We start from the raw sequence: 449,651 nt of genomic DNA, 5'->3' as shown, positions 1-449,651 counted from the left end.
AGCGTTGCCGTGGCATGCGCGAGCTGCAGGATCGTGAACGAGTTGTAGCCCTGGCCGATCCCGAGGCTGATCGTCTCGCCGTCGAACCACTTCTGCTGCGCCGCTTTCTTGAACGCCTTCTTCTTCCAGTCGGTCGACGGCAGGATCCCGCGCGCCTCGCCCTGGATGTCGATCCCGGTGATCTGGCCGAAGCCGAACGGCTTCATGAAGTTCGCGATCGCGTTCACGCCGAGGTCGCGCGCGAGCATGTAGAAGTAGGTGTCGTTCGACACCATGATCGCCTTGTTCATGTCGACCCAGCCCTGGCCCGAGCGCACGTCGTTGCGGAACGTATGGCCGCCGAACGTGAAGTAGCCGGGATCCTGGAAGCCCCAGCCCGGCGTGCGCTTGCCGAGCGTCAGGCCCGCGAGCGCCATGAACGGCTTGTACGTCGAGCCGGGCGGGTAGGTGCCGTGCAGCGGGCGGTTCAACAGTGGCTTGTCGGGCGAGTTGTTCAGCTCGTCCCAGGTCTGCTGGTCGATGCCGTCGACGAACGAGTTCGGGTCGAAGCTCGGCGACGACACGAACGCGAGCACGTCGCCCGTCTTCGGCTCGATCGCGACGAGCGCGCCGCGCTTGCCGGCGAACGCTTGCTCGGCGACCTGCTGCAGCCCGATGTCGAGCGACAGCACGAGATTGTTGCCGGGCGTCGCCTGCGTGCGCGACAGCGTGCGCACCGGCCGGCCGCCGGCGGTCACCTCGACTTCCTCGAAACCCGTCAGCCCGTGCAGCTCGGTTTCGTAGCTCTGCTCGACGCCGATCTTGCCGATGTAGTCGGTGCCCTTGTAGTTGTTCGCGTCGCGTCGCGGATCGTAGTGCTCCTGGTCGCTGTCGTTGTCGTCGCTGATCGCGTCGATGCGATCCTGGTCGCGCTTGGAGATCCGGCCGATATAGCCGATCACGTGCGCGGCCGTCATGCCGAGCGGGTACTGGCGGAACAGCCGCGCGCGCACGTCGACGCCGGGGAAGCGGAAGCGCTGCGCGGTGAAGCGCGCGACTTCCGCGTCGGTGAGCCGCGTGCGGATCGGCAGGCTCTCGAAGTTCTTCGAGTCTTCCTGCAGCTTCTTGAAGCGGCGGCGGTCACGGGCGTCGATCGGGATGATCTCGGACAGCTTGTCGATCGTGTTGTCGAGCGTGTCGTCGAGCTTCGATGGCGTGATCTCGAGCGTGTACGCCGAGTAGTTCTTCGCGAGGATCACGCCGTTGCGATCGGTGATGATCCCGCGGTTCGGCACGATCGGCGCGACCGAGATGCGGTTTTCCTCGGCCTGCAGCGCGTATTTGCCGTGCTGCATCAGCTGCAGGTAGAAGAAGCGGCTCGCGAGTAGCCCGAAGCAGACGAACACGAACACGCCCGCCGCCGCGACGCGCAGGCGGAACCTCGAGAGCTGCTGTTGGGTGTCGTTGAATTCGGTCATTTAAGGGCAATCTGGCCCGCGCGCGGGCGCGGGCGAGGTGCCGCCCCGGAGCGCGGCGCGCGGCGGGCGTGGGGGCGGCGGGTATTCAAGGTCGGTCCGGCTCAGATCGGGCGCGTATCGTCCGGGTCGACCGGGCGGCGTTGCGGCATCAGCAGCAGGTGGCTCGCGATCGGCCACAGCGCGGCTTCGACGAAACCGTCGACCAGATAGCGCCAGCCGGGGAACGCGGCGCCCATCAGCAGGCGGATCACGAACGGCACGAGCTGCGCGGCGACCAGCAGCGGCGTGACGTACAGCACCTGCACGCCGATCGGCATCCACAGCACGCGGCGGTGGATCGTGATCGCGCCGTACGACAGCAGCGTATAGGCGAGCGCGTGCTCGCCGAGCAGCCCCGCGTCGTGCACGTCCATCAGGATGCCGAGCGCGAACGCGACGCCCATCCCGACCTTGCGCGGCTGGTGGATGTTCCAGAACAGCAGCACGAGCGCGACGAAGTCGGGCACGCCGGGCAGGCGGCCCCACGGCATCAGGTTCAGCAGGAACGCGGCGGCCAGGCTGAAGACGATGAAGTACGGATTGACCGGCTGCAGGATGTATTGCGGGCGGTTCATCGCTGGGCTCCTGATTGCCCGGCGGCGGGCTTCGCGGGCGCGGCGGCCGGCTGGACCGGCGCGGCAGGCGCAGCGGGCGCCGGCTTCGCGCCGGGCTGGGCCGCGGCGGCCGGCTTCGCGTTCGCGTCGGCCTTGTCGGTTTTCTCCGCTTTCTCGCCCTTCGCGGCGGCTTTCGCGCCCTTCTTGCCCTTCGCGTTCTTCTCGGTCGCGGGATCGGGCTCGGCCGGGCGCGGCGGGATGTCGTTGCGGTAATGCAGCACGAGCATCTGGCGCGCGCCGCGCACGGCCGCGACCGGTGCGCAGGTCACGCGGGCGAACGCGGTATCGGCCAGCTTGTCGACGCGCACGACCTTCGCGACCGGCAGGCCGGGCGGATAGACGCCGTCGAGACCGCTCGTGACGAGCTCGTCGCCGGCGACGAGATCCGCGCTCGTCGGCACGAAGCGCAGGTCGAGCGAGTCGCCCTTCGGCGTGCCGTAGATCACGCTGCGCAGGCCGGTGCGCAGCACCTGCACGGGAATCGCGAGATCGCGGTCGGTGACCAGCGTGACTTCGGATTGCAGCGGGAACACGCGCGTGACCTGACCGATCACGCCGTCCTCGCTGACGACGGGCGAGCCGTCCTGGATGCCTTGCTGCGAGCCTTGGCCGACCACGATCTTCTGCGTGAACGGATCGCTCGTGTCGTACTGGATCTCGACCGGCGTCGATTGCGTCGCGATGTGCTGGCGCAGCTCGAGCACAGCGCGCAGATGGACGTTCTCCTGCGCAAGCACCGCGGCCTGGTTGGCCTGCGTGGACAGCTGCAGGTTGCGTTTGCGGAGGTCGTCGTTCTCGTGGCGCAGCGACGCGCCGGTGACGGCGATGTCGGCCGCGCCCATGAACAGGTCGCGCGGCACGAGCGCCGCGCGTTGCAGCGGATAGAGCACGGTGCCGAGCACGCCGCGCACGATTTCGAGCGTGCTGAAGCGCGCGTCCGACACGAGGAGCGCGATGGCGAGGGCGACGAAGAAGATGAGCCGCGCGAGCGCGGGCGGACCTTGCTTGAAGAGGGGCGGCGGACTGTATTCCATGGTCGGCGCCGGGCGCGTGTGATCGGTTAAATAATGCTCAGACGCGCAAACGGCGCGGCGGTTCGTTCTGAACGAGCGATCCGGCCACGCCGCGGGTGCGTCATATCAAACGGGACTGCTTAGGCGATCACTCGTACGAGAAGATGCTGCCCAGCTTGTCCATGCGCTCGAGCGCCATGCCCGAACCGCGTACGACGCAGGTGAGCGGATCTTCGGCGACGAGCACCGGCAGGCCGGTTTCTTCCGCGAGCAGGCGATCGAGGTCGCGCAGCAGCGCGCCGCCGCCCGTCAGCATCATCCCGCGTTCGGCGATGTCGGCGCCGAGTTCCGGCGGCGTCTGTTCGAGCGCGATCTTCACCGACGACACGATCTGGTTCAGCGGATCGGTCAGCGCTTCGAGGATTTCGTTGCTGGAGATCGTGAAGCTGCGCGGGATGCCTTCCGACAGGTTGCGGCCCTTCACTTCCATTTCCTTGACTTCGGAGCCCGGGAACGCGGAGCCGATTTCCTTCTTGATCGCCTCGGCGGTCTGCTCGCCGATCAGCATCCCGTAGTTGCGACGGATGTAGTTGACGATCGCCTCGTCGAACTTGTCGCCGCCGACGCGCACCGAGCCTTTGTAGACGATCCCGCCGAGCGAGATCACGCCGACTTCGGTCGTGCCGCCGCCGATGTCGACGACCATCGAGCCGGTGGCTTCGGACACCGGCAGGCCCGCGCCGATCGCGGCCGCCATCGGCTCCTCGATCAGGTAGACCTGCGATGCGCCGGCGCCGTGCGCGGCTTCCTTGATCGCGCGGCGCTCGACCTGGGTCGAGCCGCACGGCACGCAGATGATGATGCGCGGCGACGGCGAGAACATGCGCGATTCGTGGGCCGTCTTGATGAACTGCTTGATCATCTGCTCGGTGACGGTGAAGTCGGCGATCACGCCGTCCTTCATCGGGCGGATCGCCTCGATGTTGCCCGGCACCTTGCCGAGCATCTGCTTGGCTTCCTTGCCGACCGCCTGGATCGTCTTCTTGCCGTTGGGGCCGCCTTCCTGGCGAATCGACACGACGGACGGCTCATCGAGGACGATGCCCTTGCCGCGCATGTAGATCAGGGTGTTTGCGGTGCCGAGGTCGATCGCGAGATCGTTGGAGAAGTAGCTGCGCAAAAAACCGAACATTCAGAATCCTGTTTCGCTCTGGGCCGGCCCTGCATAGCGAGCGCTGAGGGCGGCAGCGGAAAAAATAACAGCCTCGGGAAGCGTGGCGGAAGCGGCCGCCGCGGCGCACGAAGCTGCGAGTGATGTCTACCGGGGATCGCACGAAGCACGCACGGCTTGCCGAAACAAGGCGAAACGGTGCGGGAAAAGGCTGCCGGGTTTGGGTCGAACGCGTAATGATACCTTATAATTTCACGGTATTTGAATCGAAACGGGCGGTATTTTTGCCGCTTCGGCCCCGATTTTTGAGGGTGGGATCGCACCCTCCAACCCCCCGCCGCAGTGCTGCCGTCGACGCACTGCGCAGTCTTGTTTTTCCGGTGATCGCATGGCCCTGACCCTGACCGATGTGAAACGCATCGCGCACCTGGCGCGACTCGAAATGGCCGACGCCGACGCCGAGCACATGCTCGGCCAGCTCAATGAATTCTTCGGCCTCGTCGAGCAGATGCAGGCGGTCGACACCGCCGGCATCGCGCCGCTCGCCCACCCGATCGAACAGATCCAGGAAGTCGCGCAGCGCCTGCGCGACGACGCCGTGACGGAAGTCGTCGATCGCGACGACAACCAGCGTCCGGCGCCGGCCGTCCAGGACGGCCTCTATCTCGTGCCGAAGGTGATCGAGTAAGCATTCGATGACAAGCGCGCCGGCCGTCCAGCGCCGCGCGCGACCCAGAATTCCCAGGAAAACCACTCAATGCACGCAAAAAGCCTGACCGAACTGCGCGCCGCGCTCGCCGCCAAGGAATGCTCGGCCGTCGAGCTCGCGCAGCACTATCTGAAACGGATCGACGCCGCGCGCGACCTGAACGCGTTCGTCCACGTCGACGCCGACCTCACCCTCGCGCAGGCGAAAGCCGCCGACGCCGAACTCGCGCGCGGCGCGGGCGGCGCGCTGACCGGCCTGCCGATCGCGCACAAGGATGTCTTCGTCACGCGCGGCTGGCGCTCGACCGCCGGCTCGAAGATGCTCGCGAACTACGAAAGCCCGTTCGACGCGACCGTCGTCGCCCGCCTGCAGGCGGCCGGCATGGTCACGCTCGGCAAGACCAACATGGACGAATTCGCGATGGGCTCGTCGAACGAGAATTCGGCGTTCGGCGCGGTGAAGAACCCGTGGGACACCAACGCCGTGCCGGGCGGCAGCTCGGGCGGCAGCTCGGCCGCCGTCGCCGCGCGCCTCGCGCCGGCCGCGACCGGCACCGACACCGGCGGCTCGATCCGCCAGCCCGCGTCGTTCGCGGGCGTGACGGGCATCAAGCCGACCTACGGCCGCGTGTCGCGCTACGGGATGATCGCGTTCGCGTCGTCGCTCGACCAGGGCGGCCCGATGGCGCAAAGCGCGTCCGACTGCGCGCTGCTGCTGAACGCGATGGCCGGCTTCGACGAGCGCGACTCGACGAGCCTCGAGCGCGACGACGAAGACTTCACCCGCCACCTCGGCCAGCCGTGGGCGCCCGGCAACGACGCGGGCAAGCCGCTCGCGGGCCTGCGCATCGGTTTGCCGAACGAGTATTTCGGCGCCGGCCTCGCCGACGACGTGCGCGCGACGATCGACGCGGCGCTCAAGCAATATGAAGCGCTCGGCGCGACGCTCGTGCCGGTGTCGCTGCCGAAGACGGAGCTGTCGATCCCCGTGTACTACGTGATCGCGCCGGCGGAAGCGTCGTCGAACCTGTCGCGTTTCGACGGCGTGCGCTTCGGCCACCGCGCCGCGCAGTACGGCGACCTGCTCGACATGTACAAGAAGTCGCGCGCCGAGGGCTTCGGGCCCGAAGTGAAGCGCCGGATCCTGGTCGGCACGTACGTGCTGTCGCACGGTTACTACGACGCGTACTACCTGCAGGCGCAGAAGATCCGCCGCATCATCGCGAACGATTTCCAGGAAGCGTTCAAGTCCTGCGACGTGATCATGGGCCCGGCGTCGCCGACGGTCGCATGGGATCTCGGCGCGAAGGGCGACGATCCGGTGCAGATGTATCTCGCGGATATCTACACGCTGTCGGTGAGCCTCGCGGGCCTGCCCGGCATGAGCGTGCCGTGCGGCTTCGGCGCGGGCGCGAACGCGAAGCGCCCGGTCGGCCTGCAGATCATCGGCAACTATTTCAACGAAGCCCGGATGCTGCAGGTCGCCGACGCGTTCCAGCGCGCGACCGATTGGCACAAGCAAGTTCCGGCGGGGGTGTAAGCATGACTCAATGGGAAGTCGTTATCGGTCTCGAGACGCACGCGCAACTGTCGACCGTCTCGAAGATTTTCTCGGGCGCCTCGACGCAGTTCGGCGCCGAGCCGAACACGCAGGCATGCCCGGTCGACCTGGCGCTGCCGGGCGTGCTGCCGGTGCTGAACCGCGGCGCGGTCGAGCGCGCGATCCGCTTCGGCCTCGCGATCGGCTCGACCATCGCGCCGCGCAGCATCTTCGCGCGCAAGAATTATTTCTATCCTGATCTGCCGAAGGGCTATCAGATCAGCCAGTACGAGATTCCGGTCGTGCAGGGCGGCCAGATCACGATCCAGGTGCCGGCCAACGAAAAGGCCGGCAAGGCCGCGTACGAGAAGACCGTCAACCTGACCCGCGCGCACCTCGAGGAAGACGCGGGCAAGTCGCTGCATGAAGACTTCGCCGGGATGACCGGGATCGACCTGAACCGCGCGGGCACGCCGCTGCTCGAGATCGTCACCGAGCCGGAAATGCGCAGCGCGGCCGAGGCCGTGGCCTATGCGAAGGCCCTCCATGCGCTCGTCGTGTGGCTCGGCATCTGCGACGGCAACATGCAGGAAGGCTCGTTCCGCTGCGACGCGAACGTGTCGGTGCGCCCGGTCGGCCAGGAGAAGTTCGGTACGCGCGCGGAAATCAAGAACCTGAACTCGTTCCGGTTCCTCGAGGAAGCGATCAACTACGAAGTGCGCCGCCAGATCGAGCTGATCGAGGACGGCGGCGAAGTCGTGCAGGAAACGCGCCTGTACGATCCGGACAAGCGCGAGACGCGTTCGATGCGCAGCAAGGAAGACGCGCACGACTACCGCTACTTCCCCGATCCCGACCTGATGCCGCTCGTGATCGGCCAGGACTGGATCGAGCGCGTGCAGTCGGGCATGCCCGAACTGCCGGCCGCGATGCAGCAGCGCTTCGTCGACGAGTACGGCGTGTCTGCGTACGACGCAGGCGTGCTGACGTCGAGCAAGGCGATGGCCGCGTACTTCGAGTCGGTGGTCGCGAAGGCCGGCGCGGCGAACGCGAAGATCGTCGCGAACTGGCTGATGGGCGACGTGTCGTCGCAACTGAACCGCGACGGCATCGAGATCGACGCGATTCCGGTGTCGGCCGCGCAGCTCGCGCTGTTGCTGCAGCGCATCGCCGACGGCACGATCTCGAACAAGATCGCGAAGGAAATCTTCGCGACGATCTGGGACGAGAAGGCGACCGACGAAGGCGCGGCCGACCGCATCATCGACGCGAAGGGCCTGAAGCAGATCTCCGACACCGGCGCGCTGGAAGCGATCATCGACGAAGTGCTCGCGGCGAACGCGAAGTCGGTCGAGGAATTCCGCGCGGGCAAGGAAAAGGCGTTCAACGCGCTGATCGGCCAGGCGATGAAGGCGACCAAGGGCAAGGCCAATCCGCAGCAGGTCAACGAACTGCTGAAGAAGAAGCTCGGCTGAGCATGCGTGCGCGCCTGAACCGCGCTTGACGACGGGCCGCTCCGAACCAGTTCGGGGCGGCCCGTCGCGTTTGGTGGATGCGTTATCGTATGCATCGCACCGTCCAACGGAGGAACGAATGGCGAAACAACCGTCGCTCGACGATTTCCGCGTGCCGTACAGCACGCGCGACAAGGAAGCCGCCGCATTCAAGCTCGACGCGTTCGACCCGGCCGCGAAGCCGTTTTCGTCCGGTTCGAAGGAGGCCGACCGCGAGCGCCTGTCGGCCGTATCGACCGAACTCGACATCCAGCAGGAGCGCCTGCACACGCAGCAGAAGAAGCGCGTGCTGCTCGTGCTGCAGGGGATGGATACCAGCGGCAAGGACGGCACCGTGCGTGCGGTGTTTCGCGAGGTCGATCCGCTCGGCCTGCGCATCGTGCCGTTCAAGGCGCCGACGCCGATCGAGGCCGCGCACGACTTCCTGTGGCGCGTGCATGCGCAGGTGCCGGCGGCGGGCGAACTCGCGATCTTCAACCGCAGCCACTACGAGGACGTGCTGGTGCCCCGCGTGCTCGGTGCGATCGACGACAAGGAATGCGAGCGCCGCTACCGGCAGATCCGCGATTTCGAGACGATGCTGTACGAGAACGGCACGACCATCGTCAAGTGCTTCCTGCACATTTCGAAGGACGAGCAGCGCGCGCGGCTGCAGGCGCGCATCGACGACCCGACCAAGCACTGGAAATTCGACATCTCCGATCTCGACGCGCGCAAGCACTGGGACGCGTACCAGTCCGCGTACCGCGACGCGCTCGCCGCGACGTCGGCCGAGCATGCGCCGTGGTACGTGATCCCGGCGAATTCGAAGACGCACCGCAACGTGATGATCGCCGAGCTGCTGCTGCGCACGATGACCGACATGAAGCTGGAATTCCCGCCGGCGAAGCCCGAGCTCGAAGGCGTGAAGATCCGCTAAGCTGCCCCCCTGTAAAAACATCGAACTGAACGGAACCCGACATGATGCGAGTGATTACCGCCAACCTGAACGGCATCCGCTCCGCCGCGAAGAAGGGCTTCTTCGACTGGCTCGGCGAACAGAACGCCGATTGCGTGTGCGTGCAGGAAATCAAGGTGTCGGCCGACGACCTGCCGGCCGAATTCGTCGAGCCGCACGGCTTCAAGAGCTATTTCCACCACGCGGAGAAGAAGGGCTACAGCGGTGCGGGCGTGTACAGCCGCCGCGAGCCCGACGACGTGATCATCGGCTTCGGCAGCAGCGAATTCGATCCCGAAGGGCGCTACGTCGAGGCGCGCTACGGCAAGCTGTCGGTCGTGTCGGTGTACGTGCCGTCCGGCTCGAGCGGCGAAGAGCGCCAGCAGGCGAAGTACCGCTTCATGGCCGAATTCATGCCGCACCTCGCCGCGCTGAAGAAGAAGCGCGAGGTGATCCTGTGCGGCGACGTGAACATCGTCCACAAGGAAATCGACATCAAGAACTGGAAGAGCAACCAGAAGAATTCCGGCTGCCTGCCGGAAGAGCGCGAGTGGCTCACGAAGCTGTTCGACGACGTCGGCTACGTCGACGTGTTCCGCACGCTCGATCAGCGCCCGGAGCAGTACACGTGGTGGAGCAACCGCGGCCAGGCATACGCGAAGAACGTCGGGTGGCGGATCGATTACCAGATCGCGACGCCGGGTGTGGCCGGTACCGCGAAAAGCACGTCGATCTTCAAGGACATCAAGTTCAGCGATCACGCGCCGCTGACGATCGACTACGACTACCAGAAGTGATGGCCGGCGCTACGCGGTGCGCGTAGCCGCCAAATGCAAAACGGGCCGCATGTCGAACATGCGGCCCGTTTCGGTTGGGGCGGCGCTTACTGCTTGAGCGACGCCATATCCACCACGAACCGGTACTTCACGTCGCTCTTCAGCATCCGTTCGTAAGCGGCGTTGATCTGCTGCATCGGAATCGTTTCGATATCGGACGTGATCCCGTGCTCCGCGCAGAAATCGAGCATTTCCTGCGTTTCCGCGATTCCGCCGATCAGCGAGCCCGCGAGGCGGCGGCGCTTGAAGATCAGGTTGAACACCTGCGGCGACGGATGATCGTGCTCCGGCGCGCCGACGAGCGTCATCGTGCCGTCGCGCTTCAGCAGGTGCAGGAACGGGTTCAGGTCGTGCTGCGCGGCGACCGTGTTCAGGATGAAGTCGAAGCTGTTCAGGTGCGCGTTCATCTGCGCTTCGTCCTTCGAGATCACCACTTCATGCGCGCCGAGCCGCTTGCCGTCCTCGATCTTCGACGGCGACGTCGTGAACAGCACGACGTGCGCGCCCATCGCGCGCGCCAGCTTCACGCCCATGTGGCCGAGGCCGCCGAGCCCGACGATGCCGACCTTCTTGCCGGGGCCGACGTTCCATTGCCGCAGCGGCGAGTAGGTCGTGATTCCCGCGCACAACAGCGGCGCGGCGCCGGCCGGATCCAGCGTGTCCGGTACGCGCAGCACGAACGCCTCGTCGACGACGAGCTGCGTCGAATAGCCGCCGTACGTGATGTCGCCCGTCACGCGATCCTGGCCGTTGTAGGTGCCGACGAAGCCGTTTTCGCAATACTGCTCGAGGCCTTCTTCGCAGCTCGCGCAGGTGCGGCACGAATCGACGAGGCAGCCGACGCCGACCAGCTCGCCGACCTTGAAGCGCGACACCTGCGGGCCGGTCGCGATCACGCGGCCGACGATTTCATGGCCCGGCACGACCGGGTAGATCGTGTTGCGCCATTCGTTGCGCGCCTGATGAAGGTCCGAGTGGCAGACGCCGCAGTAGAGAACGTCGATCTGGACGTCGAGGTCGCGCAGCGCGCGACGCTGGAATTCGAACGGGGCGAGCGGCGACTGCGCATCGGTCGCCGCGTAGGCATAGGTTGTGCTCATGCAATGGGCTCCTTGTCCGGAAAACGTCCGGTGAAACAGACTGCCGCCGCACCCTGTGGCGATGCGGCGAGACAGGACCTCATCGTAAGGAGCGCGGCGCCGCGGCGAAATACATGAAGGTCTTGAAGGTTTGCCTATTCCTCTCGAATTGCGCGCGAACGCCCGTCAAAACGCGTCCAAGGTGCTAAATTGCGAGCCAGATTCTCTTGCAGGACAGGACCACGCAGATGAGCTTCCAGCCCCTTTTTGCCGACTCGGGCGACCACGTGCAGCGCCGCATGATCGAGCTGCACACGCGCCTCGCGCCGAACGAGGGCGACACGCTCGCGGCGCTCGACGGCGTGCGCTTCTTTCGCGTGAGCCGTCCCGCGCCGCGCATGCCCGTGCTGTACGAGCCGAGCATCATCGTCGTGTGCCAGGGCCGCAAGCTTGGCTATCTCGGCGACCGCTCGTTCGTGTACGACGCGCAGCAGTATCTGGTGCTGTCGGTGCCGCTGCCGTTCGAGTGCGAGACGTTCGCGAGCCAGGACGAGCCGTTTCTCGCGATCTCGATCCGCGTCGATCTCGCGGTGATCGCCGAGCTTGCGATCCTGCTCGACGAGACGCTCGGCGCGGCCGTCAGCGAGCCGCTCGGCGTCTATTCGACGCCGCTCGATGCGCCGCTGGCCGACGCGGTCGTGCGCCTCCTCGAAGCGCTCGCGTCGCCGCACGATACGCGCGTGCTGGGGCCGGCGATCATGCGCGAGATCGCGTATCGCGTGCTGACCGGCGAACAGGGCGACGCGATGCGTGCGGCGCTCGTGCAGCAGCATCATTTCGGCCGCATCGCGAAGGCGTTGCGGCGCATCCATGCGGAGCTGAGGGCCGATCTCGACGTCGAGACGCTCGCCCGCGAGGCCGGGATGAGCCTCGCGGTGTTCCACGCGCAGTTCAAGCACGTGACGGCCACGTCGCCGATGCAGTACGTGAAGACCGCGCGGCTGCACCAGGCGAGGCTGATGATGGTGCGCGACGGCATGGGCGCCGGCGCGGCGGCCGCGCGGGTCGGCTATGCGAGTGCGTCGCAGTTCAGCCGCGAGTTCAAGCGGCTGTTCGGCCGCAGCCCCGGAGACGAAGTGCGCTGGATGCGTGACAGCGGCGTACGCCCGGCAATGGCTGACGCGGACGCGTAGTGGCCGGCGTCGCGCGGCGGCTCAGCGCCGCACGATCTTGCGCCGCTGCGCGCTGATGCCTGCGTAGTCGGGCAGCGATTCCACGCGTTTGCCCGTCGCTTTCGCATAGAGCGGCATCAGGTCCGGCAGCCGGTTCAGCAGATCCTGGCGGCGCGCGGTGCTGTACGGGTGCGTGTAGATGAAGCCCGACGCCTTGTTCGCGCGCGTCGCGACCGCGAGCTTGTCCCATAGCGTGATCGCCGCGCGCGGATCGAAGCCCGCGCGTGCGGCGATGTCGCCGCCGATCACGTCTGCCTCGGTCTCGTCGGTCGGATCGTAGTGGAGCGACTGCAGGCGCTCGCCGAGGTTCAGCGCCTGCGGCAGCGGATCGCCGACGCCGAACAGCGGCGGCAGCGCGGCCGCGCGCAGCGACGTCTGCGAGGCCACGCTGAAGTTGCTGCGCGCGTGTTCGCGCAGCGCGTGCGCGATGCCGTGCGCGAGCAGCACGCCGAACTCGTCGTCGTTCAGGCGCACGCGGTCGAGCATGCCGCCGTACACGAGCACCTTGCCGCCCGGCAGGCAGGTCAGGCGGATGTCGCGCGAGCGGATCGCGTTCACGTCCCACGCCCAGCTTTTCACGCGGTCGTTCCACTTCACCGAATACGGCGCGAGCTTCGCAACGATCGCGCGCAGGCGCTTCACGCGCGGCTGGTTCGCGGGCAGCAGCCGGTTGCTGTCGGCGGCCGTCTGTACGATCTGCGCGTATTCGTTCGCGGTGAGCTGTTCGAGCAGCGGCGACGGGATCAGCGTGCGGAACGCGATCGCGTTGCCGTAGCGGACTTGCGGCGGCGTCGGCGTATAGGCCTTCGCCGGCGCCGCGGCGCCGGTCGGCTGCGCGCCTTCGGCGGACGGCGGGACGGGCGCGGCGGAGGTTGCAGCGGCGGGCGGCGCGGCTTGCGCGGCGGCCGGCGCGGAGCCTGCCGCGGTCGCGCCGGTGTCGGTCGCGTGCGCGACCGGGGCGGCCAGCGCCGCGGCGCCGACGCTCAACGCCACCGCCGCGTGTGCGAGCCGATGCGGGCGGTTAGCGCGCACGGCTCGCCTCGCCGTTGCGCGCGGTACCGTTCCACGGCGCGATCCTGAACAGCAGCAGCATGCCGGGAATCGCGAGCGCGGTACACACGATGAAATAGTCGTACCAGCCGATCTTCGCGACGACGAAGCCGCTCGCGGCCGACGCGAGCGTGCGCGGCACCGACGCGAGGCTCGTGAACAGCGCGAACTGCGTGGCCGTATAGCGCGGGTCGGTCGTGCTCGCGATATACGCGACGAACGCGGCCATCGTCAGGCCGGTCGTGAAGGTTTCGAAGCCATAGACGATCGCGAGCGCGACCGTCATCGGGCTGAATTGCGGCGTGACGGCGATGCCGAACACCGACAGCACGGACGCGATCGCGTGGCTCGTCGACACGGTGAAGTCGTAGAGCATCGCGAGCACCGGCGAGCCCGGGCCGAGCTGCGCGAGCCACGCGAAGCCGAGCGTCGACACCATCTGCAGCGCGCCGAAGATCCACAGCCCGCGGCCGATGCCGATCTTCACGAGCCAGACGCCGCCAATGATGCCGCCGGCGACGCTCGCGACCAGTGCGGTGGTTTTCGCGACGATGCCGATCTCGGTGCGCGTGAAGCCGATGTCGAGGAAGAACGACGTCGACAGCGTGGTGGCCATCGTGTCGCCGATCTTGAACAGGAAGATGAACGCGATGACGAGCAGCGCGCCGGCCCAGCCGTCGCGCTGGATGAATTCGCGGAACGGCAGCACGATCGCGTCGCGCAGGTTGCGCGGCGGCGCGCCGACCACTTCGGGCTCGCGCACGACGAGCGTCATCAGGATGCCCGGCAGCATGAACGCGCCGGTGATCGCGAACACGGCATCCCACGGCAGATGATCCGACAGGATCAGCGCCAGCGAGCCGGGGATCAGCGCGGCGAGCTTGTACGCGTTCACGTGCACCGCGTTGCCGAGGCCCTGCTCGGTGTCGCGCAGCAGCTCGCGGCGGTACGCGTCGATCACGATGTCGGCGCTCGCGCCGAAGAATGCGACGAGCGTCGTGAGCGCGGCGACCGTCCAGATCGAGTCGCGCGGCGACACGAAGCCGAGCGCGGCGATCGCACCCGCGACCAGCAGTTGCGTGAGCAGCAGCCAGCCGCGCCGGCGGCCTGGCCGCCAGCCGGGCAGGCGCGGGATGTAGCGGTCCATCAGCGGCGCCCACAGGAACTTCCACGTATACGGGAACTGGATCAGCGCGAACAGGCCGATTTCCTTCAGGTTCACGCCCTCGGAGCGCAGCCATGCCTGCACGAGGTAGACGAGCGTGAACAGGGGCAGCCCCGACGTGAAGCCCAGGAACACGCAGATCAGCATGTGCGTGTTCAGATAGGCTCGCCAGCCGGGGTGATCCTCGTGAGCGGTGAGTGCGGGCGCCTCGTGTGGCGTTTTCGACATGGGCTGGAACTGGGTAGCGTTGACTGATGGCGGCGGCAGCGCAGGTGGCGCGGACGGCGCAGGAGGGGCGGCCGCGCGCGTGGGCGGGCCGGATCTTCCGTCAACGGCTCCCCGGCTCAGCTGCGCTTGACGCGATAGACAGCAAGACTACCACGCCAGTTCGCTCCCCATCGAATCGGCTGGCCTTCGTGCAGCACGACGCGGTCGAGGATCGTCACGCCCACTTCGGGCGCCAGCGCCTCGAAATCCTCGATCGTCAGCACCCGCACGTTCGGCGTGTTGTGCCATTGGTAAGGCAGCGACTTCGATACCGGCATCCGGCCGTTCAGCACCGACAGCCGGTGCGGCCAGTAGCCGAAGTTCGGGAACGACACGATGCACTCGCGGCCGACGCGCGCCGTTTCGCGCAGGATCGCGGCCGTCTGGTGGATCGTTTGCAGCGTTTGCGACAGGATCGCGATGTCGAAGCTGTGGTCCTCGAACAAGCGCAGGCCGTCCTCCAGGTTCTGCTGGATCACGTTGATGCCGTTCTTCGCGCTCGCGAGCACGCCCGCGTCGTTCAGTTCGATCCCGTAGCCGGTGACGTCGAGCTCCTCCATCAGCAGCGCGAGCAGCGAGCCGTCGCCGCAGCCGAGATCGAGCACGGTCGAACGCGGCTCGACCCAGCGCGCGATCGTGCGGAAGTCCGCGCGCGCGGACAGGGAATTCAGCGCTTGCTGGTTCATGCTCCCACCTCGTTGGCGATTCGTTCGTAATACGCGCGGATCAGGTTGTGATAGCGCGCGTCGTCGAGCAGGAACGCATCGTGACCGTGCGGCGCATCGATTTCCGCGTAGCTGACCGTGCGCTTGTTGTCGAGCAGCGCCTTCACGATCTCGCGCGAGCGTGCGGGCGCGAAGCGCCAGTCGGTCGAGAAGCTCGCGATCAGGTACTTCGCCTGCGTGTGCGCGAGCGCGGCCGTCAGGTTGCCGTCGAACGCCTTCGCCGGATCGAAGTAGTCGAGCGCGCGCGTGATCAGCAGGTAGGTGTTCGCGTCGAAGTAGTCGGCGAACTTGTCGCCCTGGTAGCGCAGGTACGACTCGACCTCGAACTCGACGTCGAAGCTGAAGTTGTACGCGTCGAGCGCGCCGTCGGCACGGCGCAGCGCGCGACCGAATTTCTCGGCCATGTCGTCGTCGGACAGGTACGTGATGTGGCCGATCATCCGCGCGACGCGCAGGCCGCGCTTCGGCTTCACGCCGTGCGCGTAGTAGTCGCCGCCGTGGAAATCGGGATCGGACAGGATCGCCGAGCGCGCGACCTCGTTGAACGCGATGTTCTGCGCGGACAGCTTCGGTGTCGACGCGATGTCGATGCAGTGCGCGACGCGCTCCGGATACATCAGGCTCCACGCGAGCGCCTGCATGCCGCCGAGGCTGCCGCCCATCACCGCGGCGAAGCGCTCGATGCCGAACGCGTCGGCGACGCGCGCCTGCGCATGCACCCAGTCCTCGACGGTCACCACCGGGAACTTTGCGCCGTACGGCTTGCCGGTCGACGGATCGATGCTCATCGGGCCGGTCGAGCCGAAACACGAGCCGAGGTTGTTCACGCCGATCACGAAGAAGCGGTTGGTGTCGAGCGGCTTGTCCGGGCCGACCATGTTGTCCCACCAGCCGGTGCTGCGCGGATCGTCCGCGTAGACGCCGGCGACGTGGTGCGACGCGTTGAGCGCGTGGCACACGAGCACCGCGTTCGAGCGCGCGGCGTTGAGTTCGCCGTACGTCTCGACGACGAGCTGATAGTTGCCGATCACGCTGCCGCTTTGCAAGCGCAGCGGTTCGGCGAAGTGCATGGTCTGTGGAGCGACGATGCCGATCGATTCCATTCGTTCCGCCTTATGCCATATGACTGGGCGGCTAAACGGTGTCGGCGGGGCGCGGAGGCGAAGGTGCGCGGCTGACGACCTCTTTAGCCGCATTTGTAGTGAACCGCCGGGCCGCACATCCACGCCCCGGCCGGTTCGCGCGCCCGCAATCGAGTCAGCAAATCGGCGCGCTTCCGACCTGCCGCCCGTGGGGGCGACAGATCGAAGGAGTATAGCGGAATTCCGCGGGAGCGCGAATTTCGCGCCCCCGGCCGCGAGCGGCGTTACCAGCGGTATTTGGCCGAGAACTGTCCCGTTACCACCGTGTAGTCGGACAGATTTCCTTCCACGCCGAGGCTTGCCGATACCGAGAATTGCCGACTCAACTGGCCGGTCGCGCCGAGCCGGACCGCCGCGCGGTCGCGCGGCACGCTGAGCGAGAACGCATTGCGGTCGAGCGTCAGCGAGCGCGAACCCGGGCCGTGCCACCAGTTCGCCTCGATGAACGGCCGGAGTTCGCGGCCATGCGGCATCGCGGTCACGCCATGCACGCGTACGCCCAGGCGGGTGAGCACGTCGGTCGAGCCCTGGTCGTCGAGGCGGCCGCCAGCGGTGCCGTGCGCGTCCGCGCGATAGTCGGACACGACGAGCTGCGCTTCGGGCTCGACGAAGAACCGCGTGTCGCCCCGCTCGTAGAACCCGAGTGAATAGCCGGTCTCGATCGAACCGGTCACGGTGCGCGACCGGTACGAATCGGCCGCGAGGCTGCCGCCGACCGTGTTCGCATAGGCGCCGTACATGAACCACGCGTCGACGTAGGGGCCGGTCAGGATGTCGCGGTTGCCGTACCACGTGCCGTACAGACCGACGTTGTAGCCGGAGACGCTGCCGCGTGCGGTGGCGTCCATCGTCCGGCCCTCGAGCGCATTCCACAGCGGGCGTGTCGACCAGTTCGTCTGGCTGCCGTACATCCCCATCGCACCGATGCGCACGCTGCCGCCGCGACCGTCATCGAAGCGGAGCAGGTCGGCGCCCGCGTGAATCAGGCGGCCATTGCCCGACACGCTGCGGTTGCCGCCGGACATCGACGTTATCTGGCCCTCGGCGCGCAGCCACACGGCGCCGTCCAGCGGGCCGGTTGCTTCGGCGCGTAGCGAACGATCGTCACGCTGATGCAGCGAATGAATCGCCATCGTCGCTGCGGCGTCTGCGTTTGCCAGATACGCGTCGGGTTCCGGTGCGGCGGTGCGCGGCGGAGGGGGGACGACTTCCGGCACGATCGGCGGATCGGGCTGGACCGGCGGCAGTGGCTTTGCCGCGGAGACGAGATACCAGTCTTCCGCCTGCCCGCCATCGCCGCCACGTTTGAGCATGTAATCGTAGCCGCCTGCCGACAACGTACCGAAGCCGTTCCGGTAGCCGTCCGATGCCGCATCGAGCGTGAATGCCGATGCATCGGTCGTGCCGCCGTTGCGAGTTTCGACGAGCGGGATGCCGACGGTCGTCGCCGCGCCGTCGCCGCCCGCGCGTTTCACGACGATGCCGGTGTCGCCCGATGCGTGGCCGCCGTCGATCACGAGGCGGTCGGTGGGCGATGCGTCGTCCTGCAGCGTCGTATGGAGGACGAGCTTGCCGTTGCGGGCCGCATAGTCGCCCGTCACCACGAGCGTGCGCGGTGTCGGCGCGCCACGGGCCGCCGGCGCGTCGAATGCGATCGTCGAATCGTTCAGCGCGACGGAGCCGACCGACGAATCCGCGGTGACGGTCCAGAGACTGTTCGTGTTCAGCGACAGCGTGCGAACCGCGTCGGTCGCGCCCGTCCACGCGGACGCGTTCGTGAGCGCGACGTCCGTCACCCCGTGCGTCGGACTGCCGTCGTCGGTCGGGTGGTTGACGATGTCGCCTGCGGCATGGGAGCGCTCGTCGAGCATCAGGCGTACCTGCGCACCCGACTCGGCATGGACGGACAGCAGCTTGCCGTTGCCGCCGATCGCGCGCGTGCCGTTTTTCAGCGTGACCGTCGCATCGGATGCGTCGATCGCGCCATGGCGCTCGCTGACGAGCGTGCCGTCGTCGATCGTCAGCGTGCCGCCATGGACGGCCGCCCCATACGCGTCGGCGCCGGTCGTGCGGGCGTCGCTGCGCAGCAGATCGACCGTGCCGCCGACACTCGCGTACAACGCGGTGGCTTCGGCGCCGTGCGTTTCGACGCTCGTATCGGTGAGCGAGGCGACGGAGCCTGCGCCGGCCGACAGCACGCCGCGCGCGCGTTCGCCGCTCGTCACGATGCCGCCGCGTGTCATCGCGACCTCGCCGCCGAGCCGGGCGACGGCGCCGATCGCGCCCTTGCCGTCGGTCGTCACCTGCGTATCGGTGGCGTCGATGACGGGCGTGTCGGCGTACTCCTTCGACGCGTAAAGCCCGTGCGAACTGATGCCGTGCGTAACGACGCGCGTGCGTTCGAGCCTGACGCTGCCCTCGCGGGTATCCACGCCGAGCGCCGCGTATCCGCTTGTTTCGAGATGCGAGTCGCTGAAGGTGACGGTAGATGCGCCCGGCATGTACAGCACCGACGCATACTCGCCATCCGTGCGGATATCGGTGCGCTTCAGCGTGGCCAGAATGCCGCCGTAGCTGAGGGACAGGCCGGTGCCGAACAGGCCGCTGGTGCGGATCAGCGTGTCGGTCACGTCGAGAGTGCCGCCCGGAACCAGGATCGTCGCGATGCCCGACGCCTCCTTGCCGCGTGTCACGATCACGCTGTCGGAGAGCGATAGCCGCCCGTTGGCGCCGTCGATGTATGCGCCGTGCGCGTAGTCGCCGTCGGTATCGATGGAGATGCGCTCGGCGGCTGCGCCGCCGCCGTGACGAAGATCGATGCCTGCGCTCGAGTCGCCGCGCGTACGGATTTCCGTATCGCGCAGCGCGACGCGCGACCCGGTACCCCACGCGGACGCGCCGGCCGTGACGTTGCCGGTCGTGAACACGCGGGTCTTGCCGAGGGTCGTCAGCGTGCCGCCGTTGACGGCGGAAAGTACGGCCGTGCCGGATGCGGTTGTCGAATAGTCGCCGGGGGCGACCTCGAGCGCGATGCCGTCCGCTAGTTGTGGTCCGCCGCCGACGACTTGTGCCATTGACGCCCACGGCATCGCCGCGCTGGCGAGCAGTGCGGAATGCAGGACACGCCGGCCGATGCGTGCATGAGAAAAAGAAAAATGACTGCAGTTCACCTGATCACCTTGACTTCTCCTGAATAAGGTAATGTGATCTCGCGAAGGATATTTTTAAATTGGACGAGTTCGAATTTTGGCGGTTGCTTCGCGTCCGGCACGGAACACGCCGAAATGCGGGGATTTTTCGACGCGCGTGATTCGATCGGCCGTGATTGCCTTCGGGGTATTCGACGCGAGCGGATGGTGTACTGAACGGCCGCACGCGATCCGGCGTGCATGTTCCAGCCAATTGGAGGGGGAGGGCAAAACGAATGGTGCGCGGTGCGGTTCGCGCGAGTGCCGAACTTGTCCGGGCGCGAATGGACGGCCGCCGAGCGACTGTGTGCGTACGGCAGCCATCGGCAAGCCGGGGCGCGCATCCTGCCGCGCGCCCGGCAACGAACCGGCGCGCGGGACGCGCGCCGGTTCGCCGTTTCTTACTGGTACATGATCGAGTACATCACCGACGTATTCACCGTCCCCTGGCCAGCAGCGCCACCCGTTGCGACGTATTGCGCGTAGTACGGGAGCTCCGCGGTGCCGTTCGACAGCGCGACCGCCTTCGAGTTTTCATCGGCCTTGCCGACCCCGATATTGCTCGTATCACCGTTGAGCAGGCCGATCTCGACGTTCTTCGCGGTGCCCGATGCGTTGAGCAACTGGCCGGTCGTCGAGTTGACCGTGGTGCCCGGCTCGAAGTGCGTGTAGACGTTGCCCGTCGACGGCGAGCAGTTCTTCAGGCCGATCTTGAACGGCGTGCGGCCGGCCGTCGCTCCGCCCGTGGCAAGCGACGACGTGGACACCTTCGGCAGCGCGACGGTGAAGTCCTTGCCGCCGGTGCCGTTGCCGTCGATCGTGCAGGTCTGCGTGCCGATCTTGCCGTTGATGGTGATCGTGCCGTCCGCGGCGTGCGACACGGCCGGCAGTGCTGCCGCGGCAGCGACGGTGAGAGCGGCGATGCTGGAGAATGCGAGTTTCATGTCAATTCCTCTAGTACTAGGAGATGTAAAAACGGACTCCGCCGTCGAGCCGTCCGCATGCCGTAACCGGCCGTACGGGTGACACCCGACTTCGTCCGTCAATGACCTTCCGATGCAATCCAATAGGACTGCAAAACAGAAGTTTGTTGCGGTCATCGATCGAGCGATGACCGACTTAGCAGACCTGCCGTTTGCGATTGCCTGGCGACCGGCGCGCTATCGAATCACTGAGCTATCGAGCGCAGAACGCTCACTGGTAGCTCATCGTAAACGTCGCGACACCCTTGACCTTTCCGCCGGATACCGGCCCGGTCGCGATGTACTGCGCGGACAGCGGAATGCTGGTCGTTGTCGCGGACGGCCCGACCAGCCATTGGTTGGTATTGCCAATGGCGATGGAATCCGGACCGTAACCGACGGGCTGCCCGTTTCTCAGGATGCGAAGCTTCACGCCTTTCGCCGACGAATCGGGCGTGAGGGTCAATTGATTGCCGGTATTGCCCTGGTCGGTCAAATCGGTCAGTGTCACGTAAACGTTCGAGCCGGATTTGCAATTCAGCCCGATATTGAATCCCGCATCGCCTGCGGTCATGCCGACGGTATTCAGTTGGCTTGCCGCGACGGGCGGTAGTTTCACGTCGACCGACGGTGTGGTGACCGTGCAGGTGTTAGGCATGACGATAAGTTTGCCGACGGGCTCTTTCCAGGTTAGGTTCCATTGGGCCGCGCCGTATTTACCATCAGGTCGACTTAGTATATAGATACTAAGTGGCGCGGTGGCATTCTTCGGGAGCGATGAGTTATATATATTGTCGTCGACCTTTATCAATTCGATTTTGAGTGGCACTGTGCCCTCAATCGGTTTGGTCGTCGGGTTGGGCGGCGCGAAAGGCAGGCGGTTTCCGCCGGGGCTGATGATCGCTCCAGTCTCAGCATTGCTGATACGCAACCCTAATCCTTTGTAGTTGTTTCCTACAGCAACGGATGCGACTCCGGGGATACTAGATTCCTTTATGGAGACCATCGCCATGGCCTCATATCCTCCGGGCGGGTTCGGGTTGGCATTGCATTTATAGCTCATCGGCCGATCCACTGTTGCTGTCGCAAGAACGGCACCATTCGGGGTGTCGTAGGAGACAAGTACATTGCCGAAACTGTAATGGCGAACGTAATCTCCGGTGTTGTTTCCACCGGGGTAGGTGCAATAACCACTAGCTTGTGCAAGGCTGGGGTTTGATTTCAATAGGGTTGTGGTGTAAAGCATGAAAATAAGCAGATATTTAAATTTCATGTTTTCATGTTCCATTTATCGAAATCTGGATTGAATTCGATTCATTGAAAGGCGGCGCTCAGACGCGAGTCATCGATCGAGCTGGCCGGAGTGATGCCGGCTTGATTGGAATCGGTGAAATGCTGACGCGCATCTTTTTCGGCAGCGTCTTGCGGGCGCGCATTCGCCGGCATGGTGCGTGCGCATATCGCATCGACACGCGCGTACACTTCGGCCTTGTCGTGCTTGGTCGGCAAGCGGTAGTTAAGCGAGCAGACCTCGGTTGCACGATTGCCCCATTTCGCGGTCAGCACGCCGGTTTCGCTCAGGCCGCGGGCGAACAACATGCCGCCCTGCCCGGACACACCGACGGTCTTGCCCTGCGCATCGGCAACGGTGCTGCCGAACGGCACCGGCGTGCCGTCCGGCTGACGCATCGTCATCAGCACGGGGCGGCCGGTCACCGTCTCGAACTTCAGCTTGACCACCGAATTCGCCCGCGGCGCGACCTGCTGGCTGGTCGACAGCATTTCGACGTCGGTCGGGATGCCCTTCGGGTCGAGTTCGATCGTGTTCATCTGGTAGGGCGTCAGGTACGGGAGCACCGCATAGCCGCGCCGGTCGATCCGGATGTCCGTGCCGTTCGTGATGCGTGCGCCGATGGCGTCCTTTGCCTCGATGATCGCGGCGGTTTCGCCGAGATCATTCGCGAGCGTGAGGCCGCCCGCATGGCCGACGACCGCGCCCGACACGCCGACGGACACGCTCGAGTAGCCGCTGCCGCCGCTCGCGCTGCCGGAGAGCGTCGCATACGGGCTGCGGTACTGGGCATTGCCGCCGCCGGACGTCGCACTCCTGCCAGTGTTGACGTTCACCCCATACGAGAAGGCATTGGACTTCCCGACAGAACCGGTGAGCGACATTTGCCCGGTCGCACCGCCGTGGCTGTCGTGCGCGACGCTCGCGGACAGTGTCGGCGCGTACGACCGCCGGCCGAGTGGAATGGTCACGTTTGCGTACATCTGGTTGTTCAGGCGGCCCGTGTAGCCGTCGCGCTGCCGCGAAACGGACAGGTTGTAGCTCAGGTTGAGGCCGCCGATCCGCAGGCTGTTGTTGTAGCCGACCTGGAACTGCGTCGTCGTGCCCTTGCGATTCCAGTAACTGGACGTCGAGCCCACCGCGAACAGGCTGCCGCGCCCTTCACCGAGCGTCTGGTTCAACGTCAGCTGAACCTGGTTGCGTTGCCGGTACGCGTCGTTCGGATCCGCGCCGGCAGCCGCCCGCTCGCGGGCGTACATCGCGTCGCGCAGCTCCCAGTAGCCGCGGGACGAGTAGCGATACGCGGCGACCGCGATGTTCGTGCCGGTCGCCTCCACGGACTTGCTGTAGCTCACGCGCACGCTCTGCCCGCTCGTCGCCGACACGCCCGGGATGCGGGCGCTGGCGTGCGTGACGTCGACGGCGAGCGCGCCGAGCGGCGTGTTGAACGCCGCGCCGACCAGCCCGGCCAGATAGTTTTCCGCGACGATCGCGCCGACGTAACCCGTCATCAGGTTGCTGATGCCGCGCTGATACGTAGCCTGGGCAAAGTTCGGATGACGATCGAACTGCGGCTCGCGCAACTGTCCGAGCGCGACGCCGAAGCGGGAGACGCCAGGGCGCAGCGACTGCGCGACAGCCGCATACGGCACGGTGAAGCTGTGCTTTTTGCCGTCGGCCTCGGTGACGGTGACGAGCAGGTTGCCGCCGTAACCCGTTGCGTACAGATCGTTGATTTCGAACGGCCCCGGCGCGACGTTCGTTTCGTACAGCACGGCGCCGTTCTGCGCAACCGTGACGTGCGCGTTGCTGGTTGCGACGCCGCGAATCATCGGCGCATAGCCGCGCATCGAATCGGGCAGCATGCGATCGTCGGTCTCGAGCGTGACGCCGCGCATGCCCACGCTGTTGAACAGCGTGCCGTCGGTGTACGTCTCACCGATCTTCAACTGGCTGCGCCAGGCGGGCAGGTCGCGTTGAACGTACGTGTTCAGCGCTTGATAGCGGTTCTCGCCCTGCGATTGCGACGCATAGGAGCCGTTGTGCCGGAAATGCCAGTTCCCGACGTTCACACCCGCATTCAGCCCCACGTACGCCTGCGTGCTTGCGTAACCTGACGACGCGTTGCGGTACGCGTTCGCGTTGTACTTGAGCGTCGCGCTCGGTACGCCGTCGTCCCACAGTTCCGGGCTCACGTAGCCGCGCGGATTGCGCAGCAGCGCCGCTTGCGGGACGCTCACGTTCAGGCGCAGTTCCGACATGTCGAATTCGACCGTCGCGTCGGCGACCAGCTTGTCGACGTCCGTGCATGCTCCTGCCAACACGCGGGCCAGTTCGGCGCGTCCGGTGTCGGTCAGCGCCTGATCGTCGAGGCCCAGCCGGGTCACGAGCGCGCGATCGAAGCATGGCGTCGCGGTGTCCGCGCCCTGGGCCGCGCTGAAGCGTACCGTCGAACGGCCGTTCCACGTGCCGTTGACGTAGAGATCGACCAGATAGTCGCCCGCCGGAACCGGATTGCCTTTCGAGAAACGATCGAGGTCGAGTCGCTGACCGCGCGGCTTCATCATCAGCGTGTCGTTGAACTGAACCTGCGCGACGTCGAAACCGTCCGCCGGTGCGGCGAGCGTGTCGGCTGCCCAGTTGCCGAGCGCCGCCATGACGAGCAGATATCCCGGCTTGAGCGGGAAGCGCGCCGGTGCCTCGAGTGTTCGGCGTTGATAAGTTGTTCGCATGAATCAGATGTATTAATGCCGCATCTTCATGATGCGAACGACGGATTGCCTGCGCCGATGCGATTGCCGCGTCGGCGGGCCAGCGAGAGTTGAATCAGGGAGGGGTGAGTGGCGTCAGTGCGCTTTTCTTGGCGCGTAGCTGCCTTCGACGCCGCCGCCGTAGTCGTTGAGGAACGTGTAGTCGACCTCGATCGGTCCGCCCGGCAGCGACGGCACGTTGCCGACGTCGAACTGTTCGGTGGCGCCGGGCTTGACCATGCCGCCCTTGTCGTTGCTCCACGTTGCGCCGCCGGACTTGACGGTCAGCTTGGTGAACGTCACGTGGAAAGGCGTCGGGTTCTTCGCCTGCAATGCATAACCACCGTCGACCTTCGGGGCGAAGTTCCAGGTCACCTTCTCCGCGGACTCGTCAGCCACGCCTCGCAGCGCGGCAGGACGGAAGAACAGCTTGATGCGCGAACGGAATGCGAGCTGCAGCAGGTTGGGGGCGTCCGGATCGTCGGTGGCCTGCGGCGGAACGTCGAGGACGTTGAGCCAGTAGAGCGTTTCCTTGTCCTGCGCGAGCGGCTCCTTCGTATAGATCAGCCTCAGGCTCTGGCCTTTGTTCGGATCGAGGCGGAACAAAGGCGGCGTCAGCGTGAACGGCACCTTCGAATCGTCAGGCAGCGCGTTTGCGTTGCCGTCGTCCACCCAGGCCTGCACGAGCGACGGCCGGTCGCCATTGTTGGTCAACTTGACCGTGACTTCGCGCTCCTTTTCCGGATAGATCACGCGCGTCCCGCTGATGACCACGCTCGCGTCCGCCGCGCCCATGCCGGACAGCGACGCGACCAGCGCCGCGGCGCCCACGCTCGAGCGCCAGTTGATAGACATCCCCATCGCCGATTTCTCCTTGTAGATAGACAGATCACATACCGTCGGCCGGAGGCGGCCCGTGCGCCGCCATGACTTCGCGGGCCCGGGCCGCCGATCGCGACACCGGATTACTGGTACGAGACCGAATACATGACCGACGTGCCGACCGTGCCGGCCGTGGCAGAACCGCCGGTTGCGACGTACTGCGCGTAGTAATCGAGCGTTGCCGCGCCGCCCGAGATCGGAACGACCTGCGAGTTCTGCTGAGCCTGGGCCGCGCCGAGCTTGATGTTCGAGCCGTCCTTGTTCAGCAGGCCGACCTCGACGTTCTTCGCGTCACCCGTTGCGTTGAACAGTTGACCCGTCTGCGCGTTGACGGTCGTGCCCGGCTCGAAGTACACCGATGCGTTGCCCGAGTTCGGCGAGCAGTTCGACAGGGCGATGCGGAACGGTTTGCGGCCGGCCGTCGAGCCAGGCGCGCTCAGCGCCGACGTCGACACGTTGGGCAGCGTGACGGTGAAGTCCTTGCCGCCGCCGTCGCCCGAAATGTTGCAGGTCTGGGCGGTGATCTCGCCGGTGATCGTGATCGTGCCGTCGGCTGCCTGGGCCGACGAAGCAACGGCCAGGAGACCTGCTGTCGCCATCAGAATGGGAAGTGCTTTTTTGGACATGAAAGTACCTGTTAGTAAGGAGTCCTGCGTCGAATGACGACGCACTGACGTTTCCTGAACGCTGTCTGTCGACGTCGTCGAAACGAACTGAAGCGGCGGCAGGAAACAGGCGATATTGTCGATTTCTAAGGGATTTAAAGGAATGGGACGATTACTAATGCGATTGGGTTTTTACTAGTTCAAGTACTAATTTCTTTTAAAAAACGTCAGGCATACGAACTCGGTGCTCATCGTCGCTGAGCGCGGATGCAGTCGGAGCGGAGGGGGATGCTGTGGCGCTGAGAGGGGCGTTGCGAACGCCCGAGCGAGTGGCGGCGGATGCTGACGAAATGTGACCGTGAGCGGGTACCACAGGTGCATGTTAATGAAAAGGCGTCCTGATCATGAGTGGGGCCCGTTCATGTGTGTGGCTGCATCGGTTCGTTCGTCTGCCGTGTCGATCGTCACAAGGGCAGACGATGCCCGGGCAAAGTGCGCGTGGATGGGCGTGGCCTGCACCGGGCCACTCGAACCGGAAATGGCGCGTGATTCGGTGGTGGGCGGCCGTTACGCGGATGAGCCGGATCGTGCGTCGATTTACGCGTGCGCGCCGCGCATCACTGCAGGATCAGCCGCAAATGCGCATCGGCCTGCTCGCCCGGCGGCTTCTGGAACCCGCCTTTCGCGAAGCGGTGCCACCGGCCGATCACATAGCTGACGAGCAGGCTCGCGCGGGCGCCGGGATCGTAGTCGGCAGGCAGCACGAACGGCGTCGCGCCGCCCTGCGGCGCATTCGCCTCGGTGCGCGCGACCCGCAGGCACTGCTTGACGGTTGCCTCGATCCGGTCGAGCAATTGGTTCACGCGCTCGGTCAGCCGCTCGTCCTCGCCGACCAGCGCCTCGCCGGTCAGCACGCGCGTCATGCCCGGGTTCTTCGCGGCGAAATTGAGCATCGTCAGCGCGATCGTGCGGGCCTGCAGCACGCCGTTCGGCTCCTTCGCGACGATCTGGTTGACGAGCCCGAACAGCGCCTGCTCGATGAACTCGATCAGCCCTTCGTACATCTTCGCCTTGCTGGTGAAGTGCCGGTACAGCGCGGCTTCCGACACGTCGAGCCGGGCCGCGAGCGCGGCCGTCGTGATTTTCTCGGGTTTCGGGGCCTCGAGCATCGTCGCGAGGGTCTGCAGGATCATCACGCGGCGCTCGCCCGGCTTCGGGCGCGGGCGAGCAGGTGTGGTCTGGCCTTCGGTTACGGCTTGGTCCTGCGGGTAAGTCGGCTGCATTTTTGTCGCCCCGATCGTGTGCCCAGTCGCAGCGATTTTAACGAACGAATGCGCTGGTCGACATAAAGTGGGCGTCCGGTGCCTGGCAGGTGGCCGGGCAGGTGGCCGGTGATCCACACCGTGCCGATGCCGAGGCGCTTGTAGCGCTTCAGGTGGCCGAGCGTATCCTCGACGAGGATCGCGTCGGACGCACGGGCATGCACGGCGCGCAGCGTACGGCGCAGCATCGTGTGATCGGGCTTCGCGCGCCACGTGCGGCGGTCGCGCATGTGCTCGATCGCGATCACGCGTTCGAACAGCCGCTCGATGCGTAATTCGCGCAGAACCGCGCGCGCATAGTTCTCGGGCGCATTGGTCAGCACGAACTTGCGGCCCGGCAGCGCGGCGATGATGTGCGCGAGGCCGCGCTCGGCGCGCACCATCGCGGGAAGATCGGCGAACGTGTGGACCACGCGCAGGAAGTCGTGCGGATCGATCGGGTGATGGCGCGTGAGGCCGAGGAGTGCGGCGCCGTAGCGCTGCGTGTAGCCGGTGCGCAGGCGGTCGGCTTCGGCGCGCTCGACCTGCAGCGTGTCGATGATGTATTGCGTCATCGCGCGGTTGATCTCCGGAAAGATCGCGTGCGATGCGTGGTGCAGCGTGTTGTCGAGATCGAACAGCCAGACGGGCGAGCCGGCGCGCGGCCGGCTGCGGGAGATGCGCCGGCGTCGCAGCGACGCCGGCAGGTCGGGGCTGGAGGGTTTGCGGCGCGCGCTCAATGCGAGCGGATCATCGTGCCGAACGGCTGCTCGGTCAGGATTTCCAGCAGCACCGAATGCTCGATCCGGCCGTCGACGATGTGCACCGACTTCACGCCGCTCTTCGCGGCGTCGAGCGCCGACGAGATCTTCGGCAGCATGCCGCCGGAGATCGTGCCGTCCTCGAACAGCGCGTCGATCTCGCGGGCGGACAGGTCGGTCAGCAGGTTGCCGTCCTTGTCCATCACGCCGGGGATGTTGGTCATCATCAGCAGCTTCTCGGCGTTCAGTACCGTGGCGAGCTTGCCCGCGACCAGATCCGCGTTGATGTTGTACGACAGGCCGTCCTCGCCGAAGCCGATCGGCGAGATTACCGGGATGAACGCGTCGTCCTGCAGCGCCTTCACGACCGCCGGGTTGATCGCCTCGACTTCGCCGACCTGGCCGATGTCGATGTACTGGCCCGGGTTGTCGCGGTCCGGCATCAGCAGCTTGCGCGCGTGGATCAGGCCGCCGTCCTTGCCCGTCAGGCCCACCGCGTGGCCGCCGAAGTGGTTGATCAGCATCACGATGTCCTGCTGCACTTCGCCGCCCAGCACCCATTCGACGACTTCCATCGTCTCTTCGTCGGTGACGCGCATGCCCTGGATGAAGGTGCCGGCCTTGCCGATCTTCTTCAGCGCGTGATCGATCTGCGGACCGCCGCCGTGGACGATCACCGGGTTGATGCCGACCAGTTTCAGCAGGATCACGTCGCGCGCGAAGCCCTGCTTGAGCCGCTCTTCCGTCATCGCGTTGCCGCCGTATTTGATGACCACGGTCTTGCCGTGGTAACGGCGGATGTACGGCAGCGCCTCCGCGAGGATTTCTGCTTTCAGCGTGGGGGCGATCTGCGAGAGGTCGATGGGCTCGGACATGGCGGCGGCTCTGGCTGGGAACGGTTGAAACAGGCCGAATTGTACAGGAGTGGCGCAGCGCAGCATCGGGTTTTTGGGCCGGGCGGAACACGGTCGGCGCGACGCGGCATCGCACGCGGCGGCCCGCCGGCTATGGCGTGGCGCGATTCGGGCGGCACCGTGCGGGTGCCGCCGACGGGCGGGCGCGCGCGTGTTTGCGCCGCACCTCGGCCGTGTGGCCGGCGTGCAAAATCCCTGCGCCGCGCTATGCTTGTCGCGTGGGGCGATGTCCCGCCCGTTTCCGCGATTGCGCCATGACCGATTCCGCCGCCGACGCCCGTTCGGCTCCGCGCCGCGCGCGTTGCCCGCACTGCGGGCGCGGCTTCGACTGCGGTGCCGGCACGCAGCCGTTCGACTGCTGGTGCGCGTCGATGCCGGTGCCGCCCGGCGGTACGCCGCCCGCGGCCGGCGCGCGGTGCCGATGCCCCGAGTGCCTGGCCGACGAGATCGCGCAGCGCATGGGCGGCGCGGCCGGTTGACGGTGTTGCGCCATGCACGCGCGTGGGTTGTTCGTGCGCACGGATCCGGCCCCGCTGGAGGCGCCGGGCGCTAAACGGGTAAACTGCCCGGATGCAACGAATCACCACCACCGGCCGCGTCAACCTCAGTCACCTGTTCTGGCTCCGCAATCTCGCGATCATCGGCCAGCTCGTGACGATCGGCGTCGTGCAGACCTATTTCGGCGTGCACCTGCCGTTGCCGGCGATGCTGATGGTCATCGCGCTCGAGATCGTTTTCAACGCGCTGACCTGGGTACGCGTGCTGCGTGCGCGGCCCGAGACCAATTTCGAGCTGCTCGGCCAGCTGTGGGTCGACCTCGGCGCGCTGTCCGCGCTGCTGTTCCTGTCGGGCGGGACGACCAACCCGTTCGTGTCGCTGTACCTGCCGTCGCTCGCGATCGCGGCGGCGGTGCTGCCGTGGCACCTGATGATCTGGCTCGCGGCGTTTGCGGTCGCCTGCTACGCGGCGCTCGGCTTCGACTCGGTGCCGCTCAACATGGACAACCCGGCGAACCTGTTCGATTACTACCGTACCGGCATGTGGGCGAACTTCATGGTCAGCGTCGGGCTGATCGCGTGGTTCGTCGCGCGCATGTCGAACGCGCTGCGCCAGCGCGACGCGGCGCTCGGCGAGGCGCAGCAGCATCTGCTGCGCGACGAGCGGGCCGTCGCGCTCGGCGTGCAGGCCGCCACCGTCGCGCATGAAATGGGCACGCCGCTGTCGACGATCGCGATGCTCGCCGAGGAGTTGCGCGACGCGGCGCGCGCCGATCCGGGGCTCGCACGCTACGAGGCCGACCTGAAGGTGCTCGAGGAACAGATGTCGCTGTGTACGTCGGCGCTCGCGCGCCTGCGCAGCCGCGCGAGCGCGCCGGCGAGCCGCCAGCCGGTGGACGACTGGCTCGACACGTTCGTCGAGCACTGGCGCCTGCGGCATCCGCACGTACAGTTCGAGCTGCTCGGCGCGCGCCCGGCCGGCGTCGCGCTCGACGATACGGTCGCGGCCGGCCAGATCCTGACGATCCTGCTCGACAACGCCGCGCGCGCGAGCCCGCAGCGCGTGACGCTCGCCGCGAAGGTCGCGCATGGCGGCACGGCCGACGAAATCGAATTCGAGGTATGCGACGACGGGCCCGGTATTCCGGCCGCGCTGCGCGAATCGCTCGGCGCGATGCCGGTCGACAGCACGCAGGGCGGGCACGGCGTCGGCCTGTATCTGGCGTTCAGCGCGGCCGCGCGGCTGGGTGGCGAGATCGAACTGTCCGACGTCGCGCCGCGCACGGCGGGCGGCAACGGCCGGGCCGGCGGTGCGGCGAATGGCCACGCAGCGGCCGCATCGGGACAACGCGCGGGTTCGCGCACGGGTGCACATGCCGCCGAACGGCCAGCCGGCACGCGGGCCGTGCTGCGCCTGCCGGTCGTGCGGGTCGCGCTGCCGGCGGCCTCAACCAACACGTAGACGGAGAAACCACATGAGCGAGAACAATTTCCTGGTGATCGACGACAACGAGGTGTTCGCGGGCACGCTCGCGCGCGGCCTCGAGCGCCGCGGTTACGCGGTCCAGCAGGCGCACGACAAGGAAGCGGCGCTGCGGCTCGCCGCGGGCGGCAAGTTCCAGTTCATCACCGTCGACCTGCATCTCGGCGAGGATTCGGGGCTGAGCCTCATCGCGCCGTTGTGCGACCTGCAGCCCGATGCGCGGATTCTGGTGCTGACCGGCTACGCGAGCATCGCGACCGCCGTGCAGGCCGTGAAGGAGGGCGCGGACAACTACCTCGCGAAGCCGGCGAACGTCGAGTCGATCCTGGCCGCGCTGCAGACCAACGCGACCGAAGTGCAGGCCGACGAGGCGCTCGAGAATCCGGTCGTGCTGTCGGTGGACCGGCTTGAATGGGAGCACATCCAGCGCGTGCTGGCCGAGAACAACAACAACATTTCGGCGACCGCGCGTGCGTTGAACATGCACCGCCGCACGCTGCAGCGCAAGCTCGCGAAGAAGCCGGTTCGGCAGTAAGCGGCGCAGCAACGAAAACGGGCGGCCCCCGGCGAAAGGGGCCGCCCGTTTTTCATCCGGCGCCGCGCGCGGTTACAGCACGTAGCGCGACAGGTCTTCGTCCTGCGCCACTTCGCCGAGCGCGCGGTCGACATACTTCGCGTCGATCGTCACGCGCTCGCCGGCGTGGTTGCCGGCCGAGAACGACACTTCCTCGAGCAGCTTCTCGATCACCGTGTACAGCCGGCGCGCGCCGATGTTCTCGGTTTTCTCGTTGACCGCGAACGCGATCTCGGCGAGGCGCCGGATGCCGTCGTCGGCGAATTCGAGCTGCACGTCCTCGGTCGCGAGCAGCGCCTGGTACTGCTTGACGAGGCTCGCGTCGGTCGCATCGAGGATCGCCTCGAAATCTTCGACCGACAGCGAATCGAGCTCGACGCGGATCGGGAAGCGGCCTTGCAGCTCGGGAATCAGGTCGCTCGGCTTCGCGAGGTGGAACGCGCCGCTCGCGATGAACAGGATGTGATCGGTCTTCACCATCCCGTACTTCGTGTTGACCGTCGTGCCTTCGACGAGCGGCAGCAGGTCGCGCTGCACGCCCTGGCGCGACACTTCGCCGCCGCTGCCTTCGTTGTTGCGCGACGTGATCTTGTCGATCTCGTCGAGGAACACGATGCCGTTCTGCTCGACGTTCTGCACGGCCTTCGTCTTCACTTCCTCTTCGTTGAGCATCTTCGCCGCTTCCTCGTCGGTCAGCAGCTTCAGCGCTTCCTTGATCTTCACCTTGCGGCGCTGCTTCTTGCCGCTGCCGAGGTTCGAGAACATCGAGCGGATCTGCTCGGTCATCTCTTCCATCCCGGGCGGCGCCATGATGTCCATGCCGACCGACGGCTGCTCGAGGTCGAGCTCGACTTCCTTGTCGTCGAGCTGGCCTTCGCGCAGGCGCTTGCGGAAGGTCTGACGGGTCGCGTTGTTGTCGTCGTTCGCGTGCTCGGCATTGCCGCCGAAGCCCACCGCGCGCGGTTGCGGCAGCAGGATGTCGAGGATGCGGTCTTCGGCCTGGTCGGTCGCCTTGCTGCGGACCTTGCGCATTTCGGATTCGCGCGTCTGCTTGACCGATATCTCGATCAGGTCGCGCACGATGCTGTCGACGTCGCGGCCGACGTAGCCGACTTCGGTGAACTTGGTCGCTTCGATCTTGATGAACGGCGCGTCGGCGAGCTTCGCGAGGCGGCGCGCGATTTCGGTCTTGCCGACGCCCGTCGGCCCGATCATCAGGATGTTCTTCGGCGTGATTTCCTGGCGCAGCGGCTCGGCGACCTGCTGGCGGCGCCAGCGGTTGCGCAGCGCGACGGCGACGGCCTTCTTCGCCTTCGCCTGGCCGATGATGTGCTTGTCGAGTTCCGAGACGATCTCGGCAGGGGTCATGGTGCTCATGGGGCGGTCCTTACTCGATCGTTTCGATGATGCGGTTGTGGTTCGTGTAGATGCACATGTCGCCGGCGATCCCGAGCGACTTCTCGACGATCTCGCGCGGGGACAGATCGGTGTTCTCGACGAGCGCGCGGGCTGCGGCCTGCGCATACGCCCCGCCCGAGCCGATCGCGCAGATCCCGCCTTCCGGGTCGAGCACGTCGCCGTTGCCGGTGATCACGAGCGTGGTGGTCGCATCGGCCGTGATCAGCATCGCCTCGAGGCGGCGCAGCATCCGGTCGGTGCGCCAGTCCTTCGCGAGCTCGACGGCCGCGCGGGTCAGGTTGCCCTGGTGCTTCTCGAGCTTCGCCTCGAAGCGGTCGAGCAGCGAGAACGCATCGGCGGTGCCGCCCGCGAATCCGACCAGTACCTGGTTGTTGTAGATCCGCCGCACTTTCCGCGCGCCACCCTTCATGACGATGTTGCCGAGGGTTACCTGGCCGTCGCCGCCGAGCGCGACCTGGTCGCCGCGCCGGACTGAAACGATGGTCGTGCCGTGAAATTGCTCCATCTGCGTTCCTTGAGAAAAACGGGGAAGAGTCGGGCGGCGCGATGCGCCGCCGCGTGAATCCGCAGTGCGCCGGGGAGCGGCCCGGCGCGCGTCCGTTTCATTTTAGGGCGGGCGCCGGGATATCAAGAGGGGATGGCAAATCGGCCGGCGGCCGGGAACCGGCGCCGGAAAAACAAAAAGCGCGCGGCAGGCCGCGCGCTTTCGGGAAGCAGCGTGTTTGAGCGGAACGCCGCCCGATCAGTCGCCGAACAGCTTCTGGCGCAGCTCGCGGCGCTCCTGCGCCTCGAGCGACAGCGTGGCGGTCGGACGTGCGAGCAGGCGCGGAATGCCGATCGGCTCGCCGGTTTCCTCGCACCAGCCGTAATCGCCGGAATCGATGCGGGCGAGCGACTGCTGAACCTTCTTGAGGAGCTTGCGTTCGCGATCCCGCGTACGCAGCTCGAGCGCGTGCTCTTCCTCGATCGTCGCGCGGTCGGCGGGATCGGGGACGATCACCGTCTCGCGCAGGTTCTCGGTCGTCTGGCCTGCATTCTTGAGGATGTCCGCCTGCAACTGTTCGAGCCGATTTTTGAAGAAGGCGAGCTGATCCTCATTCATGTAATCCTTGTCGCTCATCTTCAGGATTTCGGCTTCGGTCAAGAGTTTCTTCGTCATCTGCTTGCTTCTTCAATGTGCGGCAAATCGAGAGATATTGCCTGCACTTTGGGATTACCCGCAACCGCGTTTGCATTCATTTGCGATTTGCCGCCGCGGGGCCGAAAGCCTCTGGAAACCGGTTCTCAAATACCAGGATAGGCCTGGCGCGGAGTTGTGCGCGCTGCGAACCGGTGTGCTGCGCGGCACATCGCATCGGCCGCGGCCGGGAGGCGGATTGGCGATCCGGCGCGGTTGCGATGCCCGGAAAACTGGTTCAGCAAGAACCGGGCCTGTTTGTTGCCGTACTCCAGCGGGCACGTATTGTAACTGAATCGCAAGCGGGCGCCGTATCGGGTCGATCCCCGTCGGCTGCGCCAATATCTAGAAAATATAACGCGCAAATCGCGAAAAAGCGATGACGGCGAAACCCTGCCCGAAAAAGGCGCCCCGGGGCGGCCGCGGCCGCCTGGGCTGGCGGCCGCGCAGCGGAGCGCGGCGGGCGCCCGCGCGGGTCAGGCGAGGCAGGCGTCGAGGCCGTCGGTGATCAGGTCCTGCGGCAGGTCGACGCCGATGAACACCATCTTGTTGGTCTTCTTCTCGACCGGCAGCCACTTCGCCGCGAGGTCGCTGCCCATCATCTGGTGCACGCCCTGAAACACGACCTTGCGGTCCACACCCTTCATGTACAGCACGCCCTTGTAGCGCAGCATCCGCTCGCCGTAGATCTGGAGGATGCCGCCGAGGAAGTCTTCCAGCTTGTTCGGGTCGAACGGGCGGTCGTTGCGGTACACGAACGACTTGATCTTGTCGTCGTGGTGCGCGTGGTGGTGGTGATGGTGGCCGTGATCGTGCGCGCATTGGCCGTGATCGTGATCGCAATTCGCGTGATCGTGACCATGGTCATGATCGTGGTGATCGTGCGCGTGATCGTCCTCGGCGAGGAAATCGGGATCGATCTCGAGCTTCGCGTTCAGGTTGAAGCCGCGCAGGTCGAAGATTTCCTTGATGTCCGCTTCGCCGAAATTCACGACCTTGATCGCGGCCTTCGGGTTCATGTGCATCAGTCGGTGCTTGAGGCCCGCGACGGTCTGGTCGTCGACGAGGTCGGACTTCGTGATGAACAGGCGGTCGGCGAAACCGACCTGGCGCTGCACCACCTCATGCTCGTCGAGCTGCGCGTTCGCGTGCTTTGCGTCGACCAGCGTGATGACCGCGTCGAGCAGGAAATCGTCGGCGATTTCGCTGTCGATGAAGAACGTCTGGGCGACGGGGCCCGGGTTCGCGAGGCCGGTCGTCTCGATCACGATGCGGTCGAAATCGAGCTTGCCTTCGCGCTTCTTCGCGGCCAGGTCGCCGAGCGCGCGGGCGAGGTCGCCGCGGATCGTGCAGCAGATGCAGCCGTTGCTCATCTGGATGATCTGCTCGTTCGAATCCTGCACGAGGATTTCGTTGTCGATGTTCTCTTCGCCGAACTCGTTCTCGATCACGGCGATCTTCATGCCGTGCTGTTCGTTCAGGATGCGCTTGAGCAGCGTCGTCTTGCCGCTGCCGAGGAAGCCGGTGAGGATGGTGACGGGAGTGGCCATGTCGGTCGCCTGTGGTTCGTGAATCGGGGTCAAAACCAGGATGTGCGTCGCGCCCTCGCGCTGCGAGCCGGGGCGCACAACCATCCATTGAAACATACCTGTCAAGTCCCCGCCCGTCGTCCGGACGACAGACGAAAGCGCGGGCCCGACAGGCGGGGCCGGCGGACCGGAGTGTCCGCCAAGATCGGGGCGATCAGACGATTTGCAACAGCAGGCCCTTCAGATATTCGCCTTCCGGGAACGCGGCGAGCAGCGGATGATCGACGCCCGCGCCGAGCCGCTTCAGGATGCGCGCGTCGACCTTCGCGTCGGCGGCCGCGCCCGCGACGATCTTCTGGAACAGGTCCATGTCGATCGCGCCCGAGCACGAGTACGTGAACAGCAGGCCGCCCGGGCGCAGCAGCCTGAAGCCGCTCAGGTTGATGTCCTTGTACGCGCGCGCCGCGCGATCGACGCTGTCGCGGGTCGGCGCGAACTTCGGCGGATCGAGCACGATCAGGTCGAAACGCTCGCCTTCGTCGACGAGGCGGCGCAGCGTCTTGAACGCGTCCGCGTCGAGCCAGGTCGCGCGTTCGGCGTCGAAGCCGTTGGCGACGACGTTCTGCTGCGCGAGCGCGAGCGCATCGCCCGACGAATCGATGGACACGACGCGTTTCGCCCCGCCCTTGAGCGCCGCGAGCGAGAAGCCGCCCGTGTAGCAGAAGCAGTTGAGCACGTCGCGGTCGGCCGCGTACTGCGCGACGAGCGCGCGGTTGTCGCGCTGATCGACGTAGAAGCCCGTCTTGTGGCCGTTCGGCACGTCGACGTGATAGCGCACGCCGTTTTCGTTCGCGATCAGCGTCGCGGGCGGCGCGTCGCCGGCCAGCACGCCGGTCGTCTGTTCGAGCCCTTCCTTGTCGCGGATCGACACGTCCGAGCGCTCGTACACGTTCGGACAGCCGGTCGCACCGGTGAGCGCCGCGACGATCGCGTCCTTCCATGCTTCGACGCCCGCGGCCATGAACTGGCAGACGAGCTGGCCGCGCGGCGCCGCGCCGGCTTCGGCGGTGTCCGCGACGTAGTAGTCGACGATCAGCCCCGGCAGCCCGTCGGCTTCGCCGAACACGAGCCGTACCGCGCCCGTGCCCGACACCATCGTCGTGCGGTGCGCGACCGCGCGCTGCACGCGGCGCTTGAAGAACGCGTGATCGATTGGCTCGTGCTCGTCGAAGCTCCACACCCGCACGCGGATCTGCGACTGCGGGCTGTACGCGCCGCGCGCAAGGAAGCGGCCGTCATGCGCGCGCACCAGTACGGTCGCGCCGGGCGCGGGCTTGCCGTCGACGCGGTCGATCGCATTGGCGTAGATCCACGGATGGCGGCGCAGCAGCGATTTTTCCTTGGACGGCTTGAGGGTGACGGTTTGCATGATGAGATGGAAATGGGCCGCGCGCGACGCCGGCCGGTGCCGGCCGCCGCGCGCGGCGGGTAAACACAGGACGCGCGTCAGTCGCGCTTCTTCGCGCGCGGATGCGCGCTGTCGTAAATCTTCGCGAGATGCTGGAAGTCGAGCGACGTATAGATCTGCGTCGCGGCGACGCTCGCGTGGCCGAGCAGTTCCTGCACCGCACGCAGGTCGCCGCTCGACTGCAGCACGTGTGTCGCGAACGAGTGGCGCAACACGTGCGGGTGGACGTTGGCGGGGATGCCGGCGGCGAGCGCCGCGCGCTTCACGCGCTCGCGCACGACGCCCGGCGACATCCGGTTGCCGCGCACCGACACGAACAGCGGATGCGGATCGTGCTTCACGAATTCGCCGCGCACCGCGAGCCACGCGTTCAGCGCGTCGATCGCCTTGCGGCCGACCGGCACCTTGCGCTCCTTGTTGCCCTTGCCGCGCACGGTGACCTCGGCTTCGGCGAGATCGAGCCAGCCGGCCGAGCGATAGCCGTCGGCCTGCGTGTACCGGACGTCGAGCCCCACCAGCTCGGCGAGGCGCAGCCCCGACGAATAGAACAGCTCGAGGATCGCGTGGTCGCGAATGCCTTCGGTCGTGTCGGGCAGCGGCGTATCCATGAGCGTGACCGCATCGTCGACCGACAGCGCTTTGGGCAGCGATTTCTCGCGTTTGGGCGCGCGTACCCCGGCGACGGGGTTCGCGGGCATCTCGATGCGCTGCGCGAACCAGCGATAGAACGCACGCCATGCGGAAAGCCGGTGCGAGATCGAGCGCGCGGACAGCCCGGCCGCGTGCCCGCGCACGACCGCGCCGCGCATGTCGGCGGCGGTCAATGCTTCGAGCGGCCGGCCGGCCGCGAGCTTCTTCAGTTCGTCGAGTTCGTGCGTGTACGCGCGCAGCGTGTGTTCCGACAGCTGCCTGACGTGCTTCAGGTTCGACAGGTAGGCGGCGATCGGATCGTCGGTCATCGCGTGCGGCGGATCAGTGCGGCAGCAGGCGCGTGAGCGCGGCGCTCGCGAGCGTCGCGATCTGGGCGAGGAAATCGGTGGCCATCCCGTCGTGGAAGCGGCGCGGATCGGGCGAGCCGAGCACGAGCAGGCCGAACGCGGGCGCGTCGTTGCCGGCGAGCGGCGCGCGCAGCGCGAGCAGCGCGACCGACGCGGCCGCACCGTCGCCGGCCGGCGCGGCTTCGGCGCCTTCCGCCGCGCTCGCGGCCGGGGCGGCGAGCGCGGGTGCGAGCCACTGCGCGGCCTCGAAGCCCGTATTCGCGCCGCAGTACGGCGTCGACAGGCCATTCGCGAACAGGCGCACTTCCTCGCCGACCTGGCGCGCGAAATCGGCTTGCGCGTAGGTGTCGGCGACGTCCCACACGCGCAGCGCCGTCTGCGGCACGTCGAACACGTCGGCGATGCCGTCGGCGATCGTGCGCGGCAGCGCGTACGGATCGCGCTCCGCGATCACGCGCGCGGTCCAGCGGCTGAACTTCGCGGACAGGCTGTCGTTCTCGTGGCCGTAGCGCACGAGTTCGGCGAGCCGGCGCTCGAGATGCTTGTTCTTGTCGCGCAGCATCTCCATCTGCCGCTCCTGCAGCGAGATCGCGGCCTTGCCGTGCGGGTTCGCGAGACGGATCGTCGCGAGCAGCTCGGCGTGCTGCGCGAAGAATTCGGGATTGGCGAGCAGGTAGTCGGCGACTTCGCGATCGTTCATGTGGCTGGCGCGTTCAGTTATCAAGGACGTTGCAGGGTCAGGCGTTCAGGTCGATCTCGCCTTCGAACACGGTCGTGGCGGGGCCGGCCATCATCAGCGCGGCGGCTTCGTCGCGCGCGCCGTCCCAGCCGATCGTCAGCGTGCCGCCGTGGGTGTGCACGGTCACGGGCGAATCGAGCAGGCCGCGCCGGATGCCGGCCGCGACCGCCGCGCACGCGCCGGTGCCGCACGCGAGCGTCTCGCCCGCGCCGCGTTCGTATACGCGGAGCTTCACCTCGCGGCGCGACACGATCTGCATGAAGCCGGCGTTCACGCGCTGCGGGAAGCGCGCATGGCGCTCGATCAGCGGGCCTTCTTCCAGCACCGGATACGCTTCGACATCGTCGACGATTTGCACCGCGTGCGGGTTGCCCATCGATACCGTCGAGATCCAGCGCGTGGCGCCGCCGACGTCGAGCGGCCACAGCGTGTCGTGGCCCTGCGTGCGGCCGTCGAGCCCCGACGCGTCGAACGGCACCTGCGCCGGCGCGAACATGGGCGCGCCCATGTCGACGACGACTTCGCCGTTGTCCTGCAGCGTCAGCGTGATCAGGCCCTTCATGACCTGCACGCGCACGCTGCGCTTGTCGGTCAGGCCGCGGTCGCTGACGAACTTCACGAAACAGCGCGCGCCGTTGCCGCAGTGTTCGACCTCGCCGCCGTCGCAATTGAAGATCCGGTACTTGAAATCCGCGCCGTCGACGGTCGGCTTCTCGACCAGCAGCAACTGGTCGGCGCCGATGCCGAAGTGGCGGTTGGCGAGCGCGCGCACCTGCGCGTCGGAGAGCGGCGGCAGCGCGCGCGAATAGCCGTCGAGCACGACGAAGTCGTTGCCCGCGCCGTGCATCTTGGTGAACGAGAGTTTCACTGGGTCCGGAATTCCATGGCGAACGAGGCGGTCGGCACGACGGACGCGGCGTGCCGTCATGCCGGGCGTCGTCGTTCGTCGTGCGGATCTCAGCCGTAAATGATACATGCAGCCGACAGGGGCGTCCTGCGCGGGTGGGCTGCGCGTCTGTCATGGAGATGGAAGGGGGGCGCTATCTGCCGATCGGCCGACTGGTCGTGCGAATGATGAGCGGTCGGATTGACGGGGGCGTGGCGGGCGCGCCGAAGGTGGCGAGGGCGCGGGCACGCGCATGACGGCGCACCCGCGAACGTCTCGCGGCAGGGTCAGTACAGGCTCGGCTCGCCGGGCGGGCGCGTCTTGAAGCGCTTGTGCACCCAGTAGTACTGCTCGGGCATCAGCGGAATCTGTTCTTCGAGGAATGCGTTCATCCGCCGCGCGTCGAGATCGTCGTCGCCGGTCGGGTAGTGATCCCACGGCTTGAATACCTTCAGACGGTAGCCCTTGTAGTTCGGCAGCACCTCGCCGATGAACGGCACGACCTGCGCGCGGCCCGTCTTCGCGAGCCGGCCGACGGCCGTCAGCGTGCACGCCGGCACGCCGAAGAACGGGACGAACGTCGAGTTGCGCAGCCCGTAGTCCATGTCGGCGCCGAGCATCACCGGCTTGCGGTCGCGCAGCCAGCGCAGCACGACGCGCGCGCTGTCCGCGCGGCCGACCATCTCGGCGTCGAAGCGTCCGCGCGCCTTCTTTGCTTCTTCCTCGAGCACCGCGTTCGAGAACGGCTGGTAAAGCGATCCGCAGCGGCGGTGCAGCGAACGGTTCAGCCAGATCGAGCCGGCCTCGATGCCGACGAAGTGCAGGCCGAGGAACAGCGTCGGCGGCAGGTCGGGATCGTCGAGATCGACCGCGCTGTCGACCTGGATCAATTTCGCGAGCTTCTTCTCCGAGCCGAACCACTGGACGCTGCGCTCGACGTAGCTGCGGATCGCATGACGGAAATGCTGGCCGGCCACTTCCTCGCGCCGCGCGTCGCTCCAGTCGGGGAAGCAGAGTTTCAGATTCGTATGTACGATGCGCTTTCGCCGGCTGGGGATCTGATACAGCAGCCAGCCGAGGCCATCGCCGAACCGTGCGGTCAGACCGTATGGCAGCAGGGCGAGCAGCTTCAGCAAGCCGATGGCGAGGTGCGTGCCGAGGCGGCCTAGCATGCGGAATCTCCGTAGGGCCGGCTGGCCGGCATGTTGCGAACAGGGTGGTAAGACAGCGGAAGATGCAGCACGGGCGGCGCTCTGTGACAATTCATGAAAGCCGCTATAATACGGGCTTCGCCGAGTTAACTGACAACTTGCGGGGCGAAGCCGGCTGGCGCGACACACGCCGCCCGGTCCTGGTAATCCGCTAAAGCGTCGCCGCTTCAGGCCCAACGAAGCTGGCTACGTGAAACCAACCGTAACCACACAGGAGCCTGAAAAAGTGGCAAACGATTATCTCTTCACGTCCGAATCCGTCTCCGAAGGCCATCCGGACAAGGTCGCGGACCAAATCTCGGACGCGATTCTCGACGCCATCCTCGAGCAGGACAAATACTCCCGCGTTGCGGCCGAAACGCTGTGCAACACGGGTCTCGTCGTGCTGGCCGGTGAAATCACCACGACCGCCAACATCGATTACATCCAGATCGCGCGCGATACGATCAAGCGCATCGGCTACGACAACACCGACTACGGCATCGACTACAAGGGTTGCGCGGTGCTCGTCGCGTACGACAAGCAGTCGCCGGACATCGCGCAGGGCGTCGATCGTGCACACGACGACAACCTCGATCAAGGCGCGGGCGACCAGGGCCTGATGTTCGGCTATGCGTGCGACGAAACGCCGGAACTGATGCCGCTGCCGATCTACCTGTCGCACCGCCTCGTCGAGCGCCAGGCCAGCCTGCGCCGCGACGGTCGCCTGCAATGGCTGCGTCCGGACGCGAAGTCGCAGGTCACCGTCCGCTACGTCGACGGCAAGCCCGATTCGATCGACACCGTCGTGCTGTCGACGCAGCATGCTCCGGACATCGAGCTGCCCGCGCTGCGCGAAGCGGTGATCGAGGAAATCATCAAGCCGACGCTGCCGGCCGACCTGATCAAGGGCGACATCAAGTTCCTCGTGAACCCGACCGGCCGGTTCGTGATCGGCGGCCCGCAGGGCGATTGCGGCCTGACCGGCCGCAAGATCATCGTCGACACGTACGGCGGTGCCGCACCGCACGGCGGCGGCGCGTTCTCGGGCAAGGATCCGTCGAAGGTCGACCGTTCGGCTGCGTATGCCGGCCGTTACGTCGCGAAGAACATCGTCGCGGCCGGCCTCGCGTCGCGCGCGCTGATCCAGGTGTCGTACGCGATCGGCGTGGCCGAGCCGACCTCGGTGATGGTCAACACGTTCGGCACGGGCCGCGTGTCGGATGCGGTGATCACGAAGCTCGTGCGCGAGCATTTCGACCTGCGTCCGAAGGGCATCATCAAGATGCTCGACCTGCTGCGCCCGATCTACGAGAAGACGGCAGCTTACGGCCACTTCGGCCGCGAAGAGCCGGAATTCTCGTGGGAAGCGACCGACAAGGCGCTCGTGCTGGCCGAAGCGGCCGGCGTGGAGCCGACGGCACGCGTCGCATAAGCGTCGTCCGCCTGAAATGAAAAACCCCGGCCAGGCCGGGGTTTTTTTTATGGGTCGAGCGCCGAGGCAACGGTGGCGATCGGGCGGACAACGCCCGCCGGGCACACGCTCAACGCGCGCCGAACCCGAACCAGCCGTTGCTGGCCGCGAGGCGGCGCGGGCGGTTGATGCGGCGCTGCGGGCCGAGCTTGCGGCGCAGCGCGAGCGCGCGCAGCGACGACGGTTTTTGCAGCAGCGAGCGCAGGCCGGCGCGGCGAGCGAATGCCTGCGCGCTCATCATCGAGAAAAACGCGTGGAACCACGCACGGATGCCGTCCAGCCGGCTGTGCGCGTGCGTACGTTCGGCCAGCGCCTGCGTCCGTGCGCGGTGATGGCGCAGCGAGCGGGCGGGAGCGGACGGCACGACGCGCTTCGCAGCGCGGTTGAAACGGGAAGTCAGACGGAATGGCATGTGAACGATGCTTCGCTTGTATGGTGGCGCCCTGCAGAGCGCACTGGTATGAACGGCCTCGGATGACGCAACGGATCTTATCGAAACCCGTTGCGCGCCGCGCCCGCCAGAATTGACAGGCCGCGTCAGGCTACAGGGGATTCGTGACGGGCAAAAGTCGCGATAAACCCTTGTGCCGCAAGGCGTGTGCCGCCTACCGCCTGTCGCTGAGGCAGGCGCCGCGCCGCACAGTTCCCTTGCGCTGGATCAAATCCGCGATTGGCATGCCCCTGCGCACGACAATGGCGCTGTTCGCGGTATCCGGCGCCGATTTACAATCGTCACATTCACACAATAAACGTCTGGCATCCCATGTCGTCTCCATTGCAGTCGGAATCGATCCGCGCGCAAGTCGCGGAATTGCGCGAGCGCGGCTTCGTCGTCGCGCGCGGCCTCGTCGGCGAAGCGCAGTGCGCGGCGCTCAGGCAGATCGCGGAGCGCCAGTTGCGGGAGGCCGCCGAGCCGATCGAGTTCGAGGCCGACCTGCGCTATCCGGGCGCGCCCGAGTCGAAGCATGCGCCGGGCGGGCATACGGTGCGACGGCTGCTCGATGCGTACTCGCGCGATCCGGCGTTCGCCGAGCGCGCGATCGCGCCTGAAATCGGCGCATGGATGCGTGAGTATTTCGGTGAAGAGCCGGTGCTGTCGCGCGCGCATCACAACTGCATGATGACGAAGCACCCGGCGTACGGCAGCCTGACCGGCTGGCATCGCGATTTCCGCTACTGGGCGTTCGAGCGTCCGGACATGGTGTCGGTGTGGCTCGCGCTCGGGCCCGAAACCAACGAGAACGGCGCGTTGTGGCTCGTGCCGGGTTCGCATACGGCCGAATTCGGGCCGGAAGCCTTCGACGACGCGAAGTTCTTCCGCAGCGATCTGCCGGAAAATCGCAGGATGATCGACGCGGCCACGTGCCCGTCGCTGCAGACGGGCGACGTCGTGTTCTTCCACAGCAACACGCTGCATTCGGCCGGGCAGAACCGTTCCGACCAGGTGAAGTTCTCGCTCGTGTACACGTATCACGGCGCGAGCAACCGGCCGTTGCCCGGCACGCGCTCGGCGTCGAAGCCGGAAGTGCAGTTCTAGGCGCCGGGCAGCCGGCGAAGCGGCCGCGATCACGTAATGCGGCGCATCGCGGGCGAATGAAGCAACGGGCGGCCTGGCCGCCCGTTTCGTTTGGTGCGGCCCGCGCGCGTGGCGCGGGCTGGATGTGCGTCGCGATGCGTCTCGATCAGCGCTTGCCGCCCGGCATCGCGAGGCCGATCAGGCCGACGAACGACGCGACGGCGCCGCCGACGATCAGCAGGATCGTCTTCGTCGCCGGCGAGCCGGTGAAGAAGCGCGACACGTTGTCGTTGATCGAATGGAACGACTGGCCGCCGAAATACAGCAGCACGACGCCGCCGACGAGCAGTGCAACCGAGATGACCCGGGACATACCAACCTCGCTGAAACGGTGATTCGAGACGCCGCAGTGTAGGCGAGCGCCGCGGTCGCGTCCATCGCCGTGCCGCCGTGCATGATCCGGCCGCTTTCGCTACCATAGTCGTCGTATGACTTCTTCGCCGCCGTCGCGCCATGGGCGCGGCGGGCGCGCGTCCCTTCCCCCGATGTCCTGACGGAACAGACTCATGGCCTACGAAGCAGCTTCCGAACGTTATGCCGGCATGCAATACCGCACCTGCGGCCGATCCGGGCTCCAACTGCCCGCCCTGTCGCTCGGCCTGTGGCACAACTTCGGCGATTCGACGCCGATCTCGACGCAGCGCGAGATCCTGCGCACCGCGTTCGACCTCGGCATCAACCACTTCGACCTCGCGAACAACTACGGGCCGCCGTACGGCAGCGCCGAAACCAACTTTGGCCGACTGCTGAAGGAGGATTTCCGGCCGTATCGCGACGAGCTGCTGATCTCGACGAAGGCCGGCTGGGACATGTGGCCGGGGCCGTACGGCAGCGGCGGCGGATCGCGCAAATACGTGCTCGCGAGCCTCGACCAGAGCTTGCAGCGGATGGGGCTCGACTATGTCGACATCTTCTACTCGCACCGTTTCGACGCACATACGCCGCTCGAGGAAACGGCGGGCGCGCTCGCGTCGGCGGTGCAGCAGGGCAAGGCGCTCTACATCGGCATTTCGTCGTACTCGGCCGCGAAGACGCGCGAGATGGCCGCGCTGCTCGCGCAATACAAGGTGCCGCTGCTGATTCACCAGCCGTCGTACAACATGCTGAATCGCTGGATCGAAGAGGATCTGCTCGACACGCTCGACGACGTCGGCGCGGGCAGCATCGCGTTCACGCCGCTCGCGCAGGGCCTGCTCACGTCGAAGTACCTGAACGGCGTGCCGGCCGACGCACGCGTGAACAAGCCGGGCGGCGGCTCGCTGAAGCAGGATCACCTGAGCGCGGACAACCTCGAGCATGTGCGCAAGCTCAACGCGATCGCCGAACGGCGCGGGCAGAGCCTTGCGCAAATGGCGCTGGCGTGGGTGCTGCGCAACGGCCGCGTGACGTCCGCGCTGATCGGCGCAAGCCGGGCGGAGCAGGTGCGCGAGAACGTCGGTGCGTTGAGCAACCTCGAATTCTCCGCTGAGGAACTCGCGGAGATCGATCGTTACGCGACGGAAGGCGGCATCAATCTGTGGGAAAAGCCGTCCACCGATCAGGCGATCTGACCGGAAGGCGATACGGGATGCGAAACATCGCGTGCCGTATCGCCCACGCGCAGGCCGTTCGTCGCCTCGCTGCGGTGCAGCGAGGCACGTCACGCGCGGGTGATGGCGCTAGATCAGCGCAGGCAGGCCTTCAACGAGCAGCACCGCGACGCCGACGCCCAGAATGACGCCGAGTACGCGCAGCAGGTTGTGACGGAACTGAGTGGCGCACGGCACCGCGCCGAGAAATAGCGCTCCGGCCAGCGCCATCGGAATCAACAGGATGAAGTCGCCGATCGTGAAATAGGTCGTCATGCGTGTCTCCAGTGTCGGCCGAAGTGGGCGCGTCAGCGCTTGCCCGGGCTTCATCCTTGCCGGATGTCGGCCGAAGTCGGCGCACGTTCGCTCACCCCGGTCCCATGCCGGGCGTTTCTAGTTGGTCCGGCCCGTCGTGCGCAGGCCGGTCAATTCGAGTATAGGCAACCGGCGGCGTTTTTCGCTATCCGAACCATTAAAAATCAGCGGAAAGCCCCGGGAATCGCGCGTTTTTCATGCAAACAAGACGAACGCCTTGCGCGTATCTTTCCCGTTCCTTTCGGTTTTCGCGGAATCGTCGTATGTGTCCGATGCGGGCCGCCGCACCCGCGCGCGGCGGCCCGCCCGCTTACGCGCCGTCGGGTTGCGGGCGGCCGGCCGGCGCGCGGAACACGAGCGCGAGCCCCGCGATGATCGCGCCCATGCCGGCGAGCGCGAGCGGCTCGGGCCGGTTGCCGAGCCACGCGGCATCCATCAGCGTGGTGACGACGGGCACGAGATAGAACAGGCTCGTCACGTTGACGAGATCGCCGCGCTGCATCAACCGGTAGAACAGCAGCTGCGCGATCACCGAAATCACGATGCCGAGCCACAGCAGCGGCACGACGAACGCCCAGCTCATATCGAACGATACCGGCCGGAACGGCACGATCGCGACGCACAGCGCGAGGCCGATCGCATTCTGCAGCGGCAGCACGTCGGCGGGCGCCGCGCGTACGCGCTTTTGCAGCAGCGAGCCGACGGTCAGCGCGACGAGCGCCGTGAGCGCGCACGCGATGCCGGCAGCCGACAGGCCGCCCGTCCCGCCGCTCACGCCGCGGCCCACGACGAGCGCGAGGCCGGCGAGCGACAGCGCGAGTCCCGCGATGCGCACGGGCTGCCAGCGACGCTCGACGATCGCGAGCGTGAGGATCGGCTGCACGCCGAGGATCGTCGCGAGCACGCCGGGCGCGATGCCGCGCTCGAGCGCGAGCAGGTAGAAGATCGAATAGCCGCCCATCATCAGCAAGCCGGTCAGCGCGGCCATGCGCCGCTCGCCGCGCGGCGGCAGCCAGCGTTTGCGCATGAAGGCCAGCGCGAGCAGCACGAGCGATGCGAGCGCGAAACGGGCAGTGAGAAAGGCGAACGCGGACGCGTGACGCAGACCGAGTTCGGCGAAGATCGCGCCGCTGCTCCACAGCAGCACGAAGAGCGACGTCGCGCCATGCGCGGCGAGCGCGCGTTTGAACGAAACCATGTGAATCCACCTGTCGAACGGATCGAAACGTTCCATTCGCGCGCACGGCTACACGCCGCGCGTCATGACGCACGTACCCGCAGCCAACGGAGCGAATGGAAGACGAAAACGGATGCCGGCGAGTCAGCCGGCGCGTGCCGCCGAAGGGGGCGGCGCGGCGCAGACGAGCGGCGGTGCGACAGGGGGAGGAAGGACCGACGGATGCACGCACGCCTGCGGCCGCGAGTCGAACTGCGGCCGGGATTTTGCGAGGGCGGACGTGAGCGGATGCATCGTGTCGGAATGCGGTTGAACGCGAATGAAAGCCAAAGGTACAGCAAGGCAGCGGTCGAGCGCAACTGCTGTCGGCGGCTGCGCATCGCGGGCGATGGTGTCGTGTCGATGCAGGCCGACGCCGGGGCGCCGGCCGCTGCGCACGCAAGCATTCGACGAACGGAAGAAAGCGATCGCCATGCGACGCGCGCGATGCGATGTCGGCGTGGTCGACGGGCGTGCCCCGATGATCCCGCACGGGCGATGCGAAGCGGTACGTCTATTGCGTCGATCACATGCGCGCGGCGGCGCCGGGCGGTTTCGGTGGGCAGTCACATTCGACAGGGTATGATGGGGGTAACCGGGCGGGCAAGTGCGTGTCCGGCGCAGTGGTTGATTGGAGACATTCGACGAATTCGCGGCACTTCGCCTGCTTCTTCTTCTTTTCGCGCTTCGATAAACCGTGAACAATGGGATCACGCGCAACGCTCCGCCGAGAGCGGCGCGGATCGCGCATTTGCCGGCTCGCCAGCGGGCCGGGTTTCAAGATTCAAGAGTGGGGAACCATCATGCATATCGGGTCGATTGTCTGCACTACCCATATCGCGGTGCCGAAGGGCGCGCGCGGCATCGTCCAGCGCATCCTGGGCGACATGGCCATGGTGACCTGGTACGCGGGCGTGCCGGGTGAGTCGAAAGAACTCAACACCGAGCCGTTCTTTCTCGAGGACCTGATCGACACCGGCGAATCCGTTCTGCCGGCCGGCGCGGCGCTTCACTAGGGCTGTTCACGCGAATAGCGGGCTTGCGAACGCGCCTTTCCGCCCGTCCCCCAAGGAGACTTCCTTCGGGCGCAGGCAAGAAGAGAGGAGGCGCAATAGTCGTAGCTATTGCAGCGACGAACGACGCCGCCATGCGGGCGCAAAGGCGCGTTCCCCTGTTTGGAAAATTCGTTCGTGGGGCCAGCGCAAGCTCGTCATTTGCGTGAACAGGCCCTGACACATCGCACCGGACGCTCGTCTTTCGGTCCGGCTGGCGGCACAATGCGGGGCATGACAGACGCCACTTCCGCTCCCGCTTCTCCCGCCAGCCCGCCGTTCGCCGGCCTCACGCCCGAATGCGTGCTCGACGCGCTCGACAGCGTGCTGATGCCGGCCGGCCTGCGCACCGACGGGCGCCTGCTCGCCCTCAACAGCTACGAAAACCGCGTCTACCAGGTCGGCATCGAAGACGGCCCGCCGGTCGTCGCGAAGTTCTATCGCCCGGCGCGCTGGTCCGACGACGCGATCCTCGAAGAGCATGCGTTCGTCGCCGAACTCGCCGCGCGCGAGATTCCGGCGGTGCCCGCGCGAGCCTTCGACGGCCGCACGCTGCACGCGTTCGACGGCTTCCGTTTCTCGATCTTCGAGCGGCGCGGCGGCCGCGCACCCGATCTCGACCGCAGCGACACGCTCGAATGGCTCGGCCGCTTCATCGGCCGCATCCATGCGGTCGGCGCGACCGAGCCGTATGTCGCGCGCCCGGTGCTCGACATCGGCACGTTCGGCTACGAGCCGCGCGACTACCTGCTCGCGCACGATTTCATTCCGGATGACGTAAGACCGGCGTACGAGACCGCGGTCGCGCTGGCGCTCGAAGGCGTCGAGGCCGCGTTCGCGCGCGCCGGAGAGATTCGCCTGCTGCGCACGCACGGCGACTGTCATCCGAGCAACGTGCTGTGGACCGATGCCGGCCCGCATTTCGTCGACTTCGACGACAGCCGGATGGCGCCGGCCGTGCAGGATCTGTGGCTGCTGCTGCCGGGCGATCGCGAAGGCGCGTCGCGCGCGCTGGCCGACCTGCTCGCCGGCTACGAGGATTTCTGCGAATTCGAGCCGCGTGAGCTGCATCTGGTCGAAGCGCTGCGCACGCTGCGGCTGATCCACTATGCGGCGTGGCTCGCGCGGCGCTGGGACGATCCGGCGTTTCCGGCCGCCTTCCCGTGGTTCAACACGCATCGTTACTGGGAAGCGCGCGTGCTCGAATTGCGCGAGCAGATCGGCGCGATGCAGGAAGGGCCGCTCTGGCCCGTGTGACGTGCGACGGCTGCATGCGCGGCATCCATGCCGCGCGGCAGGTTGGCCGGGGCCGCGGCGCGACGCGCACGGCCCGTTCCCTCAGAACTTCAGCATCAGCTTGATCAGCGCGGCGAAGCGCTTGCCGTACGGCGGCGCGAGCAGGTTGCGCGCGTTCAGCCGCGCCTGCGTGAGCACCGGCTTCATCTTCGAGAACGTCACGAAGCCGTCGTAGCCGTGATACGCGCCCATGCCGCTCGCGCCGACGCCACCGAACGGCAAGCTGCCGCACGCGATGTGCATCAGCGTTTCGTTGACCGTGACGCCGCCCGAGACCGTTTCGCGCATCACGCGGTCGATCGTGCCGCCATCCTCGTCGAACAGGTACAGCGCGAGCGGACGCGGGCGCGCGTTGACGTACGCGATCGCTTCGTCGAGCCGCTCGTACGGCACGAGCGGCAGCAGCGGCCCGAAGATTTCCTCCTGCATCAGTTGCGACGCGGCCGGCACCTGTGTGACCGCGCACGGCACGAAGCGGCGCGACGCGGGATCGGACTGCGCGTCGGATAGCGGATGCAGCTGCGCGCCGGCGGCCTGCGCCTCGCTCGCCAGTTGCTGCAGGCGCGCGTAGTGGCGCGGCGACACGATCGTCGTGTAGTCGCCGTTGGTCGACAGGTCCGGATACAGCTTCGCGAAGCGGGTCCGCGCGCGTTCGATGAACGCGCCTTCCATGCCGCGCGGCAGCAGCACGTAGTCGGGCGCGATGCAGGTCTGGCCGGCGTTCAGCGTCTTGCCGGCGACGATCGCGTCGACGGCCGCGTCGAAGCGCGCATTCGGGCCGATGATCGCCGGCGATTTGCCGCCAAGCTCGAGCGTGACGGGCGTCAGGTTGTCGGCGGCCGCGCGCATCACGTGGCGGCCGACTTGCGTCGAGCCGGTGAACAGCAGATGGTCGAACGGCAGCGCGCTGAACGCGGCGCCGACTTCCGCGTCGCCGTTCACGACCGCGACGTGGTCGCGCGTGAAGGTCTTGCCGATGAGCTGCTCGAACAGCGCCGACGTGCGCGGCGTCAGTTCGGACATCTTGATGATCGCGCGGTTGCCGGCGGCGAGCGCGCAGATCAGCGGGCCCGCGGCGAGCAGCACCGGGTAGTTCCACGGCACGACGATGCCGACCACGCCGAGCGGTTGCGGCATCACCTTCGCGCGCGCCGGGCGCAGCCACTTGTTCATCGGCTTGCGGGCCGGCTTCATCCAGCGCTTGCCGTGCTTCAGCGCGTCGTCGATCTCTTCCTTCGCCATCCAGATTTCCGACAGCAGCACTTCCTGCTTCGCGCGATGGCCGAAGTCGGCGCTGATCGCGTCGGCGAGTGCATCCGCGTGATCGATCAGCATCGTGCGCAGCGCGCGCAGGTGCTGCGCGCGCGTGTCCCATGCCGGGTACGGTGCGCGCAGGTACGCCGCGCGCTGGTCGTGCAGCAGCGACGTCAGCGCATCGACCGACGGTAGTGCTTGCGGGGCCAGTTCGGGCAGGTCGTTCTTCATGTCGTCTCCTCCAGTTGGGCCTGGCCGATCGGCCGGCCGTCACGCCGCGCGCGCACGCTCGGCGAGCACGGCGACGCGGATCGGGTGATGCGTGTCGCACGGCGCGGGGCCGGATGCGACGGGTACGCGAAAACCGGTTTCAGCACGTGGCAAGCGTCGTATCCGCGCGACGGTGTCCGCGTCGGAACGTCGTGCCGCCCGGCATGCGCATACGAGCCGATACGGTGACGCGCGGGCACGCGATGCCGTCTTGCGATCGTCTGCCGGTGCACCGCGGCAGCGCAGCGCGACAGATCCGCGACGGCGCGGCGCCGCGCATCGTGCGGCGGCGGCGACACACCGTCCAAACGGTCGGCGACGACACGTGCCGTTCGATTTCGACCGACTGCGCGCATGACGCCGTGCATCGTCGCGCGGGCCGTCGTTTGAAATGAAATGCGAACCGCGCGCGCGACCGCCGGATCACCCGGCCGGCACGCGGCGTGCAGGCGCTGGCGCTGCATCGTCGTTCCTCCCGTTTCGCGACGAATCGGCTTCTCGTGGCCGGTGCATCGCGCGACGCGACTCGATACATCTTAAATTTAGTTCACGCGGGCGTTTAGAGGAATCGCTCTTGAATCGGCGCGCCGCGCACGGGACGGCCATTCCTACAATGCCCGAACACAAGAGGAGACGCGGTCGCGCGGCGGTGCCGGGCGCCTTCCATGACACGACGGAGACGTGACATGCAATACGACTACATCATCGTCGGCGGCGGCTCGGGCGGCTCAAGCCTCGCCGGCCGTCTCGCCGATGCCTGCCCCGATGCGACGATCGCGCTGATCGAGGCCGGCTCGCATACGGAGCGCAACCTGCTCGTCAACATGCCGGTCGGCATCGCGGCGCTGGTGCCGTTCAAGCTCGGCACCAACTACGGCTACGAGACGGTGCCGCAGCCCGGCCTTGGCGGGCGGCGCGGTTACCAGCCGCGCGGACGGGGGATGGGCGGCTCGAGCGCGATCAACGCAATGATCTACACGCGCGGCCATCCGGGTGACTACGACGAGTGGGCGCAGCTCGGCGCGACGGGCTGGGGCTGGCAGGACGTGCTGCCGTATTTCCGCCGCGCGGAAGGCAACGAACGCGGCGCGGACGCATGGCACGGCGCGGACGGCCCGCTGTCGGTGTCGGATCTTCGCTTTCGCAATCCGTTCTCCGAACGATTCATCCAGGCCGCGCACGCGGCCGGCTATCCGCTGAACGACGACTTCAACGGCGCGACGCAGGAAGGCGTCGGCTTCTATCAGGTCACGCATCGCGACGGCGCGCGCTGCAGCGTGGCGCGCGCGTACATCTACGGCCGCAACCGGTCGAACCTGCACGTGGTCCCCGATGCGACGGTGCTGCGCGTCGGCTTCGACGGCAAACGCGCGGTCGGCGTCGTCGTGTCGCGCAACGGGCGCGTCGAGACGCTCGGCGCGCGCGCGGAAGTGGTGCTGTCGGCCGGCGCGTTCAATTCGCCGCAATTGCTGATGTGTTCGGGGATCGGCCCGGCCGAGCAATTGCGCCGGCACGGGATCGCGGTCGTGCACGATGCGCCGGACGTCGGCGCGAACCTGATCGACCACATCGACTTCATCATCAATACGCGCGTGAATTCGTCGGAACTGGTCGGCGTGTGCCTGCGCGGCATCGCGAAGATGACGCCGGCGCTCGTGCGCTATTTCTCGCGCCGCACGGGGATGATGACGAGCAACGTCGCGGAGGCCGGCGGCTTCATCAAGAGCGATCCGTCGCTCGCGCGTCCCGACCTGCAACTGCATTTCTGCACGGCGCTCGTCGACGATCACAACCGCAAGATGCACTGGGGCTTCGGCTATTCGCTGCACGTGTGCGCGCTGCGGCCGTTCAGCCGCGGCACGGTCGCGCTCGCGAGCGGCGATGCGCGCGACGCGCCGCTGATCGACCCGCGCTTCTTCAGCGATTCACGCGACCTCGACCTGCTGGTGCGCGGCACGCAGGCGATGCGCCGCATCCTGTCGCAGGCGCCGCTCGCGTCGCAGGGCGGGCGCGAGCTGTACACGCGACCGGACCAGAGCGAAGCGGAGCTGCGCGCGACGATCGTCGCGCATGCGGACACGATCTATCACCCGGTCGGCACCTGCCGGATGGGCTCGGATGTGCGGGCGGTCGTCGATCCGCAACTGCGCGTGCGCGGCGTCGACGGGCTGCGGGTGGTGGATGCGTCGGTGATGCCGACGCTGGTCGGCGGGAACACGAATGCGCCGTCGGTGATGATCGGCGAACGCGCGGCGGACTTCATCGTCGCCGCGCGCAAGGGCGGTGTGCCGCGCGGCGAGGCGGCCGCGGCGGTGCACGGCCGCTAGACGCGGCGCGCGCACGGCAGCGGCCATGCTCAGGCAAACGTATCGACGAGGCCGGCGCGGCTCACGCGCGCGGCGACCGGTGCGGATTGCGCGGCGTCGACGGGTGCATCGACGGCTGACGGTCCGCCGTTCCCGCGTCGCGACGACTGGCCGCCGGCGAAGGCCTGCTGCGGGTTTTGCTGCTGTTGCTGCGAAGCGAGGCCGCCGTCGCTGACGGTCGCGCTGCCGAGCCCGAGCCCGCCCGCTTCCATCGCTTCGCGCAGCTTCGGCAGCGCGGCTTCGACCGCGTCGCGCACCTGCGCGTGCTGCGACACGAACAGCGCGTGCGCATGGTTGTCCGCGACGCGCAGCACGACCTGCAGCGGCCCGAGATCGGGCGGGTTGAGCGTCAGCTCGGCGCTCTGCTGGTGCGCATTCGACAGGAACACCACTTTCTGGCTCAGTGCGTCCGTCCAGTCGGCCGTGCCGACGTGCGGCGCGAGCACGTGCGCGTTGGCGGCGGCGATCGCCCCGGCGGCTGGCGACAGTTGCAGGTTCGCCTGCGCGGCGGCGGTGGCCGCGGCGCCGGCGGCGAGCGTCGCGCTGGCGGCCGGGTCCGTCGCGTTGCCGGCCGCCGCGAGCGCGTGCTGGGCGCCGGACTGCGCGTTCGCGTCGGCCTGCAGCGTCTGCGCGGTGATCTGTGTCGGCGTCTGCTGGGTGGCGAGCGCGCCTTTCGCGTCGGCGAGCGTGCGGTCGAACGTCGGCACTTTCGGCGTCAGCGGCGCGGCGGCGTTCGACGTGGTCGTGGTCGTGGCCGGCGCCGTCGGCGTGGCGGCGGCGGTCGCGCTGGTCGCGGGCATCGCAATCGCGTTCGCACCACCCGTCAGCTTGGCGAGCGCCGCTTGCAGCGCGTCGCGGCTCGATGCCGGGTCGGTCGGTTGGGCGGCCGCCTCCTGGGCTGCATGATTGGCGAGTGTCGCCGTGGCGTTCAGCTGGCCGGACACTGCTGTCTTTTGAGTCGCGGCCGCGGCAGCAACGGCCGCAGCGGTCGCCGCGTCGGCCGGCGTCGCGATGTCCGGGCGCGCCTGCAATTGCGCCTGAACGGCCGCGGCGGCCGCGAGTGCGGCGGCGTCGGGATTGGCGGTGGCGGTGTTCGCGGTGGTGTCGTCGGTCGCCGTGTCGTCGTCCGTGCCGGACGGCTTCGCACCGGCGGCCGGCTTCGACGCAGCCTGTTGGGTCGGCACGTCGGGCGTACCGGCGTCGGCCGTGTCGCCTCGCGTGGCGACGCTTTGCTTCAGCGTTTGTGCGAACGGCACGGCGCTCGTGGCGGCCGACGCATCGTTGGCGGCGGACGAACCCGAGCCGCGGGCGGCCTTGAGTGCGGCGCCGGCGGTGTCGAGCAGCGCGCCGAGCAGGGGCAGGGGAGGCATGACGGTTCTCTCGTTCGAATGCGGTGGTCGGTTACGACGAACGGGCCGCGTCGGCCCGCATGCGCAGGATCTTCGCGGCGTGTTCGTCGGCGTCGCGCTGTTCGCGCCGGGCGTCGCGCTTCGCTTCCTGCGCGACGCCGCGCGCCTGCAGGATTTCATACGAGCCGACGGTACGTTTCTTCTGCTGCCAGTTCGGGCGCGCCTCGTCGATGCGGACTTCGGCCGCGGCGAGCACGGTGCGCTGCTGCGCGATCGCGGCATCGAGCGTGTCGATGAACGCCTGGAAATTGCGCCAGTTCCCCGCCGGCATCCCGCTTTGCGCGGATTGCGCGAAGCGCGCGTGATATTCGTCGCGGTAGCGCAGCAGCGCGTCGAGCTGTTCGGCTGCCGCGGTGCGGTCGCGCTGCGCGGTGCCGAGCTGCTTCGCGGCCGAGTCGAGGTCGTCCTGCGCGCGGTCGAGCAGCAACTGAAGGGGAAAGCCGTGGGCCATCGGGATCAGCCTCCGTAAGCGTCGAACAGCGCATCGAGCGCAGTGAGGCTCGATGCGAACGGCGCGCATTCGCGAAAGCCCTGCTGCAGGAACGCCTCGATGCGCGGGTAGAGCGCGATCGCGCGGTCGAGCTGCGCGTCGCGGCCGGGTGCGTAGGCGCCCACTGCGATCAGGTCGCGATTGCGCTGGTAGCGCGACAGCATCTGCTTGAACTGCCGCACGTGGTCGAGGTGCGTTTCGTCGATCAGCGCCGTCATCGCGCGGCTGATCGACGCCTCGATGTCGATCGCGGGATAGTGGCCGGCCTCGGCGAGCGCCCGCGACAGCACGATGTGGCCGTCGAGGATCGCGCGCGCCGAATCGGCGATCGGGTCCTGCTGGTCGTCGCCTTCGGTCAGCACCGTGTAGAACGCGGTGATCGAGCCGCCGCCTTCGGGCCCGTTGCCGGTGCGCTCGACGAGCGCCGGCAGCTTCGCGAACACCGACGGCGGATAACCCTTCGTCGCGGGCGGCTCGCCGATCGCCAGCGCGATCTCGCGCTGCGCCATCGCGTAGCGCGTCAGCGAATCCATCAGCAGCAGCACGTGCTTGCCCTGGTCGCGGAAATACTCGGCGAGCGACGTCGCGTACGCGGCGCCCTGCATCCGCAACAGCGGCGACACGTCGGCCGGCGCCGCGACGACGACCGAGCGCGCGAGTCCGTCCTCGCCGAGGATCTGTTCGATGAATTCCTTCACTTCGCGGCCGCGTTCGCCGATCAGCCCGATCACGATCACTTCCGCGCTCGTGTAGCGCGCCATCGTGCCGAGCAGCACCGACTTGCCGACGCCGGAGCCCGCGAACAGGCCCATCCGCTGACCGCGGCCGACGGTGAGCAGCGCGTTGATCGCGCGCACGCCGACGTCCAGCACGTGGTGGATCGGTTCGCGATCGAGCGGGTTGATCGACGGCGCCGACAGCGGCGCATCGACTTTAGACGCGAGCGGGCCGAGGCCGTCGAGCGGGCGGCCCGACGCGTCGACGACGCGCCCGAGCATCTCCCAGCCGACCGGCAGCCGCTTCGCGCCCGCGAGCGGGTCGGCGACGGGCGCGCTTTCGCGCGGCCACACGCGTGCGCCGGGCAGCACGCCGGCGACGTCGGTGGTCGGCATCAGGAACAGGCGATCGCCGGCGAAGCCGACGACTTCGGCTTCCGCGTGCGGCAGCGTGCTGCCGGGCGGCAGTTCGATCGTGCATTCGGCGCCGACCGACAGGCGCAGCCCGATCGCCTCGAGCACGAGGCCGGCCGCGCGCGTGAGGCGCCCGCACGGCCGCAGCGGCAGCGCGTGGCGGCTGCGCGCGGCAAGCCCGTTCAGATGCGTGCGCCAGTGCGCGAGATGCGGATTGTGCGGCGCGCGCGGGGCGGCGGCGACGCCGGCGGCCGCGGGGTCCGGCGTGGCATCGTGCGCGGCCGCCGGCCCGAACGACGCGAGTGCGAGCTCGCGTTCGAGCGGCGTCATGCCGTCGTGCGCGAGCGCGTCGGGTGAGCGCGTCACCACGTGCTCACCTTGCCGATCGCGGCGGCGACGCGCTGCCAGCGCGTGGGCAGCGTCGCGTCGACCTCGCCGGTCGCGGCGTGCGCGCGGCAGCCGCCGCGCTCGATCGACGCGTCGGTGCGCACGTTCCAGCCGAGCGTGTCGAGATCGTCCTGGAGATACGCTTCGACGACGGGCAGGTCGGCCGGATTGACCGCGAGATGCGGCGCGCCGGACAGCGCGGGTTCGGCCGCGAGCACGTCGCGCACGGCGGCGACCAGCGCGGCCGGGTCGTGCTTCACGTGCTGGCGCACGACCTGCTGCGCGATGTCGAGGGCGAGCTGCGCGAGGTCGGACGCGAGATCGTGTTCGACGGTCGCTACGGCTTCGCGGAACGACGCGGCGAGCGCCGCGAGCTGCGCGGCCTGTTCGCGTGCGTCGGCCTGGCCGGCCTCGAATCCCTGTTCGCGGCCCTGCTCGAAACCGGCCTGGTAGCCGCGCGCCTGGCCTTCGACGTGGCCGGCCGCATGGCCTTCGGCGTGCGCGGCGTCGCGCACGCGCTGCAGTTCCTCGGCGAGCGCCGCGGCGGCGGCGGCCGCGTCGTCGGGCGGCGGCGGGGGCGGCGGCGGGTCGAACGACGCCATCTCCCACCGCTGGTACGCGGTGAGGGTGCCCACGCGATCGCTCGCCGAATCAGACATACGCGTCTTCCGCCTTGCCGCCGATCGCGATCGCGCCGCTCTCGGCCAGGTTGCGCACGATCTGCAGGATGCGGCGCTGCTGCGTCTCGACGTCGGACACGCGTACCGGGCCGCGCGCGTCGAGATCCTCGGCGAGCAGCTCGGCCGCGCGCTGCGACATGTTCGCGAGGAACTTCTGGCGCAGCGCGGGTGGTGCACCTTTCAGCGCGATGATCAGCGTTTCCGACTCGACTTCCTTGAGGATCATCTGGATCGCGCGATCCTCGAGGTCGAGCAGGTTCTCGAACACGAACATCTGGTCGATGATCTTCTGCGCGAGATCGGCGTCGTACTGGCGCACGCTTTCGAGCACGCCTTCCTCGTGCACGCTCGTCATGAAGTTCAGGATCTCGGCCGCGGTGCGGATGCCGCCCATCGGGCTGCGCTTCAGGTTGTCGCTGCCGGACAGCAGGCCCGTCAGCACGTCGTCGAGCTCGCGCAGCGCGGCCGGCTGGATGCCGTCGAGCGTCGCGATCCGCAGCAGCACGTCGTTACGCAGCCGTTCGGTGAAGCACGACGCGATTTCGGAGGCCTGGTCGCGGTCGAGGTGCACGAGGATCGTCGCGATGATCTGCGGATGCTCGTTCTTGATCAGTTCGGCCACCGCGGCCGAATCCATCCATTTGAGGCCCTCGATGCCGCTCGTGTCGCTGCCCTGCAGGATGCGGTCGATCAGCACGCCGGCCTTGTCCTCGCCGAGCGCCTTCGTCAGCACCGAGCGGATGTACTCGTTGGAATCGAGCGACAGCGCGGTGTGCTGCTCGGCTTCCTTCACGAACTCCTGCAGCACGTCCTCGACCTGCTCGCGCGTGACGTTCTTCAGCGCGGCCATCGCCACGCCGATCTTCTGGACCTCGCGCGGCGCGAGGAACTTGAATACCTGCGCGGCCTCTTCCTCGCCGATCGACATCAGCAGCAGCGCGCTCTTGGTCAAGCCTTCAGCGTTCATCGGACACCCAGTTCTTCACGACGGTGGCGACGATCTTCGGATCCTGGCGGGCGATCGTGCGCGCGTAGTCGAGGTTGCGTTCGTAGCGGTTCTTCTCGTTTTCGAAGCCCAGCAGCAGCGGATCGGGTTCGTCGGCCGCCTTCTCCAGCGCGGGCAGGCCGTCGAGCGCGACCGTGTCTTCCGGCGCCGCGAGCGCCGGCGCGGCCGGCTCGGGCGGCGGGAACGCGCGCCGCATCGCCGGGCGCACGAACATGAAGTAGAGCGCCGCCGCGGCCGCCGCGATGCCGAGCCACTTCGCGGCTTCCTTCGCCATCGCGATCACGTCGGGCTGGCGCCACCACGGCAGGTCGGCATACGGGTCGCTCGCGGTCGAGAACGCGCTGTTCACGACGTTCACCGAGTCGCCGCGCTTCGCGTCGTAGCCCATCGCATCCTTCACGAGCTGTTCGACCTGCGCGAGCTTCGCGGGCGGCAGCGGCTGCATCGTGACGTGGCCCTTCGCGTCGGCGACCGGCTGGTAGTTGACGACGACCGCGACCGACAGCCGCTTCACGCTGCCCATCGGCTGTTCGGTATGGCGGATCGTCTTGTCGAGCTCGTAGTTGGTCGTCTGGTCCTTGCGATCGCTGACCGGCGTGGTCTGCGGCGCGTTCTGGCCGTTGCCGGCGACGATCGGCGCGGAAGCCGGCTGCGGCGGCGTGTTCGACAGCGCGCCCGGCACGCCCGACGCGCCGCCCTGCGCGAGCTCGGTCGAGCTGCTGGTCTGCTGGCTGCGGATCGCGGATTGCTGCGGATTGCCGTTCGGGCCGTAGCTTTCGGACGTCTGCTCGATCTTCGAGAAATCGAGATCCGCGCTGACCTGCGAGCGCGCGTTGCCGGCGCCGAAGATCGGCGCGAGGATCGCGTCGATGCGCTTCTGCGTGTTGTGCTCGACCTGCTGCACGTACTTGAGCTGGCTTGCGTCGAGGCCGGACGCGGACGCGGTCTGGGTCAGCAGGTTGCCGTCCTGGTCGACGATCGTCACGTTCTTGGCCGGCATGTCGGGCACGCCGGACGACACCATCCGCGTGATCGCCTGCACCTGGCCCTCGTCGAGCACGCGGCCCGGGTAGAGGTCGACGAACACCGACGCGCTTGGCGCTTCCTTGTCGCGCACGAACACCGACGGCTTCGGGATCGCGAGATGCACGCGCGCGCCGCGCACGGCGTTGATCGATTCGATGGTGCGCTGCAGCTCGCCTTCGAGCGCGCGCTGGTAGTTGATCTGCTCGGCGAACTGGCTGATGCCGAATTTCTGGTTGTCCATCAGCTCGAAGCCGACCGAGCCGCCCTTCGGCAGCCCCATCGCGGCGAGCTTCAGGCGCGTCTCGTGCACCTGGTTCGACGGCACGAGGATCGCGCCGCCGGCATCGGCGAACTTGTAGGGGACGTTTGCCTGCTGGAGCGCGGCGATGATCGCGCCGCCGTCGCGGTCCGACAGGTTGCTGTACAGCACGCGGTAGTCGGGGGCCCGGCTCCACAGCACGAGCGCGGTGATCGCGGCGATCGCGAACGCGACGGCGATCACGAACGGCAGCTTCGGGTTGCCCTTCATCCGCGAGATGCCGGGAATGCGTTCGGCGAAGCCGCCAAGGCCGAAGTCCGCGCCTGCGCCGCCCGCGCCCGGCAACGCGGCGGCCGCGGCGGCGCCTGGCGCCGGGCTGAGGCCCGCGCGGGCGTCTGGGTTGATCAGCGAGTTGGCCTGCGAATCCATGCGTCGAGTTTCTCCGGAGCGGGACGACTGAGCTCGCTCGGACGAGCGGGCGGACAATGACACGATGCGATTATCGTGACCCGCGGCGCACTCCGATCGTCCGAAAAGAGCGGGGTTTCCCCCGTACTTTCGCGGCTTTGACGCGCGCCGCGCTGCTATCCTTTTTCGCGATCCGGCATGGTGCGCGTGGTGCGGCGCCGGCGGGTCGCCCGGTGCGTCCGGGTCTCTTCTCTATGTCTGGGGACAGCATGACTGCGAACGTCAGCGGAATCGGTTCGGTGTTGCAACAGATGCAGTCGATGGCCGCGCAGGCGTCCGGCGGCGTCGCGAGCCCGACGGCGGCGCTGGCCGGCTCGGGCGCGGCGACGGCCGGCACGTTCGCGAGCGCGATGAAGGCGTCGCTCGACAAGATCAGCGGCGACCAGCAGCACGCGCTCGGCGAGGCGAAGGCGTTCGAGGTCGGCGCGCCGAACATCTCGCTGAACGACGTGATGGTCGACATGCAGAAAGCCAATATCGGCTTCCAGTTCGGGCTCCAGGTCCGCAACAAGCTAGTGAGCGCTTACAACGACATCATGCAGATGTCCGTGTGAGGGGCCGTCACGCGACGGGCATCCGGGGCGGGCATTCGGGGACGGCTAACCGGCGACGGGCATCCAGGGACAGTTCCGGGCTTGCGCAACGGGGCCGGCGAGCCGGCATCGGACGCCCGGCGGCAGCCCCGCGCACCTAAAGCTTTTCAAATCCCTTCCGATAACTCCGGTGAAAGCCGCACCGTGCGATACACGGCGGCGGTTCCCGACTAGCCAACGCAAATAACGAGGAGAAGCGCATGTTTTCCCCAGGACACGCTGGAGCCAGTGCGTACGCGCGTGTCGGCGTCGAGACCGGGGTGATGGGCGCCTCCCCGCACCGGCTGATCGCGATGCTGTACCAGGGCGCGCGGCAGGCGATCGCGCTGGCGCGCATGCATTTGCAGCAGGACAACGTCGGCGGGCGCGGCGAAGCGATCGGCAAGGCGATCAGGATCGTCGAGAGCGGCCTGCAGGCGTCGCTGAACCGCGACGCGGGCGGCGAGATCGCCGAACGGCTCAATGCGCTGTACGCGTATATCGGCCGGCGCCTGCTGGAAGCGAACGCGCAGGCGAGCGACGCGATGCTGGTCGAGGTCGACGGCCTGCTCGCGACGCTCGAGGAAGCATGGACGGGCATCGCCCCGGAAGTCGCGCGGATGGCCGCGCAACAGGTAGCGGAAGCATCACGATGAATCACAAGGCCGAATACTTCGCGCGTTACGAGGCGCTCGCCGCCGTGTCGGGCCGGATGCTGTGCGCCGCGCGCGGCGCCGACTGGAACGCGTTGCCGGAGTTGCAGGCCGAATTCATGCAGCTCGTCGACGGGTTGAAGGAGGCCGATCCCGGCGTCGTGCTCGACGAATCGGATCTCGGCCGCAAGCTCGACCTGATCCGCCGCATCCTCGCCGACGACGCCGCGATCCGCGATCTCGCGAGCCCGGACGTCGCGCGGCTGTCCGCGCTGTTCGAGGCGCGGCGCTCGACCCAGGTATTGACCGATCTCTATCGCGCGCGCGGGTAGGGCCGCGTGCCGGGCGACCGGCGCAAGGCGCCCGGGCCGGCGCCGCACGCGGCGCGCGCTGTTCCCGTGGGCGGCACCGGCGTGCCGTGCCCGGATTCGCAACCAGCTGGCTGAGGTGAGCAGGCTCCGATCATGACCGGTATCGACTCCGTTGCGGCCGCGCTGCTGGCGAGCCGCCTCGACAGCCTGCTGACCGACACCGTATCGGCGCCCGCCGGCGGCGGCGCGACCGCGCAGGTCGGCACGCCGGGCGCCGGCGCGTCGTCCCCGCTGCCGGCCGGCAGCCCGCCCGCCGCGCCGCCGGCTTCCACGCAGACCGCGCTGTCCGATGTCGGACGCGTGCTCGACGCGATCTCGCGCTCGGGCGGCGATGCAACGCCGGCGATCGTCGGCCGGCTCCCGCTGCTTGCCGATCCCGCCGTGCTGCTCACCGATACGCCGGTGCCGGCGCGTGCGCCCGCTGCGCCCGCTGCGCCCGGTCCCGCAGCGTCTTCCACGCCGGCTGCCGATCCTGCGTCGTCCGCCACGGCAGTGCGCGGCGAGGCCGCGCCGCCGCCGGTCGCGACGTTGCGTGCGGCGTTGGCGCAGGCCGTGAGCGAAAGCGGCCTCTTCTACGAATCCCATCTCGCGCAATGGCTGGCCGGCCAGCGTCCGCTCGCGGCGCTGATGCGCGAGCCGCAGGCACGCCTCGCGACCGCGCTCGCGCCGGCCGACCCGGCAGCCGTCCCGCACGAATCGACCGACGTGCTCGACGAACTGCTCGCGCAGCGCCCGCCGCCGCCGGCCGCCGCGCGGGCCAGTGCGCCATCGCCGGTCCCGGGCGGCGCACCGGCACGCGACCCCGCGCAGGCCGCACCGGCATCGACCCGGGCGGGCGCGTCGTTGCCGCCCGATACCGCCGATCCGCTGGCTGCGCACGCCGATACGCGCTGGCCGCTCGTGCGCGCCGAGCCGGCCGCCGCATCGTCCGATCCGCAGGCGCAGCCGCTCGCGACCGTGCATCCGGCCGCCGTGCCGCTCGTTCGGCAGCAACTCGATGCGCTCGCGACCGACCAGTTTCGCTGGACCGGCGAGGCGTGGCCCGGCGCGCGGCTCGACTGGACGATCGAACCCGACGAGCCGGGCCACCGCGCGCCGCGCGGCGGCGACGACGCCGGCGACGGCATCGCGTGGCGCACGCGCCTCACGTTGACGCTGCCGTCGCTCGGCACGGTCGATGCCGAACTGGTGCTGAACGGCGCGCAGCTCGTCGCCCGGCTGCGCGCGAACCAGACGGGCGCCGACCGTCTCACACGCCACGAAGCGGCGCTGCGGCAGCGGCTCGAAGGCTCGGGGCTCAAGGTGGGCGGGTTGTCGATCCGCGCGGTCGACGACGGGCCGGACGGCTTCGACCTGTTCGCCGCCCAGGCAGCCGCCGCCGCGTATGCGCGCGGCGCGGCCGGCGGCCCCGGCCTGCGGGTGCCGGGCGACGATGACGAGGCGCTGCGATGAGCATGACGTCCCGCAAGCGCGCGGCCGCGCTCGTCTACGACCCGAAAGGCGGCGACGCGGCGCCGCGCGTGGTCGCCAAGGGCTATGGCGTGCTCGCCGAGATGATCGTCGCGCGCGCGCACGATGCGGGGCTGTACGTGCACACGGCGCCGGAGATGGTGTCGCTGCTGATGCAGGTCGATCTCGACGACCGGATTCCGCCGCAGCTCTATCAGGCAGTCGCCGACCTGCTCGCGTGGCTGTACGCGCTCGATCGCACCGAGCCCGCGCCGAACGACGCCGCGCCGCGTTTCCCGTTGCCGCCGTTGCGCTGAACGGCCTGCCGTCGGGCGGCTTCTGACGGATGGTGTCCGTGGTCAGCGGGATCATTCCGCCGGCATTTTGCGTCTATCAATCGGCATCGTGTCGCAACGCATGCCTTTCTTGCGCGTTCGCGCGCGCACTGAACCTGCTGCTCCGTACGCGCACGGATTGAGCCGCCTTCCGATTTATGTAATGATATCCATTCTCATTTTCATGTTGCCCGGGCGGCGCGCATTCCCTGCGCGCCGCCCGTCGTTTTGAACGAATGGATACCTTCGCGTGAACGCGCCCGAAACGATCGACCCGCCCAAGACGGGCATGCCGCGCGCCGGCGTCACCGTGCTGCACCCGGCGGGCCGCCCGCTGAACGACGACGAGCTGGCCGCACGCCGTCAGCGCTCGCGCCGCGCGACCTTCATCAAGTGGCTGCGCAAGGTGCACGGCTGGGTCGGGCTGTGGGGCGCGGTGCTCGGGCTGCTGTTCGGCGTGACGGGCGTGGTGCTGAACCACCGCGCGCCGCCGCTGAAGATCTCGACCGGCGAGCCGCAGGTGGAGGAGATGCAGATCGCGCTGCCGGATCCGGTGCCGAAGACGCCCGCCGCGATGACGAAGTGGCTCCAGCAGGAGCTGCATTTCGACGGCAAGCCGGGCCGCATGCGCAAGGAGCCCGCGCAGGCCGTCGCGTGGGGCGACAAGCGCGTGATGCAGCCCGAGCACTGGCAATTCGGCGTGTTCGGGCCGCACCAGAACCTGCAGGGCGAATACTGGGTCGGCAACGGCTACGTGTCGGTGAAGCGCACGGGCAACACGTTCCTGACGACGCTGAACAACCTGCATCGCGGCGTCGGGATGAATCTCGGCTGGGTGCTGCTGATGGATACGATCGCGGGCTCGCTGATCCTGCTGTCGCTGACGGGCGTGCTGCTGTGGACCGAGCTGAACAAGCGCCGCACGGTCGGCGTCGTGCTGGTGGTGGGTTCGGTCGCCGCCGCGCTGGCTGCCGGCCTGACCTGACCTGACCTGACCGACGGTCGCGCCGGCCGGGCCAGCGCCCGGCGCACGCGCGGCCGCCCGCCACCGCGGGTCAGAGCCCGCAGGCCGCGCCGCTGTTCGCCGCGATTTCGCGCGCGGCCTTCGCGCCTTCGACCTGCAGGATCGTCGGCAGCGACACGTTGTTCTTCGCGGCGGTGATCTCCGCGAGAATCGAAATCGCGATTTCCGGCGGCGTCCGGCTGCCGATGTAAATGCCCGCCGGCCCGTGCAGACGGGCCAGTTCTCCTTCGCTCAGATCGAATTCGCGCAGCCGCTCGCGCCGCGCCGCGTTGTTGCGTCGCGAGCCGAGCGCGCCCACGTAGAACGCGGGCGTCTTCAGCGCCTCCATCAGCGCGAGATCGTCGAGCTTCGGGTCGTGCGTGAGCGCGATCACGGCCGAACGCGCATCGAGCTTCATGTCGAGCACCGTATCGTCGGGCATCGTATGCACGACGCGCGTGAGCGGCACGTCCCACGCATCCGTGTATTCGTCGCGCGGATCGCATACCGTCACCTGATAGTCGAGCCCGACCGCGATCTGGCACAGATAGCGCGACAACTGGCCGGCGCCGATCACGAGCATCCGGTAGCGCGGCCCGTGGATCGTCACGAGTCGTTCGCCGTCGAACGCGAGCCCGTCGGTCGCCTGCGCGGGCGACAGCGACGCGCGGCCGGTCGCGAGCGTCATCGTGCGCGTGACGAGGCGGCCGGCCTCGACTTCGGCGCACAGCGCGGCGATCCCGCTGTCGCGCGTGAGCGGTTCGAGCACGAGCTGGATCGTGCCGCCGCACGGCAGCCCGAAGCGGTGCGCTTCCTCGGCCGTCACGCCGTACTTGAGGGCTTCCGGCCGCGCATCGGCCGCGATGCCGCTCGCATGCACGCGGGCGATCAGGTCGTCCTCGATGCATCCGCCGGACACGGACCCGACCACCAGGCCGTCCTCGCGCACCGCGAGCATCGCGCCTTCGGGGCGCGGCGACGAGCCCCACGTCTTCACGACCGTCACGAGCAGCACGCGGCGCCCTTCTTCGAGCCAGCGCGCGCTGGATTTCAGTACATCGAGATCGACGCTTTCCATCGTGTTTTCCTGTTGCCGGACGGCGAGCCGCGCGCCGCCGTCGTTCGATGGCGGGATTATGAACCGGCCGGCGCGCGCGTGCAGGCGGCGCGCTGGCCGGCGCCGGCAAATCCGGAGGATCGGGCAAGAGATCGCGACGATCGGACAGTGATCGCGCGCGGGCGGACGGTTCGGGGAAAGGACGCGTGCGGGGCCGCTACGGGCCCCGCGTGCGATTTGTCATGGCGCACCGCGGAAGGCGCGCCATGAACGGCGCTCAGTGCGCGTCGGGATGGCCGTGCGCGAGCTTCGAGTGGTGCCGCGAGTACAGGAAGTAGATCACGAGGCCGATCACGAGCCAGATGCCGAACGCGGCCCACGTGACGGGCTGCAGGTTCAGCATCAGGAACAGGCACGACGCGACCGCGAGGATCGGCACCACGGGCACGCCCGGGCAGCGGAACGCGCGCGGCAGCTCGGGGTGCGTGCGGCGCAGCACGAGCACGGCGATCGACACCATCGAGAACGCCGCGAGCGTGCCGATGTTGATCAGCTCGGCGAGCACGTTGAGCGGCACGAGCGCGGCGATCAGCCCGAAGAACAGGCCGACCAGCCAGGTCGTCAGGAACGGCGTCGCAAAACGCGGATGCACGCGCGACAGCGCAGCCGGCAGCAGCCCGTCGCGCGACATCGCGAAGATCACGCGCGTCTGGCCGTAGCTCATCACGAGGATCACGGTCAGCATGCCGAGCACCGCGCCGAGATCGATGAAGCCCGCGACCCACTTCTCGCCGGCGACCTGCAGCGCGTACGAGATCGGGTGCGAGATGTTCGCGTACTGGGCCGACGGCACGATGCCGGTCGCGACCGCGGCGACCGTCACGTACAGCACCGCGCATACCGCGAGCGACGCGATGATGCCGATCGGCAGATCGCGCTTCGGGTTCTTCACTTCCTCGGCCGCCGACGACACCGCATCGAAGCCGATGAACGCGAAGAACATCACGGCGGCCGCGCCGAACACGCCGTTCCAGCCGTGCGGCATGAACGGCTTCCAGTTCGCGGGCGTCACGTGGAACAGGCCGACCGCGATCACGAGCAGCACGACCGACACCTTGATGAACACCATGATGTTGTTGATGCGGGTCGATTCGCGGACGCCGATCGACAGCAGCGTCGTGATCACGATCATCACGAGGAACGCGGGCAGGTTGAACCACGTGGCGACGCCGGGCACCGCGCCGGGCGCGGCCGTCAGCACGGTCGGCAGCGACAGCCCGAAGCCCTGCAGCAGCGATTGCAGGTAGCCCGACCAGCCGACCGACACGGCCGACGACGCGAGGCCGTACTCGAGCATCAGGTCCCAGCCGATGATCCACGCGACGAGCTCGCCGAGCGTCGCGTACGAATACGTGTAGATCGAGCCGGCGACGGGGATCGACGACGCGAATTCCGCATACGACAAGGCGGCCAAGCCGCACGCGATCGCGGCGATCACGAACGACAGCATCAGGGCGGGGCCGGCCTGGACGGCGCCGGTGCCGGTCAGCACGAAAATGCCGGTGCCGATGATCGCGCCGATGCCGAGGAACGTGAGGTCGATCGCGCCGAGCGCTTTCTTGAGCCCGGCGGCTTGCGCGCCGGCGATCATGCGATCGACGTTTTTCTTGCGGAAGAGAGACATTGCGGATGAATCGCCAGCACGCGCAGGCACGGCGCGCCGACTGAGTGAAAACCGATAATTTTAGCTGATTTGGCGTGCAAGCCCCGTTGCGGTGCAGCGGCGCGCCGCGGAATCGTCCAAAAAAACAAGCGTTTGCGCGCGACACGGGCGCGCTCGGGCGCCGCGCGGCGCTCGCCGCGTCGCCGGATCGGACGAATTCGGGGCCGGCCGGGCAATCAGGCGCCGGCCGTGGGCGCCATGTCGACGAGCCGGTTGCTCATCACGTAGAACGTGAGTTCCGCGTTGTTCGACAGCCGCATCTTCTCGAGCAGCCGCGACCGGTACACGCTGACCGTCTTCACCGACAGCGACAGCGTGTTCGCGATATCGGTGAGCCGCTTGCCCGACGCGAGCATGCAGAGCGTCTGGTATTCGCGATCGGACAGCTTCTCGTGCGGCAGCGGCTCGTTCTCGAACGACACGTATTCGGCGAGCGCCTCGGCCATCGCGGGGCTCACGTACTTGCGGCCGGCCGCGACCTGCTGGATCGCGCCGATCATCTGCGCGGCGTTGACCGTCTTCGACAGGTAGCCGGACGCGCCGGCCTTCAGCGCACGCACCGCGTACTGATCCTCGCGGTACATCGAGAACATCAGCACCGGCGTGCGCGTCAGCTTGCGCTTGAGGCGCTTGAGCACCTCGATGCCGTTCGTGTCGGGCAGCGAGATGTCGAGCAGGATCACGTCGAATTCCTGCTTGTCGACGGCGGCCATCGCGTCGCCGCCGTTTTCGGCCTCGGTCACGTCGCGCGCGACGCCGCGGTCGATCAGCAACTGGCGGATCCCTTGCCGGACGATCGCGTGATCGTCCACGAGCAGGATGTTCAGGCTCATCGCGACCTCACGAAAGCGACGTGCGGCGTGCCGCGGCAGGCACCGCGAGCAGCGAATCCCACGCGAAGCGTGCGGTGACGCGCGTGCCGCGGCCGGTGGCCGGCGCGGCCGCCTCGAAGCTGCCGCCGAACGCCTCGCAGCGGGCGCGCATGCCGGCCAGGCCGTAGCCGCTGCGGCGGTGCCGGGCGAAACCGGTCCCATCGTCGGCGACACTGAGCGACAGGTGCGTGCCGTCGGTGGCGATCCGGACGTCGACCGACGTCGCGCGGGCGTGTTTCGCGACGTTCGACAGCGCTTCCTGCGCGACGCGGAACACCGCGAGCGCGCTCGCGCCGGCGAGCTGCGTCAGGCGGGCGTCGGCCGCGCATACGAAGCTCGTGCGCAGGCCCGTGCGTGCCGCATGGGTATCGATCCACGACGCCAGCGCGCCGACCATGCCGGCGTCCAGCGCCGGCGTGTCGCGCTCGTCGATGAGCCGGCGATTCGCGTCGGTCGCGGCGTCGAGCGCCTGCTGCGCCAGCGCCAGCGCGCGCAGGCAGCCTTCCGGCGCATCGGCCGGCAGCCACGTTTGAACGTTTGCGAGCGCGAAGCGGGCGGCGGTCAATTCGGCGCCGAGCCCGTCGTGCAGCTCGCCGGCCAGATGGCGGCGGGCCGCTTCGTCGGCGGCGAGAAGCTGGGCGGAAAGTGCCGCGATCCGTGCGGCGGACGCGTCGCGTTTCGACGCGGCGTCGGCCACCGGCGGAGTAGCAGCGCAGCCAGGCATGCGCTGCCGCGACGGGAACGGGGCGTGGGCGCCCGAGGGCGCGTTAAGCGACGTATCCATGACTCTCCCTGCTGTCAGAAAGCGGTTCAGACACCGGCTGGCTGCGTGGGCTGGCTGCCGTTTCGATGACGGTCGCCGCCGGAGAATCGCTCCATGCCGAGGTAACAAAAGTTACGTCTTGTAACACTTGCATCCGACCCTTTCAAGCTCATCCAAACGGCAACCACGCGCGCCGAATAATATCTCAAAAATTCTGAAAAGGTCATGTCGGGCGGACATTTAAGGGTAAATGTGAATAATCGGAATGAAGGTGTTGTAGGAAAAACACTGACACCCGAGCGCCCGAGGATGACGTATCAAAATGTAACTATTTGAGATGGAATGGTCCCAGTTTGTTACGAATTCGCCAAGTCCGGACGAAAAAAAACCGGAGCTTTTGCTCCGGTTGTTGATGACGCGCAACGAGGGCCCGTTATTGGCGGGAACAAGCCCCCAAGGGATCGATCAGTCCACGAACGCGCGCTCGATCACGTAATGACCCGGTGCGCTGTTCTTGCCTTCGACGAGGCCGGCCTGCTTCAGCAGCTCGGTCGTGTCCTTCAGCATCGCGGTGCTGCCGCACAGCATCACGCGGTCGTTTTCCGGCGAGAACGCCGGCACGCCGAGATCCGTGAACAGCTTGCCCGTCGCGATCAGGTCGGTGATCCGGCCCTCGTTGTCGAACGCTTCGCGCGTGACCGTCGGGTAGTAGACGAGCTTTTCCTTGATGATGTCGCCCAGGTACTCGTGGCCCGGCAGGTCGTGCTTGATGTAGTCCATGTACGCGAGCTCGCCCTTCAGGCGGCACGTGTGGGTCAGGATCACCTTGTCGAAGCGGTCGTAGATGTCCGGATCGCGGATGATCGACATGAACGGCGCGAGGCCCGTGCCCGTCGACAGCATCCACAGCGTCTTGCCCGGCAGCAGGTTGTCGGCGACCAGCGTGCCCGTCGGCTTCTTGCCGATCAGCACCGTGTCGCCCACCTTCAGGTGTTGCAGGCGCGACGTCAGCGGGCCGTCCTGCACCTTGATGCTGAAGAATTCGAGATGCTCTTCGTAGTTCGGGCTGACGATCGAGTAGGCGCGCGCGAGCGGCTTGCCGTCGACTTCGAGGCCGACCATCGTGAATTCGCCGTTGTTGAAGCGCAGGCTCGCCTCACGGGTGCAGGTGAAGCTGAAAAGCGTGTCGGTCCAGTGATGGACGGATTGGACGGTGGCGGTGTCGTATTTGCTCATGGCTTTGAAAACGGACGCGCGTGGCGAACGCGTGTAACGGGCCCAAAAAATGGGCAAAAACCGAGTGCGACGGCCCGATCGCGGATCGGCCGGCTGGCGCGTCGGACACGCGCCTTCTCGATGACAGACGTTTGAGGAACTCGTTATTTTACCCTGTCGACGCGGATCGCGGGCTTGACCCCCGCGGCTGCGCGGATTTGGCGCAACATATCCTTTCAACATGCTTTCGGTGGTCGGCCGCGTGATTCGCGGCCCATGCGGCGCGCTCCGGCGGCCCGTGACCGGGCCGCGGCCGGCGGCGCGCGTTACCGCGGATCGAGGCGCAGGCGCGCGATGTACGGCAGGTGGTCCGACAGCCACGCGGCTTCGCCGGACGGCGCGCGCCATTCGAGCGGCGTCAGGCCGCGCACGAACATCTTGTCGAGCGCGAGCGCCGGCGAGAACGCGGGGAACGTGCGGCCCGATTCGCCGAGCAGCGTCGCGACCTCGGACAGCCCGATCTCGCCGAACAGCGCGACCGAATCGTTGCGCCAGTCGTTGAAGTCGCCGGCGAGCATCAACGGGTCGTCGCCCGCGTTGCGCTCGATCCAGTGCGCGATCCAGTGCATCTGGCGCAGCCGCGCGGCGCGCGTGAGCGCGAGGTGCGCGCACAGCAGCGTCACCGGGCGCGCGCCGGCGAGCGTCGCGCGCGCGACCAGCAGCCCGCGCCGCTCGAAGCGGTGCGCGGAGATGTCCCAGCGGCCGCCGAGGTCGAGCGGATGCGGCGACAGGATCGCGTTGCCGTGCCGCCACGACGGCTTGAACACGTTCGGCCCGAGCGCGATCTGCCAGTCGAGCGCCTGCGCGATCTCGGTGGCCTGGCAATGCCACACGTCGTCGACCGTGTCGTCCATTGGCGCGCCGAAGCCCGGTGCGAGCATCGGGCGCGGCATGCGGCGCGCCATCGCTTCCTGCAGGAAATACACGTCGGCGTGGGTCGACTGCATCCAGTCGCGCATCGCGTTCCACGCGGTGAAGCCGAGCGGCGAGCGCCCTTTGTGCAGGTTCCAGCTGACGGCGGTGATTTCGTCGGGCGCGGCGTGCGGCTCGGCGAACGGCAAGGAGAGGGCGTCGGCGGACATGACGTTCAATCCTTCGCGACGTGCGCGCGCACGCGGTACACGAGATGCGGATGCTGCTCGACGAGCGTCCAGTCGGTCCACGCGTCGCCGCCGACCGCGAGGCCGGGGTGGCTCGCGACGATTTGCCGCGGTGACGCCGGCACGCACGGATCGCCGCGCGTCGCGTTTTCGTCGTCGAGCGTTTCCTGCACGTCGAGCCCGAGCGACACGGTATTCGCGCCGGCGTCGACGGCGAGCGGCGCGACCGTCACCGAGCGCGCGCGCTCGGTCGGCACGACGCGCGCGGCAGTGCCGCAGCCGACCGGCACGGACGACGGATAGCGATGGGTATCGGTGCGGGACTGGCCCACGGTGGTGTTTTGCTGGAACGTGTCGATCGTCTGACCGTCGCGCACCACCTGGATTTCCCATGCGACGACGGCCGGCGCGGGGCTCTGCGCATGGGCGGCGAGCACGACGCTCGCAAGCAGGACGGCCAGGCCGTGTTTCAGCATGAAACGTCTCCGGAAACGCGGGATAGCGGGGAACGGACGCCCATCTTACGCCCGATCGATTTCGGTCGCGATGTGACGGGACGTGCCGCGACAGGTTCGCAGCACGATGCGGTCCTGCTCGACAGGTAGGGCCGCGTCATGCGTTTTCAAGCGAAAAAACGCGTGAACTCGGCGACGCTCGCGCGCTCGGTGACGAGGCGGTTCTCGATCGCGTCGGGATCCGCATGGCCGAGCGACATCCCGCAGACGAGCAGCTCGTTGGCGGGGATGTCGAGATGTTCGGCGACGATCCGGTGAAACGGCACGAATGCGGCCTGCGGGCACGTATCGAGGCCGCGGGCGCGCGCGGCCGTCATCACGCCTTGCAGGAACATCCCGCAGTCGAGCCATGCGCCGTGCGTCATGACCCGGTCCAGCGTGAAGAACAGCGCGACCGGCGCATCGAAGAAACGGAAATTGCGCGCGTGCTGCGCGTGCATGCGCGCCTTCTCGTCGCGGCGGATGTTCAACAGGCCGTACAGGTCCCAGCCGACCTTGCGGCGCCGGTCGATATACGGCGACACCCATTCGCGCGGGTAGTAGTCGTATTCGGCGACGTATTTCTCGTCGCGCGCCGGATCGTCGTAGGCCGCGGTGAGCGCGGCGGCGAGCGCGTCGCGCGTGGCGCCCGTCGCGACGTACACGCGCCACGGCTGGATGTTGGTGCCGGACGGCGCGCGGCTCGCGGCTTCGAGGATCGCCTCGATCGTGTCGCGCGGCACCGGCGTCGGCAGGAACGCGCGGACCGCGCGACGCGACTTGAGCGCGGCGTCGACGGCATCGACGGAACGGATCGCGTCGGAATCGACGCGCGGCGAAGCGGGGGGAACGGGCATCGGCATACCTTCGGGCGGCGAGGCGTCAGGCGAAGTGCGGGGCGGCGCGCGAGCGGCGCGCGGGCGCGATCGGCGAGCCCGCCGCGAGCGTCGTGAACGTTCGATCATACGCCGCGGCGCCCGGCCGTGCAGCGTGCGCGCGCTGTTAGCAGCAGACTCCCCCGGCTGCTTGCTTGCACGGCGATGCGGGATCGTTACACTGAAATCGTAAGGGTCTGATGAGTGTATGACGGCAAGTGCAGCGAGGTGGGTATGACGACGGCGATGGTGAAACAGGAACTGGCGGTGGCGTCCTTCAGCACGGTGTACGACCTCGAGCAGGTCGAGACGGCGCTGAGCGACCTGAACGAGAGCGCGAGCGACGCACTGCGCTCGACCTACGAGCGGATGCTCAAGACGGGGAATCTGCGCTTCTGCGTGAAGCCGAACCGGATGCCGTCGTTCGACGCGCTCGGCGAAGCGTTGCCGAATTTCGGCGAGCCGCTCGACGACGTGCGCAAGCAGATCGCACTGTGTCTCGAAACGGAGGATCGGCTCGAACTGATGCCGATCCTGCTGCTCGGGCCGCCCGGGATCGGCAAGACGCATTTCGCGAAGGCGCTCGCGCAGTTGCTCGGCACCGCGTACCACTACGTGCCGATGAGTTCGCTGACGGCCGGCTGGATCCTGTCGGGCGCGTCGTCGCAATGGAAGAACGCGAAGCCCGGCAAGGTGTTCGACGCGCTCGTGAACGGCAGCTACGCGAACCCGGTGATCGCGGTCGACGAGATCGACAAGGCCGGCAGCGATGCGCAATACGATCCGCTCGGCGCGCTGTATGCGTTGCTCGAGCACGACACCGCGCGCGCGTTCGTCGACGAATTCGCGGAAGTGCCGATCAACGCGGGCAACGTGATCTGGATCGCGACCGCGAACGACGCGCAGGCGATTCCGGAGCCGCTGCTCAACCGGATGAACGTGTACGAGATCGCGGCGCCCGACGCGGCCGGCGCGCGCCGCATCGCGCAGACGATCTACGACGAGATCCGCACGTCGCACGCGTGGGGGCGGCGTTTCCCCGAGACGCTCGGCGACGATGCGCTCGACGTGCTGGCCGCGACGCCGCCGCGCACGATGCGCCGCGCGCTGCTGCACGCGTTCGGCGCCGCGCGGCTCGACGGCCGCGACGCGATCGGGCCGGCCGACATCCGCGCCGACGAAGGCGCGGCGAAGCGCCGGCCGATCGGCTTCTGACGCCGCCTCGCGCGGTCCGGCTGCGGCGCGCGCGCGGGGTGTTCGTTGCGCGCCCGGCCGCATCGTTGTTCGCACCGTCGCGACACGATGCGCACGCGTTCGGCAAGCGGGCGAACCGGGACGTACAATTCTTCTCTCTCCCTTCGACGCGCGGGCAGCGCGAAAAGCCATGGAGCAGACGGATTGTGTCGTGATCGGCGCGGGTGTCGTCGGTCTGGCGATTGCGCGCGAGCTGGCCGCGCGCGGGCGTGAAACGATCGTGCTCGAGGCGGCCGACGCGATCGGCACGGGCACGAGTTCGCGCAACAGCGAGGTGATTCACGCGGGGCTCTACTATCCGCGCGGGTCGCTGAAGGCGACGTCGTGCGTGCACGGGCGCGACCTGCTGTACGAATTCTGCGACACGCATCACGTGCCGCACCGGCGCACCGGCAAGCTGCTGGTCGCGACGAGCGCCGCGCAAGTGAAGCAGTTGAAGGCGATCGGCGCGCGCGCGGCCGAAAACGGCGTGCTCGACTTGCTGCCGCTCACGCGCGCCGAGGCGCAGACGCTCGAGCCCGCACTCGAATGCGTGGAGGCGCTGTTCTCGCCGTCGACCGGCATCGTCGACAGCCACCAGCTGATGCTCGCGCTACTCGGCGATGCCGAACGCGACGGCGCCGTGTGCGCGCTGCAATCTCCGGTCGAGTCGATCGACGTGCTGCGCGGCGGGCGCTTCATCGTGCGCACCGGCGGCGCCGCGCCGACCGAGATCGACGCGTCGTGCGTGATCAACAGCGCGGGGCTCGGCGCGCAGGCGCTCGCGCACCGCACGCGCGGCCTCGATCCGCGCTGGGTGCCGCCGCTCTATCTCGCGCGCGGCAATTATTTCAGTCTGTCGGGCCGTGCGCCGTTCTCGCACCTGATCTACCCGATGCCCGATCGTGCGGGGCTCGGCGTGCACCTGACGTTCGATCTCGGCGGGCAGGCACGCTTCGGCCCGGACGTCGAGTGGTGCGATGCACTGCGCTACGAAGTCGATCCGGCGCGCGCGGGCGCGTTCTATGCGTCGATCCGCGCATTCTGGCCGGGCCTCCCCGACGACGCGCTGCAGCCGGCGTACGCGGGCATCCGGCCGAAGGTCGCGGGGCCCGGCGAGCCGCCGGCCGACTTCATCGTGCAGGGCGCCGCGCAGCACGGCGTGCGCGGGCTCGTGAACCTGTTCGGCATCGAGTCACCGGGGCTCACCGCGTCGCTCGCGCTCGCGCAGCGGGTGGGCGACATGGTGTCGCGCGCGTGACGCACGGCCCGCCGCCGTGCGGGCCGGCCGGATGGAACCCGTGTGAAATCCCTTATCTCCGGCATTTCGGCGCGCACATTTATTCGCTTGAGCGTTATTCTGTTGGACGCCGTCGCCAGAACGGCTTTCAAACCGATAACGTTGGAGCGAGTCCCCCATGAAAACATCCCGTCGGAGTTTCCTGATTACGAGCATTGGCGCGGTCTCCGCGCTGGCGCTGTCGCGCGAAGCGCTGGCCGATGCGCCGATGCTGTCGGAAACCGATCCGACCGCGGTGGCGCTCGGCTACAAGGCCGATGCCACGAAGGTCGACAAGACGAAGTACCCGAAATACGCAGCGGGCCAGGATTGCGCGGCCTGCATGCTGTACCAGGGCAAGAAGGGCTCGGCTTCGGGCCCGTGCGGCGCGTTCCCCGGCAAGCAGGTGTCGGCGAAGGGCTGGTGCAGCGCTTTCTCGAAGATGGGTTGAGGCCCGTGCGGCATCGTGCGATGCCGCAATGCGGCGAAAACCGCAACACGCTCGCTGTCGTTCGATGGCGGGCGTTTTTTTATGCTTGAAAACGGTTCCGTCGCTTTCTACACTCGCTGCACACCAGCGCGCCGCGGTACCCCGCGCGCCGAACCGCCCGATACGGCGAATCCACGAGGACGAGGCACGCATGGCGACGATTGCGAATTCAACGAAAACGGCCCGGCCCGAGCGCGCGCTGAACCGGCGCGCCGTCGTGGCCGCCGTGATCGGCAATGCGCTCGAGTGGTACGACTTCACGGTGTTCGGCTTCATGACGGTCGTGATCGCCGAGCTGTTCTTTCCCACCTCCAGCGAATACTCGTCGCTGCTGCTGACCACCGCGACGTTCGGCGTCGCGTTCTTCATGCGCCCGATCGGCGGGATCGTGTTCGGGCTGTACGCGGACCGTGCGGGCCGCAAGGCCGCGCTGTCGCTCGTGATCCTGCTGATGACGGCCGGCATCTTCCTGCTCGCGATCGCGCCGCCCTATGCGGCGATCGGCATCGGCGGCCCGCTGCTGATCGTGCTCGGCCGCCTGCTGCAGGGCTTCTCCGCGGGCGGCGAATTCGGCAGCGCGACGGCGCTGCTGATCGAAGCGGCGCCATTCTCGAAACGCGGTTTCTATGGCAGCTGGCAGATGGCGAGCCAGGCGGGCGCACTGCTGATCGGCGCGCTCGTCGGCGCGGCCGTCACGCGCGGGCTGTCGCACGACGCGCTGCGCAGCTGGGGCTGGCGCGTGCCGTTCGTCCTCGGGCTCGTGATCGGCCCGATCGGCTTCTACATCCGCCGTCATCTCGCGGATTCCGAAGCATTCCTGCATGCGCAGCAGAGCGCGCGCCGCGCGACGCTCGGCGAAGTGTTCACGCGCCATCCGCGCGAGGTGCTGTGCGGGCTCGGCTCGGTGATCGCGCTCACCGTGACGATCTACGTGCTGATCAGCTATCTGCCGACCTTTGCGGTGAAGCAGCTGAAGCTGCCCTATGCGGAATCGTTCTACGCGGTGATCGTCGGCAACCTGCTGCTGATGGTGCTGTCGCCGGTCGCGGGCGCGTGGTCGGATCGCATCGGCCGCAAGGGGCTGTCGCTGTGGTCGCTCGCGCTGACGCTCGCGCTGATGTATCCGCTGTTCGCGTGGCTCGACGCGGCGCCGAGCATCGGGCGGCTGATTGCGGTGCAGGCCGTGCTGTCGGTGACGCTCGCGGGCTACTACGGGCCGTTCGGCGCGATGATCGCCGAGCTGTTCCCGGCCAACGTGCGCTCGACCGGGCTGTCGATCGCGTACAACGTCGCGGTGATGCTGTTCGGCGGCTTCGGCCAGTTCATCGTCACGTGGCTGATCAAGGTGACCGGCACGCCGCTCGCGCCGACCTACTACGTGATGGCGGGAATCGCGCTGTCGATCGTCGCGGTCGCGTTCGTGCCCGCGCGCAACGCCGACCTCGACGCGCCGGCGTGACGGCATGACGATTTGAAGACGATCATCGAATCGTTTCGCAAAACGCAATGATGTGCTGCGCAACGCGGGGAAACGGTGCGGCGCCCCGTTCGTGTTCGCACCCGAATTGTTTAGTCGTCGAACGAAACATGCGCGAAATGCACGAAATTGTCGCTCGCGCGCGTTGTCGCATTTTTTACCCCCACTAAAAATCGGCAAAAACCCGGCGGGCATCTAGAAGAGTTTTTTCTCCAGCTTGTTGCCGCATCGTTAGCTCAAGTAATATCCGCGTACGCCGGACCCTGGCGGGACCGGTTCCGATCTGGAGACCTGGAGGAAACATGGAATACAACCGTCTGTTGCACACCCTGCGTGTTACCGCCATGGCAGGCGTGGCAGCGGCATCGCTCGGCGTCGCGGGCTCTGCATTCGCACAGATCCCGAACAAAACGCTCGTCTACTGCTCAGAAGGCAGCCCGGCGGGTTTCGATTCCGCGCAATTTACGACCGGCGTCGATTTCACCGCCGCCACGTTCACCGTCTACAACCGCCTCGTCGAATTCGAGCGCGGCGGCACGAAGGTCGAGCCCGGCCTCGCCGAGAAGTGGGACGTGTCGTCCGACGGCAAGGTGTACACGTTCCACCTGCGCCACGGCGTGAAGTTCCACACGACCGACTTCTTCAAGCCGACGCGTGAATTCAACGCGGACGACGTGCTGTTCTCGTTCCAGCGCATGCTCGACCCGAACAATGCGTTCCGCAAGGCGTACCCGGTGTCGTTCCCGTACTTCACCGACATGGGCCTCGACAAGCTGATCACGAAGATCGAGAAGGTCGATCCGTACACCGTGAAGTTCACGCTGGCCGAGCCGAACGCGCCGTTCATCCAGAACATGGCGATGGAATTCGCGTCGATCCTGTCGGCCGAATACGGCGACCAGCTGATGAAGGCCGGCAAGGCCGCCGACATCAACCAGAAGCCGGTCGGCACGGGCCCGTTCATCTTCCGCAGCTACACGAAGGATGCGACGATCCGCTTCGACGGCAATCCTGATTACTGGAAGAAGGGCGAAGTGAAGCTGTCGAAGCTGATCTTCTCGATCACGCCGGATCCGGGCGTGCGCGTGCAGAAGATCAAGCGCAACGAATGCCAGGTGATGAGCTATCCGCGCCCGGCCGACATCGCGACGCTGAAGGCCGATTCGAACGTCGACATGCCGTCGCAGGCCGGCTTCAACCTCGGCTACCTCGCGTACAACGTCGAGCACAAGCCGGTCGACAAGCTCGAAGTGCGTCAGGCGCTCGACATGGCGATCAACAAGAAGGCGATCCTGGAATCCGTCTACCAGGGCGCCGGCCAGGCCGCGAACGCGCCGATGCCGCCGACCCAATGGTCGTACGACAAGAACCTGAAGCTGCCGGCCTACGACACCGCGAAGGCGAAGGCGCTGCTCGCGAAGGCAGGCTTCCCGAACGGTTTCGAGATCACGCTGTGGGCGATGCCCGTGCAGCGCGCGTACAACCCGAACGCGCGCCTGATGGCCGAGATGATCCAGGCCGACTGGGCGAAGATCGGCGTGAAGGCGAAGATCGTCACGTATGAATGGGGCGAGTACATCAAGCGCGCGCACTCGGGCGAGCAGGACACGATGCTGATCGGCTGGACGGGCGACAACGGCGACCCCGACAACTGGCTCGGCACGCTGCTCGGCTGCGAGGCGATCAAGGGCAACAACTTCTCGCACTGGTGCTACAAGCCGTTCGACGAGCTGGTCCAGAAGGGCCGCACGACGACGGGCCAGGACGCGCGCACGAAGCTCTACACGCAGGCGCAGCAGATCTTCGCGCAACAGCTGCCGTTCTCGCCGATCGCGAACTCGACCGTCTACCAGCCGGTGCGCAAGAACGTGGTCGACATGCGGATCGAACCGCTCGGCTATGCGCGTTTCGACGGTGTCAGCGTGAAGTAACCGGGCTGGCGTAAGCTGTCGTCATTGAGAAAACCGGCTTGAAATCATCCGGCGGCGAGGGGCCAAAAGCCCTTCGTCGCCGGTCGCACATTTCCCACAAGAAAATACGAGACGCATCATGTTCAGATTCGTGTTGCGCCGCGTGGGGATGGTGATCCCGACTTTCATCGGCATCACCATCCTGGCGTTTGCGCTGATTCACCTGATACCGGGCGACCCCATCGAAGTGATGATGGGCGAGCGCGGCGTCGATCCCGCGATGCACGCGGAGGCGATGAAACGCCTCGGGCTCGACCAGCCGCTGCCCCTGCAGTACATCCACTACATCGGCCGGGCGCTGCATGGCGACCTCGGCATGTCGATCATCACCAACACGAGCGTCGCGGGCGAGTTCTTCGCGCGCTTCCCGGCGACCGTCGAACTGTCGCTGTGCGCGCTCGTGTTCGCGCTCGTGGTCGGGCTGCCGGCCGGCGTGATCGCCGCGCTGCGGCGCGGCTCGGTCGTCGATCACGGCGTGATGGGCACCGCGCTCACCGGCTATTCGATGCCGATCTTCTGGTGGGGGCTGATCCTCATCATGGTGTTCTCGTCGTATCTGGGCTGGACGCCCGTGTCGGGGCGCATCGCGGTCGAATACGATTTCCCGCACCCGACCGGCTTCATGCTGATCGACGCGCTGCTCGCGCCGGATGAAGGCTCGTTCAAGTCGGCGGTGAGCCACCTGATCCTGCCCGCGATCGTGCTCGGCACGATCCCGCTCGCGGTGATCGCGCGGATGACGCGCTCGTCGATGCTCGAGGTGCTGCGCGAGGACTACATCCGCACCGCCCGCGCGAAAGGGCTGTCGCCCGTGCGCGTGGTCGTCGTGCATGCGCTGCGCAATGCGCTGATCCCGGTCGTCACCGTGATCGGCCTGCAGATCGGCACGCTGCTTGCTGGCGCCGTGCTGACCGAGACGCTCTTTTCGTGGCCCGGCGTCGGCAAGTGGCTGATCGATGCGATCGGCCGCCGCGACTATCCGGTCGTCCAGGGCGGCATCCTGTTGATCGCGACGCTCGTGATCGTCGTGAACCTGGTCGTCGACCTGCTGTACGGCGTGCTGAATCCGCGCATCCGCCACACGAGGTAATTCCATGAGCAATCTGCAAAATACCCTGCCGACCGAATCCGCGCCGGCCGGCGGCCGTGCGCTTGCGCTACGCGAGTTCTGGGCCAACTTCTCGCGCAACCGCGGCGCCGTCGGCGCGGGCATCGTCGTGATCGTGCTGATCGCAGTCGCGCTGCTCGCGCCGCTGATCGCGCCGCACAGCCCGGTCGAGCAATACCGCGACTACGTGAAGATTCCGCCCGCGTGGCTCGCCGGCGGCAACTGGCAATTCGTCCTCGGCACCGACGAAGCGGGCCGCGACATCCTTTCGCGGCTGATGTTCGGCGCGCGGATGTCGTTCTGGATCGGCTTCGTGTCGGTCGTGCTCGCGCTGATCCCCGGCATCGTGCTCGGGCTCGTCGCCGCGTTCTTCCAGAAGTGGGCGGACACGCCGGTGATGCGCATCATGGACGTGCTGCTCGCGCTGCCGTCGCTGCTGCTCGCGGTCGCGGTCGTCGCGATCATCGGCCCGGGCCTCACCAACACGATGTTCGCGATCGCGATCGTCGCGCTGCCGGCCTACGTGCGTCTCACGCGCGCATCGGCGCTCGGCGAGCTGCAGAAGGAATACGTGACCGCGTCGCGCGTGGCCGGCGCCGGCACGCTGCGCCTGATGTTCTCGCAGGTGTTGCCGAACTGCACGGCGCCGCTGATCGTGCAGGCGACGCTCGGCTTCTCGTCGGCGATCCTCGACGCGGCCGCGCTCGGCTTCCTCGGCCTCGGCGTGCAACCGCCGACCGCCGAGTGGGGCGCGATGCTCGCTTCCGCGCGCGACTACATCGACAACGCATGGTGGATCGTGACGATGCCCGGCCTGTCGATCCTGATTTCGGTGCTCGCGATCAACCTGCTCGGCGACGGGCTGCGCGACGCGCTCGATCCCAAACTGAAGCGGATGGCATGACATGAGCGAGAACCTACTGACCATCCGCAATCTCGCGGTGAACTTCAACGGCCTGCCCGCGGTCGACCGGATCAACCTGTCGGTCGCGCCGGGCGAGGTGGTGGGCGTCGTCGGCGAATCGGGCTCGGGCAAGAGCGTGACGATGATGGCGCTGATGGGCCTGATCGACGCGCCCGGCAAGGTGACGGCCGACGAGGTCACGTTCAACGGCGTCGACCTGCTGAAGGCGTCGCCGAAGGCGCGCCGCAAGATCGTCGGCAAGGACATCGCGATGGTGTTCCAGGACGCGCTGACGAGCCTGAACCCGAGCTACACCGTCGGTTACCAGATCAAGGAAGTGCTGAAGCTGCACGAAGGGCTGCGCGGCGACGCGCTGCACCGGCGCGCGCTCGAACTGCTCGACCAGGTCGGCATTCCCGATGCGAAGAACCGCATCGCGTCGTTCCCGCACCAGATGTCGGGCGGGATGAACCAGCGCGTGATGATCGCGATGGCCGTCGCGTGCAACCCGAAGCTGCTGATCGCCGACGAGCCGACCACCGCGCTCGACGTGACGATCCAGGCGCAGATCATGGATCTGCTCGTGAAGCTGCAGAAGGAACGCGGGATGGCGCTCGTGCTGATCTCGCACGATCTGGCCGTGGTGTCGGAGGTCGCGCATCGCGTCGCGGTGATGTACGCGGGCGAGATCATCGAGACCAACCACGTGCCCGACATCTTCCGCGCGCCGCATCATCCGTACACCGAAGCGCTGCTCGCGGCGATTCCCGAGCACAATCAGGGGGCGCGTCGCCTTGCCGCATTGCCGGGCATGGTGCCGGGCCGCGATGATCGCCCGTCCGGGTGCCTGTTCGCGCCGCGCTGCAAGTACGTCGTCGACGACTGCCGCAAGGCGCGGCCGGCGCTCGACGCGCTGGTGTCGGGCAACGATGCGATGCGCGCGCGCTGCATCAAGCCGCTCAATGTTTCCAACCTCGACCTGACGGCTTTGCATGGGACCGGAGTAAGCGCTAAAGCGCAAACTCCGGTCGACAGGAGTTCACGATGAATGCAAATCAAGAAGTCCGTGCCACGTCGCACGACGAGGAAGCGGTACTGGTGGCCGACGGCCTCGCGAAACACTATTCGGTGAAACGCGGGATGTTCGGGCAGGGCACGGTGAAGGCGCTGAACGGCGTGTCGTTCTCGCTGAAGCGCGGCAAGACGCTCGCCGTCGTCGGCGAGTCGGGCTGCGGGAAGTCGACGCTCGCGCGCCAGCTGACGATGATCGAGACGCCCACCGCGGGCAGCCTCGTGATCGACGGCAAGAACGTCGCCGGCGCGAACCGCGAGACGGTCGCCGACCTGCGCCGCCGCGTGCAGATGGTGTTCCAGAACCCGTTCGCGTCGCTGAACCCGCGCAAGACCGTCGAGCAGACGCTCGCCGAGCCGCTCGAGATCAACGCGAACCTGACGGCCGCCGAGCGCGCCGCGCGCATCGCGCAGATCATGCGCACGGTTGGCCTGCGCCCCGAGCATGCGAAGCGCTATCCGCACATGTTCTCGGGCGGCCAGCGCCAGCGGGTCGCGATCGCGCGCGCGATGATCCTCGATCCGCGCATCGTCGTCGCCGACGAGCCGGTGTCCGCGCTCGACGTGTCGATCCAGGCGCAGATCCTGAACCTGTTCATGGATCTGCAGGAGCAGTTCAAGACGAGCTACGTGTTCATCTCGCACAACCTGTCGGTGGTCGAGCACGTCGCGGACGACGTGATGGTGATGTACTTCGGCAGCGTCGCCGAACTCGGCGACAAGGCGACGATCTACGCCCGGCCGCGCCATCCGTACACGCGGGCGCTGATGTCGGCGACGCCGGCGATCTTCGAGGAAGATCGCCGCGTGCAGATCAAGCTGCAGGGCGAGTTGCCGTCGCCGCTCAATCCGCCGTCGGGCTGCGCGTTCCATCAGCGCTGCCCGTACGCGATCGAGCGGTGCCGCGTCGAGGAGCCGCCATTGCGCGAAGTCGACGGCCGGCGCGTGGCCTGCCACCGCGCCGAGGAGGTCGGGGAGGAGAATGCCTGAAGCGTTGGCGGCGCGCGCGTCCGGAGTGCGCCGTGCGGGAGCCGGCGGCGCGCGCGCGATGCGCGCGTACCGCTGCGCGCGGCGCTGGAGCGTACGTACCGTCACGGGCGCGGCGCTGGCCGGCGCGTGCGTGGCGGCCAGCGTCGTGGTCCCCGTCGAACCGGCGCGCGCCGAAGGGCGCGCGCCGGCGACCTCGCCGATTCATCCGTCGCAGGCGCGGCCGTCCGGCATGAGCCTGCCGGGCTTCCATGCGCCGGCCGTGTCCGATGGCACGGTGTCGCGCGGCACCGTGCGCGTGCAGCCGGCGCGCATGCCGTTCTACGTCGCGACCCGGGGCAAGGTCACGCTCTACGTGCTCGGCACGCTGCACACGGGCGACCCGTCCGATTACCCGAGCGCGCAGCCGTTCCGGCCGCAGATCCTCGCGGCGCTCGCCGCGTCGCCGACGCTCGCGCTCGAGCTGTCGCCCGACGATCTGCTCGAATCGCAGGACGACGTGTCGAAGTACGGCGTGTGCCGCTACCCGTGCCTGCAGCGCCTGCTGCCCGAGCCGCTGTGGCAGCGGCTCGCGGCGCGCCTGCGCGGCAATCCGGCCGCGCTCGCCGAGATCCGCAAGATGCGGCCGTGGCTCGCGGCGCTCGTCGTCGAGACCTACGATTCGCTGTCGGCCGGCCTGCAGACCGAATACGGCACCGAGGCGCAACTGCAGAACGTGTTCCTGAAGCGCAAGGGCGGCCGCGTGATCGGGCTCGAGACGCTCGCCGAACAGATGCGCGCATTCACCGGGCTGACGCTCGCCGAGCAGCGCGAGATGCTCGCGCAGGACATGGTGCAGACGCCCGCGCAGAACGCCGACGACATCAAGGCGCTGCACCGGCTGTGGCGAATTGGCGACGCCGATGCGATCGCCGCGTGGGCCGTCGCGAAGAGCGAGCGGCTCGCGCGTTCGAAGGCGTTGTCGGCGTCGCTCGACAACAAGATCGTGTACGAGCGCAACCGGCGCTTCGTTGCACGGATGACGGCAATCGCCGCGCCGAACCGGCCGCTGTTCGTCGCGATCGGCGCGCTGCATCTGGGCGGCTCGCGCGGCGTGCTCGAATTGTTGCGCCAGCAAGGATACCGGGTCGACGCGAACTGATCGCGCCCGGCTGCCCGCACCGATCTTCCCCTGTTTGATCGACGTCGCGTGCCCCGCGCGAAGCGCTTGCGCGCGGGCGTCGTTCGATAAGGAAAACCCTCGAATCGTCGGAAAATAGCGTTTAAAACGATTGACATCCCGATCGGCCGATATCTATTCTTCATCCCACAAGTTGAAAAAATGAAAAGAATAGATAAGTTCTACGGGGTAGCAGAAATAAAGCGCGGGGTGAGCGTCGCCGGCACGTGAAGCACGTGCCGGCCGCGGAGAGTCTGCATGCACGGCGGGGCCAATCATCGTCGAACAACACATGCATGCAGGTCGACTTGCACATAAGCGACGTTCCGTCGTCTGACCGGGGAAGGCAGTGATCGGGCGGCGGCGGACGTTTTTTAATCCGGAATATTTTTCCGGTCACCGTCGAAAGACGGTTTCGGGGGGTGAATCGACAGACGGCGAAGCCGCGGCGATTGCGCCAACGGAAAAGCGCCACGAGGGCGCTTTTTTCTTTTGGTGCGACGAAAACGTGCGGCGCGCGCACGCAAGGTGCCGACTGCTTCGTCACGCGCCCTCGTCGGCCTGCACCGTCCCGGGCGCAACCACGTCGACGCCGGCGGCCTCGAGCGCCGCGCGGATCCGCTTCGCGAACGCCAGCGCATGCGGCCCGTCCCCATGCAGGCAGACGGTCTGCGCATTGAGCGGCACCCATTCGCCGCTCAGCGCGCGCACCTGCCGGTTGCGCACCATGTCGAGCGTGCGCGCGAGCACCGCGTCTTCATCGTCGATCAACGCGCCGGGCTGGCTGCGCGGCACCAGCGAGCCGTCCGCGCGGTAGCCGCGATCGGCGAACACTTCCTCCACCGCCGCGAGTCCCGCATGCCGCGCGGCCGCGACGAATACGCTGTTCGCAAGCCCGAACACCGCGAGCGACGGATCGAAGTCGTGGATCGCGGACACCACCGCGTCGGCGATCATCGGGTCGCGCGCGGCCTGGTTATACAGCGCGCCGTGCGGTTTCACGTGCGCGATGCGCCCGCCCTCGGCCTGCGCGATCGCCGACAGCGCGCCGAGCTGGTACAGCACGCCCGCATAGATGTCGCCCGCCGGCAGCTGCATTTCCTTGCGGCCGAAATTCTCCGGATCGTGAAAGCTCGGGTGCGCGCCGATCGACACGCCTTTCTGCACGGCCCAGCGCACGCAGTCGCGCATCGCATTCGCGCCGCCTGCATGCCAGCCGCATGCGATATTTGCCGACGTGACGAGGTCGAGCAACGCCTCGTCCGATCCGCATCCTTCGCCGAGATCGGCATTCAGATCGATTTCCATGATGTTCCTCGTCCACTGGTTGCGTGGCGCGTCTTTCGCTGCTGCTTCCGCCATTGTCACGCCGCGCGCGATTGGGCGCGGCGGCGCGCTTCCTCGCGCATCTCGATCGCGACGTCGATCTGCCGGAGGTACGCCCGTTCCGCGACGAGCGCGGCGCGCGCGGCGTCGGGCGTCGTGCGCACGAAGCGGATCGGCAGGTTGAGCCGCGCCTGCGCGAGCTTCCACAGGTCGGCGCGGATCACCGTGCCGATCTTCGGGTAGCCGCCGGTGGTCTGCGCGTCGTGCATCAGCACGATCGGCTGGCCGTTCGGCGGCACCTGGATCGTGCCGGGCAGCACCGCGTGCGACAGCAGCTCGACCGGCCGCTCGCGCACGAGCTCGGCGCCGGCGAGGCGATAGCCCATCCGGTTGCTGTTCGCGGTGACGAGCCATTCCTCGTCCCAGAACGCTTGCTGCGAATCGGCCGCGAACGACGCGTAGTCGGGGCCCGGCAGCACGCGCACGGGCATCGCCCACGGCGCATGCGCGGGGCGGTGACGGCGCGGCGGCTCGTCGACGCGCACGAACGCGCACCACGCCGGCGCCTTCACGCCGAATTCGGGCGCGTCGGCCGCGAGGCAGCCGGCGCCGGCCGGCGGCGCGCCGACCGGCAGCCGGTCGCCGTCGCGCAGCGTGCGGCCGCCGAGGCCGCCGAAGCGCGACGCGAGATCGGTGCTGCGCGAGCCGAGCATCGGCAGCACGTCGATGCCGCCCGCGATGCACAGGTAGCCGCGCATGCCGCGCTTCGCGGCCGGCAGCACGAGCGTCTGGCCGGCGTCGACCGGCAGGCTCCACCACGAATACACGGGCTTGCCGTCGAGCGTCGCGCCGAACTCGGTGCCGGTGATCGCGATGCGCGTGGCGCGCGTGAAGCGGAACGTGGCGGGGCCGATCGTGATTTCGACGGCCGCCGCGTCGGGGCGGTTGCCGACCAGCCGGTTGCCGACTTCGAGCGCGAGGCCGTCGAGCGCGCCGCCTTGCGCGACGCCGAGATGGCGCGTGCCGCGGCGCCCGAGATCCTGCACGGTCGACAGCGGGCCGGCCCGCACGACCTCGACGGTGCCCGGTGCGTTGCTCTGGGTCATCGTGCGTCGACTCCCGCAATGGTGAAGCGTACGCGGTCGCCGGGCAGCAGCAGCGTCGGCTGCGGCCGCGCCGGATCGAACAGCTGCTGCGCCGTGCGGCCGATCAGTTGCCAGCCGCCGGGCGACGTGGCCGGGTAGATGCCCGTCTGCGCGCCGCCGATGCCGACCGAGCCGGCCGGCACCTCGAGGCGCGGCGCCGCGCGGCGCGGCGTATGCAGCGACGCGTCGAGGCCGCCCAGATACGCGAAGCCCGGCTGGAATCCGACGAAGAACACGACGTAGGCGCCGGCCGCGTGGCGCGCGACGACCTCGTCGGCCGACAGGCCCGTGTGCGCGGCGACGGCGGCCAGGTCGGGGCCGGCGGCCCCGCCGTACTCGACCGGGATCTCGACCTCGCGGCCGTCCGCGTGCTCGACGTCGGCCGTCTCCCACGCATCGCGCAACGCGGGCGTGAGCGAATCGGCCGTCGCGGCGAGCGGGTCGAACACGATGGTCAGGTTGTTCATGCCGGGGACGACGTCGATCACGTCGGGCCACGCGCGCGCGGCCTCCGCCACGGCCCAGACGCGGCGCTGGCAATCGAGCGTGGCGGGCGGCGGCACCTCGCAGACGAGGGCGGCATCGCCGAGCGGATAAATGCGGGGTGGCGTCATCGGACTGGCACGGTTCGGACGGCAATGTTAGCGCACATTGTCAATAAAATATCGACAACTTCTCAATAAGCGTTTTCGCCTAGCTCGTAGGCCGGGGCTTCTGGCGTACACTCGGGCACATCCTGTCATCCGGCTTGCGCCGCCTTTCCATGAAGCGTCCTGCGACCAAGATCGTGTCATCCGAACACCTCGTTTCCGATTCGAGCGCGGAGCTGTCGGAGCTCGAATACGGGCTCATCATGGCCGGCAACGCGTTCAATCGCTGGATGGTGCGCTGCATGTCGGCGGCGGGCGCGAAGGACATGACGGCGGTCGAGGTCTCGCTGCTGCATCACGTCAGCCATCGCGAACGCAAGAAGAAGCTCGCCGACATCTGCTTCGTGCTCAATATCGAGGATACGCACGTCGCGACCTATGCGCTGAAAAAACTGATCGCCCGCGGCTATGTGAAAAGCGAGAAGAGCGGCAAGGAAGTGTTCTTCTTCGCGACCGACGCGGGCCGCGAGCTGTGCCTGAAGTACCGCGAGGTGCGCGAGCATTGCCTGATCGAGACGCTGAAGGACAGTGGCCTCACCAACGAGCAGATCGGCGACGCGGCGCAGTTGCTGCGCCACGCATCGGGTCTCTACGACACGGCCGCGCGCGCGGCGGCGTCGCTGTAAACGCGCGCGGAAACGGACGGTCGCCGCGACGCGCTCACGGCAAACCGCGACGAATCGCGGCGCCGCGCGCGCCATCATCCGGCGGCCGGATAAAGCGCACCGTCCGTGACGATCCAGCGCAGCGCGAGATCGTGCGCTTCGGCCGGCAGCGCGTCGACGCGGCACGCTTCGTACGCGATGCCGACCGTCACGGGCAGCGTGTCGCCCGGCCATGCGGCGAGCGTGCGATCGTAGTAGCCGCCGCCGTAGCCGAGCCGGTAGCGCTGCGGATCGAATCCCACGCACGGAATCAGCAAAAGATCGGGTACGACGACGATTCCCGACGCCGGCTCGGGAATCCGGTGATGGCCTTCACGCATCGGCGTGTGCGTGTCCCACGCGTGGAACGCGAGCGGCGTGTGACGCTCGCCGATCACCGGCAACGCGGCGCACCGGCCGGGCCCCGCCGCGCACCATGCGAGCACCGCCTCGCGCGCATCGAATTCGCCCGGCAGCGGCCAGTAGAACCCGACCGTGCGCGGCGCCAGACGGTCGAGCAGCGTGCGTAGCCGCGCGTCGAGCGCGGCGTTCGCGGCGGGTTGCGACGCGGCGTCGCGACGGGCGCCGGACAGCGTTTTGCGCAGTGCAACCTTCGGGTTCGGCACAGGGTTGCGTGCTATGCTTTCGGTCACTTCGTGCTCCATTCAAAACGATGTCGAACAGCCTTTTCCGAGTATATCGCGCGGTCGCGCTCGCGCTTTCGGCCGCCGCGCTCGTCGCGGGCACGGCCGCCTGCGCCGCACCGAACGACGACACGCTCGCCGGGGACGACCAGATCTTCGTGCAGCTTCGCGAAGCCGCACGCCGCAACGACGCCGCGAAGGCCGCGCAGCTCGCGTCGATGATCCCGAACTATCCGGTGCCGTCCTACGTCGAGTATTTCCAGATCAAGCCGCAGCTGTTCGATTCGACGGGCCGCGCGCGCGTCGATGCGCCGGACGCGCCCGTGCAGTCGTTCCTGCAGCGCTACGATGGCCAGGCGATCGCCGATCGCCTGCGCAACGACTACCTGCTCGTGCTCGGCGCGCGCCACGACTGGCGCAATTTCGACGACCAGTACAAGCGCTTCGTGCTCGACGACGACACGCAGGTCAAGTGCTATGCGCTCGAATCGCGCGCGGCGCGCAACGAGAACGTCGCCGACGCGGCGCGCGCGCTGCTCGTCGAGCCGAAGAACTACGGCGATGCGTGCGTCGACCTGATCACCGCGCTCACCGTCAACCAGCAGTTCACGAGCGACGACGTGTGGCAGCAGGCGCGCCTCGCGTACGAGCAGAACTACACGACGCTCGGCGGCAAGATCGTCGACGCGCTCGGCCCGCGCCCCGTTGGCTTCGACCAGGCGACGAGCGCGCCGCCGCTGTACCTCGCGCGCGGGGTCGGCGCCGACGCCGCGTCGCATCAGATCGCGCTGATCGCGCTCAGCCGCATGGCGCGCAACGATCCGGACGCCGCCGCCGGGATGCTGACGACGGTCGCGCCTTCGCTGACCAAGCAGGAGCAGGCGATCGCGTGGGGCGCGATCGGCTACCAGGGCGCGATCAAGCGCTCGCCGATGGCATCGGTCTGGTATGCGAAATCGGCGAACGCGCCGCTGTCGAACCCGGGCTACGAATGGCGCACGCGCGCCGCGCTGCTCGCCGGCAACTGGCCGATGGTGCGCTGGTCGATCGAGCAGATGCCGCCGTCGCTGCGCAACGATCCGGCGTGGATCTACTGGCATGCGCGCGCGCTCAAGCAGAGCGGCGACACGCTGCAGGCGAACCAGGAATTCGAGCAGGTCGCCGGCCAGTTCAACTTCTACGGTCAGCTGGCCGGCGAAGAACTCGGCCAGCGCACGACGATTCCGCCGCGCACGAAGGTGAGCGACGCAGAGGTCGACGCGATGGGCAAGATTCCGGGCTTCGCGCTCGCGCAACGCTTCTACGCGCTGAACCTGCGTCTCGAAGGCAATCGCGAATGGAACTGGCCGCTGCGCGGGATGACCGATCGCCAGTTGCTCGCGGCCGCCGAATACGGCAAGCGCGTCGAGCTGCTCGACCGCACGGTCAACACGGCCGACCGCACGAAAGCCGAGCACGACTTCACGCTGCGCTATCCGTCGCCGTACCGCACGACCGTCGAGCGCTATGCGCAATCGACGGGCCTCGACGTCGAGTGGGCGTACGGGCTGATCCGCCAGGAATCGCGCTTCATCATCAGCGCGCGTTCGTCGGTGGGCGCGGGCGGCCTGATGCAGCTGATGCCGGCGACGGCCCAGATGGTCGCGAAGAAGCTCGGCATGGGCGCGATCTCGCGCGCGCAGATGCACGACATCGACACCAACATCCAGCTCGGCACCTGGTATCTCGCGGACATCTACAACAACTTCGACAGCTCGCCGGTGCTCGCCACCGCCGGCTACAACGCGGGCCCGGGCCGGCCGCGCCAGTGGCGCCAGGTGTTGACGCAGCCGGTCGAAGGCGCGATCTTCGCGGAGACGATTCCGTTCAACGAGACGCGCGACTACGTGAAGAACGTGCTGTCGAACACCGTCTACTACGCGGCGCTCTTCGAGGGCAAACCGCAGTCGTTGAAGAAACGTCTAGGCATGATCTCGCCCTGATACACGAACTGCCGCGCGAGACGCGGCAGTGTTTAAGGGGCTGTTCACGCTAATAACGGGCTTGCGTTCCCCTGACTGGAAAAAATCATGAATGGGGCTGGCCGCCGGAAGGACCGATCGCTGCGTCATGCTCCTTGCGAATACGTCGAGTATTCGCTGCGTCGCAATCCTTGCGCTCGGCCCTTCTGGCGGCCAGCGCAAGCCCGTTATTAGCGTGAACAGCCCCTTAGAGGTTCCGAACATGGATCGCCAGACCGTCGCGCTGCTGGGCGGCACCGGCTTCATCGGCAGCCGGCTCGTCAATGCGCTGATCGACGCCGGCAAGCAGGTGCGGATCGGCACGCGGCGGCGCGACCACGCGCGCCACCTGCAGATGCTGCCGGTCGACATCGTCGAACTCGACGCGCTCGATACGCGCACGCTCGCGCGCTTCGTCGCCGGCGCGCACGCGGCGATCAACCTGATCGGCGTGCTGCACGGCGGCCGCGGCACGCCGTACGGGCCCGGCTTCGAGCGCGCGCACGTCGCGCTGCCGGCCGCGCTCGCGACCGCCTGCACCGAGGTCGGCGTGCGGCGCGTGCTGCACATGAGCGCGCTCGGCGCCGATTCGCACGGCGCGAGCATGTACCAGCGCTCGAAGGGCGACGGCGAAGCCGCGCTGCATGCGATCGCGGCCACCGATTCGCTCGCGCTGACGATCTTCCGTCCGTCGGTCGTGTTCGGCCCCGGCGACGCGTTCCTCAATACGTTCGCGAAGCTGCAGCGCACGGTGCCCGTGCTGCCGCTCGCGATGCCCGACGCGCGCTTCCAGCCGGTGTTCGTCGGCGACGTCGTGCGCGCGTTCGTCAACACGCTCGATCTCGTCGGCGCGCACGGCAAGACCTACGAACTCGGCGGCCCGACCGTCTACACGCTCGAGCAACTGGTGCGCTACTGCGGCACGCTGGTCGGCCGGCAGGCACGCATCGTGCGGCTGCCCGACGCGCTTGCGCGGCTGCAGGCGAGCGTGTTCGAATGCTTGCCGGGCGAGCCGGTGCTCACGCGCGACAATCTCGCGACGATGTCGGTGCCGAACGTGCTGTCGGGGCCGCTCGCGCCGGAACTCGGGCTCTCGCCCGCGAGTCTCGAAAGCATTGCGCCCGCGTATCTCGGCGAAGCGGCGACGCGCTCGCGGTTCGACTGGTTCCGCTCGCGTCGCTAATACCCGCGGGGCGCCGCCGGCCCCCGTTCTTTTCCTGTTTCGCGTTTTCCGGAACCCTGTCATGAAACTCGTCATTGGAGACAAGAACTACTCGTCGTGGTCGATGCGGCCGTGGCTGCTGCTCGCGCATTTCGGCATCCCGTTCGACGAGATCGTGGTCGAGCTGCGCCGCGACGACACGGCCGCGCGCATCCGCGAATACTCGCCGACCGGCAAGGTGCCGTGTCTGGTCGACGATCACGGCGCGGCGATCTGGGATTCGCTCGCGATCGCCGAGACGCTCGCCGAGCGCTATCCGCAATTCCCGATGTGGCCGGCCGATCCGCTCGCGCGTGCGCATGCGCGCTGCGTGTCCGCCGAGATGCATTCGGGCTTCATGGCGCTGCGCACGCAGATGGGCATGAGCATCCGCGCATCGATGCCGGGGCGCGGCGCGACGCCCGAGGCGCTTGCCGACGTCGCGCGCATCGACGCGCTGTGGAGCGAATGCATCGAGGCCTCGGGCGGGCCGTTCCTGTTCGGCGAATTCGGGATCGCCGATGCGATGTATGCGCCCGTCGTGATGCGCTTCAACACGTATGCGCCGGCGCTGTCGCCGGAGGCGGCCGGCTATGCGGCGCGGGTGACGGCGCTGCCGGCCGTGCAGCGGTGGATCGATGCCGCGCGCCGCGAAACCAACGTGATCGCCGAATACGAGCCGCAGTGATGAACATCTACGCAGTAGGCGGAGCGATCCGCGACGAATTGCTCGGCGTGCCGGTGCAGGACCGCGACTACGTGGTGGTGGGCGCGACGCCGGAGCAGATGATCGCGCAGGGCTTCCGGCCGGTGGGCAAGGATTTCCCGGTGTTCCTGCATCCGCAGACGCAGGAGGAATACGCGCTCGCGCGCACCGAACGCAAGACGGCGGCCGGCTATCACGGCTTCCAGTTCCATTACGCGCCGGACGTGACGCTCGACGAGGATCTCGCGCGGCGCGACCTGACGATCAACGCGATGGCGCGCGAGGTGAGCCCGGAAGGCGCGCTGGTCGGCCCGGTGATCGATCCGTTCGACGGGCAGGCCGACCTGCGCGCGCGCGTGTTCCGGCACGTGAGCGACGCGTTCGTCGAGGATCCGGTGCGGATCCTGCGCATCGCGCGCTTCGCCGCACGGTTCGCGGATTTCACGGTCGCGGAGGACACGCTCGCGCTGATGCGGCGGATGGTCGACGCGGGCGAGGTCGACGCGCTCGTGCCCGAGCGCGTGTGGCAGGAAATCGCGCGCGGACTGATGGAGGCGAAGCCGTCGCGGATGTTCGCGGTGCTGCGCGATTGCGGCGCGCTCGCGCGCATCCTGCCCGAGGTCGATGCGCTGTGGGGCGTGCCGCAGCGCGCCGATTACCACCCGGAAGTCGATACCGGCGTGCACGTGATGATGGTCGTCGACTACGCGGCGAAGCAGGGCTATTCGCTGGCGGTGCGCTTCGCGGCGCTCACGCACGATCTCGGCAAGGGGACCACGCCCGCGGACGTGCTGCCGCGCCACGTCGGCCACGAAAGCCGCAGCGTCGAACTGCTCAAGCCGTTGTGCGAGCGGCTGCGCGTGCCGAACGAATGCCGCGATCTCGCGCTGGTGGTCGCGCGCGAGCACGGCAACCTGCATCGCGTGATGGAGATGGGCGCGGCCGCGCTGGTGCGGCTCTTCGAGCGCAGCGACGCGCTGCGCAAGCCGGCGCGCTTCGCCGAGTTGCTGCAGGCGTGCGAGTCGGATGCGCGCGGCCGACTCGGGCTCGATGCGCAGCCGTATCCGCAGGCCGAGCGGCTGCGCGTCGCGCTCGCGGCCGCGCGCAGCGTCGATGCCGGCGCAATCGCGCGCGGCATCGGCAACGACACGGAGAAGATCAAGGAAGCCGTGCATCGCGCGCGGATCCAGGCCGTCGCGCAGGCGCTCGCGATCGGCGAGTAGGCGGCGAGTAGGCGGCACGGAACCGGGCGCGCGGCATGTGCGCCCGTCGGCCGTTACGGTTTCTTCTTGCGTGCCGGAGTCGCGGTTGCCGGGCGTTTGCCGGCGGCGGCGCGCGGTTTCGCCGAATCCTTCTTTTCGGCTGCGTCACCCTTGGACGGCCGCGTCGCGACGGCGTCGCGACCATCCCGTTCGGGCCGCGGCGCGCGGCGGCTCACGCGCGGCCCGGCGGGCTTCGACGGCCTGATTTCCGTCGTCGCGGGCGCGAACTCCGCCGAACTGTCGTCGAACAGCGGCAGCGTGCTGACGGTGATCAGCTCGGCCGGCCCGTCGCCGACATTGACCACGCGATGCCGCTTGCGCGCGTCGAAGTGCAGCGAGTCGCCCGGCGCCAGCGGGTAATTCTTCTTGCCGACCGTGTAGCAGACGCGGCCGGCCAGCACGTACACGAACTCGTCGCCGCCGTGCGCGACCCATTCCGACCGGTAGCCTCCCATCATCTGCACCTTCAGCGCGTTGATCTGGCTGCCGTCGAACGTGGTGGACAGCCGCTCGTACCACTGCGACGCGGCGTCGAGCGCATACGGCTTGCGGCTGCCCTCGTGCGAATCGGGCTGCGGCTGGCGCGGCTGCTCGATCAGCGTGCCGAGCGGCACGCCCAGCGCCTTCGCGACGTTGACGAGCGACGACAGCGAGATGCCCGTCAGATGACGCTCGACCTGCGACAGGAATCCGACCGACAGTTTCGCTTCGGTCGCCACTTCCAGCAGCGTCTTCTTCGCTTCCCGGCGCAGGCGGCGAATGCGCTGGCCGATACGCATGAGGTCTGAATCCATGAATCTCTTTCGTGGCAACGAGTCGGGGCGCGGGCGCAACGGCGGTGCGGTCGCCGGGGCGGAGGCCGGCGCATTGTACCGCGCAGCATCGCCGGACGAATTGGCGCTGTGCCGGAATCCGCAGGCCGCGTGCCGATTTTAGTCCTACGAAAATTTTGGCTTGACCTCGATTTCGGCCTGCTCTAGATTCTGTCGCGCATCAAACAAAGTTAAGTGAGACGAAAATTTCCCGAGGGCGGCCGCTGAAACCGCGGCGCGGCCCGGCCGCGCGTCGCGCCATGTGCGACCTGCGCCGCGGCGACGTGTGGTATCGGCCGGCGCGATGCCGCGACACGCCGCTAGCCGCCGACAACAATGAATAACGGGCATCCGATGATCGATCGACTGAAATACAGCTTCTCCGGCCTTCCCCCGTACGACGCGTCCGTCGCCGAGACCCAGGCCGGCCTGTCGCGCCTGCTCGATGCCGCGCGACTCGACGCGGTGGTGATCACGTCGCAGGACGAGTACGTGACCGAGTACCTGCCGCGCGGCAACAACCCGCGCTACGCGGTGTCCGGCTTCGACGGTTCGGCCGGCTGCGGGATCTTCCTGAGCGCGGCGACCGCGCAGGCGCTCGGCGTGCCGCCGTTCGTGCTGTTCGTCGACGGCCGCTATCACTTCCAGGCCGACGAGCAGTGCGATCCGGCGCGTGTGCGCGTCGAGAAGCTCGGCATCGACGTGACGATCTGGCAGGCGATGGCCGACTGGCTGGTCGCGCACGCGAGCCGGCTCGCGCGGGTCGGCTACGACGCGCGGCGGATCAGCGTCGCGCAGCGCAACCGGCTGTTCGAGCGGACGCAGGCCGCGACGCTCGACTGGGCGAGCCTCGCCGATCGCGAGATCGACCGCGCGCTCGCGCTGCCGGGCTGGAACGTCGAGCGGCCGATCTTCGAGATTCCGGCAACGATGACCGGCCTGAGCGTCGCGCAGAACCTCGACGCGCTGAACCGCCGGCTCGCCGCGCATACCGGCGCGGCCGACGGCAAGACCGCGTTCTTCACCTGCGCGTCGGACGATCTCGCGTATCTGCTGAACAGCCGCGGCTATCACATCCCGAATGCGTCGTCGCACCTCGGCTTCCTGTTCGCGATCGGCGCTCAGGTGGTGTTGTTCTTGCCGGAAGGCTGCGATCGCTGCGAGGTCGCGCTCGATTCGTATCCGGCGCTGCACGTGATCCGGCGCGACGTCGCGGCGCTCGAGCGCTTCCTCGCGCAGTTCGCAATTGACCACGTGTGCTACGGCTTCGAATCGGTGAACTGCGCGCTCGTCGACGCGGTGAGCCGCGTGTGGCCGCACGCGCGGCATGCCGATTTCAACCCGGTCGAGGCGATGCGGGCGAGCAAGACGCCGGCGGTGCTCGACCAGTTCCGCCACGCGTTCGCGCGCAGCTCCGCGGCGATCGCCGAGACGATGCGCTGGGCGAAGACCGGTGAACCGGGCGTGCGCCACACCGAGTACGACCTCGCGCGCACGATCAACGACGCATACGGCGCCCGTTCGGCGGTCGCGCTGTCGTTTCCGTCGATCGCGGCGAACGGCGCGAACAGCGCATTCGCGCATTACACGGCGGCGAGCGCCGACGTCGAGCTGACCGAAGGCGAACTCGTGCTGCTCGACAGCGGCGCGTACTACGAAGCGGGCTTCGCGACGGACTGCACGCGCGTCGTGCTGCGCCGCACGCACCCGGACACGGTCGCGCAGCCGTGGCAGCGCGAGATCTACACGGTCGCGCTGAAGGCCTGCATCAAGGGGCTCGTCACGCGCTTTCCGGCGACCGCGACGGGCGGCGACGTCGATGCGCTGGTGCGGCAGGTGTGCCGCGATCATGGCCACGATTTCGGCCACGGCACCGGGCACGGCGTCGGGATTCACGTGCACGAGGGCGGCGTGCGGTTCGCGCCGGGCGCGCGGTACGGGCTGGTGCCGAATGCGGTGATTTCGGTCGAGCCGGGCATCTACCTGCCGGGCAAGGGCGGCGTGCGGATCGAGAACATCGTGATCGTGCGGCCGGACGACGCGCAGCCCGACACCGTGACGTTCGAGAACATCGTGACGGTCGGCTACGACTGGGACCTGATCGATCTGGATCTGCTGGACGACGCCGAGCGCGCGTACCTGCGCGACTACGAGCGGCTGTGCGTGGAGCGCGGCACGCAGGTCACCGCGTGTCCGCTGCTGTAACGAAGGGAAGGAAAGGGGCGCGGCCGCCGGGCGGCCGCGCGGCGCGACGTCAGCGCGCGAGCGCCGACACGCGTCCGTCGGGGCCGTACACGCCGGCCGGCGCGGGCGCCGAGCGCAGCACCGCGAGCGCGCGCTCGTTGTAGTCCATCCGGATCCGGATCAGCATCCCGTTGTTCGCATTGGCCTGGCGCGCGCGTTCGGCGGCGTGTTGCAGCAGTTGCCAGCGGCTCGCGAGGCGCGCATCGCGCTCGGCCGCCTGATCCATGCCTTTCTTGCCGGCCGGAAAGCCGAGTGCGGAAAGCTGCGTGTCGCGCGTGCGTTCGAGCTGCGCGAGCCGGTCGATCAGTTCGCTTTTCTTCTCGACGATGCCGGGCAGCATCTCGAGCGGCTCGGCCGTCGTCAGCGCCTTTTCCTCGTAGACGAGCAGGGACGCGAACGCCTCGATCGTCGCGTGTTCGTCGTTGACCGTGGCCAGCAGCTCTTCTCTCATCGCGTCATGCTCGTCGCGCCGGTGCGTGCGGTGTCGCGCGCGCCGGCAAACCGGGTGACCCGGCCACGAGGCCGGGGCTTAGCCCTGCGGGCGCTGCTGCTGCAGCAGTTCGCGGGCGGTGTTCAATACGCCGTCGGCAATCTTGTTCGCGTCGATCGTCAGCGTGCCGTCCTTCAGCGCGTCCTTGATCGACTGGACGAGACCCGTGTCGATATCGGCGTCGCCCGACGCGGATACCGACCGCAACTGGCCGGACAGACCCGACAGGTTCACGTTCGTGTCGCCGCCGGTCGATCCTGCGTCGGCGGCCTGCGCGGACGACTGGGCCGTGCCGGACGGCGCACGGGCCGCGCCGTTGCCGGTCGGCGCGAGGGGGCTCGGTTTCGGAGTGGAATCGATCTTCACGATGGGTTTCCTGTACGGTTTGACCCAGATAACGGCCGGGTCGGCCCGAACTTTAGCATCGCGAGCCCGAAATGCTCCGAATAAACAATTCTTTACATTTTTGCGGCAGATCCGTCCCTACAGCGGAATTTCGACGGTGCCGGCGTCCTTGACGATCGCCGTGACGATCTGCCCGGCCGCCATCCGCACCCGTACCGACTGGCCGGGCGCCGCATTCGCGAGCACGCTGCCCTCGGCCGAAATCGTGAAGCCGGGGCCGGCCGCGACGACCCGCACGGTCTGGCCGGCCGACACCGACGCCGCGCTCTTCAGCATGTCCTGCCGCAGCGGCAGCCCGGCCGAGATGCGCGCGAGCGCGGTCGCGCCGACGGCCTGCGCCGGATCGGTGATCACCGCGAGCGGCAGCACCGTCAGGTCGCCGTCGCGGGCGACCAGGTCGGCGGCGGAGAGCGGCTCGCCGGGCGCGATCTGGCGCGCGGCGACGTAATAGGTGGCCTGCACGGCGACCTTCGCCTGCAGGTAGACGGTCCACGGCCGCTCGCCCGCGCAGCGCACGCCGACCGTCGTGCGGCCCCACAGGCGTGCGCCGGTCGGCAAGAACGGTTCGAGCGTCGTGCAGGCGGCGAGCCCGCGCGGAAAGGCGGTCGTGACCGTCGCGGTGCTCTTGCCGGGCAGCCCGGCGATCTGCTGCTGCAGGAACGCGAGCGCCGCGCGCCGGATCGTTTCGGGGTCTTGCTGGCCGGGCGGCGTCGCGGGCTGGGGCGAGGCGGCAGCCGGGGCCGGCGTCGGGTTGGCGGAAGCGGCCGCCGTGCGTGCCGCCGCGGCGACCGACGCGGCACGGGCCGCCGCGAGGCGGGCCGAGGCTGCCGATTGCGGCGCCGGCCGCGCGAAAGCCGATGCAGGCTCGGCCGTGCCGGCGACGACCGTCGCGACGGCGGCGGGGTCCGCCGCGCGCGGCGGCGCGCCGTACCCGGCGTTCGCGCGAGCGGCTGCGTAGACGGGCAGCGGCGCGGAAGCCGGCGGCGGGACGCTCGTCACGACCATCGCGCCGGTCGATTGCGCTGTGTAGCCGCCGGCGACCGCGGCGCTCGTCGCGCCGGTCGCACGCGGCGCACCCGAAGTCGACGCGATCCCCGCATTCCCGCCGAACTGCCCGCCGCTCGCCGCATTGGCGTGCGCGAGCGCGGTTTCGGCCGTCTCGCCGCGCCCGGGAATCACGATCATCCCGTCGTCGGCGCGCACGGCGGGCGCGGCGATCCACAGCGCCGCGGCGAGCGCGAACGCACGCCGGACGTGCGTGAGCCGCCCGTTCCTGTCGCGAAGTGCGCCGCCCGTCATCGCCATGCCCCCGATCCGTTGTTCCGCTTCGCATTCTAGGGAGCCGGGGCGTCGCGCAAACGATGAATAGAGGGGGCCTTTGCCGCGTTATTCGCCCGATTGCCGGTTGCGTCCCGCGCCTACCATCGCTGTCATGGAAAAAAGCCTCTCGGGTCGCCATCCGGTGCGAGGGGCGTGCAGCGCTTCATACGGAGAGACGCACACATGCTGGACAAACTCGATGCGGAATTCGCGTTCGGCCGACAGGCGCTCGACGTGCGCGCCTATCGGCAGGAACTGCTGTCGTCGAACATCGCGAACGCCGACACGCCCGGCTACCAGGCCCGCGACGTCGATTTCGCGTCGACGCTCGCGCGCTCGCTGAAGCAGACGAGCGGCGCCCTCGCGCCCAGCAACGCCGCGCAATTGCCGATGGCGCAGCCGGCCGGCGTGACGAGCGGCATGTCGATGGTGTCGACGGCGGCGGGCCACATGGCCGGCACCGCGAAGCTGATCCCGACCGGCGGCCCGTCGGACGACTACGGCCGCGCGCAATACCGGATGCCGCTGCAGCCGTCGCTCGACGGCAACACGGTCGATCTCGACGTCGAGCGCGTGCAGTTCGCGAACAACGCGCTGCACTACGAAACCGGGATGACCGTGATGACCCAGCAGATCAAGGCGATGATCGCCGCGATCACGACGAACTCGTAACGAACTCGTAAGCGCCGCTTCCGAATCCGGAACCCAGCACAAGGAGCCTCCATGCCTTCGTTGATGAACATCTTCGGCGTCGCCGGTTCGGCGCTGTCCGCGCAATCGCAGCGCCTGAACGTGACCGCGTCGAACCTCGCGAACGCCGACAGCGCGACCGGCCCCGACGGCAAGCCGTACAAGGCCAAGCAGGTCGTGTTCGCGACCGATCCGCTCGGCGGCGCGCGCAGTGCGTCCGGCCAGGGCGTGGGCGGCGTGCGCGTGACCAAGGTGATGGACGACCCGTCGCCGATGAAATCGACCTACGACCCGGCGAACCCGGCCGCCGACGCGAACGGCTACGTGCAGATGCCGAACGTCGACCCGGTGCAGGAGATGGTGAACATGATCTCGGCGTCGCGCTCGTACCAGGCCAACGTCGAGACGCTGAACACCGCGAAGACGCTGATGCTCAAGACACTGACGATCGGCTCGTAAGCCGCGCGCCGCCCGACTTACCGAACCGACAGTTCCGACAGAAGGCCAACAGGATGACTTCCTCCAACACGACGATCGGCGGCAACGGCACCAACGTGTCGACGCTGCCGACCGACACGATGAACACCAACAACGTGTCGTCGACCAACGGCACGTCGGCGAGCGACCTGCAGGCGACGTTCCTGAAGCTGCTCGTCACGCAGTTGCAGAACCAGGATCCGACCAGCCCGGTGGACAGCTCGCAGATGACGTCGCAGCTCGCGCAGATCAACACGGTGAGCGGCATCGCGCAGCTGAACACGTCGCTCACGTCGCTGTCGACGCAGCTCGCGGCCGGCCAGCAGACGCAGGCCGCGCTGCTGATCGGCACGAACGTGCTCGCGCCGGGCAATGCGGTCGCGGTGAAGAGCGGCGCGGCGTCGCCGTTCGGCGTGTCGCTCGCGAGCTCGGTGTCGAACCTGACGATCACCGTGAAGAACTCGGCGGGCGCCGTCGTGAACACGATCAACGCGGGCGCGCAGTCGGCCGGCACGGTGCCGTTCAACTGGACGCCGACCGACGCGGCCGGCAACGCGCTGCCGGACGGCAAGTACACGGTCAGCGCGTCGTACACCGACAGCAACGGCACGCCGCACGCGGCCACGACGCTCGCGGCCGCGACGGTGCAGAGCGTGGTCAAGCAGGCGGACGGAACCGCGGGGCTCGTGCTGTCGAACGGCACGACGGTGGGGCTCACCCAGGTTGCGTCGATCTTCCCGAACACGAAGTCGTCGTCGTCCGGCGACACCACCACCAACTGATCGAGCTTTCTCGTCACGGAGAACGAAATGGGTTATCAACAGGGTCTGAGCGGCCTCGCCGGCGCATCGAACGCGCTGGACGTGATCGGCAACAACATCGCGAACGCGAACACGGTCGGCTTCAAGTCGAGCACCGCGCAGTTCGCCGACATGTACGCGAACTCGGTCGCGACGTCGGTCAACACGCAGATCGGCATCGGCACGTCGCTGAACTCGGTGCAGCAGAACTTCGGGCAGGGCACGATCAATACGACGAACTCGTCGCTCGACGTCGCGATCAACGGCAACGGCTTCTTCCAGATGTCGAATAACGGCGTGACGACGTACTCGCGCGACGGCACGTTCCAGCGCGACAAGAACGGCTTCATCGTCGACGCGCAGGGCCGTAACCTGATGGGCTACGCGGCCAACGCGGGCGGCGTGATCAACACCGCGCAGACCGTGCCGCTGCAGGCGCCGACCAACAACATCGCGCCGACCGCGACGACCAAGATCATCGGCCAGTTCAACCTGAACTCGCAGGACACGGTGCCGACCAAGACGCCGTTCAGCGCGACCGACAACACGACGTACAACTACTCGACCGCGATCCAGGTGTACGACTCGCTCGGCGGCTCGCAGGCGGTCAACATGTATTTCGTGAAGTCGGCGGCCGGCACGTGGGAAGCGTACGCGGGCGTCCAGGGCGGCGCGACGACCGATCTCGGCACGATCACGTTCGATACGTCGGGCGCGATCAAGAGCACGACGACGGGCACGCCGGCCGCGCCGACCGCGTCGCTCGGCCAGTTCCAGTTCACCGTGCCGAACACCGACGGCTCGGCGACGCCGCAGGCGCTGACGCTCGACCTGACCGGCACGACGCAGTACGGCGGCAAGGACGGCGTGAACAATCTCGCGCAGGACGGCTACGCGAGCGGCAGGCTCACCACTTACTCGATCGGCGCCGACGGCAAGCTGACCGGCAACTACTCGAACGGCCAGACCGCCGTGCTCGGCCAGATCGCGCTCGCGAACTTCAACAACCCGAACGGGCTGGTGAACCTCGGCGGCAACCAGTACGCCGAATCGTCGGCGTCGGGCGTGCCGCAGGTGTCGGCGCCGGGCAGCACGAACCACGGCACGCTGCAGGGCAGCGCACTGGAGAACTCGAACGTCGACCTGACCTCGCAGCTCGTCAACCTGATCACCGCGCAGCGCAACTACCAGGCGAACGCGCAGACGATCAAGACGCAGCAGACCGTCGACCAGACGCTCATCAACCTGTAAGCGCGGACAACCGGCAGCCATGGACCGACTGATCTATACGGCGATGACGGGCGCGTCGCAGTCGCTCGACCAGCAGGCGATCGTCGCGAACAACCTCGCGAACGCGTCGACGACGGGTTTTCGCGCGCAGCTCGCGACGTATCGCGCGGTGCCGATGAATTTCGGCGACGGCAGCAACATCGACCCGACGACGACGCGCACCTACGTGCTCGCGTCGACGCCCGGCGCCGATTACGCGCCGGGTCCGATCACGCGCACCGGCAATCCGCTCGACGTCGCGGTGCAGGGCGCGGGCTGGCTGTCGGTGCAGACGGCCGACGGCGGCGAGGCGTACACGCGCGCCGGCAACCTGCACGTCGACGAGAACGGCCAGCTCGTCAACGCGAGCAACCTGCCGGTGGTCGGCAACGGCGGCCCGATCTCGGTCCCGCCGAACGCGGAAGTGACGATCGGCAAGGACGGCACGGTGTCCGCGCTGATGCCGGGCGACCCGCCGACCGCGGTCGCGATCGTCGACCAGATGAAGCTCGTCAATCCCGATCCGGCCACGCTCACGCGCGGCAACGACGGGCTGTTCCGCACCGCCGACGGCAATCCGGCCGACGCCGACCCGAACGTGGTCGTCACGCCGAATTCGATCGAAGGCAGCAACGTGAACCCGGTGACCGCGATGGTCGCGATGATCGACAACGCACGGGCGTTCCAGCTGCAGTCGAAGCTGATCCAGACGGCCGACCAGAACGAGCAGACGGCGAACCAGCTGCTCAACTTCAGCTGAGCGATAGGGTCTGTTTACCTATGGAACGCACATGCGAATGCCCGAAATCGCTCGTAGGGCAAGAAGTGAGGAGCGCCGTTTGGCCGCGCCAAACAAGCGACGAGCGACGCCGCCATACGGGCGATTTCGGGCATTCCCGTGACATGATTTTTAATTTGGGGTTGCCACGAGAACGGCCGCTCGCCGCGTTGCGCTCCTTGCGAATACGTCCAGTATTCGCGGCGTCGCGCGCCTCGCGAGCGGCCGTTCTCGTGGCAACGCATGCGCGTTCCATAGGTAAACAGACCCTATGCCACCCCACGCAGGAGACCTGACAAATGAATCGTTCGCTCTACATCGCCGCGACCGGCATGAATGCGCAGCAGGCGCAGATGGACGTGATTTCGAACAACCTGGCGAACACCAGCACGAACGGCTTCAAGGCGTCGCGCGCGGTGTTCGAGGATCTGCTGTACCAGACCATCCGCCAGCCCGGCGCGAACTCGACGCAGCAGACCGAGCTGCCGTCGGGCCTGCAGCTCGGCACCGGCGTGCAGCAGGTCGCGACCGAGCGCCTGTACACGCAGGGCGGCCTCACGCAGACCGGCAACTCGAAGGACGTCGCGATCAACGGCGCGGGCTTCTTCCAGGTGCTGATGCCGGACGGCACCAACGCGTACACGCGCGACGGCTCGTTCCAGACCAACGCGCAGGGCCAGCTCGTCACGTCGAGCGGCTACCAGGTGCTGCCGGCGATCACCGTGCCGCAGAACGCGCAGTCGCTGACGATCGGCAAGGACGGCGTCGTGTCGGTCACGCAGCCGGGCTCGAGCAACGCGGTGCAGATCGGCTCGCTGCAGATCGCGACCTTCATCAACCCGACCGGCCTCGAGGCGAAGGGCGAGAACCTGTTCGCGGAAACGACGTCGTCGGGCGCGCCGAACGTGTCGCAGCCGGGGCTGAACGGCGCGGGCGTGCTCAACCAGGGCTACGTCGAGGCGTCGAACGTGAACGTCGTGCAGGAACTCGTCAACATGATCCAGACGCAGCGTGCCTACGAGATCAACAGCAAGGCCGTGACGACGTCCGACCAGATGCTGCAGACCGTCACGCAGATGAAGAGCTAACCGGAACGTCCCGTCGCAGCCATGAAGCAGGTTCGCCTCCCCTCGTCAGCCACCGTCCGCGCCGCGTGCGCGGTCGCGGTGGCGGCGCTCGCCGGTTGCGCGCAGATTCCGCGCGATCCGATCATCCAGCAGCCGATGACGGCGCAGCCGCCGATGCCGATGTCGATGCAGGCGCCCGGCTCGATCTACAACCCCGGCTACGCGGGGCGGCCGCTGTTCGAGGATCAGCGCCCGCGCAACATCGGCGACATCCTGACGATCATGATCGCGGAGAACATCAACGCGACCAAGTCGTCCGGCGCGAACACCAACCGGCAGGGCAACACCGACTTCAACGTGCCGACGGCCGCGTTCCTCGGCGGGCTGTTCGCGAAGGCGAACCTGTCGGCGACCGGCGCGAACAAGTTCGCGGCCACCGGCGGCGCGAGCGCGGCGAACACGTTCAACGGCACGATCACGGTGACCGTCACCAGCGTGCTGCCGAACGGCAACCTCGTGGTCAGCGGCGAGAAGCAGATGCTGATCAACCAGGGCAACGAATACGTGCGCTTCTCGGGGGTCGTCAACCCGAACACGATCTCGGGCGCGAACTCCGTCTATTCGACGCAGGTCGCCGACGCGAAGATCGAATACTCGTCGAAGGGCTACATCAACGAAGCCGAGACGATGGGCTGGCTGCAGCGCTTCTTCCTCAACATCGCGCCGTGGTGATGACGATGCAGCTGCCTCTTTCCCGCCGCCTGTCGTTCCGTGCACTCGCCGTCGCGCGGTTTGCTGCCTTCGTGCTGGCCGCGTGCGTGCTCGGCGCCGCGCCCGCGCACGCGGAGCGCCTGAAGGACCTCGCGCAGATCCAGGGCGTGCGCGACAACCCGCTGATCGGCTATGGCCTCGTCGTCGGCCTCGACGGCACGGGCGACCAGACGATGCAGACGCCGTTCACGACGCAGACGCTCGCGAACATGCTCGCGAACCTCGGCATCTCGATCAACAACGGTTCGGCCAACGGCGGCCCGTCGTCGCTGAACAACATGCAGCTGAAGAACGTCGCGGCCGTGATGGTGACGGCCACGCTGCCGCCGTTCGCACGGCCCGGCGAGGCGCTGGACGTGACCGTGTCGTCGCTCGGCAACGCGAAGAGCCTGCGCGGCGGCACGCTGCTGCTCACGCCGCTGAAGGGCGCGGACGGGCAGGTGTACGCGCTCGCGCAGGGCAACATGGCGGTCGGCGGCGCGGGCGCCAGCGCGAACGGCAGCCGCGTGCAAGTGAACCAGCTCGCGGCCGGCCGGATCGTCGGCGGCGCGATCGTCGAGCGCGCGGTGCCGAACGCGGTCGCGCAGATGAACGGCGTGCTGCAGCTGCAACTGAACGACATGGATTACGGCACCGCGCAGCGGATCGTGTCCGCGGTCAACGCGAGCTTCGGCCCGGGCACCGCGACGGCACTCGACGGCCGCACGATCCAGCTCGCCGCGCCGGCGGATTCCGCGCAGCAGGTCGCGTTCATGGCGCGCCTGCAGAACCTCGACGTGAGCCCGGACAAGGCCGCCGCGAAGGTGATCCTGAACGCGCGCACCGGCTCGATCGTGATGAACCAGATGGTCACGCTGCAAAGCTGCGCGGTTGCGCACGGCAACCTGTCGGTGGTCGTCAACACGCAGCCGGTGGTGTCGCAGCCGGGGCCGTTCTCGAACGGGCAGACGGTGGTCGCGCAGCAGTCGCAGATCCAGTTGAAGCAGGACAACGGCGCGCTGAAGATGGTGACGGCCGGCGCGAATCTCGCCGACGTCGTGAAGGCGCTGAACACACTCGGCGCGACGCCCGCGGACCTGATGTCGATCCTGCAGGCGATGAAGGCGGCCGGCGCGCTGCGCGCCGACCTGGAGGTGATCTAAATGGCAGCCACGCTCCCCAACGCAAACGACCTCACGCAGCGCTTCGCGCTCGACGTGCAGGGTTTCGACGCGCTGCGCGCGCAGGCGAAGCAGTCGCCGCAGGCCGGCGCGAAGGCGGTCGCCGGCCAGTTCGACGCGATGTTCACGCAGATGATGCTCAAGAGCATGCGCGACGCGTCGCCCGACGGCGGCCTGTTCGATTCGCACACGTCGAAGATGTACACGTCGATGCTCGACCAGCAGCTCGCGCAGCAGATGTCGACGCGCGGCATCGGCGTCGCCGACGCGCTGATGAAGCAGTTGCTGCGCAATGCGGGCGCCGGCGCGGGCGGCGACACGGCGGCCGACGTCGGTGCGGGCAGCCTGGGCGGCATGGGTGCCGGCGGCCTCGGCACGGCCGGCAACGAAGGCAGCCTCGCCGCGATGAACGCGATGGCGAAGGCCTATGCGAACGCGGCGAACAACGGCGGGCTCGCCGGCGCGCGCGGCTACTCGGCCGGCAGCGCGCTGACGCCGCCGCTCAAGGGCGCGAGCGGCGTGCAGGACGCGGACGCGTTCGTCGACCGGCTCGCGGCCCCCGCGCAGGCGGCCAGCGCGACGACCGGCATCCCGGCGCGTTTCATCGTCGGCCAGGCCGCGCTCGAATCGGGCTGGGGCAAGCGCGAGATCCGCGCGACGGACGGCTCGACCAGCTACAACGTGTTCGGCATCAAGGCGAACAAGGGCTGGACCGGCCGCACCGTGTCGGCGCTGACCACCGAATACGTGAACGGCGCGCCGCGCCGTGTGGTCGCGAAGTTCCGTGCGTACGACTCGTACGAGCACGCGATGACCGATTACGCGAACCTGCTGAAGAACAACCCGCGCTATGCGGGCGTGCTGAGCGCGAGCCGCAGCGTCGAAGGCTTCGCGCACGGGATGCAGAAGGCCGGCTATGCCACCGACCCGAATTACGCGAAGAAGCTGATCTCGATCATGCAGCAGATCGGCTGACGGGCCCGCCCGCTCCCGGTTCGCCCCCCTTTCGGACCGCGCCCGGCACCTTGCCGCGCGCGGTTTCAACGTTTGCGAGAAATAAATCGCCGTTTCGATCTAAACTTTCGGTCAGCACTGCCGCTAAGTGTGAGAGACCTGCGACCGGGCCCCCGTTCTGGCCCGGTTTTATTGCGCACCGGTTGCCCCGGGCGCCCATGACAAGAAAGACCGGCTAGCCATGAATATCGAAACGTCGACGGACCCCAGCCTGGATGCAGGCCACTCCGGGCCCGACTATGCCCGCCGCAATCCGCTGGAAATCGGCGTGCAGCTGCGCAACCTGGTGAACCGCGGCGATTTCCTGACCGTCCAGTATCCGGGCGGCCAGCTCGTCACGCGTCTGCTGGAGGTCGATGTCGGCGCGCGGACGTTCACGTTCGACTGGGGCGCGCTGTCCGAGCAGAACGCCGGCATCCTCGGCGCGTCGCACTGCACGTTCGCGGCCGCGCCGGAGGGCGTGCGCGTCGAATTCACCACGGGCACGCCGCGCGAGACGCGCTACGAGGGGCTGCCCGCGTTCGTCGCCGATTTCCCCGACGTGCTGGTGTGCATCCAGCGCCGCGAATATTTCCGCGTCGACGCGCCGATCGTCGATCCGTTCCTGTGCCGCGGCAAGCTGCCGGACGGCGAAAGCTTCCTGTTCGAGGTGCACAACCTGTCGCTCGGCGGCGTGGGGCTGCGCACGGCCGACGAGCGCGTCGAGGCGCTCGAGGTCGGCACGCTGTTGCCGGACGTCGAGCTCGAGCTGACCGGCCACGGCAAGCTGTCGCTCGACCTGCAACTGGTGTCGCAGCGCTCGACGCAGATGCCGAACGGGTCGCGCCGCTACCAGCTCGGTTTTCGCTACATGTCGCTCCCGGGCAGCGCGGAGAACACGCTGCAGCGGTTGATCACGCAACTCGAAATGAAGCGCCGCTCGCTCGCGCGGGCCTGACGCGCATCCGGCGGGAGGCCCCCACGGGCCGCCCGCGCAGCGCTGCCGGCGCCCTCGGTCGGCCGCGTTCAGCGGCGACGCACGCCCGTGCGCCGCGCGTGCATTTTTTCCTCAATTTTTTCGATCCGCGGCCGTTATACCGGGAGTCACGCAACCCGGCGGCCGCAGCGCGGCCGGCTCATCAGGATCGCGCATGTCCAACACACTCATGAACCTCGGCGTCAGCGGCCTGAATGCCGCGCTCTGGGGCCTCACGACGACCGGCCAGAACATCAGCAACGCCGCGACGCCCGGCTATTCGGTCGAACGCCCCGTCTATGCCGAGGCGAGCGGGCAGTACACCAGCAGCGGCTACATGCCGCAGGGCGTGAACACCGTCACCGTCCAGCGCCAGTACAGCCAGTACCTGAGCGACCAGCTGAACGGCGCGCAGACGCAGGGCGGCGCGCTGTCGACGTGGTACTCGCTCGTCGCGCAGCTGAACAACTACGTCGGCAGCCCGACGGCCGGCATCTCGACCGCGATCACGAGCTATTTCACCGGGCTGCAGAACGTCGCGAACAATGCGTCCGATCCGTCGGTGCGGCAGACCGCGATCAGCAACGCGCAGATTCTCGGCGACCAGCTGAAGGCGGCGGGCCAGCAATACGACGCGTTGCGCCAGAGCGTGAACACGCAGCTCACCAGCACCGTGTCGCAGATCAACACGTACACCGCGCAGATCGCGCAGCTGAACCAGCAGATCTCGGCGGCGAGCAGCCAGGGGCAGCCGCCGAACCAGCTGATGGACCAGCGCGACCTCGCGGTGTCGAACCTGTCGAGCCTCGCCGGCGTGCAGGTCGTGCGCAATGACAGCGGCTACAGCGTATTCCTCGCGGGCGGCCAGCCGCTCGTCGTCGCCGACAAGAGCTACCAGCTTGCGACCGTCACGTCGTCGTCCGATCCGAGCGAGCTCACCGTCGTGTCGCAGGGCATCGCCGGCGCGAATCCGCAGGGGCCGAACCAGGCGCTGCCGGATGCGTCGCTGTCGGGCGGCGCGCTCGGCGGCCTGCTCGCGTTCCGCCGTCAGACGCTCGACCCGGCGCAGGCGCAGCTCGGCGCGCTCGCGACCAGCTTCGCCGCGCAGGTCAACGCGCAGAACGCGCTCGGCGTCGATCTGGCGGGCAAGCCGGGCGGCAACCTGTTCACGGTGGCGAACCCGACCGTCTATTCGAATCAGGGCAACACCGGCAACGCGTCGCTGTCCGTGTCGTTCGCCAATGCGTCGCAGCCGACGACGAGCGACTACACGCTGTCGTACGACGGCACGAACTACACGCTGACCGACCGCGCGAGCGGGTCGGTGGTCGACCAGAAGGCGGGTCCGATGCCGGTCTCGCTCGGCGGGCTGAACTTCTCGTTCTCGTCCGGCGCGATGAATGCCGGCGACCAGTTCACAGTGCTGCCGACGCGCGGCGCGCTGACCGGCTTCGGCCTCGCGACCACGAGCGGCTCGGCGATCGCGGCCGCGTCGCCGGTGGTCGCTGCGGCATCGAAAACCAACATCGGCACGGCAAAGATCACGCAGGGCGCGGTGAGCGCCGGCTACCAGGTGCCGACGACGCCGACCAAGCTGACCTACGACGCGGCGTCGCAGTCGCTGTCGGGCTTCCCGGCCGGGACCACGGTGACGATCGCGGGCACCCCGCCGACCTCGGTGACGATCACGAGCCCGACCGACAGCGTGCCGTACAACGCGACGGCCGGCGCGAAGCTGACGATCAACAGCACCACGCAGCCGGCTCCGGCGGGCGTGATGAACGGCGTGACCGTCACGCTGTCCGGCGCGCCGTCGGATGGCGACACGTTCACGATCGGACCGTACGCGGGCGGCACGAGCGACGGCTCCAACGCACAAGCGTTGTCGCAGCTCGTCACCGCGAAGGCGCTCGGCGGCGGCACGACGACGCTGACCGGTGCGTATGCCAACTACGTGAACGCGATCGGCAACACGGCGAGCCAGCTGAAGTCGTCGAGCGCCGCGCAGACTTCGCTCGTCGGCCAGATCACGACCGCGCAGCAGTCGGTGTCGGGCGTGAACCAGAACGAGGAAGCGGCGAACCTGATGCAGTACCAGCAGCTTTACCAGGCGAACGCGAAAGTGATCCAGACGGCGGCGACGCTGTTCCAGACCGTGCTCGGCCTGTTCAACTGACCGGATTCGAGGGATAGAAGCGATGCGAATTTCCAGCGCCCAGTTCTTCCAGCTGAACGTTTCACAGATGAACGATCAGCAGGCGCAGCTCGCGCAGCTGTATCAGCAGATTTCGAGCGGCACGAGCCTGCAGACGCCGGCCGACAACCCGGTCGGCGCGGCGCAGGCCGTGCAGCTGTCGATGACGTCGGCGACGCTGTCGCAGTACGCGACCAACCAGACCACCGCGCTCGCGTCGCTGCAGGCCGAGGACCAGGCGCTGCAGAGCGTGAGCAGCGTGCTGACCGGCGTGCAGACGCTGGTCGTGCGTGCCGGCGACGGCTCGCTGGCCGACAGCGACCGCTCGGCGCTCGCGACGCAGCTGCAAGGCTATCGCGACCAGCTGGTGACGCTCGCGAACTCGAACGACGGTGCCGGCAATTACCTGTTCGCCGGCCTGAACAATTCGACGGCGCCGTTCACGGCCAGCCCGAACGGCAGCATCAGCTACGTCGGCGACTCGGGCACGCGCCAGGTGCAGATCGCCGATTCGAGCAGCGTGTCGCAGGGCGACGCCGGTTCGGCGGTGTTCATGTCCGTGCCGTCGCTCGGCAGCGCGCAGGTTCCGTCGGCCGGCGCCGGCAACGTCGGCACCGGCGCGATCAGCGCGGTGACGGTGACGGATCCGTCCGCCGCGACCAACGATCACCATTTCACGATCACGTTCGGCGGCACGCCCGCCGCGCCGACCTACACGGTGACCGACAGCTCGGCCAAGCCGCCGACCACGACGCCCGCGCAGGCCTACACGTCGGGTGCGTCGATCGCGCTCGGCAGCGGGATGACGGTGGCCGTATCGGGCACGCCGAGCACCGGCGATACGTTCGCCGTGACGCCCGGCCCGCAGGCGAGCGGCGGCGCCGACATCTTCTCGACGCTCGACTCGATGATCGCGGCGCTGAAGACGCCGGTGACCGGCAACCCTGTCGCGGCCGTGTCGCTGAAGAACGCGCTGATGACCGGGTCGATCAAGGTCGGCAACACGATGCGCAACGTGACGACGATCCAGGCATCCGTCGGCGGCCGCGAGCAGGAAGTGAAGGCGATGCAGGCCGTCACGCAGACCGCGTCGCTGCAGACGACCAGCAACCTGACGGACCTGACCAGTACCAACATGGTCACGACGATCAGCCAGTACCTGCAGGTGCAGAACGCGCTGACCGGCGCGCAGAAGGCGTACGTGCAACTGCAGAACCTGTCGCTGTTCCAGTACATCAATCCGTGATGCACGACGCGCCGGCCGCGATGTGAGCGCATGCTTACTTCGCGGCCGGCGCGTGCCGCCGCCAGCCGCGCATCATGCGCGGACGGGCGCTTCGCCGGGCCGCGCGGTCGCGCACCGGTTCTCTCGCGCGGCCTGCCGCGTTCTCGTTTGGCCGATCCTGCTTGCCGGTTCGCTTGCCAGCCCCATTTCCGCTCCGTAAACTCGCGCCAGATTCCAGACCGGCGCATCCTTCGCAGCCGGCGACCGACGACCGACAGGAGCGCTTTTCCCATGTCCGATTCCTACTTCCCGCGCTGGCGGGTCCAACCGACCGGCGCGGCCTCGCGCGTGGTCGGCCCCGACGAGCGCCTCGCGTGGCCGCAAATGGTCGCGATGGGCGTGCAGCACGTCGTCGCGATGTTCGGTTCGACCGTGCTCGCGCCGCTGCTGATGGGCTTCGACCCGAACCTGTGCATCTTCATGTCGGGCATCGGCACGCTGCTGTTCTTCGTGCTGGTCGGCGGGCGCGTGCCGAGCTATCTCGGCTCGAGCTTCGCGTTCATCGGCCTCGTGATCGCGGTGACGGGCTACGGCGGCAGCGGCCCGAACCCGAACATTCCGGTCGCGCTCGGCGGGATCGTCGCGTGCGGCGTCGTGTACGTCGCGCTCGGTGCGCTGGTGCAGGCGATCGGCACGCGCTGGATCGAGACGCTGATGCCGCCCGTCGTGACCGGCGCGGTGGTCGCGGTGATCGGGCTGAATCTTGCGCCGATCGCGGTCAAGGGCGTGTCGGGCTCGACCTTCGAATCGGTGATGGCGCTCGTCACGGTGCTGTGCGTCGGTGGCGTCGCGGTGTTCGCGCGCGGGATGATGCAGCGCCTGCTGATTCTCGTCGGGCTCGTGATCGCATACGTAATCTATGCGATCGCGACCAACGGGATGGGCCTCGGCAAGCCGATCGATTTCGCGATCGTCTCGCATGCCGCGTGGTTCGGTGTGCCGAGCTTCCGCGCGCCGGTGTTCGATCCGCACGCGATGCTGATGCTCGCGCCGATCGCGGTGATCCTGGTCGCGGAGAACCTCGGCCACATCAAGGCCGTCAGCGCGATGACGGGGACCAACCTCGACCGCTACGTCGGCCGCGCGTTCATCGGCGACGGGCTCGCGACGATCGTGTCGGGCAGCGTCGGCGGCACGGGCGTGACCACCTACGCGGAGAACATCGGCGTGATGGCCGTCACGCGGATCTACTCGACGCTGGTATTCGCGATCGCCGCGCTGATCGCGATCGGGCTCGGTTTCTCGCCGAAGTTCGGCGCGGTGATCCAGACGATCCCGGGCCCCGTGCTCGGCGGCGTGTCGATCGTCGTGTTCGGGCTGATCGCGGTGACGGGCGCGCGGATCTGGGTCGTCAACAAGGTCGACTTCTCCGACAACCGCAATCTGATCGTCGCGGCTGTCACGCTCGTGCTCGGCGCCGGCGACTTCTCGCTGAAGATCGGCGGCTTCGGGCTCGGCGGGATCGGCACCGCGACGTTCGGCGCGATCATCCTGTACGCGATCCTGCGCAAGGAGAAGGAGCCGGGGCCGGTGGTGTGATGCGGGAGCGGGCGGTGCGATGCCGCCTGCGGGCGCACGTGTGAACGGTAAACCCGTGGGGAGTGCGGGCGTTCGCCGGGACACTCATAGCCCGGTATCTCGGAATAGATGCCCCTGATTCGCTGCAAACGGACGCAAGCGGTTCTTGAGGGCGCCATTGGGTTGGAATCGATTTGGCCTCGCGACGTTTCGTATGCTGTCAGGTCGGCTGAAAATACTTCAGCGGTTCTCGTGAGCCCCGTGTGCAACTTCACAATTAGTAACCGTGCCGGAGGCACGGTCGTCGGGTCTTCCCTCAATAAAGGATCCGATGTCGGCTCATATGGCGTTCGGTTGCACTGTACGCGACCGCCGTCCGTTCAATATTCCTGACAGTTTTCCTCGTGCGCCTCAGCGAGGCTTTGTGGTACACGTCTGAGCTTATCGCTGCACTCGGGCACGAGCAGGTTCCGCCCCATGCGCAGGCATACTCACGAAGGCCACACGGGGTGCTGCACTCGGCTTCGTGACTATTCGTCTGGCGATTCAGTCCGGTGTTCGACTCAAACCGTCGCAAGTCAGCAAGCTTGCCATTCGCAACTGGGCTTTACAGCAAGCCCGGGAGTTGGGTGTCAAGCTGGACGGCAACCGGACCGAACAGCGCGCGTCGGCGACCCAAGTCGGGAAGCAGGTTCTGAGGACGGCACCACCGAGTGATCCGAATATCGTCGCCTACGAGATGGACGTCGATGCGCTGGTCCGGGACGGGAAGTTGGAGGCCAGCGTGATCAAGGCCGTTAAAGTTCCGGGAGTGGACTCAGCAAAGAAGTGGCTCAATTCGTCAACCGAGTTCAATTTGAGCGTCGTGACTGTAATCTTCCAGATGACCACGCTCACGTTTGCTGTCCTAGATTGGAAGGATCGAGATCAGTTCAATCAGACCGAAACCACTCTGAAGGGCATTGGTGCTGTTGTTGCGATCGTGGGCACCCTCGTTGAATACTCGTCGGAGACCGTAGTGAAAACGCCGGCTCATCCGTTGTCAGCGTATCTCATGAAAGCGTGGGGCGTCTCCAAGGGAGGCGCTGAGGCGGGGGTAAAGTTTGGCCGTGGACTCGGCGCGGCCGCAGGCATCTTCTTGGCCGGGTATGACATTTTCAAGAATATGCCTGAAGCGTGGAACAATGGCGAAAAGAATCTCTCCAGCCTTTCTTTGGCAAGTGGAATTCTTGGGGCATATGTAGCAGCCGCAGCGCTCTTCAGCCTGCCCCTTTTCTGGCCTGTTTTGATCCTCTCGATTTTGGTTGGTATCACGATCGCGATTTTCAAGGCGTCAGCACTTAAGGACTGGGTATCACGCTGCAAATTCAGCAGGGGTGAACACTACGATTCGCTTGAGGCAGAACTCAAGGCGTTCACCTCGGCCGCAGGAGGTTGATATATGGATGAGCGCGTCATGAAGAAGTGCACTGGGAAGCGGATACCAGAGTGGGATTTGGCGCATCGCTTGCCGATTAATCGTTCTGTTGGTCCGGATGTGCAGGATTTCGGCTCGACGTTCAGCGTCAATTCAACCTACATGGACGTGATTGAGCCGTCCTTTCTCGAAAAGCAGTGGTTCGTCACCGGTGTCGCGTTCGCTTTCCTGTGCATGGGGATCGGGCCATATGTCTACGTCCTTACTCATTCAAATGGGGCGTCAGGCGACTTCGTAATGAACTGTCTAGCGATAGCGGCGATGGTCCTTTTCGGTTCAGTAGTCTGGAAGCTCGGGCGCGGGCTTTTCTTTGGTCTACGTTATCGCCCGATCCGCTTTCATCGCGACACCCGCAAGCTGTTTGCGATTCGCGCTCGCCGCTTCTTCGCTAAGTCCGGCGAGGGTGATGTCGTTTGGGAAGCACCGTGGACGGAAGATTCGATCTTTTGTCTGCACCGCGAAGACACGTCCTTCGGCACGATCTTCCACATCCGGCACTATACGGTTGACGACCACGGCAATGTCACTCGCGTATTCTCGATCGGCCGCGAATGGACTGGCAAGCGGCAAGTGGAAATGGCACTCGCGCAGTGGAACTACTGGTGCGCATACATGAATGACGGCCCGAACGGCTTGCCCAAACCGATGCTGTTTCACACGCAGCATGAGACGCCGCGCGAGTCGTTCCTGTTTTCGTTGTATAGCTTTGGGATGCGCGCGCCGGTCTTCATTCGTCTGTTGATGATGCCGCTGATTCTGGTTTTCACCGTCATGCGAATCCTTGCGAATGCAACGTGCCGCGATCCCGTCTGGCCCACCACGATCGAGCAAATCTCCGCGATCGCTCCCGACGATCTTTACGCGGAACCCCGCTCCGGAACGCCTGTCGGATGGGGCGATACTGTGCTGGCTCAACAGCGCGGCGAGTACCCGAATGATCCGAAAGCACGGGTCGAAGACTGGACGGGAGAACCCGATGGCGGGACGTATGCAGCAGCTTGGCTCGAGAATCCTGATGCCAACATGATGCACGCAGCGGCCCGTAGCTAACGGTGATTGATGACGAGGGTTTTCGGCATGACAGAAAGGCGAATCGTAGCAACGCTAGCCACCGCGCCTGCATTGTTCGTCGGATGCACACCAAGTGCGTCTGCAAAGTTCGATGCTGCGGAAAAGCGGTTCGGGCCGCACTGTCCGATGCCCGGGACATCGAGTTTTTCGACCTATACGAAAGTACTCCCGATTTGCATGGAATAAGTCAAACGCCGAACGACAAGCGCACGTTCATTTGTGGATACGCCGCCTACAAAAAACAGGATGGCAAACCAAGTCGAGTGCGCTTTATCTATGCCCATTCGGATGATCCGTCTCTCGCCGACTATGGCCCGCTCAACGTGGAGAAGCCTGAATTGAATTACGGGATTCGCGATGAAAGCAGTGGAGGCAGGTACGCGACCGCGTTCGAATTCTCCGGATGGAATCGAGTTTGCGCCAATCGGCTCGCCGAAATCGAACAGCTCTACGATCGCCACGTCGTCGGCCTCGCGATTCTCGACGCCGAGGCGGCCGGATCAGTCCCATAGGACTGTGGTGACGACGGTGACAAATCGCGACTTGCCCGCGCGTCTGCCGATCGGCAATTCGGCGGGCGATTTGCTGCTCGAAAGCAAAGCGCTGGATTGTCCGATCCAGTTGATCACTCGACCGACATTGACGGCCGAGCTAGCGCGCGGCAACGGCGCACTGTGGCGCGTGCTGTCTACGTTATCGCCGCATCCGCTGGACCTGACGCGGGACGGGTTATCGGGGCTGAAAGCGTTCCTGCGGCTCCACGCGGTGCGCACGACGCCGCTCGCGCAGCGCTGTATTGACGCGATTACCGACCTGGACTACAAGCCGGCAATGAAATGGATGTCGCTGGATAATCAGTTTCCGTCGTTCGTGCGCGGCATCGAAATCATGTTGTCGCTTGACGAGACCGCGCTGCGCGAAGTTGGTCAAATCGTGTTCACGAAACTGCTCGAACGGTTTTTCGCGCAGTACGGGCCGACGAACAGTTATGTTCAACTGGTGGTCCGTTCGGCGCAGACCGGCCGGGAACTGACGCGAGGCGCGGCCATGCCCGGTACGCAGCCGCTGATCTGAGCGCATCGGCCGGGATTCTCGTCACGGAGGTGATGCGACGATCCGGAGCACCCGGACCAAGCGCTCGGCCGTTTGTCGTCTGATCTGGGCCGGCGGCGCAACGCCGCCGATCACCTCCCGCCGATCGCTTGCGTTACGCGCCGGTATTCGACTGCCCCTGCAACCACGCACAGAATTGCGCGACGAGCGGATCGTCGGCCGGCGCGCCCGGCGCGATCCACCAGTAGCTGCGCGTCGCGATGCGCGGCCCGTCGAGCGGCATCACCAGGCGCCCGCTCGCGAGCTCGTCGTCGATCAGCGGCAACGGCCCGAGCGCGACGCCCAGCCCGTCGACGGCCGCCTGCAGCGCCAGGTAGAAATGGTCGAACGACTGTCGTTTGCGCCCCTTCATCGCGACGCCCGCCGCCGCGAACCAGTCGCGCCAGCCTTCCGGCCGCGTATCCGAATGCAGCAGCACGTGCCGCGCGAGATCGTCCGCGCGCGTGATCGGCGCGCGCTTGAGCAACGCCGGGCTGCAGACCGGAATCACGCTTTCGTCGAGGAAGTGGCCGCTCGTGCAGTTCGGCCAGGGGCCGGGGCCGCGGCGGATCGCGACGTCGAAGCCGTTCAGCGTGTCGAGCGGCGCGTTCGACGTCGACAGCTTCAGCTCGACGTTCGGCACGTCGCGCTGAAACCGCGACAGGCGCGGCAGCAGCCATTTCATCGCGAAGGTCGGCAACGCGTTGATGCGCAGCACGCGCGCCGCGCCGGTATTGCGCAACTGCTCGGTGGCGAGCGCGATGCTGTCGAACGCCGCGCGCACGGTGTCCAGGTAGCGGCGGCCTTCGTCGGTGAGCTTCACGCGCTTGCCGTAGCGGTGGAACACCGGCTTGCCGAGCCACGCCTCGAACCCGGCGATCTGCCGGCTGATGGCACCGTGAGTCACATGCAGCTCGTCGCCGGCGGCGCTGAAGCTTTCATGTCGTGCCGCGGCTTCAAAGGCCCGAAGCGCGGAAAAGGGCGGGAGATCGCGTGGCATGCTTGTGATTTTAGATCACAAGGGCGCGCCGATAAAATCGTTTTACCGGCATCCTGAACGGCGGTAACCTCGATTCACCGTTTGATGAGGATCCCCATGCAATCCGGTTTTCCGCCTGCCTCGCCGCCGCCTGCCGCGTCCCCTCGCAGCGTCGGCCTCGCCGAGCTGTTCGCCGGCTTCCTGTCGCTCGGCCTGATGTCGTTCGGCGGCGCGTTGCCGTTCGCGCGGCGCACGATCGTCGACGAGCGCAAGTGGCTCACCGCCGACGAATTCACCGATCTGCTAGGCCTGTGCCAGTTCCTGCCGGGTGGCAACGTGATCAACCTGTCGGTCGCCGTCGGCATGCGCTTTCGCGGCGTCGCCGGCGCGTTCGCCGGGATTCTCGGGCTGATCGCGGGCCCGACGCTCGTCGTCGTCGCGCTTGGCGTGCTGTACGCGAAGACGCAGAACGATCCGCGCGTGCAGCACCTGTTCGCGGGGCTCGCCGCCGCGGCGGCCGGGCTGCTCGTCGCAATGGCCGTGAAGGTCGCGAAGCCGCTGCTTCGGGCGCCGCGCAAGGCGGCGGCGATTGCGGCGCTCGCATTCGTCGCGATCGCGGTGCTGCGGCTTCCGCTCTTGCCCACGATGCTGGTGCTGACGCCCGTCAGCATCTGGCTCGCGTCGCGCCGCCGCGAGGCCGGCGCGTTGCGGCCGGCGCCGGCTGCCGCGCGCGGCACGCACGATTCGCACGACTCACCCCACGCGCAACAGGAGCGCCGGCCATGAGCGACACGCTGATCGCCATCGCGACGATCTTCAGCCAGTTGTCGCTGCTCGCGTTCGGCGGCGGCAACACGATCCTGCCGGAGATGCAGCGGCAGGTCGTGGACGTGCACCACTGGATGAGCGCGCACGAGTTCACCGCGCTGTTCGCGCTGGCCCAGGCGGCGCCGGGGCCGAACATGATGATCGTGTCGCTGGTCGGCTGGCACGTGGCCGGCTGGGCCGGGCTGCTCGTCGCGTCGGTCGCGAAGTTCGGGCCGTCGTCGATCGTCACGGTGCTCGCGCTGCATGCGTGGGAGCGCTTTCGCGACCGGCCGTGGCGTCGCTACGTGCAGCAGGGGATGATGCCGGTGACGGCCGGGCTCGTCGCGGCCAGCGCGGTGCTGATTTCCGAGGCGTCGAACCGCACCGCGATCCAGTGGGGCATCACGGCCGCGTGCGCGGTGCTGGCATGGCGCACGCGCATCCATCCGCTGTGGCTGCTCGCGGGCGGCGCGCTGATCGGGCTCACGGGCATCGGGCAGTGAGCGGCGGCCGGTAGCCGGCGCAGTAGCCGGTATACTCGGCCGGTCTTTCGGCCCGGCCACTCGCAACGGCGTGCGAGCGGCCATGTTGCCCGCAGGCAACGGCGCTTGCGGAGCCGGCCACTACATTTATGGTGCGGCAGGCGAGCGGGGCGCCGTGGCCGCGCGCAAGTCGCGGTGTCCGGCGCTCGCCGCAACCGCGGAATTTCGCACCGCCCGCCGCGCGCGGCCGGGCGGCGCGCACCACGGAGGATCGATGGATCTCGACGGCGCCAGCCGCAATCTCACTGTCGCCGCATTGCTGACACTGTCCGGCGGCTACCTCGACGCGTACACGTACGTCGGCCACGGCCACGTGTTCGCGAACACGATGACCGGCAACGTCGCGCTGCTCGGCATCAACCTGTCGGCCGGCGAATGGGCCGCCGCGCTGCATCACGTGCCGCCGCTCGGCGGCTTCGTGCTCGCGGTGTTCGTCGCGCACCTGCTCGGCCTGGCCGCGCAGCGCGGCTGGATGCGGCATACGGCGTTCGTGAGCCTGATCGTCGAAATCGCGTTTCTCGGCGTGGCCGCGAGCGGCCTCGTCGGCGCGTCGAGCGCATGGCTGATTCCGGGCATCTCGTTCGTCGCGACGCTGCAGACGCTGTCGTTCACCCATCTCGAGGAACTGTCGTACACGTCGGTGATGACGACCGGCAACCTGCGGCGCGCCGCGCAGAAGCTGTTCGTCGGGCTGATTCCGCGCTACGACGCGGGCGCGCTGCACGATTCGGCGCTGCTCGCGACGATCAGCTTCTGTTTCCTGGGCGGCGCGGTGGTCGGCGGCCTCGTGACGCGGCTCGTGCCGGACATCGCGCTGTGGGGCGCCGTGCTGCTGCTCGTCGGCGCATTCGCGGAAATCGTGCGACGTGCGTGGCGTCGCGCCGGGAACCGCGGTGCGGATGGCGAGGGCGGCAACGGCGACGCGGGCGGCAGCAGCGACGGCGCGACGCAAGCGGCCTGACGGCAGGCGGGCAAGCTTCAACCCGCAACCCGCCGCAACGAGCGCACCGGCAATTGCGCCGCGATCCGCGTGACCACGCCGCACCATTGCCAAACCTCGCCGCGCCGCGTGCCCGCCGGTACCGCCGCGCACCGTGCCACCGCCGCGCGACACGGCCCCGGCGCGGGAACCGTTGTTCCCGGACGACAATCGCGCAATTGCCGGGTATTTCAATTTCTTTCAGCGTTCGCACTCGTCTTATGATTCAGCCCACATCGCGCGCGCCATGAGCGTGTGCGATCGCCACCCGGCTGCGCACGCGGCCGGTCATGAATGGAGACACCTAAAAAAGGAACGCTCATGAAGCAGACCACCCGACTCGCAGTCATCGCAGGGGGCGCGGCGCTGGCCTTCGCCAGCCAGTACGCAGCAGCACAAAGCTCGGTCACGCTGTGGGGCGTCGCCGATGCCAGCATCCGTTACCTGACCAACGCCAACGCGAAGAACGACGGTCTGCTGTCGATGACCAACGGCGCGATCACGAACAGCCGCTTCGGCATCTACGGCACGGAAGACCTCGGCGGCGGCCTGAAAGCGGTGTTCAACCTCGAGAGCGGCGTGAACCTGCAGAACGGCGCATTCGCCGACAGCGGCCGCCTGTTCAACCGCGCGGCGTACGTCGGCCTGCAGAGCCCGTACGGCACCGTGACCCTCGGCCGCCAGAAGACGCCGCTGTTCGACCTGCTGGCGGATACCTACGATCCTCTGACCGTCGGCAACTACCTCGAAAACGCATGGCTGCCGGTCGCACTCGGCGGCGGCCTGTATGCGGACAACCAGATCAAGTACACGGGCAAGTTCGAGGGCCTGACGGCGAAGGCGATGTACTCGACCGGCACCAACTACGAATCGACCGGCGCCGGCGGCTTCTCGGGCCAGATTCCGGGTTCGCTCGGCAAGGGCAACGCGTGGGGCGTGTCGCTGTCGTACGTGATGGGCCCGCTCAGCATCGCGGCCGGCGCGCAGCAGAACAGCGACAACTCGGCGCGCAAGCAGACGATCTATCACGCGAACGTCGTGTACGCGTTCAGCAAGGCGAAGATCTACGCGGGCTACCTGCGCTCGAAGGACGACACGGGCTTCGTCGACAGCCTGCTCGCGCAGCAGACGATTCCGGTCGCGAAGGGCACGGGCCGCATCGACGACGGTCCGTTCGCGGGCGTCAGCTGGCAGGTCAGCGCGCCGCTGACGCTGACGGGCGCGTTCTACTACGACCACATGCGCAATGCGATGACGACGAACGGCACGCTCGCGAGCGGCAATCGCTACGCGATCGTCGGCATCGCCGAGTACGCGCTGAGCAAGCGCACCGAAATCTACGGCACCGTCGACTTCAACAAGACGAACGGCGCGGCGAACGTCGAGCTGCCTGGCCGCAGCAACCAGACGGGCATCGCGATCGGCCTGCGCAATATCTTCTGACGAACGTCGGAACATGCATGTGCCGGCATCGTCCGGCGCACATCGAAGAGGCTCCGCGGAGCCTCTTTTTTTTTCGTCACGCGCGCTTCATACGCGCACCCGACTATTCGGCAGACGCTCCATTGCGGAAGTCCCGCGCCGTAAGCGATCCGTCGGCAATCCACAACATACTTTTACAGTCCGCGCGCGGGCTTTCCGCTACGCTGCGTGCATCGCGCGTTGCACGCCGCCCGGCATGCGCGCGCGTCGTTTCGCTGGCGCGCCGCGAGCGCGGCCAGCCGGTGCGTAACTTGTGTATCCGGCGATGACAAACGCGGTCCGCCGGTTTTCTTTCGTGGGACGATGCGCTGACGATTTTCTTGAAAGGGGATGACGATGGGTATCCTGAACGTCGTGGGCGAGATCGCCGGCGCAGTCGCCGCCGTCGAAGGCGTGGAAAAGGTGGATCCGGATGCGGGCCTGCTGACCAAGGCGGCCGCGGCCGTCGCCGGTTTCAAGGGCGCGGAGGCGATCGAAGGCCTGCTCGAGAAAAAGGACGAGCAGCCGCAGCAGGCGGACGATACGCAGGCGACGGACGGCAGCGACACGTCGCAGGCATGAGCATGGCGGCCGGTCCGGCCGCGGGCGCGCCCTTCGCGCGCCCGGGCCGACCGGTGCCGCGCAATCGGCAGGTCGGGCATGCGGTCGATCGGTGACGCATGGCACAACCGCCAGCCGGTTTGACCGGCGAGAGGCCTCGTCTCTCGCCGTTTTTTGTTGGGCGCGCGGCACGCACCATGCGCCGCACGAATCCCCGAATCTTGCTATCGTCACCCCATCCGAACTGCGATGAGGGAATGCGATGGATTTCGACTATGACCTGTTCGTCATTGGCGCCGGCTCGGGCGGCGTGAGGCTCGCGCGCATGTCCGCGTCATACGGCGCACGCGTCGGCATAGCGGAAGAAGAGCAGATCGGCGGCACCTGCGTGCTGCGCGGCTGCATCCCGAAGAAACTGCTGGTCTACGCATCGCACTACCCGCACGAAGTCGACGACGCGAAGGGCTTCGGCTGGACCTTCGGCGCCGGCACGCTCGACTGGCCCGCGCTGATCGCCGCGAAGGATCGCGAGATCAACCGGCTGAGCGACATCTACATCAGCCTGCTGCGGCAATCGGGCGTCGACATGCACGCCGGCCGCGCGACGCTCGTCGATGCGCATACCGTCGCGATCGGCGAGCGCACGATCCGCGCGCGCCACATCGCAATCGCGACCGGCTCGCGGCCGTCGCTGCCGCCGCGGCCCGGCATCGAACATGCAATCACGTCGCGCGAGGCGCTGTCGCTCGCGACGCTGCCCAAGCGCATCGCGGTGGTCGGCGGCGGCTATATCGCGGTCGAATTCGCGGGCATCTTCAACGGCTTCGGCAGCCACGTCGACCTGTTCTATCGCGGCGAAAAGATCCTGCGCGGCTTCGACGACGACGTGCGTCAGTTCCTGACCGACGAGATGACGAAGCAGGGCGTCACGATTCATCCGCGCGCGGTGATCGAATCGATCGAGCGCACGAGCGACGGCACGCTGTTCGTGCATGTCGGCGACACGCGGCACGGGCCGTACGATCAGGTGCTGTATGCGACCGGCCGCGTGCCGAACGTCGACGGGATCGGGCTCGAGCAGGCGGGCATCCTGCTCGATGCGCGCGGCGCGATTGCCGTCGATGCGTATTCGGCGACGTCGGTGCCGTCGATCCACGCGATCGGCGACGTCACGTCGCGGCCGCAGCTCACGCCGGTCGCGACGCGCGACGCAGGCTTGCTCGCGCGCACGCTGTTCGGCGGGTCGCGCGTGGCGGTCGATCATGCGTACGTGCCGTCGGCCGTGTTCAGTCAGCCGGAGGTCGCGACGGTCGGCCTGACCGAGGCCGATGCGCGTCGCACGCTTGGCGACGTCGACATCTACCGCACGTCGTTCAAGGCACTGCGCCACACGCTGTCGGGCCGCGACGAGCGCACGCTGATGAAGCTCGTCGTCGCGCGCGACAGCCAGCGCGTAATTGGCGCGCACATGGTCGGCCGCGATGCGGGCGAGATCATCCAGGGCATCGCGATCGCGATTCGCGCGGGTGCGACGAAGGCGCAGTTCGACGACACGATCGGCATTCATCCGACGGCGGCCGAGGAGTTCGTGACGATGCGGCAGAAGGTGGCCGATTAGCGGAAACGGACACCGCACGCGCGTTTGCACCGATGCCCGCGCGTGCGGCTCGCCTGCCAGGGTGCGTATCGGCCGATCGGTCGTCCGTTCACGGCAATGCCGAAGGCCCGTGCGCGCCGGAGTCAAGCGCGTGTCTCATATCAGTCGGAAATGCGTCGATTCTTCTCGAGAATCCCCGGCTCGACAAGCGGACTTGGTATGATCGCGAAAAATCACATACGGGGCCGATCATGCGCGATCAACAGCGCAGCAATCAGAATGACGGGGTAACCGGCGCACGCGAACCTGTCGCGTATCGCATTGCCCATCCGCTTCGTGCCGCCACCCATCCGTTGCGGGCACTTCTCCTCCCTATACCGCTATCGCCGGCCCGGCGATGAATGCGTGCGCGCGCATCGCTTCGATGCGCGCGTGTCCGCTCGCGCCGCAGCCGTTTCAACCGCCGGATCGTTCGCGAGCCGGCGCGCCCGTCCGGGCATTCTTTCCACGCAAGGAGACCAGTAGTGAACATTCAGACACGACGCACCGTCCTCGTGGCGGCAGCGGTCGTCGCGGCGCTGTCCGGCTGCGCGACCGAATCGTCGCGCACGCTCGACGTGCCGGCCGTCAGCAGCGCGCAGAAGCCGTACGCGGGCAAGCCCGTCGCGATCGCCGTCGGCAAGTTCGACAACCGTTCGAGCTACATGCGCGGCATCTTCTCCGACGGCATCGACCGCCTCGGCGGACAGGCGAAGACGATCCTCGTCACGCGCCTGCAGCAGAGCCGCCGCTTCAACGTGCTCGATCGCGAGAACCTCGACGAGATCAAGCAGGAAGCGGGCTTCATGAAGAAAGCGCAGGCCGTGAAGGGCGCGAGCTACGTGGTGACGGGCGACGTGACCGAGTTCGGGCGCAAGGACGTCGGCGATCATCAACTGTTCGGCATTCTCGGCCGCGGCAAGACGCAGGTCGCGTACGCGAAGGTCAACCTGAACATCGTCGACACGACCACGTCGGAAGTCGTCGCATCGAGCCAGGGCGCGGGCGAGTTCAGCCTGTCGAACCGCGAGGTGATCGGCTTCGGTGGCACGGCCGGCTACGATTCGACGCTCAACGGCAAGGTGCTGGACCTCGCGATCCAGGAAGCCGTGAACCATCTGGCGGAGCAGGTCGACGCCGGCGCATTGAAGGTCGCGCAGTAAGCGGCGCGCGATACGCCGCAGCGGGCGCCGGGGCCGGCGCCGCGCTCGACCGATTCACCACGACATCAAAAGAGAACAGACCATGAAACGGGGTAACTGGCTGCCGGCGACGGCCGCCGCCTTGCTGCTCGCCGGCTGCGCGAGCTCCACGCCGCCGCTCTATCAGTGGACCGGCTATCAGCCGCAGGTGTACGAATACTTCAAGGGGCAGAAGTCGCCCCAGGAGCAGATCGACGCGCTCGAAAAAGCGCTGCAGGACATTCGTGGCAAGGGGCATACGCCGCCGCCGGGCTTCCATGCGCATCTCGGCATGCTGTACGCGAGCATCGGCAGCGAGCAGCAGGCCGAACAGGAACTGCAGGCCGAGAAACAGCTGTTTCCGGAATCCGCGACCTACATGGATTTCCTGCTGAAGAAGAAAACCGGTGCGCCGAAGGCCGCTGACCCGAAGGCATCGGGTCAGAAGGCGGCCGATCAGACGGTTGCCGGCCAGAAGAACGCCGATCCGACCACCGCCAAACAGTGAGCGACGCACCAGCCATGTTCAAGACCTTCTCATTCAAGCTGCTGTCCGTGCTGTCGCTCGTCGCGTTGCTGAGCGCGTGCGCGCAGCCGGTGAAACGGCCCGATTACGCGGCGTTCAAGAAGAGCCAGCCGCGCTCGATCCTCGTGCTGCCGCCCGTCAATGCAACCTCCGACGTCGGCGCGACCTACGGGATGCTGTCGCAGATGACGCTGCCGCTCGCCGAGTCGGGCTATTACGTCGTGCCGGTCGCCGTGATGGACGAGACCTTCAAGCAGAACGGCCTGACCAACGCGGCCGAGATCCAGGAGACGTCGCCCGCGAAGCTGCGCGAGATCTTCGGCGCGGACGCCGCGCTGTATTCGAAGGTGTCGCAGTACGGCACCGTCTACCGGATTCTCGCGAGCGCGACGGTCGTATCGGCATCGGCGAAGCTCGTCGATCTGCGCACCGGCGACGTGCTGTGGCAGGGCCGTGCGAGCGCGAGCAGCGACGAAGGCGGCAACAACGGCGGCGGCGGCTTGATCGGCATGCTCGTGGTGGCCGCGGTCAAGCAGATCGCGAATACGTTGATGGACCAGAGTCACGACGTCGCCGCGTTCACCAGCAGCCGCTTGCTGTCGGCCGGGCCGCCTGCCGGCTTGCTGTACGGTCCGCATTCGCCGAAGTACGGCACGGACTGACCGGCGCATACGGCGCGCGGGCATCGGCAGGTGTCCGTTGCGCCGCCGTGTAGCGATCCGATCGAACGGCTGCGCGCGAGCGCGGCCGTTTTTCCTTGTGCATCGGCATCGCGGGCACGCGGACGTGCTCAATGCACGCCGAACGCGTCCAGCAGCCGATACCAGCTCATCGCGAGCACCAGCGCCGGCGTGCGCAGCGCGTGGCCGCCCGGGAAGTCGCGATGCCGGATCTTGCCGAACAGGTCGAAGCGGCTCGCCTGTCCGTCGATTGCTTCGGCGATCAGCTTGCCCGCAAGCGCGGTCGTATTCACGCCGTGCCCTGAAAAGCCCTGCGCGAAGTACGTCGTCGGCGCGATGCGGCCGAAATGCGGCGCGCGGTTCATCGTGATGTCGACGAACCCGCCCCACGCATAGTCGATCTTCACGTCCGCGAGTTGCGGGAACGTCTTCAGCATGTCGGCGCGCATCGCCGCGGCGAGATCGCGCGGCTCGCGCGTCGAATAGCTGACCTTGCCGCCCCACACGAGCCGCGTGTCGGGCGCCGGCCGGAAATAGTCGAGCACGAAGCGGCTGTCGCAGATCGCCGCGCGCGCGGGCATCAGCGCGGCGGCGCGCGCTTCGCCGAGCGGCTCGGTCGCGATCACGTAGGTGCCGACCGGCATGATCTTCTTCGACAATGCGGGCGCGAGCGTGCCGACGTAGGTGTTGCACGCGAGCACGACGAAGCGCGCGCGCACGTTGCCGCCGCTCGTCTCGACGACGTGGCCGCCGGACACGTCGCGCACGCGCGTCACGCAGCTGTCCTCGTGGATGCGCACGCCCGCGTCGATGGCCGCCCGCGCGAGACCGAGCGTGTAGTTGAGCGGATGGAGGTGGCCGCTGTCCGGGTCATACAGGCCGCCGCAATAGCGGGCCGACTGCACGTAGTCGCCGAGTTCGTCGGCTTCGACGAAGTGGAAGCGGTCGTAGCCGAAGCGCTTCGCGGCTTCGTCGCGCCACCGTTTCAGCGCATCGGCGTCGCGCTCGGTATTGGCCGCGGTCAGGTAGCCGGGCATCAGCGCGCAGTCGATGTCGTGGCGCGCGATGCGCGACTTCACGAGCGACAGCGTTTCCAGCCCCATGTCCCAGATCCGCTTCACGTCGCCTTCCGGCATGAATTGCGCGAACGTGTCGATGTCGCACGCGAAGCCGCCGATCAGCTGGCCGCCGTTGCGGCCGCTCGCCGCCCATCCGACCCGCGACGCTTCGAGCACGGTCACCGAATGGCCGCGCTCGGCGAGGTTGAGCGCGGCGGACAGGCCCGTGAGGCCCGCGCCGATCACGCACACGTCGGCGTCGGTCGTGCCGGCGAGCGGCGCGTGGCGGGTCGAGTCGTTGGCGGTCGCCGCGTAGTACGACGCGACGTGCGGCTGGTTGGCGAATGTCTGCATGATGAGGAAGGCGGAGTGAGAGGACTCAGAACAACTCGCGCACGCGGTGGTACAGCATCCCGAGCTCGAGCGCCGGTTGCCGCCATGCGTCGCCGCCGGGAAAGCGCCGGTGACGCAAGCGTGCGAACAGGTCGAACGCGCGCGTGTCGCCCGCGATCGCGCCGGCGACCGCGCGTCCGGCGATCCCGGTGAGCGCGACGCCGTGCCCGCTGAAGCCCTGGACGTAGAAGAAGTTCGGATCGATCGCGCCGAAATCCGGCGCGCGGTTGCGCGTGACGTCGACGAAACCGCCCCACGCGTGCTCGACGCGCACGTCGCCGAGCTGCGGGAACACGCCGACCATGCGCTGCCGGATCGCTTCGGCGAGCGCGGCGGGCGACGCGCCGGCCGAATTCGCGCGGCCGCCGAACAGCATCCGGTCGTCGGCCGACAGCCGGAAGTAGTCGAGGAAGAAGTTGTTGTCGCACACGGCTTCGCGCCGCGCGATCAGCGCGTCAGCGCGCGCGCGGCCGAGCGGCTCGGTCGCGATGATGTACGACGCGATCGGCGCGATGCGAGCGGCGGTCGCGGCCGGCAGGATGCCGCCGGGGCCCGCGTTGCAGCACGACACGACGAAGCGGCAGCGCACTTCGCCGGATGGCGTGCGTACGACGGGCCGCGCGCCGCGCACGACGTCGAGCGCGGGTGTGTGCGCATACAGCGCGACGCCCTCGCGGCGCGCGGCATCGGCGAGGCCGAGGCAATACCTGAGCGGATGCAGGTGACCCGACAGCGGATCGTGCACGCCGGCCAGATAGCGCGTCGATGCAATGCGCGTGCGGATCTCGCCGGTATCGAGCCACGCAAGCGACGGATGGCCCCAGCGCGACGTCGCGGCGTTCATCCACGCGCGCAGGTCGTCGATGCGGCGCGGCTTCGTCGCGACCGTCAGGTAGCCGCGCGTGAAGTCGCAGTCGATCCCGTAGCGTGCGATGCGTTCGGCGATCAGCGCGACGCCGTCGAGCGACAGCGACCAGGCGGCGCGCGCGCCGTCGACGCCGAGCTGTTTCTCGATCACCTCGTCTTTCGCGAAGCCGGTGATCGCCTGGCCGCCGTTGCGGCCCGACGCGCCCCAGCCCGGCCGGTTCGAATCGATCACGGCGACCGACAACCCGCGCGCGCGGCAGTCGAGCGCCGTCGACAGGCCCGCGAAGCCGGCGCCGATCACGCAGACATCGACGTCGATCGCATCCTCGAGGATCGGATCGTCGGCCACGGGCCGTGCGGCCGTGGCTTCGTAGTACGAGTCGCGCGCGAGCGCATCGGCGCGGCGGGTGAAAGACTGCGTCATGAAACCGACTCCCTCGACAAGGCTGCAACCAATACGCAGCCGAAAAACGGCGCGGGACGCCATGCGTGCGGCACGGCGTCCCGCGCGTGCTGCATCAGAACGAATAGATGAACTGCGTCGCGAGCAGGTCGTTGGACTTGCCGTACGACCCGTCGTTGCGCAGGAACACCTTGTTGTTCGCCCAGTCGTGCCGGTATTCGACCTTCACGGTGATCTGCTGGGTCGGATAGAACAGCAGGTCGAGCGCGACGTCCTGACGCACCGCACCCTTGCACTCGAAGCCCAGGCCGCCGCCGGCCTTCGACTGCGCGAGGCAGTCCGCGTCGACGCCGAAGCCGTTGCTCGGATCCATCCCGTTCCCGTTCAGCGCGATGCCGCCGCCGCCGCCGCCGTTCTTCGAGTTGGCGAGCAGGTCATAGCGCAGCGTCACGCCCATGCGGCCGACCACCGGCGCATTGAACTTGCGGTGCGCGAGCAGCGACAGCCCGTACCACTGCGCGAGCCCGCCGTTGAACGCCGCATGCTGCTGCCGGCCGTAGTCGACTTCGGCGTTGTACTGAATATCGGCGAGCGTGTAGGTCGCATCGAGTTCGCCGAAGAAGAACGTGCCGTAGGCGCTCGGCGCCGCGCCGCCCGGACCGTAGCTGACGGCGCCAGTGGTTGAGTCGATCGCACTCGCCAGCGTCTGCCGCCCGATGTTGAACGAGCCGCCGAGATCGAGCGCGCTCGACCACGTGTAGTCCGCGCGCGCGGTGAAGGTCGGCACCTTGTTGCTGGTGGTGATCGGGTCGCCGAGCGCGTTGGTGCCCGTCTGCGTGACCGAACCGTAGGTGCGGTACTGCTCGTTGCCGAGGAAGAACTTCCACGCCCAGGCACCCTTCGTGTAGTTCGCGCCGACACCGACGTAGCTGCCCGGATCCGAGAAATCGTACAGCAGGTTGTGCGTGAGCGTGAGCATCTGGTTCGACTGCTGCACTTCGTAGCCGCCGAAGCTCGGGATCAGGCCGGCGACGAGCGTCGTCTCGGCGGTGATCGGCACGTTGATGACCGCCGTGTTCAACAGGTTGTCGGTGATCGAGCCGCGCGAGTTCTGCAGCAGCGTGATGCCGTTGCCGCGGTTCGGCATCAGCGTGATTTCGGCCGACGGCGCCATCGGGCCGACGCCGAACGTCTTCTTGATGTCGAGGTAGAGATCGCCGAACGTGCTGTTGAAGTAGTTGTACGCGTTCTCGTGGTTCGCGAACAGGAACGACGACGTGCCGGCCGCGCGGTTGTAGATGTAGGTCGGATCGATGTAGCCGGTGACCGACAGGCCGGCGAGCGGGCCCGTGGTGGCCGCGTCGGTCAGCGAGTCGACCTTCAGCTGCTGGTTCGCGATCTGCTGCTTCATTTCGCTGACCTCGTCGTTGGTCAGCGTGGCCCGCGCCTTGCCGTAATCCGGCGAGCCCGGGTCGGCGGCGACCGCGACGGCGTTGCCGCCGCCGGCCATGCCGCCGCTCGCGCCGGCCGGCACGGGCGCCGCGCCGCCCGGCTTCGCGGCGAGTTGCGCCTGCATCGCCTTCATCTGTTTCTGCAGCGCCGCGACCTGCGCCTGCAGCGCCTTGATCTCGGCGGATGTCGAACCGGCCAGCGCGATGCCCGGCAACGCGCCGGCCACCAGCAGGCAGATCAGTTTCTTCTTCATTGCGGATTCTCCTAGTCGTGCGCCTGTCAAATCGGGATCGAATCGCGCGCCCCCCTGGGGCAGCGCGTCATGCTTGTCTGCACTGCTTGTTATCGTTGAAGGTGGGGAGCGTTCAGGCCATCGCGAACGCGGCCTTCAAGTCGGCCATCCGGCGCCGCTCGCGCGCGATCATCATCCGGTTCACGACGATCACGCCGATCGTCACGGCCGTGATGAACAGCGTCGCCAGCGCATTCATTTCCGGGTTCAGTCCCAGCCGCACGCGCGAGAACACCACCAGCGGCAGCGTCGTCGAGCCCGGCCCGGACAGAAACGCCGACAGCACCAGATCGTCGATCGACAACGTGAACGACAGCAGCCACCCCGACAGCAGCGCCTGCGAGATCAGCGGCAGCGTCACCACGAAGAACACCTTCAGCGGCGTCGCGCCGAGATCGAGCGCGGCCTCCTCGAGCGACTTGTTCATCTCCTTCACGCGCGACTGCACGATGATCGCCACGTACGACACGCACAACATCACGTGGCCGATCCAGATCGTCGCCATCCCGCGCCCCTTCGGCCAGCCGAACATCTGCTCCAGCGCGACGAACAGCAGCAGCAGCGAGATCCCCTGGATCACCTCCGGAATCACCAGCGGCGCGTTGATCATCCCCGTGTACAGCGTGAAGCCCTTGAAGCGGCCGAAGCGCGCGAGCACGAAGCCCGCCCACGTGCCGATCACGACCGACGCGGTGGCCGTCAACAGGCCGATCTTCAGCGACAGCCACGCGGCGGTCAGCAGCTCGTCGTCGTCCAGCAGCGCCGCGTACCACTTCAGCGAGAAGCCCGACCACACCGTCACCAGCTTCGATTCGTTGAACGAGTACACGACGAGGCTGATGATCGGGATGTACAAAAACAGGAAGCCGAAGGCGAGAACGCCCGTCGACAGCGGTTTGCTCGGCTTGATCATTTCGCGTCCTCCAGTTCCTTGACCTGGTAGTACTGGAACAGCGCCATCGGCACCAGCAACAGCAGCACCATCGCGACCGTCACCGCGGACGCCATCGGCCAGTCCATGTTGTTGAAGAATTCATCCCACATCACGCGGCCGATCATCAGCGTGTCGGCGCCGCCGAGCAGCTCGGGGATCACGTACTCGCCCACTGCCGGGATGAACACCAGCAGGCTGCCGGCGATGATCCCGTTCTTCGACAGCGGCAGCGTGATGCGCGTGAACGCGACCCACGGTTTCGCGCCGAGGTCGTACGCGGCTTCGAGCAGCGTCAGGTCCATCTTCACGAGGTGCGCATAGAGCGGCATCACCATGAACGGCAGGTACGAATAGACCATCCCGATATAGACGCCCGCATCGCTGTGATAGAGCCGCAGCGGCGTGTGGATGATGCCGAGCGCGATCAGCGTGTGGTTCAGCAGGCCGTCGTCCTTCAGGATGCCGATCCATGCGTACACGCGGATCAGGAACGACGTCCAGAACGGCAGCATCACGGCCATCATCAGCACGTTGCGGCGGTTCGGCTCCGAGCGCGCGATGTAGTACGCCATCGGATAGCCGATCAGCAGGCACAGCACGGTCGACACGGCAGCCATCTTCAGCGAGCTGAGGTAGGTCGCGATGTACAGGTCGTCCTGCAGCAGGAACGCGTAGTGCGACAGCTGCAGCGCGAAGTGCACGACGCCGTCCTTGAACTCGACGAGCGACGTGTACGGCGGGATGCCCATCACCTGGTCGGCAAAGCTGATCTTCAGCACCAGCACGAACGGCAGCGCGAAGAACACGGCCAGCCACAGGAACGGCACGCCGATCGCGACCGTGCGGCCCGACGGCAGCAAGCGCGACAGCGCGGCGAAGCGGCCGCGGCGTCGGGAAGCCGGCGTGGCGGCGGCCGTGCCGGTCGACACCGGCGCGGAAGGCGTGGAAGCGGAGGTTCTCATCGCGGCGTCCTCACTGCGTCAGCACGACGCCGCTGGCCGGCGACCACGACACGAACACGTCGTCGTTCCACGCCGGTGCGCCGTCGTTCATCAGGTGCGAGCTCGACAGGTTCGACACCACCGTCTTGCCGCTCGGCAGACGCACGTGATACAGCGAATAGCTGCCCATGTACGCGATGTCGGTGACGACGCCGCGCGCCCAGTTGTGCCGCGCGCCCGGCTTCTCGCGCGACACGTGCACGCGCTCCGGACGCACCGAGATGCCGACCGGCATCCCGAGCGGGCCGGTCACGCCGTGGCTCACGTACATGCGGTTTTCGAGGTCGTCGCTTTCGACGAAGATGTGATCGGGCTCGTCCTCGACCACGCGCCCCTCGAACAGGTTGGTCGAGCCGATGAATTCGGCAGAGAAGCGGCTGTTCGGGTATTCGTACACTTCGCCGGGCGAACCGATCTGCACGATCTTGCCTTCGCTCATCACCGCGAGGCGGCTCGCCATCGTCATCGCCTCTTCCTGGTCGTGCGTGACCATCACGCAGGTCACGTCGACCTTCTCGATGATGTTCACGAGTTCGAGCTGGGTTTTCTGGCGGATCTTCTTGTCGAGCGCGGACATCGGCTCGTCCAGCAGCAGCAGCTTCGGGCGCTTCACCAGCGAGCGGGCCAGCGCGACGCGCTGCTGCTGGCCGCCCGACAGCTGATGCGGCTTGCGCTTCGCGTACTTGCTCATCTGCACGAGCGCGAGCGCATCGGCCACGCGTTCCCTGATTTCGTTCTTCGGCGTGCCTTCCTGCTTCAGGCCGAACGCGACGTTCGATTCGACCGTCATGTGCGGGAACAGCGCGTACGACTGGAACATCATGTTGACCGGGCGGCGGTACGGCGGCAGCGACGCGAGGTCCTCGCCGTCGACGAAGATCTTGCCGGAGGTCGCCGTTTCCAGCCCGGCGAGCATGCGCAGCAGCGTGGACTTGCCGCAGCCCGAGCTGCCGAGCAGCGCGAACAGCTCGTTCTTCGCGATCGTCAGGTTCACGTTGTCGACGGCCGTGCTGTCGCCGAATTTCTTCACGACGTTTTCGATGCGCACGAACGCATCGTTTTGCGTACGGGGTGCGGCGGCCGGTTGGGTCTGGCATGCAGCAGCGGAAGAGGGTATCGATTGCATGGGAGTCACCATTCGTTCTTCACGGATTGCAGGCGCGAGCGTCCCCACGCGAGGCGCGCAACGCGACTCGCGAGCAACGGCTCGTGCCGGATGGAACAGCGCGCGTGGCGCGCGGGCGGACGGATGTCCGCGAATTTCAGGCGGGCAGGCGTACCGCGATGCCTGCGCCGCCGTGCGGCATCGCGATCAGTGGCCCGTCTTCAACTGGGCCCACAGACGGTTCTCGAGGCGCAGGATCTCGGCCGGCATCGGCTTCATCAGCACCATCTTCTTCAGCACGTCTTCGGGCGGATAGACGGTCGGGTCCTGCGCGACGGCCGGCGTGACGAACTGATGCGCGGCCTTGTTCGCGGTCGGGTAGAACACCGTGTTGGTGATCGCCGCGTTGACCTTCGGGTCGGAAATGTAGTTGATCCACTTCAGCGCGGCCTCGGGGTGCGGCGCATCCTTCGGGATCACCATCACGTCGAACCACAGCAGCCCGCCTTCCTTCGGGTTCGAGAACTTGATGTCGTACGAACGCTTCGCTTCGGCCGAGCGGCGGTGCGCGATGCCGACGTCGCCCGACCAGCCGAGCACGACGCACACGTCGTTGTTCGCGAGGTCGTTGATGTAGCCGGACGAGTTGAACTGGGTGATGTACGGGCGGACTTTCTTCAGGACTTCGAATGCAGCCTGGTAGTCGCCGGGGTTCTTGCTGTTCGGGTCCTTGCCCATGTACTGCAGCGTGGCGGCGAACACGTCGACGGCCTGGTCGAGGAACGACACGCCGCAGCTCTTCAGCTTCTCCATGTTGGCCGGATCGAACACCAGCGCCCAGCTGTCGACCGGCGCCTTGTCGCCGAGCGCCTTCTTCACCGCCTGCGCGTTGTAGCCGATACCGTCCGTGCCGTACGCCCAGGGCACGCCGTACTGGTTGCCCGGGTCGGCGTCCGAGATCATCTTCATCAGCAGCGGGTCGAGGTTCGCGAGGTTCGGAATCTTCGACTTGTCGAGCTTCTGGTACACGCCGGCCTGGATCTGCTTGGCCATGTAGTTCGACGTCGGCACGACGATGTCGTAGCCGGAGCTGCCGGCCAGCAGCTTCGCCTGGAGCGTGTCGTCGCTGTCGTAGTTGTCGTACTTGACGTGAATACCCGTCTGCTTCTGGAAGTTCGGGATCGTGTCCGGCGCGATGTAGTCGGACCAGTTGTAGACGTTCAGGTCCTCGGCATGGGCCGACGGGCTGGCGACAGACGTGAACGCGGCCACCGCGGCAAGGGCCGCGATGGAACAGGCTTGGCGAAGTAAGCAGGCACGCATGGTGGAATTCCCTTGGGTGATGGCGGCGTGCGGCGCCCGCCGCACGCCTGTAGGCAAAACCGTTACGAAATACCCAGTTGCTGGGCGGTGGCATCGACGGCCTTCTTCGCCTTCGACACGAGTTCATCGATTTCCTGGCGCGAGATCACGAGCGGCGGCGACAGCAGCATCCGGTCGCCGGTCGCGCGCATGATCAGGTTGCCGTTGAAGCAGAAGTCGCGGCAGATCGTGCCGACGTCGCCGCCGTTCGCGAAGCGGCGGCGTTCGGCCGGCGCTTCGGCCAGCTGCAGGCTCGCGACCATCCCGTGGCCGTGCACTTCGCCGACGATCGGATGACGCGCGAAGGTTTCGCGCATCAGCGCCTGGAAGTACGGGCCCGTGTCGGTCTTCACGCGCTCGACGATGCCTTCGTCGCGCAGCAGCTTCAGGTTCGCGACCGCGACGGCCGCCGCCACCGGATGGCCGGAGTACGTGAGGCCATGATTGAATTCGCCGTTGTCGATGATCGGGCGCGCGACGCGCTCGTGAATGCCCACCGCACCCATCGGCACGTAGCCCGACGTGAGGCCCTTTGCCATCGTGATCAGGTCCGGCTCGAAGCCGAAGTGCTGGTGCGCGAACCATTCGCCGGTGCGCCCGAACCCGCCGATCACTTCGTCCGCGACGAGCAGGATGTCGTACTTGCGGCAGATCCGCTGGATTTCCGGCCAGTACGTCGACGGCGGGAAGATCACGCCGCCCGCGCCCTGGAATGGCTCGCCGATGAACGCCGCGACGTTCTCCGCGCCGAGCTCGAGGAGCTTCGCTTCGAGCTGCTGCGCACGTGCGAGACCGAACGCTTCGGGTGTCTCGCCCGGCTGCGCTTCGCCGAAGAAATACGGCTGGTCGATGTGCACGATGTGCTCGACCTTCGACGGCATCTGCTCGTGCATGTAGCCCATCCCGCCGAGCGTGCCGCCCGCGATCGTCGAGCCGTGATAGCCGTTCTTGCGCGAGATCACGTATTTCTTCTGCGGCTTGCCCTGCACGCGCCAGTACTGGTGCACGAGGCGCAGCACGGTGTCGTTGCCTTCCGAGCCGCTGTTGCAATAGAAGAAGTGGTTGAAACCGGCGGGCGTCACTTCGGCGAGCATCGCCGACAGCTCGATGATCGGCGGATGCGTGGTCTTGAAGAACGTGTTGTAGAACGGCAGTTCCTGGATCTGGCGATACGCGGCGTCGGCGAGTTCCTTGCGGCCGTAGCCGACGTTCACGCACCAGAGGCCGGCCATCCCGTCGATCACCTTGTTGCCGTCCGAGTCCCACAGGTAGACGCCGTCGGCCTTGACGATCACGCGGCTGCCGGCTCGGTTGAGCGCGCCCATGTCGGAGAACGGGTGGATGTGGTGCGCGGCGTCGAGCGCGCGGTATTCGGCGGTCGTGCGTGCCTGCGTCGCGCGCGGCGCGGCGGCGGCTGCGGCGGTCGGTGCGGCCGGCTGGATCCAGGCAGATTCGTTGCGGTAGGTCATGTTTCCTCCGTGATTCCGTATGCGGTGATGCACGCTCAAACGTGCAGCAGCAGATGGCGGCGTTCCCACGAGCTGATCACGCGGAAGAACGCTTCGTATTCGGTTTCCTTCAGCGCGAAATACGCCTTCAGGAACTTGGGCCCGAGGATCTCGCCGAGCGGCTCGCACGCGGCCATCAGCGTCAGCCCTTCCTCGAGGTTGCGCGGCAACTGGTACGGCAGGCTGTAGCCGTCGCTCACCAGCGGCTCGGTCGGCTCCAGGCGCTGCGTCATGCCGAGATAGCCGGCCGCGAGCGTCGCCGCGAGCGCGAGGTACGGGTTGCAGTCGACGCCCGGAATCCGGTTTTCGATGCGGCGCGCGGCCGGGCCCGAGTGCGGGATGCGGAACCCCACCGTGCGGTTGTCGTAGCCCCACTGCACGTTGATCGGCGCGGCCATGAAGCGCGACAGGCGGCGATACGAGTTGATGTACGGTGCGAAGATCGGCATCAGCGCCGGTGTGTACTTCTGCAATCCCGCGAGGTAGTTGTAGAACATCGACGTCGCGCCGCCGGTTTCGGACGACGTGAACAGGTTCTGGCCCGTTTCCTCGTCGACGATGCTCTGGTGCACGTGCATCGCCGAGCCCGGTTCGTCTTCCATCGGCTTGGCCATGAACGTCGCGTACATGTTGTGACGCAGTGCGGCCTCGCGCACCGTGCGCTTGAACAGGAACACCTGGTCGGCCAGCGACAGCGCGTCGCCGTGCATGAAGTTGATCTCCATCTGCGCGGCGCCGACTTCATGGATCAGCGTGTCGATGTCGAGGTTCTGCGCTTCGCAGTACTCGTAGATGTCCTCGAACAGCGGGTCGAACTCGTTGACGGCCTCGATCGAATACGACTGGCGGCCCGTTTCGGGGCGGCCCGTACGGCCCACGGGCGGCCGCAGCGGCAGGTCCGGGTCCTTGTTCATGTCGACCAGATAGAACTCGAGTTCGGGCGCCACGACCGGCTTCCAGCCCTTCGCCTTGTACAGGTCGAGCACGCGGCGCAGCACATAGCGCGGCGAGATCTCGACCGGCGAGCCGTCGAAGTGCACGCAATCGTGGATCACCTGCGCGGTCGGATCGACGGCCCACGGGATCAGCCGGATCGTCGACGTGTCGGGCACGCACACCATGTCGGGATCGGTCACGCCGGTGAGCGACCCGTCTTCCGGATAGTCGCCGGTGACGGTCTGCACCATCACCGCCTGCGGCAGGCGCATCGATTCGCCGGACGTGAACTTGTTGCGCGGCGTGATCTTGCCGCGCGCGATGCCGGCCATGTCGGGAATGATCGCTTCGATCTCGGTGATCCGGTGCTGCTTCAGAAAGTCTTCGATGTCTTGCATGTCTGTTCTCGTTGTCTGGTGGGCGCGCTCAGGCGAGCGCGGCGGCGGCCATGGCGCGCGTGCGTGTGGCGCGGCGGGCGCGGCACGCATCGCCGAACGCGCGGAAGATCGCGCTCGACAGCGGGTCCTGCGCGTGTCGCCATTCCGGATGCCACTGCACGGCCAGCGCGAACGCCGGTGCGTCGACGACGCTCACGGCCTCGATCAGGCCATCCGGCGCGACGGCCTCGACGGCAAGGCCGGAGCCGAGCTGCGCGATGCCCTGCTTGTGCAGCGAGTTCACGTGCACTTCGTCGCGGCCGCCGGCGAGCGCGTGCAGCTTGCCGCCGGGCGTCAGGCGCACGACGTGCGCGGGGCCGTATTGCGTATCCATCGGCGCGTCGTCGTCCTCGCGGTGATCGGCGAAGCCGGGCACTTCATGTACGCGCTGGTGCAGCGTGCCGCCGCAGACGACGTTCAACTCCTGGAAGCCGCGGCACACGGCAAGCACGGGCACGCCAGCGACGATTGCCGCGCGCAGCAGCGGCAGCGTCGTCGCGTCGCGTGCGGGGTCGTGCTTCGTGCCGGGCTCGCTCGGCTCGCCGCCGTACCGATGCGGTTCGACGTTCGAGTAGCTGCCGGTAAACAGCAGCCCGTCCACGGCGTCGAGCACGTCGGCGATCGACTGCCGCTCGCCGAGCGCCGGCAGCACCATCGCGAGCGCCTGCGCGCCGTCGACGATCGCGGCGACGTATTTGTCACCGACCGTATGCGACGCGTGTGCGCCGATCTGGGTGAGGTCGGCGGTGATGCCGACGAGAGGTTTCCTTTCCATGACGTCAATCAGTAATCCGTAGGGACGTGACGCGCGTCGGCCCGAATGCGGCAAAACGCGGGCGCGACACGACCCCGCAGCCCGGCGCTGAGCGCAGGGCCGCTGGTGAATGGGCGCAACGGGATGGCGTGGCGATCCGCGCTGCGCGCGACGGTCAGGCCGTCGTTCGTTTCATTGCGATACGCGACGCGGCAACGAATGCGCGAACGCGTTCCGTCACCGCACGGACGATGCGGTTGGCGAATCGGCAGACAAAACGAACGACGTGAAGAAAGGAGAGGCGCTACGGCAGCAGCGACGCCACTTCGTCGGTATCGACGGCGACGAATGCGCGTGCGGAAACGGCGTTGTGGCGCCGAACGGAACGACGGGACAGGATGGTGTAGATCGACAGGTGAAGCAGGCGAGGACTATGCCAGCCGCAACTGCCGTCGGAAGCGGGAACGGCGCTGCGCAAACTTCGCACATCGCCTCGATCCCACCTCACCAGAGGGCCACGGACTCTCACGATTACACTCGACTGGTTTGTTGAAAGTATTGAACACCTGATCGTTTCGACGCGCGGGGCGTTTAAAATAATCGAGGCGCCGGCCCTGCGTCATTTACATTGACGGGCATCGATTGTTGCGTTGCGATAACGCTTTTCGACGCCTGTGAAAGCCAGATGACGCTGACCTGAGAGCCAGCATATACGAGCCAATAACGCCGTCAAATGTTTTTTAACGGTCCTGCATCAGGGCTTTCCCGAGCAATGCGAACAAAAGATTCGCAAAAGGAATAGCCGATGCGCCGTCCATTATTTCGAACGCCTTTCAGGGTTTTCCCCGCTGATGTGCGGCATAAAGTGATTAGAATATTCAACGGCAGTCCACCGCGTCGTTTCACTTTGTCATCGCACTTATCGTGTCCGAAACCGAATCGATGTCCACCGAAGTCGCCGAGCGCCTGCGTTTCGTGCGCAACAAGCATGGCCTGTCGCAGCGCGAACTCGCGAAACGCGCCGGCGTCACCAACGGCACGATCTCGCTGATCGAACAGGGCCGCGTGAGCCCGTCGGTCGGCTCGCTGAAGAAACTGCTCGAATGCATCCCGATGAGTCTCGCGGAGTTCTTCACGTTCGAACTCGTCGAATCGCGCGCGGTCGTGTCGCGTCGCGACGAGATGCCGAACCTCGGCAACGAGTCGCTCGCGTTTCATCTGGTCGGCGCGAACGTGAAGGATCGCAACATGTGCATCCTGCGCGAGATCTACCAGCCGCTGGCCGACACGGGGCCCGAGATGCTGGTGCACGCGGGGCACGAGGGCGGCGTCGTCGTGTCGGGCCGGCTCGAGCTGACCGTCGATAGCGCGACGTGGCTGCTCGACCCCGGAGACGGCTACTACTTCGAAAGCCGTTTGCCGCATCGTTTTCGCAATCCCAGCGCGGAACTGATCTGCGAGGTCGTCTCGGCCAATTCGCCGGCGACCTTCTGACCGCGCGTCACCGCATTCGCGGCAGGCCGTCAGCGCGCCATGCGTGCGGCGTGCCGCATCGCGAATGTCAAAAAACTGAGGCATCCTGATGAACAAGTTGACTTTGGCTGACTGGCAACACAAGGCGGCGGCGCTCGAGATCGACGGGCGCGCATTCATCGATGGCGCGTCGCGCGACGCGCACGGCGGCAAGACGTTCGACTGCGTGAGCCCGATCGACGGCCGCGTGCTGGCGAAGGTCGCCGACTGCGGCGAAGCGGACGTGAACGCTGCCGTCGCGGCCGCACGGCGCGCGTTCGACGCGGGCGTATGGGCCGGCCTGAACCCGCGCGCGCGCAAGGCCGTGCTGCTGCGGTGGGCCGCGCTGATGCGCGCGCATCTCGACGAACTGTCGCTGCTCGAGACGCTCGACGCGGGCAAGCCGATCGGCGACACGACGACGGTCGACGTGCCGGGTGCCGCGTACTGCGTCGAATGGTTCGCCGAGGCGATCGACAAGGTCGGCGGCGAGGTCGCGCCGGCCGATCACCATCTCGTCGGTCTCGTCACGCGCGAGCCGGTCGGCGTGGTGGCCGCCGTCGTGCCGTGGAACTTCCCGCTCCTGATGGCCGCATGGAAATTCGGCCCCGCGCTCGCGGCCGGCAACAGCGTCGTGCTGAAGCCGTCGGAGAAATCGCCGCTGACCGCAATCCGCGTCGCGCAGCTCGCGTTCGAGGCCGGCATTCCGGCCGGCGTGTTCAACGTCGTGCCGGGCGCGGGCGAACCGGGCAAGCTGCTCGCGCTGCATCGCGACGTCGACTGCATCGCGTTCACGGGCTCGACGGCGGTCGGCAAGCTGATCATGCAGTACGCGGCGCAGTCGAATCTGAAGCGCGCGTGGCTCGAGCTCGGCGGCAAGTCGCCGAACATCGTATTGCCCGATTGCCCCGATCTCGACCGCGCGGCGCAAACGGCGGCCGGCGCGATCTTCTACAACATGGGCGAGATGTGCACGGCCGGCTCGCGGCTGCTCGTGCATCGCGACATCAAGGACGCGTTCATCGAGAAGCTCGTCGCGGCCGCCCGCGCGTACGTGCCGGGCAATCCGCTCGATCCGTCGGTATCGATGGGCGCGATCGTCGACGGCATCCAGCTCGAGCGTGTGCTCGGTTACATCGAGGCGGGGCGCGGCGAAGGCCGGCTCGTCACCGGCGGTGCGCGCGTGAACGCGGAAACGGGCGGGTTCTATGTGGAACCGACGGTGTTCGAGGTGAAGCCCGACGCGAAGATCGCGCGCGAGGAAATCTTCGGGCCGGTACTGTCGGTGATCGTGTTCGACGACGTCGACGAGGCCGTGCGGATCGCGAACGACACCGAATACGGGCTGGCCGCGGCCGTGTGGACGTCGAACCTGACGACCGCGCACGACGTGTCGCGCCGGCTGCGTGCGGGCACCGTGTGGGTGAACTGCTATGACGAGGGCGGCGACATGAACTTCCCGTTCGGCGGCTACAAGCAGTCGGGCAACGGTCGCGACAAGTCGCTGCATGCGCTCGAGAAATACACCGAACTGAAGTCGACGCTGATCCGGCTGCGCTGACACGCCGCCGGGCGCGGGCGCGTCGCTGTCCGGCGCTGCGCCCGCGGCCTTCGGCGCGCGTTACGCGGTGCGCAGCGCGGGATGGAAGCCGGCGGCTTCGATGATCGACTGCACGCGCTCGGCGCCTTGCGCCGAGTCGACCTTGACGATCTTCGCCGCGACGTCGATGTCGAGCTTCGCGGCGGGGTCGGCGGCCGTCACCGCGCGCGTGATGGCGTTGGCGCAGCCGCCGCAGGTCATGTCCTGGACTTCGAATTCCATCGTGTTCTCCCGGGTAGGTGGTGGATGAGTACGTTCAGCATGAAGCTTGCCATGGTGGGAAGGTCAAGTGCTGCATGCAGCGATGCGCATCGCATCAGCCATTTGTAATGCTGATGTCTGACGAATAGCCATTCGTGTGCGCGCGTCAGTCCGAATTTGTCCCGATTGACGGCTGCACGTTGTCGGCGAAATCCCGCGAACCCTTGCCCGCCAACGAGCGCGCGGGATCGACGACGCACGATCTCCATGCGCCGAGTAAGGGTACTCCGAGGTGAAAATGCGAATCGATCTTAGTATCGATTCCCTTCCATATTTCCGTTCATTACATCCATGACCCGTTTCGCTATCGGTTTCGCACTGGCCCTGCTGGGCGCCTCGGCCACGTCCGCCTTCGCCGCCGACGACGTCGTCAACCTCACGTTGAAGGACCACAAGTTTTCGCCCGACGGCGTGACGATCCCTGCCGGCAAGAAGGTGAAGTTCATCGTGAAGAATCTCGATGCGACGCCGGCGGAATTCGAAAGCGACGACTTCAAGGCGGAGAAGGTCGTGCCGGCCGGCAAGTCGGTCGAGATCCTGGTCGGGCCGCTGAAGGCCGGCACCTACGAGTTCCACGACGAGTATCACGAAGCGCAGTCGAAGACGCACCTGACCGTCAAGTAAGCCGATACCGACATGCTGTCTACTGCCCTGATCGTCTTTCGTGAAGTGCTCGAGGCCGCGCTGGTGGTCTCGATCGTGATGGCCGCCACGAAGGGCGTGCCGCGGCGCGGCTGGTGGGTCGGCGGCGGGCTGGTCGGCGGCGTGGTCGGCGCCGGCCTGATCGCGGCGTTCGCCGACGTGATCTCGCAATGGGCGTCCGGCATGGGGCAGGAAGTCTTCAACGCGGGCGTGATGTTCGTCGCGACGCTGATGCTCGCGTGGCACTGTATCTGGATGAGCCGGCACGGCCGCGAAATGGCGCTGCACATGGGCGAGGTCGGCCGCGCGGTCGCGGCCGGCAGCCGGCCGTTGACCGGGCTCGCGATCGTGGTCGGCGTCGCGGTATTGCGCGAGGGCTCCGAGGCCGTGCTGTTCCTGTACGGGATCGCGGCGGGCGAGCCGGGGCAGACGCCGCAGATGATCGCCGGCGGGCTGCTCGGCGTGCTCGGCGGCGCCGGCCTCGGCTACGCGATGTATGCGGGCCTGCTGCAGATTCCGTTGAAGCGCCTGTTCTCCGTCACGAACGCGCTGATCGTGCTGCTCGCCGCGGGCATGGCGAGCCAGTGCGTCGGCTTCCTGTTGGCCGCCGGCCTCGTGCCGTCGTGGGGCGATGCGGTCTGGGACACGTCGTGGCTGCTCAAGGAATCGAGCATCGTCGGCAAGGCGCTGCATACGCTGATCGGCTATACCGCGCGTCCGGCGGGCATCCAGATCGCCGCGTACGTCGCGACGCTGGTGGCGATCCTCGTGCTGGCGCGGCTCGTCGGTCGGCCGCAGGAGACGGTGAGGCCGCCGCACGCCGCGGCGTGAGTGTTTCCGGGCTTCCGGGTTCGAATGAAAGAAGGGGCGTCATGGACGCCCCTTCTTTCATTTGCGACGCGCGACGCACCTGCGTGGCCCCGGTGACGGCGGCCGCGGATGCGCGTGGTTGCGTTCGGTCAGCTGTGGTTGTCGATCCACGCGCGCGCCCATTCGAGCCCTGCGTCGCGCGCGTCGTCTTCGGTGTCGAACACGCCGAGCACGCCCGACGCCTCGACGAGCCGGTTGTTCTGCGTGATCGTGCCGCTCGCCGCGAAGCGCTCGGGCTGCATGATCTCGTCCTGCTGCAGGATCGCGTGGCCCCAGATCTGGTAGCCGTGGTAGGTCTGCGCTTCCATTATCGAGTTACCTCCGCGGAGCGGCCTTGCGTGCCGACCTGCAGCACGTTGCCGTCCGGCGTGTATTGACGCGGGATGTCGGAGAACGTGAGCGCGCGCGTCGCGTCCGGCGCGGCCGGCTGCATCACCGTGAGACGCCCGGGCGCGGGGTGCGCGACGGGGCGCGGGGCGGCCGGGGTGTCGGTCGCGGCCGGGCGATTCGAGCCGGCTTTCACGGCCTGCGCGACGCGGCGCTTGGGCGGTTTCGCGGCGGCTTTCGGCGTGGCGCTCGCGTGCTTCTCCGCGCGCTTGCCGGTGCGCGCGTCGGCGCCAGGGCGTGCAGCCGGCGTACGCGCCGCCGGTTGCCGCGCCTCGGGCGGGTTCCAGACCTCGACATAGTGCTCGGCGGCCCAGCCCGTCGACGCGAACGTCAGCGCGAGCAATCCGCATCCAAACAGTCTTACCATTGTCTCTCCGTCATATTCGTTGCGGCGCGCGTCCAGCCGGGGCCGTGCGGGGGCGTTCGGGGAATGCCGGCTCAGGAGAACACCTCGAGCCCGTGTTTTTCGACGATCTGGAGCATGCGCGCGGCGATGCCGCTGGGCCGCTTGTCGCCCTGTTCCCATTGGCGGATCGTCGATGTCGTCGTGTTCAGGTAGAGCGCGAACACGCTCTGGCTGACGTTGACCGACTTGCGGATGCGGGCGATCGCTTCCGGATCGAACTGCGGCGCGGCTTCGATGCGGAGATCGTCGTATTCCCGCATCGTCTTCTTGTCGATCAGGTTGGCGCGATACAGCCCCGACGCGGCGCTGTGGGGCGCCTCCGTCGCGTCGCCCTTGAATCGACTCTTGGCCATTGCAAATCTCCACAAGCTCTTTCAGTGCGACCGGCGTCGCGATGTCGCTGTCGATGTGTCGACCTACGTCCGCGGCGAGCTTTCCGAACGCGCGCCGTTCGCATGCGTCGATTTCTTCCAGACGTTGCCGCCGAGATCGACGCCCTGGCCGCGGGCCAGTTCCCGCACCGCGCGGCAGAGTTCGCCATCGGCGATTCCCGCCTTTCCGGCCGCCTTGTGAAACCTCTTCGTCTTGAAGACGCGTCGTACGGAAGCAGGCATGTCGAGCCGGTCGAGTCAGCACAGGATTATATACCACTACGTGGTACATATTTCGACCTGGCCGAACGGCCTGCCTTGCGCCGCAAGCAGTCGGGACGGCCCGGCGACGGGCCATCGCGTCGCCGGGTATTACTCCACCGTCACCGACTTCGCGAGGTTGCGCGGCTTGTCGACGTCGGTGCCGCGCGCGCACGCGGTGTGATACGCGAGCAGTTGCAGCGGCACGACGTGCAGGATCGGCGACAGTTGCCCGTAGTGCTCCGGCATCCGGATCACGTGCAGGCCGTCGTCGTTGACGATCTGCGTGTCGGCATCCGCGAACACGTAGAGCTCGCCGCCGCGCGCGCGCACTTCCTGCATGTTCGATTTCAGCTTCTCGAGCAGCGTGTCGTTCGGCGCGACCGTGACGACGGGCATCGCTTCCGTGACGAGCGCGAGCGGCCCGTGCTTCAGTTCGCCGGCCGGATAGGCCTCGGCGTGGATGTACGAGATTTCCTTCAGCTTCAGCGCGCCTTCGAGCGCGATCGGGTAGTGCAGCCCGCGGCCGAGGAACAGCGCGTTTTCCTTGCGCGCGAATTCCTCCGACCACGCGATGATCTGCGGCTCGAGCGCGAGCACGCTGTTCAGCGCGGCCGGCAGGTGGCGCAGCTCCTTCAGGAATTGCGCCTCCTGCGCGGCGTCGACGTGCCCGCGCAGCTTGCCGAGCGTCGCGGCCAGCACGAACAGCGCGACGAGCTGCGTCGTGAACGCCTTCGTCGACGCGACGCCGATCTCGGTGCCCGCGTGCGTCAGGAACTGCATCTCGGTCAGCCGCACCATCGCGCTCGTCGCGACGTTGCACACCGCGAGCGTATGCGTGTGGCCGAGCGACTGCGCATGCTTGAGCGCCGCGAGCGTATCGGCCGTCTCGCCCGACTGCGAGATCACCAGCACGAGCTGGCGCGGGTTCGGCACCGACTCGCGGTAGCGGTATTCGCTGGCGATCTCGACCTGGGTCGGGATCTTCGCGATCGATTCGAGCCAGTACTTCGCGGTGAGGCCCGAGTAGTAGCTCGTGCCGCACGCGAGGATCAGCAGGCTGTCGATCTCCGCGAACGTGGCGGGGGCCGCATCGCCGAACAGCGTCGCGTCGAAGGCTTCTGTCTGCGGCACGGTGTCGCCGATCGCGCGCGGCTGCTCGAAGATTTCCTTCTGCATGAAGTGGCGATACGGGCCGAGTTCGACCGCGCCGCCGTACGCGCTGACCACGCGGATTTCACGCTGCACGGTGGCGCCGTGACGATCGACGATCGTCACGCCGTCGAGCGACAGCTCGCACACGTCGCCTTCCTCGAGGAACGTGAAGCGGTCGGTGCTGCCGGCCAGCGCCAGCGCGTCGGACGCGAGGAAGTTCTCGCCGTCGCCGTGACCGACGACGAGCGGCGAACCCTGGCGCGCGCCGACGACGGTGTGCGGCTGGTCCTTGTGGATCACGGCGATCGCATATGCGCCGTGCAGCTGGTGCACGGCTTCGCGCACCGCGTCGAACAGGTTGCCGCGGTACAGGCTGTGCACGAGGTGCGCGATCACTTCGGTGTCGGTCTGCGACACGAATTCGTAGCCCTTCGCGCGCAGCGTTTCGCGCAGCGTCTCGAAGTTCTCGATGATGCCGTTGTGCACGAGCGCGAGTGCGTTCGACGAGAAGATCGGGTGCGCGTTGTGCGTGACGGGCGCGCCGTGCGTGGCCCAGCGCGTGTGCGCGACGCCGGTCGTGCCTTCGAGGTGCGTGTCGCGCACCTGCGCATCGAGATCGGCCACGCGTGCGACGCTGCGCGCGCGCTTCGGTGCACCCGGCTCGAGCACGGCGACGCCGCACGAGTCGTAGCCACGGTATTCGAGGCGCCGCAATCCTTCGATGAGGACCGGAACGATATTACGTTGCGCAACTGCGCCGACAATGCCGCACATGAATGGTCAATCCTGTCAGTCGAAGCGGGCGCCGCGCGGGCGCCCGCAAAAGGTTCAGCTCTTTTTCTTGACCGGGCGGACGTAGCCGCTCTTCGCGGTCTGCGTCTTCTCGTTCAACGCGAGGACGCCTTCGGCGACGTCCTTCCAGATCGTCGTGCCGGCCGCGATCGTCACGCCGCGGCCGACGCGCACGGGCGCGACGAGCTGCGTGTCGGAGCCGACGAACACGTCGTCCTCGATCACGGTGCGGAACTTGTTCGCGCCGTCGTAGTTGCAGGTGATCGTGCCCGCGCCGATGTTCACGCGCGCGCCGATGTCGGCGTCGCCGATGTACGTGAGGTGATTCGCCTTCGAGCCGTGGCCGATCACCGCGTTCTTCACCTCGACGAAGTTGCCGACGTGCGCTTCGTCCGCGAGCTGCGCGCCCGGGCGCAGCCGCGCGTACGGGCCGATCACGGTGTTCGCGCCGAGCACGGCGCCGTCGATGTGCGTGAACGCGTCGATGCGCGTGCCCGCGCCGATCGACGCGTTGCGGATCACGCAGTTCGCGCCGATCGTCACGTTGTCGGCGAGCGTCACGTTGCCTTCGAACACGCAGTTCACGTCGATCGACACGTCGCGGCCGCAGCGCAGCGTGCCGCGCACGTCGACGCGCGCCGGATCGGCGAGCGTCACGCCGTCGACGAGCAGCGCATCGGCGACGTTGCGCTGGTGAATGCGTTCGAGCTCCGCGAGTTGCGCCTTGCTGTTCACGCCGAGCGTTTCCCATTCGTCGTCGGGCTGCGACGTGACGACCTCGAAGCCGGCCTCGATCGCGAGTTCGACGACGTCGGTCAGGTAGTACTCGCCCTGCGCGTTTTCGTTCTTCAGCGCGCCGAGCCACATCGACAGCTGGGCCGTCGGCGTGACGATGATGCCGGTGTTGATCTCGGCGATCCGCAGTTCGTCCGGCGACGCATCCTTCTGCTCGACGATGCGCGTGACGAAGCCGGCCGCGTCGCGCACGATGCGGCCGTAGCCGGTCGGGTCGTCGAGCGTGACGGTCAGAATGCCGTAGCGGCCGTCGCGCGCGGCGTCGACGAGACGCTGCAGCGTCGACGCGCGGGTGAGCGGCACGTCGCCGTACAGCACGAGCGTCGGTTGCGCGGGATCGAGGAGCGGCAGCGCCTGGCGCACCGCGTGGCCGGTGCCGAGCTGCTCGGCCTGCACCGCGAACTGGACGTCGGGCGCGGCGACGGCGGCCTGGACCTGCTCGGCGCCGTGGCCGACGACGACGACGAGCCGGGACGGCTGCAGCGTGCGCGCGGTGTCGATGACGTGGGACAGGAGCGGCCTGCCGGCCAGGGGGTGAAGCACTTTCGGCAGCGCGGAACGCATGCGCTTGCCGGTGCCTGCCGCCAAAATCACGATATTCATGGCGCGCGCTTGGGTCAGAGTTCGAAGCCGTCCATTTTAGCATGCGGCCCTTGTCGCTCCGGGCCTGTCGCGGCGCGGCGACAACGCCGAAACGAGGCCGTTGGCCCCGGTTTCGGCGGGTGTTCGGTCCCTGCTTACAGGTCGTCGAACTGGACGATCGAGATCGGTCGGGCCGCGACCGGTTTGCCGGCGCCGGGCGCCATCGCGTCGTCGCCCGATGCGCACGGCTCCTCGTCGAACGCGATGTCGCCTTGCGGATCGGCTTCACCCGTCGCGCGCAGCGACTGGAACGGGTACAGCGTCGTGTCCATCAGGTGCGACGGCACGACCTTCGCGAGCGCGTTGAACATGTTGTCGACGCGGCCCGGGAAGCGCTTGTCCCATTCGCGGATCAGCGCCTTCATTTCCGCACGCTTCAGGTTCGGCTGGCTGCCGCACAGGTTGCACGGGATGATCGGGAATTCGCGCAGCTCCGCGTATTTCTCGAGATCGGTTTCCTTCACGTACGCGAGCGGGCGGATCACGATGTTCTTGCCGTCGTCCGACTGCAGCTTCGGCGGCATTCCCTTCAGCTTGCCGCCGTAGAACATGTTCAGCAGCAGCGTCTGCACGATGTCGTCGCGGTGATGGCCGAGCGCGATCTTGGTCGCGCCGAGCTCGCCGGCCACGCGGTACAGGATCCCGCGGCGCAGCCGCGAGCACAGCGAGCAGGTCGTCTTGCCTTCCGGCACGAGCCGCTTGACGATGCTGTAGGTGTCCTGGTTCTCGATGTGGAACGGCACGCCGACCTGCTTCAGGTATTCGGGCAGCACGTGCTCGGGGAAGCCCGGCTGCTTCTGGTCGAGGTTCACCGCGACGATGTCGAAGTCGATCGGCGCGCGCTCGCGCAGGCGCAGCAGCACGTCGAGCATCGCGTAGCTGTCCTTGCCGCCCGACAGGCACACCATCACCTTGTCGCCCTGCTCGATCATGTTGTAGTCGCCGATCGCCTGGCCGACCTGGCGCACGATCCGCTTGAACAGCTTGTTGTTCTCGTACGCTTCCTTCTGCTCGCGGCGCGTCAGCGCGGGGCGGCCGGTTTCGGCGGTCGCGGCGTCGGCCGCCGTGTCGTTCATGTGGGGGGCGTTCATTGGCGCTCCTCGTCCTTGATGCGAAAGACTTCGACGCCGACGGCGTCGCAGTCCGGATAGGCGTCCGGTTTCTCGGTACGGACGCGTACCGCGCGCACGGCGTCGTGCGCCAGCAGGTGCGCGGCGATCGAATCGCACAGCGTTTCCTGCAGGTGAATGTGGCCGCGCGCGAGGCACTGCGCGACGCTCTGCTTCATCAGGTCGTAGTCGACGACTTCATGCAGCCGGTCATCGACGGGCGTCGACTGCGCAAGCGGCACGAACAGGTCGACGTTGATGACGACGCGCTGCTCGCCGCGCTTCTCGTGTTCGAAGGCCCCGATGTTGATGTGCACCTCGTAGTCGCGCAGGTAGAGCCTGCGGCAATCCGCGAGGCGGGGGTGCAGGAGAGCGGAAAACATGGTCGTCCCAGTCAAATTGGCGTGCGCGCACGCAAAGCGGCGCGGGCGGCGGTCAGGCCGCGCCCGCGCGGTTCAGTCATTCGGGCCGGCGGCGGGCGGCACCAGGTGCTCGCCGCCGTCGACGGTCAGCGTCGCGCCCGTCACGCCGGGCGCGCTCGCGAGATAGCAGGCGGCCGCCGCGATGTCGTCCGCGTGCGGCGCGTGGCCGCGCACGAGCGCCGCGACCCGCACCTTCGGCGCGAGCGCCAGCGCGAGCGCCGACGTCGCGCGGTTCAACGCGGCCTGCATCAGCGCGTGCGACAGCTGCGCCGGCGCCGGGTGAAACAGGGCCTGATCCAGTACGTGGATCGCGCACGCGCGCAGCGCTTCGTGCTCGCGCGCGGCGTCGGGCGTCGCATCGGCGAGCGCGCGGGCCAGCGCGAGCGGCGCGGTCACGTTGCGCGCGAGCGCCGCGGCGAGCGACGCGGCGTCGACCGTGTGCGCGTCGTCGGTGCCGGCGCTGGCGCTGACGAACACCGCACATGCGGGCCGGCCGAGCGCTTCGCCGCACGCGGCGACGAGGGCCGCGGCATCGGCTTCCACGGCCAGATCGGCGTCGAGCACGGCCGCGCGGCGGCCGAGCGCCGTGACTTCGGCGACGAGCGCGTCGGCGGCCGCGCGCGGCGCGCGTTGGCTGCGCTGCAGCGCGACGTCCCAGCCGCGGCGGGCGAAACCCGTCGCGAGCGCGCGGCCGATCGACGCGGCGTCCGCCGCGTTACCCACGGCGCCCGTGACGAGCACCACGCGTGGGGTGGACGTATCGGCTGAAACGGTCATTTACAATGCCGGGATGAACCCGAAAGCTCACGAACCCGCTAGTTTACCTGCTCCCGGCCCTGACGCGCTCGCGCAGTCCGAAACCCTCGCCGCGCAACTGCGCGACGAGATTGCGGCGGCCGGCGGCTGGCTGCCGTTCGACCGCTTCATGGAGCGCGCGCTGTATGCGCCGGGCCTCGGTTATTACAGCGGCGGCGCGCGCAAGTTCGGGCGCCGCGCCGATGACGGCAGCGACTTCGTCACCGCCCCCGAGCTGTCGCCGCTGTTCGCGCAGACGCTCGCGAACCCCATCGCCGAAGCGCTCGCGGCGAGCGGCACGCGCCGTGTGATGGAGTTCGGCGCCGGCACGGGCAAGCTCGCGGCCGGGCTGCTCGCGGCGCTCGACGCGCCGGGCGTCGAACTCGACGAATACCTGATCGTCGACCTGTCCGGCGAGCTGCGTGAACGGCAGCGCGACACGATCGAAGCCGCGGCGCCGGCGCTGGCCGCGAAGGTGCGCTGGCTCGACGCGCTGCCCGAGCGGTTCGACGGCGTCGTGGTCGGCAACGAGGTGCTCGACGCGATGCCGGTGCGTCTCTTCGCGAAGGCGGATGGCGCGTGGCGCGAGCGCGGTGTCGCGCTCGACGCACGGCAGGCGTTCGTGTTCGACGACCGGCCGGTCGGCGCCGCCGGCCTGCCGGCGGTGCTCGCGATGCTCGACGTCGGCGACGGCTACGTGACCGAAACGCACGAGGCCGCGCTCGCGTTCACGCGCACCGTTTGCACGATGCTCGCGCGTGGTGCGGTGCTGCTGGTCGACTACGGGTTTCCCGCGCACGAGTACTACCACCCGCAGCGCGACCGCGGCACGCTGATGTGCCATTACCGTCACCACGCGCACGACGACCCGTTCGTATACCCGGGCCTGCAGGACATCACCGCGCACGTCGAATTCACCGGCATCTACGACGCGGGCGTCGCGACCGGCGCCGATCTGCTCGGCTACACGTCGCAGGCGCGCTTCCTGTTGAACGCAGGCATCACCGACGCGCTGGCCGCGATCGATCCGTCCGACATCCATCAGTTCCTGCCGGCCGCGAACGCGGTGCAGAAGCTGATCTCGGAGGCCGAGATGGGCGAGCTGTTCAAGGTGATCGCGTTTTCGCGCGGGATCGACGGCACGCTCGACGCGTTCGCGCGCGGCGACCGCTCGCACGCGCTCTGACGGAGCCCTGACGTGCTGCGCTGGCTATTGACGACGTTCGTCGCGGTGATGATCCTGACGCGCTGCTGGCCGTGGCTCGGCAAGCTCGGGATCGGGCGGATGCCGGGCGACGTCACGCTGACGCTCGGCGGGCGGCGCTACCCGTTCCCGTTCATGTCGACGCTGGTGCTGACGATGCTGGTATCGATGGTGGCGCGGCTGCTCTGAGCCGCGCCGAACAAGAGGGGTGCGTCACAGCTCGATCTCGCCGAGGATCCGGTGCGCGAGCGCCTTCGCCTCGTCGAACGCTTCTTCCTCGCTGGGGCTCGTCGAGTGGACGTCGTAACGCATGTTCTCGGTGTCGTCCCCGTCGTCGCGCGCGAGGATCACGTAACCCTGGAACTGCCCGTTGCCCGCATGCTGCGTATGCGCCTTGGCCGTGTAGATGCCTTTCGTGAACGTGTTCGTGTCCATCGTGCTCTCCCGCAAAAAGGACACTTCATCGTAGCACTGCGGCGCAGCATGGTGAACGCGGTTTATCGGTGACCGATCAGCGACCGGTCACCTGCCTGCGCGTCCCTTCAACGCCTGTTCAACCTTCGAGCAGCGCGACGACCTCGTCGAGCGTCGGCGCGTGCGCGCCCGTGTGCCGGCACGCGGCGGCGCCGGCCGCTAGCGCGAACGCGAGATGCTCGCGCCAGCCGCGCTGCGGCGCGGCCATCAGGCTGAACAGCAGGCCGCCGATCGACGCGTCGCCCGCGCCGACGGTGTCGGCCACCTCGACTCGCGGCGGACTGGCCTCGTGCACGTCGCCGTCCGCGTGGAGCGTCGCCGCCTGCGCGCCGCGCGTGACGAGCACGGCCGCCCGCGGGTTCAGCGCGCGCACCGCCGCGATCGCGTCGGGGCCGTCGCCGCCGAACAGGTGCCGCAGGTCTTCGTCGGACACCTTGATCAGGTCGGCGAGCGCGGCCATCTTCTCCAGCGTCGGCCGGTATGCGGCCGTCATCAGGTTCCGCACGTTCGGGTCGAAGCTGATCTTCACGCCGCGTGCGTGCAGGTCGGCCGCGAGCGCGGCCAGCGTGCCCGCGAGCGGTTCGCGCACGAGGCTGATGCAGCCGAAATGCGCCCATTGCACGTGCTCGGCCCAGCCGGCCGGCAGCCGCGCGGGATCGAACGCGAGATCGGCGCTCGCTTCGCCGATGAAGAAGTACGCGGGCGGGCGCGTCTCGTGAACGATCGCGAGCAGCGGCGGCCGCGCGACGCGCTGCAGGAAGCGTAGGTCGAGCCCGGCCGCTTCGCTCGTGCGCCACAGCACGTCGGAGAAGCAGTCTTCGCCGATCGAGCCGGCGAGCGCGCTCGGTATGCCGAGCCGCGCGACCGCGCGCGCGACGTTCCAGCCGGCGCCGCCCGGCACCGACGTCCACTGCGCGTCGCCCGCGCGCACCATGTCGGTCAGGATGTCGCCCGCCGACACGAACGCCGGAAACGTGGCGCCGCTCATTGCGTCGGCTCGCTGCGTTGCATGCGCGCGAGGGTCGCGAGCACGTCGTAGCAGGCGCCCATCGTGTGATAGTCGGTCTTGCCGGCCGGGCTCTTCTCGTCGCTGTACTTGCGGTTGTCGCAGGTGAGGATCCGGTACCACGCGCCGTAGCGGTGATCGACGAAGTGCGCCCAGCTGTAGCGCCAGATCTCGTCGTACCAGTCCCAGAAGCGCTCGCTGCCGGTGCGCGCGCCGAGCATCGCGGCCGCCGCGAAGGTTTCGGCCTGCACCCAGAAATACTTGTTGTGGTCGCAGATCGTGAAGTCGGGGCCGAAGCCGTAGCAGAGGCCGCCGTGATCCGCGTCCCACGCGTGCGTGAGCGCCGCGTCGAACAGCTCGGCCGCGCGCGGCGCGAGCCAGTCGAGCGGGCGGTGCCGCTCGAGGATCAGGAGCAGCTTCGCCCATTCGGTCTGGTGCCCGGGCTGGAAGCCCCACGGACGGAAGATGTTCGAGCTGTCTTCCTTGTTGTAATCCCAGTCGATCGACCAGTCCGCATGGTAGTGCTCCCACACGAGCCCGCCCGACAGCGCGGCCTGGCGCTGCGTGATGTGGGACGCGAGCTTTTCCGCGCGATCGAGGTACGTCAGATGGCCGGTCGCCTCGTACGCGGCGAGCAGCGCTTCCGTCATGTGCATGTTCGCGTTCTGGCCGCGATACGACGACACGTTCCAGTTCGGCGTCGCATCGTCCGCGTAGAGGCCCGCGGCCGCATCCCAGAAGCGGTGCTCGGCGAGCTCGTAGGTCGACGCGATCAGCGGGCGCGCTTCGTCGATGCCGGCCATCGTCGCGTGCGCGGCCGCGAGCAGCACGAACGCGAGGCCGTAGCAGTGGCGCGTGCCGTCGAGCGTCGCGTGCTTCGCGCCGTCGCGCCAGTCGAGCTCCCAGTCGTAGCCCTGCAGCGCGTCGTCCCAGTGCGCGTCGCGCAGGAACCGCAGCCCGTGGCGCGCGTATTCCAGGTGGCGCGGGTCGCCGAAATGGCGGTACGCCATCGCGTAGTTGAAGACGAACCGGCAGGTGCTGACGAGGTGGCGCGACGTGCGGTTGTAGATGCTGCCGTCGTCGCGGAAGTAATGGTAGAAGCCGCCCGTCGGGTCGAATGCGTTCGTCGCGTAGAAGCGCAGCGTGTCTTCGATGTGCGACAGCAGGAACGACGGGTCGCGAAAGCTCGCGACGAACGGTGCCGCTTGCGCGTGGCTGGCCGGCGCGGCGGCGCGGGAGTGGACCGGGGGCATGTTCATGACTCTTGGACCGTGGCGGTATCGAATGCCGGTGAGCCGGCGGGCTGGCTGCTGGCCCGCACGATCAGCGCGACGGGCAGGGAGATCTCGGTGCGCTCGGGCGATTCCGCGAGCAGCAGTTCGACGCCGCGGCGGCCGAGCGCTTCCTTGTCGACCGCGAGCGTCGTGAGCGGCGGGTTCGCGTGCGCGGCGGCCGGGATGTCGTCGAAGCCGACGATCGCGATGTCGTCCGGAATCCGCAGGCCGCGCGCGATGCACACGCGCTGCGCGGCCAGCGCGGCCGCGTCGTTGTACGCGAACACGGCGTCGGGGCGCGGGCCGGGCGCGTCGAGCAGTTGCTCCATCGCACGCGCGGCGCCCGTGTCGGGGTCGAGCCCCGCGTCGATCGTCACTTCGTATGCGGGATCGAACAATCGCCCGGCTTCGAAGAACGCGCGCCGGTAGCCGATCGCGCGCTGCGCGATGCTGTAGTGCGCGGCCGAGCCGCCGATGAACGCGATTCGCGAGCGGCCGCTGGCGAGCAGGTGGCGCATCGCGAGCGCCGCGCCCGTCGCGTTGTCGATATTGACCGAACGCAGCCCGGGCGCCCACAGGTCGATCAGCACGAGGGGCCGGCCGGTGGCGGCGAGCGCCTCGATCGTCTCGGGCTCGATGAAGCCGGCGACCGCGATCGCATCGGGCGCATGCGGGCGCATCTGGCGCAGCACGTCGTCGTTCGGGCCGACCGTGAGCAACGTCGGCACGATGCCGCGCTCGCGGCAGGCGTCCTCGACGCCGTGCAGCACGTGCGAGAAGAACGGGCTTGCGGGAAAGCGGTTGTGCTGGCGGTGCAGCAGAAAGGTGAGCCGGCGGATGCGCGGCCGCAGCTGGGCGGGATCGTAACCGAGCTGCCGGGCGATCTCGACGATGCGCGCGCGCGTGGCTTCGGACAGGCCGGGCTGGTTTTTCAGCGCGCGGGAGACGGTGCCGATCGAGACCTCAGCCGCCCGCGCCACGTCGCGAATGGTCGTACCCATCGTTAGGGGTCCGGTTTGTTTAGGGTGGAGGCGATTGTATAGTAAAACGCGCTGCGGAATTCGGGCCGGATAACCGGGGAATACCCGCAAATAACGGGTTTTTAGCCGCTAATCTGCGAAAACACCGTTACTAAAAATACTAAACAAAACACGAAAAAGGCAAGGTGGCTGTGCGGATGTCCGCCAGCGCCGGCGGGGCGCGGGAACGCGCGGCGGAGGCGGGTGCGCAGGTCAGCGCGAGGGCGCGGCACCCTGCTGCCTGCGCGTACGTCGACGAGGCGCCGTCGCGCAACAGCCCGACCACGCGCCGGACGGGCACCGGGCGGGTCGGTCGGCGCACGGACGTTGCCGGTGCGCCCGACGCCTGTGCGCCTTCAGCCCGCCGCCATCGCCGCGGCCGGCGGTTCGCCGCGATCGCGCAGCGCGGCGCGGCCGGCATCGAGATCGACGACCGCGAGCCCGTCAGGCTGCTGCTTCGCCCGCCGCTTCGCGAGCGCGGCGACCGATGCGATCTCGTCGCTGCCGTAGCGTTGCGCGCCGTGCGCGCCGGCCGGCACGCCGACCGCGCCGATCGCCATTGTCACGAAGCCGAAGAACGCCGGGTTGCCGTGGCGGTCCTCGCCGCGCAGCCCGCCCGCCTGCCTGTCAGCTTGCGTGTAGAAGCGTTGCGCGCCGTCGTTGAAGCGTGCGATCGCGTCGGCGGCGCGCTCGCGCCAGTCGTCGCGCTGGAACAGCACGAGGAAATCGTCGCCGCCGACGTGGCCGAGAAAGTCGCGCTGCGGATCGCACACGCCGGCCAGCACCGTCGCGGCGAACTTCAGCACTTCGTCGCCCTGCCAGTAGCCGTACTGGTCGTTGAACGGCTTGAACTGGTTCAGGTCGACGTAGCACGCGTGAAAGCCGGCGTCGCGCTGAAGCAGGCGGTCGATGTGCGCGCTGATCGGGATGTTGCCGGGCAGGAACGTCAGCGGATTCGCGTAGCGCGCGGCCTCGATGCGCATCTCGGTCACCGTGCGCACGAGGCTCTCGCCAGTGCCGAGCCCGACATAGCGGCCGTGTTCGGTGATCACGAAGCCGTCCGCGAGATAGCGCTGGTCGTGGCGCGCGAGCAGCGTCGCGAGCTGCTCGAACGTGGTTGCGTTGTCGATCATCAGCGGCGCATCGTTCGCGAACTGCAGGCACGGCTTCTTCCCGAACACCTCGCGGTGATACGGCAGCGCGAAACGGTCGATGAAGCCGCGGCGATTCACGAGCGCGACGGGCCGCCCGCGCTCGACGAGCGCGACCGCATGCAGATCGGGCATCCGGTTGAACAGGTCGAGCACGTCGTTGCTGGTCGCGTCGCGCGGCAGCGCCGGGGCGGGCACGAGCATCTTCCCGGCGATCGTGCCGGCCGGCCGCACCGCGCGCGTCACGCCGGGAAACACCGCGATGTGCGGCGCGCGGATCGCGTCGCGCGCGGCCGGCGCGACCACCGGCGACGGCTGCGCGTTCGGCCGGCCGAGCAGGAAGCCCTGCACACAGCAGATGCCCATGTCGCGCACGACGATCAGGTCGCATTCGTTCTCGATGCCTTCCGCGATCAGCTTCGCGCCGCTCGCTTGCGCGAAGTGCTGCATGGCCCTCACGGCCTCGAACTTGAGCGGGTCGTGCGCGATGTCGTGGATGAAGAAGCGATCGATCTTCACGACGTCCGGGTGCAGGCGCAGCCACAGGTTCATGCTCGCGTTCGCGGTGCCGTAGTCGTCGAGCGCGAACTGGATGCCGGCGTCGCGCAGCGTCGCGACCGCCGGTCCGATGTCCGCGAGATCGGGAATCGCGTTCTGCTCGGTGAGCTCGATCACGATGCGTTCGGCGCCGATTTGCGCGCGGCCGAGGAACTGGCGTGCGCGCTCGCGTTCGCTGGCGAGCGTGAGGATCGTGCCCGCGCTGAAATTGAGGAACAGCTTGCCGTCGCAGCCGAGCGCCGCGAACGCGTCGAGGCAGGTGAGCGCGGCGGCCCGTTCGAGCGCGATGGTCTCGCCTTCGCGCGCGGCCTGCGCGAACAGCGCGGCGGGCGGCTCGAGGTCGGTGCCGCGCGGGCCGCGGATCAGCCCTTCGTAACCGACGACCGTGCCCGACCCGAGGTCGACGATCGGCTGGAAAACGGCGGCGAGCGCGCGGTCCGCGATCAGGCGCGTGGTGCGGGGGGCAGCGGAATCGGAGGAGGGCGCGGGCATGGGCGAGGGCAGCCGGATCGACGGGACGACCGGCTTATCGGCACCGCTGGCGGAGAATTGAATGAAGATTTCGTGACACGACAGGCGTTGCCGGTGCATCGAGCGGGACGCGCATCGGGGCGGGACTGGAAGGGGAGGTGGACGGAAAGCGGGAGGCGGAAAGCGGACAGCCGCCAGCGACGGCCATCGCGCGCCCGGGCGCGTCAGCGCTTGCCCGCGCTCAGCGCGCCGGACGCTGCTGCCGTGCCGCCTTCGGCGCGCTCGCCGCTCGTGTCGCGCGCGCCCCAGCGCTGCGCGAGCGCCGCGCACGCCATCAGCTGGATCTGGTGGAACAGCATCAGCGGCAGCACGATCGCACCGACCGCGTTCGCCGAGAAGATCACCTTCGCCATCGGCACGCCGGCCGCGAGGCTCTTCTTCGATCCGCAGAAGATGATCGTGATCTGGTCGGCGCGGTTGAAGCCGAGCCGCTTGCTGACGAACGCGGTCAGCAGCAGCGCGATCGCGAGCAACACGAGGTTGACGACGAGCAGGCCGCCGAGCGCGCGCGGCGGAATCTGGTGCCACAGCCCCTCGTTGACGGCCTCGCTGAACGCGACATAGACGACCAGCAGGATCGAGCCCTGGTCGACGAAGCGCAGCACGCCGCGATTGCGGTCGATCCAGCCGCCGATCACGGGCCGCAGCAACTGGCCGGCGATGAACGGCACGAGCAGCTGCATCACGATGCTGCCGACGGTGCTCCACGGCGACGCGGTCGCGGCCGACTGCGACGTGATCATCAGGCCGACGAGCGCCGGCGTGACGAAGATTCCGAGCAGGCTCGACGCCGATGCCGCGCACACGGCGGCCGGCACGTTGCCCTTCGCGATCGACGTGAACGCGATCGACGACTGGACCGTCGACGGCAGCGTGCACAGGAACAGCACGCCCGCATACAACGTCGGCGTGACGAGCGGCTGCAGCACCGGTTTCAACGCGAGGCCGAGCAGCGGGAACAGTGCGAACGTGCTGAGCAGCACGACCGTGTGCAGTCGCCAGTGGGTCGCGCCGGCGATGACGGCTTCGCGCGACAGTTTCGCGCCGTGCAGGAAAAACAGCAGGCCGACGGCGATGTTGGTCGCCCAGTTGAACGCATGGGCGGCCGGGCCGCGGCAGGGCAGCAGGCTCGCGAGCACGACGGTGCCGACGAGCGCGAGCGTGAAGTTGTCGGGGAGAAAACGGGGACGGGCCATCGGGGGACTCGGTTCGGAAACGGCGAAGGCGCGCGTCGCGCGCGCGGATCGCGTTATTGTCCCGGTTGACGATTCACCAGACAAATTCATTGTGCGAATCGATTGATGAATCGGTTGCATGCAATGAGGGCCGCCGCGTCCACCCGGCCCCGCGCAAAACCGCAGAAGAATGTTCTGCCGCGACCGCGTGCCGAAGCGAAAAAACCTAGCAGTAACATGGTGTTACACCGATGCCGGCGACATAACACTTTTTGGCTCGACACACTTTCCGCCCGCTCATAAATTACTGCTGAAAGCCTTGGGTCGGCCGAAAGGAACCGACGGCGGGCGTCGATGGGCACGGAACGATGACGGAACGGGTGAAACGGAAGATCGGACGATGGGTGGCGGGCGTGCTCGGCGCGCTGCTGATGCCGCTCGCGCTGGCCCAGCCGCCCCATGGCGGTCACGGGTTCGGTGGCCACGGCTTCGGCGGCGGCGACATGCGCGCGTACGGTCAGCCGGCCGGTGGCCCCGGCGGCGGTCCGGTCTGGCGTCGCGTTCCGCCGCCTGCCGGCGTGCGTCCCGGCGGCGTGAGCGGCGCCGGTTCCCGCTGGGGGCTGCGCCCGACGCCGTCGTACGGCCATTACGCCGCGCAAAGCCCGTATCGGCCGATCAGCGCCGAAGTGCGCCAGATGCCGCGCCCGCCGGGCGGCGGCAACGTCCCGCTGCGGGCCGGCTCGATCCGCGCCGACGTCGCGCGCTACAACGAGGAGCGCGGCGGTCGCCCGATGCCGCCGCCCCGCTCGCAGGAAGAGCCTGCGCACTCACCTTCTTTCTCCCCGTTCTACCGAAACTGAGCGCCCCGCGCTCAGCCCCTCGCCGGCTGATGCGAATTCGCCACAGTCGCGCGCAGATTTCCGCTGATTTTCCCGCCGCATTGCGCTATCTTTCGCGCCCGGTACGCGCATGCCGCGCCGCCGCCCGCCGGTGCGACCGCATTCGCGGCGGGCCGCCGCCGTGCATCCGGCCATGGATACATGCCGCGAAGTTAATGCCGGCGCTATACCCGCAATAAGTGTGCGCAATTTTGACCGGACGAATGATCCGTAAAGATGGCTGCGCCCCATACGACGCAAGCACTCGGCTCCAAAAAACAACGCTCGCGCCACTTATCGACTATCCGACAAAACCTGGAGATCCCATGAAAGCATTCGCCCGTCGTGCGTCGCGCACGTCCGTCAAGCTGATCGCCGCAGCCGCCTGCGTGGCGGCCGCCGCACCCGTCCATGCGCAGTCGAGCGTCTCGCTCTACGGGCAGGTTGACGAATGGGTCGGCGCCACCAAGTTCCCGGGCGGCGATCGTGCTTGGAACGTGTCGGGCGGCGGGATGTCGACGTCGTACTGGGGCCTGCACGGCGCCGAGGATCTCGGCGACGGCTACCAGGCGATCTTCACGCTGGAGAGCTTCTTCCGTGCGCAGAACGGCCAGTACGGCCGCTTCCAGGGCGACACGTTCTTCGCACGCAATGCGTACGTCGGCATCAGTTCGCCGTACGGCACGGTGACGGCAGGCCGCCTGACGACGCACCTGTTCCTGTCGACGATCCTGTTCAACCCGTTCTACGACTCGTACACCTTCTCGCCGATGGTGTACCACGTGTTTCTCGGCCTCGGCACGTTCCCGACCTATCCGAGCGACCAGGGCGCGGTCGGCGATTCGGGCTGGAACAACGCGGTGGGGTACACGTCGCCTTCGTTCGGTGGCCTGAATTTCGGCGCGATGTACGCACTCGGCAACCAGGCCGGCGACAACCGCTCGAAGAAGTGGAGCGCGCAGTTCAACTACGCGAACGGCCCGTTCGCGGCGACCGCCGTGTATCAGTACGTGAACTTCAACAACGGCCCGCAGGACCTGAGCGCGCTCGTGACCGGCATGAAGAGCCAGGGCATCGCGCTGGTCGGCGCGACCTACGACCTGAAGCTCGTGAAGCTGTTCGGTCAGTACATGTATACGAAGAACGACCAGGTTGCGGGCAGCTGGCACGTGAATACCGCGCAGGGCGGCGTGTCGGTGCCGATCGGCGTGGGCAACGCGATGGCGTCGTATGCATACTCGCGCGACGCGGGCGGCCTCGACCAGACGCGCCAGACCTGGGCCGTCGGCTACGACTACCCGCTGTCCAAGCGCACCGACATCTACGCCGCCTACATGAACGACCACATCAGCGGCCTGTCGACCGGCAACACGTTCGGCGCGGGCATTCGCGCGAAGTTCTGACGCGCGCGTGCAATCGGCGCGCCGGCCGCGCGCGTGAATCGCGCGTGCCGGCTGCATGTTTTCCCGGCCGTCATTTCCGGCCCGAAGCGGCGCCGCCACCCGCGGCGCCGTTTTGCCTTTCTTGACCTTTCTGTTTCCTCGCCTTTGTTACCCTATCTCGTAATTGGTTGATTCCCCGGGATTGCGAGCTAGTTCGATGGATACCCTCGTCAGCATGAATGTGTTTCGCTACGTCGTCGAAGTGGGCAGCTTCGTCGGCGCGGCGGAGCGCATGCAGATGTCGGCGGCGATGGCGAGCAAGCACGTGATGCACCTCGAGCAGCAGCTCGGCGCGCGGTTGCTGCATCGCACGACACGACGCGTCGCGCCAACCGAGGCGGGACGCGAATACTACGAGCGCCTCGTGCAGGCGCTGTCCGAACTCGACGAAGCCGGCCAGGCCGTCGGCGCCGCGAGCGTGGTGCCGCAGGGCAGGCTGCGCGTGACGTCGCTGTCCGCGTTCGGGCTGCGGCACGTGATGCAGGCCGTCACCGATTATGCGGGCCGGTTCCCGGACGTGACCGTCGACATGACGCTGTCCGATCGCGTGGTCGACCTGATCGAGGAAGGCTATGACGTCGCGGTGCGCGCGGCGCCGAACGGATTGAAATCGTCGTCGCTGGTCGCACGCCAGATCGCGACCGCGCACATCCTGCTGGTCGCGTCGCCCGAGTATCTCGAGAAGCGCGGCACGCCGCAGACGATCGCCGATCTCGCGAACCACAACTACCTGCGGCGCGATTCGAATTCGACGATGCTCGATTCGCTGGTGATCGATGCGGCCGCCGCGTCGCGCGTGAGCCTGAACGGCAACCTGATCGTGAACCATCTCGACGGGCTGCGCGCGGCCGTGCTCGCCGGCGCGGGCATCGCGCTGCTCGGCACCGAAGTGGTCGGCGACGACATCGAGTCGGGCCGGCTCGTGCCGGTGCTGCTCGATTCGGTGCCGCCGCACGAGGCGCCGATCTATGCGGTGTATGCGAGCCGTCGCCACGTGTCCGCGAAGGTACGCTCTTTCGTCGATTTCCTGGCCGCGCGTTTCGAAGGGCAGTCGCTGTGCCCGTCGATCGAATCGCACCTGCGCGTGCTGCCGATCACGCGGATGAAGCGCGCGGTCTGAGCCGCGTCGTCCGCCGCGGCGGGGCAATGAAAAAGCGCGAACCGCTGCCGGTTCGCGCTTTTCGTTTGGCATCGACGATGCTCGTGTCGATGGCGGCCGCGATGGCCGCCGCATCCGTCAGCGCGGGATGCCGAGCCGCGCCTTCGCGTCGTCGTATTCGCGCTTGAGCCGCTCGACGAGCGCGCTCACGCTCGGCAGATCGTCCATCAGGCCGACGCCCTGGCCGGCGCCCCAGATGTCCTTCCACGCCTTCGTCTTGTCGCTGCCGAAATTCATCTTGGTCTTGTCCGATTCCGGCAGCGCGTCCGGATCGAGGCCGGCCTTCTCGATGCTCTCGCGGATGTAGTTGCCGTGCACGCCCGTGAAGAGGTTCGTGTAGATGATGTCCGACGATTTCGCGTTCAGGATCGCGTGCTTGTAGTCGTCGATCGCGTGCGCTTCCTGCGTCGCGATGAAACGCGTGCCCATGTACGCGAAGTCCGCGCCCATCGCCTGCGCGGCGAGGATCGAGCCGCCGTTCGCGATCGAGCCGGACAGCACGATCGGGCCGTCGAAGATCTTGCGGACTTCGCCGACCAGCGCGAACGGCGACGTCGTGCCCGCGTGGCCGCCGGCGCCGGCCGCGACGAGGATCAGCCCGTCGACGCCCGCTTCGAGCGCCTTCTGCGCGTGGCGCAGGTTGATCACGTCGTGCAGCACGATGCCGCCGTAGCCGTGCACCGCGTCGACGATCTCGCGCGCCGGCGCACGCAGGCTCGTGATGAAGATCGGCACCTTGTGCTCGACGCACACGCGCACGTCGTGCTCGAGCCGCGCGTTCGACTGGTGGACGATCTGGTTGACCGCGATCGGGCCGATCACCGCATCGGGGTGTTTCGCCTTGTGGTCGGCGAGTGCCGACTGGATCTGCGTGAGCCACTCGTCCAGTAATTCGGCCGGACGCGCATTGAGCGCGGGGAACGAACCGACGATGCCCGCCTTGCATTGCGCGAGCACGAGTTCGGGGTAGCTGACGATGAACATCGGCGACGCGATGACGGGCAGCGTCAGGTTCTGCAGGACGGTGGGCAATGCCATGTGATGTCTCCAGTCTCCGGGGCGTTGCGGTCGGACGGTGATTCGAGTGTAGCGGCCGAGCGCGTTCGATCATATTAATACGAACGGTCGTGCGATTCTACGCGAGCTTAACAAACTCCGCGGTGTGCCGGCAATCGAGTGAGTGTTCTCTTTCTATGGTTTCGCGTGCTTGCCTCGCTGTGAAGACGCGCCGGCGCCCATAAAATAGCCGCCATAACAAACCAACGAGAAACAAACCATGTCGTTTGAGGCGTTTGCACCGTTTCGCGTGACGGTGCAGGACACCGACATTTTCGGTGTCAAAGGAGGCGCGGGGCCGCCGCTGCTGTTGCTGCACGGCCATCCGCAGACCCACATGATCTGGCATCGCGTCGCCGCGACGCTCGCGAATCACTTCACGGTGATCGCCACCGACCTGCGCGGCTACGGCGCATCGGGCCGGCCGCCGAGCGACGCGCGGCATGCGCCGTATTCGAAACGGGCGATGGCGGCCGACCAGGTCGCCGTGATGCGGCATTTCGGCTTCGAGCAGTTCCACGTGTGCGCGCACGATCGCGGCGCGCGGGTCGCGCACCGGCTCGCGCTCGATCACGCGGAGGCCGTCGAGCGGATGATGCTGCTCGACATCGCGCCGACGCTCGCGATGTACGAGAAAACCGATCGCGCGTTCGCGACCGCGTATTTCCACTGGTTCTTCCTGATCCAGCCCGAGCCGCTGCCGGAGACGCTGATCGGCGCGCACACCGATGCGTACGTCGAGCGCGTGATGGGCAACCGGTCGGCCGGTCTGGCGCCGTTCGCGCCGGAGGCGCTCGACGCGTACCGGGCGGCGCTCGCGCAGCCGGGCGCCGTGCATGCGATGTGCGAGGACTATCGCGCATCGGCGACGATCGATCTCGAGCACGATCGTGCGGATCTCGAACGCGGCAACAAGATCGCGTGCCCGCTGCGCGTGCTGTGGGGCGCGCAGGGCGTCGTCGGCCGCTGCTTCGATCCGCTCGACGAGTGGCGCCGCGTCGCGCGCGACGTCAGCGGCCGCGCACTCGATTGCGGGCACTACATTCCGGAAGAGGCGCCCGTCGCGCTGATCGACGAACTGCTCGCGTTCTTCGACGCGCGCGACGCGGCCGCGTGACGGGGCGGGCGGGCGGCGCGTGCCGCCGGCGGCCCGACGGTGCGCGCCGCCGCGGCTCGATGACATGCGCCGCGCGCGGCTCAGCGGTGCGCGTGGTCGTCCTCGACGAGCGGCGGCAGGCGGCGCGGCACGGGCGTCGACTTCACGATCGCGGTGCTCGTCTCCGCGCGCTCCGTCACCTTCGACAGGATGTCGTCGAGGTGCTCGATCGTGCGCAGGTAGAGCCGGCAGATGAAGCAGTCGTCGCCGGTCACCTTGTCGCATTCGACGAATTCGGGAATCCGCCGCAGCAACTCCTCCACCAGATGCAGCTGGCCCGGCAGCGGCTTCACGCGGACGATCGCCTGCAGCGTGTAGCCGAGCGCGCGCGGGTCGAGCTCGACGGTGAACGCGGCGATCACGCCTTGCGCCTCGAGCCGGCGCACGCGGTCGGCGGTCGCGGGCGCCGACAGCCCGATCTGCCGCGCGAGTTCGCTGGTCGCGATGCGGGCGTCGTCGGCCAGCGCGGCGACGATCGCGCGGTCGGTCGCGTCGAGCGACGCGACGGCGGGCGGAGAAAGGCGTTTCGGCATGATCGCTTTGCTTTCGAAGGTCAATCGGCTGTTTCGCTTCAGTTTAGCCGTGGTTTCGGCGAAAGCAAGTTTCTAGAATCGGACTCATCCCCGCTCTCCAACGGAGTTCATGATGGCCTCGAATGAAATTCGCCGCGGCGCCGCCGAGATGATCGTCGCGATGCTGATGTCCGGCACGATCGGCTGGCTCGTGATGTCGTCGCAGCAGCCGCTGACCAATGTCGTGTTCTTCCGCTGCGTGTTCGGCACGGCGACGCTCGCGATCGTCTGCGCGGCGTTCGGCTTCCTGCGCCGTTCGCTGTTCTCGCCGCGGATGCTCGTGCTCACGACGCTCGGCAGCCTCGCGATCGTCGCGAACTGGCTGCTGCTGTTCGCCGCCTATTCGCGTGCGTCGATCTCGATGGCGACCGCCGTCTACAACACGCAACCCTTCATGCTCGTCGCGCTCGGCGCCATCGTGTTCCGCGAGCGGATCACCGCGTCGACGCTCGCGTGGCTCGCGCTCGCGTTCGCCGGGCTCGTGTTCGTGGTGCGCGTCGAACCGGCCGTGCTCGCGGTGCCCGGCGAATACCTGGAAGGCGTCGCGCTGTCGCTCGGCGCGGCGTTCCTGTATGCGATCTCGTCGATCATCACGAAGCACCTGAAGGGCACGCCGCCGCATCTGCTCGCGCTGCTGCAGGTCGGCCTCGGCATCCTGCTGCTCGCGCCGTTCGCGCACTTCGACACGTTGCCGGCGACGGCCGGGCAATGGGCCGATCTGATCGTGCTCGGCATCGTCAACACGGGGCTGATGTACGTGCTGCTGTACGGCGCGGTCCAGAAGCTGCCGACCGCGATGACGGGCGCGCTGTCGTTCGTCTATCCGGTCGTCGCGATCGCCGTCGATCGCGTCGCGTTCGGGCAGACGCTCGCGTGGACGCAGGTGTTCGGCGCGCTGCTGATCCTGCTCGCGGCGGCCGGCGTGAACCTCGGCTGGCGCATCGTGCCGGCCCGTCGCACGGCGGTCGGCAACTGAAACGGTCAGAGGATTCGTCGCGGCGGCGCGGTCACGCCGCGGCGCGTCGAATGCGCGTGTCGCGCGTGAAGCTTGCCTGCGAAATGACGTCGCTCGGACGTCGCGCGCGTCCGCGAAAAGCGCTGTAAGAAGCTGTAGGGAAACACCCGATGCGATGCGCTCGCGTCGCTCGTATGATGCGGGCTGTGACGTTGATCACGTTCACAGGATTCCGATCTCGATGCCGTTCGCCCGTGAGGCTGAACGGCTTTTTTTTATGTCTCGCTGCCCGCGATCAGCCGCCGCCGCGCGTCCAGCCGCGCGAGCAGCGCGCGCCTCGCGTCGTCGTCCGACGCACGCCATCCCTTGATCTCGCCGCGCGTGCGCAGGCAGCCCGCGCACCAGTCGGTGCGCGGATCGATCCGGCAGACGTCGGTGCACGGCGACGCGACCGTGGCGACCGGCATCGTCACGTCGCTCATGCCGGCTCCCGCAACGCGACGTCCGCGACCGGCGCGCCCGTCAGCGACACGAGTTCGTGCGGCGACAGGTTGAACACCGCGTGCGGATGGCCGGCGGCGGCCCACAGGCTGTCGAGCGCGAGCAGGTCGGCGTCGATCAGTGTGACGGGTTCGACCAGATGGCCGATCGGGCACACGCCGCCGATCGCATAGCCGGTGTTGTCGCGCACGAACTTCGCGTCCGCACGGCCGACCGGGCCGACCTGCGCGGCGACCTTCTGCTCGTCGACGCGGTTCACGCCGCTCGCGATCACCAGCACGGGCACGCCGTCGGCCTGCCGGCGAAACAGGATCGACTTCGCGATCTGCGCGACCGAGCAGCCGAGCCCGGCCGCGGCCTCGGCCGACGTCTTGCCGGTTTCGGCGAGCATCACGATGCCTTTCGCATGGCCGCGCTCGCGCAGCAGCAGCGCGACGCGTCGCGCGGAATCGGGCAGGGAATCGAATGAAGCGGGTGTGGTCATGTGGAGGATCCGTGGAATGGCGTGATCAGACGCAGTTCGCGACGTCGGCCGCGCTCTGCGCCTTGGCAAGCAGGGCACGACCGGCGCGCGACACGTTCGCGCGGCCGATCGCGTTCGAGATGAAGTCGCCGGCCGCGACGACCTGCGCGAGATCGATGCCGGTCTCGATGCCGAGGCCCTGCATCAGGTACAGCACGTCCTCGGTCGCGACGTTGCCGGTCGCGCCCTTCGCGTACGGGCAGCCGCCGAGGCCCGCGACCGACGCGTGGAAGATCTCGATCCCTTCGAACAGCGCCGCGTAGATGTTCGCGAGCGCCTGGCCGTAGGTATCGTGGAAGTGGCCCGACAGGCGTTCGCGCGGGAACACGCGCGTGACCGCCGCGAGCACCTCGCGCGTACGCCTGGGCGTGCCGACGCCGATCGTGTCGGCGATGTCGATCTCGTCGCAGCCGAGCGCGGCGAACCGCTCGACGACGTCGACGACCGACGCGACCGGCACCTCGCCCTGGTACGGGCAGCCGAGCGCGCACGACACGCTGCCGCGCAGCCGCAGGCCCGCGTCCTTCGCGGCCTTCGCGACGGGCTCGAAGCGCGCGATGCTCTCGGCGATGCTGCAGTTGATGTTCCGCTGCGAGAAGGCTTCGCTCGCCGCGCCGAAGATCACGACTTCGTCCGCGCGGGCGGCGACTGCGTTCTCGAAGCCCTTCAGGTTCGGCGTGAGCACCGAGTACACGGTGCCCGCGCGGCGCTCGATGCCGGCCATCACGTCGGCGCCGTCGGCCATCTGCGGCACCCATTTCGGCGACACGAACGACGCGGCCTCGACGTTGCGGAAGCCGGCGCGCGACAGCCGGTCGACGAGCGCGATCTTCACGTCGGTGGGCACGAAGGTCTTCTCGTTCTGCAGGCCGTCGCGCGGCCCGACTTCGACGATCTTGACGGCGGTGGGGAACGTCATGGTTGTCTCCAATTTTGTGTAGGGCGGAATTCAGTAGCCGCGCGCGTAGTCGACGATGCCGCTGACGGGCGCGCCGCGCTCGAACGCGCGGATCTTGCCGGCGATCTGCTCGACGGCTTCCGCGCGCAGCGTCTCGGCCGAGCTGTGCGGCGTGATCGTGATGCGCGGCGCTTGCCAGAACGGATGGTCGTCCGGCAGCGGTTCGTGCTGGAACACGTCGAGCGTGGCCGCGGCGACCTGGCCGCTCGCGAGCGCGTCGAGCAGGTCGGCTTCGACGAGATGGGCGCCGCGCGCGACGTTGACGACGTACGCGCCGCGTGCGAGCCGCGCGAATGCGCGCGCCGACAGGATGCCGTCGGTGTCGCGCGTGCTCGGCAGCAGGTTGACGAGCACCTTCGCGCCGTCGATGCACGCGTCGAACGCGCCGTCGCCGGCGAAGGTCGCGATGCCGTCGAGCTGCTTCGCACTGCGGCTGTAGCCGCGCACCGGCAGGCCGAGCGCGGCGAGCGCGCGGGCGACCGCGGCGCCGAGCACGCCGAGGCCGAGGACCGCGACGGTGAAGCTCGCGCGCGCATGCGGTTCGAGCGGCTGCCAGCGGCGTTCGCGCTGTTGCAGGTCGTATTCGTCGAAGCGGCGCAGGTAGCGCAGCACCGCGTGCGTCACGTATTCGACCATCTGCCGCGCCATGCCCGAATCTTCGAGCCGCACGAGCGGCACGTGCGCGGGCAGCGTGCCCGGATGCGCGTGCTCGAGCGCGAGCAGCGCGTCGACGCCCGCGCCGAGGTTGAAGATCGCGCGCAGGCCGTCGCGCGGCGTGAAGAACTCGCGCGGTGCGCGCCACACGAGCGCGTAGTCGGCGGCGGCCGTATCGCCCGGCTGCCACGCGCGCAGTTCGGCTTCCGGCAGCGCCCGCGCGATCTCGTCGCGCCAGGCGCCGGCTTCCTGATGCGGTGAATGGAACAGGATCTTCATTGCGTGACGGCGCGCGCGCCGGCGAGGCGCGTCACGGGAACGGCGAGCGAAGCCGGGCGCGGCGCGCCGGCGGACGTAGCGGACATCGGGCGACTCCTGACGACTGGCCCGGCGCGTCGGCGCGGGGACCGGTTCCGTGTGAAGCGGACGGGAAGCCCACATTCTACGGTTTCGCGGCACATTGCGCCCTCGGTGCGGGCCATGCGGCCGGCGCGGGCCGCGGCCGGTCACCGCGCCGCGCAAAAGCAAAGCACAAAATATTGGTTCGGCCGCGGCGTACCCGACGCGACAATCGAACCTCGTCTTCAAGCAAGCGAGGGCAATCATGCGCGCATGCAGCAAATCGGCGTGGCCGCCGCGGCTCGTCACCGTCCCGGGCCTGCACGGCAGCGAAGGCGCCCACTGGCAGACCTGGCTCGAACGACAGTTCCCGCGCTCGTTGCGTGTCGAGCAGCACGACTGGGATGCGCCCGATCTCGCGGGCTGGGCGCAAGCGGTGCGCGCGCTGCTCGATCGCGAGCGCGGCCCGTTCGTGCTCGCCGCGCACAGCTTCGGCTGCCTCGCGACCGCGCATGCGCTCGCGCAGTGGCCGCACGTGGGCGATGTCGCGGGCGTGCTGTTCGTCGCGCCGGCCAGCCCGAAGAAATTCACGTTTGCCGGGCCGTTCGACGCGCGCCGGCTCGCGGTGCCGTCCATCGTGATCGGCAGCGAGACCGATCCGTGGATGCCGCTCGCCGATGCGCGCACGCTCGCGCAGCGTCTGGGCAGCGCGTTCGTCAACCTCGGCGATGCCGGGCACATCAACACGGCGGCCGGCTTCGGGCCGTGGCCGCGCGCGAAATACTTCATCGACACGCTGGTGCATTGCGCGGCGCCGCTGCGTTTTCGCGACGCGGACGACGGCTTCGAGGCCGCGCTCGTCGATCGCGCGCTCGCGCACGCGGTCTGACGGGGCGGTTGTGCGGCGCATGCCGCGCGGTGGCTGTCGCGGTATGGCGGGCCGTCGCGCTTGCCATGCGCAGGCGGGCCTCGTGGCCCTGACGGCGGCCGGGTGCGAATCCATCGGCCGGCCGTGCTCGACGTGGCCTCGTGAAGCGGTGCGACACCGTGCCGTTCGCGCCGTCGCCGGCCGTTATGTCATGTCATGTCAGCGGCGGCTCGACACCGCGCGCCCACTGCTCTGCCTGAACAGATCCGACTCCTATCACGTGGCGGCGGGATCAGCCCGGCGACGACGCGGCGGCGCTCGACGCGGCTGCATTCGCGGTGGGCTTCGCATCGTCGTCGTCATCGGGCGGGTAGTGCACGACGGGCGGCGCGAGCGGCGCGGCATCGGATGCGGCGGCGTTCGCGGTCTCGTCGCTGTTGAACGCGCTGGCGGCGCCGCTCGACGCGCCGGCCTGCGGCGTGGCGTCGGTCACGTTGGCGTCGTGCGGTGCGTCGTCGCTGCACGCGGCGACGAACACGGCGGCACACAGAACCACGGCGACGGAAACGCGACGCATGACTTCTCTCCTGGCAGGCTGATCGGGAAACGTTTTCGAGTATGCCGCCGCGATGCGACGTTTCGGTGAATCGTTTGCGATTCCGGCGTGATCGCGAAATGGTTTCGTCAGGCTGACCGAGTGCCGTCGCGGCGATCCACCGGCCCGCATGGCGGAATTTTCCAGCAGAGGCGGAGGCTGCGCGCATTTACACGGCGCGCGACGCCGCGACCCGGCCGCGGCGATGCGGGCGCCATGCGCGGCATCGCACATGCGACCGGCAACTTCCGACCGATGCGCAGCCGGCCGCACGCAAAAATCGGGCGTTATTGCCGCTTCGTCAGCAAGCGGCCAGCCGCGCGTCAGCGTGGCGTCATGGACGCGCGATCGCCGCCGGCTCGGCCCGTCTGCCGCCCGGTGCGCGCCGCGCACGGTGGCCGGCGCTGCCCCTGCATGCGGCGCCCGCCGTTTCGCGGCACCCGAATTGCTCTTTGCCGATGCGCGTGCCGACCGCGCTGCCATCCGGGCACGCGGCGCACGTCCGCGTCCATCAACCACGGAGCGAGCAGAAGCCATGTCCAGCGATCGATCCGATTCCCCGTCTGCCGAACCGGCGCGCGACGCTGCCCCGTCGCCGCTCGGGCCCGGCCGTTCGGCGGCGCCGCCGCCGTTGCCGCACGATACGCCGTCCAGCGCCGCGCGGCGCCGTTTCCTGCAATCCGCGGCGGCGGCCGCGACCGTCGGCGCCACGTCGCACGTTCATCCGCAGCCGCCGCACGCGGCGTCCACGCCGGCCGCGCCCCGCCGCGAGACGGTGCCGGCGCGGCCCGTGCATCTCGACATCAACGGGCGCGCGTACACGCTGCAGCTCGAACCGCGCGTCACGCTGCTCGACGCACTGCGCGAATACGCGGGCCTCACGGGCACGAAGAAGGGCTGCGATCGCGGGCAGTGCGGCGCGTGCACGGTGCTCGTCGACGGGCGGCGCATCAACGCTTGCCTGACCCTCGCCGTGATGCACGAAGGCGCGCGGATCACGACCGTCGAAGGGCTGGCGCGCGGCGGCGTGCTGAGCCCGGTGCAGCGCGCGTTCGTCGAATGCGATGCGTTCCAGTGCGGCTACTGCACGTCCGGCCAGCTCTGCTCGGCGACCGCGCTGCTCGACGAGTTCGCGGCGGGGGCCGGGAGCGCCGCCACCGACGACGTGCGGCGCCGGCCCGCGCAGCTGTCGGACGACGAGATCCGCGAGCGCATGAGCGGCAACCTGTGCCGCTGCGGCGCGTACCCGAACATCGTCGCCGCCGTGCGCGCCGCGCATGCGGCGCACGGCTAGCCGACGGAGGGCACCGTAATGGAAGCGATCTCCTACGAACGCGCGACCGACGTCGCCGGCGCCGTGCGCGCGGCGCAGCGGCCCGGCGCGGCCTTCATCGGCGGCGGCACGAACCTGCTGGACCTGATGAAGGGCGGCGTCGCGCGGCCCGTCACGCTCATCGACATCACGCGCATCGCGGGCCTCGATACGGTCGATGCGCTGCCCGGCGGCGGCGTGCGCATCGGTGCGCTCGTGCGCAACAGCGATGCGGCCGATCATCCGCGCCTGCGCGCCGACTATCCGCTGCTGTCGCAGGCGCTGCTCGCCGGCGCGTCCGCGCAATTGCGCAACATGGCGACCGTTGGCGGCAACCTGATGCAGCGCACGCGCTGCCCGTATTTCTACGATCCCGCGTTCGCGCAATGCAACAAGCGCGAGCCGGGCAGCGGCTGCGCGGCGATCGGCGGCCACAACCGGATGCATGCGATCCTCGGCGCCAGCCCGCAGTGCGTGGCGGTGAACCCGTCGGACATGAGCGTCGCGCTCGCCGCGCTCGACGCCGTCGTGCAGGTGAGCGGCCCGCGCGGCGCGCGGCAGATCCCGATCGCGTCGTTTCACCGCTTGCCGGGCGATCGTCCCGATCTCGACACGACGCTCGAACCGGGCGAACTGATCACTGCGGTGGACTTGCCGCCGCCGCGCTTTGCCGACCATGCGCACTATCTGAAAGTGCGCGATCGCGCGAGCTACGCGTTCGCGCTGGTGTCGGTCGCGGCCGCCTTGCGGATGGACGGCTCGCGTATCGCCGACGCGCGGATCGCGCTCGGCGGCGTCGCGCACAAGCCGTTGCGTGCGACGGACGCGGAAGCGCATCTCGCGGGCCGCACACCGGCCGACGCGACGCTGCGCGAGGCGGCCGCGCTGGCGTTGCGCGATGCGCGGCCGCTCGACGGCAATGGTTTCAAGATCGCGCTCGCGCAGCGGGCGATCGTCCGTGCGGTCGAAACGGCCGCCGCCACGACGGGAGGTGCCGCATGAACACGATGACGGGACAACCGCTCGACCGGGTCGACGGTGTACTGAAGGTGACGGGCGGCGCGCACTACGCGGCCGAATTCTCCGATGCGCGGCTCGCGCACGCGGTGCTCGTCACGAGCACGATCGCATCCGGGCGCATCGAGTCGATCGATGCGGCGCGCGCCCGCGCGATGCCGGGCGTGCTGCTCGTGATCACGCACGAGAACGCGATGCGGCTGCCCAACGGCGGCAAGCCGCCGCTGTCGCCGCCGGCCGGGCGCCGTCTCACGTTGCTGCAGGACGACACGGTGCGCTACAGCAACGAACCCGTCGCGGTCGTCGTCGCCGAAACGCTCGAGCAGGCGACCGACGCCGCCCATGCCGTGCAGGTGCGCTATCGCGCGACCGATGCCGTCGCGGATTTCGCGCAGGCGAAGCGCGGCGCGCGCGTGCCGCCGAAGCAGCAGGGCCGCCCGATGGATACGCAGCGCGGCGACGTCGATGCGGGCCTGCGCGAAGGCACGGTGCGCATCGACGCGACCTATACGACGCCGATGCAGCACCACAACCCGATCGAGCCGCACGCGACGATGGCGCGCTGGGACGGCCCGACGCTCACGCTGCACGATGCGACGCAGGGCGTGTCGGGCGCGAGCACGGCAGTGGCCGCCGTGTTCGGCATCGCACCGGAACACGTGCGCGTGATTTCGCCGTTTCTCGGCGGCGGCTTCGGCTGCAAGGGTTCGTCGTGGTCGCACGTGTCGTTGTGCGCGATGGCCGCGAAGCAGGTGGGGCGTCCGGTTCGTCTCGCGTTGACGCGGCCGCAGATGTTCGGCCCGGTCGGCGGGCGGCCGTTCACAGAACAGCGCATCGTGCTGGCCGCCCGCCAGGACGGCACGTTGACCGCGATGCGCCACGACACGATCGCCACCACGTCGACGTTCGAGGACTGGATGGAAATGTGCGGGATGCCGTCGCGGATCATGTACGCGGTGCCGAACCACGCGACCACGCACCGGATCGTGTCGCTGAACGTCGGCACGCCGACGTTCATGCGTGCGCCCGGCGAGGCGTCGGGCTCGTTCGCGCTCGAATCGGCGATGGACGAGCTCGCATGGCAACTCGGCATGGACCCGGTCGCGCTGCGGCTCGCGAATTACGCGGCGGTCGATCCGCAGGACGGCAAGCCGTGGTCGAGCAACGAGTTGCGCGAATGCTACGCGCTCGGCGCGCGACGCTTCGGCTGGTCGCGCCGCACCGGCGCGACGCGCACGATGCGCGACGGCGACACGCTGATCGGCCTCGGGATGGCGGCCGCCACGTATCCGGCGAACCGCAGCGAAGCGTCGGCGCGGGCGCGCATCCTGCCGGACGGCACGGCCGAAGTCGCGTCGGGCACGCAGGACATCGGCACCGGCACCTATACGGTGATGACGCAAGTCGCGGCCGATGCGCTCGGTTTCGCGCCGCGGAACGTACGCTTCGCGCTCGGCGATTCGAGCCTGCCGCGCGCGCCGGTATCGGGCGGCTCGCAGTCGGCGGCGAGCGTGGCGCCCGCCGTGCGCGACGCCGCGCTGCAGGCGCGCGCGAAGCTGATCGCGCTGGCGATCGCCGATCCCGGGTCGCCGCTGCACGGCGCCGCGGCCGATGACGTGACGGTCGACAACGGTTGGGTCGTGCATCGCGGCGAGGTGTCGCGGCGCGATCCGGCCGCGGCGGTGATCGCGCGTGCGGGCGGCCAGCCGATCGACGCGCAGGCGACGACGAAGCCGGGCGACGAGAAGTCGCGCTATGCGTCCCATTCGTTCGGCGCGGTGTTTGCCGAAGTGCACGTCGACGCCGAACTCGGCACGATTCGCGTACCGCGCATCGTCGGCGTCTACAGCGTCGGCCGCCTGCTCAACGCGAAAACGGCGCGCAGCCAGCTGATCGGCGGGATGGTGTGGGGGCTCGGCACCGCGCTCGAGGAAGGCTCGCATCTCGACGTGCGGCACGGCCGCTTCACGAACGCGAATCTCGCCGAATATCACGTCCCCGTGAACGCGGACATCGGCGAGCTCGACGTGACTTTCGTCGACGAAAGCGACACGCATTTCAATCCGCTCGGCATTCGCGGCATCGGCGAGATCGGCATCACCGGCGTGCCGGCCGCGATCGCCAATGCGGTCTATCACGCGACCGGGGTGCGGGTGCGCGATCTGCCGATCACGCTCGACAAGGTGGCGATGCCGATGCGCGCGTGAGCGTCGGCATCGGCGTCAGCGCCGCGGCGTCCTGCGCCGCACTTCGCTGCGCAGCCAGTCGAGCCACGTGCGGATCGCCGCTTCGCAGGGATGGCCGGGGCGCCACACGACGTAGTGCGCGTACACGTCGGCGATGCGCACCGTGGACACGCGCACGAGCGTGCCGTCCGCGAGTTCGGGCTCGATCAGCGAGCGGCGCGCGAGCGCGACGCCTCGGCCTTGCAGCGCCGCGTCGATCAGCGCGTTCGTATCGGCGAAGCGCGGCGCGCGTGCGGATTCGGTGAGGTCGAGCCGCGCGGCCTGGAACCACGGTTCCCACGGCTGCGCGGGATGGCGCAGCAGCGTCGCGCGCACGAGGTCGGCCGGCGTGCGCGGGGCGACGCCGTCGCGATTGCGGTACGCGGGGCTCGCGACCGGGAAGATCGTCTCGTTCATCAGCTTCTCGGCGACGACGCCGGGCCACGTGCCGGGCCCGTAGCGCAGCGCGACGTCGATGCGGTCGCGCTTGCGCAGCGGCGCGAGCGCCACGGTCGGATGCAGCACGATCGAGATGTGCGGATGCGCGGCCGAGAAGCGCGGCAGGCGCGGCGCGAGCCAGCGCTCGGCGACGCTCGGCAGCACGCTCACGTTCAGCGTCACGTCGCAGGTGCGCGGGCGGCGCACCGCCAGCGTCGGCTCGAACGCGCGTTCGAGCACGCTCAGGCCCTGGCGCACCTGCAGTGCGAGTGCATGCGCGGCGTGCGTCGGCGTCGCGCCGTTGCGTTCGCGCGTGAACAGCGGGTAGCCGAGCTGCGCCTCGAGCGCGCGGATGTGCTGGCTGACCGCGCCTTGCGTGAGCGCGAGCTCGTCGGCCGCGCGCGTGAAGCTCTGCAGCCGCACGGCGGCTTCGAACGCGCGCAGCGTCTGCAGCGGAGGGAGGTGGATGCGTCGCATTCGGGTATTAGTAACACTAATGTCCGAGCACGACAATTCATCGTTTGTCGCGCACCGGCATGCGTTCCTACACTCGGTGCCGTCTTCCACAGCCCGTCGGGCACACCACCATGAACGCCTATCGTCTCTATCTTTCGCCGGGCGCCTGCTCGCTCGCCGCCCACATCGCGCTGGAGGAAACCGGCGCGCCGTTCGACGTCGAGATCGTGTCCGTGCGCGAGCGGCAGAACCTCGACGCGCGCTATCTCGCGATCAACCCGAAAGCGCGCGTGCCCGTGCTCGCGATTCCGGGCGAGCCGCGCGTGCTGACCGAAACGCCGGCGATCCTCACGTATCTCGCGCGCCGCCATCCGGATGCGCAATTGCTGCCGCTCGACGATCCGCTGCGCGAGGCCCGGTGCCACGAATGGCTCGCCTGGCTGGTCGGCTGGGTGCACGGCGTCGGCTACGGCGCGCTGTGGCGGCCGGGCCGCTTCCTCGACGATCCGGCGCTGCACGGCGCGATCAGCGCACACGGACGCAGCACGATCGAGGCCGCGAACGCATCGATCGAAGCCCTGCTGGCCGACGGCCGCACGTGGGCGGAGCCGGGCGCGCATTCGATCGTCGATCCGTTCCTGCTCGTGCTGTATCGCTGGGGCGTCGCGATCGGGCTCGACATGACGCGGCATTCCGCATGGACCGCTCATGCGCAGCGCGAGGCCGAACGGCCGGCCGCGCGGCGAGCGCTGGCGCGCGAGGGGGGCTGACGGGGCGGCGCGCGGCCGGCCGGTGGCCCGGCCGTTTCGTTCGGCGGTTCGTTCGGACCGCGAAGTTCGGACGTGTCCAATTGCCATGTCGCACTCAATTCTATTGAATGAGAATCATTATCATAAATGAAGTGGAGTGAACATGAGCCGTTGCATCCAGTCGAGCGCGACGCCGCCGCGCCGCGCGACCGCATCCGTCGCGTTCGCGATGATGACCTGTGCGGCCGCGCCGGCCTGCGCGGAGGAAGGCGAGCCGCGCCACGCACCGCAACTGGACCCGATCGTCGTGCACGGCGCGCGCGACGCCGGTTCGCGCGTCGACCGGTCGGGCTCCGCCAAATATGCGACGCCGCTGCTCGACGTGCCGCAGACGATCACCGTCGTGCCGCGCGCGGTGCTCGACGAACAGCAGGCGCTGAGCTTGCGCGAGGCGCTGTCGAACGTCGCGGGCATCACGTTCAACGCCGGCGAGGGCGGCGGCGGGTCGGGCGACATGTTCAATATCCGCGGTTTCGGCGCGAACGCGAACCTGCAGCTCGACGGGCTGCGCGATAGCGCGCAGAACAATCGCAGCGACCTGTTCAACGTCGAGGCGGTCGAGGTGATCAAGGGGCCGAATTCGGTGTTCGGCGGCGCCGGCACGACGGGCGGCTCGGTGAACCTGGTCAGCAAGACGCCGAAGGCCGGCGCGTTCACCGAGGCCGGCACGATGCTCGGCACGTCGGACTACCGCCGCGTGACGCTCGATGCGAACCGGCCGCTGCCCGGCACCGACGGCCGCGCGGCGTTCCGCCTGAATGCGATGGCGCACGTCAACGACGTGCCCGGCCGCGACGACATCCGCAAGCGGCGCTGGGGCATCGCGCCGTCGCTCGCGTTCGGTCTCGGCACGCCGACGCGCGTCACGCTCGGCTATTTCCACCAGTACGACAACAACCTGCCCGACTACGGGCTGCCGGCGCACAACGGCCAGGTGCTGGCCGGCGTGCCGCGCGACCGCTATTTCGGCTGGCGCAACCTCGACCGCGAGCGCATCACGTCGGATACGTTCACCGTGAAGGCCGAACACGACGTGTCGTCCGGCCTGAAGGTGCAGAACCTGAGCCGCTATGCGCACCTGAATCGCGACACGGTGATTTCGGCGTCGCACGTGAACCTGCAGGGCCTGCCGCCGGGGCGCTACCAGCCGGCCGGGCCCCAGGGCTATGGCCGCGATGCGTCGACCGCGATGTGGGCGAACCAGACGAACGTCACCGGCGCGTTTTCGACGTTCGGCATCGGACATACGCTGGTCGCGGGCTTCGAGATCTCGCGCGAGACGTACGGCCGCACGACCTATTCGTACGGACTCAACCGCTTCTACCCGGCCGACGGCTTCGCGCTCGCCGCGCCGCCCGGCGTGTGGCGCGGCCCGGCGCAACGCCAGGACAGCGCGCGCAACGACACAGCGCTGGTCGTGAAAGCGCTGTACGCGTTCGACACGATCTCGGTCGGCCGCCACTGGGACATCGACGTCGGGCTGCGGCACGACTGGATCGACGGCCGGTCGGAAGGCGCCGCGGCCGGCAAGCCGACCGAGCGCGCGGATACGGCCGACCGGCATCTGAGCACGCGCGCGGGGCTCGTGTTCAAGCCGACCGACAACGGTCGCGCGTACTTCGCATACGGCACGTCGTTCAACCCGTCCGCCGAATTCCTCGTGACCACCGGCTCCGGCGTGAGCGCGGCGACCGGCGCGCTCGCGCCCGAGAAAAACGAGAGCTTCGAACTCGGTGCGAAATGGGAAGGACTCGCGGGCATCGCGCTGAACGGCGCGCTGTTCCAGACCGAAAAGAAGAACGCGCGCGAACGAATGGCGGACGGCAGCTATGCGCTCGTGGGCCGGCAACGCGTGCGCGGCGTCGAGCTCGGTGCCGCCGGCAAGGTGACGCCGCGCTGGGACGTGTTCGCGAACTACACGTATCTCGCGAGCGTGACGCTCAGCTCGCCGTCGTCGCCGCGGCGCGACGGGCAGGCGCTCGGCAACACGCCGCGGCACGCGTTCAACGTGTGGACGACCTATCGGTTGCCGGCGGGCTGGACGGTCGGCTACGGTTCGCACTTCGTCGGCCGGCGCAACGTGACGTCGCAGGGCGACGGCAAGCTCGGCGCGTACTGGGTGCACAACCTGATGGCGAGCTACGACGTAAGCCGCCGGCTGCGTATCCAGCTGAACGTCGACAATCTGTTCGATCGCGCGTACGTCGAACGCGTGCGGCAGGTGTCGGGCAGCGAATCGCGATCGTCGGCGGTCGAGCTCGGCGACGGCCGTTCGGCGATGCTGTCGGCCGTGTACAAGTTCTGAGCGCGTCGCGCAACGGCGGCCGCGCTCGACGCCGTCGGCCGCCGCGCGCGCCCGTCATCGCGCAAACAGCGGGTAGGTCGAGGCGGCGATTAACGCCGCGGCGAGCCACACCACGCTCCAGGAACTCGCGGCGAGCAGCGGCGGAATCGCGAGCGGCGTCGCGAACAGCCCGAGGTAGACGACCGTGTTGGCCATCCCGAGCGCGGTGCCCGCGTGGTTCGCACCCGCGAGCGTCGCGAGCTCGGTGTACGCGACGCCGTGCCATGCCGACACGCAGACGCCGGCGAACACGAGAATCGCGACGATCGCGGCGAGCGGCACATGCGGGCTGCCGGCCGTCGCGGCCGCGAGCAGCGTGAACGATCCGGCCGCGACGAACACGGAACCGCGCAGGTACGCGCGCCGGTTGCCGTGCCGGTCGGTATGGCGGCCGCTCCAGACGCGCATCACCATCGCGCCGAGTTGCAGCGCGACCATCGCCGCGCTGATGCCGGCGAGGCCGAGCCGGCCGAAGTCGTGCAGGAACACCGTCGCGAACGTGAGCACCGCGAACTGCGGCGCGCACAGCAGGCCGATGCCGAGCACGATGCGCCACACGGGGCCGCTCGCGAGCGGATTGCGCGCGTGGCCGGCGGGCTGCGACCGTGGCACGGCGAGCGGCGTGGCGACGTGCGCCGCGGCCGGCACGGCGGGCGGCTCGTGCAGCCAGCGCCAGGTGAGCGCGGCCGATCCCGCGCACAGCAGCATCAGCGCACCGAATACCGCGGCGAAGCCGGCATGCGACGCGAGCGACGGCAGCAGCGCCGCCCCGAGGCCGCCGCCGAGCGGCACGGCCGTCTGCCGGATGCTCATCGCGAGCCCGCGTTCGCGCTCGCCGAACCAGCGCATCACCGCGCGCCCGCTCGACCCGTTCACGCTGCCGCCGAGCAGGCCGACGCAGCCCATGGCCGCGACGACCCGCATCAGCGGCGGCACCGCGTGCGCGGTCGGGGCGATCGTGCCCATCATCAGCGCGAGCATCGCGGCCGTCGCGACGAGCCCGGTCAGCAGCACGCGGCGATCGCCGAAGCGGTCGGCGGCGATCCCCCACGGCAGCTCGGACAGCGCGACGCCGAAGCCGAGCGCGCCGAGCACGAGGCCGAGCGCGCCGTTGTCGAGGTGATAGGCCGAGCGCATCCACACGGCCGTGGTCGGAATGCCGGCCACGGCGGCCGAAAAGCTCATGTTCGCGGCGACACCGGCGGCCAGCACGCGCCAGCGATGAGCCGGCCCGCGCACGTCGCGGGCAGGCGAAGCGGGGGAAGCGATATACGAGGTGTCCATGACGGCAAGCCCGATTCGAAGTTGACGCCCATAGTCTGGCGGCCTACATTCATCCTGAAAATCGGAAAGTTTTTGATGAATCATTCGATAAATCAGGATGATTGAGATGCCCGAACAAGACATTCCACGCGACGGCGGCGAGCCGCTCGCGGGGGCCGACGCCGCGCTGGCACGGCCCAACTTCGACGTCGCGGCGCTGCGCAGCCTCGTCGCGGGTGTGGATCTCGGCAGTTTCGCGAAGGCGGCGGATCGCGTCGCGCGCTCGTCGTCGGCGGTGAGTGCGCAGATTCGCAAGCTCGAGGAGCAGGCCGGCACGCCGCTGTTTGTGAAAGCCGGGCGCGGGCTCGCGCTGACCGACGCCGGCGACGCGATGCTGCGCTACGCGCGGCGGATGATCGAGCTGAACGACGAGGCGGCCGCGGCCGTGCGCGGCGTGAAACTCGACGGCTGGGTGCGGGTGGGGCTGCAGGAGGATTTCGGCGAGGCGATCCTGCCGGACGTGCTCGGGCGGTTCGCGCGCGCGCATCCGAAGGTGAAGATCGAGGCGCGCGTGGCGCGCAATGCCGATCTGCTCGACCGGCTCGATGCGAACCAGCTCGATCTCGCGCTCGTGTGGGGCGATCCGGCGTCGGCGGCGCTCGTGTCGCGGGCGGGGATCGACGGCGAAGCGATCGCGCAGGTGCCGATGCAATGGATCGGCGCGGTGGCGGGCGGGGCTGTCGGGATGCCGGATGGCGGCGCGGAGGCGCGTGGGGAGGGCGGTGTCGGCGAAGCGGGCGGTCGTGCCGTGCGGGGGACGGACGAGCCGTTGCCGCTCGTCGTGTTCGACCGGCCGTGCCGGTTCTTCGGTGCGGCGACCGATGCGCTCGACCGCGCCGGCGTGCCGTGGCGCGTCGCGTTCACGACGCCGAGCCTGGCCGGGCTATGGGCGGCCGCGGCGGCCGGCCTCGGGCTGACGGTGCGCTCGCATTACGGGCTGCCGGCGTCGGTGCGCGTGCTCGACGCCGCGTCGTGCGGGCTGCCGGCGCTGCCGAGCCTGCCGCTGATCCTGCTGCGGCGCACGTCGTCGGCGACGCCGACGGTCGAGCGGCTCGCGCGGATCGTGACGCAGGCGGTGCGCGGTGCGACGGAGCAGGCGCTTGCGGCGTGATTCCGCCGGTGGCGGCAGGCCAGTGACCGAGCGGCTGGTCGTTTGGCCTATTGGAGCAACGACGCGAATGTCGTAACAATGGTGGGTCACTCAATGGAGCCCCTCATGCAAGTTGCCACTGTCCCCGAAGCCACGCTCGATCTGCAGCGGCTTCTCGATGCCGCGATTGCCGGCGAACGTGTCGTGATCACGCAGGCCGGCAAACAGGCGGTCCGGCTCGTGCCGCTCAGGCCGATTCATCCGTTCGGCGCGATGGAGGGCGAGATCTGGATCGCCGACGACTTCGATGCACCGCTCCCCGACGATTGGTTGGATGCGTTCGAAGGCAAGTAATGCGACTATTGTTCGATACGCATATCTTTCTCTGGATGGTTGCGAATGATCCGAAGCTGAGTGTTCGCGCGCGCAGATGGATTGAGTCCGCGGACGAAGTGTTCATCAGCAGCGCGAGTATCTGGGAAATGGCCATCAAAGCCGGCAAGGGGAAGCTGGACGTTGACGTGGATCGGCTGGTCGCCAAGCTCAAGACGAGTCAATACCGGGAACTGCCCGTTCGGGCCGCACACGGTGCGGCCGTTCGTCATCTTCCTCACCACCACGGCGACCCGTTCGACCGATTGCTGGTCGCGCAGGCCTCGTACGAGCCGATGGTGCTCATCACCGCCGACGGCCACCTTGCGCAGTATGGCGCGTCAAGAATCTTGACGGTCTGAAACAGTTTCGGGATCGAATCCCTACGCTGCCGCACCAGCCGACGCGGACGCCTCGAGCTCCGCACAGAGCTTCTCCAACCGCGCCCGCAACCCGTCGCTCGCCGGCACGAACGGCAGCCGCAATCCGTCCTCGCACCATCCTTGCGCGGCGAGCACGGCCTTCACCGGCGCCGGGTTCGGTTCCGCGAACAGCGCCGCGACGAGCGGCTGCAGCGCGACCGACAGGCGTCGCGCATCGGCGAGCCGCCCGTCGCGCAGCCACGCGTGAATCCGCACATGCCATTCGGGCAGCACGTGCGCGCTGCTCGCGATCGCGCCGTGCGCGCCCGCGCACATCGCCGCGAAGTTCTGGTTGTCGTCGCCGGACAGGATCGCGAGCGGCGTGTCGTGCACCAGCCGGCTCATCCGGTCCAGCGTGCCGCCGCATTCCTTGATGCCCGCGACGCGCGAGTCGCGCGCGAGCGCCTGCAGCGTGTCCAGTTCGACGTTCACGCCGGTGCGGTACGGGATGTTGTAGACGAGCACCGGCAGGTCGGCCGCGTCGACGATCGCCTCGACATGGCGGCGGATGCCGTCCTGCGTCGGCCGCACGTAGACGGGCGGCGTGACGAGCAGCCCATCGGGGCGCAGCGCCGCGAGTTCGCGCGCGCGGGCGGCTGCGAAGTGCGTGGCGCTCGCGGTCAGCCCGACGACGATCGGCATTCCGGGCGCCGCGTCGCGCAGCGTCGCGAACACCGCGTCCTGTTCGCGCGCGTCGAGCAGCACGCCTTCACCGGTCGTCGCTCCCGCGACGAAGCCCGCGATGCCCGTGGCCGCATAGTGGCGCGCGAGCCGCGCGAGCGCCGCATGGTCGACCTCGCCGTGGTGGAACGGCGTGATGATCGGCAGCCAGATACCTTCGAAACGTGTGTTCATGCAAAGCCTCATGGTGGAAACGGAGTGGAAAGGAACCGTTCCGCCGGCGGTGTGCCGGAGCGAGGCATGCGTGCAAGGAGAAAGAAACGACCTGCGGGCATCCCGTCCGGCATTCGCCTGACGGGACGCGACGTCCCCGTCAGTCGAGGCGTCGTTTTTTCAGTTTCAGCCCGGCCGCGCGCACACCTGCCGCGACGGCGGCGAGGATCGAGGGCGAGCGCAGGAGAGCGGACATGGATGAACCGTGAGTGGGCTGAGCGGCGATCTTAACATCGGGGCGGCGGCGCGCGCGAGCCCCGGCCGCCCTTTAGCAGGATTCGAGATTTGCTTTCCACGACTGATTGGAAGGGGCGCCGCAGCCGGCCGCTAGAATGCCCGCTTACGTTTCGATGACAGCGCGTACGCGGGCGGTCACGCACATTCACCACCACTGGAAACGGGGCATATCACGATGGCAAGCATCAAGGGGATCGGTCGCTGGCTGCACACGGGCGCGGCGGCGGCGCTGGTCGTGGCGGCGACGGCCGCGCACGCGGACACGTCGATCCTGAACGTGTCGTACGACGTGACGCGCGAGCTGTACAAGGACATCAACGCGAGCTTTACCGCCGCCTACAAGCAGAAGACCGGCGAGACGGTCGAGATCAAGCAGTCGCACGGCGCGTCGAGCGCGCAGGCGCTGTCGGTGCTGCAGGGGTTGCAGGCCGACGTCGTGACGATGAACCAGCCGAACGACATCGACCTGCTCGCCGAGCGTGGCCAGCTGCTGCCGAAGGACTGGCGCGCGCGCTTCCCGGACAACAGCTCGCCGTACTCGACGACGATGGTGTTTCTCGTGCGCAAGGGCAACCCGAAGGCGATCAAGGACTGGAGCGATCTCGCGAAGCCGGGCGTGCAGGTGATCATCGCGAACCCGAAGACGTCGGGCAACGGCCGCTATGCGTATCTCGCCGCATGGGGCTTCCAGAAGCAGAAGGGCGCGACCGACCAGCAGGCGCTCGACTTCGAGAAGGCGATCTTCCGCAACGTGCCGGTGCTCGATTCGGGCGGCCGCGGCGCGACGACGACGTTCACGCAGCGCGGCATCGGCGACGTGCTCGTCACGTTCGAGAACGAGGTCGCGCTGATGGACACGGGCGCATCGGGCGCGCAGTTCGACGCCGTGTATCCGTCGGCGAGCATCCTCGCGGAGCCGCCCGTCGCGGTCGTCGACAAGGTGGTCGACAAGAAGGGCACGCGCAAGGTCGCGCAGGCGTATCTCGACTATCTGTACACGCCGCAAGCGCAGGAGATCATCGCGCAGCACCATCTGCGCCCGCGCGACGCGGCCGTGCTGAAGAAGCATGCGGCCGAGTTCAAGGCGCTGAAGACGTTCAGCGTCGAGCAGGTCTTCGGCAGCTGGGCGAACGCGCAGAAGACCCATTTCGCCGACGGCGGCACGTTCGACCAGGTGATCGTCGACCGGAAGTGAGCGCGGCGCGCGCCACGCGCGCGTTTGCATGACGACGCAGCCGGCCGTTCGTGCGGCCGGCTTTTTTTGCGGTTGCGCGGCGGATCGCCGCTCCGGACCGGCCGCATTCCCGGCCGCCGCCGCGCGTGCTACGCTCATCGCCTTCCTGCAACCGGCGCCCCGCGATGAACGTCGATTCGTCTTCCCCAGCCTCCCGCGGCCGTGGCCGCAAGATCTGGTCGGGCACCCGCCCGGTGGTTGCGTACGGGATGCCGCCGCTCGGCTGGCGCGACTTCTATCACCGCGCGCTGACGGTGAGCTGGCCCGTGTTCTTCCTGTCGCTCGCGGTGCTGTTCCTGCTGCTCAACAGCGGCTTCGCGATGCTCTATCTGCTCGGTCACGAGCCGATCGCGAACCAGGCGCCGCCCGGCTTCGGCGGCGCATTCTTCTTCAGCGTCGAGACGCTCGCGACCGTCGGCTACGGCGACATGCATCCGCAGACGGTGTATGCGCATCTCGTCGCGACGTTCGAGATCTTCGTCGGGATGTCGAGCATCGCGCTGGCCACGGGGCTCGTGTTCGCGCGGTTTTCGCGGCCGCAGGCGAAGATCCTGTTCGCGCGCTACGCGATCGTGCGGCCGCTGAACGGCCGGATGACGCTGATGGTGCGCGCCGCGAATGCCCGCCAGAACGTGATTGCCGAGGCGCAGGCGAAATTGAGGCTGCTGCGCGTCGAAGGCACGCACGAGGGCTACGCGCTGCGCAAGATTCACGACCTGCCGCTCGTACGCAACGAGCATCCGATCTTCCTGCTCGGCTGGAACCTGATGCACGTGATCGACGAGTCGAGCGCGCTGTTCGGCGAGACGCCCGAATCGCTCGCCGCGCGCGACGCGCAATTGCTGATCACGATCGAGGGCTCGGACGAGACGACCGCGCAGGTCATGCAGGCGCGTCATGCGTGGGCGCATGGCGAGATCCGCTGGCGCCACCGCTATGTCGATCTGATGCACGACGAGGACGGCATCACGCACATCGATTACACGCACTTTCATGAAGTCGTGCCGATCGACGACGACACCGACGAACGCGGTTCGCCGGGCGTGGTGATCGACGCGGACGCGTCGGCATCGGCGCCGGGGCCGGCCGCGCAGGCGTGATCGAGTGCGGCGGGGCGCGGCCCCGCTGCGCGTCACGCGTGCAGCAGGCGCGCCGCTTCGCGCTGTTCGATCGCGACCGCGCGACGGAACGCGTCGCGATCCTCGGCGCGCGCGACGTAGTCGCCGAGCACGCCTTCGTGCGGCAGCAGATGCGCATCGAACGCGATCCTCAGCGTGCTCGCGAGCAGCAGGTCGGCGGCGGTGAAGCGCTCGCCGACGAGCCAGCGGCTACGGGCGAGCGCTTGCGCGAGGGCGCGCTGCACGCGCGCGATGTTGCCCCAGCCGAACGCGACGGGGTTGCCCGACGCGCCGGTGAATTTCTCGGCCATTGCCGGTTCGAGGCAGGTCGGCGTGAAGAACATCCACTGGAGGAAACGGCCGCGCAGCGGATCGTCGGGCGCGACGCCGAGCCCGGCAGCCGGACAGCGGTCGGCGAGATAGAGCAGCACGGCGCCCGATTCGGCGAACGGCGCGCCGCCGTCGTCGAGCGCGGGCAGCTTGGCCATCGGGTTGACCTGCACGAACGCATCGCTGCCCTGTTCGTGCGAACGCAGGTCGATCGGCACGAGTTCGTACACCACGCCGATTTCCTCGAGCATCCACAGTGCCCGGAATGCCCGGGTTTTCGGCCAGTAGTAGAGCTTCATCGCGCCTCCGGGTAGGGGTGCAGGGGTCGATGCTCAAGCGTACCGGAGCGCGCGAGGTTGGGACAGGGCGCTGGGTCGATTGCATGCGATGAATCGACTAAATAGCCCGTAAAGCCTTGCGCAGCGGAAGTTCAATAAATAACTAGTTATATGGAAACTAGTTATGAAAATTCGCGGAGATTCTCGTGGAAATCGGCACGACACAATGTGCCCGCCCTATCCGCGGTACCCGCGCACAGCCACGCAATCGCCCGTCCGCGACCGCCAACGCATCCCGCAACCCCACACTCACCGGAGACAAGTCACGCATGGCAAACGACGATCGCACCACGATCATTCCGCGCAGAACGCCCGAATCGGCGGCCATGGTGGCCGAGGTCAAACGGGCGATGGCGATCACCGCGCGGCTCAACCGCCTGACGTTCGACGATGCGGCGGACGTGCGCGCATTGTTCGGCGAACTGATCGGCACGCAGGTGGACGACGGTTTCACGCTGATCCCGCCGTTCCATGCGACGGGCGGCACCGGCATGAAGCTCGGGCGCAACGTGTTCGTCAACCAGAACTGCACGTTCTACGACCTGGGCGGACTCGGGATCGGCGACGACGTGATGATCGGCCCGAACGTCAGCCTGATCACGTCTGGCCATCCGGTCGAGCCTTCGCGGCGGCGCGACTGCGTGGTCGCGAAGCCGATCGTGATCGAGCGGAACGTGTGGATCGGCGCAGGTGCGACGATTATCGGCGGCGTGACGATCGGCGAGAACGCGGTCGTCGCGGCCGCGGCGGTCGTTACCCGGGACGTTCCGCCGAATACGCTGGTCGGCGGCAATCCGGCGAAGATCATTCGATCGATTGCGGAATAAAGTCGTCCGGCGCGCGTGCCGGCGCGATGAAGCATCGGCGGTGGGATGTGGACAACCCGTCGCCAGAGCCAGTCGAAACGCTGTGCATCTGAACGGTGAGTGTGCCGCCGAGGCCGTCCGGACAAGCCTTTGCGGCTTTTCCGGGTTGTCGCGCGTCGCGTCGTCCGTCGAGCGGCAGATGAAGATTCGATCGCGCGCACGGTTGTGGATATCCGGCATCGAAACGACTCGGCGACCTGTGGTTTTCACAGGTGAGGAGGCCGGACGCTGCGCGAGACATGAAGCGGGTTGTGGACAACTCGCGGCAAGACGAAGCGAAATGCTGTGAAATTCAACGGTGAGTGTCGCCCACGACCTGGCGGTGCGCCCGTACCGGCATGGGTTTCAGGCCGTTGCCGCGGTTCGGGGCGACGCGCATTCTAGCCGAATGACGCGCGTGCATGACCATCATCGGCCGGCTCCGCGATGTCGGTATCCGGCTCCGTCCCCCAATCGAAGGGCTGTGCATTCTAACGGTGAGTGCAGGCGCGTGGTTCGCAACATGCGGATTTCGACGTCGCATCTCCGCCTTTTCCAGCGACTCGGCGCGCTGTGCAATTCGATGGTGAGCATGAGTCGACGACCGGCGCGCAGCCCGTCAGGATGCGGCCGTGCGACCGTATATGTCACGCGAAGCGGGGTTCCTGTCAGGCCCGGGCGCAAGGTGCGAGCAACGGCTACGCGCGTTTTCGTGTGGATATCCGTCCGTCGGAACGACTCGCGGCGCTGTGTATTTCGACGGTGAGCATCGGCGCCTGATCGGGTGATGAGCCGCTTCCGGTATGGGTTGCCAGTCGTCGGCGTCCGTCGAAACGCGCGTCGGTTATCGATCGTAGAACGCTCGTCCATGTGGATATCTGCCTCGCTCGATCACTCGAAGCGCTGTGGTTTTCAACGGTGAGTGCGTGCGAATGGCCGGGAGGCAACGCAGATCCGAACGTGGACAACCGCCACCGCAGCGAGTCGAACCCCTGTGTATTTCAAAGGTGAGTGCGAGCCGGCAGTCGCACGGCATGCGGATTTCGGTGAGGATATTCGCCCTCCAAGCCCACCCTCGCCCCTATGTATTCGAACGGTGAGCGCAAGCAGAGGACCGACGAAACTCGCGGTTTCGGATGTGGATATCCACCGCTGCAACCCACTCGCCGCGCTGTGAATTTCAACGGTGAGTGTCGCGGCCCGCGCGCTCCGCATGCCGATTCCGGATGTGGACATCCCGCTCCCGACGCCACTCGAAACGCTGTGCAATCGAACGGTGAGCGCGCGAGCCCGATCGGCCGGAGGGCGCGACATTGTGGACATCCGTCGCCGCCAATCAATCGGAACCCTGTGCATTTCAATGGTGAGGGTGACGGTCCGATGCCGCCGAAACCCTTGCCGCACGAGGCTCGAGCGCCATTCTCGGGCCAAGCTGCGCGCGTGGCGGCACGCGCTGCCTTTTCCGCCAGACCGCCCGACCGCCGCGAACCTGTCCATCACGCGCCGGCACGCCGCGCGAAAACTCTCTCAAATCCCGCGAAAAAGCTGCGCAGTTTTTCTCGCCGTGCGCCGGTCCGAGCAAGATGAGAAAAAACATTCTCGGCCGCGCGCGAAAAAATAGAGCCATTCGCTGCCGCACTCATGCGTCCCCCGGCGCCCGCCGCGCACGGCCCAGAACAGCACAATCCGGAGACTTTCCCCCATGACCGCCCGCCTGCCCGTCGACGGCCCGCCCGCCCTGTCCGACTACCGCCTGACCGACAACCTGACCGCCACCCGCGGCCGGATCTTCCTGACCGGCACGCAGGCGTTGATCCGGCTGCTGCTGATGCAGCGCACAGTCGATACCGAACAGGGTCTCAACACGGCCGGCTTCGTCAGCGGCTACCGCGGCTCGCCGCTCGGCATGGTCGACCAGCAGCTGTGGAAGGCGAAGAAACTGCTCGACACGAGCGGCGTGCGCTTCCTGCCCGCGATCAACGAGGAACTCGGCGGCACGGCCGTGCTCGGCACACAGCGGGTCGAGGCCGACCCCGAGCGCACGGTCGAGGGCGTATATGCGATGTGGTACGGCAAGGGCCCGGGCGTCGATCGCGCGGGCGACGCGCTCAAGCACGGCAACGCGTACGGCTCGTCGCCGCACGGCGGCGTGCTGGTGGTGGCGGGCGACGATCACGGCTGCGTGTCGTCGTCGATGCCGCACCAGAGCGACTTCGCGATGATGGCGTGGCACATGCCGGTCGTGAACCCGTCGAACATCGCCGACATGCTCGAATTCGGCCTGTACGGCTGGGCGCTGTCGCGCTACTCGGGCGCGTGGGTCGGCTTCAAGGCGATCTCGGAAACGGTCGAGTCCGGCTCCACCGTCGACCTCGATGCGTTGCAGACGCGCTGGCCGGCGCCGGCAGGCTTCACGCCGCCGGCGGGCGGCCTGCACAACCGCTGGCCCGACCTGCCGAGCCTCACGATCGAGGCGCGCCTCGCGGCGAAGCTCGACGCGGTCCGCCATTTCGCGCGCACCAACAGCATCGACAAGTGGGTCGCGCCGAGCACGCACGCGAACGTCGGCATCGTCACCTGCGGCAAGGCGCACCTCGACCTGATGGAAGCGCTGCGCCGCCTCGACCTGACGGTCGCCGATCTCGACGCGGCCGGCGTGCGGATCTACAAGGTCGGCCTGTCGTATCCGCTCGAAATGACGCGCATCGAGCGCTTCGTCGACGGGCTCGCCGAAGTGCTGGTGATCGAGGAGAAGGGCCCGGTCATCGAGCAGCAGATCAAGGACTACCTGTACAACCGTGCGGACGGCGCGCGCCCGCGCGTGCTCGGCAAGCACGATGCGGCCGGCGCGTGCCTGCTGTCCGAACTCGGCGAACTGCGCCCGTCGCGCATCCTGCCGGTGTTCGCGGAATGGCTCGCGCGCCACAAGCCGGCGCTCGACCGCCGCGAGCGCGTCGTCGATCTCGTCGCGCCGCAGATCCTGTCGAACGAGGCGGACGCGGTGAAGCGCACGCCGTACTTCTGTTCGGGTTGCCCGCACAACACGTCGACGAAGGTGCCCGAAGGCTCGATCGCGCAGGCCGGCATCGGCTGCCACTTCATGGCGTCGTGGATGGAGCGCGACACGACGGGCCTGATCCAGATGGGCGGCGAAGGCGTCGACTGGGCCGCGCACGCGATGTTCACCAACACGAGGCATGTGTTCCAGAACCTCGGCGACGGTACCTACTTCCACTCGGGCATCCTCGCGATCCGCCAGGCGGTCGCCGCGAAAGCGAACATCACGTACAAGATCCTCTACAACGACGCGGTCGCGATGACGGGCGGCCAGCCGGTCGACGGCAGCATCTCGGTGCCGCAGATCGCGCGGCAGGTCGAGGCGGAAGGCGTGTCGCGCTTCGTCGTCGTGTCCGACGAACCGGAGAAGTACGACGGCCATCACGGGCAGTTCCCGAAGGGCACGACGTTCCATCACCGCAGCGAACTCGACACGGTGCAGCGCGAATTGCGCGAGACGCCGGGCGTGACCGTGCTGATCTACGACCAGACCTGCGCGGCCGAGAAGCGCCGCCGCCGCAAGAAGGGCGAATTCCCCGACCCGGACAAGCGCCTGTTCATCAACGACGCGGTGTGCGAAGGCTGCGGCGACTGCGGCGTGCAGTCGAACTGCCTGTCGGTCGAGCCGCTCGAGACGCCGCTCGGCCGCAAGCGCCGCATCGACCAGTCGTCGTGCAACAAGGACTACTCGTGCGTGAACGGCTTCTGCCCGAGCTTCGTGACGGTCGAAGGCGCGGCGCTGAAGAAGGCGGCCGGCGCGGCGTTCGACGAAGCCGCGCTCGCCGCGCGCGTCGATGCGCTGCCGGTACCGGCGACGCACCTCGACGCGGCGCCGTTCGACATGCTCGTGACGGGCGTCGGCGGCACCGGCGTCGTGACGGTCGGCGCGCTGATCAGCATGGCCGCGCACCTCGAAGGCAAGAGCGCGTCGGTGCTCGACTTCATGGGCTTCGCGCAGAAGGGCGGCTCGGTGCTGTCGTTCGTGCGGATCGCGTCGAGCGACCGCTGGCTGAACCAGGTGCGCATCGACACGCAGCAGGCCGACGTGCTGCTCGCGTGCGACATGGTGGTCGGTGCGAGCGCCGAGGCGCTGCAGACGGTGCGTCACGCGCGTTCGCGGATCGTCGTCAACACGCACCGGATCCCGAATGCGTCATTCGTGCAGAACCCCGACGCGAACCTGCATGCGGACGCGCTGCTCGAGAAGATGCGCCACGCGGCCGGCGACGGCTACCTGTCGAGCTGCGACGCGCAGGCGCTCGCCGCGAAGTTCCTCGGCGATTCGATCGGCGCGAACATCCTGATGCTCGGCTATGCGTGGCAGCTCGGGCTCGTGCCGGTGTCGCTCGCCGCGATGATGCGCGCGATCGAGCTGAACAACGTCGCGGTGCCGATGAACAAGCTCGCGTTCTCGATCGGCCGGATGGCGGCCGGCGACGCGGCGGGCCTCGATGCGTTGTGGAACGCGCGCCATGCGGTGGCCGCCCACGCGGCGCCGGAGACACTCGCCGAACTGATCGCCGATCGCGAAGCGCGTCTCGACGCGTACGGCGGCGTGCGTTACGTCGAGCGCTACCGGGCGCTGGTGAACGCGGCACGCGCCAAGGGCGACGACGCGCTGACGCGCGCGGTCGCGACGACGTTCTACCGGCTGCTCGCGGTGAAGGACGAATACGAAGTCGCGCGGCTGTACACGGACGACGCGTTCCGCACCGCACTCGAAGCGCAGTTCGAAGGCGTGCCGGGGCAGACGTACCGCGTGAAGTTCAACCTGGCGCCGCCGACGGTCGCGAAGGCCGGGAGCGACGGCAGCACGCCGAGGAAGCGCGTGTTCGGCCAGTGGATGTGGCCGGTGCTCGGCATGCTCGCGCGCGTGCGCAGCCTGCGCGGCACGTGGCTCGATCCGTTCGGTCGCACGGTCGAGCGCAAGATGGAGCGCGCGCTCGCCGACGACTACGAGACGACGCTCACGCGTGCGTTCGCCGCGATGACCGCCGGCAACGCGGCGCAGGTCGTGCAATTGGCCGACCTGCACGCGCGCGTGCGCGGCTTCGGCCACGTGAAGGTGCGCAACCTGGCCGGCGTGAAGCGCGCGGAACGCGAGCTCGCGCTGCAGCTCGGCATCGACGCGGCGACGAGCGCGGCCGTGCAGCACGCGCTCGACGAAATGAAGGGCGCCGGGATGCTGAAGGGGATTCCGGTCGTCGTCGCGAAGTAACGCCGCGGCCGGCGGATGTGAAAACGGCGACGCGTGTGCGTCGCCGTTTTTTATGCCCGTCGGCCGCCGCCGGCCGTCAAACAATGCCTTTCTTGCGCGTCGACAGCGCGGTTTCCGACAGGTCGATCTCGCGAATCAGCTTCGTCAGCGTCTCGTCGGAAATCTTGCTGTCGCCGCGCAGCCGGTACAGCGCCGAGCGTTCCGCGCGCACGGCCGCGATCCGCATCTGCAGCTCCATCGTTTCGGCCTGCTGCGCTTGCGCGCGCGGCGTGGGGCCGTCGTCGGCCAGCGCGGCGAGCCGGCGGCGGTATTGATCCATCACGCGTGCGGAGATGTCCGCGCAGCGCGCGGCGCCCGATTCGTCGAGATCGGCCGAGATCGCGTCGTGCGACGCATCGATCGCGCGAATCGCGGCCTGCGCAGCGGCCGACCGGGCGATGCGCTCCTCGTCGCCGAGCGGATTGCGCGACGAGCGCACGCCGCGCAGCAGCAGCGGCAGGCCGATCACCGCGACGATCAGCGAACCGAGGATCACGGCCGACGCGATGAAGACCGCGGTGTCGCGGCCCGGCAGCGGCGCGCCGTCGGACAGCGCGACCGGGATCGACAGCACGCCGGCGAGCGTGACCGCGCCGCGCACGCCGCCGACCGTCATCACCGCGATCGTGCGCACGCCGGCCATCGTGCCGGCGAGGCCATGGCGCGCGGCGCGGCGGCTCGCGAACCAGCGCAGCAGCCACACCCACAGGAAGCGGATCGCATACAGCGCGAGCATCATCGCGCACACGTTGAAGATCATCCGGCCGACCAGCGCGTCGCTCGTATGGTGCGCGTCGACGAGCGCGCGGCCGATGATGTGCGGCAGCTGCAGCCCGAGCATGATGAACACCATGCCGTTGAACACGAACTCGATCATCGCCCACGTGCTTTCGGCCCGCACGCGCGACGCGACGGTGCTTTTGCGCGAGAAGCTCGTGTAGTTCATCATCATCCCGGCCGACACGGCCGCGAGCACGCCGGACAGCTCGAGGTGCTCGGCGAACAGGTAGGCCGCGAACGGCACCAGCAGCGTCATCACGATGCCGGGGGCCGGGTCGCCTTCCTGTTCGGCATTCAGGAAGCGCGTCGACAGCGCGCTGAACAGCCACGCGACGATCGCGCCCGTCGCGAGCCCGCCCGCCGCGACGATCACGAACGTGACCGACGCGGCGCGCAGCGAGAACACGCCCGTCAGCGCGGCCGCGATCGCGAACTTCAGCGCGACGAGGCCCGACGCGTCGTTCATCAGCGCCTCGCCTTCGAGGATGTGCATCAGTTGCGGCGGAATGCGACCCTTGCCGGCGATCCCGGACAGCGCGACCGCGTCGGTCGGCGACAGCACCGCCGCGAGCGCGAACGCGATCGGCAGCGGTAGCTCGGGAATCAGCCAATGCGCGAAATAGCCGACTGCGAGTACCGTCATGAACACGAGCCCGAACGCGAGCATCAGGATCGCGCGGCGCTGCAGGTAAAGCTCGCGTTTCGGAATCCGCCAGCCGTCCGCGAACAGCAGCGGCGGAATGAACAGCAGCATGAAGATCTCGGGGTCGAACGTGACGTGCAGGTTCAGCTTCGGCCACGCGAGCATCGCGCCGAACGCGATCTGCATCAGCGGCAGCGGCAGTTGCAACGGCAGGAGACGCGTGACGGCGCCGGACAGCGCGACGGTCAGCAGCAGAATGAGGACTGTGAAAACGATTTCCATCGATACGGCGAGTTACGCGGAATGAAACGATCGTACGGAGTGTAGCGTGCCGACGTAACCGGTGCGCTCGAGCGGCCGGTGCGTGCGCACGGGAATGGTGCGTCGGACGCGCGCCACGGTGGTGCGGCAGCCCCGCACAGCCGCATGGCGCACGGGATGTCGGCACCTCGCACGGAGCTTGCTTGAGGGAGAGCAGCCGCCCGGCTTGCGCCGGGTAACCGAGGGTCCAACCAATGACATGGCGCGCTGTCCCGTTCGTCGTTTTTCGGCGGACGCCGGACGTCGCGTTCGACTGCATCACCAGGAGGAAGGCATGACGATCGTGCAACAGGAGCGTCCGGCCGCCGCGTCGCCGTACCGGTTCGAGCGGGAGATGAGCTCGGGCTTCGAACGGCTGGCGACGCAGCACCGCGACCTGACGCTCACGACCGTGTTCCAGCCGATATTCAGCCTGTCGCACCAGCGTGCGGTGGGCTACGAGGCGCTGCTGCGCGCGCACGATGCGCTCGACCGCGCCGTGTCGCCGCTCGACGTGTTCGGCGAAGCCGCGCGCCGCGATGAACTGCTGCAGCTCGACCGGCTCGCGCAGGCGCTGCATCTGGAAAACTTCGCACTGCTCGGCGCGGAGCGCGAGTGGCTGTTTCTCAACGTCCATCCGGGCGTGCTCACCGATCCGTTCCAGGCGGCCGCGCTGCTCGCGAACCTGAAACGGCTCGGCATGCCGCCGCGGCGCATCGTGCTCGAAGTGCTCGAACAGCGCGCGGATGACGTCGAGCGGCTCGCGGAGGCCGTGCGCGAGTTCCGCACGCACGGCTTCCTGATCGCGCTCGACGATTTCGGCGCGGGCCACTCGAACCTCGAACGGATCTGGCAGCTGAACCCGGACATCGTGAAGCTCGACCGGATCATGCTGTCGCACGCGGCGCACCGCACGGGGCTCACCGCGATCCTGCACGGGCTCGTGACGCTGTTGCACGAGGCCGGCAAGCTGGTGCTCGTCGAAGGGATCGAGACCGAGCACGAAGCGCAGATCGCGCTGTCGTGCGAGGCCGATTTCGTGCAGGGCTACTACTTCGGCCGGCCGGCGCCGGGGCTGCCCGACAGCGCGGCCGCGACCGGCTGCATCGGCGAGCTGACCGAGCGCTTTCGTCAGCAGACCGAAGTGCGCGAGCGGCGCGACGCGCAGCGGCTCGCGCCGTACCTGCGCGCGTTCGAACGGGCGGCCGAGCGCCTCGCGGCCGGCGAGCCGCTCGACGAGGTGTGCTGGAACTTCCTCGCGCTCGACGCGGCCGCGCGCTGCTTCCTGCTCGACGCGCAGGGCCGGCAGTCGGGCCGCAACGTCGTGCTGCGCGCCGATCGCGCGCTCGCCGAGGCGCGCTTTTCGCCGCTGGCGGACGCGCAGGGCGCGAACTGGCTGCGCCGGCCGTATTTCCGCTCGGCGATCGCCGAACCGGGGCGCGTGCAGGTCACGCGGCCGTACCTGTCGATCAACGAGGCGCAGCCGTGCGTGACGCTGTCGGTGGCCGTGCGCGTCGGCGATACGCAGCGCGTGCTGTGCGGCGATATCGACTGGATCGACGAGGACGCGCAAGCGGCGTAGCGGCACACGGTCGGGATGCGGCGACCGACGGCGCGGGGGCGGCCGTTGTGTTCGCCGTGCGCTTCCCCGACAATGGCGCGAGCGCGGCCGTCGTGACCGCGCGCGCCGTCCCGGGGGCCACCATGGCGGCGAATATAAAAAGGAAAACGCCATGAAAAGACCGATCTCGCTGACCATCCTCGCGTGGATCATCATCGTGACCAACGCGATCACCTGCGTCTATACGCCGTTCTCGATCGGCATGCCGACCACCCAGGCGCTGATGTCGCACTACCTGCTGCCCGTGTGGGCGACGTTCGGCATCAGCATGATCGTCGAGGCCGCCAACGTCGTGATCGGCATCGCGATCCTGAAAGGCCGCGAATGGTCGCGCAAGGCCTATATCGTGACGTTCGTGTTCGGCATCGCGTTCTCGTTGATCAACATGCCGGCGTCGATGCTCGCGGTGCTGATCCCCGGCGTCCTGCTGTTCGCGGTGTTCGTTTACCTGCTGTTCCGGCGCCCGGCGACCGCGTATTTCAGGCAGGCCCGCGCGTGAGCTTCGTGCGCAACGCGCTGGCGATCGTGCTGTTCTCGATCGCCGGCTTCTGCATGATCGCCGCGCAGATGGTCGCGTTCATGAAGGTTGGCCAGACGGGCGCGACGACCGTATTCGTCGCCGTGCTGTTCGCGGTGTCGGCCGGGCTGCTCGCCGCGGGCGCGTTTGCCGGCGCGTTCCGGCCGCGTGCGCGCGGTGCGGGCATCACGCTGCTCGTCGCGGCCGCGACCACCGCGTTCGGGATGATCGGCTGGGCGATGCTCGTGCTCACGCCGGCGATCGTCGACGTGATGCAGCAGCAGGGCGCGTACGTCAACGCGCGGATGTTCCGGTTCGTACCGGGCACCGCGGTGACGGCGTTGTCCGCTCTCGGCGGCGTCTGGCTCGTGCGGCGCGGCTGACGGACCTGGCTGAAATACGCGGCGGCCGGCACGCTGGCGTCCGTCGCGCGGCTCGGCTAGGATGCGCGAATTGTCCAGACGATTCGCGGGCCGCCCATGAACCGACATGCCGCTTCTTCCGTTCTCCTCGAAGTGATCGCCACGACCGTCGGCGATGCGAAGGTCGCCGCCCGTGCGGGCGCCGACCGCCTCGAACTCGTGACCGCGATCACCGAAGGCGGGCTGACGCCGAGCGTCGGCCTGATCGAGGCCGTCGTGGCCGCCGTGCCGATTCCCGTCAACGTGATCGTGCGTCCGCACAGCCGCTCGTTCGTCTATGACGCCGACGAGCTGCGCGTGATCGAGCGTGACGTGCGCGCGGCCGTCGCGGCCGGCGCGAACGGCGTCGTGTTCGGCGCGCTCGATGCGCGCGGCGACGTCGATCTCGGCGCGCTCGCCCGGATCGCGGCCGCCGCGGACGGGCGCGCGCTCACGTTCCATCGCGCGTTCGACGTCGCGCGCGATCTGAACGCCGCGTTCGACGCGCTGCTGCGCGTGCCGGCCGTCACGTCCGTGCTGACGTCGGGCGGTCATCCGTCGGTGCTCGACGCGGTCGCGACGATCACGCGGCTCGTGCGGCAGGCGGCGGGCACGACCTGCACGGTGCTGGCCGGTTCGGGGCTCACGGTCGACGCGGTCGGCGATTTCGTGCGCGCGACCGGCGTGCGCGCGGTGCATTTCGGCTCGGGCGTGCGGCCGCGCGGCGAGGTGCTGGCGCCCGTCGATGCGCAGCGCGTCGAGCGCGTGCGCGCGGCGCTCGACGGCGCGGCGTCGCACGTGTAATGCGTATGCCGAAGCTGCGCGTCGGCGCGTCGAGAACACCGTCGATTCATGGCGCGTCGCGCGACCCGATGCCGACGGTCGGGTAAAACAAAAGCCGGGGCATGCCCCGGCTTTTTCATCGGCGGGCGCGGCGCGCCGGCCGCTATCGCTTACGCGTTGTCCGACAGCGCGTCGGCCTGGCTCGCGCGGATGCCGAGCCGCTCGAACAACGCACGGTCGCGCTGCGTCTGCGGGTTGCTGGTCGTCAGCAGCTGGTCGCCGTAGAACATCGAGTTCGCACCCGCGAGGAAGCACATCGCCTGCATCGCGTCGTCGAGCTGCTCGCGGCCGGCCGACAGGCGCACGACGGCCTTCGGCATCGTGATTCGGGCGACCGCGATCGTGCGCACGAACTCGAACGGGTCGAGCGGCGCGGTGCCTTCGAGCGGCGTGCCTTCGATCGCGACGAGGTTGTTGATCGGCACCGATTCCGGATACGGGTTCAGGTTCGCGAGCTGCGAGATCAGGCCCGCGCGCTCGCGGCGCGATTCGCCCATCCCGATGATGCCGCCGCAGCACACGTTGATGCCCGCGTCGCGCACGCGGTCGAGCGTGTCGAGGCGGTCCTGGTACGTGCGCGTCGAGATCACCTGGCCGTAGAACTCCGGCGACGTGTCGAGGTTGTGGTTGTAGTAGTCGAGGCCCGCGTCGGCGAGCTGCCGAGCCTGTTCGTTTTCCAGCATGCCGAGCGTCATGCAGGTCTCGAGGCCGAGTTCCTTCACGCCGCGCACCATTTCGGTCAGCGCGGGCATGTGGCGCTCCTTCGGGTTGCGCCACGCGGCGCCCATGCAGAAGCGGCTCGCGCCGTTCGCCTTCGCCGCGCGCGCGGCGTCGAGCACCGTGTCGACGTCCATCAGCTTCTCGGCCTTCAGGCCCGTGTCGTGATGCGACGACTGCGAGCAATAGCCGCAGTCTTCCTCGCAGCCGCCCGTCTTGATCGACAGCAGCGTCGACAGCTGCACCGCGTTCGCGTCGAAGTGCTCGCGATGCACCTGCTGCGCGCGGAACATCAGATCGTTGAACGGCAGCTCGAACAGCGCGACGACGTCGGCGACGCGCCAGCGCTGCGGGGCCGGCGCAGCCACGGGAATCGCGTCGGGTTGCACGGCGGCGGTCTGGGCTTGGGTCATTTCGTTTTCCTGTCCTGGCGGGATGGGGGATCGGTTGGGTCAATGCCGCGCGGTGCGCAGCGACTCGACGAGCGCGGCGATGTCGAGCATCGCCGCGGCGGATTCGGGGGCGGCCGGCGTCATGTGCGCGATGCGGCCGAGCAGTGGCGCGCGGTGCTCGCGCGCGAGCCAGTCGCGAATCGTCGCGACGTTCTCGTCGGCGAACGACATGGCCGGGTCGACGTGGTTCGCGACCCAGCCCGCGAGCGTGAGGCCGCGAGCGACGATTGCATCGGCCGTCAGCAACGCGTGGCTGATGCAGCCGAGCCGGACGCCGACGACGAGCACGACGGGCAGGCCGAGCGCGACCGCGAGATCGGCGGTGTCCTGCGTGTCGTTCAGCGGCACGCGAAAGCCGCCGACGCCTTCGACGACGACGACGTCCGCGCGCGTCAGCGCTTCGCGATGGCACGCGACGATCGTGTCGAGGTCGAGCGTCACGCCTTCGTGCGCGGCGACGATATGCGGCGCGGCAGGCGCCTTCAGCAGGAACGGCGTGCGCAGTTCCGGCGGCAGCACGACGTTCGCGGCCCCGTCGAGCTGGTCCGCGTCCTCGTTGCGCCACACGCCGTCGCGTTCGTACGCGCCGGCCGCGACCGGCTTCAATGCGGCCGCGCGCAGGCCGTGCCGCGCGAAGCCGTGCAGCATCGCGGCCGACACGAAGGTCTTGCCGATTTCGGTGTCGGTGCCGGTGACGAAGACGGACAGCGGGGCGGTGGTCATGCCGCTGCCTCCTCGCTGGCTTCGATCAGCGCGGCTTCGAGCCTTGCCAGATCGTCGAACGAATGCGCGGCCGACAGCGACACGCGCAGCCGCGACGTGCCGGCCGGCACCGTCGGCGGCCGGATCGCCGGCACCCACAGGCCGTGCGCGTCGAGCGCGCGCATCGCCGCGAGCGTCGCGTCGTTGCTGCCGATCACGAGCGGCTGCACGGCCGTGTGCGAATCGACCGGCTGCCAGCGCGTGCTGCGCAGCAGCGCGCGCGTGCGTTCGATCAGCGCGGCGAGGTGCGCGCGGCGCGCGTCGCCTTCGTCGCCCGCGATCACCTTCAGGCTTGCCGATACCGCATGCGCGACGGCCGGCGGCGCGGCCGTCGTGAAGATGTAGCTGCGCGCGCGCTGGATCAGCCATTCGATCACGGTCTCATGCGCGATCACGAATGCGCCCGCGACGCCCGCCGCCTTGCCGAGCGTGCCGACGTACACGAGATTCGGCGAACGCAGCGCGGCGGCGGCAAGCGCGCCGCGACCCTGCGGGCCGAGCACGCCGAAGCCGTGTGCATCGTCGACGACGAGCCACGCGCCGTGGCGTTCGGCCAGCGCGACGAGCTCGGCGAGCGGCGCGATATCGCCGTCCATGCTGAACACGGTGTCGCTGACGATCAGCTTCGTTTGCGCATCCGATGCGTCGAGCAGCGCGGCGAGCGCGGCCATGTCCGCATGCGGATAGACCTGCACGTTCGCCCGCGACAGCCGCATGCCGTCGATCAGCGACGCGTGGTTCAGTGCGTCGGAGAAGATCGTCGCGCCCTTGCCGGCGAGCGCCGTCATCGCCGCGAGGTTCGCCATGTAGCCGGTGCTGAAGTACAGCGCGCGCGGCGCGTCGGAGAAGCCGCCCGCGAAGCCCGCGAGTTCGTCTTCCAGTTTGGCGTGCGCGCGCGAATGGCCGCCGAGCAGGTGCGAGCCGCCGCTGCCGGAGCCGTAGCGCTGCGCGCCTTCGGCGAACGCGGCGACGAGCGCCGGATGCGCGGCGAGGCCGAGGTAGTCGTTGCTCGCGAAGCCGACGATCTCGCGGCCGTTCACGGTCATGCGCGCGTCGCACGCGGTGTCGGCGATGCGTCGCACGCGGCGCAGCCCTTGCGCGTGGAGGTCGGCGAGGCCGCGTTGCAGGGTGTCGAGCAGGCTCATCGGCCGAGGTCCTCCAGCGTCGCGTCGAGCGTGTCGCGCGTGCGCTGCGCGAGCCATGCGATGTCGTCGTCGCTCATCACGTACGGCGGCATCAGGTACACGGTCGTGCCGATCGGGCGCAGCAGCAGTTCGCGCGCCAGCGCGTGTTCGAAGAAACGCCGCGAGAAGCCGCGCGCCGCATCGCCGTCGAGCGCGACGTCGAACGCGAACAGCGTGCCGCGCTCGCGCGGGTGGCGCACCTGCGGATGCGCGTCGAGCGGCGCGAGCGCCGCGCGCAGCGTCGCCGATTTACGGGCGTTGCTCGCGAGCACGTCGTCGCGCGCGAACAGGTCGAGCGTCGCGACTGCCGCGCGGCACGCGAGCGGGTTGCCCGTGTATGAGTGCGAATGCAGGAAGCCGCGCGTCGTGTCGTCGTCGTAGAACGCCGCGAACACGTCGTCACGCGTGAGCACCAGCGACAGCGGCAGGTAGCCGCCGCTGATGCCTTTCGACAGGCACATGAAGTCGGGCCAGACGCCGGCCTGCTCGCACGCGAAGAAGGTGCCGGTGCGGCCGCAGCCGACCGCGATCTCGTCGGCGATCAGGTGCACGCCGAATTCGTCGCACAGTGCGCGCAGCCCGCGCACGTACGACGGATCGTGCATCGCCATGCCGGCCGCGCACTGCACGAGTGGCTCGACGATCAGCGCGGCGATCCGGTCGCCGCGCTCGACGAACAGGCGCCGCACGTCCGCGAGCGCGCGGCCCGCGACGTCGGCGGCCGTCTCGCCCGGCAGCGCGCCGCGCGCATCGGGCGACGCGACCACGTGCGCGTGGCGGATCAGCGGGTCGTACGCATCCTTGAACAACGCGACGTCGGTCACGCCGAGCGCGCCGATCGTCTCGCCGTGATAGCTGTTCGCGACGCAGACGAATTCCTGCTTGTTCGCGCGGCCGCGGTTGCGCCACGCGTGGAAGCTCATCTTCAGCGCGATCTCGACGGCCGACGCGCCGTCCGACGCGAAGAACGCATGGCCGAGCGTGCGCGCGGTGAGCGCATGCAGCCGTTCGGCGAGTTCGATCGCCGGTTCGTGCGTGCAGCCGGCGAGCATCGCGTGCTCGAGCGTGTCGAGCTGGTCCTTCAGCGCCGCGTTGATGTCCGGGTTCGCATGGCCGAACAGGTTGACCCACCACGAGCTGATCGCGTCGAAATAGCGGCGGCCGTCGCGGTCGTACAGCCACACGCCCGCGCCGCGTGCGACGGGGACGAGCGGCAGGCGCTCGTGGTGCTTCATCTGGGTGCAGGGGTGCCAGACCGCGCGCAGGCTGCGCGCGACCCAGTCGTCGGTGGCTGGCGTACTCAAGGCGACTCCGGGGGTAAAACGACCGCGCGGCATCGACGGGATGCCGCGCGGCGCAATACGAAACGCGCAGAGATTAGCGTGTTCCGCCGGACGTTGCACTAGCGGTTACAAACGCCGCACAGCCTTGCTGGGCGGGAGTTCGGCGCAGTTCGGGGGTGCTCGGAACGGAACGCGGCGGATCGGGCGAAATGCGCGCAGATGACGACGTTCGAGTGACACCCCCCGACAGAAAAAATCGCGGGGCGAGGGGCGATGCAGCGACGAAATATGGGGAGCGATGAGGGTGCGGTATTTGCGGCGACGAGGGGCGATCTTGCTTCGTGCATCGTCGGATCGACAGGGGGCGGAAGGCCCGGATGGCTGGACGAGATCTGGCGCGAATTCAAGTCGATTGCTCGTCAAAACGAGCATTACGCGGCGTGTGCTCGATTGGACGCGCAGGCGGGGGGCCGCGGCGACCTTGAATCGACGGCGCGCGAAGGGGGAAGCAGGAGGAACGACGAGCGCGTCAGCGCGAAGCCAGTGCGCGCGTATCGGTATCGCGGGTGTGATCGTCGCCGTTGTCGGCCGTCTGTGTCGTGTTGGCGTTCCACACGACGCGGTCGTTGACCGCATACAGCCGGCACGCGCCGGCGCCTTGCTTCGCGCAGTTGTCGAGCGCGAGCGCCATCGGGTCGTCGCCGCCTTCGGCCCACGACCATGCGCCTTCCGACGACACCGCGAACGCGCGGCTCGGATGCTGGTTCAGGAAGCGGCGATAGCCTTCGCGGCCCGCTTCGTCCACGTACGGCACCGCGTTGACTGCATCGATCGATGCGTAACCGGTGGCCTTCGGCTCGTGCGGGTCGGCGACCGCATAGCGCACCGCGGTCGGCAGGTTCAGTTCGGCGAGGAAGGCGTGCACGGCCGGCCACCATACGGGCACGCCGTCGCGATCGACGATCAGCCGGTGCGCATCGTCCTTGTAGCGGCCGAAATCGATGAAGCGGGCCTGCGTGCCGTGCGACACGTACGCATCGTGCATCTGCGCGACGAGCGCGGGCGTCCACACCGAATCGTTGTCGCCGTACAGCCACAGCGACCGCACGGCCGTATGCGCGCCGTAGTGGTCGAACGCGTCGACGAGGTTGCGCTGCCAGCCGTCGCAGAGGTCCTGGCGCAGCCCGCCGGAGAAGTTGATGATGCCGCGCACGCCCGCCGCGGCTTCGGTGCCGTACGCGACCGACGCGAGGCCGCCGTGCGACGTGCCGGCGACGACGATGCGCGACGCATCGACGTACGGCTGGCGCGACATGTAGCGCACCGTCGCATCGACGTCGGCGGCCTGCGCGAGGCCGTTCTTGCCGACGTTGCAGCCTTCCTGCTGGTACGTGCCGCCCGAACCGGCGAAGCCCTGGCGATTCGGGGCGATCACCGCATAGCCGCGGCGCACGAATTCGCGCGCGAACGCGAGCGGCCGGCTGCGCGGCTGCAGATGGAGATCGCCGGTATTTTTGCCGTGGTTGAAGACGACGAGCGGGAACGGGCCGGGCCCGTTCGGCTTGAACAGTGTCGCCTCGAGCGTGATGGCGCCCGAAGCGTCGGCCGGAATGCGGAGGATCTGCTCGTTGAGATCGGCGGCGACCTGCGGCAGATTCGAGTCGGCGTAGTCGAAATGCTCGGCGTGGGCGAGCGACCCGCTGGCGCCCGCACCCGTACTGGCGCTCGGCAGCGTACCGGCCTGAGCGGCCGACAGCGCACAGGCCGCCATCCATCCCACCAATACCTTGCTGAACGCCATCCGTAAGCCCTGCCATGCAACATGACCAATTCGAGCCCATCGTAGCCCGACAAAATCAGGTTGTGCAATGCGGGAATTACCCGGCGTCTGACATGGCAACTATTTGTCAGCGTTCACTTACTTCGCCGTCGACATAGCGCCAGAATCCCTGCTCGTCGCGCTCGAAACGGCTCATCTCGTGCAGCCGGTAAGCGCGTCCGCCGACCTTGTAGCGCGCCACGAATTCGACCTCCGCGTGCCGGTCGTCGAGCGGTACGTGGCGTTTAACCGCGAGGCCGAGCCAGCGCGGCGCGTCCGGCGCTGCCGGGTCGGCCTCGAGATCGGGCGGGCAGGTGCGCGCGGCCCACGTCGCGCGCAGATAATCGGTCGCGCCGAGCACGTACGCGCTGTACCGCGAGCGCATCAATTCGAGTGCGGTCGGGGCGGCTTGCCCGCCGTCGATGAAGCGGCCGCAGCAGGCGGCGTAGCGCGGCGCCGGCGCGTTGCCGGCGGGTGCGGGGGAGGCGCCGCCGCACGGGCACGCGTCAGGTCGGTTCAAAATCATGCGAAATGCGAATTAACAACGTCCGGTTACCGGCGCCGCTCACCAGCTGAGCTCGATGCCGTCGTACTGGAAGAACCGGCCGTTGGCCTGGGATACGTCCGAAGCGGATTCGGCGATCACGCGACGCATGCCGGTCACGCTCGTTTCCGGATCGATCGCGGCCTGCGCGCCGCCCATGTCGGTGCGCACCCAGCCGGGGTGCAGCGAAATGCACGCGGCATGACGCGTCTGCAGCGACGCGATGCGCAGCGCGTCGTTCAGCGCGGCCTTGCTCGCGCGGTAGAGCCAGCCGGTCGTGCCGGTCGCCTCGGCGATGCTGCCCATCCGGCTCGACACCACGGCCAGCACGCCGCGCGCGTCCTCGACGAGCGGCAGCAGGATCGGCAGCAACTGCATCGGCCCGCGCACGTTCGTATGCATCACCGTGTCGAAATCCTCGGCGGTGATCGTCTCGACGCCTTCGGTGCGCGGCCCGTACACGCCCGACACGAGCACGGCCGCATCGAGCCGCTCCCCGTCGAGCTTCCAGCCGAGCGCCGCGATCTGCGCGGGCTGCGCGATATCGAGCGCATGCGGCTGCGCGCCGAGCGCACGCAACGCATCGAGCGACGCCGCGTCGCGCGCGGTGGCGATCACGTTCCAGCCGTCGCGCCGGTATTGCCGGACGAATTCGCGGCCGAGGCCGCGCGATGCGCCGACGATCAATACGGTTTTCATGCCGTCGCTCCTTGGGTTGGCGCCGCCGAGGCAGTGCCGGTGTCAGATCCGTTCGATGCGTGCCGCGCCCGCGTGGCAGCCGACGTCAGGCGGCTGGCGCGTCACTGCACGTTACTGCGCGTCGTCGCACGGCTTCAGCGTGGCGGCGACCGCCTGCGCGACGTCTTCGAGCTGCGCGGCGTCGGCCGCGACCATGTCGTTGTCGGGCGCGTGCTGGCCGCGTGCGGTCAGCGCCGCCACGCAGCGCCGGTAGGTTGCGTCGAGCGCGTCGAAGTTCGACACGGACATCCCGAGGTTGCGCATCCGGCCGTCGTGCACGCCGTACACGAGCCCGTGCACGGTGAGCGACTGGCCGCGCGCCCACGCGTCGTTGACGATCGTCGTGCGGCACACGTTGACGACCTGTTCGATCGAATTCAGCTCGATCAGGCGGCGATACCGCGCTTCGCCGACCGGCCATTCGTCGAGCAGCGCCGCGTGGCGTTCGCGCACGTCCTGCACGTGATGCAGCCAGTTGTCCGCGAGGCCGACGCGGCGGTTGTGCAGCGCCGCGTTCACGCCCGAGCAGCCGTAGTGGCCGACGACCATGATGTGCTTCACGCGCAGGATGTCGACCGCGAACTGGATCACCGACAGGCAGTTCAGGTCGCTGTGCACGACCACGTTCGCGATGTTGCGATGCACGAACACTTCACCCGGCGGCAGGCCGATGATCTGGTTCGCCGGCACGCGCGAATCGGAGCAGCCGATCCACAGATATTCCGGCGCCTGCTGGTCGGCGAGCCGTGCGAAGAAATCGGGATCGTCGGCGAGCTGGCGCTTGACCCAGGCATCGTTGTTGTCGAACAGATGTGAAAGCGGATTGTCTTGGGTAGTCATCGGTGTGGATTCCGTTGGCGGAAATCAAGTCGATATCGGATCGGGTGTTGCCGGCGTCAGGCGGCGCGCTGCGCGTCGCCTGCGTCGTCGTTCCGGCCCGTCGCGTCGAAGCGCGCGGGGTAGCGCACGCTGAAGCGCAGGGTCGTGTCGTACGGATAAAAATCGGGCAATTCGCCCTGCATCAGCTTGTCCTTGCTCGCCTGCCATAGCGCGGGATCGAAAAAGTCCGCGTGATGCTTCATGAAGACGTCGCGCACGCGCGGGTCGCCGAGCAGAAACGGCCCGTAGGTCTCCGGAAAGATGTCGTGCGGGCCGACGGTATACCACGGTTCGCCGGACAGCTCGTCTTCCTCGTTGCGCGGCGCCGGCACGCGCCGCACGTTGCAGTCGGTCAGGTACTCGATCTCGTCGTAGTCGTAGAACACGACGCGGCCGTGGCGCGTGACGCCGAAGTTCTTGTACAGCATGTCGCCGGGGAAGATGTTCGCCTTCATCAGCTCCTTCACCGCGTTGCCGTATTCCTTCACGCCGTGCTCGACGTCCGCGTCGCTGCCGTTCTGCAGGTACAGGTTCAGCGGCGTCATTCGGCGCTCGATGTACAGGTGCTTGATCACGAGCTTGTCGTCCTCGTATTCGAGCAGCGACGGCACTTCCTTCTCGAGTTCGCGCACGAGCGCGTGATCGAGCCGCGCGAGCGGCAGCGCGACGCTCGAATACTCGAGCGTGTCGGCCATCCGACCGAGGCGGTCGTGGCGCTTCACGAGCTGGTACTTCTCCATGATCTGCGCGCGCGTCGTTTCCTTCGGCGGCGGGAAGTGATCCTTGATGATCTTGAACACGTACGGGAACGACGGCAGCGTGAACACGAGCATCACGAGGCCCTTGATCCCGGGCGCGATGATGAAGCGGTCGCTCGAATGCGACAGATGGTGCAGCAGGTCGCGGTAGAACAGGTTCTTGCCCTGCTTCTGCAGCCCGACCGACGTGTAGATCTCCGCCTTCGGCTTGCCCGGCATGATCGTGCAGAGAAAATCCACGTACGCGGACGGCACGCCCATGTCGACGAGGAAGTACGAATGCGAGAAGCTGAAGATGATCTGCAGCAGGTCGCGGCGCAGCAGCACGGTGTCGAGCGCGAGCACGCCCGGGCGCACGTGGCGGATCGGCACCGCGAACGGCAGCACGCGATCGGCGTTGATGATGCGGCCGACGATGTACGCGCTCTTGTTGCGGAAGAACAGCGACGACAGCACGTGGATCTGGAAATTCGGCGCTTCGTCGAAGTGGCCGAATTCGTCGTCGATCGCCTGCATCACGCAGCCGATGTCGCGCGAGAGATCCTCGAACGCCGGCTCCAGCTGGAAGTTCGTGACGATGCGCTCGAGCGTGACCGCGAGCCCGTCGGTGCCCGGATAGTACGCGCGGTAGGTCGGCTTCGCGGCCGGCTCGTCGTTCTCCAGGTACTCGGTCGAGATCGCCGGGCGCACGAAGATGAAATCGTTGCTGAAATACGAGCGGTGCAGGATCTTGCAGCACACCGAATTGAAGAAGGTTTCCGCGCACTCGGGCTGGCGGTGCGACGTGAGTAGGCCAATGTAGTGCAGCTTGATCTGCTGCCACACTTCGTCGTCGATGTTCTCCGCGTCGTATTCGTCCTCCAGCACCTCGACGCATTCCTTCACGCGATCGTCGTACGACGTGATCCGTTCGCGCGCGAGCCGCTGCAGCCCGTGCCAGTCGCCGCGCTCGAACAGCGTCTTCGCGTCGACCGCCGCTTCGCGGAAGATCCGGTAATGGCGATCGAAGTATTCGAGCATCGTCTGCGCGACGTCGAAACCGATCTGCGACGACAGCAGTTTGGGGAAGTGATTCATCGCGTGCAGGCTCGTTCAAGGGGCTGTAAGCACTCGCCATTTTAGCGCCCAAGTCGGCGTTTCAAGGACTTTCGCAGTGACGCGCGAGCGGTCGTGAATCGGCGTGTTGTTCGCCGTTGGGCGCCGTTCGGCGCATCTTCGCGTAAAGATACGGGTACGGAACCGATTCTGACACGAACTTTTTTGCGGCGGTCCGGCGCGCGTCGGGCACCTGTTTCGCGCGACGGCGATAGAATCGACGCACGCCCGCCGCGCGCTGCCGCCGGCGCGCATTCGCACCGATAACGACGAGACGCCCCACCGATGAACGCCCTGGAACACCAACTCGACTATCCCTTCGCCGATACGCTGCCCGCCGCGGGCGACACGTTCGAGGTCGCGCCCGGCGTGCGCTGGCTGCGCATGCCGCTGCCGTTCTCGCTCGACCACATCAATCTGTGGCTGCTGCGCGACGAGATCGACGGGCAGGCCGGCTGGACGATCGTCGATTGCGGGATCGCGTCGGACGCGATCCGCACGCACTGGGAGCGGATCTTCGACACGCATCTCGACGGCCTGCCCGTGCTGCGCGTGCTCGTCACGCACTGCCACCCCGATCACTTCGGCCTCGCGAACTGGCTGTGCGAAGGCGGCGACAAGGGCCGCTGGAACGTGCGGCTGTGGATGACGCTCGGCGAATACCTGTTCGGCTGTCTGATGGCGGCCGGCAACGGTTCGAACGCGGGCGGCGCGGCCGCCGCCGAGCACTTCGCGCGCCACGGGCTGACCGATCCGGCCGCGCTCGACAAGCTGCGCAACCGCCGCAGCTATTACTCGGACCTCGTGCCGGCCGTGCCGCCGCGCTACCGGCGCCTGCGCGAAGGCGACGCGGTGACGATCGGCGCGCGCACGTGGCGCGTCGTCACCGGCTTCGGTCATTCGCCTGAACATTGCGCGCTCCACAGCGACGCGGACGGCGTGCTGATTTCCGGCGACATGGTGCTGCCGCGCATCTCGACGAACGTGTCGGTGTTCGATCTCGAGCCGGAAGCGAACCCGCTCGCGCTGTACCTCGAATCGCTCGGCCGCTACGAGACGATGGCGCCCGACACGCTCGTGCTGCCGTCGCACGGCAAGCCGTTCCGCGGCGTGCGCACGCGCATCGCGCAGCTGCGCGAACACCACGATGCGCGCCTGGCCGAAGTGCGCGTCGCGTGCGCGCAGCGGCCGATGAGCGCGGCCGACATCGTGCCGATCATGTTCCGCCGCCGCGAGCTCGACATCCACCAGATGACCTTCGCGCTCGGCGAGGCGCTCGCGCACCTGAACCTGCTGTGGCTCGCGGGCGAACTCGTGCGCGAGCAGGGGGACGACGGGGTGCTGCGGTTCCGCATCGCCGGCTGAGCGCGCGTCGTCGTCGTTACGCGACGGGTTCGTAACGCCATCCGTCGCGCTGCCACTGCATCGTGTGCGTCGGTTCGAGCGCCGCGAGAAACGCGGCGTCGTGCGACGCGACCACGATCGCGCCGGGGAAGCCGGCCAGCGCGGCTTCGATCGCGCGCACCGATTCGAGATCGAGGTGATTGGTCGGCTCGTCGAGCAGCAGCAGTTGCGCGGGCGTGCCGCGCCACAGCGCGCAGGCGAGCGCGGCCTTCAGCCGCTCGCCGCCGCTCAGTTGCCGCGCAGGTTGCGTCGCCCGTGTCGCATCGAGTTGTAGCAGCGCGAGACGGCTGCGCAGGTCGCCTTCCGCGAGCGGCGTATCGAGCGCACCCAGTTGCTCGACGACCGAGCGCTCGGGGTCGAGCAGCGCGAGCCGCTGGTCGAGATACGCGGCGCTCACGTGCGTCGTGCAGCTACCTGAACGCGGCGCAAGTTCGCCCGCGAGCATCCGCAGCAACGTCGACTTGCCGCAGCCGTTCGGCCCGGTCAGCGCGATGCGCACGGCGCCGCTCGCCGACCACGTGATCGTGTCGGCGTCGCCCGCGACGCGCCACGGCAATCGAGCGCACTCGAGCGTGAACAGCTGGCGGCGCGCGCTGACTTCCGTGCCCGGCAGCGAGACGAGCACCGGCGCGTCGGCTTCGACGCGCGCGGCCGCTTCCTGCACGCGCGTGTCGAGCGTCGCCTTGAAGTCGCTCTGATGGCGCCGGACCGTTCCCATGATCGCGCGCGCCGCGCCCTTGCGGCTTTGGCGCGCCATCGACGACAGGTTGGCCTTCTTCGCGTCGCGCAGCGATGCGGCCGCGTGGCGCTGGATCGTGTCGTGCTCCTGTTCGAGCCTGCGCCGCACGCGCCCGCGCTCGGTGCGCGCATGATCGAGTGCCGCGTGCGCGGCCTCCTGTTGCGCGTCGCGTTGCGCGCGGTAGAGCGCGTAATTGCCGCCGTACGAGCGCGCGCCGTGCGGCGTCAGCTCGACGATGCGCTGCACGCCGGCGAGCAGCGCACGGTCGTGGCTGACGATGACGACGCCGCCCCGCCAGCCGTCGAGCGCCGCGCGCAGCCACGCGCGGCCCGGTGCGTCGAGATGGTTGGTCGGTTCGTCGAGCACGAGCAGGCCGGCGCCCGACAGCAGCGCGCCGATCAGCGCGACGCGCGCGAGCTGGCCGCCGCTCAGCGCGTGTGCGGGCGTGTCGGCATGGACGTCGTGCAGGCCGGCCGCGTCGAGCGCCGTGCGCAGCCGCTCGGCAAGATCCCAGCGATCGCCGATCAGGTCGAAGTCGTGCGGTGTCGCGCGGCCGTCCGCGAGACGCGCGAGCGCGCCGAGCGGCGCATCGAGCGCGGCGATCTGCGCGACGCTCGGCGGGGCGGCCGCCGCGTCGGCGCGGTCGTGATCGTGCTGCTGCGCGACGTAGACGACGGGCGCATGCCGCTCGATCGTCCCCGCGCTCGGCGCGCGCCGGCCCGCGATCAGTTGCGCGAGCAGGCTCTTGCCGACGCCGTTGCGACCGACGATGCCGGTCGGCGTGCGGTCGATGGACAGGTCGAGCGAATCGAACAGCGTGACGCCGTCGTCGAAGCGGAAGGAAACGTGATGAAGCGCGACGAGCGCGCCGGTGGGCGTGGCAGCAGCCATAAGCACCTCCAAAAATGCATGAAGACCTTCGCGCGCGGCGTGCGTGGCACGGGCGGCGAAAACATTTCGGGAAGGCTTAGTTGTTCACTTTGGCTGGCGTCCGGTATGAGGAATGAGCGCGCAGTGTAGCAAGCGCGGCGCGCGGGCCGCAAGCGAGCGGCGTGTGCGCCGTCGCTTGCGCGCCACGCACGGTTACTGCACGGCGACCGTCGTGAAGTTCTGCCGTCCGAACGGACTCACGCGATAGCCGCTCACGTTCGCGCGCGTGAGCGCGGCCGCGGTCGGATAACCGAGCGGGATCCACAGCGCCTCGTCGTGGATGATCTTCTGCGCGCTTTCGTACAGCTTCGCGCGCTTGGCCTGATCGGCGGTCGACTTGCCGTCGGCGATCAGCTTGTCGAGCTGCGCATCGCAGAAGCGTGCGAAGTTGATGCCCGACTTCACTGCATTGCAGCTGAACAGCGGCGACAGGTAGTTGTCCGGATCGCCGTTGTCGCCGGCCCAGCCCATGAACAGCATGTCATGCTGGCCGAGCTTCGCCTGCTTGATCAGCTCGCCCCATTCGATCACCTTCACCTCCGCCTTCACGCCGACCTTCGCGAGATCGGCCTGCAGCAGTTCCGCGCCGACCTTCGGGTTCGGGTTCAGCACGCTGCCGGTCGGGCGCGTCCAGATGGTTGTCGAGAAGCCGTTCGGGAAGCCGGCCTGCGCGAGCAGCTGCTTCGCCTTCGCGGGATCGTACGCATACGGCGCGACGTCCTTCGCGTAGCTCCACGTGTTCGGCGGATACGGGTTGTTCGCAGCCGTCGCGGTGTTGTCGAACACGACCTTCAGGTAGGTCGCGCGGTCGAACGCGAGGTTCAGCGCCTCGCGCACCTTGTCGTTGTCGAGCGGTTTCTTCTGCGTGTTCAGCGCGACGAACGCGGTCATGAACGCGGGCGTCTGCACGACCTTCAGCGCGCTTTCGCCCTTCGCGGCGAGCACGTCCTGAGGCTTCGGCGACAGCGCGATCTGGCATTCGCCGGCCTTCACCTTCTGCAGGCGCACCGACGGGTCGGGCGTGATCGCGTAGATCAGCCGGTCGACCTTCGGTTTCGTGCCCCAGTACGTCGGGTTCGCGTCGTAGCGGATCAGCGCGTCCTTCGTATAGCTCTTCAGCACGAACGGGCCGGTGCCGACCGGCTTCGCGTTCAGGTCGGCCTGCTTGCCGGCCTTCAGCAACTGGTCCGCGTATTCGGCCGAGTAGATCGACGCGAAGCCCATCGTCAGGATCGGCACGAACGTCGCGTTCGGCTCGTTCAGCACGAATTTCACCGTGCTGTCGTCGACCTTCGTGACCGACTTCACGAGCTTCACGAGGCCCATCGATTGCGCGTGCGGGAAGCCGCTCGCGCCGGCCACCTTGTGCCACGGATTCGCATCGTCGAGCATCCGCGCGAACGTGAACACGACGTCGTCCGCGTTCAGCGCACGGCCCGGCTTGAAATAGTCGGTGGTCTGGAACGCGACGTTCGGGCGCAGGTGGAACGTGTACGTGAGGCCGTCGGCGCTCGCTTCCCATTTGTCCGCGAGCGCGGGTACGACTTTCTTCGCGGCTTCGTCGTAGGACACGAGCGTGTTGAAGATCACGTCGGCCGACGCGTTGGTCGTGACGAGCGAGTTGTACTGCACGACGTCGAAGCCGTCCGGGCTCGATTCCGTGCAGACGGTGAGCGGCTTGGCGGCGGCGACGCCGGGGGCGGCAAGGGCGGCGAGGGCCGTGGCCACGGCGGCCGCGGCGAACAGCTTGACGTGCATAGGATCTCCCACGTGGCGTGTGTTTTTCGCTGGATGACGGAGGCAGGCGCGGCCCGGAAGCGTGCAGGGCCGGCGCGGCTGACGAATAGCATACCGTCAAAGCGCGCGGCGCGTGAAAAAAGGCGTCGGAACGCGGTGAATTGACCGAAAAACGGCTGCGTTCGCGACGGAACGGGTGTTGATGCGGCGGAGCGGGTAGGGCGAGCGCGGCGTGGGGGCGACGGGCGGGACGAGTGGCTGCGAATACGCGGCGGAAATGCGCGGCGCGACGCGCGCGACGGAACGGAGTGCGGCAGCGGTGCGCGGTACGGGGTGCGGTACGGGGTGCGATACGAGGGGAGAGATCCGCGCGGATTCGCGCGGTATCGCGATGAAGGTCAGGCCGCGGCGCGACAGCGATCCGGCGAGACGCGCGCCGGATCCGCGACGCACTCAGTGCGCGCCGGCCTTCGGCTTGCGCGGCGCCTTTTCGAACAGGCGGTCGTACAGCCAGCGCGGCAGCACGTGCAGCACCTTCGCGACGACCCCCATCTGCCATGGAATCACGCGGAACGCGTGCTGCCGGGCGATCGCGCGCGCCGCGCGCGCGGCGAAGCGGTCGGCGTCCATCAGGAACGGCATCTTGTACGGGTTGTGCGCGGTCATCGGCGTGCGAATGTAGCCGGGCGCGATCGTCACGACGCCGACGCCGGCCGGGCGCAGCTCGACGCGCAGCGCTTCCAGATACTTGATCGCGGCCGATTTCGACGCGCTGTACGCGCCGGAGCCGGGCAGCCCGCGCACGCCGGCGACGCTCGCGACGCCGACCAGCGTGCCGTGGCGCGCGGCCGTCATCGGGCCGACGAACGGCTCGAACGTCGCGACCATCCCGTAGTAGTTGATGTCCATCACGTCGCGGAACGCGGCGAGGTCGCCCTGGCCCGTGACGGCGCCCTGGCTGATGCCCGCGTTCGCGATCACGACGTCGGGACAGCCGTGCGCGGCGATGAACGACGCGGCGGCCGTCGCGAGCGCGTCGGCGTCGCGCACATCGGCGGAATAGACGGAGATGGACAGCTTCGGGAAACGCCGCGCGAACGCGTCGAGTGCATCGGTGCGCCGCGCGACGAGCGCGAGCGTGGCGCCCTGGCGGGCGTATTCCTCGGCCATCGCGAGGCCGAGGCCGCTCGACGCGCCGGTGATGAAGACCTTCAGCGGAGTAGTCATGCCGGCGCGCGGGCGGGGATCAGAGCTTCTTGTCCTGAACCTGCTTCACGAGGAAGTCGAGCACCTGCGCGGTACCCGGGATGCTGTTCGTGTAAGCCGGACCCGTCTTGTACTTGCCCTGGACGACGACCGTCGGCACGCCGTCGATCGCGTAGTCCTTCAGCAGCTTGGCCGACTGGTTCACCTCGCCCTGCACGCTGAACGAGTTGTACGCGTCCATGAACTTCTTCTTGTCGACGCCTTGCGTGGCCAGGAAGTCGGCCTGCGCCTGCGGCGTCAGCAGATAGTTCTTCTGCTTGTGGATCGCGTTGAAGATCGCCGGCGTGACCTTCTCGGAAATGCCGAGCGCGGACACTGCGTAGAACAGCTTCGAGTGCGGGAGGAAATCGTCACGGAATGCGACCGGCACGCGCTTGAAGTCGATGTTGTTGCCCTGTTTCTTCACCCAGGCCTCGATCGTCGGCTCGAATTCGTAGCAGTGCGGGCAGCCGTACCAGAAGAACTCGATGACCTCGACCTTGCCGGCCGGCGCGGACACCGGCTGCGGCGACTTCATCACCTCGAAATCCTTGCCGGCGGCCGGCGCGGCGGGCGACGCCTGCGCGAGGCCGGCGGCCAGGCCCAGGGACAGAAGGAGCGTGCTAAGCAGTTTTTTCATGTTGTGAACGTCGAATCAGTTGCTCGGGTTACGGAACGTAACGGGTTCTGCGTGGGCGCGGCCGGTTGGCTTACTGCTTCGTGAAGCGGATCACCGCCGTGTCGACACCTGCATCGGACAGGCGCTGACGGGCCGAGTTCATATCCTCGAACTTCGAGAACGGGCCGACGCGCACGCGGAAGTAGGTCACGCCGCTGACGTCGCGCTTCGACACCTTCGATTCGAAGCCCTGGAAGCCGAGGCGCGCACGCTGCTGCTCGGCATCGCCTTCCGTCTTGTACGCGCCGACCTGCAGGAAGTAGCCGGTGTTCGCGTCGTTCGCGGTCGGCGGCTTCGCCGTTGCTGCCGCGGCGGCCGTGGCCGACGACGTCGGCTTCGGCGTGTTCGCGGCCTGCTGCTGTTGCTGCTGCTTTTGCGCGGCGGCCTGCTGCGCCTGCTTCTGCGCGGCGAAGCGTGCGAGGTCGTCCTCGCCGCCTTGCTGCTGTTGCTGCGCCTGTTGCGTCTTCTTCGGCGGCGGCGTGGTGTCGGCCGGCTTCGGCGCGACGGCGACGCCGTTGCCCGACGACGGATTGTTCGACGCGGCGGTGTTGTTCGAGCCGGTGGCGCCGTTCGGGTTGCCCGACGGCGGCACTTCGACGATCTGCGGCTCGGGCAGCAGGCCGCCCTGGGTCTGGTTCGCGGCCTGGCCGGGCGCGGTGTTGGGCGGCGCGGATTGCGCGGCCTGCGGCACCGGCTGGCCGGGCGTCTTGCCCTGCAGCGCGCGGTTCGGGTCGAACTGCTGCGGCTGGCTCGCGCCGTTGTCTGCCGGCGGCGGCGCGACCTTCGACACGAACGGCGACGGCGAACGCGTGATGTAGAGCGCCACCACCACGGCGATCGCGAGGCCGACGATCAGGCCCAGCACGATTCCAAGAAATGTCCCTCCTGCTTGTTTCGATTGCTTCGAAGTTCGGCGTGGTTGTGCCATTGCTTGAGTCACCTGCAAAAAGAATCGTGAGAGGGCTGCGGCGGGCGTCCGCCGGCGGGCATCCGCCGGCAGGTGCCGCCGCGGCCATTCGCGGCCCGGTCCGGGGCCGCGCTGACATCCTTACATCTTGGCGGGCGCGGATACGCCGAGCACTGCCAGGCCGTTCTCGAGCACCTGCCGCGTCGCGGCGAGCAGCGCGGCGCGCGCATTGCGCGGCGCTTCGTCGTCGACCAGCACGCGCTCCGCATTGTAGAACGAGTGGAATTCGCCAGCGAGATCGCGCAGGTAGAACGCGACCGCGTGCGGCGCCAGCTCGTTCGCCGCGTGCGTGAGCATGTCCGGATACTCGGCGAGCTTCTGCATCAGCGACGTCGCCTGCGCGCTCGTCAGTTGCGACAGGTCGGCGCCCGGCAGTTGCGCGACGTCGACGTTGTAGCGCGACTTCAGTTCGTTGAGCACCGAGCAGATCCGCGCATGCGCGTACTGGACGTAATAGACCGGGTTTTCGTCGTTCTGTTTCAGCGCGAGGTCGATGTCGAACACGAACTCGGTATCGGCCTTGCGCGAGATCAGGAAGAAACGCACCGCGTCGCGGCCGCGCGTGATGGTCGCCTCGTCGATCAGGTCGGGTGCCGCTTCCTGGCCTGCGGCCGCGCCGCCCGACCATTCGATCAGGTCGCGCACCGTCACGTAGCTGCCCGCGCGCTTCGAGATCTTCACTTCCTGGCCGTCGCGCATCACCGTGACCATCTTGTGCAGCACGTAGTCGGGATAGCCCTTCGGGATCCCGATGTGCAGCCCCTGCAGGCCGGCGCGCACGCGCGCGATCGTGCCGTGGTGGTCCGAGCCCTGGATGTTGATCACCTTCGTGAAGCCGCGCTCCCACTTCGTCACGTGGTAGGCGACGTCCGGCACGAAGTACGTGTACGTGCTGTCCGACTTGCGCATCACGCGATCCTTGTCGTCGCCTTCGTCGGTCGTGCGCAGCCACAGCGCGCCGTCCTGCTCGTAGGTCATGCCGGCCTTGATCAGCGCGTCGACCGTCTTCTCGACGCGGCCTTCGCTGTACAGCGACGACTCGAGGTAGTACTGGTCGAACTTCACGCCGAACGCCTGCAGGTCCATGTCCTGCTCGCGACGCAGGTACGTGACCGCGAACTTGCGGATCGCGTCGAGATCCTCGACGTCGCCCGCGCCCTTGACCGGCTCGCCGTCCGACGCGGCGACCGTTTCGCCGTTCAGGTAGTCGCGCGCGATGTCGGCGATGTACTCGCCGTTGTACGCGGCTTCCGGCCAGCCCGCGTCGCCCGGCTTCAGGCCGCGGGCGCGCGCCTGCGTCGAGATCGCCAGGTTGCCGATCTGCACGCCCGCGTCGTTGTAGTAGAACTCGCGGTGCACCGCATAGCCCTGGCTTGCGATCACGTTCGCGAGCACGTCGCCGAGCGCGGCCTGACGGCCGTGGCCGACGTGCAGCGGGCCGGTCGGGTTGGCCGACACGAATTCGAGCAGCACCTGCTTGCCTTTCTCGCGATCCGACGTGCCGAACGCGCGGCCCTGGTCGAACACGGCGGCGATCACCGCCTGTTTCGCGGCGGCCGACAGGCGCAGGTTGATGAAGCCGGGGCCGGCGATCTCGGCGGCTTCGACGAGGCCCTGCGCGGCCGGCTGCGCGGTCAGCGCGGCGACGATCTGCTCGGCCAGCTGGCGCGGGTTCGCGCCGAGCGGCTTCGCGAGCTGCATCGCGACGTTGCATGCGACGTCGCCGTGCGCGGCGACCTTCGGGCGCTCCAGCGTGATGGCGGGGGCGACGAACGCCGCGTCGGCGCCTTTCAGCGCGTGTGCGACCTGCTTGACGCTATCCGCGAGCAGGGCTTCGAGGGTCTGTTTGTGTGCTGGCAGCATGCTGGTAGAAGGCTTCGTTGGTGGCGGCCGGAAATGCCCGGCCGCCGGCGCGCTTTTTAAGCGCGCGTTTCAGGGATCGCAGAATTTTAACAGGTGCTAATATGCCGCTCAGGCGGCCCGCGTCCGCGAGGCCGGACGCCGGTCTGTGGGCGTTCCCCAACCGCGCCGCGCAGGCACAACAAGATGAAAAGGGAATTGTCATGATTACGTTCAAGAGCAAGGCGGCACAGGATCTCGACGTGCTGAAGGATTTCGCCGTGTATGTGCTGGGTCTCGTCGGCAAGCAGCTGGGCGAGCGCGGTGTGATTACGCACGACGAACTGGACCACGCGATCGCCAAGCTGGAAGGCGCGGTCGCGCAGGCGAAGCAGGAGCGCGCCGAGCACGCCGGCCATTTCCACGAGGACGAAGCCGACCACGCGCACCACGAAGTGCCGCCGAGCCTGGCCCAGCGCGTCGCGCCGTTCCTGACGATGCTGCGCGAAGCGAAGGCCGGCCAGGCCGACGTGCACTGGGGCTTCTGAGCTTCCTTGCCTGGCGGATCGAACGGTTCGCCGGACAGCAAAAAGCCCGCGTTCGAGCGGGCTTTTTATTTTGTATGATGAAAGGGCGGCCGGGCCGCCCGTTTGCGTCGATCAGAGCTGCGGCGCGAGCGCGCGGCGCGCGTCGTCGAGCGACAGCGCCATGCGTCGCGCGTAGTCCTCGAGCTGATCCTGCCCGATTTTGCCGACCGAGAAATAGCGGCTGTCCGGATGCGCGAGGTAGAACCCCGACACGCTCGCGGCCGGCAGCATCGCCAGCGAATCGGTCACGCTCATGCCGATCTCGTCCGCGTGCAGCACGTCGAACATGTCGCGCTTCACGAGGTGGTCGGGACAGGCCGGGTAGCCGGGCGCCGGGCGGATGCCCGCGTACTTCTCGGCGATCAGCGCGTCGTTGTCGAGCGTCTCGCCGCTCGCATAGCCCCACAGCTCGCGCCGCACGCGCGCGTGCATCGCTTCGGCGAACGCTTCCGCGAAGCGGTCGGCGAGCGCCTTCAGCATGATCGCGCTGTAGTCGTCGTGGTCGGCTTCGAACTGCTTTTCCTTCACGTCGACCCCGAGGCCGGCCGTCACCGCGAACATCCCGATGTAGTCGGCCACGCCCGATTCCTTCGGCGCGATGAAATCGGCCAGCGAACGGTTCGGCCGCATCACGCCGTCAACCACCGGGCGCACGCTCTGCTGGCGCAGGTTGCGCCACGTGAGCAGCACTTCCGAGCGCGACTCGTCGCTGTAGATTTCGATGTCGTCGTCGTTGACCGTGTTGGCCGGCAGCAGCGAGATCACGCCGTTCGCGGTCAGCCAGCGGCCCTGGATCAGCCGCGCGAGCATCGATTTCGCATCGGAGAACACGCGCCGCGCCGATTCGCCGACGATCTCGTCGTTCAGGATCGCCGGGTACGGGCCCGCGAGATCCCAGGTCTGGAAGAACGGGCCCCAGTCGATGTAGTTCGCGAGTTCGTTCAGGTCGTAATTCTTGAACACGCGGCGGCCGATGAACTTCGGCTTCACCGGCTGGTAGCCGGCCCAGTCGATCTTCGTCTTGTTCGCGCGCGCGTCGGCGAGCGTGACCATCGGCTGCGCCTTGCGGTTCGCATGCTGGTCGCGGATCCGTTCGTAATCGGACTTCAGCTCGTCGAGGTACTTCGCCGCGCCTTCGTCCGACAGCAGGTTCGACGCGACCGACACCGAGCGCGATGCATCGGGCACGTAGACGACCGGGCCTTCGTAGTGCGGCGCGATCTTCACGGCCGTGTGCACGCGCGACGTCGTCGCGCCGCCGATCAGCAGCGGAATCTTCTTCACGCGGAAGTAGTCGTCGCGCTGCATTTCGGACGCGACGTACGCCATTTCCTCGAGGCTCGGCGTGATGAGGCCCGACAGCCCGATGATGTCCGCGCCCTCGACCTTCGCCTTCGCGAGGATCTCGTTGCACGGGACCATCACGCCCATGTTGACGACTTCGAAGTTGTTGCACTGGAGCACGACCGACACGATGTTCTTGCCGATGTCGTGCACGTCGCCCTTCACGGTCGCGATGACGATCTTGCCCTTCGCGCGCACGTCGCCCCCCGCTTCCGCGAGCAGCCGCTTTTCTTCCTCGATGAACGGGATCAGGTGCGCGACCGCCTGCTTCATCACGCGCGCCGACTTCACGACCTGCGGCAGGAACATCTTGCCCTGGCCGAACAGGTCGCCGACGACGTTCATCCCGTCCATCAGCGGCCCTTCGATCACGTTGATCGGACGGCCGCCGGCCGCGGCGATCTTCGCGCGCGCTTCTTCCGTATCTTCGACGATGAAGGTCGTGATGCCGTGCACGAGCGCGTGCGCGAGGCGCTTCTCGACCGGCTGGTTGCGCCACTCGAGGTTCTCTTCCTTCTTCGCGGCGCCGGTCTTGAACTTGTCGGCGATCTCGAGCAGGCGGTCGGTGGAATCCGCGCGGCGGTTCAGGATCACGTCTTCCACGCGCTCGCGCAGCTCCGGGTCGAGATCGGCGTACACGCCGAGCTGACCCGCGTTCACGATGCCCATGTCCATCCCCGCCTGGATCGCGTGGTACAGGAACACGGTGTGGATCGCCTCGCGTACCGGGTCGTTGCCGCGGAACGAGAACGACACGTTCGACACGCCGCCGCTCACCTTCGCGAACGGCAGGTTCTGCTTGATCCAGCGGGTCGCCTCGATGAAGTCGACCGCGTAGTTGTTGTGCTCCTCGATGCCGGTCGCGACCGCGAAGATGTTCGGGTCGAAGATGATGTCTTCCGGCGGGAAGCCGACTTCGTTCACGAGGAAGTCGTACGAGCGCTTGCAGATCTCGGTCTTGCGCTCGTACGTATCGGCCTGGCCGGTTTCGTCGAACGCCATCACGACCGCGGCCGCGCCGTAGCGGCGGATCAGGTTCGCGTGGTGGCGGAACGCGTCCTCGCCTTCCTTCAGCGAGATCGAGTTCACGATCGCCTTGCCCTGCACGCACTTGAGGCCGGCTTCGATCACGTCCCACTTCGACGAGTCGATCATGATCGGCACGCGCGCGATGTCCGGCTCCGATGCGATCAGGTTCAGGAAGCGCACCATCGCCGCCTTCGAGTCGAGCATCGCCTCGTCCATGTTGATGTCGATCACCTGCGCGCCGTTCTCGACCTGCTGGCGCGCGACGGCGAGCGCCTCGTCGAACTGGCCGTTGAGGATCATTCGTGCGAACGCCTTCGAGCCGGTGACGTTGGTGCGTTCGCCGACGTTGATGAAGAGCGTCCCGGGCGTGACGTTGAACGGCTCGAGGCCGGCAAGGCGCATCATGTGATCGGTCATGGCGGTGCGAATTCTTGTGATGAAGGACGTGGGGCGGTCGGTCAGGCGTTGTCGCTGTACTGGTTCGGCCAGCGGCGCGGCTTCACGTCGGCGAGCGCCTTCGCGATCTCGGCGATGTGCTCGGGCGTCGTGCCGCAGCAGCCGCCCGCGAGGTTCACGAGCCCGGCCTGCGCGAATTCCTTCAGCAGGCCCGACGTGACGTCGGGGGTTTCGTCGAAACCGGTGTCGCTCATCGGGTTCGGCAGGCCCGCGTTCGGGTAGCACGACACGTAGGTGTCGCACAGCTTCGCGAGCTCGGCGATGTACGGCCGCATCAGCGCCGCGCCGAGTGCGCAGTTCAGGCCGAACGTGAGCGGTTTCGCGTGACGCAGCGAATTCCAGAACGCCTCGACGGTCTGGCCCGACAGGATCCGGCCCGACGCATCAGTGACGGTGCCCGAAATCATGATCGGCAGGCGCTCCCCGGTGTCCTCGAACAGTTCGTCGAGCGCGAACAGCGCGGCTTTCGCGTTCAGCGTGTCGAAGATCGTTTCGACGAGGAACAGATCGACGCCGCCGTCGAGCAGCGCCTTCGCCTGCTGGTAGTACGACGTGCGCAGCTCGTCGAACGTGACGTTGCGTGCGCCCGGATCGTTGACGTCCGGCGAAATGCTGGCCGTCTTCGGCGTCGGCCCGATCGCGCCCGCGACGAAGCGTGGCTTGGTCCGAGTCGCGTATTTCGCGGCCGATTCGCGCGCGAGCTTCGCCGATTCGACGTTCATCTCGACGACGAGCTCTTCCATTCCGTAGTCGGCCTGCGCGACGGTCGTCGCACCGAACGTGTTGGTTTCGACGATGTCGGCGCCGGCCGCGAAGTACTGGTCGTGGATCTCGCGGATGATCTGCGGCTGCGTGAGCGACAGCAGCTCGTTGTTGCCCTTGATGTCGCGCGGGAAATCCTTGAAGCGCTCGCCGCGATACGCGGCCTCGTCGAGCTTGTAGCGCTGGATCATCGTGCCCATCGCGCCGTCGAGAATCAGGATGCGCGATTTCAGCAGCGCAGGCAGGGCGGCGCCGCGCGTGTAGGACGTGTCGAGCGGGACGGGAGCGGCGAGAGGAGTCGCAGACATGGGCGGAAGACCGGCGAAGACGGAAAACCGTCATTGTAGCCGGTGCGTCAAGCGGTCGCCGGCCCTCGCCGCGCGGCCGGCCGGCCCGCCAAATGAAAGCCCCCGCCGGCGAGCCGGACGGGGGCAGGATCGGAGTGCACGCGGCGCCGCATCGATGCGCGGCGAATGGCCCGGCCGCGTGACGCGCCGGGCCGCGGGTCGTCAGTGCAGCACGACGGGCATCATCATCAGGCTGTCGAATTGTCCGAGGAATTCGTCGACCTCGTCGAGCGACGGTTCATCCTCGATCAACTGCTTCACGTGCGCGCGGAATCGTTCGGCAAGTTCGCCGTCGATGAAGATTTCGCGCTGCGCGTTCTTGTCGACGATTTCGTATCCGCCGGCATTCATCAGGTGATGGCCGGCCTGCGGCGCAAATTCGACGACGCAGTAGTTGGGGCTGTTGTAGATCATTTGCATGGCGGCACTCCTCTTCGCAGTGGCATCTGGCCTTGTTGTCCCCTAGGTGGGGCAAGCCTCGCCGGTTTCAAGGGGCTTGCGCTGCACACCCCGTTCTCCCGTTTGCGTGGGGTGTATCGGTTAGAAGCCGATGTCTATCAAACGTTTCTCATTGTGAGCCGGTGGACTGAAATAGTTGTTAAAGAGTGTCATCGGCCATTTCCGGGGAAACTGTAATCGGTCGAAATTGCCGATTCCTGTGCGTCTATCACTGTGTGACAGTCGACGACGCCGGTGGTTGCATCGTCGCGGGCGGTGCCGACGGTGCCGGTTCCGCCGGCGACGCAGGTGATGGATCGGGCGTCGGCGCCGCGGCGGGCGCGTTCGTTGCGCCGCCGGGCGGGGCGGCGTCGGCAGGCACGTTCGGTGCGGCGAGGCGGCCGTGCCACAGCAGCTCGATCTGCGCACCGTTCGGCTCGGTCTGCACCAGGCGCGCGGGCAGCCAGCCGAGCGACGGCGCGAGCCACATGTCGATGCGGCGCGTGTCGCCGTCGCGGCGCGGCAGGCGCATGAAGTGACGCGCCGCGACGATGCCGGCCTGCGTCTGCACCTGCTCGTCGCCGATCACGGTGATCGGCCACGTCTCGCCGCTATTGTTGTCGATCACGAAGAACTGCTGCGTGACGCCCGGCTTGTAGGCCGCGGGATTGCCGCGCAGCAGCCCCGACAACTGCATCAGCATGCTGAACCGGTCCTGCACGCCATCGGGCAGCGGCGCGTTGTTCGGCGTGCGCGTGAACACCACCTGCCGGATCTCGCGGTTGAAGATCGCGATGTCTTCCGGCCGCTTGCCGCGTTTCTCGACGTAACGGTCGGGCGCGACGCCGAATGCGTCGATGCGGCCTTCGCTGCGATAGGTGAACGGGCCGACGAACGGCACCGGCATCGACACCGACAGGTCGTACGTGTGCCCGTCGGTGCGCCAGTGGATCGTGCCGATCATGTTCTGCATGCCGTTGTAGAACGTGTCGTACTGCAGGTCGCCGGACGGCGGCGCGGCGAACTTCACGCCGCTCGTGGCAGGCCCCGGTGTCGCGGCGCTGGCGCCCGCGGCCGACGCGGCTTGCGCGCCCGAGGCGCCCGGTAGGCCGCTCGCCGCGGACGCGGCGGCAGCCGGCGGTTCGCCGTGCTCGGCCGTTTGCGTGGACGTGAGCACCGGCTCGTGCGACGGCGCGGGTTTCGGCGGGGCGGCCTTCGGCGCGGCAGCCTTGGGCGCGGCCGGACGTTCGACCGGCTTCGGCTCCGGTGGCGCCGGTTGACGCTCGATCGGCTGCGGTTTCAGCAGTTCGATCTGCACGGGGACGTCGGCGGGCGGCGGCGGCGTGAACGATTCGCGGTTGCGCATCAGCCAGAACCCGGCAAGCGCGTGCAGCACCAGCACGGCGACGAGCGCGACGCCCACGCGCAGCCAGCGGCGGGGCAGGGCGTGACTCGGGCGAAGGTCGGCGGGCTGGTTGGGCATCGGAACAGGATCGGGCGCGTGGGTGACGTCGGGCGCGCGGCGCGCGCCACAGGAATCGGACCGCCGGATGCGCTGCGCGTTCGCGAAGCGTGACGTCGCGTGAACCGGATGCGTCAGGCGTCGCGTGCGTCGGGACTATAGCCGAGTTCGTAAGACAGTTTCTGCGCGCATGCGCGCAGCGCGGTGTCGATCTCGCCGCCCCACGCGATGTCGAACGAGCCTTCCTGGCCGAGCGCGACGATCGCGAGCGCGAGTTCGCCGACCGCGTCGAACACGGGCATGCAGAACGCGTGGATCGTCGGCAGCAGCATCCCCTCGACGCGCGCGGCCTGATGCCGGCGCACGTCGGCGAGCACCGCATCGACTTCGTCGAGCGTGCGCGGGCCGCCGTGGTGCGGCGAGCGGCGCGTATCGGCGAGTTCGCGCTCGAGCATCGCGGCGGTCTTGCTGCGCGGCAGGTACGCGGCGAACAGCAGGCCCGTCGCGGAGCCGAGCAGCGGCATCACGTCGCCGAGCTTCAGCGACGCCTTCGCCGGATGGCTCGATTCCATCCAGTGCACGATCGTCGGCCCCTGGTTGCCCCATACCGCGATGCCGACCGTCTGGTCGAGACGGTCGCGGAATTCGGTCAGCGCGATCCGCGCGAGCTTCACGCCGTCGACGCGCGCGAGCCGCGCGAGGCCCATCTGCAGCGCGAAGCCGCCGAGCTCGTAGCGTCCCGAAACGGGGTCCTGCGACACGACGCCGAGCCGCGAGAAGCTGACCAGGTAGCGGTGCGCCTTCGCCGGGCTCATCCCCGCGCGCTGCGCGAGATCGCGCAGCATCATCGCGCGCGGCTCGCTCGTCAGCACGTCGAGCAGGCGGAAGCCGACCTCGATCGACTGGATGCCGGAACGGACTTTTTCGCCGTGCTCGCCGGAGGCGGCGTCGTCGGTATCGGAGTCGGCGAGATCGTCGTCGGGGAGCGGGCTGGCGGGCATGGGCAACGGGTGCGCGAAAATGCGACAGGAAACGGGGCGAAAACGGCGTGCGCGATCATGGCGCGCCGCAGGGATTCACCATCGTAAAATAGATTCCCTCCATCGTCACTACAACGGCAGATCCTCCCTATGAAACTTGCTTCGCTGAAGGACGGCACGCGCGACGGCCAGCTGATCGTCGTGTCGCGCGACCTGCACATCGCGGCGATTGCCGATGCGATCGCGCCGACGCTGCAGCGCGTCCTCGACGACTGGGCGTTCTACGCGCCGCAACTGCGCGACCTGTACGACGCGCTGAACCACGGCCGCGCGCGCAACGCGTTCGCGTTCGATCCGGCCAACTGCATGGCGCCGCTGCCGCGCGCGTTCCAGTGGGCCGACGGCTCCGCGTACGTGAACCACGTCGAGCTCGTGCGCCGCGCGCGCGGCGCCGAGATGCCGCCCGAGTTCTGGACCGATCCGCTGATGTACCAGGGCGGCAGCGACGATTTCGTGGGGCCGCGCGACGACGTCGTGTGCCCGTCCGAGGAATGGGGCATCGATTTCGAGGCGGAGGTCGCAGTGATCACCGGCGACGTGCCGATGAGCGCGTCGCCCGACGACGCACTGAAGGCCGTGCGGCTCGTCACGCTCGTGAACGACGTGTCGCTGCGCAACCTGATTCCGGCCGAACTCGCGAAGGGCTTCGGCTTCTTCCAGAGCAAGCCGGCCACCGCGTTCGCGCCGGTTGCCGTCACGCCCGACGAGCTCGGCGACGAATGGCGCGAGGGCCGCGTGCACCGCCCGATGATCGTCCACTGGAACGGCAAGAAGGTCGGCCAGCCTGACGCCGGCACCGACATGGTGTTCCACTTCGGCCAGTTGATCGCGCACGCGGCGAAGACGCGCAACCTGCGCGCCGGCTCGATCGTCGGCTCCGGTACGGTGTCGAACAAGGACGCGAAGCGCGGCTACTGCTGCATCGCCGAGAAGCGCTGCCTCGAGACGATCGAGCACGGCGCGCCGCAGACCGAGTTCATGCGCTATGGCGACACCGTGCGCATCGAGATGTTCGATGCGGCCGGCAAGTCGATCTTCGGCGCGATCGAGCAGTCGGTTTCCCCGCCCGACGGCGCGGCATAAGCGGCGCGGTACGCAACGCGCCGGCGACACCCGGCGTCGGCCCGCGCGCCGGGTTTCGCCCGATGTTTGACCGCGCGGGCTTGGCTACACTCGATTCAAGCGTTCGAGCGCCTTGAGCAAGGAGCAGCAGATGGCCGATCTCGCCGCATACGGCGGTTACGAAGCACTGAAGGTGACGCGCCGCGACCATGGCGTGCTCGACATCGTGATGAGCGGCGAGGGCGCGAACCGCAGCGGCCTCGCGACCGCGAACGCGCGCATGCATCGCGAGCTCGCCGACATCTGGCGCGACGTCGATCGCGATCCCGACACGCGCGTCGCGGTGATCCGCGGCGAAGGGAAGGGCTTCTCGGCGGGCGGCGATCTCGCGCTCGTCGAGGACATGGCGAACGATTTCGACGTGCGCGCCCGCGTGTGGCGCGAGGCGCGCGACCTCGTCTACAACGTGATCAACTGCAGCAAGCCGATCGTGTCGGCGATGCATGGCCCGGCCGTCGGCGCGGGGCTCGTCGCCGGGCTGCTTGCCGACATCTCGATCGCCGCGAAGGATGCGCGCATCATCGACGGCCATACGCGGCTCGGCGTCGCGGCCGGCGACCACGCGGCGATCGTGTGGCCGCTGCTGTGCGGGATGGCGAAGGCGAAGTACTACCTGATGCTGTGCGAGCCCGTGAGCGGCGAGGAGGCCGAGCGGATCGGGCTGGTCTCGCTCGCGGTCGAGCCGGCCGACCTGCTGCCGAAGACATACGAAGTGGCCGAGCGGCTCGCGCACGGTTCGCAGTCGGCGATCCGCTGGACCAAGTACGCGCTGAACAACTGGCTGCGCACGGCCGGGCCGACCTTCGATACGTCGCTCGCGCTCGAATTCATGGGTTTTTCGGGGCCCGACGTGCAGGAAGGCATCCGCTCGCTGCGCGAACGGCGCCCGCCCGCATTTCCCGGCGACGCGCCGTTCTGACGTGCGCGCTATGATCGAACCATGCGCGGCTGCGCGGTGCACGGCGGCCGCCTCGCTCTCCCAGTCAACCAGGATGCCCGTATGACGACCGATGCCTCCGGCGCGAACCCTTTCGCCGGCTTTGCCGGGTTCCAGCCCGCCGACATGATGGACCGGATGTGGGACATGATCCGGATGTCGCCGTTCGGCGGGATGGCGCCGTTTCCGGGCGCCACGCACGGGCTGCCGCCGTCGCTGTCGAGCATGTCCGACATGATGTCGCCGCTCACGAACGTCGAGGAACTCGACAAGCGGATCACCGATCTGCGCGCGGTCGAGCAGTGGCTGAAGCTCAATCTCGGGATGCTGCAGTCCGCGATCCAGGCGCTCGAGGTGCAGCGCGCGACGCTCGCGACGCTGCGCGCGTTCAGCGCGTTCGCGCAAAGCTCGATGTCGGCGGCCGAGGAAGCGGCCGTGGCCGCCGCGCAGGCCGCTAAACCCGCGTCGGCGGGCGGGGCCGCGCCCACGGCCGATGCCGCGGCGCCCGCCGCGGATGCGCCGGAAGGCGACCCCGCGCAGCAGCCGTTCGACCCGTCCGGCTGGTGGAACCTGCTGCAGACGCAATTCAACCAGCTCGCGAGCCTGGCGATGGCGCAGCCGGGCATGCAGCCCGCTGCGCCGGACGCCGCGCCGCCGGAGACCGCCGCCGCGCCCGAACCCGCCGCGAAGTCCGCCGCCGCCGCGCCGCGCAAGCCCGCCGCGAAGCGCGCGAAGCCGTCCGGTTCGGCCGCGGCGCGCGCGGCGGCCGCTTCGTCGCCGGAAACGCGTCCGCCGAAGCGCTCGACGTGATGCGGCGCAGCTAGCAGGTCGATCATGCGACTCGCGCTCGTTCTGATGGGAGGCGGCGCGCGCGCCGCCTATCAGGTCGGCGTGCTGAAGGCGCTGGCCGAGATCGCGCGCGAGGCCGATCCGCAGCGGCATACGGTGCCGTTCTCGGTCGTGTGCGGTTCGTCGGCCGGCGCGATCAACGCGACGTCGATCGCGAGCCACGCGGACGACTTTTCCCATGGCGTGCGGCGCCTGCTCGAATTCTGGGAGCCGCTGCGCGCCGATTACGTGTATCGCACCGACTGGCTCGGCATCGCCGGCGCCGGCGCGCGCTGGCTCGCGACGATGACGTTCGGCTGGGCGGCCCGCCGCTCGCCGCGCGGGCTGCTCGACAACACGCCGCTCGCGCACCTGCTGCAGCGCGAGCTCAGCTTCCACCGGATCGAGCAGATGCTCGAGGCGCGCCTGCTGCACGCGCTCGCGGTTACCGCGCTCAGCTATTCGAGCGGCCGGCACCTCACGTTCTACCAGGCCGCCGAGCCGATCCAGGCATGGCGTCGCGCGCAGCGCACCGCGCGGCTCGTCGACCTGTCGGCGTCGCACCTGCTCGCGTCGTCGGCCATTCCGTTCGTGTTCCCCGCCGTGCCGCTCGTGCTCGACGGGCAGGTCGAGTACTTCGGCGACGGCTCGATCCGGCAGATCGCGCCGCTGTCGCCGGCGATCCACTTCGGCGCGGACCGGATCGTCGTCGTCGGCGCAGCCGATCCGCGGCCCGAGATTCCCGCCGCAAATGGCACGGGACGGGCCCGTGGCTACCCGACGCTCGCGCAGATCGGCCAGCAGGTGCTCGCGAGCGTGTTTCTCGACTCGATCGGCTCGGACATCGAACGGATCGAGCACATCAACCGGATGATCGAGCACCTGCCGCACCAGGTCGAGATCGACAGCGGCTGGCGGCACGTCGACGTGCTCGCGATTGCGCCGTCCGAGCGCATCGAGCTGATCGCCGCGAAGCACCTGAAGCAGATGCCGGCGACGATGCGCGGGCTGCTCGGCGCGATCGGCGGCAGCCAGCCGGCCGGCGCGTCGTTCGCCAGCTACCTGCTGTTCGAGGAAGCGTTCACGCGCGAGCTGATCGAGCTCGGCTACCGCGACGGCCGGGCCCAGCGGGAGACGCTGGCCGGCTGGATCGCGGGGGCGGACGGCGGCAGCGCACCGGCGGCCGGCACGCCGCCGGAAGGCGGGCTCGCGACCGGCGAAATGCGGGTCTGACACGCGCGGGCGCACTGTAAGGTTGCGTTTTCGCGACGGCTGGCCGCGACCGATCGCCGCACCGCGGTGGGCGGCGCGCGAGCGGCCGGGCGTCTCGGAACCGTCATGCACGCGTGCTATCATGGCCGCCGCCGTATACACCATATCGAGCAGCCCGCCGATCCGGCATCCGCACGGGACCTTTCGGGGAACCCGCCTGGGGCAGGGGACGGGCGCGCCAACGAGCCGGCCAGCGCCGGCCCCCACTCAGGCAAGCGCGGCCGGCTCCGCACGAACGGAGCGGGTTGCGGCATGCCCAACGGCGGCCACGCGGCCGCCTGGCTGCCGGACGAGGAATCGGCGTCCGGCGGGCCGGTTTCCCGCGTAAAATTACAGTCTTGGCTGCAAAAAGCGCGCGTGGCGCGCTCGCGCGGCAACAGTCACGTTTAGAGAAGTCGCATTGCGCAGAACAGGGGTGGGACCATCATGAACACCATGCTTTATCCGGAACTTTACAGGTCGCTCGAAGCTGTCCGCTGGGACATGGAGAAGGACATTCCGTGGGACAAGTTCGACGCTTCGCTGCTCACCGACGAGCAGGCGAAGACGATCAAGATGAACGCGATCACCGAATGGTCGGCGCTGCCCGCGACGGAAATGTTCCTGCGCGACAACCAGCACGACAGCGATTTTTCCGCGTTCATGAGCGTGTGGTTCTTCGAGGAGCAGAAGCATTCGCTCGTGCTGATGGAATACCTGCGCCGCTTCAAGCCGGAGATGGTGCCGACCGAAGAGGAACTGCACGCGGTGCGCTTCCAGTTCGATCCGGCGCCGCCGCTCGAGACGCTGATGCTGCACTTCTGCGGCGAAATCCGCCTGAACCACTGGTACCGCTGCGCGGCCGACTGGCACACCGAGCCCGTCATCAAGCAGATCTACGAAACGATTTCGCGCGACGAAGCGCGTCATGGCGGCGCGTACCTGCGCTACATGAAGAAGGCGCTGAACAACTGCGGCGACGTCGCCCGTGCCGCATTCGCGAAGATCGGCGTGCTGATGGCGTCGGCGCGTCGCACCGAGAAGCCGCTGCACCCGACCAATCTGCACGTGAACCAGGCGCTGTTCCCGCGCGACACCGTGCAGTCGCGCCTGCCGGATCCGGAATGGCTCGAGCGCTGGCTCGACGAGCAGATCCGTTTCGACGGCGAGTGGGAGAAGAAGGTCGTCGAGCGGATCCTGCACAACCTGTCGATCCTGTTCGAGCGTACGTTCGCGACCGCGCAGGAGCTGAACCGCTACCGCAAGGAGGTCACCGGCCGCCTGCAGGCCGAAAGCGGTCCGTCGTCGGCCGCGCAGCCGGCCTGAGGTCGGCAGGCGCCGCCGCCGGCGCGAGTCGCCCCGATTCGCCCCGATTCGCCCCGATTCGCCCCGATTCGCCCCGATTCGCCCCGATTCGCGCGCGGCTCGCGGCACCGTGTCGCATGCGTTGCATGAAGCCCGCCCGGCCGGTCCGGCGGGCTTTTTATCGGGTGCCGCCGTCGCGCGCACCGTCGTTCATTCCGTCCGATCTCCATCATGTCCGCCACCTTCGAACGCAAGCTGATCACCCGTGATGCCCTCGTCGCGCTGCGCGCGTCGCTGCCGTCGCCCGTCGTGTTCACCAACGGCGTGTTCGACATCCTGCATCGCGGTCACGTCACGTATCTCGCCGATGCGAAAGCGCTCGGCGCCTGCCTGATCGTCGGCGTGAACAGCGATGCGTCGGTGCGCATGCTCGGCAAGGGCGACGACCGGCCGATCAACCGCGAAGAGGATCGCGCGGCATTGCTGGCGGCGCTGGAAAGCGTCGACTGGGTCGTGACGTTCGCGGAAAAGACGCCCGTGTCGCTGATCGAGGCCGTCCGTCCGGACATCCTCGTGAAGGGCGGCGATTACGACATGGACGCGCTGCCGGAATCCGCGCTCGTGCGCGGCTGGGGCGGCCGGGCGCTGGCAATTCCGTTCGAGCACGACCGCTCGACCACTGCGTTGTTGAAGAAGGTGCGCGCGCAACAGTCCTGAGCGGGGCGCGGCGCCGTCACGGGGCCGATGCCGCGAGCGGTGCGGTCGTGACGGCCGGCGCGGCGATCGGGCCGCCGACGATGGGCTGGTCGGTCGCCCGCATGAGCGGTGTCACGCGCAATGCGTCGGGCTGCACTTGCCGAGACAGCACGCCGGGTTCGCGCGGGCCGGCCGCGGGCAGCGGCCCGAACACGCCGCGCGCCACCACGAACGCGAGCATGTTGGCGAGAAAGAGAACAGCGATCAGCCAGCGCAGCATCGTCGAAACTCCTTGTCGTCATCGACGTGGTTCACGTCGTTCAGTCGAGCCGGCCGCATGGCCGGCTTTTTCATGGCTTCCGTCGACCGTTCGTGTGGGCCGCTGGCGCGGCGCCGCGCGTATTCGTCGGCGTGACGCGGGCCCGTCGGGACCCGCTTCGTCCTGCTTCGCCACGCGCCGGCGCGATGCCGGCGCCTGTGCATCAATCCTGCGCCGTTGCCGGGCCGGCCGCGTCCGTTGCGATCAGCGCGAGCCCGGACAGGATCAGCGCGTCATGCCGCGTATGCGGGACCGTCAGCGCACGTGCGATGTCGTCCGCCGCACCGCCAGCCAGCACGAGCCGCACCGGCGCCTGCCACGCGGCGACGAGATCGCGCCACGCGCGTTCGATCAGCCCGGCCTGCGCGTACAGGCAGCCGGCCGACAGCGAGCGCGGCGTATCGACCTGGAACGGTTCGGCCTGCGCGCCCGCGAGCAGGTCGCTGGCGATATCGGTGGTCAGCGTCGGCAACTGTGCGGTGTACGTGCCGAGCGCGCGCATCATCAGCGCCCAGCCCGGCGCGATCAGCCCGCCCGTGAAGCGACCGTCCGCGCGCAGTGCCTCGAGCGTCGTCGCGGTGCCGAACGTCGCGATCAGCAGATGCTCGCCCGGAAACGCCGCGTGCGCGCCGATCAGGCCGGCCCACCGGTCGCTGCCGAGCTGTTCGGGCGTCGTATAGCCGTTCGTCACGCCGCATTGCGCGGGGCGCGAGCGGATCGTCGTGCGCGGCAAGCCCGGCCAGCGCGCGTCGAGCAGCGCGTCGATCCGTGCGGCCACGTCGGCGCCCGCGACGTTCGAGATCCACGCGCCGCGCGGCCGCGGCAGCATCGACCAGTCGGGATCGGCGCCGCCGTCGCGCGTGTGGCCGAACGCGCCCGTGTCGACGAGCGTGCGCCGCGCGTCGGCGAGCGCCCACTTGATCCGGCTGTTGCCGGCGTCGATCAGCAGATGCGGTTCGCTCATTGCGCTTCGCGCAGCGACACGTCGCCGGCTGCGATCGTTTGTACGCCGCTCGGCGTGTCGAGCAGCAACTGGCCGGTCGCGTCGATGCCCGTCGCGATGCCGCGCGCGCGCTCGACGCCCTGTTCGAGCAGCACGACTTCGCGGCCCGCGTACGCGTGCAGCGCGTGCCAGCGCGGCAGGAACGGCGCGAGGCCGTCGGTGCCGAACTGCGCGAGCGCGGGCGTGAGCGCGTTCAGCGACGCGGCGAGCGTATCGGTGAGGTTCGCCGACGCGCACGCGATCGACAGCGCGGCGGGCGGCAGCCCGCTTGCAAGCGCGGCTTCGCGCGCGCGCAGCGCGTCGACCTGCGCGGCGACGGCTTCCGCGCCGCGCACGTTGATGCCGAAGCCGATCACGACGGCGGTGGCGTCGGCGGTGGTCCAGACGGTTTCGATCAGGATCCCGGCGAGCTTGCCGACGATGCGCGGCGCGCCGTCGTCGTCGGCCGTCAGCAGCAGGTCGTTCGGCCATTTGAGCGCGACGCGCATGCGGGCGTCGAGCGGCAGCGTGGCCAGCCCTTCGGCGAGCGCGACGCCGATCGCGATGCTGAGGCCGCCGAGCGCATCGACGGCGCGCGGCACGATGCAGCCGACCGAGCACAGCAGCGCATTGCCGGGCTGCGCGAACCACGGGCGGCCCTGCCGGCCGCGGCCGGCCGTCTGCTCGAACGCGACGCGCACGAGCGGCGCGGGCAATGCGCTCGCGCTGCGCGGCAGCGCCTTGAGCCGAGTCGCGACGTCGGCGTTGGTCGAGCCGGTGGCGGCGACGATGTCGAGCGGCCACGCGCGCGGCGCGGCATCGAGGTGCGCCTCGAGCCGGGTGCGCGCGATGTGCGCGTCGCCGGATTCGGGCGTGTCGGAGGAGGTGGGGGCGTTCATGGCGCCTATTGTAGCGACAGGGGGCGGGGGCGCGCGCCGGACGGCGCACGCAATCTGCAGGGCGGCGGGCGCCGTCGCGCGGCTTGGTGCTTTTCCATCCGCTCCAGCGCCTCGATGTCTTCTTCGGTCGTCATTTCGCAGGCCAGCAGCGTCTTGCCCTTCAGCGCCGGGCCCTGGCGGGCCGACACGAGGATCCGCGCGCCGCCCGGGCCGCGGACGGTCAGCCGGCGCGAATAGCCGACGAACGATGCCCCTGGCAGGTGGCCTTTCTCGAGCGTGAGCTGATAGCGCTCGGCGAGCCGGTCGGCGACTTCGCCGTCGAGGCGCCCCGCAACCGGTTCCGTTTCCGTTTCCGGACGACCGCTACGCGGCGCGTGGATGGCGCATGCGAAGCAACCACCGTTCGGCCAGGTCACGCCCGCGCGCGTCCCGGCCGAACGGCCGTCACGGCGCGACCACCGGGTGCTTCAGCGCATGCGCGGTCTCGATCCACTGCGCGTGGAACTCGTCCGCGTCGGGCCGAAGCCCGAGTTCGCCGTTGCGATAGGCCATCGCGAGCGTCTGCACGGCTTCCGGCAGTTCATGCTCGGCAGCCCGGCGATACAGCGCGAGCGCGCGCGCTTCGTCGCGCGGCACGCCGCTGCCGTCGCGGTACGCGTTCGCGAGCATGAAGTCGGCGGCCGGGATGTCCGCGCGCGACGCGATGTCGAACCAGTGCGCGGCCTGCACCGGGTCGGCGGCGATGCCGTAGCCGCTGCGGTAGATCAGCCCGAGGTAATACGCGGCGGCCGGATCGCCGTTCGAAGCCGCTGCGCCGAGCAACGCGCGGGCGCGCGCATAGTCTTTCGGGAGATCGCCGCTGCCGAGCAGCAACGCCTTGCCGAGCGCGAGCTGCGCGTGCCGCGCAGCCGGCCCATCGGCCTTGTCGTCGGCCGCCGCGGCCGTTTCCAGCCAGCCGCGCCCCTCGTCGCGCAGCCCCGGCTCATGCGCATCGACGAGCGCGATGCCGAGCGCCGCCTGCGCTGCGCCCGAGCCGCGGCGCGCGAGCGTACGCAACCGGGCCAGCGCATGCGGCTCGGTCGCCTGCGTGACCATCGCCTGCCATTCGTCGAGCTGTGCGGCGCTCGGCGCGGGGCCGGCGCCGCGCAGGCCGGTCGCCGCGACGACGGCCGCGACGGTCACGGCCGCCGCCGCGAGCAGCGCGGCCGGCGGGAGTTTCGCGCGCAGCACGCGCCGCGCGGCGGCGGCGAAGCCGGTTTCGGCGGGCCGCATCGTCCGGATCGGTTGCATCACGTGTCTCATTGGGTGAGGTCGATCTCATAGGTCGCGAGGTTCTTGCCCGAGCCGTCGTCGGCCGCGACCTGCGTGATGCCGGTCAGGCCGGCCGCCGCGGCGTCGCCGAGGCGGTTCGGCGCGGACGCGAACCGCACGTGCGCGACCGAGCTCGCGAGCTTCGTGAAGCGCCAGCTGCGCTGCGCGCCGTCGGCCGCACGCGTGATCGCGCCGCGCTTCTTGATGAACGCGATCAGCACGTCGCGGTTCGCGTCGGGCGACGCGAAGATCGTCTTGCTGCCGTCGAGGCCCGGGAAATTGCCGCCGCCGCTCGCGCGGTAATTGTTGGTCGCGACGATGAACTGCGCGTTCGCGTCGATCGGCGCACCCTTGTACGTCAGGTTCCGGATGCGGCTGCCGACCGGCTGCGTGACGTCGATTTCATAGGCGAGATCGGCCGACGTGAACATGTCGAAGTTGTAGCCGGGGAAGGTGCTGACGAGCGGCTGCACGGTCGCCTTGGTCGGATCGATCGTGTTGAAGCGCTTCGCGGCCGTCTCGAGCCAGTTCTTCACGTCGGCGCCGCTCACCTTCACCGCGTACACGGTGTTCGGATACAGGTACAGGTCGGCCGCGTTGTTGATCGCGAGCGCGCCCGGCGCGACGTCGGTGTAGTCGGTGCCGCCGCCGAAGCCGCTCTTGAACGGCGCGCTGACCGACAGCACCGGCAGCGACGCGTACTGCGGCAGGTTCGCCTGCACGTAGGTCTTCACGTAGTCGGCCTGCGCCTCGTTGACGATCTGGATCGCGCCCGGATCGCCGACGTCCGCGAAGTACGAGTTCATCCGGTAGTCGGTCGAGCCGATCGGCGTCTTCACGTAGTCGATCGTCGCCTGGTGCTCGGCCGCGATCGCGGCGGAGACCGACGGGTCGGCCGCGACGTAGCTCTTGTCGGCGTTCTGGATCGGCCGCGCCTCGACGGTCGTCTGCGACTTGTCGACGGCCCACGTCTTGCCGTCGAATTTCAGGCCGAGCTTGATCACGCCGAGGTGCTTGCCCCAGTAGTTGGCCATCACGGTCGGCACGCCGTTGACGGTGCCCTTGACCTTGTCGACGCCCGGCAGGTTGAACTGCGCCACGGTGCTGTTCGCGTCCGGGAACACCTGGTGCGAGTGGCCGATCAGCATCGCGTCGATGCCGGACACCTTCGACAGCCACCAGCTGCCGTTTTCCATCGTCGGCGAGTACGCGGAATTGTCGAGGCCGCCGTGCGAGATCGCGACGACGAGATCGGCGCCCTTCGCGCGCATCTCCGGAATGTACTTCTCGGCCGCTTCCTTCAGCCCGGTCGTGTAGACCTTGCCGTCGAGCCAGCGCTTGTCCCAGTTCATGATCGCGGGCGGCGTGAAGCCGATGATGCCGATTTTCACGGGCGCGCTGACCGTCTTGCCGTCCGGCGTCGTGGCTGTCACCGTGCGCGTCAGGATCGTGTACGGCGTGAACAGCGGCGCATGGGTCTTCGCGCTGATCACGTTCGCGAGCACCTGCGGGAAGTTCGGGCCCGCGCACTTCTTCTGCTGGGCCGGCGCGGGCAGGCCGTCGACGTCGAACGTGTTGCCGGTCACCTGCGACAGGTACGGCAGCCCGTAGTTGAACTCGTGGTTGCCGATCCCGCCGCCGTCGAATTTCGCGGCGTTCATCACCTTGTAGATCGCGAGCGTCTGGTCGCAGCCGAGCGGCTTCACGAGCGCCTGGTAGTCCGACAGCGCGGTGCCCTGGATCGTGTCGCCGTTGTCGAGCAGCAGCGTGTTCGGGTACTGCTTGCGGGCCTGCGCGATCAGCGTCGACACGCGTTCGAAGCCGAGCGAATTGTCGGCGGCGAGCTTGAAATAGTCGTACGACAGCACGTTGGTGTGCAGGTCGGTCGTCTCGAGCAGCGCGAGCGTGGCCGTCGTGCCGACGGGCGCCTGGGCCTCGGACTGCGACGGCGGCGTGGCGGTGACGTCGTCGCCGCCGCAGCCGGCGAGGACGAAGGCGAGGCTGGCGAGCGCGGCGGCCGGCAGGTGGCGGCGGGAAAGCGGGGGGAGACGCATCGGTTGTCCTGTTCGGTGTTCTGTTTTATGAAACGCGAGGTACGCACGAATGGCGGCGCGGGGCGCCGACGGCCTGAGGTGCGGCGCGTGAGAGTATCGAAAGGAAACGTGACGGAACAATGAAAGGTCGCGACGCCGGCCGCTGGCCGAGGCCCGCGGCGGTTTCGGGCCGGTCCGGGCCGGCACGCCCGGCCCGGTGCCGCGGCTGCGCGCCCGAGCTCGCCGTCCGCACCGTAATCCTCACGTCGCGGCGCCGGACGGTTCGCTACAATGGCCGCTGTCATCCTTTTGCAAACAACCCGCCCTTGGACTTCGAGACTCCTCCCGGCCTGTCGGTCGACGCCGGCGGCCAGGGCCAGACGGTGCGCCTGACCGGCCAGTGGACCGCGCTGTCGCTCGCGCGCAACCGCGGCGCCGTGGCGCGCCGCATCGCGACGATCGCCGCCGGGCGCGTGAGCGAGTGGGATCTGTCCGGCATCGAGCGGCTCGACCACGTCGGCGGCCAGGCGCTGTGGCGCGTGTGGGGCCGCAAGTTGCCGGCCGGCGTCGCGCTGAGCGCCACGCAGCGCACGATCTTCGAGCGCATCGAACGGCTCGACAGCCAGCGCGAGGCGCCCGAGCGCATCGTGCGGTTCGATCCCGTCACGCGGCTCGGCCAGGCGATCTTCGCGTTCGGCGAACACCTGCAGGGCGGCATCGCGATGTTCGGCCTCGTGATCCTCGATGCGCTGTCGGTGTTGCGCCGCCCGCGGACGATGCCGTGGAAGGAAACCTCGGCGAACATCTACAGCGCCGGCGCGCAGGCGCTGCCGATCACCGCGCTCGTCGCGTTCCTGATCGGCATCGTGCTCAGCTACCTGTCCGCGCAGCAGTTGCAGATGTTCGGCGCGAACCGCTATATCGTGAACATCCTCGGGCTGTCGGTGATCCGCGAGCTCGGCCCCGTGCTGTCGGCGATCCTGGTCGCGGGCCGCTCGGGCTCGGCGATTACCGCGCAGATCGGCGTGATGCGCGTGACCGAGGAGCTCGACGCGATGCGCGTGATGGGCATCCCGCACGGGCTGCGGCTGATCCTGCCGCGCGTGCTCGCGCTCGGCGTCGCGATGCCGCTGCTCGTGATGTGGACCAACATCATCGCGCTGACGGGCGGCGCGCTCGCCGCGAAGCTGGTGCTCGGCATCGACATCAACTATTTCGTGCGCTCGCTGCCGGGCGTCGTGCCGATCGCGAACCTGTACATCGGCGTCGGCAAGGGCGTCGTGTTCGGCATGCTGATCGCGCTGGTCGCGTGCCATTTCGGCTTCCGGATCAAGGCGAACTCGCAGAGCCTCGGCGAAGGCACGACCACGTCGGTCGTGTCGTCGATCACGGTCGTGATCCTCGCCGACGCGGTGTTCGCGATCCTGTTCCAGAACGTGGGGCTCGGATGAGCGCATCGAACGAAACGACCGCGCATGCCGCGGCGATCGGCGCCGGGTCGCTCGGCGCCCGGCCGGACGCGGCCGCCGATGCCGGCGACCTCGTGATCGAGGTGCGCAACCTGACCAAGCGCTACGGGCGCAACATCGTTCACCAGAAGCTCGACTTCGACGTGCGGCGCGGCGAGATCGTGTCGATCGTCGGCGGGTCGGGCTCCGGGAAGACGACGCTCGTGCGCCAGATCCTCGGCCTCGAACGGCCGACGTCGGGCACGATCAAGGTGTTCGGGGAGGATACGGCGACGATCGACGACGCGAGCGCGCGGATGATGCGCACGCGTTCGGGAATGCTGTTCCAGCAGGGCGCGCTGTTCTCGTCGATGACGGTGTTCGACAACGTCGCGCAGCCGCTGCGCGAGCTCGGCCGCGTGCCGCCGGACCTGCTGCACGACATCGTGATGCTGAAGCTCGAGATGGTCGGGCTGCCGTGCAAGCACGCGTCGAAGATGCCGGCCGCGCTGTCGGGCGGGATGGTGAAGCGGGTTGGCATCGCGCGCGCGATCGCGCTCGAGCCCGAGCTGCTGTTCCTCGACGAGCCGACGGCCGGCCTCGATCCGCAGGCGTCCGACGAATTCGTCGAGCTGATCGCGACGCTGCACCGCACGCTCGGTCTGACCGTCGTGATGGTGACGCACGACCTCGACACGATGGTCGCGCTGTCGACGCGCGTCGCGGTGCTGGCCGACCGCAAGGTGCTGGTCGCGGCGCCCGTCGAGGAGGCCGCGAACGTTGACCATCCGTTCATCCACGAATATTTCCTGGGGCTGCGCGGGCGCCGCGCATTGCAGGCGCTGCCGCCCGAGCGGCGCGCGAAGCTGCCGAAGGCGGCCCTCGAACCGGCGCTGTCGAGCGTCGAGCTGTAGAAGCAAGGAACCCGCGAATGGAAAACAAATCACATGCGTTCTGGGCCGGCCTGTTCACGATCGCGCTGACGCTCGCGATCGCGGGCACCGTGTTCTGGTTCAACGTCGACCGCACCGTGCGCGTGCCGTACGACCTGCTCGCGCGCACCAACGTGACCGGGCTGTTCCCGGACGCGGCCGTGCGCTTTCGCGGCCTCGACGTCGGCAAGGTGCAGTCGATCGGCTTCGATCGCACGCATCCGGGCCAGATCCGGATCCGCATTCTCGTCGATCACGACGCGCCGATCACGCAGTCGACCTACGGCAGCCTCGGCTTCCAGGGCGTGACCGGCATCGCGTTCGTGCAGCTCGAGGATACGGGGCGCGATCTGTCGCCGCTGCCGTCGTCGCCGAAGGCGATCGCGCAGATCCCGATGCGGCCGAGCCTGTTCGACCAGATCCAGGAGCGCGGCGACGTGCTGCTGCGGCAACTCGAACTGGCCGCGAAGAGCGCGAACGCGCTGATGTCGCCCGAGATGCGCGAGCAGTTGCGCGCGACCGCCGAAAGCCTGCAGCACGCGGCCGACGGCGCCGCGACGCTGACGAAGCAGCTCGGCCCGGCCGTCACCGCGCTGCCGGAAACGATGCACGAGGTGAACCGCGCGATGGCGTCGGCGAACACGCTGCTGCAGCCGAACGGGCCGCTCGTGTCGAACCTGAACAAGGCCGGCACGGCCGCCGAGCAGGTCGGCGTCGCGCTGAACGGCCTCAACGCGCGCGTGCAGTACGACACGCTGCCGCGCTTCAACGCGCTGGCCGATAGCGTCGGCGATGCATCCCGGCAATTGAAGGACGTTGCCGGTGAACTCGGCCGCAATCCGCGCAGTCTGTTGTTCGGCTCGCCCGGCGCGGCGCCGGGGCCGGGCGAAGCGGGCTTCGTCTGGCCGGGTGCGACGGCCGCGCACTGACGCTGACGCCCATCGAAACCGGAAACCTCATGCAGGAATACGCCATGCCACGAATTCTTGACCGCGCGCTGCGCCCGGCCGCGGCCGCACTTGCCGTACTGACGCTCGCACTGGCGGCCGGCTGCGCCGGCAACGACGCGGTGTTGTCGAACATCCGCTACGACCTCGGGCCCGCGTCGTCGGTGGCGACCACCGGGTCGGGCCCCGCGCTGAAGGTGCTCGACGTCGCCGCGCCGGATGCGCTCGACTCGGACAAGTTCGCGTACCGGCTCGCGTACGCCGATGCGCAGCACGTGGCCGTCTATCGCGACAGCCGCTGGACCGCGCCGCCCGCGCAACTGCTCACGCAGCGGCTGCGCGGCGCGCTGTCGTCGCGCGGGACGGTGCTCGAAGGCGCCGACGGCGTGCGCGCGCCGACGCTCAAGGTCGACCTGAGCGAATTCGAACAGGTCTTCGACGGCCAGTCGCAAAGCCACGGCGCGGTGACCGCGCGCGCGACGCTGATGCAGGACGGCAAGGTGCTTGGCCAGCGCACGTTCGTCGCGCGCGCGCCGTCGAGCACGCCCGACGCGGCCGGCGGCGCGCGTGCGCTCGCGGCGGCCAGCGACGAACTCGTGTCGCAGATCGCCGCGTGGGTCGGCGTGCAGGCGTACGCGGGCACGCCGTGACGGCCGACGTGCATCCGCGCTTGCATCCGCGATGAACGTGCCGGGCACGCATCGCGCGTCACCGCTCGCGCGGCAGGCGTTTGCCGCTTACGCGGCGCTGATCGTCTATGCGTCGCTGTATCCGTTCGAAGGCTGGCTGTCGCTCGGCATCGGTCCGTTCGATTACCTGTTCGCGCCGATGCAGCGCTACGTGACCGCGTTCGACGTGGCCACGAACGTGCTCGGCTACCTGCCGTTCGGCGCGCTCGGCGTGCTGGCGCTACACCCGCGCTGGCGGGGCGTGGCCGCGACGCTGATCGCCGGCGGGCTCGGTGTGCTGCTGTCGGGCACGATGGAAGCGCTGCAGACCTACCTGCCGACGCGTGTCGCGTCGAATCTCGACCTCGGCGCCAACGCGCTCGGCGCGCTACTGGGCGCGGCGCTTGCCGCGCCGGCCACCGGCGCGCTGCTCGACCGCGGCGCGCTGCGCCGGCTGCGCTTCGCGTGGCTGGAGGCCGACGGTTCGACGCCGCTGCTGCTGGCCGCGCTGTGGCCGTTCGCGATCGTGTTTCCGTCGCCGTTCCTGTTCGGTATCGGCGACTGGCCGGCCGCGCTGTGGGAGCGCGCCGACGCGTCGATGCAGGACGCGCTGCTCGCGTGGCTGCCGGCCGCGTGGCGCGTCAGCGAATGGCCCGAGCGGGTCGACGGCTGGCTGTCCGATTCCGCGTGGGAAGCCGTGCTGGGCGGGCTGATGCTGTTCGCCGCGTTGACGATCGCGTCGCTCGCGATGCGCCCGCGCGCGCCGCGCATCCGGCTGTTGATCGCGCTGGTGGTCGCCACGCTGGTGCTGAAGGCGGCCGCGACGTACATGCAGTCGACCACCGGCCTCGTCGTCGTATGGGCGACGCCCGGCGCGAGGCTCGGCATCGAGCTCGGTTTCGCGGCGGCGCTCGTCGCCTTGCGCGTGCCGGCGACGTGGCGCGCGATGCTCGCGGCGCTCGCGCTGCTGGCCGGCGTCGCGCTCGTGAACCTGCTGCCGGTCAACCCGTTCTTCGACTTCACGCTGTCGGGCTGGCGGCAGGGCCGCTACGTGCACTTCAACAGCATCGCGCGCTGGCTCGCGTGGATCTGGCCCTACGCGGCGCTGATCTGGCTCGGCCAGCGCGTCGAGCACGCGTGGCTGCCGGCCGCGCTGCGCCGCTGACGCGGCAGCCCGGGCCGCGGCGGCCGTGCCGCGGGCAGCCGCGTGCGCCGCTCGCTATAATCGTCCGCATCCTCCGTTGCCGCCCCGCGCAACGGCAATTCATCGCCCCTCTTTCCGCACGGCCTCGCGCCGGGCCGCTCGTCACCATCATGGATTCCTACTACCAGCACCACGTCTTCTTCTGCCTGAACCAGCGCGAACCGGGCGCCGAGCGCCCGAGCTGCGCGCAATGCAATGCGCAGACCATGCAGGAATACGCGAAAAAGCGCGTGAAGGAGCTCGGTCTCGCGGGGCCCGGCAAGGTGCGCATCAACAAGGCCGGCTGCCTCGACCGCTGCGAGGAAGGGCCGGTGATGGTCGTGTATCCGGAAGGCACGTGGTACACGTACGTCGACCAGGCCGACATCGACGAGATCGTCGAGTCGCACCTGCGCGACGGCAAGGTCGTCGACCGCCTGAAGATCTGAGCGGGCCGGCCGAATGAACGTTCATACGCAGAAATCGCTGATCGCGGGCCCGATCGGCCAGATCGAAATCGCGGTCGACCTGCCCGACGCCGTGCGCGAAGGCGGCGCCGCGCCGCGCGGCATCGCGCTCGTCGCGCATCCGCACCCGCTGTTCGGCGGCACGATGGACAACAAGGTCGCGCAGACGCTCGCGCGCACGCTCGTGCAACTGAACTACGTCGTCTACCGGTCGAACTTCCGTGGCGTCGGCGCGACCGAAGGCGTGCACGACAATGGCACGGGCGAGGCGGACGACCTGCTCGCGGTGCTCGCGCACATGCGCGCGCAGCCCGCGTATGCGGACCTGCCGCTCGTGCTCGCGGGCTTCTCGTTCGGCACCTTCGTGCTGTCGCACGTCGCGAAGCGCCTGCGCGACGCGGGCGAAGCGATCGAGCGGATGGTGTTCGTCGGCACGGCCGCGAGCCGCTGGCAGGTGGCCGACGTGCCCGAGAACACGCTCGTGATCCACGGCGAAACCGACGATACGGTGCCGATCGCGTCGGTGTACGACTGGGCGCGGCCGCAGGAGCTGCCGGTCGTCGTGATCCCCGGCGCCGAGCATTTCCTCCATCGCAAGCTGCACGTGCTGAAGCGCATCATCGTCGACGCGTGGCGCTAGTCCGCATGCGGCCGCCGGCGTAAGCGCCGGCGGCCGTGTCGCGCACCGGCGCCGGCCGGACGATGCGCGACCCTTCCCGAAGCTTCATGCGACATCGCGCCGCCCCACGCGGCGCGCCGCGTGCCGCACGGCGGCGCAACCCGGCTTGCACGCCGCCTGCGCACACCTTTCGCGCGGCTTCGAGCACGCATGCTCGCCGCATTCCCGTGCCATGCTCCCGCAACGGGGTTGCGGACGTCCGCTGCCCGGTTCGCGAAAACGCCGTTCGCGGCCACGTATAATGGCCGCATTTCGCGTTGCCCGCGGCCCGGCTGGGCCCATGCGGCGCTCGTTTCGCCGCCTGTCCGCCCGCTCGCGACGGCCGCGAACCGAACGCGCCCGCACGAGTCCAACCGGCGCGTTTCGCGTCGCCCGACGGTGTCGGGCGAATGCCCGACACGCCCGCCGCCTTGCCGTTCAACCCTGCGCGTTTCGCACCGCACTTTCTGCCATCAGCCTGAATCGATCATGCGTCTGTCTTCCCAAGGCCTCAAGTCCCTCGCTTCCTCCATCGCCTTCAGCACCGCCGCGCGCAACGTCGCGCTCGGCGTGATGCTGCCCGTCGCGCTCGCATCGACGATCGTCGTCGCCGAGGCGAAGCCGGCCGCCAAGGCCAAGGCCGCGCATGCGGCGCCGGCCGCCGAGCAGTTCACCGGCGCGCCCGCGACCTACATGCCGGGCGCGGTGCCGCCGCCGGGCGTGAACGCGCGCTCGTGGGTGCTCGTCGACGCGACGAGCAACACGGTGCTCGCATCGGGCAATGCGGACGAACGCGTCGAGCCGGCGTCGCTGACGAAGCTGATGACGGCCTACCTCGTGTTCGAAGCGCTCGACAAGAAGAAGATCTCGATGGAGCAGATCGTCACGCCGAGCGAAGCCGTGCGCCGCGTCGGCCGCGACGAGTCGCGCATGTTCATCGAGGCGAACAAGCCGGTGTCCGTGCACGACCTCGTGTACGGGATGATCATCCAGTCGGGCAACGACGCCGCGATCGCGCTGGCCGAACTGGTCGGCGGCAGCGAAGGGCAGTTCGTCACGCTGATGAACGACGAGGCGGCGCGCCTCGGCATGAAAGGCACGCACTTCGCCGACGTGAACGGCATGCCCGACCCGAACCACTACACGACGGCCGGCGATCTCGCGAAGCTGTCGGCCCACCTGATCCGCGATTTTCCGCAGTACTACGGCATCTTCTCGGAGAAGGAATTCAAGTACAACAACATCCGCCAGGGCAACCGCAACCGTCTGTTGTGGCTCGACCCGACGGTCGACGGCCTGAAGACGGGCCACACGCAGGCGGCCGGCTACTGCCTGATCGCGTCGGCGAAGCGCGCGATCCCGGGCGTCGACGGCCAGCGCCGCCTCGTGTCGGTGATGATGGGCGAGCAGAAGGAAAGCGACCGTACGCAGGACAGCATGAAGATGCTGAACTACGGCTACAGCGCGTTCGATTCGGTGCGCCTGTTCAAGGGCGGCCAGGCGATCTCGACGCCGCGCGTCTACAAGGGCAAGGACAACACCGTGCAGGTCGGCGTGAAGGGCGACCAGTGGGCGACCGTGCCGCGCGGCCTCGGCGACAAGGTCAAGACCGAGGTCGACGTCAACGCGCCGCTGATCGCGCCGCTCGCGCAAGGCCAGCAGGTCGGCACCGTGAAGATCGTCGCCGACGGCAAGACGCTGTCCGAATTCCCGGTCGTCGCGCTGCAGGCGGTGCCGGAAGCGGGTATCTTCGGACGTATCTGGGACTCGATCCTGCTGATGTTCAGCAAGAAGAAGTAAGCACGACGGGCCTTTGTTTTCACGACTTCATCCCCATCTGTCAAAGCTATGAGCCAAGCCGAATTCGAACCGATCGTCTACCTCAGCGTCTCGGCGCAGGAGGAACTGGTGCCGCTGTCCGAAGCCCGTGTGCCGGTGCTCGACCGCGGGTTCATCTTCGGCGACGGCGTGTATGAAGTCGTCCCCGTGTATGCGCACGACGGCGCGCACGTGCCGTTCCGGATCGAACAGCATCTCGACCGGCTCGCGCGCAGCCTGAAGAAGATCGGCATCGACGACCCGCACGATGCGGCCGGCTGGCGCGCGCTGATCGAGCGGGTCGTCGCGGCGAACGCGGAAGGCCTCGCCGACGGCAACGCGCTCGTCTACCTGCAGGTGACGCGCGGCGTCGCGAAGCGCGGTCACGCGTTCCCGGCGAACGCGGTGCCGACGGTGTTCGCGATGACGACCCCGCTGCGCCTGCCGTCCGAAGCGGAGCGCGCGAAGGGCGTGCGCTGCGTGACGGCCGAGGATCGCCGCTGGCTGCATTGCGACATCAAGTCGATCTCGCTGCTCGGCAACGTGTTGATGGCGCAGCATGCGGCCGAACGCGACGCGTTCGAGACGATCCAGCTGCGCGACGACAACGTGACCGAAGGCTCGTCGTCGAACGTGTGGATCGTGAAGAACGGCGAACTGTTCGCGCCGCCGCGCAGCAACAAGATCCTCGAAGGGATCCGCTACGCGCTGGTCGAGCAGCTGGCCGAAGAATGCGGGATCCGGTTCGTCGCGCGCGAGATCAGCGAGGTCGAGCTGCGTACGGCCGACGAGATCATGCTGACGTCGGCAACCAAGGAAATCCTGCCCGTTACGTCGCTCGACGATCTGCCCGTGCAGGGCGGCAAGCCGGGCCCTGTGTTCGCGGCGCTCTACGACGCGTACCAGCGTGCGAAGGCACGCGAGTTTGAACAGTTTGACCTAACCCGGAGAAAATGATGAGCGAACCGACCAAAACCGTCGAGGTGACCGGCGCGATCGAGACCCGGAAGGAGTCGCTGCTGGAGTTTCCGTGCGATTTCCCGATCAAGATCATGGGCAAGGCGCACCCCGAATTCAAGGACACGATCTTCAAGGTCGTCGCCGTTCACGACAACGAGATCGACGTCGAGAAGATCGAGGAACGTGCGTCGAGCGGCGGCAATTACACGGGCCTCACGATCACCGTGCGCGCGACGAGCCAGGAACAGCTCGACAACATCTATCGCGCACTGACCGGCCATCCGATGGTCAAGGTCGTCCTTTAACGCCCGTTCCGGCGTCCGGGGTCAGCGCAAACGGCCGCTGATCCCTTTCCATCCTCCTTCCCGCGCGCACTCGGCGGGGCATTTCCCCGCCGCGCGCCGCGCGTCCAGCTCGTCGCACAGCCGCTTGTATTCGGCGACTTCCTCGAACAGCCAGGTGCGGAACGCCTGCACGCGCGGCGTGTTCAAGAGCGGCGGCGGACACACGAAAAAATAGTGCCACGGGCTCGGCCCGTCGATGTCGAACAGGCGCACGATGCGCCCGTCGAGCAGGTCGTGCACCGCGAGCGAGCGGCGCACCAGCGCGATGCCCTGGCCCTCGATCGCGGCCAGCAGCAGGTTCGACGAATCCTGGTACAGAATCCCCCGTTTCGGCTCGGTCAGCGTGTCGAGCCCGGCCGCGTCGAACCACGGCCGCCATAGCTCGTCGTCCGAACGCAGCAGCGGGTAGTGCGCGAGATCGGCGGGCGTCTGCGGCAGCTTGCCGCCGTTCAGCGTCGGCGCGCACGCCGGAAAGAACACCTCCTCGAACAGCGGCTCCACGTGCAGCCCCGGATAGCTGCCGAAGCCGAAGCGGATCGCGAGATCGACGTCGTCGCGCGCGAAATCGGTGAGCGAGTTGGTCGACTGCAGCTCGACGTCGATTTCCGGATGCCGCTCGATGAACGTGCCGATGCGCGGCGTGATGAAGCGCGCGGCGAACGACGACAGCATCGACACGACCAGCCGCCGGTCGCGGTCGCTCGCGCGCACGTCGCGCGTCGCGTCGGCGATCACCATCAGCGCGGTGCGGATCTGCTGTGCGTAGCGCATGCCGGCGTCGGTCAGGCACAGCCGCTTGCCGTTGCGCGTGAACAGCTGCACGCCGAGCTCTTCCTCGAGCGCGCGCACCTGGTGGCTGACCGCGCCGTGCGTGACGAACAGCTCGTCGGCGGCGCGCGAGAAGTTCTCGTGGCGGGCGGCGGCTTCGAACGCGCGAATCGCGTTCAGCGCCGGCAGCTGGCGGAGGTCCATTTGCTAATTTTCCTCACATCGACGTGAAAATTGGTCGTTTGGTCGGACACCTTCAAGTGACTAGGATTGTAGTCATCGAAGCACTTATTGGCGGAGTCGATCATGCAAGAAATCTCTTCAAGCATCACCTTCGAAATTCCCCCGGGCGAGACCGTGCCGATGAAGGTGCAGCGCAGCACGCGGCTGGTCGTCCAGTGCGGGCCGGTCTGGGCGACGCGCAGCAACGACGTCGACGACTACTTCCTGGCCGACGGCGAGACGCTGAAGCTGCGCCGCGGCGAGCGGCTGTGGCTCAGCGCGGAAGGCCGCGAGGGCGCACGCGTCGCGTTCTCGGTGTCGCGGCCGCCGCGGGAAGTCGCGCTCGGCGGGCTGTCCCGGCTGCGCGAACGCGTCAACGCGCTGCTGCACGACGGCTGGCGCACCGTCTGACCATCGTTTCATCCGACGGATACCGGCGATCCGTCCCCGTCCTAAGGCCGGCGAGACCCACGGGTTTTCGGTAAACTACCGCCCATGTCCGTTTCGCCGGTTTCCATCGTGTCCACGCCTGTCGCCGTTTCCGCATCGCCCGCCGGACTCCCGGCTCAGCCGGCCCAGCCGGTTACCGTGCGGTGGCGGGGCCGCGAGGCGTACGAGGCAAGCTTCGACGCGATGCGCGCGTTCACCGACACGCGCACGGCCGACACCGGCGACGAGCTCTGGGTGGTCGAGCATCCGCCCGTCTACACGCTCGGCCAGGCCGGCGACCCCGCGCACCTGCTGGTGGCCGACAGCGGCGTGCCGCTCGTGAAGGTCGACCGCGGCGGACAGATCACCTACCACGGCCCCGGCCAGATCGTCGTCTACCTGCTGCTGGACCTGCGCCGGCGCAAGCTGATGGTGCGCACGCTCGTGACGAAGATCGAGGAGGCCGTGATCGAAACCCTCGCGGCGTATAATCTCGCTTCGGTCCGCAAGGCGGGCGCGCCCGGGATCTACGTGGCATCCGGCGTGCACGAGGGCGCGAAAATCGCGGCCCTCGGCCTGAAGATCCGTAACGGCTGCAGCTATCACGGGCTGAGCCTGAACGTGAAGATGGATCTGCGCCCGTTTCTCGCGATCAACCCGTGCGGCTATGCCGGACTGGAAACCGTCGACATGGCGAGCCTCGGGGTTGCCGCCGACTGGAACGACGTCGCCCACACGCTGGTGAGCCGTCTGATCGCCAACCTCGACGGCGCATCCGCGGCCGCCGACAAGCCGCACGCACTGGAACAATCGAATGACTGACGTTACCGCTTCTCCCGCACCGGCCGATACGGCCGCGACCCCTGCCTACGATCCGACCGCCAAGCAGAAGGCGCAGGCGAAGACGGCGCGCATCCCGATCAAGGTCATTCCGATCGAAAAGCTGAAGAAGCCCGAGTGGATCCGCGTGAAGGCGGCCACCGGCAGCTCGCGTTTCAACGAGATCAAGACGATCCTGCGCGAGCACAACCTGCATACCGTGTGCGAGGAAGCGAGCTGCCCGAACATCGGCGAATGCTTCGGCAAGGGCACCGCGACATTCATGATCATGGGCGACAAGTGCACGCGCCGCTGCCCGTTCTGCGACGTCGGCCACGGCCGTCCCGATCCGCTCGACGCGGATGAGCCGAAGAACCTCGCGCGCACGATCGCCGCGCTCAAGCTCAAGTACGTGGTGATCACGAGCGTGGATCGCGACGACCTGCGCGACGGCGGCGCCGCCCACTTCGTCGAGTGCATCCGCGAAACGCGTGCACAGTCGCCGGACACGCGCATCGAGATCCTGACGCCGGACTTCCGCGGCCGTCTCGACCGCGCGATCTCGATCCTGAACGCCGCGCCGCCCGACGTGATGAACCACAACCTCGAAACGGTGCCGCGCCTGTACAAGGAAGCGCGCCCGGGTTCGGACTACGCGCACTCGCTGAAGCTGCTGAAGGACTTCAAGGCGCTGCATCCGGACGTCGCGACGAAGTCGGGCCTGATGGTCGGCCTCGGCGAGACCGAAGAGGAAATCCTGCAGGTGATGCGCGACCTGCGCGCGCACGACGTCGACATGCTGACGATCGGCCAGTACCTGCAGCCGTCGGAGCACCACCTGCCGGTGCGCGCGTACGTGCATCCCGATACGTTCAAGATGTACGAGGAAGAGGCGTACAAGATGGGCTTCACGCATGCGGCCGTCGGCGCGATGGTGCGCTCGAGCTATCACGCCGATCTGCAGGCGCATGGGGCGGGGGTGGTCTGAGCGCTCGCGCTCGCCTCCATCTGCAGCAGTCTCGAGCAGTCGAAAAAAGCCCGCAGCGATGCGGGCTTTTTCGTTGGCGCGGCGATGATCCGCGCATGCGCACGCCAATCGTCACCCGACCGGACGCGCAATCCGGTCGAGCATGAAAAGCAAAGCTGAAACGGCATCGATAGCTTCGCAGGATAAGTTCGCTCCCGCCGCGCGCAAAGCCCGTAAAGTCGGCTCTCCCGCAGCAATGCCCGCATTCCGAAGGAGAGCCGCATGTCCCGTTTCAGCTTCATCCGCCGCGCCGTCGTCGCGCTGACCGCCTTTGCCGCGCTGGGCGCGGCGCACGCCGAATCGCGCGAAGTCGTGATCGCGTACCAGGACATGGTCGTGCCGTGGCGCTACGCGCAGGCGAGCGGTGAAGTCGAAAAGGCGACCGGCTACAAGGTCACCTTCCGCAAGCTCGACAGCGGCGCCGACGTGATCCGCGCGCTCGCATCGGGCTCCGTGCAGCTCGGCGAAGCCGGCTCGAGCCCGATCGCGGCCGGGCTGTCGCAGGGGCTCGACATCTCGCTGTTCTGGGTGCTCGACAACATCAACGACGCCGAGGCGCTCGTCGCGCGCAACGGTTCGGGCGTCACGAACGTCGCCGGGCTGAAGGGCAAGAAGATCGGCGTGCCGTTCGTGTCGACGTCGCACTTCCATACGCTCGTCGCGCTGCAGGCAGCGGGCGTCAATCCGAACGACGTGAAGATCGTCAACCTGCGTCCGCCCGAAGTCGCGGCTGCGTGGGCGCGCGGCGACATCGACGCGACCTACATCTGGGATCCGGTGCTCGCGAAGGTCAAGCAGTCGGGCACCGTGCTCACGACGTCGGGCCAGGTTGCGAAGGAAAGCGGCAAGTCGACCTTCGACGGCTTCGTCGTGAGCCGCAAGTTCGCGCGCGAGAACCCCGAGTTCGTCACGCGCTTCGTGAAGGTGCTCGCGGCGGCGGACGCCGACTACCGCGCGCACGCTGCCGCGTGGAAGGTCGGCTCGCCGCAGGTCGCGGCGGTCGCGAAGGTGTCCGGCGCGAACGCGCAGGACGTGCCGGCCAGCCTCGCGCTCTATGCATTCCCGACGGCGGCCGAACAGGCATCGCCGACGTGGCTCGGCGGCGGCGCGCAATCGGGCGCCGCGAAGTCGCTCGCGGCCACGGCTGCATTCCTCAAGTCGCAAGGCACGATCCAGACGGTGCTCGCCGACTATTCGGCCGGCGTCGATCCGCAGTTCGTGCAGAAGGCCGCGCGCTGAGCGCGGCCGGTTAGCCCTTTCGTCGCGGAGCCCTTCGATCATGAGCACGCTGGAAGTCCGTCAGGTATCGGTCGCCTATCCGGGCGAGCGCGGCAGGCCGACGACGCAGGCGCTCGCGCGCGTCGACCTGCGCATCGAGTCCGGTGAATTCGTCGTCGCGCTCGGTGCGTCCGGGTGCGGGAAGACGACGCTGCTGAACTGCATGGCCGGCTTCGTCGCGCCGACGACCGGCGACGTGTGCGTCGACGGCGTGCCGGTCACGGGCCCCGGCGCCGATCGCGGCGTCGTGTTCCAGAAATACGCGTTGCTGCCGTGGCTCGACGTGCTCGATAACGTCGCGCTCGGGCTGCGCTTCGCACGCGTGTCGAAGGCCGAGCGCGAAGCGCGGGCGAACGAGATGCTCGCGCTCGTCGGCCTCGAGCGCCATGCGCATGCGCGCGTGTATGAACTCTCCGGCGGGATGCAGCAGCGCGTCGGCATCGCGCGCGCGCTCGCGAGCGACCCGCGCGTGCTGCTGATGGACGAGCCGATGGGTGCGCTCGACGCGATGACGCGCGGCACGATGCAGGCGCTCGTGCTCGACGTGTGGGCGCGCACCGGTAAGACGGTGTTCTTCATCACGCACGACGTCGAGGAGGCGTTGTTCCTCGCGACGCGTCTCGTCGTGATGACGCCGGGCCCCGGCCGCATTGCCGAAACCTTCGAGCTGCCGTTCGCGCGCCGCTACGTCGAATCGCGCGACGCGCGCGCGGTGAAATCGTCGCCGGATTTCATCGCGTGGCGCGAGCGGCTGATCGCGTATCTGCATCGCGACGAGGCGGTCGCGGAGCCGGCGTGATGCACGAGTTCGCGCGGCAGGGCGCGTCCGTCGGGCGTGGCCGGATCAGTACTTTGCACAGGCAGGACGACATGAGCACGCAGGATTCTTGGGCGGCCGATCGAGCGGCCGCGGGCTTCGGGCCGGACGGACGCGATACGCAGCGGCGCGACGTACCGCGTCCGGCGCGCGCCTCGCATCGCTACCGGTTGCCGGGGCAGGGGAGGACGGCCGGGCTCAGCGCGGCGACGGTCGCGGCGCTGGCCGTGCTGTGGTGGGTCGCGACGCATCTGCAGTGGCTGCCGCCGCTGTTCCTGCCCGCGCCGGAAGCGGTGTGGACCGCGTTCGTCGATGCGTGGCACGGCCGCATCCAGGGCGGCCTGCCGTTGTCCGATCATCTGTTGTGGAGCGCTGCCCGCGTGTTCGGTGCGTTCGCGCTCGCGACCGCGATCGGCGTGCCGGCCGGCATCCTGATGGGCGTGAGCCGCATCGCACGCGGCGTGCTCGATCCGCTGCTGGAGTTCTATCGGCCGCTGCCGCCGCTCGCGTATCTGCCGCTCGTCGTGATCTGGTTCGGCATCGACGAGACGGCGAAGCTCGTCGTGATCTTCCTCGCGTGCTTCGCGCCGATCGCGATGGCCGCGCGCGCCGGCGTGCGTGCGGCGACGGTCGAGCAGATCAACGCCGCGTATTCGCTCGGCGGCAGCTTCGCGCAGATCGTGCGCCACGTGGTGCTGCCGGCCGCGCTGCCGGAAATCCTCACGGGGCTGCGGATCGCGATCGGGTTCGGCTGGACGACGCTCGTCGCGGCCGAGATGGTCGCCGCGACGGCCGGGCTCGGGCAGATGGTGCTCAACGCATCGAGCTTCCTGCGCACCGACATCGTCGTGATGGGCATCCTGCTCATCGGTGCGATCGCGTGGCTGTTCGATCTGGCGATGCGCTGGGTCGAGCGGCGGGTGGTGCCGTGGAAGGGGCGCGGCTGACGTCATGCTGACGGCACGGGCGACGAGCACGTACGCGCCGCCCATGCCCGCCGCCCATGCCTGCCGCGCTCAATCCCCCATCGCCACGCCTTCCCGCCGCGGATCGGCCCCGCCGAACCACACCGTCTGCCCCTGCACGTTCAGCCGCTGGATTCCCTGCAGCCCCGAGTTCATCTCGACGACCTGCACGTCGTGCCCGCGGCCTTTCAGACCGTCGGCGAGCGCGTCCGATACGCGGCCGCGTTCGAGCTGCGTCGGCCCGTTCATCGACCCGAAATTCGGCAGCGCGATCGCCTGCTGCATCGTCATCCCCCAGTCGAGCACGCCGACCAGCGTCTTCGCGACGTGATTGATGATCGCGGGGCCGCCGGCCGAGCCGACGATCATCGTCACCTGCTTCGTCTTCTTGTCGAACACGAGTTCCGGCGACATCGCCGAGCGCGGGCGCTTGCCGGGCTGCACGCGGTTCGCGACCGGCCGGCCGTTGTCGGTCGACGCGAACGAGAAATCGGTGAGCTGGTTGTTCAGCATGAAGCCGCGCACCATCAGCCGCGAGCCGAACGCATCCTCGACGCTGGTCGTCATCGACAGCGCCTGCCCGTAGCGGTCGACGATCGCGATGTCGGAGGTCGACGGCAATTCGGGGCTGCGGTCGTCGGCCAGCGCGAGCGTCGCGCCTTGCGGCGTGCCGGCCTGCGCGACGCCCATGCTGGTGTCGCCGATCAGCCGCGCGCGCTGTGCGAGATAGGTCTTGTCGGTGAGGCTCGCCCAGTTGCCGCCGGGCAGCGGCACGAAATCGGGATCGGCCACGTAGCGTGCGCGGTCCGCATACGCGAGACGTCCGGCTTCGCTGAACAGGTGGGCGGCGAACGGCGTCGGCTCGTAGCCGACCGCGTTGCGCACCGGCTTCTGCGCGCCGATCTGCTGCCAGTCGGGCATCGCCTCGAGCATGCCGAGCATCTGCGCGATCGCGAGGCCGCCGGACGACGGCGGCGGCATCCCGCACACGACCGAGCGCCGGTAGTCGGCGCACAGCGGCGCGCGCACCTTCGGCTGGTAGCGCGCGAGATCCTGCAGCGACAGCAGCCCCGGGTTGGTCGGATGCTTGCGCACCTTCGCGACGATGTCGCGCGCGATCGCGCCGCTGTAGAACGCATTCGCGCCGCGGTCGGCGACCTGGCGCAGCACGGTCGCGAGCGCCGGGTTCTTCAGCACCGTGCCGGCGGTTTTCGGCGTGCCGTCGGCGTTGTAGAAGTACGCGCGGGCGGCCGGGTCGTTGTTCAGGTACTTGTCGTTCGCGATCAGCATCGCCAGGCGCGGGCTGATCGTGAAGCCGCGCTCGGCGAGCCGGATGGCCGGCTGGAACAGCCGGCGCCACGGCAGCTTGCCGTGCGCGCGGTGCGCGGCGTCGAGCATGCGCAGCACGCCCGGCGTGCCGACCGAGCGCCCGCCGACGACGCCTTCGTAGAAGCCCATCGGCTGGCCGGTCGGCCCGTAGAAGAGGCGCTCGGTCGCGGCGGCCGGCGCGGTTTCGCGGCCGTCGTACGCCTGCGTCGTCTTGCCGTCGAAGTACAGCATGAACGCGCCGCCGCCGATGCCCGACGATTGCGGCTCGACGAGCGCGAGCACCATCTGCGTCGCGATGGCCGCGTCGATCGCGGTGCCGCCCGCCTTCAGCATGTCGTAGCCGGCCTGCGTCGCGAGCGGATTCGCGGCCGCGATCATGAAGTGCTGCGAGGTCCAGCCCGGCTTGTCGGCCCACCCCGACGACAGTTCGGGCGCGTGAACGCCGGGCAGCGGGACGGCCGCGCCCGATGCGGCGGCGACCGGGACGACGGCGCCCGACGGCGCGGACGGGGACGTGCAGCCGGCGTTGAACGCGACGAGCGCGACGGCGGCGAGCAGCGTCCAGGGACGCGAATGCGGACGAATCCGGTCGAACATTGAACCCTCGGCAGCAGTGAATTCGAAGGAGACGGCGGCGTCGATGTTGACGTCGGCGCGGGCGCAACGGCGTTGCCCGCCCCGGCGCGCTATTGTCGCCGTGCGCCCGGCGGCTTGTCATCCGACAGGAAACCCTGACGCATCCCGCCGGGCCCGCCCCGGCCGGTCTTTCCGGCCTGTTCGAGGATGAACTCTATGAACGTCGACGTCGCGCGCGTGTGGTGGCGGTTCGGCATGTAGAGCATGTACATGTGGGTGCCGAAGATGCTCAGCCGGTACGCATCGAGCGACGTGACGACGGCGCCGTGCCGCAGGTCGTCCTGCATCACGTAGTCGGGCACGATGCCGACGCCGATGCCCGCGAGGATCGCCTGGCGCAGGAACAGGAAGTTCTCCGAAATCAGCGTCGGTTCGAGCAGCACCTCGTGGCGCTCGTCGCCGAGATACGCGGCGATCCGCAACTGCCGGCCCAGCACCGTCGCGGTGACGACCGGCGCGGCGGCCAGCGCGCCGAGGCTCGCGGGCATCCCGTGCGCGGCCGCGAACGCGGGCGACGCACACGCGATGTAGCGCACCGCGCCCATGTCGCGCGCGACGAGGTTCTGCGGCGGCTCGGACATCACGCGGATCGCGATGTCGACTTCGTCGCGCATCAGGTCTTCCACGCGATTCTCGAACACCACGTCGAGCACGATGCCCGGATGCAGCCGCTTGAACGCGAGCAGCCAGTCGGACATCACCATCTGCCCGTAGCCGCTCGGCACCGACAGCCGCACGCGGCCCTGCAGGTCCTGGCCGAGCGTCGTCACCGATTCCTGCGCGGCGAGCAGTTCGTTGCGGATGCGCCGGCCGTGCTCGTACAGCTTCAGTCCGATCTCGGTCGGCTCCATGCGCCGCGTCGTGCGCCGCACGAGCTGCTGCCCGATCGAGCGTTCGAGCTGGTTCAACCGGTAGCTGACGTTCGCCCGGCTCATCTTGAGCCGCTGCGCGGCCTTGCTCAGATTGCCGGCGTCGAGGATCTCGACGAGCAGCGTCAGCGCGTTCAGGTCCATGCGGGGTGTCTCCTGATCCGTCCCGTTTCCCGACCCGAAACGGTCGGGAACGGTCCGAAAGCATTCAGTGTCAAGTCAGACTTGACAGCTTGTAAAGGCCTGCGGGAATTGTCAATGAATCTCGATCAATCGAGAATCGCGTCATGCCCGGCGACCACGCCGGACCGTTGCCCGCGCCGCCCGGACCGGCTCGCGCACCGGCGCTGCGGGCCGGCTCGACCGGTTTGGGCCGCCCGGCGCACCGCACCACTGGAGACACGATGAATTCCACCGCTTCCCCCGCCAGCCCGACGGCCGGCACCGTCACGCGCGAACGGCGCGACAAGGTGCTCGTCGTCACGATCGACCATCCGCCCGTCAACGCGCTGTCCGCCGACGTGCGGCGCGGTCTCGCCGACGCGATCGACGCCGCGCAGGCCGACGACGCGATCCGCGCGGTGCTGATCGTCGGCGCCGGCCGCAACTTCATCGCGGGCGCCGACATCCGCGAATTCGGCAAGCCGCCCGTGCCGCCGTCGCTGCCCGACGTGTGCGAGCGGATCGAATCGGGCGCGAAGCCGGTCGTGGTCGCGCTGCACGGCGCGACGCTCGGCGGCGGCCTCGAGGTCGCGCTCGCCGCGCATTACCGGCTCGCGGTGCCCGGCGCGAAGCTCGGGCTGCCCGAAGTGACGCTGGGCCTGCTGCCCGGCGCGGGCGGCACGCAGCGCGCGCCCCGCCTGATCGGCGCGAAGGCCGCGCTCGACCTGATGCTGACCGGCCGCCATGCGAGCGCCGAGGAAGCGCTCGCGCTCGGCCTCGTCGATCGCATCGCGCACAGCGACGACACGCTTGCCGAAGGCCTCGCCTATGCGCAGGAACTCGTGTCGCTCGGCGCGCCGGTACGCCGCACGCGCGACGCGCAGGGCCTGGCCGATCGCGCGGCCGCGCAGGCCGCGATCGACGCGGCGCGCGCGGAATTACCGAAGAAGTCGCGCGGGCTCTTCTCGCCGGCGAAGATCGTCGACGCGGTCGAGGCCGCGCTCACGCAGTCGTTCGACGCGGGGATGACGTTCGAACGCAGCCTGTTCCTGCAGTGCCTCGACAGCCCGCAGCGCGCGGGCCTCGTGCATGCGTTCTTCGCGGAACGCGAAGCGGCGAAGGCGCCCGAGGCGCGGCGCGCGAGCGCGCGGCCGGTCGAGCGGATCGGCGTGGTCGGCGGCGGCACGATGGGCGCGGGCATCGCGGTCGCGGCGCTCGACGCCGGGTTGCCGGTGACGATGATCGAGCGCGACGACGCGTCGCTCGCGCGCGGCCGGGCGCACGTCGAGAAGGTGTACGACGGCCTCGTCGCGAAAGGGCGGATGACGCCGGCCGCGCACGCGGCGCGGCTCGCGCGCTTCAAGGGCAGCACGTCGTACGACGCGCTCGCGCAGGCCGACGTCGTGATCGAAGCCGTGTTCGAGGACATGGCCGTGAAGCAGGCGGTGTTCGCCGAACTCGCCCGCGTGTGCAAGCCGGGCGCGGTGCTCGCGACCAATACGTCGTATCTCGACATCGACGCACTTGCCGCGAGCATCGACCGGCCGGCCGACGTGATCGGCCTGCATTTCTTCTCGCCGGCCAACGTGATGAAGCTGCTCGAGATCGTCGTGCCGAAGCGCGTGAGCCCGGACGTCGTCGCGACCGCGTTCGCACTGGCGAAGCAACTGAAGAAGACGCCGGTGCGCGCGGGCGTGTGCGACGGCTTCATCGGCAACCGGATCCTCGCCGTCTATCGGACGGCTGCCGACTACCTGATGGAAGACGGCGCGTCGCCGTACCAGATCGATCGCGCGGTGCGCGAGTTCGGCTTCCCGATGGGCCCGTTCCAGGTGGTCGATCTCGCGGGCGGCGACATCGGCTGGGCGACCCGCAAGCGCCGCGCGGCGACGCGCGATCCGAACGCGCGCTACGTGGAGATTTCCGACCGGCTGTGCGAGCGCGGCTGGTTCGGGCAGAAGACCGGCCGCGGCTACTACCTGTATCCGGACGGCGCGCGCGTCGGCACGCCCGATCCGGAAGTCGACGCGATCGTCGCGGAAGAACGCGCGAAGAAGGGCGTCACGCCGCGCACGTTCGCCGATGAAGACATCCTGCGCCGCTATCTCGCCGCGATGATCAACGAAGGCGCGAACGTCGTGCACGAGCAGATCGCGCTGCGCCCGCTCGACGTCGACGCGGTGTTCCTGTACGGCTACGGCTTCCCGCGCTATCGCGGCGGCCCGATGCACTACGCGGACACGGTCGGCCTCGCGAACGTGCTCGCCGATATCCGCTCATTCGCAAAGGAAGATCCGCTGTTCTGGAAGCCGTCGCCGCTGCTCGTCGATCTCGTCGCGCGCGGCGCGGATTTCGCGAGCCTGAACCGCATCGACTGAACGCCCACCGCATTCGCAACGGACCCACGATGGACCTCGATTTCACTCCCGAAGAGGAAGCGTTCCGCACGGAAGTGCAACGCTTCCTGCAAGCCGAACTGCCCGAGCGCACCGCGCGCAAGGTGAAGGGCGGCCTGCACCTGACGCGCGACGACATGCGCGAATGGCATGCGACACTCAACGCGCGCGGCTGGCTCGCGAGCCACTGGCCGCGCGAATACGGCGGCCCCGGCTGGAGCGTCGCGCAGAAGTTCCTGTTCGACAACGAATGCGCGCTCGCCGGCGCGCCGCGCATCGTGCCGTTCGGCGTGAACATGCTCGGCCCCGTGCTGATCAAGTACGGCAGCGAAGCGCAGAAGCGCCGCTGGCTGCCGCGCATTCTCGACGGTACCGACTGGTGGTGCCAGGGTTATTCGGAGCCGGGCGCCGGCTCCGATCTCGCGGCGGTGAAGACGAGCGCGGTGCGCGATGGCGATCACTACGTCGTGAACGGCCAGAAGACGTGGACCACGCTCGGCCACTACGCGAACATGATCTTCTGCCTCGTGCGCACCGCGACGGACGTACGCAAGCAGGAAGGCATCAGCTTTGTGCTGATCGACATGAACACGCCAGGCGTCGAGGTCCGCCCGATCATCACGCTCGACGGGGAGCACGAGGTGAACGAGGTGTTCTTCACCGACGTGCGCGTGCCGGTGGAAAACCTGGTCGGCGAAGAGAACCGCGGCTGGACCTACGCGAAATACCTGCTCACGTACGAGCGCACCAACATCGCCGGAATCGGCTTCTCGACCGCCGCGCTCGACCGGCTGCGCGCGGTGGCCGCGAAGGTCACGAAGAACGGCCGGCCGCTTGCCGACGATCCGTTCTTCGCCGCGCGGCTCGCCCGTGTCGAGATCGAACTCGAAAACATGCGCACGACCAACCTGCGCGTGTTGGCCGCGGTCGCGGGCGGCGGCGTGCCGGGCGCGGAAAGCTCGATGCTGAAGATCCGCGGCACGCAGATCCGCCAGGAGATCACCGCGCTGATGCGGCGCGCGATGGGGCCGTACGCGCAGCCGTTCGTCGACGACGCGCTCGACGCCGATTACGACGGCGAACCGGTCGGCCCCGACGAAGCCGCGAGCGCCGCGCAGCAGTACTTCAACAACCGCAAGCTGTCGATCTTCGGCGGCTCGAACGAGATCCAGAAGAACATCATCGCGAAGATGATGCTCGGGCTGTAAGAGGGACGCGACGATGGATTTCCAGCACACAGAAGACCGCCGGATGCTGGCGGACACGTTGAACCGCTTCATCGCCGAACAGTACGCGTTCCCGGTGCGCGACCGCATCGCGCAGTCGGCCGAAGGCTTCGACCGCGCGATGTGGCGGCGCTTCGCCGAACTCGGCACGGTCGGCGCGCTGTTCGCCGAAGCCGACGGCGGCTTCGGCGGCGCGGGCTTCGACATCGCCGTGGTGTTCGAATGCCTCGGGCGCGGGCTCGTCGTCGAGCCGTTCCTCGGCGCGCTGCTCGCGGGCCGGGCGCTCGCGCTCGCCGGCGGCGATGCGCATCGCGACCGGCTCGCCGCGCTGATCGACGGCAGCGCGAGCGCCGCGTTCGCGCACGACGAACCGGGCTCGCATTACGAACCGACGACGGTGCGCACGCGCGCCGAACGTTCGGGCGACGGCTGGGTGCTGACGGGCGCGAAGGGCGTCGTCGACCAGGCCGCGCAGGCGGCGTTCTTCGTCGTCAGTGCGCGCGTGTCGGGCAACGACGACGACGCGGCCGGCATCGGCCTGTTCGTCGTGCCGGCCGATGCGCCGGGCGTGTCGCTGCGCGATTACAGGAAGATCGACGGCGGCCGCGCGGCCGAAGTGCGCTTCGAGCGCGTCGCGCTGCCGGCCGATGCCGCGCTCGGCGCGCCGGATGCGCACGACGGCGAAGCGGGCGCCGCGCTGCTCGAACGCGTGCTCGGCTACGGGCTGCTCGCGCTGTCGGCGGAAGCGCTCGGCGCGATGGACGTCGCAAAGGCGCACACGCTCGACTATCTGCGCACGCGCAAGCAGTTCGGGTTGCCGCTCGGCAGCTTCCAGGCGCTGCAGCACCGGATGGCCGACCTGCTGCTCGAAGTCGAGCAGGCGCGCTCGGCGGTGATCAACGCGGCCGCACAGCTCGATGCGCCGCGCACGGTGCGCGAGCACGCGCTCGCGGCGGCCAAGTACACCATCGGCCGGATCGGCACGCTGGTCGCCGAGGAGAGCATCCAGCTGCACGGCGGGATCGGGATGACGTGGGAGCTGCCGCTGTCGCATTACGCGAAGCGGCTCGTGATGATCGATCACCAGCTCGGCGACGAGGATCACCATCTCGCGCGCTACATCGCGCTGTCGAAACAATAAAGTCGAACGACGCGAATGGAGGAGACAAGGATGACGAACGAATCGTGCGCGTTGCCGCTCGCCGGCGTGAAGGTGCTCGATTTCTCGCGCGTGCTGGCAGGCCCGTGGTGCGCGATGGTGCTTGCCGATTTCGGCGCGGAAGTGATCAAGGTCGAGCATCCGGCGCGCGGCGACGATACGCGCGACTGGGGGCTGCGGATCGGCGACACCGAGACCACCTATTTCAACAGCGTGAATCGCAGCAAGCGGTCGATCTGCGTCGACCTGCAGACGGAAGCCGGCCAGCGCATCGCGCGCGAGCTGGCCGCGCAGGCCGACGTGGTGCTCCACAACTTCAAGTGCGGCGGCGCGGAGAAGCTCGGGCTCGGCTACGACGCGCTGGCCGAACTGAATCCGCGGCTCGTGCATTGCGCGATCTCCGGCTACGACCGCTCGGGCCCGGAGGCCGCGCGGCCCGGCTACGACCTCGTCGTCCAAGGCGAAGCAGGGCTGATGGCGCTGAATGGCGAGGCCGGCCAGCCGCCGTTGAAATTCGGCGTCGCGGCGGTCGACCTGTTCACCGGCATGTATTCGGCGCAGGCGATCCTCGCCGCGTTGTACGAGCGCCAGGCGACCGGGCGTGGGCGGCGCATCGAGATGGCGCTGTTCGACTGCGGGCTGATGATCACCGCGTACTACGGGCTCGACGCGCTGCTGATGGGCGAGGACCCGCCGCGCTACGGCAACGCGCATCCGTCGATCGTGCCGTACGGCGTGTTCGACGCGGCCGACGGCCCGCTCGTGATCACGGTCGGCAACAACACGCAGTTCGCACGCTTTTGCGACGCGATCGGGCGGCCCGATCTCGCGGCCGACGAACGCTACAGGACCAACCTCGGCCGCTCGGAGAATCGTGCCGACCTGCTGCCCGAGATTCGTCGCGAACTCGCGCGCCGGTCGCGCGCGACGCTGCTGGCGGCGCTCGCCGATGCGGGCATTCCGTGCGGCGAAGTGCTCGGATTGCACGAAGCGCTGACGTCCGAACGCGCGACCCGCGCCGGGCTCGTCACGCGGCAGCCGCATCCGGTCGCGGGCGGCGTCGACGTGCTCGCGCCGCCGTACCGCTTCGACGGCGCGCGGCTGCCGGTGCGCGGCGCGCCGCCGGTGCTCGGCGCCGATACGGAGGCGGTGCTCGGTGGCTGGCTCGGGATGTCGGCGGAGGACGTCGCGCGGCTGCGGGCGGATCGCGTCGTGTAGATCGCTTGTTCCGCCGCGGCGCGGGCGGTGAGTCGACGCGCGCCGACCATTCCACACTACATCGCTCGCCATGACGAGCCGGCTTGCCCTGCGGGGACCTGAGCAGGCGCTGAGGCGCCAACTCGGGGCGACCGCAAAGCATGGGACCAGGGTAAGCGCTAAAGCGCTAACTCTGGTCGACCGCAAAGCATGGGACCAGAGTAAGCGCTGAAGCGCTAACTCTGGTCGACCGCGAAGCATGGGACCAGAGTAAGCGCTAAAGCGCTAACTCTGGTCGACACAGGAGACACCATGGAGCTTTCCGTCATCGAATCGGTCACGGCGCGCCGCGACTACCAGCAACTCGTGCGGGCGCGGCGCCGCTTCAGCTTCACGCTGACCGCGCTGATGATCGCCACGTACTACGGCTTCATCCTGCTCGTCGCGCTCGCGCCGCACGTGCTCGCCGCGCCGCTGTACCGCGGCGCGACAACGACGGTCGGGATCGCCGCGGGCGTCGCGATCATCCTGGTCGCGATCGGCCTGACCGCGTGCTACGTGCTGCGCGCGAACCGTGCGTTCGACCGCCGCGTCGACGCGATCCTGCAACGTCCGTGACGGAGCCCGACATGCGATTCATTTCGAGCGCGCCCGGCGCGCTGGGCATCCTCGTTTCCGTCGTTTCCTCCACCGCCCATGCGACCGGCGTCGCCGGCCCGATGCCCGACAAGGTCGAGCTGAACCCGGTCGCGATCGCGATGTTCTTCGCGTTCGTGTTCGCGACGCTCGCGCTCACCCGCTGGGCCGCGCGCCGCACGCGCTCGACGCGCGACTTCTACACGGCCGGCGGCGGCATTACCGGGCTGCAGAACGGGCTCGCGATCGCCGGCGACTACATGTCGGCCGCGTCGTTCCTCGGTCTGTCCGGCATGGTGTTCATGTTCGGCTTCGACGGGTTGATCTACTCGATCGGTTTCCTGGTCGGCTGGCCGTTCGTGATGTTCCTGATCGCCGAACCGCTGCGCAACCTCGGCAAGTTCACGTTCGTCGACGTCGTCGCGTACCGCTTCGCGCAGCGGCCGATCCGGCTGCTGACCTCGGCGAACGCGCTGACGATCGTCGTGCTGTACCTCGTCGTGCAGATGGTCGGCGCGGGCAAGCTGATCCAGCTGCTGTTCGGGCTGTCGTACGGCACGGCCGAGCTGATCGTCGGCGTGCTGATGGTCGTCTACGTGTTCTTCGGCGGGATGACCGCGACTACCTGGGTGCAGGTGATCAAGGCCGTGCTGCTGCTCGCCGGCGCGACGCTGCTCGCGTGGCTCGCGCTCGGCGAATTCGGCTTCAGCATCGACGCGATGTTCCGCCGCGCGGTGGCCGTGCATCCGGGCGCGCTGTCGATCATGGGGCCCGGCAAGCTGATCCGCGACCCGGCCAACGCGCTGTCGCTCGGCATCGCGCTGATGTTCGGCACGGCCGGCTTCCCGCACATCCTGATGCGTTTCTTCACGGTGCCGAACGCGAAGGAGGCGCGCAAGTCGGTGCTCTACGCGACCGGCTTCATCGGCTACTTCTACCTGCTGACCTTCGTGATCGGCTTCTCGGCGATCGTGCTGCTCGCGCAGCATCCGGAATTCTTCCGGCTCGGCGCGAACGGCACGTTCAACCTGACGCACGACCTGCTCGGCGGCTCGAACATGGTCGCGGTGAAGCTCGCGCAGGCGGTGGGCGGCAACTGGTTCTACGGTTTCATCGCGGCGGTCACGTTCGCGACGATCCTCGCGGTGGTCGCGGGCCTGACGCTCGCCGGCGCGACGACGATCTCGCACGACCTGTATGCGCAGATGTGGGCGCGCGGCAAGCCCGACGAACGGCTCGAGATGCGCATCTCGCGCGCCGCGACGATCGGGCTGTCGGCCGTCGCGATCGCGCTGTCGATCCTGTTCGAGCACGTGAACGTCGCGTTCATGGTCGGGCTCGTCGCGGCGGTGGCCGCGAGCGCCAATTTCCCGGTGCTCGCGATGTCGATCTTCTGGCGCGGGATGACCACGCGCGGCGCGGTGCTCGGCGGCGGCCTCGGCCTCGTGTCGGCGGTCGCGCTCACGGTGCTGTCGAAGTCGGTGTGGGTCGACGTGCTGCACCACGCGCATGCGGCGGTCTTCCTCGACAACCCGGCGCTCGTGTCCGTGCCGCTCGCGTTCGTGGGGATCGTGGTCGGCTCGCTCGCGGATCGCGGCGAGCGCGCCCGCCGCGAGCGCGATGCGTTCGCGCAGCAGGAGTTCTACGCGCAGACGGGCGTGCTGGCCAGCCGGGCCGTGCAGCACTGATTCGTCCGATGAAACGATGCGTCCGTCCGGATCGCCGGACGGATATTTTCCGGAAATCCGGAATCCCGGATTTCCTTGCCTGCCGCATTATGAGAAATACAATGAAAACAACGGCTTGAGGGGTTCCGGAAACCTGGCATCGACCTTGCGATATAAAACGCACGGCCATCCCCCCGGCCGAACTACTACAGCAAGCAAGGAGACAACCGATGACCGCTGCCTTCCTCCCCCTCCGGACGTCCTGAGGCATCGCTTGTTGCGGCACGGCAGCCGCGCGGGCGAATGCCTTTCCCCTGAGACATTCGCCTGCGCGCGTGACGCCGTTTCCACGGCTCATCTACTTCAGCAGGAACCATCGTGAAGAAGAAACCCTTCTACAAAGTGCTCTATGTGCAGGTGATTTTCGCCATCATCGTCGGCGTGATCCTCGGCCACTTCTACCCGTCGATCGCCACCGACATGAAGCCGCTCGGCGACGGCTTCATCAAGCTGATCAAGATGGTGATCGGGCCGATCATCTTCTGTACGGTCGTCACCGGCATCGCCGGCATGGAGGACATGAAGAAGGTCGGCCGCGTCGGCGGCAAGGCGCTGCTGTATTTCGAGATCGTGTCGACCTTCGCGCTGCTGCTCGGCCTCGCGGCCACGCACCTGCTGCGCCCGGGCGTCGGCTTCAACATCGATCCGGCGACGCTCGACGGCAAGGCCGTCGCGTCGTACGCGGCGAAGGCGCACGGGCAGTCGACGGTCGACTTCCTGATGCACATCATCCCGAACACGATGGTCGATGCGTTCGCGCAGGGTGAAATCCTGCAGATCCTGCTGATCGCGCTGCTGTTCGGCAGCGTGCTCGCGCACCTCGGCGAGCGCGGCAAGGTCGTGACCGACTTCATCGACGGCTTGACGCGCGTGCTGTTCGGCATCGTGCACATCGTCACGAAGCTGGCCCCGATCGGCGCGTTCGGCGCGATGGCGTTCACGATCGGCAAGTACGGCGTCGGCTCGCTGGTGCCGCTGCTCAAGCTGATCGGCACGTTCTATCTGACGTCGGTCGTGTTCGTGCTGGTCGTGCTCGGCGCGATCGCGCGCTTCACCGGCTTCTCGATCATCCGCTTCGTGTCGTACATCAAGGAAGAGCTGCTGATCGTGCTCGGCACGAGTTCGTCGGAAGCCGCGCTGCCGCAGCTGATGGAAAAGCTCGAGAAGGCCGGCTGCTCGCGTTCGGTCGTCGGCCTCGTCGTGCCGACCGGCTATTCGTTCAACCTCGACGGCACCAACATCTACATGACGATGGCCGTGCTGTTCATCGCGCAGGCGACCAACATCGAGCTGACGTGGATGCAGCAGCTCACGCTGCTGGCCGTCGCGATGCTCACGTCGAAGGGCGCGAGCGGCGTGACCGGCGCGGGCTTCATCACGCTCGCCGCGACGCTGGCCGTCGTGCCGACGATCCCGCTGTCGGGCATGGTGCTGATCCTCGGCATCGACCGCTTCATGAGCGAATGCCGTGCGCTGACCAACATCGTCGGCAACGGCGTGGCGACCGTCGTCGTGTCGGCATGGGAGAAGGAGCTCGACCGCAACAAGCTGCGCCAGGCGCTGAAGGGCGGCGGCGAAGTCGCGCCGACCGAGAAGACGGCCGGCGTCTGACCCGATGAGCGAGCAGGCGGCGGCACGGCCGGCCGGCCGTGCGACCCGCGGCGGCCGGGGTATCGACGAGCAGGCCTATGACACAATAGGCGATCCGCATCGCCAGGAAGCCTCGACCGTGACGCGCCGCCTGCTCATCCTCGTCGTGCTCGCCGCCGCGCTCGTCGCGGCGTGCGCGCTCACGTGGACGGTCACCTGGCAGCGCGGCGTCGCCGAACTGCAGCGCAATGCCGCGGTGCGCGTCGACCGCACCACCAACGCGCTCAAGAGCACGCTCGACCGCTACGAATCGCTGCCTTATCTGCTCGGCAGCCATCCGTACGTGCAGGATCTGCTCGCCGAGCCGAAGCGCGGCGACTATACCGCCCGCGTCAACCGCTATCTCGAAGACCTCAACGAGCACGCGCACGCGACCGTCACCTACGTGATCGGCGCGGACGGCCTGTGCGTCGCCGCCAGCAACTGGCGCGCGCCCGACAGCTTCGTCGGCATCGAATACCGGTTCCGCCCGTATTTCCTCGATGCGATGAACGGCCGGGTCGGCCGCTTCTTCGGGATCGGCACGATCTCGCGCGATCCCGGCTACTACATCTCGCAACCGGTGTGGCACGACGGCAAGATCGCGGGCGTCGTCGTCGTGAAGCTCAACCTCGAATGGTTCCAGGGCGCCGATGCGTCCGAGCCGCTCGTCGTCGTGGACGATCACGGCGTCGTGTTCCTGTCGTCCGTGCCCGCGTGGAAGTACCACACGCTGCGCCCGCTCACGGGCCCGGTCGCCGCGTCGATCTACGAAACACGCCAGTACGCGCGGCAACCGGTCACGCCGCTGCCGCTGCGCGTCGAGCAGACGCTCGGCGCCGATGCGGAAATCGTGCGGCTGGGCGCCGGCCGGCGCGCGCCGCGCTTTCTCGCCAGCAAGCGGCGGATCGGCGAGCCCGACTGGCAGCTCGTCACGCTCGCGCCGATCGCGCCGATCGATGCCGATGCGCGCAACGCGACGATCGTCACCGGCTTCGGCTTCGTGTCGGTCGCGCTGCTCGCGTTCTACTGGCGGATGCGCCGTGCCCGCGTGCGCGAGATGATCCGCGGCCGCGCGCTGCTGCAACAGGCGTACGCAGAGCTGAACCGGCGCGTCGAGGAGCGTACGGCCGATTTGTCTGAAGCGAACGAGCAGTTGCAGAAGGAGGTCGGCGACCGGATCCGCGCGGAGCAGGAGCTGCGCGCCGCGCACGACGAACTGATCCAGGCGAGCAAGCTCGCCGCGCTCGGCCAGATGGCGGCCGGCATCACGCATGAACTGAACCAGCCGCTCGCGGCGCTGCGCAGCTTCTCCGACAACACGCGCGTGCTGCTCGATCGCGGCGAGCAGGCGGCCGCGCGCGAGAATCTCGAGGCGATCGCCGCGCTCACCGAACGGATGGGCAAGATCACGAACCAGCTGAAGCTGTTCGTCGGCCGCGCGAAGCCGCGCAACGAGCAGGCGCTCGTCGTGCGTGCGCTGCGCAGCGTGCTGTCGCTGCTCGACGAACGCCTGCGCGGCGTCGCGCTCACGCTGACGCTGCAGGACGCGACCGTCTCGCCCGCGCTGGACGCGCCGCTCGATCTGGCGCGAGACTATCCGGAACTCGTCGCGCGCTGCGAGGACCTGCGCCTCGAACAGGTGCTGATCAACCTGCTCGGCAACGCGCTCGATGCGGTGGCCGGCGTCGCGGCGCCGGCCATCGAGGTGACGATCGCGGTGTCGGTCGCGACGCTCGCGGTCGAGGTGCGCGACAACGGCTCCGGCATCGCGCCCGATCTGCTGCCGCGCCTGTTCGAGCCGTTCTTCACGACCAAGGAAATGGGGCGCGGGCTCGGGCTCGGCCTCGCGATCTCGTCGTCGATCGCGAGCGACGCGGGCGGCGCGCTGACCGCACGCAACGCCCCGTCGGGCGGCGCGCTGTTCGTCTTGACGCTGCGGCGCGCCCGCACGCATCATCCGGACTCCGTGTCCGAGCCGGCGGGCTCGCACTAGCGTGAGCAGGCCCGGTCGGCGAACGACCGGCATCAACGAGAGCCGCGCGCGCCGCGGTCTGTCAGGAGCAAGTGACCAAGATGGCCAACCGGCTGCAAGTGATCTATATCGAAGACGATGCGCTCGTGCGCCGGGCGAGCGTGCAGAGCCTTCAACTGGCGGGCTTCGACGTCGCCGGGTTCGAATCGGCCGAGGCGGCCGAGAAGGCGATCGTCGCGGAGACCGCCGGCGCGATCGTCAGCGACATCCGGCTGCCCGGCGCGAGCGGGCTCGACGTGCTCGCCCAGTGCCGCGAGCGCGTGCCGGACGTGCCGGTGATCCTCGTCACCGGGCACGGCGACATTTCGATGGCCGTGCAGGCGATGCGCGACGGCGCGTACGACTTCATCGAAAAGCCGTTCGCGGCGGAGCGCCTGATCGAGACGGTGCGCCGCGCGCTCGAGCGCCGCGAGCTCGTGCTCGAGAACCACGCGCTGCGGCGCGAGCTGGCCGGACAGAACGTCGTCGCGCCGCGCATCATCGGCCGCAGCCCCGCGATCGAGCAGGTGCGAAAATTGATCGCGAACGTCGCGCCGACCGACGCGTCGGTGCTGATCAACGGCGACACGGGCGCCGGCAAGGAGCTGATCGCGCGCAGCCTGCACGAGCTGTCGCCGCGCCACGACAAGCCGTTCATCGCGGTGAATTGCGGCGCGCTGCCCGAGCCGATGTTCGAATCGGAGATGTTCGGCTACGAGCCCGGTGCGTTCACCGGGGCCGCGAAGCGGCGCGTCGGCAAGCTCGAATACGCGTCCGGCGGCACGCTGTTCCTCGACGAAATCGAAAGCATGCCGCTCGCGCTGCAGGTGAAGCTGCTGCGCGTGCTGCAGGACGGCGTGCTCGAGCGGCTCGGCTCGAACCAGCCGATCCGCGTGAACTGCCGCGTGGTCGCGGCCGCGAAAGGCGACATGAGCGAGCTCGTCGCGGCCGGCACGTTCCGGCGCGACCTGCTGTACCGGCTCAACGTCGTGACGATCGCGCTGCCGCCGCTCGCCGAGCGCCGCGAGGACATCGTGCCGCTGTTCGAGCATTTCATGCTCGATGCGGCCGTGCGCTACGGGCGGCCCGCGCCGGTGCTGACCGACCGGCAGCGCGCGAGCCTGATGCAGCGCGACTGGCCGGGCAACGTGCGCGAGCTGCGCAACGCGGCCGACCGCTTCGTGCTCGGCGTGGCCGACATGCCGCAGGAAACGGGCGCGGGCGACGACGCCGACAACGACCAGACGCTGAAGGAGCGCATCGAGCAGTTCGAGCGCGCGGTGATCGCCGAGGCGCTGAACCAGACGGGCGGCGCGGTCGCGGCGACGGCCGACCGGCTGCATGTGGGCAAGGCGACGCTGTACGAGAAGATGAAGCGCTACGGGCTGTCGGCGAAAGGCGAAACCGAGCGCTGAAAAGCAAACGGACCGCAGTGCGGTCCGTTTCGCGGAGCAGGGCGCGGCGTGCGGCCCTTCTAGCGGGATCCGGCGGCGCTCAGGCCGCGTTGCCGTCGAGCGCCTTCTTGAGCAGCGCGTCGAGTTCCGCGAATTGCGGCGCGCCGACGTAGCGCTTCAGGATCTTGCCGTCCTTGTCGACGACGAAGGTCGTCGGCGTGAGCTGCACGTTGCCGAACTGCTTCGCGACGCTGCCGTCGTCGAGCGCGACCTTGAACGGCAACTGGCGCGTCTGCGCGTAGTTCGCGACGTACATCGGCGGATCGTAGTTCATCGCGACCGCGACGAATTCGAGCCCCTGCCCCTTGAAGCGATTGTAGGTATCGACCATCTGCGGCATTTCCTGCATGCAGGTCGCGCAGCTCGTCGCCCAGAAGTTCACGAGATAGACCTTGCCCTTCAGGTCGCCGGCGGTCGAGACTTTCTGGCCCGACAGCAGCGTGAAGGTCGCGTCCGGCACGCTGGACTTGCCGTTGAACGCGAAGAAGCCGGCGACGGCGATCGCCGCGACGACGGCGGCCGCGACGAGGTAGCGGACGGGGCCGGTGCTGCGGCGGGCGGGAGGCGTGGTGTTCATCTGGTGCTCTCGGAGTCGATGACGCGGATCGATGCAAAGGACGTCGAAATCGACGTCGAAATTCGGCGCTCATTTTAGCGCGAATGCGGCGTATGCATCGGCCGCCGCCGCGCATCCCCGATTTCAGGTTCGGCGGATAATGCGCGTTTTGCCTGCCGCGATCCACGCCATGCCGAAGGAAGTCACCGATTCGTTGCGCCCCCTTTTTCGCCCGCTGCGGCACTTCGCCGCGCTGGCCTGCGTGAGCGCGGCGCTGGCCGCGTGCTCGCCGTCGTACGACTGGCGCACGCTGCACAACGACGCCGGCTATACGATCGATCTGCCGGCGAAGCCGACCGTCGAGGAGCAACCGGTGGCGCTCGGCGGTACGTCGATGCCGATGCGGATGCAGGCCGCGCACGTCGACGGCGCGGTATTCGCGGTCGGCACGCTGACGTTGCCCGACGACCGCGACGACACGCGGCGCACGGCGCTCGAATTCCTGCGCGCGGGACTGTCGCGCAACCTCGAAGGCGCGCCGCAGACGGCATCGGTGCCGGTGCCGCTCGCCGCCGGCGGCGCGGTGAACGGGCTCGAGCTCCGCATCGCGGGCGCGGCCGCCGGCGGCGATCGCGCGCGCAAGACGATCGTCGCGCGGCTCGCCGCGCGCGGCCGGCACGCGTACCAGGCTGTCGTGATCGCCGACGGCCCGCTCGCGCAGGAGCAGCTCGACCAGTTTTTCGGCTCGTTCAAACTCGATTGACGACGGCCGGCGAGGGCGCTCAGACACGCCGTGACAACTGAAAGTTCATTCGCAGCTTTCGACGCTAATCGCCGGATTTTGCGAAGGTTTTTCGACTATCCACAGCGCATGTGGATAACTTTGTTGAAAAGTACTGCGTATTGCCCGCGCAGCCGCGCCGGACGGCCTTCCGGCCCGTTTGGTCGCTCGTGTGCCGTTTGAGAAAAATCAATCAAAACAACGGGATACAAATTCCGTCCGGCAAAGGCCGCGGGAAGCCGCGACCCGGGGCCGGATTCGCGGAATTGTGCATAAGTCAAGTCTTGACAGCCTGATTTTGTCCTCCCAGCGCGCTCACAGCGCCGTCAGCGCGCGCCGGTAGCGGATCGCCTCGGCGATCTGCGCGGCCGTCGGCAGCGGGTCGCCGGCCAGGTCGGCGATCGTCCGCGCGACTTTCAGCACGCGGAAATACGCGCGCGCCGACCAGCCGAAGCGCTCGCCGGCCTCGCGCAGCAACCGCTCGCCTTCGTCGGTCGGCCGGCACAGGTCGTCGGTTTCGCGGCCGCTCAGCATGTGATTCGTCTTGCCCTGCCGCTCGAGCTGCAGCGCGCGCGCCTGCGCGACCCGGGCGGCCACCGCCGCGCTCGGCTCGCCGGGCGCCGTCGCGCGCGACGCGAGTTCGGCCGGCGACAGCGCGGGCAGGTCGATCTGGATGTCGATGCGGTCGAGCAGCGGCCCCGACAGCTTGCGCAGATAGCGGGCGGCCACGTCCGGCGAGCAGCGGCAGCGGCCGGACGGATCGCCGTGCCAGCCGCACGGGCACGGGTTCATCGCGGCGATCAGCTGGCACGCGGCGGGGAAGTCGGCCTGCTGGGCCGCGCGCGAGATCGTGATGCGGCCGGCTTCGAGCGGCTCGCGCAGCATTTCCAGCACGTGCCGGTCGAATTCCGGCAGCTCGTCGAGAAACAGCACGCCGAGGTGCGCGAGCGTGATTTCGCCCGGCTGCGGTGGATTGCGGCCGCCCACCAGCGCGGCGGCGCTCGACGAGTGATGCGGCGAACGGAACGGCCGGCGGCGCCACTGCGCGGGCGAGAAGCCGAGCCGGCTCGCGGACAGCAGCGCGGCCGAGGTCAGCGCCTCGTCGTCGGTCAGCGGCGGCAATAGCCCGGCGAGGCGCGCGGCCAGCATCGACTTGCCGGCCCCGGGCGGGCCGACCATCAGCATGTGATGGCCGCCCGCGGCGGCGACTTCCAGCGCGCGCCGCGCGCCGCGCTGGCCGACGACGTCCGCGAGATCAGGTACGGCGGGCGTCGGCAGGCCGTCGAGACAGGGCGCCGCGACCGGCGCGAGCCGGCCGTCCGGCGCATCGGCGAGGTGCGCGCACAGCGCGGGCAGGTCGCGCGCACCGAATACGGTCACGCCCGGCACGAGCGCGGCCTCGGCGGCGCTGTCGAGCGGCAGGTACAGCTCGGGCGGACGCGATGTCGCGACGGAATCGCGCGGTGCGCCGGCATCCAGGCCCGCGCCGCCTGCGACACCCGCGCCGGATGCGTCCGCCCGCCAGTCCCGCGCGACGCCGCACGCCATCGCGAACGCGCCGCGCATCGGCCGCAGCGCGCCGGTCAGCGACAGCTCGCCCGCGAATTCGCGGCCGGCCAGCGCGTCGGCGGGGATCTGGCCGTTCGCGGCGAGGATGCCGAGCGCGATCGGCAGGTCGAAGCGGCCGGATTCCTTCGGCAGGTCGGCGGGCGCCAGATTGACTGTGATGCGGCGCACCGGGAATTCGAATCCGCAGTTCTGCAGCGCGGCGCGTACGCGCTCGCGGCTTTCGCGGACTTCGAGATCGGGCAGGCCGACGATCGAGAACGACGGCAACCCGTTGGCGAGATGGACTTCGACGGTGACGTCCGGCGCGCGGCCGGAGGCGGGCGCGCGACTGCGCACCACGGCGAGCGACATGGCGAGGCTCCTGCATGACAGGCGGCGACGGCCGTTCGGGGCCGCATGCCGCGGGAATCGGAGAAATCGGTGCGCGCTTGCCGGCGTGGCGCGGGGAAAGAACGAGGTGTTGCGAACGACGAACAGCGAAGAGCGATGGACAGCGAAGAGCGGGGTGCTGCGAAGAGCGATGGACTACGAAGAGCGGAGGGTGCTGCGAAGAACGACGGACGACGAAGAGCGGAGGAAGGTGGCGGGCGCGGGCCGCACGAGGCGGCCCGCGCCCGGACCTTGCTGCCGGGTGGACGTCAGGCCTGCGGGGCGGCGAGCTTCTGCTCGAGTTCCGCGACGCGCTTTTCCAGTTCATCGAGGCGCACGCGGGTGCGGGCGAGCACCTGTGCCTGGGTGTCGAATTCCTCGCGCGTGACGAGGTCGAGCTTCGAGAAGCCTTGCGACAGCATGGCCTTCACGTTGCGCTCGACGTCCTTGGCCGGCGAGTTTTTCAGCAAATCGCTGACGCGCGACTGCAGATCGTTGAAAACGTCGCTGGGTTGCTTCATGTGATTCCCCTTCTTTGCACAAAAAATGTGCATCTTCAGTTGCGTACGTGCCCATGATGCACGCATGACCGGAAATGGTGCGCGCGGGGCGCAAATTCCGGGCATGGCGCCCGCATGGGTGAATGGCCCGGCGATCCGGGACGTGCGTGCACTCTAGCAACGATCCTTTCGCCGCGCCAGCAAACCGGCCGATGTTGGCCATTCGGCCGGGCTCTGGCGCCTTACACCGCAAGATATGACCCCGTTCCGGAGCCCTTCGAGACGGTGTTCGGGCAAACATGGCATGCGAGTTGCTGAGAAGAGTCCGTCACAACATTCCAACTCTATTCGACGGGACAACCCAGCGAGAGGACTTCATGAAACTCATTACCGCAATCATCAAGCCGTTCAAGCTCGATGAGACGCGCGAAGCGCTGTCGGCGCTTGGCGTCTCGGGCATCACGGTGACGGAGGTGAAAGGGTTCGGGCGCCAGAAGGGGCATACCGAGCTGTACCGCGGCGCCGAATACGTGGTCGATTTCCTGCCGAAGATGAAGATCGAGGCGGCCGTGTCCGACGATCTCGTGGACCAGGCGGTGGAAGCGATCGAGCGGGCCGCGCGCACGGGCAAGATCGGCGACGGCAAGATCTTCGTCACGCCGATCGAACAAGTGATCCGGATTCGCACCGGGGAGACAGGCGCGGACGCGCTGTAACAGAACAGACAAGACAAGCGACAAGAGGAAACCCAAGATGCGCAAACTTCTGATGTCCCTGCTGATGGCCGGCTCGCTGATCGCGGCCGGCGTCGGTTCCGCGCTCGCGGACGACGCGGCGTCCGCCGCGGCTGCTTCGGCGCCCGCCGCCGCTGCTTCCGACGCATCGGCCGCCGCCGCACCGGCCGCTTCGGCGCCGGCTGCCGACGCATCCGCCACCGCCGCCGCACCGGCTTCGGGCACGGCTGCCGCCGCCGCGTCCGCGCCGGCCGCACCGGCCGCGCCGACGGCCCCGTTCTCGGTCGATTCGTCGAAGATCAGCGCGGGCGACACCGCGTGGATGCTGACGTCCACCGCGCTCGTGCTGTTCATGACGATCCCCGGCCTCGCGCTGTTCTACGCGGGCATGGTCCGCAAGAAGAACGTGCTCGCGACCGTGATGCAGAGCTTCGCGATCACCGCGGTGATCACGGTGCTGTGGACGGTGGTCGGCTACAGCCTCGCGTTCACGCCGGGCAACGGCTTCATCGGCGGCCTGTCGCGCGTGTTCCTGCACGGCATGAACTACATCAAGGGCGACAAGGCGACCACGCTGACCGTCAGCCACCTCGCGTCGACGATTCCGGAGTCGGTCTACTTCGTCTATCAGATGACGTTCGCGATCATCACGCCGGCGCTGATCTGCGGCGCGTTCGCGGATCGCATGAAGTTCTCGGCGATGCTGGTGTTCATGACGCTCTGGTCGCTGATCGTCTATGTGCCGATCGCGCACATGGTGTGGGAGCCGACCGGCTGGCTGTCGGCCGACGGCGTGCTCGACTTCGCGGGCGGCACGGTGGTGCACATCAACGCCGGTATCGCGGGCCTCGTGTCGTGCCTCGTGCTCGGCAAGCGCGTCGGCTACGGCCGCGAATCGATGGCGCCGCACAACCTGGTGCTGACGATGATCGGTGGCTCGATGCTGTGGGTCGGCTGGTTCGGCTTCAACGCGGGTTCCGCGGTCGCGGCCGACGGCCGTGCCGGCTTCGCGATGCTGACGACGCAAGTCGCCACCGCCTGCGCGGCGCTCGGCTGGATGTTCGCCGAGTGGATCGCCAAGGGTAAGCCTTCGGTGCTCGGCATCGTGTCGGGCGCGGTCGCGGGTCTCGTGGCGATCACGCCGGCAGCCGGCTTCGTCGGCGTGGCGGGCGCGCTCGTGATCGGCATCGCGGCGGGTGTGATCTGCTTCTGGTCGGCGACCTGGCTCAAGTCGAAGCTGGGCTACGACGATTCGCTCGACGCGTTCGGCGTGCATGGCGTGGGCGGGATTCTCGGCGCGCTGCTGACGGGCGTATTCGCGGTCAAGGACATCGGCGGCTTCGACGGCAGCCTGCTGCTGCAGGCGAAGGGCGTGCTGATCACGCTGGTCTACAGCGGCGTGCTGAGCTTCGTGCTGCTGAAGCTGATCGACCTGACGATGGGCCTGCGCGTGACCGAAGAGGAAGAGCGCGAAGGTCTCGACGTGATCCTGCACGGCGAACACGTGGAATAAGTCACACGAATCAACGGCGGGCCGCCGCGCAGACGGCGCCCGCCCCGAATGAGCGCAGCGACTTCGGCCCGCCCACCCGGCGGGCTTTTTTTCTCCTGTCACCCACTGCCGTAGCGGATAACCCTTCACTCTATCGGGTCAATAGCCGAAAACTTCCTCGATATCCTTGCGAAGCCGGGAACAATCCCCAAATGGGCAAGGCAATTGCTCTACAATCTTCATTCTCCCGCTCGCGAGTGATTCATGGTTCCCCACCTCGTTACCGCGTTGAACGGTCCGCTGCTCGAACTCGAGCAGAAGATCCTCGACGCGACGCCTGCGATCGAACGCTGGTTCAGGCTCGAATGGCAGGAACACACCCCGCCGTTCTATTGTTCGGTGGACCTGCGCAATGCCGGCTTCAAGCTGGCGCCCGTCGACGCGAACCTGTTTCCCGGCGCGTTCAACAATCTGCCGTCCGAAGTGCTGCCGCTCGCCGTGCAGGCCGCGATGGCCGCGATCGAGAAGATCTGCCCGGACGCGAAGAATCTGCTCGTGATTCCCGAGCTGCCGACCCGCAACGCGTTCTACCTGGAAAACGTCGCACGGCTCGCGACGATCATGCGCCAGGCCGGCCTGCACGTGCGCTTCGGCTCGCTCGACCCCAGCATCACCGACATGACGCCGATCACGCTGGCCGACGGCCAGAAGATCGTGCTCGAACCGCTCGAGCGTTCGCAGCGCCGCCTCGGCCTGAAGAATTTCGATCCGTGCTCGATCCTGCTGAACAACGACCTGTCGGCCGGCATCCCGGCCGTGCTGGAAAACCTGCACGAGCAATATCTGCTGCCGCCGCTGCACGCGGGCTGGGCCGTGCGCCGCAAGTCGACGCACTTCGCGTGCTACGACGACGTCGCGAAGAAGTTCGCGAAGATGGTCGGCGTCGATCCGTGGATGGTGAATCCGTATTTCGCGCACGTCGAAGGCGTCGACTGGCAGGCGCATGAAGGCGAGCAGGCGCTCGCCGACGCGATCGACGGCGTGCTGAAGAAGATCGCGCGCAAGTATCGCGAATACGGGATCAGCGAGAAGCCGTACGTCGTCGTGAAGGCCGACGCGGGCACCGCGGGCCGCGGCGTGATGACCGTGCACGACGCGGCCGAGATCGGCCGCATGACGAAGGCCGAGCGCGCGCAGATGGCCGAATCGAAGGCCGGCCTCGCGGTGCGCGACGTGATCGTGCAGGAAGGCGTCTACACGTTCGAGCGCGTCGGCGACGAAGTGGCCGAGCCGGTCGTGTACATGATCGACCGCTATGTGGTCGGCGGCTTCTACCGCACGCACGGCGGCCGCGAGCGCGACCAGAACCTGAACGCGCCCGGCATGCACTACGTGCCGCTCGGCTTCGAGCACACCGCGCTGCCGGATGCCGGCGCCAAGCCGGGCGCCGCGCCGCCGAACCGTTTCTACATGTACGGCGTGGTCGCGCGGCTGTCGCTGATCGCGTCGTCGATCGAACTGGAAAAGACCGACCCCGAAGCGATCCAGGTGTAACGGACCTTCGCTACGTACAGGACCCGCATGGACATTCTTTTTATCGCCGACCCGCTCGAGCGTTTCAAGATCTACAAGGATTCGACCTACGCGATGATGGCGGAGGCCGCCCGGCGCGGGCATGCGGTGTACGCGTGCGAACCGCGCCACCTCGCCTGGACGGGCTCGGCGGTCGAGGCCGACGTGCGGCGCATCGCGTTCGTCGGCGAACTGGACGACCTGCATCGCGACACCTGGTTCGACGCGGGTGCGGTCGACGCGCGCCGCCTCGAATCGTTCGGCGCGGTGCTGATGCGCAAGGATCCGCCGTTCGACATGGAATACGTGACGTCGACGTGGCTGCTCGAGCTGGCCGAGCGCGCCGGCGCGCGCGTGTTCAACAAGGCGCAGTCGATCCGCGATCATTCGGAGAAGCTCGCGATCGGCGAGTTTCCGCAGTTCGTCGCGCCGACGCTCGTCACGCGCGACGCGAAGCGTCTGCGCGCGTTCCACGCCGAGCACGGCGACGTGATCCTGAAGCCGCTCGACGGGATGGGCGGGATGGGCGTGTTCCGCGTGAAGCCGGACGGCATGAACCTCGGCTCGATCGTCGAGATGCTGAGCCACGACGGCACGCGCTCGGTGATGGCGCAGAAGTTCATTCCCGAGATCAAGGCGGGCGACAAGCGCATCCTGCTGATCGGCGGCGAGCCGGTGCCGTATTCGCTCGCGCGGATTCCGCAGGGCAGCGAGGTGCGCGGCAATCTCGCCGCGGGCGGGCTCGGCGTCGCGCAGCCGCTCACACCGCGCGATCGCGAGATCGCCGACACGCTGGGGCCCGTGCTCGCGTCGCGCGGGCTGCTGCTGGTCGGGCTCGACGCGATCGGCGACTGGCTGACCGAGGTCAACGTCACGAGCCCGACGTGTTTCCGCGAGATCATGGAGCAGACGGGCTTCGACGTCGCCGCGATGTTCGTCGACGCGCTGGAGCGTGCGGCCGCGTAGGCCGCCTCCCGCACAACCCCGGCGGCGGCCGCGCAGGTCCCCCGTCGCCGGAGCAGCTTGACCGGCCTGCTACAATGCCCGCTTGCCCGGTGCCGTGATCGGCGCACCGAAGGCCCGGCGGTCGGGCCGACACTGTTGCAAGGCTGAACATGAAACGTTCCCCATACTCGCTACGCTCATTGCCCCGCCGCGGGGTATCGGCCCGCCAGGGGCGGCCGGGAGCGATCTGACATGGCCGGGATCCTCATCATCGCGCACGCTCCGCTCGCCACCGCGCTGCGGGACTGCATCGCGCACATCTACGGCGGCGTGCCCGCCCGCATCGGCTGCATCGACGTGATGGCCGACAGCGATCCGGCCCAGGTGATGGCGTTTGCGCACGCGGAACTCGCGCGGCTGCGCGAAGAGAACGGCGTGGTCGTGCTGACCGACATGTACGGCGCGACGCCCGCGAACATCGCGGGCCAGCTCGCGAAGCTCGACAACGTGCGCGTGCTGGCCGGCGTGAACCTGCCGATGCTCGTGCGGGCCGTCTGCTACCGCACCGTGCCGCTCGACAAGCTGGTCGACAAGGCGCTGTCCGGCGGCGCGAAGGGCGTCCACGAGGTGTCGTCCGGCACGCCGCCGCCGCCGAGCGAAACCGGCTGCGGCCAGTGCGCGCCGATTCCGCCCGAACCGCAGCCGCGCACCGAATCGCACTGAGCCTGGCGTTTTTCGTTTTAGACCGACCCGCCTGCGCGCGCCGCCGGCGGTCCCGACCGACCCGACCGAGAATCATGCTTCAACAAGAAACCACCATCGTCAATAAATTGGGGCTGCATGCGCGCGCATCGGCCAAGCTTACGCAACTGGCCGGCAACTTCCAGTCGGAAGTCTGGATGACACGCAACGGGCGCAAGATCAATGCGAAGAGCATCATGGGCGTGATGATGCTGGCGGCCGGCATCGGCAGCACCGTGACGATCGAGACCGAAGGGCCCGACGAGCGGGAAGCGATGGACGCGCTGCTGAAGCTGATCGCCGACAAGTTCGGCGAAGGTCAGTGATCGCTACGCGGGATCGTTGCCGTTTCCAGCCAGAATGCCGCGGATGTCGCGGCATTTTTTTCGTCGGAAGCATTGATGCGAAATGCGCAATGCTGCGCTGCATGCAGTCAGCAGGGAGTCGCGGAATTTATAATCGCTAACCGGGGTCATAAGCGCATCGCAGCAGTGTGCCGCGGCTTTACTTGTACAGAGGAGGTGCGCGTGTCCTTCACGCTGCATGGCATTCCCGTCTCACGAGGTATCGCGATCGGGCGAGCGTACCTGATCGCGCCGGCGGCGCTCGACGTCGCCCATTACCTGATCGAGGCCAACCAGACCGACGCCGAGGTGGAGCGATTCCGCACCGCGCTCGACGTCGTGCGTCGCGAGCTCGAAGCGCTGCGCGCCGACCTGACCGACGACACCCCGAGCGAAGTCGGCGCATTCATCGACGTCCACACGATGATCCTGAGCGACGAGATGCTCGTGCAGGAAACCATCGACCTGATCCGCACGCGCCGCTACAACGTCGAATGGGCGCTGACCGAGCAGCTCGAACTGCTCACGCGCCATTTCGACGACATCGAGGACGAATATCTGCGCGAGCGCAAGGCCGACATCGAGCAGGTGGTCGAGCGCGTGCTGAAGGCGCTCGCCGGCGCGCCGTCCGCATCGCAGGCGCTCGACGGCGCGGCCCGGAACGGCACCAACGAGATGATCGTGGTCGCGCACGACATCGCGCCGGCCGACATGATGCAGTTCAAGACGCAGTCGTTCCAGGCGTTCGTCACCGATCTCGGCGGCCGCACGTCGCACACGGCGATCGTCGCGCGCAGCCTCGGCATTCCGGCCGCGGTCGGCGTCCAGCATGCGAGCGCGCTGATCCGCCAGGACGACCTGATCATCGTCGATGGCGACCAGGGCATCGTGATCGTCGATCCGGCGCCGATCGTTCTCGAGGAATACTCGTACCGCCAGTCCGAGAAACTGCTGGAGCAACGCAAGCTGCAGCGCCTGAAGTTCTCGCCGACGCAAACGTTGTGCGGCACGAAGATCGACCTGTACGCGAACATCGAGCTGCCCGACGACGCGAAGGCGGCCGTCGAGGCCGGCGCGGTCGGCGTCGGGCTGTTTCGCTCCGAGTTCCTGTTCATGCATCAGAAGGAGATGCCGGAAGAGGAGGAGCAGTTCGCCGCGTACAAGCGGGCCGTCGAGTGGATGAAGGGCATGCCGGTGACGATCCGCACGATCGACGTCGGCGCCGATAAACCGCTCGAGGCGCTCGACGAAGGCTACGAAACGGCGCCGAACCCGGCGCTCGGGCTGCGCGCGATCCGCTGGAGCCTGTCCGAGCCGCAGATGTTCCTCACGCAGTTGCGCGCGATCCTGCGCGCGTCCGCGTTCGGCCAGGTGAAGATCCTGATCCCGATGCTCGCGCACGCGCAGGAGATCGACCAGACGCTCGACCTGATCCGCGAGGCGAAGCGCCAGCTCGACGACGCGGGGCTCGCGTACGATCCGAACGTGCGTCTCGGCGCGATGATCGAGATTCCGGCCGCGGCGATCGCGCTGCCGCTGTTCCTGAAGCGCTTCGATTTCCTGTCGATCGGCACGAACGACCTGATCCAGTACACGCTCGCGATCGATCGCGCCGACAACGCGGTCGCGCACCTGTACGACCCGCTGCATCCGGCCGTGCTGCACCTGATCGCATACACGTTGCGCGAGGCGAAGCGCGCGGGCGTGTCGGTGTCGGTGTGCGGGGAGATGGCGGGCGACCCGGCGCTCACGCGCCTGTTGCTCGGGATGGGGCTCACCGAGTTCTCGATGCACCCGAGCCAGCTGCTCGTCGTGAAGCAGGAGATCCTGCGTGCGCACCTGAAGGCGCTCGAAAAGCCGACGGCCGACGTGCTGGCCGCGTTCGAGCCGGAAGAAGTGCAGGCGGCGCTGCAGCGGCTGTCGGTCGCCGAGCCGCGGGCGGATGCGGCCGCATAGGCGTTTTCGTCGCCGCTAACTGTAGAGAAGTGTTACGCATGCCCGGCCCGGCGCATGCCTGTCGCGCGTCAGTGCCGGCCCCCGCACACGGGGCAGTCGGCCTGGCGCGCGATTTTCATCGTCGTCCATTCCATCCGCAGCGAATCGAGCATCATCAGCCGCCCGTTGAGCGTCTTGCCGATGCCGCCGATCACGCGCAGCGCCTCGGCCGCCTGCATCGCGCCGATGATCCCGACGGTCGGCGCGAATACGCCCATCGTCGCGCACGCGACTTCCTCGAACGGCTGGTCTTCCGGGAACACGCACGCATAGCAGGGCGCGGCCGCGTCGCGGAAGTCGAACGTGCTGATCTGGCCGTCGAAGCGCAGCGCGGCGCCCGACACGAGCGGCACGCCGTGCGCGACGCATGCGCGGTTGATCGCGTGCCGCGTCGCGAAGTTGTCGGTGCAGTCGAGCACGACGCTCGCGTGCGGCACGTGCGCGTCGAGCCACGCATCGTCGACGCGCGCCGCGACCGCGTTCACCGTCACCTCGGGATTCAGCTGCGCGAGCGTGTCGCGCCCCGATTCGACCTTGCTGCGGCCGACCGACGCCGTCGCGTGCAGGATCTGCCGCTGCAGGTTCGTGAGGTCGACCGTATCGGCGTCGACGAGCGTGAGCGTACCGACCCCCGACGCAGCGAGATACATCGCGGCGGGCGAGCCGAGGCCGCCCGCGCCGACGACGATCGCATGCGCATCGAGAAAGCGCTGCTGCGCCTCGATGCCGATTTCGTCGACGAGGATATGGCGGGAGTAGCGAAGGAGTTGGTCGTCGTTCATGGGGAATCGTGAGCGAGGCGGGCGGACGTTCGTTATTTTAGGCGCGCATGAAAAACGGGCCATCGCGGTCTTCCCGCGATGGCCCGTTGGATGCCGGCCGGCGCTTACTTCGGCGCGGAGGCGGGCTTCGGTGCGGAAGCCGGCTTCGCGGCGCTCGCGCCCGATGCCTTTGCACTTGCGGCAGCCTTGGCGGCCGGGCTCTTCGTCGTGCTCTCGGCGAGCAGCGACTTCGATTCCTGGACCGGCTTGCCTTCGAGCTTGTTGAGCGCCTGCTGCATCATGAAGTCGTCGGCGCTGCCGAACTCGATCGGCTTGCGATCGCGATCCTTCTGGCGCTGCTCCGGCGTCTTCTTGTCGTTCTGCTCCTCGAGAATGCGCAGCTGATCCAGCCGGCGCTGCTCGCGCTCTTCCTGTTCCTTCTTCTCGTTCGGATCCTGCGTGTTCGCGAGGTGGTTCGTGTAGTCGACCTCGCGCGTCACGAGCACGTCGTCCGGATCGCCGTCCGCGTACTGATCGACCGGCACGTCCGGCGTGATGCCCTTGTTCTGGATCGAACGGCCGCTCGGCGTGTAGTAGTACGCGGTGGTCAGGCGCAGCGCGGTGTCGGCCGTCATCGGGCGGACCGTCTGCACCGAACCCTTGCCGAACGTCGTCTTGCCCATGATCTGCGCGCGCTTCGAATCCTGCAGCGCACCGGCGACGATTTCCGATGCGGACGCCGAATACGCGTTCGTCAGCACGATCATCGGCACGGTCTTGAAGACGGGCGGCAGGTTCTTCAGCGGATCGCCGTCGAAGGACGGCAGGCGATAGTTGTCGTACGTATCGCGGTAGACCTGCTTCGAATCGGGGATCTGGCCGTTGGTCGACACGACGACCGAGTCGGGCGGCAGGAATGCGCCGGCCACGCCGACCGCGCTCTGCAGCAGGCCGCCGCCGTTGTTGCGCAGGTCGAGGATCAGCCCCTTCAGGTTCGGCTGCTGGCGCGCGATGTCCTGCAGCTTCTGCGCGAGATCGGGCGTCGTGCGCTCCTGGAAGCTCGTGATGCGGATGTACGCGTAGCCCGGGTCGAGCATCTTCATCTTCACGCTCTGGACCTTGATGATCGCGCGCGTGACGGTGACGGGGAACGTGCGGTCGTCGCTCTTGCGGAAGATCGTCAGCGTGACCTTGGTGCCCGGCTCGCCGCGCATCTGCTTGACGGCCTTGTCGAGGGTCATGCCGCGCACCGGCTTGTCGTTGATGCGCGTGATCAGGTCGCCCGGACGGATGCCGGCGCGGAATGCGGGGGTATCCTCGATCGGCGAGATCACCTTGACGAGGCCGTCTTCCTGCGAGATCTCGATGCCGAGGCCCGCGAAGCGGCCCTTCGTCTGCTCCTGCAGCTCGTCATAGTCGGTCTTGTCGAGGAACGACGAGTGCGGATCGAGGCTCGACACCATGCCCTTGATCGCGGCCGTCAGCAGCTTCTTGTCGTCGACCGGTTCGACGTACTCGCGCTTGATCTGCCCGAATACTTCCGCGAACAGGCGGAGCTGGTCGAGGGGAAGCGGCGCCGTGGCGGTCTGCTCGGCCGATGCGGAAACCTGCAGCGTGGCGAACACGCCCGTGGCGAGGCCCGCGGCAATCAGGCCGATGTTCTTCAAATTCATTCGCATAGAGAGTCTGGTGCGGTCGGGAAGCGCGTGGCGGTAGCGGGGATGTAGCGGACAAGTATAACTGTTCGTCCGATTACTCAGTGGAACGGCGCGAAAAGCGTCGAAAAGGCCGCTGAGGGCCCGGCCGGGGCGCCGCCGGGCGCGCTGCGGGGTTCGAAAGCGGATTCGACCGTGGCAGGGCCGCGAAGGTTCGCGCGGCGTGCGGGCCGAGGCCGGAGCCCGGCGCCCGGCGCGCCGCGCCGGAACGCCACCTCGGCCACCTCGGCCGCCGCGCCGGGCGTCAGCCCGCCTTGCCCTGCTTCGCGACGGCGGCTTGCGCCTGCGCGATCGCGTCCTGGTCGCCGAGGTAATAGTGCTTGATCGGCTTCAGGTTCTTGTCGAGTTCATACACGAGCGGCACGCCGTTCGGGATGTTCAGGCCGACGATGTCGCTGTCCGAGATGCCGTCGAGGTACTTGATCAGCGCGCGCAGCGAGTTGCCGTGCGCGGCGATCAGCACCTGCTTGCCGGCGCGCACCGCCGGCGCGATCGACTCGTTCCACAGCGGCAGCACGCGCGCGACCGTGTCCTTCAGGCATTCGGTGAGCGGCAACTGCTCGCGCGGCACCTTCGCGTAGCGCGGGTCGTTGAACGGCGCGCGCTCGTCGGTCGGCTCGAGCGCGGGCGGCGGCGTGTCGTAGCTGCGGCGCCACACGAGCACCTGCTCGTCGCCGAACTTCGCGGCCGTTTCCGCCTTGTTCAGGCCCGACAGCGCACCGTAGTGGCGCTCGTTCAGGCGCCACGAGTGGACGACCGGCAGGTACATCAGGTCCATCTTGTCCTGCACGTGCCACAGCGTGCGGATCGCGCGCTTGAGCACCGACGTGTACGCGATGTCGAACGTGTAGCCGGCCTCCTTGAGCAATTCGCCGGCCTGGTAGGCCTCGTTGCGACCCTGTTCGGTCAGGTCGACGTCGACCCAGCCGGTGAAGCGGTTTTCCTTGTTCCACGTCGATTCGCCGTGGCGGATGAGAACGAGTTTGTACATGGATCTTGCGGTCGGTAGTGATAGGGAAGCGGGGCGCGTCGCGCGGCGCCCGGACCGGGCCCGCCATCGCGCAAGGCGGTTATTTTATAATGGCGGGATTGTCCTCATCCGATTTCTCTTTTTCCGGCGGCATTCCGTGACGTTCTTTACCAATTACACGAACCTGGCCCTTATCGCGATCCTGCTGGTTTCCGGCGGCCTGCTGGCGTGGCCGGCCTTGCGCCGCGGCCGCGGCGGCCTGTCGGCCGCGGAGGCGACGCAGCTCATCAATCGCCGCAACGCGGTCGTGATCGACCTGCGCGCCGCGTCGGATTTCGCCGCCGGCCACCTGCCGTCGGCGCGCCAGATCGCGGCGGGCGAGATCGGCGCGAAAATTGCGCAGGTCGCGAAGAACAAGAGCACCCCGGTGCTGCTCGTCTGCCAGAACGGCCAGCAGTCGCAGAAGGCGGCGCGCGAGGTCGAGGCGGCCGGTTACGCCGAGGTGCACGTGCTCGAGGGCGGCGTGGCCGCCTGGCAGCAGGCCGGGATGCCGGTCGTCAAACAAGGAGTGGCGAAGTGAACAAGGTTTTGATGTACAGCACGCAGGTGTGTCCGTATTGCATGCAGGCCGAGCGCCTGCTGAAGCTGCGCGGCGTCGAGCAGATCGAAAAGGTGCTGATCGATCGCGATCCGGCCCGCCGCGAGGAAATGATGACGCGCACGGGGCGCCGCACGGTGCCGCAGATCTATATCGGCGACACGCACGTCGGCGGTTACGACGATCTGTCGAAGCTCGACCGCGAAGGCGGCCTCGTGCCGCTTCTGCAAGCGGCCTGATTAGGGCAGAATGGCCGCCGGCCGCGCCGCGGCTTGGGCGCGCAGGATTCATCCGTGGCGGCCGGCGAGAAGCCGGGCCGCCCCGTCACCACTTTTAGGGAAACACCATGTCCGACGTCGAAAACCAACCGTTCTTCAACATCCAGCGCGTCTACCTGAAGGATATGTCGCTCGAGCAGCCGAATTCGCCGGCGATCTTCCTCGAGCAGGACATGCCGTCGGTTGAAGTCGAAGTCGACGTCAAGGCCGACCGCCTCGCGGAAAGCGTGTTCGAAGTCGTCGTGTCGGGTACCGTCACCGCGAAGGTGAAGGACAAGGTCGCGTTCCTGATCGAAGCGAAGCAGGCCGGCATTTTCGACATCCGCAACATTCCGGACGAACAGCTCGATCCGCTCGTCGGCATCGCGTGCCCGACGATCCTGTTCCCGTACCTGCGCTCGAACATCGCCGACGCGATCACGCGCGCTGGCTTCCCGCCGATCCACCTGGCCGAAATCAACTTCCAGGCGCTGTACGAGCAGCGTCTCGCGCAGCTTCAGCAGCAGGCCGGCGCGGCAGGTGCACCGAACGGCGCGCCGAATGGCACGACGCTGAACTGACGTTTCGCTCGGACCGGTGCTGGGTATGAAAGTAGCCGTTCTCGGCGCCGGTGCCTGGGGCACCGCGCTCGCGGGCCATCTGGCCGCGCGGCACGATACGCTTCTGTGGGCGCGCGACGCCGCGCTCATCGCCGGGCTGCAGGCCCGGCACGAAAATTCCCGCTATCTCGACGGCATCGCGCTGCCTGCTGCGCTGCGCTACGACGCCGATCTCGGCGCCGCGCTCGCGCATGGCGCCGCGGACGACGCGCTGTGCGTGATCGCCGCGCCGGTGGCCGGGCTGCGCACGCTGTGTCACGCGATGCGCGACGCGGGTTGCGTGCCCGCGCACGTCGTCTGGGTCTGCAAGGGCTTCGAGGCCGACACGCACCTGCTGCCGCACCAGGTGATCGCGGCCGAGCTGCCCGAACAGCAGAGCAACGGCGTGCTGTCGGGCCCGAGTTTCGCGCGCGAGGTCGGGCAGTCGCTGCCCGTCGCGTTGACGGTGGCGAGCGCGTCGGCCGAGTGCCGCGAGCGCACGCTCGCCGCGTTCCATCACGGCGCGATGCGGATCTATACCGGCGACGACGTGGTCGGCGTCGAGGTCGGCGGCGCGGTGAAGAACGTGCTGGCGATCGCGACCGGCATTTCCGACGGTCTCGGCCTCGGGCTGAATGCGCGCGCCGCGCTGATCACGCGCGGCCTCGCCGAAATGTCGCGGCTCGGCGTGGCGCTCGGCGGCCGCGCGGAAACCTTCACGGGCCTGACCGGCCTCGGCGACCTGATCCTCACCGCGACGGGCGACCTGTCGCGCAACCGCACGGTCGGGCTGCAACTGGCGGCCGGCCGCACGCTGAACGACATCCTCGGTGCGCTGGGCCACGTGGCCGAAGGCGTGCGCTGCGCGCAGGCCGTGCTGGCGCTCGCGCGCGCGCAGTCGATCGAAATGCCGATCACGCAAGCCGTGTGCGGCGTGCTGTTCGACGGGATCGCACCGCGCGACGCCGTCAGCGGCCTGCTGCGCCGCGACGCGCGCGCCGAGTAGCATGGGCGGGCGCCGCTCGGCACGATTGCGCCGGGCGCGCGGCGCCAAAGCGGACTACGCTTGAATCGTCTCCGGCGTTCCGCGAGGGTGTCATGCTGCAGATCCATTCCACCACGCTCGATGCGCAACGCGTCGACATCACGACGCTCGACGTCGATGTGATCGTCAACGCGGCGAACGGCTCGCTGCTCGGCGGGGGCGGCGTCGACGGCGCGATCCACCGCGCGGCCGGCCCCGGCCTGCTCGCCGAGTGCCGCACGCTCGGCGGCTGCGACACCGGCGACGCGAAGCTCACGCGCGGCCACGGGCTGCCGGCGCGCTACGTGATCCACGCGGTCGGGCCGGTCTGGTACGGCGGCGCGCGCGGCGAAGCCGACCTGCTCGCGTCGTGCTACCGGCGCGCGATCGAGCTGGCCGAGGAAGTCGCCGCGACGTCGATCGCGTTTCCGGCGATCAGTTGCGGTATCTACCGCTATCCGGCGCAAGAGGCCGTCGACATCGCGGTCGGCACCGTCACCGAAATGCTGGCGCAGGCGCCGAACCTCGCACGTGTGGTGTTCGCGTGCTTTTCTTCCGACATCTACGACCTGTATCGCGCGCGGCTCGCGCGAACCTGACGCATCTGGTGCGGCGGGCCGCGCTCGGCAAGTTTCAGGCGCCGCCTTCGAAGCCGGCCTGGCGCCACGCCTCGAACACGACCACCGCGACCGTGTTCGACAGGTTCAGGCTGCGGTTGTCCGGCCGCATGGGCAGGCGCACGCGCTGTTCGTTCGGGAAGCGTTCGAGCAGCTCGGCGGGGAGGCCGCGCGTTTCCGAGCCGAACACGAACCAGTCGCCGGGCAGGAACGCGTGATCGTGGAAGCGGCCCGAGCCGCGCGTCGTGAACGCGAACATCCGCGCGGGATCGGGCGTTTCGGACGCGACGAACGCGTCCCAGTCGCGGTGCACGCGCATCTGCGCATACTCGTGATAGTCGAGGCCGGCGCGGCGCATCCGCGCGTCGTCGAGCGGAAAGCCGAGCGGCTCGATCAGGTGCAGGTGCGCGCCGGTGTTCGCGCACAGGCGGATCACGTTGCCGGTGTTCGGCGGAATTTCGGGGGCGACGAGGACGACGTTGAACATGTTTCGGTTTGGCTGGGCCGGCCGGGCCCACGCAATACACGCGTGCGTCCGGCCGGCCGGTTCGTGACGGCCGCTTGCGGGCGGCCGGCCTCTCTATCTAATTAATCCCTGGCGGTGCGCAGCGCAACCAGATTCGTCACGCGCGCGGCGCCCGCCGCCTTCAGCGCGTGCGCGGCCGCCGCGAGCGTCGCGCCGGACGTCATCACGTCGTCGACGAGCGCGATGTGGCGGCCGGCGACGCCGCCTGCCACCGCGAAAGCCGCCATCACGTTGTCGCGCCGTGCGTGCCGGTCGAGCCGCGACTGCGGTGCGGTGTCGGCGACACGCGCGAGCAAGGCCGCGTCCGCCGGCACGCCGAGCCGGCGCGCGAGCGGACGCGCGATCGCCCACGCCTGGTTGTAGCCGCGCGCGACGAGCCGCCGGTGCGACAACGGCACCGGCGCGACGAGATCGAAGCCGCCGGCGCCGCGCGTATCGTCGACCAGCCGCGCAAGCCGGGCCGCGAATTCGCCGCCGAGCGCGAGCCGCGCGTGAAACTTCAGGCCGCGCGCGAGCCCGTCGAGCGGCGGGCGGTAATCGGCGAGCGCGAGCGTCGCGTCGAACGGCGGCGGCGCGGTGCGGCATGCGTCGCACAGGTACGCGGCCGCGCGACCGGCGCCGGGGCGGCCACCGCGGGGCGGGCGCGCGTGCCCGACACCGAGCGGCACGGCGCAAACCTCGCAGCGCAGCCGCGCTTCATTCCAGTACGCGGCATCGCAGGCGCCGCAAATCACGGTGTGTGACAAATTGCCGCACAGCGCGCAGCGATTCGGCAGCGTGATCGCGGCAACGCGCACGACCAGCGCTCGAATCTGCGACAAAACGACGCGCATCGTGCACTCGGCGGAACCGCGGACCATCGCAACACTCCAGGCATGCCGCCTCGATGAAGCTTGCGAGGCGAGCGAGTATACTTCGGGCTCTTCGCCAGTGTGCCCGACATGTCCCCAGCTTCGACTTCAACCGGCCGTCCGGCCAATGACGCCAGGCGCCTGCGGCGGATCTTCGACCGCCGTGCCGCCACGTTCGATGCGGTTGCGTTCCTGCCGCGCGAGATCGCGCAGCGGATGAACGAGCGCCTCGAATACATCAAGGTGAGCCCCGCGGCCGTGCTGGATGCGGGCTGCGGCCCGGGCGACGACCTGCCGGCGCTGCGCGCGCGCTTTCCGGAAGCGCCGGTGTTCGGCGTGGACCTGTCCGGTGCGATGCTCGCGCGGGCCGGTCAGCGCGAGGTCGAGCAGACCACCTGGCGCCGCTGGCTGCCGGCGTCGCTCGGCCGCGCGCTGGGCCAACGCGGCCCGCGCGTCGCGCAGGCCGACTTCGCCGCGCTGCCGTTCCCGGGCGGCGCGTTCGATCTGATCTGGTCGAATCTCGCGCTCCACTGGCATTCGCGTCCCGATACCGTCTTCCCCGAATGGCAGCGCGTGCTGCGCGTGAACGGGCTGCTGATGTTCAGCACGCTCGGCCCCGACACGCTGCGCGAGCTGCGCGCGGCCTGCGCGGACGCGGAAGCGTCGCTCGGCGTCGCGCCGCCCGCGGCGCGCGTGATCGATTTCGTCGACATGCACGACCTCGGCGACATGCTCGTCGAGAGCGGCTTCGAGATTCCCGTGATGGACCAGGAAGTGCTGACCGTCACCTACCAATCCCCCGATTCGCTGCTCGCCGACGTGCGCCGCTGGGGCGCCTATCCGTTCGAGCGCACGGCCCCGCAGCACGCGACGCGGCGCTTTCGCGCGGCGCTCGGCGATGCGCTGGACGCGCGCCGGCGCGAGGACGGCACGATCCCGCTCACGTTCGAGGTGATCTACGGCCACGCATGGAAGGCCGTGCCGCGCACGACCGCGGAAGGGCACGGGATCGTGCGCATCGAGGACATCGGCAAGGGGCGTCCGAAGAATCGGTAAAGCGGTAAAGAGGGGTTTTGTTATGTCCGAAATTAGCGGCGCAAAGCGGGGTCGAATTGGCGGCAAAAACGGCCGGGAAGCTTGTCGCGCTTGGCTTGGCGGGCGATAGGCGCTTGCTTGTGGATGCCATTGAACCCGCCTATAATGCGTCAGCTTGTCGTCCCGGGGTCCCCGCAATACGGGGCGGCGAGTCCGATGCAGGCATGCATCGCATGCCATTCGCGTGAGGCGGCGATGGAAGCAGCGAGCGTTTTGGCGAAGACGGCGGACAGCGAACCGGTCCTCGAAGACTGGCTGATGAAACGCAACTGTTCGGTGTCGCCACGCCAGTTCGTGCTGTTTTACGCGTCGCTCGCGGGCTTCTCGCTGGCGATCGCGGCGTTGCTGATGTGGAGAGGGGCTTGGCTCGTCATGCCCTTCACCGGCATCGAGTTGCTGGCGGTGGGTGTCGCGTTTGCGATCCATGCTCGCCATGCGGTCGATTACGAGCGCATCAGGCTGTTCCCGCACCGGCTCGTGATCGAGCGGATGGATGCGGAGCGGCTCACGCAGATCGAATTCAACCCGCGCTGGGTGCGGGTCGAGCCGGGTGCGACGCCACGCGATCCGATTCGACTGGTATCGCGTGGGCAGACCGTCGTAATCGGGCAGCATCTCGCGCAGTACAAGCGTGCGCAGTTCGCCGACGAACTGCGCGTGTCGCTCAGGCGCTGCGGCTGACGAGGCGCAGTCATCGGCCGGAACAGGCCGGCGGCTTGCGACGGGGGAGGGTTTGAATGGAAATTTTGGGTAAGGATGCTATGAAAACAATCAAGCGAGCCCTCGCGGGCGTGCTGGCATGCAGCGGATTGCTCTTTGCCGGTGCGGCCCTGGCGGTCGGTGATAGCCCGGGCGGCCCCCGTGTCAACGAGATCAACTTTCAGCCGCCTGTCACGAAGATCGCCGAGGAGCTCTACGATCTCCACACGATGATGCTGATCCTGTGTACGGTGATCTTCGTCGGCGTGTTCGGCGTGATGTTCTATTCGATCTTCGCGCACCGCAAATCCAAGGGCCACAAGGCCGCCAATTTCCATGAAAGCACGACCGTCGAGATTATCTGGACGATCGTGCCGTTCGTCATCGTCGTGCTGATGGCGCTGCCGGCGACGAAGGCCGTCGTCGCGATGAAGGACACGACGAACGCCGATCTCACGATCAAGGTCACCGGCTACCAGTGGAAGTGGGGCTACGACTACGTGAAGGGCCCGGGCGAGGGCATCGGCTTCCTGTCGACGCTGACCACCCCGCGCGACGCAGTGATGGGCAAGAAGCCGATCACCGACACCTATCTGCAGGAAGTCGACAATCCGCTCGTCGTGCCGGTCAACAAGAAGATCCGCATCATCACGACCGCGAACGACGTCGTCCACTCGTGGTACGTGCCCGCGTTCGGCGTGAAGCAGGATGCGATCCCCGGCTTCGTGCGCGACACGTGGTTCAAGGCCGACAAGGTCGGCACGTTCCGCGGTTTCTGTACCGAGCTGTGCGGCAAGGAACACGCGTACATGCCGGTCGTCGTCGAAGTCCTGTCGGACGACGACTACGCGAAGTGGGTCACCGCGCAGAAGGCGAAGCTGGCCGGCGCGGCAGTCGATCCGAACAAGGTCTACACGATGGCCGAACTCGTCGCGCACGGCGAGGAAGTCTACAAGGCGAACTGCGCGGCCTGCCACCAGGTGAACGGCAAGGGCCTCGGCGCCTTCCCGGCGATGGACGGCAGCCCGATCGTGAACGGCCCGATCGCCGCGCACGTCGAGCGCGTGCTGCACGGCAAGGGCGCGATGCCGTCGTGGGCGTCGCTGTCGGACCTCGACATCGCTTCGGTCGTCACGTACGAACGCAACTCGTGGGGCAACCACAAGAACGACCTGCTGCAGCCGAAGCAAGTGGCCGACGCACGCAACGGCAAGCTGCCGGAAGACACGGCGGGCGCGGCAGCGGCACCGGCCGAAGCGGCTTCGGCGCCGGCGCAAGCCGCGTCGGGCGCCGAGCAGCCGGCGGCAGCGGCATCGGCCGCGCTGTCGACGATCTACTTCGAGACGGGCAAGAGCGTGCTGCCGGCCGACGCGAAGGCGGCGATCGCCGCCGCGGCCGACTATGCGAAGGCGCATCCGGACGCGAAGCTCGCGCTGTCGGGCTTCACCGACAAGACGGGCTCGGCCGACGCGAACGCCGAACTGGCGAAGCATCGGGCGCAGGCCGTGCGCGATGCGCTGAAGGCAGCAGGCGTGGCGGAAGACCACATTATTCTCAAAAAGCCGGAAACGATCACGGGCGGGGCTGACGCGAAGGAAGCCCGGCGTGTCGAGATCGGCCCGGCGGCTTGACGTGTCGCTGAGTTAGTCGACGTATTCGCATTAGGAGATTCTCATGTCTAGCATCGGGCACGACGTAGCCGCGGACCACGCGCACGACGACCACGCGCACGAAGCCCCGCACGGCTGGCGTCGCTGGCTGTTCGCCACCAACCACAAGGACATCGGTACGCTGTACCTGCTGTTCTCGTTCATCATGTTCCTGTCGGGCGGCGTGATGGCGCTCGGCATCCGTGCGGAGCTATTCGAGCCGGGCCTGCAGATCATGCGTCCGGAGTTCTTCAACGAACTCACGACGATGCACGGCCTGATCATGGTGTTCGGCGCGATCATGCCGGCGTTCGTCGGCTTCGCGAACTGGATGATTCCGCTGCAGATCGGCGCATCCGACATGGCGTTCGCGCGGATGAACAACTTCAGCTTCTGGCTGCTGCCGGTCGCGGCCGTGCTGCTGGTCGGCTCGTTCTTCGCGCCGGGCGGCGCGACGGCCGCCGGCTGGACGCTGTACGCGCCGCTGTCGACGCAGATGGGCCCGGGCATGGACTTCGCGATCTTCGCGGTCCACATCATGGGCGCGTCGTCGATCATGGGCGGGATCAACATCGTCGTGACGATCCTGAACATGCGCGCACCGGGCATGACGCTGATGAAGATGCCGATGTTCGCGTGGACGTGGCTGATCACCGCGTACCTGCTGATCGCGGTGATGCCGGTTCTGGCAGGCGCGATCACGATGGTGCTGTTCGACCGCCACTTCGGCACGTCGTTCTTCAACGCGGCAGGCGGCGGCGACCCGGTGATGTACCAGCACATCTTCTGGTTCTTCGGCCACCCCGAGGTGTACATCATGATTCTGCCGGCGTTCGGGATCGTGTCGCAGGTGATCCCGGCGTTCGCACGCAAGACGCTGTTCGGCTACAGCTCGATGGTGTACGCGACGGCTTCGATCGCGATCCTGTCGTTCATGGTCTGGGCACACCACATGTTCGCGACGGGCATGCCGGTCACCGGCCAGCTGTTCTTCATGTACGCGACGATGCTGATCGCGGTGCCGACGGGCGTGAAGGTGTTCAACTGGCTCGCGACGATGTGGCGCGGCTCGATGACGTTCGAAACCCCGATGCTGTTCGCGATCGGCTTCCTGTTCGTGTTCACGTTCGGCGGCCTGACGGGCCTGATGCTCGCGATGGCGCCGCTCGACATCCAGTATCACGGCACCTACTTCGTGGTCGCGCACTTCCACTACGTGCTGGTGGCCGGTTCGCTGTTCGCGCTGTTCTCGGGCTGGTACTACTGGGCGCCGAAGTGGACGGGCTGGATGTACAACGAGACGCGCGGCAAGATCCACTTCTGGGCGTCGATGATCTTCTTCAACCTGACGTTCTTCCCGATGCACTTCGTCGGTCTCGCGGGCATGCCGCGCCGCTATGCGGACTACCCGGCGCAGTTCACGGACTTCAACCAGGTGGCGACGATCGGCGCATTCGGCTTCGGCCTCGCGCAGGTGTACTTCCTGTTCGCGGTCGCGCTGCCGGCCTACCGTGGCGGCGGCGACCTGGAAAAGGCGTCGGACAAGCCGTGGGATGGCGCGACGGGCCTCGAGTGGACGGTGCCGAGCCCGGCTCCGTTCCACACGTTCGAGCAACCGCCGCACGTCGAGTAAGTTTCACCGAGCGTTCCGCCGCTGCCTGCCGCGCAGGCAGGCGCGGCGGGCGCGGAACGGAAGTTTCAGCGAAGTTTCAGATGACCCGGAATCCATCAGAAAGACGAACGCCCGAGCAGATTCGCGCGGGCAACAAGCGGCTCGGCCTCACCCTGCTCGTCATCGCCGCCGTTTTTTTCGTGGGTGTCGTGATCAAGCAGTGGTGGCTGTCCACCCACTGATGCAGCAACTGACGCAGTAGCGAGGAAGTCGTCGTATGTCGAAGCCGGAAGAGGGCGCCGTGGATCGCGCGTTCAATCGTTCGATGCTGGTGAAGCTCTTCGTCGTGGCCGGGCTGATGTTCGGTTTCGGCTTCGCGCTGATCCCGATGTATCGGGCGATCTGCCAGATCACCGGCATCAACAACCTGGTGCAGCGCGATGTCAGCGCGCGCGAGGTGAAGAACTCGCAGGTCGACACCAGCCGTACGGTGTCGGTCGAGTTCGATGCGAACGCACGCGGGCCGCTCGGGTTCAAGCCGGAGCACAACAGCCTCGACGTGCATCCGGGCGAACTGACGACGATCGTGTACGACGTGACGAACGGGCAGGGCCGGCCGGTCGTGGCGCAGGCGATCCCGAGCTACGCGCCGAAGCAGGCGACGGAGTTCTTCAAGAAGATCGAGTGCTTTTGCTTCACGCAGCAGACGCTGACCGCGAACGAGTCGCGCAAGATGCCGGTGGTGTTCGTGATCGACCCGAAATTGCCGAAGGACGTGAAGACGATCACGCTGTCGTACACGTTCTTCGAGCTGAATACGCCGGCCACGCCGGCACCGGCGCAGCGCAGTACGGCGGCGGCGCAGGGTGCGGCGAAGCCGGACGCATGACGAAGGAGGCGGGGCGATGACGGAAGTCAAGCGGAGCGGAACGTTCGGTCAGGCGCTGAAAGCGGTGCTGTGGTCGTTCTTCGGGGTGCGCAAGCGGCGCGACCTGGAGGCCGACGCGACGCAGCTCAATCCGCTGCACGTGCTGATCGTCGCGTTGATCGCGGCCGGCATGTTCATCGGCGTGCTGATCCTGATCGTGCGTGCGGTCGTGGGTTGAGTAGCGGCTCGCGGCCACGAAAGAATGCAGTGCGCGGCGCCACGGCGCGGCGTGCGAGAAAGAGCGGTGGCGGTCTCGCCGCGCAAGAAATAAAGCCGGAGCGGTTTCCGGTACACAAATTGGACTGAAGTGGAGAATCAAGCATGAGCGGTCAAAACCAGACCCCGTACTATTTCGTGCCGCATCCGTCGCAGCATCCGATCAGCGCGGCCATCGGCCTGCTGGTCATGCTCGGGTCGACAGCGCTGTGGATCAACGGTCACGACTGGGCGCCCTTTACGGCGCTGCTCGGCCTGCTGTGGTTGCTCTTCACGCTGTATCACTGGTTCGGCGACGCGATCGCCGAATCGGAAGGCGGTCATTACGGCAAGAACGTCGACAAGTCGTACCGCTGGAGCATGAGCTGGTTCATCTTCTCGGAAGTCATGTTCTTCGGCGCGTTCTTCGGCGCGCTGTTCTATGCGCGTGAAATCGCGCTGCACCAGCTCGGCAGCCTCGATTACAAGCTGATCTGGCCGGACTTCTCCGCCGTGTGGCCGAACGAAGGCCCCGCCGCGCTCGCCGGTCACTTCAAGACGATGGGCCCGTGGCCGATCCCGACGCTGAACACCGCGTTCCTGCTGTCGTCGGGCGTGACGCTGACGATCTCGCACCACGCGCTGCGCGACGATCATCGCAAGAAGGCGATCGCGTGGCTGGCCGCGACGCTCGTGTTCGGTATCTGCTTCCTGTTCCTCCAGGGCTTCGAGTACTACCACGCGTACAACGAACTGAACCTGACGCTGAACTCGGGCGTGTACGGTTCGACGTTCTTCCTGCTGACCGGCTTCCACGGCTTCCACGTGTTCCTCGGCGGCACGATGCTCGCGGTGGTGCTGGTGCGGATGATCCGCGGCCACTTCAAGCCCGATCATCACTTCGCATTCGAAGGCGCCGCGTGGTACTGGCACTTCGTCGACGTCGTCTGGCTCGGCCTGTACGTCGTCGTCTACTGGCTGTAAATGGAAAAACGGCCCGCGCAGCGATGCGCGGGCCGTTTTCATTGGTGTCGCGGGCGCGGCGGCGAAGCTGCGGGCGAGACCACCCCGGCGCCGCCGCGACTCAGTCAGGCGGCGCTTTTACTTGGTGGCGCGGCCGTGCGGCTAAATGTCACGGCGGCCGGCGCGGCGACGGCATCAACGTCCGATCGGCAAACCGGTCGAATGGATCCAGCCCATCCAGTTCGCGAACAGGATGAGCAGGAACAGCGACACCGACAGCCCGACGCGGGTGGCGAGCGACCAGACCATGCGTTTCGTATGGCCGCGGTCGTGCATCATGAAGTAGAGCGCCGAGCCCATGCTGGCAATGATGAGGACGAAGGCGATGGGAACGAGTATGTGCATGACGCGAACCGGACGACGGCAATTCGAAAGGAAGAGGATAATTATCGCACTTCGCTTTCGCGAACGCGCCGGGCGGGCCGCCCGATGAAGATTCGCTGGCTGCCTGCGCTGCTGATCCTCGTCGTCGTCGCCGTCACGATCCGGCTCGGTTTCTGGCAGCGCGACCGCGCGCACCAGAAGGAAGCGCTGCAGGCGAGCATCGCGCGCTACGAGCAGGCGGCGCCGGTCGACCTCGGCGCGCAGCCGGTTCCGCTCGCGTCGATCGAGTTTCATCGCGTACGGGCAAAGGGCCGTTTCCTGCCCGAGCAGGCGGTGTTCCTCGACAATCGGCCGTATAACGACCAGCCGGGTTTTTACGTCGTGATGCCGTTTAAACTCACGGGCGGCGGCGTCGTGCTCGTGAACCGCGGCTGGCTGCCGCGCAACATCGCCGATCGCACGGCGATCGAGCCGTTCGCGACGCCGGCGGGCGACGTCGAGATCGTCGGCATCGCGCGCGCCGACGCGTCGCGCGCGTTCGAGCTCGGCGAAGGCGGGTCGGCCGCGCACCAGAAGATCCGGCAGAACCTCGACGTCGCCGCGTATGCGAAGGAAACCGGGCTGCCGCTGCAGCCGTTCGTGATCCAGCAGACGAGCGACGACGGCGACAGGCTCGTGCGCGACTGGCCGGCGGCGACGACCGGCGTCGAGCGCAATTACGGTTACATGTTTCAGTGGTGGGCGATGGCGGCGGCCGCGCTCGGCTTCGGCCTGTACGCCGCGCGGCGTGCGGCGAAGAAGTCGGCCGGCGCGTGAGCGTCATGCCAGGACGCGGCGCCGGCGCCGCGGGTTCGTTTCGAGAGGTCTGATTTGTCCATGCAATCTTCCCGTCAGGGTCCGGCCGCTGCGCCGATGTCGCCCGCGGCCCGCAAGCGCGGCCGCTGGATGCTCGTGCTGCTCGGTCTCGTGTGCGCCGCGCCGATGATCGCGTCGTACTTCACCTATTACGTGATCAAGCCGAAGGGCGGGTCGACGAACTACGGCACGCTGATCGAGCCGCAGCGCCCGATTCCGGCGGATCTGCAGGTCACCGACGAAACCGGCAAGACGGTGCCGCTGTCGTCGCTGCGCGGGGTCTGGCTGTTCGTGATGACCGACCGCAGCGCGTGCGACGACGCGTGCGCGCAGAAGCTCTATTTCATGCGCCAGATCCGCGTCACGCAGGCGGGCGAACGGCACCGGATCACGATGGTGTGGTTGCGCAGCGATGCGGGCGCGGTGCCGCAGAAGGTGCTCGACGCGTACCCCGACACGCGCCGGCTGGTCGCCGATCCGGCCGCGGTCGCCGCGTGGCTGCCGGCCGACGCCGGCACGAAGGACAGCGACCACATCTACATGGTCGACCCGAACGGCAACCTGATGATGCGTTTCCCGAAAGACCCGAATCCCAGCAGGATCAAGTCGGACGTGACGAAGCTGCTGAAGTGGTCGAGCATCGGCTAAGGCGAGAGAACGAGGCACCATTCCGATGTCGTATCTACTGCAACTCGGCCTGATCGGCTTCTGCATCGCGCTGCTGCCGCTGTCGTACGTGTGGGTGAAGGCCGACGACGACAAGTTCCGCAAGCTCGTGTGGATCACCACCTTCCTGACCCTCGACCTCGTGATGTTCGGCGGCTTCACGCGGCTGACCGACTCGGGCCTCGGCTGCCCCGACTGGCCGGGCTGCTACGGCACGTCGTCGCCGTTCATCGCGCACGCCGCGATCACGGCCGCGCACCAGGCGATGCCGACCGGGCCGGTCAGCATGACGAAGGCGTGGATCGAGATGATCCACCGCTATTTCGCGATGGCGATCGGCGTGCTGATCATCGCGCAGGTGGCGATCGCGTGGGCCGCGCGGCTGCGCCGCCGCCCGCTGCACGTGTCGCCGTGGTGGCCGACGAGCCTGCTGCTGCTGATTCTCGTGCAGGGCGCGTTCGGCGCATGGACGGTCACGATGAAGCTGCAGCCGGTGATCGTCACGATCCACCTGCTGCTCGGCCTCACGCTGCTCGGCACGCTCGGCTGGCTCGCGGCGCGGCAGACGCCGCTGCCGTCGCATGATCCGGAGGCCGGGCGTTACCGTGCGGCCGCGCTCGCGGCGCTCGTGCTGCTGGTCGTGCAGATCGCGCTCGGCGGCTGGGTGAGCACCAACTACGCGGTGCTCGCGTGCACCGACTTCCCGACCTGCAACGGCCAGTGGATTCCGCCGATGGACTTCCAGCACGGCTTCCACCTGTGGCGCGCGCTCGGGATGACGAAGGATGGCGACGCGATCACGCAGGACGCGCTGGTTGCGATCCACTGGACGCACCGCACGTTCGCGTTCGTCGTGGTCGCTTACCTGGTCGCGTTCGCACTGAAGATGCGCCGCTTCGAATCGCTGCGGCGGCCCGCGAACGGCGTGCTGCTGGTCGTCCTGTTGCAGTTCGTGACGGGCCTGACCAACATCGTGCTGCAGTGGCCGCTGCCCGTCGCCGTCGCGCACAACGGCGGGGCCGCGATCCTGCTGCTGCTCGTCGTCATGTTAAACTTTCGCATCCTTTCAAGCCGCCCCGGCCGTGTCGCGCAGCCTGCGCGCGACGCCGCCCCGGCGTGACCGTCCCCATGCAAAGCACCCTCTCCCAATCGCCCGGTAGCCGCTTTTCCCAGTACATGGCGCTGACGAAGCCGCGTGTCACGCAGCTCGCGGTGTTCTGCGCGGTGATCGGCATGTTCCTCGCGACGCCGGGCATGGTGCCTTGGCATGTGCTGATCGGCGGCACCGTCGGCATCTGGCTGCTGGCCGGCGCCGCGTTCGCGATCAACTGCCTCGTCGAACAGAAGATCGACGCGATGATGCGCCGCACCGCGTGGCGTCCGTCCGCGCGCGGCGAGATCACGACGCCGCAGATCCTGCTGTTCTCGGCCGTGCTCGGCAGCGTCGGCGCATGGACGCTCTACACGTTCACGAATCCGCTGACGATGTGGCTGACGATCGCGACGTTCGTCGGCTACGCGGTGGTCTACACGCTGCTGCTCAAGCCGATGACGCCGCAGAACATCGTGATCGGCGGCGCGTCGGGCGCGATGCCGCCGGCGCTCGGCTGGGCTGCCGTCACCGGCGCGGTGCCGGGCGACGCGTGGATCCTCGTGCTGATCATCTTCGTGTGGACGCCGCCGCATTTCTGGGTGCTCGCGCTCTATCGCCGCAAGGATTACGAGGACGCCGGGCTGCCGATGCTGCCCGTCACGCACGGCGAGAAGTTCACGCGGCTGCACATCCTGCTGTATACGGTGATCCTGTTCGCGGTCACGATGATGCCGTTCATTTCCGGCATGAGCGGGGCCGTCTACCTGACGAGCGCGGTGCTGCTCGGCGCGGTGTTCCTCGCGTATGCGTGGAAGATCCATCGCGACTATTCGGACGAACTCGCCCGCAAGGCCTTCCGCTACTCGATCGTCTATCTGTCGCTGCTGTTTGTCGCGCTGCTCGTCGATCACTATGCACGTCCGCTGCTCGGCGTGTAACCGCACGGTTTGAACGCAATGCTCCCATCACGGTTCGGGCGCCGCGCGCGCCAAGGCTGGATGCTCGCGTGCGCATTCACGGCAGCGCTGCTGCTCGCCGGATGCGACAACGCGCCGAAATTCCAGAATCTCGACATCACCGGCAACACGCAGTTCGGCAGCGATTTCTCGCTGCCCGATACGACCGGCAAGGTCCGCACGCTCGCCGACTTCAAGGGCAAGGCCGTCGTGATGTTCTTCGGCTATACGCACTGCCCGGACGTGTGCCCGACCACGATGGCCGAGCTGTCCGAAGCGCTGAAGCAGCTCGGGCCCGATGCCGCGAAACGCGTGCAGGTGCTGTTCGTCACCGTCGACCCGGAACGCGACACGCCGGCGCTGCTCGGCCAGTACGTGCCCGCATTCGATCCGTCGTTCATCGGCCTGCGGCCGGCCGACGAAGCGGCGCTCAAGAAGGTCACGAAGGATTTCCGCGTGTACTACGCGAAGGTGCCCGGCAAGACGCCCGGCAGCTATACGATGGATCACACGGCCGCGAGCTACGTGTTCGATCGCGACGGCAAGCTGCGCCTGTTCGTGCGCGACGGCCAGGGCCCGGCCCCGTGGGTCCACGACCTGAAGCTGCTGGTCGACTGACCGGCAGCCGCCGGGCGCGCGGCCCGGCGTCTCGCGTGACGGCCGTTTCGCGCCATCACGTCTTCCCTCTCGCTTCGTTGTGCGCATGCGCTGCCCGCCGGGCGGCGCGTCGGCATGCGCGCGTCGTGCCGAAGCCGAAGCCGCGTTACGGCAGCGCCGGCAGGTTGAAGCCGGACGCGGCGCGCGTGATCCGGAATTCCGTCACGCGATAGGTGGCGAGCCCCTCGGTGACGAACGGGTCGGTTTCGAGGATCGCGTCGAGTTCGTCGCGATCGATGCGGGCCGCGAGGATCACACCGCCTTCGCGCGGCACCTTCGGTCCCGCCGCGATGAAGATGCCCTTGTCGAACTGCGGCTGCAGATACGCGCGGTGGCGTTCGAGCGCGTCGTCGATGCGCTCGAGCGACGCGGTGTAGTGGATGTCGATGACGTACATATGGATGGCCCTGGAATGATGCCGGCGCTTCGGGCGCCGGCCGGTCTTTTTAGCACAGCGGACGCGGGCTGTCGCGCCGGCGCCCCGCGCGACGGGCTGCGTGCCCGTCGATCGCCGGTTCGCTGCGGCGACGCGTATTCAAGATGTAAGCCTCGGTGCCGTAAATGAAAGAGCAACCGTTTGCGCGCGGCAGGCCGTTCGCGCGCCGGATGCATCGACATCGACAGAGGCACGCAGATGAGCAGAATGAGTTTGAACCGCAAGCTGTGGCTCGCGCTTGCGCTGGTATGGATCGGTCTTCTGGGCGTCGGCGCATGGAGCGCCTACGAGACGCGCGCGACGATGCTCGCCGAACGCAAGGCCGGCATCGCGAATCTCGTCGACTCGGCGGCGGGCATCGTGAAGGCCTATCACGCGCTTGCGCAGAGCGGCACGATGCCCGAGGCCGACGCGAAGCGCGACGCGCTCGCGCGCCTCGCCGCGATGCGCTACGGCGATTCGGGCTATGTGTTCGTGATGGATTCGAAGCCGGTCGTGCTGATGCACCCGACGCTGCCGAAGCTCGTCGACACGCAGGTCGGCGACTATCTCGATCCGGACGGCAAGCCGCTGTTCGTGACGATCCTGAACGCGGCGAAGGCGACCGGCAGCGGGTTCGCCGAATACCGCGGGCGGCTGCCGCACAGCGAGACGGCCGTGCCGAAGATCAGCTACGTCACGCGATTCGCGCCGTGGGACTGGAACATTTCGAGCGGCGTGTTCCTGAAGGACATCGACACCGTCTATTACCGGACGCTGCTCGGCCACCTGGCCGTGGTGTTCGTGATCGGCTTCGTGATCAGCGCGGCGATGCTGGTGATCATTCGCAACGTGCGCGGCAGCCTCGGTGGCGAGCCGGACGAAGCGGCCGCGCTCGCGACGCGCATCGCGCAGGGCGACCTCACGCAGCCGGTGCCGGTGCGCGCCGGCGACCGCACGAGCATGATGGCCGCGATGCACGACATGCAGGCGCGGTTGCAGGCGACGATCGGCGGGATTCGCCAGTCGGCCGAAGCGATCGCGTCGGCGAGCCGCCAGATCTCGGCCGGCAACGACGACCTGTCGCAGCGCACCGAGGAGCAGGCCGCATCGCTCGAGGAAACGGCCGCGAGCATGGAGCAACTGACCGCGACGGTGAAGCAGAACGCGGACAACGCGCGGCAGGCGAGCGGGCTCGCGAACAACGCGTCGGACATCGCGCGCACCGGCAGCGACGTCGTGAACCGCGTGATCGGCACGATGGGCGAGATCGACGACAGCTCGCGCAAGATCGCCGACATCATCGGCGTGATCGAGGGCATCGCGTTCCAGACCAATATCCTCGCGCTGAATGCGGCGGTCGAGGCCGCGCGGGCGGGCGAGCAGGGCCGCGGCTTCGCGGTGGTCGCGGGCGAGGTGCGTTCGCTCGCGCAGCGCAGCGCGACGGCTGCGAAGGAAATCCGCGCGCTGATCGTCGATTCGGTCGAGCGCGTGCGCAACGGCTCGACGCTGGTCGGTCAGGCCGGCACGACGATGGGCGAGATCCTGCAGGCGGTCGCGCGCGTGACCGACATCATGGGCGAGATCGCGGCCGCGTCCGAGGAGCAGGCGAGCGGCATCACGCAGGTCGGGCGCGCGGTCACGCAGATGGACCAGGTGACGCAGCAGAACGCGGCGCTGGTCGAGGAAGCGGCGGCGGCGGCCGCGTCGCTGCAGGAACAGGCCGCGCGGCTGCGCGATACGGTCGGCGCGTTCCGGGTCGGCAAGACCGGCGGCCCGTCGGCGCGCGGGGCCGGCGGCAGGGCGGCCGAACCGGCATTCGGCGGCGCGAGGACGATCGACGAGGTGGTGGCGGCGTGACGGGTGTCGGCCGATGGGCCGACGCGTCGACGAGAAAGTGCAACTAACGGCCGAATCGGGCATCGGCCGCCGGCACTGCGCTGGTGCATACCCATATGAGCGGGATGTATTTCACTTCCCGCCGATCCTGTGACACCATTTGCCCCTTCCTGCGAGTCCGGGCATACCCGTATCGCGCCCCATTTCAAGTAAGCAAGAAAGCGAGAAACAGATGAAGCGTCGCAGTCTCCTGAAGGTATTTTCCGTGCTGGCCACCGGCGCCACGCTGACGCTGTCGGCAGGCGCGCACGCCGACGACAAGGTGATCAAGGTCGGCACGGTCGCCGGCCCGGATGCGGAAGTGTGGCAAGTCGTGCAGAAGGTCGCGAAGGAGAAGGAAGGCCTGAACGTGAAGGTCATCGAGTTCAACGACTACGTGCAGCCGAACGCGGCGCTCGATTCGGGCGACCTCGACGCGAACAGCTTCCAGCATCAGCCCTACCTCGACAGCCAGGTGAAGCAGCGCGGCTACAAGATCGTCAGCGCGGGCCTGACCTACATCTCGCCGATCGGCGTGTATTCGAAGAAGTTCAAGTCGCTGAAGGATCTGCCGCAGGGCGCGAAGCTCGCGGTGCCGAACGATCCGTCGAATGAAAACCGTGCGCTGCTGCTGCTGCAGACCCAAGGCGTGATCAAGCTGAAGGCTGGCGCCGGCACGGGCGGCAACAACGCGACGGTGCTCGACATCGCCGAGAACCCGAAGAAGCTGAAGATCTCCGAACTCGACGCCGCGCAACTGCCGCGCGTGCTGTCGGACGTCGACGCGGCCGTGATCAACACGAACTACGCGCTGGCCGCGAACCTGCAGCCGACCAAGGATGCGATCGCGCTCGAAGCGCTGACGAGCCCGTACGCGAACCTGATCGCCGTGCGTGCGAAGGACAAGGATCAGCCGTGGGTGAAGAAGCTGGTCAAGGCGTACCAGTCGCCGGAAGTGAGGGAATTCATCAAGAAGCAGTTCAAGGGCTCGATGGTCGCGTCGTTCTGAACGCGATCGGTTGATCGAATGAAGGCCTGCACGTGTGCAGGCCTTTTTTTGTGTGCGAGCGGAATGCTTTTCGAGATGCAGGAGTAGTGTGAAGATTACACGCCGCAATTGCATCGGCGTTCATGGATGAAAGCCGTTTGGTAACGGTTCGACGCGTTGGTATGGAACGTGTGCGCGACTGCTCGAATTCGGAATCGCTATGCATTTTCTCTCTCTGGCATCCCGCTGCACTCCGTCATTGCTTATGCCGAGCCGAATAACGATTCATTCGGCATGAAATTCCATCACCGTTGCGGTGCGGTCGGCCAATAGGTCGGCCGGATTTGTCGGTACGGTAATCGTGCGTCTTCGTTAGACTAAAAAATATTTTTAAAAACTACGAACGAGGACGCTGAATGGGTGCTGTCGAGAAATTGAATGGGACTTACCATTACTACGGGATGGCCAATCTGACTGCGGGAGAGTTGCTCTTCTGGATCATGGTTGACGAAACGATGAATCGGTTGGGCGTCGATGATGTCGTGTCGGTCGGTATGATCTTGCTTGGTAGAAGTAATTTGCCGACCAGGGTAAAGCCGGGCGGCGCGATACAGGGGACTTCGCGTGCAAGCAAATACTCAAGAAGAATTTTTCAAAAGGCTCAATTCCCGTTTGGTTGGAGATTGCCAACACTGGTAGGCGGACCCGTGCGAAATTTGAAAATCAGGTTGCTTGGAAACATCGGAACCTTCGTAGGAAGAACGATTCCTGTGCTTGGTTGGGTGATTCTTGCAAGTGATATTTCTATTATTGCCGGCAAGACGGTCGCTCACTACAATAGAGTTGCAAGAGAGGGGGTATGGTAGATCTTGAAAAAAGGGTGATTGAATTTATAAGGAAAAAGTCCGGATTCTCTATATCATTCATGGCCGATGAGATAACGGAAAGTACCGATTTGGATCTGGACTTGCGTTTTGATGATTGTGAGGTCGAGGATCTGGTGCGGGAGTATTCGGCGAAATTTAATGTTGATATAAGTGGGTTCGATATTAAAAAATATTATCCGGAAGACGATTCTTCGTTTCTTGACTTGATCAATCCGTTTAAGAAAAAAGTGATCCATCGTGTTCCGGATCTGAATGTTCGAATGCTGATCGCATCGGCAAAAGCGGGGCGCTGGCTCTACGACTGACCGCTCACCGAGTTTGTCTACGACCTGACGGGGGCACTGTCCGGCGTTGCTGCAAACATCGCGCAGCCCCTTTTTCATATCGGTGCGCGTAAAGGAGGGCCGACAGCGTGGCGTTCAGCCCCCGCTCACATCTCCCCACGCCGCGAGCAGATCGACATGATCTGCTGGATCGCATAGTTGTCGCGCACGCCGGGCAGCGACTGCACGACGCACTCGTGAAAGCGCCGTTCGCGCGGCAGCAGCATCGCGTTGTTGCGGTACAGCGCGTCGCACGAGCGCTGGATCAACTGGGCCGCCGCGCCGTTACGGCTTTCGCGTAGCGCATTGAGCATGCAGTCGTCGTATTGCGCGCTGCCGTCGGTCAGCGCGAAGGCTGCGCCCGGCAGCGCCAGCGCGACGGTCGCGCATGCGATCGCACGAATCGTTCGTTTCAAGTCCCCTCCAATGGTGTGGGTCGGGTCGGCGGACAGCATAACGTAAAGCGCTCGACGCGGCTGACGCGTTGCGCCGATGCGGGCCGGTGCGCCGTGGCAGGACGGACGCCCCGGCTTCTCCCTGATTTCTTCCGACGAAAACCGGTTTTACACCGCTGCTGTGCGGCGCGCGCGCATTGCCATATACTGTATATCCATACAGTTGTGGGTTGGCATCATGCTCGCATCCTCCATTGCTCCCGAGTCCCTTCATCCGTCCCTTTGGCGCGGCTCGCAACTCGCGCGCGGCGGTCCGCGCAGGATCGACACGGGCTTCGCGCCGCTGTCGGCCGAACTGCCGGGCGGCGGCTGGCCGGTCGGCGGCCTCGTCGAACTGCTGGCCGCGCAGCCGGGCTGCGGCGAGATGCGGCTGCTCGCGCCCGCGCTCGCCCGCGCCGTCAGCGCGCGGCGGCCGCTCGCGCTCGTCGCGCCGCCGCAGTCGCCGCATGCCACCGCGCTCGCCAGTCTCGGCGTGCCGGCCGACACGCTGCTGTGGCTGCGCGCCGGGAGCCGCACCGATGCGCTGTGGGCCGCCGAGCAGGCGCTCAAGACGGGCTGTTGCGGCGCGCTGCTGCTCTGGCAGGACGCGCGGCCCGATGCGCTGCGGCGCCTGCATCTCGCGGCCGCGCGCACCGGCGACACGCTGTTCGTGATGCTGCGCCCGCTGTCGGCCGCGCGGCAGCCGTCGCCGGCCGTGCTGCGCGTCGCGCTGCATCCAGTGCCGGGCGGCGTGTCGCTCGACATCGTCAAGCGTCGCGGGCCCGCGCGCAGCGAGCCGCTCGTGCTCGATTTGCCGTCGCCCATCGTGGAGAGCCGCTATGCGCGTCTTGCTCGGCATCCATCTGCCGCGCCTGCCGCTCGACGTGTGCGCCCCGCCGCCGTCTGACGTGGCGGCCGGCGAGGCCAGCGACGCCGGCTGTGCGGTGCTCGAGCAGGGCGTCGTGCTGATCGCCGATGCGGCCGCGCGCCGGCAGGGCATACGCGCGGGCATGAAGCGCGGCGGCGTGCTCACGCTCGCGCCCGCGACGCAGCTCGTCGAACGCGATCCCGCCCGTGAAGCCGATGCGCTGCGCGCGGTCGCGCTCGCGTTGTTGCGCTTCTCGCCGTGCGTCGCGCTCGACGACGAAGCGACGCTGATCGTCGACGTCGGCCCGAGCCTGCGCCTGTTCGGCGGGCTGCCGTCGCTGTGCCGCCAGGTGCGGGCGACGCTCGCGGCGCTCGGCTATGCGGCGCGCCTGTCTGCCGCGCCGACCGGGCGCGGCGCGTGGCTGCTCGCGCGCACGTCGGCGCGCTCGCGCATCCGGCGCCGCGTCGCGCGTCACGCGTCGCTCGTTCGCGCGCTCGATCGGCTGCCCTGTGTGCTGCTGCCCGACGCGCGTCCATATGCGGGCTGGTTCGACGGCCTCGGCTGCCGCACGCTTGCCGATCTGCGCCGCCTGCCGCGCGCGGGGCTGCAGCGGCGCTGCGGTCCCGCGCTGCTGGCCGCGCTCGATCGTGCATACGGCGAAGCGGTCGAGCCGCTCGCGTGGATGGCGGTGCCGCCCGTGTTCGACGTGCGGCTCGAATTGCCGGAGCGCGTCGAATACGCGGAAGCCGTGCTGTTCGCCGCACGGCGGCTCGTCGTGCAGCTGTGCGGCTGGCTGGCCGCGCGGCAACTGTCGCTGGCCGCGATGACGTTCGATCTCGAGCACGAGCGCGGCCGCCAGGCCGTGCCGCCGACGCCGCTCGAGCTCGCGTTCGCGGCGCCCGTGCGCGACGAAGCGCATTTCATGCGGCTGCTCGGCGAGCGGCTCGCGCGCGTCGAGTTGCCGGCCGCGGTGATCGCGGTGCGGCTGAAGGCCACGCGCGTCGAATCGGTCGCGCCGCCGGCCGACGATCTTTTCCCCGAGCCGGGCGGTACGCGGGAAACTCGCGAGCGGTTGCTCGAGTTGCTGGTCGCGCGGCTCGGCGCGGACAACGTATTGCGCGCGGCGCCTGTCGCCGATTACCGGCCCGAGGCCGCGAACCGCTGGCTGCCGCTCGATGCGCAAGCGGGCAAGCCTGTTGCCGGTCCGCCCGCCGCGCCGCCGCGTCCCGCGTGGCTGCTCGCCGAGCCGCTGCCGCTTCTGATGCGCGGCGAGCGGCCGGTATTTCATACGCCGCTGCGGATGATGTCGTCGGCCGAGCGGATCGAGGCCGGGTGGTTCGATGGCCAGTTGATCGCACGCGATTACCACGTCGCGCAGGACGAAGAGGGCGCGTGCTACTGGGTATTCATGGAGCGGACGAGCAGTCAGGCTGCCCCGCGCTGGTTCCTGCACGGTTTGTTCGGGTGAGCGGAGATGGTTGCGGAATTCAGTTTGCTGCCCGATTACGCGGAGTTGTTCTGCCGCTCGAACTTTTCGTTCCTGCATGGCGCGTCGCATGCGGATGAACTGGTCGAGCGTGCGGCGAAACTCGGCTATCGCGGGATCGCGATCACCGACGAATGCTCGCTCGCCGGTGCGCCGCGCATGCATGTCGCCGCGAAAGCGAAAGGGCTGCCGCTCGTCATCGGTTCGTATTTCGACGTCACGCCGGACGACGTCGCGCCCGGCCACGATCCGGGCCCCGGTGCGTTCGGGCTCGTGTTGCTCGCACAGAACCGCGAAGGGTACGGCAACCTGTCCGAGCTGATTTCGTGGCGGCGGATGGAGTCGCCGAAGGGAACTTACCGGCTGACGTCGCGAATGTTGTCGAGGCCGCCTGAGAAATTCGCCCATCTGCGCGGCATGCCCGACTGCTTCGCGATTCTCGTGCCTGCGTATCCGGTGCGGGCGGACGTGCTCGATGCGCAGGTCGCCTGGTTCCGCGCGACGTTCGGCGAGCGTGCGCGGCTCGGGCTCGTGCAGTTGCAGCGCGCGCTGGATGGTGCGCAGCGCGACGAGATTCGCGAGGCCGGCAAACGGCGCGGCGTGCGCATCGTCGCGCTTGGCGACGTGACGATGCATAAGCGCTCCTGCAAACCGCTGCAGGACGTGATGACGGCGATTCGCATCGGGATGCCGGTTTCTGAATGCGGCTATGCGCTCGCGCCGAATGCGGAGCAGCATCTGCGTTGGCGGAAGCGAATCGCAGAACTGTTTTCGCCGAACGAGATGGCGGAGACGTGCGCGATTCTCGACGCGTGCGATTTCGATCTCGGCAAACTGCGCTACGAGTATCCCGACGAAATCGTGCCGAAGGGGCTCACGCCGACGCGCTATCTGGAACAGGAAACCTTCGCGGGCGCGGCCGGGCGTTATCCGAACGGCATCCCGGAAAAGGTAGAGAAGCAGATCCGCTATGAACTCGACCTGATCGCCCAACTGAAGTACGAACCGTTCTTCCTGACCGTCTACGACATCGTCAAATACGCGCGCAGCCAGAACATCCTGTGCCAGGGCCGTGGTTCGGCCGCGAACTCGGTGGTCTGCTATTGCCTCGGCATCACCGAGGTCGATCCCGACCAGAGCACGACGCTGTTCGAGCGCTTCATCAGCGCAGAGCGCGGCGAGCCGCCCGACATCGACGTCGACTTCGAGCATCAGCGTCGCGAAGAAGTGATCCAGCATATCTACAAAAAATACGGCAAGGATCGCGCCGCGCTCGCGGCCGCCGTTTCGACGTATCGTCCGCGTGGCGTGCTGCGCGAAACCGGCAAGGCGCTCGGCGTCGATCCGATGCTGGTCGATCGGGTCGCGAAGGGGCATCGCTGGTTCGACGGCAGCCGCGATCTGCTGCAGCAATTTGCGTCGACCGGGCTCGATCCCGACACGCCGCTGATTCGCACATGGGCCGAACTGGCGGGGCGCCTGCTCAACTTCCCGCGTCACCTGTCGCAGCATTCGGGCGGCTTCGTGATCAGTCGCGGCAAGCTCACGCGGCTCGTGCCGGTCGAGAACGCGGCGATGGACGGCCGGCGCGTGATCCAGTGGGACAAGGACGATCTCGAGGCGCTCGGGCTGATGAAGGTCGACGTGCTCGCGCTCGGCATGCTGTCGGCGCTGCATCGCGCGTTCGACCTGCGCACCGCATGGCGCGGGCCGCCGGAGCCGGACGGCGAACCGTTCACGCTGAAACACATTCCGCAGGACGACAAAGCAACCTACGACATGATCTGCCGTGCCGATACGGTCGGCGTGTTCCAGATCGAATCGCGTGCGCAGATGTCGATGCTGCCGCGGCTGAAGCCGCGCAACTACTACGATCTCGTCGTCCAGGTGTCGATCGTGCGGCCGGGCCCGATCCAGGGCGGCGCGGTGCATCCGTACCTGAAGCGGCGCAGGATCGTGGCCGGCGAAGAAGAGGGTGAGGTCACGTATCCGAGCGACGCGCTCAGGGAAGTGCTCATTCGCACGCTGGGTGTGCCGATCTTCCAGGAACAGGTGATGCAGATCGCGATCGTCGCCGCGGGTTTTACGCCTGGCGAAGCGGATGACTTGCGCCGCGCGATGGCCGCGTGGAAGCGCAAGGGCAATCTCGAGAAATATCAGGACAAGATCATCAGCGGGATGCTCGAACGCAACTACACGCGCGAATTCGCCGAGCAGATCTTCGAGCAGATCAAGGGCTTCGGCGAATACGGTTTCCCCGAAAGCCATGCGGCCAGCTTCGCGAAACTCGCGTACGCGAGCAGCTGGCTCAAATGTCACGAACCGGCGATCTTCCTCGCCGCGCTGCTGAACAGCCAGCCGATGGGCTTCTATCCGCCGTCGCAACTCGTGCAGGACGCAAAGCGTCACCGCGTGAAGGTGCTGCCGATCGACGTCACGCAAAGCGGTTGGGAAGCGTCGCTCGAAGCGCTGCCCGATCAGCCGCCGCCGCACGGCCAGCCCGCGGTGCGGCTCGGCCTGTCGCTCGTGCGCGGCTTGGGCGAAGCCGCCGCGCGGCGCATCGAAGCCGCTCGCACCGCTGGCCCGTTCGACAACGTCGACAGCCTCGCGCGCCGCGCGCAGCTCGAACGGCGCGATCTCGAAGCGCTCGCCGCCGCGAACGCGCTCGCGACGCTCGCCGGCCATCGCCGCGATGCGCTGTGGCAGGCCGTCGCCGCGGCGCCGGAGCGAGACCTTCTTGCCGCCGCGCCAATCGACGAAGTGGAGCAGCCCGCGCTCGGCGCGCCGTCGGAAGCCGACGACATCATCGCCGACTATCACACCACCGGCCTCACGCTGAACCGCCACCCGGTCGCGCTGCTGCGGCCGGCGTTGCGCGCGCAGCGGCTGTCGTCCGCGGCCGAGCTGCGCGACCGTCCCGACGGCCGGCTCGCACGCGCCTGCGGGCTCGTGATCGCACGGCAGATGCCGGGCACCGCGAAGGGCGTGATGTTCATGACGCTCGAAGACGAAACGGGCTGCGTGAACGTGATCGTCCGGCCCGAGCTGCTCGCGCGGCAGCGTCGCGAAACGCTCGATTCGCGGCTGCTCGCGGCGTCCGGCGTGTGGCAGGTCGTCAGCGACGTACGGCACCTCGTCGCGCAGCATTTCGAGGATCTGACGCCGCTGCTCGGCGGCCTGCGCACGTCGAGCCGCGAATTCCACTGACGCCTGCATCGCGCCGGCCTGCTCGGCAGGTGCATACCAGTTGGCCAAATTGGTTCTATTCCGGTCTCGTATTCGCACCCGAAACCCGGCCGAACGGTGCACCGGAACCGTCCCTTTGCATACCACTTCGGGTAAATCCCTATCCCGCACTGCGTTGTAAACAAAGGCCTTGTCGGCACTAAAACGCTTGCCGCGCAAGGCTTTCGGCGATTTCCGCGACGCTAATACCAGTTCGTTGACTGGTATTATGGTGGTTATATAATGCGTTCACTTTCGACGGTCCGAGATCGTCGTCCGACACCCGGAGGCACATGGAAACCGGCTGGTCCGAACTGGCGCCCGATCCCCTCGACGACACGCCGCTCTATCTGCAGCTCGCCCGCAACCTGGCGAGCGCGATTCACGCCGGCGCGTGGCGGGCCGGCGAGGCGCTACCGTCGGAGCGGCTGCTGTCGGTGTCGGTCGGCGTGTCGCGGATCACCGCACGCCGCGCGCTCGCGCTGCTGGTCGAGCAGGGCCTGATCAAGCGGGCGCGCGGGGCAGGCAGCTTCATCACGCCGCGTGTCGCCGATCCGCTGTCGCGGCTCGTCGGCTTCACCGCGAAGATGCAGCAGCGCGGCTTCGTGCCCGATTCGGTGTGGCTGGCGCGCACGCTACGCGCCGCGAGCCGCGACGAGCTCACGCATCTCGGCCTCGCGCCCGGCGCGACGGTCGCGCGGCTCGAACGGCTGCGCCGCGCGGACGGCATCGTGATGGCGGTCGAGCACTCGACGCTGCCGGCCGCGGTGGTGCCCGATCCGCAGGCGCTCGGCGCGTCGCTGTACGAATACCTCGAGGCGCGCGGCATGACCGTCGTGCGCGCGCTGCAGCACTTTCGTGCCGCGAACGCGACGCACGCGATCGCGAAATGGATGGCGGTGAAGCCGGGCTCGGCGCTGCTGGTGATCACGCGCATCGGCTACGGCGCCGACCAGCGCGCGATCGAAGTGACCGAAACGTATTGCCGCGACGACTACTACGACTTCGTCGCCGAACTGAAACGCTGACGCGCGAGACTGCCCGCGCACCCCGCGCAATCGCGATGGAACGCAATCGCGCGCAATGAATCGCAACGAATTGGCCAATCACGACGCGGATGCCTGCGTCACCCGATCATCAAGAGAACGTCATGCTGACTGGCAACATCCTCACCTCCGACGGCTGGATTCACGGCTCGCTCGATAGCGAGAACGGCCGCATCACCACGCTCGACGGCACGCCCGTCGATCCCGCGACGAACGACGCGCCGTACATCCTGCCCGGCTTCATCGACCTGCACGTGCATGGCGGCGGCGGCGCCGACGTGATGGAAGGCGGCGACGCGATCGAAACGATCGTCCGCACGCACGCGCAATTCGGCACGACGAGCCTGCTCGCGACGACGATGACCGCGCCGCGCGACGAACTGATGGAGGTCGTCGCGAATCTCGGCATCGTCGCCCGCACCCGCACGCCCGGCGGCGCGCGCGTGCTCGGCGTGCATCTCGAAGGCCCGTACATCAACCCCGGCAAGCTCGGCGCGCAGCCGGACGCGGCCGTGTCGGCCGTGCTCGACGAGGTGCTGAAGTACCTGTCGATCGCGCCGATTCGCGTCGTCACGCTCGCGCCGGAAATCGCGGGCCACATCGAGATCATCGGCGAGATGGCCGCGCGCGGCGTGCGCGTGCAGCTCGGCCACTCGCTCGCGACCTACGACGACGCGGTCGCCGCGCTCAAGCACGGCGCGTGCGGCTTCACGCACCTGTTCAACGCGATGTCGCCGCTGCATCACCGCAACCCGGGCCTCGTCGGCGCGGCGCTCGCGCATGCCGAATACGCGGAAATCATCCCCGATCTGCTGCACGTGCATCCGGGCGCGATCCGTGCGGCGCTGCGCGCGATCCCGCGCCTGTACGTCGTGACCGACAGCACGTCCGCCACCGGCATGCCCGACGGCGAATACCGGCTCGGCAGCCAGCACGTGACGAAGTGCCTCGGCGGCGTGCGGCTCGCCGACGGCACGCTCGCCGGCAGCACGCTGACGATGGATCAGGCGCTGCGCAATCTCGTGTCGCTCGGCCTGCCGATCGCCGACGTGTCGAACCGGATGTCGCGCTACGCGGCCGACTACCTCGGCATCGCCGATCGCGGCCGCCTCGAGCGCGGCGCATGGGCCGACCTCGCGGTGTTCGATCGCGACCTGAACCTCACCGCGACCTATGTCGAAGGAGAATCGATTGTCGAATATGCTTAAGGAAGCGCGCGAGTCCGCCCAGGTCGTCGCCGCGCAACTCGCCGACACCGCGCGCGTCGAAGCGCTCGCCGGCCAATTGCTCGATCACCCGCCGGCCGTCGCGCTGACGGTCGCGCGCGGCAGCTCGGATCACGCCGCCAGCTATTTCGCGAGCCTGACGATGAGCCGCCTCGGCGTGCCGGTCGCGTCGCTGCCGATGTCGGTCGCGACGCTGCAGCAGGCACCGCTGAAGGTGCAGGACCAGCTCGCGCTCGCGTTCTCGCAGTCGGGCAAGAGCCCCGATCTCGTCAACACGATGGCCGCGCTGCGCGAAGCCGGCGCGCGCACCGTCGCCGCCGTGAACGTGCTGCCGTCGCCGCTCGCCGACGCGTGCGAGCACCAGTTGCCGCTGCTGGCCGGCCCCGAACTGTCGGTCGCCGCGACGAAGAGCTATATCGCGATGCTGTCGCTGTCCGCGCAGATCGTCGCGTACTGGCAGCGCGACGCCGCGCTGATCACCGCATTGCGCGGCCTGCCCGACGTACTCGCGCAAGCCGGCCGGCTCGACTGGTCGCAGGCCGTCGCCGCGCTCGCGGGCGTCGAGCGGATGATCGTGATCGGTCGCGGCCTCGGCCTCGCGATCGCGCAGGAAGCCGCGCTGAAGCTGAAGGAAACCTCCGGCATCCAGGCCGAGGCATTCTCGAGCGCCGAAGTCCGCCACGGTCCGATGGAACTGATCGATCGCGACTATCCGCTGCTCGTGTTTGCGCCGCCGGGGCCCGAGCAGGCCGGCCTGCTGCAGCTTGCCGCGGACATGCGCGCACGCGGCGCCGCCGTGCTGCTCGCGGCGCCCGCCGGCACGCCCGGCGTATCGACGCCCGGCGTATCGGGCACCGTGCTGCCGCTCGCGCAGTCGGCCCATTCGGCGCTCGACCCGATCGCCGCCATTCTTTCGTTCTACGTGATGGCGGCGGATCTTGCCGTCGCGCGCGGCCGCAATCCCGACACGCCGCGCCACCTGAACAAAGTCACCGAAACGCACTGATAGTCGAGAAAGCCGATGAGACGCGCCGAGGAATCCCAGTTGAAGAGCCCCAACCACGATCAGATCGTCCTGCTTAGCCCGTTGACGGGGCCGATCGTCCCGCTGGCCGACGTGCCCGATCCGGTGTTCTCCGGCGGGATGTTCGGCGACGGCATCGGCATCGACCCGCTCGAGGGCCGGCTCGTCGCGCCGTGCGCGGGCGTCGTGTCGCATCTCGCGCGCACCGGCCATGCGGTGACGATCACGACGCCGCACGGCGCGGAAGTGCTGCTGCACATCGGCATCGACACCGTCGAGCTGAACGGGCAGGGCTTCATCGCGCACGTCGAAGCCGGCGCGCGCGTCGAAGCCGGCGCGCTGTTGATCGAGTTCGACCAGGACGCGGTGGCGCGAAACGCCCATTCGCTCGTGTCGGTGATCGCGATCGCGAATTCCGACGCGTTCGAGGTCGTCGATCGCGCGAGCGGTTTCGCGACCGCCGGCGAGACGCCGTTGCTCGCGCTGCGCGGCAAGGGCGAAGCCGCCGCGCAGGCGGCGCAGGCCGGCGCGGCCGCGCACAACGAAGTGCGCCGCGAGATCGTGCTCGCCCAGCCGGGCGGCCTGCATGCACGGCCGGCTGCACGGGCGCGGGAAGCCGCGCGCGGGTTCGACGCGACCGTCGACGTGCTGTTCGACGGCCGCAAGGCGTCGATCGCGAGCGTCGTCGGCCTGCTCGGTCTCGGCGCCGGCGAAGGCGCGACGGTCGAACTGGTCGGCCGCGGCGCACATGCGCAGCAGGCCGTTGACGCGGTCGAGCGCGAGCTGCTGCGCGAAGCGCACGGCGAAGTGGAGGAAAAGCCGGCGCGGCTGACGTCGCCCGCGCCGCAGACGGTCGCACGCCACGCCGGCGCGCCGCGCGATGGCGCACCAATCGACCCGAACACGCTCGCCGGCGTGTGCGCCGCGCCCGGCATCGCGGTCGGCACGCTGGTGCGTCTCGACGATGCGGACATCGTGCCGCCCGAGCAGGCGTCCGGCACGCCGGCCGCGGAAAGCCGCCGCCTCGACCAGGCGCTGAAGGCGGTCGACGCGGAACTCGGCGAAACGGTGCGCAATGCATCGGCGCGCGGTGCGGTCGGCGAGGCGGGGATTTTCGCGGTACATCGCGTGCTGCTGGAAGATCCGACGCTCGTCGACGCGGCGCGCGACCTGATCAGCCTCGGCAAGGGCGCGGGCTTCGCATGGCGGGCGACGATCCGCACGCAGATCGACACGCTGTCGAAGCTCGACGATGCGCTGCTCGCCGAACGCGCGGCCGACCTGCGCGATATCGAGAAGCGCGTGCTGCGCGCGCTCGGTCACACGAACGGCGCCGCGCGCGCACTGCCCGACGAAGCCGTGCTCGCGGCCGACGAATTCACGCCGTCCGACCTGTCGTCGCTCGATCGCGAACGCGTGACCGCGCTCGTGATGGCGCGCGGCGGCGCGACGTCGCACGCGGCGATCATCGCGCGGCAGCTCGGCATCCCGGCGCTGGTGGCGGTCGGCGATGCGCTGTACGCGATTCCAGACGGCACGCAGGTCGTCGTCGATGCGAGCGCGGGCCGGCTCGAACACGCGCCGACCGCGCTCGACGTCGAGCGCGCGCGGCACGAGCGCCAGCGCCTGGACGGCGTGCGCGAGGCGAACCGGCAACTGGCAGGTGTTGCGGCCGCGACCGTCGACGGCCGCGCGATCGAGGTCGCCGCGAACATCGCGACGCTCGACGACGCGAACACCGCGGTCGACAACGGCGCGGACGCGGTCGGCCTGCTGCGTACCGAACTGATGTTCATCCATCGCCAGGCCGCGCCGACGGCGGTCGAGCACCAGCAGAGCTATCAGTCGATCGTCGACGCGCTGCAGGGCCGCACGGCGATCATCCGCACGCTCGACGTCGGCGCGGACAAGGAAGTCGACTACCTGACGCTGCCGCCCGAACCGAACCCGGCGCTCGGCCTGCGCGGCATCCGTCTCGCGCAGGTGCGCCCCGATCTGCTCGACGATCAGTTGCAGGGCCTGCTCGCGGTGAAGCCGTTCGGCGCGGTGCGCATCCTGCTGCCGATGGTGACCGACGCGGGCGAACTCGTGCGGTTGAAAAAGCGCATCGACGAATTCGCGCACGCGCAGGGCCGCACCGAGCCGATCGAGGTCGGCGTGATGATCGAGGTGCCGTCGGCCGCGCTGCTGGCCGACCAGCTCGCGCGGCACGCGGATTTCCTGTCGATCGGCACCAACGACCTCACGCAATACACGCTCGCGATGGACCGCTGCCAGGCCGATCTCGCCGCGCAGTCCGACGGCCTGCATCCGGCCGTGCTGCGCCTGATCGACATCGCGGTGCGCGGCGCCGCGAAGCACGGCAAGTGGGTCGGCGTATGCGGCGCGCTCGGCGGTGATCCGCTCGCGGTGCCGGTCCTGGTGGGCCTCGGCGTGACCGAACTGTCGGTCGATCCGGTGTCGGTGCCGGGCATCAAGGCGCGTGTGCGCCGTCTCGATTACCAGTTGTGCCGTCAGCGCGCGCAGGACCTGCTCGCGCTCGATTCGGCACAGGCGGTAAGGGCAGCAAGCCGCGAGGTCTGGCCGCTCGACTGAACGTCGGCGGCGGGCACGCGACCCGTTTTACTACGAAAGCAATTAGGTCAACGACGCTTAACGACGAGACATGGATTGGAGGATCGAATGGACGGGAATCCGTTTCTGAAAATACAGGGCCTGGGGCGGGCGCTGATGCTGCCGATCGCGGTATTGCCGGTCGCCGGCATCCTGCTGCGGCTCGGCCAGCCGGACGTGTTCAACATCAAGATGATCGCCGACGCCGGCGGCGCGATCTTCGACAACCTGCCGCTGTTGTTCGCGATCGGCGTGGCGGTCGGCTTCGCGAAGGACAACAACGGCGTGGCGGCGCTCGCGGGCGCGATCGGCTACCTGATCGAAACCGCGATCATGAAGGACATCGATCCCAAGCTGAACATGGGCGTGCTGTCCGGGATCATCGCGGGTGTCGTCGCGGGCCTGCTGTACAACCGCTATAAAGACATCAAGCTGCCGGACTACCTCGCGTTCTTCGGCGGCAAGCGGTTCGTGCCAATCATCACGGGGCTGGTCTGCGTGATATTGGGCATCGCGTTCGGGTACGTGTGGCAGCCGATCCAGCATGCGATCGACGCGGCCGGCCAGTGGCTGACGACGGCGGGCGCGATCGGTGCGTTCGTGTTCGGCTTCCTGAACCGCCTGCTGCTCGTCACCGGCCTGCACCACATCATCAACTCGCTCGCGTGGTTCGTGTTCGGCAACTTCACGCCGCCCGCCGGCGGCGAGATCGTGCACGGCGACCTGCACCGCTTCTTCGCGGGCGACCCGACCGCGGGCACCTTCATGGCCGGCTTCTTCCCGATCATGATGTTCGGCCTGCCGGCCGCATGTCTCGCGATGCTGCACGAAGCGCCGAAGGAGCGCCGCGCGATGGTCGGCGGCCTGCTGTTCTCGATGGCGCTGACGTCGTTCCTGACCGGCGTGACCGAGCCGATCGAATTCAGCTTCATGTTCCTTGCGCCGGTGCTGTACGTGATCCACGCGGTGCTGACGGGGCTGTCGCTCGCGATCTGCCAGATCCTCGGCGTGAAGCTCGGCTTCACGTTCTCGGCCGGCGCGATCGACTACGTGCTGAACTACGGGCTGTCGACGAAGGGCTGGATCGCGATCCCGCTCGGCATCGCGTACGGCGTCGCGTACTACGGGCTGTTCCGCTTCTTCATCCGCAAGTTCAACATGGCCACGCCGGGCCGTGAACCGGCATCGACCGACGCGGCCACGGAATCGTACGCATCGGGCGGCTTCGTCGCACCGGGCGCGGCGGCAACGGCTGCCGCACCGCGCGCGCAACGCTACATCGCCGCGCTCGGCGGGGCGGCCAATCTGTCGGTCGTCGACGCGTGCACGACGCGCCTGCGCCTGACCGTCGTCGATCCGGAAAAGGTATCGGAGCCGGAACTGAAGTCGATCGGCGCACGCGGCGTGCTCAAGCGCGGCGGCAACAGCGTGCAGGTGATCATCGGGCCCGAGGCCGACATCATCGCCGACGAAATGCGTGCCGCGATCGGCAGCGGCGCGACCGGTGCGGCAGCAACGGCGCCGGCCGCCGCCGCGCAGCCTGTCACGGGCGCGGCCGCCGGCCCGCTCGATCCGGAACCGACCCGCTGGCTCGCGGTGTTCGGCGGCGCGACCAACGTCGTGTCGCTCGATGCGGTGGCCACCACGCGCCTGCGCGTGGTCGTGCGCGATCCGTCGGCGGTCGATCGCGAGCGTCTCGGCACGCTCGACGTCGCATGGGTGTCGCTCGACACGTTCCACATCGTCTGCGGCAACGCGGCGGCACGCTATGCCGAACAGCTCGGCGCGCGCCTGCCGCCGTCCGGCGGCGGGGCGGCTGCGCAACCGGCGTGATGCGGTGAAGCCGGCCTGATCGATCCGCGTGGCGGATCCGGGCCGGCCGTCAAAAGAACAACGGCTTGCGACGTACGCGTCGCAAGCCGTTTTCTTTGGGGCGGGCGATGCGCTTGCCCGCCCCGCGCATGACCGGATGCCTTCAGCCGTTCACGGATTCGTCAGCGTGAAGGTCGGCTTCCGGTAGCCGACGCCGGCGCGCTCGAGCTTCGGCAATTCGCGTTGCGTGAGCAGCGTCGCGAAGCCGGCCCAGTCGCGCTGCAGCGCGGCGACGTCGACGTGGTGCGTGTCGCCGCGCTTGAAGCGCACGCCGGCCGCATACGGCAGCTCCCAGTCGGCCCGGTGCCACGCGCGTTCGGCGAGCGCGAGCAGCCGCGGGTAGGTCATGTATTCGAGGAAGGTGTCGTTGCGCATCACCTCGCCCCACGCCTGGCCCTGCATGCCTTCGATGCGCGGCGCGGGGCCCGTGCCCGTCACCTCGAACGCGTTGCCGTCGCGGTCGCCCATCACTTCGGCGTTCTGCGGCAGGTTCTCCGGCGCGAGCGAGAACACCTTGTACTCGTCGGTCGCGTGCGAGCCCCAGTAGTAGCCGCGCTCGCGCGGATTGAGCGTGTACGGGAAGTCGAAGTACAGGTAGTCGGGCAGTGCGAGCACCGTCAGGTAGCCCTTGCCGCTCAGGTCGCGCGCGCTGTCCGACGCGCCCCAGAAGATCGTGTCCCACAGCGACACCATCACGTGGCGCGTGCTGAAATCCTGCGGCCCGTTCGCGTGCTTGATGCCGTCCTGCCACGCGGCCATCGTGCCGATTCCGTTCGCGTTGACGGCCGCGCTCACCTGTTTCGCGAAACGCGTCGGCAGCTCGTCGATCGACTTGATCTCGCCGCGCTGGAGCAGTGCCGTGCACGCGGGCGAACGCGCCCACGGCTTGTCCTGCGCGGCCAGGTCGATGCGCCCCTTGTTCGGGTCGGTGCCGTTCAGCGGCTGGAACCCTCCGCCGAGGAAGATGTTCTTCGCTTCGTCGCCGCCGTAGTGCCAGGTCTGCAGCGGCGCCTGCGCGTCCGCGTGCATCGCCGCGATCTCGCGGATCACCTTCGACGCGAAGTTGAGCGCGCCCGGTACGCACGGGTTCAGGTCGCTGCGCCGGTCGTAGAACTGCACCGTCGTCAGGTTCGTCGTGTCCTGCGGGTCGAGCAGCCGATACGCGTTCGCTTCCTGCTCGCGGCCGGCCGCGTGCAGCCGCCGGTAGCGCGCCTCCATCGTCACGACGGCCGCGCGGGCGTGCGCGGGCATGTCGATCTCGGGGATGACCTGCACGAAGCGCGCGGCCGCGTAGCGCACGAGCGCCACGTAGTCGTCGCGCGTCAGGTAGCCGCCGCCCGAGCGGTTGTCGGGGCCGGAGCCGAGCTGCGGCAGCAGGCAGCGCGTCTCGCCCGGGTCGTGACAGCGGCGCGAGCCGATCTCGGTCAGCTCGGGCAGGCCGGGAATCTCGATGCGCCAGCCTTCGTCGTCGGACAGATGCAGGTGCAGGCGGTTGAGCTTGTACGCGCTCATCTGGTCGATCAGGCGACGCAGTGTCGCCGGCTGCTTGAAGTTGCGCGCGAGGTCGACGTGCATCCCGCGATGCGCGAAGCGCGGCGCGTCCTCGACGAGCATCGCCGGAATCGGGCCGCCGCCGGCCGGCGCGAGCGAGTAGAGCGTCTGTACGCCGTAGTAGAGGCCCGCGCGATCGTAGCCTTCGATCAGCACGCCGCGCGGCCCGATCGCGAGCCGGTAGCCGCCCGGTGTCGCGAGGTCGGCCGGCAGCCGGCGCGGTGCGACGAAGCCGCGCACCGGCACGCGTGCGCCGTCGAGCCCGAGGGTCGTCGCTCGCTCGCGCAGCGCCGCGACCTGCGCGTCAGGCAGATCCGGCAGCGCGAGTTCGACGCCGCGCAGCTCGAGCGTGCCGGGCAGCGGCAGTTCGCGCTTCACGCTCGGCAACGCACGGCCCGGATCGGGCCGTGCGGCCACCGGCGGCGCATTGCCGGTCGAGTTGTTCTGCGCGTCGGCCGGCAGCGATTCGACGTAGCGCAGCTCGTTGTCGGTGTCGTTGTAGCGCAGCACGGCCGGCGGCGCGCCGTCGACGACGACATACGGGCGCGGAATCACGTCGCTGTAGCGCAGCAGCCAGTATTCGGCGACGAACGGCAGCTCGATGCGCTCGCCGGGCGCGAGCCGCACCGAGCCCGGCTGCGGCGTCAGTTCGTACAGGTCGCCGGTGAGCCGCCGCAGCGCGAAGCCGGGGCGATCGATCCGCAGCAGGCGGCGGATGCTGTGCAGGTAGAGCTTCCAGCCGCCGTCGGCGATCGCCTGGTGGCCGCGGTTCTGCAGGATCAGGCGGCCCGTCGCGCAGGCGGCGCCGTCGGCGCCGAGATCGGCGCACGGCACGCCGGCCGCGCCCGCGTGGTTGTTGTCGACGGCGACGCGCAACGCGAGGCCGTTCGACAGCTGCGTCGCGAGGCTGGCCGCTTGCGCGGTGCCGGCGGGCGCGCCAACGGCGGCCGGCGCAGGTGCCGCGGCGATCGCAGCGGGCGACAGCACCGCGATCAGCAGGCCGGCAATGAGGGATGGCAAGGTGCGCTTCAATTCGAACTCCTGAGAAAAAGAGGACATGGCGGCGTCGTGACGCGACGTCGCTGCGATCGGGTCTTTCAGTGGAGCTGCGGGAGATACCCATGCGCGGGGCGATGCGGCTGCACCGCGCGCATTCGGCACGCGGGAGCGTGCGTTACGGAACGGGAGGCGGGCACGCGTGCCGATCGGATCGGGGCGTCGGCGTGCGCGGATTCATTGGCGGCCCACGGCGTTCGCCGCGGCGACGAGGCGGCCGTGGCCGACGGCGCGAGCCGCGGCACGCGGAAGTCGAAACGGCGCGCAGGCGCACGCCACACACGGAAATCGCATGTCTCCCCCACCCAGAAGGAATCGGCCTGTCAGCGGCCGTGTCCAACGATCTTATGAAACCTTTTATTGGTATTCAAGTGGTATCAATCTGGCGCTAAATTGGCATCGATGTACGCCGCCTCCCGGCGCGGCCAGGGCGAAAAAAAACCTCGCGCGAAGCGAGGTTCTTTCCTTCTGGACGGCGACCGCGGGATCGAGCGGCCGCATGCGTCACGCGTTCAGTCGCGGCGCGCCCGCACGGACGCTTCCTGCGTCTTCTGCCGCGCTTCGAGCCACATCGCGTTGACGATGCCGAACGACAGCGCGACGCCGATACCGAGAATCCAGCTGAAATACCACATGGTCAGACTCCTTGCGAAACGGTAGGCGAGGGCGCCCGCGCGCCCCGACCGGGTTCAATGCGTCAATACATCGAGTGCTTGTTCTCCTCGAGCGTCTGGTGCGTGACCTTGCCGCGCATCACGCGATACACCCAGCCGGTGTAGAGCAGCACGATCGGCAGGAACACGATCACCGCGAACAGCATCACCTGCAGCGTCATGTGGCTCGACGTCGAGTCCCATACGGTCAGGCTGCTGCGCGGGTCGAGCGACGACGGCATGATGAACGGGAACATCGAGAAGCCCGCGGTCAGGATCACGCCGACGATCATCAGGCCCGTGCAGAAGAACGCCGTCTTTTCCTGCTTCGAGCCGGCGAGCAGCAGCGCGAGCACGCCGCCCGCGATCCCGACGACGGGCGCGGCGATCATCCACGGATAGTCGCCGTAATTCGCGAGCCACAGGCCGGAACCCGCGGCGACGTCCTTGAGCAGCGGGTTCGCGACGGTGTCGGTCGGCGCGGCATGCGTGATGTGGAAGCCGCCGATGTAGGAGGCCACCAGCACGCCGGCCAGCACGAACAGCACGACCGCGAGGAACGACGCGACGCGCAGCGCGATCGACGCACGGCGCGCGATCGCGCCGTCGGTCTTCATCTTGATGAACGCGGCGCCGTGCGCGACGAGCATCGTGAGGCTGACGAGCCCGCACAGCAGCGCGAACGGGTTCAGCAGCGCCCAGAAGCCGCCGTAGTAGGTCACGCGCAGGTCGCTGTCGAACTTGAACGGCACGCCCTGCAGCAAGTTGCCGAACGCGACGCCGAACACGAGCGCCGGCACGAAGCCGCCGACGAACAGGCCCCAGTCCCAACCCGCGCGCCAGCGCGGGTCCGGCCGCTTGCTGCGGTAGTCGAAGCCCACCGGCCGGAAGAACAGCGCGAACAGCACGAGCAGCATCGCGAAGTAGAAGCCGGAGAACGACGCCGCGTAGACGAGCGGCCAGGCCGCGAACATCGCGCCGCCGGCCGTGATCAGCCACACCTGGTTGCCTTCCCACGTCGCGCCGACCGTGTTGACGATGATGCGGCGCTCGTCGTCGGTCTTGCCGAGGAACGGCAGCAGCGCGGTCGCGCCCATGTCGAAGCCGTCGGTGACGGCGAAGCCGATCAGCAGCACGCCGACGAGCACCCACCAGATCAGCTTGAGAGTTGCATAGTCCATAGCGATTCCTTGTTCGGTTGCGAGGGCGTGCTCAGACTGCGGCCCGCTCGCCGGCGGCGGCGAGTTCGTGGTGATAGCGGCCGGTATGCAGCGACGACGGGCCGAGGCGCGCGTACTTGAACATCAGCTTGATCTCGATGACGAACAGTACCGTGTAGAACGCGATGAAACCGGCGAGGCTCAGGTACAGGTCCGTCGACGTCAGGCTCGATGCGGACAGATGCGTCGGCAGGATGCCCGCGATCGTCCACGGCTGACGGCCGAGCTCGGCGACGACCCAGCCGAATTCCGCGGCGAGCCACGGCAGCGGGATCGCCCACAGCGCATAACGCAGGAACCAGCGGCGGTTGTCCTGCAGCAGTTGCCGGCGCGCGCAGAACCAGAACGCGGCGACGAAGGTCGCGAGGAACAGGAAGCCGAGGAACACCATGATCCGGAACGAGAAGAACACGGGCGCGACCGGCGGGATCGTCTTCTTCGCGGCGGCCTTGATCTGCTCCGGCGTCGCATCGATCACGTTCGGCGTGAACTGCTTGAGCATCAGTCCGTAGCCGAGATACTGCTTGTGCTGGTCGAACAGCGCGCGGGTCGTGTCGCTCTTGTCGCCTTCCTTGATCTTCTGCAATGCGCCGTACGCGACCATCCCGCTCTGGATGTGTTCCTCGCTGTGCTTCGCGAGCTCGCGCAGGCCGATCACCGGCTCGTCGATCGAGCGCGTCGCGATCAGGCCGAGCGCGTACGGGATCTTGATCGCGTAGTCGGTGCGCTCTTCCTTCTGGTTCGGGATGCCGATCAGCGTGAACGACGCCGGCGCCGGCTGGGTTTCCCATTCCGATTCGATCGCGGCGAGCTTCATCTTCTGCACTTCGCCGGTCGTGTAGCCCGATTCGTCGCCGAGCACGATCACGCACAGCGTGGCCGCGAGGCCGAAGCCGGCCGCGACCGCGAACGAGCGCAGCGCGAAGTCGATGTCCCGCTTCTTCAACAGGTACCACGACGAAATGCCGAGTACGAACATCGCGGCCGTCACGTAGCCGGCCGACACGGTATGCACGAACTTCACCTGCGCGACCGGGTTGAACAGCACGTCGAACAGGCTGGTCAACTCCATGCGCATCGTCTGGTAGTTGAACTCGGCGCCGACCGGGTTGTTCATCCAGCCGTTCGCGACGAGGATCCACAGCGCGGACAGGTTCGAGCCCAGCGCGACGAGGAACGTGACGATCAGGTGCTTGACCTTCGACAGGCGGTTCCAGCCGAAGAAGAACAGGCCGACGAACGTCGATTCGAGGAAGAACGCCATCAGGCCTTCGACCGCGAGCGGCACGCCGAAGATGTCGCCGACGTAGTGCGAGTAGTACGACCAGTTCGTGCCGAACTGGAATTCGAGCGTGATGCCGGTCGTCACGCCCATCGCGAAATTGATGCCGAACAGCTTGCCCCAGAACTGGGTCATGTCCTTGTAGACCTGTTTGCCGGTCATCACGTAGACGGCTTCCATGATGACGAGCAGCCAGGACAGGCCGAGCGTCAACGGCACGAACAGGAAGTGGTAGAGCGCCGTGATGCCGAACTGCAGACGTGACAGATCGACGACTTCGCTACTTATCATGATGGTCTCCCTCGGTAGATGCAGGCGCCGGCGCCGAGAGCAGCTTCTCGGCCACGGCGGCAGGCGGCAACGACATGTGCTCGGCCTGCGGATGATTGAAGAATGCGTATTTGAGCGACATCAGGAGGATCAGCTTGACGATCAGCACCAGGGTGATGTCGCGGGCGAGGGTGGGTCCGCGTGCCCATGCGGCGATGCGTGCGCGCCAGCCGATCGTGCCGGCCGGCCGCGAAGGCGGCGCAGGCTCTTTATTGATCGAGATCAAGGCGATTATCCTGAATCGATTTACGTCGGATTGGGGGCGACTTTACGTCGGATTTATGACGGCCGTGAAGCTGTTTTAATCCTTTTGCGCCTGACATGCCAATTTTAAAAGGACTGCTTTCCGATGCCGAGTGCTGCGCTGCGGCAGACCGTCGCGAAACAGGGGGTAAAAATTGAGGTGGATCAAGGTTATGCGGAAGGGCGCCGCAAATGGCGTAATGCCCGATGAATCAGTTCAATTAATCGACGCAAAAACGGAGAGCGAAACGGCCGAAAAGCACGGGGAAACTGGACGAAAAAAAACCGCTGCCGGTCGGGCAGCGGTTTTCGATGAGGCGCTTTAGGTCGCCGGGATTCAGGCGTATTCGGCGAGGGCGGTGCGCATCTTTTTCATGGCGCTCGCCTCGATCTGGCGAATGCGTTCGGCCGACACGCCGAATTCGGCGGCGAGATCGTGCAGCGTCGAGCCGCCCGAGCCGTCGTCGTCGACCTGCAGCCAGCGCGCCTCGATGATGCGGCGGCTGCGCGCATCGAGCGCGTCGAGCGCCTGCGCGATGCCGTCCGTCTGCAACATGTCGCGTTGGCGCGCGGCGAGCACGGCGGTCGGCTCGTTGTGCGAGTCGGCCAGGTAGGCGATCGGCGCGTACGATTCCTCGCCGTCTTCCACTTGGCCCTCGAGCGCGATGTCGCCGCCCGACAGGCGCGTTTCCATCTCCGTGACTTCTTCGCGCTTGACGTTGAGCTCCTGCGCGAGGCCGTCGATTTCCTCGGGCGTCATCGCCTGCATGCTCTTCTTGTGGCTGCGCAGGTTGAAGAACAGCTTGCGCTGCGCCTTCGTCGTCGCGACCTTCACCATGCGCCAGTTGCGCAGGATGTACTCGTGGATCTCGGCCTTGATCCAGTGAATCGCATACGACACCAGGCGCACGTTTTGCGTCGGGTCGAACCGTTTCACCGCTTTCATCAGGCCGATGTTGCCTTCCTGGATCAGGTCGCCGTGCGGCAGGCCGTAGCCGAGATAGTTACGCGCGATCGACACGACGAGACGCAGGTGCGACAGCACCAGGCGCCGCGCCGAGTCGAGGTCGTTGTTTTCGCGGAATTCGGTTGCATACCGGCGTTCCTCCTCGGCGGTCAGCAGCGGAATGCGGTTGACGGCCTGGATGTACGCGTCGATGTTGCCGAGCTGGCCGGGCAACATCGATTGGGCTGCGAGCGCCAGCGAGCCTGCCGATTCGGCCTTGGCCGGCGTCGGGCTCAGGGTGTTCGGGAGGGTCAGGGCGTTGCTCACTAAAAACTCCTTTGGAATCAGGGACAAACCCCGGTCTCGGATGAGATTCCGTGGTCATCTTAGCACTCCCGCAATACGAGTGCTAATTCCTTAGAGCGGGCGGGGGCATCGGAGTTCCCCATTTTTCTATCGGATGGGTCGAACCGATAGTCTATTCTGCGACAGGGGCTCGGCCATGAAGTTCCGTAAGCCGTTGTTTCTGATAGGAATCAGTAGACGATTTCGATTTTTGTCGTTTTGGAAGCAAGCCATTTCGCTTCGTGATGCCGATTCGAAAAGTCCTTTACCATACCATTCAGTTCGCTCGGGCCCCGGCCGTTGCCGCAGGCTCCATTCAACCCACAAAGTTGGAGTGTCAGATGAACAATAAGAAGAATCGCCGGCCCCGCAGCCGGCTGGTGCTGCATGCGATGCTGGCAGCGTCTCTTCTGGGCGGATCGGGTGCGGCTTTCGCGGACCGATGGGGGATCCAGGCGGGCGGCGGCTTTTCCGATCGCCACGGGATCGACAAGGCCGATCTCGGCGTGGTCTGGGATCCGGGCTGGAACTGGTGGGAAATCGGCGGCTGGCACTTCGCGTTCGTGATGGAAGGCCATGTCGGCTACTGGCACACCGGCGGCAACGTGCACGCCAACATCGGTGAATTCGGCGCGACGCCGATGTTCCGTTTCATCAAGAGCGCGGGCCAGGTTCGTCCGTTCGTCGAAGCCGGCGCCGGCATCCGGTTCCTCACGCATCCAACGATCTCGAACAATCTGTCGCTGTCGACATCGTTCCAGTTCGCGGACGTCGTCGGCGTCGGCGCGCAGTTCGGCGAACGGCAACAGTATCAGGTGGGTTACCGTTTCCAACATGTGTCTAACGCGGGTATCAAAGAGCCGAATCCTGGTATAAATTTCCACCAGTTCTACGTGCAGTACAACTTCTGATCCGCACGCCGGCGCACGGCGGGCGCGTTGCCGAGGAGTCAGGCGATGGCGAAGGTGGTCGATGCGATCCGCGCGCTCGAGCGCGATCGGTTCCGGGCGATGGTGGACGGCGACGGCGAGGCGCTCGACGCGCTGTTGTCGGACAAGGTGTTTTTCGTCCACACCAACGGCAAACGCGAAACCAAGCAGCAGTTCATCGACGCCATCGTCGCCGGCCGCCGCCGCTATCGCCAGATCGAAATCCAGTCGCAGGACGTGCTGCCGGTCGGCGACGCCACCTGCGTCGTCACCGGGCGCGCGTTGATCGAGATGGAAACCAACAACGGCGGCCTCGTCTTTCCGATTGCCTATACGTCCGTCCACACGCACGACCAGGGCCGCTGGTGCCTGTTCGCGTGGCAGGCGACGCGGTGCGCGACCGAAACTTGAGCGCGGGTGGCGCCCCTTTTCATGTGTCGATCGAAGCGGCCTTCTGAGCCGCTTTTTGCTGCCTCGTGCGGCGCGGATCGCGCGGCGCACGGGCGGTCACGCACCGCTCGCTGACGTTTCAACCCGGCATCGCAGCCCGGCGTTCAGGCCGCCGCGCGGTGGTCCGCGCAGTGCCATGCCGAGCGGTTGACCGCACCGACGACCGCATCGAGCGCCGCGACGGCCGCATCGGCGTGCACGCCGACCCCGTGCCGCAGCGGCGCGTCGCCGACCCGGCAGCCGACCGATACCGCGATGCGGCCGTCCGCGGCGCGCGTGTGCTCGCACGACGCGACCTCGATCGCGGCGCCGGCGGCCGCCGCAAATGCCGCGGCGAAATGTCGCGCCGCGTCGTCCGGCGTCGCATCGGCGGCGGGCGCCGTCGCGATCTCGCGGTTTTGCCAGCGCGCGCCGTTGCCGTGGCGCGCGGCCGGGCCGTCGGTCTCGAAGAATTCGCGCGCGAACAGCGCGCAGATCGCGTCGCCCGTCACTTCCTCGCCCGACGCGTCGGCGAGCGTCTGCACCGCATGGCTGAATTCGATCTGGACGCGGCGCGTCGGCGTGAAGCCCATCCCGCGTTCGAGCAGGAACGTCGCGCCGCCCTTGCCGGACTGGCTGTTCACGCGGATCACCGCGTCATAGCTGCGGCCGAGATCGGCCGGGTCGATCGGGAGGTACGGCACTTCCCAGACCGCGTCGGGGCGTTGCTGGGCGAAGCCCTTGCGGATCGCGTCCTGGTGCGAGCCCGAGAACGCGGTGAATACGAGGTCGCCCGCGTACGGGTGGCGCGGATGCACGGGAATCTGGTTGCAGCGCTCGACGACGCGGCGCACCGCGTCGATGTCGGAAAAATCGAGCCCCGGGTCGATGCCTTGCGTGTAGAGGTTCAACGCGAGCGTGACGAGATCGACGTTGCCGGTGCGCTCGCCGTTGCCGAACAGGCAGCCTTCGATGCGGTCGGCGCCCGCGAGCAGCGCGAGTTCGGCCGCCGCGACCGCGGTGCCGCGATCGTTGTGCGGATGCACGGACAGCACGATGCTGTCGCGATACGCGAGATTGCGGTCCATCCATTCGATCTGGTCGGCGAACACGTTCGGGGTCGCGGCTTCGACGGTGGCCGGCAGGTTGACGATCATCTTGTGGTCGCGGGTCGGGCGCCACGTCTGCGCGACCGCGTCGCAGATCTCGCGCGCGAACGTCAGCTCGGTCATGCTGAAGGTTTCCGGCGAATACTGGAACGTCCAGTGCGTGTCGGGGCGCGCGGCGGCGTGTGCCTTGATGATGCGCGTGCCGTCGATCGCGAGCGCCTTCACGTCGTCCTTCGACATCCCGAACACGATGCGGCGGAACGACGGGCAGACCGCGTTGTACAGGTGCACGATCGCGCGCGGCACGCCTTCGAGCGCATCGAACGTGCGCGCGATCAGGTCTTCGCGCGACTGCACGAGCACTTCGATCGTCACGTCGTCGGGAATCCGCTTGTCGTCGATCAGCTTGCGGACGAAATCGAAGTCGGTTTGCGACGCCGACGGAAAACCGACTTCGATCTCCTTGAACCCGATCGCGACCAGCATGTTGAAGAACTCGAGCTTCTGCTCGATGCTCATCGGTTCGATCAGCGACTGGTTGCCGTCGCGCAGATCGGTGCTCATCCACACGGGCGCACGCTCGATGGTGCGGGCCGGCCAGCGGCGGCCATTGAGGCGGACGGGCTCGAACGGACGGTACTTGTCTTGCGGATTGCGCATCATCTTCTGGACCTCGGGTCTCAAGTCGCGAGCGAAGACGCACGGCACGGGCGCCGGTTGGCGCTGCCTCGCATCCGGCGCGCGATGGCGCCGCGGATGCGGATGATCTTCGCGAATCGGCCGACGGATGGACGGACGAATGCTGACGACTTCGGGTTGTAAAAACTGCGAGAGGGGTACGGCGAGGAACTGCTGGGAGGACCGTGCGAACAGCACACGGCGCTACGACAGCCTTAGGCTAGTCGTAGCGATAGCGGCCGCGCTAGGCGGCCGGAGGTAATTCGGAGGGTGTTCGGAAAGGAACGCATGACGGCCACTCTATGCCAGGATGCGCTCGCGTGTCAAATGTCGGGATAAAGGGCCAGGTCGTCGTCGCGCCGTCAGCGCGCGACGCGCACGATCTGCACGATTGTCGCGACCTGTCGCGCGACCGTGTCGGGCACCGGCACCTCGCCGCGCAGCACCGCGTCCGTCCATGCCGCCGTGGTCGCCGCATCGCGCGACTCGGGCAGCGCGACGGGCGGCGCGTCGGTCGACGAACGCTCGGCGTCGATCAGCGTGTCGCACACGCCGTCGTGCAGCCAGTCGACCTGCACCTGGCGCCGCGTGTCGGCCACCGCTTCGCCTTCGGTGCCGCGCGCGAGCAGCGCACCGCCCCGCGCGGCGTCCGGATGATCGCGGAACAGCTGCGCGAGGCTGTCGCGGTACGGCGGGTGCGTGTAGTTGACGAGCCGCAGCCCGGCCGGCGCGAACGGCTGCAGGATCTTCACGAGCGTATGCGTCGAGTTGCGCACGCCGAGCACGCTGCGCATCGACAGCAGGTGCGCGATGCGGGGCGCCAGCACGTCGATCGGTGCGAACGCGACGCGGCGCTCGGCGAGCGTGTCCTCGATCGCATCGTGCGACGTCGACGGCGCGAGCGACAGCGCCGAGAAGATCTCGGCGCTCGTCACGCGGCCCGGATCGCGCTCCACTCCGTGCACCAGCACCGGCACGCCTTCGCGCGCGAGCAGCAGCGCGAGCAGCGGCACGAGGTTCGGCTGCTTGCGCGCGCCGTTGTAGCTCGGGATCGACACCGGGCGGAACGCGGCGTCCTGTACGTGCACGGGTTCGAACGACGCTTGCGCGGCGGCGAGCATCGCGGCCAGTTCGTCGGCGGATTCGCCTTTCAGCCGATAGGCGATCAGGATCGCGCCGAGTTCGATGTCCGACACGCGCGCATCGAGCATCGCGCGATAAAGCTCGAACGTGTCCTCGGCGGACAGGGCGCGCGCGCCGTTCGGCCCGCGGCCGATTTCCTTGATGAAGCGGGCGCAGGGGAACGGAGCGGCGGCGGGATCGTGGGAAGCGGTCATCGGAACGTGGGACGGGCGGCCGGCATCGGGCCGCGCGGTGAGCGGTGAGGAATGCCCCGAGTATCGCACGGGCGCGGCCGCGCACCGTGCCGCGCTACACTCTGGTTCCCGGCGGCGCGCGCACCGGCTGCGCCGCGCCCGTGCCGCCGCCGGCCGAATACGATCAAAAGAGAGACATCCCATGAAGCTCTACAGCTATTTCCGCAGTTCCGCGTCGTACCGCGTGCGGATCGCCCTGAACCTGAAGCGGCTGCCGTTCGACTATGCGCCCGTGCACATGCTGCGCGACGGCGGCGAGCAACTGAAGGACGCGTATCGCGCGCTGAATCCGGATGGGGTCGTGCCGACGCTGGTCGATGGCGACGCGACGCTGCAGCAGTCGCTCGCGATCATCGAATATCTCGACGAAACCCATCCCGAGCCGGCGTTGCTGCCGAAACAGCCGGTCGATCGCGCGTACGTGCGATCGGTCGCGCTGCAGATCGCGTGCGAAATCCACCCGCTCAACAACCTGCGCGTGCTCAAGTACCTGAAGCATACGCTGAAGGTGTCCGAGGACGCCAAGAACGCATGGTACCGGCACTGGATCGAGGCGGGTTTCGACACGCTCGAGACGCGTCTCGCGAACGATCCGCGCACCGGCAAGCTGTGCTTCGGCGACACGCCGACGCTCGCCGACGTGTGCCTCGTGCCGCAGGTGTTCAACGCGAACCGCTTCTCGATCGACACGACGCGTTTCCCGACGATCCAGCGGATCGTCGACCATGCGGCGACGATCGATGCGTTCAAGGCCGCCGAGCCGGGCGTGCAGCCGGACGCCGAATGAGCACCGAATGAGCGCGCGCCCCCGTGGCGAGCATGATCGGGTGCGCATGAAAAAGGGCGCCCGAAGGCGCCCCGCGCGATGCGAGCCGGCGGCGTTCAGCCGAGCAGCGCGTCCGCGAATTCCACCGCGCTGAACGGCTGCAGGTCCTCGACCTTCTCGCCGACGCCGATGAAGTAGACGGGCACCGGCCGTTGCCGCGCGATCGCCGCGAGAATCCCGCCCTTCGCGGTGCCGTCGAGCTTCGTGACGATCAGGCCGGTCAGGCCCAGCGCGTCGTCGAATGCCTTCACCTGCGTGAGCGCGTTCTGGCCGGTGTTCGCGTCGATCACGAGCAGCACTTCGTGCGGCGCGCCGTCGTGCGCCTTCGCGATCACACGCTTCACCTTCTTCAGCTCTTCCATCAGGTGCAGCTGCGTCGGCAGGCGGCCGGCCGTGTCGGCCATCATCACGTCGATCTTGCGCGCGCGCGCGGCGCTGACCGCGTCGAAGATCACCGCGGCCGGATCGCCGCTTTCCTGCTGCACGACCGTCACGTTGTTGCGCTCGCCCCAGACCGCCAGCTGCTCGCGCGCGGCCGCGCGGAACGTGTCGCCGGCGGCCAGCAGCACCGACTGGTCGAAGCTCTGCAGATGCTTCGCGAGCTTGCCGATGCTGGTCGTCTTGCCCGCACCATTCACGCCGGCGATCATCATCACGAGCGGCTGCGCGCGGCCGAGCATCAGCGATTTCTCGAGCGGCGTCAGCAGCTCGACGAGCAGGTCGTGCAGCGCATTCTTCACTTGCTGCGGATCGGTCAGCCGGCCCGCGCGCACCTTCTCGCGCAGCGCGCCGAGCAGGTATTCGGTCGCGTCGACGCCCGCGTCGGACATCAGCAGCGCGGTTTCGAGCTCCTCGTACAGGTCTTCGTCGATCTTCGTGTTGACGAATACGCCGGTGATGCTCGAGCCCGTCTTCGCAAGCCCCGTTTTCAGGCGCGCGAGCCACGACTGCTTCGCGGACGCGTCCTGCAGCGGCGGCGGGACGATCTCGACCGTCTCGACCACTTCGTCGCGACCGTCGTTGGTCGGCGTGACCGTCATCACGACGGCCGGCGCGGCCGGTTGCGCGGTCGCCTGCGGCACGTCGGCCGCGGGCGCGGGCGCGTCGGCGTCGGACGCTTCGTCCGCTTGCTGCGCGTCGGCCGATTGCGATTCCGCCGGATCGGGCTCCTGCGTTTTCTTGAATCGTTTGAAGAAACTGAACATGGTCTGACGTCGGGAAGAGGGCGGGCCGCCGCCGAGGGCGGGGCGCCGGACGGGCCGTTCTGCGTTCGCGCGGGCGCGGCGCTCGGCGGCCGAAACCGTGCATTTTATCAGTGCGGCGCGGCACTCGCGTCAGTGCGCGTCGCCGCTGTGGTAACGTGCGCCTGTTTGGCGGCGCCCCCTGCGCGCGCCCGGTCCCTCCGTTGTCGATATCCCGTATGTCCCGTTCCTCTTCCGGCCGCCCGGCGGCCCCTTCCAGTCGCGGCAAGCCGCACACGATCCGCATCATCGGCGGCGACTGGAAACGCACGCCGCTCGCGGTGCTCGATCTCGACGGCCTGCGCCCGACCCCCGATCGCGTACGCGAGACGCTGTTCAACTGGCTCGGCCAGGATCTCGACGGCTGGCGCTGCCTCGACCTGTTCGCGGGCACCGGTGCGCTCGGCTTCGAGGCCGCGTCGCGCGGCGCGGCGAGCGTCGTGATGGTCGAGCGCCACCCGCGCGCCGCGCAGCAGCTGCGTGCGATCAAGGACAAGCTCGGCGCCCGTTCGGTCGAGATCGCCGAAGCCGATGCGCTGCGGCTTGCGACCGGGCTCACGCCGGGCGCGTTCGACGTCGTGTTCCTCGATCCGCCGTTCGACGACCTGGCCGTGCTCGAGCGCGCGATCGCGCTGTCCGCGCCGCTCGTCGCGGCGGACGGCGCGCTGTACGTTGAAACGGGGGCGGAACTCGATCCGGCCGCGCACGACGCGCTCGCGGGCTGGCAGGTCGTGAAGCACGGCAAGGCCGGTGCGGTTCACTATCATTTGCTGCGGCGCGAAAATGATGAATAATGCGCGTTCCATACGAGGCGGCGCGCCGCAAAGGCGACGCATGCCCATCTCGGCAGCGGCGCGTGCATCGCACGGCTGCCATCCCGTTTGCGTGATGACAGGAGGAGCGACATGGTAGTCGCCGTGTATCCCGGTACGTTCGATCCGCTGACGCGCGGGCACGAAGACCTCGTGCGGCGTGCGTCGAGCATTTTTGATACGCTGGTGGTGGGCGTTGCCGACAGCCGCGCGAAGAAGCCGTTTTTCTCGCTCGAAGAACGTCTGACGATTGCGAACGAGGTGCTCGGCCATTATCCGAACGTGAAGGTGATGAGTTTCACCGGCCTCCTGAAGGATTTCGTCCGCGTCAACAATGCGCGCGTGATCGTGCGCGGGCTGCGCGCCGTGTCCGATTTCGAATACGAGTTCCAGATGGCGGGGATGAACCGCTATCTGCTGCCCGACGTCGAGACGATGTTCATGACGCCGTCCGACCAGTATCAGTTCATCTCGGGAACGATCGTGCGCGAAATCGCGCAATTGGGCGGCGATGTCAGCAAATTCGTGTTTCCGTCCGTCGAGAAGTGGCTGACCGAGAAAGTCACTGCGATGGGAGGCCCTGCCGCGTGACGCGGCACCGGCCGGTTTCGTCGCGAAGCCGGCCGCCGGCCTGAAGAAGTGAGATCAGTATGGCTTTGATGATTACCGACGAGTGCATCAATTGCGACGTGTGCGAGCCCGAGTGCCCGAACGGCGCGATTTCGATGGGCCCGGATATCTACGTGATCGACCCGAACAAGTGCACCGAGTGCGTCGGCCATTTCGACGAACCGCAGTGCCAGCAGGTGTGTCCGGTCGAATGCATCCCGCGCGATCCGCAGCATGACGAATCGCACGCGCAATTGATGGAGAAGTACCACGCGTTGATCGCCGTGAAGGGCGACGACGCATCGTGATGTTGCGCTGACGCGCGCGCTTCGATTGACGGGCGCGCGCGTCGCGCTTTTTTTCAGATCGGCGCCGCCCGGCGCCGGTTCTTCCGTGTCAGCCCAGCAGCTCGCGCAACGCCGCGACGAGCGCATCGCATTCGGCGTCGGTGCCGACGGTGATGCGCAGATGCTGGTCGATCCGTGGCAGCCGGAAGTGCCGCACGAAAATTTCCCGTTCCTTCAGCTTCGCCGCGATCGCGCCCGCATCGTGCGCGGGATGGCGCGCGAACACGAAATTCGCGGCCGACGGCACGATCTCGAAGCCGAGTGCGCCGAGCGCATGCGTGAGCCGCGCGCGGCTGTCGATCACGCGCCGGCAGGTGGCGTTGAAATGGTCGGTGTCTTCATACGCGGCCTGCGCGGCGACTTGCGCGAGCCGGTCGAGCGGATACGAGTTGAAGCTGTCCTTCACGCGGTTCAGCGCGTCGATCAGCGCCGCATCGCCGAACGCGAAGCCGACGCGCATGCCCGCGAGCGAGCGCGCCTTCGACGTCGTATGCACGACGAGCAGGTTCGGATGGCGGTCGATCAGCGTAATGGCCGACTGCGCGCCGAAGTCGACGTACGCTTCGTCGATCACGACGACCGACGACGGATTCGCGGCCGCGATCCGCTCGACGTCCGCGAGCGGCAGCGCGCGCCCGGTCGGCGCATTCGGGTTCGGAAACAGCACGCCGCCGGCGTCGTCGAGATAGTCGTCGACGCGGATCGAGAAATCGTCCGCGAGCGGCACGACCGTGGTCTCGACGCCGTACAGGCGCGCGTAGGTCGGGTAGAAGCTGTACGTGATGTCGGGAAAGCGCAGCGGCCGGTCGTGCTTGAGCAGCGCCTGGAACGCGTGCGCGAGCACCTCGTCGGAGCCGTTGCCGACGAACACCTGTTCCGGCTGGATGCGGTGATGGGCCGCGACCGTCTCGCGCAGCGCGCGTGCGACCGGGTCCGGATAGCGGCGCAGCGTGTCGCCGGTGTCGCCGAGTTCGCGTGCGATCGCCGCGACGACGCGCGGCGACGGCGGATAGGGATTCTCGTTGGTGTTCAGCTTGACGGGGTGCGCGAGCGCGGGCTGTTCGCCCGGCACGTAAGGCACCAATTGCTGAACGACGTCGCTCCAGTAACGGCTCACCGCTTGGCTCCTGTCGGGCAAAACGTCCAGATTACCGCATGTGTGCGTCTCGGTGGGGCGGGCGAGGCCGCCAGGTTGCGCCGGACCGCCGATGCACCGGGCCGGTGCGCGGTGCGGTCAGTTGCGATGCAGCTGCATCGTCGCGCGGTCGAGTTCGCCCTTGACGACCATCGGCATCACGGCGAGCGCGCGTTCGATCGATGCGTCGATCACGTCCTGTTCCTCGCGGCGCGGCGGTTTCAGCACGAAGTTCGCGACGTCGGGCTTCGCGCCGGCGCGCGCGCTTTCCGGAATCAGGTCGCGCGGATGGCCGATGCCGATCCGCAGCCGCCAGTATTGCTGCGACGACAGGTGCGCGGAGATGTCTTTCAGGCCGTTGTGGCCGCCGCTGCCGCCGCCGAGCTTCAGCTTCACGGTGCCGGGCGGCAGGTCGAGCTCGTCGTGCGCGACGAGGATCTGGTCGGGCAGGATCTTGAAGAATTGCGCGAGCGCGACGACCGACTGGCCGGAGCGGTTCATGTAGGTCTGCGGCTCGAGCAAATGAACTTCCTCGCCGTGCAGGCGCGCTTTCGCGTAGAAGCCGTGGAAGCGGCGTTCGTCGCGCAGCGTCGTGCCGGCTTCGCGGGCGAGCTGGTCGATCAGCCAGAAACCGGCGTTGTGGCGCGTCGCGGTGTATTCCGCCCCGGGATTGCCGAGGCCGACGATCAGTTTGATCATGACGTTTCGAAGGCGGCGGCGGCCGCCTGGGCGCAGAAAAAGAAAAACCCGCCGGGCAAGCCGCGGCGGGTTGCGTCGACCGTTTCGCGAAACGGATCGATGGGGCGTGCAGGCAGCCGCTTAGGCAGCCGGCGTTTCGCCTTCTGCTGCGTCCGACACGGCACCCGCCGGGACCGTCGCCGATGCGACAACCGGGTTTTCCGCGTCGACGTGCGCGACCAGCGCGACGCCCTTCGGCAGCGCGATGTCCTTCGCGTGCAGCGACTGACCGGCTTCGATCTTCGACAGATCGACTTCGAGGAATTCCGGCAGGGCCGACGGCAGGCACTCGACTTCGATTTCCGTTGCGACGTGCGAGACGATTGCGCTCGACAGCTTCACGGCCGGGCTGACTTCAGCGTTCAGGAAGTGCAGCGGCACCTTCGTGTGCAGCTTCTTCTTCGCGTCGACGCGCTGGAAGTCCACGTGCAGCACGAGTTGCTTGAACGGGTGGTATTGCACGTCGCGCAGCAGAACCTGTTGCGACTGGCCAGCGACTTCCAGGTCGAGGATCGACGAGTGGAAGGCTTCCTTCTTCAGTGCATGCCACAGCGCGTTGTGATCCAGTTCGATCTTTTGCGGGGCGGCTTCGCCACCGTAGACGATACCCGTGGTCTTACCGGCGTTGCGCAGGCGGCGGCTCGCACCCGTACCTTGCTGTTGGCGCTCGAAAGCGACGACTTTCATGTGATTCTCCATTTGCTGCCCGCGACCAGGCAGTAAAACGGGGCCATCAAGCGGCCCCCGATGAAACGGCCGGGGTTTCGTCTATCCCGTCCGATTGTGCAAAAAGCGAAGCGTTGCCGCTTCGCTTTCCGCGCATGCTTTGTTCCGTCGATTCGCGATCAGGATTCCGCGAACAGCGACATCACCGAATCGCCGCGGCGAATCCGCGAGAACGTCTCGGCCAGCAGGCTCGCGCTCGTCAGCGAGCGGATCTTCGAGCACGCCAGCGATTCGGCCGACAGCGGAATCGTATCGGTGACGACCAGTTCGTCGAGTTCCGATGCAGCGATACGCTCGGCGGCGCCGCCCGACAGCACGGGGTGTGTCGCGTAAGCGAAAACCTGCTTCGCGCCGCGATCCTTCAGCACTTGTGCAGCCTTGCAAAGCGTGCCCGCCGTATCGACCATGTCGTCCATGATCACGCAGGTGCGGCCTTCGACTTCACCGATGATGTTCATCACTTCGGCGACGTTCGCCTTCGGACGACGCTTGTCGATGATCGCGAGATCGCAGTTCAGCTGCTTCGCGAGTGCCCGGGCACGCACCACGCCGCCGACGTCCGGCGACACGACGAGCAGATCCGCGTAGTTCTGCTTGCGCAGGTCGCCCAGCAGGATCGGCGTCGCGTAGATATTGTCGACCGGGATGTCGAAGAAACCCTGAATCTGGTCGGCGTGCAGATCCATCGTGATGATCCGCTCGACGCCGGCGATTTCCAGCATGTTCGCGACGATCTTCGCCGAGATCGCGACGCGCGCCGAACGCGGGCGGCGATCCTGACGGGCGTAGCCGAAGTAGGGGATGGCGGCGGTGATCCGGCCGGCGGATGCGCGCTTGAGCGCATCGACCATGATCATCAGTTCCATCAGATTGTCGTTCGCCGGTGCGCACGTGGATTGCAGGACGAAGACGTCCTTGCCGCGCACGTTTTCCTGGATCTCGACCTGGATCTCGCCGTCGGAGAAACGGCTGACCATCGCTTTGCCGAGGGGAATACCAAGGATACTGACGACTTCCTGGGCGAGCGCGGGATTCGCGTTGCCAGTAAAGACCATCAGGCCATCATGGCTGTGGCTGCTCATCGTGCACCTGCTTCAGGCTTGGGCGGGAAATGCGGGAAAATTTTTGGCAGGGGAGGAAGGACTCGAACCCTCGCATGCCGGAATCAAAATCCGGTGCCTTGACCAACTTGGCGACTCCCCTACACTTAACTGATAACTTCACCGAACTTGTGTAGGCCGTTCGGCAAAGTAAAACTTCATGACGCGAAAGCGAAGAGCGGATGCTCGTTCAGACTCTCGGCAACTGCGCCGTTCCAACTGGCGGGCAGCTTGGCTTTCGCCGCTTCTGCCTCGTGCTTGCTGTGAAACGCTGCAAACACGCTTGCTCCGGAGCCGGTCATCCTCGCGGGGGTCACATCATACAACCATTTGACCGCCTGCGCAACTTCCGCGTACTTCCTTGTTACAACTTCCTGCATATCGTTCCGGCCGAAGCTATCTGGCCATTCCGCATCGCTGGTTTGCTGTGCAAGAAAGTCAGCAATTGTGACGGGCTTCGTATCTCTTGTCAACAACTCATCTGAAAATATTTCAGCGGTCGGGACATGAACGCGTGGCGTCACAACCAAGAACCAGCGAGTCGGCAATTGTACCTCAGCTAATTCTTCTCCGATACCCTCTGCGAACGCATTTTTTCCAAAAATAAAAAACGGGACGTCGGCGCCGAGTTTGACCGCGAGCGACTGGAGTTCGGCGCGCGGCACATCGAGTTGCCACAGGCGGTTCAGCGCAAGCAGCGTCGTCGCCGCGTCGGAGCTGCCGCCGCCGAGGCCGGCGCCCATCGGCAGGATCTTGTCGATCTCGATGTCGACGCCGTGCGCGGTGCCCGTATGCGCTTTCAGCAGGTTCGCCGCGCGCACGACGAGATCGCTTTCCTCGGGCACGCCGGGCACGTCGGTGACGCGTGCGACGCGGCCGTCGTCGCGCCGCGTGAAATGCAGCGTGTCGCCCCAGTTCAGCAGCTGGAATACGCTCTGCAGATCGTGATAGCCGTTCGGACGACGGCCGGTGATGTGCAGGAACAGGTTGAGTTTCGCGGGCGCCAGGCAGTTGCGCAGCGAGCGGGTCGAATCGGTCATGCGGGTATCGGGGCTAGGCGCGCGTGCTCACTGATCGAGCACGAGCTTGATGTCGAGCGGCGGCGTCGCGCGCACGAGGTTGACGCGTTTGACGCCCGTGGCCGGGGCGTCCGCGTAGGCAAGGTAGTCGATCGTCCAGCCGTCCTGGCGCAGCTGCTTGATGCGCGTGCCGTCGGCCGGGTCGCGCACGGTTTCCGCGGGCGTCGCGGGCGCGGCGATCGGCAGCAGCCAGTAGCGCAGGCCCGCGAGCGGCAGTTCGAAGCCGAGCGTTTTCTGCATCAGGTCGCCGACGTCCGGCGCATATTGGATCGGGCGGTTCGGCAATTCGAGCGACGCCGCGCGCGGCGACGATTTCACGACCGCGAGCGTCTGGCCGAGCGGGCTGCGCAGTTCGAGCGACACGTCGTCGCCGTGCTCCTGCCAGTCGAAGTTGCCGTACACGTTCTGCGGGTTGCCGAGACGATCGTCGTACCGCACCGCGAAGCGGCCATGGTACGCATGCGTCGCCGCCGTCTGCAGCGCGGCGCCCGTCGGCGCGTTGGCCGCCGGCGGCGTGCTCGCGCAGCCGGCGAGCGCGAGCGCCGCGCCGGCCGCGGCCAGCGTGCGCCGCGCGCGGGAGGACAGGGAAAACATCGGGGACATCCGCATCAAAGGCCGTTGATCTGCAGGCGCTTGAGCGTCTGCACGAGCGTTTCGTTGTCGGGCTCGAGCTTCTGCGCGGCCCGCAACGCGTTGCGGGCGTCGTCCTGCGCGCCGCTCTTCCACAGCACTTCGCCGAGATGCGCGCCGATTTCCGCGTTCGGCTGCAGTTCGTATGCACGCTGCAGCACCTTCGTCGCGCCGGCCGTGTCGCCCATCCGGTACTTCACCCAGCCGAGGCTGTCCATGATGTACGCGTCGTTCGGCGCGAGCGCCATCGCCTTGTCGATCAGCTTGCTGGCCTCGGGCAGGCGCTGGTTGCGGTCGGCGAGCGAATAGCCGAGCGCGTTGTAGGCCTGCGGGTTGTCGGGCTGCGTACGGATCAGCTCGCGCAACTGCTTTTCCATCGTCGCGTAGTGGCCGGTCTTTTCGGCCGCCATCGCGTAGTCGTAGCGGAGGTCGGGATCGTCCGGGAAGTCCTGGACGGCTTGCCCGAGCCGCGCTTCCGCTTCCGGATAGCGCTTCGCGGTGAACAGGATCGACGCATCGGTGCGCGCGACCACGGCCGCGTCGCGCGGATCGGAGATCGGCAGGTTGTCGAGCACCTTGCGCGCCTCGTCGGTCTTGCCCTGTTTCTGCAGCAGCTGCGCCCGCGTGATCTGCGCGGGCAGGTAGTGCTGGCTCGTCTGGTCGACCTTGTCGAGCCATTGCGACGCCTGCGCGTCGTTGTTCTGGTCGATCGCGATCTGCGCGAGGTAGATGTAGCCCTGGCCGACGTCGAGGTTCGGCTGCTTGTCGCCGAACTGCACGTACTGCTTCAGGTAGCCGGTCGCCTCGTCGAGTTTCTTCTGCTGGATCTTGATCAGCGCGAGCGCCATCAGCGGCGTCGGATCCTTCGCGTCGAGCTTGCGCATCGTCTCGAACTGCTTCTGCGCGTCGTCGAGGCGATCGTCGGCGAGATAGAGCTGCGACAGCGCAAGCCGCGCGTCGCGCGACTTCGGATTCTGCTGAACATACTTCTCGAACGACGCAATGCCCGCCGCGCGTTCCGCCGGGCCCATCTGCGACAGCATCAGCGCCGCCGGCAGGTAGTCGGGGCGGATCTGCAGCGCCTGCTTCAGCGATTGCGCCGCGCCGTCCTTGTCGTCGACCGCGAGCTGCTGCCGCGCGATCGCGAGCTGCGCCTCGGGGCGATTCATGTCGTTCTTCAGCATGTCCTTCAGCACCGCAAGGCCGCCGACACGATCGGGGCCGCGCACGAGCAGCGCCTGCAGCGCGAGGATCGCCGGACCGCGCGTGTCGCCGGTCGCGCGGGCCAGCTCGCGCGCGAGCATCGGCTGCGCGTCGGCCGGCTTGCCGGCGAGCACCAGCAGCGCGGCGTCGACCTGCGACGCGCGGTTCGAATCCGGTGCGTACTGACGCCACAGGTTCGCGGCGGACAGCGCGTCGGCCGGGCTCTGCGCGCCGAGCGCGATTTCGGTCGCGCGCTGCGCCATGCGCGGATCGCGCGTGTCTCGGGCCAGCGCGAGATAGGTCTGGTACGCCGGCGCCGGCTGGTTGCGCTGGAGCGCGACCTCGGCGGCGAGCACCTGGTAGACGATCTGGCTCGTCAGCGGCACGCCGGGGAGATTCTTCTGCTCGTCCGGCATCACATGCTCGAACGCACCCTGCGGCGCCGCGTCGTCCGATGCCGGATCCTGCGCGTGGGCCGGAAAGGCGGTGAGGGTCCAGGCGGCAAACAGCGCGGCGCCGAGTGCACGACGGACCGGGAAGGCGCGCGCGCCGCGCACGGCGGCGGGGCGCTTCTGAAGCAGCTTCGAGGGCAGGGTCATGGAAATCCGTTCGATGTTTCAACCGATTGTAACGCGCTCGCTACAATACACGCACGATCGTGATAGGGTCCGTTTACCTGCGGAACCCCCATGCGAATGCCCGAAATCGCCCGCCTCGCGTGCTGCCAGGCGGGCGATTTCGGGCATTCCCGTGTTTAATTCGGGGCCGCCGCGAAAACGGCCGTTTTCGCGGCGGCGCATGCGCGTTCCCCATGTAAGCAGACCGTAGCCTCAGACCCGCAAAACATGCCAGAGTTGCCAGAAGTCGAAGTCACGCGCCGGGGCATCGAGCCCTTTGTCGCGGGCCGCCGCGTCGAGCGTGTCGACGTCCGTACCGCGATGCTGCGCTGGCCCGTGCCGGCGGGGCTCGCCGAGCAGTTGCGCGCGCGCGAGGTGCTCGCCGTCGAGCGCCGCGGCAAGTACCTGCTGTTCGAAGTCGATGCGGGCTGGTTCATCGTCCATCTCGGGATGACCGGCACGCTGCGCGTGCTGCCCGCGGCCGGCGTGCCGGTCGCCGCGAAGCACGATCACATCGACTGGATCTTCGACGAATTCGTGCTGCGGTTCCGCGATCCGCGCCGCTTCGGCGCCGTGCTGTGGCACCCGCGCGAAGCCGGTGACGTGCACGCGCATCCGCTGCTCGCGAGCCTCGGCGTCGAGCCGTTCTCGCCGGCGTTCACCGGCGCGCTGCTGCATGCGCGCACGCGCGGCCGCACGGTGTCGGTCAAGCAGGCGCTGCTCGCGGGCGACATGGTCGTCGGCGTCGGCAACATCTATGCGTCGGAGAGCCTGTTTCGCGCCGGCATCCGGCCGACGACGGCCGCCGGCAAGGTTTCGCTGCCGCGCTACGAGCGGCTGGCCGACGCGGTGCGCGCGACGCTCGCCGACGCGATCGAGCGCGGCGGCAGCACGTTGCGCGATTTCGTCGGCAGCAACGGCGAAAGCGGCTACTTCCAGCTCGACTGCTTCGTCTACGATCGCGCCGGCCAGCCGTGCCGCGTATGCGGCACATCGATCCGCCAGATCGTGCAGGGCCAGCGGTCGACCTATTTCTGCCCGACGTGCCAGCGTTGAAACCCTTTTCCACGATCAGACAACTTGAAGCCGCCCCGCATCGCCCCCGCTCCGTTCCCCGTCACGCCGCTGCACCGCACGTTCGCCACGCGTCTCGTCGCGTGGCAGCGCGAGCATGGCCGCCACGACCTGCCCTGGCAGAACACCCGCGATCCGTACCGGATCTGGCTGTCGGAAATCATGCTGCAGCAGACGCAGGTGTCGACCGTCATTCCGTATTACACACGTTTTCTCGACCGCTACCCCGACGTCGCCGCGCTCGCGGCCGCGCCGACCGACGACGTGATGGCGCTGTGGGCTGGGCTCGGCTACTACTCGCGCGCGCGCAACCTGCACCGCTGCGCGCAGGTCGTCGTCGCCGAGCACGGCGGCGCGTTTCCGGCGACGCCCGACGCGCTGGCCGAACTGCCCGGCATCGGCCGCTCGACGGCCGCCGCGATCGCGTCGTTTGCATACGGCGCGCGCGCGACGATCCTCGACGGCAACGTGAAGCGCGTGCTCGCGCGGGTATTCGGCGTCGAGGGCTTTCCGGGCGAGAAGCGCGTCGAGAACGACATGTGGGCGCTCGCCGAATCGCTGCTGCCCGATGCCGCGAACGCGGCCGACGTGAGCGCGTATACGCAGGGACTGATGGATCTGGGCGCGACGCTGTGCGTGCGCGGCAAGCCCGACTGCGCACGCTGCCCGTTCGCGGGCGACTGCGTCGCGCAATCGACCGGCCGCCAGCGCGAACTGCCGGCCGCGCGGCCGAAGAAGGCTGTGCCGACCCGCAAGACCTGGATGCTCGTGCTGCGCGACGGCGACGCGGTGTTGCTCGAGCGACGGCCGCCGACCGGCATCTGGGGCGGCCTCTGGAGCCTGCCGCAAGCAGACGGCGATGCCGCGCTCGCGGATCTCGCGCGCGGCTTCGGCGGCGGCGGCACGGTGCCGCTCGCGCCGCTCACGCATACGTTCACGCATTTCCGGCTCGAGATCGAGCCGCGGCTGAGCGATCTGGCGGACGGCGGCGGCCTGCCGTCGCAGGCGCGGGACGCGGACACCGCATGGGTGCCGCTGAACCGGCTCGACGCGTACGGCGTGCCGGCGCCCGTGCGCAAGCTGCTCGATGCGCTGAGCGGGCCGCTGCTGTAACGAACGGGGAAGGGCGCGACGCGGGCCGCATTCGGGAAGGCGCGGAGCGTCGCGCGCCGGAACGGCGTTTGGGCGGGCGCGGTAGCTACAGCCAGCCGTGCCGGTCGAGCACGTGGTGCACGGCGTCGATGCGCGCGCCGACGTCCGGAAACTCCATCAGCTTCTGCCGCGCGCGCAGGTCGAGCGGCAGCAGTTCCGCGAGGCGATTCGATACCCAGCTCGGATCGTCGAGGCGGAACGGTTCGCCGAACGGCATTTTCTGCGGATCGGATTTCTTCAGCGCGTCGATGATGCGCTCGAGCACCTCGGCGCACGAGCCGAACTGCGCGAGCGCCTGTTCGCCTTCGAGCGGGATGTCGTCGGGCAGCGGCTCCGCGATGCCGACCAGCAGCCCGTTGCCTTCGACGCGATACGACAGCAGCTCGAAACGCTGCGTGCCGACCGCCTGCAGATACAGCATCCCGAATTCGCCGGTATCGCACTCGGTGATGCGCGCCATGCAGCCGATGGTTTCGGGCACCGACACCGCGCCATCCTGCGCGACTTCGGGCCCGCTCTTGAGCAGGCACACGCCGAACGGTGCGTCGTCGCGCAGGCAGGCGCGCGACATGTCGAGATAGCGCGCCTCGAACACCTTGAGCGGGAGCAGCCCTCCGGGAAACAGCACCGTGTGCAGCGGAAACAGCGGCAGGTCGATCAGGGTGGTCGATAGGGAGGACATGGCGCGCGGGCGTGGGGGCGGGTGTCGCTAGGGTCGGTCGACCTCGGAGACGAGCCGCGACGACGCGTCGACATCCACTGGCGCGTCACGATGCCGCACGATCACGTTCGCGTCGCGCGAGAGGCGCGCGGCGAGCGTTTCCGCGATGAACACCGAGCGATGCTGGCCGCCCGTGCAGCCGATGGCGACGGTCAGGTAGCTGCGGTTGTCGTCGCGGAAGTGCGGCAGCCATTTCATCAGGAACGCATGGATGTCGTCGATCATCTGGTGGACGATCGGCAGTGCGTCGAGAAAGGCGATGACCGGCTGGTCGAGCCCGGTGAGCGGGCGCAGCTCATGGTCGTAGTACGGATTCGGCAGCGCGCGCACGTCGAACATCAGGTCGGCGTCGAGCGGCACGCCGCGCTTGAAGCCGAACGATTCGAACATCACCATCAGGTCGTTGTTCTTCTGCTCGATGAAGCGCTTGACCCACGTGCGCAGCGCGTTCGCGCGCAGCGTGCTGGTATCGATCTGGTGGCCGAATTCGGCGAGCGGCGCGACGAGCTCGCGCTCGCGCTCGATCGCTTCCTCGAGCGACGACAGCAGGCCGACGTCCGCATCGTGCGACCGCGAGCCGGACAGCGGATGGCGGCGGCGCGTTTCGGAGAAGCGCTGGATCAGCGCCTGGGTGCTCGCGTTGAGGAACAGCACGCGCACGTCGTGCTCGCGGGACAGCTCGCGGATCAGGCCGGGCATTTCATCGAGCGACGCGCTCGAGCGCGCGTCGATCGCGACCGCGAGCCGGCGCTGGCCGTCCTGCGCGAGGTAGCGGGCGAGTTCGGGGAGCACGTGCGGCGGCAGGTTGTCGACGCAGTAATAGCCTGCGTCTTCGAGCGCGTTCAGCGCGACGGACTTGCCTGAGCCGGAGATGCCGGTGATGAGGACGATGCGCATGGGAGCAGAGAATCCTGACGTTTCATCATAGCACCGGCTCGACGCGTCGGCGTTGCGCGGCCGGCGCGCGCGGGTTACACCAGTTTGCCGGGGAACTGACTGTCGGGATCCTGCATCGCGAGTCGTTGCCGATCCATGAAATCGCGCAACGTGTCGATTCCGCGCAACTGCAGGATCGTGTTCCGGACGGCCGCCTCGACGAGCACCGCGAGGTTGCGGCCGGCCGCAACCTGGATCGTGACCTTGCTGATCGGCAAGCCGAGCACGTCGACGGTCTGGCTTTCGAGCGGCAGGCGCTGGAATTCGCCGTCGGGGCGGCGCACGAGCTGGACGATCAGCTTCAGCTTCATTTTCCGCCGCACCGCGGTTTCGCCGAAGATCGTCTTGATGTCGAGCAGGCCGAGGCCGCGCACTTCGAGCAGGTTCTGCAGCAGCGGCGGGCAGCGTCCTTCGACGAAATCGGGGCCAAGACGGACGAAATCGACCGCGTCGTCGGCGACGAGGCCGTGGCCGCGGCTGATCAGCTCGAGGCCGAGTTCGCTCTTGCCGAGGCCGGAATCGCCGGTCAGCAGCACGCCCATGCCGAGGATGTCGAGGAACACGCCGTGCAACGTCGCACGCGGCGCGAGGATGCGCGACATGTAGAGCCGCAGGCTGTCGATCACCGCGGCGGCCGACATCGGCGTCGTGAACAGCGGGGTGGACGAGCGCGTGCAGCGCAGCACCAGTTCGGGCGGCGCCGCGGCGCCGCCGGCGACGACGAGGAACGGCGGTTCGAGTGCGATCAGCTCGGCCATGTGACGCGAGCGGTCTTCGTCGGTCTGGCGCTGGTAGTAGTCGATCTCGGCTTCGCCGAGCACCTGGATCCGGTTCGGGTGGATCAGGTTCAGGTGGCCGACGAGGTCGGCGCTCGACGTTGCGTTGCCGACCGTGTCGGCCGAAAAGCCGCGTTCCCAGCCTTCATGCCCCGTCAGCCAGCTCAGTTTAAGCGTAGCCGCGTTGTCGTCGAAGATGCTCTGGGCGTTGATGCTGGACGTATCCATGACTCTCGTCACTCCAATGGGCCGGTGCGGGCGCGCGGCGACGGACGTCGCCATGCCGGGCCGGCGCCGGGCGGCCCTGGACGGCGGCACGTGCCGCCTCGTACGGGGAAATATTCCGCCCGGAACAACTCAAGGTTGCCACTGAGTGAGCAGGCGATGCAACTCGGCGATATCCGTTTCGTTGTGCAGACGCTCGCGCGCGTCGCGATCGGACAGCAGTTGCGCGATTTCCGACAGGATCTCGAGGTGCTGCTGGGTGGCTTGCTCGGGGACGAGCAGGAAGATCAGGAGGCCGACGGGCTGGCCGTCGGGCGCTTCGAACGGGATCGGATCGGCGAGGCGGACGAACGCGGCGAGCGGGTGCTTGAGGCCCTTGATGCGACCGTGCGGAATCGCGACACCTTCGCCGAGCCCGGTCGAACCGAGGCGCTCGCGCGCGAACAGGTTGTCCGTGACGGTGCTGCGGCCGATGCCGTTCTGATTCTCGAACATCAGCCCGGCTTGTTCGAAGACGCGTTTCTTGCTGGTGACCGAGAGGTCGATGACGACGTTCTCTATGGGCAGGATTTTGGCTAGGCGATTCATGTTGGCAGGCGATTGGGCGGCCTGGGGTCTCCTTGCGGCGGCGGACTGATTTTCCATGTTCGGCGATATCAAGGCATGTGGCATGGCAACCTGCAACACCGCTACCGCATCCAACACCCCCCGGCGATAACCGGAACATTATAGAGCACAGCCGCGTGCGTGGCGCAGCACGGACGGACCGGTTGCACCCGCGCTCGGCGCGGCAAAAAAAACGCCCGGCGAACCGGGCGGCGTGCGTGTTGCGGTGACGGTTATTGCGGCGGCAGTTCGATCTGGTCGATCGACGGTTGAAGCTTGATCGGATCGTGCGCATGCGTTTGCAGGCGCTCCATGTGCTTGACGACCTGACGATCCAGCTTGTCGATCAACAGATCGATCGCGGCATACAGGTTGCCGTTCGCGCTTTCGACGAAGATGTCCTTGCCCTTCAGGTGCAGGTTGATTTCCGCGCGCTGCTGCTTGTCCTTTTCCTTGTGGTTGTCGACCGAGAGGATCACAGTGCCATCGATCACCTGATCGCTATGCCGTAGCACCCGGTCCAGCTTGGTGATCACGTATTCGCGAATTGCAGGCGTGACTTCGAGATGATGTCCACTGATCTTCAGGTTCATAGTGCTTCTCCAAGCGAGTGACCACCCGGCCGCATCGAGGCGGCGCTCCGGTCGACTTGCCCGTGCCGCGCGAAGGCGGCGTATCGCGGACAGGTCGCCCGGCCTGTTCCCCGTGTGCGCGGTGGTCGGGACACGCCTGCCGCCGGGCAGGCAGCAGGCTTAAAGAGACTTGCGCAGATTCACTGCCGGGATCTTGAGGGCTTCGCGATATTTCGCAACCGTGCGGCGCGCGACCACGAAACCCTGTTCTGCCAGCAGCTCGGCAATGCGGCTGTCCGAAAGTGGCGATTTTGGGTCTTCAGCTCCTATCAGTTGCTTGATGAGGGCTCGGATGGCGGTCGACGAGGCGGCGCCACCGGTGTCGGTCGAGACGTGAGATCCGAAGAAGTACTTAAATTCAAGCGTCCCGAACGGGGTCAGCATGTACTTCCCGGTTGTCACACGGCTGACAGTCGACTCGTGTAGGCCCAGCGTATCAGCTATTTCCCGCAAAACCAAGGGGCGCATGGCAATTTCACCGTGCGCAAAGAAATTCTTCTGACGCTCGACAATAGCCTGCGCGACACGCAGGATCGTGTCGAAACGCTGCTGGATGTTCTTGATCAACCAGCGCGCTTCCTGGAGCTGCTGCTTCAGCGATCCGGCCGACGGATCGCCGCGGCTGTTGCGCAGGATGTTCGCGTACAGGTTGTTGATCCGCAGGCGTGGCACGACCTCCGGATTGAGCTCCGCGAGCCATCCCTGGCCGGCCTTCTTCACGATGATGTCGGGCACGACGTAGTCGGCCTCGGCCTTGCCGTATGCGGCGCCGGGGAACGGCTCCAGCGAGCGGATCAGCGCGTGCGCGTCGCGCAGCGCGTCGTCGGTCGCCTTCAGGTGCTTGCGCAACCGTGTGAAGTCGCGTGCCGCGAGCAGTTCGAGATGCTGCGACACGATCTCGAGCGCGAGCGTGCGCGTGGGGGACGGATCGAGGCGCAGCAGCTGCAGCTTCAGGCATTCGGAGGCCGAGCGCGCGCCGACGCCGGCCGGGTCGAAGCTGTGCAGCAGCGCGAGCGCCGCGTTCAGTTCGTCGCAGTCGATTTCCAATTCGGGCGGCAGGTCGGCGAGCACTTCGTCGAGCGTGGCGGTCAGGTAACCGTCGTCGTCGAGCGACTCGATCAGGAACATCACGAGCGCGCGATCGCGCGGGCCGGCTTGCGTGACGCGCAATTGCGCGGACAGGTGGTCGCGCAGCGACGTCGCGGCTTCCTGCACCTGCAGCGGCGGCAGGTCGTCGTCGTCGGACGCGCCGCTCGAGCGGCCGTATTCGTCGAGATTCCACTGCGGGCCGTCGTTGCCGTCGCCGGACCCGTAGCCGTCGTATTCGTCGGCGCCGGCCGGCTCGTCGCGCTCCGCGCGATCGCTGGACGTGCTGCTGCCGTTCGTCGCGGCCGGCTCGGTGTTCGGTGCGGGCGGCGTCTGCGCGATCAGCGATCCGTCGGCCGCGACGCGCAGCGGGCTCGCGATCCATTCGTCGTCGTTCTCGAGCAGCGGGTTCTGCGCGACGGCCATCGCGACTTCCTGCTGCAATTCGAGCGTCGACAACTGCAGGAGCCGGATCGACTGCTGCAGCTGAGGCGTCAGCGCAAGATGTTGCGACAGGCGGAGTTGAAGGCTGGCTTTCATGGCAAGGAGGGAGTCATACCGGCAGTTTGCCACGACCCAGGCGCATTGAGCCATCCGCGATTACGCGCGGCGCGCCGCCCGGCCGCGGGCAGGGCCGCGGGCGTGGATGCAAAGCGGGGCGCAGCCCCGCGCGGCGATGCCGGGCGGGGTGCAGCCAGCCACGAGGAGGACGTTACATGCGGAAGTGTTCGCCGAGGTACACGCGGCGCACGCTTTCGTTTTCGATGATTTCGCTCGGCGCGCCGGCGGCCAGCACCGACCCGTCGCTGATGATGTACGCGTGGTCGCAGATGCCGAGCGTTTCGCGGACGTTGTGGTCCGTGATCAGCACGCCGATGTTGCGCTGCTTCAGGAACTTGACGATCTTCTGGATCTCGAGCACCGCGATCGGATCGACGCCGGCGAACGGTTCGTCGAGCAGGATGAAGCTCGGGTTGGTCGCAAGCGCGCGCGCGATTTCGACGCGGCGCCGTTCGCCGCCCGACAGCGACAGCGCGGGATTCTCGCGCAGGTGGCCGATCTGCAGCTCGTCGAGCAGCGCTTCGGTGCGCGACGAGATCGCGTCCTTCGACAGTCGCTTGCCGTCCTCGCCGTACTGCAGCTCGAGCACCGCGCGGATGTTTTCCTCGACGGTCAGCTTGCGGAACACGGACGCTTCCTGCGGCAGGTACGACAGGCCGAGCGACGCGCGCTTGTGGATCGGCAGCAGGCCGATCGAGCTGCCGTTCAGCGAGATTTCGCCCGCGTCCGTCGGCACGAGGCCGACGATCATGTAGAACGACGTGGTCTTGCCGGCGCCGTTCGGGCCGAGCAGGCCGACGACTTCGCCGCTCTTCACGTCGAGCGACACGTCCTTGACGACCGTGCGCGAGCCGTAGCGCTTCTTCAGGTTGCGGACGACGAGCGAACTCGTGGTGCCGGCCGGCTGGCGGTTCGGAAGCGCGTTCATTGGCCCGGTGCTCCCTGGATCGTGGTCGACGGCGACAGCTTGGCCGGCGCGCCGTTCAGCGGCGCGGGGCCGCCGTTCTTCGGCGACAGCATCGCGCGCACGCGGCCGTTCGGGTTGCCCGGCGCCGCGACGTCCTTGCCGCCCTTCGCGGTGTAGAAGTCGCGCTGGCCGTCGTACGTGATCACGCTGCCGTGCACGGTGTCGGCGACCGTCGACGTGCCCTGCAGTCGGCGCACGGTCGCGGCGGTGGTCAGCGTGGTCAGGTCCTGCTTGCCGTCGTAGTCGATGCGCTCGGCGTCGCCGTCGATGTACTCGTCGAGGCCTTCGCGCTTCTGGCGGAACGTCGCGTGCTTCTTGCCGCTGCCGAACGACGTCGCGTACTGATAGCCTTCCGGGTCCTGGCGCACTTCGACGCGATCGCCCTTGATGATGATCGTGCCTTTCGTGATCACGACGTTGCCGGTCGCGACCGTGACCTGCTTCAGATCGTCGTAGGTCAGGTTGTCGGCCTCGACGTTGATCGGCTTGTTCTGGTCGGCCTTCTCGGCATGGGCGAGCGGCGCCAGCCCGACGAGCGGGAGCGCCACGAGCGTCGCGGCGAGCGCGGCGCGGACGGCGCGCGCAGCGCCGCCGGTAATCAGTCGAGGGAACGGTTCGTTCATGCAGTCACGTGAGGGATGCGTCACTTGGGTTGACCTTTCGAGCCGCCGGACGTGTCCGCCGCGGCAATCGTGCCGCGCACGTTGCCGTAAAGCTCGATGACCCGGGTGACGTTGTTGTACTTCATGCCGTCGGTCGCGTTGACGAGCGACAGGCCGCGCTGAAGTTTAACCGGCTTTTCGGTCTGGATCACATCGTCATTGACGAAGATCCGGAAATGCTGGGAATCGGCCTGCATCTGCGGATCGCCGCCGCCGGCCGCGCGCAGGATGCGCGCATCGTCGTACAAATCGACGATCGACACGTCGCCGTTGACGGTGCCGCGTTTCGCGGTGGTCGTCACGACCGGCTTGCCGGGCTGGAACGCGCGCATGGCCGGATCGGTCAGGTCGCTGCCTTCGGTGTCTTCGTAATGAACCAGCTTCGCGGCCGTCAGCCGGTACTGGGTCGTGCCGGTCTGGTCGAGCTCGGTGACCGAGAAGTTGTCCGCGAAATAGTCGGGCGTGTGGCGCTTCGGCTGCGCGACGCCCTCGCCGGGCGGCGGCAGCGTGGCCTGCAGCAGCCACCACGTGACGCCCGCGAGCGCGGCGACCGCGGCGAGCGGCAGCATCTGGGTCCAGCGGAAATGCGTGCTCATCGGTCAGGCTCCGCAGGCGGCGGCGAGCAGCGCGTCGTAGCGGCGCTGCGCGCGCAGGATCGCATCGCAGACCTCGCGCACGGCGCCGTGGCCGCCGCGGGCCTCGGCGACCCAGTGCGCGCGGGCGATCACCTCGGGGTGCGCGTTCGCGGGGGCCGTCGCGAAGCCGCAGCGCAGCATCACCGGCAGGTCGGGCCAGTCGTCGCCCATGTAGCCGCATGCGTCGGCCGTCAGGCCGAGCGACGCGATCAGGTCGGCGAACACGGCGAGCTTGTTCTCGACGCCCTGGAACAGGTGCGCGATCTTCATTTCCTTCGCGCGCGCCGCGACGATCTCCGAGCGGCGGCCCGTGATGATCGCGGTCGCGATGCCGGCTTCGCCGAGCAGCTTCACGCCGTGGCCGTCGAGCGAATTGAACGACTTCATCGCGTCGCCGGCCGCGGTAAACAGCAGGCCGCCGTCGGTCAGCACGCCGTCGACGTCGAAAATCATCAGCTTCACGCGGCTCGCGCGTTCGGCCGCAGTCAGCGCTGCGCTCATCAGATCACCTTCTTCGAAAACAGGTCGTGCATGTTCAGCGCGCCGATCAGCGCGCCGTCGGCATCGACGACCAGCATCTGGTTGATCCGGTGGCGCTCCATCAGTTCCACGGCCTCGACGGCCAGATGATCCGGCGCGATCGTGCGCGGGTTGCGCGTCATGACTTCGGTGATCGGCAGCGTGCGGAAGTCGCCGTCGCGTGCGAGCACGCGGCGCAGGTCGCCGTCCGTGAAGATGCCGGCGACCTTGCCGCCGGCGTCGACCACGGCCGTCATGCCGAGGCGCTTCGCGGTGATCTGGAACAGCGCGTCCGACAGCGTGGCATCGAGCCCGACGGACGGGACGTCGTCGCCCGAGCGCATCACGTCGCGCACGTAGGTGAGCAGGCGACGGCCGAGCGCGCCGCCCGGGTGCGAGCGTGCGAAATCTTCCGAGCCGAAGCCGCGCGCGTCGAGCACGGCGACGGCGAGCGCGTCGCCGAGCGCGAGCGCGGCGGTCGTACTCGCGGTGGGCGCGAGGTTCAGCGGGCACGCTTCCTTCGACACCGCGGCGTTCAGGTGCACGTCGGCGAGCGTGCCGAGGCTCGACCCCGCGCGGCCCGTGATCGCGATCAGCTTCGCGCCGATCCGCTTCACGAGCGGCAGGATCGCGACGAGTTCTTCCGATTCGCCGGAATAGGAGATGCCGATGAAGACGTCGTCGGAGGTGACCATCCCGAGGTCGCCGTGGCTGGCCTCGGCAGGGTGGACGAAGAAGGCCGGCGTACCGGTGCTGGCCAGCGTGGCCGCGATCTTGCGGGCGATATGCCCCGATTTGCCGATTCCGGAGACCACGACGCGGCCTCGGCAGCCGAGCAGCAGCGCCACGGCCTCGACGAAGCCGCCGTCGAGCTGGTCGCGCAGCGCGCGCACGGCGTCCGCCTCGATGTCGAGCACGTCGCGGGCGAGCGCGAGCGCCCGATCATCATTGATTTTCGCTATCATGCGCGGAGTATAGCAAAGGCGTTTGTTCGCCGCGCCGCGCCTTCGGACTCGTCCGAGGTCGCCTGTCCACCGCCACCACCCGCGCCCGCCTTGCCGTGGCCCCGACGAACGAGGATGCTTCGCCTGTGATTTCCCCGCTCGAAATGACCCTGCTGCTGCTGCTGGCCTCGGTGGTGGGCGTCGTCGTATTCCGCTCGTTGAACCTGCCGCCGATGCTCGGCTACCTGACCGTCGGCATCCTGGTCGGCCCGCACGCATTCGGCGTCGCGGCGGATCTCGAACGGGCCGAGCACCTCGCGGAATTCGGCGTGGTGTTCCTGATGTTTTCGATCGGCCTCGAATTCTCCTTGGCGAAGCTGAGGGCGATGCAGCGGCTCGTGTTCGGCCTCGGCCTGTTGCAGGTCGTCGCGACCCTCGTGCTCGCGCTCGTGCTCGGCGCGCTGTTCGAGCACTGGGTGCACATCACGTGGCAGGGCAGCATCGCGCTCGGCGGCGCGCTCGCGATGTCGTCGACGGCGATCGTGTCGAAGATGCTCGCCGAGCGGCTCGAGATCGAGACCGAGCACGGCCGCAACATCTTCGGCGTGCTGCTGTTCCAGGATCTGGCGGTCGTGCCGCTGCTGATCGTGATCGCCGCGTTCGGCGCCGAATCGTCGAAGGATCTCGCGCTCACGCTCGGCTTCGCGGCCGTCAAGATCGTGATCGCGCTTGCGCTGCTGCTGGTCATCGGCCAGCGCTTCATGACGCGCTGGCTCAACGTCGTCGCGCGGCGCCGCTCGCAGGAGCTGTTCGTGCTGAACCTGCTGCTCGTCACGCTCGGCGCCGCGTTCATCACCGACCGCTTCGGCCTGTCGCTCGCGCTCGGCGCGTTCATCGCGGGGATGCTCATTTCCGAGACGCCGTTCCGCCATCAGGTGGAGGAGGACATCAAGCCGTTCCGCGACGTGCTGCTCGGCCTGTTCTTCGTGACGACGGGGATGCTGCTCGATCCGCGCGTGATCTGGGAGCATCCGTTGATCGTGCTCGGCTTCTTCGTCGGGCAGATCCTGTTCAAGGCGACGATGATCGCCGGGCTCGCGCGGCTGTTCGGCGCGACGCCGGGCGTCGCGATGCGCACGGGGATCGGCCTCGCGCAGGCCGGCGAATTCGGCTTCGTGCTGCTGAACCTGATCCTCGACCGGCATCTCGTCGATTCGACGCTGCTGCAGGCGATCCTCGCGTCGATGCTGCTGTCGATGCTCGCCGCGCCGTTCCTGATCCAGAACGCGGACCGCATCGTGATGCGGCTGTCGTCGACGGAATGGATGCAGCAGTCGCTGCAGATGACGCGGATCGCGACGCAAAGCCTCAAGCAGCGCGGCCACGTGATCATCTGCGGCTACGGCCGCGCGGGCCAGAACCTCGCGCGCATGCTCGAGCAGGAAGGCATTTCGTACGTCGCGCTCGACCTCGACCCCGATCGCGTCAGCGCGGCCGCGACGGCCGGCGAATCGGTCGTGTTCGGCGACGCGGCCCGCCGCGAGTCGCTGCTCGCGGCCGGTATCCACCGGGCGGCAGCCGTCGCGATCACCTACGCGAACACGCCGTCGGCGCTGCGCGTACTGCATCACGTGCACGAGCTGGAGCCGACGCTGCCGGCGATCGTGCGCACCGTCGACGACGCCGATCTCGAGAAGCTGCTCGCGGCCGGCGCGACCGAGGTGATTCCGGAGATCGTCGAGGGCAGCCTGATGCTCGCGTCGCACACGCTGGTGCTGGTGGGCGTGCCGATGCGCAAGGTCGTGCGGCGCGTCGAGGAGATGCGCGACGAGCGCTACAGCCTGCTGCGCGGCTATTTCCGCGGCGCGGACGATGCGGACGACGACGATCACGAGCAGGTGCGGCTACAATCGGTGCCGGTCGACGCGCGTGCGGACGCGGTCGGGCGTTCGCTGGAAGAACTCGGGCTGTACGCGCTCGGGCTGGAAGTCACGGCGATCCGCCGGCACGGCATCCGCGGCGTCGAGCCCGATCCGCAGACCAAGCTGCGCGCGAGCGACATCGTGGTGCTGCGCGGGCTGCCCGAGGCGCTCGCGCTCGCGGAGGAGCGGCTGTCGCGCCATCGACGCGATCCGCCGGCCGCGGCCGCGTGAGCCGCCATTCACAACCTGACCCGTATTGATCAGAAACGGTGCCCGATCTTCGCGCACCGTTTTTTTCGGAGAGTTTCATGCCGCATTCGTCGTCGGGCGCACCGCTCGATCCGGTCGCCTTCATCCACAGCCAGATCCGCACGGTGCCCGACTGGCCGCAGCCGGGCGTGCAGTTCCGCGACATCACGACGCTGCTGCAGAGCCCGAAGGCGCTGCGCATCCTCGTCGACCTGTTCGTCGAACGCTATGTCGACGCGAAGCTCGACTACGTCGCGGGCCTCGACGCGCGCGGCTTCATCATCGCGCCGATCGTCGCGTACGAGCTGAGCGTCGGCTTCGTGCCGATCCGCAAGGTCGGCAAGCTGCCGTACAAGACGCGTTCGGAATCGTACGACCTCGAATACGGCAGCGCGACGGTCGAGATCCACGAAGACGCGTGCCGCCCCGGCGACCGCGTGATCATCATGGACGACCTGATCGCGACCGGCGGCACGATGATGGCGGGGCGCAACCTGCTGCAGCGGCTCGGCGCGGTGGTCGTCGAAGGCGCGGCGATCATCGACCTGCCCGATCTCGGCGGCTCGACGCTGCTGCGCAATGCCGGACTGCCGGTCTATACCGTCACCGAATTCTCCGGCCACTGAACGCCGGTCCGTCGGGGCTGGCCGGCGCGGCTTGCCTTGATTCACGCTTGGTTCACATTCCGCAGCGAGGTCACGATGCCCAACTTCATGCTGTTTCTCGCCACGTCGATCGCGATCACGTTCGCGCCGGGTCCCGACAACCTGCAGGTGCTCGCACGCGGCATCTCGCAGGGCCGCGCGGCCGGCTTCGTCGCCGCGCTCGGCTTCACGGCGGGGATCCTGTTCCACACGACGCTCGCGGCGCTCGGCGTCGCGGCCGTGCTGCGTTCGTCGCCGGTCGCGTTCCAGATCCTGAAGCTCGCGGGCGCCGCGTACCTCGTGTGGATCGGCATCAAGGCGCTGCGCAGCCAGGGGCTCGCGAACGCGCATGCGCGCCCGCCGCAGCCGCTTGCCACGATCTTCCGGCAGAGCGTGATCGGCAACCTGATGAACCCGAAGGTCACGCTGTTCTTCGTCGTGTTCCTGCCGCAGTTCGTCGATCCGCACGGCGCGCAGGGCGTGACGCTGCAGATGTTCGAGCTCGGCGCGCTGTTCATGCTGCAGACGGCCGCGGTCTTCTCGCTGTTCGGCGTCGGCGCGGGCATGATCGGCGCGTGGCTGAAGCGTCGCCCGAAGGCCGGCGTATGGCTCGACCGGATCGCCGGCGCGACGTTCATCGCGATCGGCATCCGTGTCGCGCTGAAGGACTGAGCGCGATGACGTTTCCGTGCATCGCGGCCGCGCGCCGCTTCGATCCGGCCGCGCACCTGCGTTTCGAGATCGCCGGCCAGGCGGTCGGCTGGGTGCGCCGCCAGGACGTCGCGAAGCTCGCGCGCTGGCCCGACGTGTTCGAGCTGACCGCCGAGCGGGTCGTGCTGTCGTCGCGCTACGATTCGGTCGACGCGCGCAGCATGGCGCTGGCCGGCGCGATCGGTGCGCTGGCGGCCGAAGGCGCGATTCCCGGCTGGCGCGACGAGATCTACGCGATCCGCAACCGCTTCGACGATCCGCCGCTCGCGTACATCGAGCGCGCCGCGTCGCGCTTCTTCGGCACGCAGACCTATGCGGTGCACGTGAACGGCATCGTAGAATATGCGGTTACGCCGGGCGAGCCGCCTGCCGCGGCCGCGCCGAAGATGTGGCTCGGCCGTCGCAGCGCGACCAAGGCGACCGACCCCGGCATGCTCGACAACGTCGTCGCCGGCGGGATCGGCTGGGGGCTCGGCGTTCACGAGACGCTCGCGAAGGAATGCTGGGAAGAAGCCGGGATTCCGGCCGACCTGGCGGCGCGCGCGATCGCGGGCCGGGCGGTGCAGGTGCTGAACTCGCTGCCGGAAGGCACGCAGTCGGAACTGATCTTCGTGTACGACCTGCCGCTGCCGCACGACTTCGCGCCGCGCAACCAGGACGGCGAAGTGGCCGAGCACCTGCTGGCCGGCGTGCCCGAGGTGATCGGCTGGCTGCGCGAAGGCCGCGCGACGATGGATGCGAGCCTCGCGACGCTCGACACGCTGCTGCGCCACCGCTGGATATCGGCGGCCGACGCCGCCGGCATCGACGCGCTGTTCGTGCCGGCCGCATGACGTGCGCCGCGACGCGCGCCGAGCGGCGCGAACGGGCAATTTGACGAATACGGAAACAATGGGAGTAGCGGTCATGCCGACCGATCACAGCTTTATCTTGAAACTGTCGTGCCCCGACCGGCACGGCATCGTCCATGCGGTCTCGGGCTTCCTGTTCGAGCGCAGCAACAACATCCTCGATTCCGCGCAGTTCGGCGACAGCCGCACCAGCGAGTTCTTCATGCGCGTGCACTTCGAGCAGGACGGCGGCGGCGAGGATGCCGCGTCGGCGCTCGACACGCTTCGCAAGGAATTTGCGCCGCTCGCCGAACAGTTCTCGATGCGCTGGGAGCTGCACGATGCGGCCGTGAAGCCGCGCGTCGTGATCATGGTGTCGAAGATCGGCCACTGCCTGAACGACCTGCTGTTCCGCTATCGCACCGGCCAGCTGCCGATCGAGATTCCGGCGATCGTGTCGAACCACAAGGAGTTCTACCAGCTCGCGGCGAGCTACAACATTCCGTTCCATCACTTCCCGCTGATCGGCGGTTCGTCCGATGCCGCGAAGGCCGCGCAGGAAGCGCGCGTGCTGGAAGTGATCGACGAGCACCAGGCCGATCTGGTCGTGCTCGCGCGCTACATGCAGATCCTGTCGCCGAACATGTGCGAGCAGCTCGCCGGGCGCGCGATCAACATCCACCATTCGTTCCTGCCGAGCTTCAAGGGCGCGAAGCCTTACTACCAGGCGTTCGACCGCGGCGTGAAGCTGATCGGCGCGACCGCGCACTACGTGACGACCGATCTCGACGAAGGCCCGATCATCGAGCAGGAAGTCGAGCGCGTCGACCACAGCATGACGCCCGACCAGCTGACCGCGATCGGCCGCGACGTCGAGTGCGTGACGCTCGCGCGGGCGGTGAAGTGGCACGTCGAGCACCGGATCGTGCTGAACGGGACGAAGACGGTCGTGTTTCGCTGATCCGTCGGCTCCGAAAGGCTGGCTTCGCAAGCGAAAACGCCGCGCCCTTCACGGGGCGCGGCGTTTTTGTTTGCCGTGGCGAGCGCGCGGCTTCAGATCAGCCGCAGCAAGTACAGCTCGCGTTTCAGGTACGCATAGAAGATCGGCGCGGCGATCACGCCCGGCAGCCCGAACGCGGCCTCCATGATCAGCATCGCGAGCAGCAGTTCCCAGGCCCGCGACTCGATCTGGCCGCCGATGATCTTCGCGTTCAGGAAGTATTCGAGCTTGTGGATGACCACGAGGAACGCGAGCGACGCGATCGCGGTGCCCATGCTGACCGACAGCGACACCGCGACGATCAGCGTGTTCGAGATCAGGTTGCCGATCACGGGCAGCAGGCCGACGATGAACGTGACGAGCACGAGCGTTTTCGACAGCGGCAGCCGCTGATGGAAGATCGGCAGCGCGACGAGCAGGTAGATGCCGGTGAATGCCGCGTTGATCGCCGAGATCTTGATCTGCGCGAACACGATGCGGCGGAACGCGTCGGCGAAGCGCGACACGCGCGTGACGAGCGCGGTCGACAGCGGCCGGCGCACCTTGCCCTGCTCGACGCCGATCGCGATCATCGCGCCGATGATCATCCCGAACAGCACGTGGCCGAAGCCGCGCGCGACGCTCTTGCCGCTTTGCTGGAGCTGGTCCATGTGCGAGTGCATCAGCACGGCCGCCTTCGTCTTCATCTGTTCGACGTCGACGGGCAGCAGATTGGCGATCCAGGCCGGCGTGCGTGCGCGGGTCTGCTCGACGATCTGCATCAGCTGGCCGAGCAGGCTCTGCAGGTTCGGCACCGTGTGCTCGAAATGCTCGATGACGGCGAGCGTCAGGCCGGTGAGCGCGCCGACGATCGCGATCGACAACAGCACGACGGCGACCCAGCGCGCGCGCATGCTGGTGGTATGGCGTTCGATCGCGGGGGCGATCGTGTGGATCAGCTGATAGACGAGCAGGCCGGCCAGCATCCCGCCGAGCAGCTTGAGCTCGAGGACGAGCCACATCATGACGAGCGCGAAGAGATAGCTGCCGATCTCGAGCGCCGACAGCTTCGGCAGGCTCAGGTCGCTCGTCAGCCGCACGCTGCGCAGGTGCGGTTCGCGGTTCTGCGTGTCGCGCGACTCTTGTTGCTTCTCCATCGTCGATTCCTGTTGTCCCTGTGTCGTGCCGCGGAGCACGCGGCAGAACGCGGGTCGCCCGGTGCCGCACCGGATTGGTGCGGATGGCGAACCTTACGGCCGTAAAGTATAGCTGCCATTATGGTCCGCAAACGGGCCGTTTGGCGCGTGGTGTAAACGCAGAAGGGAAAACGAGGGGGCGCGGCCGTCCGCGGCGGGCGCGCGACCGGGCGGCCGCGCGCGGGAAGGGCGGAGCCGGCGTCAGCCGGTCGCGACTTTGCGGGTCGGACGCTTGAGCAGCGGCGCGAGGTACTTGCCGGTGAAGCTCGCCTTGGTCTTCGCGACCTGCTCGGGCGTGCCCTGCGCGATGATCTGGCCGCCGCCGGCGCCGCCTTCGGGGCCGAGGTCGATCACCCAGTCGGCGGTCTTGATCACGTCGAGATTGTGCTCGATGATCACGACCGTGTTGCCCTGGTCGCGCAGCCGGTGGATCACTTCGAGCAGCAGCGCGATGTCGTGGAAGTGCAGGCCGGTGGTCGGCTCGTCGAGGATGTACAGCGTGCGGCCGGTGTCGCGCTTGGACAGCTCCAGCGACAGCTTCACGCGCTGCGCCTCGCCACCCGACAACGTCGTGGCCGACTGGCCGAGGCGGATGTAGCCGAGGCCGACGTCGAGCAGTGTCTTCAGCTTGCGCGCGATCACCGGCACCGCGCTGAAGAACTCGTACGCGTGCTCGACCGTCATGTCGAGCACTTCGCTGATGTTCTTGCCCTTGTACTGCACTTCGAGCGTTTCGCGGTTGTAGCGCTTGCCGTGGCACACGTCGCACGGCACGTACACGTCCGGCAGGAAGTGCATCTCGACCTTCAGCACGCCGTCGCCCTGGCACGATTCGCAGCGGCCGCCCTTCACGTTGAACGAGAAGCGGCCCGGATCGTAGCCGCGCTCCTTCGACGTCCGGACGCCCGAGAACAGCTCGCGGATCGGCGTGAACAGGCCCGTGTACGTGGCCGGGTTCGAACGCGGCGTGCGGCCGATCGGCGACTGGTCGACGTTGATCACCTTGTCGAAGTGCTCGAGGCCCTCGATCGCCTCGTGCGGCGCCGGCTCGGCCGACGAGCCGTACAGGTGGCGCGCGACCGCGTGATACAGCGTGTCGTTGATCAGCGTCGACTTGCCGGAGCCCGACACGCCGGTGATGCAGGTCAAGAGCCCGACCGGCAGCTCGAGATCGACGTGCTTCAGGTTGTTGCCGTGCGCGTCGACGATGCGCAGCATCCGCTCCGGATCGGGCGACATGCGCTCGTCCGGATACTCGATCACGCGCTTGCCGACGAGGTACTGGCCGGTCAGCGACTGCGGATTCGACTGCACCTGCTTCGGCGTGCCTTCGGCCACCACGACGCCGCCGTGCTCGCCCGCGCCGGGGCCCATGTCGACGACGTAGTCGGCCGTGCGGATCATGTCTTCGTCGTGCTCGACGACGATCACCGAGTTGCCGAGATCGCGCAGGTGCTTGAGCGTCGCGATCAGGCGGTCGTTGTCGCGCTGGTGCAGGCCGATCGACGGCTCGTCGAGCACGTACATCACGCCCGTGAGCCCCGAGCCGATCTGCGACGCGAGCCGGATCCGCTGCGCTTCGCCGCCCGACAAGGTCTCGGCGCTGCGCTCGAGCGACAGGTAGTCGAGGCCGACGTTGTTCAGGAACGTCAGGCGCGCGACGATTTCCTTGATCACCTTGTCGGCGATCTCGCGCTTCGCGCCGTCGAGCGTCAGCCCGTCGAAATAGCCGAGCGCGTCGCGCAGCGGCCAGCCGCTGATTTCATAGATGCCGCGCGCATGGTCGCCGGTGCCGATCCGCACGTGGCGTGCCTCGCGGCGCAGGCGCGTGCCGTCGCACGACGGGCACGGCTGGTTGTTCTGGTACTTCGACAGCTCTTCGCGCACCGCGACCGAATCGGTTTCGCGATAGCGGCGTTCGAGGTTCGGGATGATCCCTTCGAACACGTGCTCGCGGATCGTCGTGCGGCCGCGCTCGTTGATGTACGAGAACGGGATCGTCTGCTTGCCCGAACCGAACAGCAGCACCTTGCGGATCTTTTCGGGCAGATCCTCGAATGCGGCGTCGATGTCGAATTCGTAGAACGCCGCGAGGCTCTGCAGCATCTGGAAGTAGAACTGGTTGCGGCGGTCCCAGCCCTTCACCGCGCCGGCGGCCAGCGACAGCGACGGGTGCGCGACGACCCGCTTCGGGTCGAAGAACGTGATCTGGCCGAGGCCGTCGCATTCCGGGCACGCGCCCATCGGGTTGTTGAACGAGAACAGGCGCGGTTCGAGCTCCTGCAGCGAGTACGAGCAGATCGGGCACGCGAACTTCGAGCTGAACAGGTGTTCGCGATCGGTATCCATCTCGAGTGCGACCGCGCGGCCGTCGGCGAGGCGCAGCGCCGTCTCGAACGATTCGGCGAGCCGCTGCTTCATGTCCGGACGCACCTTCAGGCGATCGACGACGACGTCGATCGTGTGCTTGTCGTTCTTCTTCAGCTTCGGCAGCGACTCGACCTCGTAGATCTTCGCGACGCCTTCGTTCGCGGCGCCGCCGCCCGAGCGCACGCGAAAACGCACGAAGCCCTGCGCCTGCATCTCCTCGAACAGCTCGGCGTGCTCGCCCTTGCGGTTCGCGACGACGGGCGCGAGGATCATCAGCTTGGTTTCCTCGGGCAGCGCGAGCGCCGCGTCGACCATCTGCGACACGCTCTGCGCCTCGAGCGGGATATCGTGGTCGGGACAGTATGGCGTGCCGACACGTGCGTACAAAAGTCGCAGGTAGTCGTGGATTTCCGTGACCGTGCCGACGGTCGAACGCGGGTTGTGGGACGTCGCCTTCTGCTCGATCGAGATCGCCGGCGACAGCCCCTCGATCAGGTCGACGTCAGGCTTCTCCATCAGCTGCAGGAACTGGCGGGCGTACGCGGACAGGCTTTCCACGTAGCGGCGCTGGCCCTCGGCATAAAGGGTGTCGAACGCGAGCGACGACTTGCCCGACCCGGACAACCCGGTAATCACGACCAGCTTGTGGCGCGGCAGGTCGAGATTGACGTTTTTCAGGTTGTGGGTGCGTGCCCCACGGATACGGATCTGTTCCATGAACCTGGCGAAAATGGAGGGAACCAAACCTGCTACTATAACGGCTTTTCGAGACCGTCGTTTACGGCCCCTAGCCTTTACAGCAGGTGGCAGCAAGGCGACACCTGCGCCGGGAAAAGCGGTCGCGCCGCACGTTCCGCGCGGCCCGCAGGCCGCCTGCATCCGGCCCCGACGTGTCGTCCGAAAGGCCGCCAGGCCGCCGGTCCTGATCTTCCGCCGCCCGCCGCCGGGCGGACATTCCGATCATTCGAAATTCATTCCCGATGTCCAATCCGTCCGCCACGTCTTCCCGCATGACTGCGCCCGAACTGCGCGCGACCACGTCGCTCGCGGCGATCTTCGCGTTGCGCATGCTCGGCCTGTTCATGATCATGCCGGTGTTCTCGGTCTACGCGAAAACCATCCCGGGCGGCGACAACGTGCTGCTCGTCGGGATCGCGCTCGGGGCCTACGGCGTCACGCAGTCGCTGTTCTATATCTTCTACGGCTGGGCGTCCGACAAGTTCGGCCGCAAGCCGGTGATCGCCACGGGCCTCGTGATCTTCGCGCTCGGCAGCTTCGTCGCCGCGTTCGCGCACGACATCACGTGGATCATCGTCGGCCGCGTGATCCAGGGGATGGGCGCCGTGTCGTCGGCGGTGCTCGCGTTCATCGCCGACCTGACCTCCGAGCAGAACCGCACGAAGGCGATGGCGATGGTCGGCGGCTCGATCGGCGTATCGTTCGCGGTCGCGATCGTCGGCGCGCCGATCGTGTTCCACTGGGTCGGGATGAGCGGGCTGTTCGCGATCGTCGGCGTGCTGTCGATCCTCGCGATCGGCGTCGTGCTGTGGATCGTGCCCGACGCGGCGAAGCCCGTGCACGTGCCCGCGCCGTTCGCCGAGGTGCTGCACAACGTCGAACTGCTGCGCCTGAACTTCGGCGTGCTGGTGCTGCATGCGACGCAGACGGCGCTGTTCCTCGTCGTGCCGCGCCTCCTGGTGGACGGCGGGCTACCGGTCGCCGCGCACTGGAAGGTCTACCTGCCGGTGATGGGGCTCGCGTTCGTGATGATGGTGCCGGCGATCATCGTCGCGGAAAAACGGGGCAAGATGAAGCCGGTGCTGCTCGGCGGCATTCTGGCTATCCTGATCGGCCAATTGTTGCTCGGCAGCGCACCGCATACCATTCTGATTGTGGCGGCGATCCTGTTCGTGTACTTCCTCGGGTTCAACATCCTGGAAGCGTCGCAGCCGTCGCTCGTGTCGAAGCTCGCGCCGGGTTCGCGCAAGGGCGCGGCCACGGGCGTCTACAACACCACGCAGTCGATCGGGCTCGCGCTCGGCGGCATCGTGGGCGGCTGGCTGCTGAAGCACGGCGGCGCGAACACGGTGTTTTATACGTGCTCGGGGCTCGTTGCCGCGTGGCTTATAATCGCGGCCAGCATGAAAGCGCCGCCGCGCAAGGCCTGAATCTTGTTTCGGGCGGGCATCGGCCGCGCGCCGGCCTGTCCGGCGGGCCGTTCCGGCGATACGCGCGGGCGGCCCGGCATCGAATTTACTGGAGAAACACATGGCATCCGTCAACAAGGTCATCCTCGTCGGCAATCTCGGCGCCGATCCTGAAGTCCGTTACCTGCCGAGCGGCGACGCGGTTGCGAACATCCGTCTCGCGACGACCGACCGCTACAAGGACAAGGCAAGCGGCGATTTCAAGGAAATGACCGAGTGGCATCGCGTCGCGTTCTTCGGCCGTCTGGCGGAGATCGTCAGCGAATACCTGAAGAAGGGGTCGTCGGTCTATATCGAAGGCCGCATCCGCACGCGCAAGTGGCAGGGCCAGGACGGCCAGGACCGTTACTCGACCGAAATCGTCGCCGAACAGATGCAGATGCTCGGTGGCCGCGGCGGTTCGGGCGGCGGCGGTGGCGGTGGTGACGAAGGCGGTTATGGCGGCGGCTACGGTGGTGGTGGCGGCGGTCGCGGCGAGCAGGCGGAACGTGGCGGCGGCGGCCGTGCCAGCGGCGCTGCGCGTGGCGGTGCGGGTGGCGGCGGCCAGAGCCGTCCGAGCGCGCCGGCAGGCGGCGGCTTCGACGAGATGGATGACGATATTCCGTTCTGATTGCCAGTCGCACCCCTCGCATCACGATGGGCCCGAACGTCCGAGTCAAGCCAGTCGCTTGGCCCGGGTTTTCGGGCCTTGCTTCGTTTACGTCGTGCCTGCACGCCGCTCTCCGGATGAAACGTGGCTGACGCACTTCCCGACCTCATCGCACCCCATCTCGACGTCCTGTTCTGCGGAATCAATCCCGGCCTGCTCGCGGCCGCGACCGGCCATCACTTCGCGGGGCGAAACAACCGCTTCTGGCGTGTGATCCATCTCGCGGGCTTCACGCCGACGGAACTTTCGCCTCAGGACGATCGGGCGATACTCGGTTACGGCTGCGGGCTGACGGCCGTGGTGCCGCGGCCGACCGCGAGCGCCGATCAGCTGTCGCGCGCTGAATTCGCAGCCGCGGCCGCCGGGTTCGAGCAGAAGGTCGCGCAGCATGCGCCGCGCTTCGTCGCGTTTCTCGGCAAGGCGGCGTATTCGGCGCTGTCGGGGCAACGCGAAGTCGCGTGGGGGGTGCAGCCGGCCCGCATCGGGCATGCGCGCGTGTGGGTGCTGCCGAACCCCAGCGGCAGAAACCTCGCATTCGGGCTCGACGATCTGGTCGATGCGTATCGCGAGCTTCATCTCGCGGCGATGACGGAGCGGCACGATGCGACGCGGTAAGACGCCGGCGCCATGGCCGGGCGCCATCGTGCCGCGCGCATTCTTCAACCGCGTGGCCACGGAGGTGGCGCCGCAACTGCTCAACAAGATCCTCGCGGCGGCGGACGGCCGGGCCGGCCGTATCGTCGAAGTGGAAGCCTATGCGGGCGCGCTCGATCCGGCCGCGCACACCTATCGCGGCAAGACGCCGCGCAACGCGACGATGTTCGGGCCGCCCGGGCACTTCTACGTGTATTTCACGTACGGCATGCACTGGTGTTGCAACTGCGTGTGCGGCCCGGACGGCGCGGGAACGGGCGTGCTGATCCGTGCGCTGGAGCCGCTGCACGGGCTCGACCAGATGCGGGCGGCGCGGCCGCCGCGCACGCGCGATCGCGACCTGTGCCGCGGGCCGGCCCGGCTGACGCAGGCGATGGGGATCGGCGGCGCGCAGGACGGCGTCGACCTGGTCGGCGGGCGCGACGGGTTCGCGATCGTCGACGACGGGATGGCGCCGCCCGTCGATCTGGCGGGCGGGCCGCGGATCGGCATTCGCGTCGGCCGGGATCTGCCGTGGCGGTGGAGCGTGCCCGGCAACCGGTATGTGTCGGGCACGGTGCCGCGTCTCTGACGCGTGCCGCGTAGACGTCCCGTCCCAATCGCGCCCGATTCGACCTGCGTCACGCGGTCGCCATTATTGATCGGCTAAGCTGGCCGTTTCGACGTTTCGATGTTTCGATCGAGGAGGCACCATGCGGCGGGTCGTATTCAACCAGAAGGGCGGCGTGGGCAAGTCGACGATCGTCTGCAACCTGGCGGCGATCAGCGCGAGCGAAGGCCTGCGCACGCTCGTCATCGATCTCGATGCGCAGGCGAACTCGACACGCTACCTGCTCGGCGACGCCGCGGCCGATGCGCAACCGGGGGTCGCCGGCTTCTTCGAAACCGCGCTGACCTTCAACTTCCGTCCGGTCGACGTCGCGTCGTTCATTCATGCGACCCCGTTCGACGGGCTCGACGTGATGCCCGCGCATCCGGATCTCGACACGCTGCACGGCAAGCTCGAATCGCGCTACAAGATCTACAAGCTGCGCGACGCGCTGAACGAGCTTGACATGTACGACGCCGTGTACATCGACACGCCGCCCGCGCTGAATTTCTATACGCGCTCGGCGCTGATCGCGGTCGAGCGCTGCCTGATCCCGTTCGACTGCGACGATTTCTCGCGCCGCGCGCTGTACACGCTGCTCGAGAACGTGAAGGAAATCCAGCAGGACCACAACGCGGCGCTCGAGGTGGAAGGGATCGTCATCAACCAGTTCCAGCCGCGCGCGAGCCTGCCGCAACGGCTGGTCGACGAACTCGTCGACGAAGGGCTGCCGGTGCTCGCGTCGCGGTTGTCCGCATCGGTGAAGATCCGCGAATCGCATCAGCAGTCGATGCCGGTGATTCATCTCGAACCGGCGCACAAGCTCGCGCAGGAGTTCCGCGCGCTGCATCGCGAACTGGCCGGCTGATCGCGCGCGTGACCGCATCGACCGAGGCCGCTTCGAGCGGCCTTGTTTTTGTCACGACCGGCAATTCGTCCGATTATTGATTTCGTCATTAATAATCGAGAAAACGATTTCACAACAAATCCGGGGAAAATATTACATAAATAATTGCTCCATTTTCAATGGGGGCCGGTTTTCTAATAAGCGGAATAATGAATTGGCAAATATTGCGCCACGTCATGATGCGCTATGCTGCAAAAAGGTAAAAACGCATGGCGGATCGGTGAGGGCGACGTCTTGTCTGAGATTTCGACGCGCCTGCGGCTTCGTCGGTCGATCAAAAGGGTAATAAGGGTTTACACCTATCATTAATGCCATTTAATTGACAATTAATCGATCTAGAATGACTTCCTTCCACTGCCCGTGCGCAAACAGGTGCGGGCTGTCAATAAGGAAGCAGCGGTCGATCAAGCTTCCATTTTTCTTTACGTCGTCTCTCGCATTGCCAACAGGAGCGTGCCCGATGTCCGTATTTGCCCCCGAAAAACTCGCCGCCGATTATCAATCCGGTATCGCCGCGTGGTTTGCGATCGCCCGTCCGGCGATCCACGGTTTCGAGGCTGTCGTCGAACTCAACCTGCAAGCGGCCCGGACGGCGCTCGATGAATACGAGGACAAGCTGAAGCACGCGTTCAGCAGCAACAACCCTGCCGCGGGCTTCGTGCAGCAGGTCGTGGCGCCGCAGGACGCGGCCGGCAAGGTCGCGTCGTACGGCCGCCATCTGTTCGACATCGCGGTGTCGACGCAGTCCGAATGGGCGAAGGTCGCGCAGGCGCAGTACGAACAGAACGACAAACGGCTGAAGGACGTGCTCGGCGAACTGTCGAAGCATGCGCCGGCCGGCTCGGCGCCGGTGGTGGCCGTGCTGAATTCGGCGCTGTCCGCGGCGAGCGCCGCGGCCGACTCCGTGCGCGCAGCGACGGGGCAGGCGATCGAAGCCGCGCAGAGCGGCTTCGATGCGGTCAGCGAAACGGCCACGCGCGGCGCGAAGCAGACGGCGGCGGCCGCCCGCAAGGACGCAGCGGCTGCGCGCGAATCGGCTGCGTAACCGCGTGAATGCGTGTCGCGTGCGAGCGCGACACGATTGACCGGCGCCGGATAGCGTCGGCCGCCGCGTGTGCCACGCGGGGGGCCGGCAAACGTCCGGGTCGCCGCCAGACGCCCGTGCACGGTTGCCCGTGCCGCGGTGTGCCGTGCCGCCGGTGCGGACGGAGGCCGCCCGCCATGCGGCGGCGTGCGACCGCCATCGCACCGGTTGAATCGACGCCCGCCATCGCCACGCGCAACCGCCGCGTGCCGGCGTCACCCCGACGAACTGATTTCGATGCAGGAACTGAACATGACGGACGTAGTGATCGTATCGGCCGCGCGGACCGCGGTCGGCAAATTCGGCGGCTCGCTCGCGAAGATTGCGGCGCCGGAACTGGGCGCGACGGTGATCCGCGCGGTGCTGGAGCGTGCGGGCGTGAAGCCCGACCAGGTCAGCGAAGTGATCATGGGCCAGGTGCTGACGGCCGGCTCCGGGCAGAACCCGGCGCGGCAGTCGCTGATCAAGGCGGGGCTGCCGAGCGCGGTGCCGGGCATGACGATCAACAAGGTGTGCGGCTCGGGCCTGAAGGCCGTGATGCTGGCGGCGAACGCGATCGTCGCGGGCGACGCGGAGATCGTGATCGCGGGCGGCCAGGAGAACATGAGCGCGGCGCCGCACGTGCTGCCGGGCTCGCGCGACGGGTTCCGGATGGGCGACGCGAAGCTGGTCGACACGATGATCGTCGACGGGCTGTGGGACGTGTACAACCAGTACCACATGGGCATCACGGCGGAGAACGTCGCGAAGGAATACGGGATCACGCGCGAAGAGCAGGACGCGTTCGCGGCGCTGTCGCAGAACAAGGCGGAAGCCGCGCAGAAGGCCGGGCGTTTCGACGACGAGATCGTGCCGGTGTCGATCCCGCAACGCAAGGGCGAGCCGCTGCAGTTCGCGACCGACGAGTTCGTGCGTCACGGCGTGACGGCGGAGTCGCTGGCCGGGCTGAAGCCGGCGTTCGCGAAGGACGGCTCGGTGACGGCGGCGAACGCGTCGGGGTTGAACGACGGCGCGGCGGCGGTGCTGGTGATGTCGGCGCAGAAGGCGGCGGCGCTGGGCCTGACGCCGCTGGCGCGGATCAAGGCGTATGCGAACGCGGGCGTGGATCCGAGCGTGATGGGCATGGGCCCGGTGCCGGCGTCGCGCCGTGCGCTGGAGCGCGCGGGCTGGACGCCGGGCGACCTGGACCTGATGGAGATCAACGAAGCGTTCGCGGCGCAGGCGCTGGCGGTGCACAAGCAGATGGGCTGGGACACGTCGAAGGTGAACGTGAACGGCGGGGCGATCGCGATCGGCCACCCGATCGGCGCGTCGGGTTGCCGGATCCTGGTGACGCTGCTGCACGAGATGGTCAAGCGCGACGCGAAGCGCGGGCTGGCGTCGCTGTGCATCGGCGGCGGGATGGGCGTCGCGCTCGCGGTCGAGCGCATCTGAGCAGCGGCTGACGATACGGTTCGCTCCGGCGCGAATCGGCGTCGCGGGCGAGCCAGGCGGTTTTCGCGCAACACAGGCAGTCAACAACACGCGCGAGGTGCCGGTGCGTGCTGGCCCGCGACGCGGGCGGAGGCGCATCGAAGCGGTGGGGCGGCAGCGTGTGCGATGCCGCCGCCCGCCTTTCATCGATTACTTTTTTGTCGGTAATTCATAGTATGACTAAGCGAATCGCAGTTGTGACAGGTGGGATGGGTGGCCTCGGCGAGGCGGTCAGCATCCGGTTGAACGACGCGGGTCACCGGGTAGTCGTCACGTATTCGCCGAACAACGCCGGCGCGGACCGCTGGCTGACCGAGATGCATGCGGCCGGCCGGGAATTCCATGCGTACCCGGTGGACGTGGCCGATCACGACTCGTGCCAGCAATGTATCGAGAAGATCGTGCAGGACGTCGGCCCGGTCGACATTCTCGTGAACAACGCAGGCATCACGCGCGACATGACGCTGCGCAAGCTCGACAAGGTCAACTGGGACGCGGTGATCCGCACGAACCTCGATTCCGTGTTCAACATGACGAAGCCGGTCTGCGACGGCATGGTCGAGCGCGGTTGGGGCCGTATCGTCAACATCTCGTCGGTGAACGGCTCGAAGGGTTCGGTCGGCCAGACCAACTACGCGGCCGCGAAGGCCGGCATGCACGGCTTCACGAAATCGCTCGCGCTCGAGGTCGCGCGCAAGGGCGTGACGGTGAACACGGTGTCGCCCGGCTATCTGGCGACGAAGATGGTCACCGCGATCCCGCAGGACATCCTCGACACGAAGATCCTCCCGCAGATCCCGGCGGGCCGGCTCGGCAAGCCCGAGGAAGTCGCGGCGCTGGTGGCGTATCTGTGCTCGGAGGAGGCCGGCTTCGTGACGGGCTCCAACATCGCGATCAACGGCGGTCAGCACATGCAGTGACGTGCGGCGGCCCGCTCGGCGTTCGCGCCCGCGCGGGCCGCGTTTCCCCCTATCCCGTGCCGGAGCGGCGGCAGGCGCGCCGCTTCGGCCTCGCATTCCGGAGAACGCATGGGCGACACCTGGATCGGGCTGGTGATCGGCGGCTCGGCGCTGGCCATCGCGCTGACGATGGCGATCTCGCTCTACTGGCTCGAACGGCGCCGCGCGCGGCTGCTGCGGAACTTCGATCATCGCGATTGCCGGTTCGGCGCGTACGGCAAGTGCTTCGCGCGCAGGCCGGCGAGGTCGCTGCGCCGCATGCGCCGGGCACGCTGACCGCGGCGCCGGCCGCGTCGTGAGCGGTGAACGACAGTCGAGCGGCCGATGAGCGGTCACGTCCCGCGCGCTTGCCGTCGGTAGCGCGCGGGACGCGCGATCAGTCGTTCTTTTCGCTCTTGCCAGCCGACTCGCCCGAGTCGTTCTTGTGGAAGATCCGCTTCGTCGTGCGCTTGGTGGCTTCCCAGCCTTCGCGCGACGCGTGGGCGACGCCGTGCCCGACCGCCTTCGCGGCGCTGGCGGTCGCGTGGCCGAAGCTGCGTGCGGCCTCGCCGGTCTTGTGCGCGGCTTCCTTCGAATCGCGCTTGATGTCCTGCTTCACTTCCGACATGTCCGCGTGTGCGAGCGGGCTGAGTAGCGCCAGAACGAGCGCGGCGCCAATGAACTGACGAACTTTCACGACCGGTTTCCTTGAGGTAAGCCTCGTCATCGAGGATTCGTGTTGCCGGCAGGCGCCGGTTGAAACGCGCCGGCGGCCGATGCGTCGAGCATCACCGCCGCGCGGCCGGACAGCAGCACGCGCTCGCCGCAGCGCAGCGCGAAGTCGTACAGCACCGAGCGGCCGTCGCCGCTCACCCGTTGCGCGTCGACGATGAGCGGCGCTTCGAACGTGTCGAGCCGGTCGACGAACGCGTCGACGTTGCGCACGCTCGCGAGATAGCCGACGCGCGGGCGCGCTTCGGGCGCGCCGAGCAGCGCGCCGTGCACGGCCATCGCCTGCGCCGCGTATTCGATGCCGCAGACCGACGCGAGCCGCCCGTGTGTGCGCAGCGGGTTATGCGGATCGCGGTGGCGCGTCGCGGTGCAGCGGATTCGTTCGGCATCCCATGCGTCGACCGAATCGAGTACGCACATCGCGCCGGCGTGCGGAATGTGCGCGGCAATCCACGCGTGGTCGAGCGGTGGGGTCAATCCGACCGGAGCGGTCATCGCACGCGCTCCGTGAAGGAATCGGAGATCGCGACGTCGACCTGCACGCGCGTATCGTCCAGGTAGTCGAGCACGACGCGTGTCGTGCGCCGCGCGGCGAGCGCATCGAGCAGCGGCAGCACACGGGCGGCCGGATTGCCGACGCGCAGTGCGTCGAGTCCGGCGTGCGCGAGCGTCGTCGCGGGCGCATCGGTGAGCTGCACGTCGATGCGGGCGAGCGCGCGTTCGCTCGCTTCCGGCGCGAACACGAGCGCGACGCCGAATGCGTCGCCGATCGGCCGCACCGTGCGCAGCGGTTCCGGATAGTCGGTGTCGTACGCGATCAGCAGGCTCGGCACGCGATCGACGACGACCTGGCACAGGCTTTCGAGCAGGCCGGCGGCAAAGCTGCCGTCGTGCGCGCACAGCACGTTCGACGTCGCCGTCGCGCGGGTCGCGATGCTCCAGTAGCCGGCCGGCGCGTTGTGCACCGAATTGTGGAAGCGGGTCGGCGACAGCTGGCGATCGTCACCGGCCAGCGTTTCGCAGATGGCGTGGCAGTTCTGGCCGTCGCCGCCGGACGCGCTGAACACGGTCGCGAGCGTCGCGGCGTCGCGGCCGCTCGCGGCCACCGCTTCGTGGCCGACCGCGAGCGCGGCGCGCACGACGGGGCCCGTGCGGCGCCGTTCGGCGGACGGCAGCCCGGCCGGCGGCGGCAGCTCGGTGCGGGCCGGCACGTACGGCGTGCGGCCCGCGAGCACGTCGGCGGCATGCGGCCAGTCGTTCAATCCCGGCCCGACGAGGCCGATGCTTTCGATGAAGGTGGTGAGCGTCATGGCGGGCCTCAACGGCGGGCGCGACCGGCCACGCTCTGGGCGCGGCCGAGGATCAGGCTGCAATTCGTGCCGCCGAAGCCGAACGAATTGGAGAGGACGGCACGCACGCGCGTGTCGCGGCTCGCGAGCACGTAATCGGCTGCGAGCGCCGGGTCGGGCTGCGTCGTGTTGACGCCGGCCGGCACGAACTGCTCGCGCAGCGCGAGCGCGGCGACGATCGCCTCCAGCGCGCCGGCCGCGCCGAGCGTGTGGCCGGTCGCGCCCTTCGTCGAGCTGCACGGCGTGCGGGCGAACAGCGCGCCGAGCGCGCGGCTTTCCGCTGCATCGTTGCTCGGCGTCGCGGTGCCGTGCAGGTTCACGTAGTCGATATCGTGCGCGCCGAGGCCGGCGGAAGCGAGCGCCTGCTCGATCGCGGCGTGCGCGCCGAGCCCTTCCGGATGCGGCGACGACATGTGGTGTGCATCGCTCGATTCGCCGATGCCGAGCAGCAGGATCGCGTCGCCGTCGACCGCGGCGGGGACGCGTTCGACGAGCGCGAACGCGGCGGCTTCGCCGATCGATATGCCGTCGCGCGCGCGATCGAACGGCCGGCACGGCCGGCGCGACAGCAGTTCGAGCGAATTGAAGCCGTACAGCGTGGTCAGGCACAGCGAATCGACGCCGCCGACGACGGCCGCGTCGATCAACCCTGCCTCGATCATGCGGCGTGCGGAGCCGAACACCTTCGCGCCCGACGAGCACGCGGACGAGATCGCCATCGCCGGCCCGCGCAGCGCGAAATACGCGCGCACGAACGCGGCCGGCGAATACGGGTTGTGCGTGTGCGCGTAGCGGAAGTCGGCCGGCAGCGCGCCGCTCGTCGGGTCGCGGTGCTGGTACGCGCGTTCGGTTTCGAGGATGCCGGCCGTGCTCGTGCCGACGAACACGCCGACGCGTGCGGCACCGTAGCGCGCGACCGCCGCCGCGACGCACGCATCGAAGCCGTCCTGCGTGAGGCCCAGTTGCGCGAGGCGGTTGTTGCGGCATTCGAAGTCGGCGAGATCGGCGCGCACGGGCTGCGCATCGACGCCGTCTACCGCGCCGATCCACGTGTCGAGATCCGCACGCTCGAAGTGGCACGGCGCGAGCCCGCCGCGGGCGTGGCGCAACGCATCGAGGGTCGCGTCGAGGCCGCGGCCGATGCAGCTGGTGGCGGTGAAGTGCGAGAGCAGGAGAGGGTTCACGAGGGTCGCATCCGGTGGCCGGAACGGGCGCTGCAGCAGGGCTGGCACGCGCGCCGCTCGAGTTCAGATTTTATCAAACGGGGGGGCCGGAACGCCCGGCTGGCCGGGCGGTTCGGGCGCGAGCGCCGCGCGCAACGTGGTCCAGTGCAACTGCGCGTCGGCGGCCGCGCGCAGCACCGCGGGCAGCACGTCGAGCACGACCGGTTCGCCGCGCGCATCGCGCGCCGCGTGGCCGTCGTGCACGAGCAGGATGTCGCGCGCATCGAGCCCGTGCAGCAGGCGGCGCGTAACGGTCGCGGCGTCGTGCGCCCGCGTGTCGAAGCCGCGCCGCGTCCAGCTCGCCAGTTGCAGGCCGAATTCGCACAGCACCGGTTCGAGAAACGGATTGCGCAGGCCGGCCGGTGCGCGGAAGAACAGCGGGCGCGTGCCGGCGATGTCGGTCAGCGTCTGCTGCGCCGCCGCGATCTCGCGCCGCAGCGCGGCCGGCCCCGACAGCGAGAACGTATGGCGGTGCCGCTGGCTGTGGTTCTCGACCGCATGGCCGCGCGCGACGATCGCCTCGACCCACCGCGGATGGCGGCGCGCGAGATCGCCGATGCAGAAGAACGTCGCGCGCGCGTCGTAACGGTCGAGCAGGTCGAGCACGCGGGGCGTGACGGCCGGGTCGGGACCGTCGTCGATGGTCAGCGCGATGCGGCGGCCCGCGCCGGCCGGCAGGCGTGTCCAGTTCGGGCCGAGCAACGTGCTGCGCGGCCACAGGCCGGCTGCGGTCAACGCGAGATGCGACGCGACCGCGCCGCCGACGGCCCACGGCCACGCGGCAGGTTGCGCGATCACGGCCGCGGCCGCACCCGCGTGCAGCGCGGCGGCGCCCGCGATCAGCGGCGTCGGCTTCCAGCGCCGTGCGTCGCGGGCATCGCGCGGCGAAATGACAGGCGGCACGTTCATGCGCGGCCTCCTCGTTCACGCTTGCCGAGCGCCGCCGTCCCCGCCGCGCGCGGCGCGAGAATCGCCGCGAACGCGAGCGCGAGCATCGCACCGGGGCCGACGGTCAGCCCGAAGGTTTCGAGCAGCGGCACGCGCGACAGCGCGAGCAGCCCGAAGCCGGCGACCGTCGCGAGGTTCGCGATCAGCAGCGACACGAGCGTGTATGGCGTGACGGGCTGCGCGTCGTCGCGCCGGCAGAAGAACAGTGCGTAGTTCGAGCCGACCGCGACGATCAGCAGCATCCCGACGAGGTGCAGGATCGTCAGTGGCACGCCGGCGAGCGCGAAGCCGGCTGTCACGACCAGCACGGCCGAGACGAGCGGGGCGAGGGCGCGCACGGCGCGGCGCGGCGAGCGCAGCGCGATCACCAGCAGCACGGCGATCGCGGCGAAACCCGCGAGCGACAGCCGGATGTCCTCGTGCACGTAGCTCACGTACAGGCGATCGGCTTCGGCCTTCATGTCGACGAACAGCGCATCGGGCACGCCCGCGCGCGCGACGGCCGCGCGAATCGGCGCGGCGTCGAGGCTCGACGACGGCTGCGCGGCGCGCGTGGCGTCGGGCGTCCGCAGCGGCAGCATCGCGCTCCAGCGGCCGTCGCGCTCGGTCAGCAGGGCATCGACGGCGAGCGCCATCGATGTGCCGCGCAGGTCCGCGCGCGTGAGCAGCGGCGCGTGGCGTGCGGCGTCGACGTCGGCGAGGAACGGCGCGAACAGGTCGGGCTTCACCGCGATCGGCTGGTGCGCGACGGCATCGCGCATCCGTGCGGCGAGCGTGCCCGCGTCCGGCAGGCTTGCCTGGCGCGCGCGCTGCGCGGCATCGCTCGGCAGGTAGCGTGCGGGGTTTTCGAAACCTCCGAGCGCGCCCCGGTCGACGAGCGGCTGCAACTGCGCGGCGACTTTTTCCGCGCCTTCGAGCGCGGCTTGTTCGGTCGGCGCGGCGATCACGACGAGGTAGCGCACGTCGGGCGCGCCGACATCGGCGCGCAGCCGGGCGTCGAGCGCCTGCGCCGGCGCGGGCACCGGGCTGAGCGCGGCAAGCTCGCGGCTCCACAGGCCGTCGCGATGCAGCACGAGCGTCGCGCACGCGGCGACCACGAGCACCGCGAGCGGCCAGCGCAGCCGCGGCGCGGCGTCGGCCGCGCGCGCGAGCATGGCGCCGACGCGCGATACGTCGCGGATCGCGACACGCTCGCCGCGCAGGTGCGGCAGCACGAAGCGCGTGACGAGCGCGGCGGCCGTCAGCCCGACGATCGAATAGAGCCCGAGTTGCACGAGGCCCGGGAAGCCGGAGAACAGCATCGACGCGAAGCCGCACACGGACGTCAGCACGCCGAGCCGGATCGTCGGCCAGTACGCGGCGACCCACGCGCGCGTCGCGTCGGCCGGGCGCGCCGCGCCGCGCGTGCTGGCCTGCGCCGATTGCACGAACAGGTAGATCGAATAGTCGACGGCTTCGCCGATCAGCGTCGTGCCGAAACCGAGCGTCAGCCCGTGGACCGTGCCGAACGCGACGCCGACCGCCGCGATTCCGGCCGCGACGCCGGTCAGCACCGGCAGCAGGCCGAGCGCGAGCGTGCGCGGCGAACGGTACAGCGTGAGCAGCAGCGCGACGATCAGCACGACGCTTGCCGTCGACAATCGTTCGACGTCGTGCCGGATCGTATCGCGTGTGGCGACCGAAAACACGCCGGGGCCCGTCATGGCGAGCGTCGCGGCGTTCGCGTTCGGCACGGCCTGCGTCGCGGCCGCGAACGCGCGGCGCACGGCGTCGATCGCGCGGGCCTGCGCGTCGGTATCGGAGCCGGCGGCGGCCGTCTGCACGACCAGCACCGCGCGTGTGCCGTCGCGCGACGCCCACACACCGTCGCGGCTCGCCGGTTCGGCCGCGCTGTCGAGCCCGTCGACGAGCGCGGCGACTTCGCCGGTCGGGTCGCGCGGCAGCATCGCCTTCGCGACGAGGCCGGCCGACGAACCCAGCAGGTCGAGGCTGTCGCCGAGCGCCTGGTGCAGGCCGTCGGCGCTGAAGCGCTGCGGCGTGACGGCCGGGCTCAGCAGATAGCGATGGTCGAAGATGAATTGCCGGTCGCGTGCGTCGTTCGCGGCTTCGCCGTTGTGCACCGCCGCGAACTGCGGATCGGTGCGCAGCGTACCGGCCACGCGCCGCGACAGCGCGGCGCGCGTGCGCGCGTCGCCGCCGTCGATCGCGACGAGGATCAGACGCGACACGATACCGTCGCGCAACTGGTCGACGAGCACGCGTTGCCCGGCGCTCGGCGCATTCGGCAGGAACGCGGACAGGTCGGCCGTGAAGTGCGCGCGCCCGATCGCGACACCGCACGCGACGAGCGCGAGCAGCCATACGAGCACCGCGCGCTGCCGCCATGCGGGCACGCGGCGGACGACGGGGGAGGGGCGCGTACGATCGTCCATCAGTTCGCGTTCGCCGCGACGGGTTGCAGGCGCATCACCGAACGGTCGCCGTCGGCCTGCCGGATCGCGACGCTGCGCAACACGTCGCGCGTGCCGTCGAGCGTGATCGTGCTGACGACCTTCCGCATCCGCGAATCGAGCGGCGTAAGCGTCAGCGTCCAGTCGTCGCCGCGTCCGGAAAGGGCGACCTTGTACACCTGTTCGAGCGCGAAGCGGTTGCCGGCGAGCGTCGCGCGGATGCTGTCGATGAACGCGCCGAGCTCCGGATAGCGCGCGAGCGCAAGCGTGTACTTGCGGTTGTTGCGCTCGACGGTGAGCATGTCGCCGTCGACGACGAGGTGTTCGGGCTTCGGGCTCAGCGTGTGTTTTTCCAGGTGGTCGGGCGCGACGAACATCAGTTCACCCGACGATTCGATCGGCTGCGCGGCGATCGACAGGGTCTTCGTCTCGGTGAAGGTCGCGCGGCCCGACTTGTGCTGCGCGAGCGTCGACATCAGCCGGTCGAGGGTCCACGCCGAGCCGGCATCGGCTGCGTGCGCGGGCATCGCCAGCACGATCGCGGCGGCCGTGGCGGCGAGCACGCGGGCCACGCGGACGATGCGGTGCGACGAGAACGGGAACAGGCGGCGGCGAACGGCGGTCATGCGTCGGAATCCCTCGTGGCGGTCAGGTCGGCGCCGGCGTGCACCGTCTCGCGGCGCGTGGCCGCGGCATCGCCGCCCTTCCAGAAATCGAAATAGTTGAACCAGTTGTACGGCGCCATGCGGCAGTACTTGTCGAGCAGCGCGACGTAGCGCGCGAGCGCCGCGTCGACCGCCGCCGCGCGCGCGTCGCGCCGCACGCCGGAGAAATCGGCGAGCGTCTCGAAGTGCACGTCGTAGCGGTTGCCGTCGCGATAGAGGCCCGTCATGAAGATCACCGGGCGCCTCAGCATCGCGGCCATGTAAAGCGGTCCGAGCGGAAACGCGGCCGGCGCGCCGAGCAGCGGCACGCGCCGCAGCGACGCGGCCGCGTCGTCGAGCAGCGTGCGATCGGCGAGCATGCCGACCATGCAGTTCCCGTCGAGGCGCTCGCGCACCTTCAGCATCGAGTCGACCTGCCCGAGCGGAATCACCTCCGGCTGCGCGGCCGGGTTCACCGCGGCGAGCGTCGCGTTGATCTTGCGCGCGTTCTGCTCGTACATCGTGACGACCACACGCAGGTCCGGACGCGTGCGGCCGATCGCGCGCACGACCTCGAAGCTGCCGAGGTGCGCGCCCATCAGGAACGCGCCGCGCCCATCCGCGAGCGCGGCGTCGACGAGCGTTTCGCCATGCAGCCGGATGTCGAACAGGTCGAAGCGTCCGTTCATCAGGTAGACGCGATCGTGAATCGTCGCCGCGAACGTGAACACGTGCCGGTACACGTCGCGCCAGCGCGCGGGGCGGCCGAGCACGCGGCGCAGGTAGTCGCGCGACGCCGCGCACGCGGCCGGCGAGAACAGCACGAAATACGTCGCGATCAGGTGCAGCACGATGCGCGCGCGCTGTCGGCCGAAGCGCAGCGAAATCCACGTCATCGCGCGCAGCAGGCTCGCATTGCTGCGCTCCTGGCGCTCGGCCCATGCGGTGCGCTTCATCGCTGCGCGCCGTCCTGCGCGGCCGGCGGTGCGGACAGCACGCCGGTCGCGACCTCGCGCGACCCGGCGCGCACCGTGAAGCGGATCGCGCCGCTGGCCGCGGCGTCGTACGCGAGCGCGAGCGGCTCGCCAGGCGCGACCGGGCTCAGGAATTTCGCGGACCCGAGCCGCCACGCATGCAGCGGACGGTTCAGCGCCGCACCGATCGTCTGGATCGCGTGATCGAGCAGCACGACGCCGGGCACGACCGGATGGCCGGGGAAGTGGCCGGGCAGCGCGGGATGGTCGGCGGCAATCGTGAACGCGAGCGCGGGCGGACCGGCCGGGTCGCGCCCGGCCGGCGGCGCGGCCGTTGCAGCCGTCGCACGTGCATGATGCGCGACGAGCGCGGCCAGCACGTCGCGCGGCAGCTTGCCCGTTTCGTTGCGCGGCAGCGCATCGACGAACACGAGCGGGCGCGGCATGAACGCGGGATCGATCCGCTCGCGCAGCGCGCGTTGCAGATCGGCGGCCGCGAGCGTCGGCGCGACGACGAGCGCGACGAGCCGCGTGACCGGTTCGCGCGCCGTGTCGCCGTGCGCGGGCCCGGCTTCGTCGGGCATGAAGAACACGCCGTCGACCACCTGGGCAATCGCGTTGAGCTGATGGTTCAGGTACGCGAGCGACGTGCGCTTGCCGGCGATGTTGACGAGGTCGGCCTTGCGTCCGTGCAGCAGGAACCGGCCGTCGCCGAGCAGTTCGAGCGCGTCGCCCATCGGCACCGGCGCCTCGACGTGCCCGCCCGATACCCACACGGTGGGCCCGCTGTCGTCGCCGCCCGGTTCGTCGCGTGCGTCGAGCCGGATGTCCGGGAACAGCGCCCACGCCGCGCCTTGCGACGTGCGACGGGTCGCGATCTGGCCGGTCTCGGTGCTGCCGTAGATCTCGACGAGCGGCGCGTCGAGCGCGGCCTCGGCTTCGCGCGCGAGTTTTTCCGACAGCGGCGCGGTGGCCGACAGCACGAGCGCCGCGCGCGGCAGCGCATGGCCGGCCGACAGCAGCGCACGCAGGTGGATCGGCGACGTGACGAGCACGCGCGGCTGCGGGATCGCGTCGAGTTCGTCGCGAATGTCGCCCGGGTAGAACGGCTGGCGGTTGCTGAACGCGAGGCCGCCGAGCAGCGCGAGCAGCACCGTCGACTCGAAGCCGTACATGTGCTGCGCGGGCACCGTGCCGATCAGCGTGGCCGCGCGGCCGTCGAGCAGCCCGAGGCGATCGGCCGCCGCGCGCACGCAGGCGACCAGGAAGCCCCAGGTCTTGCGGTGCGGCACCGGCTGGCCGGTCGAGCCGGACGTGAACACGTAGGCCATGATCCGCGCCGCATCGATCTGCGGGACGGCGAACGGCGCGTCGCTCGCCGGTTCGCCCGGCGCGGCGTCGGGATACGCGAAACGCGGCAGGTCGATCGTGCAATCGGGCGCGTCGTGCAGGCAGAACGCGTCGGGCGCGAACGACGCGAGCTGGCGAACCATTTCCGGCGTGTGCGTCGACGGCAGCAGGCTGATCCTGCCGGCGACGAGCGCCGCGCACAGGCTGACCGCGAAACGATAGCGGTCGCGGCACACGTTGAACACGTGGCCGCCGGCGGGCAGCGCGGCGGCCACGCGCGCGACGTCGGCGACGAAGGCGCGCACGGTGACGGGCGAGCCGTCGCGCCAGGCGATCGTCTGGTCCGGCGAGGAATGGAATACCAGCGGGTGAGTCGGCATAAATCGGTCAAGACGGAAACGAAGGCCGGCGCGGCCGCGCCGGTCATGAATTCATCGCGAGCCCTGCGATGCGTGGGTCGACGCGCGATACGCGCGCACCGCGTCGACCATCCGCGGCCGCGGCTCGTGCGGCAGCGCGAAACGCCGGCACGCATGCTCGGCCGCGAACATCACGGCGACGAGCGGCAGCGACAGATAGTTCGCGAAGGTCGACCACGCGACGATCGGCGCGGTCGCGAACAGCAGCGTCGACACGGCGGCGATCGCGACGAAGAACAGCGTCCACGCGAGCGTGATCCGCCGCGTGTAGCGCGCGACGGCCGGCGTGACCGTGCCGTGGATCATCGCCGCGAAGCGCGTGCACAGCGGGACCTGGCCGGCCGCGAGCGTGCGGCCGAACAGCAGCGCCATCGCGACGTTGAAGCTCGCGTGCTCCAGATACAGGCCCCATTCGAAATGCTGCGCGAGCGGCGCGCGCGCGGCCCACAGCGCGGCGGCAACCAGCAGCCAGGCCGGCACGAGCCACGCGCGCCGTGGCGAGCGCAGCGCCGCGCCCAGCGCGAGCAGCAGCGGCGGCACGAGCGCCATCGCGAGGCCGAAGCCATGCGCGCCGGGCGTGGCGCTCGCGTAGTGCGCGCCGGCCTGGTAGGCGGCTACGGCGCCGACTGCTGCGACACCGCGCACGACGGCCAGCAGCCGGCTCATCGGCGGCCTCCGGGCGCGCGGCGCGCGCAGCGCTCGGCGACCGGGCTGCAGCGGTTGACGGGCGGGCGAACCGGAACGGAGCGCAAGGGCGGATGCGGCATGACTGGAAACATCGGGCGGATCGTGGCCGGACGCGATGGTCGGGCCGTCAAACATCATATGAATGGTGGCCGGGACGCGGTCCGGGCCGGTGGTCGGGCACGCTCATTTTAGGGCCGCGGCAGCGCGCGTTCGGGGTGGCCGCGACCGGGTTTTGTAACCGATTGTATGGCACCGGACGAACGATTTCGCGGGGTCGGTCCATTTCCGTCCAAAGCGGCTCAAGCGTCTCGTGTATTCGCGCCCGAAACGGGCCGCGGCGACGGCTCGCCAGTCTTGTAACCATTCGCGGTATACGACCCGATACCCTTCGTCTAGAATCCGCGTAACTTTTACAAACGATCCCCCGATAACGCAGGCGGGGAAGCCGGCAGACGCCGGAGGGACGGAGATTTTGCACGCGCCGGGCGTGCCCGACGGTTGCCGTTTCCGTGCACCTCCCGCCGCGATGGGCCGCCTGCACGCACCCATGATGAACGCACTGGAACAAGAGCTCGCCACGCTGATCATCGGCGAATTGAATCTCGAAGACGTCCCGCTCGACACAGTGACGGCCGACACTCCGCTGTATGGCGAAGGTTTCGGGCTCGACTCCATCGACATCCTGGAAATCGCGCTGCTGATTTCGAAGAAATACGGCTTCGAACTGCGCTCGGACAATCCGGACAACCAAAAGATCTTTGCGACGCTCGGTGCGTTGGCGGCCTACGTCGCCGCCCATCGCACGAAGTGACGGCGGCGCTCGACGGACGACGCGCGGCCGCGTCGATCGAGGTGAGAACGCGATGAACGGAGCAATTCGATGCGGGCGCTCGTGACGGGCGGCAGCGGCGCACTCGGGCAGGCGATCTGCACGGCGCTCGCGCAGGCCGGCCATGAAGTGTGGGTGCATGCGAACCGCCATCTCGCGCAGGCGGAGGCCGTCGCGCAGCAGATCGTCGCGGCCGGCGGCGCCGCGCACGCGATCGCGTTCGACGTGACCGACGCCGATGCGACGCTCGCCGCGCTGCAGCCGTTCATCGACGATGCGCCGGTGCAGATCCTCGTCAACAACGCGGGCATTCACGACGACGCGCCGATGGCCGGCATGTCGCGCCGGCAATGGCACGGCGTGATCGACGTGACGCTCAACGGCTTTTTCAACGTCACGCAGCCGCTGCTGCTGCCGATGATCCGCACGCGGCACGGCCGGATCGTCAACATCGCGTCGGTGGCCGGCGTGACCGGCAATCGCGGGCAGGCCAACTACGCGGCCGCGAAGGCCGGGCTGATCGGCGCGACGAAGTCGCTGTCGCTGGAGCTCGCGTCGCGCGGCATCACCGTGAACGCGGTGGCGCCCGGCATCATCGCATCGCCGATGGCCGAACAGGCGTTTCCCGCCGAACGCATCAAGCAGCTCGTGCCCGCGCAGCGCGCGGGCCGGCCCGACGAAGTCGCGGCGATGGTCGCGTACCTGGTATCCGACGCCGCGGCCTATGTGACGGGGCAGGTGTTGTCCGTCAACGGCGGGCTCGCGTGACGACGCGCGCCGCGTTGGCCTGACGTAACGCAACACGGTGCGGTGCCGCGTTGCCGCGCGGCCTGCGCCGCATAGTGAGGAAATCGAAGTGTCCGTGCATCCAGCCCGCGCCGAACGGCGTCCGAGTCCGCTGTTGCCTTCCGCCGCGCCGTTCGCGCACGGCGGCGAGCCCGCGCTGCGGCTCGTCCAGATGCGCGACGCGCGGCTCGTCGCGCTGCTGCACGACGCGCGCAGCCGGGGCGACGAACTGGATCGCGTGTTTCCCGGCGCGCTGGGCGCGGTGTGCATCGGCGCGGCGGGAGCACCGGACGAGTCGCGCGCCGACTCAATGGCGCGGATGCTGACCGATGCCGCGCCCGGCCTGCCGGTCGCGCCGGTACAGATGGCGCTGCTCGGCACCGAGGTCGCGCCGGGCGATGCCGTCTGCGAACTGTGGCAATGCGATGCGCACGACCTGCGCGGCGCGCGACACGGTGCGCTGCACTATCGCTACAGCGAAACGGCGGGGCTCGTGTTCGGCAGCCTCGTCGTGCACGAGACGGACGCGTCGTGCGACGCGCCGCACGACGGCGGCACGCCGCTCGAACGCGCGACGTTCGACGCGTACCGCGCGCTGTTCGGCCTGCTCGATACGCTCGGCATGCCGCATCCGCTGCGGATCTGGAACACCGTGCCGGCGATCAATGCGGTGCAGGGCGGGATAGAGCGCTATCGTCAGTTCAATATCGGCCGTCAGCGTGCGTTCGACGCGTGCCGACGCGCGCTCACGGGCAGCGTGCCGGCTGCGTGCGCGCTCGGCTCGGTCGTGCCGGTCGGGGGCGATGCATCGCCGGCCGCGCCGCTCGCGATTCATTTCCTCGCGAGCCGCACGCCGGCCGATTCCATCGAGAACCCGCGCCAGGTCAGCGCGTATCACTATCCGGCGCAGTACGGCCCGCGTGCGCCGACGTTCGCGCGCGCCGCCGCGTGGGCCGACGGCCATGCGGCGCCGGTGCTGTTCGTATCGGGCACCGCGAGCATCGTCGGGCACCGTACCGTGCATCGCGGCGACGTCGTCGCGCAGACGCGCGAGACGGTCGCGAATTTCGCGGCCGTGCTCGAGCAGGCCGCGCGGCAGGGGCACGGCCCGTTCTCGCTCGCCGACCTGAGCTATCGCGTCTACGTGCGCGACGCCGGCGATACCGCGGCGCTGGCCGCGATCGGCCGCGTGCTGCGCGACGCGGCCGGTCCCCACGTGCGGCCGCTGTTCGTGCATGCGGACGTGTGTCGCGACGACCTGCTGGTCGAGATCGAGGCCAGCGCCGGTCATGCGATGGAGTGGCTGTCATGAAGCGCGAGAGCCTCGCGATCGGGCAGCCGGTCCGGCCCGCGGCCGGCGTCGACGACGCGTGCCGGCGTTCGCCGGCAAGTCATACACTTTTGTCAGGCTCCCCGTCTTCCCCATCGGCTGTTTCCATGTCCAAGCTGCACGCGTCGTCCACCCATCTCGTCCTGATTCCGAGCTACAACCCGGGCGCCAAGGTCGACACGACCGTGCGCAATGCGCGCGCGCAGTGGAATCCGGTGTGGGTCGTCGTCGACGGCAGCACCGACGGCAGCGCCGAACGGCTGCAGGCGATGGCCGAGCGCGATCCCGGCCTGCGCGTGATCGTGCTGCCGGAGAATCGCGGCAAGGGCGCTGCGGTGCTCGCGGGGCTCGACGCGGCCGCCGCGAGCGGCTTCACGCACGTGCTGACGATGGATTCGGACGGCCAGCATCCGGCCGACCTGATTCCCGTTTTCATGGCGGCATCGCAGGCCGCGCCCGATGCGATGGTGCTCGGCGTGCCGAAGTTCGACGCGAGCGCGCCGCGGTTGCGCGTGCAGGGGCGCCGGCTGTCGAACGCGTGGGCCGACCTCGAGACGCTATGGGCCGGGATCGGCGATTCGCTGTACGGCTTTCGCGTGTATCCGGTCGCGCCGCTGGCGGCGATCATGCGGCGCCAGCCGTGGATGCGCGGCTTCGACTTCGATCCCGAAGCGGCCGTGCGGCTGTGCTGGGCCGGCGTGCGCCCGATCCGGATCGATGCGCCGGTGCGCTATTTCGGCCGCCACGAAGGCGGCGTGTCGCATTTTCACTACGGCCGCGACAACGCGCTGCTCGCGTGGATGCACCTGCGCCTGTTCACCGGCTTCGCGATGCGGCTGCCGATGCTCGTCGCGCGCCGCCTGACGCGGCGCCGCGACCAGACGGCCTGAGCGCAGGTCGGTCCGCTTCCGTTCCCCGGTCGCCGTGCCGGGCGCGGCGATTGCCACGCCGTTCGCCGTCAATCCGGGGCCGGATCGCCGCATCATGTCGATCCGCTGAGTAATGAGCGTGTCATCTGATGTAAACAACTGGTAATTTTCTGCCGGATTATGCAAAATCGCCGCTCCCAAATACAACTATCGAGGGATTCCGGGATGCAACTCAAGAAAGCGGTGGCGGCATGTGGCGTGGCGTTTCTGTTGAGCGCATGCGGCGGGGTGCAAAACCTTGACGCGAACAGCCTGACGTCGGCGGGGACCAACCTGTACAAGGCGGCGACGCTGTCGGACAGCGACATCGCCGCGCTGTCGAACGAGTCGTGCAAGTCGAGCGACGCCGAATCGAAGATCGCGCCGGCGAACAGCGCGTACGCGAAGCGCCTGACGAAGGTGATGAAGGGCTTCGGCGACATGACGCTGAACGGCCAGAAGATCAACTACAAGGTCTACATGACCAAGGACGTCAACGCGTGGGCGATGGGCAACGGCTGCGTGCGCGTGTACAGCGGCCTGATGGACATGATGAACGACGACGAGCTGCGCGGCGTGATCGGCCATGAAATGGGCCACGTCGCACTCGGCCACTCGAAGAAGGCGATGCAGACGGCATATGCGGTGAGCGCGGCGCGTACCGCGGCCGGCGCGGCTTCGCCGGGCGTGGCGGCGCTGACGAGCTCGCAGCTCGGCGACATCACCGAGAAGTTCATCAACGCGCAGTTCTCGCAGACGCAGGAAAGCGCGGCCGACGACTACTCGTTCGACCTGATGAAGCAGAAGAGCATGAACCAGAAGGGCCTCGTCACCGCGTTCCAGAAGCTCGCGCAGCTGGACGGCGGCAAGAGCTCGATGATGAGCTCGCATCCGTCGTCGTCGAGCCGTGCGCAGCACATCCAGGATCGCATCGCGAAGGGCAGCTGATCGCGCAACGGATCGCCGGCCGTCCGCGCCGGCGATCGGCAGGTGAAGTGAAAAACCCACGCTCGTTCGGGCGTGGGTTTTTTGTTTGTTCGGCGTGCACGTCGCGCCTTACGGCACCATCCCCGGCAGCACGTACGCCTGCACGAGCGTGATCAGTCCGACGATCACCGCGAACAGCAGGCTGTGCCGCACCGTGAAGCGGAACAGCTCGGATTCCTTGCCGACGAGGCCCGTCGCCGCGCACGCGACCGCGATCGACTGCGGCGAGATCATCTTCGCGGTCACGCCGCCCGTCGTGTTCGCGGCGACCGCGAGCGTCTCGGGCACGCCGAGCTGATGGGCGGTGGCCTGCTGCAGCGAGCAGAACAGCGCGTTCGACGACGTGTCCGAGCCGGTCAGGAACACGCCGAGCCAGCCGAGGAACGGCGAGAAGAACGGGAACGCGCCGCCGGTCGCGGCCAGCATCAGCGCGAGCGTCGACGACATCCCCGAGTAGTTCGCGACGAACGCGAACGCGAGTACGAGGCCGATCGACAGGATCGGGCGCGTCAGTTCCTTCAGCGTCTCGCCGAACGTGACGAGCGCGTCGCGCGGCTTCATCCGCAACAGCGCCATCGAGATCAGCGCGGTCACGAGGATCGCGCTGCCGACCGCCGACACGAGATCGATCTTCAGCACCGCGTCGAGCGCCTTCGGCGTCGCGGCGATCGGCGCGGTCTTCACGACGAGCTGGTCGAGCCCGGCCACGTGAAACTTCAGCACGGTCGAAGCAAGCGCGCCGTGCGCGGCGAACAGCGCCTTGAACGGCGCGATGCTCCACACGGTGACGACGGCCGTCAGGATCAGGAACGGCGACCACGCGCGCACGGTTTGCGCGAACGTGTACGGCGACGCCTGGCGGCTCGTGCCCGCCCCGTTGCCGCCCGCGCCGAACCCGGCGAGCGCCGCGCCGCCGCCGGACGCGACGATTGCGCCTGCCGTCTGCTTCGCGCTGCTCGGCTGCCAGACCTTCAGGAACGCGGCGAGCGACACGAGACTGACGAGCGACGACGTGATGTCCGGCAGCTCCGGCCCGATGTGGTTCGACGTGAAGTACTGCGTGACCGCGAAGCTGCCGCCCGCGACGAGTGCGGCCGGCCACGTCTGCCGTACGCCGCGCAGCCCGTCCATCATGAACACGAGCCAGAACGGCACCGCGAGCGACAGCAGCGGCAGCTGGCGGCCAGCCATCGCGCCGATGTGGAATGCGTCGATGCCCGTCACCTGCCCGGCGACGATGATCGGGATGCCCATCGCGCCGAACGCCACCGGCGCGGTGTTTGCAATCAGACACAGTCCGGCCGCATGCAGCGGCTTGAAGCCGAGGCCGACGAGCAGCGCGGCCGTGATCGCGACGGGTGCGCCGAAGCCGGCCGCGCCTTCGAGGAACGCACCGAACGAGAAGCCGATCAGCAGCATCTGCAGCCGCTGGTCGTCGGTGATCGACAGCACCGACGCGCGGATGATGTCGAACTGGCCGGTCTTCACGACGATCTTGTACAGGAACACCGCCGCGACGATGATCCACGCGATCGGCCACAGGCCGTACGCGAAGCCGAAGCCGGCCGCCGCGAGCGCTTGCGGCACGGGCATGCCGTACGCGACGATCGCGACGCCGAGCGCCAGCAGCAGCGTGATCGCGGCCGCGACGTGGCCCTTCATCCGCAGCGCGGCGAGCGCGACGAAAAAGAAGACGATCGGAATCGCGGCGACGAGTGCCGACAGCCCGAGGCTGCCGAGCGGGGTGTAGATCTGATGCCAAACCTGCATGGTTGTCTCCTCCATGGATTTATCGGGGTACGGGTTTGAAAGCGGATGCGCTATTCGGGCTGGCCGCGGGCGCGCAGCAGGTCGGACAGGCTGCGCGGCGCCGGTTCGAGCGGCGTGCGGTGCTGCGTCCAGCCCAGTTGTTTCGCGGGCGTCAGCGCGCGCAGGCGGGTCGCGGCCCAGCGGAATGCGCGGTACGCGCGCGGATGCGCGAACGCGCCCGACCAGAAGCGCCACACGAGTTCTTCCGCGCGGTGGTAGTTCGCGCCCTGGCCGCGCAGCGGATGCGCGACCGGTTCGTCGGGCTTGCGGTTCGCTTCGGTGCGCAGCCGCACGAGCAATTGCGGGATCGGGATGCGCACCGGGCACACCTCGCCGCATGCGCCGCACAGCGTCGACGCGGTCGGCAGGTCGGCCGTTGCGTCGAGGCCGAGCAGGTGCGGCGAGATGATCTTGCCGATCGGGCCCGGGTAGGTCGTGCCGTACGCGTGGCCGCCGATGCGCGTATAGACGGGGCAGTGATTCATGCACGCGCCGCAGCGGATGCATTGCAGCGTCGCGCGCAACTGTTCGTCCGCGTACGCCTGCGTGCGGCCGTTGTCGAGCAGCACGAGGTGCAGCTCGCGCGGGCCGTCGCGTTCGCCGTCGCGGCGCGGGCCCGAGATCAGGTTGAAGTAGGTCGTGATCGCCTGGCCGGTGGCCGAGCGCGTGAGCAGGCTCGACAGCGGCACGATGTGCTCGAGCTTCTCGACGACCTTCTCGATCCCCATGATCGCCACGTGCGTGTCGGGCACCGTCGTCGACAGGCGGCCGTTGCCTTCGTTCTCGACGAGCCACAGCGTGCCCGTGTCGGCCGCCGCGAAATTGACGCCCGACAGGCCGATGTCCGCTTCCGCGAACGCGCGGCGCAGCGCGCGCCGGCCGGTCTGGATCAGTTCGTCGACGTCTTCCGTGTAGCGCGTGCCGGGGAGGTGCGCCTCGAACAGTTCGGCGATGTCGCCGCGGGTCTTGTGGATCGCCGGCATCACGATGTGCGACGGCTTCTCGCCCGCGAGCTGCACGATGAATTCGCCCATGTCGGATTCGATGCAGTCGACACCGTGTTCCGCGAGGTAATGATTCAGCTCGATTTCCTCGCTCGCCATCGACTTGCCCTTGATCACGCGGCGCGCCTTCTTCGCCTGCGCGATGCCGAGCACGATCGCGTTCGCGTCGGCGGCCGTCTCGGCCCAGTGCACGTGCACGCCGGCTGCGGTGAGCTTCGTCTCCAGCCGTTCGAGCAGCGCGGGCAGTTGCGCGAGCGCGTGCTGCCGGACGGCTTCGCCGAGATCGCGCAGGTGCTGCAGCTCGGTGTCGTCGGGGAATTGCGCCGCGCGCTTGCCTTGCAGGAAGTCCATCGCGCCGCGAAAGCTCCGGCGCAGCGCCGGATCGTCGAGCGCGGCGCGCGCACGGGTCTTGAAGTCGCCGGGGGAGACGAATTGCAGCGGGTGGTCGCTCATCGCGGCAGGTCCTCGCAAGCGGGGGCGGCCGGCGGCGCGGCCGAATCGGTGACGATCACGACCCACAGGCGGCGCGGGCCGTGCGCGCCATAGGCGAGCGTCTGCTGGATGTCGGACGTCTTCGACGGGCCCGATACCAGCACGAGGTTCGTCGGCATGCCGGCTTGCCAGTGCTCCGCGTGCACGGCGGCGTGCAGGTCCGCATGCAGCGTGCTCGCATGCACGAGCGCGATGTGCAGCGGTGGCACCAGCGACACCGTGCGCGGCGTGCCGGCATCGGGCGCGAGCACCAGCGTGCCGGTGGCCGCGATGCCCGAGCGTGCGACGGTGAAGCCCGCGTCGATCGTGTCGAACAGTTCGGTTTTCCACGCGTCGATCGGCCGGTCGAACGGCACCGGCGCGACCGTATCGGGCAGCGCGCAGGCAAGCGCCGCGGATTCGGCGCGGGCCGGGTCGAGCAGCAGGCGGCGCACGCCGGCGTCGGCCAGACGTGCGGCGAGCTGCGCGGGCCATGCGTCGGCGCTCGCGCACCAGACTTCGGCGTGCGACGCGGCGAGCGCCGTCTGCATCGCCTGCACGCGCGCATCGGAGGCGCGGCCGGCCGATGCACGGCGCGTGTCGTAATGCGCGTCGATGCGCGCATCGAGCGCAGGCGCGGCGTTCGTCGCGACGCCCGGTGCGGCGGCGCGCAGCCGCGCGAGGATCGCGTCGCGTGCGCTCATTTCGACTCTCCGCGCAGCGAGCCGGCGCCGGCCGTGCGGCGCCACAGGAAGCTCGCGAGATGTTCGACGGGCAGCGCCGCGCCGGCCTTGGCCGCGGCGTGGCCGATGTTCAGCAGGCAGCCGCAGTCGGCCGACACGAGCCGGTCGCAGCCCGTCGCGCACGCCGATGCGACCTTGTCGCGCACCATCGCGCCCGATATGTCCGGATGCTTCAGCGAGAACGTGCCGCCGAAGCCGCAGCATTCGGATTCGCGTTCGTGTTCGATGCGCGTCACGCCCGGCAGCGCGTCGACGAGCGCGACGCCGTGCACGCGCGTGCCCATCTCGCGCCGTGCCGCGCACGACGTGTGCAGCACGACGCGTTCGTCGGGGCCGGCGTCGGTCATGACCGCGTCGAGCTGCACGTCGAGCACATGGACGAGGAATTCGGCGAGTTCGTAGGTCCGCTCCGCGATCGCGCGTGCTTTCGGGCCGTGAACGGGATCGTCGGCGAACAGCGCCGGCCAATGGTGCCGGATCATGCCCGCGCACGAACCGGACGGCACGATCACCGGCCACGGTTGCGCGAACAGGTCGAGCTGCGCGGCCGCGACGCGGCGCGCTTCGTCGGGATTGCCGCTGCTGTAGGCCGGCTGCCCGCAACAGCTTTGGCCGCGCGGATAGTGGACGGTCAGCCCCTCGCGTTCCAGCAGGCGGACCGCGTCGAGCCCTGCTTCGGGGACGAACAGGTCGACCAGGCAGGTCGCGAACAGATAGACGTGCGCGGGGGCGGTGGGGTAAGGCCGTGGGTTCATGTCTCGCTCCAGAGGCGACGGCCCGGCGTGCGGAGCGTCGATTTCGCTGCATAATTCCCCCGTCCGCGCCGCAGCTCAAATTGGTTGGGCCAATCGGGGGCGGCACGCATTCCGCGAGGAGACGCGACGATGGCGGCGATGACGGCACGGGGCCGGACCGAAGTGGTGATGCGCAAGATCGAGACGGCGCTGCTCGACGGCACGTGGCCGGCCGGCGCGCGGCTGCCGGCCGAGCGCGTGCTCGCGCAGCAGTACGGCGTCGCGCGCAATACGGTGCGCGAGGCGACCCAGCGGCTCGTCGCGCGCGGGCTGCTGCAGAGCCGGCGCGGCGCGGGCGTTTACGTGACCGACCAGTTGCGCGCCGGCATCGCGTCGCCGTGGGGCCAACTGGTCGCCGATCATCCGGCGCTGCGCGACGACATCCTCGAATTCCGCCGCGTGCTGGAAGGCGCGACCGCCTATTTCGCCGCGCTGCGGGCCGATGCGAACGACCGGCGCCGGATCCGCGCGCTGCTGCGCGAGCTCGAAACCGCGCATGCGAACGACGATGCGGCCGTCGAAGCCGCGACCGATGCGAAGCTGCACGAGGCGATCGCGCTCGCGTCGCGCAACACGATGTTCCTGCACCTGCATACGAGCGTGATCGGAATGTTGCGCGAGCATATTTCGATCAACGTGGCCGGGATGACGACGGAGGACGAGCAGGCATCCGAATTGCTCCTGTTGCAGCACCGGGTGGTGTGCGACGCGATTTGCGCGCACCGCCCCGAAGAGGCGCGCACCGCGATGCAGACGCACATCGACTACGTGCGCAGCCATTTCGAGCGCAGCGGCGACGCGTCATGAGATTGGTCGGACCAGCGGCTGCGATGGCCTGCGGGGCCTCCCGATTGACCGGTTCGTCGGGCGCCCTCTAGAATCGACCGCAGCCGCCTGTCAGCCGCGCGCCGCGGCGATGACGTGCCCATTGATCCGACTGTCGAGGAAGCTTTCGTGCTCACGTCCCTGATCCGGCGCGCATCGGCCGCGCCGTCGTGGCGCGCCGCATGCCGCCAGGCCCGCGCGCTGGTCGTTTGCGCGCTGCTGCCGCTCGCCGCGTGCGCGACGCATCCGCCCGCCACCTCGCTCGATCGCCCCGTCTCCCACGCGTTGTCGGCCGATACCGCGACACCGTTGCGCGCCGCGCTGGCCGCGCCGGAAGCCGCGCATCCTGGGCAGTCGGGCTTCCGGCTGCTGGCCGACGGCGCCACCGCGTTGCAGATGCGCATCGCGCTCGCGCGGGCGGCGACGAAGACGCTCGACATGCAGTACTACATCGCGACCGAGGATACGACCGGCAAGCTGCTGCTCGGCGCGGCGCTGTACGCGGCCGATCGCGGCGTGCGCGTGCGGATGCTGGTCGACGACCTGAACTTCGACGATATCGACCGCGTGATGGCTGCGCTCAATACGCACCAGAACATCGAGATCCGCGTGTTCAACCCGTTCGGCGCATCGCAGCGCGGCGTGGTCGAGCGCACGACCAACTTCTTCACGCGAATCGACAGCTTCACGCGCCGGATGCACAACAAGGCGATGATCGCGGACAACCAGCTCGCGATCGTCGGCGGCCGCAATCTCGGCGACGAATACTTCAGCGCGAGCCCGACGCTCCAGTTCCGCGATCTCGACGTGCTGGCGGCCGGCCCCGTGACCCACGACATCTCGAAGAGCTTCGACGACTACTGGGCGAGCGCGAGCAGCTATCCGCTGCGCGTGCTCAATCATCAGAGGTTCGATCCGAAGGATCTCGATGCGATGCGCGACGAGCTGCGCGACCACTGGCGCAAGAACGCCGATCCGTACAACGCGAAGCCGCTGAACGCGACGCCGCTCGCACGGCAGATCGCGCGCGACGAACTCGAACTCGTGTGGGCGCCGGCCGAATTCAAGGTCGATGCGCCGACCAAGGTCGCGCGGCCGACCGGCACCTACGTGAGCCCGCCGATGCAGCGCCTGGCCGAGCTGACGCGCGGCGCGCAGAAGGAATTCCTCGCGTTTTCGCCGTACTTCGTGCCGCACGACGCCGGCGTGAAGATCCTCGGCGATACGGCCGCGCGCGGCGTGCGCGTCGCGATCGTCACGAATTCGCTCGCGGCGACCGACGCGGTCGCGGTGCAGGCCGGCTATGCGCCGTACCGCGTGCCGTTGCTGCAGCGCGGCGTCGAGCTGTACGAATTCAAGTCGCAGCCGGACCAGCAGCCCGCGCGGCTGTTCGGGTCGCGCTCGCGCGCGAGCCTGCATGCGAAGGCGTACGTGATCGACCGGCAAATCCTCGTGATCGGCTCGCTGAACCTCGACCCGCGTTCCGCGTACCTGAACACCGAGCTCGCGCTCGTGATCCACAGCCCGGTGCTCGCGCAGCAGGCCGCGGCGATCTTCGCGCGCGTGACGCAGCCGGACGAAAGCTACCGCGTCACGCTCGCGAAGCGGACCGACGGCAGCCCGCCCGTGCTCGAATGGACGGGCACCGAAGGCGGCCAGACGACCACCTATCACGTCGACCCGCATGCGGGGCTGCTGCGCAACGTGATGACGGGCATTTTCACGCTGCTGCCGGTCGACGACCAGTTGTAAGGGCGGGAACGGCTCCGGCAAAACCCGCGATACCGGTGCGCGGGGAAAGATGATATGGTTGTGCGCGCAACTATATGGGTGTCGTGAAGCGTGCCGGCGGATCGCTCGCGCAATGCGGGCCGGAACGGCGCGCCGTACGTGCGCCATACGCGCCGCACGCACCGCTTGCGGCGCCGGCAGACGAGGACGATGCGCACCGCCGCTCGCCGTGGCCGCGCGCCGCCGCAACCGGAGTTCCCCATGCAACGTGTACCGAACCAGCCGTTCACGCGTCCCGCGCGCTTCTCCGAAGCCGAATGGCAGGCGCGTGTGCAGCTCGCGGCCGCCTACCGCATCTTCGATTATCTGGGCTGGACCGAGCTGATCTACAACCATATCTCGCTGCGCGTGCCGGGCGAGGACGGTCATTTCCTGATCAATCCGTTCGGGCTCCATTACCGCGAGGTGTGCGCGTCGAACCTCGTGAAGATCGACATCGACGGCAATGTGATCGGCCATTCCGACTGGCCGATCAATCCGGCCGGCTTCACGTTCCACAGCGCGATCCATGCGGCGCTGCCCGATGCGCACTGCGTGATGCACGTGCACACGACGCCGACGATGGCCGTGTGCTGTTCGCGCGACGGGCTGTCGTTCTCGAATTTCTATTCGGCGCAGCTGTACGGGAAGATCGCGTACCACGACTTCGAGGGCATCACCGTGCATCTCGACGAAGGCAGGCGCATCGTCGACAGCGCGGGCGGGCGGCCCGTACTGCTGCTGCGCAACCACGGACCCGTGACGATCGGCGCGACGCTCGCGCAGACGCTTTCGCTGATGTGGCTGCTCAACCGTGCGTGCGAGGTACAGGTCGCGACGCACGCGATCGGCGATGCGCTGCCGATCGCGCCGCCCGTGCTCGAAGGGTGCGTGCGCGATTCGCTGAATTTCGATCCGAAGCATGGCGCGGGGCAGGACGCGTTCGACGCGCTGCAGCGGATCGTCGACCGGATCGATCCGGGTTACCGCGCGTGACGCGGACGGCGCCCGGTGCGTGCGCCCGTCAGAACCGGTAGCCGAGACCGGCCTGGATCACGTCGGTGTCGCGGTCGTAGCGCGTGACCACGCGGTTCCATGTGATGCGCGTGAGCCAGCGGTCGGAGAGCCGGTAACTGGCCGAGATCGACACGATGCCGGACAGGCGGCCGTCGCCGGGGCCCGGCTGGCCTTCGCGGTTGCGCTGGTTGACGGTGAAATACGCGCCGGCGCCGGCCGACAGCGTGACCTTGTCGTTCAGGAACGCGCGCGTGAGCCACAGCTCGGACGCGATCCCGTTGCGGCGAACCGCCTGCTTCGCGCCTTCGTACATCCATGTCGCGGTCCAGTCGATCGAACGCGCGAGGCCGCGCCGGTATTCGACGCTGCCGCCGAGCGTCGACGGCGACGAGCGGCTGTTGAGAATCGTCTCGCCGAGCATTGCCGTGACTTCGTTGTGCGTGACCTTGCGCGTGCGCGGCAGTGCGGTGTCGCGCGGGCCCGGCGTGTCGGGCGCATCGAGCTGGTAGCCGATGCCGAACATCACGGACGTCGTGTCGGGGCCGCTGAACACTTGCGCGCGGTTGACCTGAAGCTGCGCGATCCAGCGGCGCGACGTGTAGTACGCGGCACGCACGCTCATCAGCACACCCCAGCCATGCGTGTTCGAATAACTGCGCGAGTCACCGCCGCCTTCGCCGGCCGGCACCGTGTCGAAGTAGCGATACGGGCCCGCGCCGGCCGACAGCACCAGCCGGCGATGCTCGAGCGGCATGCGGCCCCAGAACTGCACCGCCTGGCCATCGCGATGGTGATTCGGAATATGGCCTTCGTTGTACCACGTGAAGCCGAGCGCGGTATGCGCGCTCAAGCCTTCCTGGTAATCGAACGCCCACGAATACGTGCGCTGCCCTCCGCCCCACAGCGGGCCGGCGAACAGCGAGAACTCCTGCGCGTCGACGGGCGCGCCGTAGAGGGCAGCGACGGAGCAGAGACTCGCCAGCAGCGGGCGAACACGGACGGGGCGGGGCGGGCAGGGCATCGGGAGACGGGCCGGCACGGTTCACTTTCCAGTCACGACAGCACGCGATCATTTTCCTGCGCGGGACAACGCGTGTCGACCGGGGTTCGCGCAATAACGTATTACACGCATCGTGACAACATGCGGGGTACGCGGTCGGGTCCAGGCAACCGTCGGTACGCGCGTCGGCCGCGACCGGAGCGAGACGAAAAACGATTCGTGATGCTCGATATTCCGGAAAGACGCATTCGCGCGCGGCATGCCGCTTGTCGCCAACGACGCAAAAAAAACGCGGCCGGGCGGCCGCGTGAATACTCGCAGACTCCTTCGGACGAAGGAAACAAGCAACTGTGAAACGAAGTGTAGCGAAAGGCCGTGCAGGGATTCAGCGGGCATGCTGCAAAGGTGTCTTCCAGGTTTCGGCAGGCTGCCCGGATCGACCGCAATCGACTACCATCCAGTGACGCGCCGCCGCCCGGGCGGCGTACCACGTCGTACAAGGAGAATCCATGCTCAAGCTGCGTTTGCTCCAGGTCGCGTTATTCGCGGGCGTGCTGGCCGCCGGCAGCGCCGCTGCCGAAACGGTGCGCTTGTCCGCCAGTCTGCAGCCGTCGAGCGAAGTGCCACCGACGGCGACCAAGGGCTCGGGCGCCGTCGCCGCCACCTACGACACGGCCACCCGCATGCTGCAGTGGACGGTCACTTACGAACACCTCACGGGGCCGGCCACGGCCGCGCATTTCCACGGGCCCGCGCCGGTCGGCCAGAACGCCGGCGTGCAGGTGCCGATCCCGAAGGACGAGCTGGCGAGCCCGATCAAGGGTTCGAAGGCGCTCACCGACGAGCAGGTCACCGATCTGATGGGCGGCAAGTGGTACTTCAACATTCATACGAAGGAACACCCGGCGGGCGAGATCCGCGGCCAGATGATGCCGGCGAACTGAGCGCCGGCGTTTGATGTAGAGGCACCCGTCGAGCGACGCGGGAGCGTTCGCACGTACCATCGTCACACTGCGATGACGGAGTGCGTCCGATGAGTTGGCAAAGCAAGTTCGCCTGCTGGCTGCTGCGCTGGCAGTTTCGTCCCGAAACCACGCGCGAGGTGCTCGACCCCGCGCGTGCCCGGCGCTTTACCGACCTGCGGATGATCGTGCCGCGCCGCCCGCCGTCGGGCTACCGGCTGCGCCAGTGCTACGGCCCGGGCGACGCGCCGCTGCGCGGCGAATGGCTCGAGCGCACCGATTCGGGCGCGGCGCGCGGGCCCGCCCGCACGCTGCTGTATTTCCATGGCGGCGGTTACTACTTCTGTTCGACGAAGACCCACCGGCCGCTGGTGTTCGGGCTGACGAAGCGCGCGGGCGTGCGTTCCTTCTCGCTCGACTACCGGCTCGCGCCCGAAAACCGCTTCCCGGCCGCGCTCGACGATGCGCTCGCCGCGTACCGGCAACTGCTGGCGCTCGGCACGCCGCCCGAGTCGATCGTGTTCGGCGGCGATTCGGCGGGCGGCGGCCTCGCGCTCGCGACGCTCGTCGCGCTGCGCGATCGCGGCGAGCCGCTGCCGGCCGGCGCGATCCTGTTCTCGCCGTGGACGGACCTGGCCGGCACCGGCGACACGATGCGCAGCAACGACGGCCGCGACCCCATGTTCGCGGCCGCGGCGCTGCCGAAGGCCGCGAAGCTGTATCTCGGCGACGCGCCGGCGACGCATCCGTACGCATCGCCGCTCCATGCGGACTTCGCGGGCTTGCCGCCGCTGCACATCCAGGTCGGCAGCACCGAAGTGTTGCTCGACGATTCGCGCCGCGTCGCCGACAAGGCGAAGGCGGCCGGCGTTCAGGTGGAAATCGAGGTGTGGCCCGACATGCCGCACGTGTGGCAGCTGTACGCGCCGATGGTCCCGGAAGCGCGCGACGCGCTCGACCGCGCGGCCGCGTTCGTGCGCCGCGTCGCGGTCGAGCGCGCGGTTCAGCGTGCGGGCGAGGCGTCGATCGTCTGATAGGCAGCCTTGACGGCCACCGAACCGTACTTGCGTTCGAGCCGACGCACGGTGAAGTGGCCGTGCGCCATCTGCTGGAAGTGATCGATGAACAGCGTGTTGACGGTCGCGCCGAGCACGGCGCCGATCGCCGGGATCGACTTCGCGGCCATCTGCTCGGTCACTTGCACCGAGAAGCGCGACGCCACCGTCTGCACGAGCTTGAACACGGCCGCCGAGCTGTGCGCGGCGATACCTTTGGTCGTGATGTCCGACGACGCCTTCGAGATCGCCTGCGCGAGCGCGCCGCGCAGCACGAAATAGCCGAGATCGGCGTCCTCTTCCTGCTTGTCCGGGTTGCCCCCCATGCCGAGCACGGCCAGGCATTGCAGCTGCGTATCGACCGACGTCAGGTCTTCGCCTTCGCTGCGCGCGATGTCGCACACCGAGCGGAAGATCAGCGTGGTCGTCACCGGCAGCTCGACCGGCAGCGCGAGAAAGCCGAACGCGCCGCCCGCCGCGCCGGTCGTCGCGACCGCGAGCTTGTGCAGCAGGTTGCTCGGCTTCTCGGGCTCGGCGTCCGGCGCCTGCGGCTTGCCGAGCGTGCGCAGCGCGATGTTCAGGCACTTGCGCAGCGCGAGCTGCGTCGCATCGTTGATCTTGCCCGTCGCGAAGTCCGGCAGGCGCGCGATCATTTTCTCGACCGGCGCGCCGAGCACGCCCGTCAGCTTCATCGTCAGCGACGGGCTTTCCAGCACCTGCTTCGCGCGGCGCAGCGCGTCCCGATCCTCGGCCGACAGCGTCGTGGCGGGGGAAATTGAAATCGGTTCCATCTCTCTCCTTGGCGTGAACGGGCCCTGAACCCTCGCCGGCCTAGATTACTCCGGCATGCTAGAATTTTGAGATTATTTGACCCGGCAAACGTTGTATCGACAAAAAATGGCCGTCCATACTGCCGCCCACCATTCGAGCGGGCAAGTCCTGCCGTTCCGCGAATCGCTGCTCGCGATGATCGGGATCTCGTTCGTCACCATGCTGGTCGCGCTGGACCAGACGGTCGTCGGCACCGCGCTGCCGACCATCGTCGCCGAACTTCGCGGCTTCGACCTGTATGCATGGGTCGCGACCTCGTACCTGCTCAGTTCCGTGATCACGGTGCCGATCTTCGGCCGGCTCGGCGACTATTACGGACGCAAGCCGTTCGTGATCGCATCGATCGTCGTGTTCACCGGCGCGTCGGTGCTGTGCGGAATGGCCAACGACATGCTGTCCCTCGTGCTCGCGCGCGGGCTGCAGGGAATCGGTGGCGGGATGCTGGTCGGCACCGCGTTCGCATGCATTCCCGACCTGTTCCCCGATTCCGTCGTGCGGTTGCGCTGGCAGGTGCTGATGAGCTCCGCGTTCGGTATCGCGAACGCGGTCGGGCCGTCGCTCGGCGGCTTCCTGACCCAGTCGTTCGGCTGGCGTTCGGTGTTCTACGTGAACCTGCCGATCGGCATCCTGTCGTTGATCTTCGTGTGGCGCTACCTGCCGCACCTGCGCCATGTCGAGCACGATCGCAAGATGCGGCTCGACTGGCCGGGCGCGCTCCTGATCGCGCTGTCGCTCGGCGCGCTGCAGCTGTTCGTCGAATGGCTGCCGAAGTACGGCGTCGCGAGCTGGGCGTCGCTGCTGCTCGTCGTCGCGGTCGCGGCGGGCATCGGCCTGTGGCACTGGGAGAAGCGCTGCGCGCAGCCGATTCTGCCGTTCGACATGTTCGGCAACCGCGCGCTGTCCGCGCTGTTCGTGCTCGCGATCCTCGCCGGTTTCTCGATGTTCTCGCTGCTGTTCTACGCGCCGCTGCTGTTCCAGGGCGGCTTCGGGATGTCGCCGAAGGAGGCGGGGCTCGTGATCACGCCGCTCGTCGTGTTCATCACGATCGGCAGCATCATGAACGGTCGCGTCATCACGCGCATTCGCAACCCGAACACGATGCTGCACGTCGGCTTCGTGCTGTTCGCCATCGCGTGCGCGGGCATCGTCGTGTCGACTCACGCGACGCCGACCTGGATGCTGATGGCGCTGATGGTCGCGGGCGGCATCGGGCTCGGCTTCGTGCTGCCGAACCTCACCGTGTTCGCGCAGCAGACGGCCGGCCGCGAGCACCTCGGCATCGCGACCGCGCTGCTGCAGTCGCTGCGGATGGTCGGCGGGATGCTCGGCACCGCGCTGACGGGCACGCTGGTCAATCAGATGTATTCGAGCGGCGTGCGCAATGCGCTGTCGGCCGACCAGGCGATGCAGTGGCACGCGCGGCTCGCCGATCCGCAGATCCTGATCGATCGCGCGGCGCAGGGCGGTCTCGTCGCGGAGTTGACGCGTGCCGGGCATAATGGCGCGCTGCTGCTGGAAGCGGCCCGCGAATCGCTGGTCGGCGCGATTCACCTGGGCGTCGCGATGGCGGCGGTCGTCGCCGTGGTGTCGGTGTGGCAGTGCCGTCGCGTGCCGCCGATCGCGCTGCGGCGCAAGATCGAACCGCACGTCGCGGCCGATTGACCGATCGGGCGAGCGATTCGACGACTCAACGATTCACCGGAACGAAATCAGCGCATGGAAGAACAGGACCGCGTCGCGATCTTGCAGCAATTCGGACGCACGTATCGCGCGTTCATGACCGCGTTCGAGGCGCACGTCGGGCAGCCGATGCCGCGCTGGCGCATCATGGTCGCGCTGCACACGATGGACGGGCATGCGTCGCAGAAGAAGCTCGTCGAAGTGCTGCGCATCGATCCGGGCGCGCTCACGCGCCAGTTGAAGTCGCTCGACGCGCTCGGCTGGATCGAGCGCGAATCGGACGCGCGAGACAACCGCGTGACCAATGTCACGCTGACGGACGCAGGCCGCGCGGCGTTCGACGCGTGCCTGCCGCGCCGCAAGGCGTTTCTCGAACAGACGATGGCGCAGCTGCCGGACGACGTGCTGAATGCGCTGTCGGGCGCGCTCGCGATGCTGGAATCGCGGATCGCGGACGTCGGGTCGACGCCGGTCGCGCGTTGATGCGCACGGCCGGGCGGCGTGTCAGCGCCGCCGGCCATCGCTTCATTTCACCCTGATTGGGTGCAGATTTACAGCTCGATGCGCGTGCCGAGCAGCGCGAGAAACTGCGCGAGCCAGGCCGGATGCGCGGGCCAGGCGGGCGCGGTGACGAACGGCGCGTCGGTTACGGCCGCGTCGACCGGGATGTCCGCGTACTCGCCGCCCGCGAGCTTCACCTCCGGCGCGCAGGCCGGGTACGCCGAAATGCGCTTGCCGCGGATCACGTCGGCGGCCGCGAGCAGTTGCGCCGCGTGGCAGATCGCCGCGATCGGCTTGCCGGCCTCGGCGAACTCGCGCACGAGCGAAATCACCTTCGGATCGAGTCGCAGGTATTCGGGCGCACGTCCGCCCGCGATCGCGAGCGCGTCGTAGCGCGCCGCCTCGACGTCGTCGAACGCCGCGTTCAGCGTGAAGTGGTGGCCGGGCTTCTCGGTGTAGGTCTGGTCGCCCTCGAAATCGTGGATCGCGGTCTTGATCTTGTCGCCCGCGCGCTTGCCCGGGCAGACTGCATCGACGTGGTGGCCGACGGCCTGCAGCGCCTGGAACGGCACCATCGTTTCGTAGTCTTCGGCGAAATCGCCGGTCAGGAACAGGATCTTCTTCGCGGCCATGGCTTTCTCCAGTGAAGCAGCGTTGAAGGCCCGGTCGCGCCGTGCATGACGGCCGCGACCGGGCCCGAGGACGAAAGCGCAGTGTACTCCGGTGGATTGAACCGCGCGTGACGGCCGCCCCGCGCGAGCGGCAGGGCGGCGCCGCGCGCGGCGCGCGTCAGAAGAAGGTTTCGACGACTTCCGTCACGCGGAACTGCGGATCGAGCACGAGCACCTGGCGCCACTTGTCGAACGTCAGGCACGGGTGCGAGATGTCGAACGCGACCATGTCGCCGACCTTCACGTCCGCGCCCGGCGGGATCTGCAGGTAAGCGTGCTGGTCCATCATCCCGGTGACGGCCCAGCCTTCGGCGGCGGCGACGTCGCGCGGCGCGGTGTCGCGGCCCGGGCGGAAATGGCGCGCCGGCTCGGGCAGGCCCGCGTCGAACGCGGCGTCGCGCTTGCCGAGCGCGACGATTGCGCGGTCGGCTTCCGGCACCGACTGCACGTACGCCCACAGCTGCAGCGCCGGCAACAGCCCTTCGCCCATCGAGCGGGCGATCGGGTTGCGCGCGAACACGTCGGTCTGCGCCTTCTTGTAGATGCCGACATCGTGCGTCAGGTAGCAGCCCGGACGCAGCACGACTTCCGCGAAGCCCGCGTCGGACGCCTTCCTGAATTCTTCCGCGACCACGTCGTACCACGCCGAACCGGCGCCGGACAGGATCGCCGGCGTGCGCGCGAAGCGGCCGGCTTCGGCCAGCTCGCGCGTGAGGGCGACCGCCTGCTGCAGGAACGCGCGGATCTCGCCTTCCTCTTTCAGCACGCCTTCATAGAGCTCGATGCCGGCCAGCTTCAGCGTGTCCGGATAGCGCGCGATCGCGGCCAGCACGGCCTCGCGCTGCGCGGCATCGCGCACGCCCGCGCGGCCGCCCGGCACGCCGAGCTCGATCAGCACGTTCAGCGATTTCTTCGCATCGCCGAAGAACCGGCCGAGCTGGTCGACGCTCTCCGCGGAATCGACGAGACAGAAGAATTCGAAATCGGGATCGGACAGCAGCCCCGCGATGATCGTCATGTTCTGGCGGCCGACCAGCTGGTTCGCGAGCAGCACGCGCCGCACGCCGCCGTGATACGCGGCCTGCGTCTGGTGCGCGGTCGCGAGCGTGATGCCCCACGCGCCGGCGTCGAGCTGGCGGCGGAACAGTTGCGGCGCCATCGTCGTCTTGCCGTGCGGCGCGAACTTGACGCCGTATTTCTGCACGAACGCCTGCATCCAGTTCAGGTTGTGCTCGACGCGATCCTCGTAAAGCACGGCGGCCGGCAGGCTGACGTCTTCCGCGAGCAGGTTCCATTCGAGCCGGCCGGCGTCGCCGAGCGGCACGCTCGCGCTCGGCACATTGCCCAGGCCCTTGCCGAACGGATCGATCGTCGCTTCCTGATAGTTTGTAACTTTCATGTCATCCCGCTCCATCATCACTATGCATTGCACTGAAGTTGACATGCAGATGGTACAGAAAGTAGCATCGGCGCGGTGATGTTATTTAATAACATCAAGTCCCGCACCCTTTTCCGTCGATGAATACGCCCGCTTCCCCGTCCGCTCCGACTGCCGCCGAGCCGCATCCGGCTCAGGCCGCCGCCCCGGTCCTCGACATCGTCGCGCGAATCGCCGAGTGCGCGCCCGAGTTGCGCGAAGCCGAGCGCAAGGTCGCCGCGTTCATCCTCGCCGACCTCGCGCGCGCCGCGCATGCGAGCATCGGCGCGCTCGCGCGCGACGCGGAGGTCAGCGTCGCGACGGTCACGCGTTTCGCGAAGGCCGTCGGCTGCCGCGACGTGCGCGAACTGAAGGTGCTCGTCGCGCAGGCGGCGGCCGTCGGCCAGCGCTTCCTGGTGCCGTCCGACGACGCGCCGGCCGACGACGCGAACCCCGCATCGATGGTCTACGACGAGATTCGCGTGGCGCTCGCGCACAACCACCAGTTGCTGCGCAACACGTCGTTCGACGCGGCGGCCGACCTGCTCGCCGGCGCGAAGATGACCTACGTGTACGGGCAAGGCGGCGGCTCGACCGCACTCGCCGACGAGCTGCGCTTCCGGCTCGTGCGTTTCGGCCGGCCGGTCGCGAGCTACCAGGACAGCCTGCTGCAGCGGATGGTGGCCGCGACGCTGTCGGGCGACACCGTCGTCGTCGCGTTGTCGGTGAGCGGGCGCGTGCCCGAGCTGCTCGAAAGCTGCCGGCTCGCGAAGCGCTACGGCGCGAAGCTGATCGCGATCACCGCGCCGGCGTCGCCGCTCGCGAAGCTCGCCGACCACCTGATTCCCGTCGTCGCGTTCGAAACCGATTTCATCTACAAGCCGTCGACCTCGCGCTACGCGATGATGATGGCGATCGACGTGCTCGTCACCGGCGTCGCGTTGCGGCTCGGTGATGCGGGCCGGGAATCGCTGCGCCGCATCAAACACGCGCTCGATGCGCACCGCGGCGGCGGAGACCGTCAACCGGTAGGAGACTGACCATGCATTCGCATCCCGAAGCGGCCGATACGCTGATCGTCGGCGCGCAACTGTACGACGGCACCGGCGCGCCGCCCGTCACGCGCGACGTCGCGATCCGCAACGGCCTGATCGCGGCGATCGGCAACCTGTCGAACTGGCTCGCCGAGAACGTCGTCGACGCGAACGGCCGTGCGCTCGCGCCCGGTTTCGTCGACGTGCACACGCACGACGACACGCACGTGATCCATGCGCCGGAGATGATCCCGAAGATCTCGCAGGGCGTGACGACCGTGATCGTCGGCAACTGCGGGATCAGCGCATCGCCGGTGACGCTCGCCGGCGATCCGCCCGATCCGATGAACCTGCTGGGCGAGCGCGGCGCGTTCCGGTACCCGACCTTCGCCGCTTACGTCGCGGCCGTGAACGATGCGCGCCCGGCCGTGAACGTCGCAGCGCTCGTCGGCCATACGGCGCTGCGCAACAACCAGATGGACCGCCTCGACCGCGCGGCCACCGACGGCGAGATCGCCGGCATGCGCGCGCAGCTCGAAGAGGCGCTCGCGAACGGCGCGCTCGGCCTGTCGTCGGGCCTTGCGTACGGCTCTGCGTTCGCGGCGCCGGCCGAGGAAGTGATGGCGCTCGCCGAGCCGCTCGCCAAGGCTGGCGCGCTGTACACGACGCACATGCGCACCGAGTTCGACGCGATCCTCGATGCGATGGACGAGGCCTATCGTGTCGGCCGCCACGCGCAGGTGCCGGTCGTGATCTCGCACCTGAAGTGCGCGGGCCCGTCGAACTGGGGGCGCAGCACCGAGGTGCTCGCGTCGCTCGAAGGCGCGCGCCGCTACCAGCCGGTCGGCTGCGACTGCTATCCGTACAGTCGCAGTTCGTCGACGCTCGACCTGAAGCAGGTGACGGGCGACATCGACATCACGATCACGTGGTCGGAGCCGCATCCGGAAGTCGCGGGCAAGCTGCTGAAGGCGATCGCGGCCGACTGGGGCGTGACCGAGCAGGAAGCCGCGCAGCGCATCCGCCCCGCGGGCGCCGTGTACCACAACATGTCCGAGGACGACGTGCGCCGGATCCTGTCGCATCCGGCGACGATGGTCGGCTCGGACGGCCTGCCGAACGATCCGCTGCCGCACCCGCGGCTGTGGGGCGCGTTCCCGCGCGTGCTCGGTCATTACGTGCGCGACACGAACCTGCTGCCGCTCGAGGAGGCGATCCGCAAGATGACGTCGCTGTCCGCGCGCCGCTACGGGATCGCGAAGCGCGGCGAAGTGCATGTCGGCTACCACGCGGATCTCGTGCTGTTCGATCCGGCGAGTGTGATCGACGCGGCGACGTTCGAGAAGCCGCAACAGCCCGCGCACGGGATCGACGCGGTGTGGGTGAACGGCGTGCTGACCTACGAAAACGGCCAGCCGACCGGCGAGCGCGCCGGCGGTTTCGTCGCGCGCGGCGAGCGTGTGCCGGCGAGTGCCGATGCGGCGTTCTGAACGCGGCGGGTGTTCCGATCTTCCGCGCGTGCCCAAGCCGGCGCGCGCATCCGTAACCGAAATGTGAGGAGTGAAACGATGAAGCGATATGGCGTGGGCGAAGCGAAGGGGACCGGCGGCCAGGTGATGCCGTTTGCACGTGCGGTCGAGGCCGACGGCTGGCTGTACGTGTCGGGCCAGACGCCGATGGTGAACGGCGAGGTCGTCGAAGGCGGGATCGTCACGCAGTCGAAGCAGACGATCGAGAACGTGATCGCGATCCTGAAGGAAGCCGGCTACGGCCTCGAGCACGTCGTGCGCTGCGGTGTGTGGCTCGACGACGCACGCGATTTCGCGTCGTTCAACAAGGTGTTCGTGTCGTACTTCGGCGAGAACCCGCCGGCGCGCGCGTGCGTGCAGTCGAGCATGGTCATCGACTGCAAGGTCGAGGTCGATTGCATCGCTTACAAGCCGCCGGTGAAGTAACGCGGCGAGCGCGGAAGCTGTATAACAAGGCCGGTGCATGGACGTGCACCGGCCTTGTTGCATTTGAGGCAGTCGATGCGAGGGCGAGCGGGTGGGCGAGGGCGTTCAAATACAACTCGGTTGAAGTAGGTATGGGCGGCACCGGAATTTTGCATTGTGTGACGAAGTTTTCCAACGGATCTCAACGCGACACGCCCGTCTGAGCGGGCTGCGACAGCAAGCCGCGGATGCATGGCGCGAGTCGCCGGCTACAACCGCCTTTCGATCCAGAGGGCAAGGTGTTTTGATGGAAAACGTGCGTTGGGATGAGATCGAGGTCTTCGTCAGATCAGAGGTAGGGCTTGGCAAATCGACGCCGTTGTCCGCCGCCACGAGGCTTTGGGAGGATCTTGGCCAGACCGGCGACGAAGCCGACGATTTCATGGGTCGCCTTTTCGCGCGGTTTTCCGTCGATGCCGGCGACTTCGATTTTCACCGGTATTTCCTGATGGAGGGCGAGGGAGGGCTTTATTCGTTGTTCCGCCGATGGGTGCTCCGAAAACCACTCGCTCTCGAACGGGAACCGATCACGCTGGCGATGCTGTACCGCGCAGCGGTTGAACGGAAATGGGATGCGCGGCAACTGGCCGAGCTATCGTGAAGAGTCGAGTGGGCAGATGCGCATGACTCCCGGGGAACTGAACGTAAGCGATAGGCGGAAAGCTCGAGGCGATATGCCGTAATCAAACCGGAGGGTATTGGATGTTGTCGATTGATTCCAGTGGAATGGTTGTGACTCCGCGCGTAGTGCGGGCCAGAAAAATCCAAATCGAGCGTGGTGCGATGCAGAGGATTAGTGGGATTGTCGTCCACCAAACAGGTGGTTCAACCGCGGCTTCTGCTCTCAGCAGCTATCAGAACGCGTCGGCCACTGGCGCGCATTTTCTGATTGAAAAAGATGGAACGATTTATCAGACGGCGTCTTTGAAGAAGCAGACTTGGCATGTTGGTCGAATCAAGGCGCGCTGTGTTGCCGAAATGCGTTGCACGCCCCTCGAACTGGAGCAACTTCGCCGTTTTGACCCGCGCGGGGAAGACCGGCGGGAGATGCGCAAGGCGGTCCCGGACCGTTATCCTTCCAATACAGACAGCATCGGGGTGGAACTGGTCGGTGAAGCTCTGCCGTTCAATGAGCCCAACCCTGATCGACGAAGCTACGTCGCGGCGCCCGAGGCTCAGAATGATTCGTTGCAATGGCTCATCCACGCCCTTTCGGTAACGCTAGGTGTTCCGATGACGGAGGTTTTTCGTCACCCGGTAGTATCGCGGAAGAACCGGACGGAGGCGGCTAGGGTGCAATGGTGAATCGGATCGCAATTTTGATGTCGGCACTCGTGCTCAACCACGGTGCGGTGGCGGACACGCTGTCCAGCAGAGTATCGCCTGGCGGCGAGGTACCACCTGTTGTGCCGGAGTCAGTCGATATCGTGAAGAACGGTGCGTGGTCGGCCGACATCAGCGGGGACGAAACGGCGGATATGTGTCGTACGTTCGTTCTTCGGCGTGCGGATGTCAGCGTGTTTTTCAAGCGTGCGGGCCGCGTAACGGAACGGGCATACAGCCATGACTTGGACGCGGCGCGTTGCTATGCCGAAGGCGAAGCGCGTCTAGCGGGTGGTGGCGCGGCGAAATGGAGGATAGACCAGGCGAGGCGAGGCTTCATTTCCCTGCACGATGGTCGAACAATCTACCTGTATTGTCCGAAGTGCCGAGCCGACGTATTCGCACCGAATTAGAGAGGCGCGCCTTCCGCAAGCAGGCGGTGTTGGCGGCCCCGACATACCCGCCAACACACTCGTTCACTGCCGCGCCGTCCGCGCGTTATCCGGCATCGGTTGGTTGTAGTTCGTGCGGAACGGGTTGATGTCGAGCCCGCCGCGGCGCGTATAGCGCGCATACACGGCGAGCTTCACCGGTTTGCACGCATGCAGGATGTCGAGAAAGATCCGCTCGACGCACTGCTCGTGAAAGCCCGTGTGATTGCGGAACGAGATGATGTAGCGCAGCAGGCCCGCGTGGTCGATCTGCGGCCCGACGTAGTGGATCTGCACGCTGCCCCAGTCGGGTTGGCCCGTGACCGGGCAGTTCGAGCGCAGCAGGTCGGACACGAGCGTCTCCTCGACCGGCGCTTCATCCTCGGCGGCCGACAGCAGCGACGGATCGGGTTCGTACACGTCGGTGTCGAGATCGAGCCGGTCGAGCGACAGCCCGTCGAGCTCGTCCATCTCCAGCTTGCTGAAATCGTGCGCCGACACCAGCTGCACCGATACGCTCGCGCCGCACGCGGCCGATACGTCGCGCTTCAGCACGTCGCGCACCGCGTCGACCGAGTCGAACTTCGACTGCGCGAACGAACCGAGATACAGCTTGAACGACTTCGATTCGACGATGTTCGGCGATTCGGCCGGCACGTAGAACGTCGCGATCGCGACCTGCGGCTTGCCGCGCGCGTTGAGCCACGACAACTCGTATGCGTTCCAGATGTCGGTGCCGAAGAACGGCAGCGCCGACGTGATGCCGAGTTGCTCGCGCGCGCCGGCGCGCGGGATCGGAAACAGCAGCGACGCGTCGTACTGCGCCGCGTAGACGGTGGCCTTGCCGAGCGGGGAATGTTCGGGATTCATCGTGTGACGCCTTTACGACAGGAAGAGGCGGTAAGCCGGGTTGGCGCTCTCTTCGACATACGGATAGCCGAGCGCCGCGAGGAAGCGTTCGAATTCGGCGCGATCGGCCTGCGGCACCTGCAGCCCGACGAGGATCGAGCTGTAGTCCGCGCCCTGGTTGCGGTAGTGGAACAGGCTGATGTTCCAGTCCGGCGCCATCGACGACAGGAACTTCATCAGCGCGCCCGGCCGTTCCGGGAATTCGAAGCGGAACAGGCGCTCGTCGAGCGCGAGCGGCGAGCGGCCGCCGACCATGTAGCGGATGTGTTCCTTCGACAGCTCGTCGTGCGTCAGGTCGACGCTCTTGAAGCCGTGCGACTCGAAGTTCGCGGCGATCTCCGCCGATTCGCCGCGGCGCTTGATCTGCACGCCGACGAAGATGTGCGCGGATTGCGCATCGGCGATCCGGTAATTGAACTCGGTGACGTTGCGGTCGCCGACGAGCGAGCAGAAGCGCTTGAAGCTGCCGCGCTCCTCGGGGATCGTGACCGCGAACACGGCTTCGCGTGCCTCGCCGACCTCCGCGCGTTCGGCGACGAAGCGCATCCGGTCGAAATTCATGTTCGCGCCGGACGTGACCGCGACGAGCGTCTGGTTCTCGATGCCTTCGCGTTCCGCGTACAGCTTCGCGCCCGCGACCGCGAGCGCGCCGGACGGCTCGAGCACGCTGCGCGTGTCCTGGAACACGTCCTTGATCGCCGCGCACAGCGCGTCGGTGTTGACCGTCACGACGCCGTCGAGGAATTCGCGGCACAGCCGGAAGGTTTCCTCGCCGACGAGCTTCACCGCGGTGCCGTCCGCGAACAGGCCGACTTCGCTCAGCTCGATACGCTCGCCCGCGTCCAGCGACTGCGCCATCGCGCACGAATCCTCGGCCTGCACGCCGATTACCTTGATCTCCGGGCGCACCGCCTTCACGTACGCGGCGACGCCGGACGCGAGCCCGCCGCCGCCGATCGGCACGAAGATCGCGTGGATCGGGCCCTGGTGCTGGCGCAGGATCTCCATCGCGATCGTGCCCTGGCCGGCGATTACGTACGGATCGTCGAACGGATGGACGAACGTGAGGTCGCGCTCCTGCTGCACCTTGACCGCATGCGCGTACGCATCGCTGTACGATTCGCCCGCCTGGATCACCTCGACGCTCGGGCCGCCATGCGCGCGCACCGCATCGACCTTCACCTGCGGCGTCGTCACCGGCACGACGATCACGGCCTTGATGCCCATCCGGGCCGCCGAGAACGCGACGCCCTGCGCGTGGTTGCCGGCCGACGCGGTAATCACGCCGCGCGCGAGCGCGTCCGCCGGAATGTGCGCCATCTTGTTGTACGCGCCGCGCAGCTTGAACGAGAACACCGGCTGGTTGTCCTCGCGCTTCAGGTAAACGGCGTTGCGCAGCCGGGCCGACAGGTTGCGGGCCGGTTCGAGTTCCGTCTCGATCGCGACGTCGTAGACGCGCGCGGTGAGGATTTTCTTCAGGTAATCGTGGGATGCCATGGACGCTCGCGTGCAGTGCGGATGCAGACGGTAAAGGGTCAATGATAGCGCCAAGGGTCCGCCCGCACGCAAGCGGCATGCCGGCCGGGCGGTCGTGAGCGGTCGCGTGCGCGTGCGGGCGGGGCATTCGCGCCGCCGGGCGCCGCTTTTTACCGGCGCGCTTGACCGATTTAACCGCACGGTTACCGACCGGACGGACGGCGAATGGTCGGACGAAACCGCGCCGAACCCCGCCCGGCGCGGCGCGCGGCGATAGCCCCACGACCTGTCCGGCGTGTCACGGGCGGCCCGATCATGGGTTAGAATTCCGTTTTGAATCAAGGATTCGGAAGATGCAGAGGCACCCTCGGATCGCACCGTTGAAGCCGACGCCGCGCGCAGCCAGCCCCGCGGCCGAACGGCATGCGCGCCGCGCGCGATCGTGCTGATGGTTCCGAGTGCCGCCAGGCCCTGTCGCCGGCCAGGAGGGGCGAGTCGCCCGCTCCGGCCCCATGAAGGACAGCCGCGCGCCTGGTAACAGAACAGATTTCCCCAAGATTGCGCCCACGCGCTTGCCGACGCCCGTGCACGGGATATCGGCCCTCCGAGTCGTCCGAACATGAACGCACCACAAGTTTTCGATCCGCATGGCGCGGCCGCCGCCGTCGCCGCCGACCCCGCGCCCCGCTTGCGCGAGATTCCCTATAACTACACGTCCTTCTCGGATCGCGAGATCGTGATCCGCCTGCTCGGCGAAGAGGCGTGGGCGGTGCTCGACGAACTGCGCGCCGAGCGCCGCACAGGCCGCTCGGCACGGATGCTGTATGAGGTGCTCGGCGACATCTGGGTCGTGCGTCGCAACCCGTATCTGCAGGACGACTTGCTCGACAATCCGAAACGCCGTGCGCTGCTGATCGAGGCGCTGAACCACCGCCTGACCGAAATCGGCAAGCGCCGCAGCGCCGATCTCACCGCGCACCGCGACGACGCCGGCCGCGAACGCGCATCGCGCGTCGAGATGCTCGAGAGCGCCGCGCAGCGCGCGGTCAACGAATTCGCCGACGAATTCGACAAGATGGCCGAGCTGCGCCGCCGCGCGACCAAGGCGCTCGGCCGCTGCACGCAGAAGGACAACATCCGCTTCGACGGGCTGTCGCGCGTGTCGCACGTGACGGACGCGACCGACTGGCGCGTCGAATACCCGTTCGTCGTGCTGACGCCGGACACCGAAGCCGAGATCGCCGCGCTGATCAAGGCATGCTTCGAGCTCGGCCTGACCGTGATCCCGCGCGGCGGCGGCACCGGCTACACGGGCGGCGCGGTGCCGCTCACGCCGTTCTCCGCGGTGATCAACACCGAGAAGCTCGAACAGCTCGGCGCGGTCGAGCTGACCGAGCTGCCGGGCGTCGCGCACAAGGTGCCGACGATCTTCTCCGGCGCGGGCGTCGTCACGCGCCGCGTCACCGAGGCGGCCGAAGCGGCCGGCTACGTGTTCGCGGTCGATCCGACTTCGCTCGACGCGTCGTGCATCGGCGGCAACGTCGCGATGAACGCGGGCGGCAAGAAGGCCGTGCTGTGGGGCACCGCGCTGGACAACCTCGCATGGTGGCGAATGGTCGACCCGGACGGCAACTGGCTCGAAGTCACGCGCCACGAGCACAACCAGGGCAAGATCCACGACATCGCGGTCGCGCGCTTCGAACTGAAGTGGTTCGACGGCGCGTACGCGCCCGGCGAGAAGCTGCTCAAGACGGAGATGCTCGAGATCGAGGGTCGCCGGTTCCGCAAGGAAGGGCTCGGCAAGGACGTGACCGACAAGTTCCTCGCCGGCCTGCCGGGCGTGCAGAAGGAAGGCTGCGACGGGCTCATCACGTCCGCGCGCTGGGTGCTGCACAAGATGCCCGCGCACACGCGCACCGTGTGCCTCGAATTCTTCGGCCAGGCGCGCGAAGCGATCCCGAGCATCGTCGAGATCAAGGACTACCTGTTCGAGACGTCGAAGCAGGGCGGCGCGATCCTCGCGGGCCTCGAGCACCTCGACGAGCGCTACCTGCGCGCGGTCGGCTACGCGACCAAGAGCAAGCGCAATGCCTTCCCGAAGATGGTGCTGATCGGCGACATCGTCGGCGACGATGCGGATGCGGTCGCGCACGCGACGTCCGAGGTGATCCGGATGGCGAACGGCAAGAGCGGCGAAGGCTTCGTCGCGGTCAGCGCGGAGGCGCGCAAGCGCTTCTGGCTCGACCGCAGCCGCACGGCGGCGATCGCCAAGCACACGAACGCGTTCAAGATCAACGAGGACGTGGTGATCCCGCTGAACCGGATGGGCGAGTACACCGACGGCATCGAGCGGATCAACATCGAGCTGTCGCTGAAGAACAAGCTGCAGCTGGTCGACGCGCTCGAGGCGTTCTTCAAGGGCGGCAACCTGCCGCTCGGCAAGACCGACGACGCGAACGAGATCCCGAGCGCCGAACTGCTGGAAGACCGCGTGCAGCAGGCGCTGGAGCTGCTCAAGCGCGTGCGGGCACGCTGGGAATTCGTGCGCGACCGGCTCGACCAGCCGCTGCGCGAGGCGCAGCACTACCTGGTGCAGCTCGGCTACGAGGCGCTTGCGGAGAAGTTCGCCGATCGCGCGGACGAGCAGCCGGGCGCGACCGTGTTCCACATCACGCAGGACCGCACGGTGCGCATCTCGTGGAAGCAGGAGATCCGCGCGGAACTGCGCGCGATCTTCAACGGCGGCGCGTTCAAGCCGATCCTCGACGAAGCGCAGGCGATCCACAAGCGCGTGCTGCGCGGGCGCGTGTTCGTCGCGCTGCACATGCACGCGGGCGACGGCAACGTCCATACGAACATCCCGGTCAACTCCGACAACTACGAGATGCTGCAGGACGCGCACGCGTCGGTGGCCCGCATCATGACGCTGGCGCGCTCGCTCGACGGCGTGATTTCCGGCGAACACGGGATCGGCATCACGAAGCTCGAGTTCCTGACCGAGGACGAGATCGCCGAATTCCGCGCGTACAAGCAGCGCGTGGACCCGAACGGCCGCTTCAACAAGGGCAAGCTGCTCGACGGCGCCGATCTGCGCAACGCGTACACGCCGAGCTTCGGGCTGATGGGCTACGAATCGCTGATCATGCAGCAGTCCGACATCGGCGCGATCGCCGATTCGGTGAAGGACTGCCTGCGCTGCGGCAAGTGCAAGCCGGTGTGCGCGACGCACGTGCCGCGCGCGAACCTGCTGTACAGCCCGCGCAACAAGATCCTGGCGACGTCGCTGCTGGTCGAGGCGTTCCTGTACGAGGAGCAGACGCGCCGCGGCGTGTCGATCAAGCACTGGGACGAGTTCAACGACGTGGCCGACCACTGCACGGTGTGCCACAAGTGCGCGACGCCGTGCCCGGTGAAGATCGACTTCGGCGACGTGACGATGAACATGCGCAACCTGTTGCGCAAGATGGGCAAGAAGAAGTTCAACGCCGGCAATGCGGCGGGGATGTTCTTCCTGAACGCGACCAATCCGCAGACGATCAACCTCGCGCGCGGCGTGATGATGGGCGTGGGCTACAAGGTGCAGCGCTTCGCGAACGACATGCTGAAGAAGGTCGTGACGAAGCAGACGCAGCACCCGCCGGCGACGACGGGCAAGCCGCCGGCGGTCGAGCAGGTGATCCACTTCGTGAACAAGAAGATGCCGGGCAACCTGCCGAAGAAGACGGCGCGGGCGCTGCTGGACATCGAGGACAACAAGATCGTGCCGATCATCCGCAACCCGAAGTCGACGACGGTCGATTCGGAAGCGGTGTTCTACTTCCCGGGCTGCGGCTCGGAGCGGCTGTTCTCGCAGGTGGGGCTGGCGACGCAGGCGATGCTGTGGGAGGCGGGCGTGCAGACGGTGCTGCCGCCGGGCTACCTGTGCTGCGGCTATCCGCAGCGCGGCTCGGGGCAGTACGACAAGGCCGAGAAGATCGTGACGGACAACCGCGTGCTGTTCCACCGGGTCGCGAACACGCTGAACTACCTGGACATCAAGACGGTGGTGGTGTCGTGCGGCACCTGCTACGACCAGCTCGCGGGTTACGAATTCGACAAGATCTTCCCGGGGTGCCGGATCATCGACATCCACGAGTTCCTGCTCGAGAAGGGGATGAAGCTCGACGGGGTGACGGGCACGCGCTACATGTATCACGACCCGTGCCATACGCCGATCAAGACGATCGACCCGGTGAAGCTGGTCAACGAGCTGATGGGCGCGGAGAAGGACGGCTACAGGATCGAGAAGAACGATCGCTGCTGCGGCGAGTCGGGCACGCTGGCGGTCACGCGGCCGGACGTGTCGACGCAGGTGCGCTTCCGCAAGGAGGAGGAGATCCGCAAGGGGGCGGCGAAGCTGCGCGCGATTCCGGTGGTGGCGGGCGATGCGGCGGCGCCGGCGGCCGCGGGAGCGAACGGCCCGGACGTGAAGATCCTGACGAGCTGCCCGTCGTGCCTGCAGGGGCTGTCGCGCTACAACGAGGACGCGAACCTGGAGGCCGACTACATCGTGGTCGAAATCGCGCGTCAGGTGCTCGGCGAGAACTGGATGGCCGATTATGTCGCACGGGCCAACCATGGCGGGATCGAGCGCGTGCTGGTCTAATGCGGGCATGACGACCGCCCGACCGGGCCGGGACTGAGCGGGCGCCGGCGCAGCCGTGCCGGCGTCCGTCCACATGGGAGCGACGATGGAATGCGTGTTTTGCCGTGAAGACGGCGGCGAGGTGCTCTGGCAGGACGATGCGCTGCGCGTCGTGCTGGCCACGGGCGAGCACGACTACCCGGGCTTCTGCCGGGTGATCTGGGGTGCGCACGTGGCCGAGTTCTCCGATCTCGGCGAGCCCGAGCGGGCACATCTGATGCGCGTGGTCTACGCGGTCGAGCGGGCCGTGCGCCGCGTGATGCAACCGAACAAGGTGAATCTCGCGAGCCTCGGCAACATGGTGCCGCACGTGCACTGGCACGTGATTCCGCGCTTTTCCAACGATGCCCATTTCCCGCAGCCCGTGTGGGCGCCGCGCCAGCGCAGCGTGTCCGAGGCGCTGCTGCGCTCGCGCGCGGCGCAGGCCTCGCTGCTGCACAATGCGGTGCGCGAGGAAATTCAACGCATGACCGATTCGAGGCAAGCATGAGCGGTTTGACTTCCACGACGCCGATTCCGTCCGGCGTCGTCGTGCACGCGGTGTCGCGCGTACTCGAATTGCAGTACCCGAACGGCGAGAACTTCCGGATTCCGTTCGAGCTGATGCGCGTCTATTCGCCGTCGGCCGAGGTGCGCGGCCACGGGCCCGGCCAGGAGACGTTGCAGACCGGCAAGCGCGAAGTGACGATCACCGCGCTCGAAGGCGTCGGCAACTACGCGCTGCAGCCGACGTTCTCCGACGGCCATTCGACCGGCATCTACTCGTGGGACCTGCTGTACGAGCTGGCGACGCAGCAGGACGCGCTGTGGCGCGACTATTTCGACAAACTGAAGGCGGCGGGCATCGAGCGCGACGCCCCGATGCAGGCGGCCCCAGCGCCGCACGGCCACTGCCACTGAAATCGACGGCGCCCGCTCGGCGCCGTCTTGCCATTTACTGAGGATCAACGCGATGAGCAAAACCCACTTCGGCTTCGAAAGCGTCGAGGAAAACGAAAAAGCGAAGAAAGTGGCGGGCGTGTTTCATTCGGTCGCGAGCAACTACGATCTGATGAACGACCTGATGTCGGCGGGCATGCACCGCGCGTGGAAGGCGTTCACGATCGCGCAGGCGAACGTGCGTCCCGGCTTCAAGGTGCTCGACATCGCGGCCGGCACCGGCGACCTCACCAAGTCGTTCGCGAAGGCGGCCGGGCCGACGGGCGAGGTCTGGCATACCGACATCAACGAATCGATGCTGCGCGTCGGTCGTGACCGCCTGCTCGACAAGGGCGTCGTGACGCCGTCGCTGCTGTGCGATGCCGAGAAAATCCCGTTTCCGGACAACTACTTCGACGTGGTCACGGTCGCATTCGGGTTGCGCAACATGACGCACAAGGATGCCGCGCTCGCCGAAATGCGTCGCGTGACGAAGCCCGGCGGCCGCGTGATGGTGCTGGAATTCTCGAAAGTCTGGGATCCGCTGAAAAAAGCGTACGACCTGTATTCTTTCAAAGTATTGCCGTGGCTTGGCGACAAGTTCGCGAAAGATGCTGAAAGTTATCGGTATCTTGCTGAATCTATCCGGATGCACCCCGATCAGGACACACTGAAGACGATGATGGAACAAGCGGGCCTCGATGCCGTCAAATATTACAATTTGTCAGGTGGCGTGGTAGCTTTACACCTAGGGACCAAGTACTAAGGGGTTCTTTCCCTACATTCGTCTTACATTCGGAGAAGCTGATGTCTGAATCGCGTTCGTTGTTCAACCGTAGCAAGCCGTCGAAGCCGTGGGCTCGACGGGTCGGCACGCTGCTGATGGTCGGCCTGCTCACGGCCGGCACGTTCGCATCGCTCGACGCCGAAGCGAAGCGCATGGGTGGCGGGCGCAGCATCGGCCGCCAGAGCTCCACCGTCACGCAGCGCCAGGCCACGCCGCCCGCGCAGCAGCCGATGCAGCAGGCCGCACCGTCGCAGGCGCAGCGTACGAACCCGGCCGCGCCCACGCCGGCCGCGCAGCCCAACCGCTCGCGCTGGCTCGGGCCGATCGCCGGTCTCGCGGCCGGTCTCGGCATCGCGGCGCTGCTGTCGCACTTCGGTCTCGGCGGCGCCTTCGCGAGCATGATGGCGAACGTTATCGTGATCGCGTTGCTCGCGATGGTCGGCATCTGGCTGGTCCGCAAGTTCATGAACCGCCGTCGCCCGCAGGAGCCGGCGTATTCGGTCGGCGGCGCGTCGTCGTCCTCGGGCGGCTATTCGCAAAGCCCGTCGTTCCAGCAGGGCAACACCGGCGGTAACTACGCGGGCAGTGGCAGCAGCTATGCGAACGAAGCGCAGGGCGTGTTCGGCGGCGGCGCGGCGGCCGCCGGCGCGGCAGGCGCGATGGCGGCTGCGCCGCTCCAGGTGCCGGCCGGCTTCGACACCGAAGCGTTCCTGCGCAGCGCGAAGGTCTACTTCGTGCGCCTGCAGGCGGCGTGGGATCAGGGCAACCTGGCCGACATCCGCGAGTTCACGACGCCCGAAATGTTCGCCGAGATCAAGATCGACCTCGATTCCCGAGGCAACGACGCGAACCAGACCGACGTCGTGCAGCTCGACGCGGAACTGGTCGCGATCGAGGATCGCGGCATCGAGCAGTCGGCGAGCGTGCGCTTCCACGGCCTGATCCGCGAAGCGGCGAATACGTCGGCTGCGCCGTTCGACGAGGTCTGGAACCTGTCGAAGTCGGGCAGTCAGGGCTGGCTGCTCGCGGGTATCCAGCAGATCAACACGCATTGAGCGTGGCCGGCGGCCCGTGCCGCCGGGTACCCGGGCGACGGCCGCCGCCCTGCGACCGCTTGCCGCCCGCGTGTACGGTCAGGCACGGTCCGCCATCGATCCGACGTTACAATAGAAACCCGCGTGGGCGCCCGGCCTGCGCGGGTTTTTCTTTCCCAGCCCGATGACCTTTGCCGCCAAGCCTTTTGCTGCTGCCGTCAATCACCTGCTCGCGCGCGAATCGTGGGCGCGCGACCGCCTGATTCCCTACGCGGGCAAGACTGCCCGGATCGACGTGCCTCCCGTCACGCTCACGCTGCTGGTGCAGCCCGACGGCTATCTGTCGGCTGTCGACGCGCACGATGCGCAACAGGTCGACGTGTCGATCGCGCTTGCCGGCGATACGGTCGCCGCGTTCCTGCAGGGCGGCCAGGCGGCCGTGATGAAGCACGTGAAGATCGAGGGCGACGCGGAATTCGCGACGCAGATCGCGAAGCTGGCCGAGCATCTGCGCTGGGAGCCGGAAGAAGATCTCGCGAAGCTGGTCGGCGACGCGGCGGCGTACCGGATCGCGACGGTCGTGCGCGACGCCGGCGCGCGCGCGCGCCGCACCGGCCGCAACGTGCTCGACTCCGTCGCCGAATACTGGCTCGACGAGAACCCGCAAGTCGTCCGGCGCGCGTCGCTCGGCGGCTTCGACGCCGAACTGGCGCGCGCACGCGATGCGCTCGCGCGGGTCGAAAAGCGGGTCGAGCGACTCGAACAAAAAATCGGCGCGCGCACGGGTTCCGGCCCGCGCGGCGCGCACTGAGGGCCGCAGGGCATGCGCATTTTCCGTTTCATCAAGATTGTCTACACCGTCATCCGCTTTGGTCTCGACGAAGTGATGCTGTCCCGGATCGACGACCGGCGCGTGAAGCTGCTGCTGCGGATCACGACGATCGGCCGCCGCTACTCCGATCCGCCCGCCGTGCGGCTGCGCCACGCGCTCGAAAGCCTCGGCCCGATCTTCGTGAAGTTCGGCCAGGTGCTGTCGACGCGCCGCGACCTGCTGTCGGTCGATTTCGCGAACGAACTCGCGAAGCTGCAGGACCAGGTGCCGCCGTTCGATTCGGCCGTCGCGATCGCGATCATCGAGAAGTCGCTCGGCGCGCCGGTCGACGAACTGTTCGATGAATTCGAGCGCGAGCCGATCGCGAGCGCATCGATCGCGCAGGTGCATTTCGCGAAGCTGAAGCAGGGCGTGCACGCGGGCAAGGCGGTCGCCGTCAAGGTGCTGCGGCCGAACATGCTGCCGGTGATCGATTCCGACCTCGCGCTGATGCGCGACATCGCGACGTGGACCGAGCGCATGTGGGCCGACGGCCGGCGCCTGAAGCCGCGCGAGGTCGTCGCCGAATTCGACAAGTACCTGCACGACGAGCTCGACCTGATGCGCGAGGCCGCGAACGGCAGCCAGCTGCGCCGCAACTTCGCGGGCCTCGACCTGCTGCTCGTGCCCGAGATGTTCTGGGATTTCTCGACGTCGCAGGTGCTCGTGATGGAGCGCATGACCGGCGTGCCGATCAGCCAGGTCGAGACGCTGCGCTCGGCCGGCGTCGACATCAAGAAGCTCGCGCGCGAAGGCGTCGAGATCTTCTTCACGCAGGTGTTCCGCGACGGTTTCTTCCATGCGGACATGCACCCCGGCAACATCCAGGTGAGCCTCGACCCGAACACGTTCGGCCGCTATATCGCGCTCGATTTCGGGATCGTCGGCGCGCTGTCCGATTTCGACAAGAACTACCTCGCGCAGAACTTCCTCGCATTCTTCAAGCGCGACTACCACCGCGTCGCGACGCTGCACCTCGAATCGGGCTGGGTGCCGCCGGAGACGCGCGTCGAGGAACTCGAAAGCGCGATCCGCGCGGTGTGCGAGCCGTATTTCGATCGCGCGCTGAAGGACATTTCGCTCGGCCAGGTGCTGATGCGTCTGTTCTCGACGTCGCGCCGCTTCAATGTCGAGATCCAGCCGCAGCTCGTGCTGCTGCAGAAGACGATGCTGAACGTCGAGGGGCTCGGCCGTTCGCTCGACCCCGAACTCGACCTGTGGAAGACCGCGAAGCCGTATCTCGAGCGCTGGATGACCGAGCAGATCGGCCTGCGCGGCTGGTACGAGCGGTTCAAGGTCGAGGCGCCGCAGTGGAGCAAGACGCTGCCGCAACTGCCGCGCCTCATCCACCATGCGATGGCCGCGCGCCACGACGCGCCGCGTGCCGCGAGCGAGGAGCTGATGCGTCAGGTCCTCGTCGAGCAGAAACGGACGAACCGGCTGCTGCAGGCGTTGCTGATCTTCGGCCTGGCCGTCTGCGTCGGGGCGCTCGTCGCGCGCGTGCTGCTCGCGCTCGCGTACGGCGCTTGATCGAAAGGAGCCGCGCGATGTCCGAACCGAAACAACCGTCCGTGCCGGGCGCCGCCGATTTCGCGACGCGCGACCCCGGCAGCGCATCGTTCTGGGACGAGCGTTTCGCACGCGGCGTGACGCCGTGGGAATTCGGCGGCGTGCCGGACGGGTTTCGCGCATTCGCGCAGCGGCGCGATTCGTGTGCGGTGCTGATTCCCGGCTGCGGCAGTGCGCAGGAGGCCGGCTGGCTTGCGCAGGCCGGCTGGCCGGTGCGTGCGATCGATTTCGCCGCGCAGGCGGTCGCCGCGGCGAAGGCGCAGCTCGGCGCGCACGCGGACGTCGTCGAGCAGGCCGATTTCTTCACGTACCGGCCGCCGTTCGACGTGCAGTGGGTGTACGAGCGTGCGTTCCTGTGCGCGTTGCCGCCGAGCCTGCGTGCGGGCTATGCGGCGCGGATGGCCGAGCTGCTGCCCGCGGGCGGGTTGCTGGCCGGCTATTTCTTCGTGGTGGCGAAGCCGAAGGGGCCGCCGTTCGGGATCGAGCGGGCGGAACTCGACGCGCTGCTCGCGCCGCACTTCGAGCTGGTCGAGGATTTGCCCGTGACCGATTCGCTGGCCGTGTTCGACGGGCACGAGCGCTGGCTCACGTGGCGTCGCCGCTGATGCGCGGGCGTCGCGGCCGTTGCCGGAGCGCGCCGGGGTTTCGGCTATAATTCAAGGTTTTGCAAGCCGTTTCCAGTTTCTGCGGGAAAAAATATCATGCCGATCTACGCCTATCGATGCGAAGCGTGCGGTTTCGCGAAGGACGTGCTCCAGAAGATGAGCGACGCGCCGCTGTCGCAATGCCCTGAATGCGGGAAGGATGCTTTTCGCAAACAGGTGACCGCCGCCGGTTTCCAGCTGAAGGGCTCGGGGTGGTATGTCACCGATTTCCGCGGCGGCTCGGGCGGCGCCAGCGCACCGGCGACGGCGTCGGGCGACGCGGCGCCGGCGGCGCCCGCGACGGAAGCCGCACCCACCGCGGCCGCGCCGGCTGCGGCGAGCAGTTCGGGCAGCACCACGGCGACGAGCGCCGCGCCGGCTCCGGCCGCGACGCCCGCCGCCGGCAGTTGACCGTCGCGGCCCGGCCGGGTCGCGACCAACCCGCGCTTCCGGCGCGGTTCATTGACGGCAGATGATGAAAAAGACGACCCTGAAAACGGTGTTCCTGACCGGCTTGCTGGTTCTCGTCCCGCTCGCGATCACGCTGTGGGTGCTCGGCCTCATCATCGGCACGATGGACCAGACGCTGCTCCTGCTGCCCGAATCGTGGCAGCCCGAGCGGATGCTCGGCTTCCATCTGCCGGGGATCGGCGCGGTGCTGACGCTCGCGTTCATCTTCGTCGTCGGGCTGGCCACGCAGAACTTCATCGGCCAGAAGCTCGTCACGTGGTGGAACGCGGTCGTGCGTCACATCCCGGTCGTCGGGCCGATCTACACGAGCGTCAAGCAGGTGTCGGACACGCTGCTGTCGAGCAGCGGCAATGCGTTCCGCAAGGCGCTGCTGATCGAATACCCGCGCCGCGGCTCGTATACGATCGCGTTTCTGACCGGCACGCCCGGCGGCGACGTGGTCAACCATCTGACGGAAGAGTACGTGAGCGTGTACGTGCCCACGACGCCGAACCCGACGTCGGGCTTCTTCCTGATGCTGCCGAAGAGTGAAGTCATCGAACTCGACATGTCGGTCGATGCCGCGCTCAAGTACATCGTCTCGATGGGCGTCGTGGCGCCTTCGGCGCCGGCTCCGGCGCCCGCCCGCCGTCCCGTCGAGCCGCCGCTGTAAGTAAAGAATCATCGCCCGGGCCGCGCGTTGCGGCGCCCGTTGATCAAACCGAACGAAAGCAAACATCATGTCGATGCGTACTGAATACTGCGGTCTCGTGACCGAACACCTGCTGGGCCAAACCGTGTCGCTGTGCGGCTGGGTGCAGCGCCGCCGCGATCACGGCGGTGTGATCTTCATCGACCTGCGCGATCGTGAAGGCCTCGTGCAGGTGGTGTGCGACCCGGATCGCGCGGAAATGTTCGCGACCGCCGAAGGCGTGCGCAACGAGTTCTGCGTGCAGATCAAGGGCCTCGTGCGCAACCGTCCGGAAGGCACGGTCAACGCCGGCCTGAAGAGCGGCAAGATCGAAGTGCTGTGCCACGAACTGAACGTGCTGAACGCGTCGGTCACGCCGCCGTTCCAGCTCGACGACGACAACCTGTCGGAAACGACGCGCCTCACGCACCGCGTGCTCGACCTGCGCCGCCCGCAGATGCAGCACAACCTGCGCCTGCGCTACCGCGTCGCGATCGAGGCGCGCAAGTATCTCGACGAGCAGGGCTTCATCGACATCGAAACGCCGATGCTGACGAAGAGCACGCCGGAAGGCGCGCGCGACTACCTCGTGCCGTCGCGCGTGAACGCGGGCCAGTTCTTCGCGCTGCCGCAGTCGCCGCAGCTGTTCAAGCAGCTGCTGATGGTCGCGAACTTCGACCGTTACTACCAGATCACCAAGTGCTTCCGCGACGAGGATCTGCGCGCCGACCGTCAGCCGGAATTCACGCAGATCGACTGCGAAACGTCGTTCCTCGGCGAGCAGGAAATCCGCGACCTGTTCGAAGACATGATCCGTCACATCTTCAAGACGACGATCGACGTCGAACTCGACGCGAAATTCCCGGTGATGCCGTACTCGGAAGCGATGGCGCGTTTCGGTTCGGACAAGCCGGACCTGCGCGTGCAGCTCGAATTCACCGAGCTGACCGACGCGATGAAGGACGTCGACTTCAAGGTGTTCAGCACGCCGGCCAACGCGAAGGACGGCCGGGTCGCGGCGCTGCGCGTGCCGAAGGGCGGCGAGCTGTCGCGCGGCGACATCGACGGCTACACGGAATTCGTGCGCATCTACGGCGCGAAGGGCCTCGCATGGATCAAGGTCAACGAGAAGGCGAAGGGCCGCGACGGCCTGCAAAGCCCGATCGTCAAGAACCTGCACGACGCATCGATCGCGGCGATCCTCGAGCGCACCGGCGCTGAAGACGGCGACATCATCTTCTTCGCGGCCGATCGCGCGAAGGTCGTCAACGACAGCCTCGGCGCGCTGCGCCTGAAAATCGGCCATTCGGAATTCGGCAAGGCGAACGGCCTCGTCCAGGCCGGCTGGAAGCCGCTGTGGGTCGTCGACTTCCCGATGTTCGAATACGACGACGAAGACGCGCGCTACGTCGCCGCGCACCATCCGTTCACGAGCCCGAAGGACGAGCACCTCGAGTATCTCGAGACCGACCCGGGCCGCTGCCTCGCGAAGGCGTACGACATGGTGCTGAACGGCTGGGAAATCGGCGGCGGCTCGGTGCGTATCCACCGCGAGGAAGTGCAGAGCAAGGTGTTCCGCGCGCTGAAGATCGGCGCGGAAGAGGCGCAACTGAAGTTCGGCTTCCTGCTGGACGCGCTGCAGTACGGCGCGCCGCCGCACGGCGGTATCGCATTCGGTCTCGACCGCATCGTCACGATGATGGCCGGCGCCGATTCGATCCGCGACGTGATCGCGTTCCCGAAGACGCAGCGCGCGCAGGATCTGCTCACGCAGGCTCCGAGCCCGGTCGACGAACGTCAGCTGCGCGAGCTGCACATCCGTCTGCGTCAGCCGGAGCAGCCGAAGGCGTAACGCGCTTCTCGCAGGTCGTGTGCGCGCGGTCACGCCCACACAACGCCCATGAAAAAGGCGCAGCGATGCGCCTTTTTCATTTTTTGCGGTACAGTCGCAGCACTTGCCGCACGTTCGGGCACAGGCCCCGCGCACGGCCCTGTGCCGCATGAAACAAAGATGACGAAGCCGCCGAAAATCCCCGAATCCGTTCTCGTCGTGATCTACACGCCCGATCTCGATGTGCTCGTGATCAAGCGTGCCGACCAGCCCGATTTCTGGCAATCGGTCACCGGCTCGAAGGACGCGCTCGACGAGCCGCTCGCGCTCACCGCCGCGCGCGAGGTGGCCGAGGAAACCGGCATCGCGGTCGGCACGCCGGCCGTGCCGGCCACCGCGCTCGTCGACTGGCATCACCGGATCGAATACACGATCTATCCGCAATACCTGCACCGCTATGCGCCGGGCGTCACGCGCAACGTCGAGCACTGGTTCGGCCTGTGCGTGCCGCATCGCGTCGACGTGACGCTGTCGCCGCGCGAGCACGTCGACCATGCTTGGCTGCCGTTCCGCGAGGCGGCCGCGCGCTGCTTCTCGCCATCGAATGCCGAGGCGATCCTGCAATTGCCCGCGCGCGTGGCCCTCGCGCGTGCGCCGCACGGCTCGTCCGCATGAATGCGGAGACCCGCAAGCGCTTCGCGCAATTGCGGCAGATGTTCCTGCAGGAGCGCGGCTCCGCGTCGCGGCTCGCGTTTACGGCCGGCAATACCGTGCGGCTGTGCGAAACCGGCGCGGAATTCTTCCAGGCGCTGATCGAACGGATCGATGCGGCGCGCGAGCAGGTGATGCTCGAAACCTACATCTTCTGCGACGATGCGGCCGGCCGCCCGGTGTCGGACGCGCTGATCCGCGCGACGCAGCGCGGCGTGCGCGTGCGCGTGATCACCGACGGCATCGGCACCGCCCGCCTGCCGCTGTTCGACACATGGGCCGGGGCCGGCGTCGAGCACTGCATCTACAACCGCTTCCTGTTCGGCCGCTTCGGCTTCTCGCGCACGCACCGCAAGCTCGCGGTGATCGATCACGCGGTCGCGTTCTGCGGCGGCATCAACATCGTCGACGACTACACGCAGGGCAGCGCGACGCTGCCGTTCCCGCGCTGGGATTTCGCGGTCGAGATGGCGGGGCCGGCGGTGTCCGACGTGCGCGCCGCGTTCGAACTGCAGTGGCACCGGATCCGGTTCGGCCACAAGCCGTATGCACAGTACGCGGCCGGGCTGCATGGCGGCGAGGCGTTCCCGGAGATGTTCCGGCGCTGGATGCGCAGCCACCGATGGATCAAGGCCGGCGCGCTGCGGGTCGTGACCGAGCCGAGCGTTGCATTCGTCGCGCGCGACAACGTCGTGAACCGCCGCGCGATCGAGAAGGCCTATCTCGCGGCGATCGGCCAGGCGCGCCAGCGGATCCTGCTCGCGAATCCGTATTTCATGCCGGGCCGCAAGCTCCGCCGCGCGCTGACGGGGGCGGCACGGCGCGGCGTGGACGTGCAGGTGCTGATCGGCCGCAAGGAGTTCACGGCGCTCGATACGGCCGTACCGTTCCTGTATCACTCGCTGTTGCGCGCGGGCGTGCGCGTTGCCGAATATGACAAGACGATCCTGCACGGCAAGGTCGCCGTGATCGACGACAACTGGGCGACGGTCGGCTCGTCGAATCTGGACGCGCTGAGCCTGATGCTGAACAATGAAGCGAACGTCGTGCTGGTGCGCTACGATGCAGTGACGAACCAGTTGCGCGACGCGATCGCCACCGCGTTCGCCGAAGGCCGGGAGATCGACGCCGCGCACTACGCGGCGCGCCCGCGCGTCGAGCGGCTGCTGAACTGGCTTGCGTACAACACGTACCGCCTCGTGATGAAGGCGCTGACGGTCGGCGGTTACGACTGACGCAGACTAAGTATTCGCTTCAAAAAATCTGTCCGCACGTTCGTGCGGAAAAGCCGCTCCGGTCCCGCCGGAATCGCGCAAAATAGCGGCTCGGTTAGACACCGGTTTCTAATAATTTCCTTGTTTCGCGAGCGGCCGCACTCAATAATAGTACGGCCGTTCGATTTTATTCGAACCCCCGAACGGTTACAGAAATAGCTATGCGAAAAGGCGAACAGACGCGTGCCGCAATACTCGAAGCTGCTTTGGACCTCGCCAGCCGTGACGGGCTGGAGGGGCTGACGATCGGCCTGCTGGCCGAGCGCATGCAGATGAGCAAGAGCGGCGTGTTCGCGCACTTCGGATCGCGCGAAGACCTGCAGGTCGAGGTCGTCCGCGAGTACCACCATCGTTTCGAAAACGAGGTGTTCTTTCCGAGCCTGCGCGAGTCGCGCGGTCTGCCGCGTCTTCGGGCGATGCTGGCGCGCTGGATCGAGAAGCGCATCCAGGAGGTGACGACCGGGTGCATCTACATCAGCGGCGCAGTGGAGTACGACGACCGGCCGGACAGCCCCGTGCGCGAGCAGTTGATCGCGAGCGTGACCGCCTGGCGTGCCGCGTTGCTGCGCGCCATTTCGCAGGCGATGGAAGAAGGGCATCTGCGCGCGGATACGGATCCGGAACTGATGCTCTTCGAGTTGTACAGCTTCACGCTCGGCCTGCATCACGACGCACGCTTCCTGCATTCGCCGGACGCCGTGCGCCTCACGTGGGCCGCGCTGGAAAAGACGATTGTTTCGTATCAGAGCGAGAGCCGTTAGCGGCGCGTGACCCGCCCGCCACGAGCTCGAGCCGTTGCCCACCTTTGGAGAGAGTCATGGGACAGTACGCCGCGCCGCTGCGCGACATGCAATTCGTGTTGCACGAGCTTCTGAACGTCGAAGCCGAAGTCAAGCAAATGCCCAAGCATGCGGACCTCGACGCCGACACGATCAACCAGGTCCTCGAGGAAGCGGGCAAGTTCTGCTCCGAGGTACTGTTCCCGCTGAACCAGGTCGGTGACCGCGAAGGCTGCACGTATGAAGGCGACGGCGTCGTGAAGACACCGACCGGCTTCAAGGAAGCCTACCAGCAGTACGTCGAGGCCGGCTGGCCGGCGCTCGGCTGCGATCCGGACTACGGCGGCCAGGGCCTGCCCGCGTTCGTGAACAACGCGCTCTACGAAATGCTGAACTCGGCGAACCAGGCATGGACGATGTATCCGGGCCTGTCGCACGGCGCGTATGAATGCCTGCACGCGCACGGCGCGCCGGAACTGCAGCAGCAATACCTGCCGAAGCTCGTGTCGGGCGAATGGACGGGCACGATGTGCCTGACCGAGCCGCACTGCGGCACCGACCTCGGCATCCTGCGCACCAAGGCCGAACCGAACGGCGACGGCTCGTACTCGATCAGCGGCACGAAGATCTTCATCTCGAGCGGTGAGCACGACATGTCGAAGAACATCGTCCACCTCGTGCTCGCGCGCCTGCCGGACGCGCCGCAGGGCACGAAGGGGATCTCGCTGTTCATCGTGCCGAAGTTCATTCCGGACGCGTCGGGCGAGCCGGGCGAGCGCAACGGCATCAAGTGCGGCTCGATCGAGCACAAGATGGGCATCCACGGCAACTCGACGTGCGTGATGAACCTCGACGGCGCGAAGGGCTGGATGGTCGGCGAGCCGAACAAGGGCTTGAACGCGATGTTCGTGATGATGAATGCCGCGCGCCTCGGCGTCGGCATGCAGGGCCTCGGCCTCACGGAAGTCGCGTACCAGAACTCGCTGACGTACGCGAAGGAGCGCCTGCAGATGCGCTCGCTGACGGGCCCGAAGGCACCGGACAAGCCGGCCGACCCGATCATCGTGCACCCGGACGTGCGCCGCATGCTGCTCACGCAGAAGGCTTACGCGGAAGGCGCGCGTGCATTCACGTACTGGTCCGCGCTGCAGATCGACAAGGAACTGTCGCACGCCGACGAAGCCGTGCGCAAGGAGGCGGCCGACCTCGTCGCGCTGCTCACGCCGATCATCAAGGCGTTCCTGACCGACAACGCGTTCGAGTGCACGAACCACGCGATGCAGATCTACGGCGGCCACGGCTTCATCTCCGAGTGGGGCATGGAGCAGTACGTGCGCGACGCACGGATCAACATGATCTACGAAGGCACGAACTCGATCCAGTCGCTGGACCTGCTGGGCCGCAAGGTGCTCGGCGACATGGGCGCGAAGCTGAAGAAGTTCGGCAAGCTCGTGACCGAATTCGCGGAAGCCGAAGGCGTGAAGCCGGAGATGGCCGAGTTCATCAACCCGCTCGCCGACATCGGTGAAAAGGTGCAGAAGCTGACGATGGAAATCGGCATGAAGGCAATGCAGAACCCGGACGAAGTCGGCGCTGCCGCCGTGCCGTACCTGCGCACTGTCGGCCATCTGGTGTTCTCGTACTTCTGGGCGCGCATGGCGCGTCTCGCCCTCGATAAGGAAGCATCGGGCGACCCGTTCTACAAGTCGAAGCTCGCCACCGCCCGCTTCTACTTCGCGCGTCTGCTGCCCGAAACGGCATCGACGATCCGCGCCGCGCGCGCCGGTTCGAAGACGCTGATGGAAGTCGACGAATCGCTGTTCTGACGCGAGACCGGGCGGTGCGCGCCGCGCGCCGCGCCGCCCGAACGCAACGGTTCCTGGTACTCACTTCGCCGTGCAGCCCTCACATTCCGCGCTGCACGACACTATCCGGAGACATCCCGTGAGCAATTTCCTGATTCGCAAGGTCGCCGTGCTGGGCGCCGGCGTGATGGGCGCGCAGATCGCCGCGCACCTCGTCAACGCGCGCGTGCCGGTGCTGCTGTTCGACCTGCCGGCCAAGGAAGGCCCGAAAAACGCGATCGCGCTGAAGGCGATCGAGAACCTGAAGAAGCTGTCGCCCGCGCCGTTCGGCGTGAAGGACGATGCGAAGTACCTCGAAGCGGCGAACTACGAAGACGACATCGCGAAGCTCGCCGAATGCGACGTCGTGATCGAGGCGATCGCCGAGCGGATGGACTGGAAGCACGACCTGTACAAGAAGGTCGCGCCGCACATCGCTTCGCACGCGATCTTCGCGACCAACACGTCGGGGCTGTCGATCACGAAGCTGTCCGAAGGATTCTCGGACGAGCTGAAGTCGCGCTTCTGCGGCGTGCACTTCTTCAACCCGCCGCGCTACATGCACCTCGTCGAGCTGATCCCGACCGCGCATACGCGTGCCGAAATCCTCGACCAGCTTGAAACCTTCCTGACGAGCGTCGTCGGCAAGGGCGTCGTGCGCGCGAAGGACACGCCGAACTTCATCGCGAACCGCGTCGGCATCTTCTCGATCCTCGCGGTGATCACCGAGGCCGCGAAGTTCGGCCTGCGCTTCGACGAAGTCGACGACCTGACGGGCAGCCGCCTCGGCCGCGCGAAGTCGGCGACGTTCCGCACCGCGGACGTGGTCGGCCTCGACACGATGGCGCACGTGATCAAGACGATGCAGGACAACCTCGCCGACGATCCGTTCTTCCCGGTCTACCAGACGCCCGCCGTGCTGGCCGAACTGGTGAAGCAGGGCGCGCTCGGCCAGAAGACGGGCGGCGGGTTCTACAAGAAGGAAGGCAAGGCGATCAAGGTGCTCGACGCGAAGACGGGCGCCTACGTCGATTCCGGTGCGAAGGCGGACGAAACGGTCGGTCGCATCCTGAAGCGCCCGCCGGCAGAACGCCTGAAGCTGCTGCGCGAGACGGATCATCCGCACGCGCAGTTCCTGTGGTCGATTTTCCGCGACGTGTTCCACTACATCGGCGTGCATCTGGAGTCGATCGCCGACAACGCGCGCGACGTGGACCTCGCGATCCGCTGGGGTTTCGGCTGGAACGAAGGCCCGTTCGAAGGCTGGCAGGCCGCCGGCTGGAAGCAGGTCGCCGAGTGGGTGCAGGAAGACATCGCGGCCGGCAAGGCGCTCGCGAACGTGCCGCTGCCGTCGTGGGTGCTCGAAGGCCCGGTCGCCGAGAAGGGCGGCGTGCACACGGCCGAAGGCTCGTGGGCGCCGGCATCGAAGCGCTTCGTGCCGCGTTCGGACCTGGCCGTGTACGGCAAGCAGGTGTTCCGCGCGCCGCTCATCGGCGAAACCGGCGCCGATCCGAAGACGTACGGCAAGACGCTGTTCGAGACCGACGCGGTGCGTGCGTGGGTCGACGATCGTGCCGGTGAAGACGACGTCGTGATCGTGTCGTTCAAGTCGAAGATGAACACGATCGGACCGAGCGTGATCGACGGCCTCGTGCAGGCGATCGAACTCGCGGAGAAGGACTACAAGGGCGTGGTGATCTGGCAGCCGACGTCGCTGAAGCTCGGCACGCCGGGCGGCCCGTTCTCGGCCGGCGCGAACCTCGAAGAGGCGATGCCCGCGTTCATGATGGGCGGCGCGAAGGGCATCGAGCCGTTCGTGAAGAAGTTCCAGGAAGGCATGCTGCGCGTGAAGTACGCGAACGTGCCGGTCGTCGCGGCCGTGTCGGGCATCGCGCTCGGCGGCGGATGCGAGCTGATGCTGCACAGCGCGAAGCGTGTCGTGCACGTCGAGAGCTACATCGGTCTCGTCGAAGTGGGCGTCGGCCTCGTGCCGGCCGGCGGCGGCCTGAAGGAAGCGGCGCTGCGTGCGGCGGACGCCGCGACGGCCGCGAACGCGACCACCGACATCCTGAAGTTCGTCACGAAGTCGTTCGAGAACGCGGCGATGGCGAAGGTGTCGGCGTCCGCGCACGACGCACGTGCGATGGGCTACGTGAAGCCGTCCGACACGATCGTCTTCAACGTGTTCGAACTGCTCGACACCGCGAAGAAGGAAGCGCGTGCGCTGGCCGATACCGGCTACCGCGCGCCGCTGCGCGCGAAGGACGTGCCGGTCGCGGGCCGCTCGGCGATCGCGACGATCAAGGCATCGCTCGTCAACATGCGTGACGGCCGCTTCATCAGCGACCACGACTACCTGATCGCGAGCCGCATCGCCGAAGCCGTGTGCGGCGGCGACGTCGAAGCCGGCAGCCTCGTCGACGAAGAATGGCTGCTGGCGCTGGAGCGCCGCGCGTTCGTCGAGCTGCTCGGCACGCAGAAGACGCAGGAACGGATCATGGGCATGTTGCAGACCGGCAAGCCGGTGCGTAACTGAGCGAGCAGACAAGGAGTCTGAAATGAGCAAACAATTGCAAGACGCATACATCGTCGCCGCCAGCCGCACCCCGATCGGCAAGGCCCCGCGCGGTGTCTTCAAGAACACGCGCCCCGACGAGCTGCTGGTTCACGCGATCAAGTCGGCGGTCGCGCAGGTGCCGGGTCTCGACACGAAGGTGATCGAGGACGCGATCATCGGCTGCGCGATTCCGGAAGCCGAGCAGGGCCTGAACGTCGCGCGCATGGGCGCGCTGCTCGCGGGCCTGCCGCAGACGGTCGGCGGCGTGACGGTCAACCGTTTCTGCGCGTCGGGCATCACCGCGCTCGCGATGGCGGCCGACCGCATCCGCGTCGGCGAATCGGACGCGATCCTCGCGGGCGGCTGCGAATCGATGAGCATGGTGCCGATGATGGGCAACAAGCCGTCGATGTCGCCGCACATCTTCGATCGCAGCGAAGACTTCGGCATTGCGTACGGGATGGGGCTGACGGCCGAGCGCGTCGCCGAGCAGTGGAAGGTGAGCCGCGACGACCAGGACGCGTTCTCGGTCGAATCGCACCGCAAGGCGCTCGCCGCGCAGCAGGCCGGCGAATTCGGCGACGAAATCGCTGCGTACACGATCACCGAGCGTTTCCCGAACCTCGCGACCGGCGAAGTCGACGTGAAGACGCGCGAGATCAAGCTCGACGAAGGTCCGCGCGCGGATACGTCGCTCGAAGGCCTCGCGAAGCTGCGCACGGTGTTCGCGAACAAGGGCTCGGTCACGGCCGGCAACAGCTCGCAGACGTCCGACGGCGCGGGCGCGCTGCTCGTCGTGTCGGAGAAGGTGCTGAAGGAATTCAACCTGACGCCGCTCGCGCGCTTCGTGAGCTTCGCGGTGCGCGGCGTGCCGCCGGAAATCATGGGGATCGGCCCGAAGGAAGCGATTCCGGCCGCGCTGAAGGCCGCCGGCCTGAAGCAGGACGATCTGGACTGGATCGAGCTGAACGAAGCGTTCGCCGCACAATCGCTGGCGGTGATGCGCGATCTCGGCCTCGATCCGTCCAAGGTCAACCCGATGGGCGGCGCGATCGCACTGGGCCACCCGCTCGGCGCGACCGGTGCGATCCGCGCGGCGACCGTCGTGCACGGCCTGCGCCGCCGCAACCTGAAGTACGGGATGGTCACGATGTGCGTCGGCACCGGCATGGGCGCCGCGGGCATCATCGAACGCCTGTAAGCGGGACGCGACGAAAAGCGACGACGGTGCGCGGGCCACGAGCTCGCGCACCGTTTTTTCATTCCGGTAGAGACAGTCAAAGGAGACGGTTGTGGCCGACATTCAAGTGGAACGCGCCGACGGCGTGATGACGATCACGATCGCGCGCCCGGCGAGGAAGAATGCGCTGACGGCGGCGATGTACCAGACGATGGCCGATGCGCTCGCCGACGCGCAGGAAGACAAGGCGACGCGCGTGATCCTGCTGCGCGGCAGCGACGGCAATTTCAGCTCGGGCAACGATCTCGAGGATTTCCTGAAGTCGCCGCCGCAGGACGACACCGCATCGGTCTTCCAGTTTCTGGCGCGGATCAGCAGCGCGAGCAAGCCGGTCGTGGCGGCGGTGCCCGGCATTGCGGTGGGCGTCGGCGTGACGATGCTGCTGCACTGCGATCTGGTCTATGCGGCCGACACCGCGACGTTCTCGCTGCCGTTCGTGCAGCTCGGGCTGTGCCCGGAAGCCGCGTCGAGCGCACTGCTGCCGCGGCTGGCAGGTCATCAGGTCGCCGCCGAGAAGCTGCTGCTGGGCGAGGCGTTCGACGCGCTGGAAGCGCACCGGATCGGCATCGTCAACCGCGTGCTGCCGGCGGCCGAGCTCGACGCGTTCGCGGCGAAGCAGGCGGCGAAGCTGGCGGCGCTGCCGGCGGCATCGCTGCGTGTGACGAAGGCGCTGCTCAAGGATACGGGCGGCGTGGCGACGCCCGCGCGGATGGCCGAGGAAGCGCGCCACTTCTCGGCGATGCTGCGCGCGCCCGAAGCGCGCGAGGCGATGACGGCGTTCTTCGAGAAGCGCAAGCCGGATTTCCGTCAGTTCGACTGACGGCGCAGGCCGCGCCGGCGATGGATTGCCGGTGCGCGGGCCCGATCGCGATCAGGCCGTGCCGTAGTCGACGTGGCCGGTTTCGCGGCAGAAGCTGACGAGCCGCAAGCCGGCCGCCTTCGCGATTTCGATCGCGAGCGACGACGGCGCGGAAATGGTCGCGACCAGCGGGATGCCGACCCGCGCGGCCTTGCGCACGAGCTCGTAGCTCGCGCGGCTCGACAGGAACACGAAGCCGTCGGTGGTATCGGCGCGCGACAGCACGAGCGAGCCGATCAGCTTGTCGAGCGCGTTGTGGCGCCCGACGTCCTCGAATGCCGTGCGGATCGCGCCTGTTGCATCGCACCACGCGGCCGCATGCAGCCCGCCGGTCAGTTTCGTGAGCGCCTGATGCGCCGGCAGCGCATGCGCGGCGCGCGCCAGCGCGTCGGGTGCGAGGCGCGCGAGAAAACCGGTGTCGGGCACGCGTTCGGGCGCGAGGTCGAGCAGGTCGATGCTTTCGATGCCGCAGACGCCGCAGCCCGTGCGCCCCGCGAGCGCGCGGCGCCGGTCCTTCAGCGCGGCGAACGCCTGCTGGACGACTTCCAGATGGACTTCCGCATGCGGCAGCGGCGCGTCGGCGTGCAGGATCACCTCGATGTCCTTGATGTCGCTGCCGCGCGCGACGATCCCTTCCGAGATCGCGAAGCCGACCGCGAACGCTTCGAGGTCGCATGGCGTGCACATCATCACCGCATGCGAGATGCCGTTGAAGACGAGTGCGACCGGCCATTCCTGGCCGACGAAGTCGTGCGCGGTTTCGACCGCGCCGCCGCGCGTGCGGCTCACGGGCAGCTCGATCGCGCCGCGCGGTTCATCTGATTGGGTCGGATTCACGAGCACTCCGTTGATTCGAGGTACGGCCGGCGACGATCGTGCCGCCGCCCGCGCGCAGAGGTTCTAAAATACCCCAGGCAAGCCGGCCGCGCCGGCATCCGCCACGTCAGGTAACGACCATGGGACTCAGCGACGCTCCGTTGCTCTTCAACTTCGAACACGATTCGTCGGAAAACTTCACGTACATCCCGATGATCGTGCGTTTCAATCTCGATCGCTTCGGCCTGCGGATTTCGCTCGAACAGTGGCAACTGCTGCCGCTCGAGGACCGCAAGCTGCTCGCGCGCTTTCCGGCCGACGACGACACCGCGATCGAGCCCAACTTCGATCACGCGCTGTTCGAAATGCTGCGCACGCACGCCGATCTGGAGCCTTCATGGTTCCAGCCCGACGAGCAGCCGGCCTGGCGCGCCGTCGACACGGTGCCGGAGTCGCTGGTGCAGCAGAGCGCGCTGGCCGGGCTGCCGGCGCCCGCGCTCGCGCAGTGGCAGCGGCTCGCGCCGTTCCAGCGCTACGTGCTGGTCAAGCTGTCGCGCAAACCGACGCTGAATCACGATTTCGTGCCCGCGATGCGGGAATTCGGGCTGACGGCCACGCACTGACGGCCGCATGCCGCGCCGCGGCCCGGCGCTTGCCCGCCGTCAGAGCGGCGGCAGTTGCCGCGGCTTGCGGTCCGGGCCGGTCGCGACGTAGGTGAGCGTCGCTTCGGTGACTTTCACGACTTCGCCCATCAGGCGCATGCGCTGCGCGTACACCTCGACGTCGACCGTGATCGACGTGTTGCCGGTGCGCATGATGGTGGCGTAGAAGCTCAGCAGATCGCCGACGAATACCGGCTGCTTGAATACGAACGAATTGACCGCGACCGTCGCGACGCGGCCGTTCGCGCGCTGGCTCGCGGGAATCGAGCCGGCGATGTCGACCTGCGACATGATCCAGCCGCCGAACACGTCGCCGTGAACGTTCGCGTCGTGCGGTTGCGGGACGACGCGCAGCGCGGGCTGCTTCTGCGGGAGTTCGAGGGTCGAATCGGTCATGGCGGGGCTTTCATCCTGTAATAAACGAGCCGCCGCGCGCAGGCTGGCCGGCGAGTCCGCCGGCAGCGGCGCGAAGCGGCTTCTGCGACAATACAACGTTCGCAAATTGTACGAGAAAGCGCGCGAGCCGGCCGCCGATACACGCGCCCGGCATCGCCGCAGGACCTTTCCCCATGCGCCGATTTCCCGCTTCCGGCGAGCCCGCGCCGGCTTCGACCGGGCCTCGCAACGACTGGCAGACCATCCGGTCGCTGCTGCCGTACCTGACCACCTACAAATGGCGCGTCGCGCTCGCGCTCGGCTGCCTGATCGGCGCGAAGGTCGCGAACCTCGGCGTGCCGGTCGTGATGAAGCGCATCGTCGATCACCTGTCCGCCGTGCAGCAGCTCACCGCGCTCGGCCGCGCCGAGCAGTCGGCCGGGATCGTGCTCGCGGGCGGCGTCGGGCTGCTGGTCGTCGCGTATGCGCTCGTGCGGCTGTCGACGTCGCTCTTTACCGAATTGCGCGAAATCCTGTTCTCGAAGGTCACCGAGAGCGCGGTGCGCCAGCTCGCGCTGCAGGTGTTCCGGCATCTGCACGGGCTGTCGCTGCGCTTCCATCTCGAGCGGCAGACGGGCGGCATGTCGCGCGACATCGAGCGCGGCACGCGCGGCATCCAGCAACTGATTTCGTACTCGCTGTACAGCATCCTGCCGACGCTCGTCGAGGTCGGGCTCGTGCTCGGCTTCTTCGTGGTCAAGTACGAGGCCTACTACGCGTACGTGACGTTCGCGGCGCTGGTCACGTACATCGTGTTCACCGTGAAGGTCACCAACTGGCGCACGCACTTCCGCCGCACGATGAACGAGCTCGATTCGCGCGCGAATTCGCGCGCGATCGACTCGCTGATCAACTACGAGACGGTGAAGTACTTCGGCAACGAGGCGTGGGAGGCGCAGCGCTACGACGAGAACCTGAAGCGCTACCGGAAGGCCGCGATCCGCTCGCAGAACTCGCTGTCGGTGCTGAACTTCGGCCAGCAGGCGATCATCGGCACGGGGCTCGTGTTCATCCTGTGGCGCGCGACGCAGGGCGTGCTCGCGGGCAAGCTGACGCTCGGCGATCTCGTGCTGATCAACACGTTCATGCTGCAGCTCTACATTCCGCTGAACTTCCTCGGCGTCGTCTATCGCGAGCTGAAGCAGAGCCTGACCGACATGGACCGGATGTTCGGGCTGCTGTCGGCGCCGAAGGAAGTGGCCGACCGGCCCGATGCGCCGCCGCTCGCGGTGGCCGGCGCGCAGGTGCGCTTCGAGCACGTGAACTTCGCGTACGAGCCGTCGCGGCAGATCCTGCACGACGTGACGTTTACGATCGATGCCGGCACGACGACCGCGGTGGTCGGTCACAGCGGTTCGGGGAAATCGACGCTGTCGCGGCTGCTGTTCCGCTTCTACGATCTCGACCGGCAGGCGGGCGGCGCGATCCGGATCGACGGGCAGGACATTCGCGACGTCACGCAGGAATCGCTGCGCGCGTCGATCGGGATCGTGCCGCAGGACACCGTGCTGTTCAACGACTCGATCTACCACAACATCGCGTACGGCCGGCCGACGGCGACCCGCGACGAGGTGGTCGCGGCCGCGCGCGCCGCGCACATCCACGATTTCATCGAAGGGTTGCCGAAGGGCTATGACACGCCGGTGGGCGAGCGCGGGCTGAAGCTGTCGGGCGGCGAGAAGCAGCGCGTCGCGATCGCGCGCACGCTGCTGAAGGATCCGCCGGTGCTGCTGTTCGACGAAGCGACGTCGGCGCTCGATTCCCGCTCGGAACGCGCGATCCAGCACGAGCTGGATCAGATCGCGCGGCATCGCACGACGCTCGTGATCGCGCACCGGCTGTCGACGGTCGTGCATGCGCAGCAGATCCTCGTGATGGACCACGGGCGGATCGTCGAGCGCGGCACGCACGACGAACTCGTGCGCGCGGACGGGCTGTATGCGCAGATGTGGGCGCTGCAGCAGCAGCGCGCGGCGGCGGGCGGGGAAGAGGCCGAGGCCGCGTGAGCGCGGGCGTCGCGCAACGCGGCGCGCGGCGGGAGCGGATGGTTGCCCGTCCGTTCGGCAGCCCGCTCGGCGACGGGCGGCGTGGTGGGGTCACCGTCGGGTGAACCGGCGGACGTTCGCGGCACGTGATCCCGGCTCGGCCGGGCATTCATCGGCCGTCAGGCCATCGGCGCACCGCGCCGGCCACCCGACGAACCGGCGCTCGGCCGCGCAACGATCAGCCCGCGGCGGCGCGCAGCCGTGCGTCGAGTTCGCCGAGCTGCGCGGGCGTACCGACGTTCTCCCAGATCCCTTCGTACAGTTCGCCGCTCGCGCGGCCGGCTTCGATCGCCGCGCGATAGTACGGCGTCAGCGCGCGCCGCGTGCCGGGCGCGAGGTCGCGGAACATCCGCGTGTCGTACAGGCCGATGTTGCCGAACGTGAAGCGCGCGGCGCCGTCGAGCGCGAGACGGCCGTCGTCGCCGAGCGCGAAGTCGCCGGCCGGATGGAACGGCGGGTTCGGCACCATCACGAGGTGCATCGCCGGCGTGTCGAGCCCGGCCATCCGGGCGGCGCGCGGCGCGAGCGTCCGGTAGTCGAACGCGCAGTACACGTCGCCGCTGACCGCCGCGAACACCGTCGGCTGCCCGTCGCGCTCGATGAGCGGCAGCGCCTGCGCGATGCCGCCGGCGGTTTCCAGCGCGTCGCCCTCGGCCGAATACGCGAGTCGCACGCCCCAGCGCGTACCGTCGCCGAGCGCGGCCTCGATCTGCTCGCCGAGCCACGCGTGGTTGATCACGATCGTGTCGATGCCCGCGCGCGCGAGCGCCTCGATCTGCCACACGATCAGCGGCTTGCCGCCGGCTTCGAGCAGCGGCTTCGGGCAGGTGTCGGTCAGCGGACGCATCCGTTCGCCGCGTCCGGCGGCGAAGATCATCGCCGTGGTCAGGGGTGTGCTCATGGTCGACTGGGTGCGAGGACGGTCAGAACGTATAGCCGACGTCGGCCGGCGCGTTGCCCTCGAGCTCGTCGAGCAGCTTCGCGAACGGTACGAGCGGGCGATAGCGCAGCGCGACCTTGCGTGCATACGCGAGGAAGCGCGGCAGGTCGTTCAGGTAGTGAGGCTTGCCGTCGCGGTAGTTGATGCGCGCGAACAGCCCGAGGATCTTGATGTGGCGCTGCAGTCCCATCCATTCGAGCTGGCGGTAGAACTCGCCGAAATCCGGGTCGACCGGCAGGCCGGCCTTCTTCGCCTTTTCCCAGTAGTACGCGAAGCAGTCGAGCTCGAACTCTTCGTCCCAGCTGATGAATGCGTCGCGCAGCAGCGACACGACGTCGTACGTCAGCGGCCCGTAGACGGCGTCCTGGAAGTCGAGCACGCCCGGGTTCGGCTCGCAGACCATCAGGTTGCGCGGCATGAAATCGCGCAGCATGAAGCCTTGCGGCTGCGCGTGCGCGCTCGCGACCAGCAGCGCGAACGTGCGGTCGAGCGTGCCGCGCATCGCGTCGGTGACGGGCTTGCCGAGATGGCGGCCGACGAACCATTCGGGTAGCAGCTCCATTTCGCGGCGCAGGAACGCCTCGTCGAACGGCGGCAGCACGTCGGGCTTCGACGTGAGCTGGAAGCGGATCAGCGCGTCGAGCGCCGCGCGCATCAGCGGGCGGGCCGCGACCGGATCGGCCGGATCGAGCACCGAGATGTAGGACGTGCGGCCGAGGTCGGTCACGAGCATGAAGCCCGCGTCGAAATCGTGGGCCAGCACGTCCGGCACGTGGTCGCCGGCCGCGGCGAGCAGCTGCGCGACCTGGACGAACTCGCGGCACTTCTCGGGCGGCGGCGCATCGACCGCGATCAGCGTGCCGCCGGGGCTCGTGGCCGACGCGACCCGGAAATAGCGGCGGAAACTGGCGTCCGACGACGCGGGCGCGAGGGTCGACAGATCGAGGGCGTAGCGCTCGGCGAGCGGGTTCAGCCACGCGGTGAGCGCGTCGAGGCGGGCGTCGGGCTGGGATGCGGCGGATGGGGGCGTCATGAAACTCGGCGGAGGGGGGAACGTCTTGCCATATAATACCCCACGACTTTTTTGACGCGCCCCGCGTCAGCTTCCGCCGTGCAGGCCCGCCGCCTGTCGCGCCGTCCGCCCGATCGCCTCCCCGGTTTGCGAAGAGCCGCAGTCGCGGCTCGACGGCGCGGCCCGCCGCGCGCGAAGGTGCCGTGCAGGCGCGGTTGACAAGGGGCGATTCGCCAAACGATAGATGCCGCCCAAACCGCTATTCCCGAATGTTTTCCCCGGTGACGGGGCGCCGCGCAAACGGCGGCTCGCGCTCGCGCTCCTGGCCGTGCCCGGCCTCGTGCCGGCCGTGTCGTACGCGCAGCTGTCGGGCGCGGCTGCGCAGCCGCAGCCGCTCGACTCGCCGTGGGATCTGCGTCTCGCGCCCCAGCTCGAGGATCATCCGCTGAAGGACGGTGCGAAGCCGGCCGCCTTCGTGATCGCCGACCATACGAGCGGCACCGCCGAGCAGGATCTCGCCGCGAAGGGTTCGGCCGAGCTGCGGCGCGGCGACGCCGTCGTGAAGGCCGACGCGATCCACTACGATCAGGATACCGACATGGCCGATGCGTACGGCCAGGTCAAGGTGGTCAATGGCGGCACGTCGTTCGCCGGCCCCGAGGCGCACCTGAAGATCGAGGCGAACCAGGGCTTCATGACCGCGCCGAAGTATCACTTCAACGTGACGGGCGGGTCGGGCAGCGCGGAGCGTGTCGACATGGTCGACAACGAGCGCTCGGTGTTCGTCAACGGCACGTACACCGCGTGCCAGTGCTCGACGAACCCCGCGTGGTACATCAAGGGCAGCCGCTTCGACTTCGATACGGGCGCCGACGAGGGCACCGCGCGCAACGGCGTGCTGTTCTTCCAGGGCGTGCCGATCTTCGCGAGCCCGTGGATGACGTTCCCGCTGTCGGGCGAGCGGCGCAGCGGCCTGCTGCCGCCGACGTTCTCGGTGAACTCGAACAACGGCTTCGAGCTGTCGCTGCCGTACTACTTCAACATCGCGCCGAACCGCGACCTGACGCTCACGCCGCGCATCATCTCGCGGCGCGGCGTGATGACCGAAGCGACGTTCCGCTATCTGTCGCCGTCGTATTCGGGCACGTTTACGGCCAATTACCTGCCGGATGACCGGCTCGCGCATCGCAACCGCTACGCGATCTACTGGCAGCACCAGCAGAACTTCGGCGGCGGCTTCGGCGGCTACGTCTACTTCAACAAGGTCTCGGACAACACGTATCCGGAAGACCTCGGGTCGGCGAACCAGTTCATCAACGGCACGCAGACGCTGTACCAGCAGGAGGCCGGCCTCACGTACAACAACGGCCCGTGGTCGGTGCTCGCGCGCTACCAGCACTGGCAGACGCTGCCGCCGTCGATCGCGCCGTACAGCCGCGAGCCGCAGTTGAACGTGAAGTACACGAAGTACAACGTCGGCGGCTTCGACTTCGGCGCGGAAGCCGATTATTCGCGGTTCCGCATCACGACCGCCGATGCGACCCAGGGCGACCGGATCGTCTTCAACCCGTACATCTCGTACGGCGTGTACGGCCCCGGCTACTTCGCGGTGCCGAAGGTCCAGTACCACCTGGCGTCGTACGACCTGAACTACCTGTCGTCCGCCACGCCGAACAGCCCGAAGCGCTTCACCGAGTCGATCCCGACCGTGAGCTTCGATTCGGGCCTGATCTTCGACCGTTCGGTGCGCCTGTTCGGCCAGGACTTCATCCAGACCCTCGAGCCGCGCCTGTACTACGTGTACACGCCGTATCGCGATCAGTCGAACGCACCGCTGTTCGACACCGCGGAATCGGACTTCGGCCTCGCGGAGATCTACCAGCCGAACACGTTCGTCGGTAACGACCGGATCGCCGATGCGAACCGGATCACGGCCGGGCTGACCTCGCGCTTCATCGATCCGCGCACCGGCGACGAGCGCGCGCGCTTCGTGATCGCGCAGCAGTACTACTTCGCCGATCAGCGCGTCACGCTGAACCCCGGGCAGAGCGCCGTGCTGGCGCGCCACTCGGACCTGATCGTCGGCGCCGCGCTGAAGCTCGGCTCGGGCTTCATGTCGGAAACGGCGTTCCAGTACAACCAGAACAACAACCAGCTCGTGAAGTCGAGCATCGGTTTCGGCTACAGCCCGGGCGAGCGCCGCGTGATCAACGTCGGCTACCGCTATACGCGCGTGAACACCACGCTCGACAACCAGCCGATCAACCAGTTCCTGGTGTCCGCGCAGTGGCCGCTCACGCGCCGCCTGTATGCGATCGGCCGGTTCAACTACGACTTCGCCGGGGATCGCGTGGTCGACGGTCTGGTCGGCTTACAATACGACGCGGATTGCTGGGCGCTCGGGGTCGGGGTGCAGCGGGCCGCGAACGGCATCAATTCGTCGGGACAGCAGAACTCGTCGACGCGCTTCATGATGCAGCTGACGCTCAAGGGCTTGTCGACCATCGACAACGGCCTCGTGTCCGCATTCCGCGCCGGGGTGCCGGGCTACACGCCGTTGCCGCCGCCGCCGCCGCCGATGTCCCGCTTCAGCAACTACGAGTAACGCCGGCATGTCTGCACCGGTCAGCACGATTTCAATGGAGTTTCAGTGGCAATGAAGAAAACCCTTCGTTTCGCGGCAGTCGTGTCCAGCCTCGCCGCGTCCGCCGCGCTGCTCGCCGCCGCGCCGGCCGCGGCGCAGGCACTCGGTTCGCAAGGTGCGCAGCTCGCCGACGAAGTCGTCGCCGTGGTCAACAACGACGTGATCACGGGCCGCGAACTCGACCAGCGCGCCGGCCTGATCGCACGCCGCCTGCAGCAGCAGAACGCACCGGTGCCGCCGGCCGACCAGTTGCGCGCGCAGGTGCTGAACCAGATGGTGCTCGAACGTATCCAGGTGCAGAAGGCCAAGGACGACGGAATCCGCATCGACGACGCGACCGTGCAGGCCACGCTGCAGCGTCTCGCGCAGGCGAACGGGATGACGCTCGACCAGTACCGCGCGCGCCTCGAGGCGCAGGGCGTGCCCTGGAGCATCTTCACGAGCGACGCGCGCACCGAGCTTATGCTGTCGAAGCTGCGCGAGCGCGAGGTCGACGGCAAGATCACGGTGTCGGACGCCGAGGTCGCGAACTACATCGCGAGCCAGCGCGGGCCGAACGCATCGCAGCAGCAGGACCTGCGCTTCCAGCACATCTTCATCAAGGCGCCCACCAACGCGCCGCAGGCCGACATCGAAGCCGCGCAGAAGAAGGCCGAAGCGCTGCTGCAGCAGGCGAAGTCGGGCGCCGATTTCGAGCGCCTCGCGAAGAACAACTCCGAAGCGAACGACGCGAAGAAGGGCGGCGATCTCGGTTTCAAGTCGCCGAGCGCGCTGCCGCCCGACGTCGTCGACGCCGCGTCGAAGCTGCGCCCGGGCCAGGTCAACCCGACGCTGATCCGCGTGCCGGACGGCTTCGAGATCGTGCGCCTCGTCGATCGCCGCCAGAGCCAGGGCGCGAGCGCCGCGGCGCCGAAGATCGTCCAGACGCACGTGCGCCACATCCTGCTGCGCGTCGGCGAAGGCAAGTCGGAAGGCCAGGCGCGTCAGCAACTGGCCGACATCCGCAAGCAGGTCGAGGCCGGCGGCGATTTCGCGAAATTCGCGCGCACCTACTCGCAGGACGGTTCCGCGTCGCAAGGCGGCGATCTCGGCTGGATCAGCCCGGGCGAGACCGTGCCGGAATTCGAGCGCGCGATGAACAACCTGCAGGACGGCCAGATCAGCCAGCCGATTCGTACCGAATACGGCTATCACCTGATCCAGGTGCTGAGCCGCCGCGAAGCGGAAGGGTCGGTGCAGCAGCAGATGGACATCGCCCGTCAGGCGATCGGCCAGCGTAAGGCCGAGCAGGCGTATGCCGACTGGCTGCGCGAGCTGCGCGATTCGTCGTACGTGCAGTACAAGATCGGCGGCGTCGGCCCGGCGAACTGAGCGAGCCTCGGATGAGCACGCGCGCGCTGCAGATCGCGATCACGACCGGCGAACCCGCGGGGGTCGGCCCGGAGCTGACCGTGCAGGCGCTGCGTGACGCCGCGCAGCGCTGGCCCGACGCGCATTTCACCGTGCTCGGCGATGCCGCGCTGCTCGACGCGCGGGCGGCCGCGGTCGGCGTCGATGCGGACACGCTGGCCGGCGGCCAGGTGTCGGTCGCGCATCACGCGCTGGCGGCGCCCGCGCAGGCGGGCAAGCTGGACGCGGCGAACGGCCGCTACGTGCTCGGGCTGCTCGACGCGGCGATCGACGGCGCGCTGGCCGGCCGGTACGACGCGATCGTCACCGCGCCGCTGCAGAAGAGCACGATCAACGATGCGGGCGTGCCGTTCACCGGTCATACCGAATACCTGGCAGAACGCACGCGTACGCCGCGCGTCGTGATGATGCTGGCCGGCACCGGCCACCGGCCGCTGCGCGTCGCGCTCGCGACCACGCACCTGCCGCTGAAGGACGTATCGGCCGCGCTGACGATCGACGGGCTCGTCGAGACGCTCGCGATCATCGACCGCGACCTGCGGCGCGATTTCGGTCTTGCCGCGCCGCGCATCCTCGTGACGGGCCTGAACCCGCACGCGGGCGAGAACGGTTATCTCGGTCGCGAGGAGATCGACGTGATCTCGCCGGCGCTGGCCCGCGCGAACGCGCAACACATCGACGCGCGCGGGCCCTATCCGGCCGACACGTTGTTCCAGCCGCGCCATCTGGCCGATGCCGATTGCGTGCTCGCGATGTTCCATGACCAGGGTCTGCCCGTGCTGAAGTACGCGACGTTCGGCGAGGGCATCAACGTGACGCTCGGGCTGCCGATCATCCGCACGTCGGTCGATCATGGCACGGCGCTCGATCTGGCCGGCACGGGCCGCGCGGATCCGGGCAGCATGATCGCCGCGCTCGATACGGCCGTCACGATGGCGCGCCATCGCCGCGCAGCCTGACGCTGCCGGTTTACCCCCTTCGTCGTATTTTTCGTTTTACTCAGTCGATGTCGAACAGCAGACAGCACCAAGGCCATTTCGCGCGCAAGCGCTTCGGGCAGAACTTCCTCGTCGATCACGGCGTGATCGACTCGATCGTCGCGACGATCGGCCCCGCGCGCGGCCAGCGGATGGTCGAGATCGGCCCCGGGCTCGGCGCGCTGACCGGGCCGCTGATCGAGCGGCTCGCGACGCCGGAGTCGCCGCTGCACGCGGTCGAGCTCGACCGCGACCTGATCGGGCGCCTGCAGCAACGCTTCGGCGCGCTGCTGGAGCTGCACGCGGGCGACGCGCTCGCGTTCGACTTCCGCTCGCTCGCGATGCCCGGCGACAAGCCGTCGCTGCGGATCGTCGGGAACCTGCCGTACAACATCTCCAGCCCGCTGCTGTTTCATCTGATGACATTCGCCGACGCGGTCATCGACCAGCATTTCATGCTGCAGAACGAAGTCGTCGAGCGGATGGTCGCGGAGCCGGGTACGAAGGCGTTTTCGCGACTGTCGGTGATGCTGCAGTACCGCTACGTGATGGAAAAGATGCTCGACGTGCCGCCGGAATCGTTCCAGCCGCCGCCGAAGGTCGATTCGGCGATCGTCCGGATGATTCCGTACGAGCCGCACGAACTCCCGGACGTCGATCCGGTGCTGCTCGGCGAAATCGTCACGGCCGCGTTTTCGCAGCGCCGCAAGATGCTGCGCAATACGCTTGGCGACTACCGCGAGACGATCGATTTCGATGCGCTCGGTTTCGATCTCGCGCGCCGTGCGGAGGATGTAAGCGTGGCCGAATATGTCGGCGTGGCGCAGGCGCTGGCGGCGGCGCGTCGTTAACGCCGTTCCCATCGCCCCCGCTTCATTGCTTCTTCCAACATCCCCAATGTGAGCGATCGCCCTCCTAGCGATTCTCGCGCCTTCGCGCTGAACGGCGACTTCAACGCAGCCAGCACTACGTCACGCCTTCGCATACTCGCGGATGGCACGTAGTAGGCGATATTGAAGTCGCTGAGGTCGACGTGAAATCGTTCGCCCCACATCTGGATGACGTTGACGATTTTGGGTGGTTCCCAATCGAGATCGTGATACAGATCCATATCGCGAGTTAATTCATCGTCCAGCCCGAATACTCCGGCGGCGCGGACTTCCCGTATGAATTGCTGAAGTTGGGGCCACGCATCGTCCATTACAGTCGATCCTCACGTTTTACTCGTCGGTTGTATTCCATAACCGATTTATACCCGATTATTGCAACGTCGACGGCAGTAATCGCCCAGCCGACTCCCGGAATCGCTCGGCCGACGAATACACCAATATGGTTCGTCAACTTCACTCGTAATCGCGCTACACTGGTCCATGAAGTAAACGTCGGTAAGATCCGATATTTTATCTCATAGGGCAATAGTGAGCGAGAGACCTTCGACGCAACCGAGGTTCCCTTTACTGCGCCAGCGAATTTGCCTCGTGTTGAGAGAAGCCGTGAGCCCGCAAGTATCATTGCAACACCTGCTGCATCACTAACTCCCAACTCATCCATGGTTTTATCGACTGCGATCAAAAAGAATAGTTCTGCAGGTGTGAGGTTGTTGTGTATCCCATATGTATATGTGTTTTGCATGGCGGCATGAAAATGAAATGAGATTGCAATAATAATGTATTGTTTTTGAGTATGGCAATCTAATTTATTTTGAGATATTTAAATATCTCGATATTGGCGGATTTATCTGAATAACATCGCTGATGCGATATGTTTTTCTCCGCGTCGGTGCCGCGGATTTCGCATTAATCCTCGTATTTTTCTTATTTCCCGCGCAAGCCGATAGTTGTCGCGTCACCCATGCGGCCAAAAGGCTGCCACGTCTCGCGGAGGCCCGCGGCCAGCGGATTTTCGGCGACTCCGGTAGAATTTCCGGTTCTGGAAAGTCCCCACAGGAGTACAACACATGCGTTTGCTGCATACGATGCTGCGAGTCGGCGATCTCGACCGCTCGATCAAGTTCTACACCGAATTGCTCGGCATGAAGCTGTTGCGTCGCGAGGATTATCCGGAAGGGAAGTTCACGCTCGCGTTCGTCGGCTACGAAGACGAGAGCACGGGCACCGTGATCGAGCTGACCCACAACTGGGAAACGCCGTCCTACGATCTCGGCAACGGCTTCGGCCATCTGGCCGTGGCGGTCGACGATGCGTACGCGGCCTGCGAGAAGATCAAGGCGCAAGGCGGCAAGGTCACGCGCGAGGCAGGCCCGATGAAGCACGGCACGACCGTGATCGCGTTCGTCGAGGATCCGGACGGCTACAAGATCGAGTTCATCCAGAAGAAGTAAGCGCCGGATGAACCGGGCTGCGGCGTGCGGCGTGCGCCGCGGCAGCGAAAAAGGGCGGTGCGAGTGACCTCGCATCGCCCTTTTTCGTTGATGGCGGAGCCGTGCGCGTCAAAGCGACGGCAGCAGCTCGGGCGGGTGATGCTTGAGCGTGTGCCGCGCTTCGCGGAACTCGGGGAAGATCGATTCGACGGTCTGCCAGAAGGCCGGGCTGTGGTTCATCTCGCGCAGGTGCGACAGCTCGTGCGCGACGACGTAGTCGATGATCGACATCGGGAAATGGATCAGCCGCCAGTTCAGGCGGATCTTGCCGTCGCTCGAACAACTGCCCCAGCGCGTCGCGGCCGACGACAGCGCATACATCGAATACGTGACGCCGAGCTTTTCCGCATAGACGACGAGGCGTTCGCCGAAGATGCGTTTCGCTTCGCCCTGCAGCCAGCCCTGCACGCGATCCTTGATCTGCTGCATGTCGGCCTGCACGGGCAGCGGCAGCGACAACCGCAGCGCATCGGCGTCGAAGGCGACGGCGCCCGCGCCGAGTGCGATCGTCACCGTCTTGCCGAGATACGGCAGCTGCGCGCCGTCGCGCCAGTCGATCTGCGGCAGCGCGCGCTGCTCGGTGCGCGTCTTCCACTCCGCGAGCTTCGCGAAGATCCAGCGTTGTTTCTCGGCGATCGCCGCTTCGATGTCGGCGAGCGTGACCCAGCGCGGTGCGGTGATGGACAGCCCGCTGCCGTCGATCGTGAAGCCGATCGTGCGGCGCGCCGAGCGCTTCAGCCGGTATTCGAGCACGCGGCTGTCGAGCGCGAACGTGCGCACGCGGGAGCGATCGGGCGCCGGGCCCGGGTCGAGCGGCGCGGCGGGGAGGGCGTCGGGCGGCGCCGGCGGGGCGGCAGGCGCCGACGGCGCGGCGGCCGGCCCGTCGAAGAGCGGCAGATCCATCTGGCGATGATCGAGGGCCACGACGGCAGGCCGTGGCCGCGGACGCTGTTTCATCAGTTCGCTTCTTTTTGTCGTACGCAACGGCTGCAATCCGGGGCGTCAGGCGCGTGCGGCATCGCGGGTGCCGGCGTTGCCCGTCTGACGATACGCATCGGGATCGATGCGGCGCATTTCCGCTTCGATCCATGCTTCGACCTGCGAGTTCAATGCATCGGGTGTCAGCCCTTCGCTCGCGATCGGCTTGCCGATCGACACCGTGACGACGCCCGGGAATTTCGTGAACGAGTTGCGCGGCCACACACGACCTGCATTGTGCGCGATCGGCACGACCGGCGTGCCGGTTTCGATCGCGAAGCGCGCGCCACCCGTCTTGTACTTGCCCTGCTTGCCGACCGGCGTGCGCGTGCCTTCGGGGAACATGATCATCCATGCGCCTTCCGACAGGCGCTTCTTGCCCTGGCGGATCACCGAATTGAACGCGTTCTTGCCTTCCTTGCGGTTGATGTTGACCATGTGCAGCAGCCCGAGCGCCCAGCCGAAGAACGGCACGTACAGCAGCTCGCGCTTGAACACGTAGCACAGCGGCTTCGGCATCAGCGCCGGAAACGCGAGCGTCTCCCACGCGGACTGGTGCTTCGACAGCAGCACGGCCGGGCCATCGGGCAGGTTCTCCATCCCTTCGATCCGGTAACGGATGCCGTTCAGCCAGCGCACGACCCACAGCGTCGACTTGCACCAGCCGGCCGCCATCCAGTAGCGCGCGTCGGGGCGCATGAACGGGAACGCGATGAAGCACGCGGTGGCGTACGGCACCGTGTACACGATGAAGTAGATCAGCAGCAGCAGGGAGCGGACGAAGCGCATCGGCGTGAGTCTGGTGTTGGGGAGGATGCGCGCGGCAGCCGCATCACTCGTGTTCGTGTGAAAGAAAGTCGAGCGCGAACGCGCGCAGGTCGTCATGGACCTTCGTGCCATCCGGCAGATTGCCCGCGGCGAGCGTTTTCTTGCCCTTGCCGGTCAGCACGAGGTGCGGCTGGAAGCCGACCGCGACACCGGCCTGCAGGTCGCGCAGCGAATCGCCGACGACCGGCGTGTGATCGGGATCGATCTCGAAGCGCTCGGCGATCATCTGCATCATGCCGGGTTTCGGCTTGCGGCAGTCGCAGTGATCCTCCGCCGTGTGCGGGCAGAAGAACACCGCGTCGATGCGCGCGCCGACCGCGGCCGCCGCGCGATGCATTTTCAGGTGCATCTCGTTGAGCGCGGCCATGTCGAACAGCCCGCGACCGATGCCGGACTGGTTGGTCGAGACGACCACGCGATAGCCCGCGTGGTTGAGCCGGGCGATCGCCTCGAAGCTGCCGGGCAGCGCGATCCATTCGTCGGGCGTCTTGATGAACGCATCCGAATCGACGTTGATCACGCCGTCCCGGTCGAGGACGACGAGCTTTCGGTTGGGGCTGGTCGGCATCGTGCGGCCCTTATGCGGCGAGCTTCGAGATGTCGGCGACGCAGTTCATCTGCTGGTGCAGCGCGAACAGCAGCGCGAGACGGTTCGCGCGCAGCGCCGGATCTTCCGCGTTGACCATCACGTCGTTGAAGAACGTGTCGACCGGCGCGCGCAGCGCGGCGAGCGCCGACAGCGCGCCCGTGTACGCACGCGCCTCGAGCTGCGACTGCACGTGCGGCGTGACGGCCGCGAGCTGTTCGTGCAGCGCCTTCTCGGCCGCCTCGACGAGCAGCGTCGGCTGCACCGCGCCGTTCGCGCCGCCTTCCGATTTCTTCAGGATGTTCGAGATCCGCTTGTTCGCGGCCGCGAGCGCTTCCGCTTCCGCAAGGCGCGTGAATTCGCGCACCGCGTCCAGGCGCGCGACGAGATCGTCGATGCGCGTCGGGTTCAGGCTCAGCACCGCGTCGATTTCGCCGGCCGAATAGCCGCGCTCGCGCAGCAGCCCGCGCAGGCGATCCATGAAGAACGCGAAGATCGCGTCGGTGGATTCGGCGACGCCCGGCACGCCGTCAAAGCGAGCGTGGGCCGTGCGCAGCAGCGATACGAGATCGAGCGGCAGTTGCTTCTCGAGCAGCAGGCGCAGCACGCCGAGCGCGTGACGGCGCAGCGCGAACGGATCCTTCTCGCCGGTCGGCGCGAGGCCGATGCCCCAGATGCCGACGATCGTTTCGAGCTTGTCGGCGAGCGCGACGGCGGTCGACACCGGCGTGGTCGGCAGCGCGTCGCCGGAGAAGCGCGGCTGGTAGTGCTCGGCGCACGCGAGCGCGACGTCGTCGGCTTCGCCGTCGTGGCGCGCGTAGTACGTGCCCATCGTGCCCTGCAGCTCCGGGAACTCGCCGACCATGTCGGTCAGCAGGTCGGCCTTCGCGAGACGCGCGGCGCGCTTCGCGTGCGCGGTAT

General features: G+C 67.9%; 418 protein-coding genes, 1 tRNA gene and 1 pseudogene (2 of these 420 only partly in view). 226 read left to right on the top strand and 194 right to left on the bottom strand.

From position 1 onward, the window contains the following. The 4 genes from mrdA to CFB49_RS16835 all read right to left on the bottom strand — a co-directional run. Positions 1–1,457: the 5' portion of a penicillin-binding protein 2 gene (mrdA, locus tag CFB49_RS16850; RefSeq protein WP_089491789.1), read on the bottom strand. The gene continues 826 nt to the left of window position 1, outside the view; only the first 1,457 of its 2,283 coding nucleotides appear in the window; the start codon lies at positions 1,455–1,457; the stop codon falls past the left edge of the window. 101 nt (positions 1,458–1,558) lie between these two features. After that, positions 1,559–2,071 carry a rod shape-determining protein MreD gene (gene mreD / locus CFB49_RS16845; protein ID WP_006477476.1) on the bottom strand — a complete coding sequence of 171 codons (513 nt, stop codon included), beginning with the start codon at positions 2,069–2,071 and terminating at the stop codon, positions 1,559–1,561. After that, the gene (gene mreC / locus CFB49_RS16840; protein ID WP_089435772.1) at positions 2,068–3,144 is read right to left on the bottom strand and encodes a rod shape-determining protein MreC; all 1,077 of its coding nucleotides are present in this window, start codon (positions 3,142–3,144) and stop codon (positions 2,068–2,070) included. The genes mreD and mreC overlap by 4 nt, the downstream gene beginning before the upstream one ends. 127 nt (positions 3,145–3,271) lie before the next feature. Next, positions 3,272–4,315, bottom strand: a complete 1,044-nt coding sequence (locus tag CFB49_RS16835) for a rod shape-determining protein (protein WP_004189550.1) — start codon at positions 4,313–4,315, stop codon at positions 3,272–3,274. A 367-nt stretch (positions 4,316–4,682) separates the two neighbouring features. On the opposite strand from CFB49_RS16835, the gene gatC reads away from it, so the two are divergent. From gatC to CFB49_RS16810, 5 genes are all read left to right on the top strand, one after another. Beyond that, the gene (gatC, locus tag CFB49_RS16830) at positions 4,683–4,982 is read left to right on the top strand and encodes an Asp-tRNA(Asn)/Glu-tRNA(Gln) amidotransferase subunit GatC (RefSeq protein WP_006485929.1); all 300 of its coding nucleotides are present in this window, start codon (positions 4,683–4,685) and stop codon (positions 4,980–4,982) included. 69 nt (positions 4,983–5,051) lie between these two features. Beyond that, positions 5,052–6,542, top strand: a complete 1,491-nt coding sequence (gatA, locus tag CFB49_RS16825; protein WP_089491788.1) for an Asp-tRNA(Asn)/Glu-tRNA(Gln) amidotransferase subunit GatA — start codon at positions 5,052–5,054, stop codon at positions 6,540–6,542. 2 nt (positions 6,543–6,544) lie between these two features. Continuing rightward, positions 6,545–8,017 carry an Asp-tRNA(Asn)/Glu-tRNA(Gln) amidotransferase subunit GatB gene (gene gatB / locus CFB49_RS16820; protein WP_069618222.1) on the top strand — a complete coding sequence of 491 codons (1,473 nt, stop codon included), beginning with the start codon at positions 6,545–6,547 and terminating at the stop codon, positions 8,015–8,017. A 118-nt stretch (positions 8,018–8,135) separates the two neighbouring features. Further along, positions 8,136–8,975, top strand: a complete 840-nt coding sequence (locus CFB49_RS16815) for a polyphosphate kinase 2 family protein (RefSeq protein WP_089491787.1) — start codon at positions 8,136–8,138, stop codon at positions 8,973–8,975. 41 nt (positions 8,976–9,016) lie between these two features. Further along, positions 9,017–9,790, top strand: a complete 774-nt coding sequence (locus CFB49_RS16810) for an exodeoxyribonuclease III (RefSeq protein ID WP_006477482.1) — start codon at positions 9,017–9,019, stop codon at positions 9,788–9,790. 86 nt (positions 9,791–9,876) lie between these two features. On the opposite strand, the gene CFB49_RS16805 is transcribed toward CFB49_RS16810, so the two are convergent. Beyond that, positions 9,877–10,929 (bottom strand): NAD(P)-dependent alcohol dehydrogenase, encoded by a 1,053-nt coding sequence (locus tag CFB49_RS16805; RefSeq protein ID WP_089491786.1) that lies wholly within the window; start codon positions 10,927–10,929, stop codon positions 9,877–9,879. 227 nt (positions 10,930–11,156) lie between these two features. On the opposite strand from CFB49_RS16805, the gene CFB49_RS16800 reads away from it, so the two are divergent. Next, positions 11,157–12,101 carry an AraC family transcriptional regulator gene (locus tag CFB49_RS16800; RefSeq protein ID WP_089491785.1) on the top strand — a complete coding sequence of 315 codons (945 nt, stop codon included), beginning with the start codon at positions 11,157–11,159 and terminating at the stop codon, positions 12,099–12,101. A 21-nt stretch (positions 12,102–12,122) separates the two neighbouring features. Here the strand turns inward: CFB49_RS16800 and CFB49_RS16795 are convergent, their stop codons facing one another. The 13 genes from CFB49_RS16795 to argB form a co-directional block, all read right to left on the bottom strand. Next, the gene (locus tag CFB49_RS16795) at positions 12,123–13,172 is read right to left on the bottom strand and encodes a M48 family metallopeptidase (protein WP_089491784.1); all 1,050 of its coding nucleotides are present in this window, start codon (positions 13,170–13,172) and stop codon (positions 12,123–12,125) included. Further along, positions 13,162–14,583, bottom strand: a complete 1,422-nt coding sequence (locus CFB49_RS16790; protein ID WP_069618216.1) for an AmpG family muropeptide MFS transporter — start codon at positions 14,581–14,583, stop codon at positions 13,162–13,164. Before CFB49_RS16790 ends, CFB49_RS16795 begins: the two co-directional genes overlap by 11 nt. Before the next feature lie 116 nt (positions 14,584–14,699). Continuing rightward, entirely contained in the window at positions 14,700–15,308 is a 609-nt protein-coding gene (gene metW / locus CFB49_RS16785; protein ID WP_006755281.1) for a methionine biosynthesis protein MetW, read from the bottom strand. Continuing rightward, complete coding sequence (gene metX, locus CFB49_RS16780; RefSeq protein ID WP_089491783.1) at positions 15,305–16,450, bottom strand: homoserine O-succinyltransferase MetX; 1,146 nt, start codon at positions 16,448–16,450, stop codon at positions 15,305–15,307. Before metX ends, metW begins: the two co-directional genes overlap by 4 nt. Positions 16,451–16,713: 263 nt before the next feature. Next, complete coding sequence (locus CFB49_RS16775; protein WP_249190667.1) at positions 16,714–19,563, bottom strand: autotransporter family protein; 2,850 nt, start codon at positions 19,561–19,563, stop codon at positions 16,714–16,716. 515 nt (positions 19,564–20,078) lie between these two features. Then, positions 20,079–20,621: a fimbrial protein gene (locus CFB49_RS16770; RefSeq protein ID WP_089491781.1), complete on the bottom strand. Its 543-nt coding sequence runs from the start codon at positions 20,619–20,621 to the stop codon at positions 20,079–20,081. Between the two features lie 250 nt (positions 20,622–20,871). Further along, the gene (locus CFB49_RS16765; protein WP_179234908.1) at positions 20,872–21,912 is read right to left on the bottom strand and encodes a fimbrial protein; all 1,041 of its coding nucleotides are present in this window, start codon (positions 21,910–21,912) and stop codon (positions 20,872–20,874) included. Positions 21,913–21,953: 41 nt separating this feature from the next. Further along, positions 21,954–24,662, bottom strand: a complete 2,709-nt coding sequence (locus tag CFB49_RS16760; RefSeq protein WP_249190668.1) for a fimbria/pilus outer membrane usher protein — start codon at positions 24,660–24,662, stop codon at positions 21,954–21,956. Positions 24,663–24,776: 114 nt separating this feature from the next. After that, positions 24,777–25,541 carry a fimbrial biogenesis chaperone gene (locus tag CFB49_RS16755; RefSeq protein WP_089435767.1) on the bottom strand — a complete coding sequence of 255 codons (765 nt, stop codon included), beginning with the start codon at positions 25,539–25,541 and terminating at the stop codon, positions 24,777–24,779. A 104-nt stretch (positions 25,542–25,645) separates the two neighbouring features. Then, positions 25,646–26,188: a fimbrial protein gene (locus CFB49_RS16750; RefSeq protein WP_089435766.1), complete on the bottom strand. Its 543-nt coding sequence runs from the start codon at positions 26,186–26,188 to the stop codon at positions 25,646–25,648. 596 nt (positions 26,189–26,784) lie between these two features. Then, on the bottom strand, positions 26,785–27,450 hold the full coding sequence (gene slmA / locus CFB49_RS16745; RefSeq protein ID WP_089435765.1) for a nucleoid occlusion factor SlmA: 666 nt from the start codon (positions 27,448–27,450) through the stop codon (positions 26,785–26,787). Beyond that, positions 27,417–28,208: a pyrimidine 5'-nucleotidase gene (locus CFB49_RS16740; protein ID WP_069618209.1), complete on the bottom strand. Its 792-nt coding sequence runs from the start codon at positions 28,206–28,208 to the stop codon at positions 27,417–27,419. Before CFB49_RS16740 ends, slmA begins: the two co-directional genes overlap by 34 nt. Beyond that, positions 28,205–29,104, bottom strand: a complete 900-nt coding sequence (argB, locus tag CFB49_RS16735) for an acetylglutamate kinase (RefSeq protein ID WP_006490510.1) — start codon at positions 29,102–29,104, stop codon at positions 28,205–28,207. The genes CFB49_RS16740 and argB overlap by 4 nt, the downstream gene beginning before the upstream one ends. Positions 29,105–29,397: 293 nt before the next feature. Between argB and CFB49_RS16725 the strand changes: the two genes are divergently transcribed. The 3 genes from CFB49_RS16725 (at position 29,398) to CFB49_RS16715 (ending at position 31,658) form a co-directional block, all read left to right on the top strand. Next, the gene (locus tag CFB49_RS16725; protein ID WP_069618208.1) at positions 29,398–29,622 is read left to right on the top strand and encodes a cysteine-rich CWC family protein; all 225 of its coding nucleotides are present in this window, start codon (positions 29,398–29,400) and stop codon (positions 29,620–29,622) included. 91 nt (positions 29,623–29,713) lie between these two features. Then, positions 29,714–31,102, top strand: coding sequence for an ATP-binding protein (locus tag CFB49_RS16720; RefSeq protein WP_089491779.1), 1,389 nt, complete (start codon positions 29,714–29,716; stop codon positions 31,100–31,102). A gap of 13 nt (positions 31,103–31,115) precedes the next feature. Next, positions 31,116–31,658: a response regulator transcription factor gene (locus tag CFB49_RS16715; RefSeq protein ID WP_021156278.1), complete on the top strand. Its 543-nt coding sequence runs from the start codon at positions 31,116–31,118 to the stop codon at positions 31,656–31,658. 72 nt (positions 31,659–31,730) lie between these two features. Here the strand turns inward: CFB49_RS16715 and hslU are convergent, their stop codons facing one another. The 9 genes from hslU to lpxL all read right to left on the bottom strand — a co-directional run bounded on the left by hslU (position 31,731) and on the right by lpxL (position 41,085). Then, positions 31,731–33,074, bottom strand: a complete 1,344-nt coding sequence (gene hslU / locus CFB49_RS16710) for an ATP-dependent protease ATPase subunit HslU (protein WP_069618206.1) — start codon at positions 33,072–33,074, stop codon at positions 31,731–31,733. 10 nt (positions 33,075–33,084) lie between these two features. Further along, the gene (hslV, locus tag CFB49_RS16705) at positions 33,085–33,621 is read right to left on the bottom strand and encodes an ATP-dependent protease subunit HslV (protein ID WP_069618205.1); all 537 of its coding nucleotides are present in this window, start codon (positions 33,619–33,621) and stop codon (positions 33,085–33,087) included. 237 nt (positions 33,622–33,858) lie between these two features. Continuing rightward, complete coding sequence (dksA, locus tag CFB49_RS16700) at positions 33,859–34,275, bottom strand: RNA polymerase-binding protein DksA (protein WP_006477498.1); 417 nt, start codon at positions 34,273–34,275, stop codon at positions 33,859–33,861. 494 nt (positions 34,276–34,769) lie between these two features. Next, the gene (locus CFB49_RS16690; RefSeq protein ID WP_089491852.1) at positions 34,770–35,843 is read right to left on the bottom strand and encodes a CobW family GTP-binding protein; all 1,074 of its coding nucleotides are present in this window, start codon (positions 35,841–35,843) and stop codon (positions 34,770–34,772) included. 193 nt (positions 35,844–36,036) lie between these two features. Further along, positions 36,037–37,251, bottom strand: coding sequence for a class I SAM-dependent rRNA methyltransferase (locus CFB49_RS16685; RefSeq protein ID WP_069618263.1), 1,215 nt, complete (start codon positions 37,249–37,251; stop codon positions 36,037–36,039). 77 nt (positions 37,252–37,328) lie between these two features. Beyond that, positions 37,329–38,249, bottom strand: coding sequence for a tyrosine recombinase XerC (gene xerC, locus CFB49_RS16680; RefSeq protein ID WP_069618203.1), 921 nt, complete (start codon positions 38,247–38,249; stop codon positions 37,329–37,331). Positions 38,250–38,262: 13 nt separating this feature from the next. Further along, entirely contained in the window at positions 38,263–38,988 is a 726-nt protein-coding gene (locus tag CFB49_RS16675) for a DUF484 family protein (RefSeq protein WP_050017936.1), read from the bottom strand. Between the two features lie 37 nt (positions 38,989–39,025). After that, complete coding sequence (gene dapF / locus CFB49_RS16670) at positions 39,026–39,895, bottom strand: diaminopimelate epimerase (RefSeq protein ID WP_089491778.1); 870 nt, start codon at positions 39,893–39,895, stop codon at positions 39,026–39,028. A 305-nt stretch (positions 39,896–40,200) separates the two neighbouring features. After that, positions 40,201–41,085, bottom strand: a complete 885-nt coding sequence (gene lpxL / locus CFB49_RS16665) for a lauroyl acyltransferase LpxL (RefSeq protein ID WP_069618201.1) — start codon at positions 41,083–41,085, stop codon at positions 40,201–40,203. Positions 41,086–41,350: 265 nt separating this feature from the next. On the opposite strand from lpxL, the gene metK reads away from it, so the two are divergent. Next, a complete protein-coding gene (metK, locus tag CFB49_RS16660; RefSeq protein ID WP_050017940.1) occupies positions 41,351–42,538 on the top strand; it encodes a methionine adenosyltransferase in 1,188 nt (395 codons plus the stop codon). Positions 42,539–42,647: 109 nt separating this feature from the next. On the opposite strand, the gene CFB49_RS16655 is transcribed toward metK, so the two are convergent. Continuing rightward, positions 42,648–42,989: a hypothetical protein gene (locus CFB49_RS16655; protein WP_069618200.1), complete on the bottom strand. Its 342-nt coding sequence runs from the start codon at positions 42,987–42,989 to the stop codon at positions 42,648–42,650. 351 nt (positions 42,990–43,340) lie between these two features. On the opposite strand from CFB49_RS16655, the gene CFB49_RS16650 reads away from it, so the two are divergent. After that, positions 43,341–44,114: a phytanoyl-CoA dioxygenase family protein gene (locus CFB49_RS16650; RefSeq protein WP_069618199.1), complete on the top strand. Its 774-nt coding sequence runs from the start codon at positions 43,341–43,343 to the stop codon at positions 44,112–44,114. Between the two features lie 145 nt (positions 44,115–44,259). On the opposite strand, the gene CFB49_RS16645 is transcribed toward CFB49_RS16650, so the two are convergent. Then, complete coding sequence (locus CFB49_RS16645; RefSeq protein ID WP_006477510.1) at positions 44,260–44,466, bottom strand: DUF3185 family protein; 207 nt, start codon at positions 44,464–44,466, stop codon at positions 44,260–44,262. 193 nt (positions 44,467–44,659) lie between these two features. On the opposite strand from CFB49_RS16645, the gene mgrA reads away from it, so the two are divergent. Next, positions 44,660–45,703: an L-glyceraldehyde 3-phosphate reductase gene (gene mgrA, locus CFB49_RS16640; RefSeq protein WP_089435761.1), complete on the top strand. Its 1,044-nt coding sequence runs from the start codon at positions 44,660–44,662 to the stop codon at positions 45,701–45,703. A 108-nt stretch (positions 45,704–45,811) separates the two neighbouring features. Here mgrA and CFB49_RS16635 read toward each other — a convergent pair whose 3' ends face one another. Both CFB49_RS16635 and CFB49_RS16630 read right to left on the bottom strand, forming a co-directional pair. Next, on the bottom strand, positions 45,812–45,997 hold the full coding sequence (locus CFB49_RS16635) for a hypothetical protein (RefSeq protein WP_006482800.1): 186 nt from the start codon (positions 45,995–45,997) through the stop codon (positions 45,812–45,814). 349 nt (positions 45,998–46,346) lie between these two features. Then, positions 46,347–47,234: a DMT family transporter gene (locus CFB49_RS16630; protein ID WP_069618262.1), complete on the bottom strand. Its 888-nt coding sequence runs from the start codon at positions 47,232–47,234 to the stop codon at positions 46,347–46,349. Between the two features lie 821 nt (positions 47,235–48,055). Between CFB49_RS16630 and CFB49_RS16620 the strand changes: the two genes are divergently transcribed. Further along, complete coding sequence (locus CFB49_RS16620; protein WP_006477514.1) at positions 48,056–48,268, top strand: hypothetical protein; 213 nt, start codon at positions 48,056–48,058, stop codon at positions 48,266–48,268. 270 nt (positions 48,269–48,538) lie between these two features. Further along, positions 48,539–49,561: a serine/threonine protein kinase gene (locus CFB49_RS16615; protein ID WP_084044199.1), complete on the top strand. Its 1,023-nt coding sequence runs from the start codon at positions 48,539–48,541 to the stop codon at positions 49,559–49,561. Positions 49,562–49,642: 81 nt separating this feature from the next. Here CFB49_RS16615 and CFB49_RS16610 read toward each other — a convergent pair whose 3' ends face one another. After that, entirely contained in the window at positions 49,643–51,085 is a 1,443-nt protein-coding gene (locus CFB49_RS16610) for a coniferyl aldehyde dehydrogenase (protein ID WP_089491777.1), read from the bottom strand. A 725-nt stretch (positions 51,086–51,810) separates the two neighbouring features. Between CFB49_RS16610 and CFB49_RS16595 the strand changes: the two genes are divergently transcribed. Next, the gene (locus CFB49_RS16595; RefSeq protein ID WP_089491776.1) at positions 51,811–53,451 is read left to right on the top strand and encodes a GMC family oxidoreductase; all 1,641 of its coding nucleotides are present in this window, start codon (positions 51,811–51,813) and stop codon (positions 53,449–53,451) included. A 29-nt stretch (positions 53,452–53,480) separates the two neighbouring features. On the opposite strand, the gene CFB49_RS16590 is transcribed toward CFB49_RS16595, so the two are convergent. The 6 genes from CFB49_RS16590 to fliF are packed head-to-tail and all read right to left on the bottom strand — an operon-like array spanning position 53,481 to position 60,306. Beyond that, the gene (locus CFB49_RS16590) at positions 53,481–54,860 is read right to left on the bottom strand and encodes a flagellar hook-length control protein FliK (RefSeq protein WP_089491775.1); all 1,380 of its coding nucleotides are present in this window, start codon (positions 54,858–54,860) and stop codon (positions 53,481–53,483) included. A gap of 31 nt (positions 54,861–54,891) precedes the next feature. Next, positions 54,892–55,350 carry a flagellar export protein FliJ gene (fliJ, locus tag CFB49_RS16585; RefSeq protein WP_069618192.1) on the bottom strand — a complete coding sequence of 153 codons (459 nt, stop codon included), beginning with the start codon at positions 55,348–55,350 and terminating at the stop codon, positions 54,892–54,894. A gap of 5 nt (positions 55,351–55,355) precedes the next feature. Continuing rightward, positions 55,356–56,849 carry a flagellar protein export ATPase FliI gene (fliI, locus tag CFB49_RS16580; protein ID WP_249190670.1) on the bottom strand — a complete coding sequence of 498 codons (1,494 nt, stop codon included), beginning with the start codon at positions 56,847–56,849 and terminating at the stop codon, positions 55,356–55,358. A gap of 32 nt (positions 56,850–56,881) precedes the next feature. Beyond that, positions 56,882–57,565: a flagellar assembly protein FliH gene (fliH, locus tag CFB49_RS16575; protein WP_050014222.1), complete on the bottom strand. Its 684-nt coding sequence runs from the start codon at positions 57,563–57,565 to the stop codon at positions 56,882–56,884. Beyond that, positions 57,558–58,553: a flagellar motor switch protein FliG gene (gene fliG, locus CFB49_RS16570; RefSeq protein WP_050014223.1), complete on the bottom strand. Its 996-nt coding sequence runs from the start codon at positions 58,551–58,553 to the stop codon at positions 57,558–57,560. Before fliG ends, fliH begins: the two co-directional genes overlap by 8 nt. After that, complete coding sequence (gene fliF, locus CFB49_RS16565) at positions 58,543–60,306, bottom strand: flagellar basal-body MS-ring/collar protein FliF (protein ID WP_089435755.1); 1,764 nt, start codon at positions 60,304–60,306, stop codon at positions 58,543–58,545. Before fliF ends, fliG begins: the two co-directional genes overlap by 11 nt. Before the next feature lie 248 nt (positions 60,307–60,554). Here fliF and fliE point away from each other — a divergent pair, with 248 nt between their 5' ends. The 6 genes from fliE to CFB49_RS16530 all read left to right on the top strand — a co-directional run bounded on the left by fliE (position 60,555) and on the right by CFB49_RS16530 (position 64,710). After that, positions 60,555–60,899: a flagellar hook-basal body complex protein FliE gene (gene fliE, locus CFB49_RS16555; protein ID WP_006486991.1), complete on the top strand. Its 345-nt coding sequence runs from the start codon at positions 60,555–60,557 to the stop codon at positions 60,897–60,899. Positions 60,900–61,138: 239 nt separating this feature from the next. Continuing rightward, positions 61,139–61,573: a flagellar export chaperone FliS gene (gene fliS / locus CFB49_RS16550; RefSeq protein WP_089491773.1), complete on the top strand. Its 435-nt coding sequence runs from the start codon at positions 61,139–61,141 to the stop codon at positions 61,571–61,573. Then, entirely contained in the window at positions 61,570–61,902 is a 333-nt protein-coding gene (locus tag CFB49_RS16545) for a flagellar protein FliT (RefSeq protein WP_069620973.1), read from the top strand. Before fliS ends, CFB49_RS16545 begins: the two co-directional genes overlap by 4 nt. A 132-nt stretch (positions 61,903–62,034) precedes the next feature. After that, a complete protein-coding gene (gene fliK, locus CFB49_RS16540) occupies positions 62,035–63,393 on the top strand; it encodes a flagellar hook-length control protein FliK (protein ID WP_089491772.1) in 1,359 nt (452 codons plus the stop codon). Then, complete coding sequence (locus CFB49_RS16535; RefSeq protein WP_069620975.1) at positions 63,390–63,707, top strand: EscU/YscU/HrcU family type III secretion system export apparatus switch protein; 318 nt, start codon at positions 63,390–63,392, stop codon at positions 63,705–63,707. The genes fliK and CFB49_RS16535 overlap by 4 nt, the downstream gene beginning before the upstream one ends. Before the next feature lie 268 nt (positions 63,708–63,975). Further along, the gene (locus CFB49_RS16530) at positions 63,976–64,710 is read left to right on the top strand and encodes a PepSY-associated TM helix domain-containing protein (protein WP_089491771.1); all 735 of its coding nucleotides are present in this window, start codon (positions 63,976–63,978) and stop codon (positions 64,708–64,710) included. 70 nt (positions 64,711–64,780) lie between these two features. On the opposite strand, the gene CFB49_RS16525 is transcribed toward CFB49_RS16530, so the two are convergent. The 8 genes from CFB49_RS16525 to CFB49_RS16490 all read right to left on the bottom strand — a co-directional run bounded on the left by CFB49_RS16525 (position 64,781) and on the right by CFB49_RS16490 (position 72,869). Next, entirely contained in the window at positions 64,781–65,806 is a 1,026-nt protein-coding gene (locus tag CFB49_RS16525; RefSeq protein ID WP_069620977.1) for an XdhC family protein, read from the bottom strand. 256 nt (positions 65,807–66,062) lie between these two features. Then, positions 66,063–67,469 carry an amino acid permease gene (locus CFB49_RS16520; RefSeq protein ID WP_069620978.1) on the bottom strand — a complete coding sequence of 469 codons (1,407 nt, stop codon included), beginning with the start codon at positions 67,467–67,469 and terminating at the stop codon, positions 66,063–66,065. A 215-nt stretch (positions 67,470–67,684) separates the two neighbouring features. Continuing rightward, on the bottom strand, positions 67,685–68,341 hold the full coding sequence (gene rqpR / locus CFB49_RS16515) for a response regulator transcription factor RqpR (RefSeq protein ID WP_069620979.1): 657 nt from the start codon (positions 68,339–68,341) through the stop codon (positions 67,685–67,687). A 7-nt stretch (positions 68,342–68,348) separates the two neighbouring features. Then, complete coding sequence (gene rqpS, locus CFB49_RS16510) at positions 68,349–69,164, bottom strand: quorum system sensor histidine kinase RqpS (protein WP_069620980.1); 816 nt, start codon at positions 69,162–69,164, stop codon at positions 68,349–68,351. 444 nt (positions 69,165–69,608) lie between these two features. Continuing rightward, positions 69,609–70,379, bottom strand: coding sequence for a ferredoxin--NADP reductase (locus tag CFB49_RS16505; protein ID WP_050014236.1), 771 nt, complete (start codon positions 70,377–70,379; stop codon positions 69,609–69,611). Between the two features lie 305 nt (positions 70,380–70,684). After that, positions 70,685–71,500 carry an endonuclease/exonuclease/phosphatase family protein gene (locus CFB49_RS16500; RefSeq protein WP_089435863.1) on the bottom strand — a complete coding sequence of 272 codons (816 nt, stop codon included), beginning with the start codon at positions 71,498–71,500 and terminating at the stop codon, positions 70,685–70,687. 5 nt (positions 71,501–71,505) lie between these two features. Continuing rightward, positions 71,506–71,994, bottom strand: coding sequence for a hypothetical protein (locus CFB49_RS16495; protein WP_069620982.1), 489 nt, complete (start codon positions 71,992–71,994; stop codon positions 71,506–71,508). A gap of 146 nt (positions 71,995–72,140) precedes the next feature. Next, positions 72,141–72,869, bottom strand: coding sequence for a nitroreductase (locus tag CFB49_RS16490; protein WP_089491851.1), 729 nt, complete (start codon positions 72,867–72,869; stop codon positions 72,141–72,143). 252 nt (positions 72,870–73,121) lie between these two features. Between CFB49_RS16490 and CFB49_RS16485 the strand changes: the two genes are divergently transcribed. From CFB49_RS16485 to CFB49_RS16440, 10 genes are all read left to right on the top strand, one after another. Beyond that, positions 73,122–74,102, top strand: coding sequence for an AAA family ATPase (locus tag CFB49_RS16485; RefSeq protein ID WP_069620983.1), 981 nt, complete (start codon positions 73,122–73,124; stop codon positions 74,100–74,102). Between the two features lie 169 nt (positions 74,103–74,271). Next, positions 74,272–75,381 (top strand): NAD(P)/FAD-dependent oxidoreductase, encoded by a 1,110-nt coding sequence (locus CFB49_RS16480; protein ID WP_089435751.1) that lies wholly within the window; start codon positions 74,272–74,274, stop codon positions 75,379–75,381. A 157-nt stretch (positions 75,382–75,538) separates the two neighbouring features. Continuing rightward, positions 75,539–75,850, top strand: a complete 312-nt coding sequence (locus CFB49_RS16475; protein WP_021163765.1) for a high-potential iron-sulfur protein — start codon at positions 75,539–75,541, stop codon at positions 75,848–75,850. A gap of 190 nt (positions 75,851–76,040) precedes the next feature. Further along, complete coding sequence (locus CFB49_RS16470; RefSeq protein ID WP_089491770.1) at positions 76,041–77,348, top strand: MFS transporter; 1,308 nt, start codon at positions 76,041–76,043, stop codon at positions 77,346–77,348. 320 nt (positions 77,349–77,668) lie between these two features. Next, a complete protein-coding gene (locus CFB49_RS16465; protein ID WP_069620986.1) occupies positions 77,669–79,297 on the top strand; it encodes an ABC transporter substrate-binding protein in 1,629 nt (542 codons plus the stop codon). Positions 79,298–79,415: 118 nt separating this feature from the next. Beyond that, the gene (locus CFB49_RS16460) at positions 79,416–80,426 is read left to right on the top strand and encodes an ABC transporter permease subunit (RefSeq protein ID WP_069620987.1); all 1,011 of its coding nucleotides are present in this window, start codon (positions 79,416–79,418) and stop codon (positions 80,424–80,426) included. 4 nt (positions 80,427–80,430) lie between these two features. After that, the gene (locus CFB49_RS16455; protein WP_069620988.1) at positions 80,431–81,348 is read left to right on the top strand and encodes an ABC transporter permease subunit; all 918 of its coding nucleotides are present in this window, start codon (positions 80,431–80,433) and stop codon (positions 81,346–81,348) included. Between the two features lies 1 nt (position 81,349). Beyond that, a complete protein-coding gene (locus CFB49_RS16450) occupies positions 81,350–82,396 on the top strand; it encodes an ABC transporter ATP-binding protein (RefSeq protein ID WP_089491769.1) in 1,047 nt (348 codons plus the stop codon). Beyond that, positions 82,393–83,409, top strand: a complete 1,017-nt coding sequence (locus tag CFB49_RS16445) for a peptide ABC transporter ATP-binding protein (protein WP_089491768.1) — start codon at positions 82,393–82,395, stop codon at positions 83,407–83,409. Before CFB49_RS16450 ends, CFB49_RS16445 begins: the two co-directional genes overlap by 4 nt. Beyond that, the gene (locus CFB49_RS16440) at positions 83,402–84,547 is read left to right on the top strand and encodes a TraB/GumN family protein (RefSeq protein WP_069620991.1); all 1,146 of its coding nucleotides are present in this window, start codon (positions 83,402–83,404) and stop codon (positions 84,545–84,547) included. Before CFB49_RS16445 ends, CFB49_RS16440 begins: the two co-directional genes overlap by 8 nt. A 561-nt stretch (positions 84,548–85,108) precedes the next feature. Here CFB49_RS16440 and pxpA read toward each other — a convergent pair. The 3 genes from pxpA to pxpB are packed head-to-tail and all read right to left on the bottom strand — an operon-like array spanning position 85,109 to position 87,650. Further along, a complete protein-coding gene (gene pxpA, locus CFB49_RS16435; RefSeq protein ID WP_069620992.1) occupies positions 85,109–85,873 on the bottom strand; it encodes a 5-oxoprolinase subunit PxpA in 765 nt (254 codons plus the stop codon). Positions 85,874–85,929: 56 nt separating this feature from the next. Continuing rightward, positions 85,930–86,997, bottom strand: a complete 1,068-nt coding sequence (locus tag CFB49_RS16430; RefSeq protein ID WP_069620993.1) for a biotin-dependent carboxyltransferase family protein — start codon at positions 86,995–86,997, stop codon at positions 85,930–85,932. Then, positions 86,994–87,650: a 5-oxoprolinase subunit PxpB gene (pxpB, locus tag CFB49_RS16425; protein WP_089491767.1), complete on the bottom strand. Its 657-nt coding sequence runs from the start codon at positions 87,648–87,650 to the stop codon at positions 86,994–86,996. Before pxpB ends, CFB49_RS16430 begins: the two co-directional genes overlap by 4 nt. Before the next feature lie 149 nt (positions 87,651–87,799). Between pxpB and CFB49_RS16420 the strand changes: the two genes are divergently transcribed. Continuing rightward, on the top strand, positions 87,800–88,312 hold the full coding sequence (locus CFB49_RS16420; protein WP_044847863.1) for a winged helix DNA-binding protein: 513 nt from the start codon (positions 87,800–87,802) through the stop codon (positions 88,310–88,312). Positions 88,313–88,386: 74 nt separating this feature from the next. Here the strand turns inward: CFB49_RS16420 and CFB49_RS16415 are convergent, their stop codons facing one another. After that, the gene (locus tag CFB49_RS16415; RefSeq protein WP_069620995.1) at positions 88,387–88,995 is read right to left on the bottom strand and encodes a 5-formyltetrahydrofolate cyclo-ligase; all 609 of its coding nucleotides are present in this window, start codon (positions 88,993–88,995) and stop codon (positions 88,387–88,389) included. Positions 88,996–89,003: 8 nt separating this feature from the next. On the opposite strand from CFB49_RS16415, the gene CFB49_RS16410 reads away from it, so the two are divergent. The 4 genes from CFB49_RS16410 to CFB49_RS16395 all read left to right on the top strand — a co-directional run bounded on the left by CFB49_RS16410 (position 89,004) and on the right by CFB49_RS16395 (position 94,104). Beyond that, the gene (locus CFB49_RS16410; RefSeq protein ID WP_089435748.1) at positions 89,004–90,956 is read left to right on the top strand and encodes a lytic transglycosylase domain-containing protein; all 1,953 of its coding nucleotides are present in this window, start codon (positions 89,004–89,006) and stop codon (positions 90,954–90,956) included. 241 nt (positions 90,957–91,197) lie between these two features. Then, positions 91,198–92,157 (top strand): complex I NDUFA9 subunit family protein, encoded by a 960-nt coding sequence (locus CFB49_RS16405; protein WP_089491766.1) that lies wholly within the window; start codon positions 91,198–91,200, stop codon positions 92,155–92,157. A gap of 61 nt (positions 92,158–92,218) precedes the next feature. Then, complete coding sequence (locus CFB49_RS16400) at positions 92,219–92,863, top strand: glutathione S-transferase family protein (RefSeq protein ID WP_069620998.1); 645 nt, start codon at positions 92,219–92,221, stop codon at positions 92,861–92,863. Next, positions 92,863–94,104 carry a multifunctional CCA addition/repair protein gene (locus tag CFB49_RS16395; protein ID WP_089491765.1) on the top strand — a complete coding sequence of 414 codons (1,242 nt, stop codon included), beginning with the start codon at positions 92,863–92,865 and terminating at the stop codon, positions 94,102–94,104. Before CFB49_RS16400 ends, CFB49_RS16395 begins: the two co-directional genes overlap by 1 nt. Before the next feature lie 53 nt (positions 94,105–94,157). On the opposite strand, the gene CFB49_RS16390 is transcribed toward CFB49_RS16395, so the two are convergent. After that, positions 94,158–94,937 (bottom strand): helix-turn-helix domain-containing protein, encoded by a 780-nt coding sequence (locus tag CFB49_RS16390; RefSeq protein WP_089491764.1) that lies wholly within the window; start codon positions 94,935–94,937, stop codon positions 94,158–94,160. A gap of 372 nt (positions 94,938–95,309) precedes the next feature. Between CFB49_RS16390 and CFB49_RS16385 the strand changes: the two genes are divergently transcribed. Continuing rightward, entirely contained in the window at positions 95,310–97,160 is a 1,851-nt protein-coding gene (locus CFB49_RS16385) for a M24 family metallopeptidase (protein WP_089491850.1), read from the top strand. Positions 97,161–97,209: 49 nt separating this feature from the next. On the opposite strand, the gene CFB49_RS16380 is transcribed toward CFB49_RS16385, so the two are convergent. From CFB49_RS16380 to flgA, 3 genes are all read right to left on the bottom strand, one after another. Next, positions 97,210–97,650: a flagella synthesis protein FlgN gene (locus tag CFB49_RS16380; protein ID WP_089491763.1), complete on the bottom strand. Its 441-nt coding sequence runs from the start codon at positions 97,648–97,650 to the stop codon at positions 97,210–97,212. A gap of 78 nt (positions 97,651–97,728) precedes the next feature. Then, a complete protein-coding gene (flgM, locus tag CFB49_RS16375; protein ID WP_069621003.1) occupies positions 97,729–98,055 on the bottom strand; it encodes a flagellar biosynthesis anti-sigma factor FlgM in 327 nt (108 codons plus the stop codon). 117 nt (positions 98,056–98,172) lie between these two features. Beyond that, entirely contained in the window at positions 98,173–99,393 is a 1,221-nt protein-coding gene (gene flgA, locus CFB49_RS16370) for a flagellar basal body P-ring formation chaperone FlgA (RefSeq protein WP_089491849.1), read from the bottom strand. 204 nt (positions 99,394–99,597) lie between these two features. On the opposite strand from flgA, the gene flgB reads away from it, so the two are divergent. The 17 genes from flgB (at position 99,598) to CFB49_RS16285 (ending at position 117,014) form a co-directional block, all read left to right on the top strand. Next, positions 99,598–100,086, top strand: a complete 489-nt coding sequence (gene flgB, locus CFB49_RS16365) for a flagellar basal body rod protein FlgB (RefSeq protein ID WP_069621004.1) — start codon at positions 99,598–99,600, stop codon at positions 100,084–100,086. Between the two features lie 51 nt (positions 100,087–100,137). Further along, on the top strand, positions 100,138–100,563 hold the full coding sequence (gene flgC, locus CFB49_RS16360; RefSeq protein WP_027785673.1) for a flagellar basal body rod protein FlgC: 426 nt from the start codon (positions 100,138–100,140) through the stop codon (positions 100,561–100,563). Between the two features lie 53 nt (positions 100,564–100,616). Beyond that, positions 100,617–101,363: a flagellar hook assembly protein FlgD gene (locus tag CFB49_RS16355; RefSeq protein ID WP_089435744.1), complete on the top strand. Its 747-nt coding sequence runs from the start codon at positions 100,617–100,619 to the stop codon at positions 101,361–101,363. A gap of 27 nt (positions 101,364–101,390) precedes the next feature. Further along, on the top strand, positions 101,391–102,632 hold the full coding sequence (gene flgE / locus CFB49_RS16350; protein ID WP_069621006.1) for a flagellar hook protein FlgE: 1,242 nt from the start codon (positions 101,391–101,393) through the stop codon (positions 102,630–102,632). Between the two features lie 19 nt (positions 102,633–102,651). Then, positions 102,652–103,410, top strand: a complete 759-nt coding sequence (flgF, locus tag CFB49_RS16345; RefSeq protein WP_050014265.1) for a flagellar basal-body rod protein FlgF — start codon at positions 102,652–102,654, stop codon at positions 103,408–103,410. A 317-nt stretch (positions 103,411–103,727) separates the two neighbouring features. Then, positions 103,728–104,516 (top strand): flagellar basal-body rod protein FlgG, encoded by a 789-nt coding sequence (flgG, locus tag CFB49_RS16340; RefSeq protein ID WP_006477564.1) that lies wholly within the window; start codon positions 103,728–103,730, stop codon positions 104,514–104,516. Positions 104,517–104,537: 21 nt separating this feature from the next. Continuing rightward, positions 104,538–105,227 carry a flagellar basal body L-ring protein FlgH gene (gene flgH, locus CFB49_RS16335; RefSeq protein WP_089435743.1) on the top strand — a complete coding sequence of 230 codons (690 nt, stop codon included), beginning with the start codon at positions 104,538–104,540 and terminating at the stop codon, positions 105,225–105,227. A gap of 5 nt (positions 105,228–105,232) precedes the next feature. Then, on the top strand, positions 105,233–106,408 hold the full coding sequence (locus CFB49_RS16330) for a flagellar basal body P-ring protein FlgI (RefSeq protein ID WP_069621034.1): 1,176 nt from the start codon (positions 105,233–105,235) through the stop codon (positions 106,406–106,408). After that, positions 106,409–107,401, top strand: coding sequence for a flagellar assembly peptidoglycan hydrolase FlgJ (gene flgJ / locus CFB49_RS16325; protein ID WP_089491762.1), 993 nt, complete (start codon positions 106,409–106,411; stop codon positions 107,399–107,401). A 220-nt stretch (positions 107,402–107,621) separates the two neighbouring features. After that, the gene (locus CFB49_RS16320; protein ID WP_069621009.1) at positions 107,622–108,377 is read left to right on the top strand and encodes a flagellar brake protein; all 756 of its coding nucleotides are present in this window, start codon (positions 107,622–107,624) and stop codon (positions 108,375–108,377) included. A 193-nt stretch (positions 108,378–108,570) separates the two neighbouring features. Continuing rightward, positions 108,571–110,571 carry a flagellar hook-associated protein FlgK gene (gene flgK, locus CFB49_RS16315; protein WP_089491761.1) on the top strand — a complete coding sequence of 667 codons (2,001 nt, stop codon included), beginning with the start codon at positions 108,571–108,573 and terminating at the stop codon, positions 110,569–110,571. A 22-nt stretch (positions 110,572–110,593) separates the two neighbouring features. Beyond that, entirely contained in the window at positions 110,594–111,835 is a 1,242-nt protein-coding gene (gene flgL / locus CFB49_RS16310; protein WP_069621011.1) for a flagellar hook-associated protein FlgL, read from the top strand. A gap of 270 nt (positions 111,836–112,105) precedes the next feature. Beyond that, on the top strand, positions 112,106–113,413 hold the full coding sequence (locus CFB49_RS16305) for a solute carrier family 23 protein (protein WP_089435740.1): 1,308 nt from the start codon (positions 112,106–112,108) through the stop codon (positions 113,411–113,413). 466 nt (positions 113,414–113,879) lie between these two features. Further along, positions 113,880–114,830 carry a T6SS effector BTH_I2691 family protein gene (locus tag CFB49_RS16300; RefSeq protein ID WP_306426987.1) on the top strand — a complete coding sequence of 317 codons (951 nt, stop codon included), beginning with the start codon at positions 113,880–113,882 and terminating at the stop codon, positions 114,828–114,830. Positions 114,831–114,833: 3 nt separating this feature from the next. Then, positions 114,834–115,919 carry a DUF6708 domain-containing protein gene (locus CFB49_RS16295; protein ID WP_089491760.1) on the top strand — a complete coding sequence of 362 codons (1,086 nt, stop codon included), beginning with the start codon at positions 114,834–114,836 and terminating at the stop codon, positions 115,917–115,919. A gap of 2 nt (positions 115,920–115,921) precedes the next feature. Then, the gene (locus tag CFB49_RS35720) at positions 115,922–116,452 is read left to right on the top strand and encodes a hypothetical protein (protein ID WP_143329290.1); all 531 of its coding nucleotides are present in this window, start codon (positions 115,922–115,924) and stop codon (positions 116,450–116,452) included. 16 nt (positions 116,453–116,468) lie between these two features. Beyond that, positions 116,469–117,014, top strand: coding sequence for a type VI secretion system baseplate subunit TssF (locus CFB49_RS16285; RefSeq protein ID WP_256979907.1), 546 nt, complete (start codon positions 116,469–116,471; stop codon positions 117,012–117,014). A 133-nt stretch (positions 117,015–117,147) separates the two neighbouring features. Here the strand turns inward: CFB49_RS16285 and CFB49_RS16280 are convergent, their stop codons facing one another. After that, positions 117,148–118,032 (bottom strand): transcriptional regulator GcvA, encoded by an 885-nt coding sequence (locus CFB49_RS16280; protein ID WP_089491758.1) that lies wholly within the window; start codon positions 118,030–118,032, stop codon positions 117,148–117,150. 96 nt (positions 118,033–118,128) lie between these two features. On the opposite strand from CFB49_RS16280, the gene CFB49_RS16275 reads away from it, so the two are divergent. The 9 genes from CFB49_RS16275 to CFB49_RS16235 all read left to right on the top strand — a co-directional run bounded on the left by CFB49_RS16275 (position 118,129) and on the right by CFB49_RS16235 (position 126,366). After that, positions 118,129–118,797, top strand: coding sequence for a chromate transporter (locus CFB49_RS16275; protein WP_089491757.1), 669 nt, complete (start codon positions 118,129–118,131; stop codon positions 118,795–118,797). Beyond that, positions 118,794–119,321, top strand: coding sequence for a chromate transporter (locus tag CFB49_RS16270; RefSeq protein ID WP_050014278.1), 528 nt, complete (start codon positions 118,794–118,796; stop codon positions 119,319–119,321). The genes CFB49_RS16275 and CFB49_RS16270 overlap by 4 nt, the downstream gene beginning before the upstream one ends. A 253-nt stretch (positions 119,322–119,574) precedes the next feature. Next, positions 119,575–120,321, top strand: a complete 747-nt coding sequence (locus CFB49_RS16265) for a YoaK family protein (protein ID WP_089491848.1) — start codon at positions 119,575–119,577, stop codon at positions 120,319–120,321. 339 nt (positions 120,322–120,660) lie between these two features. Continuing rightward, positions 120,661–121,782, top strand: a complete 1,122-nt coding sequence (locus CFB49_RS16260) for a porin (protein ID WP_069621021.1) — start codon at positions 120,661–120,663, stop codon at positions 121,780–121,782. A gap of 375 nt (positions 121,783–122,157) precedes the next feature. Then, on the top strand, positions 122,158–122,382 hold the full coding sequence (locus CFB49_RS16255) for a hypothetical protein (protein ID WP_050014343.1): 225 nt from the start codon (positions 122,158–122,160) through the stop codon (positions 122,380–122,382). 241 nt (positions 122,383–122,623) lie between these two features. Continuing rightward, positions 122,624–123,979, top strand: a complete 1,356-nt coding sequence (gene gor, locus CFB49_RS16250; protein WP_089491756.1) for a glutathione-disulfide reductase — start codon at positions 122,624–122,626, stop codon at positions 123,977–123,979. A 509-nt stretch (positions 123,980–124,488) separates the two neighbouring features. Continuing rightward, complete coding sequence (locus CFB49_RS16245; protein WP_204493771.1) at positions 124,489–125,160, top strand: CsgG/HfaB family protein; 672 nt, start codon at positions 124,489–124,491, stop codon at positions 125,158–125,160. 82 nt (positions 125,161–125,242) lie between these two features. Then, entirely contained in the window at positions 125,243–125,686 is a 444-nt protein-coding gene (locus CFB49_RS16240) for a DUF4810 domain-containing protein (RefSeq protein WP_089491754.1), read from the top strand. A gap of 14 nt (positions 125,687–125,700) precedes the next feature. After that, positions 125,701–126,366, top strand: a complete 666-nt coding sequence (locus CFB49_RS16235) for a DUF799 domain-containing protein (protein WP_089435735.1) — start codon at positions 125,701–125,703, stop codon at positions 126,364–126,366. A gap of 128 nt (positions 126,367–126,494) precedes the next feature. On the opposite strand, the gene CFB49_RS16230 is transcribed toward CFB49_RS16235, so the two are convergent. From CFB49_RS16230 to CFB49_RS36795, 11 genes are all read right to left on the bottom strand, one after another. Next, complete coding sequence (locus CFB49_RS16230) at positions 126,495–127,796, bottom strand: NAD(P)/FAD-dependent oxidoreductase (RefSeq protein ID WP_089491753.1); 1,302 nt, start codon at positions 127,794–127,796, stop codon at positions 126,495–126,497. 25 nt (positions 127,797–127,821) lie between these two features. Continuing rightward, the gene (locus CFB49_RS16225; RefSeq protein ID WP_089491752.1) at positions 127,822–129,126 is read right to left on the bottom strand and encodes an NAD(P)/FAD-dependent oxidoreductase; all 1,305 of its coding nucleotides are present in this window, start codon (positions 129,124–129,126) and stop codon (positions 127,822–127,824) included. Positions 129,127–129,220: 94 nt separating this feature from the next. Further along, positions 129,221–130,810 (bottom strand): DUF3138 family protein, encoded by a 1,590-nt coding sequence (locus CFB49_RS16220; protein WP_089491751.1) that lies wholly within the window; start codon positions 130,808–130,810, stop codon positions 129,221–129,223. Between the two features lie 112 nt (positions 130,811–130,922). Then, entirely contained in the window at positions 130,923–131,762 is an 840-nt protein-coding gene (locus CFB49_RS16215; protein WP_050014285.1) for an ABC transporter permease subunit, read from the bottom strand. Beyond that, positions 131,759–132,745: an ABC transporter permease subunit gene (locus CFB49_RS16210; RefSeq protein WP_089435731.1), complete on the bottom strand. Its 987-nt coding sequence runs from the start codon at positions 132,743–132,745 to the stop codon at positions 131,759–131,761. The genes CFB49_RS16215 and CFB49_RS16210 overlap by 4 nt, the downstream gene beginning before the upstream one ends. Before the next feature lie 10 nt (positions 132,746–132,755). After that, positions 132,756–133,910 carry an ABC transporter ATP-binding protein gene (locus CFB49_RS16205; RefSeq protein WP_089491750.1) on the bottom strand — a complete coding sequence of 385 codons (1,155 nt, stop codon included), beginning with the start codon at positions 133,908–133,910 and terminating at the stop codon, positions 132,756–132,758. Positions 133,911–134,096: 186 nt separating this feature from the next. Next, on the bottom strand, positions 134,097–135,212 hold the full coding sequence (locus tag CFB49_RS16200) for a polyamine ABC transporter substrate-binding protein (protein ID WP_089435729.1): 1,116 nt from the start codon (positions 135,210–135,212) through the stop codon (positions 134,097–134,099). 62 nt (positions 135,213–135,274) lie between these two features. Then, positions 135,275–136,720 (bottom strand): aspartate aminotransferase family protein, encoded by a 1,446-nt coding sequence (locus CFB49_RS16195; RefSeq protein ID WP_089491749.1) that lies wholly within the window; start codon positions 136,718–136,720, stop codon positions 135,275–135,277. A 35-nt stretch (positions 136,721–136,755) separates the two neighbouring features. Continuing rightward, positions 136,756–138,093 carry a glutamine synthetase family protein gene (locus CFB49_RS16190; protein ID WP_069621834.1) on the bottom strand — a complete coding sequence of 446 codons (1,338 nt, stop codon included), beginning with the start codon at positions 138,091–138,093 and terminating at the stop codon, positions 136,756–136,758. A gap of 28 nt (positions 138,094–138,121) precedes the next feature. Beyond that, the gene (locus tag CFB49_RS16185) at positions 138,122–138,907 is read right to left on the bottom strand and encodes a gamma-glutamyl-gamma-aminobutyrate hydrolase family protein (RefSeq protein ID WP_069621835.1); all 786 of its coding nucleotides are present in this window, start codon (positions 138,905–138,907) and stop codon (positions 138,122–138,124) included. Between the two features lie 283 nt (positions 138,908–139,190). Then, entirely contained in the window at positions 139,191–139,373 is a 183-nt protein-coding gene (locus CFB49_RS36795) for a hypothetical protein (protein ID WP_006488040.1), read from the bottom strand. Between the two features lie 455 nt (positions 139,374–139,828). On the opposite strand from CFB49_RS36795, the gene CFB49_RS16175 reads away from it, so the two are divergent. Together CFB49_RS16175 and CFB49_RS16170 are read left to right on the top strand one after the other, a co-directional pair. Further along, a complete protein-coding gene (locus CFB49_RS16175) occupies positions 139,829–140,380 on the top strand; it encodes a cupin domain-containing protein (protein WP_011546390.1) in 552 nt (183 codons plus the stop codon). Positions 140,381–140,468: 88 nt separating this feature from the next. Further along, positions 140,469–141,959, top strand: coding sequence for an aldehyde dehydrogenase (locus CFB49_RS16170; RefSeq protein ID WP_089491748.1), 1,491 nt, complete (start codon positions 140,469–140,471; stop codon positions 141,957–141,959). A 60-nt stretch (positions 141,960–142,019) separates the two neighbouring features. On the opposite strand, the gene CFB49_RS16165 is transcribed toward CFB49_RS16170, so the two are convergent. Next, positions 142,020–142,220, bottom strand: a complete 201-nt coding sequence (locus CFB49_RS16165; RefSeq protein WP_006477591.1) for a heavy-metal-associated domain-containing protein — start codon at positions 142,218–142,220, stop codon at positions 142,020–142,022. A gap of 330 nt (positions 142,221–142,550) precedes the next feature. Here CFB49_RS16165 and CFB49_RS16155 point away from each other — a divergent pair, with 330 nt between their 5' ends. Together CFB49_RS16155 and CFB49_RS16150 are read left to right on the top strand one after the other, a co-directional pair. Continuing rightward, on the top strand, positions 142,551–142,883 hold the full coding sequence (locus tag CFB49_RS16155; RefSeq protein WP_069621837.1) for a cupredoxin domain-containing protein: 333 nt from the start codon (positions 142,551–142,553) through the stop codon (positions 142,881–142,883). 12 nt (positions 142,884–142,895) lie between these two features. Continuing rightward, a complete protein-coding gene (locus tag CFB49_RS16150; RefSeq protein ID WP_069621838.1) occupies positions 142,896–143,732 on the top strand; it encodes an FTR1 family iron permease in 837 nt (278 codons plus the stop codon). A 128-nt stretch (positions 143,733–143,860) separates the two neighbouring features. Here CFB49_RS16150 and CFB49_RS16145 read toward each other — a convergent pair whose 3' ends face one another. The 9 genes and pseudogenes from CFB49_RS16145 to CFB49_RS16105 form a co-directional block, all read right to left on the bottom strand. After that, positions 143,861–144,079, bottom strand: coding sequence for a hypothetical protein (locus CFB49_RS16145; protein WP_006477594.1), 219 nt, complete (start codon positions 144,077–144,079; stop codon positions 143,861–143,863). Further along, positions 144,079–144,525 carry a hypothetical protein gene (locus CFB49_RS16140; RefSeq protein WP_089435859.1) on the bottom strand — a complete coding sequence of 149 codons (447 nt, stop codon included), beginning with the start codon at positions 144,523–144,525 and terminating at the stop codon, positions 144,079–144,081. The genes CFB49_RS16145 and CFB49_RS16140 overlap by 1 nt, the downstream gene beginning before the upstream one ends. Before the next feature lie 71 nt (positions 144,526–144,596). Next, a complete protein-coding gene (locus CFB49_RS16135; protein WP_089491746.1) occupies positions 144,597–144,917 on the bottom strand; it encodes a helix-turn-helix domain-containing protein in 321 nt (106 codons plus the stop codon). After that, a pseudogene (locus CFB49_RS16130) lies at positions 144,913–145,178 on the bottom strand (type II toxin-antitoxin system RelE/ParE family toxin); the annotation flags it as partial. The pseudogene CFB49_RS16130 and the gene CFB49_RS16135, both read right to left, overlap by 5 nt. A gap of 129 nt (positions 145,179–145,307) precedes the next feature. Further along, entirely contained in the window at positions 145,308–147,125 is a 1,818-nt protein-coding gene (gene glmS / locus CFB49_RS16125) for a glutamine--fructose-6-phosphate transaminase (isomerizing) (RefSeq protein ID WP_089491745.1), read from the bottom strand. Positions 147,126–147,179: 54 nt separating this feature from the next. Beyond that, entirely contained in the window at positions 147,180–148,541 is a 1,362-nt protein-coding gene (gene glmU, locus CFB49_RS16120; RefSeq protein ID WP_069620134.1) for a bifunctional UDP-N-acetylglucosamine diphosphorylase/glucosamine-1-phosphate N-acetyltransferase GlmU, read from the bottom strand. A gap of 134 nt (positions 148,542–148,675) precedes the next feature. After that, entirely contained in the window at positions 148,676–149,671 is a 996-nt protein-coding gene (gene ttcA / locus CFB49_RS16115; RefSeq protein WP_069620135.1) for a tRNA 2-thiocytidine(32) synthetase TtcA, read from the bottom strand. Further along, positions 149,668–150,072, bottom strand: coding sequence for a dihydroneopterin aldolase (locus CFB49_RS16110; RefSeq protein ID WP_069620136.1), 405 nt, complete (start codon positions 150,070–150,072; stop codon positions 149,668–149,670). The genes ttcA and CFB49_RS16110 overlap by 4 nt, the downstream gene beginning before the upstream one ends. Before the next feature lie 72 nt (positions 150,073–150,144). Then, on the bottom strand, positions 150,145–150,888 hold the full coding sequence (locus CFB49_RS16105; RefSeq protein WP_089491744.1) for an SDR family oxidoreductase: 744 nt from the start codon (positions 150,886–150,888) through the stop codon (positions 150,145–150,147). 13 nt (positions 150,889–150,901) lie between these two features. Here CFB49_RS16105 and CFB49_RS16100 point away from each other — a divergent pair, with 13 nt between their 5' ends. Together CFB49_RS16100 and CFB49_RS16095 are read left to right on the top strand one after the other, a co-directional pair. Continuing rightward, positions 150,902–152,092, top strand: a complete 1,191-nt coding sequence (locus CFB49_RS16100) for a class I SAM-dependent methyltransferase (RefSeq protein ID WP_089491743.1) — start codon at positions 150,902–150,904, stop codon at positions 152,090–152,092. 12 nt (positions 152,093–152,104) lie between these two features. Beyond that, a complete protein-coding gene (locus CFB49_RS16095) occupies positions 152,105–152,299 on the top strand; it encodes a DUF2905 domain-containing protein (RefSeq protein ID WP_021163761.1) in 195 nt (64 codons plus the stop codon). Positions 152,300–152,323: 24 nt separating this feature from the next. On the opposite strand, the gene CFB49_RS16090 is transcribed toward CFB49_RS16095, so the two are convergent. From CFB49_RS16090 to CFB49_RS16060, 6 genes are all read right to left on the bottom strand, one after another. Beyond that, positions 152,324–152,545 carry a hypothetical protein gene (locus CFB49_RS16090; RefSeq protein WP_027785622.1) on the bottom strand — a complete coding sequence of 74 codons (222 nt, stop codon included), beginning with the start codon at positions 152,543–152,545 and terminating at the stop codon, positions 152,324–152,326. A gap of 118 nt (positions 152,546–152,663) precedes the next feature. Further along, positions 152,664–153,572 (bottom strand): carbohydrate kinase family protein, encoded by a 909-nt coding sequence (locus tag CFB49_RS16085; RefSeq protein ID WP_069620139.1) that lies wholly within the window; start codon positions 153,570–153,572, stop codon positions 152,664–152,666. Further along, on the bottom strand, positions 153,569–154,849 hold the full coding sequence (locus CFB49_RS16080) for an AGE family epimerase/isomerase (RefSeq protein ID WP_089491742.1): 1,281 nt from the start codon (positions 154,847–154,849) through the stop codon (positions 153,569–153,571). The genes CFB49_RS16085 and CFB49_RS16080 overlap by 4 nt, the downstream gene beginning before the upstream one ends. Further along, entirely contained in the window at positions 154,846–155,865 is a 1,020-nt protein-coding gene (locus CFB49_RS16075) for a LacI family DNA-binding transcriptional regulator (protein ID WP_069620141.1), read from the bottom strand. The genes CFB49_RS16080 and CFB49_RS16075 overlap by 4 nt, the downstream gene beginning before the upstream one ends. Before the next feature lie 374 nt (positions 155,866–156,239). Further along, on the bottom strand, positions 156,240–158,084 hold the full coding sequence (locus tag CFB49_RS16065) for an EAL domain-containing protein (protein WP_069620310.1): 1,845 nt from the start codon (positions 158,082–158,084) through the stop codon (positions 156,240–156,242). Positions 158,085–158,287: 203 nt separating this feature from the next. After that, positions 158,288–159,319, bottom strand: coding sequence for a bile acid:sodium symporter family protein (locus CFB49_RS16060; protein ID WP_069620142.1), 1,032 nt, complete (start codon positions 159,317–159,319; stop codon positions 158,288–158,290). A 347-nt stretch (positions 159,320–159,666) separates the two neighbouring features. Between CFB49_RS16060 and CFB49_RS16055 the strand changes: the two genes are divergently transcribed. The 3 genes from CFB49_RS16055 (at position 159,667) to CFB49_RS16045 (ending at position 162,738) form a co-directional block, all read left to right on the top strand. Then, positions 159,667–160,158, top strand: a complete 492-nt coding sequence (locus tag CFB49_RS16055) for a peptide-binding protein (RefSeq protein ID WP_069620143.1) — start codon at positions 159,667–159,669, stop codon at positions 160,156–160,158. 344 nt (positions 160,159–160,502) lie between these two features. Beyond that, positions 160,503–161,579 carry a porin gene (locus CFB49_RS16050; RefSeq protein WP_089435721.1) on the top strand — a complete coding sequence of 359 codons (1,077 nt, stop codon included), beginning with the start codon at positions 160,503–160,505 and terminating at the stop codon, positions 161,577–161,579. Between the two features lie 196 nt (positions 161,580–161,775). Next, entirely contained in the window at positions 161,776–162,738 is a 963-nt protein-coding gene (locus CFB49_RS16045) for a LysR family transcriptional regulator (RefSeq protein WP_089491741.1), read from the top strand. A 117-nt stretch (positions 162,739–162,855) separates the two neighbouring features. On the opposite strand, the gene CFB49_RS16040 is transcribed toward CFB49_RS16045, so the two are convergent. Beyond that, positions 162,856–163,815, bottom strand: coding sequence for an NAD(P)H-dependent flavin oxidoreductase (locus CFB49_RS16040; protein ID WP_089491740.1), 960 nt, complete (start codon positions 163,813–163,815; stop codon positions 162,856–162,858). Between the two features lie 238 nt (positions 163,816–164,053). On the opposite strand from CFB49_RS16040, the gene CFB49_RS16035 reads away from it, so the two are divergent. Continuing rightward, complete coding sequence (locus tag CFB49_RS16035; protein WP_089435720.1) at positions 164,054–164,950, top strand: alpha/beta fold hydrolase; 897 nt, start codon at positions 164,054–164,056, stop codon at positions 164,948–164,950. 80 nt (positions 164,951–165,030) lie between these two features. Here CFB49_RS16035 and CFB49_RS16030 read toward each other — a convergent pair whose 3' ends face one another. Continuing rightward, positions 165,031–165,522, bottom strand: a complete 492-nt coding sequence (locus tag CFB49_RS16030; RefSeq protein ID WP_050014344.1) for an Lrp/AsnC family transcriptional regulator — start codon at positions 165,520–165,522, stop codon at positions 165,031–165,033. Positions 165,523–165,634: 112 nt separating this feature from the next. On the opposite strand from CFB49_RS16030, the gene CFB49_RS16025 reads away from it, so the two are divergent. Further along, entirely contained in the window at positions 165,635–166,537 is a 903-nt protein-coding gene (locus CFB49_RS16025) for a DMT family transporter (RefSeq protein ID WP_069620148.1), read from the top strand. Between the two features lie 254 nt (positions 166,538–166,791). Here CFB49_RS16025 and CFB49_RS16020 read toward each other — a convergent pair whose 3' ends face one another. From CFB49_RS16020 to CFB49_RS16005, 4 genes are read right to left on the bottom strand one after another with little or no spacing between them, the layout of a single operon-like run. After that, positions 166,792–166,998: a DUF1289 domain-containing protein gene (locus tag CFB49_RS16020; RefSeq protein ID WP_069620149.1), complete on the bottom strand. Its 207-nt coding sequence runs from the start codon at positions 166,996–166,998 to the stop codon at positions 166,792–166,794. After that, positions 166,995–167,501, bottom strand: a complete 507-nt coding sequence (locus tag CFB49_RS16015; protein ID WP_089435718.1) for a YbaK/EbsC family protein — start codon at positions 167,499–167,501, stop codon at positions 166,995–166,997. The genes CFB49_RS16020 and CFB49_RS16015 overlap by 4 nt, the downstream gene beginning before the upstream one ends. Positions 167,502–167,526: 25 nt before the next feature. Beyond that, the gene (locus CFB49_RS16010) at positions 167,527–168,459 is read right to left on the bottom strand and encodes a hydroxymethylglutaryl-CoA lyase (RefSeq protein WP_089491739.1); all 933 of its coding nucleotides are present in this window, start codon (positions 168,457–168,459) and stop codon (positions 167,527–167,529) included. A 30-nt stretch (positions 168,460–168,489) separates the two neighbouring features. After that, complete coding sequence (locus CFB49_RS16005; protein ID WP_089491738.1) at positions 168,490–169,431, bottom strand: 2-hydroxyacid dehydrogenase; 942 nt, start codon at positions 169,429–169,431, stop codon at positions 168,490–168,492. 325 nt (positions 169,432–169,756) lie between these two features. On the opposite strand from CFB49_RS16005, the gene CFB49_RS16000 reads away from it, so the two are divergent. Further along, positions 169,757–170,380 (top strand): RBBP9/YdeN family alpha/beta hydrolase, encoded by a 624-nt coding sequence (locus CFB49_RS16000; RefSeq protein WP_069620153.1) that lies wholly within the window; start codon positions 169,757–169,759, stop codon positions 170,378–170,380. 271 nt (positions 170,381–170,651) lie between these two features. Here CFB49_RS16000 and CFB49_RS15995 read toward each other — a convergent pair whose 3' ends face one another. Continuing rightward, positions 170,652–170,936: a hypothetical protein gene (locus CFB49_RS15995; protein ID WP_089491737.1), complete on the bottom strand. Its 285-nt coding sequence runs from the start codon at positions 170,934–170,936 to the stop codon at positions 170,652–170,654. 553 nt (positions 170,937–171,489) lie between these two features. Here CFB49_RS15995 and CFB49_RS15990 point away from each other — a divergent pair. Genes CFB49_RS15990 through CFB49_RS15980 form a run of 3 tightly spaced genes read left to right on the top strand, consistent with a single transcriptional unit; the run spans position 171,490 to position 175,490 of the window. After that, positions 171,490–172,248, top strand: a complete 759-nt coding sequence (locus tag CFB49_RS15990) for a (2Fe-2S)-binding protein (RefSeq protein WP_069620155.1) — start codon at positions 171,490–171,492, stop codon at positions 172,246–172,248. A gap of 18 nt (positions 172,249–172,266) precedes the next feature. After that, positions 172,267–173,268: an FAD binding domain-containing protein gene (locus CFB49_RS15985; RefSeq protein WP_089491736.1), complete on the top strand. Its 1,002-nt coding sequence runs from the start codon at positions 172,267–172,269 to the stop codon at positions 173,266–173,268. After that, entirely contained in the window at positions 173,265–175,490 is a 2,226-nt protein-coding gene (locus tag CFB49_RS15980) for a xanthine dehydrogenase family protein molybdopterin-binding subunit (RefSeq protein ID WP_089491735.1), read from the top strand. Before CFB49_RS15985 ends, CFB49_RS15980 begins: the two co-directional genes overlap by 4 nt. Positions 175,491–175,505: 15 nt before the next feature. On the opposite strand, the gene CFB49_RS15975 is transcribed toward CFB49_RS15980, so the two are convergent. Further along, positions 175,506–176,423: a LysR substrate-binding domain-containing protein gene (locus CFB49_RS15975; RefSeq protein ID WP_089435712.1), complete on the bottom strand. Its 918-nt coding sequence runs from the start codon at positions 176,421–176,423 to the stop codon at positions 175,506–175,508. 110 nt (positions 176,424–176,533) lie between these two features. Here CFB49_RS15975 and CFB49_RS15970 point away from each other — a divergent pair, with 110 nt between their 5' ends. Beyond that, entirely contained in the window at positions 176,534–177,172 is a 639-nt protein-coding gene (locus tag CFB49_RS15970) for a glutathione S-transferase family protein (protein WP_089491734.1), read from the top strand. 142 nt (positions 177,173–177,314) lie between these two features. Continuing rightward, positions 177,315–179,516 (top strand): TonB-dependent receptor, encoded by a 2,202-nt coding sequence (locus CFB49_RS15965; protein ID WP_089491733.1) that lies wholly within the window; start codon positions 177,315–177,317, stop codon positions 179,514–179,516. Between the two features lie 54 nt (positions 179,517–179,570). On the opposite strand, the gene CFB49_RS15960 is transcribed toward CFB49_RS15965, so the two are convergent. Then, positions 179,571–180,839 carry an MFS transporter gene (locus CFB49_RS15960; protein ID WP_089491732.1) on the bottom strand — a complete coding sequence of 423 codons (1,269 nt, stop codon included), beginning with the start codon at positions 180,837–180,839 and terminating at the stop codon, positions 179,571–179,573. A 106-nt stretch (positions 180,840–180,945) separates the two neighbouring features. Here CFB49_RS15960 and CFB49_RS15955 point away from each other — a divergent pair, with 106 nt between their 5' ends. The 3 genes from CFB49_RS15955 (at position 180,946) to CFB49_RS15945 (ending at position 182,702) form a co-directional block, all read left to right on the top strand. After that, on the top strand, positions 180,946–181,989 hold the full coding sequence (locus tag CFB49_RS15955) for a LysR substrate-binding domain-containing protein (RefSeq protein ID WP_069620162.1): 1,044 nt from the start codon (positions 180,946–180,948) through the stop codon (positions 181,987–181,989). 105 nt (positions 181,990–182,094) lie between these two features. Continuing rightward, positions 182,095–182,322 carry a type II toxin-antitoxin system Phd/YefM family antitoxin gene (locus CFB49_RS15950; protein ID WP_249190535.1) on the top strand — a complete coding sequence of 76 codons (228 nt, stop codon included), beginning with the start codon at positions 182,095–182,097 and terminating at the stop codon, positions 182,320–182,322. Next, entirely contained in the window at positions 182,322–182,702 is a 381-nt protein-coding gene (locus CFB49_RS15945) for a type II toxin-antitoxin system VapC family toxin (RefSeq protein ID WP_089491730.1), read from the top strand. The genes CFB49_RS15950 and CFB49_RS15945 overlap by 1 nt, the downstream gene beginning before the upstream one ends. A 21-nt stretch (positions 182,703–182,723) precedes the next feature. Here the strand turns inward: CFB49_RS15945 and dapA are convergent, their stop codons facing one another. After that, positions 182,724–183,617, bottom strand: coding sequence for a 4-hydroxy-tetrahydrodipicolinate synthase (gene dapA / locus CFB49_RS15940; RefSeq protein WP_089491729.1), 894 nt, complete (start codon positions 183,615–183,617; stop codon positions 182,724–182,726). Between the two features lie 451 nt (positions 183,618–184,068). Here dapA and CFB49_RS15930 point away from each other — a divergent pair, with 451 nt between their 5' ends. Beyond that, entirely contained in the window at positions 184,069–185,088 is a 1,020-nt protein-coding gene (locus tag CFB49_RS15930; RefSeq protein WP_069620164.1) for a sulfate ABC transporter substrate-binding protein, read from the top strand. Between the two features lie 164 nt (positions 185,089–185,252). Further along, complete coding sequence (locus CFB49_RS15925) at positions 185,253–186,227, top strand: ion channel (RefSeq protein ID WP_089435707.1); 975 nt, start codon at positions 185,253–185,255, stop codon at positions 186,225–186,227. Positions 186,228–186,259: 32 nt separating this feature from the next. Here CFB49_RS15925 and CFB49_RS15920 read toward each other — a convergent pair whose 3' ends face one another. Further along, complete coding sequence (locus tag CFB49_RS15920; protein WP_089491728.1) at positions 186,260–186,874, bottom strand: glutathione S-transferase family protein; 615 nt, start codon at positions 186,872–186,874, stop codon at positions 186,260–186,262. Between the two features lie 308 nt (positions 186,875–187,182). On the opposite strand from CFB49_RS15920, the gene CFB49_RS15915 reads away from it, so the two are divergent. Continuing rightward, on the top strand, positions 187,183–187,740 hold the full coding sequence (locus CFB49_RS15915) for a DapH/DapD/GlmU-related protein (protein WP_089491727.1): 558 nt from the start codon (positions 187,183–187,185) through the stop codon (positions 187,738–187,740). A 1,720-nt stretch (positions 187,741–189,460) separates the two neighbouring features. Then, complete coding sequence (locus tag CFB49_RS15900) at positions 189,461–193,033, top strand: indolepyruvate ferredoxin oxidoreductase family protein (protein ID WP_089491726.1); 3,573 nt, start codon at positions 189,461–189,463, stop codon at positions 193,031–193,033. Positions 193,034–193,109: 76 nt separating this feature from the next. Here the strand turns inward: CFB49_RS15900 and CFB49_RS15895 are convergent, their stop codons facing one another. Then, a complete protein-coding gene (locus tag CFB49_RS15895; RefSeq protein ID WP_069620169.1) occupies positions 193,110–194,777 on the bottom strand; it encodes a Na+/H+ antiporter in 1,668 nt (555 codons plus the stop codon). Between the two features lie 313 nt (positions 194,778–195,090). On the opposite strand from CFB49_RS15895, the gene CFB49_RS15890 reads away from it, so the two are divergent. The 4 genes from CFB49_RS15890 to CFB49_RS15875 all read left to right on the top strand — a co-directional run bounded on the left by CFB49_RS15890 (position 195,091) and on the right by CFB49_RS15875 (position 198,138). Further along, on the top strand, positions 195,091–196,377 hold the full coding sequence (locus tag CFB49_RS15890) for a sensor domain-containing phosphodiesterase (protein ID WP_069620170.1): 1,287 nt from the start codon (positions 195,091–195,093) through the stop codon (positions 196,375–196,377). Positions 196,378–196,528: 151 nt separating this feature from the next. Continuing rightward, a complete protein-coding gene (locus tag CFB49_RS15885; RefSeq protein WP_069620171.1) occupies positions 196,529–196,915 on the top strand; it encodes a hypothetical protein in 387 nt (128 codons plus the stop codon). After that, positions 196,912–197,316 (top strand): hypothetical protein, encoded by a 405-nt coding sequence (locus CFB49_RS15880; protein WP_089491725.1) that lies wholly within the window; start codon positions 196,912–196,914, stop codon positions 197,314–197,316. The genes CFB49_RS15885 and CFB49_RS15880 overlap by 4 nt, the downstream gene beginning before the upstream one ends. Before the next feature lie 96 nt (positions 197,317–197,412). Further along, a complete protein-coding gene (locus CFB49_RS15875) occupies positions 197,413–198,138 on the top strand; it encodes a copper homeostasis protein CutC (RefSeq protein ID WP_069620173.1) in 726 nt (241 codons plus the stop codon). Positions 198,139–198,287: 149 nt separating this feature from the next. Here the strand turns inward: CFB49_RS15875 and bioB are convergent, their stop codons facing one another. The 9 genes from bioB to aceK form a co-directional block, all read right to left on the bottom strand. Next, positions 198,288–199,307 (bottom strand): biotin synthase BioB, encoded by a 1,020-nt coding sequence (bioB, locus tag CFB49_RS15870; RefSeq protein ID WP_089435703.1) that lies wholly within the window; start codon positions 199,305–199,307, stop codon positions 198,288–198,290. A gap of 39 nt (positions 199,308–199,346) precedes the next feature. Next, complete coding sequence (gene bioD, locus CFB49_RS15865) at positions 199,347–200,069, bottom strand: dethiobiotin synthase (protein WP_089491724.1); 723 nt, start codon at positions 200,067–200,069, stop codon at positions 199,347–199,349. After that, the gene (gene bioF / locus CFB49_RS15860; protein ID WP_089491723.1) at positions 200,066–201,253 is read right to left on the bottom strand and encodes an 8-amino-7-oxononanoate synthase; all 1,188 of its coding nucleotides are present in this window, start codon (positions 201,251–201,253) and stop codon (positions 200,066–200,068) included. Before bioF ends, bioD begins: the two co-directional genes overlap by 4 nt. Beyond that, positions 201,250–202,596: an adenosylmethionine--8-amino-7-oxononanoate transaminase gene (gene bioA / locus CFB49_RS15855; RefSeq protein WP_179234907.1), complete on the bottom strand. Its 1,347-nt coding sequence runs from the start codon at positions 202,594–202,596 to the stop codon at positions 201,250–201,252. Before bioA ends, bioF begins: the two co-directional genes overlap by 4 nt. A gap of 508 nt (positions 202,597–203,104) precedes the next feature. Next, the gene (locus CFB49_RS15850) at positions 203,105–204,376 is read right to left on the bottom strand and encodes a dienelactone hydrolase family protein (RefSeq protein ID WP_089491721.1); all 1,272 of its coding nucleotides are present in this window, start codon (positions 204,374–204,376) and stop codon (positions 203,105–203,107) included. 106 nt (positions 204,377–204,482) lie between these two features. Then, on the bottom strand, positions 204,483–204,920 hold the full coding sequence (locus tag CFB49_RS15845) for a YchJ family protein (protein WP_089491720.1): 438 nt from the start codon (positions 204,918–204,920) through the stop codon (positions 204,483–204,485). A 39-nt stretch (positions 204,921–204,959) separates the two neighbouring features. Next, on the bottom strand, positions 204,960–205,637 hold the full coding sequence (locus tag CFB49_RS15840; protein ID WP_069620180.1) for an SDR family oxidoreductase: 678 nt from the start codon (positions 205,635–205,637) through the stop codon (positions 204,960–204,962). A 111-nt stretch (positions 205,638–205,748) separates the two neighbouring features. After that, positions 205,749–206,516 (bottom strand): carbonate dehydratase, encoded by a 768-nt coding sequence (can, locus tag CFB49_RS15835; RefSeq protein WP_069620181.1) that lies wholly within the window; start codon positions 206,514–206,516, stop codon positions 205,749–205,751. A gap of 56 nt (positions 206,517–206,572) precedes the next feature. Further along, positions 206,573–208,390, bottom strand: coding sequence for a bifunctional isocitrate dehydrogenase kinase/phosphatase (aceK, locus tag CFB49_RS15830; protein WP_089491719.1), 1,818 nt, complete (start codon positions 208,388–208,390; stop codon positions 206,573–206,575). Between the two features lie 303 nt (positions 208,391–208,693). On the opposite strand from aceK, the gene CFB49_RS15820 reads away from it, so the two are divergent. Further along, positions 208,694–209,773, top strand: a complete 1,080-nt coding sequence (locus CFB49_RS15820; protein ID WP_089435697.1) for an MBL fold metallo-hydrolase — start codon at positions 208,694–208,696, stop codon at positions 209,771–209,773. Positions 209,774–209,789: 16 nt separating this feature from the next. On the opposite strand, the gene CFB49_RS15815 is transcribed toward CFB49_RS15820, so the two are convergent. From CFB49_RS15815 to argS, 6 genes are all read right to left on the bottom strand, one after another. Then, entirely contained in the window at positions 209,790–211,442 is a 1,653-nt protein-coding gene (locus CFB49_RS15815; RefSeq protein ID WP_089491718.1) for an ABC-F family ATP-binding cassette domain-containing protein, read from the bottom strand. A gap of 192 nt (positions 211,443–211,634) precedes the next feature. Then, positions 211,635–213,239 (bottom strand): ABC transporter substrate-binding protein, encoded by a 1,605-nt coding sequence (locus CFB49_RS15810; RefSeq protein WP_089491717.1) that lies wholly within the window; start codon positions 213,237–213,239, stop codon positions 211,635–211,637. Positions 213,240–213,671: 432 nt separating this feature from the next. Next, positions 213,672–214,445, bottom strand: a complete 774-nt coding sequence (locus CFB49_RS15805) for an SDR family oxidoreductase (RefSeq protein ID WP_089491716.1) — start codon at positions 214,443–214,445, stop codon at positions 213,672–213,674. A 19-nt stretch (positions 214,446–214,464) separates the two neighbouring features. After that, on the bottom strand, positions 214,465–215,103 hold the full coding sequence (locus CFB49_RS15800; protein ID WP_011694426.1) for a thiol:disulfide interchange protein DsbA/DsbL: 639 nt from the start codon (positions 215,101–215,103) through the stop codon (positions 214,465–214,467). Positions 215,104–215,173: 70 nt separating this feature from the next. Then, a complete protein-coding gene (locus CFB49_RS15795; RefSeq protein WP_089491715.1) occupies positions 215,174–216,070 on the bottom strand; it encodes an SPOR domain-containing protein in 897 nt (298 codons plus the stop codon). Positions 216,071–216,190: 120 nt separating this feature from the next. Beyond that, positions 216,191–217,972 carry an arginine--tRNA ligase gene (gene argS, locus CFB49_RS15790; RefSeq protein WP_089491714.1) on the bottom strand — a complete coding sequence of 594 codons (1,782 nt, stop codon included), beginning with the start codon at positions 217,970–217,972 and terminating at the stop codon, positions 216,191–216,193. Positions 217,973–218,172: 200 nt separating this feature from the next. On the opposite strand from argS, the gene CFB49_RS15785 reads away from it, so the two are divergent. Next, complete coding sequence (locus tag CFB49_RS15785; RefSeq protein WP_006489103.1) at positions 218,173–218,496, top strand: DUF1840 domain-containing protein; 324 nt, start codon at positions 218,173–218,175, stop codon at positions 218,494–218,496. A gap of 111 nt (positions 218,497–218,607) precedes the next feature. Here CFB49_RS15785 and metH read toward each other — a convergent pair whose 3' ends face one another. The 5 genes from metH to CFB49_RS15755 form a co-directional block, all read right to left on the bottom strand. After that, positions 218,608–221,325: a methionine synthase gene (metH, locus tag CFB49_RS15780; RefSeq protein WP_179234906.1), complete on the bottom strand. Its 2,718-nt coding sequence runs from the start codon at positions 221,323–221,325 to the stop codon at positions 218,608–218,610. Positions 221,326–221,366: 41 nt separating this feature from the next. Continuing rightward, a complete protein-coding gene (locus CFB49_RS15775) occupies positions 221,367–222,434 on the bottom strand; it encodes a homocysteine S-methyltransferase family protein (protein WP_089435692.1) in 1,068 nt (355 codons plus the stop codon). 201 nt (positions 222,435–222,635) lie between these two features. After that, positions 222,636–222,893, bottom strand: a complete 258-nt coding sequence (locus CFB49_RS15770; protein ID WP_006477667.1) for a BTH_I0359 family protein — start codon at positions 222,891–222,893, stop codon at positions 222,636–222,638. Positions 222,894–223,140: 247 nt separating this feature from the next. Beyond that, positions 223,141–224,394: a DUF3108 domain-containing protein gene (locus CFB49_RS15760; RefSeq protein ID WP_089491713.1), complete on the bottom strand. Its 1,254-nt coding sequence runs from the start codon at positions 224,392–224,394 to the stop codon at positions 223,141–223,143. Between the two features lie 113 nt (positions 224,395–224,507). Further along, on the bottom strand, positions 224,508–225,374 hold the full coding sequence (locus tag CFB49_RS15755) for an IclR family transcriptional regulator (RefSeq protein WP_011546324.1): 867 nt from the start codon (positions 225,372–225,374) through the stop codon (positions 224,508–224,510). A 129-nt stretch (positions 225,375–225,503) separates the two neighbouring features. On the opposite strand from CFB49_RS15755, the gene CFB49_RS15750 reads away from it, so the two are divergent. The 6 genes from CFB49_RS15750 to rfaE2 all read left to right on the top strand — a co-directional run bounded on the left by CFB49_RS15750 (position 225,504) and on the right by rfaE2 (position 231,573). After that, positions 225,504–226,496: a fumarylacetoacetate hydrolase family protein gene (locus CFB49_RS15750; protein ID WP_089491712.1), complete on the top strand. Its 993-nt coding sequence runs from the start codon at positions 225,504–225,506 to the stop codon at positions 226,494–226,496. Between the two features lie 130 nt (positions 226,497–226,626). After that, a complete protein-coding gene (locus CFB49_RS15745) occupies positions 226,627–227,454 on the top strand; it encodes an enoyl-CoA hydratase/isomerase family protein (RefSeq protein WP_089435855.1) in 828 nt (275 codons plus the stop codon). Between the two features lie 81 nt (positions 227,455–227,535). Next, positions 227,536–228,282 (top strand): PhaM family polyhydroxyalkanoate granule multifunctional regulatory protein, encoded by a 747-nt coding sequence (locus tag CFB49_RS15740; RefSeq protein WP_089491711.1) that lies wholly within the window; start codon positions 227,536–227,538, stop codon positions 228,280–228,282. A 24-nt stretch (positions 228,283–228,306) separates the two neighbouring features. Further along, positions 228,307–229,533: a patatin-like phospholipase family protein gene (locus CFB49_RS15735; protein ID WP_069620196.1), complete on the top strand. Its 1,227-nt coding sequence runs from the start codon at positions 228,307–228,309 to the stop codon at positions 229,531–229,533. Positions 229,534–229,998: 465 nt separating this feature from the next. Beyond that, the gene (locus CFB49_RS15725; protein ID WP_011353352.1) at positions 229,999–230,877 is read left to right on the top strand and encodes a diiron oxygenase; all 879 of its coding nucleotides are present in this window, start codon (positions 229,999–230,001) and stop codon (positions 230,875–230,877) included. Positions 230,878–231,087: 210 nt separating this feature from the next. Continuing rightward, positions 231,088–231,573, top strand: a complete 486-nt coding sequence (rfaE2, locus tag CFB49_RS15720; RefSeq protein ID WP_069620197.1) for a D-glycero-beta-D-manno-heptose 1-phosphate adenylyltransferase — start codon at positions 231,088–231,090, stop codon at positions 231,571–231,573. A 16-nt stretch (positions 231,574–231,589) separates the two neighbouring features. Here rfaE2 and CFB49_RS15715 read toward each other — a convergent pair whose 3' ends face one another. From CFB49_RS15715 to CFB49_RS15690, 6 genes are all read right to left on the bottom strand, one after another. Further along, the gene (locus CFB49_RS15715) at positions 231,590–231,832 is read right to left on the bottom strand and encodes a hypothetical protein (RefSeq protein WP_089491710.1); all 243 of its coding nucleotides are present in this window, start codon (positions 231,830–231,832) and stop codon (positions 231,590–231,592) included. 202 nt (positions 231,833–232,034) lie between these two features. After that, positions 232,035–232,835, bottom strand: coding sequence for a type III pantothenate kinase (locus CFB49_RS15710; RefSeq protein ID WP_069620199.1), 801 nt, complete (start codon positions 232,833–232,835; stop codon positions 232,035–232,037). After that, on the bottom strand, positions 232,832–233,752 hold the full coding sequence (locus CFB49_RS15705; protein ID WP_069620200.1) for a biotin--[acetyl-CoA-carboxylase] ligase: 921 nt from the start codon (positions 233,750–233,752) through the stop codon (positions 232,832–232,834). The genes CFB49_RS15710 and CFB49_RS15705 overlap by 4 nt, the downstream gene beginning before the upstream one ends. A gap of 5 nt (positions 233,753–233,757) precedes the next feature. Continuing rightward, positions 233,758–234,168: a hypothetical protein gene (locus CFB49_RS36790; protein ID WP_249190536.1), complete on the bottom strand. Its 411-nt coding sequence runs from the start codon at positions 234,166–234,168 to the stop codon at positions 233,758–233,760. A gap of 28 nt (positions 234,169–234,196) precedes the next feature. After that, positions 234,197–235,042 carry a tetratricopeptide repeat protein gene (locus CFB49_RS15695; RefSeq protein ID WP_089491709.1) on the bottom strand — a complete coding sequence of 282 codons (846 nt, stop codon included), beginning with the start codon at positions 235,040–235,042 and terminating at the stop codon, positions 234,197–234,199. 8 nt (positions 235,043–235,050) lie between these two features. Continuing rightward, on the bottom strand, positions 235,051–237,117 hold the full coding sequence (locus CFB49_RS15690; RefSeq protein ID WP_089491708.1) for a bifunctional 2',3'-cyclic-nucleotide 2'-phosphodiesterase/3'-nucleotidase: 2,067 nt from the start codon (positions 237,115–237,117) through the stop codon (positions 235,051–235,053). Between the two features lie 305 nt (positions 237,118–237,422). Between CFB49_RS15690 and CFB49_RS15685 the strand changes: the two genes are divergently transcribed. The 10 genes from CFB49_RS15685 (at position 237,423) to CFB49_RS15640 (ending at position 246,482) form a co-directional block, all read left to right on the top strand. Next, positions 237,423–238,547, top strand: a complete 1,125-nt coding sequence (locus CFB49_RS15685; protein WP_069620203.1) for an MlaE family ABC transporter permease — start codon at positions 237,423–237,425, stop codon at positions 238,545–238,547. Then, a complete protein-coding gene (locus tag CFB49_RS15680) occupies positions 238,544–239,458 on the top strand; it encodes an ABC transporter ATP-binding protein (RefSeq protein ID WP_069620204.1) in 915 nt (304 codons plus the stop codon). The genes CFB49_RS15685 and CFB49_RS15680 overlap by 4 nt, the downstream gene beginning before the upstream one ends. Before the next feature lie 17 nt (positions 239,459–239,475). Next, a complete protein-coding gene (locus tag CFB49_RS15675) occupies positions 239,476–240,405 on the top strand; it encodes an MlaD family protein (RefSeq protein WP_069620205.1) in 930 nt (309 codons plus the stop codon). Between the two features lie 44 nt (positions 240,406–240,449). Then, the gene (locus tag CFB49_RS15670; protein ID WP_069620311.1) at positions 240,450–241,073 is read left to right on the top strand and encodes an ABC-type transport auxiliary lipoprotein family protein; all 624 of its coding nucleotides are present in this window, start codon (positions 240,450–240,452) and stop codon (positions 241,071–241,073) included. Positions 241,074–241,104: 31 nt separating this feature from the next. Then, complete coding sequence (locus CFB49_RS15665) at positions 241,105–242,256, top strand: VanZ family protein (RefSeq protein WP_069620206.1); 1,152 nt, start codon at positions 241,105–241,107, stop codon at positions 242,254–242,256. A gap of 149 nt (positions 242,257–242,405) precedes the next feature. Next, positions 242,406–242,723: a (2Fe-2S) ferredoxin domain-containing protein gene (locus CFB49_RS15660; protein WP_069620207.1), complete on the top strand. Its 318-nt coding sequence runs from the start codon at positions 242,406–242,408 to the stop codon at positions 242,721–242,723. A gap of 13 nt (positions 242,724–242,736) precedes the next feature. Beyond that, positions 242,737–243,381 (top strand): alpha/beta hydrolase, encoded by a 645-nt coding sequence (locus CFB49_RS15655; protein WP_069620208.1) that lies wholly within the window; start codon positions 242,737–242,739, stop codon positions 243,379–243,381. Between the two features lie 507 nt (positions 243,382–243,888). Beyond that, entirely contained in the window at positions 243,889–245,199 is a 1,311-nt protein-coding gene (locus CFB49_RS15650; protein ID WP_069620209.1) for a D-alanyl-D-alanine carboxypeptidase family protein, read from the top strand. A 48-nt stretch (positions 245,200–245,247) separates the two neighbouring features. Then, on the top strand, positions 245,248–246,174 hold the full coding sequence (locus CFB49_RS15645) for a D-amino acid aminotransferase (protein WP_069620210.1): 927 nt from the start codon (positions 245,248–245,250) through the stop codon (positions 246,172–246,174). Continuing rightward, entirely contained in the window at positions 246,174–246,482 is a 309-nt protein-coding gene (locus CFB49_RS15640) for an HP0495 family protein (protein ID WP_011546305.1), read from the top strand. The genes CFB49_RS15645 and CFB49_RS15640 overlap by 1 nt, the downstream gene beginning before the upstream one ends. A gap of 21 nt (positions 246,483–246,503) precedes the next feature. On the opposite strand, the gene CFB49_RS15635 is transcribed toward CFB49_RS15640, so the two are convergent. Next, positions 246,504–247,493 (bottom strand): transcriptional regulator GcvA, encoded by a 990-nt coding sequence (locus tag CFB49_RS15635; RefSeq protein ID WP_069620211.1) that lies wholly within the window; start codon positions 247,491–247,493, stop codon positions 246,504–246,506. A 102-nt stretch (positions 247,494–247,595) separates the two neighbouring features. Between CFB49_RS15635 and CFB49_RS15630 the strand changes: the two genes are divergently transcribed. From CFB49_RS15630 to CFB49_RS15605, 6 genes are all read left to right on the top strand, one after another. Next, complete coding sequence (locus tag CFB49_RS15630) at positions 247,596–247,922, top strand: DUF2917 domain-containing protein (RefSeq protein ID WP_089435853.1); 327 nt, start codon at positions 247,596–247,598, stop codon at positions 247,920–247,922. An 84-nt stretch (positions 247,923–248,006) separates the two neighbouring features. Next, positions 248,007–248,762 (top strand): lipoyl(octanoyl) transferase LipB, encoded by a 756-nt coding sequence (gene lipB, locus CFB49_RS15625; RefSeq protein WP_089435685.1) that lies wholly within the window; start codon positions 248,007–248,009, stop codon positions 248,760–248,762. Further along, positions 248,755–249,747 carry a lipoyl synthase gene (gene lipA, locus CFB49_RS15620; RefSeq protein ID WP_006477693.1) on the top strand — a complete coding sequence of 331 codons (993 nt, stop codon included), beginning with the start codon at positions 248,755–248,757 and terminating at the stop codon, positions 249,745–249,747. The genes lipB and lipA overlap by 8 nt, the downstream gene beginning before the upstream one ends. 261 nt (positions 249,748–250,008) lie before the next feature. After that, the gene (gene tauA / locus CFB49_RS15615; protein ID WP_089435684.1) at positions 250,009–251,025 is read left to right on the top strand and encodes a taurine ABC transporter substrate-binding protein; all 1,017 of its coding nucleotides are present in this window, start codon (positions 250,009–250,011) and stop codon (positions 251,023–251,025) included. Positions 251,026–251,065: 40 nt separating this feature from the next. Then, complete coding sequence (locus CFB49_RS15610) at positions 251,066–251,863, top strand: taurine ABC transporter ATP-binding protein (RefSeq protein WP_089491707.1); 798 nt, start codon at positions 251,066–251,068, stop codon at positions 251,861–251,863. Further along, on the top strand, positions 251,863–252,828 hold the full coding sequence (locus CFB49_RS15605) for an ABC transporter permease subunit (RefSeq protein WP_069620215.1): 966 nt from the start codon (positions 251,863–251,865) through the stop codon (positions 252,826–252,828). Before CFB49_RS15610 ends, CFB49_RS15605 begins: the two co-directional genes overlap by 1 nt. A gap of 69 nt (positions 252,829–252,897) precedes the next feature. On the opposite strand, the gene ggt is transcribed toward CFB49_RS15605, so the two are convergent. Continuing rightward, entirely contained in the window at positions 252,898–254,772 is a 1,875-nt protein-coding gene (gene ggt / locus CFB49_RS15600; protein WP_089435682.1) for a gamma-glutamyltransferase, read from the bottom strand. Positions 254,773–254,861: 89 nt separating this feature from the next. Then, positions 254,862–255,824, bottom strand: a complete 963-nt coding sequence (locus CFB49_RS15595; RefSeq protein ID WP_069620217.1) for a LysR family transcriptional regulator — start codon at positions 255,822–255,824, stop codon at positions 254,862–254,864. 260 nt (positions 255,825–256,084) lie between these two features. On the opposite strand from CFB49_RS15595, the gene CFB49_RS15590 reads away from it, so the two are divergent. From CFB49_RS15590 to CFB49_RS15550, 9 genes are all read left to right on the top strand, one after another. Then, the gene (locus CFB49_RS15590) at positions 256,085–258,220 is read left to right on the top strand and encodes a 3-hydroxyacyl-CoA dehydrogenase NAD-binding domain-containing protein (protein WP_089491706.1); all 2,136 of its coding nucleotides are present in this window, start codon (positions 256,085–256,087) and stop codon (positions 258,218–258,220) included. Between the two features lie 29 nt (positions 258,221–258,249). Next, entirely contained in the window at positions 258,250–259,446 is a 1,197-nt protein-coding gene (locus CFB49_RS15585; protein ID WP_069620219.1) for an acyl-CoA dehydrogenase family protein, read from the top strand. 13 nt (positions 259,447–259,459) lie between these two features. After that, positions 259,460–260,605, top strand: a complete 1,146-nt coding sequence (locus CFB49_RS15580) for an acyl-CoA dehydrogenase family protein (protein WP_089491705.1) — start codon at positions 259,460–259,462, stop codon at positions 260,603–260,605. A gap of 30 nt (positions 260,606–260,635) precedes the next feature. Then, a complete protein-coding gene (locus tag CFB49_RS15575) occupies positions 260,636–261,841 on the top strand; it encodes a CaiB/BaiF CoA transferase family protein (RefSeq protein ID WP_089491704.1) in 1,206 nt (401 codons plus the stop codon). 291 nt (positions 261,842–262,132) lie between these two features. Continuing rightward, a complete protein-coding gene (locus CFB49_RS15570; RefSeq protein WP_069620222.1) occupies positions 262,133–262,438 on the top strand; it encodes a DUF485 domain-containing protein in 306 nt (101 codons plus the stop codon). 11 nt (positions 262,439–262,449) lie between these two features. Then, positions 262,450–264,144, top strand: coding sequence for a cation acetate symporter (locus tag CFB49_RS15565; RefSeq protein WP_089491846.1), 1,695 nt, complete (start codon positions 262,450–262,452; stop codon positions 264,142–264,144). 357 nt (positions 264,145–264,501) lie between these two features. Then, positions 264,502–265,794, top strand: coding sequence for a dicarboxylate/amino acid:cation symporter (locus CFB49_RS15560; RefSeq protein WP_069620224.1), 1,293 nt, complete (start codon positions 264,502–264,504; stop codon positions 265,792–265,794). 4 nt (positions 265,795–265,798) lie between these two features. Next, positions 265,799–267,808: a sensor histidine kinase gene (locus tag CFB49_RS15555; protein ID WP_069620225.1), complete on the top strand. Its 2,010-nt coding sequence runs from the start codon at positions 265,799–265,801 to the stop codon at positions 267,806–267,808. 80 nt (positions 267,809–267,888) lie between these two features. Further along, positions 267,889–269,241, top strand: coding sequence for a sigma-54-dependent transcriptional regulator (locus CFB49_RS15550; RefSeq protein WP_069620226.1), 1,353 nt, complete (start codon positions 267,889–267,891; stop codon positions 269,239–269,241). Between the two features lie 79 nt (positions 269,242–269,320). Here CFB49_RS15550 and CFB49_RS15545 read toward each other — a convergent pair whose 3' ends face one another. Then, positions 269,321–269,857 carry a peroxiredoxin family protein gene (locus tag CFB49_RS15545; RefSeq protein WP_069620227.1) on the bottom strand — a complete coding sequence of 179 codons (537 nt, stop codon included), beginning with the start codon at positions 269,855–269,857 and terminating at the stop codon, positions 269,321–269,323. 169 nt (positions 269,858–270,026) lie between these two features. On the opposite strand from CFB49_RS15545, the gene CFB49_RS15540 reads away from it, so the two are divergent. Then, positions 270,027–270,599, top strand: coding sequence for a hypothetical protein (locus tag CFB49_RS15540; RefSeq protein WP_089491845.1), 573 nt, complete (start codon positions 270,027–270,029; stop codon positions 270,597–270,599). 333 nt (positions 270,600–270,932) lie between these two features. Here CFB49_RS15540 and CFB49_RS15535 read toward each other — a convergent pair whose 3' ends face one another. Together CFB49_RS15535 and CFB49_RS15530 are read right to left on the bottom strand one after the other, a co-directional pair. Continuing rightward, positions 270,933–272,537, bottom strand: a complete 1,605-nt coding sequence (locus CFB49_RS15535) for a YifB family Mg chelatase-like AAA ATPase (protein WP_089491703.1) — start codon at positions 272,535–272,537, stop codon at positions 270,933–270,935. Between the two features lie 287 nt (positions 272,538–272,824). Next, on the bottom strand, positions 272,825–273,076 hold the full coding sequence (locus CFB49_RS15530) for an accessory factor UbiK family protein (protein ID WP_089491702.1): 252 nt from the start codon (positions 273,074–273,076) through the stop codon (positions 272,825–272,827). A gap of 356 nt (positions 273,077–273,432) precedes the next feature. Here CFB49_RS15530 and CFB49_RS15525 point away from each other — a divergent pair, with 356 nt between their 5' ends. From CFB49_RS15525 to ptsP (CFB49_RS15495), 7 genes are all read left to right on the top strand, one after another. Then, the gene (locus tag CFB49_RS15525; RefSeq protein WP_006398175.1) at positions 273,433–273,771 is read left to right on the top strand and encodes a P-II family nitrogen regulator; all 339 of its coding nucleotides are present in this window, start codon (positions 273,433–273,435) and stop codon (positions 273,769–273,771) included. 37 nt (positions 273,772–273,808) lie between these two features. Further along, positions 273,809–275,302, top strand: a complete 1,494-nt coding sequence (locus tag CFB49_RS15520) for an ammonium transporter (protein ID WP_089491701.1) — start codon at positions 273,809–273,811, stop codon at positions 275,300–275,302. 243 nt (positions 275,303–275,545) lie between these two features. Beyond that, positions 275,546–276,835, top strand: coding sequence for a glutamate--cysteine ligase (gshA, locus tag CFB49_RS15515; protein ID WP_069620231.1), 1,290 nt, complete (start codon positions 275,546–275,548; stop codon positions 276,833–276,835). Positions 276,836–276,862: 27 nt separating this feature from the next. After that, positions 276,863–277,819, top strand: coding sequence for a glutathione synthase (gene gshB / locus CFB49_RS15510; RefSeq protein WP_069620232.1), 957 nt, complete (start codon positions 276,863–276,865; stop codon positions 277,817–277,819). A 231-nt stretch (positions 277,820–278,050) separates the two neighbouring features. Then, positions 278,051–278,521: a PTS sugar transporter subunit IIA gene (locus CFB49_RS15505; RefSeq protein ID WP_069620233.1), complete on the top strand. Its 471-nt coding sequence runs from the start codon at positions 278,051–278,053 to the stop codon at positions 278,519–278,521. A gap of 74 nt (positions 278,522–278,595) precedes the next feature. Next, on the top strand, positions 278,596–278,865 hold the full coding sequence (locus CFB49_RS15500) for an HPr family phosphocarrier protein (RefSeq protein WP_006477716.1): 270 nt from the start codon (positions 278,596–278,598) through the stop codon (positions 278,863–278,865). A 201-nt stretch (positions 278,866–279,066) separates the two neighbouring features. Beyond that, complete coding sequence (gene ptsP, locus CFB49_RS15495; RefSeq protein WP_069620234.1) at positions 279,067–280,839, top strand: phosphoenolpyruvate--protein phosphotransferase; 1,773 nt, start codon at positions 279,067–279,069, stop codon at positions 280,837–280,839. 68 nt (positions 280,840–280,907) lie between these two features. On the opposite strand, the gene CFB49_RS15490 is transcribed toward ptsP (CFB49_RS15495), so the two are convergent. The 3 genes from CFB49_RS15490 to gpmA all read right to left on the bottom strand — a co-directional run bounded on the left by CFB49_RS15490 (position 280,908) and on the right by gpmA (position 284,345). Then, positions 280,908–281,660 carry a HesA/MoeB/ThiF family protein gene (locus tag CFB49_RS15490; RefSeq protein ID WP_069620235.1) on the bottom strand — a complete coding sequence of 251 codons (753 nt, stop codon included), beginning with the start codon at positions 281,658–281,660 and terminating at the stop codon, positions 280,908–280,910. Between the two features lie 104 nt (positions 281,661–281,764). Beyond that, on the bottom strand, positions 281,765–283,318 hold the full coding sequence (locus CFB49_RS15485) for a S41 family peptidase (protein ID WP_069620236.1): 1,554 nt from the start codon (positions 283,316–283,318) through the stop codon (positions 281,765–281,767). 280 nt (positions 283,319–283,598) lie between these two features. Further along, positions 283,599–284,345 carry a 2,3-diphosphoglycerate-dependent phosphoglycerate mutase gene (gene gpmA, locus CFB49_RS15480; RefSeq protein WP_089491700.1) on the bottom strand — a complete coding sequence of 249 codons (747 nt, stop codon included), beginning with the start codon at positions 284,343–284,345 and terminating at the stop codon, positions 283,599–283,601. A gap of 136 nt (positions 284,346–284,481) precedes the next feature. Here gpmA and CFB49_RS15475 point away from each other — a divergent pair, with 136 nt between their 5' ends. The 5 genes from CFB49_RS15475 to CFB49_RS15455 all read left to right on the top strand — a co-directional run bounded on the left by CFB49_RS15475 (position 284,482) and on the right by CFB49_RS15455 (position 287,401). Next, entirely contained in the window at positions 284,482–284,904 is a 423-nt protein-coding gene (locus CFB49_RS15475) for a rhodanese-like domain-containing protein (RefSeq protein WP_089491699.1), read from the top strand. Then, complete coding sequence (grxC, locus tag CFB49_RS15470) at positions 284,901–285,161, top strand: glutaredoxin 3 (RefSeq protein ID WP_006477722.1); 261 nt, start codon at positions 284,901–284,903, stop codon at positions 285,159–285,161. Before CFB49_RS15475 ends, grxC begins: the two co-directional genes overlap by 4 nt. 107 nt (positions 285,162–285,268) lie before the next feature. Continuing rightward, positions 285,269–285,760: a protein-export chaperone SecB gene (gene secB, locus CFB49_RS15465; protein ID WP_006481561.1), complete on the top strand. Its 492-nt coding sequence runs from the start codon at positions 285,269–285,271 to the stop codon at positions 285,758–285,760. Between the two features lie 25 nt (positions 285,761–285,785). Beyond that, complete coding sequence (locus tag CFB49_RS15460) at positions 285,786–286,784, top strand: NAD(P)H-dependent glycerol-3-phosphate dehydrogenase (RefSeq protein WP_089491698.1); 999 nt, start codon at positions 285,786–285,788, stop codon at positions 286,782–286,784. A 92-nt stretch (positions 286,785–286,876) separates the two neighbouring features. Beyond that, positions 286,877–287,401 (top strand): O-acetyl-ADP-ribose deacetylase, encoded by a 525-nt coding sequence (locus tag CFB49_RS15455; RefSeq protein ID WP_069620240.1) that lies wholly within the window; start codon positions 286,877–286,879, stop codon positions 287,399–287,401. Positions 287,402–287,435: 34 nt separating this feature from the next. On the opposite strand, the gene trmL is transcribed toward CFB49_RS15455, so the two are convergent. Both trmL and CFB49_RS15445 read right to left on the bottom strand, forming a co-directional pair. Next, positions 287,436–287,906, bottom strand: a complete 471-nt coding sequence (gene trmL / locus CFB49_RS15450) for a tRNA (uridine(34)/cytosine(34)/5-carboxymethylaminomethyluridine(34)-2'-O)-methyltransferase TrmL (protein WP_089491697.1) — start codon at positions 287,904–287,906, stop codon at positions 287,436–287,438. A 101-nt stretch (positions 287,907–288,007) separates the two neighbouring features. Beyond that, on the bottom strand, positions 288,008–288,805 hold the full coding sequence (locus tag CFB49_RS15445; protein ID WP_089491696.1) for a ComF family protein: 798 nt from the start codon (positions 288,803–288,805) through the stop codon (positions 288,008–288,010). 81 nt (positions 288,806–288,886) lie between these two features. Between CFB49_RS15445 and CFB49_RS15440 the strand changes: the two genes are divergently transcribed. The 8 genes from CFB49_RS15440 (at position 288,887) to CFB49_RS15405 (ending at position 295,958) form a co-directional block, all read left to right on the top strand. Further along, positions 288,887–289,852: a methyltransferase domain-containing protein gene (locus tag CFB49_RS15440; RefSeq protein ID WP_089491695.1), complete on the top strand. Its 966-nt coding sequence runs from the start codon at positions 288,887–288,889 to the stop codon at positions 289,850–289,852. A gap of 195 nt (positions 289,853–290,047) precedes the next feature. After that, the gene (locus tag CFB49_RS15435; RefSeq protein WP_069620244.1) at positions 290,048–290,572 is read left to right on the top strand and encodes a DUF2244 domain-containing protein; all 525 of its coding nucleotides are present in this window, start codon (positions 290,048–290,050) and stop codon (positions 290,570–290,572) included. Positions 290,573–290,628: 56 nt separating this feature from the next. Next, a complete protein-coding gene (gene coxB, locus CFB49_RS15430) occupies positions 290,629–292,221 on the top strand; it encodes a cytochrome c oxidase subunit II (protein ID WP_069620245.1) in 1,593 nt (530 codons plus the stop codon). 43 nt (positions 292,222–292,264) lie between these two features. Next, positions 292,265–293,872 carry a cytochrome c oxidase subunit I gene (gene ctaD, locus CFB49_RS15425; RefSeq protein WP_050014798.1) on the top strand — a complete coding sequence of 536 codons (1,608 nt, stop codon included), beginning with the start codon at positions 292,265–292,267 and terminating at the stop codon, positions 293,870–293,872. Positions 293,873–293,952: 80 nt separating this feature from the next. Further along, positions 293,953–294,093 (top strand): cytochrome oxidase small assembly protein, encoded by a 141-nt coding sequence (locus tag CFB49_RS36335; RefSeq protein ID WP_089435671.1) that lies wholly within the window; start codon positions 293,953–293,955, stop codon positions 294,091–294,093. Positions 294,094–294,128: 35 nt separating this feature from the next. Next, positions 294,129–294,740 (top strand): cytochrome c oxidase assembly protein, encoded by a 612-nt coding sequence (locus CFB49_RS15415; RefSeq protein ID WP_069620246.1) that lies wholly within the window; start codon positions 294,129–294,131, stop codon positions 294,738–294,740. A 16-nt stretch (positions 294,741–294,756) separates the two neighbouring features. After that, positions 294,757–294,957: a DUF2970 domain-containing protein gene (locus tag CFB49_RS15410; RefSeq protein WP_069620247.1), complete on the top strand. Its 201-nt coding sequence runs from the start codon at positions 294,757–294,759 to the stop codon at positions 294,955–294,957. Between the two features lie 143 nt (positions 294,958–295,100). Then, a complete protein-coding gene (locus CFB49_RS15405) occupies positions 295,101–295,958 on the top strand; it encodes a cytochrome c oxidase subunit 3 (RefSeq protein WP_039346195.1) in 858 nt (285 codons plus the stop codon). Positions 295,959–296,132: 174 nt separating this feature from the next. Here the strand turns inward: CFB49_RS15405 and CFB49_RS15400 are convergent, their stop codons facing one another. Next, on the bottom strand, positions 296,133–296,342 hold the full coding sequence (locus CFB49_RS15400) for a twin transmembrane helix small protein (RefSeq protein ID WP_006477735.1): 210 nt from the start codon (positions 296,340–296,342) through the stop codon (positions 296,133–296,135). Positions 296,343–296,426: 84 nt separating this feature from the next. Between CFB49_RS15400 and CFB49_RS15395 the strand changes: the two genes are divergently transcribed. The 5 genes from CFB49_RS15395 to CFB49_RS15375 are packed head-to-tail and all read left to right on the top strand — an operon-like array spanning position 296,427 to position 300,509. Next, the gene (locus CFB49_RS15395) at positions 296,427–297,137 is read left to right on the top strand and encodes an SURF1 family protein (RefSeq protein ID WP_069620248.1); all 711 of its coding nucleotides are present in this window, start codon (positions 296,427–296,429) and stop codon (positions 297,135–297,137) included. 60 nt (positions 297,138–297,197) lie between these two features. After that, complete coding sequence (locus CFB49_RS15390) at positions 297,198–297,824, top strand: SCO family protein (RefSeq protein WP_089491694.1); 627 nt, start codon at positions 297,198–297,200, stop codon at positions 297,822–297,824. A gap of 25 nt (positions 297,825–297,849) precedes the next feature. Beyond that, positions 297,850–298,962 (top strand): COX15/CtaA family protein, encoded by a 1,113-nt coding sequence (locus CFB49_RS15385; protein WP_179234905.1) that lies wholly within the window; start codon positions 297,850–297,852, stop codon positions 298,960–298,962. Positions 298,963–298,970: 8 nt separating this feature from the next. Next, on the top strand, positions 298,971–299,873 hold the full coding sequence (cyoE, locus tag CFB49_RS15380; protein WP_089491693.1) for a heme o synthase: 903 nt from the start codon (positions 298,971–298,973) through the stop codon (positions 299,871–299,873). Positions 299,874–299,891: 18 nt separating this feature from the next. Then, a complete protein-coding gene (locus CFB49_RS15375; RefSeq protein ID WP_050014818.1) occupies positions 299,892–300,509 on the top strand; it encodes an SCO family protein in 618 nt (205 codons plus the stop codon). Between the two features lie 145 nt (positions 300,510–300,654). Here CFB49_RS15375 and CFB49_RS15370 read toward each other — a convergent pair whose 3' ends face one another. After that, the gene (locus tag CFB49_RS15370; RefSeq protein WP_069620253.1) at positions 300,655–300,945 is read right to left on the bottom strand and encodes a YciI family protein; all 291 of its coding nucleotides are present in this window, start codon (positions 300,943–300,945) and stop codon (positions 300,655–300,657) included. Positions 300,946–301,182: 237 nt separating this feature from the next. Between CFB49_RS15370 and CFB49_RS15365 the strand changes: the two genes are divergently transcribed. The 4 genes from CFB49_RS15365 to CFB49_RS15350 all read left to right on the top strand — a co-directional run bounded on the left by CFB49_RS15365 (position 301,183) and on the right by CFB49_RS15350 (position 305,021). Then, complete coding sequence (locus CFB49_RS15365; protein WP_089491844.1) at positions 301,183–302,823, top strand: methyl-accepting chemotaxis protein; 1,641 nt, start codon at positions 301,183–301,185, stop codon at positions 302,821–302,823. Between the two features lie 211 nt (positions 302,824–303,034). After that, positions 303,035–303,850, top strand: a complete 816-nt coding sequence (locus tag CFB49_RS15360) for a MetQ/NlpA family ABC transporter substrate-binding protein (protein ID WP_069620254.1) — start codon at positions 303,035–303,037, stop codon at positions 303,848–303,850. Between the two features lie 395 nt (positions 303,851–304,245). Further along, a complete protein-coding gene (locus CFB49_RS15355; RefSeq protein WP_089491692.1) occupies positions 304,246–304,695 on the top strand; it encodes an STM2901 family protein in 450 nt (149 codons plus the stop codon). Further along, positions 304,689–305,021 carry a DUF1493 family protein gene (locus CFB49_RS15350; RefSeq protein ID WP_089491691.1) on the top strand — a complete coding sequence of 111 codons (333 nt, stop codon included), beginning with the start codon at positions 304,689–304,691 and terminating at the stop codon, positions 305,019–305,021. Before CFB49_RS15355 ends, CFB49_RS15350 begins: the two co-directional genes overlap by 7 nt. 125 nt (positions 305,022–305,146) lie before the next feature. On the opposite strand, the gene CFB49_RS15345 is transcribed toward CFB49_RS15350, so the two are convergent. After that, a complete protein-coding gene (locus tag CFB49_RS15345) occupies positions 305,147–305,455 on the bottom strand; it encodes a VF_A0006 family four-cysteine protein (RefSeq protein ID WP_069620255.1) in 309 nt (102 codons plus the stop codon). A 217-nt stretch (positions 305,456–305,672) separates the two neighbouring features. Here CFB49_RS15345 and imuA point away from each other — a divergent pair, with 217 nt between their 5' ends. From imuA to nagE, 8 genes are all read left to right on the top strand, one after another. Further along, entirely contained in the window at positions 305,673–306,380 is a 708-nt protein-coding gene (gene imuA / locus CFB49_RS15340) for a translesion DNA synthesis-associated protein ImuA (RefSeq protein ID WP_089491690.1), read from the top strand. After that, complete coding sequence (locus CFB49_RS15335) at positions 306,313–307,809, top strand: Y-family DNA polymerase (protein WP_089491689.1); 1,497 nt, start codon at positions 306,313–306,315, stop codon at positions 307,807–307,809. Before imuA ends, CFB49_RS15335 begins: the two co-directional genes overlap by 68 nt. A 6-nt stretch (positions 307,810–307,815) precedes the next feature. Continuing rightward, positions 307,816–311,034, top strand: coding sequence for an error-prone DNA polymerase (locus tag CFB49_RS15330; protein WP_089491688.1), 3,219 nt, complete (start codon positions 307,816–307,818; stop codon positions 311,032–311,034). Positions 311,035–311,345: 311 nt separating this feature from the next. Next, positions 311,346–312,080, top strand: a complete 735-nt coding sequence (locus tag CFB49_RS15325) for a GntR family transcriptional regulator (protein ID WP_069620259.1) — start codon at positions 311,346–311,348, stop codon at positions 312,078–312,080. Between the two features lie 122 nt (positions 312,081–312,202). Then, the gene (gene nagA / locus CFB49_RS15320) at positions 312,203–313,306 is read left to right on the top strand and encodes an N-acetylglucosamine-6-phosphate deacetylase (RefSeq protein WP_069620314.1); all 1,104 of its coding nucleotides are present in this window, start codon (positions 312,203–312,205) and stop codon (positions 313,304–313,306) included. Continuing rightward, entirely contained in the window at positions 313,299–314,330 is a 1,032-nt protein-coding gene (locus CFB49_RS15315) for an SIS domain-containing protein (protein ID WP_069620260.1), read from the top strand. The genes nagA and CFB49_RS15315 overlap by 8 nt, the downstream gene beginning before the upstream one ends. Before the next feature lie 15 nt (positions 314,331–314,345). Further along, entirely contained in the window at positions 314,346–316,943 is a 2,598-nt protein-coding gene (gene ptsP / locus CFB49_RS15310; RefSeq protein ID WP_089491687.1) for a phosphoenolpyruvate--protein phosphotransferase, read from the top strand. An 87-nt stretch (positions 316,944–317,030) separates the two neighbouring features. Further along, positions 317,031–318,794, top strand: a complete 1,764-nt coding sequence (gene nagE, locus CFB49_RS15305; RefSeq protein ID WP_089491686.1) for an N-acetylglucosamine-specific PTS transporter subunit IIBC — start codon at positions 317,031–317,033, stop codon at positions 318,792–318,794. Positions 318,795–318,944: 150 nt separating this feature from the next. Here nagE and CFB49_RS15300 read toward each other — a convergent pair whose 3' ends face one another. From CFB49_RS15300 to rpoH, 6 genes are all read right to left on the bottom strand, one after another. Then, positions 318,945–321,443, bottom strand: a complete 2,499-nt coding sequence (locus CFB49_RS15300) for a family 20 glycosylhydrolase (RefSeq protein ID WP_373453184.1) — start codon at positions 321,441–321,443, stop codon at positions 318,945–318,947. A 509-nt stretch (positions 321,444–321,952) separates the two neighbouring features. Continuing rightward, positions 321,953–322,075, bottom strand: coding sequence for a cytochrome bd-I oxidase subunit CydX (gene cydX / locus CFB49_RS15290; protein ID WP_060733353.1), 123 nt, complete (start codon positions 322,073–322,075; stop codon positions 321,953–321,955). A 62-nt stretch (positions 322,076–322,137) separates the two neighbouring features. Then, entirely contained in the window at positions 322,138–323,274 is a 1,137-nt protein-coding gene (gene cydB / locus CFB49_RS15285; RefSeq protein ID WP_069620264.1) for a cytochrome d ubiquinol oxidase subunit II, read from the bottom strand. A 31-nt stretch (positions 323,275–323,305) separates the two neighbouring features. After that, positions 323,306–324,886 carry a cytochrome ubiquinol oxidase subunit I gene (locus tag CFB49_RS15280; RefSeq protein WP_089491683.1) on the bottom strand — a complete coding sequence of 527 codons (1,581 nt, stop codon included), beginning with the start codon at positions 324,884–324,886 and terminating at the stop codon, positions 323,306–323,308. Further along, positions 324,876–325,157 (bottom strand): cytochrome oxidase putative small subunit CydP, encoded by a 282-nt coding sequence (gene cydP, locus CFB49_RS15275; RefSeq protein ID WP_175683011.1) that lies wholly within the window; start codon positions 325,155–325,157, stop codon positions 324,876–324,878. Before cydP ends, CFB49_RS15280 begins: the two co-directional genes overlap by 11 nt. Before the next feature lie 348 nt (positions 325,158–325,505). Further along, positions 325,506–326,441 (bottom strand): RNA polymerase sigma factor RpoH, encoded by a 936-nt coding sequence (gene rpoH / locus CFB49_RS15270; RefSeq protein ID WP_069620267.1) that lies wholly within the window; start codon positions 326,439–326,441, stop codon positions 325,506–325,508. Between the two features lie 359 nt (positions 326,442–326,800). Between rpoH and CFB49_RS15260 the strand changes: the two genes are divergently transcribed. Together CFB49_RS15260 and CFB49_RS15255 are read left to right on the top strand one after the other, a co-directional pair. After that, positions 326,801–327,370 carry an acyloxyacyl hydrolase gene (locus CFB49_RS15260; protein ID WP_069620268.1) on the top strand — a complete coding sequence of 190 codons (570 nt, stop codon included), beginning with the start codon at positions 326,801–326,803 and terminating at the stop codon, positions 327,368–327,370. 45 nt (positions 327,371–327,415) lie between these two features. Next, positions 327,416–327,799, top strand: coding sequence for a nuclear transport factor 2 family protein (locus tag CFB49_RS15255; RefSeq protein WP_069620269.1), 384 nt, complete (start codon positions 327,416–327,418; stop codon positions 327,797–327,799). 143 nt (positions 327,800–327,942) lie between these two features. Here CFB49_RS15255 and leuA read toward each other — a convergent pair whose 3' ends face one another. Both leuA and ybiB read right to left on the bottom strand, forming a co-directional pair. After that, positions 327,943–329,589 (bottom strand): 2-isopropylmalate synthase, encoded by a 1,647-nt coding sequence (gene leuA / locus CFB49_RS15250; protein ID WP_089491682.1) that lies wholly within the window; start codon positions 329,587–329,589, stop codon positions 327,943–327,945. Positions 329,590–329,966: 377 nt separating this feature from the next. After that, on the bottom strand, positions 329,967–330,941 hold the full coding sequence (gene ybiB, locus CFB49_RS15240) for a DNA-binding protein YbiB (RefSeq protein ID WP_089491681.1): 975 nt from the start codon (positions 330,939–330,941) through the stop codon (positions 329,967–329,969). Between the two features lie 181 nt (positions 330,942–331,122). Between ybiB and maiA the strand changes: the two genes are divergently transcribed. Then, positions 331,123–331,767, top strand: coding sequence for a maleylacetoacetate isomerase (gene maiA, locus CFB49_RS15235; protein ID WP_089435657.1), 645 nt, complete (start codon positions 331,123–331,125; stop codon positions 331,765–331,767). Between the two features lie 95 nt (positions 331,768–331,862). On the opposite strand, the gene ftsY is transcribed toward maiA, so the two are convergent. Further along, positions 331,863–333,011 (bottom strand): signal recognition particle-docking protein FtsY, encoded by a 1,149-nt coding sequence (ftsY, locus tag CFB49_RS15230; protein WP_089491680.1) that lies wholly within the window; start codon positions 333,009–333,011, stop codon positions 331,863–331,865. Positions 333,012–333,226: 215 nt separating this feature from the next. Here ftsY and rsmD point away from each other — a divergent pair, with 215 nt between their 5' ends. The 3 genes from rsmD (at position 333,227) to CFB49_RS15215 (ending at position 334,776) form a co-directional block, all read left to right on the top strand. Next, the gene (gene rsmD, locus CFB49_RS15225; RefSeq protein ID WP_089491679.1) at positions 333,227–333,841 is read left to right on the top strand and encodes a 16S rRNA (guanine(966)-N(2))-methyltransferase RsmD; all 615 of its coding nucleotides are present in this window, start codon (positions 333,227–333,229) and stop codon (positions 333,839–333,841) included. A 111-nt stretch (positions 333,842–333,952) separates the two neighbouring features. Beyond that, positions 333,953–334,450 carry a pantetheine-phosphate adenylyltransferase gene (coaD, locus tag CFB49_RS15220; RefSeq protein ID WP_006477773.1) on the top strand — a complete coding sequence of 166 codons (498 nt, stop codon included), beginning with the start codon at positions 333,953–333,955 and terminating at the stop codon, positions 334,448–334,450. A 59-nt stretch (positions 334,451–334,509) separates the two neighbouring features. Then, on the top strand, positions 334,510–334,776 hold the full coding sequence (locus tag CFB49_RS15215) for a YfhL family 4Fe-4S dicluster ferredoxin (protein ID WP_006477774.1): 267 nt from the start codon (positions 334,510–334,512) through the stop codon (positions 334,774–334,776). An 88-nt stretch (positions 334,777–334,864) separates the two neighbouring features. Here CFB49_RS15215 and hisC read toward each other — a convergent pair whose 3' ends face one another. The 8 genes from hisC to CFB49_RS15175 all read right to left on the bottom strand — a co-directional run bounded on the left by hisC (position 334,865) and on the right by CFB49_RS15175 (position 342,025). Next, positions 334,865–335,932, bottom strand: coding sequence for a histidinol-phosphate transaminase (gene hisC / locus CFB49_RS15210; RefSeq protein ID WP_089491678.1), 1,068 nt, complete (start codon positions 335,930–335,932; stop codon positions 334,865–334,867). Positions 335,933–336,049: 117 nt separating this feature from the next. Continuing rightward, entirely contained in the window at positions 336,050–336,649 is a 600-nt protein-coding gene (gene pth / locus CFB49_RS15205) for an aminoacyl-tRNA hydrolase (RefSeq protein ID WP_048246979.1), read from the bottom strand. Between the two features lie 120 nt (positions 336,650–336,769). Then, on the bottom strand, positions 336,770–337,375 hold the full coding sequence (locus CFB49_RS15200) for a 50S ribosomal protein L25/general stress protein Ctc (protein ID WP_069620276.1): 606 nt from the start codon (positions 337,373–337,375) through the stop codon (positions 336,770–336,772). Positions 337,376–337,533: 158 nt separating this feature from the next. Further along, positions 337,534–338,496 (bottom strand): ribose-phosphate pyrophosphokinase, encoded by a 963-nt coding sequence (locus CFB49_RS15195; protein WP_069620277.1) that lies wholly within the window; start codon positions 338,494–338,496, stop codon positions 337,534–337,536. Positions 338,497–338,540: 44 nt separating this feature from the next. Continuing rightward, a tRNA-Gln gene (locus CFB49_RS15190) sits at positions 338,541–338,617 on the bottom strand. Positions 338,618–338,672: 55 nt separating this feature from the next. Continuing rightward, a complete protein-coding gene (ispE, locus tag CFB49_RS15185) occupies positions 338,673–339,554 on the bottom strand; it encodes a 4-(cytidine 5'-diphospho)-2-C-methyl-D-erythritol kinase (RefSeq protein ID WP_089491677.1) in 882 nt (293 codons plus the stop codon). A 27-nt stretch (positions 339,555–339,581) separates the two neighbouring features. Beyond that, positions 339,582–340,202, bottom strand: a complete 621-nt coding sequence (gene lolB, locus CFB49_RS15180; protein WP_069620279.1) for a lipoprotein insertase outer membrane protein LolB — start codon at positions 340,200–340,202, stop codon at positions 339,582–339,584. Then, on the bottom strand, positions 340,202–342,025 hold the full coding sequence (locus CFB49_RS15175) for a tetratricopeptide repeat protein (RefSeq protein ID WP_089491676.1): 1,824 nt from the start codon (positions 342,023–342,025) through the stop codon (positions 340,202–340,204). The genes lolB and CFB49_RS15175 overlap by 1 nt, the downstream gene beginning before the upstream one ends. Positions 342,026–342,271: 246 nt before the next feature. Between CFB49_RS15175 and mutM the strand changes: the two genes are divergently transcribed. Then, positions 342,272–343,099 (top strand): bifunctional DNA-formamidopyrimidine glycosylase/DNA-(apurinic or apyrimidinic site) lyase, encoded by an 828-nt coding sequence (gene mutM / locus CFB49_RS15170; protein ID WP_050014869.1) that lies wholly within the window; start codon positions 342,272–342,274, stop codon positions 343,097–343,099. A gap of 24 nt (positions 343,100–343,123) precedes the next feature. Then, on the top strand, positions 343,124–344,230 hold the full coding sequence (gene mutY / locus CFB49_RS15165; RefSeq protein WP_069620281.1) for an A/G-specific adenine glycosylase: 1,107 nt from the start codon (positions 343,124–343,126) through the stop codon (positions 344,228–344,230). Positions 344,231–344,315: 85 nt separating this feature from the next. Here mutY and CFB49_RS15160 read toward each other — a convergent pair whose 3' ends face one another. The 11 genes from CFB49_RS15160 to kdsD all read right to left on the bottom strand — a co-directional run bounded on the left by CFB49_RS15160 (position 344,316) and on the right by kdsD (position 353,560). Continuing rightward, on the bottom strand, positions 344,316–344,951 hold the full coding sequence (locus CFB49_RS15160) for an LON peptidase substrate-binding domain-containing protein (RefSeq protein WP_059575655.1): 636 nt from the start codon (positions 344,949–344,951) through the stop codon (positions 344,316–344,318). 27 nt (positions 344,952–344,978) lie between these two features. Continuing rightward, on the bottom strand, positions 344,979–345,887 hold the full coding sequence (gene rapZ, locus CFB49_RS15155) for an RNase adapter RapZ (RefSeq protein ID WP_069620282.1): 909 nt from the start codon (positions 345,885–345,887) through the stop codon (positions 344,979–344,981). A 74-nt stretch (positions 345,888–345,961) separates the two neighbouring features. Beyond that, on the bottom strand, positions 345,962–346,930 hold the full coding sequence (gene hprK / locus CFB49_RS15150; RefSeq protein WP_006483133.1) for an HPr(Ser) kinase/phosphatase: 969 nt from the start codon (positions 346,928–346,930) through the stop codon (positions 345,962–345,964). Positions 346,931–347,059: 129 nt separating this feature from the next. Beyond that, positions 347,060–347,572, bottom strand: a complete 513-nt coding sequence (locus tag CFB49_RS15145; protein WP_069620283.1) for a PTS sugar transporter subunit IIA — start codon at positions 347,570–347,572, stop codon at positions 347,060–347,062. 194 nt (positions 347,573–347,766) lie between these two features. Continuing rightward, positions 347,767–348,126, bottom strand: coding sequence for a ribosome hibernation-promoting factor, HPF/YfiA family (gene hpf / locus CFB49_RS15140; RefSeq protein WP_006477786.1), 360 nt, complete (start codon positions 348,124–348,126; stop codon positions 347,767–347,769). A gap of 159 nt (positions 348,127–348,285) precedes the next feature. Further along, positions 348,286–349,791, bottom strand: coding sequence for an RNA polymerase factor sigma-54 (locus tag CFB49_RS15135; protein WP_069620284.1), 1,506 nt, complete (start codon positions 349,789–349,791; stop codon positions 348,286–348,288). A gap of 172 nt (positions 349,792–349,963) precedes the next feature. Next, positions 349,964–350,740 (bottom strand): LPS export ABC transporter ATP-binding protein, encoded by a 777-nt coding sequence (lptB, locus tag CFB49_RS15130; RefSeq protein WP_069620285.1) that lies wholly within the window; start codon positions 350,738–350,740, stop codon positions 349,964–349,966. Then, a complete protein-coding gene (lptA, locus tag CFB49_RS15125; RefSeq protein ID WP_089491675.1) occupies positions 350,737–351,402 on the bottom strand; it encodes a lipopolysaccharide transport periplasmic protein LptA in 666 nt (221 codons plus the stop codon). The genes lptB and lptA overlap by 4 nt, the downstream gene beginning before the upstream one ends. A gap of 20 nt (positions 351,403–351,422) precedes the next feature. Beyond that, positions 351,423–352,037 carry an LPS export ABC transporter periplasmic protein LptC gene (lptC, locus tag CFB49_RS15120; protein ID WP_012329238.1) on the bottom strand — a complete coding sequence of 205 codons (615 nt, stop codon included), beginning with the start codon at positions 352,035–352,037 and terminating at the stop codon, positions 351,423–351,425. Positions 352,038–352,040: 3 nt separating this feature from the next. After that, positions 352,041–352,577, bottom strand: coding sequence for a KdsC family phosphatase (locus CFB49_RS15115; protein WP_069620286.1), 537 nt, complete (start codon positions 352,575–352,577; stop codon positions 352,041–352,043). Then, a complete protein-coding gene (gene kdsD / locus CFB49_RS15110) occupies positions 352,577–353,560 on the bottom strand; it encodes an arabinose 5-phosphate isomerase KdsD (RefSeq protein ID WP_050014887.1) in 984 nt (327 codons plus the stop codon). The genes CFB49_RS15115 and kdsD overlap by 1 nt, the downstream gene beginning before the upstream one ends. A gap of 125 nt (positions 353,561–353,685) precedes the next feature. Between kdsD and CFB49_RS15105 the strand changes: the two genes are divergently transcribed. The 5 genes from CFB49_RS15105 (at position 353,686) to purU (ending at position 358,856) form a co-directional block, all read left to right on the top strand. Then, positions 353,686–355,692 carry a monovalent cation:proton antiporter family protein gene (locus CFB49_RS15105; RefSeq protein WP_069620287.1) on the top strand — a complete coding sequence of 669 codons (2,007 nt, stop codon included), beginning with the start codon at positions 353,686–353,688 and terminating at the stop codon, positions 355,690–355,692. A 77-nt stretch (positions 355,693–355,769) separates the two neighbouring features. After that, positions 355,770–356,336: an adenine phosphoribosyltransferase gene (locus CFB49_RS15100; protein ID WP_069620288.1), complete on the top strand. Its 567-nt coding sequence runs from the start codon at positions 355,770–355,772 to the stop codon at positions 356,334–356,336. Positions 356,337–356,411: 75 nt separating this feature from the next. Further along, positions 356,412–357,026: a LysE family translocator gene (locus CFB49_RS15095; RefSeq protein ID WP_069620289.1), complete on the top strand. Its 615-nt coding sequence runs from the start codon at positions 356,412–356,414 to the stop codon at positions 357,024–357,026. Between the two features lie 5 nt (positions 357,027–357,031). Next, positions 357,032–357,898, top strand: coding sequence for an NUDIX hydrolase (locus CFB49_RS15090; protein ID WP_089491674.1), 867 nt, complete (start codon positions 357,032–357,034; stop codon positions 357,896–357,898). A 73-nt stretch (positions 357,899–357,971) separates the two neighbouring features. Continuing rightward, entirely contained in the window at positions 357,972–358,856 is an 885-nt protein-coding gene (gene purU / locus CFB49_RS15085) for a formyltetrahydrofolate deformylase (protein ID WP_069620291.1), read from the top strand. 92 nt (positions 358,857–358,948) lie between these two features. On the opposite strand, the gene CFB49_RS15080 is transcribed toward purU, so the two are convergent. Beyond that, a complete protein-coding gene (locus CFB49_RS15080) occupies positions 358,949–360,031 on the bottom strand; it encodes an AI-2E family transporter (protein WP_069620292.1) in 1,083 nt (360 codons plus the stop codon). A gap of 240 nt (positions 360,032–360,271) precedes the next feature. Beyond that, the gene (gene uvrA / locus CFB49_RS15075) at positions 360,272–363,157 is read right to left on the bottom strand and encodes an excinuclease ABC subunit UvrA (protein ID WP_089491673.1); all 2,886 of its coding nucleotides are present in this window, start codon (positions 363,155–363,157) and stop codon (positions 360,272–360,274) included. Positions 363,158–363,420: 263 nt separating this feature from the next. Here uvrA and CFB49_RS15065 point away from each other — a divergent pair, with 263 nt between their 5' ends. The 9 genes from CFB49_RS15065 (at position 363,421) to CFB49_RS15025 (ending at position 371,238) form a co-directional block, all read left to right on the top strand. Next, positions 363,421–364,608, top strand: coding sequence for an MFS transporter (locus CFB49_RS15065; RefSeq protein ID WP_021162585.1), 1,188 nt, complete (start codon positions 363,421–363,423; stop codon positions 364,606–364,608). A 100-nt stretch (positions 364,609–364,708) separates the two neighbouring features. Beyond that, positions 364,709–365,257 (top strand): single-stranded DNA-binding protein, encoded by a 549-nt coding sequence (locus tag CFB49_RS15060; RefSeq protein WP_089435651.1) that lies wholly within the window; start codon positions 364,709–364,711, stop codon positions 365,255–365,257. A gap of 123 nt (positions 365,258–365,380) precedes the next feature. Beyond that, positions 365,381–365,911 (top strand): G/U mismatch-specific DNA glycosylase, encoded by a 531-nt coding sequence (gene mug, locus CFB49_RS15055; RefSeq protein WP_089491672.1) that lies wholly within the window; start codon positions 365,381–365,383, stop codon positions 365,909–365,911. Then, entirely contained in the window at positions 365,898–366,521 is a 624-nt protein-coding gene (locus CFB49_RS15050) for a DNA-3-methyladenine glycosylase (protein ID WP_089491671.1), read from the top strand. Before mug ends, CFB49_RS15050 begins: the two co-directional genes overlap by 14 nt. 121 nt (positions 366,522–366,642) lie before the next feature. Further along, on the top strand, positions 366,643–367,407 hold the full coding sequence (locus CFB49_RS15045; protein WP_069620297.1) for a ParA family protein: 765 nt from the start codon (positions 366,643–366,645) through the stop codon (positions 367,405–367,407). 499 nt (positions 367,408–367,906) lie between these two features. Continuing rightward, entirely contained in the window at positions 367,907–368,491 is a 585-nt protein-coding gene (phaP, locus tag CFB49_RS15040) for a TIGR01841 family phasin (protein ID WP_069620298.1), read from the top strand. Between the two features lie 291 nt (positions 368,492–368,782). Beyond that, a complete protein-coding gene (locus CFB49_RS15035; RefSeq protein ID WP_069620315.1) occupies positions 368,783–369,964 on the top strand; it encodes an acetyl-CoA C-acetyltransferase in 1,182 nt (393 codons plus the stop codon). A 215-nt stretch (positions 369,965–370,179) separates the two neighbouring features. Continuing rightward, positions 370,180–370,923, top strand: coding sequence for an acetoacetyl-CoA reductase (gene phbB / locus CFB49_RS15030; protein ID WP_069620299.1), 744 nt, complete (start codon positions 370,180–370,182; stop codon positions 370,921–370,923). 108 nt (positions 370,924–371,031) lie between these two features. Continuing rightward, a complete protein-coding gene (locus tag CFB49_RS15025; protein WP_069620300.1) occupies positions 371,032–371,238 on the top strand; it encodes a hypothetical protein in 207 nt (68 codons plus the stop codon). Positions 371,239–371,338: 100 nt separating this feature from the next. Here the strand turns inward: CFB49_RS15025 and CFB49_RS15020 are convergent, their stop codons facing one another. The 10 genes from CFB49_RS15020 to CFB49_RS14975 all read right to left on the bottom strand — a co-directional run bounded on the left by CFB49_RS15020 (position 371,339) and on the right by CFB49_RS14975 (position 381,696). Then, entirely contained in the window at positions 371,339–371,668 is a 330-nt protein-coding gene (locus tag CFB49_RS15020) for a hypothetical protein (RefSeq protein ID WP_069620301.1), read from the bottom strand. Next, positions 371,665–372,168 carry a hotdog family protein gene (locus CFB49_RS15015; protein WP_089491670.1) on the bottom strand — a complete coding sequence of 168 codons (504 nt, stop codon included), beginning with the start codon at positions 372,166–372,168 and terminating at the stop codon, positions 371,665–371,667. The genes CFB49_RS15020 and CFB49_RS15015 overlap by 4 nt, the downstream gene beginning before the upstream one ends. Further along, a complete protein-coding gene (locus CFB49_RS15010; protein WP_089491669.1) occupies positions 372,165–372,983 on the bottom strand; it encodes a beta-ketoacyl synthase chain length factor in 819 nt (272 codons plus the stop codon). Before CFB49_RS15010 ends, CFB49_RS15015 begins: the two co-directional genes overlap by 4 nt. Positions 372,984–372,991: 8 nt before the next feature. Next, the gene (locus tag CFB49_RS15005; RefSeq protein WP_089491668.1) at positions 372,992–374,206 is read right to left on the bottom strand and encodes a beta-ketoacyl-[acyl-carrier-protein] synthase family protein; all 1,215 of its coding nucleotides are present in this window, start codon (positions 374,204–374,206) and stop codon (positions 372,992–372,994) included. A 63-nt stretch (positions 374,207–374,269) separates the two neighbouring features. Further along, entirely contained in the window at positions 374,270–375,154 is an 885-nt protein-coding gene (locus tag CFB49_RS15000) for a polysaccharide deacetylase family protein (RefSeq protein WP_089491667.1), read from the bottom strand. Next, on the bottom strand, positions 375,151–377,625 hold the full coding sequence (locus tag CFB49_RS14995; protein ID WP_089491666.1) for an MMPL family transporter: 2,475 nt from the start codon (positions 377,623–377,625) through the stop codon (positions 375,151–375,153). The genes CFB49_RS15000 and CFB49_RS14995 overlap by 4 nt, the downstream gene beginning before the upstream one ends. Continuing rightward, the gene (locus tag CFB49_RS14990) at positions 377,625–378,269 is read right to left on the bottom strand and encodes an outer membrane lipoprotein carrier protein LolA (protein ID WP_089491665.1); all 645 of its coding nucleotides are present in this window, start codon (positions 378,267–378,269) and stop codon (positions 377,625–377,627) included. The genes CFB49_RS14995 and CFB49_RS14990 overlap by 1 nt, the downstream gene beginning before the upstream one ends. Next, positions 378,266–379,243 carry an LpxL/LpxP family acyltransferase gene (locus CFB49_RS14985; protein ID WP_089491664.1) on the bottom strand — a complete coding sequence of 326 codons (978 nt, stop codon included), beginning with the start codon at positions 379,241–379,243 and terminating at the stop codon, positions 378,266–378,268. Before CFB49_RS14985 ends, CFB49_RS14990 begins: the two co-directional genes overlap by 4 nt. Further along, complete coding sequence (locus tag CFB49_RS14980) at positions 379,240–380,991, bottom strand: acyl-CoA synthetase family protein (protein WP_089491663.1); 1,752 nt, start codon at positions 380,989–380,991, stop codon at positions 379,240–379,242. The genes CFB49_RS14985 and CFB49_RS14980 overlap by 4 nt, the downstream gene beginning before the upstream one ends. A 51-nt stretch (positions 380,992–381,042) precedes the next feature. After that, positions 381,043–381,696, bottom strand: coding sequence for a hypothetical protein (locus CFB49_RS14975; protein ID WP_089491662.1), 654 nt, complete (start codon positions 381,694–381,696; stop codon positions 381,043–381,045). Between the two features lie 547 nt (positions 381,697–382,243). Between CFB49_RS14975 and CFB49_RS14965 the strand changes: the two genes are divergently transcribed. The 5 genes from CFB49_RS14965 to CFB49_RS14945 all read left to right on the top strand — a co-directional run bounded on the left by CFB49_RS14965 (position 382,244) and on the right by CFB49_RS14945 (position 386,518). After that, positions 382,244–382,528 carry a phosphopantetheine-binding protein gene (locus tag CFB49_RS14965; protein WP_084044082.1) on the top strand — a complete coding sequence of 95 codons (285 nt, stop codon included), beginning with the start codon at positions 382,244–382,246 and terminating at the stop codon, positions 382,526–382,528. A 69-nt stretch (positions 382,529–382,597) separates the two neighbouring features. Then, entirely contained in the window at positions 382,598–383,314 is a 717-nt protein-coding gene (gene fabG / locus CFB49_RS14960; RefSeq protein WP_089435640.1) for a 3-oxoacyl-ACP reductase FabG, read from the top strand. Positions 383,315–383,351: 37 nt separating this feature from the next. Beyond that, a complete protein-coding gene (locus CFB49_RS14955) occupies positions 383,352–384,644 on the top strand; it encodes a chorismate transformation enzyme, FkbO/Hyg5 family (protein WP_089491661.1) in 1,293 nt (430 codons plus the stop codon). 125 nt (positions 384,645–384,769) lie between these two features. Then, the gene (locus CFB49_RS14950) at positions 384,770–385,552 is read left to right on the top strand and encodes a glycosyltransferase family 2 protein (protein WP_069621791.1); all 783 of its coding nucleotides are present in this window, start codon (positions 384,770–384,772) and stop codon (positions 385,550–385,552) included. 204 nt (positions 385,553–385,756) lie between these two features. Next, on the top strand, positions 385,757–386,518 hold the full coding sequence (locus CFB49_RS14945) for a M48 family metalloprotease (RefSeq protein ID WP_069621790.1): 762 nt from the start codon (positions 385,757–385,759) through the stop codon (positions 386,516–386,518). 108 nt (positions 386,519–386,626) lie between these two features. On the opposite strand, the gene CFB49_RS14940 is transcribed toward CFB49_RS14945, so the two are convergent. Genes CFB49_RS14940 through CFB49_RS14925 form a run of 4 tightly spaced genes read right to left on the bottom strand, consistent with a single transcriptional unit; the run spans position 386,627 to position 391,339 of the window. Then, complete coding sequence (locus CFB49_RS14940; protein WP_089435638.1) at positions 386,627–388,327, bottom strand: lactate permease LctP family transporter; 1,701 nt, start codon at positions 388,325–388,327, stop codon at positions 386,627–386,629. Between the two features lie 50 nt (positions 388,328–388,377). Further along, positions 388,378–389,823: a LutB/LldF family L-lactate oxidation iron-sulfur protein gene (locus tag CFB49_RS14935; RefSeq protein ID WP_089491660.1), complete on the bottom strand. Its 1,446-nt coding sequence runs from the start codon at positions 389,821–389,823 to the stop codon at positions 388,378–388,380. After that, complete coding sequence (locus CFB49_RS14930) at positions 389,820–390,545, bottom strand: LutC/YkgG family protein (protein ID WP_089491843.1); 726 nt, start codon at positions 390,543–390,545, stop codon at positions 389,820–389,822. Before CFB49_RS14930 ends, CFB49_RS14935 begins: the two co-directional genes overlap by 4 nt. Continuing rightward, positions 390,542–391,339, bottom strand: a complete 798-nt coding sequence (locus CFB49_RS14925; protein WP_089491659.1) for a (Fe-S)-binding protein — start codon at positions 391,337–391,339, stop codon at positions 390,542–390,544. The genes CFB49_RS14930 and CFB49_RS14925 overlap by 4 nt, the downstream gene beginning before the upstream one ends. Before the next feature lie 129 nt (positions 391,340–391,468). On the opposite strand from CFB49_RS14925, the gene CFB49_RS14920 reads away from it, so the two are divergent. From CFB49_RS14920 to CFB49_RS14910, 3 genes are all read left to right on the top strand, one after another. After that, positions 391,469–392,185: a FadR/GntR family transcriptional regulator gene (locus CFB49_RS14920; protein WP_089491658.1), complete on the top strand. Its 717-nt coding sequence runs from the start codon at positions 391,469–391,471 to the stop codon at positions 392,183–392,185. A 147-nt stretch (positions 392,186–392,332) separates the two neighbouring features. After that, a complete protein-coding gene (locus tag CFB49_RS14915; RefSeq protein ID WP_089491657.1) occupies positions 392,333–393,955 on the top strand; it encodes a phospholipase D family protein in 1,623 nt (540 codons plus the stop codon). A gap of 240 nt (positions 393,956–394,195) precedes the next feature. Next, the gene (locus CFB49_RS14910) at positions 394,196–394,969 is read left to right on the top strand and encodes a class II aldolase/adducin family protein (protein ID WP_089491842.1); all 774 of its coding nucleotides are present in this window, start codon (positions 394,196–394,198) and stop codon (positions 394,967–394,969) included. A 28-nt stretch (positions 394,970–394,997) separates the two neighbouring features. Here the strand turns inward: CFB49_RS14910 and CFB49_RS14905 are convergent, their stop codons facing one another. Further along, entirely contained in the window at positions 394,998–396,011 is a 1,014-nt protein-coding gene (locus CFB49_RS14905; RefSeq protein WP_089491656.1) for a hypothetical protein, read from the bottom strand. 488 nt (positions 396,012–396,499) lie between these two features. Between CFB49_RS14905 and CFB49_RS14900 the strand changes: the two genes are divergently transcribed. Both CFB49_RS14900 and CFB49_RS14895 read left to right on the top strand, forming a co-directional pair. Continuing rightward, on the top strand, positions 396,500–396,934 hold the full coding sequence (locus tag CFB49_RS14900) for a CHRD domain-containing protein (RefSeq protein WP_089435633.1): 435 nt from the start codon (positions 396,500–396,502) through the stop codon (positions 396,932–396,934). A gap of 89 nt (positions 396,935–397,023) precedes the next feature. Continuing rightward, a complete protein-coding gene (locus CFB49_RS14895; RefSeq protein WP_089491655.1) occupies positions 397,024–397,986 on the top strand; it encodes an alpha/beta hydrolase in 963 nt (320 codons plus the stop codon). Here the strand turns inward: CFB49_RS14895 and CFB49_RS14890 are convergent. Further along, on the bottom strand, positions 397,956–398,798 hold the full coding sequence (locus CFB49_RS14890) for an EcsC family protein (protein WP_089435631.1): 843 nt from the start codon (positions 398,796–398,798) through the stop codon (positions 397,956–397,958). The genes CFB49_RS14895 and CFB49_RS14890 overlap by 31 nt on opposite strands. Before the next feature lie 106 nt (positions 398,799–398,904). Here CFB49_RS14890 and CFB49_RS14885 point away from each other — a divergent pair, with 106 nt between their 5' ends. After that, positions 398,905–400,500, top strand: a complete 1,596-nt coding sequence (locus CFB49_RS14885; RefSeq protein ID WP_089435630.1) for an MDR family MFS transporter — start codon at positions 398,905–398,907, stop codon at positions 400,498–400,500. A 54-nt stretch (positions 400,501–400,554) separates the two neighbouring features. Then, entirely contained in the window at positions 400,555–401,001 is a 447-nt protein-coding gene (locus CFB49_RS14880; RefSeq protein WP_069620876.1) for a MarR family winged helix-turn-helix transcriptional regulator, read from the top strand. Between the two features lie 68 nt (positions 401,002–401,069). Here CFB49_RS14880 and CFB49_RS14875 read toward each other — a convergent pair whose 3' ends face one another. Then, the gene (locus CFB49_RS14875) at positions 401,070–401,651 is read right to left on the bottom strand and encodes a DJ-1/PfpI family protein (RefSeq protein ID WP_089491654.1); all 582 of its coding nucleotides are present in this window, start codon (positions 401,649–401,651) and stop codon (positions 401,070–401,072) included. A 157-nt stretch (positions 401,652–401,808) separates the two neighbouring features. Then, a complete protein-coding gene (locus CFB49_RS14870; RefSeq protein ID WP_089435628.1) occupies positions 401,809–403,089 on the bottom strand; it encodes an amino acid deaminase in 1,281 nt (426 codons plus the stop codon). Between the two features lie 119 nt (positions 403,090–403,208). On the opposite strand from CFB49_RS14870, the gene CFB49_RS14865 reads away from it, so the two are divergent. The 5 genes from CFB49_RS14865 to CFB49_RS14845 all read left to right on the top strand — a co-directional run bounded on the left by CFB49_RS14865 (position 403,209) and on the right by CFB49_RS14845 (position 407,440). Continuing rightward, a complete protein-coding gene (locus CFB49_RS14865; protein WP_089435627.1) occupies positions 403,209–404,147 on the top strand; it encodes a MurR/RpiR family transcriptional regulator in 939 nt (312 codons plus the stop codon). Positions 404,148–404,149: 2 nt separating this feature from the next. Next, positions 404,150–405,631 (top strand): N-acyl-D-amino-acid deacylase family protein, encoded by a 1,482-nt coding sequence (locus tag CFB49_RS14860; protein ID WP_089491653.1) that lies wholly within the window; start codon positions 404,150–404,152, stop codon positions 405,629–405,631. A gap of 78 nt (positions 405,632–405,709) precedes the next feature. Beyond that, a complete protein-coding gene (locus tag CFB49_RS14855) occupies positions 405,710–406,096 on the top strand; it encodes a RidA family protein (protein ID WP_050016655.1) in 387 nt (128 codons plus the stop codon). Between the two features lie 286 nt (positions 406,097–406,382). Next, a complete protein-coding gene (locus CFB49_RS14850) occupies positions 406,383–406,736 on the top strand; it encodes a DUF1493 family protein (RefSeq protein WP_089491652.1) in 354 nt (117 codons plus the stop codon). Positions 406,737–406,837: 101 nt separating this feature from the next. After that, complete coding sequence (locus CFB49_RS14845; protein ID WP_089491651.1) at positions 406,838–407,440, top strand: peptidoglycan recognition protein family protein; 603 nt, start codon at positions 406,838–406,840, stop codon at positions 407,438–407,440. Positions 407,441–407,934: 494 nt separating this feature from the next. On the opposite strand, the gene queF is transcribed toward CFB49_RS14845, so the two are convergent. Next, a complete protein-coding gene (gene queF / locus CFB49_RS14840; protein ID WP_089491650.1) occupies positions 407,935–408,759 on the bottom strand; it encodes an NADPH-dependent 7-cyano-7-deazaguanine reductase QueF in 825 nt (274 codons plus the stop codon). A 12-nt stretch (positions 408,760–408,771) separates the two neighbouring features. Further along, the gene (gene ilvA, locus CFB49_RS14835; RefSeq protein ID WP_089435846.1) at positions 408,772–410,295 is read right to left on the bottom strand and encodes a threonine ammonia-lyase, biosynthetic; all 1,524 of its coding nucleotides are present in this window, start codon (positions 410,293–410,295) and stop codon (positions 408,772–408,774) included. 598 nt (positions 410,296–410,893) lie between these two features. Between ilvA and CFB49_RS14825 the strand changes: the two genes are divergently transcribed. From CFB49_RS14825 to CFB49_RS14740, 18 genes are all read left to right on the top strand, one after another. Then, complete coding sequence (locus tag CFB49_RS14825; protein WP_089491649.1) at positions 410,894–414,919, top strand: DUF3683 domain-containing protein; 4,026 nt, start codon at positions 410,894–410,896, stop codon at positions 414,917–414,919. Positions 414,920–415,004: 85 nt separating this feature from the next. Then, positions 415,005–415,448, top strand: a complete 444-nt coding sequence (locus CFB49_RS14820; protein WP_011546191.1) for an HIT family protein — start codon at positions 415,005–415,007, stop codon at positions 415,446–415,448. Beyond that, positions 415,445–415,858, top strand: a complete 414-nt coding sequence (locus CFB49_RS14815) for a gamma-butyrobetaine hydroxylase-like domain-containing protein (protein WP_069619590.1) — start codon at positions 415,445–415,447, stop codon at positions 415,856–415,858. The genes CFB49_RS14820 and CFB49_RS14815 overlap by 4 nt, the downstream gene beginning before the upstream one ends. Before the next feature lie 52 nt (positions 415,859–415,910). After that, a complete protein-coding gene (ubiE, locus tag CFB49_RS14810; protein WP_006477837.1) occupies positions 415,911–416,642 on the top strand; it encodes a bifunctional demethylmenaquinone methyltransferase/2-methoxy-6-polyprenyl-1,4-benzoquinol methylase UbiE in 732 nt (243 codons plus the stop codon). A 41-nt stretch (positions 416,643–416,683) separates the two neighbouring features. Next, a complete protein-coding gene (locus tag CFB49_RS14805) occupies positions 416,684–417,718 on the top strand; it encodes a Tim44 domain-containing protein (protein WP_069619591.1) in 1,035 nt (344 codons plus the stop codon). Positions 417,719–417,881: 163 nt separating this feature from the next. Next, a complete protein-coding gene (locus tag CFB49_RS14800; protein WP_006487883.1) occupies positions 417,882–418,508 on the top strand; it encodes a ubiquinone biosynthesis accessory factor UbiJ in 627 nt (208 codons plus the stop codon). 12 nt (positions 418,509–418,520) lie between these two features. Continuing rightward, complete coding sequence (ubiB, locus tag CFB49_RS14795) at positions 418,521–420,098, top strand: ubiquinone biosynthesis regulatory protein kinase UbiB (RefSeq protein WP_089491648.1); 1,578 nt, start codon at positions 418,521–418,523, stop codon at positions 420,096–420,098. Between the two features lie 17 nt (positions 420,099–420,115). Beyond that, a complete protein-coding gene (locus tag CFB49_RS14790; RefSeq protein ID WP_089435618.1) occupies positions 420,116–420,742 on the top strand; it encodes an SAM-dependent methyltransferase in 627 nt (208 codons plus the stop codon). Between the two features lie 96 nt (positions 420,743–420,838). Then, positions 420,839–421,192: an FmdB family zinc ribbon protein gene (locus CFB49_RS14785; RefSeq protein ID WP_089435617.1), complete on the top strand. Its 354-nt coding sequence runs from the start codon at positions 420,839–420,841 to the stop codon at positions 421,190–421,192. Positions 421,193–421,253: 61 nt separating this feature from the next. After that, positions 421,254–421,904 (top strand): DUF502 domain-containing protein, encoded by a 651-nt coding sequence (locus CFB49_RS14780; RefSeq protein ID WP_006477842.1) that lies wholly within the window; start codon positions 421,254–421,256, stop codon positions 421,902–421,904. 67 nt (positions 421,905–421,971) lie between these two features. Next, a complete protein-coding gene (gene aspS / locus CFB49_RS14775) occupies positions 421,972–423,774 on the top strand; it encodes an aspartate--tRNA ligase (protein ID WP_006477843.1) in 1,803 nt (600 codons plus the stop codon). Positions 423,775–423,933: 159 nt separating this feature from the next. Next, positions 423,934–424,428, top strand: coding sequence for a dihydroneopterin triphosphate diphosphatase (nudB, locus tag CFB49_RS14770; protein WP_069619594.1), 495 nt, complete (start codon positions 423,934–423,936; stop codon positions 424,426–424,428). Continuing rightward, positions 424,425–425,699, top strand: a complete 1,275-nt coding sequence (gene clsB / locus CFB49_RS14765) for a cardiolipin synthase ClsB (protein ID WP_069619595.1) — start codon at positions 424,425–424,427, stop codon at positions 425,697–425,699. The genes nudB and clsB overlap by 4 nt, the downstream gene beginning before the upstream one ends. Before the next feature lie 200 nt (positions 425,700–425,899). Continuing rightward, the gene (locus CFB49_RS14760; RefSeq protein ID WP_006477846.1) at positions 425,900–426,499 is read left to right on the top strand and encodes a TetR/AcrR family transcriptional regulator; all 600 of its coding nucleotides are present in this window, start codon (positions 425,900–425,902) and stop codon (positions 426,497–426,499) included. Between the two features lie 56 nt (positions 426,500–426,555). Further along, complete coding sequence (locus CFB49_RS14755) at positions 426,556–428,343, top strand: acyl-CoA dehydrogenase C-terminal domain-containing protein (RefSeq protein ID WP_069619596.1); 1,788 nt, start codon at positions 426,556–426,558, stop codon at positions 428,341–428,343. A 118-nt stretch (positions 428,344–428,461) separates the two neighbouring features. Then, on the top strand, positions 428,462–430,897 hold the full coding sequence (locus CFB49_RS14750) for a 3-hydroxyacyl-CoA dehydrogenase/enoyl-CoA hydratase family protein (protein WP_069619597.1): 2,436 nt from the start codon (positions 428,462–428,464) through the stop codon (positions 430,895–430,897). A gap of 22 nt (positions 430,898–430,919) precedes the next feature. Further along, positions 430,920–432,119 carry an acetyl-CoA C-acyltransferase gene (locus CFB49_RS14745; RefSeq protein ID WP_089435615.1) on the top strand — a complete coding sequence of 400 codons (1,200 nt, stop codon included), beginning with the start codon at positions 430,920–430,922 and terminating at the stop codon, positions 432,117–432,119. Between the two features lie 91 nt (positions 432,120–432,210). Next, entirely contained in the window at positions 432,211–432,978 is a 768-nt protein-coding gene (locus tag CFB49_RS14740; protein WP_089435614.1) for an enoyl-CoA hydratase, read from the top strand. 51 nt (positions 432,979–433,029) lie between these two features. Here the strand turns inward: CFB49_RS14740 and fdhD are convergent, their stop codons facing one another. Continuing rightward, positions 433,030–433,854 carry a formate dehydrogenase accessory sulfurtransferase FdhD gene (gene fdhD, locus CFB49_RS14735; protein ID WP_373453183.1) on the bottom strand — a complete coding sequence of 275 codons (825 nt, stop codon included), beginning with the start codon at positions 433,852–433,854 and terminating at the stop codon, positions 433,030–433,032. Positions 433,855–433,973: 119 nt separating this feature from the next. Between fdhD and CFB49_RS14730 the strand changes: the two genes are divergently transcribed. Beyond that, positions 433,974–434,456 carry a nitrate reductase associated protein gene (locus CFB49_RS14730; RefSeq protein WP_089435612.1) on the top strand — a complete coding sequence of 161 codons (483 nt, stop codon included), beginning with the start codon at positions 433,974–433,976 and terminating at the stop codon, positions 434,454–434,456. A gap of 39 nt (positions 434,457–434,495) precedes the next feature. On the opposite strand, the gene CFB49_RS14725 is transcribed toward CFB49_RS14730, so the two are convergent. Beyond that, positions 434,496–434,891 (bottom strand): acyl-CoA thioesterase, encoded by a 396-nt coding sequence (locus CFB49_RS14725; protein ID WP_006485741.1) that lies wholly within the window; start codon positions 434,889–434,891, stop codon positions 434,496–434,498. A gap of 173 nt (positions 434,892–435,064) precedes the next feature. Here CFB49_RS14725 and CFB49_RS14715 point away from each other — a divergent pair, with 173 nt between their 5' ends. Then, positions 435,065–436,936 (top strand): ABCB family ABC transporter ATP-binding protein/permease, encoded by a 1,872-nt coding sequence (locus tag CFB49_RS14715; protein ID WP_089491645.1) that lies wholly within the window; start codon positions 435,065–435,067, stop codon positions 436,934–436,936. Between the two features lie 217 nt (positions 436,937–437,153). On the opposite strand, the gene murU is transcribed toward CFB49_RS14715, so the two are convergent. Both murU and CFB49_RS14705 read right to left on the bottom strand, forming a co-directional pair. Next, complete coding sequence (gene murU, locus CFB49_RS14710; RefSeq protein WP_089491644.1) at positions 437,154–437,876, bottom strand: N-acetylmuramate alpha-1-phosphate uridylyltransferase MurU; 723 nt, start codon at positions 437,874–437,876, stop codon at positions 437,154–437,156. 22 nt (positions 437,877–437,898) lie between these two features. Next, positions 437,899–438,948, bottom strand: a complete 1,050-nt coding sequence (locus tag CFB49_RS14705) for an aminoglycoside phosphotransferase family protein (RefSeq protein WP_069619602.1) — start codon at positions 438,946–438,948, stop codon at positions 437,899–437,901. Between the two features lie 223 nt (positions 438,949–439,171). Here CFB49_RS14705 and CFB49_RS14700 point away from each other — a divergent pair, with 223 nt between their 5' ends. From CFB49_RS14700 to rsmA, 4 genes are read left to right on the top strand one after another with little or no spacing between them, the layout of a single operon-like run. After that, positions 439,172–441,532 carry an LPS-assembly protein LptD gene (locus CFB49_RS14700; RefSeq protein WP_069619603.1) on the top strand — a complete coding sequence of 787 codons (2,361 nt, stop codon included), beginning with the start codon at positions 439,172–439,174 and terminating at the stop codon, positions 441,530–441,532. A gap of 51 nt (positions 441,533–441,583) precedes the next feature. Then, positions 441,584–442,942, top strand: a complete 1,359-nt coding sequence (locus CFB49_RS14695) for a peptidylprolyl isomerase (protein ID WP_089435608.1) — start codon at positions 441,584–441,586, stop codon at positions 442,940–442,942. An 11-nt stretch (positions 442,943–442,953) separates the two neighbouring features. Next, positions 442,954–443,940 (top strand): 4-hydroxythreonine-4-phosphate dehydrogenase PdxA, encoded by a 987-nt coding sequence (gene pdxA, locus CFB49_RS14690; protein WP_089491643.1) that lies wholly within the window; start codon positions 442,954–442,956, stop codon positions 443,938–443,940. Positions 443,941–443,987: 47 nt separating this feature from the next. Further along, positions 443,988–444,809, top strand: coding sequence for a 16S rRNA (adenine(1518)-N(6)/adenine(1519)-N(6))-dimethyltransferase RsmA (gene rsmA / locus CFB49_RS14685; protein WP_089491642.1), 822 nt, complete (start codon positions 443,988–443,990; stop codon positions 444,807–444,809). Here the strand turns inward: rsmA and CFB49_RS14680 are convergent. Continuing rightward, positions 444,806–445,159 carry a DUF1493 family protein gene (locus tag CFB49_RS14680; RefSeq protein ID WP_089435605.1) on the bottom strand — a complete coding sequence of 118 codons (354 nt, stop codon included), beginning with the start codon at positions 445,157–445,159 and terminating at the stop codon, positions 444,806–444,808. The genes rsmA and CFB49_RS14680 overlap by 4 nt on opposite strands. Continuing rightward, complete coding sequence (locus CFB49_RS37145; protein WP_089435604.1) at positions 445,159–445,590, bottom strand: STM2901 family protein; 432 nt, start codon at positions 445,588–445,590, stop codon at positions 445,159–445,161. Before CFB49_RS37145 ends, CFB49_RS14680 begins: the two co-directional genes overlap by 1 nt. 325 nt (positions 445,591–445,915) lie before the next feature. On the opposite strand from CFB49_RS37145, the gene gloA reads away from it, so the two are divergent. Continuing rightward, entirely contained in the window at positions 445,916–446,299 is a 384-nt protein-coding gene (gene gloA, locus CFB49_RS14670) for a lactoylglutathione lyase (protein WP_006477863.1), read from the top strand. Between the two features lie 108 nt (positions 446,300–446,407). On the opposite strand, the gene CFB49_RS14665 is transcribed toward gloA, so the two are convergent. The 4 genes in view from CFB49_RS14665 to glyS are tightly spaced (at most 45 nt apart) and all read right to left on the bottom strand, a layout consistent with a single transcriptional unit that may run on beyond the window. Then, entirely contained in the window at positions 446,408–447,295 is an 888-nt protein-coding gene (locus CFB49_RS14665; RefSeq protein WP_089435603.1) for a M48 family metallopeptidase, read from the bottom strand. Positions 447,296–447,340: 45 nt separating this feature from the next. After that, complete coding sequence (locus CFB49_RS14660) at positions 447,341–448,105, bottom strand: lysophospholipid acyltransferase family protein (protein WP_069619608.1); 765 nt, start codon at positions 448,103–448,105, stop codon at positions 447,341–447,343. A gap of 43 nt (positions 448,106–448,148) precedes the next feature. Next, entirely contained in the window at positions 448,149–448,712 is a 564-nt protein-coding gene (gmhB, locus tag CFB49_RS14655; protein WP_069619609.1) for a D-glycero-beta-D-manno-heptose 1,7-bisphosphate 7-phosphatase, read from the bottom strand. 10 nt (positions 448,713–448,722) lie between these two features. After that, on the bottom strand, positions 448,723–449,651 hold the 3' portion of the coding sequence (gene glyS, locus CFB49_RS14650) for a glycine--tRNA ligase subunit beta (protein ID WP_089491641.1). The gene runs 1,171 nt beyond the window's last position; only the last 929 of its 2,100 coding nucleotides appear in the window; the start codon falls outside the window, past its right edge; the stop codon is at positions 448,723–448,725.

This window comes from Burkholderia sp. AU17457 (assembly GCF_002223255.1).
Lineage (GTDB): Bacteria > Pseudomonadota > Gammaproteobacteria > Burkholderiales > Burkholderiaceae > Burkholderia > Burkholderia sola.
The sequence above is the reverse complement of the archived record's forward strand: the minus strand, read 5'-3'. Positions and strand labels throughout refer to the sequence as shown.

What these genes read in the sequence shown, in the direction of transcription:
- mreD (WP_006477476.1), bottom strand. Translation starts at nt 2,071, where the DNA reads ATGAACCGCCCGCAATACATCCTGCAGCCGGTCAATCCGTACTTCATC.
- mreC (WP_089435772.1), bottom strand. Translation starts at nt 3,144, where the DNA reads ATGGAATACAGTCCGCCGCCCCTCTTCAAGCAAGGTCCGCCCGCGCTC.
- CFB49_RS16835 (WP_004189550.1), bottom strand. Translation starts at nt 4,315, where the DNA reads ATGTTCGGTTTTTTGCGCAGCTACTTCTCCAACGATCTCGCGATCGAC.
- gatC (WP_006485929.1), top strand. Translation starts at nt 4,683, where the DNA reads ATGGCCCTGACCCTGACCGATGTGAAACGCATCGCGCACCTGGCGCGA.
- gatA (WP_089491788.1), top strand. Translation starts at nt 5,052, where the DNA reads ATGCACGCAAAAAGCCTGACCGAACTGCGCGCCGCGCTCGCCGCCAAG.
- gatB (WP_069618222.1), top strand. Translation starts at nt 6,545, where the DNA reads ATGACTCAATGGGAAGTCGTTATCGGTCTCGAGACGCACGCGCAACTG.
- CFB49_RS16815 (WP_089491787.1), top strand. Translation starts at nt 8,136, where the DNA reads ATGGCGAAACAACCGTCGCTCGACGATTTCCGCGTGCCGTACAGCACG.
- CFB49_RS16810 (WP_006477482.1), top strand. Translation starts at nt 9,017, where the DNA reads ATGATGCGAGTGATTACCGCCAACCTGAACGGCATCCGCTCCGCCGCG.
- CFB49_RS16805 (WP_089491786.1), bottom strand. Translation starts at nt 10,929, where the DNA reads ATGAGCACAACCTATGCCTACGCGGCGACCGATGCGCAGTCGCCGCTC.
- CFB49_RS16800 (WP_089491785.1), top strand. Translation starts at nt 11,157, where the DNA reads ATGAGCTTCCAGCCCCTTTTTGCCGACTCGGGCGACCACGTGCAGCGC.
- CFB49_RS16790 (WP_069618216.1), bottom strand. Translation starts at nt 14,583, where the DNA reads ATGTCGAAAACGCCACACGAGGCGCCCGCACTCACCGCTCACGAGGAT.
- metW (WP_006755281.1), bottom strand. Translation starts at nt 15,308, where the DNA reads ATGAACCAGCAAGCGCTGAATTCCCTGTCCGCGCGCGCGGACTTCCGC.
- metX (WP_089491783.1), bottom strand. Translation starts at nt 16,450, where the DNA reads ATGGAATCGATCGGCATCGTCGCTCCACAGACCATGCACTTCGCCGAA.
- CFB49_RS16775 (WP_249190667.1), bottom strand. Translation starts at nt 19,563, where the DNA reads ATGGCACAAGTCGTCGGCGGCGGACCACAACTAGCGGACGGCATCGCG.
- CFB49_RS16770 (WP_089491781.1), bottom strand. Translation starts at nt 20,621, where the DNA reads ATGAAACTCGCATTCTCCAGCATCGCCGCTCTCACCGTCGCTGCCGCG.
- CFB49_RS16765 (WP_179234908.1), bottom strand. Translation starts at nt 21,912, where the DNA reads ATGAAATTTAAATATCTGCTTATTTTCATGCTTTACACCACAACCCTA.
- CFB49_RS16760 (WP_249190668.1), bottom strand. Translation starts at nt 24,662, where the DNA reads ATGCGAACAACTTATCAACGCCGAACACTCGAGGCACCGGCGCGCTTC.
- CFB49_RS16755 (WP_089435767.1), bottom strand. Translation starts at nt 25,541, where the DNA reads ATGGGGATGTCTATCAACTGGCGCTCGAGCGTGGGCGCCGCGGCGCTG.
- CFB49_RS16750 (WP_089435766.1), bottom strand. Translation starts at nt 26,188, where the DNA reads ATGTCCAAAAAAGCACTTCCCATTCTGATGGCGACAGCAGGTCTCCTG.
- slmA (WP_089435765.1), bottom strand. Translation starts at nt 27,450, where the DNA reads ATGCAGCCGACTTACCCGCAGGACCAAGCCGTAACCGAAGGCCAGACC.
- argB (WP_006490510.1), bottom strand. Translation starts at nt 29,104, where the DNA reads ATGTCCGAGCCCATCGACCTCTCGCAGATCGCCCCCACGCTGAAAGCA.
- CFB49_RS16725 (WP_069618208.1), top strand. Translation starts at nt 29,398, where the DNA reads ATGACCGATTCCGCCGCCGACGCCCGTTCGGCTCCGCGCCGCGCGCGT.
- CFB49_RS16720 (WP_089491779.1), top strand. Translation starts at nt 29,714, where the DNA reads ATGCAACGAATCACCACCACCGGCCGCGTCAACCTCAGTCACCTGTTC.
- CFB49_RS16715 (WP_021156278.1), top strand. Translation starts at nt 31,116, where the DNA reads ATGAGCGAGAACAATTTCCTGGTGATCGACGACAACGAGGTGTTCGCG.
- hslU (WP_069618206.1), bottom strand. Translation starts at nt 33,074, where the DNA reads ATGAGCACCATGACCCCTGCCGAGATCGTCTCGGAACTCGACAAGCAC.
- hslV (WP_069618205.1), bottom strand. Translation starts at nt 33,621, where the DNA reads ATGGAGCAATTTCACGGCACGACCATCGTTTCAGTCCGGCGCGGCGAC.
- dksA (WP_006477498.1), bottom strand. Translation starts at nt 34,275, where the DNA reads ATGACGAAGAAACTCTTGACCGAAGCCGAAATCCTGAAGATGAGCGAC.
- CFB49_RS16690 (WP_089491852.1), bottom strand. Translation starts at nt 35,843, where the DNA reads ATGGCCACTCCCGTCACCATCCTCACCGGCTTCCTCGGCAGCGGCAAG.
- CFB49_RS16685 (WP_069618263.1), bottom strand. Translation starts at nt 37,251, where the DNA reads ATGCAAACCGTCACCCTCAAGCCGTCCAAGGAAAAATCGCTGCTGCGC.
- xerC (WP_069618203.1), bottom strand. Translation starts at nt 38,249, where the DNA reads ATGACCGACGATCCGATCGCCGCCTACCTGTCGAACCTGAAGCACGTC.
- CFB49_RS16675 (WP_050017936.1), bottom strand. Translation starts at nt 38,988, where the DNA reads ATGAACGATCGCGAAGTCGCCGACTACCTGCTCGCCAATCCCGAATTC.
- lpxL (WP_069618201.1), bottom strand. Translation starts at nt 41,085, where the DNA reads ATGCTAGGCCGCCTCGGCACGCACCTCGCCATCGGCTTGCTGAAGCTG.
- CFB49_RS16655 (WP_069618200.1), bottom strand. Translation starts at nt 42,989, where the DNA reads ATGCCATTCCGTCTGACTTCCCGTTTCAACCGCGCTGCGAAGCGCGTC.
- CFB49_RS16650 (WP_069618199.1), top strand. Translation starts at nt 43,341, where the DNA reads ATGTCGTCTCCATTGCAGTCGGAATCGATCCGCGCGCAAGTCGCGGAA.
- CFB49_RS16645 (WP_006477510.1), bottom strand. Translation starts at nt 44,466, where the DNA reads ATGTCCCGGGTCATCTCGGTTGCACTGCTCGTCGGCGGCGTCGTGCTG.
- mgrA (WP_089435761.1), top strand. Translation starts at nt 44,660, where the DNA reads ATGGCCTACGAAGCAGCTTCCGAACGTTATGCCGGCATGCAATACCGC.
- CFB49_RS16635 (WP_006482800.1), bottom strand. Translation starts at nt 45,997, where the DNA reads ATGACGACCTATTTCACGATCGGCGACTTCATCCTGTTGATTCCGATG.
- CFB49_RS16630 (WP_069618262.1), bottom strand. Translation starts at nt 47,234, where the DNA reads ATGGTTTCGTTCAAACGCGCGCTCGCCGCGCATGGCGCGACGTCGCTC.
- CFB49_RS16620 (WP_006477514.1), top strand. Translation starts at nt 48,056, where the DNA reads ATGCATATCGGGTCGATTGTCTGCACTACCCATATCGCGGTGCCGAAG.
- CFB49_RS16615 (WP_084044199.1), top strand. Translation starts at nt 48,539, where the DNA reads ATGACAGACGCCACTTCCGCTCCCGCTTCTCCCGCCAGCCCGCCGTTC.
- CFB49_RS16610 (WP_089491777.1), bottom strand. Translation starts at nt 51,085, where the DNA reads ATGAAGAACGACCTGCCCGAACTGGCCCCGCAAGCACTACCGTCGGTC.
- CFB49_RS16595 (WP_089491776.1), top strand. Translation starts at nt 51,811, where the DNA reads ATGCAATACGACTACATCATCGTCGGCGGCGGCTCGGGCGGCTCAAGC.
- CFB49_RS16590 (WP_089491775.1), bottom strand. Translation starts at nt 54,860, where the DNA reads ATGCCTCCCCTGCCCCTGCTCGGCGCGCTGCTCGACACCGCCGGCGCC.
- fliJ (WP_069618192.1), bottom strand. Translation starts at nt 55,350, where the DNA reads ATGGCCCACGGCTTTCCCCTTCAGTTGCTGCTCGACCGCGCGCAGGAC.
- fliI (WP_249190670.1), bottom strand. Translation starts at nt 56,849, where the DNA reads ATGACGCCGCTCGAACGCGAGCTCGCACTCGCGTCGTTCGGGCCGGCG.
- fliH (WP_050014222.1), bottom strand. Translation starts at nt 57,565, where the DNA reads ATGTCTGATTCGGCGAGCGATCGCGTGGGCACCCTCACCGCGTACCAG.
- fliG (WP_050014223.1), bottom strand. Translation starts at nt 58,553, where the DNA reads ATGAACGCTGAAGGCTTGACCAAGAGCGCGCTGCTGCTGATGTCGATC.
- fliF (WP_089435755.1), bottom strand. Translation starts at nt 60,306, where the DNA reads ATGGATTCGCAGGCCAACTCGCTGATCAACCCAGACGCCCGCGCGGGC.
- fliE (WP_006486991.1), top strand. Translation starts at nt 60,555, where the DNA reads ATGACTGCGAACGTCAGCGGAATCGGTTCGGTGTTGCAACAGATGCAG.
- fliS (WP_089491773.1), top strand. Translation starts at nt 61,139, where the DNA reads ATGTTTTCCCCAGGACACGCTGGAGCCAGTGCGTACGCGCGTGTCGGC.
- CFB49_RS16545 (WP_069620973.1), top strand. Translation starts at nt 61,570, where the DNA reads ATGAATCACAAGGCCGAATACTTCGCGCGTTACGAGGCGCTCGCCGCC.
- fliK (WP_089491772.1), top strand. Translation starts at nt 62,035, where the DNA reads ATGACCGGTATCGACTCCGTTGCGGCCGCGCTGCTGGCGAGCCGCCTC.
- CFB49_RS16535 (WP_069620975.1), top strand. Translation starts at nt 63,390, where the DNA reads ATGAGCATGACGTCCCGCAAGCGCGCGGCCGCGCTCGTCTACGACCCG.
- CFB49_RS16525 (WP_069620977.1), bottom strand. Translation starts at nt 65,806, where the DNA reads ATGGAAAGCGTCGATCTCGATGTACTGAAATCCAGCGCGCGCTGGCTC.
- CFB49_RS16520 (WP_069620978.1), bottom strand. Translation starts at nt 67,469, where the DNA reads ATGTCTCTCTTCCGCAAGAAAAACGTCGATCGCATGATCGCCGGCGCG.
- rqpR (WP_069620979.1), bottom strand. Translation starts at nt 68,341, where the DNA reads ATGAGCCTGAACATCCTGCTCGTGGACGATCACGCGATCGTCCGGCAA.
- rqpS (WP_069620980.1), bottom strand. Translation starts at nt 69,164, where the DNA reads ATGGATACGTCGCTTAACGCGCCCTCGGGCGCCCACGCCCCGTTCCCG.
- CFB49_RS16505 (WP_050014236.1), bottom strand. Translation starts at nt 70,379, where the DNA reads ATGAGCAAATACGACACCGCCACCGTCCAATCCGTCCATCACTGGACC.
- CFB49_RS16500 (WP_089435863.1), bottom strand. Translation starts at nt 71,500, where the DNA reads ATGTCCGCCGACGCCCTCTCCTTGCCGTTCGCCGAGCCGCACGCCGCG.
- CFB49_RS16495 (WP_069620982.1), bottom strand. Translation starts at nt 71,994, where the DNA reads ATGCTGAAACACGGCCTGGCCGTCCTGCTTGCGAGCGTCGTGCTCGCC.
- CFB49_RS16490 (WP_089491851.1), bottom strand. Translation starts at nt 72,869, where the DNA reads ATGCCCGTTCCCCCCGCTTCGCCGCGCGTCGATTCCGACGCGATCCGT.
- CFB49_RS16485 (WP_069620983.1), top strand. Translation starts at nt 73,122, where the DNA reads ATGACGACGGCGATGGTGAAACAGGAACTGGCGGTGGCGTCCTTCAGC.
- CFB49_RS16480 (WP_089435751.1), top strand. Translation starts at nt 74,272, where the DNA reads ATGGAGCAGACGGATTGTGTCGTGATCGGCGCGGGTGTCGTCGGTCTG.
- CFB49_RS16475 (WP_021163765.1), top strand. Translation starts at nt 75,539, where the DNA reads ATGAAAACATCCCGTCGGAGTTTCCTGATTACGAGCATTGGCGCGGTC.
- CFB49_RS16470 (WP_089491770.1), top strand. Translation starts at nt 76,041, where the DNA reads ATGGCGACGATTGCGAATTCAACGAAAACGGCCCGGCCCGAGCGCGCG.
- CFB49_RS16465 (WP_069620986.1), top strand. Translation starts at nt 77,669, where the DNA reads ATGGAATACAACCGTCTGTTGCACACCCTGCGTGTTACCGCCATGGCA.
- CFB49_RS16460 (WP_069620987.1), top strand. Translation starts at nt 79,416, where the DNA reads ATGTTCAGATTCGTGTTGCGCCGCGTGGGGATGGTGATCCCGACTTTC.
- CFB49_RS16455 (WP_069620988.1), top strand. Translation starts at nt 80,431, where the DNA reads ATGAGCAATCTGCAAAATACCCTGCCGACCGAATCCGCGCCGGCCGGC.
- CFB49_RS16450 (WP_089491769.1), top strand. Translation starts at nt 81,350, where the DNA reads ATGAGCGAGAACCTACTGACCATCCGCAATCTCGCGGTGAACTTCAAC.
- CFB49_RS16445 (WP_089491768.1), top strand. Translation starts at nt 82,393, where the DNA reads ATGAATGCAAATCAAGAAGTCCGTGCCACGTCGCACGACGAGGAAGCG.
- CFB49_RS16440 (WP_069620991.1), top strand. Translation starts at nt 83,402, where the DNA reads ATGCCTGAAGCGTTGGCGGCGCGCGCGTCCGGAGTGCGCCGTGCGGGA.
- pxpA (WP_069620992.1), bottom strand. Translation starts at nt 85,873, where the DNA reads ATGGAAATCGATCTGAATGCCGATCTCGGCGAAGGATGCGGATCGGAC.
- CFB49_RS16430 (WP_069620993.1), bottom strand. Translation starts at nt 86,997, where the DNA reads ATGACCCAGAGCAACGCACCGGGCACCGTCGAGGTCGTGCGGGCCGGC.
- pxpB (WP_089491767.1), bottom strand. Translation starts at nt 87,650, where the DNA reads ATGACGCCACCCCGCATTTATCCGCTCGGCGATGCCGCCCTCGTCTGC.
- CFB49_RS16420 (WP_044847863.1), top strand. Translation starts at nt 87,800, where the DNA reads ATGAAGCGTCCTGCGACCAAGATCGTGTCATCCGAACACCTCGTTTCC.
- CFB49_RS16415 (WP_069620995.1), bottom strand. Translation starts at nt 88,995, where the DNA reads ATGGAGCACGAAGTGACCGAAAGCATAGCACGCAACCCTGTGCCGAAC.
- CFB49_RS16410 (WP_089435748.1), top strand. Translation starts at nt 89,004, where the DNA reads ATGTCGAACAGCCTTTTCCGAGTATATCGCGCGGTCGCGCTCGCGCTT.
- CFB49_RS16405 (WP_089491766.1), top strand. Translation starts at nt 91,198, where the DNA reads ATGGATCGCCAGACCGTCGCGCTGCTGGGCGGCACCGGCTTCATCGGC.
- CFB49_RS16400 (WP_069620998.1), top strand. Translation starts at nt 92,219, where the DNA reads ATGAAACTCGTCATTGGAGACAAGAACTACTCGTCGTGGTCGATGCGG.
- CFB49_RS16395 (WP_089491765.1), top strand. Translation starts at nt 92,863, where the DNA reads ATGAACATCTACGCAGTAGGCGGAGCGATCCGCGACGAATTGCTCGGC.
- CFB49_RS16390 (WP_089491764.1), bottom strand. Translation starts at nt 94,937, where the DNA reads ATGGATTCAGACCTCATGCGTATCGGCCAGCGCATTCGCCGCCTGCGC.
- CFB49_RS16385 (WP_089491850.1), top strand. Translation starts at nt 95,310, where the DNA reads ATGATCGATCGACTGAAATACAGCTTCTCCGGCCTTCCCCCGTACGAC.
- CFB49_RS16380 (WP_089491763.1), bottom strand. Translation starts at nt 97,650, where the DNA reads ATGAGAGAAGAGCTGCTGGCCACGGTCAACGACGAACACGCGACGATC.
- flgA (WP_089491849.1), bottom strand. Translation starts at nt 99,393, where the DNA reads ATGACGGGCGGCGCACTTCGCGACAGGAACGGGCGGCTCACGCACGTC.
- flgB (WP_069621004.1), top strand. Translation starts at nt 99,598, where the DNA reads ATGCTGGACAAACTCGATGCGGAATTCGCGTTCGGCCGACAGGCGCTC.
- flgC (WP_027785673.1), top strand. Translation starts at nt 100,138, where the DNA reads ATGCCTTCGTTGATGAACATCTTCGGCGTCGCCGGTTCGGCGCTGTCC.
- CFB49_RS16355 (WP_089435744.1), top strand. Translation starts at nt 100,617, where the DNA reads ATGACTTCCTCCAACACGACGATCGGCGGCAACGGCACCAACGTGTCG.
- flgE (WP_069621006.1), top strand. Translation starts at nt 101,391, where the DNA reads ATGGGTTATCAACAGGGTCTGAGCGGCCTCGCCGGCGCATCGAACGCG.
- flgF (WP_050014265.1), top strand. Translation starts at nt 102,652, where the DNA reads ATGGACCGACTGATCTATACGGCGATGACGGGCGCGTCGCAGTCGCTC.
- flgG (WP_006477564.1), top strand. Translation starts at nt 103,728, where the DNA reads ATGAATCGTTCGCTCTACATCGCCGCGACCGGCATGAATGCGCAGCAG.
- flgH (WP_089435743.1), top strand. Translation starts at nt 104,538, where the DNA reads ATGAAGCAGGTTCGCCTCCCCTCGTCAGCCACCGTCCGCGCCGCGTGC.
- CFB49_RS16330 (WP_069621034.1), top strand. Translation starts at nt 105,233, where the DNA reads ATGCAGCTGCCTCTTTCCCGCCGCCTGTCGTTCCGTGCACTCGCCGTC.
- flgJ (WP_089491762.1), top strand. Translation starts at nt 106,409, where the DNA reads ATGGCAGCCACGCTCCCCAACGCAAACGACCTCACGCAGCGCTTCGCG.
- CFB49_RS16320 (WP_069621009.1), top strand. Translation starts at nt 107,622, where the DNA reads ATGAATATCGAAACGTCGACGGACCCCAGCCTGGATGCAGGCCACTCC.
- flgK (WP_089491761.1), top strand. Translation starts at nt 108,571, where the DNA reads ATGTCCAACACACTCATGAACCTCGGCGTCAGCGGCCTGAATGCCGCG.
- flgL (WP_069621011.1), top strand. Translation starts at nt 110,594, where the DNA reads ATGCGAATTTCCAGCGCCCAGTTCTTCCAGCTGAACGTTTCACAGATG.
- CFB49_RS16305 (WP_089435740.1), top strand. Translation starts at nt 112,106, where the DNA reads ATGTCCGATTCCTACTTCCCGCGCTGGCGGGTCCAACCGACCGGCGCG.
- CFB49_RS16295 (WP_089491760.1), top strand. Translation starts at nt 114,834, where the DNA reads ATGGATGAGCGCGTCATGAAGAAGTGCACTGGGAAGCGGATACCAGAG.
- CFB49_RS16280 (WP_089491758.1), bottom strand. Translation starts at nt 118,032, where the DNA reads ATGCCACGCGATCTCCCGCCCTTTTCCGCGCTTCGGGCCTTTGAAGCC.
- CFB49_RS16275 (WP_089491757.1), top strand. Translation starts at nt 118,129, where the DNA reads ATGCAATCCGGTTTTCCGCCTGCCTCGCCGCCGCCTGCCGCGTCCCCT.
- CFB49_RS16270 (WP_050014278.1), top strand. Translation starts at nt 118,794, where the DNA reads ATGAGCGACACGCTGATCGCCATCGCGACGATCTTCAGCCAGTTGTCG.
- CFB49_RS16265 (WP_089491848.1), top strand. Translation starts at nt 119,575, where the DNA reads ATGGATCTCGACGGCGCCAGCCGCAATCTCACTGTCGCCGCATTGCTG.
- CFB49_RS16260 (WP_069621021.1), top strand. Translation starts at nt 120,661, where the DNA reads ATGAAGCAGACCACCCGACTCGCAGTCATCGCAGGGGGCGCGGCGCTG.
- CFB49_RS16255 (WP_050014343.1), top strand. Translation starts at nt 122,158, where the DNA reads ATGGGTATCCTGAACGTCGTGGGCGAGATCGCCGGCGCAGTCGCCGCC.
- gor (WP_089491756.1), top strand. Translation starts at nt 122,624, where the DNA reads ATGGATTTCGACTATGACCTGTTCGTCATTGGCGCCGGCTCGGGCGGC.
- CFB49_RS16240 (WP_089491754.1), top strand. Translation starts at nt 125,243, where the DNA reads ATGAAACGGGGTAACTGGCTGCCGGCGACGGCCGCCGCCTTGCTGCTC.
- CFB49_RS16235 (WP_089435735.1), top strand. Translation starts at nt 125,701, where the DNA reads ATGTTCAAGACCTTCTCATTCAAGCTGCTGTCCGTGCTGTCGCTCGTC.
- CFB49_RS16230 (WP_089491753.1), bottom strand. Translation starts at nt 127,796, where the DNA reads ATGCAGACATTCGCCAACCAGCCGCACGTCGCGTCGTACTACGCGGCG.
- CFB49_RS16225 (WP_089491752.1), bottom strand. Translation starts at nt 129,126, where the DNA reads ATGACGCAGTCTTTCACCCGCCGCGCCGATGCGCTCGCGCGCGACTCG.
- CFB49_RS16220 (WP_089491751.1), bottom strand. Translation starts at nt 130,810, where the DNA reads ATGAAGAAGAAACTGATCTGCCTGCTGGTGGCCGGCGCGTTGCCGGGC.
- CFB49_RS16215 (WP_050014285.1), bottom strand. Translation starts at nt 131,762, where the DNA reads ATGATCAAGCCGAGCAAACCGCTGTCGACGGGCGTTCTCGCCTTCGGC.
- CFB49_RS16210 (WP_089435731.1), bottom strand. Translation starts at nt 132,745, where the DNA reads ATGAGAACCTCCGCTTCCACGCCTTCCGCGCCGGTGTCGACCGGCACG.
- CFB49_RS16205 (WP_089491750.1), bottom strand. Translation starts at nt 133,910, where the DNA reads ATGCAATCGATACCCTCTTCCGCTGCTGCATGCCAGACCCAACCGGCC.
- CFB49_RS16200 (WP_089435729.1), bottom strand. Translation starts at nt 135,212, where the DNA reads ATGCGTGCCTGCTTACTTCGCCAAGCCTGTTCCATCGCGGCCCTTGCC.
- CFB49_RS16195 (WP_089491749.1), bottom strand. Translation starts at nt 136,720, where the DNA reads ATGACCTACCGCAACGAATCTGCCTGGATCCAGCCGGCCGCACCGACC.
- CFB49_RS16190 (WP_069621834.1), bottom strand. Translation starts at nt 138,093, where the DNA reads ATGCAAGACATCGAAGACTTTCTGAAGCAGCACCGGATCACCGAGATC.
- CFB49_RS16185 (WP_069621835.1), bottom strand. Translation starts at nt 138,907, where the DNA reads ATGGAAAGGAAACCTCTCGTCGGCATCACCGCCGACCTCACCCAGATC.
- CFB49_RS16175 (WP_011546390.1), top strand. Translation starts at nt 139,829, where the DNA reads ATGTCCACCGAAGTCGCCGAGCGCCTGCGTTTCGTGCGCAACAAGCAT.
- CFB49_RS16170 (WP_089491748.1), top strand. Translation starts at nt 140,469, where the DNA reads ATGAACAAGTTGACTTTGGCTGACTGGCAACACAAGGCGGCGGCGCTC.
- CFB49_RS16165 (WP_006477591.1), bottom strand. Translation starts at nt 142,220, where the DNA reads ATGGAATTCGAAGTCCAGGACATGACCTGCGGCGGCTGCGCCAACGCC.
- CFB49_RS16155 (WP_069621837.1), top strand. Translation starts at nt 142,551, where the DNA reads ATGACCCGTTTCGCTATCGGTTTCGCACTGGCCCTGCTGGGCGCCTCG.
- CFB49_RS16150 (WP_069621838.1), top strand. Translation starts at nt 142,896, where the DNA reads ATGCTGTCTACTGCCCTGATCGTCTTTCGTGAAGTGCTCGAGGCCGCG.
- CFB49_RS16145 (WP_006477594.1), bottom strand. Translation starts at nt 144,079, where the DNA reads ATGGAAGCGCAGACCTACCACGGCTACCAGATCTGGGGCCACGCGATC.
- CFB49_RS16140 (WP_089435859.1), bottom strand. Translation starts at nt 144,525, where the DNA reads ATGGTAAGACTGTTTGGATGCGGATTGCTCGCGCTGACGTTCGCGTCG.
- CFB49_RS16135 (WP_089491746.1), bottom strand. Translation starts at nt 144,917, where the DNA reads ATGGCCAAGAGTCGATTCAAGGGCGACGCGACGGAGGCGCCCCACAGC.
- glmS (WP_089491745.1), bottom strand. Translation starts at nt 147,125, where the DNA reads ATGTGCGGCATTGTCGGCGCAGTTGCGCAACGTAATATCGTTCCGGTC.
- glmU (WP_069620134.1), bottom strand. Translation starts at nt 148,541, where the DNA reads ATGAATATCGTGATTTTGGCGGCAGGCACCGGCAAGCGCATGCGTTCC.
- ttcA (WP_069620135.1), bottom strand. Translation starts at nt 149,671, where the DNA reads ATGAACGCCCCCCACATGAACGACACGGCGGCCGACGCCGCGACCGCC.
- CFB49_RS16110 (WP_069620136.1), bottom strand. Translation starts at nt 150,072, where the DNA reads ATGTTTTCCGCTCTCCTGCACCCCCGCCTCGCGGATTGCCGCAGGCTC.
- CFB49_RS16105 (WP_089491744.1), bottom strand. Translation starts at nt 150,888, where the DNA reads ATGACCGTTTCAGCCGATACGTCCACCCCACGCGTGGTGCTCGTCACG.
- CFB49_RS16100 (WP_089491743.1), top strand. Translation starts at nt 150,902, where the DNA reads ATGAACCCGAAAGCTCACGAACCCGCTAGTTTACCTGCTCCCGGCCCT.
- CFB49_RS16090 (WP_027785622.1), bottom strand. Translation starts at nt 152,545, where the DNA reads ATGGACACGAACACGTTCACGAAAGGCATCTACACGGCCAAGGCGCAT.
- CFB49_RS16085 (WP_069620139.1), bottom strand. Translation starts at nt 153,572, where the DNA reads ATGAGCGGCGCCACGTTTCCGGCGTTCGTGTCGGCGGGCGACATCCTG.
- CFB49_RS16080 (WP_089491742.1), bottom strand. Translation starts at nt 154,849, where the DNA reads ATGAACATGCCCCCGGTCCACTCCCGCGCCGCCGCGCCGGCCAGCCAC.
- CFB49_RS16075 (WP_069620141.1), bottom strand. Translation starts at nt 155,865, where the DNA reads ATGGGTACGACCATTCGCGACGTGGCGCGGGCGGCTGAGGTCTCGATC.
- CFB49_RS16065 (WP_069620310.1), bottom strand. Translation starts at nt 158,084, where the DNA reads ATGCCCGCGCCCTCCTCCGATTCCGCTGCCCCCCGCACCACGCGCCTG.
- CFB49_RS16060 (WP_069620142.1), bottom strand. Translation starts at nt 159,319, where the DNA reads ATGGCCCGTCCCCGTTTTCTCCCCGACAACTTCACGCTCGCGCTCGTC.
- CFB49_RS16055 (WP_069620143.1), top strand. Translation starts at nt 159,667, where the DNA reads ATGACGGAACGGGTGAAACGGAAGATCGGACGATGGGTGGCGGGCGTG.
- CFB49_RS16050 (WP_089435721.1), top strand. Translation starts at nt 160,503, where the DNA reads ATGAAAGCATTCGCCCGTCGTGCGTCGCGCACGTCCGTCAAGCTGATC.
- CFB49_RS16045 (WP_089491741.1), top strand. Translation starts at nt 161,776, where the DNA reads ATGGATACCCTCGTCAGCATGAATGTGTTTCGCTACGTCGTCGAAGTG.
- CFB49_RS16040 (WP_089491740.1), bottom strand. Translation starts at nt 163,815, where the DNA reads ATGGCATTGCCCACCGTCCTGCAGAACCTGACGCTGCCCGTCATCGCG.
- CFB49_RS16035 (WP_089435720.1), top strand. Translation starts at nt 164,054, where the DNA reads ATGTCGTTTGAGGCGTTTGCACCGTTTCGCGTGACGGTGCAGGACACC.
- CFB49_RS16030 (WP_050014344.1), bottom strand. Translation starts at nt 165,522, where the DNA reads ATGCCGAAACGCCTTTCTCCGCCCGCCGTCGCGTCGCTCGACGCGACC.
- CFB49_RS16025 (WP_069620148.1), top strand. Translation starts at nt 165,635, where the DNA reads ATGGCCTCGAATGAAATTCGCCGCGGCGCCGCCGAGATGATCGTCGCG.
- CFB49_RS16020 (WP_069620149.1), bottom strand. Translation starts at nt 166,998, where the DNA reads ATGAGCGACGTGACGATGCCGGTCGCCACGGTCGCGTCGCCGTGCACC.
- CFB49_RS16015 (WP_089435718.1), bottom strand. Translation starts at nt 167,501, where the DNA reads ATGACCACACCCGCTTCATTCGATTCCCTGCCCGATTCCGCGCGACGC.
- CFB49_RS16010 (WP_089491739.1), bottom strand. Translation starts at nt 168,459, where the DNA reads ATGACGTTCCCCACCGCCGTCAAGATCGTCGAAGTCGGGCCGCGCGAC.
- CFB49_RS16005 (WP_089491738.1), bottom strand. Translation starts at nt 169,431, where the DNA reads ATGAAGATCCTGTTCCATTCACCGCATCAGGAAGCCGGCGCCTGGCGC.
- CFB49_RS16000 (WP_069620153.1), top strand. Translation starts at nt 169,757, where the DNA reads ATGCGCGCATGCAGCAAATCGGCGTGGCCGCCGCGGCTCGTCACCGTC.
- CFB49_RS15995 (WP_089491737.1), bottom strand. Translation starts at nt 170,936, where the DNA reads ATGCGTCGCGTTTCCGTCGCCGTGGTTCTGTGTGCCGCCGTGTTCGTC.
- CFB49_RS15990 (WP_069620155.1), top strand. Translation starts at nt 171,490, where the DNA reads ATGTCCAGCGATCGATCCGATTCCCCGTCTGCCGAACCGGCGCGCGAC.
- CFB49_RS15985 (WP_089491736.1), top strand. Translation starts at nt 172,267, where the DNA reads ATGGAAGCGATCTCCTACGAACGCGCGACCGACGTCGCCGGCGCCGTG.
- CFB49_RS15980 (WP_089491735.1), top strand. Translation starts at nt 173,265, where the DNA reads ATGAACACGATGACGGGACAACCGCTCGACCGGGTCGACGGTGTACTG.
- CFB49_RS15975 (WP_089435712.1), bottom strand. Translation starts at nt 176,423, where the DNA reads ATGCGACGCATCCACCTCCCTCCGCTGCAGACGCTGCGCGCGTTCGAA.
- CFB49_RS15970 (WP_089491734.1), top strand. Translation starts at nt 176,534, where the DNA reads ATGAACGCCTATCGTCTCTATCTTTCGCCGGGCGCCTGCTCGCTCGCC.
- CFB49_RS15965 (WP_089491733.1), top strand. Translation starts at nt 177,315, where the DNA reads ATGAGCCGTTGCATCCAGTCGAGCGCGACGCCGCCGCGCCGCGCGACC.
- CFB49_RS15960 (WP_089491732.1), bottom strand. Translation starts at nt 180,839, where the DNA reads ATGGACACCTCGTATATCGCTTCCCCCGCTTCGCCTGCCCGCGACGTG.
- CFB49_RS15955 (WP_069620162.1), top strand. Translation starts at nt 180,946, where the DNA reads ATGCCCGAACAAGACATTCCACGCGACGGCGGCGAGCCGCTCGCGGGG.
- CFB49_RS15950 (WP_249190535.1), top strand. Translation starts at nt 182,095, where the DNA reads ATGCAAGTTGCCACTGTCCCCGAAGCCACGCTCGATCTGCAGCGGCTT.
- CFB49_RS15945 (WP_089491730.1), top strand. Translation starts at nt 182,322, where the DNA reads ATGCGACTATTGTTCGATACGCATATCTTTCTCTGGATGGTTGCGAAT.
- dapA (WP_089491729.1), bottom strand. Translation starts at nt 183,617, where the DNA reads ATGAACACACGTTTCGAAGGTATCTGGCTGCCGATCATCACGCCGTTC.
- CFB49_RS15930 (WP_069620164.1), top strand. Translation starts at nt 184,069, where the DNA reads ATGGCAAGCATCAAGGGGATCGGTCGCTGGCTGCACACGGGCGCGGCG.
- CFB49_RS15925 (WP_089435707.1), top strand. Translation starts at nt 185,253, where the DNA reads ATGAACGTCGATTCGTCTTCCCCAGCCTCCCGCGGCCGTGGCCGCAAG.
- CFB49_RS15920 (WP_089491728.1), bottom strand. Translation starts at nt 186,874, where the DNA reads ATGAAGCTCTACTACTGGCCGAAAACCCGGGCATTCCGGGCACTGTGG.
- CFB49_RS15915 (WP_089491727.1), top strand. Translation starts at nt 187,183, where the DNA reads ATGGCAAACGACGATCGCACCACGATCATTCCGCGCAGAACGCCCGAA.
- CFB49_RS15900 (WP_089491726.1), top strand. Translation starts at nt 189,461, where the DNA reads ATGACCGCCCGCCTGCCCGTCGACGGCCCGCCCGCCCTGTCCGACTAC.
- CFB49_RS15895 (WP_069620169.1), bottom strand. Translation starts at nt 194,777, where the DNA reads ATGGAAATCGTTTTCACAGTCCTCATTCTGCTGCTGACCGTCGCGCTG.
- CFB49_RS15890 (WP_069620170.1), top strand. Translation starts at nt 195,091, where the DNA reads ATGACGATCGTGCAACAGGAGCGTCCGGCCGCCGCGTCGCCGTACCGG.
- CFB49_RS15885 (WP_069620171.1), top strand. Translation starts at nt 196,529, where the DNA reads ATGAAAAGACCGATCTCGCTGACCATCCTCGCGTGGATCATCATCGTG.
- CFB49_RS15875 (WP_069620173.1), top strand. Translation starts at nt 197,413, where the DNA reads ATGAACCGACATGCCGCTTCTTCCGTTCTCCTCGAAGTGATCGCCACG.
- bioB (WP_089435703.1), bottom strand. Translation starts at nt 199,307, where the DNA reads ATGACCCAAGCCCAGACCGCCGCCGTGCAACCCGACGCGATTCCCGTG.
- bioD (WP_089491724.1), bottom strand. Translation starts at nt 200,069, where the DNA reads ATGACCACCGCCCCGCTGTCCGTCTTCGTCACCGGCACCGACACCGAA.
- bioF (WP_089491723.1), bottom strand. Translation starts at nt 201,253, where the DNA reads ATGAGCCTGCTCGACACCCTGCAACGCGGCCTCGCCGACCTCCACGCG.
- CFB49_RS15850 (WP_089491721.1), bottom strand. Translation starts at nt 204,376, where the DNA reads ATGGCGTTCAGCAAGGTATTGGTGGGATGGATGGCGGCCTGTGCGCTG.
- CFB49_RS15845 (WP_089491720.1), bottom strand. Translation starts at nt 204,920, where the DNA reads ATGATTTTGAACCGACCTGACGCGTGCCCGTGCGGCGGCGCCTCCCCC.
- CFB49_RS15840 (WP_069620180.1), bottom strand. Translation starts at nt 205,637, where the DNA reads ATGAAAACCGTATTGATCGTCGGCGCATCGCGCGGCCTCGGCCGCGAA.
- can (WP_069620181.1), bottom strand. Translation starts at nt 206,516, where the DNA reads ATGACTACCCAAGACAATCCGCTTTCACATCTGTTCGACAACAACGAT.
- aceK (WP_089491719.1), bottom strand. Translation starts at nt 208,390, where the DNA reads ATGAATCACTTCCCCAAACTGCTGTCGTCGCAGATCGGTTTCGACGTC.
- CFB49_RS15820 (WP_089435697.1), top strand. Translation starts at nt 208,694, where the DNA reads ATGAACGCCCTGGAACACCAACTCGACTATCCCTTCGCCGATACGCTG.
- CFB49_RS15815 (WP_089491718.1), bottom strand. Translation starts at nt 211,442, where the DNA reads ATGGCTGCTGCCACGCCCACCGGCGCGCTCGTCGCGCTTCATCACGTT.
- CFB49_RS15810 (WP_089491717.1), bottom strand. Translation starts at nt 213,239, where the DNA reads ATGCACGTCAAGCTGTTCGCCGCGGCCGCCGTGGCCACGGCCCTCGCC.
- CFB49_RS15805 (WP_089491716.1), bottom strand. Translation starts at nt 214,445, where the DNA reads ATGACTACTCCGCTGAAGGTCTTCATCACCGGCGCGTCGAGCGGCCTC.
- CFB49_RS15800 (WP_011694426.1), bottom strand. Translation starts at nt 215,103, where the DNA reads ATGAAAAAACTGCTTAGCACGCTCCTTCTGTCCCTGGGCCTGGCCGCC.
- CFB49_RS15795 (WP_089491715.1), bottom strand. Translation starts at nt 216,070, where the DNA reads ATGGCACAACCACGCCGAACTTCGAAGCAATCGAAACAAGCAGGAGGG.
- argS (WP_089491714.1), bottom strand. Translation starts at nt 217,972, where the DNA reads ATGCTGCCAGCACACAAACAGACCCTCGAAGCCCTGCTCGCGGATAGC.
- CFB49_RS15785 (WP_006489103.1), top strand. Translation starts at nt 218,173, where the DNA reads ATGATTACGTTCAAGAGCAAGGCGGCACAGGATCTCGACGTGCTGAAG.
- metH (WP_179234906.1), bottom strand. Translation starts at nt 221,325, where the DNA reads ATGACCGATCACATGATGCGCCTTGCCGGCCTCGAGCCGTTCAACGTC.
- CFB49_RS15775 (WP_089435692.1), bottom strand. Translation starts at nt 222,434, where the DNA reads ATGTCTGCGACTCCTCTCGCCGCTCCCGTCCCGCTCGACACGTCCTAC.
- CFB49_RS15770 (WP_006477667.1), bottom strand. Translation starts at nt 222,893, where the DNA reads ATGCAAATGATCTACAACAGCCCCAACTACTGCGTCGTCGAATTTGCG.
- CFB49_RS15760 (WP_089491713.1), bottom strand. Translation starts at nt 224,394, where the DNA reads ATGCCCAACCAGCCCGCCGACCTTCGCCCGAGTCACGCCCTGCCCCGC.
- CFB49_RS15755 (WP_011546324.1), bottom strand. Translation starts at nt 225,374, where the DNA reads ATGCCCGCCAGCCCGCTCCCCGACGACGATCTCGCCGACTCCGATACC.
- CFB49_RS15750 (WP_089491712.1), top strand. Translation starts at nt 225,504, where the DNA reads ATGAAACTTGCTTCGCTGAAGGACGGCACGCGCGACGGCCAGCTGATC.
- CFB49_RS15745 (WP_089435855.1), top strand. Translation starts at nt 226,627, where the DNA reads ATGGCCGATCTCGCCGCATACGGCGGTTACGAAGCACTGAAGGTGACG.
- CFB49_RS15740 (WP_089491711.1), top strand. Translation starts at nt 227,536, where the DNA reads ATGACGACCGATGCCTCCGGCGCGAACCCTTTCGCCGGCTTTGCCGGG.
- CFB49_RS15735 (WP_069620196.1), top strand. Translation starts at nt 228,307, where the DNA reads ATGCGACTCGCGCTCGTTCTGATGGGAGGCGGCGCGCGCGCCGCCTAT.
- CFB49_RS15725 (WP_011353352.1), top strand. Translation starts at nt 229,999, where the DNA reads ATGAACACCATGCTTTATCCGGAACTTTACAGGTCGCTCGAAGCTGTC.
- rfaE2 (WP_069620197.1), top strand. Translation starts at nt 231,088, where the DNA reads ATGTCCGCCACCTTCGAACGCAAGCTGATCACCCGTGATGCCCTCGTC.
- CFB49_RS15715 (WP_089491710.1), bottom strand. Translation starts at nt 231,832, where the DNA reads ATGCTGCGCTGGCTGATCGCTGTTCTCTTTCTCGCCAACATGCTCGCG.
- CFB49_RS15710 (WP_069620199.1), bottom strand. Translation starts at nt 232,835, where the DNA reads ATGAGCGAACCGCATCTGCTGATCGACGCCGGCAACAGCCGGATCAAG.
- CFB49_RS15705 (WP_069620200.1), bottom strand. Translation starts at nt 233,752, where the DNA reads ATGAACGCCCCCACCTCCTCCGACACGCCCGAATCCGGCGACGCGCAC.
- CFB49_RS15695 (WP_089491709.1), bottom strand. Translation starts at nt 235,042, where the DNA reads ATGCAACCGATCCGGACGATGCGGCCCGCCGAAACCGGCTTCGCCGCC.
- CFB49_RS15690 (WP_089491708.1), bottom strand. Translation starts at nt 237,117, where the DNA reads ATGCGTCTCCCCCCGCTTTCCCGCCGCCACCTGCCGGCCGCCGCGCTC.
- CFB49_RS15680 (WP_069620204.1), top strand. Translation starts at nt 238,544, where the DNA reads ATGAGCGCATCGAACGAAACGACCGCGCATGCCGCGGCGATCGGCGCC.
- CFB49_RS15675 (WP_069620205.1), top strand. Translation starts at nt 239,476, where the DNA reads ATGGAAAACAAATCACATGCGTTCTGGGCCGGCCTGTTCACGATCGCG.
- CFB49_RS15670 (WP_069620311.1), top strand. Translation starts at nt 240,450, where the DNA reads ATGCCACGAATTCTTGACCGCGCGCTGCGCCCGGCCGCGGCCGCACTT.
- CFB49_RS15665 (WP_069620206.1), top strand. Translation starts at nt 241,105, where the DNA reads ATGAACGTGCCGGGCACGCATCGCGCGTCACCGCTCGCGCGGCAGGCG.
- CFB49_RS15660 (WP_069620207.1), top strand. Translation starts at nt 242,406, where the DNA reads ATGGATTCCTACTACCAGCACCACGTCTTCTTCTGCCTGAACCAGCGC.
- CFB49_RS15655 (WP_069620208.1), top strand. Translation starts at nt 242,737, where the DNA reads ATGAACGTTCATACGCAGAAATCGCTGATCGCGGGCCCGATCGGCCAG.
- CFB49_RS15650 (WP_069620209.1), top strand. Translation starts at nt 243,889, where the DNA reads ATGCGTCTGTCTTCCCAAGGCCTCAAGTCCCTCGCTTCCTCCATCGCC.
- CFB49_RS15645 (WP_069620210.1), top strand. Translation starts at nt 245,248, where the DNA reads ATGAGCCAAGCCGAATTCGAACCGATCGTCTACCTCAGCGTCTCGGCG.
- CFB49_RS15640 (WP_011546305.1), top strand. Translation starts at nt 246,174, where the DNA reads ATGAGCGAACCGACCAAAACCGTCGAGGTGACCGGCGCGATCGAGACC.
- CFB49_RS15635 (WP_069620211.1), bottom strand. Translation starts at nt 247,493, where the DNA reads ATGGACCTCCGCCAGCTGCCGGCGCTGAACGCGATTCGCGCGTTCGAA.
- CFB49_RS15630 (WP_089435853.1), top strand. Translation starts at nt 247,596, where the DNA reads ATGCAAGAAATCTCTTCAAGCATCACCTTCGAAATTCCCCCGGGCGAG.
- lipB (WP_089435685.1), top strand. Translation starts at nt 248,007, where the DNA reads ATGTCCGTTTCGCCGGTTTCCATCGTGTCCACGCCTGTCGCCGTTTCC.
- lipA (WP_006477693.1), top strand. Translation starts at nt 248,755, where the DNA reads ATGACTGACGTTACCGCTTCTCCCGCACCGGCCGATACGGCCGCGACC.
- tauA (WP_089435684.1), top strand. Translation starts at nt 250,009, where the DNA reads ATGTCCCGTTTCAGCTTCATCCGCCGCGCCGTCGTCGCGCTGACCGCC.
- CFB49_RS15610 (WP_089491707.1), top strand. Translation starts at nt 251,066, where the DNA reads ATGAGCACGCTGGAAGTCCGTCAGGTATCGGTCGCCTATCCGGGCGAG.
- CFB49_RS15605 (WP_069620215.1), top strand. Translation starts at nt 251,863, where the DNA reads ATGCACGAGTTCGCGCGGCAGGGCGCGTCCGTCGGGCGTGGCCGGATC.
- ggt (WP_089435682.1), bottom strand. Translation starts at nt 254,772, where the DNA reads ATGTTCGACCGGATTCGTCCGCATTCGCGTCCCTGGACGCTGCTCGCC.
- CFB49_RS15595 (WP_069620217.1), bottom strand. Translation starts at nt 255,824, where the DNA reads ATGGACCTGAACGCGCTGACGCTGCTCGTCGAGATCCTCGACGCCGGC.
- CFB49_RS15590 (WP_089491706.1), top strand. Translation starts at nt 256,085, where the DNA reads ATGAATTCCACCGCTTCCCCCGCCAGCCCGACGGCCGGCACCGTCACG.
- CFB49_RS15585 (WP_069620219.1), top strand. Translation starts at nt 258,250, where the DNA reads ATGGACCTCGATTTCACTCCCGAAGAGGAAGCGTTCCGCACGGAAGTG.
- CFB49_RS15580 (WP_089491705.1), top strand. Translation starts at nt 259,460, where the DNA reads ATGGATTTCCAGCACACAGAAGACCGCCGGATGCTGGCGGACACGTTG.
- CFB49_RS15575 (WP_089491704.1), top strand. Translation starts at nt 260,636, where the DNA reads ATGACGAACGAATCGTGCGCGTTGCCGCTCGCCGGCGTGAAGGTGCTC.
- CFB49_RS15570 (WP_069620222.1), top strand. Translation starts at nt 262,133, where the DNA reads ATGGAGCTTTCCGTCATCGAATCGGTCACGGCGCGCCGCGACTACCAG.
- CFB49_RS15565 (WP_089491846.1), top strand. Translation starts at nt 262,450, where the DNA reads ATGCGATTCATTTCGAGCGCGCCCGGCGCGCTGGGCATCCTCGTTTCC.
- CFB49_RS15555 (WP_069620225.1), top strand. Translation starts at nt 265,799, where the DNA reads ATGAGCGAGCAGGCGGCGGCACGGCCGGCCGGCCGTGCGACCCGCGGC.
- CFB49_RS15550 (WP_069620226.1), top strand. Translation starts at nt 267,889, where the DNA reads ATGGCCAACCGGCTGCAAGTGATCTATATCGAAGACGATGCGCTCGTG.
- CFB49_RS15545 (WP_069620227.1), bottom strand. Translation starts at nt 269,857, where the DNA reads ATGAACACCACGCCTCCCGCCCGCCGCAGCACCGGCCCCGTCCGCTAC.
- CFB49_RS15540 (WP_089491845.1), top strand. Translation starts at nt 270,027, where the DNA reads ATGCCGAAGGAAGTCACCGATTCGTTGCGCCCCCTTTTTCGCCCGCTG.
- CFB49_RS15535 (WP_089491703.1), bottom strand. Translation starts at nt 272,537, where the DNA reads ATGTCGCTCGCCGTGGTGCGCAGTCGCGCGCCCGCCTCCGGCCGCGCG.
- CFB49_RS15530 (WP_089491702.1), bottom strand. Translation starts at nt 273,076, where the DNA reads ATGAAGCAACCCAGCGACGTTTTCAACGATCTGCAGTCGCGCGTCAGC.
- CFB49_RS15525 (WP_006398175.1), top strand. Translation starts at nt 273,433, where the DNA reads ATGAAACTCATTACCGCAATCATCAAGCCGTTCAAGCTCGATGAGACG.
- CFB49_RS15520 (WP_089491701.1), top strand. Translation starts at nt 273,809, where the DNA reads ATGCGCAAACTTCTGATGTCCCTGCTGATGGCCGGCTCGCTGATCGCG.
- gshA (WP_069620231.1), top strand. Translation starts at nt 275,546, where the DNA reads ATGGTTCCCCACCTCGTTACCGCGTTGAACGGTCCGCTGCTCGAACTC.
- gshB (WP_069620232.1), top strand. Translation starts at nt 276,863, where the DNA reads ATGGACATTCTTTTTATCGCCGACCCGCTCGAGCGTTTCAAGATCTAC.
- CFB49_RS15505 (WP_069620233.1), top strand. Translation starts at nt 278,051, where the DNA reads ATGGCCGGGATCCTCATCATCGCGCACGCTCCGCTCGCCACCGCGCTG.
- CFB49_RS15500 (WP_006477716.1), top strand. Translation starts at nt 278,596, where the DNA reads ATGCTTCAACAAGAAACCACCATCGTCAATAAATTGGGGCTGCATGCG.
- CFB49_RS15490 (WP_069620235.1), bottom strand. Translation starts at nt 281,660, where the DNA reads ATGAACGACGACCAACTCCTTCGCTACTCCCGCCATATCCTCGTCGAC.
- CFB49_RS15485 (WP_069620236.1), bottom strand. Translation starts at nt 283,318, where the DNA reads ATGCGAATGAATTTGAAGAACATCGGCCTGATTGCCGCGGGCCTCGCC.
- gpmA (WP_089491700.1), bottom strand. Translation starts at nt 284,345, where the DNA reads ATGTACAAACTCGTTCTCATCCGCCACGGCGAATCGACGTGGAACAAG.
- secB (WP_006481561.1), top strand. Translation starts at nt 285,269, where the DNA reads ATGTCCGACGTCGAAAACCAACCGTTCTTCAACATCCAGCGCGTCTAC.
- CFB49_RS15460 (WP_089491698.1), top strand. Translation starts at nt 285,786, where the DNA reads ATGAAAGTAGCCGTTCTCGGCGCCGGTGCCTGGGGCACCGCGCTCGCG.
- CFB49_RS15455 (WP_069620240.1), top strand. Translation starts at nt 286,877, where the DNA reads ATGCTGCAGATCCATTCCACCACGCTCGATGCGCAACGCGTCGACATC.
- trmL (WP_089491697.1), bottom strand. Translation starts at nt 287,906, where the DNA reads ATGTTCAACGTCGTCCTCGTCGCCCCCGAAATTCCGCCGAACACCGGC.
- CFB49_RS15445 (WP_089491696.1), bottom strand. Translation starts at nt 288,805, where the DNA reads ATGGTCCGCGGTTCCGCCGAGTGCACGATGCGCGTCGTTTTGTCGCAG.
- CFB49_RS15440 (WP_089491695.1), top strand. Translation starts at nt 288,887, where the DNA reads ATGTCCCCAGCTTCGACTTCAACCGGCCGTCCGGCCAATGACGCCAGG.
- CFB49_RS15435 (WP_069620244.1), top strand. Translation starts at nt 290,048, where the DNA reads ATGCAGGCATGCATCGCATGCCATTCGCGTGAGGCGGCGATGGAAGCA.
- coxB (WP_069620245.1), top strand. Translation starts at nt 290,629, where the DNA reads ATGGAAATTTTGGGTAAGGATGCTATGAAAACAATCAAGCGAGCCCTC.
- ctaD (WP_050014798.1), top strand. Translation starts at nt 292,265, where the DNA reads ATGTCTAGCATCGGGCACGACGTAGCCGCGGACCACGCGCACGACGAC.
- CFB49_RS36335 (WP_089435671.1), top strand. Translation starts at nt 293,953, where the DNA reads ATGACCCGGAATCCATCAGAAAGACGAACGCCCGAGCAGATTCGCGCG.
- CFB49_RS15415 (WP_069620246.1), top strand. Translation starts at nt 294,129, where the DNA reads ATGTCGAAGCCGGAAGAGGGCGCCGTGGATCGCGCGTTCAATCGTTCG.
- CFB49_RS15410 (WP_069620247.1), top strand. Translation starts at nt 294,757, where the DNA reads ATGACGGAAGTCAAGCGGAGCGGAACGTTCGGTCAGGCGCTGAAAGCG.
- CFB49_RS15405 (WP_039346195.1), top strand. Translation starts at nt 295,101, where the DNA reads ATGAGCGGTCAAAACCAGACCCCGTACTATTTCGTGCCGCATCCGTCG.
- CFB49_RS15400 (WP_006477735.1), bottom strand. Translation starts at nt 296,342, where the DNA reads ATGCACATACTCGTTCCCATCGCCTTCGTCCTCATCATTGCCAGCATG.
- CFB49_RS15395 (WP_069620248.1), top strand. Translation starts at nt 296,427, where the DNA reads ATGAAGATTCGCTGGCTGCCTGCGCTGCTGATCCTCGTCGTCGTCGCC.
- CFB49_RS15390 (WP_089491694.1), top strand. Translation starts at nt 297,198, where the DNA reads ATGCAATCTTCCCGTCAGGGTCCGGCCGCTGCGCCGATGTCGCCCGCG.
- CFB49_RS15385 (WP_179234905.1), top strand. Translation starts at nt 297,850, where the DNA reads ATGTCGTATCTACTGCAACTCGGCCTGATCGGCTTCTGCATCGCGCTG.
- cyoE (WP_089491693.1), top strand. Translation starts at nt 298,971, where the DNA reads ATGCAAAGCACCCTCTCCCAATCGCCCGGTAGCCGCTTTTCCCAGTAC.
- CFB49_RS15375 (WP_050014818.1), top strand. Translation starts at nt 299,892, where the DNA reads ATGCTCCCATCACGGTTCGGGCGCCGCGCGCGCCAAGGCTGGATGCTC.
- CFB49_RS15370 (WP_069620253.1), bottom strand. Translation starts at nt 300,945, where the DNA reads ATGTACGTCATCGACATCCACTACACCGCGTCGCTCGAGCGCATCGAC.
- CFB49_RS15365 (WP_089491844.1), top strand. Translation starts at nt 301,183, where the DNA reads ATGAGCAGAATGAGTTTGAACCGCAAGCTGTGGCTCGCGCTTGCGCTG.
- CFB49_RS15360 (WP_069620254.1), top strand. Translation starts at nt 303,035, where the DNA reads ATGAAGCGTCGCAGTCTCCTGAAGGTATTTTCCGTGCTGGCCACCGGC.
- CFB49_RS15355 (WP_089491692.1), top strand. Translation starts at nt 304,246, where the DNA reads ATGGGTGCTGTCGAGAAATTGAATGGGACTTACCATTACTACGGGATG.
- CFB49_RS15350 (WP_089491691.1), top strand. Translation starts at nt 304,689, where the DNA reads ATGGTAGATCTTGAAAAAAGGGTGATTGAATTTATAAGGAAAAAGTCC.
- imuA (WP_089491690.1), top strand. Translation starts at nt 305,673, where the DNA reads ATGCTCGCATCCTCCATTGCTCCCGAGTCCCTTCATCCGTCCCTTTGG.
- CFB49_RS15335 (WP_089491689.1), top strand. Translation starts at nt 306,313, where the DNA reads ATGCGCGTCTTGCTCGGCATCCATCTGCCGCGCCTGCCGCTCGACGTG.
- CFB49_RS15330 (WP_089491688.1), top strand. Translation starts at nt 307,816, where the DNA reads ATGGTTGCGGAATTCAGTTTGCTGCCCGATTACGCGGAGTTGTTCTGC.
- CFB49_RS15325 (WP_069620259.1), top strand. Translation starts at nt 311,346, where the DNA reads ATGGAAACCGGCTGGTCCGAACTGGCGCCCGATCCCCTCGACGACACG.
- nagA (WP_069620314.1), top strand. Translation starts at nt 312,203, where the DNA reads ATGCTGACTGGCAACATCCTCACCTCCGACGGCTGGATTCACGGCTCG.
- CFB49_RS15315 (WP_069620260.1), top strand. Translation starts at nt 313,299, where the DNA reads ATGCTTAAGGAAGCGCGCGAGTCCGCCCAGGTCGTCGCCGCGCAACTC.
- ptsP (WP_089491687.1), top strand. Translation starts at nt 314,346, where the DNA reads ATGAGACGCGCCGAGGAATCCCAGTTGAAGAGCCCCAACCACGATCAG.
- nagE (WP_089491686.1), top strand. Translation starts at nt 317,031, where the DNA reads ATGGACGGGAATCCGTTTCTGAAAATACAGGGCCTGGGGCGGGCGCTG.
- CFB49_RS15300 (WP_373453184.1), bottom strand. Translation starts at nt 321,443, where the DNA reads ATGTCCTCTTTTTCTCAGGAGTTCGAATTGAAGCGCACCTTGCCATCC.
- cydX (WP_060733353.1), bottom strand. Translation starts at nt 322,075, where the DNA reads ATGTGGTATTTCAGCTGGATTCTCGGTATCGGCGTCGCGCTGTCGTTC.
- cydB (WP_069620264.1), bottom strand. Translation starts at nt 323,274, where the DNA reads ATGGACTATGCAACTCTCAAGCTGATCTGGTGGGTGCTCGTCGGCGTG.
- CFB49_RS15280 (WP_089491683.1), bottom strand. Translation starts at nt 324,886, where the DNA reads ATGATAAGTAGCGAAGTCGTCGATCTGTCACGTCTGCAGTTCGGCATC.
- CFB49_RS15260 (WP_069620268.1), top strand. Translation starts at nt 326,801, where the DNA reads ATGAACAATAAGAAGAATCGCCGGCCCCGCAGCCGGCTGGTGCTGCAT.
- CFB49_RS15255 (WP_069620269.1), top strand. Translation starts at nt 327,416, where the DNA reads ATGGCGAAGGTGGTCGATGCGATCCGCGCGCTCGAGCGCGATCGGTTC.
- leuA (WP_089491682.1), bottom strand. Translation starts at nt 329,589, where the DNA reads ATGATGCGCAATCCGCAAGACAAGTACCGTCCGTTCGAGCCCGTCCGC.
- ybiB (WP_089491681.1), bottom strand. Translation starts at nt 330,941, where the DNA reads ATGACCGCTTCCCACGATCCCGCCGCCGCTCCGTTCCCCTGCGCCCGC.
- maiA (WP_089435657.1), top strand. Translation starts at nt 331,123, where the DNA reads ATGAAGCTCTACAGCTATTTCCGCAGTTCCGCGTCGTACCGCGTGCGG.
- ftsY (WP_089491680.1), bottom strand. Translation starts at nt 333,011, where the DNA reads ATGTTCAGTTTCTTCAAACGATTCAAGAAAACGCAGGAGCCCGATCCG.
- rsmD (WP_089491679.1), top strand. Translation starts at nt 333,227, where the DNA reads ATGTCCCGTTCCTCTTCCGGCCGCCCGGCGGCCCCTTCCAGTCGCGGC.
- coaD (WP_006477773.1), top strand. Translation starts at nt 333,953, where the DNA reads ATGGTAGTCGCCGTGTATCCCGGTACGTTCGATCCGCTGACGCGCGGG.
- CFB49_RS15215 (WP_006477774.1), top strand. Translation starts at nt 334,510, where the DNA reads ATGGCTTTGATGATTACCGACGAGTGCATCAATTGCGACGTGTGCGAG.
- pth (WP_048246979.1), bottom strand. Translation starts at nt 336,649, where the DNA reads ATGATCAAACTGATCGTCGGCCTCGGCAATCCCGGGGCGGAATACACC.
- CFB49_RS15200 (WP_069620276.1), bottom strand. Translation starts at nt 337,375, where the DNA reads ATGAAAGTCGTCGCTTTCGAGCGCCAACAGCAAGGTACGGGTGCGAGC.
- CFB49_RS15195 (WP_069620277.1), bottom strand. Translation starts at nt 338,496, where the DNA reads ATGAGCAGCCACAGCCATGATGGCCTGATGGTCTTTACTGGCAACGCG.
- ispE (WP_089491677.1), bottom strand. Translation starts at nt 339,554, where the DNA reads ATGACCGATTCGACCCGCTCGCTGCGCAACTGCCTGGCGCCCGCGAAA.
- lolB (WP_069620279.1), bottom strand. Translation starts at nt 340,202, where the DNA reads ATGCGGATGTCCCCGATGTTTTCCCTGTCCTCCCGCGCGCGGCGCACG.
- CFB49_RS15175 (WP_089491676.1), bottom strand. Translation starts at nt 342,025, where the DNA reads ATGACCCTGCCCTCGAAGCTGCTTCAGAAGCGCCCCGCCGCCGTGCGC.
- mutM (WP_050014869.1), top strand. Translation starts at nt 342,272, where the DNA reads ATGCCAGAGTTGCCAGAAGTCGAAGTCACGCGCCGGGGCATCGAGCCC.
- CFB49_RS15160 (WP_059575655.1), bottom strand. Translation starts at nt 344,951, where the DNA reads ATGTCCTCCCTATCGACCACCCTGATCGACCTGCCGCTGTTTCCGCTG.
- rapZ (WP_069620282.1), bottom strand. Translation starts at nt 345,887, where the DNA reads ATGCGCATCGTCCTCATCACCGGCATCTCCGGCTCAGGCAAGTCCGTC.
- hprK (WP_006483133.1), bottom strand. Translation starts at nt 346,930, where the DNA reads ATGGATACGTCCAGCATCAACGCCCAGAGCATCTTCGACGACAACGCG.
- CFB49_RS15145 (WP_069620283.1), bottom strand. Translation starts at nt 347,572, where the DNA reads ATGGAAAATCAGTCCGCCGCCGCAAGGAGACCCCAGGCCGCCCAATCG.
- hpf (WP_006477786.1), bottom strand. Translation starts at nt 348,126, where the DNA reads ATGAACCTGAAGATCAGTGGACATCATCTCGAAGTCACGCCTGCAATT.
- CFB49_RS15135 (WP_069620284.1), bottom strand. Translation starts at nt 349,791, where the DNA reads ATGAAAGCCAGCCTTCAACTCCGCCTGTCGCAACATCTTGCGCTGACG.
- lptB (WP_069620285.1), bottom strand. Translation starts at nt 350,740, where the DNA reads ATGAACGCGCTTCCGAACCGCCAGCCGGCCGGCACCACGAGTTCGCTC.
- lptA (WP_089491675.1), bottom strand. Translation starts at nt 351,402, where the DNA reads ATGAACGAACCGTTCCCTCGACTGATTACCGGCGGCGCTGCGCGCGCC.
- lptC (WP_012329238.1), bottom strand. Translation starts at nt 352,037, where the DNA reads ATGAGCACGCATTTCCGCTGGACCCAGATGCTGCCGCTCGCCGCGGTC.
- CFB49_RS15115 (WP_069620286.1), bottom strand. Translation starts at nt 352,577, where the DNA reads ATGAGCGCAGCGCTGACTGCGGCCGAACGCGCGAGCCGCGTGAAGCTG.
- kdsD (WP_050014887.1), bottom strand. Translation starts at nt 353,560, where the DNA reads ATGATAGCGAAAATCAATGATGATCGGGCGCTCGCGCTCGCCCGCGAC.
- CFB49_RS15100 (WP_069620288.1), top strand. Translation starts at nt 355,770, where the DNA reads ATGCCGCATTCGTCGTCGGGCGCACCGCTCGATCCGGTCGCCTTCATC.
- CFB49_RS15095 (WP_069620289.1), top strand. Translation starts at nt 356,412, where the DNA reads ATGCCCAACTTCATGCTGTTTCTCGCCACGTCGATCGCGATCACGTTC.
- CFB49_RS15090 (WP_089491674.1), top strand. Translation starts at nt 357,032, where the DNA reads ATGACGTTTCCGTGCATCGCGGCCGCGCGCCGCTTCGATCCGGCCGCG.
- purU (WP_069620291.1), top strand. Translation starts at nt 357,972, where the DNA reads ATGCCGACCGATCACAGCTTTATCTTGAAACTGTCGTGCCCCGACCGG.
- CFB49_RS15080 (WP_069620292.1), bottom strand. Translation starts at nt 360,031, where the DNA reads ATGGAGAAGCAACAAGAGTCGCGCGACACGCAGAACCGCGAACCGCAC.
- uvrA (WP_089491673.1), bottom strand. Translation starts at nt 363,157, where the DNA reads ATGGAACAGATCCGTATCCGTGGGGCACGCACCCACAACCTGAAAAAC.
- CFB49_RS15065 (WP_021162585.1), top strand. Translation starts at nt 363,421, where the DNA reads ATGTCCAATCCGTCCGCCACGTCTTCCCGCATGACTGCGCCCGAACTG.
- CFB49_RS15060 (WP_089435651.1), top strand. Translation starts at nt 364,709, where the DNA reads ATGGCATCCGTCAACAAGGTCATCCTCGTCGGCAATCTCGGCGCCGAT.
- CFB49_RS15050 (WP_089491671.1), top strand. Translation starts at nt 365,898, where the DNA reads ATGCGACGCGGTAAGACGCCGGCGCCATGGCCGGGCGCCATCGTGCCG.
- CFB49_RS15045 (WP_069620297.1), top strand. Translation starts at nt 366,643, where the DNA reads ATGCGGCGGGTCGTATTCAACCAGAAGGGCGGCGTGGGCAAGTCGACG.
- phaP (WP_069620298.1), top strand. Translation starts at nt 367,907, where the DNA reads ATGTCCGTATTTGCCCCCGAAAAACTCGCCGCCGATTATCAATCCGGT.
- CFB49_RS15035 (WP_069620315.1), top strand. Translation starts at nt 368,783, where the DNA reads ATGACGGACGTAGTGATCGTATCGGCCGCGCGGACCGCGGTCGGCAAA.
- phbB (WP_069620299.1), top strand. Translation starts at nt 370,180, where the DNA reads ATGACTAAGCGAATCGCAGTTGTGACAGGTGGGATGGGTGGCCTCGGC.
- CFB49_RS15025 (WP_069620300.1), top strand. Translation starts at nt 371,032, where the DNA reads ATGGGCGACACCTGGATCGGGCTGGTGATCGGCGGCTCGGCGCTGGCC.
- CFB49_RS15020 (WP_069620301.1), bottom strand. Translation starts at nt 371,668, where the DNA reads ATGACGAGGCTTACCTCAAGGAAACCGGTCGTGAAAGTTCGTCAGTTC.
- CFB49_RS15015 (WP_089491670.1), bottom strand. Translation starts at nt 372,168, where the DNA reads ATGACCGCTCCGGTCGGATTGACCCCACCGCTCGACCACGCGTGGATT.
- CFB49_RS15010 (WP_089491669.1), bottom strand. Translation starts at nt 372,983, where the DNA reads ATGACGCTCACCACCTTCATCGAAAGCATCGGCCTCGTCGGGCCGGGA.
- CFB49_RS15000 (WP_089491667.1), bottom strand. Translation starts at nt 375,154, where the DNA reads ATGAACGTGCCGCCTGTCATTTCGCCGCGCGATGCCCGCGACGCACGG.
- CFB49_RS14995 (WP_089491666.1), bottom strand. Translation starts at nt 377,625, where the DNA reads ATGGACGATCGTACGCGCCCCTCCCCCGTCGTCCGCCGCGTGCCCGCA.
- CFB49_RS14990 (WP_089491665.1), bottom strand. Translation starts at nt 378,269, where the DNA reads ATGACCGCCGTTCGCCGCCGCCTGTTCCCGTTCTCGTCGCACCGCATC.
- CFB49_RS14985 (WP_089491664.1), bottom strand. Translation starts at nt 379,243, where the DNA reads ATGAAGCGCACCGCATGGGCCGAGCGCCAGGAGCGCAGCAATGCGAGC.
- CFB49_RS14980 (WP_089491663.1), bottom strand. Translation starts at nt 380,991, where the DNA reads ATGCCGACTCACCCGCTGGTATTCCATTCCTCGCCGGACCAGACGATC.
- CFB49_RS14975 (WP_089491662.1), bottom strand. Translation starts at nt 381,696, where the DNA reads ATGAGCCGGCTGCTGGCCGTCGTGCGCGGTGTCGCAGCAGTCGGCGCC.
- CFB49_RS14965 (WP_084044082.1), top strand. Translation starts at nt 382,244, where the DNA reads ATGGGCCGCCTGCACGCACCCATGATGAACGCACTGGAACAAGAGCTC.
- fabG (WP_089435640.1), top strand. Translation starts at nt 382,598, where the DNA reads ATGCGGGCGCTCGTGACGGGCGGCAGCGGCGCACTCGGGCAGGCGATC.
- CFB49_RS14950 (WP_069621791.1), top strand. Translation starts at nt 384,770, where the DNA reads ATGTCCAAGCTGCACGCGTCGTCCACCCATCTCGTCCTGATTCCGAGC.
- CFB49_RS14945 (WP_069621790.1), top strand. Translation starts at nt 385,757, where the DNA reads ATGCAACTCAAGAAAGCGGTGGCGGCATGTGGCGTGGCGTTTCTGTTG.
- CFB49_RS14940 (WP_089435638.1), bottom strand. Translation starts at nt 388,327, where the DNA reads ATGCAGGTTTGGCATCAGATCTACACCCCGCTCGGCAGCCTCGGGCTG.
- CFB49_RS14935 (WP_089491660.1), bottom strand. Translation starts at nt 389,823, where the DNA reads ATGAGCGACCACCCGCTGCAATTCGTCTCCCCCGGCGACTTCAAGACC.
- CFB49_RS14930 (WP_089491843.1), bottom strand. Translation starts at nt 390,545, where the DNA reads ATGAGCGCACGCGACGCGATCCTCGCGCGGCTGCGCGCCGCCGCACCG.
- CFB49_RS14925 (WP_089491659.1), bottom strand. Translation starts at nt 391,339, where the DNA reads ATGAACCCACGGCCTTACCCCACCGCCCCCGCGCACGTCTATCTGTTC.
- CFB49_RS14920 (WP_089491658.1), top strand. Translation starts at nt 391,469, where the DNA reads ATGGCGGCGATGACGGCACGGGGCCGGACCGAAGTGGTGATGCGCAAG.
- CFB49_RS14910 (WP_089491842.1), top strand. Translation starts at nt 394,196, where the DNA reads ATGCAACGTGTACCGAACCAGCCGTTCACGCGTCCCGCGCGCTTCTCC.
- CFB49_RS14905 (WP_089491656.1), bottom strand. Translation starts at nt 396,011, where the DNA reads ATGCCCTGCCCGCCCCGCCCCGTCCGTGTTCGCCCGCTGCTGGCGAGT.
- CFB49_RS14900 (WP_089435633.1), top strand. Translation starts at nt 396,500, where the DNA reads ATGCTCAAGCTGCGTTTGCTCCAGGTCGCGTTATTCGCGGGCGTGCTG.
- CFB49_RS14895 (WP_089491655.1), top strand. Translation starts at nt 397,024, where the DNA reads ATGAGTTGGCAAAGCAAGTTCGCCTGCTGGCTGCTGCGCTGGCAGTTT.
- CFB49_RS14890 (WP_089435631.1), bottom strand. Translation starts at nt 398,798, where the DNA reads ATGGAACCGATTTCAATTTCCCCCGCCACGACGCTGTCGGCCGAGGAT.
- CFB49_RS14885 (WP_089435630.1), top strand. Translation starts at nt 398,905, where the DNA reads ATGGCCGTCCATACTGCCGCCCACCATTCGAGCGGGCAAGTCCTGCCG.
- CFB49_RS14880 (WP_069620876.1), top strand. Translation starts at nt 400,555, where the DNA reads ATGGAAGAACAGGACCGCGTCGCGATCTTGCAGCAATTCGGACGCACG.
- CFB49_RS14875 (WP_089491654.1), bottom strand. Translation starts at nt 401,651, where the DNA reads ATGGCCGCGAAGAAGATCCTGTTCCTGACCGGCGATTTCGCCGAAGAC.
- CFB49_RS14870 (WP_089435628.1), bottom strand. Translation starts at nt 403,089, where the DNA reads ATGAAAGTTACAAACTATCAGGAAGCGACGATCGATCCGTTCGGCAAG.
- CFB49_RS14865 (WP_089435627.1), top strand. Translation starts at nt 403,209, where the DNA reads ATGAATACGCCCGCTTCCCCGTCCGCTCCGACTGCCGCCGAGCCGCAT.
- CFB49_RS14860 (WP_089491653.1), top strand. Translation starts at nt 404,150, where the DNA reads ATGCATTCGCATCCCGAAGCGGCCGATACGCTGATCGTCGGCGCGCAA.
- CFB49_RS14855 (WP_050016655.1), top strand. Translation starts at nt 405,710, where the DNA reads ATGAAGCGATATGGCGTGGGCGAAGCGAAGGGGACCGGCGGCCAGGTG.
- CFB49_RS14850 (WP_089491652.1), top strand. Translation starts at nt 406,383, where the DNA reads ATGGAAAACGTGCGTTGGGATGAGATCGAGGTCTTCGTCAGATCAGAG.
- CFB49_RS14845 (WP_089491651.1), top strand. Translation starts at nt 406,838, where the DNA reads ATGTTGTCGATTGATTCCAGTGGAATGGTTGTGACTCCGCGCGTAGTG.
- queF (WP_089491650.1), bottom strand. Translation starts at nt 408,759, where the DNA reads ATGAATCCCGAACATTCCCCGCTCGGCAAGGCCACCGTCTACGCGGCG.
- ilvA (WP_089435846.1), bottom strand. Translation starts at nt 410,295, where the DNA reads ATGGCATCCCACGATTACCTGAAGAAAATCCTCACCGCGCGCGTCTAC.
- CFB49_RS14825 (WP_089491649.1), top strand. Translation starts at nt 410,894, where the DNA reads ATGAACGCACCACAAGTTTTCGATCCGCATGGCGCGGCCGCCGCCGTC.
- CFB49_RS14820 (WP_011546191.1), top strand. Translation starts at nt 415,005, where the DNA reads ATGGAATGCGTGTTTTGCCGTGAAGACGGCGGCGAGGTGCTCTGGCAG.
- CFB49_RS14815 (WP_069619590.1), top strand. Translation starts at nt 415,445, where the DNA reads ATGAGCGGTTTGACTTCCACGACGCCGATTCCGTCCGGCGTCGTCGTG.
- ubiE (WP_006477837.1), top strand. Translation starts at nt 415,911, where the DNA reads ATGAGCAAAACCCACTTCGGCTTCGAAAGCGTCGAGGAAAACGAAAAA.
- CFB49_RS14805 (WP_069619591.1), top strand. Translation starts at nt 416,684, where the DNA reads ATGTCTGAATCGCGTTCGTTGTTCAACCGTAGCAAGCCGTCGAAGCCG.
- CFB49_RS14800 (WP_006487883.1), top strand. Translation starts at nt 417,882, where the DNA reads ATGACCTTTGCCGCCAAGCCTTTTGCTGCTGCCGTCAATCACCTGCTC.
- ubiB (WP_089491648.1), top strand. Translation starts at nt 418,521, where the DNA reads ATGCGCATTTTCCGTTTCATCAAGATTGTCTACACCGTCATCCGCTTT.
- CFB49_RS14790 (WP_089435618.1), top strand. Translation starts at nt 420,116, where the DNA reads ATGTCCGAACCGAAACAACCGTCCGTGCCGGGCGCCGCCGATTTCGCG.
- CFB49_RS14785 (WP_089435617.1), top strand. Translation starts at nt 420,839, where the DNA reads ATGCCGATCTACGCCTATCGATGCGAAGCGTGCGGTTTCGCGAAGGAC.
- CFB49_RS14780 (WP_006477842.1), top strand. Translation starts at nt 421,254, where the DNA reads ATGATGAAAAAGACGACCCTGAAAACGGTGTTCCTGACCGGCTTGCTG.
- aspS (WP_006477843.1), top strand. Translation starts at nt 421,972, where the DNA reads ATGTCGATGCGTACTGAATACTGCGGTCTCGTGACCGAACACCTGCTG.
- nudB (WP_069619594.1), top strand. Translation starts at nt 423,934, where the DNA reads ATGACGAAGCCGCCGAAAATCCCCGAATCCGTTCTCGTCGTGATCTAC.
- clsB (WP_069619595.1), top strand. Translation starts at nt 424,425, where the DNA reads ATGAATGCGGAGACCCGCAAGCGCTTCGCGCAATTGCGGCAGATGTTC.
- CFB49_RS14760 (WP_006477846.1), top strand. Translation starts at nt 425,900, where the DNA reads ATGCGAAAAGGCGAACAGACGCGTGCCGCAATACTCGAAGCTGCTTTG.
- CFB49_RS14755 (WP_069619596.1), top strand. Translation starts at nt 426,556, where the DNA reads ATGGGACAGTACGCCGCGCCGCTGCGCGACATGCAATTCGTGTTGCAC.
- CFB49_RS14745 (WP_089435615.1), top strand. Translation starts at nt 430,920, where the DNA reads ATGAGCAAACAATTGCAAGACGCATACATCGTCGCCGCCAGCCGCACC.
- CFB49_RS14730 (WP_089435612.1), top strand. Translation starts at nt 433,974, where the DNA reads ATGGGACTCAGCGACGCTCCGTTGCTCTTCAACTTCGAACACGATTCG.
- CFB49_RS14725 (WP_006485741.1), bottom strand. Translation starts at nt 434,891, where the DNA reads ATGACCGATTCGACCCTCGAACTCCCGCAGAAGCAGCCCGCGCTGCGC.
- CFB49_RS14715 (WP_089491645.1), top strand. Translation starts at nt 435,065, where the DNA reads ATGCGCCGATTTCCCGCTTCCGGCGAGCCCGCGCCGGCTTCGACCGGG.
- murU (WP_089491644.1), bottom strand. Translation starts at nt 437,876, where the DNA reads ATGAGCACACCCCTGACCACGGCGATGATCTTCGCCGCCGGACGCGGC.
- CFB49_RS14705 (WP_069619602.1), bottom strand. Translation starts at nt 438,948, where the DNA reads ATGACGCCCCCATCCGCCGCATCCCAGCCCGACGCCCGCCTCGACGCG.
- CFB49_RS14700 (WP_069619603.1), top strand. Translation starts at nt 439,172, where the DNA reads ATGCCGCCCAAACCGCTATTCCCGAATGTTTTCCCCGGTGACGGGGCG.
- CFB49_RS14695 (WP_089435608.1), top strand. Translation starts at nt 441,584, where the DNA reads ATGAAGAAAACCCTTCGTTTCGCGGCAGTCGTGTCCAGCCTCGCCGCG.
- pdxA (WP_089491643.1), top strand. Translation starts at nt 442,954, where the DNA reads ATGAGCACGCGCGCGCTGCAGATCGCGATCACGACCGGCGAACCCGCG.
- rsmA (WP_089491642.1), top strand. Translation starts at nt 443,988, where the DNA reads ATGTCGAACAGCAGACAGCACCAAGGCCATTTCGCGCGCAAGCGCTTC.
- CFB49_RS14680 (WP_089435605.1), bottom strand. Translation starts at nt 445,159, where the DNA reads ATGGACGATGCGTGGCCCCAACTTCAGCAATTCATACGGGAAGTCCGC.
- CFB49_RS37145 (WP_089435604.1), bottom strand. Translation starts at nt 445,590, where the DNA reads ATGCAAAACACATATACATATGGGATACACAACAACCTCACACCTGCA.
- gloA (WP_006477863.1), top strand. Translation starts at nt 445,916, where the DNA reads ATGCGTTTGCTGCATACGATGCTGCGAGTCGGCGATCTCGACCGCTCG.
- CFB49_RS14665 (WP_089435603.1), bottom strand. Translation starts at nt 447,295, where the DNA reads ATGAAACAGCGTCCGCGGCCACGGCCTGCCGTCGTGGCCCTCGATCAT.
- CFB49_RS14660 (WP_069619608.1), bottom strand. Translation starts at nt 448,105, where the DNA reads ATGCGCTTCGTCCGCTCCCTGCTGCTGCTGATCTACTTCATCGTGTAC.
- gmhB (WP_069619609.1), bottom strand. Translation starts at nt 448,712, where the DNA reads ATGCCGACCAGCCCCAACCGAAAGCTCGTCGTCCTCGACCGGGACGGC.